At 70.9% G+C, this 461,373-nt stretch carries 375 protein-coding genes, 10 tRNA genes, 3 rRNA genes, 3 pseudogenes and 4 riboswitches (2 of these 395 running past the window's edge); of the genes and pseudogenes, 135 read left to right on the top strand and 256 right to left on the bottom strand.

Going from position 1 to position 461,373, the window contains the following annotated elements; genetic code table 11:
- From truB to rimP, 6 genes are all read right to left on the bottom strand, one after another.
- On the bottom strand, positions 1-961 hold the 5' portion of the coding sequence (gene truB / locus AABM36_RS06220; RefSeq protein WP_019310887.1) for a tRNA pseudouridine(55) synthase TruB. It extends 218 nt beyond the left edge of the window; only the first 961 of its 1,179 coding nucleotides appear in the window; its start codon is at positions 959-961; its stop codon lies off the left edge, out of view.
- 5 nt (positions 962-966) lie between these two features.
- Positions 967-1,428: a 30S ribosome-binding factor RbfA gene (gene rbfA / locus AABM36_RS06215; protein WP_019310886.1), complete on the bottom strand. Its 462-nt coding sequence runs from the start codon at positions 1,426-1,428 to the stop codon at positions 967-969.
- Between the two features lie 213 nt (positions 1,429-1,641).
- Positions 1,642-4,533, bottom strand: a complete 2,892-nt coding sequence (infB, locus tag AABM36_RS06210; RefSeq protein ID WP_019310885.1) for a translation initiation factor IF-2 — start codon at positions 4,531-4,533, stop codon at positions 1,642-1,644.
- Positions 4,534-4,658: 125 nt separating this feature from the next.
- Positions 4,659-4,991: a YlxR family protein gene (locus AABM36_RS06205; protein ID WP_019310884.1), complete on the bottom strand. Its 333-nt coding sequence runs from the start codon at positions 4,989-4,991 to the stop codon at positions 4,659-4,661.
- A 127-nt stretch (positions 4,992-5,118) separates the two neighbouring features.
- Positions 5,119-6,096: a transcription termination factor NusA gene (nusA, locus tag AABM36_RS06200; protein ID WP_019310883.1), complete on the bottom strand. Its 978-nt coding sequence runs from the start codon at positions 6,094-6,096 to the stop codon at positions 5,119-5,121.
- A gap of 149 nt (positions 6,097-6,245) precedes the next feature.
- Positions 6,246-6,737 (bottom strand): ribosome maturation factor RimP, encoded by a 492-nt coding sequence (rimP, locus tag AABM36_RS06195; RefSeq protein ID WP_019310882.1) that lies wholly within the window; start codon positions 6,735-6,737, stop codon positions 6,246-6,248.
- 96 nt (positions 6,738-6,833) lie between these two features.
- Between rimP and AABM36_RS06190 the strand changes: the two genes are divergently transcribed.
- On the top strand, positions 6,834-7,886 hold the full coding sequence (locus AABM36_RS06190) for a hypothetical protein (protein ID WP_029603517.1): 1,053 nt from the start codon (positions 6,834-6,836) through the stop codon (positions 7,884-7,886).
- Between the two features lie 37 nt (positions 7,887-7,923).
- Here AABM36_RS06190 and AABM36_RS06185 read toward each other — a convergent pair whose 3' ends face one another.
- The 17 genes from AABM36_RS06185 to rpsB form a co-directional block, all read right to left on the bottom strand.
- Complete coding sequence (locus tag AABM36_RS06185; RefSeq protein ID WP_019310881.1) at positions 7,924-8,730, bottom strand: sulfite exporter TauE/SafE family protein; 807 nt, start codon at positions 8,728-8,730, stop codon at positions 7,924-7,926.
- Between the two features lie 21 nt (positions 8,731-8,751).
- On the bottom strand, positions 8,752-10,578 hold the full coding sequence (locus tag AABM36_RS06180; protein ID WP_019310880.1) for a proline--tRNA ligase: 1,827 nt from the start codon (positions 10,576-10,578) through the stop codon (positions 8,752-8,754).
- A gap of 99 nt (positions 10,579-10,677) precedes the next feature.
- Complete coding sequence (locus AABM36_RS06175) at positions 10,678-11,535, bottom strand: GNAT family N-acetyltransferase (protein ID WP_423445288.1); 858 nt, start codon at positions 11,533-11,535, stop codon at positions 10,678-10,680.
- On the bottom strand, positions 11,532-12,698 hold the full coding sequence (ispG, locus tag AABM36_RS06170; protein WP_019310878.1) for a flavodoxin-dependent (E)-4-hydroxy-3-methylbut-2-enyl-diphosphate synthase: 1,167 nt from the start codon (positions 12,696-12,698) through the stop codon (positions 11,532-11,534). The genes AABM36_RS06175 and ispG overlap by 4 nt, the downstream gene beginning before the upstream one ends.
- A gap of 179 nt (positions 12,699-12,877) precedes the next feature.
- Positions 12,878-13,534, bottom strand: coding sequence for a methionine ABC transporter permease (locus AABM36_RS06165; protein WP_019310877.1), 657 nt, complete (start codon positions 13,532-13,534; stop codon positions 12,878-12,880).
- Positions 13,534-14,586 carry a methionine ABC transporter ATP-binding protein gene (locus tag AABM36_RS06160; protein WP_019310876.1) on the bottom strand — a complete coding sequence of 351 codons (1,053 nt, stop codon included), beginning with the start codon at positions 14,584-14,586 and terminating at the stop codon, positions 13,534-13,536. The genes AABM36_RS06165 and AABM36_RS06160 overlap by 1 nt, the downstream gene beginning before the upstream one ends.
- The gene (locus AABM36_RS06155; protein ID WP_019310875.1) at positions 14,583-15,464 is read right to left on the bottom strand and encodes a MetQ/NlpA family ABC transporter substrate-binding protein; all 882 of its coding nucleotides are present in this window, start codon (positions 15,462-15,464) and stop codon (positions 14,583-14,585) included. Before AABM36_RS06155 ends, AABM36_RS06160 begins: the two co-directional genes overlap by 4 nt.
- 91 nt (positions 15,465-15,555) lie before the next feature.
- Positions 15,556-15,670: riboswitch (SAM riboswitch) on the bottom strand.
- Between the two features lie 190 nt (positions 15,671-15,860).
- Entirely contained in the window at positions 15,861-17,141 is a 1,281-nt protein-coding gene (gene dxr, locus AABM36_RS06150) for a 1-deoxy-D-xylulose-5-phosphate reductoisomerase (protein ID WP_423445284.1), read from the bottom strand.
- Positions 17,142-17,309: 168 nt separating this feature from the next.
- Entirely contained in the window at positions 17,310-17,573 is a 264-nt protein-coding gene (locus AABM36_RS06145) for a GlsB/YeaQ/YmgE family stress response membrane protein (protein ID WP_029603513.1), read from the bottom strand.
- A gap of 150 nt (positions 17,574-17,723) precedes the next feature.
- The gene (locus AABM36_RS06140) at positions 17,724-19,364 is read right to left on the bottom strand and encodes a solute symporter family protein (RefSeq protein WP_019310873.1); all 1,641 of its coding nucleotides are present in this window, start codon (positions 19,362-19,364) and stop codon (positions 17,724-17,726) included.
- Positions 19,361-19,750, bottom strand: a complete 390-nt coding sequence (locus AABM36_RS06135; protein WP_019310872.1) for a DUF485 domain-containing protein — start codon at positions 19,748-19,750, stop codon at positions 19,361-19,363. Before AABM36_RS06135 ends, AABM36_RS06140 begins: the two co-directional genes overlap by 4 nt.
- A gap of 153 nt (positions 19,751-19,903) precedes the next feature.
- Positions 19,904-20,584: a DivIVA domain-containing protein gene (locus tag AABM36_RS06130; RefSeq protein ID WP_019310871.1), complete on the bottom strand. Its 681-nt coding sequence runs from the start codon at positions 20,582-20,584 to the stop codon at positions 19,904-19,906.
- A gap of 76 nt (positions 20,585-20,660) precedes the next feature.
- Entirely contained in the window at positions 20,661-21,638 is a 978-nt protein-coding gene (locus AABM36_RS06125) for a phosphatidate cytidylyltransferase (RefSeq protein ID WP_257744947.1), read from the bottom strand.
- Positions 21,638-22,195: a ribosome recycling factor gene (frr, locus tag AABM36_RS06120; protein WP_019310869.1), complete on the bottom strand. Its 558-nt coding sequence runs from the start codon at positions 22,193-22,195 to the stop codon at positions 21,638-21,640. The genes AABM36_RS06125 and frr overlap by 1 nt, the downstream gene beginning before the upstream one ends.
- Positions 22,196-22,330: 135 nt before the next feature.
- Positions 22,331-23,062 (bottom strand): UMP kinase, encoded by a 732-nt coding sequence (gene pyrH, locus AABM36_RS06115; RefSeq protein WP_029603509.1) that lies wholly within the window; start codon positions 23,060-23,062, stop codon positions 22,331-22,333.
- 329 nt (positions 23,063-23,391) lie between these two features.
- Complete coding sequence (tsf, locus tag AABM36_RS06110) at positions 23,392-24,222, bottom strand: translation elongation factor Ts (protein ID WP_019310867.1); 831 nt, start codon at positions 24,220-24,222, stop codon at positions 23,392-23,394.
- A 113-nt stretch (positions 24,223-24,335) separates the two neighbouring features.
- Positions 24,336-25,205: a 30S ribosomal protein S2 gene (gene rpsB, locus AABM36_RS06105; protein WP_019310866.1), complete on the bottom strand. Its 870-nt coding sequence runs from the start codon at positions 25,203-25,205 to the stop codon at positions 24,336-24,338.
- Between the two features lie 359 nt (positions 25,206-25,564).
- On the opposite strand from rpsB, the gene AABM36_RS06100 reads away from it, so the two are divergent.
- Positions 25,565-26,275: a M23 family metallopeptidase gene (locus AABM36_RS06100; RefSeq protein ID WP_423445280.1), complete on the top strand. Its 711-nt coding sequence runs from the start codon at positions 25,565-25,567 to the stop codon at positions 26,273-26,275.
- Between the two features lie 1,267 nt (positions 26,276-27,542).
- Positions 27,543-28,055 (top strand): hypothetical protein, encoded by a 513-nt coding sequence (locus AABM36_RS06095; protein WP_423445279.1) that lies wholly within the window; start codon positions 27,543-27,545, stop codon positions 28,053-28,055.
- Positions 28,056-28,119: 64 nt separating this feature from the next.
- Here AABM36_RS06095 and AABM36_RS06090 read toward each other — a convergent pair whose 3' ends face one another.
- The 10 genes from AABM36_RS06090 to AABM36_RS06045 all read right to left on the bottom strand — a co-directional run bounded on the left by AABM36_RS06090 (position 28,120) and on the right by AABM36_RS06045 (position 33,692).
- Positions 28,120-28,971: a phage major capsid protein gene (locus AABM36_RS06090; protein WP_257744951.1), complete on the bottom strand. Its 852-nt coding sequence runs from the start codon at positions 28,969-28,971 to the stop codon at positions 28,120-28,122.
- A 225-nt stretch (positions 28,972-29,196) separates the two neighbouring features.
- Entirely contained in the window at positions 29,197-29,781 is a 585-nt protein-coding gene (locus AABM36_RS06085) for a hypothetical protein (RefSeq protein ID WP_423445277.1), read from the bottom strand.
- The gene (locus tag AABM36_RS06080; protein ID WP_423445275.1) at positions 29,778-30,065 is read right to left on the bottom strand and encodes a hypothetical protein; all 288 of its coding nucleotides are present in this window, start codon (positions 30,063-30,065) and stop codon (positions 29,778-29,780) included. The genes AABM36_RS06085 and AABM36_RS06080 overlap by 4 nt, the downstream gene beginning before the upstream one ends.
- Positions 30,062-30,307: a hypothetical protein gene (locus tag AABM36_RS06075; protein ID WP_423445273.1), complete on the bottom strand. Its 246-nt coding sequence runs from the start codon at positions 30,305-30,307 to the stop codon at positions 30,062-30,064. Before AABM36_RS06075 ends, AABM36_RS06080 begins: the two co-directional genes overlap by 4 nt.
- A 130-nt stretch (positions 30,308-30,437) precedes the next feature.
- The gene (locus tag AABM36_RS06070) at positions 30,438-30,647 is read right to left on the bottom strand and encodes a hypothetical protein (protein WP_423445271.1); all 210 of its coding nucleotides are present in this window, start codon (positions 30,645-30,647) and stop codon (positions 30,438-30,440) included.
- A gap of 316 nt (positions 30,648-30,963) precedes the next feature.
- Positions 30,964-32,028 carry an AAA family ATPase gene (locus tag AABM36_RS06065; protein WP_423445269.1) on the bottom strand — a complete coding sequence of 355 codons (1,065 nt, stop codon included), beginning with the start codon at positions 32,026-32,028 and terminating at the stop codon, positions 30,964-30,966.
- Positions 32,029-32,439: 411 nt separating this feature from the next.
- Positions 32,440-32,766, bottom strand: a complete 327-nt coding sequence (locus AABM36_RS06060; protein WP_423445267.1) for a hypothetical protein — start codon at positions 32,764-32,766, stop codon at positions 32,440-32,442.
- The gene (locus AABM36_RS06055; RefSeq protein WP_423445266.1) at positions 32,763-33,053 is read right to left on the bottom strand and encodes a hypothetical protein; all 291 of its coding nucleotides are present in this window, start codon (positions 33,051-33,053) and stop codon (positions 32,763-32,765) included. Before AABM36_RS06055 ends, AABM36_RS06060 begins: the two co-directional genes overlap by 4 nt.
- 155 nt (positions 33,054-33,208) lie before the next feature.
- Positions 33,209-33,379, bottom strand: coding sequence for a hypothetical protein (locus tag AABM36_RS06050; protein WP_423445264.1), 171 nt, complete (start codon positions 33,377-33,379; stop codon positions 33,209-33,211).
- A gap of 127 nt (positions 33,380-33,506) precedes the next feature.
- Positions 33,507-33,692, bottom strand: a complete 186-nt coding sequence (locus tag AABM36_RS06045; RefSeq protein WP_423445262.1) for a helix-turn-helix transcriptional regulator — start codon at positions 33,690-33,692, stop codon at positions 33,507-33,509.
- 102 nt (positions 33,693-33,794) lie between these two features.
- Between AABM36_RS06045 and AABM36_RS06040 the strand changes: the two genes are divergently transcribed.
- Positions 33,795-34,391 (top strand): helix-turn-helix domain-containing protein, encoded by a 597-nt coding sequence (locus tag AABM36_RS06040; protein ID WP_423445261.1) that lies wholly within the window; start codon positions 33,795-33,797, stop codon positions 34,389-34,391.
- Positions 34,392-34,437: 46 nt separating this feature from the next.
- Positions 34,438-35,493 (top strand): tyrosine-type recombinase/integrase, encoded by a 1,056-nt coding sequence (locus AABM36_RS06035; RefSeq protein ID WP_423445259.1) that lies wholly within the window; start codon positions 34,438-34,440, stop codon positions 35,491-35,493.
- A gap of 84 nt (positions 35,494-35,577) precedes the next feature.
- On the opposite strand, the gene AABM36_RS06030 is transcribed toward AABM36_RS06035, so the two are convergent.
- The 6 genes from AABM36_RS06030 to AABM36_RS06005 all read right to left on the bottom strand — a co-directional run bounded on the left by AABM36_RS06030 (position 35,578) and on the right by AABM36_RS06005 (position 41,143).
- A tRNA-Ile gene (locus tag AABM36_RS06030) sits at positions 35,578-35,651 on the bottom strand.
- Positions 35,652-35,802: 151 nt separating this feature from the next.
- The gene (locus AABM36_RS06025; protein ID WP_423445257.1) at positions 35,803-36,957 is read right to left on the bottom strand and encodes a glycosyltransferase; all 1,155 of its coding nucleotides are present in this window, start codon (positions 36,955-36,957) and stop codon (positions 35,803-35,805) included.
- A 22-nt stretch (positions 36,958-36,979) separates the two neighbouring features.
- A complete protein-coding gene (locus AABM36_RS06020; RefSeq protein WP_144803247.1) occupies positions 36,980-37,933 on the bottom strand; it encodes a DMT family transporter in 954 nt (317 codons plus the stop codon).
- A gap of 268 nt (positions 37,934-38,201) precedes the next feature.
- Positions 38,202-39,068: a phage holin family protein gene (locus AABM36_RS06015; protein WP_423445255.1), complete on the bottom strand. Its 867-nt coding sequence runs from the start codon at positions 39,066-39,068 to the stop codon at positions 38,202-38,204.
- A 111-nt stretch (positions 39,069-39,179) separates the two neighbouring features.
- On the bottom strand, positions 39,180-40,025 hold the full coding sequence (locus tag AABM36_RS06010; protein WP_423445253.1) for an ABC transporter ATP-binding protein: 846 nt from the start codon (positions 40,023-40,025) through the stop codon (positions 39,180-39,182).
- A 2-nt stretch (positions 40,026-40,027) separates the two neighbouring features.
- Positions 40,028-41,143 (bottom strand): ABC transporter permease, encoded by a 1,116-nt coding sequence (locus AABM36_RS06005; RefSeq protein WP_423445251.1) that lies wholly within the window; start codon positions 41,141-41,143, stop codon positions 40,028-40,030.
- Between the two features lie 212 nt (positions 41,144-41,355).
- Here AABM36_RS06005 and AABM36_RS06000 point away from each other — a divergent pair, with 212 nt between their 5' ends.
- Together AABM36_RS06000 and AABM36_RS05995 are read left to right on the top strand one after the other, a co-directional pair.
- Positions 41,356-42,738 (top strand): sensor histidine kinase, encoded by a 1,383-nt coding sequence (locus AABM36_RS06000; protein ID WP_423445250.1) that lies wholly within the window; start codon positions 41,356-41,358, stop codon positions 42,736-42,738.
- The gene (locus AABM36_RS05995; protein ID WP_423445248.1) at positions 42,735-43,358 is read left to right on the top strand and encodes a response regulator; all 624 of its coding nucleotides are present in this window, start codon (positions 42,735-42,737) and stop codon (positions 43,356-43,358) included. The genes AABM36_RS06000 and AABM36_RS05995 overlap by 4 nt, the downstream gene beginning before the upstream one ends.
- Here the strand turns inward: AABM36_RS05995 and AABM36_RS05990 are convergent.
- The 11 genes from AABM36_RS05990 to AABM36_RS05940 form a co-directional block, all read right to left on the bottom strand.
- On the bottom strand, positions 43,351-44,604 hold the full coding sequence (locus tag AABM36_RS05990) for an MFS transporter (protein WP_423445247.1): 1,254 nt from the start codon (positions 44,602-44,604) through the stop codon (positions 43,351-43,353). The two genes, AABM36_RS05995 and AABM36_RS05990, sit on opposite strands and share 8 nt — an antisense overlap.
- Before the next feature lie 91 nt (positions 44,605-44,695).
- Positions 44,696-45,874, bottom strand: a complete 1,179-nt coding sequence (locus AABM36_RS05985; RefSeq protein WP_423445245.1) for an ABC transporter substrate-binding protein — start codon at positions 45,872-45,874, stop codon at positions 44,696-44,698.
- Positions 45,871-46,671, bottom strand: coding sequence for an ABC transporter ATP-binding protein (locus AABM36_RS05980; protein WP_019310063.1), 801 nt, complete (start codon positions 46,669-46,671; stop codon positions 45,871-45,873). Before AABM36_RS05980 ends, AABM36_RS05985 begins: the two co-directional genes overlap by 4 nt.
- 197 nt (positions 46,672-46,868) lie before the next feature.
- Positions 46,869-47,927 carry a FecCD family ABC transporter permease gene (locus tag AABM36_RS05975; protein ID WP_145000805.1) on the bottom strand — a complete coding sequence of 353 codons (1,059 nt, stop codon included), beginning with the start codon at positions 47,925-47,927 and terminating at the stop codon, positions 46,869-46,871.
- 344 nt (positions 47,928-48,271) lie between these two features.
- Positions 48,272-49,177 carry an alpha/beta fold hydrolase gene (locus AABM36_RS05970; RefSeq protein WP_019310065.1) on the bottom strand — a complete coding sequence of 302 codons (906 nt, stop codon included), beginning with the start codon at positions 49,175-49,177 and terminating at the stop codon, positions 48,272-48,274.
- The gene (locus tag AABM36_RS05965; protein WP_019310066.1) at positions 49,174-49,893 is read right to left on the bottom strand and encodes a DUF998 domain-containing protein; all 720 of its coding nucleotides are present in this window, start codon (positions 49,891-49,893) and stop codon (positions 49,174-49,176) included. The genes AABM36_RS05970 and AABM36_RS05965 overlap by 4 nt, the downstream gene beginning before the upstream one ends.
- Before the next feature lie 199 nt (positions 49,894-50,092).
- Positions 50,093-50,165 (bottom strand) — tRNA-Asn (locus tag AABM36_RS05960).
- A 147-nt stretch (positions 50,166-50,312) separates the two neighbouring features.
- Complete coding sequence (gene dnaG, locus AABM36_RS05955; protein ID WP_019310067.1) at positions 50,313-52,349, bottom strand: DNA primase; 2,037 nt, start codon at positions 52,347-52,349, stop codon at positions 50,313-50,315.
- 67 nt (positions 52,350-52,416) lie between these two features.
- Positions 52,417-53,736 (bottom strand): deoxyguanosinetriphosphate triphosphohydrolase, encoded by a 1,320-nt coding sequence (locus AABM36_RS05950; protein ID WP_019310068.1) that lies wholly within the window; start codon positions 53,734-53,736, stop codon positions 52,417-52,419.
- 5 nt (positions 53,737-53,741) lie between these two features.
- Complete coding sequence (gene dusB / locus AABM36_RS05945; RefSeq protein WP_019310069.1) at positions 53,742-54,926, bottom strand: tRNA dihydrouridine synthase DusB; 1,185 nt, start codon at positions 54,924-54,926, stop codon at positions 53,742-53,744.
- Positions 54,927-55,065: 139 nt separating this feature from the next.
- Positions 55,066-56,001, bottom strand: a complete 936-nt coding sequence (locus AABM36_RS05940) for a helix-turn-helix transcriptional regulator (protein WP_237708727.1) — start codon at positions 55,999-56,001, stop codon at positions 55,066-55,068.
- Positions 56,002-56,112: 111 nt separating this feature from the next.
- Here AABM36_RS05940 and AABM36_RS05935 point away from each other — a divergent pair, with 111 nt between their 5' ends.
- Together AABM36_RS05935 and AABM36_RS05930 are read left to right on the top strand one after the other, a co-directional pair.
- Positions 56,113-56,484 (top strand): VOC family protein, encoded by a 372-nt coding sequence (locus AABM36_RS05935; protein ID WP_019310071.1) that lies wholly within the window; start codon positions 56,113-56,115, stop codon positions 56,482-56,484.
- Between the two features lie 62 nt (positions 56,485-56,546).
- Positions 56,547-57,343 (top strand): annotated as a pseudogene (locus AABM36_RS05930) (integrase core domain-containing protein).
- A 14-nt stretch (positions 57,344-57,357) separates the two neighbouring features.
- On the opposite strand, the gene AABM36_RS05925 reads toward AABM36_RS05930, so the two are convergent.
- From AABM36_RS05925 to AABM36_RS05890, 8 genes are all read right to left on the bottom strand, one after another.
- Positions 57,358-58,167, bottom strand: a complete 810-nt coding sequence (locus tag AABM36_RS05925) for a hypothetical protein (RefSeq protein ID WP_423445241.1) — start codon at positions 58,165-58,167, stop codon at positions 57,358-57,360.
- Positions 58,168-58,403: 236 nt separating this feature from the next.
- Positions 58,404-59,633 carry a DUF6414 family protein gene (locus AABM36_RS05920; protein WP_423445239.1) on the bottom strand — a complete coding sequence of 410 codons (1,230 nt, stop codon included), beginning with the start codon at positions 59,631-59,633 and terminating at the stop codon, positions 58,404-58,406.
- Between the two features lie 47 nt (positions 59,634-59,680).
- Entirely contained in the window at positions 59,681-60,853 is a 1,173-nt protein-coding gene (locus AABM36_RS05915; protein ID WP_423447875.1) for an ATP-binding protein, read from the bottom strand.
- 141 nt (positions 60,854-60,994) lie between these two features.
- On the bottom strand, positions 60,995-62,359 hold the full coding sequence (locus tag AABM36_RS05910) for a galactokinase (protein ID WP_423447873.1): 1,365 nt from the start codon (positions 62,357-62,359) through the stop codon (positions 60,995-60,997).
- Between the two features lie 51 nt (positions 62,360-62,410).
- Positions 62,411-63,892, bottom strand: coding sequence for a sugar porter family MFS transporter (locus AABM36_RS05905; protein WP_423447871.1), 1,482 nt, complete (start codon positions 63,890-63,892; stop codon positions 62,411-62,413).
- 232 nt (positions 63,893-64,124) lie between these two features.
- On the bottom strand, positions 64,125-65,090 hold the full coding sequence (locus tag AABM36_RS05900) for a GNAT family N-acetyltransferase (RefSeq protein ID WP_423447869.1): 966 nt from the start codon (positions 65,088-65,090) through the stop codon (positions 64,125-64,127).
- A gap of 4 nt (positions 65,091-65,094) precedes the next feature.
- Positions 65,095-66,477, bottom strand: a complete 1,383-nt coding sequence (locus tag AABM36_RS05895) for a glycine--tRNA ligase (protein ID WP_423447867.1) — start codon at positions 66,475-66,477, stop codon at positions 65,095-65,097.
- 356 nt (positions 66,478-66,833) lie between these two features.
- Positions 66,834-68,027: an acyl-CoA dehydrogenase family protein gene (locus AABM36_RS05890; protein ID WP_019310077.1), complete on the bottom strand. Its 1,194-nt coding sequence runs from the start codon at positions 68,025-68,027 to the stop codon at positions 66,834-66,836.
- A 113-nt stretch (positions 68,028-68,140) separates the two neighbouring features.
- On the opposite strand from AABM36_RS05890, the gene AABM36_RS05885 reads away from it, so the two are divergent.
- On the top strand, positions 68,141-68,677 hold the full coding sequence (locus tag AABM36_RS05885; protein ID WP_019310078.1) for a MarR family winged helix-turn-helix transcriptional regulator: 537 nt from the start codon (positions 68,141-68,143) through the stop codon (positions 68,675-68,677).
- On the opposite strand, the gene mmsB is transcribed toward AABM36_RS05885, so the two are convergent.
- Together mmsB and AABM36_RS05875 are read right to left on the bottom strand one after the other, a co-directional pair.
- Positions 68,643-69,575 carry a 3-hydroxyisobutyrate dehydrogenase gene (gene mmsB, locus AABM36_RS05880; RefSeq protein ID WP_019310079.1) on the bottom strand — a complete coding sequence of 311 codons (933 nt, stop codon included), beginning with the start codon at positions 69,573-69,575 and terminating at the stop codon, positions 68,643-68,645. The two genes, AABM36_RS05885 and mmsB, sit on opposite strands and share 35 nt — an antisense overlap.
- 201 nt (positions 69,576-69,776) lie before the next feature.
- Entirely contained in the window at positions 69,777-71,273 is a 1,497-nt protein-coding gene (locus AABM36_RS05875) for a CoA-acylating methylmalonate-semialdehyde dehydrogenase (RefSeq protein WP_019310080.1), read from the bottom strand.
- A gap of 202 nt (positions 71,274-71,475) precedes the next feature.
- Here AABM36_RS05875 and AABM36_RS05870 point away from each other — a divergent pair, with 202 nt between their 5' ends.
- Positions 71,476-71,712: an RNA-binding S4 domain-containing protein gene (locus AABM36_RS05870; protein WP_019310081.1), complete on the top strand. Its 237-nt coding sequence runs from the start codon at positions 71,476-71,478 to the stop codon at positions 71,710-71,712.
- Positions 71,713-71,778: 66 nt separating this feature from the next.
- Here the strand turns inward: AABM36_RS05870 and AABM36_RS05865 are convergent, their stop codons facing one another.
- Positions 71,779-72,423: an alpha/beta hydrolase gene (locus AABM36_RS05865; protein WP_019310082.1), complete on the bottom strand. Its 645-nt coding sequence runs from the start codon at positions 72,421-72,423 to the stop codon at positions 71,779-71,781.
- A 72-nt stretch (positions 72,424-72,495) separates the two neighbouring features.
- Here AABM36_RS05865 and AABM36_RS05860 point away from each other — a divergent pair, with 72 nt between their 5' ends.
- A complete protein-coding gene (locus AABM36_RS05860; RefSeq protein ID WP_423447862.1) occupies positions 72,496-73,371 on the top strand; it encodes an SGNH/GDSL hydrolase family protein in 876 nt (291 codons plus the stop codon).
- Positions 73,372-73,474: 103 nt separating this feature from the next.
- On the opposite strand, the gene metX is transcribed toward AABM36_RS05860, so the two are convergent.
- Positions 73,475-74,644 (bottom strand): homoserine O-acetyltransferase MetX, encoded by a 1,170-nt coding sequence (metX, locus tag AABM36_RS05855; protein ID WP_019310084.1) that lies wholly within the window; start codon positions 74,642-74,644, stop codon positions 73,475-73,477.
- Positions 74,641-76,176 (bottom strand): bifunctional o-acetylhomoserine/o-acetylserine sulfhydrylase, encoded by a 1,536-nt coding sequence (locus AABM36_RS05850; protein WP_019310085.1) that lies wholly within the window; start codon positions 76,174-76,176, stop codon positions 74,641-74,643. The genes metX and AABM36_RS05850 overlap by 4 nt, the downstream gene beginning before the upstream one ends.
- Before the next feature lie 74 nt (positions 76,177-76,250).
- Positions 76,251-76,370: riboswitch (SAM riboswitch) on the bottom strand.
- Between the two features lie 105 nt (positions 76,371-76,475).
- Between AABM36_RS05850 and AABM36_RS05845 the strand changes: the two genes are divergently transcribed.
- Positions 76,476-77,114: a VOC family protein gene (locus AABM36_RS05845; protein ID WP_019310086.1), complete on the top strand. Its 639-nt coding sequence runs from the start codon at positions 76,476-76,478 to the stop codon at positions 77,112-77,114.
- Between the two features lie 36 nt (positions 77,115-77,150).
- Here AABM36_RS05845 and AABM36_RS05840 read toward each other — a convergent pair whose 3' ends face one another.
- Positions 77,151-77,927, bottom strand: coding sequence for a CPBP family intramembrane glutamic endopeptidase (locus tag AABM36_RS05840; RefSeq protein WP_019310087.1), 777 nt, complete (start codon positions 77,925-77,927; stop codon positions 77,151-77,153).
- Between the two features lie 26 nt (positions 77,928-77,953).
- Here AABM36_RS05840 and AABM36_RS05835 point away from each other — a divergent pair, with 26 nt between their 5' ends.
- Positions 77,954-80,398, top strand: a complete 2,445-nt coding sequence (locus AABM36_RS05835; protein ID WP_423447859.1) for a S9 family peptidase — start codon at positions 77,954-77,956, stop codon at positions 80,396-80,398.
- 45 nt (positions 80,399-80,443) lie between these two features.
- Here AABM36_RS05835 and AABM36_RS05830 read toward each other — a convergent pair whose 3' ends face one another.
- The 8 genes from AABM36_RS05830 to AABM36_RS05795 form a co-directional block, all read right to left on the bottom strand.
- Positions 80,444-81,319: a hypothetical protein gene (locus AABM36_RS05830; protein WP_144803409.1), complete on the bottom strand. Its 876-nt coding sequence runs from the start codon at positions 81,317-81,319 to the stop codon at positions 80,444-80,446.
- A complete protein-coding gene (locus AABM36_RS05825; protein WP_144803405.1) occupies positions 81,316-82,440 on the bottom strand; it encodes an NAD(P)/FAD-dependent oxidoreductase in 1,125 nt (374 codons plus the stop codon). Before AABM36_RS05825 ends, AABM36_RS05830 begins: the two co-directional genes overlap by 4 nt.
- Positions 82,441-82,665: 225 nt before the next feature.
- Entirely contained in the window at positions 82,666-83,307 is a 642-nt protein-coding gene (locus tag AABM36_RS05820; RefSeq protein WP_181950969.1) for a transglycosylase family protein, read from the bottom strand.
- Between the two features lie 476 nt (positions 83,308-83,783).
- Positions 83,784-84,668 (bottom strand): inositol monophosphatase family protein, encoded by an 885-nt coding sequence (locus tag AABM36_RS05815; RefSeq protein WP_124108938.1) that lies wholly within the window; start codon positions 84,666-84,668, stop codon positions 83,784-83,786.
- Positions 84,665-87,007: an NAD-dependent DNA ligase LigA gene (gene ligA / locus AABM36_RS05810; protein WP_124108937.1), complete on the bottom strand. Its 2,343-nt coding sequence runs from the start codon at positions 87,005-87,007 to the stop codon at positions 84,665-84,667. The genes AABM36_RS05815 and ligA overlap by 4 nt, the downstream gene beginning before the upstream one ends.
- A 227-nt stretch (positions 87,008-87,234) precedes the next feature.
- On the bottom strand, positions 87,235-88,314 hold the full coding sequence (locus tag AABM36_RS05805) for a MaoC/PaaZ C-terminal domain-containing protein (protein WP_019310094.1): 1,080 nt from the start codon (positions 88,312-88,314) through the stop codon (positions 87,235-87,237).
- Between the two features lie 4 nt (positions 88,315-88,318).
- On the bottom strand, positions 88,319-89,701 hold the full coding sequence (locus AABM36_RS05800) for a 3-oxoacyl-ACP reductase (protein ID WP_259919955.1): 1,383 nt from the start codon (positions 89,699-89,701) through the stop codon (positions 88,319-88,321).
- 49 nt (positions 89,702-89,750) lie between these two features.
- Complete coding sequence (locus tag AABM36_RS05795; protein WP_019310096.1) at positions 89,751-91,148, bottom strand: acetyl-CoA C-acetyltransferase; 1,398 nt, start codon at positions 91,146-91,148, stop codon at positions 89,751-89,753.
- Between the two features lie 72 nt (positions 91,149-91,220).
- On the opposite strand from AABM36_RS05795, the gene AABM36_RS05790 reads away from it, so the two are divergent.
- Both AABM36_RS05790 and AABM36_RS05785 read left to right on the top strand, forming a co-directional pair.
- Positions 91,221-91,937, top strand: coding sequence for a TetR/AcrR family transcriptional regulator (locus AABM36_RS05790; RefSeq protein WP_235005072.1), 717 nt, complete (start codon positions 91,221-91,223; stop codon positions 91,935-91,937).
- Positions 91,937-94,051, top strand: coding sequence for an acyl-CoA dehydrogenase (locus AABM36_RS05785; protein ID WP_019310098.1), 2,115 nt, complete (start codon positions 91,937-91,939; stop codon positions 94,049-94,051). Before AABM36_RS05790 ends, AABM36_RS05785 begins: the two co-directional genes overlap by 1 nt.
- A gap of 244 nt (positions 94,052-94,295) precedes the next feature.
- Here the strand turns inward: AABM36_RS05785 and AABM36_RS05780 are convergent, their stop codons facing one another.
- The 4 genes from AABM36_RS05780 to AABM36_RS05765 are packed head-to-tail and all read right to left on the bottom strand — an operon-like array spanning position 94,296 to position 97,864.
- Complete coding sequence (locus AABM36_RS05780) at positions 94,296-95,213, bottom strand: PP2C family protein-serine/threonine phosphatase (RefSeq protein ID WP_019310099.1); 918 nt, start codon at positions 95,211-95,213, stop codon at positions 94,296-94,298.
- Positions 95,210-96,370: an adenylate/guanylate cyclase domain-containing protein gene (locus AABM36_RS05775; RefSeq protein ID WP_019310100.1), complete on the bottom strand. Its 1,161-nt coding sequence runs from the start codon at positions 96,368-96,370 to the stop codon at positions 95,210-95,212. Before AABM36_RS05775 ends, AABM36_RS05780 begins: the two co-directional genes overlap by 4 nt.
- Complete coding sequence (locus tag AABM36_RS05770; RefSeq protein WP_019310101.1) at positions 96,363-96,971, bottom strand: hypothetical protein; 609 nt, start codon at positions 96,969-96,971, stop codon at positions 96,363-96,365. The genes AABM36_RS05775 and AABM36_RS05770 overlap by 8 nt, the downstream gene beginning before the upstream one ends.
- Positions 96,968-97,864, bottom strand: coding sequence for a biotin--[acetyl-CoA-carboxylase] ligase (locus AABM36_RS05765; protein WP_019310102.1), 897 nt, complete (start codon positions 97,862-97,864; stop codon positions 96,968-96,970). Before AABM36_RS05765 ends, AABM36_RS05770 begins: the two co-directional genes overlap by 4 nt.
- 131 nt (positions 97,865-97,995) lie before the next feature.
- Between AABM36_RS05765 and AABM36_RS05760 the strand changes: the two genes are divergently transcribed.
- The 14 genes and pseudogenes from AABM36_RS05760 (at position 97,996) to AABM36_RS05695 (ending at position 114,873) form a co-directional block, all read left to right on the top strand.
- Complete coding sequence (locus AABM36_RS05760; RefSeq protein ID WP_019310103.1) at positions 97,996-98,277, top strand: YciI family protein; 282 nt, start codon at positions 97,996-97,998, stop codon at positions 98,275-98,277.
- Between the two features lie 185 nt (positions 98,278-98,462).
- Positions 98,463-100,046, top strand: coding sequence for an acyl-CoA carboxylase subunit beta (locus tag AABM36_RS05755; protein WP_019310104.1), 1,584 nt, complete (start codon positions 98,463-98,465; stop codon positions 100,044-100,046).
- Complete coding sequence (locus AABM36_RS05750) at positions 100,043-100,381, top strand: acyl-CoA carboxylase subunit epsilon (protein ID WP_019310105.1); 339 nt, start codon at positions 100,043-100,045, stop codon at positions 100,379-100,381. The genes AABM36_RS05755 and AABM36_RS05750 overlap by 4 nt, the downstream gene beginning before the upstream one ends.
- Positions 100,382-100,539: 158 nt before the next feature.
- Entirely contained in the window at positions 100,540-101,646 is a 1,107-nt protein-coding gene (locus tag AABM36_RS05745) for a MauE/DoxX family redox-associated membrane protein (RefSeq protein WP_019310106.1), read from the top strand.
- Positions 101,647-101,682: 36 nt separating this feature from the next.
- A complete protein-coding gene (locus AABM36_RS05740) occupies positions 101,683-103,437 on the top strand; it encodes a DUF885 domain-containing protein (protein ID WP_423447851.1) in 1,755 nt (584 codons plus the stop codon).
- Positions 103,438-103,541: 104 nt separating this feature from the next.
- Positions 103,542-105,005: a dicarboxylate/amino acid:cation symporter gene (locus AABM36_RS05735; RefSeq protein ID WP_348613932.1), complete on the top strand. Its 1,464-nt coding sequence runs from the start codon at positions 103,542-103,544 to the stop codon at positions 105,003-105,005.
- 142 nt (positions 105,006-105,147) lie between these two features.
- On the top strand, positions 105,148-106,671 hold the full coding sequence (locus tag AABM36_RS05730) for an aldehyde dehydrogenase family protein (RefSeq protein WP_423447849.1): 1,524 nt from the start codon (positions 105,148-105,150) through the stop codon (positions 106,669-106,671).
- Positions 106,672-106,682: 11 nt separating this feature from the next.
- Complete coding sequence (locus tag AABM36_RS05725) at positions 106,683-107,159, top strand: DUF779 domain-containing protein (protein WP_423447847.1); 477 nt, start codon at positions 106,683-106,685, stop codon at positions 107,157-107,159.
- Positions 107,160-107,185: 26 nt separating this feature from the next.
- Positions 107,186-108,682, top strand: coding sequence for a PqqD family peptide modification chaperone (locus AABM36_RS05720; RefSeq protein WP_423447845.1), 1,497 nt, complete (start codon positions 107,186-107,188; stop codon positions 108,680-108,682).
- A 126-nt stretch (positions 108,683-108,808) separates the two neighbouring features.
- Positions 108,809-110,287 carry a polysaccharide biosynthesis tyrosine autokinase gene (locus AABM36_RS05715; protein ID WP_019310112.1) on the top strand — a complete coding sequence of 493 codons (1,479 nt, stop codon included), beginning with the start codon at positions 108,809-108,811 and terminating at the stop codon, positions 110,285-110,287.
- A gap of 13 nt (positions 110,288-110,300) precedes the next feature.
- Positions 110,301-110,555, top strand: a pseudogene (locus AABM36_RS05710) (glycosyltransferase); the annotation flags it as partial.
- Positions 110,556-110,676: 121 nt separating this feature from the next.
- Positions 110,677-111,297 (top strand): Maf family protein, encoded by a 621-nt coding sequence (locus tag AABM36_RS05705; RefSeq protein ID WP_019310113.1) that lies wholly within the window; start codon positions 110,677-110,679, stop codon positions 111,295-111,297.
- A 122-nt stretch (positions 111,298-111,419) separates the two neighbouring features.
- The gene (locus AABM36_RS05700) at positions 111,420-113,231 is read left to right on the top strand and encodes an acetyl/propionyl/methylcrotonyl-CoA carboxylase subunit alpha (RefSeq protein WP_019310114.1); all 1,812 of its coding nucleotides are present in this window, start codon (positions 111,420-111,422) and stop codon (positions 113,229-113,231) included.
- A 229-nt stretch (positions 113,232-113,460) separates the two neighbouring features.
- Positions 113,461-114,873 (top strand): MFS transporter, encoded by a 1,413-nt coding sequence (locus AABM36_RS05695; protein ID WP_029603219.1) that lies wholly within the window; start codon positions 113,461-113,463, stop codon positions 114,871-114,873.
- A gap of 87 nt (positions 114,874-114,960) precedes the next feature.
- Here the strand turns inward: AABM36_RS05695 and AABM36_RS05690 are convergent, their stop codons facing one another.
- On the bottom strand, positions 114,961-116,385 hold the full coding sequence (locus AABM36_RS05690) for an NAD(P)H-quinone dehydrogenase (protein WP_029603220.1): 1,425 nt from the start codon (positions 116,383-116,385) through the stop codon (positions 114,961-114,963).
- A gap of 75 nt (positions 116,386-116,460) precedes the next feature.
- Between AABM36_RS05690 and AABM36_RS05685 the strand changes: the two genes are divergently transcribed.
- Positions 116,461-117,273 (top strand): purine-nucleoside phosphorylase, encoded by an 813-nt coding sequence (locus tag AABM36_RS05685; RefSeq protein ID WP_019310117.1) that lies wholly within the window; start codon positions 116,461-116,463, stop codon positions 117,271-117,273.
- Between the two features lie 104 nt (positions 117,274-117,377).
- Positions 117,378-117,806: a hypothetical protein gene (locus tag AABM36_RS05680; protein WP_019310118.1), complete on the top strand. Its 429-nt coding sequence runs from the start codon at positions 117,378-117,380 to the stop codon at positions 117,804-117,806.
- 77 nt (positions 117,807-117,883) lie between these two features.
- On the opposite strand, the gene rfbD is transcribed toward AABM36_RS05680, so the two are convergent.
- From rfbD to mfd, 3 genes are all read right to left on the bottom strand, one after another.
- On the bottom strand, positions 117,884-119,302 hold the full coding sequence (gene rfbD / locus AABM36_RS05675) for a dTDP-4-dehydrorhamnose reductase (RefSeq protein WP_257744290.1): 1,419 nt from the start codon (positions 119,300-119,302) through the stop codon (positions 117,884-117,886).
- 17 nt (positions 119,303-119,319) lie between these two features.
- Positions 119,320-120,318 carry a dTDP-glucose 4,6-dehydratase gene (rfbB, locus tag AABM36_RS05670; RefSeq protein ID WP_019310120.1) on the bottom strand — a complete coding sequence of 333 codons (999 nt, stop codon included), beginning with the start codon at positions 120,316-120,318 and terminating at the stop codon, positions 119,320-119,322.
- A 75-nt stretch (positions 120,319-120,393) separates the two neighbouring features.
- Positions 120,394-124,179, bottom strand: a complete 3,786-nt coding sequence (gene mfd, locus AABM36_RS05665) for a transcription-repair coupling factor (protein ID WP_019310121.1) — start codon at positions 124,177-124,179, stop codon at positions 120,394-120,396.
- Positions 124,180-124,410: 231 nt separating this feature from the next.
- Here mfd and AABM36_RS05660 point away from each other — a divergent pair, with 231 nt between their 5' ends.
- On the top strand, positions 124,411-125,250 hold the full coding sequence (locus AABM36_RS05660) for a uroporphyrinogen-III synthase (RefSeq protein ID WP_423447840.1): 840 nt from the start codon (positions 124,411-124,413) through the stop codon (positions 125,248-125,250).
- On the opposite strand, the gene AABM36_RS05655 is transcribed toward AABM36_RS05660, so the two are convergent.
- Together AABM36_RS05655 and AABM36_RS05650 are read right to left on the bottom strand one after the other, a co-directional pair.
- Positions 125,223-126,020 carry a sirohydrochlorin chelatase gene (locus AABM36_RS05655; RefSeq protein ID WP_423447917.1) on the bottom strand — a complete coding sequence of 266 codons (798 nt, stop codon included), beginning with the start codon at positions 126,018-126,020 and terminating at the stop codon, positions 125,223-125,225. The genes AABM36_RS05660 and AABM36_RS05655 overlap by 28 nt on opposite strands.
- Before the next feature lie 22 nt (positions 126,021-126,042).
- Positions 126,043-127,434, bottom strand: a complete 1,392-nt coding sequence (locus tag AABM36_RS05650) for a hypothetical protein (protein ID WP_423447838.1) — start codon at positions 127,432-127,434, stop codon at positions 126,043-126,045.
- A gap of 481 nt (positions 127,435-127,915) precedes the next feature.
- Between AABM36_RS05650 and AABM36_RS05645 the strand changes: the two genes are divergently transcribed.
- Together AABM36_RS05645 and nhaA are read left to right on the top strand one after the other, a co-directional pair.
- A complete protein-coding gene (locus tag AABM36_RS05645; RefSeq protein WP_423447836.1) occupies positions 127,916-128,416 on the top strand; it encodes a DUF2505 domain-containing protein in 501 nt (166 codons plus the stop codon).
- Positions 128,417-128,528: 112 nt separating this feature from the next.
- Positions 128,529-129,824 carry a Na+/H+ antiporter NhaA gene (gene nhaA, locus AABM36_RS05640; RefSeq protein ID WP_423447834.1) on the top strand — a complete coding sequence of 432 codons (1,296 nt, stop codon included), beginning with the start codon at positions 128,529-128,531 and terminating at the stop codon, positions 129,822-129,824.
- A gap of 279 nt (positions 129,825-130,103) precedes the next feature.
- Here nhaA and pth read toward each other — a convergent pair whose 3' ends face one another.
- Both pth and AABM36_RS05630 read right to left on the bottom strand, forming a co-directional pair.
- A complete protein-coding gene (gene pth / locus AABM36_RS05635; RefSeq protein WP_423447832.1) occupies positions 130,104-130,691 on the bottom strand; it encodes an aminoacyl-tRNA hydrolase in 588 nt (195 codons plus the stop codon).
- Positions 130,692-131,007: 316 nt separating this feature from the next.
- On the bottom strand, positions 131,008-131,628 hold the full coding sequence (locus AABM36_RS05630) for a 50S ribosomal protein L25/general stress protein Ctc (RefSeq protein WP_423447830.1): 621 nt from the start codon (positions 131,626-131,628) through the stop codon (positions 131,008-131,010).
- Between the two features lie 645 nt (positions 131,629-132,273).
- Here AABM36_RS05630 and AABM36_RS05625 point away from each other — a divergent pair.
- Positions 132,274-133,752, top strand: a complete 1,479-nt coding sequence (locus tag AABM36_RS05625; RefSeq protein ID WP_423447828.1) for a sugar transferase — start codon at positions 132,274-132,276, stop codon at positions 133,750-133,752.
- A gap of 262 nt (positions 133,753-134,014) precedes the next feature.
- Complete coding sequence (locus AABM36_RS05620; protein ID WP_423447826.1) at positions 134,015-135,685, top strand: GH25 family lysozyme; 1,671 nt, start codon at positions 134,015-134,017, stop codon at positions 135,683-135,685.
- A gap of 334 nt (positions 135,686-136,019) precedes the next feature.
- Here the strand turns inward: AABM36_RS05620 and AABM36_RS05615 are convergent, their stop codons facing one another.
- The 4 genes from AABM36_RS05615 to AABM36_RS05600 form a co-directional block, all read right to left on the bottom strand.
- Positions 136,020-137,000, bottom strand: coding sequence for a ribose-phosphate diphosphokinase (locus AABM36_RS05615; protein WP_039102235.1), 981 nt, complete (start codon positions 136,998-137,000; stop codon positions 136,020-136,022).
- Between the two features lie 54 nt (positions 137,001-137,054).
- Entirely contained in the window at positions 137,055-138,530 is a 1,476-nt protein-coding gene (gene glmU / locus AABM36_RS05610; protein WP_423447824.1) for a bifunctional UDP-N-acetylglucosamine diphosphorylase/glucosamine-1-phosphate N-acetyltransferase GlmU, read from the bottom strand.
- A gap of 65 nt (positions 138,531-138,595) precedes the next feature.
- Positions 138,596-138,667, bottom strand: a tRNA-Gln gene (locus AABM36_RS05605).
- A 56-nt stretch (positions 138,668-138,723) separates the two neighbouring features.
- A complete protein-coding gene (locus AABM36_RS05600; RefSeq protein WP_423447822.1) occupies positions 138,724-139,470 on the bottom strand; it encodes a hypothetical protein in 747 nt (248 codons plus the stop codon).
- A gap of 225 nt (positions 139,471-139,695) precedes the next feature.
- Here AABM36_RS05600 and AABM36_RS05595 point away from each other — a divergent pair, with 225 nt between their 5' ends.
- Positions 139,696-141,567 carry an ABC-F family ATP-binding cassette domain-containing protein gene (locus AABM36_RS05595; RefSeq protein WP_423447820.1) on the top strand — a complete coding sequence of 624 codons (1,872 nt, stop codon included), beginning with the start codon at positions 139,696-139,698 and terminating at the stop codon, positions 141,565-141,567.
- A 24-nt stretch (positions 141,568-141,591) separates the two neighbouring features.
- On the opposite strand, the gene AABM36_RS05590 is transcribed toward AABM36_RS05595, so the two are convergent.
- The 7 genes from AABM36_RS05590 to AABM36_RS05560 all read right to left on the bottom strand — a co-directional run bounded on the left by AABM36_RS05590 (position 141,592) and on the right by AABM36_RS05560 (position 148,639).
- The gene (locus AABM36_RS05590; RefSeq protein ID WP_423447818.1) at positions 141,592-142,635 is read right to left on the bottom strand and encodes a GTP-binding protein; all 1,044 of its coding nucleotides are present in this window, start codon (positions 142,633-142,635) and stop codon (positions 141,592-141,594) included.
- A 195-nt stretch (positions 142,636-142,830) separates the two neighbouring features.
- Positions 142,831-143,469 (bottom strand): diguanylate cyclase, encoded by a 639-nt coding sequence (locus AABM36_RS05585; RefSeq protein WP_423447816.1) that lies wholly within the window; start codon positions 143,467-143,469, stop codon positions 142,831-142,833.
- 58 nt (positions 143,470-143,527) lie between these two features.
- Positions 143,528-143,842 (bottom strand): antibiotic biosynthesis monooxygenase family protein, encoded by a 315-nt coding sequence (locus AABM36_RS05580; RefSeq protein WP_423447814.1) that lies wholly within the window; start codon positions 143,840-143,842, stop codon positions 143,528-143,530.
- A 57-nt stretch (positions 143,843-143,899) separates the two neighbouring features.
- Positions 143,900-145,342, bottom strand: coding sequence for an RNB domain-containing ribonuclease (locus AABM36_RS05575; RefSeq protein WP_423447812.1), 1,443 nt, complete (start codon positions 145,340-145,342; stop codon positions 143,900-143,902).
- Between the two features lie 125 nt (positions 145,343-145,467).
- Positions 145,468-146,457: a 4-(cytidine 5'-diphospho)-2-C-methyl-D-erythritol kinase gene (locus AABM36_RS05570; RefSeq protein WP_423447810.1), complete on the bottom strand. Its 990-nt coding sequence runs from the start codon at positions 146,455-146,457 to the stop codon at positions 145,468-145,470.
- Positions 146,454-147,512: a 16S rRNA (adenine(1518)-N(6)/adenine(1519)-N(6))-dimethyltransferase RsmA gene (gene rsmA, locus AABM36_RS05565; RefSeq protein WP_423447808.1), complete on the bottom strand. Its 1,059-nt coding sequence runs from the start codon at positions 147,510-147,512 to the stop codon at positions 146,454-146,456. Before rsmA ends, AABM36_RS05570 begins: the two co-directional genes overlap by 4 nt.
- A 125-nt stretch (positions 147,513-147,637) precedes the next feature.
- A complete protein-coding gene (locus AABM36_RS05560; RefSeq protein ID WP_423447806.1) occupies positions 147,638-148,639 on the bottom strand; it encodes a TatD family hydrolase in 1,002 nt (333 codons plus the stop codon).
- 177 nt (positions 148,640-148,816) lie between these two features.
- On the opposite strand from AABM36_RS05560, the gene AABM36_RS05555 reads away from it, so the two are divergent.
- Genes AABM36_RS05555 through AABM36_RS05545 form a run of 3 tightly spaced genes read left to right on the top strand, consistent with a single transcriptional unit; the run spans position 148,817 to position 153,800 of the window.
- Entirely contained in the window at positions 148,817-149,767 is a 951-nt protein-coding gene (locus AABM36_RS05555; RefSeq protein WP_423447804.1) for an AAA family ATPase, read from the top strand.
- Positions 149,764-151,170, top strand: a complete 1,407-nt coding sequence (locus tag AABM36_RS05550) for a DUF58 domain-containing protein (protein WP_423447802.1) — start codon at positions 149,764-149,766, stop codon at positions 151,168-151,170. Before AABM36_RS05555 ends, AABM36_RS05550 begins: the two co-directional genes overlap by 4 nt.
- Entirely contained in the window at positions 151,167-153,800 is a 2,634-nt protein-coding gene (locus AABM36_RS05545) for a transglutaminaseTgpA domain-containing protein (protein ID WP_423447800.1), read from the top strand. Before AABM36_RS05550 ends, AABM36_RS05545 begins: the two co-directional genes overlap by 4 nt.
- A 139-nt stretch (positions 153,801-153,939) precedes the next feature.
- On the opposite strand, the gene rsmI is transcribed toward AABM36_RS05545, so the two are convergent.
- Positions 153,940-154,860 carry a 16S rRNA (cytidine(1402)-2'-O)-methyltransferase gene (gene rsmI / locus AABM36_RS05540; RefSeq protein ID WP_423447798.1) on the bottom strand — a complete coding sequence of 307 codons (921 nt, stop codon included), beginning with the start codon at positions 154,858-154,860 and terminating at the stop codon, positions 153,940-153,942.
- 98 nt (positions 154,861-154,958) lie between these two features.
- Here rsmI and AABM36_RS05535 point away from each other — a divergent pair, with 98 nt between their 5' ends.
- Entirely contained in the window at positions 154,959-156,593 is a 1,635-nt protein-coding gene (locus AABM36_RS05535) for a dolichyl-phosphate-mannose--protein mannosyltransferase (RefSeq protein ID WP_423447797.1), read from the top strand.
- Here the strand turns inward: AABM36_RS05535 and AABM36_RS05530 are convergent.
- From AABM36_RS05530 to AABM36_RS05515, 4 genes are read right to left on the bottom strand one after another with little or no spacing between them, the layout of a single operon-like run.
- Complete coding sequence (locus AABM36_RS05530) at positions 156,577-157,233, bottom strand: TIGR01906 family membrane protein (RefSeq protein ID WP_423447796.1); 657 nt, start codon at positions 157,231-157,233, stop codon at positions 156,577-156,579. The two genes, AABM36_RS05535 and AABM36_RS05530, sit on opposite strands and share 17 nt — an antisense overlap.
- 59 nt (positions 157,234-157,292) lie before the next feature.
- Positions 157,293-158,564, bottom strand: a complete 1,272-nt coding sequence (locus tag AABM36_RS05525) for an Ig-like domain-containing protein (protein WP_423447794.1) — start codon at positions 158,562-158,564, stop codon at positions 157,293-157,295.
- Between the two features lie 58 nt (positions 158,565-158,622).
- Entirely contained in the window at positions 158,623-159,210 is a 588-nt protein-coding gene (locus tag AABM36_RS05520) for a DUF3499 family protein (RefSeq protein WP_423447792.1), read from the bottom strand.
- Between the two features lie 5 nt (positions 159,211-159,215).
- Complete coding sequence (locus AABM36_RS05515; RefSeq protein ID WP_423447791.1) at positions 159,216-159,785, bottom strand: WhiB family transcriptional regulator; 570 nt, start codon at positions 159,783-159,785, stop codon at positions 159,216-159,218.
- 222 nt (positions 159,786-160,007) lie between these two features.
- Here AABM36_RS05515 and AABM36_RS05510 point away from each other — a divergent pair, with 222 nt between their 5' ends.
- The gene (locus tag AABM36_RS05510; RefSeq protein ID WP_423447789.1) at positions 160,008-160,724 is read left to right on the top strand and encodes a TIGR03089 family protein; all 717 of its coding nucleotides are present in this window, start codon (positions 160,008-160,010) and stop codon (positions 160,722-160,724) included.
- Between the two features lie 127 nt (positions 160,725-160,851).
- Here AABM36_RS05510 and AABM36_RS05505 read toward each other — a convergent pair whose 3' ends face one another.
- On the bottom strand, positions 160,852-161,523 hold the full coding sequence (locus AABM36_RS05505) for a GtrA family protein (protein ID WP_423447787.1): 672 nt from the start codon (positions 161,521-161,523) through the stop codon (positions 160,852-160,854).
- Positions 161,524-161,759: 236 nt separating this feature from the next.
- Between AABM36_RS05505 and AABM36_RS05500 the strand changes: the two are divergent.
- From AABM36_RS05500 to AABM36_RS05480, 5 genes and pseudogenes are all read left to right on the top strand, one after another.
- Positions 161,760-162,887: pseudogene (locus tag AABM36_RS05500) on the top strand (5-(carboxyamino)imidazole ribonucleotide synthase); the annotation flags it as partial.
- Positions 162,888-162,980: 93 nt separating this feature from the next.
- Complete coding sequence (gene purE / locus AABM36_RS05495; RefSeq protein ID WP_423447915.1) at positions 162,981-163,478, top strand: 5-(carboxyamino)imidazole ribonucleotide mutase; 498 nt, start codon at positions 162,981-162,983, stop codon at positions 163,476-163,478.
- 193 nt (positions 163,479-163,671) lie between these two features.
- Complete coding sequence (locus tag AABM36_RS05490) at positions 163,672-165,351, top strand: LCP family protein (protein WP_423447785.1); 1,680 nt, start codon at positions 163,672-163,674, stop codon at positions 165,349-165,351.
- Positions 165,352-165,405: 54 nt separating this feature from the next.
- Complete coding sequence (locus AABM36_RS05485) at positions 165,406-166,398, top strand: lipid II:glycine glycyltransferase FemX (RefSeq protein ID WP_423447783.1); 993 nt, start codon at positions 165,406-165,408, stop codon at positions 166,396-166,398.
- Entirely contained in the window at positions 166,395-167,150 is a 756-nt protein-coding gene (locus tag AABM36_RS05480) for an SDR family NAD(P)-dependent oxidoreductase (RefSeq protein ID WP_423447781.1), read from the top strand. The genes AABM36_RS05485 and AABM36_RS05480 overlap by 4 nt, the downstream gene beginning before the upstream one ends.
- 50 nt (positions 167,151-167,200) lie before the next feature.
- Here AABM36_RS05480 and AABM36_RS05475 read toward each other — a convergent pair whose 3' ends face one another.
- Positions 167,201-168,886, bottom strand: coding sequence for a hypothetical protein (locus tag AABM36_RS05475; RefSeq protein ID WP_423447779.1), 1,686 nt, complete (start codon positions 168,884-168,886; stop codon positions 167,201-167,203).
- 114 nt (positions 168,887-169,000) lie between these two features.
- Entirely contained in the window at positions 169,001-170,008 is a 1,008-nt protein-coding gene (glpX, locus tag AABM36_RS05470) for a class II fructose-bisphosphatase (RefSeq protein ID WP_082141970.1), read from the bottom strand.
- A gap of 137 nt (positions 170,009-170,145) precedes the next feature.
- On the opposite strand from glpX, the gene AABM36_RS05465 reads away from it, so the two are divergent.
- The 4 genes from AABM36_RS05465 (at position 170,146) to AABM36_RS05450 (ending at position 175,714) form a co-directional block, all read left to right on the top strand.
- On the top strand, positions 170,146-171,039 hold the full coding sequence (locus tag AABM36_RS05465; protein ID WP_423447777.1) for a DUF4245 family protein: 894 nt from the start codon (positions 170,146-170,148) through the stop codon (positions 171,037-171,039).
- Between the two features lie 186 nt (positions 171,040-171,225).
- On the top strand, positions 171,226-171,876 hold the full coding sequence (locus AABM36_RS05460) for a carbonic anhydrase (RefSeq protein ID WP_423447775.1): 651 nt from the start codon (positions 171,226-171,228) through the stop codon (positions 171,874-171,876).
- 318 nt (positions 171,877-172,194) lie between these two features.
- Positions 172,195-173,601 (top strand): class II fumarate hydratase, encoded by a 1,407-nt coding sequence (locus tag AABM36_RS05455; protein ID WP_423447773.1) that lies wholly within the window; start codon positions 172,195-172,197, stop codon positions 173,599-173,601.
- Positions 173,602-173,971: 370 nt separating this feature from the next.
- Positions 173,972-175,714, top strand: coding sequence for a pyruvate dehydrogenase (locus AABM36_RS05450; protein ID WP_423447771.1), 1,743 nt, complete (start codon positions 173,972-173,974; stop codon positions 175,712-175,714).
- Positions 175,715-175,811: 97 nt separating this feature from the next.
- Here AABM36_RS05450 and AABM36_RS05445 read toward each other — a convergent pair whose 3' ends face one another.
- A complete protein-coding gene (locus tag AABM36_RS05445; protein ID WP_423447769.1) occupies positions 175,812-176,279 on the bottom strand; it encodes an NUDIX hydrolase in 468 nt (155 codons plus the stop codon).
- A 29-nt stretch (positions 176,280-176,308) separates the two neighbouring features.
- Complete coding sequence (locus tag AABM36_RS05440; RefSeq protein ID WP_423447767.1) at positions 176,309-176,848, bottom strand: prepilin peptidase; 540 nt, start codon at positions 176,846-176,848, stop codon at positions 176,309-176,311.
- 79 nt (positions 176,849-176,927) lie between these two features.
- On the opposite strand from AABM36_RS05440, the gene AABM36_RS05435 reads away from it, so the two are divergent.
- Positions 176,928-177,698: a hypothetical protein gene (locus tag AABM36_RS05435; protein WP_423447765.1), complete on the top strand. Its 771-nt coding sequence runs from the start codon at positions 176,928-176,930 to the stop codon at positions 177,696-177,698.
- Between the two features lie 26 nt (positions 177,699-177,724).
- On the opposite strand, the gene AABM36_RS05430 is transcribed toward AABM36_RS05435, so the two are convergent.
- Positions 177,725-179,170: a PhoH family protein gene (locus AABM36_RS05430; protein ID WP_423447763.1), complete on the bottom strand. Its 1,446-nt coding sequence runs from the start codon at positions 179,168-179,170 to the stop codon at positions 177,725-177,727.
- 222 nt (positions 179,171-179,392) lie between these two features.
- Positions 179,393-180,154 carry an isoprenyl transferase gene (locus tag AABM36_RS05425; protein WP_423447761.1) on the bottom strand — a complete coding sequence of 254 codons (762 nt, stop codon included), beginning with the start codon at positions 180,152-180,154 and terminating at the stop codon, positions 179,393-179,395.
- Positions 180,155-180,290: 136 nt separating this feature from the next.
- On the opposite strand from AABM36_RS05425, the gene trhA reads away from it, so the two are divergent.
- Positions 180,291-180,998, top strand: a complete 708-nt coding sequence (trhA, locus tag AABM36_RS05420) for a PAQR family membrane homeostasis protein TrhA (protein ID WP_423447759.1) — start codon at positions 180,291-180,293, stop codon at positions 180,996-180,998.
- A gap of 12 nt (positions 180,999-181,010) precedes the next feature.
- Here trhA and AABM36_RS05415 read toward each other — a convergent pair whose 3' ends face one another.
- From AABM36_RS05415 to mca, 3 genes are all read right to left on the bottom strand, one after another.
- A complete protein-coding gene (locus AABM36_RS05415; protein WP_423447757.1) occupies positions 181,011-183,239 on the bottom strand; it encodes a thioredoxin domain-containing protein in 2,229 nt (742 codons plus the stop codon).
- Positions 183,240-183,517: 278 nt separating this feature from the next.
- The gene (locus AABM36_RS05410; protein WP_423447755.1) at positions 183,518-183,922 is read right to left on the bottom strand and encodes a hypothetical protein; all 405 of its coding nucleotides are present in this window, start codon (positions 183,920-183,922) and stop codon (positions 183,518-183,520) included.
- 8 nt (positions 183,923-183,930) lie between these two features.
- Positions 183,931-184,845 (bottom strand): mycothiol conjugate amidase Mca, encoded by a 915-nt coding sequence (gene mca, locus AABM36_RS05405; protein WP_423447753.1) that lies wholly within the window; start codon positions 184,843-184,845, stop codon positions 183,931-183,933.
- 135 nt (positions 184,846-184,980) lie between these two features.
- On the opposite strand from mca, the gene AABM36_RS05400 reads away from it, so the two are divergent.
- From AABM36_RS05400 to AABM36_RS05390, 3 genes are all read left to right on the top strand, one after another.
- The gene (locus AABM36_RS05400; RefSeq protein WP_423447751.1) at positions 184,981-185,469 is read left to right on the top strand and encodes a DUF4307 domain-containing protein; all 489 of its coding nucleotides are present in this window, start codon (positions 184,981-184,983) and stop codon (positions 185,467-185,469) included.
- A gap of 165 nt (positions 185,470-185,634) precedes the next feature.
- On the top strand, positions 185,635-186,132 hold the full coding sequence (gene greA / locus AABM36_RS05395) for a transcription elongation factor GreA (protein WP_423447749.1): 498 nt from the start codon (positions 185,635-185,637) through the stop codon (positions 186,130-186,132).
- Between the two features lie 214 nt (positions 186,133-186,346).
- Positions 186,347-186,514, top strand: a complete 168-nt coding sequence (locus AABM36_RS05390) for a hypothetical protein (RefSeq protein WP_423447748.1) — start codon at positions 186,347-186,349, stop codon at positions 186,512-186,514.
- 19 nt (positions 186,515-186,533) lie between these two features.
- Here AABM36_RS05390 and ilvA read toward each other — a convergent pair whose 3' ends face one another.
- Positions 186,534-187,781, bottom strand: a complete 1,248-nt coding sequence (gene ilvA, locus AABM36_RS05385) for a threonine ammonia-lyase (RefSeq protein ID WP_423447746.1) — start codon at positions 187,779-187,781, stop codon at positions 186,534-186,536.
- A gap of 143 nt (positions 187,782-187,924) precedes the next feature.
- Positions 187,925-189,220 carry an AI-2E family transporter gene (locus tag AABM36_RS05380; RefSeq protein WP_423447744.1) on the bottom strand — a complete coding sequence of 432 codons (1,296 nt, stop codon included), beginning with the start codon at positions 189,218-189,220 and terminating at the stop codon, positions 187,925-187,927.
- A gap of 149 nt (positions 189,221-189,369) precedes the next feature.
- On the opposite strand from AABM36_RS05380, the gene AABM36_RS05375 reads away from it, so the two are divergent.
- On the top strand, positions 189,370-189,972 hold the full coding sequence (locus tag AABM36_RS05375) for a nitroreductase family protein (protein ID WP_423447742.1): 603 nt from the start codon (positions 189,370-189,372) through the stop codon (positions 189,970-189,972).
- A 117-nt stretch (positions 189,973-190,089) separates the two neighbouring features.
- Here the strand turns inward: AABM36_RS05375 and AABM36_RS05370 are convergent, their stop codons facing one another.
- The 18 genes from AABM36_RS05370 to AABM36_RS05285 all read right to left on the bottom strand — a co-directional run bounded on the left by AABM36_RS05370 (position 190,090) and on the right by AABM36_RS05285 (position 210,176).
- Positions 190,090-190,887: a Bax inhibitor-1/YccA family protein gene (locus tag AABM36_RS05370; protein ID WP_423447740.1), complete on the bottom strand. Its 798-nt coding sequence runs from the start codon at positions 190,885-190,887 to the stop codon at positions 190,090-190,092.
- Between the two features lie 148 nt (positions 190,888-191,035).
- Positions 191,036-191,109 (bottom strand) — tRNA-Leu (locus tag AABM36_RS05365).
- A 70-nt stretch (positions 191,110-191,179) separates the two neighbouring features.
- Positions 191,180-192,565, bottom strand: a complete 1,386-nt coding sequence (locus AABM36_RS05360) for an NAD(P)/FAD-dependent oxidoreductase (RefSeq protein ID WP_423447738.1) — start codon at positions 192,563-192,565, stop codon at positions 191,180-191,182.
- 72 nt (positions 192,566-192,637) lie between these two features.
- A complete protein-coding gene (locus AABM36_RS05355) occupies positions 192,638-193,996 on the bottom strand; it encodes a S8 family serine peptidase (protein ID WP_423447736.1) in 1,359 nt (452 codons plus the stop codon).
- A gap of 72 nt (positions 193,997-194,068) precedes the next feature.
- Positions 194,069-195,019, bottom strand: coding sequence for an exopolyphosphatase (locus tag AABM36_RS05350; RefSeq protein WP_423447734.1), 951 nt, complete (start codon positions 195,017-195,019; stop codon positions 194,069-194,071).
- A 44-nt stretch (positions 195,020-195,063) separates the two neighbouring features.
- A complete protein-coding gene (locus tag AABM36_RS05345; RefSeq protein WP_423447732.1) occupies positions 195,064-195,609 on the bottom strand; it encodes a DUF501 domain-containing protein in 546 nt (181 codons plus the stop codon).
- Complete coding sequence (locus AABM36_RS05340; protein ID WP_423447730.1) at positions 195,606-196,181, bottom strand: FtsB family cell division protein; 576 nt, start codon at positions 196,179-196,181, stop codon at positions 195,606-195,608. The genes AABM36_RS05345 and AABM36_RS05340 overlap by 4 nt, the downstream gene beginning before the upstream one ends.
- A gap of 149 nt (positions 196,182-196,330) precedes the next feature.
- Positions 196,331-197,614, bottom strand: a complete 1,284-nt coding sequence (eno, locus tag AABM36_RS05335) for a phosphopyruvate hydratase (protein ID WP_423447728.1) — start codon at positions 197,612-197,614, stop codon at positions 196,331-196,333.
- Positions 197,615-197,719: 105 nt separating this feature from the next.
- On the bottom strand, positions 197,720-198,505 hold the full coding sequence (locus AABM36_RS05330) for a MazG nucleotide pyrophosphohydrolase domain-containing protein (protein ID WP_423447726.1): 786 nt from the start codon (positions 198,503-198,505) through the stop codon (positions 197,720-197,722).
- Positions 198,502-199,713 carry an adenosine deaminase family protein gene (locus AABM36_RS05325; protein WP_423447724.1) on the bottom strand — a complete coding sequence of 404 codons (1,212 nt, stop codon included), beginning with the start codon at positions 199,711-199,713 and terminating at the stop codon, positions 198,502-198,504. The genes AABM36_RS05330 and AABM36_RS05325 overlap by 4 nt, the downstream gene beginning before the upstream one ends.
- A 4-nt stretch (positions 199,714-199,717) precedes the next feature.
- The gene (locus AABM36_RS05320; protein ID WP_423447723.1) at positions 199,718-201,616 is read right to left on the bottom strand and encodes a hypothetical protein; all 1,899 of its coding nucleotides are present in this window, start codon (positions 201,614-201,616) and stop codon (positions 199,718-199,720) included.
- Between the two features lie 115 nt (positions 201,617-201,731).
- Positions 201,732-202,136 (bottom strand): cytidine deaminase, encoded by a 405-nt coding sequence (locus AABM36_RS05315; RefSeq protein WP_423447721.1) that lies wholly within the window; start codon positions 202,134-202,136, stop codon positions 201,732-201,734.
- 122 nt (positions 202,137-202,258) lie between these two features.
- Positions 202,259-203,581, bottom strand: coding sequence for an ABC transporter permease (locus tag AABM36_RS05310; RefSeq protein WP_423447719.1), 1,323 nt, complete (start codon positions 203,579-203,581; stop codon positions 202,259-202,261).
- Positions 203,578-204,789 (bottom strand): ABC transporter permease, encoded by a 1,212-nt coding sequence (locus AABM36_RS05305; RefSeq protein ID WP_144802962.1) that lies wholly within the window; start codon positions 204,787-204,789, stop codon positions 203,578-203,580. The genes AABM36_RS05310 and AABM36_RS05305 overlap by 4 nt, the downstream gene beginning before the upstream one ends.
- Positions 204,786-206,513, bottom strand: a complete 1,728-nt coding sequence (locus AABM36_RS05300) for an ABC transporter ATP-binding protein (protein WP_423447716.1) — start codon at positions 206,511-206,513, stop codon at positions 204,786-204,788. The genes AABM36_RS05305 and AABM36_RS05300 overlap by 4 nt, the downstream gene beginning before the upstream one ends.
- Before the next feature lie 27 nt (positions 206,514-206,540).
- Entirely contained in the window at positions 206,541-207,632 is a 1,092-nt protein-coding gene (locus AABM36_RS05295) for a BMP family lipoprotein (RefSeq protein WP_423447714.1), read from the bottom strand.
- 144 nt (positions 207,633-207,776) lie between these two features.
- Positions 207,777-209,036, bottom strand: a complete 1,260-nt coding sequence (locus AABM36_RS05290) for an amidohydrolase (protein ID WP_423447713.1) — start codon at positions 209,034-209,036, stop codon at positions 207,777-207,779.
- Between the two features lie 24 nt (positions 209,037-209,060).
- Positions 209,061-210,176, bottom strand: a complete 1,116-nt coding sequence (locus AABM36_RS05285; protein WP_423447711.1) for a mannose-1-phosphate guanylyltransferase — start codon at positions 210,174-210,176, stop codon at positions 209,061-209,063.
- A 461-nt stretch (positions 210,177-210,637) separates the two neighbouring features.
- Here AABM36_RS05285 and sdhC point away from each other — a divergent pair, with 461 nt between their 5' ends.
- The 4 genes from sdhC (at position 210,638) to AABM36_RS05265 (ending at position 214,145) form a co-directional block, all read left to right on the top strand.
- The gene (sdhC, locus tag AABM36_RS05280) at positions 210,638-211,015 is read left to right on the top strand and encodes a succinate dehydrogenase, cytochrome b556 subunit (protein WP_019310203.1); all 378 of its coding nucleotides are present in this window, start codon (positions 210,638-210,640) and stop codon (positions 211,013-211,015) included.
- Between the two features lie 4 nt (positions 211,016-211,019).
- Positions 211,020-211,505, top strand: coding sequence for a succinate dehydrogenase hydrophobic membrane anchor subunit (locus AABM36_RS05275; RefSeq protein WP_039100898.1), 486 nt, complete (start codon positions 211,020-211,022; stop codon positions 211,503-211,505).
- Positions 211,506-211,611: 106 nt separating this feature from the next.
- The gene (gene sdhA, locus AABM36_RS05270; protein ID WP_423447709.1) at positions 211,612-213,363 is read left to right on the top strand and encodes a succinate dehydrogenase flavoprotein subunit; all 1,752 of its coding nucleotides are present in this window, start codon (positions 211,612-211,614) and stop codon (positions 213,361-213,363) included.
- Complete coding sequence (locus AABM36_RS05265) at positions 213,363-214,145, top strand: succinate dehydrogenase iron-sulfur subunit (RefSeq protein WP_423447707.1); 783 nt, start codon at positions 213,363-213,365, stop codon at positions 214,143-214,145. The genes sdhA and AABM36_RS05265 overlap by 1 nt, the downstream gene beginning before the upstream one ends.
- A gap of 262 nt (positions 214,146-214,407) precedes the next feature.
- Here AABM36_RS05265 and AABM36_RS05260 read toward each other — a convergent pair whose 3' ends face one another.
- The 5 genes from AABM36_RS05260 to AABM36_RS05240 all read right to left on the bottom strand — a co-directional run bounded on the left by AABM36_RS05260 (position 214,408) and on the right by AABM36_RS05240 (position 218,888).
- The gene (locus AABM36_RS05260; protein ID WP_423447705.1) at positions 214,408-215,577 is read right to left on the bottom strand and encodes a YhjD/YihY/BrkB family envelope integrity protein; all 1,170 of its coding nucleotides are present in this window, start codon (positions 215,575-215,577) and stop codon (positions 214,408-214,410) included.
- Entirely contained in the window at positions 215,564-216,136 is a 573-nt protein-coding gene (locus tag AABM36_RS05255; RefSeq protein ID WP_019310208.1) for a 2'-5' RNA ligase family protein, read from the bottom strand. Before AABM36_RS05255 ends, AABM36_RS05260 begins: the two co-directional genes overlap by 14 nt.
- A 58-nt stretch (positions 216,137-216,194) precedes the next feature.
- Positions 216,195-217,223, bottom strand: coding sequence for a tryptophan--tRNA ligase (trpS, locus tag AABM36_RS05250; protein WP_019310209.1), 1,029 nt, complete (start codon positions 217,221-217,223; stop codon positions 216,195-216,197).
- Positions 217,224-217,434: 211 nt separating this feature from the next.
- Positions 217,435-218,274, bottom strand: a complete 840-nt coding sequence (locus AABM36_RS05245) for an exodeoxyribonuclease III (RefSeq protein ID WP_423447703.1) — start codon at positions 218,272-218,274, stop codon at positions 217,435-217,437.
- Positions 218,275-218,357: 83 nt separating this feature from the next.
- The gene (locus AABM36_RS05240) at positions 218,358-218,888 is read right to left on the bottom strand and encodes a hypothetical protein (RefSeq protein ID WP_019310211.1); all 531 of its coding nucleotides are present in this window, start codon (positions 218,886-218,888) and stop codon (positions 218,358-218,360) included.
- A 108-nt stretch (positions 218,889-218,996) separates the two neighbouring features.
- On the opposite strand from AABM36_RS05240, the gene AABM36_RS05235 reads away from it, so the two are divergent.
- The gene (locus AABM36_RS05235) at positions 218,997-220,496 is read left to right on the top strand and encodes an MFS transporter (protein WP_019310212.1); all 1,500 of its coding nucleotides are present in this window, start codon (positions 218,997-218,999) and stop codon (positions 220,494-220,496) included.
- An 80-nt stretch (positions 220,497-220,576) separates the two neighbouring features.
- Here AABM36_RS05235 and AABM36_RS05230 read toward each other — a convergent pair whose 3' ends face one another.
- Together AABM36_RS05230 and glyA are read right to left on the bottom strand one after the other, a co-directional pair.
- Positions 220,577-221,467, bottom strand: a complete 891-nt coding sequence (locus AABM36_RS05230; protein WP_019310213.1) for a bifunctional methylenetetrahydrofolate dehydrogenase/methenyltetrahydrofolate cyclohydrolase — start codon at positions 221,465-221,467, stop codon at positions 220,577-220,579.
- A 1-nt stretch (position 221,468) separates the two neighbouring features.
- Positions 221,469-222,755, bottom strand: a complete 1,287-nt coding sequence (gene glyA / locus AABM36_RS05225) for a serine hydroxymethyltransferase (RefSeq protein ID WP_423447700.1) — start codon at positions 222,753-222,755, stop codon at positions 221,469-221,471.
- A 326-nt stretch (positions 222,756-223,081) separates the two neighbouring features.
- On the opposite strand from glyA, the gene AABM36_RS05220 reads away from it, so the two are divergent.
- Together AABM36_RS05220 and AABM36_RS05215 are read left to right on the top strand one after the other, a co-directional pair.
- A complete protein-coding gene (locus tag AABM36_RS05220) occupies positions 223,082-226,438 on the top strand; it encodes a beta-phosphoglucomutase family hydrolase (protein ID WP_423447699.1) in 3,357 nt (1,118 codons plus the stop codon).
- A 65-nt stretch (positions 226,439-226,503) separates the two neighbouring features.
- Positions 226,504-227,061, top strand: a complete 558-nt coding sequence (locus AABM36_RS05215) for a gamma carbonic anhydrase family protein (protein ID WP_423447697.1) — start codon at positions 226,504-226,506, stop codon at positions 227,059-227,061.
- Between the two features lie 84 nt (positions 227,062-227,145).
- Here AABM36_RS05215 and purH read toward each other — a convergent pair whose 3' ends face one another.
- Positions 227,146-228,756 carry a bifunctional phosphoribosylaminoimidazolecarboxamide formyltransferase/IMP cyclohydrolase gene (purH, locus tag AABM36_RS05210; RefSeq protein WP_423447695.1) on the bottom strand — a complete coding sequence of 537 codons (1,611 nt, stop codon included), beginning with the start codon at positions 228,754-228,756 and terminating at the stop codon, positions 227,146-227,148.
- 199 nt (positions 228,757-228,955) lie between these two features.
- The gene (purN, locus tag AABM36_RS05205; protein WP_423447693.1) at positions 228,956-229,513 is read right to left on the bottom strand and encodes a phosphoribosylglycinamide formyltransferase; all 558 of its coding nucleotides are present in this window, start codon (positions 229,511-229,513) and stop codon (positions 228,956-228,958) included.
- A 74-nt stretch (positions 229,514-229,587) separates the two neighbouring features.
- Between purN and AABM36_RS05200 the strand changes: the two genes are divergently transcribed.
- The gene (locus AABM36_RS05200; RefSeq protein ID WP_141564915.1) at positions 229,588-230,181 is read left to right on the top strand and encodes a hypothetical protein; all 594 of its coding nucleotides are present in this window, start codon (positions 229,588-229,590) and stop codon (positions 230,179-230,181) included.
- A gap of 37 nt (positions 230,182-230,218) precedes the next feature.
- Here the strand turns inward: AABM36_RS05200 and AABM36_RS05195 are convergent, their stop codons facing one another.
- Positions 230,219-232,285, bottom strand: a complete 2,067-nt coding sequence (locus AABM36_RS05195; RefSeq protein ID WP_192807219.1) for a DUF6350 family protein — start codon at positions 232,283-232,285, stop codon at positions 230,219-230,221.
- Between the two features lie 117 nt (positions 232,286-232,402).
- Between AABM36_RS05195 and AABM36_RS05190 the strand changes: the two genes are divergently transcribed.
- Together AABM36_RS05190 and AABM36_RS05185 are read left to right on the top strand one after the other, a co-directional pair.
- Complete coding sequence (locus tag AABM36_RS05190) at positions 232,403-233,587, top strand: glycosyltransferase family 4 protein (RefSeq protein WP_035885227.1); 1,185 nt, start codon at positions 232,403-232,405, stop codon at positions 233,585-233,587.
- 370 nt (positions 233,588-233,957) lie between these two features.
- Positions 233,958-234,254 (top strand): hypothetical protein, encoded by a 297-nt coding sequence (locus AABM36_RS05185; RefSeq protein ID WP_019310221.1) that lies wholly within the window; start codon positions 233,958-233,960, stop codon positions 234,252-234,254.
- A 122-nt stretch (positions 234,255-234,376) separates the two neighbouring features.
- Here the strand turns inward: AABM36_RS05185 and AABM36_RS05180 are convergent, their stop codons facing one another.
- From AABM36_RS05180 to AABM36_RS05165, 4 genes are all read right to left on the bottom strand, one after another.
- The gene (locus AABM36_RS05180; protein ID WP_019310222.1) at positions 234,377-235,963 is read right to left on the bottom strand and encodes a GMC family oxidoreductase; all 1,587 of its coding nucleotides are present in this window, start codon (positions 235,961-235,963) and stop codon (positions 234,377-234,379) included.
- A gap of 172 nt (positions 235,964-236,135) precedes the next feature.
- On the bottom strand, positions 236,136-237,629 hold the full coding sequence (locus AABM36_RS05175; RefSeq protein WP_019310223.1) for an aldehyde dehydrogenase family protein: 1,494 nt from the start codon (positions 237,627-237,629) through the stop codon (positions 236,136-236,138).
- Positions 237,626-239,767, bottom strand: coding sequence for a choline BCCT transporter BetT (gene betT, locus AABM36_RS05170; protein WP_019310224.1), 2,142 nt, complete (start codon positions 239,765-239,767; stop codon positions 237,626-237,628). The genes AABM36_RS05175 and betT overlap by 4 nt, the downstream gene beginning before the upstream one ends.
- A gap of 141 nt (positions 239,768-239,908) precedes the next feature.
- Positions 239,909-243,028 carry a hypothetical protein gene (locus AABM36_RS05165; protein ID WP_423447689.1) on the bottom strand — a complete coding sequence of 1,040 codons (3,120 nt, stop codon included), beginning with the start codon at positions 243,026-243,028 and terminating at the stop codon, positions 239,909-239,911.
- A 172-nt stretch (positions 243,029-243,200) separates the two neighbouring features.
- On the opposite strand from AABM36_RS05165, the gene AABM36_RS05160 reads away from it, so the two are divergent.
- The 3 genes from AABM36_RS05160 (at position 243,201) to purU (ending at position 249,039) form a co-directional block, all read left to right on the top strand.
- A complete protein-coding gene (locus tag AABM36_RS05160; RefSeq protein ID WP_259920084.1) occupies positions 243,201-246,191 on the top strand; it encodes a DEAD/DEAH box helicase in 2,991 nt (996 codons plus the stop codon).
- A 199-nt stretch (positions 246,192-246,390) separates the two neighbouring features.
- Entirely contained in the window at positions 246,391-247,557 is a 1,167-nt protein-coding gene (locus AABM36_RS05155; protein WP_259920086.1) for a VIT1/CCC1 transporter family protein, read from the top strand.
- Between the two features lie 609 nt (positions 247,558-248,166).
- Positions 248,167-249,039, top strand: coding sequence for a formyltetrahydrofolate deformylase (gene purU / locus AABM36_RS05150; protein ID WP_047978764.1), 873 nt, complete (start codon positions 248,167-248,169; stop codon positions 249,037-249,039).
- Positions 249,040-249,160: 121 nt separating this feature from the next.
- Here purU and sucD read toward each other — a convergent pair whose 3' ends face one another.
- Together sucD and sucC are read right to left on the bottom strand one after the other, a co-directional pair.
- Entirely contained in the window at positions 249,161-250,078 is a 918-nt protein-coding gene (gene sucD / locus AABM36_RS05145; protein WP_047978763.1) for a succinate--CoA ligase subunit alpha, read from the bottom strand.
- A 32-nt stretch (positions 250,079-250,110) separates the two neighbouring features.
- Positions 250,111-251,280 carry an ADP-forming succinate--CoA ligase subunit beta gene (gene sucC / locus AABM36_RS05140; protein WP_039100878.1) on the bottom strand — a complete coding sequence of 390 codons (1,170 nt, stop codon included), beginning with the start codon at positions 251,278-251,280 and terminating at the stop codon, positions 250,111-250,113.
- A 212-nt stretch (positions 251,281-251,492) separates the two neighbouring features.
- On the opposite strand from sucC, the gene AABM36_RS05135 reads away from it, so the two are divergent.
- Complete coding sequence (locus AABM36_RS05135; protein WP_423447685.1) at positions 251,493-252,242, top strand: hypothetical protein; 750 nt, start codon at positions 251,493-251,495, stop codon at positions 252,240-252,242.
- Positions 252,243-252,271: 29 nt separating this feature from the next.
- On the opposite strand, the gene pcrA is transcribed toward AABM36_RS05135, so the two are convergent.
- Both pcrA and AABM36_RS05125 read right to left on the bottom strand, forming a co-directional pair.
- A complete protein-coding gene (pcrA, locus tag AABM36_RS05130; RefSeq protein WP_423447683.1) occupies positions 252,272-254,737 on the bottom strand; it encodes a DNA helicase PcrA in 2,466 nt (821 codons plus the stop codon).
- Positions 254,738-254,860: 123 nt separating this feature from the next.
- On the bottom strand, positions 254,861-255,592 hold the full coding sequence (locus AABM36_RS05125) for an integrase (protein ID WP_237708732.1): 732 nt from the start codon (positions 255,590-255,592) through the stop codon (positions 254,861-254,863).
- Between the two features lie 116 nt (positions 255,593-255,708).
- Between AABM36_RS05125 and AABM36_RS05120 the strand changes: the two genes are divergently transcribed.
- Positions 255,709-256,404: a hypothetical protein gene (locus AABM36_RS05120; RefSeq protein ID WP_019310234.1), complete on the top strand. Its 696-nt coding sequence runs from the start codon at positions 255,709-255,711 to the stop codon at positions 256,402-256,404.
- Between the two features lie 56 nt (positions 256,405-256,460).
- Here AABM36_RS05120 and AABM36_RS05115 read toward each other — a convergent pair.
- Positions 256,461-256,533, bottom strand: a tRNA-Arg gene (locus tag AABM36_RS05115).
- Positions 256,534-256,594: 61 nt separating this feature from the next.
- Between AABM36_RS05115 and AABM36_RS05110 the strand changes: the two genes are divergently transcribed.
- Positions 256,595-257,623, top strand: coding sequence for a DUF4031 domain-containing protein (locus AABM36_RS05110; RefSeq protein ID WP_029603262.1), 1,029 nt, complete (start codon positions 256,595-256,597; stop codon positions 257,621-257,623).
- A 182-nt stretch (positions 257,624-257,805) separates the two neighbouring features.
- Here AABM36_RS05110 and AABM36_RS05105 read toward each other — a convergent pair whose 3' ends face one another.
- The 4 genes from AABM36_RS05105 to AABM36_RS05090 all read right to left on the bottom strand — a co-directional run bounded on the left by AABM36_RS05105 (position 257,806) and on the right by AABM36_RS05090 (position 261,436).
- Positions 257,806-258,123, bottom strand: coding sequence for a hypothetical protein (locus AABM36_RS05105; protein ID WP_047978769.1), 318 nt, complete (start codon positions 258,121-258,123; stop codon positions 257,806-257,808).
- Between the two features lie 294 nt (positions 258,124-258,417).
- Positions 258,418-259,404, bottom strand: coding sequence for a C40 family peptidase (locus AABM36_RS05100; RefSeq protein ID WP_019310237.1), 987 nt, complete (start codon positions 259,402-259,404; stop codon positions 258,418-258,420).
- Positions 259,405-259,634: 230 nt separating this feature from the next.
- Positions 259,635-260,237 carry a C40 family peptidase gene (locus AABM36_RS05095; RefSeq protein WP_423447680.1) on the bottom strand — a complete coding sequence of 201 codons (603 nt, stop codon included), beginning with the start codon at positions 260,235-260,237 and terminating at the stop codon, positions 259,635-259,637.
- Positions 260,238-260,242: 5 nt separating this feature from the next.
- A riboswitch (cyclic di-AMP (ydaO/yuaA leader) is annotated at positions 260,243-260,402 on the bottom strand.
- A 338-nt stretch (positions 260,403-260,740) separates the two neighbouring features.
- On the bottom strand, positions 260,741-261,436 hold the full coding sequence (locus AABM36_RS05090) for a metal-dependent transcriptional regulator (RefSeq protein ID WP_019310239.1): 696 nt from the start codon (positions 261,434-261,436) through the stop codon (positions 260,741-260,743).
- Between the two features lie 198 nt (positions 261,437-261,634).
- Between AABM36_RS05090 and serC the strand changes: the two genes are divergently transcribed.
- Positions 261,635-262,756, top strand: coding sequence for a phosphoserine transaminase (gene serC, locus AABM36_RS05085; protein WP_019310240.1), 1,122 nt, complete (start codon positions 261,635-261,637; stop codon positions 262,754-262,756).
- A gap of 39 nt (positions 262,757-262,795) precedes the next feature.
- On the opposite strand, the gene AABM36_RS05080 is transcribed toward serC, so the two are convergent.
- From AABM36_RS05080 to AABM36_RS05070, 3 genes are read right to left on the bottom strand one after another with little or no spacing between them, the layout of a single operon-like run.
- On the bottom strand, positions 262,796-264,016 hold the full coding sequence (locus AABM36_RS05080) for an MFS transporter (RefSeq protein ID WP_019310241.1): 1,221 nt from the start codon (positions 264,014-264,016) through the stop codon (positions 262,796-262,798).
- Positions 264,017-264,069: 53 nt separating this feature from the next.
- The gene (locus AABM36_RS05075; RefSeq protein ID WP_019310242.1) at positions 264,070-264,954 is read right to left on the bottom strand and encodes a DUF3027 domain-containing protein; all 885 of its coding nucleotides are present in this window, start codon (positions 264,952-264,954) and stop codon (positions 264,070-264,072) included.
- Complete coding sequence (locus AABM36_RS05070; protein ID WP_029603266.1) at positions 264,947-265,330, bottom strand: cold-shock protein; 384 nt, start codon at positions 265,328-265,330, stop codon at positions 264,947-264,949. Before AABM36_RS05070 ends, AABM36_RS05075 begins: the two co-directional genes overlap by 8 nt.
- A 139-nt stretch (positions 265,331-265,469) precedes the next feature.
- On the opposite strand from AABM36_RS05070, the gene AABM36_RS05065 reads away from it, so the two are divergent.
- The 4 genes from AABM36_RS05065 (at position 265,470) to AABM36_RS05050 (ending at position 268,441) form a co-directional block, all read left to right on the top strand.
- A complete protein-coding gene (locus tag AABM36_RS05065; protein ID WP_019310244.1) occupies positions 265,470-265,730 on the top strand; it encodes a hypothetical protein in 261 nt (86 codons plus the stop codon).
- Positions 265,731-265,843: 113 nt separating this feature from the next.
- Positions 265,844-266,557: a response regulator transcription factor gene (locus AABM36_RS05060; protein WP_019310245.1), complete on the top strand. Its 714-nt coding sequence runs from the start codon at positions 265,844-265,846 to the stop codon at positions 266,555-266,557.
- A 4-nt stretch (positions 266,558-266,561) separates the two neighbouring features.
- Positions 266,562-268,034, top strand: a complete 1,473-nt coding sequence (locus AABM36_RS05055) for a sensor histidine kinase (protein ID WP_019310246.1) — start codon at positions 266,562-266,564, stop codon at positions 268,032-268,034.
- 116 nt (positions 268,035-268,150) lie between these two features.
- Positions 268,151-268,441 carry a WXG100 family type VII secretion target gene (locus tag AABM36_RS05050; protein ID WP_019310247.1) on the top strand — a complete coding sequence of 97 codons (291 nt, stop codon included), beginning with the start codon at positions 268,151-268,153 and terminating at the stop codon, positions 268,439-268,441.
- 7 nt (positions 268,442-268,448) lie between these two features.
- Here the strand turns inward: AABM36_RS05050 and AABM36_RS05045 are convergent, their stop codons facing one another.
- The 4 genes from AABM36_RS05045 to AABM36_RS05030 form a co-directional block, all read right to left on the bottom strand.
- Positions 268,449-269,654, bottom strand: a complete 1,206-nt coding sequence (locus tag AABM36_RS05045; protein ID WP_019310248.1) for a ribonuclease H family protein — start codon at positions 269,652-269,654, stop codon at positions 268,449-268,451.
- Positions 269,655-269,809: 155 nt separating this feature from the next.
- On the bottom strand, positions 269,810-271,444 hold the full coding sequence (groL, locus tag AABM36_RS05040; RefSeq protein WP_019310249.1) for a chaperonin GroEL: 1,635 nt from the start codon (positions 271,442-271,444) through the stop codon (positions 269,810-269,812).
- Positions 271,445-271,707: 263 nt separating this feature from the next.
- Positions 271,708-272,040, bottom strand: a complete 333-nt coding sequence (locus AABM36_RS05035) for a hypothetical protein (RefSeq protein ID WP_019310250.1) — start codon at positions 272,038-272,040, stop codon at positions 271,708-271,710.
- Between the two features lie 143 nt (positions 272,041-272,183).
- On the bottom strand, positions 272,184-272,408 hold the full coding sequence (locus AABM36_RS05030; protein ID WP_019310251.1) for a DUF3263 domain-containing protein: 225 nt from the start codon (positions 272,406-272,408) through the stop codon (positions 272,184-272,186).
- A gap of 62 nt (positions 272,409-272,470) precedes the next feature.
- Between AABM36_RS05030 and AABM36_RS05025 the strand changes: the two genes are divergently transcribed.
- Positions 272,471-273,154, top strand: a complete 684-nt coding sequence (locus tag AABM36_RS05025) for a uracil-DNA glycosylase (RefSeq protein ID WP_019310252.1) — start codon at positions 272,471-272,473, stop codon at positions 273,152-273,154.
- Between the two features lie 19 nt (positions 273,155-273,173).
- Positions 273,174-274,028: a siderophore-interacting protein gene (locus AABM36_RS05020; RefSeq protein WP_019310253.1), complete on the top strand. Its 855-nt coding sequence runs from the start codon at positions 273,174-273,176 to the stop codon at positions 274,026-274,028.
- 15 nt (positions 274,029-274,043) lie between these two features.
- On the opposite strand, the gene AABM36_RS05015 is transcribed toward AABM36_RS05020, so the two are convergent.
- From AABM36_RS05015 to AABM36_RS04980, 8 genes are all read right to left on the bottom strand, one after another.
- Positions 274,044-276,155, bottom strand: a complete 2,112-nt coding sequence (locus tag AABM36_RS05015; RefSeq protein ID WP_019310254.1) for a threonine/serine ThrE exporter family protein — start codon at positions 276,153-276,155, stop codon at positions 274,044-274,046.
- A gap of 121 nt (positions 276,156-276,276) precedes the next feature.
- Positions 276,277-277,359: a lipid II:glycine glycyltransferase FemX gene (locus tag AABM36_RS05010; RefSeq protein ID WP_019310255.1), complete on the bottom strand. Its 1,083-nt coding sequence runs from the start codon at positions 277,357-277,359 to the stop codon at positions 276,277-276,279.
- Between the two features lie 88 nt (positions 277,360-277,447).
- Positions 277,448-279,352, bottom strand: coding sequence for an FMN-binding glutamate synthase family protein (locus AABM36_RS05005; protein ID WP_019310256.1), 1,905 nt, complete (start codon positions 279,350-279,352; stop codon positions 277,448-277,450).
- Positions 279,353-279,453: 101 nt separating this feature from the next.
- Positions 279,454-279,735 carry an HPr family phosphocarrier protein gene (locus AABM36_RS05000; protein WP_019310257.1) on the bottom strand — a complete coding sequence of 94 codons (282 nt, stop codon included), beginning with the start codon at positions 279,733-279,735 and terminating at the stop codon, positions 279,454-279,456.
- A 57-nt stretch (positions 279,736-279,792) separates the two neighbouring features.
- Positions 279,793-281,538: a phosphoenolpyruvate--protein phosphotransferase gene (gene ptsP / locus AABM36_RS04995; RefSeq protein ID WP_081477453.1), complete on the bottom strand. Its 1,746-nt coding sequence runs from the start codon at positions 281,536-281,538 to the stop codon at positions 279,793-279,795.
- A gap of 5 nt (positions 281,539-281,543) precedes the next feature.
- On the bottom strand, positions 281,544-283,649 hold the full coding sequence (locus AABM36_RS04990) for a PTS fructose transporter subunit IIABC (protein WP_423447673.1): 2,106 nt from the start codon (positions 283,647-283,649) through the stop codon (positions 281,544-281,546).
- Between the two features lie 46 nt (positions 283,650-283,695).
- Positions 283,696-284,880: a 1-phosphofructokinase family hexose kinase gene (locus tag AABM36_RS04985; RefSeq protein WP_019310260.1), complete on the bottom strand. Its 1,185-nt coding sequence runs from the start codon at positions 284,878-284,880 to the stop codon at positions 283,696-283,698.
- A complete protein-coding gene (locus AABM36_RS04980; protein WP_019310261.1) occupies positions 284,877-285,668 on the bottom strand; it encodes a DeoR/GlpR family DNA-binding transcription regulator in 792 nt (263 codons plus the stop codon). Before AABM36_RS04980 ends, AABM36_RS04985 begins: the two co-directional genes overlap by 4 nt.
- Positions 285,669-285,857: 189 nt before the next feature.
- Between AABM36_RS04980 and AABM36_RS04975 the strand changes: the two genes are divergently transcribed.
- From AABM36_RS04975 to AABM36_RS04960, 4 genes are all read left to right on the top strand, one after another.
- Positions 285,858-287,603, top strand: coding sequence for an ABC transporter ATP-binding protein (locus AABM36_RS04975; protein WP_019310262.1), 1,746 nt, complete (start codon positions 285,858-285,860; stop codon positions 287,601-287,603).
- Complete coding sequence (locus tag AABM36_RS04970) at positions 287,600-289,537, top strand: ABC transporter ATP-binding protein (protein ID WP_019310263.1); 1,938 nt, start codon at positions 287,600-287,602, stop codon at positions 289,535-289,537. Before AABM36_RS04975 ends, AABM36_RS04970 begins: the two co-directional genes overlap by 4 nt.
- Before the next feature lie 187 nt (positions 289,538-289,724).
- The gene (locus AABM36_RS04965) at positions 289,725-290,327 is read left to right on the top strand and encodes a TIGR03085 family metal-binding protein (RefSeq protein ID WP_019310264.1); all 603 of its coding nucleotides are present in this window, start codon (positions 289,725-289,727) and stop codon (positions 290,325-290,327) included.
- Between the two features lie 130 nt (positions 290,328-290,457).
- Positions 290,458-290,534 (top strand) — tRNA-Thr (locus tag AABM36_RS04960).
- 322 nt (positions 290,535-290,856) lie between these two features.
- Here the strand turns inward: AABM36_RS04960 and AABM36_RS04955 are convergent.
- A complete protein-coding gene (locus tag AABM36_RS04955) occupies positions 290,857-291,729 on the bottom strand; it encodes a thioredoxin domain-containing protein (protein ID WP_019310265.1) in 873 nt (290 codons plus the stop codon).
- Positions 291,730-291,918: 189 nt separating this feature from the next.
- On the opposite strand from AABM36_RS04955, the gene AABM36_RS04950 reads away from it, so the two are divergent.
- Genes AABM36_RS04950 through AABM36_RS04940 form a run of 3 tightly spaced genes read left to right on the top strand, consistent with a single transcriptional unit; the run spans position 291,919 to position 295,508 of the window.
- Positions 291,919-293,442, top strand: a complete 1,524-nt coding sequence (locus AABM36_RS04950; RefSeq protein ID WP_423447669.1) for an alpha,alpha-trehalose-phosphate synthase (UDP-forming) — start codon at positions 291,919-291,921, stop codon at positions 293,440-293,442.
- Positions 293,435-294,232: a trehalose-phosphatase gene (gene otsB / locus AABM36_RS04945; protein ID WP_423447667.1), complete on the top strand. Its 798-nt coding sequence runs from the start codon at positions 293,435-293,437 to the stop codon at positions 294,230-294,232. The genes AABM36_RS04950 and otsB overlap by 8 nt, the downstream gene beginning before the upstream one ends.
- A gap of 1 nt (position 294,233) precedes the next feature.
- Entirely contained in the window at positions 294,234-295,508 is a 1,275-nt protein-coding gene (locus tag AABM36_RS04940; protein WP_423447665.1) for a DUF4032 domain-containing protein, read from the top strand.
- Here AABM36_RS04940 and AABM36_RS04935 read toward each other — a convergent pair.
- Positions 295,505-296,140 carry a TetR/AcrR family transcriptional regulator gene (locus AABM36_RS04935; protein ID WP_019310269.1) on the bottom strand — a complete coding sequence of 212 codons (636 nt, stop codon included), beginning with the start codon at positions 296,138-296,140 and terminating at the stop codon, positions 295,505-295,507. The two genes, AABM36_RS04940 and AABM36_RS04935, sit on opposite strands and share 4 nt — an antisense overlap.
- Positions 296,141-296,554: 414 nt before the next feature.
- On the opposite strand from AABM36_RS04935, the gene AABM36_RS04930 reads away from it, so the two are divergent.
- Positions 296,555-297,337, top strand: a complete 783-nt coding sequence (locus AABM36_RS04930) for an SDR family NAD(P)-dependent oxidoreductase (protein ID WP_019310270.1) — start codon at positions 296,555-296,557, stop codon at positions 297,335-297,337.
- Between the two features lie 4 nt (positions 297,338-297,341).
- The gene (locus AABM36_RS04925; RefSeq protein ID WP_019310271.1) at positions 297,342-298,175 is read left to right on the top strand and encodes a lysophospholipid acyltransferase family protein; all 834 of its coding nucleotides are present in this window, start codon (positions 297,342-297,344) and stop codon (positions 298,173-298,175) included.
- Between the two features lie 27 nt (positions 298,176-298,202).
- On the opposite strand, the gene AABM36_RS04920 is transcribed toward AABM36_RS04925, so the two are convergent.
- The 7 genes from AABM36_RS04920 to AABM36_RS04890 all read right to left on the bottom strand — a co-directional run bounded on the left by AABM36_RS04920 (position 298,203) and on the right by AABM36_RS04890 (position 315,041).
- The gene (locus AABM36_RS04920; protein ID WP_423447662.1) at positions 298,203-300,206 is read right to left on the bottom strand and encodes an acetoacetate--CoA ligase; all 2,004 of its coding nucleotides are present in this window, start codon (positions 300,204-300,206) and stop codon (positions 298,203-298,205) included.
- A gap of 504 nt (positions 300,207-300,710) precedes the next feature.
- Positions 300,711-300,827: ribosomal RNA gene (rrf, locus tag AABM36_RS04915) — 5S ribosomal RNA — on the bottom strand.
- A 205-nt stretch (positions 300,828-301,032) separates the two neighbouring features.
- A 23S ribosomal RNA gene (locus tag AABM36_RS04910) occupies positions 301,033-304,154 on the bottom strand.
- 374 nt (positions 304,155-304,528) lie between these two features.
- Positions 304,529-306,058, bottom strand: a 16S ribosomal RNA gene (locus tag AABM36_RS04905).
- Together the 16S, 23S and 5S rRNA genes form the textbook arrangement of a ribosomal RNA operon.
- Before the next feature lie 535 nt (positions 306,059-306,593).
- Positions 306,594-310,922, bottom strand: a complete 4,329-nt coding sequence (gene glgB / locus AABM36_RS04900; protein WP_423447660.1) for a 1,4-alpha-glucan branching protein GlgB — start codon at positions 310,920-310,922, stop codon at positions 306,594-306,596.
- 62 nt (positions 310,923-310,984) lie between these two features.
- A complete protein-coding gene (treS, locus tag AABM36_RS04895; RefSeq protein ID WP_423447658.1) occupies positions 310,985-312,763 on the bottom strand; it encodes a maltose alpha-D-glucosyltransferase in 1,779 nt (592 codons plus the stop codon).
- Positions 312,764-312,857: 94 nt separating this feature from the next.
- Positions 312,858-315,041 (bottom strand): alpha-1,4-glucan--maltose-1-phosphate maltosyltransferase, encoded by a 2,184-nt coding sequence (locus AABM36_RS04890; RefSeq protein WP_423447656.1) that lies wholly within the window; start codon positions 315,039-315,041, stop codon positions 312,858-312,860.
- A 200-nt stretch (positions 315,042-315,241) separates the two neighbouring features.
- Between AABM36_RS04890 and glgP the strand changes: the two genes are divergently transcribed.
- Positions 315,242-317,872, top strand: a complete 2,631-nt coding sequence (gene glgP, locus AABM36_RS04885) for an alpha-glucan family phosphorylase (RefSeq protein WP_423447654.1) — start codon at positions 315,242-315,244, stop codon at positions 317,870-317,872.
- An 84-nt stretch (positions 317,873-317,956) separates the two neighbouring features.
- Here glgP and glgX read toward each other — a convergent pair whose 3' ends face one another.
- From glgX to AABM36_RS04855, 6 genes are all read right to left on the bottom strand, one after another.
- Positions 317,957-320,110 (bottom strand): glycogen debranching protein GlgX, encoded by a 2,154-nt coding sequence (gene glgX / locus AABM36_RS04880; RefSeq protein ID WP_423447653.1) that lies wholly within the window; start codon positions 320,108-320,110, stop codon positions 317,957-317,959.
- The gene (gene rlmB / locus AABM36_RS04875; protein ID WP_039101102.1) at positions 320,097-321,065 is read right to left on the bottom strand and encodes a 23S rRNA (guanosine(2251)-2'-O)-methyltransferase RlmB; all 969 of its coding nucleotides are present in this window, start codon (positions 321,063-321,065) and stop codon (positions 320,097-320,099) included. The genes glgX and rlmB overlap by 14 nt, the downstream gene beginning before the upstream one ends.
- Before the next feature lie 85 nt (positions 321,066-321,150).
- Positions 321,151-322,593: a cysteine--tRNA ligase gene (cysS, locus tag AABM36_RS04870; protein WP_423447651.1), complete on the bottom strand. Its 1,443-nt coding sequence runs from the start codon at positions 322,591-322,593 to the stop codon at positions 321,151-321,153.
- A gap of 138 nt (positions 322,594-322,731) precedes the next feature.
- On the bottom strand, positions 322,732-323,268 hold the full coding sequence (gene ispF / locus AABM36_RS04865) for a 2-C-methyl-D-erythritol 2,4-cyclodiphosphate synthase (RefSeq protein WP_423447649.1): 537 nt from the start codon (positions 323,266-323,268) through the stop codon (positions 322,732-322,734).
- A 136-nt stretch (positions 323,269-323,404) separates the two neighbouring features.
- Complete coding sequence (ispD, locus tag AABM36_RS04860; RefSeq protein ID WP_423447647.1) at positions 323,405-324,145, bottom strand: 2-C-methyl-D-erythritol 4-phosphate cytidylyltransferase; 741 nt, start codon at positions 324,143-324,145, stop codon at positions 323,405-323,407.
- Positions 324,146-324,158: 13 nt separating this feature from the next.
- On the bottom strand, positions 324,159-324,644 hold the full coding sequence (locus tag AABM36_RS04855; RefSeq protein ID WP_012398940.1) for a CarD family transcriptional regulator: 486 nt from the start codon (positions 324,642-324,644) through the stop codon (positions 324,159-324,161).
- Positions 324,645-324,841: 197 nt separating this feature from the next.
- On the opposite strand from AABM36_RS04855, the gene AABM36_RS04850 reads away from it, so the two are divergent.
- Complete coding sequence (locus tag AABM36_RS04850) at positions 324,842-325,381, top strand: hypothetical protein (protein ID WP_423447645.1); 540 nt, start codon at positions 324,842-324,844, stop codon at positions 325,379-325,381.
- 165 nt (positions 325,382-325,546) lie between these two features.
- Here the strand turns inward: AABM36_RS04850 and AABM36_RS04845 are convergent, their stop codons facing one another.
- Together AABM36_RS04845 and AABM36_RS04840 are read right to left on the bottom strand one after the other, a co-directional pair.
- The gene (locus AABM36_RS04845; protein ID WP_039101075.1) at positions 325,547-326,227 is read right to left on the bottom strand and encodes a response regulator transcription factor; all 681 of its coding nucleotides are present in this window, start codon (positions 326,225-326,227) and stop codon (positions 325,547-325,549) included.
- The gene (locus AABM36_RS04840) at positions 326,224-327,417 is read right to left on the bottom strand and encodes a sensor histidine kinase (protein ID WP_423447643.1); all 1,194 of its coding nucleotides are present in this window, start codon (positions 327,415-327,417) and stop codon (positions 326,224-326,226) included. Before AABM36_RS04840 ends, AABM36_RS04845 begins: the two co-directional genes overlap by 4 nt.
- 222 nt (positions 327,418-327,639) lie before the next feature.
- Here AABM36_RS04840 and phoU point away from each other — a divergent pair, with 222 nt between their 5' ends.
- Positions 327,640-328,338 (top strand): phosphate signaling complex protein PhoU, encoded by a 699-nt coding sequence (phoU, locus tag AABM36_RS04835; protein WP_423447641.1) that lies wholly within the window; start codon positions 327,640-327,642, stop codon positions 328,336-328,338.
- A 73-nt stretch (positions 328,339-328,411) separates the two neighbouring features.
- Here phoU and AABM36_RS04830 read toward each other — a convergent pair whose 3' ends face one another.
- Positions 328,412-329,170 (bottom strand): phosphoglyceromutase, encoded by a 759-nt coding sequence (locus AABM36_RS04830; RefSeq protein ID WP_423447639.1) that lies wholly within the window; start codon positions 329,168-329,170, stop codon positions 328,412-328,414.
- Positions 329,171-329,237: 67 nt separating this feature from the next.
- On the opposite strand from AABM36_RS04830, the gene AABM36_RS04825 reads away from it, so the two are divergent.
- Positions 329,238-330,029, top strand: coding sequence for a class I SAM-dependent methyltransferase (locus AABM36_RS04825; protein ID WP_423447637.1), 792 nt, complete (start codon positions 329,238-329,240; stop codon positions 330,027-330,029).
- Positions 330,030-330,126: 97 nt separating this feature from the next.
- Here the strand turns inward: AABM36_RS04825 and AABM36_RS04820 are convergent, their stop codons facing one another.
- Both AABM36_RS04820 and AABM36_RS04815 read right to left on the bottom strand, forming a co-directional pair.
- A complete protein-coding gene (locus tag AABM36_RS04820; RefSeq protein ID WP_039101070.1) occupies positions 330,127-330,477 on the bottom strand; it encodes a DUF2516 family protein in 351 nt (116 codons plus the stop codon).
- A 9-nt stretch (positions 330,478-330,486) separates the two neighbouring features.
- A complete protein-coding gene (locus AABM36_RS04815; protein WP_423447635.1) occupies positions 330,487-331,617 on the bottom strand; it encodes a trans-sulfuration enzyme family protein in 1,131 nt (376 codons plus the stop codon).
- A gap of 97 nt (positions 331,618-331,714) precedes the next feature.
- On the opposite strand from AABM36_RS04815, the gene tmk reads away from it, so the two are divergent.
- The 4 genes from tmk to AABM36_RS04795 all read left to right on the top strand — a co-directional run bounded on the left by tmk (position 331,715) and on the right by AABM36_RS04795 (position 335,246).
- Positions 331,715-332,371, top strand: coding sequence for a dTMP kinase (tmk, locus tag AABM36_RS04810; RefSeq protein WP_423447633.1), 657 nt, complete (start codon positions 331,715-331,717; stop codon positions 332,369-332,371).
- The gene (locus AABM36_RS04805; RefSeq protein WP_423447631.1) at positions 332,368-333,495 is read left to right on the top strand and encodes a DNA polymerase III subunit delta'; all 1,128 of its coding nucleotides are present in this window, start codon (positions 332,368-332,370) and stop codon (positions 333,493-333,495) included. The genes tmk and AABM36_RS04805 overlap by 4 nt, the downstream gene beginning before the upstream one ends.
- Positions 333,496-333,512: 17 nt before the next feature.
- A complete protein-coding gene (locus AABM36_RS04800; protein ID WP_423447629.1) occupies positions 333,513-335,087 on the top strand; it encodes an alpha/beta hydrolase in 1,575 nt (524 codons plus the stop codon).
- 86 nt (positions 335,088-335,173) lie between these two features.
- Positions 335,174-335,246 (top strand) — tRNA-Thr (locus tag AABM36_RS04795).
- Positions 335,247-335,339: 93 nt separating this feature from the next.
- On the opposite strand, the gene AABM36_RS04790 is transcribed toward AABM36_RS04795, so the two are convergent.
- From AABM36_RS04790 to AABM36_RS04770, 5 genes are all read right to left on the bottom strand, one after another.
- On the bottom strand, positions 335,340-337,934 hold the full coding sequence (locus AABM36_RS04790; protein WP_423447627.1) for an HAD-IC family P-type ATPase: 2,595 nt from the start codon (positions 337,932-337,934) through the stop codon (positions 335,340-335,342).
- Between the two features lie 552 nt (positions 337,935-338,486).
- Positions 338,487-339,104 (bottom strand): hypothetical protein, encoded by a 618-nt coding sequence (locus AABM36_RS04785; RefSeq protein ID WP_423447626.1) that lies wholly within the window; start codon positions 339,102-339,104, stop codon positions 338,487-338,489.
- Positions 339,105-339,150: 46 nt separating this feature from the next.
- Positions 339,151-339,375, bottom strand: a complete 225-nt coding sequence (locus AABM36_RS04780) for a YbdD/YjiX family protein (RefSeq protein WP_423447624.1) — start codon at positions 339,373-339,375, stop codon at positions 339,151-339,153.
- Positions 339,375-341,660: a carbon starvation CstA family protein gene (locus tag AABM36_RS04775; RefSeq protein ID WP_423447622.1), complete on the bottom strand. Its 2,286-nt coding sequence runs from the start codon at positions 341,658-341,660 to the stop codon at positions 339,375-339,377. The genes AABM36_RS04780 and AABM36_RS04775 overlap by 1 nt, the downstream gene beginning before the upstream one ends.
- A gap of 118 nt (positions 341,661-341,778) precedes the next feature.
- A complete protein-coding gene (locus AABM36_RS04770; RefSeq protein ID WP_423447620.1) occupies positions 341,779-342,762 on the bottom strand; it encodes an NAD(P)H-quinone oxidoreductase in 984 nt (327 codons plus the stop codon).
- Positions 342,763-342,986: 224 nt separating this feature from the next.
- Here AABM36_RS04770 and AABM36_RS04765 point away from each other — a divergent pair.
- A tRNA-Ser gene (locus tag AABM36_RS04765) sits at positions 342,987-343,074 on the top strand.
- Between the two features lie 97 nt (positions 343,075-343,171).
- Here the strand turns inward: AABM36_RS04765 and AABM36_RS04760 are convergent.
- The 3 genes from AABM36_RS04760 to AABM36_RS04750 all read right to left on the bottom strand — a co-directional run bounded on the left by AABM36_RS04760 (position 343,172) and on the right by AABM36_RS04750 (position 346,919).
- Positions 343,172-344,875 (bottom strand): phospho-sugar mutase, encoded by a 1,704-nt coding sequence (locus AABM36_RS04760; protein ID WP_423447618.1) that lies wholly within the window; start codon positions 344,873-344,875, stop codon positions 343,172-343,174.
- Positions 344,875-345,531 carry a deoxyribose-phosphate aldolase gene (deoC, locus tag AABM36_RS04755; protein ID WP_039101062.1) on the bottom strand — a complete coding sequence of 219 codons (657 nt, stop codon included), beginning with the start codon at positions 345,529-345,531 and terminating at the stop codon, positions 344,875-344,877. The genes AABM36_RS04760 and deoC overlap by 1 nt, the downstream gene beginning before the upstream one ends.
- Before the next feature lie 92 nt (positions 345,532-345,623).
- The gene (locus AABM36_RS04750) at positions 345,624-346,919 is read right to left on the bottom strand and encodes a thymidine phosphorylase (protein WP_019310514.1); all 1,296 of its coding nucleotides are present in this window, start codon (positions 346,917-346,919) and stop codon (positions 345,624-345,626) included.
- A gap of 174 nt (positions 346,920-347,093) precedes the next feature.
- Between AABM36_RS04750 and AABM36_RS04745 the strand changes: the two genes are divergently transcribed.
- A complete protein-coding gene (locus AABM36_RS04745; protein WP_249494285.1) occupies positions 347,094-348,311 on the top strand; it encodes a NupC/NupG family nucleoside CNT transporter in 1,218 nt (405 codons plus the stop codon).
- A gap of 31 nt (positions 348,312-348,342) precedes the next feature.
- Entirely contained in the window at positions 348,343-349,278 is a 936-nt protein-coding gene (locus AABM36_RS04740) for a sugar-binding transcriptional regulator (protein ID WP_249494284.1), read from the top strand.
- Between the two features lie 45 nt (positions 349,279-349,323).
- On the opposite strand, the gene AABM36_RS04735 is transcribed toward AABM36_RS04740, so the two are convergent.
- The 3 genes from AABM36_RS04735 to AABM36_RS04725 form a co-directional block, all read right to left on the bottom strand.
- Positions 349,324-351,327 carry an FAD/NAD(P)-binding protein gene (locus AABM36_RS04735; protein WP_423447615.1) on the bottom strand — a complete coding sequence of 668 codons (2,004 nt, stop codon included), beginning with the start codon at positions 351,325-351,327 and terminating at the stop codon, positions 349,324-349,326.
- An 89-nt stretch (positions 351,328-351,416) separates the two neighbouring features.
- Positions 351,417-353,393 (bottom strand): S8 family serine peptidase, encoded by a 1,977-nt coding sequence (locus AABM36_RS04730; protein ID WP_249494282.1) that lies wholly within the window; start codon positions 353,391-353,393, stop codon positions 351,417-351,419.
- Between the two features lie 190 nt (positions 353,394-353,583).
- Positions 353,584-353,673, bottom strand: a tRNA-Ser gene (locus AABM36_RS04725).
- 235 nt (positions 353,674-353,908) lie between these two features.
- Here AABM36_RS04725 and AABM36_RS04720 point away from each other — a divergent pair.
- On the top strand, positions 353,909-355,030 hold the full coding sequence (locus AABM36_RS04720; RefSeq protein WP_249494281.1) for a glycosyltransferase: 1,122 nt from the start codon (positions 353,909-353,911) through the stop codon (positions 355,028-355,030).
- Between the two features lie 10 nt (positions 355,031-355,040).
- On the top strand, positions 355,041-356,552 hold the full coding sequence (locus AABM36_RS04715; protein ID WP_249494280.1) for a lipopolysaccharide biosynthesis protein: 1,512 nt from the start codon (positions 355,041-355,043) through the stop codon (positions 356,550-356,552).
- A gap of 48 nt (positions 356,553-356,600) precedes the next feature.
- Here AABM36_RS04715 and AABM36_RS04710 read toward each other — a convergent pair whose 3' ends face one another.
- Entirely contained in the window at positions 356,601-357,692 is a 1,092-nt protein-coding gene (locus AABM36_RS04710) for a glycosyltransferase family 2 protein (RefSeq protein WP_423447612.1), read from the bottom strand.
- 109 nt (positions 357,693-357,801) lie between these two features.
- A complete protein-coding gene (locus AABM36_RS04705; protein ID WP_423447610.1) occupies positions 357,802-359,958 on the bottom strand; it encodes a RecQ family ATP-dependent DNA helicase in 2,157 nt (718 codons plus the stop codon).
- A 697-nt stretch (positions 359,959-360,655) separates the two neighbouring features.
- On the opposite strand from AABM36_RS04705, the gene AABM36_RS04700 reads away from it, so the two are divergent.
- Positions 360,656-361,048, top strand: a complete 393-nt coding sequence (locus AABM36_RS04700; RefSeq protein WP_423447913.1) for an SRPBCC family protein — start codon at positions 360,656-360,658, stop codon at positions 361,046-361,048.
- A gap of 272 nt (positions 361,049-361,320) precedes the next feature.
- Here AABM36_RS04700 and AABM36_RS04695 read toward each other — a convergent pair.
- Positions 361,321-361,396 (bottom strand) — tRNA-Lys (locus AABM36_RS04695).
- 259 nt (positions 361,397-361,655) lie between these two features.
- On the opposite strand from AABM36_RS04695, the gene glsA reads away from it, so the two are divergent.
- From glsA to AABM36_RS04675, 4 genes are all read left to right on the top strand, one after another.
- A complete protein-coding gene (gene glsA / locus AABM36_RS04690) occupies positions 361,656-363,497 on the top strand; it encodes a glutaminase A (RefSeq protein ID WP_423447608.1) in 1,842 nt (613 codons plus the stop codon).
- A 197-nt stretch (positions 363,498-363,694) separates the two neighbouring features.
- A complete protein-coding gene (locus AABM36_RS04685) occupies positions 363,695-364,315 on the top strand; it encodes a hypothetical protein (protein ID WP_423447606.1) in 621 nt (206 codons plus the stop codon).
- Positions 364,316-364,694: 379 nt separating this feature from the next.
- On the top strand, positions 364,695-365,312 hold the full coding sequence (locus tag AABM36_RS04680) for a hypothetical protein (protein WP_423447604.1): 618 nt from the start codon (positions 364,695-364,697) through the stop codon (positions 365,310-365,312).
- Between the two features lie 6 nt (positions 365,313-365,318).
- Positions 365,319-366,350, top strand: coding sequence for an inorganic phosphate transporter (locus AABM36_RS04675; RefSeq protein WP_423447602.1), 1,032 nt, complete (start codon positions 365,319-365,321; stop codon positions 366,348-366,350).
- A gap of 101 nt (positions 366,351-366,451) precedes the next feature.
- Here the strand turns inward: AABM36_RS04675 and pstB are convergent, their stop codons facing one another.
- From pstB to pstS, 4 genes are all read right to left on the bottom strand, one after another.
- A complete protein-coding gene (gene pstB / locus AABM36_RS04670) occupies positions 366,452-367,231 on the bottom strand; it encodes a phosphate ABC transporter ATP-binding protein PstB (RefSeq protein ID WP_423447600.1) in 780 nt (259 codons plus the stop codon).
- Positions 367,232-367,265: 34 nt separating this feature from the next.
- Positions 367,266-368,384 (bottom strand): phosphate ABC transporter permease PstA, encoded by a 1,119-nt coding sequence (gene pstA, locus AABM36_RS04665; RefSeq protein ID WP_124109406.1) that lies wholly within the window; start codon positions 368,382-368,384, stop codon positions 367,266-367,268.
- The gene (gene pstC / locus AABM36_RS04660) at positions 368,384-369,331 is read right to left on the bottom strand and encodes a phosphate ABC transporter permease subunit PstC (protein WP_423447598.1); all 948 of its coding nucleotides are present in this window, start codon (positions 369,329-369,331) and stop codon (positions 368,384-368,386) included. The genes pstA and pstC overlap by 1 nt, the downstream gene beginning before the upstream one ends.
- A 148-nt stretch (positions 369,332-369,479) precedes the next feature.
- Positions 369,480-370,586: a phosphate ABC transporter substrate-binding protein PstS gene (gene pstS / locus AABM36_RS04655; RefSeq protein WP_423447596.1), complete on the bottom strand. Its 1,107-nt coding sequence runs from the start codon at positions 370,584-370,586 to the stop codon at positions 369,480-369,482.
- Between the two features lie 236 nt (positions 370,587-370,822).
- Between pstS and AABM36_RS04650 the strand changes: the two genes are divergently transcribed.
- The 3 genes from AABM36_RS04650 (at position 370,823) to disA (ending at position 374,709) form a co-directional block, all read left to right on the top strand.
- The gene (locus AABM36_RS04650; protein ID WP_423447594.1) at positions 370,823-371,980 is read left to right on the top strand and encodes an FUSC family protein; all 1,158 of its coding nucleotides are present in this window, start codon (positions 370,823-370,825) and stop codon (positions 371,978-371,980) included.
- A 105-nt stretch (positions 371,981-372,085) separates the two neighbouring features.
- Entirely contained in the window at positions 372,086-373,477 is a 1,392-nt protein-coding gene (gene radA, locus AABM36_RS04645; protein ID WP_423447592.1) for a DNA repair protein RadA, read from the top strand.
- 155 nt (positions 373,478-373,632) lie between these two features.
- Positions 373,633-374,709 (top strand): DNA integrity scanning diadenylate cyclase DisA, encoded by a 1,077-nt coding sequence (gene disA / locus AABM36_RS04640; RefSeq protein WP_423447590.1) that lies wholly within the window; start codon positions 373,633-373,635, stop codon positions 374,707-374,709.
- A gap of 27 nt (positions 374,710-374,736) precedes the next feature.
- On the opposite strand, the gene AABM36_RS04635 is transcribed toward disA, so the two are convergent.
- The gene (locus tag AABM36_RS04635) at positions 374,737-375,474 is read right to left on the bottom strand and encodes a DUF4232 domain-containing protein (RefSeq protein WP_423447588.1); all 738 of its coding nucleotides are present in this window, start codon (positions 375,472-375,474) and stop codon (positions 374,737-374,739) included.
- Positions 375,475-375,499: 25 nt separating this feature from the next.
- Between AABM36_RS04635 and AABM36_RS04630 the strand changes: the two genes are divergently transcribed.
- Entirely contained in the window at positions 375,500-376,480 is a 981-nt protein-coding gene (locus AABM36_RS04630; protein WP_423447586.1) for an A/G-specific adenine glycosylase, read from the top strand.
- On the opposite strand, the gene AABM36_RS04625 is transcribed toward AABM36_RS04630, so the two are convergent.
- From AABM36_RS04625 to dacB, 20 genes are all read right to left on the bottom strand, one after another.
- Positions 376,464-376,982, bottom strand: coding sequence for an amino-acid N-acetyltransferase (locus AABM36_RS04625; protein WP_423447584.1), 519 nt, complete (start codon positions 376,980-376,982; stop codon positions 376,464-376,466). The two genes, AABM36_RS04630 and AABM36_RS04625, sit on opposite strands and share 17 nt — an antisense overlap.
- Before the next feature lie 120 nt (positions 376,983-377,102).
- Positions 377,103-379,721, bottom strand: coding sequence for an ATP-dependent Clp protease ATP-binding subunit (locus AABM36_RS04620; protein WP_191873322.1), 2,619 nt, complete (start codon positions 379,719-379,721; stop codon positions 377,103-377,105).
- Between the two features lie 280 nt (positions 379,722-380,001).
- Positions 380,002-380,343 (bottom strand): histone-like nucleoid-structuring protein Lsr2, encoded by a 342-nt coding sequence (locus tag AABM36_RS04615; RefSeq protein ID WP_423447581.1) that lies wholly within the window; start codon positions 380,341-380,343, stop codon positions 380,002-380,004.
- 220 nt (positions 380,344-380,563) lie between these two features.
- On the bottom strand, positions 380,564-380,851 hold the full coding sequence (locus tag AABM36_RS04610) for a hypothetical protein (RefSeq protein WP_423447579.1): 288 nt from the start codon (positions 380,849-380,851) through the stop codon (positions 380,564-380,566).
- A 49-nt stretch (positions 380,852-380,900) separates the two neighbouring features.
- A complete protein-coding gene (lysS, locus tag AABM36_RS04605) occupies positions 380,901-382,433 on the bottom strand; it encodes a lysine--tRNA ligase (protein ID WP_423447577.1) in 1,533 nt (510 codons plus the stop codon).
- A gap of 24 nt (positions 382,434-382,457) precedes the next feature.
- Positions 382,458-383,306, bottom strand: a complete 849-nt coding sequence (gene panC, locus AABM36_RS04600) for a pantoate--beta-alanine ligase (protein WP_423447575.1) — start codon at positions 383,304-383,306, stop codon at positions 382,458-382,460.
- A complete protein-coding gene (locus tag AABM36_RS04595) occupies positions 383,303-384,271 on the bottom strand; it encodes a Rossmann-like and DUF2520 domain-containing protein (protein WP_423447573.1) in 969 nt (322 codons plus the stop codon). Before AABM36_RS04595 ends, panC begins: the two co-directional genes overlap by 4 nt.
- Positions 384,272-384,323: 52 nt before the next feature.
- Positions 384,324-386,063, bottom strand: coding sequence for a PH domain-containing protein (locus AABM36_RS04590; RefSeq protein ID WP_423447571.1), 1,740 nt, complete (start codon positions 386,061-386,063; stop codon positions 384,324-384,326).
- Positions 386,060-386,575: a PH domain-containing protein gene (locus tag AABM36_RS04585; protein ID WP_423447569.1), complete on the bottom strand. Its 516-nt coding sequence runs from the start codon at positions 386,573-386,575 to the stop codon at positions 386,060-386,062. Before AABM36_RS04585 ends, AABM36_RS04590 begins: the two co-directional genes overlap by 4 nt.
- Entirely contained in the window at positions 386,559-387,113 is a 555-nt protein-coding gene (locus tag AABM36_RS04580; RefSeq protein ID WP_423447567.1) for a DUF3180 domain-containing protein, read from the bottom strand. Before AABM36_RS04580 ends, AABM36_RS04585 begins: the two co-directional genes overlap by 17 nt.
- Entirely contained in the window at positions 387,101-387,622 is a 522-nt protein-coding gene (folK, locus tag AABM36_RS04575) for a 2-amino-4-hydroxy-6-hydroxymethyldihydropteridine diphosphokinase (protein ID WP_423447565.1), read from the bottom strand. Before folK ends, AABM36_RS04580 begins: the two co-directional genes overlap by 13 nt.
- On the bottom strand, positions 387,622-388,035 hold the full coding sequence (gene folB / locus AABM36_RS04570) for a dihydroneopterin aldolase (RefSeq protein WP_423447563.1): 414 nt from the start codon (positions 388,033-388,035) through the stop codon (positions 387,622-387,624). The genes folK and folB overlap by 1 nt, the downstream gene beginning before the upstream one ends.
- Positions 388,036-388,042: 7 nt before the next feature.
- The gene (gene folP / locus AABM36_RS04565; protein WP_423447561.1) at positions 388,043-389,035 is read right to left on the bottom strand and encodes a dihydropteroate synthase; all 993 of its coding nucleotides are present in this window, start codon (positions 389,033-389,035) and stop codon (positions 388,043-388,045) included.
- Positions 389,032-389,682, bottom strand: a complete 651-nt coding sequence (gene folE, locus AABM36_RS04560; protein ID WP_423447559.1) for a GTP cyclohydrolase I FolE — start codon at positions 389,680-389,682, stop codon at positions 389,032-389,034. Before folE ends, folP begins: the two co-directional genes overlap by 4 nt.
- Positions 389,683-391,812, bottom strand: a complete 2,130-nt coding sequence (ftsH, locus tag AABM36_RS04555; RefSeq protein ID WP_423447557.1) for an ATP-dependent zinc metalloprotease FtsH — start codon at positions 391,810-391,812, stop codon at positions 389,683-389,685.
- A 251-nt stretch (positions 391,813-392,063) separates the two neighbouring features.
- A complete protein-coding gene (hpt, locus tag AABM36_RS04550; protein ID WP_191873287.1) occupies positions 392,064-392,615 on the bottom strand; it encodes a hypoxanthine phosphoribosyltransferase in 552 nt (183 codons plus the stop codon).
- Positions 392,612-393,742, bottom strand: a complete 1,131-nt coding sequence (gene tilS, locus AABM36_RS04545; RefSeq protein WP_423447554.1) for a tRNA lysidine(34) synthetase TilS — start codon at positions 393,740-393,742, stop codon at positions 392,612-392,614. The genes hpt and tilS overlap by 4 nt, the downstream gene beginning before the upstream one ends.
- Before the next feature lie 4 nt (positions 393,743-393,746).
- The gene (locus AABM36_RS04540) at positions 393,747-394,208 is read right to left on the bottom strand and encodes a DNA-binding protein (RefSeq protein ID WP_191873276.1); all 462 of its coding nucleotides are present in this window, start codon (positions 394,206-394,208) and stop codon (positions 393,747-393,749) included.
- Positions 394,209-394,263: 55 nt separating this feature from the next.
- On the bottom strand, positions 394,264-395,361 hold the full coding sequence (locus AABM36_RS04535; RefSeq protein ID WP_423447552.1) for a zinc-dependent metalloprotease: 1,098 nt from the start codon (positions 395,359-395,361) through the stop codon (positions 394,264-394,266).
- A gap of 132 nt (positions 395,362-395,493) precedes the next feature.
- On the bottom strand, positions 395,494-397,035 hold the full coding sequence (gene dacB, locus AABM36_RS04530) for a D-alanyl-D-alanine carboxypeptidase/D-alanyl-D-alanine endopeptidase (RefSeq protein WP_423447550.1): 1,542 nt from the start codon (positions 397,033-397,035) through the stop codon (positions 395,494-395,496).
- A 194-nt stretch (positions 397,036-397,229) separates the two neighbouring features.
- Between dacB and AABM36_RS04525 the strand changes: the two genes are divergently transcribed.
- Both AABM36_RS04525 and AABM36_RS04520 read left to right on the top strand, forming a co-directional pair.
- Complete coding sequence (locus AABM36_RS04525; RefSeq protein WP_019310557.1) at positions 397,230-397,745, top strand: inorganic diphosphatase; 516 nt, start codon at positions 397,230-397,232, stop codon at positions 397,743-397,745.
- 217 nt (positions 397,746-397,962) lie between these two features.
- Complete coding sequence (locus AABM36_RS04520; RefSeq protein WP_423447548.1) at positions 397,963-398,742, top strand: hypothetical protein; 780 nt, start codon at positions 397,963-397,965, stop codon at positions 398,740-398,742.
- Between the two features lie 55 nt (positions 398,743-398,797).
- Here AABM36_RS04520 and AABM36_RS04515 read toward each other — a convergent pair whose 3' ends face one another.
- The 3 genes from AABM36_RS04515 to serS all read right to left on the bottom strand — a co-directional run bounded on the left by AABM36_RS04515 (position 398,798) and on the right by serS (position 401,877).
- Positions 398,798-399,430, bottom strand: coding sequence for a hypothetical protein (locus AABM36_RS04515; protein WP_423447547.1), 633 nt, complete (start codon positions 399,428-399,430; stop codon positions 398,798-398,800).
- 63 nt (positions 399,431-399,493) lie between these two features.
- A complete protein-coding gene (locus AABM36_RS04510; protein WP_423447545.1) occupies positions 399,494-400,408 on the bottom strand; it encodes an HAD family hydrolase in 915 nt (304 codons plus the stop codon).
- 164 nt (positions 400,409-400,572) lie between these two features.
- Positions 400,573-401,877 (bottom strand): serine--tRNA ligase, encoded by a 1,305-nt coding sequence (serS, locus tag AABM36_RS04505; RefSeq protein WP_423447544.1) that lies wholly within the window; start codon positions 401,875-401,877, stop codon positions 400,573-400,575.
- A gap of 129 nt (positions 401,878-402,006) precedes the next feature.
- Between serS and AABM36_RS04500 the strand changes: the two genes are divergently transcribed.
- Positions 402,007-402,984: a diacylglycerol/lipid kinase family protein gene (locus tag AABM36_RS04500; protein ID WP_423447542.1), complete on the top strand. Its 978-nt coding sequence runs from the start codon at positions 402,007-402,009 to the stop codon at positions 402,982-402,984.
- 177 nt (positions 402,985-403,161) lie between these two features.
- On the opposite strand, the gene AABM36_RS04495 is transcribed toward AABM36_RS04500, so the two are convergent.
- From AABM36_RS04495 to AABM36_RS04480, 4 genes are all read right to left on the bottom strand, one after another.
- Positions 403,162-404,556: a GntP family permease gene (locus tag AABM36_RS04495; RefSeq protein ID WP_423447540.1), complete on the bottom strand. Its 1,395-nt coding sequence runs from the start codon at positions 404,554-404,556 to the stop codon at positions 403,162-403,164.
- A 5-nt stretch (positions 404,557-404,561) separates the two neighbouring features.
- Positions 404,562-405,563, bottom strand: coding sequence for a prephenate dehydratase (gene pheA, locus AABM36_RS04490; protein ID WP_423447538.1), 1,002 nt, complete (start codon positions 405,561-405,563; stop codon positions 404,562-404,564).
- A complete protein-coding gene (locus AABM36_RS04485; RefSeq protein ID WP_423447536.1) occupies positions 405,560-405,895 on the bottom strand; it encodes a rhodanese-like domain-containing protein in 336 nt (111 codons plus the stop codon). Before AABM36_RS04485 ends, pheA begins: the two co-directional genes overlap by 4 nt.
- A 99-nt stretch (positions 405,896-405,994) precedes the next feature.
- Positions 405,995-407,494, bottom strand: a complete 1,500-nt coding sequence (locus AABM36_RS04480) for an amino acid permease (protein WP_423447535.1) — start codon at positions 407,492-407,494, stop codon at positions 405,995-405,997.
- 355 nt (positions 407,495-407,849) lie between these two features.
- Between AABM36_RS04480 and AABM36_RS04475 the strand changes: the two genes are divergently transcribed.
- The 3 genes from AABM36_RS04475 (at position 407,850) to AABM36_RS04465 (ending at position 413,217) form a co-directional block, all read left to right on the top strand.
- Positions 407,850-409,589, top strand: coding sequence for an amidohydrolase (locus AABM36_RS04475; protein ID WP_423447533.1), 1,740 nt, complete (start codon positions 407,850-407,852; stop codon positions 409,587-409,589).
- Positions 409,590-409,820: 231 nt separating this feature from the next.
- Complete coding sequence (locus AABM36_RS04470) at positions 409,821-411,467, top strand: thiamine pyrophosphate-binding protein (protein WP_423447531.1); 1,647 nt, start codon at positions 409,821-409,823, stop codon at positions 411,465-411,467.
- A gap of 121 nt (positions 411,468-411,588) precedes the next feature.
- Positions 411,589-413,217, top strand: coding sequence for an amidohydrolase (locus AABM36_RS04465; RefSeq protein ID WP_423447529.1), 1,629 nt, complete (start codon positions 411,589-411,591; stop codon positions 413,215-413,217).
- Positions 413,218-413,405: 188 nt separating this feature from the next.
- Here AABM36_RS04465 and AABM36_RS04460 read toward each other — a convergent pair whose 3' ends face one another.
- Positions 413,406-414,785 (bottom strand): NAD-dependent succinate-semialdehyde dehydrogenase, encoded by a 1,380-nt coding sequence (locus AABM36_RS04460; protein ID WP_423447527.1) that lies wholly within the window; start codon positions 414,783-414,785, stop codon positions 413,406-413,408.
- Positions 414,786-415,013: 228 nt separating this feature from the next.
- Between AABM36_RS04460 and AABM36_RS04455 the strand changes: the two genes are divergently transcribed.
- The 8 genes from AABM36_RS04455 to AABM36_RS04420 all read left to right on the top strand — a co-directional run bounded on the left by AABM36_RS04455 (position 415,014) and on the right by AABM36_RS04420 (position 425,884).
- Positions 415,014-415,334: an ArsR/SmtB family transcription factor gene (locus AABM36_RS04455; RefSeq protein WP_423447525.1), complete on the top strand. Its 321-nt coding sequence runs from the start codon at positions 415,014-415,016 to the stop codon at positions 415,332-415,334.
- A 473-nt stretch (positions 415,335-415,807) separates the two neighbouring features.
- Entirely contained in the window at positions 415,808-417,283 is a 1,476-nt protein-coding gene (locus AABM36_RS04450) for an NAD-dependent succinate-semialdehyde dehydrogenase (protein WP_423447523.1), read from the top strand.
- An 88-nt stretch (positions 417,284-417,371) separates the two neighbouring features.
- Complete coding sequence (gene gabT / locus AABM36_RS04445; protein WP_406018993.1) at positions 417,372-418,715, top strand: 4-aminobutyrate--2-oxoglutarate transaminase; 1,344 nt, start codon at positions 417,372-417,374, stop codon at positions 418,713-418,715.
- 295 nt (positions 418,716-419,010) lie between these two features.
- Positions 419,011-420,480 (top strand): amino acid permease, encoded by a 1,470-nt coding sequence (locus tag AABM36_RS04440; protein WP_423447521.1) that lies wholly within the window; start codon positions 419,011-419,013, stop codon positions 420,478-420,480.
- 35 nt (positions 420,481-420,515) lie between these two features.
- Positions 420,516-422,108, top strand: a complete 1,593-nt coding sequence (locus AABM36_RS04435) for an amidase (protein WP_423447520.1) — start codon at positions 420,516-420,518, stop codon at positions 422,106-422,108.
- Positions 422,109-422,228: 120 nt separating this feature from the next.
- Positions 422,229-423,863, top strand: a complete 1,635-nt coding sequence (pgm, locus tag AABM36_RS04430; RefSeq protein WP_423447518.1) for a phosphoglucomutase (alpha-D-glucose-1,6-bisphosphate-dependent) — start codon at positions 422,229-422,231, stop codon at positions 423,861-423,863.
- Positions 423,864-424,011: 148 nt separating this feature from the next.
- Positions 424,012-424,127, top strand: a riboswitch (SAM riboswitch).
- Between the two features lie 11 nt (positions 424,128-424,138).
- Positions 424,139-424,501, top strand: a complete 363-nt coding sequence (locus AABM36_RS04425) for a hypothetical protein (protein ID WP_423447516.1) — start codon at positions 424,139-424,141, stop codon at positions 424,499-424,501.
- A 267-nt stretch (positions 424,502-424,768) separates the two neighbouring features.
- Positions 424,769-425,884: a lipid II:glycine glycyltransferase FemX gene (locus AABM36_RS04420; protein ID WP_121241952.1), complete on the top strand. Its 1,116-nt coding sequence runs from the start codon at positions 424,769-424,771 to the stop codon at positions 425,882-425,884.
- A gap of 21 nt (positions 425,885-425,905) precedes the next feature.
- On the opposite strand, the gene AABM36_RS04415 is transcribed toward AABM36_RS04420, so the two are convergent.
- The 7 genes from AABM36_RS04415 to AABM36_RS04385 all read right to left on the bottom strand — a co-directional run bounded on the left by AABM36_RS04415 (position 425,906) and on the right by AABM36_RS04385 (position 436,377).
- On the bottom strand, positions 425,906-427,441 hold the full coding sequence (locus AABM36_RS04415) for a sulfatase-like hydrolase/transferase (protein WP_423447514.1): 1,536 nt from the start codon (positions 427,439-427,441) through the stop codon (positions 425,906-425,908).
- Between the two features lie 180 nt (positions 427,442-427,621).
- A complete protein-coding gene (locus AABM36_RS04410) occupies positions 427,622-428,404 on the bottom strand; it encodes a metal-dependent transcriptional regulator (RefSeq protein WP_423447512.1) in 783 nt (260 codons plus the stop codon).
- A 9-nt stretch (positions 428,405-428,413) separates the two neighbouring features.
- Positions 428,414-429,526 carry a hypothetical protein gene (locus AABM36_RS04405; protein WP_147436650.1) on the bottom strand — a complete coding sequence of 371 codons (1,113 nt, stop codon included), beginning with the start codon at positions 429,524-429,526 and terminating at the stop codon, positions 428,414-428,416.
- Between the two features lie 147 nt (positions 429,527-429,673).
- The gene (locus tag AABM36_RS04400) at positions 429,674-430,150 is read right to left on the bottom strand and encodes a hypothetical protein (protein ID WP_423447510.1); all 477 of its coding nucleotides are present in this window, start codon (positions 430,148-430,150) and stop codon (positions 429,674-429,676) included.
- A 25-nt stretch (positions 430,151-430,175) separates the two neighbouring features.
- A complete protein-coding gene (locus AABM36_RS04395; protein WP_423447508.1) occupies positions 430,176-430,439 on the bottom strand; it encodes a hypothetical protein in 264 nt (87 codons plus the stop codon).
- A 73-nt stretch (positions 430,440-430,512) separates the two neighbouring features.
- A complete protein-coding gene (locus tag AABM36_RS04390; RefSeq protein WP_423447506.1) occupies positions 430,513-435,339 on the bottom strand; it encodes a DEAD/DEAH box helicase in 4,827 nt (1,608 codons plus the stop codon).
- 183 nt (positions 435,340-435,522) lie between these two features.
- Positions 435,523-436,377, bottom strand: coding sequence for a 3-hydroxyacyl-CoA dehydrogenase (locus AABM36_RS04385; RefSeq protein ID WP_423447504.1), 855 nt, complete (start codon positions 436,375-436,377; stop codon positions 435,523-435,525).
- Positions 436,378-436,734: 357 nt separating this feature from the next.
- Here AABM36_RS04385 and AABM36_RS04380 point away from each other — a divergent pair, with 357 nt between their 5' ends.
- Positions 436,735-438,150, top strand: a complete 1,416-nt coding sequence (locus AABM36_RS04380) for a uracil-xanthine permease family protein (RefSeq protein WP_423447503.1) — start codon at positions 436,735-436,737, stop codon at positions 438,148-438,150.
- A gap of 110 nt (positions 438,151-438,260) precedes the next feature.
- Here the strand turns inward: AABM36_RS04380 and AABM36_RS04375 are convergent, their stop codons facing one another.
- Both AABM36_RS04375 and AABM36_RS04370 read right to left on the bottom strand, forming a co-directional pair.
- A complete protein-coding gene (locus AABM36_RS04375) occupies positions 438,261-439,322 on the bottom strand; it encodes an enoyl-CoA hydratase/isomerase family protein (RefSeq protein WP_423447501.1) in 1,062 nt (353 codons plus the stop codon).
- Positions 439,323-439,520: 198 nt separating this feature from the next.
- Positions 439,521-440,699 (bottom strand): TDT family transporter, encoded by a 1,179-nt coding sequence (locus tag AABM36_RS04370; protein ID WP_406018977.1) that lies wholly within the window; start codon positions 440,697-440,699, stop codon positions 439,521-439,523.
- 71 nt (positions 440,700-440,770) lie between these two features.
- On the opposite strand from AABM36_RS04370, the gene AABM36_RS04365 reads away from it, so the two are divergent.
- Positions 440,771-441,673, top strand: a complete 903-nt coding sequence (locus AABM36_RS04365) for a LysR family transcriptional regulator (RefSeq protein WP_406925368.1) — start codon at positions 440,771-440,773, stop codon at positions 441,671-441,673.
- A 160-nt stretch (positions 441,674-441,833) separates the two neighbouring features.
- Complete coding sequence (locus AABM36_RS04360; protein WP_406925369.1) at positions 441,834-442,562, top strand: hypothetical protein; 729 nt, start codon at positions 441,834-441,836, stop codon at positions 442,560-442,562.
- 101 nt (positions 442,563-442,663) lie between these two features.
- Here the strand turns inward: AABM36_RS04360 and AABM36_RS04355 are convergent, their stop codons facing one another.
- The 9 genes from AABM36_RS04355 to AABM36_RS04315 form a co-directional block, all read right to left on the bottom strand.
- A complete protein-coding gene (locus AABM36_RS04355; RefSeq protein ID WP_406925370.1) occupies positions 442,664-444,526 on the bottom strand; it encodes an ATP-binding cassette domain-containing protein in 1,863 nt (620 codons plus the stop codon).
- On the bottom strand, positions 444,526-445,542 hold the full coding sequence (locus AABM36_RS04350; protein ID WP_406925371.1) for an ABC transporter permease: 1,017 nt from the start codon (positions 445,540-445,542) through the stop codon (positions 444,526-444,528). The genes AABM36_RS04355 and AABM36_RS04350 overlap by 1 nt, the downstream gene beginning before the upstream one ends.
- Positions 445,539-446,495, bottom strand: a complete 957-nt coding sequence (locus AABM36_RS04345; RefSeq protein ID WP_406018969.1) for an ABC transporter permease — start codon at positions 446,493-446,495, stop codon at positions 445,539-445,541. Before AABM36_RS04345 ends, AABM36_RS04350 begins: the two co-directional genes overlap by 4 nt.
- A 4-nt stretch (positions 446,496-446,499) precedes the next feature.
- Entirely contained in the window at positions 446,500-447,909 is a 1,410-nt protein-coding gene (locus tag AABM36_RS04340) for an ABC transporter substrate-binding protein (RefSeq protein WP_406925405.1), read from the bottom strand.
- A gap of 373 nt (positions 447,910-448,282) precedes the next feature.
- Positions 448,283-448,471, bottom strand: a complete 189-nt coding sequence (locus tag AABM36_RS04335) for a hypothetical protein (protein ID WP_406018967.1) — start codon at positions 448,469-448,471, stop codon at positions 448,283-448,285.
- A gap of 357 nt (positions 448,472-448,828) precedes the next feature.
- A complete protein-coding gene (locus tag AABM36_RS04330; RefSeq protein WP_423447497.1) occupies positions 448,829-449,725 on the bottom strand; it encodes a glycerophosphodiester phosphodiesterase family protein in 897 nt (298 codons plus the stop codon).
- The gene (locus AABM36_RS04325) at positions 449,718-450,737 is read right to left on the bottom strand and encodes an HAD family hydrolase (RefSeq protein WP_423447495.1); all 1,020 of its coding nucleotides are present in this window, start codon (positions 450,735-450,737) and stop codon (positions 449,718-449,720) included. The genes AABM36_RS04330 and AABM36_RS04325 overlap by 8 nt, the downstream gene beginning before the upstream one ends.
- 5 nt (positions 450,738-450,742) lie before the next feature.
- On the bottom strand, positions 450,743-451,264 hold the full coding sequence (locus AABM36_RS04320; RefSeq protein ID WP_423447493.1) for a YbhB/YbcL family Raf kinase inhibitor-like protein: 522 nt from the start codon (positions 451,262-451,264) through the stop codon (positions 450,743-450,745).
- Positions 451,265-451,419: 155 nt separating this feature from the next.
- Positions 451,420-452,352, bottom strand: a complete 933-nt coding sequence (locus tag AABM36_RS04315; RefSeq protein WP_406018959.1) for a carbohydrate kinase family protein — start codon at positions 452,350-452,352, stop codon at positions 451,420-451,422.
- Between the two features lie 210 nt (positions 452,353-452,562).
- Here AABM36_RS04315 and AABM36_RS04310 point away from each other — a divergent pair, with 210 nt between their 5' ends.
- Positions 452,563-453,978, top strand: coding sequence for a glyceraldehyde-3-phosphate dehydrogenase (locus tag AABM36_RS04310; protein ID WP_406018957.1), 1,416 nt, complete (start codon positions 452,563-452,565; stop codon positions 453,976-453,978).
- A gap of 120 nt (positions 453,979-454,098) precedes the next feature.
- On the opposite strand, the gene AABM36_RS04305 is transcribed toward AABM36_RS04310, so the two are convergent.
- The 3 genes from AABM36_RS04305 to AABM36_RS04295 all read right to left on the bottom strand — a co-directional run bounded on the left by AABM36_RS04305 (position 454,099) and on the right by AABM36_RS04295 (position 457,618).
- Positions 454,099-455,517 (bottom strand): M18 family aminopeptidase, encoded by a 1,419-nt coding sequence (locus tag AABM36_RS04305; RefSeq protein WP_423447911.1) that lies wholly within the window; start codon positions 455,515-455,517, stop codon positions 454,099-454,101.
- Position 455,518: 1 nt separating this feature from the next.
- Positions 455,519-456,673, bottom strand: a complete 1,155-nt coding sequence (locus tag AABM36_RS04300) for a lysostaphin resistance A-like protein (protein WP_423447491.1) — start codon at positions 456,671-456,673, stop codon at positions 455,519-455,521.
- A 210-nt stretch (positions 456,674-456,883) separates the two neighbouring features.
- Positions 456,884-457,618: a glutamine amidotransferase gene (locus AABM36_RS04295; RefSeq protein WP_406925374.1), complete on the bottom strand. Its 735-nt coding sequence runs from the start codon at positions 457,616-457,618 to the stop codon at positions 456,884-456,886.
- Positions 457,619-457,809: 191 nt separating this feature from the next.
- On the opposite strand from AABM36_RS04295, the gene uraD reads away from it, so the two are divergent.
- From uraD to rfbA, 5 genes are all read left to right on the top strand, one after another.
- Positions 457,810-458,304, top strand: coding sequence for a 2-oxo-4-hydroxy-4-carboxy-5-ureidoimidazoline decarboxylase (gene uraD / locus AABM36_RS04290; RefSeq protein WP_406925375.1), 495 nt, complete (start codon positions 457,810-457,812; stop codon positions 458,302-458,304).
- A complete protein-coding gene (uraH, locus tag AABM36_RS04285) occupies positions 458,301-458,627 on the top strand; it encodes a hydroxyisourate hydrolase (protein ID WP_406925376.1) in 327 nt (108 codons plus the stop codon). Before uraD ends, uraH begins: the two co-directional genes overlap by 4 nt.
- Before the next feature lie 73 nt (positions 458,628-458,700).
- Positions 458,701-459,585, top strand: a complete 885-nt coding sequence (gene pucL / locus AABM36_RS04280) for a factor-independent urate hydroxylase (protein ID WP_406925377.1) — start codon at positions 458,701-458,703, stop codon at positions 459,583-459,585.
- Between the two features lie 81 nt (positions 459,586-459,666).
- Positions 459,667-461,226 (top strand): nucleobase:cation symporter-2 family protein, encoded by a 1,560-nt coding sequence (locus AABM36_RS04275; RefSeq protein ID WP_406925378.1) that lies wholly within the window; start codon positions 459,667-459,669, stop codon positions 461,224-461,226.
- Positions 461,227-461,272: 46 nt separating this feature from the next.
- Positions 461,273-461,373 carry the 5' end (the start) of a glucose-1-phosphate thymidylyltransferase RfbA gene (gene rfbA, locus AABM36_RS04270; protein ID WP_406925379.1) on the top strand. 790 nt of this gene lie beyond the right edge of the window, so 101 of the gene's 891 nt are visible here — the first part of the coding sequence; it begins with the start codon at positions 461,273-461,275; the stop codon falls past the right edge of the window.

Below are 461,373 nucleotides of genomic sequence, written 5' to 3'. Positions count from 1 at the left end.
CCCGGTTCTCGGCCAGGGCCACGAGCGTCCCGTCCGGCGCGAAGCACGCGACGGGAGTCTCCGCGGCTCCCCGGGCGGCGTCGTGGCGGGGAGTCCTGGAGGCCGGGATGCGACGGCCGTGGGAGAGGTCCGTGGCCTCCGTGGCCGTGAGCTCGCGCACCGGGAAGAGCTTCCGCGCGGCGTCGGCAATGGCCAGCGTGGTCACCGTGGCACCGGAGCGCACCTGTTCCGTGAGCTCCTCCAGCGTGTGGGCGGAGTCCAGCGTGAAGGATCCCACGCGGGTGCGCCGCAGCGCCGTGAGGTGTCCGCCCACGCCGAGGTCCTCCCCCAGGTCCCGGGCGAGCGCGCGGACGTACGTTCCGGAGGAGCACGTCACGGTCGCGTCCACGTCGATGGCCCTGGGCGCCCCGGGGCCGTCGCCCGCTGCGGACTCCGCGCGGCGGATCGAGTGCACCTCGAACCGGGACACCGTGACCGGGCGGGCCGGCAGCTGCACGTCCTCTCCGCTGCGCACCCTCGCGTAGGAGCGCTGACCGTCCACCTTGATCGCGCTCACCGCGGAGGGGACCTGCTGGATCTCGCCCGTGAGCCGCGCCACGGCGGCCATGACCTGCTCGTCCGTGATCCCGGCCAGCAGCTCGGGGTCCGCCGTGCGCGTGACGTCGCCCTCGGCGTCGTCGGTCACGGTGGCAGCCCCCAGACGGATGCCGGCGCGGTAGGTCTTGTCCGTGCCGGTGACCCAGGTGAGCAGCTTGGTGGCCTTCTCCACACCGATCACCAGCACGCCCGACGCCGCCGGGTCCAGTGTCCCGGCGTGACCCACCTTCCGGGTCCCCGCCAGTCGGCGCATGCGCGCGACGACGTCGTGCGAGGTCCAGCCCAGCGGCTTGTCCACGACCACGAGCCCCGGGACCCTCGGAAGGGACGGGGCCGGGGTGGGGACGTCCTCTCGCGCGCCCACCGCGCTCAGACCTGCGGAGTGCTGCGGGGGCCCTCGGCGTCGTCCTCGTCGGACGGTGTGCGGTAGGCGTCCTCCCCCGCCGCGTACTGGGCGCCCTCTGCCTGGGCCGCCACCTGGGCGTCCTTCTCACGGGCCGAGCGCAGCAGGGTCTCCAACCGGGCGGCGTCCGCGGGGATCTCGTCCGCCACGAACGTGAGCGTGGGGGTCAGCCGCGCGGTGATGTTCTTGCCCACCTCGGAGCGCAGGATGCCCTTGGCGGACTCCAGCGCGCGGGCCGTCTCCTCACGCTGCTCCTCGTCCCCGTAGACCGTGTAGTAGAGCGTGGCGTGCTGGAGGTCGTTGGTCACCCGGGCGTCGGTCACGGTCACGAAACCCAGCCGGGGGTCCTTGATCCTGCGTTCGAGAGCCTGGGCCACGATCACCTTGATGCGATCGGCCAGTCGTGCGGCGCGTGCGGCGTCGGCCATGGTGGAACTCCTCGTGTGCGGGCGGCGCGGCGCGCCGCCGAAGTCGGGGGGCGGAACCGCCGGAGCGGGTCCGCCCGGAGCGGCGCGTCGGGAACGCACCGCGGTGCGGGCGGATGCCCGGGGCCTCTGCGAGGAGTCCCCGGGCATCCGGTCACGCTGTCGTGCGCACCGGCCGCGGCGCCCCGCGAGGAGCGCCCCGGCCGGTGGAGCCTGTCAGTCGCGCGGCTTCTCGCGCATCTCCCAGGTCTCGATGATGTCACCTTCGTGGATGTCGTTGAAGGAGCCGAGCCCGATACCGCACTCGTAGCCCTCGCGGACCTCGGTGGCGTCGTCCTTGAAGCGGCGCAGCGAGTCGATGGTGAGGTTGTCCTGCACCACGTTGCCGTCGCGCACCAGGCGGGCCTTGCCGTTGCGGCGGACGATGCCCTTGGTGATGTAGGCACCGGCGATGTTGCCCCACTTGGAGGAGCGGAACACCTCGCGGATCTCGGCGGTGCCGAGCTCCACCTCCTCGTACTCCGGCTTGAGCATGCCCTTGAGCGCGCTCTCGACCTCGTCGATGGCGTTGTAGATGACCGAGTAGAACTTCATCTCCACACCCTCGCGGTCCGCGAGCTCCGTGACGCGCTCCGCCGGGCGGACGTTGAAGCCGATGATCACGGCGTTGTCCACCGTGGCCAGGTTCACGTCGTTCTGCGTGATGGCGCCCACGCCGCGGTGGATGACGCGCAGCTGGACCTCCTCGCCCACGTCGATCTTGAGCAGCGAGTCCTCGAGCGCCTCCACGGCACCGGACACGTCGCCCTTGATGATGAGGTTGAGGGTGTCGATCTTGCCCTCGGCCACGGCCTCGTCGAAGGACTCCAGCGTGATGCGCTTGCGACGCTTGGCCAGCTGGGCGTTGCGGTCCGCAGCCTCACGCTTCTCGGCGATCTGGCGGGCGGTGCGCTCCTCCTGGGTGGCCAGGAAGGTGTCACCGGCGCGCGGCACGGTGGACAGACCCAGCACCTGCACCGGACGGGACGGCGTGGCCGCCTCCACGGTGCGGCCCATCTCGTCGAACATCGCGCGGACACGGCCGTACGCCGCGCCGGCGACGATCGAGTCGCCGACCTTCAGCGTGCCGGACTGGACCAGCACGGTGCACACGGCACCGCGTCCCTTGTCCAGGTTGGCCTCGATGGCCACACCGCGGGCGTTCTTGTCCGGGTTGGCCTGCAGCTCCAGTGCACCGTCCGCGGTCAGCACGATCGCGTCCAGCAGGTCGTCGATGTTGAGGTTCTCGCGGGCGGAGACGTCCACGAACATGGTGTCGCCGCCGTACTCCTCCGGCACGAGACCGTACTCGGTGAGCTGGCCGCGGATCTTCTCCGGGTTCGCGTCCGGCTTGTCCACCTTGTTCACGGCCACCACGATCGGCACGTTGGCCGCCTGCGCGTGGTTCAGCGCCTCCACGGTCTGCGGCATGACGCCGTCGTCCGCGGCGACCACCAGCACGGCGATGTCCGTGACCTGCGCACCACGGGCACGCATGGCGGTGAACGCCTCGTGACCCGGGGTGTCGATGAACGTGATCAGGCGCTCCTGGTCGTCCACCTCGGTGGAGATCTGGTACGCACCGATGTGCTGGGTGATGCCACCGGCCTCGCCCTCGATCACCTTGGTGTTCCGGATCGCGTCCAGCAGACGGGTCTTGCCGTGGTCCACGTGGCCCATGACGGTGACCACCGGGGGACGCGGGGCGAGGACGTCCTCGCCCTCGGCCTCCAGCTCGGCCTCGAGGTCGATGTCGAAGGACTCGAGCAGCTCGCGCTCCTCGTCCTCCGGGGAGACCACCTGGATCTGGTAGCCGAGCTCGGCACCGAGGAGCTGGAAGGTCTCCTCGTCCAGGGACTGGGTCTGCGTGGCCATCTCACCCAGGTGGATGAGGACGGTCACGAGCGACGCCGGGTTGGCGTTGATCTTCTCCGCGAAGTCCATGAGCGAGGCACCGCGGCGCAGGCGCACAACCGTGCTGCCGTCGCCGTGGGGCACCGACACACCGCCGACGGCGGGTGCGCTCATCTGCTCGAGCTCCTGGCGCTTCGCCCGCTTCGACTTGCGGTGCTTGCCACGGGCACCGCCGCGGCCGAAGGCACCCTGGGTGCCGCCACGACCGCCGCGACCGCGGAATCCGCCGCCGCCACCGGGTCCGCCACCGGGACCGCCGCCACCGCGGCGCGGGCCGCTGCCCGGAGCCGGACGGCTGCCGATCGGCGCCACGCTCGTGGTCTGGCCGGGCATCATGTTCGGCGAGGGGCGAGGACCACCGGGACGGGGGCCGCCCTGGCCCTGACGGGGAGCGCCCGTGCGAGGCGCACCGGGACGCGGACCGCCCTGGCCCGACTGCGCGGGACGGGGGCCTCCGGGGCGCGGACCGCCCGGACGGGGCCCGCCCTGACCGGAGTTGGCCGAGCGCATGCCCTGCTGGGCTGCGAACGGGTTGTTGCCGGGGCGCGGTGCACCGGGCTTGGCGGAGCGCTGCTGGCCACCCGGACGAGGACCGCCGCGCTGCGCGCCGCCCTCGGAACGGCCCATCCCCTGCTGCGAGGCGAACGGGTTGTTCCCGGGGCGGGGAGCGGACTGCCCCGGCTTGGCGCCGGGCGCGGGGCTCTTGCGCGGGCCGGGAGTGGCGCCCGCGGGCTTGGGAGCGCTGCTCGCCGGGGCCTCGGGGGTTGCGGACTCCGACGACGGCGCGGCCGGCTCGGTTCGCTGCGGCGCCTCGGCCTTCGGGGCGGCGGCCTTCGGGGTCTCGCGCGCCGCGGGCTTCTCGGCCGGTGCGGCGTCGCTGGACGCGCCGGGCTTGGCGGGTGCCTTGGCGCCGGGCTTCGGGCCCGGGGCCGCGGGCTTCTTGGCACCCTGGGAGGGGGCCTTGGCCGCGGGCTTGGACGCCGCGGCGCTGTCGCCGCCGGCGGGGAACGCGGTGCGCAGCTTCTTGGCTACGGGCGGCTCGACCGTGGACGATGCGCCACGGACGAACTCACCGAGTTCCTGAAGTTTGGAAATTGCTTCCTTGGACGTGATTCCGAGCTCTTTCGCGAGCTCGTGGACACGGGGCTTGGCCACTGTTCTCCTGTCTCGGTCCGCACCGAAACAGGTACGAACCGTTTATCTTCCGTTGAAGCCGCCGCCGGACACGAGCGCGGTGCGCGGGTGTCCTGCACGGCTGCGGGGTGAGTACGTGGAGGTACTCATCGGCCGGCACTCATCGGTTTTCCATGGTCTTCTGACTCGCTTTCCTGGTGTTCGTCCTCCTGCACGGGCAGGAGCACGCGGAGCTGTTCCATGAGGTCCTGCGCGCTGACCGCGGTGCGGAACGAGCGGTTGAAGGCCCGTTTCCGGATCGCGAGGTCGACGCAGCGGGGGGTGGCGTGCACCCAGGCCCCACGGCCTCCCAACTGGCGGCGGAGATCCGCAACGACCCGGGGGCCGGCTGCGGTGCTCTCCGTCGTCACGCGGACGAGTTGATCGGGGGACGTCACGGTGCGACACCCCACGCAGGTGCGAAGGCTCGTGGTGCTCATCCCTGCCCCTCGTGTGCCATCCCCGTGGACCGCCCGGCGCCTGAGCGCGCACGGTCCCGACAGATGGTCCACCTGATCAGATCACAGTCTAGCGCGCCGGGCGCCGTTCCCCCGAATCCCGCGGGTCTCAGCGATCCGTTGCGCGGGACTCCGGGACGATGTCGATCTTCCAGCCCGTGAGCCGGGCCGCGAGGCGCGCGTTCTGTCCCTCCTTGCCGATGGCCAGCGAGAGCTGCGCGTCCGGGACGACCGCACGCGCGGAGCGGGCTGCCTCGTCCAGCACGACGACGCGCGAGACCCGGGCCGGGGACAGGGCATTGAGGATGAACTCGGCCGGGTCCTCGGAGAAGTCGATGATGTCGATCTTCTCGTCCCCGAGCTCGTTCATGACCGCGCGCACACGCGAGCCCATGTCCCCGATGCACGCGCCCTTGGCGTTCGCACCGGGGCGCGTGGCCTCCACGGCCATCTTGGTGCGGTGCCCGGCCTCGCGGGCCAGGGTGACGATCTCCACGGAGCCGTCCGCGATCTCCGGGACCTCCATCTCGAACAACCGGCGCACCAGGTCCGGGTGGGAGCGGGACAGCGTGATGGACGGGCCCTTGAAGCCGCGCTTGGCCTCCACCACGAACGCGCGGATGCGGTCGCCGTGGCGGTAGGTCTCTCCCGGGACCTGCTCGTGCGGGGGCAGCAGCCCCTCGACCGTGCCCAGGTTCACCTGGACCATCTTGGGGTTGTTGCCCTGCTGGATCTGGCCGGACACCAGCTCACCCTCACGGCCCTTGAAGTGGCCCAGGACGTTGTCGTCCTCGACGTCCCGCAGCTTCTGCAGGATCACCTGACGCGCGGTGGCGGCGGCGATCCGTCCGAAGCCGGAGGGGGTGTCGTCGAACTCGCCGATCCGGCGGTCCTCCTCGTCCAGCTCGGGCGCCCAGATGGTCACGTGGCCCGAGCGGCGCTCGACCTCGGCACGGGCGCCGTCGATCGCTCCGGGCGAGCGCATGTAGGCCAGCAGCAGCGCCTGCTCGATGGTGGGGATCAACACGTCCACGGGGATGTCCCGCTCGCGCTCCAGCAGTCGCAGGGTGCTCATGTCGATGTCCATGTGTCCGGCCTTCCTTCGCGCCACGCGGCTGTCCGGCCCGAGCGGGGCCGGGAACCAAACAGCGCGCCGCACGGGTGCGTGCGGTGCGCTGCTGCATGGGTCTCACGTCGTGATCTGTTGCAGGCCATGCTACATCGCCGGGCCCGGCCTCAGATCTCCACCTCGGACTTCGCCCCGCGGATGCTCGCGTAGTCCACGCGCTCGGGGTCCAGCAGCTTCACGGGCATGCCCTTCTTGGGCTGGTGGGAGCGCTGGACCACCGCGTGGTCGTCGTGCGCCTCGAGCAGCCGCGCCGTGAAGCGCTCGCCCTCGAGCGGCCGGATCCGCACCAGGTGGCCCACCGTGCGCCGCCAGTGCCGCGGCGTCTCCAGCGAGCGTGTGGCGCCCGGTGATGACACCTCGAGCTCGTAGGGCGGACCGGGCACGGGGTCCGTGCGGTCCAGGGCGTCAGAGATCTCCTGCGCCACGGCGGCCACCCGGTCCAGGCTCAGCGCGTCCGTGCCGTCCGGGAGGTCCACGAGGACCTGCAGGGTCCGGGTTCCGCCCTGTCCCTTCAGCTCACACTCCTCCAGGAACAGCCCGGCGGCCTCCACCACGGGCTCCACGGCGGCGCGGATGGGTGCATCGTGCTCGGAAGTCATCGGTCCTCTTTTCGTGCGCGCCCGGTGCTCCGGGCGCCTGTGCGGGTCGGGTGTCCTCCCTATCATGGAGCAGACCCGTCCCCCCGGAGGAATTTCGTGAGCTCCCACCCGTCCCCGGCCCCCGCGCGGCCCTGGCGCATCACGGCCGCCGTCCTCGCCGTGCTCCTCATCCTGGTGCTCGCGGGAGGCGCCTGGGCGTACTGGCGCCCCCTGTCCGAGCACGACACCGCCCGGCTCACCGCGCGCGCCACGGTCGAGTCCGTGCGGAGCGAGCTGACCCCGGATCCTGCCGTGCTTCCCGACGACGCCCTGGCTCAGCAGCTGGATGCCCTCGGTCCCGCGGCCACACCCGCGCAGCAACGACGCCTCGACGAACAGGGCGGGCAGTGGAACCCTCCGGCTGATCTGGCGGACGCCGCGGACCGGATGGCCCGCCTGTCCGTCGCAGCACCGGACGAGGAACTGGCCGGGAACACGGCCTCCGTGGCCGCGTCCTGGTGGGCCGCGCAGCAGAGCATGGGCGCGGAAACTCCCGCGCAGGCGCCCGACTCTCCGCTCGACACCGCCGGGGGCCCCTCCGGCGAGGGGGCGGGCCCGGCGACGGGCGGCCCGGGTGACTCCGGCCGGGGAACGAGCCCTGCCGCCGTGCCAACGAGTTCCTCCGGCGGGACGGGTTTTGACTCCGCACGTCCCGGGGCCATGCCGGGCACCGCGGATGCCGGCTCCCCCACCGGAACAGAGGCCCCGTGCCAGGAGGACCTGCTCGCCGCTGCGACCGCCCTGGACCGCTCCGCGTTCACCGCCGAGGCCGCCACCGCCGTGATGGCTGACGGTCCCGCCCGGGACACCGTGACCACCGTGGCGAACGACGTTCGCGCCACGCTGTCCCAGCCCCGGGTCGAGCCCCTGCTGGCGTGCGAGCCGTCACCCGTGGCGGCCCGGCACGACCTCCCCCGTGACCTGGCGGTGGAACCGGCGCGGAGCGTGGGACTGACGCAGCAGGAGACGGCACGCGCGCTGCTGGCCGCGGCGGCGTCGTCGCCCTCCGAGGACCGCGTGTGGCTGCTCACGGCCCTGCGGGACACCGTCCGCACGGCACAGGCCCTTGCTCCGCAGGAACCGGTGCCCGTGCTTCCCGCCGCGCCCTGAGTACGCACGGCCCTGAGCCCGCGCGGGGCCACGGACCTCACGAGCCGGAGACCACGTCCCACCCCAGTTTGACGATCAGCGCGGTGACCACCACGAAGAACACGACCCTGATGAAGGAGCTGCCCCGCGCCACGGCCGTGCGCGCGCCGAGGTAGCCGCCGGTCATGTTGCTCAGCCCAAGCACCAGACCCAGCCCCCACAGGACGGAGCCGTGGGCCGCGAACACGGCCAGCGCCCCGAGGTTCGTGGCCAGGTTCACGATCTTGGCCTTCGCGCTGGCCTCCAGGAAGCTGTACCCCAGCACGGACACGAGAGCGATGATGAGGAAGGATCCGGTGCCGGGGCCCATGACACCGTCGTAGAAGCCGATCAGCGCACCCAGCGCCACGGCCCGGGCGTAGTGGTGCGCGCCCGTGTGGCGCAGCTCGGTGAGCTGGCCCATGGACGGACGCGCCACCGTGAACACGAGCACCGCGATCAGTGCCAGCACGATGATCGGCGTGAACACGGACTCGGGCAGGGCCGCGGCCACCGCCGCGCCCCCGCCCGCCGCGAGCGCGGCCACCGCCGCCATCGGCAGCGCCGTGCGCAGGTCCGGGCGCACCCTGCGGTAGAAGGTCACCGCTGAGGTGGCCGTTCCGAACACGGAGCCCATCTTGTTGGTGGCCAGCGCCTGGACCGGGCTCAGTCCCGGGATCATGAGCGTGACCGGCAGCTGCAGCAGACCGCCGCCACCCACCACGGCGTCGATGAAGCCCGCGGCCAGACCGGTGACCATGAGCAGGGCGATCAGCCCGGGAGTTGCCGACTCCAGCCCGGAGCCGCTGAGGAACGAGGCATCCACCGTCCGTGCGTCGCGCGTCCGCTACAGGGACTCGGCTGCGGGGCCGTTCTGACCCTGCAGCTCGGCGGTGATCTCCGCGACCACCTGGTCCCGCCGGATGTCCCGGCTGGTGCCGCTGCGGCGGTCCTTGAGCTCGAGCAGGCCGTCGGCCAGCCCCCGCCCCACCACGAGCACCGTGGGCACACCGAGCAGCTCGGCGTCCCGGAACTTCACGCCCGGGGAGACCTTGGGACGGTCGTCGAAGAGCACGCTGATGCCCGCGGCCTCGAGGTGCGCCACGATCTCCTCGGCGGCCTCCAGCACCTCCGGACCCTTGCCCGTGGCCACCACGTGGAGGTCCGCGGGGCTGAGATCGCGCGGCCACAGCAGGCCGTTGTCGTCGTGGTAGAACTCCGCCACGGCCGCGAGCGCCCGGGTGACCCCGATGCCGTAGGAGCCCATGGTCACGGTGACCAGCTTGCCGTTGCTGTCCAGCACCTTGAGGCCGAGTGCCTCCGCGTACTTGCGGCCGAGCTGGAACACGTGGCCCATCTCCATGCCACGGGCGATCTCCAGCGGCCCGGAGCCGTCCGGTGCGGGATCGCCGTCGCGGACCGTGCAGGCCTCCAGAGTTCCGTCCCACGTGAAGTCGCGCTCCGCCACGAGGTCGTACACGTGGGACTCCGCGACGTTCGCGCCCGTGATCCAACGCGTGCCGGGCACCACCCGGGGATCCACGAAGTAGGGGATGCGGGTCAGGGACTCGGCGCCGAGCAGCGGCTCGTCCCGGGTCAGTCCCGGACCGATGTAGCCCTTGACCAGTTCGGGGACGGCCCGCAGCTCGTCCTCCGTGGCGGCCGCGACCTCCAGCTCACCACCCTCGCCGAGGGCCTCGCCGATGCCGGCCTCCACCCGCTTGAGGTCGATGTCCCGGTCCCCGGGAATGCCCACGGCCACGAGCTGTCTGCGTCCCTCCGGCAGGGAGACGGAGAGCACCACGTTCTTGAGGGTGTCCGCCGCGGTCCAGGGCTCGCCCTCGCGGGGGTGCAGCTCGTTGGACCGGGCCACGAGGGTCTCGATCGTGGGGCTGTCCGGCGTGCGGTGCACCTGTGCGGGCGGTGCGTCCGCGTAGTCCACGGACTCCGGGACCACGGTGGTCACGGCCTCCACGTTCGCGGCGTACCCGCCGGCGGAGCGGACGAAGGTGTCCTCGCCGACCGCCGAGGGGTGCATGAACTCCTCGGAGCGCGATCCACCCATGGCACCGGAGGTGGCGGAGACCGCCACCACGGGCAGCCCGAGCCGCTCGAAGATCCGCACGTAGGCCGCCCGGTGCTTGGCGTAGGACTCGTCCAGCCCGGCGTCGTCCACGTCGAAGGAGTAGGAGTCCTTCATGATGAACTCGCGCCCGCGCAGCAGACCGGCGCGGGGACGGGCCTCGTCACGGTACTTGGTCTGGATCTGGTAGAGCATCGCGGGCAGGTCCTTGTAGGACGAGTACATGTCCTTGACCAGCAGCGTGAACATCTCCTCGTGCGTGGGCGCCAGGAGGTAGTCCGCGCCCTTGCGGTCCTGCAGCCGGAAGAGGTTCTCGCCGTACTCGGTCCAGCGGTTGGTGGCCTCGTACGGCTCACGCGGCAGCAGCGCCGGGAAGTGGACCTCCTGGGCGCCGATCGCGTCCATCTCCTCGCGGACGATCTTCTCGACCCTGCGCAGCACGGCCAGGCCCAGGGGCAGCCACGTGTAGATGCCGGGGGCGGCGCGGCGGATGTAGCCGGCGCGCACGAGCAGCTTGTGGCTGTCGACGTCGGCGTCCACCGGATCTTCACGCAGGGTGCGCAGGAACAGGGAACTGAGGCGAAGCGGCACGAATAGGTCCTAACCGCCCGTGACCGGGCCGATCGAAGCTGCTGATGTCTGCGGCGAGTCTATCGCTGTGGCGCGTCCCGGGGGTCAGCCCCACCGTGCTCACAGGAGCACGGTGGCGAAATCCCCGTGACGGTGGAACCCCACACGGCGGTAGGTGGCCAGCGCGGGGGCGTTGTAGTCGTTGACGTAGAGGCTCACGGTTGGGGCCTGCCGCCGGGCCATGGCCACGGTCGCGGCCATGCAGGGGACGGCGAGGCCCTTGCCCCGGTGCTCGGGGGCCACCCACACCCCCTGGATCTGGCACACCCCGCCGTGCAGAGAGCCGATGTCGGCCTTGAACACCACGTCCCCGCGGTGGTCGGCGAGCACCGCGGTGCGACCGTCGCGCAGCAGGGACCGGATCCGCTCCCGGTAGCCGTGGGCGCCACTGCCCAGGGGCGAGTAGCCGACCTCCTCGGTGAACATGGCGGCCGCCGCGGGGAGCACCCGCTCGAGGTCCGCCTCGCTCCCCCAGTGCACGGAACTCGCGGGGCCGGCGAGCAGGCGGGGGTCGGGGTCTCGGTCCATGACCAGCAGGGGCTGCACTGGACGCACGTCGAACAGCGCGGGCCACGAGTCCCGCAGCCGCTCCCACAGTCCGAGCACCGGCTCTGCCGGGCCGAAGAACGAGGCGAAGCGGGGCCCGCCCCGGGCCAGGGCGTCCGCCACGAGGTCCGTTCCCCGCTCGTCCAGCACCACGGGGACCACGTTGGTCCCGGCCCAGCACGCACCCACGAGTTCCCCCGAGGGTGCGGCCACCCCGTACACCGGCGGGCGGCGGGCCCCGGAGGCACGAACCCGCTGCACGTGCGACGCCACGAACACGGAGGCCACCGGGTCCTGCGCGAGAAGCCGGTCCAGTGCCGCGGGGTCCACGGCGGCGGGTGCGAGCGCCCGCGCGCCCCGACGCCGGATCACCCGGCGGTCACGACCGGGGAGCCCTCCACGGGCTGGCCGTTCTCGTCCAGCTCCATGCTCTCGGCCATCTCGTTGGCCTGGGCCAGCAGGGTCTCCACGATCTGGTCCTCGGGAACGGTCTTGACGACCTCGCCCTTGACGAAGATCTGGCCCTTGCCGTTGCCCGAGGCCACCCCGAGGTCCGCCTCGCGGGCCTCGCCCGGCCCGTTCACCACGCAGCCCATCACGGCCACGCGCAACGGCACGGTGAGGTGCGCGAGCCCCTCGTTGACCTCCTCCGCGAGCTTGTACACGTCCACCTGCGCACGCCCGCAGGACGGGCACGAGACGATCTCCAGCTTGCGCGGGCGCAGTCCGAGGGACTGCAGGATCTGGTTGCCCACCTTGACCTCCTCCACGGGAGGGGCGGACAGGGACACGCGGATGGTGTCCCCGATGCCCTGGGACAGCAGGATGCCGAACGCGGTGGCGGACTTCACGGTGCCCTGCAGCGCAGGCCCGGCCTCCGTGACACCGAGGTGCAGCGGCCAGTCCCCGCGCTCCGCGAGCAGCTGGTAGGCCCGCACCATGGTGACGGGGTCGTTGTGCTTCACGGAGATCTTGAAGTCGTGGAAGTCGTGCTGCTCGAAGAGGGATGCCTCCCACACGGCGGACTCCATGAGCGCCTCGGGGGTGGCCTTGCCGTACTTCTCCAGCAGCCGCTTGTCCAGGGAGCCCGCGTTCACGCCGATCCGGATGGACACCCCGGCGGCCTCCGCGGCGCGGGAGATGCCCTCGATCTGGTCGTCGAACTTGCGGATGTTGCCCGGGTTCACGCGGACACCGGCGCACCCGGCGTCAATCGCGGCGTAGACGTACTTGGGCTGGAAGTGGATGTCCGCGATCACCGGAATCGGGGACTTCTTCGCGATGATCGGCAGGGCGTCGGCGTCGTCCTGGGACGGGCACGCCACGCGCACGATGTCGCAGCCCGCGGCGTTGAGCTCCGCGATCTGCTGCAGCGTGGCGTTGATGTTGGTGGTGGGGGTGGTGGTCATCGACTGCACGCTGATGGGCGACTCCGAGCCCACTCCCACGGATCCCACCCGGATCTGACGGGTTGTGCGCCGCGGGGACAGAACGGGCTGGGGCGCTGCGGGCATGCCGAGATTGACCGACGTCACGTGTTTCCTCCAGGGGAATCGACCTGCGGGGCCCGAGTCGCGCGCCCCGCGAACGTTGCTCCCCCCATTGTGCCCCACTCCTCCGACGTGGCTGACGCCCGCCGGTCGTCGGCATAACGACGCCGCCCCCGGCCACGCGCGTGCGTGGCCGGGGGCGGCGTCGAGCCCGGGACGGAAAGTCACCGGCGCATGATCTTGCGTGCGAGCCAGTTGCCGAAGAACTGCACGAGCTGGACCAGGATGATGATCACGATCACCGCGGCCCACGTGACCTGGTCGTTGAAGCGCTGGTAGCCCAGGCGCAGGGCGAAGTCGCCCAGACCGCCGGCACCGATCGCCCCCGCCATCGCGGACATGTCCGTGATGCCGATGACCAGGAAGGTGTAGCCCAGCACCAGGGGGCCGAGCGCCTCGGGGAGCACCACCGTGGTGATGATCTTCCACCGCGAGACCCCCATGGACCGGGCGGCCTCCACGACCCCCGGGTCCACGGTCATGAGGTTCTGCTCCACGATCCGCGCCACGGCGAACGTGGCGCCGATGGTCATGGCGAAGATCGCGGCGTTGGGCCCCAGCCGGGTGCCCACCACCGCCTCCGTGACCTGCCCCAGTGCCGCGAGCAGGATGATGAACGGGATGGGTCGCACGAAGTTCACCAGCAGGTTCAGCACGGTGAACACCGCGCTGTTCGCCAGGATGTTGCCCCGGCGTGTCACGTAGAGCCCCACGCCCACCGCGAGGCCCAGGAGCCCCGCGAGGACCAGGGTCACCGAGACCATGTAGAGCGTCTGCCCGGTTGCCTGCAGCAACTGCGGGCCGAGAGTGGACCAGTCCATTACTCGGACACCTCCTGGACCGTGGTGACCGCGCGCAGGGCCTCGATGGCCCGTGACACGGCGTCGTCGGGCCCGTCGAGGGACAGCGTGAGCGTCCCGAACGTGTGTGACTGCAGGATGGAGATCCCGCCGAACGCGATCTCGAAGGCCACGCCGTCCCGCGCGGCGTCGGAGAGCACCGAGCCGATCCTGTTGCGGTCGGTGACGTCCACGAGCACGAGCCGGCCCGGGTGCTCCGCCCGGAGCTTGGCGAGCTCGTCCTCCTGCGGCACGGTGCGCATCACGGAGGACACGAACTTGCGGGTGGTCTCCGCCCTCGGGTGCGCGAAGAGCTCCGCGGTGGTCCCGGTCTCCACGACCCGCCCGGAGTCCATGACCGCCACACGGTCGGCGACGGCGCGCACCACGTCCATCTCGTGGGTGATCAGCACGATCGTGATCCCCAGCTCACGGTTGACGCGTCGCAGCAGGCTCAGGACCTCCTGCGTGGTCTCCGGGTCCAGTGCGGACGTGGACTCGTCCGCGAGCAGCAGCTCGGGGTTGGTGGCGAGCGCTCGCGCGATGCCCACCCGCTGCTTCTGGCCGCCCGAGAGCTGCTCGGGGTAGTTGCCAGCGCGCTCGGTGAGCCCCACGAACTCGAGCAGCTCTGCCACCCGCGCCCTGCGGTCCTCCGGCTTCCACCCGGCCCGTTTGAGCGGGAACTCGATGTTGCCGGCCACGGTGCGGGACGTGAACAGGTTGAACTGCTGGAAGATCATCCCGATGTCCCGGCGGATCGGGGCCAGCTGGGTCTCGCTGCGGCCGTCCACCTGGCGGCCGGCCACCTGCAGGCTGCCGGACGTGATGGGTTCCAGGCCGTTGATGAGGCGCACCAGCGTGGACTTGCCGGCACCCGAGTAGCCGATGACGGCGAAGATCTCCCCGCGCCGGATGTCCAGGTCCACGGAGTCCACGGCGGTGACCGTGCGCGTGCGGCGCTTGGAGCCGGTCACGAAGACCTTGCTGACGTCCCGGAAGCTGACCAGTGTCTGCGCCTCGGGCGCCGGGCTCACTTGCTCTGCCCCTTGAGGTCCTCGGAGTAGCGGGACAGCAGGTCCTTGAGCTCCTGCTGGTCCACCTCGGTGGGCACCGCGGTGCCCTTGGTCTCCTGCTTCTCGGCCTCCAGCACCTTGTCGTCGTAGTAGAAACCCGCAACCTTCTTGAGGGTCTCGTTCTCCGCATTGGCCTGCGTGGCGGCGAAGATGTTGTCGTACACCTTGGCGCTGTCCGCGGTGGGGTCGTCCTGGGCCAGTGCCTTGTTCGGGTCCAGCCCGGCGCGGTCCAGGAAGTCGTTGTTCACCACGGAGGCGGCCACGGAATCCATGGACAGCACGGTCTGCTCCGCGGAGACGGGGCGGACCTTCACCTTGGACTTCTCGGTGTCCACGTCCTGCTCGGTGGGGGCGATCGTGTCCTTGGTGAAGGTCACCAGGCCCTGCTGCTCCAGCAGGCTCAGCGCCCGGGAGAGGTTGATGGAGTCGTTGGGAACGGCGATCTCGTCCCCGTCCTTGAAGTCGGCCACGGACTTCACGGACTTGGAGTACAGCCCCAGCGGGAAGATGGACGTGGAGCCCACGGGGGTGATCGTGTCACCCGAGTTGTTGTTGTAGTCCGCCAGGTAGGCGATGTGCTGGAACCAGTTCATGTCGATGTCCCCGCTCTTCAGGGCGGGATTCGGCTGGCTGTAGTCGCTGAAGTCCACGAACTCCACGGTGACGTCGTTCTGCGCCGCCACCTCCTTGAACGCATCCTGGACGGGGGTGGCGCCCACGATGCCGATGGTGATCTTGCCGTCGGCCATGGGATCGGTGTTCTCGGGGCCGCCGCACGCGGTGAGGGTCAGGCCCAGGGTGGTGGCCAGTACAACGGGGATCAGGCGCTTGCTTCGCACGGTGATGCCTTTCCAGGGTCGGGATACGGATGCGCGGAGCAAACAGTCCCACCTGGATGAGGGCAATGATCAGACACGTGCCATTCGAGGAAAACCGCACTTGCCGTGATCTGTTCGAACCGCGGCCGGATGGTCATCTGGGGCACCCCGCTACGGGAGAGGGTTGCCGTCCGGCCAGCCAGAGCTTCGCGCCGGATCTCGTCATCCGCCCAGAACTGTAGCACGGTGCTCGCAGGTTCCCGTACCGCCGGACGACGCCGCCCGGTCCGCCCCCGTCCGCACGGCGTCATCGCGTGCCACGGCGCACCCCGGGGCCGCGCCTGGCTCCCTCCCCCCCTCGAGCGCCCCCCCGGGCATGGCGACGCCCGCAGTGGGAGTTCGGACTGGCAGACCGGTTCAGCGACCTCCCGCGATCCGTTCGTCCGCGCGCGCCCTGGCCCACGTCTCCGCCTCGAGCACGTCCTCCAGGCGGGGTTCGCGCACGCCGTCGTGCTCGTCGACCACGCGCGAGACCAGCTCGACGATCTGCAGGAATCCGAGCTCCCCGCGGTGGAACGCGTGCACCGCCTGCTCGTTCGCGGCGTTGAACACCGCGGGCCACGTGCCGCCGAGCCCCCCGGCGTGCTTGATCAGCTCCACGGCGGGGAAGGCCTCGGCGTCCAGCGGCTCGAAGGTCCACTCGGCGGCGCGCGTCCAGTCGCACGCGGCGGCCGCACCCGTGACCCGGTGGGGCCACGCGATGCCCAGCGCGATCGGCAGCCGCATGTCCGGCGGCGAGGCCTGCGCGAGAGTGGAGCCGTCCGTGAACTGGACCATGGAGTGCACCACGGACTGGGGGTGGACCGTCACGTCGATCCGCTCGAGCGGGACGTCGAAGAGCAGGCTGGCCTCGAGCACCTCGAGGGCCTTGTTGACCAGGGTCGCGGAATTCGTGGTGACCATGGGGCCCATGTCCCAGGTGGGGTGCCGCAGGGCCTGCTCGGGGCTCACGTGGGCCAGCTGCTCCCGGGTCATGCCGCGAAACGGTCCCCCGGACGCCGTGAGCACCAGACGGTCCACCTCCCCGGCCGTCCCGGAGCGCAGCGCCTGGGCGATCGCGGAGTGCTCGGAGTCCACGGGGATCAGCGCATCCGTGAGACCCGTGGCCGCGGCGGCCGCCGTGACCAGCGGACCGCCCGCGATCAACGACTCCTTGTTGACGAGCGCCACCCGGCGCCCGACCTCCAGGGCCGCCAGCGTGGGCTCCAGACCGATGCTTCCGGTGATGCCGTTGAGGACCACGTCCGCGCCCTCCCACGCGGCCACCTGTGCGGCGGCTCGGGGGCCGTGGAGGATCTCGGGCCGCGGCGCCGGGGAGCGTGCCGCCCGGGCGGCGTCGTCGATCAGCTCACCCAGCCGGGCGGCGTCCTGCGCGGACCCGCTGGTGGCGACGGCCGCCACGCTGAAGTCCACCGCCTGCTGCGCGAGGAGCTCGAGGTGGCCCGCACCCGCGGCGAGGGCGAGGACCTCGAAGGGCGGGTGGGTGACGCCGCCCCCGGGCCGCGTCAGCTGGGCGGCGCCCCGGACGACGTCGAGCGCCTGCGTGCCGATGGACCCCGTGGAGCCGAGGACCACCAGACGGCGGGGAGCCCCACGGGTGGCGCGGTCGAGGTCGGGGGTCATGGCTGCGGAGGTCATGGCACCAGTATGGCGCGCCCGTCCGACCCGCCCTTCCCTGCGCAGAGCCCTGGCGCGCCCGAGATCCGCCCGAGCCACCGGGAGGTGTCGTCACGGCCCTGGACAGACGACAAGGGCGCCACCCGGGGGTGACGCCCTTGCTCAGTGGTCCTCGCGGACCCGTGCGGTTCAGCGACGGCGGCCGACGACGAAACCGTAGATCAGCAGCACGATGATCGCGCCCACGACGGACGTGATGATGGTGCCGAAGCTGATCTCCTGGATCCCGTTGCTCAGACCCGGGATGAACGACCCGAGCCAGCCACCGAGGAACGCGCCCACGATGCCGAGGATCATGGTGACGATGATCCCGCCACCCTGCTTGCCCGGCAGGATCAGCTTGGCGAGAGCGCCAGCGATGATGCCGAGGATGATCCAGCTGAAAATGCCCATTTCTCCACCTCAAGTTTTCGTTGCAAACGCGTGCGGTTGCCCGCAGTCGCTCTGGTCAGCGAACCGTCGCTCAGTGTACTACCAGTTTGGGGGTCTATGGGCTCCGGTGCACCGCGGCGGTCCCTGAAAACCGGGGCCGCCGCGGTGGAGTCAGTGCGAGACGGCCTTCTCGGCGCCCACACCTGTGAGGGAACGCACTTCCATCTCGGACTGCTTGAGGGGATCCTCACGGCGCCGCTCGGTCACCGATCCCAGGAAGCCCAGCAGGAACGAGGCCGGGATGGAGATGATGCCCGGGTTGGACAGCGGGTAGATGGCGAAGTCCGCACCGGGGATCATGGAGGTCTCCGAGCCGGACATCACCGGCGAGAAGACGATCAGCACCACGGAGAGGATCAGCCCGCCGTACATGGACCACACGGCCCCGCGGGTGGTGAAGCGCTTCCAGTACAGGGAGTACAGGATGGTCGGGAGGTTGGCGGAGGCCGCCACCGCGAAGGCCAGCGCCACGAGGAACGCCACGTTCTGCCCCTGGGCGCCGATGCCGCCGGCGATGGAGATCAGACCGATGACCACCACGGTGGTCTTGGCCACGCGCAGCTCCTGGCGCGGGTCCGAGTTCCCCTTCTTGATCACGGACGTGTAGATGTCGTGCGCGAAGGACGCCGACGCCGTGATGGCCAGTCCCGCGACCACGGCCAGGATGGTGGCGAACGCGACCGCCGCGATCAGACCCATGAGCACCGATCCACCGAGCTCGTAGGCCAGCAGGGGTGCTGCGGAGTTCACTCCTCCGGGTGCGCTCTTGATCCGGTCCGCTCCGATGAGGGCGGCGGCACCGAAGCCGAGCACCAGAGTGAAGAGGTAGAACAGGCCGATCAGGGTGATGGCCCACACCACGGACTTCCGGGCCTCTTTGGCCGTGGGGACCGTGTAGAAGCGCATGAGCACGTGGGGCAGCCCCGCCGCGCCGAGCACGAGCGCGAGTCCGAGGGAGATGAAGTCCAGCTTGGAGATCTCGCTCACGCCGTACTTCAGTCCGGGCTCGAGCATCGCGGGGTTGTTGTTGGTCTCCACCGCGGCGCCCATGATGGCCGAGAGGTTGAAGCCGAACATCGCGAGGATCCACACGGTCATCACGGCCACGCCGGTCACGAGCAGGCACGCCTTGATGATCTGCACCCACGTGGTGCCCTTCATTCCGCCCACAAGCACATAGACGATCATGATGACGCCCACGATCACGATCACCAGCGACTGGCCGGCCTTGGAGCTGATGCCCAGCAGGAGGGACACGAGCGCACCCGCGCCCGCCATCTGCGCCAGGAGGTAGAAGAAGGTGACCGCCAGCGTCGAGATGGAGGCCGCCACGCGGACCGGGCGCTGGCGCAGCCGGAACGAGAGGACGTCCGCCATGGTGAACTTACCGGTGTTGCGCAGCGGCTCCGCGATGAGCAGCAGCGCCACGAGCCACGCGACGAAGAAACCGATCGAGTAGAGGAACCCGTCGTAGCCCTGCAGGGCGATGGCCCCCACGATGCCCAGGAACGATGCCGCAGACAGGTAGTCACCGGCAATGGCCAGCCCGTTCTGGGTTCCGGAGAAGGAGCGCCCGCCGGCGTAGTAGTCGGCCGCCGTGGCGGTGGACTTGGACGCCCGGATCACCACCACCAGCGTGACGAGCACGAAGCCCAGGAAGATCGAGATGTTGATCGCGGGGTTGCCCACGGTCGCGGAGCTCTCCTGCGCGAGGTGCACCGCGGGCAGGGACATCGCGGGAACGGCGATCATGGCCGGACCTCCTGGTCGGTCTCGGTCTGCTTGTCGAGGGATGCCTCGAGCTCCTCGCGCAGCGCCGTGGCCTGCGGGTCGAGGGTGCGGTTGGCGAACGCGACGTACGCCGCGGTGATGCCGAACGTGGTGACGAACTGCAGCAGCCCGAGGACGAGCCCCAGGTTGATGTTGCCCGCCACCGGGGTGGACATGAAGCCGGGAGCGTAGATGGCCAGCACCACGTAGAGCAGGTACCAGACCAGGAACGCCACGGCCATGGGGAACACGAAGGACCGGTGGGTCTTGCGCAGGCGCTGGAACTGTTCCGAGCGCTGCACCGCGGGGAAGTCGATGCCGAAGGCTGCCGGGGAGCCGTTCGGGTCGACAGAGGACGTGGATGCCATGAGTGCCTCCTAGTGTGATGGGCACCACACTAGGAGTTGTGTATCCAAAGACACAAGAGGTGGCAGAAAACTGCTGCAATAATCCTTGAAATTACGGGCGAGTCACTGGTGGTCCCTGCAGGCTGTCCGACACTGTGTATACAGAATCGCCGGTCAGGCACCCCTGCCGCGCACCGCGAGCACGAACTCCACCGCGCGGTCCAGGAAGGCGTCCACCTGCTGCTCCTCGTAGCACCGCTGGCCCTGGGCCGGGCGGAACACCGCGTGGCGCAGGAGCTCGGGAGAGACGTCCTCACCGCTGCGCAGCTCCGCCACCAGGCGGTCGCACAGGACGTCCACCTCGGCCGCGGAGTACCCCTGGGTGCGGTGCTTGCGGGGGCGGCGGAAGCGTTCGGAGTGGGGCCGGTTGAGCCGTCCCAGCAGCAGCCCGCCCAGCCACTCCACGTGCTCGTTCCACCGCTGCTCGCCGTGCTCCTCGATGAACACGGTGCGCTCGCGCTCGAACAGCTCGTCCTCCAGCACGTCCAGGTGCGCGTCCACGGCCGCGGGGTCGTAGCCGCCGCGGGCGCGGTCGAAGACCCGCTCGCGCAGCTGCCGGCTGCCCATGCGCCGGTCCCCCACCGCGTGGGAGCCCGTGGCCGGGTCGGTGCCCTCGCCGGAGGGGGTGCGGGCGGCGGAGTCCACCCGCGCGGAAGTGGGCACGGGCTCGGAGGCCGCGGGCGGCGTCGTGGTGGCGCGCAGGGCCTCGAGGCGGTCCAGGAGGTCGTCCACCTGGGCGGTGTCGTAGCCCCACAGCCGGTCGCCGCAGCGGGGGAAACGGTCCTGAGATGTCATGCGAGCCCTTTCGAGAACGAGATCGGGACCGGTCACGCGCGGTGACCGGTCCCGGCAGCGGCGCCCCGGCGTGGCGTCAGGCCAGGGCGCTGAACAGTTCGAAGATGACGTAGCCGGTGATGACCGCGAACAGGATCGAGTCGATCCGGTCCATCACACCGCCGTGGCCCGGCAGCAGGGTCCCCATGTCCTTGATCCCGATCTCGCGCTTGATCATGGACTCGGAGAAGTCCCCCACCGTGGAGACCGCCACGATGGCCACGGCCAGCACCGCACCCTGCCACCACGGCATCTCCAGCAGGAACTCGGCGCACAGCACACCCACCACCACGGCGCCGCCCACGGAGCCGGCGAAACCCTCCCAGGACTTCTTGGGCGAGATCCTGGGAGCCATGGGGTGCTTGCCCCACACCACCCCCACCGCGTAGCCGAAGGTGTCGGAGCTGATGGCCAGGAGGATGACCGTGAGCACCTTCCGGGAGCCGTCCGGCGAGTGGTAGAGCAGCACGGCGGTGCTCAGCAGGAAGGACGCCCACACCAGGGCGAACACGGATCCCATGATCGAGAGCATCATGCCGTGCCGCGGCCCGAAGGCGCGCCACACCACCACGAGCGTGACCGCGAGCACGAGCGCCATGGACAGCGCCTCGCCGCCTCCGAAGAACGCGGCCAGGGGCATGAGCACCGCCGCGATGACGGCGGGAACCTTGGGGATCTGCACGCCCTTGTAGGTCAGGGACCGTGCAACCTCCCACACCCCGATGCCCGACGCGGCCCCGGCCAGCAGGGCCAGCACCAGCGGAACGTAGAACAGGCCGGTGAGCAGCGTGGCGATCAGCACCACCGCCACCGTCACGGCCGCGGGCAGGTTGCGTCCCGCACGGGACGGCGCCCTGTGCTCGGAGCTGCGGTGGAAGGGACGCGCGAGGACGTGGCGCAGGGAGCCGGTGGCCAGCGGGTCCCGGTCGCGCTGCGGCACGCCCTGCCCCGCGGGCGCCGTGGGGGCGGTCGCGGGGTGCGTGGTGGGCGCGGAGTCGGAATCTGGCGAGGCCATCAGGCGCCGAGCAGTTCGGCTTCCTTGTTCTTGAGAAGCTCGTCCACCTGGTCGATGTGCTTCTTGGTGGCGGCGTCGAGATCCTTCTCACCGCGCTTGCCGTCGTCCTCGCCCACGTCCCCGTCCTTGACGAACTTCTCGATGGACTCCTTGGCGTGGCGGCGGATGTTGCGCACCGACACCCGGGCCTCCTCGGCCTTGGCGTGGACGATCTTCACGTACTCCTTGCGGCGCTCCTCGGTGAGCTCGGGCATGACCACGCGGATCACGTTGCCGTCGTTCGCGGGGTTGGCGCCGATGTCCGAGTCCCGCAGGGCCTTCTCGATGTCGTTGAGCGCGCTGCGGTCGTAGGGCGTGATGAGCAGCGTGCGGGCCTCGGGCGTCTGGAAGGACGCCAGCTGCTGCAGCGGGGTGGGCGTGCCGTAGTACTCCACGAGCAGGCTCGAGAACAGGGCCGGGTTCGCGCGGCCGGTGCGCACCGTGGAGAAGTCGGTCTTCGCCGCGTCCACCGCCTTGCCCATCTTGGTGGTGGCCTCCGAGAGGACGTCTGAAATCACGGGTGGTTCTCCTTATGCGACGGCCGCGGTCGTCTGGCACCGGCGGCAACGGAACGTGGTCTCCACTCTAACGGTCGCGCCCGGGTGGTCGCGCCCGCCGCCCGGGCTCTCGTGCGCCGCGGGCTGCTCGTCCGGTCAGGCCGTGACGAGGGTGCCGATCTCCTCGCCCAGCACCGCACGGGTCACGTTGCCCGCGCCCTCCATGCCGAACACGCGCATGGTCACGTGGTTGTCCCGGCACAGGGCGAACGCGGTCTGGTCCATCACGCGGATGTCCCTGGCCAGGGCCTCGTCGTAGGTCAGGCTCGCGAGGCGCTGCGCGTCCGGGTCCTTGCGGGGGTCCGCGGTGTAGACGCCGTCCACTCCGTTCTTGGCCATCAGCACCTCGGTGGCGTGCACCTCCAGGGCACGCTGGGCGGCCACGGTGTCGGTGGAGAAGTAGGGCAGTCCGGCACCCGCACCGAAGATGACCACGCGGTCCTTCTCCATGTGTCGGATGGCCCGGCGCGGAATGTAGGTCTCCGCGACCTGCTCCATCTTGATCGCGGACTGCACGCGCGTGTCCACCCCGCACTGCTCCAGGAAGTCCTGCAGCGCCAGGCAGTTCATCACGGTGCCCAGCATGCCCATGTAGTCCGCCCGCGAGCGGTCCATCCCGGCCTGGGAGAGCTCGGCGCCGCGGAAGAAGTTGCCGCCGCCCACCACGATGGAGGTCTCCACCTGGCCCACGGTCGCGGCGATCTGCTCGGCGATCTGGCGCACCACGGTGGTGTCCACGCCCACGCTGCCGCCGCCGAAGACCTCGCCCGAGAGCTTCAGCAGGACCCTGCGGCGCGCCGGCTCGGCGCGGCGGGAGTCGCGGCTCATGCGGATCGCCTCGTCCTGGGGCTCGGATTCGTTGGTGGTGGGCATGGATCCTCCCGGGGGCGATGAGTCGTCAGGGCAGTGGTCGAGCTGGTCGTCGGACCCGTCCGCAGGACGTGTCCCCGCCCTCGGGCGGCAGAGCGGACACATCGCGTCCGTCACGGGCTCGGCAGACCGCCCTCCAGCATACAGAAACGGCGGGGCACCCCGGTCTCCCGGGTGGTGCCCCGCCGTCACGGGGTGCGGTGGCGCCGCGGTCTCCCGCGGACGACGCCGCTGCGGGCCGTCAGCGCGTCACGTGCGTGCAGCGCCGGGCCCGGTGGGGTCGTGGATCAGGCTCCCACGCGGAACCGCGCGAAGGCGGTGGCGGTGGCGCCGGCCTCGGACAGCACCTGGCCCACGGTCTTCTTGGAGTCCTTGGCGAAGTCCTGGTCCACCAGCACGACGTCCTTGTAGTAGCCCTTGAGGCGGCCCTGGACGATGTTCGGGATGATCTTGTCGGGCTTGCCCTCGTTGCGGGCGGTCTCCTCGGCCACGCGCTTCTCGTTCTCCACCGTCTCGGCGGGAACGTCCTCCTCGGAGAGGAACGCCGGGGACATCGCGGCGATGTGCACCGCGACGTCGTGGGCGGCGGTCTCCGCCTCGGAGCCGGACACGGCCAGCAGGACGCCCACCTGGGCGGGGAGGTCCTTGGAGGTCTTGTGCAGGTACACGGCCACGTGGTCACCGGCCACGCGGGCCACGCGACGCACGACGACCTTCTCACCGAGCAGCGCACCGGTCTCGGTCACGAGCTCGGAGACGGGCGTGCCGTCCACCTCAGCCGCGAGCAGCGAGTCCAGGTCCGCGGCGTCGGCGGCCACGGCGGCGTCGAGCACCTTGTTGCCGAACTCCACGAACGGCGCGGACTTGGCCACGAAGTCGGTCTCGGAGTTGACCTCGACCATGTAGCCCACGTTGTTCTCCGTGCGAGCCACCACGATGCCCTCGGCGGTGGAGCGGCCCTCGCGCTTGGTCACACCCTTGAGACCCTTGACGCGGATGATCTCCTGGGCCTTCTGGGCGTCGCCGTCGGCCTCGTCCAGCGCCTTCTTGACGTCCAGCATGCCAGCGCCCGTGCGCTCGCGCAGGGCCTTGATGTCAGCAGCGGTGTAGTTCGCCATGTGAACTCCTCTGTTGTCGGTTGTGTCCGCCCGGGCGTCCGTGGACGCCCGGGCGGGTCCGGTCACCATCGTGGGTCACCGGGGAGAATGGAAGGTGAACACCTTCCGCGGCCTCACTCGGCGGCGGGGGCGTCCTTCTGCTCGGTCTCGGCGGGAGCGGCCGGGGCGGCCTGCTCGGCGGCGGGAGCCTCAGCGGCCGGGGCGGCCTGCTCGGACTTCTGCCCCTCGTGCTGCTCGAGCAGCTCGCGCTCCCACTCGGCCATGGGCTCCTCGGCGGCGTTGGACTTGCCGTTGTGGCGCTCCATGAGGCCCTCGGCCACGGCGTCCGCGACCACGCGGGTCAGCAGGGAGACGGAGCGGATGGAGTCGTCGTTGCCCGGGATGGGGAACGCGACCTCGTCCGGATCGCAGTTGGTGTCCAGGATCGCGACGATCGGCACACCGAGCTTCTGGGCCTCGTCGACCGCGAGGTGCTCCTTCTTGGTGTCCACGATCCAGATCAGGGACGGGGTCTTGGTGAGGTTGCGGATGCCACCGAGGGTGCGCTCCAGCTTCTCCTTCTCGCGGCGCAGCAGCAGCAGTTCCTTCTTGGTGTACTGCGAGCCGGCGACGTCGTCGAAGTCGACCTCTTCCAGTTCCTTCATGCGGTCGATGCGCTTGGAGACCGTCTGGAAGTTGGTGAGCATGCCACCGAGCCAGCGGTGGTTCACGTAGGGCATGCCCACGCGGGTGGCCTGCTCGGCAATGGCCTCCTGGGCCTGCTTCTTGGTGCCGACGAACAGGATGGTGCCGCCGTGGGCGACCGTGGCCTTGACAGCCTCGTAGGCCTTGTCGATGAAGCCCAGCGACTGCTGCAGGTCGATGATGTAGATGCCGTTGCGCTCGGTGAAGATGAAGCGCTTCATCTTAGGGTTCCAGCGACGGGTCTGGTGACCGAAGTGGACGCCGTTGTCGAGCATCTGGCGCATGGTAACGACAGGCATGTCGTCTCCTCATGAGTATCCGGCGGCCCGGGGGCCACCGTGGGTTGACGGTTGTCGACCGGACGTGCCGGTCCCTGGCGCGATGCGCGGACCGTGCTCGTGGAGCGGGTCCGACGTGCCCCGTACCGGTTCCACAGGCGGATCCGGACCGAGGGGCACGCACCCGGAGGGAACGGATCCGTTCCGGGTTCCTTCGCGCGCGAAGTCAGTTCCCTGCTGCCACGCCCACCCGCGAACGGGCATGCGCATCTGATGGCAGGGCAACTGCACAGGCCAGTCTAGCGCATCACGCGGCACCTCCGCTCCACATCGCGCGCTCCTCCCCCGGCAGCACGACGCCGCCGCGCCACCCTGGTTCCATGCCTCACCCGCTCCGCTCGGTCACCGCCCCGACCACCCACGCCCCCACTCCTGCTTCGGCACACATCGCCGGGCCGGTTGCCCTGAACGCCGGGACCGGCGAGACCGGCCGACCGCCGGTCCCCACCGTGGGGCCGGTGGCCCGTCCTCGCGGGGACGTGCACCGCAGGCTTCCCGGACGACCTTCGGCCACGGGCACGGCGCGTCCCGGGCCACGGTGGCTCGCCCTGGGCCTCGCGGCTCTCCTCACGGCCCTGTTCGTGCTGGGTGCCTTTCCCGCGGCTGCGGCCGGAGCCGGCTGGACATGGCCGGTGTCTCCCCGCCCGGGCGTCGAGCGTTCCTTCGAGGCACCGGCCCAGAAGTGGCTGCCGGGTCACCGCGGGGTGGATCTCGCCGCACCTCCGGGAACTCCCGTCCGCTCCCCCGTTGCGGGAGTCGTGAGCTTCTCGGGCGTGGTGGTGGACCGCGAGGTGCTCACGATCGACCACGGGGACGGGCGGAAGTCCTCGTTCGAGCCGGTCACCGCACTCGTGCACGAGGGCGATCACGTGACGCGCGGGCAGGTGGTGGCGAGTGTGGCGGCCCCGGGTCACGGGCCGCGCGGGAGCAGCCTGCACTGGGGCGTCCGGCAGGACGGCGAGTACGTGAACCCGTTGCAGTTCGTGGTGGACCTGCGCCCCTCCGTGCTGCTGCCCGTGCCGGATGCCTAGCGCACGGCGCCCGCTGCCCGACCGTTACGGGGGTGGCCCCGCCCGCGGGTCACGGATACGCGAAAGGCCCCCGACCGCCGTCGAGGGCCTTCGTCCGGTGCCGTTCGCGCGTGACCACCGGCGTGTAGGGCGGGTGGGGCTTGAACCCACGACCCAAGGATTATGAGCGACCCCATTCAGATGGGTACTCCGGCATTCCTTCACATAGCCGCGACCGCAGGGCCGTGCGGCCAGCGTAACTATCCACGTTGATTCGGGCTGGTCGTCATATGGCGGTAAAAGATGGGTAAAAGGTGGGATGTAGGGAACCCCCGGTAGCCCGCATCCTTTTTCGGTGACACGGCGACACGTCCCCCACCATCGCAGCCCGCCCGGGAAAGTGGTGAGGCAATGGTCGCAGCGGCGCGCCACCCGGGCGCGCCCGGCTCACGATAGGAGACAAGCCCATGAGCAACCCCCATACCACTCACTACCGCGTGAAGGCCACAGGCACAGTGATGGAAGCAGTTGGGAGGCACGGATCACGGCCGGCCCCCGAGTACCTCAGCACCGCCCGGGAACTGAACATGTGGGTAGTTCGGCTACTCGACCAGGAGACGGGCGAGATCCGCACGTTCCGGCTCGACGCCGTGGAGCCCGCTGAAGGGTAATGTCCGAGCCGTGGCCGCGCCCCCGTACCCTGCCTAATCAGCAGGGTATGGGGGCATTGCCCCTCCCCGCTCGTCCCGGCGACGCCGCAGCTCCTCGATCCAGTCGCACGTGTCGTGGATCCTGTCCGCGATCCTTCGGGCGTCCGAAACCTCCAGCAACCGGAACCGGGAACCGATCGCCACCCGGACCCGCAGCCGGTCACGCTGCTGATCCACCCCCACCCGCCACTTCGGGACAGACATTCTCTCCACGATCAGACTCCTCCGGTCAGACGATGTAAAAGCAGGAGACCCACCCCGCGGGCACCACGGCCCAGAACCCGGGGCACGGCCCATGTGTACGCGAAAAACCCCGGAAACACGCGGTACAAGCCCACCCGCAGAAGCCCACAAACCGGGCTCAGAAGCACCCTGCATCGCCCCAGGTCAGACGCACCATAAACGGTGTGCAAACCCTGGGGAGGGATACGTCTATGCCGGGGGCGACGCACGGACCCCACCCGGGAGGGGCATGGGGGTGGGGCGTCGGGGGGCGCGCAGCGACCTCTCGGTGCCGCAATACGTATGATGCATATGCATCTAAAGATGTGCTTTGGCGCACAACACAAGGAGAATCGATGGAGACCAGCGAGTGGCCGGGCAAAGAGATCCACGACAAGATCAAGTACCTGGATGAGCGCGTAACCCGAGTTCGGAGCCGAGTAAACGGGGCACAACTCGACAAGGCCCTCAGTGGGCTCCTGGACGCGGATGACGTCGATTGGGGCTGGTACACCCTCAACGCGGATGAAGATATTAAGAACGGCGGGGCAGTCCACATCATCGCGGGCACTCTGCTCTATACCCTGCCCTGGACGTTGGGTCATTCGGTCTACCACGGCTACGCAATCCCCGGTAAACTGCGCGTCGAATCCTTGCGGGTGCGTAGCGTGGAGGTCGAACAGCAGTATCGCCCCCGTGGGGAGGAGGCACCCGATGACCCGCCTCTCCGAGTGCATGTTCGGCTGGAACGCAAGGAGGGCGAGCCCCTCGAATTTGGAACGGACTGGCATTCCTACTATGGAACGGATGAACCCGCTGGCAAGGTGATATTGGCGGTCGCCAAGAAGCTGGCTGCGCAAGCTAAGTAACCACGGTCGTGAGTGTGACGCGCCCCGCACCCGTGATGGTGCGGGGCGCTGTCGTCCTCATGGGTCAGGCCGCGGCCGTGGTCATGCGAACAACTCGGGCGGGGTCAGCGAATCCCCACGCCGCCCGCATGGTGGTGCGGACGCTGATGCGGTCACTGGACCAGTGGGGCGCGTCGCTGGTCTCCACGGTGGCATCACGGCGGACCACAGCGATCACCGCGGAGTTGTCCACGGCGTACGCGGTGCCGGCGGTGAGCTGCGGGGCCACGATCAGGGGCAGTCCGTTGACGGTGGTGACACCGGGCTGGTTCTGCTCGATCAGCGACTGGTTGGAGCCGGTGGCCGTCTTCAGGGTCGCGATGGTCAGCGCGTCCTCGGGAGACACGATGTAGGCGGTGGCGGTGCCCCCGAGCTGGGCGATCGAGTACGCGGCGGCCACGAAGCTGTCCAGGTCGGTGAGGTCGAGGGTGGCTTCGGTCGCGCCGGTCAGTCCAGCGAGTCCGGTGGGCTCGGGCTTGGACAGGGACGGGACGTTCTTGGAGTTCAGGAACGAGTTGTCCAGCCGCTCACGAATCCCGCGGATCATGGACTGGCCCAGCAGCTCCTGGGCGGCGGGGTCGGAGTCCTCGGCGGATTCGCGGGTGAGGTCCGAGAGGGCGGCGACCTTCGAGGGCACGATCACCTCGTCGCCCACGGCGATGTCGGTGGCGGGGATCTCCGCGCCTTCGGCGACCCACGCGGCGGTGGCGTGGCGGGTGATCCGCGGGAACCGGATCTGCCGGTTGCCGGTAATGACCGTGCGGGAAACCGCAGGGTTGAACAGGATGCTCGTCTCCACGAGCGGGGTGATGAGGAGGTCCTGGGCGACCTGCTCGGGGATGATCGGGGAAAGATCCTTGCTGAAAAGCGTTGACATACGAAAGCCCTCCTTGGGCTGAATGTGAATACACAGGGTTTGTGTGTTCTCCAACGGTTCGGGCCAGCCGAATGGGTGTTGGTGTTCTCCAGCCTGGGAGGACGTGAACGTTATGTTGTTGTGCGAGATTCCGCCTGGGAATCTTTTTTCAGTCTATCGCGGGGATAAGATGGTCCGCCACTTTCCGGGGGTGGATAGTGGCGGCCCACCTGTTATTGCTCGGGGTTATTTGGTGAGCACGTCACCCCAGGTTGATCCACCCTTGGCCTTGTCCCCGAAGGGGTTGGCGTACCGGTCAGCCAACGCCCGGGCGGCTTCGACGGCGGAGACCCCGCCGAAGTTCCCGGATCGGGTGCGCCCGTACTTCTCCCCGAGCCCGTCGTCCAGGGCTCGGATCTTCTCCGGGTCGGGCCTGCCGTCCTCGTCCGTGAGGTCTTCGAGGGTGTGGCCGGCGGCGGTGAACGCATCGAACGTGACGCTCATGCCCCGCTGAACGATGTCCCGTGCCATGCCCTGCTTGAAGCGGTCGAGGTCCCCGCGTGCGGTGTCCAGTTCGGCCTGGAGGGCCTCGGCTCGTTCGGTGGCTTCCCGTGCGGTGACACGGCGTTCTGCGGCCTCCCGGCGTGCCTTGGCGAGCTGCTTCTCCAGGGGCGTGGACTGCTCATCCTTCTCCTCGGCCTGGGGCTGCTCGGTGTCCTGGGCGTCGTCCTCCGGCTGCTCCGGTGTGGTGCCCTGGGGGTTCTCGTGCTGCTCGGTGGGGGCGGTGTCCTCGTCGTGCAGCTCGTCCTGCGTGGTGGTGGTCTCGGTCATCGGTTGTCCTTCGTGGTCTGGGCGGCGCGCACGATGGCAGCCGCGAGCTTCTCGGGGTCCAGGTTGTTCTTCTTGTCCAGGAGATTCCTCGGGGTGGTGGCGGTCCAGATGTCGGACGGCCCCAGCCCGCACCGCCACGCGAGTTCTCCGACGAAACGGGCCTGTTCCCGAGAGAGGGACGGTTCGGTTCGGCGGGGCTCCACGGGGCCGGGAAGCTCGGTCGCCGCGATCGCGTCCGCGAGAGCCTTCCGCATGTTCTCCGCACTGGGAGTGGTGATGGTCATACCAGTTCCCCCCGGCGTCCGAGCTCGTCCGCGAGGGCGTCCCGGGCGTGCTGCTCGTGGACGGTCAGCTGCGTGAGCTTGTCCTCCAGGACCCAGCGGCGGAACCGCGGCTCGTGAAGTCCGCGGACCCCGAGAATCAACGGCACCCCGTTGTCCGTCCACGCCACTACCCGGTGGTGTCGGGGTTCGCACCCGGTGCGGATTTCCTTGACGCGGATCAAGTCGTTCGTGTTGAGGATCATGCTTTTTCCAATCTGTGCTGCAGTTGTGCGAGCTGTCGCCGGATATCCGGTAGCGCCCATTGCGGGATGAAAACGGTGGCGTTCTCCGTGGTGATGAACACGCCGGCCTTCTTGTTCTGCGAACCGGGGGTCAGTCGGAGCGTCCGCGGTTCTTGTGGGAGTCCCATTCCTCCACCTCCTCCCGCTGCTCGTAGAGGTCCACCATCCGGTCGGAGATCTCCAGTACCCGGTCCAGGGGAACGAACGCTTTGACGAACGGTCCGAGCATCAACGCGATGCCGTCCACGGGGTTCGTGTCGCGGTCCCAGACGTAGGGCACGGCGCGCAGTTTCTTGCTCACGAGTGCCCCCCGTTGGTGAGGAGGACACGGGCGGTGTCCCGGTCGGTGACGTGTGTGGTGTGGTCCCACCCGTCGTGCCAGTTCACGGGGCAAGCGGTGATTTTGTGCGCCGCCCGCGTGCCGGTACAGGTGAGGCACACCACCGTGTTGTCGATCAGCATGTGCGGAGCGTCCCGGCCGAGGGGGTGGGAGCACACTGCGCAGGTGAATGCTTGGGTCATCGGTAGTCCTTGGGAATGGGACTGCCCACCCGATGCGAATCGGGTGGGCAGCTGGGGGACGTGTTCAGGTTGGGGGGGTGGCAGGGGTGGCCCGGTCACTTCACCACCTCCAAGTGGTGCGTGTTATGTCTGTTATGTGTGTGTTGTTGGTGGGAGTCCCCGGGGTCAGACGACACACTCGCAACAGACATAACAGGGCCGTACAGGCCGCGTTGCAGCTTCTCGATCCGGCCCGCCTCGCACGCCCGTCCGAGGTAGGTACGGACCTTGGAGACCTCCCACCCCAGCAGCGTGGCGAGGTCCGTGGCCTTCGTCCCCTCCGGGTACTGGTGGACCTTCGACACGAGGTCGGCCATCGGATCGCCCACCCCCGCGGTGGCCCTGCGCTGCTCCACAGCTCGCGCCGCCTCCAACAGACTTGCCCCTTCGAGAGTCCAGGACCCGTCCGTGAGGTTCACCGCATACTCACCTTCCACAGCGTCGCGGCTCGTGACGTGGAGAGTGGCACCGTCCGCGTGACGGTCCCGACGCAGCACGAGGATGCTGTCCGCGGCCCCGGCCAGACCCTGCGTCCCGGACACACTGTCCAGGAAGTCCGACGCCTCTCCCTTACGAGTGTGGTGGACGATCAGCAGCGAGGAGCCGGGGCGGGCGTCCACGAGATCCTTCAACGCCGTCATCTGCGAGTAGTCCTTGCCGTACGCGTCGTTGCCCCCGTAAACCCCGCGGATCTTGCCGAGCGTGTCCAAAATGACCAGCGGCTGCTCCTGGGCGTGGCGCTCCAAGAACGCGTCGATCGTGGGCACCGGCCCCGCTGGCAGATCCGTCATAAACGTGAGCCCCGCGGGGCCGTCCTCCACACCGATCGTGCGCAGCCGGGACAACAGACGGCGCTTGCCGTCCTCCAGCGCCAGGTACAGGACGGGGCGCCGGTCCACCCGGATGCGGCCGAACGCGTAGCCCCCTGTCGCGGCCGCAACCCCGAGCCCCAGCACCATCCAACTTTTGCCGATCTTCGGGGCCGCGGTCAGCAGCGTGAGCCCTTCCGGGATTACGCCAGGCACGACGTACTCCACGGGCGGGAATTCTTGTTTGGTGAGCCAGTCCGCGCCGAACGCTTCGTCCAGTGGGTCTGGTGCAATAGGGCCTTCATCGTTCACGCGGCCCTCCTTCCATCAAATTCGGTATCCCGTCGCTGCGGGAACATTTCTCGGCGCTGCGCATCCGTTAGCGGGTAGTCGTAACCCGCGATCGGGTTTTCCTCCCACGGGGGTGCGCCCATTTGGTCGGACAGTGATTTCTTGACGACGTGCTGGACGAGTGAGGGTAAGGATTCTTGGTGATGCTGGCGTCCCATGACCGTGCCCAACAAGTACGCCGCCCTGACCTCTGGATTCGGGTGATCCAGACAGGCCAGGGCGGCGCGCAGGGTTTCGGTGGGGACGCCCTCGAAGGCGCCCTCCACCGGAATCAGCCGGTGACCGCGGTGACGAGAGCGGCGGCCACGAACAAGTAGCCGAGGATGCCCAGCGCGAGGGTCAGGGGTGTGACTCGTGCGAGGAGATTGCGGATCATGCCGCGTCCCCCTCGTCATGCTGGGGCCAGTGCGCCAGCACGTAGCACGCGGGGCACAACTCGTCTCCGGGGTTCGTCCCGTGGATCGAGACCAGCGCAGGACGCTTCTGCCAGCGGTAGGAGCACAGCGCGAGGTACACCGGCGCATTCCCGTCCAGAACGCTCTTATCCAGCCGGGCGGTGTTCAGCAGGTGGACGTACTCGGCGGGGTCGCGGGGTACGGTGAGCGACCCCAGTGCGGTGGCCCCGTAGTGCTCCAGGTAGAAGCGCAACTGCGCTTTGTACCTCGTGCGGCGCAGACCGTCCTTCACGGCCGCGTTCATCGGGTCACCTCCGTGCCGTCCAGGTGCGCCTCCTGGGATGCCCACCACGCGCACAACCGGTCCAGGGCGGCGCGGATCTCCTCGGAGGTGCCCTCCGTGATGGTCAGCTCCAGGTTGTATCGCGTGTCCTCCGGCGCCCGCGGGTACCTCACGGACTCGGCGTAGAAGTCATCCTCGGCGACCAGGTCCGCACCCCAGAAGAGCAGCGAGCCGTCCGTGTCGCACTCAGCCCGGAACCTGGGCGGGACGTTCGCGGGGCGGGCGGGTGCGTTGATAGTCTGGAACATGTGAAGCTCCTCGTTCGAAGGGGTATTTCTGTTCAAGGCCGTCCCGTCGTCGATCGCCAAATTTTCGACGGGGCGGCCAATTTCATGCCCGGTGCGGGCGGTGTCGTGGTAATCCTCAATGGGCTCCTGGACGGCGCCCCGGGGCCGGCGCGGACTCATTGGATCAGCTCCCGCACGAACTCGTGGACAGCTACGGAGCCGCGGCCGGTGGCGCGTTCCCCGGTGTCGTCCCGGTAGGTCAGCGGGGACGGTCCCACGTCGAAGAACGCACCGTCTTCGGCGGCCATGACGTACTTGGCAGCCCGCTCGATGGAGTTCCGTGACATCCGGTAACCGTGCGCCGCGGCGTGGTCACGGACCCGTTGCTTCGTGGCCGCGTATCGGCCCGCGGGCATGATGGACCCTGGCGCGGCCCCCGCGGACCTGTGAGCTTTCGCCCTGGTGCTTGCCGGTTCAGGCCTTCGCTTCAGCAAGCTGCTCCGCCTCCCACTTCACGCACTCCGCGAGGGGGTACCGGACAAGACTTCCGACCTTGAACCCCCGCGGCCCGTAGCCGGTCATCCTCCAGCTGCGAACGGTTTGCAGCTTCACCCCGTAGCGGTCCGCGAGGTCCTGCATGGACAAGAACCGATCTTCCATAGCTTCCTTCCCAATCGTCCGCGTTGGATTGGCCAACCCAACCGAGAGTAACGATACACGCGCGTTTGAGAATGTCAATCGACACGTGCGAGCATGGGGCGCATGGAGATACCAGCGCGAGAACTACTCGAAGAGGACCGCTTCCGACAGTCCCTGCGGCAGTGCAGAGAGGAGCAGGGGCTCTCAATGGGAGAGCTGGCACGCCGGATGGTGGACGCCGGGTGGTCAGACTTTCACCAAGCGACCGTGAGTCGGATCGAGAAGGGCCAGCGGCCCGTCCGCCTCGGCGAAGCACGCGCCCTGTCTCGCCTACTGGGGGTGCACCTCGGCTACATGACCGCGCCCAATGAAGAGTCCAGGACGCTGCAAAGGTTTTGGAGCGAAATCGAAGCGGCCAACTCATACCGCACCAAGGTCGTTGCCTACGTTCGCGACTGGGAGGAAAGCCGGGGGGCACTACGGGGTCTACTACGAGACATGGAGAGGTTGGACGTCTCTTCCCTCCTCCTCGAAGAAGGGCAAGCCAATCTCGAACAAGCCAAAAAGTGGGCCAAGGCCTACGTCGATGAAGATCTACATGCCCTAGTCGAACGAGCCGATTACGAGGCATTTGGTTGGATCGCAGATGAGGCCGAACGACGTAAGCAAGACGGGGTAGACGGGGAGGGCCTTGACGAGCCCAATGAGCTCGATGAGTAGGCCACCGCTCCCCCTAGGCACCGCTGGTGACTTCACCCTCACCACCATGCCCAACGGCCACATGCGCGCCCGCACCCGCTACCGGGACATGGACGGGAAGATCCGGCTTATAGAACGGCACGGGAAGTCCGAGGCCGCAGCGAAACGGGCGCTCCGAGAAGCGATCGCGGATCGACAGACTCCCACCAACGGGACCATCGAGCGCACCACCCGCGTTGCCGAGCTCGCCGCCGTCTGGTGGGTGGTGTTTCAAGACAAAGACTCCGCGCCGGCCACCGTTCGCCGATACCGGGAGGTCCTGGACTGGTACATCCTCCCAAAGCTCGGAGCCGTCCGACTCAACGAGTGCTCCGTGGGGCTGTTGGACAACGTGCTCCAGTCGATCAAAGTCACTCACGGTGCTGCGACTGCAAAGCTCTGTCAGACGGTCATGCGGCACCTGTTTTCCCTCGCGACACGGCGAGACGCGATCCCCTCCAACCCCATGCTGTCCGTCGAGCCCGTACACGCCCCGCAGAAGGCCGTGGACGCTCTCACGGTGGATCAGGTGCACAAGCTCCGTGAGCAGCTCCCACAGGGCGACCTACGGGACGTTCTGGACGTGCTGCTCGCCACCGGAGCGCGCATCGGGGAAGTCCTCGCGCTGCGCTGGGAGGATGTGGAGATCGACACGGACACGCCGCGGTTGTCGATCACGGGGACAGTGGTGCGCGGGCCGGACGGGAAGATCCAGCGGCAAGCGCACCCGAAGTCAGCCGGGTCGCATCACCGGCTGTTCCTGCCCAAGTTCGGCGCAGACGTGTTTCGCCGGCGCCAGCACTGGACGGCACTCGTGTTCCCCAGCGGACGCGAGACACCGATGGACCCCAGCAACTTCCGAAAGAAGTGGCGCGCCGCACTGAAGGGCAGCGACTTCGAGCACGTCCACCCGCACATGATCCGCGCCACCGTCGCCACCCGCCTCGCGCACGCATCATCCGTGGCCGCGGCCTCCGCGCAACTCGGTCACGCATCCGAAGCGATCACGCTGCGGCACTACGTTCAGAAGCTCGCGGACGCGCCGGACGCCTCCGCTGAACTGGAAGCTTTCCCAGGAAAGTAGTGGGTTTCAGATGGATTGCGGACCCCGTAACACGGAAAATCGCCCTCCCGCTAAGCATCGTGCCTAGTGAGAGGGCGATTTCTGTAGGGCGGGTGGGGCTTGAACCCACGACCCAAGGATTATGAGTCCTCTGCTCTGACCAGCTGAGCTACCGCCCCAGGCTCGGCGCCCGGTGACCGAGCGCCGCTCCACGGTACCGCACACGGTGAGCAGAACCGGTGCACACGGGGGCGGAGCATGGCCCACGTCCCCCGTCGTGCCCGGGAAGTGTACGAGCGCAGGCGGGTGTCCACCCACAGCGCCGTGACCTCAACGGCTGGCGCCCGCGTAGATCCGCTCGAAGGTCTCCAGGGTTCTGGTGAACGAATGCTGCGCGACCATCTCGTGGCTGCGGGCACCCATGGCGCGCCGCTGCTCGGGGGACGCGTCCAGCACGAGCTGCAGCTTGGCCGCGAGGTCGGCCGGGTCTCCCGGGGTGAACAGGTAGCCGTTGCGGCCCTCGTCCGCGAGGTGCGGCAGCGCACGGGCGTTGGCCAGCACCACCGGAGTGGACGCGCTCATGGCCTCCAGGGTCACCAGGGACTGCAGCTCCGCGGTGCCAGGCTGGCAGAACACGTCCGCCCGCAGGTACGCGAGCCGCAGCTCCTCATCGGTCAGGAACCCCAGGAAGTGGACGCGGTCCGCCACTCCCCGCTCGTGGGCGAGTGCCACGAGGCGGTCCCGCTGCTCCCCCTCCCCCACGATTTCCGCGTGGATGTTCTTCTCCCGGGGGATCAGGGCCATGGCCTCGATGAGCTCGTTGACGTTCTTCTCCACCGCCAGCCGACCGCAGAACAGCACCACCGGGTGGTCCGGATGACGGATCTCCTCGCCCGCCGTGGCCTCGTAGTGCCCGGCCTCGATGCCGTTGGACACCGCGACCGCACGGTCCGGCACCCCGTTCTCCACCATGGTGCGCACGGCCAGCGGCGTGGGGGCGGTGATCACGTCGCAGTGGCGGAACACCCTGGCGATGTCCCACCAGGAGACCTTGCGGTAGCCCCGGATGAACCACTCCGGGAACGGCAGGAAGGGCTCGATGTTCTCCGGGATGAAGTGGTTGGTGCCGACCACCCGGATGCCCCGGCGCGCCGCCTCGCGAATCATCAGTCGGCCGAGGATGTAGTGGCACTGGGCGTGGACCACGTCGGGTTGCAGCTCGTCGAGCAGCCGGGCCACCTCCCGCTTGATCTCCCACGGCAGGCACAGCCGGAAGTACGGATGGGTGGCCGCGTGGTGGGAGCGGAACCGGTGCTCCGTGATGCCGTGGTCCTCCATGGTCCGCGAGGCGCCGCGGGTGGGCATGGGAGCGGCCACGTGGACCTCGTGACCGCGTTCGAGCAGCCCGTGGGCCAGCCTGCGACCGAACTGCGCCGCCCCGTTGACGTCGGGCGGGTAGGTCTCTGCGGTGATCAGAATCTTCAAGGCGTTGGGTTCCGTACGTAGGTCACTGGTCGGCGTGGCCGGTCCGGCTCTCAGCCGAGGCGGACCGGGGACTGGTGCCGCTTCCCTGGCCCCGGGTGCCGTTGCGAGCAGCGGCTCGGCGCCTGACGACCTCCGGGTGGTACCGGGAGAGCAGGACCACGCCGACTATAGCAATCAGACCTGCCACGCCCATGCCCGCCCCCAGCACACCTGTGAAGGTGGGCCCGGCCTCTCCCAGCACTGCCAGCCCCAGCGCCACTCCCACCATGGGGTCCACCACCGTGAGCCCCGCGATGACCAGGTCCGGAGGCCCGCACGAGTACGCGCACTGCACCATCCAGCCCCCGAGCGCGGCCGCCACCACGACCATGAGCACGCTGAGCCAGTTCACGGCCGCGATCCCGCCGTCCCCCACTGCCGTGGCCACCAGGCGCACGAGCACCGCCACGAAGCCGTAGAGCACGCCCGCGCAGAGCACGTAGAAGATGCTGATCCGGTGCCGGCGCACGAAGATCTCCGCGATGCCCATGAGCACCACGAGACCCACCAGCATCAGCACCACCAGCCGCTCCGCCTCCGGGCCGGGCCGGTGCGCGGGGTCGGTTCCCGCCACGGCGCACACCACGAAGCCCGCACCGCCCGCGGTGCACAGGGCCACGGCCAGCCACGTGCGGCGGTTGATCCTCAGCCCCTCGCGGCGCGCGTGCAGCAGCGTGGTGATCACCAGGGCCACGACGCCGAGCGGCTGCACCACGGTCACGGTGGCCAGGGCGAGGGCCGAGACGTTGAGGAGCATCCCCAGCACGAGCAGCCCGGTCCCCGCGAGCCACCGTCGGTTGCGCAGCAGTGTAAGCAGCGCCCGGGGGCTCAGGGCTCCGGAGGTGTGGCCCGTGACGGCCCGGGACTGTGTCTGCGTGCCAACCGCCAGGCACACCGCCGAGGCCAGCGCGAGCGCGACCGCCACCCACTGGTTCATCGCAAGCCTCGCTGGGACGTCACGGTCCCATCGTAGGGTTCTCAGCCAGCGCCACTCTCCGGGCACACGCCGACGCCGCACGCGCACCCGGTCCGACGCCGCGCGCGCCACCCGTCCGACGTCTCCCTCACGATGCGGGCCCGCCACAGTCCCGGACGGGCGCTGTCCCGAACCCGAGGTGCCACGCCTCCGGGCACGCAGAAGGCCGGGTCCCGAGGGCCCGGCCTTCTGTGGACTCATCGGTTCCGAGGAACCGCGAGGGGTGCGTCTACTTCAGCAGCTTGCGCAGGAACACGAGGAACGCGGTGCCCGCTGCGGCAGCCACGGCCAGGGGCTGCCAGCGCTCGCTCAGCAGGTCCGAGGTGGAGGTGGATCCCTCCGGGCGCACGCCCTGGGAGCCGCCCTTCGAGGCGAACGTGGACTTGACCGATTCCTGGGTGGAGGAGAACGTCCGCGAGGTGCGGTTGACGAAGCCCTGGGTGGCGGACTGCACGGAGTCCACACGGTTCTGGGTGTCGTCGCGCAGGCTCTTGAGGTGCTCGCGGCGCAGCTTGAGGCGGTTCCGCAGCTGCTCCTCCGTGGGCTTGACCGGCTTGACCTGGTTGGGGTCGTTCGCGGCCTCCTCCTTCTCGCGCTGCTTCTTCTGCTCCGCCTCGTTGATGTCGCGCTGCACGCGGCCCTCGTTGTAGGCGGAGCCCTCCTTGACCACGCCGAGGTCGTAGCGCAGACCGAAGACGGCCTTCTCCGGCATGAGCGGCAGGGCGCCCTTGATCTTGGACACGCCGATCAGGGCGAGGATCGCGAGCACCACCAGGAACACCACGGCGAGCAGCAGCGCGGCCAGCCATGCGGGCATCACGTGCGAGAGTCCGGCGATGGCCGCTCCCACCAGGGCGATGACGGCGAGGCCCAGGAAGATGAGGCCCACCACCGCGAACGCGGCGCCGATGCCCAGCTTGATGCCCTTGGCCTTGAGCTCGAGGACGGCCAGCTGTGCTTCGTCCTTGAGCTGCTTGGGCAGCAGCCTGAGGAAGACCTTGACGACGTCCACGATGGACGCCGCGCCCGGCTTCTTGGTGGTGCGTGTTCCTGCCCTGGGTGAGTGGCCGCTGGTGGGGCCCACTGCATGGCTCATGCCGCCTCCGATGAGTACGTGGTGGTGTTCAAAAGGTCAGTCCGCTCCCAAAATACCACTGGCGGGCGCGCGGGCAGGCCATGCCCGCGCGCGCCGCCGGCGGCGTCGTGGTCACTGCAGGCGGCCGTCCTCCATGGTCACGCAGCGGTCCGCCAGCGGCACGAACTCGGTGTCGTGCGTGACCACCAGGGAGGCCAGACGGAACTCGTGGGTGAGGTTCGCGAGCAGCTCCATGATGGCGCGGGAGCGCTCCTGGTCCAGGGCGGCCGTGGGCTCGTCCACGAGCAGCAGCTGGGGGTCGTTCATGAGCGCCCGGGCGATGTTCACCCGCTGGCGCTGCCCGCCCGAGAGCTGGTGGGGGCGGCGGTCGCCGCAGTCCACCAGGCCCACCTGCTCGAGCAGCTCGTCGGCGCGCGTGCGGGCGGCCTTGAGCTCCTTGCCACGGGCGCCTGCCACGTGGGCCGAGAGCACGAGCTGCTCGCGCGACGTCAGGGCCGCGAGCAGGTTGGGCTGCTGGAAGACCATGCCGGTGTGGCCGCGGCGGATCCGGGCGAGCTCCTTCTCCGGCAGCTCGGTGAGGGACTCCCCCGCAACCATCACGGTTCCGGACGTGGGCTTGATCAGGGCAGCGGCGACGGCCAGCAGGGAGGATTTGCCGGACCCCGAGGGGCCGATCAGGGCGGTCATCTCCCCGCGCTGCAGCTCCAGGCTCACGCGGTCCAGCGCACGCACGGTGCGCGGGGTGCCGTCGTTGGCGGTGCCGTCCGGGTACTCGAGGGTGACCTCGCGCACGCTCAGTGCGGGCGCGGCGGAATCCTCGTCGGAGGTCTCGCCGGGGTGCCACCCTGCCTGGGGGTGGCGGGCGGCGTCGTGCTCGTGGCGGGGGTCGTGGGCGTGGCCCCGGTGGTGCTCGTGGTGCTCGGCGCGGTGGCGCGGTTCGGACTCAGCAGCATGCATGATCAGTTACCTCCCAGGGCAATCATCGGGTCGACGGTGGAGACGCGGCGAACGGCCAGCAGAGAGCCGAGCAGGCCGAGGACCAGCACCCCGACCACGGGCACGGCCACACTGGCGACGCTCAGTTCGAAGGGCACCGCGGAGCCGGCGAGCATTCCGCCCAGCAGACCCAGGGCACCGCCCACCAGGACGCCGACGGTCAGCACCACGGCGGCCTGCACGAGCGAGTCCACCACCACGTACGTGCGACCGGCCCCGAGCGCGCGCAGCACGGCGATGTCGCGGGTGCGCTGGATGGTCCACACGGTCAGGAAGGAGATCACGACCATCGCGCTGATCCCGTACAGGAACGCCTGCATCATGAGCAGCGATCCGCGCTCGGACTGGTAGGCGGGCAGCGCGGCGAGCGAGCCCTTGGTGTCCAGTGCCACGGTGTCGGAGTCGCCCGGAACGTCCTGGGGGTAGTCGGCGGTGGTCAGTGCCAGCGCGGTGGCCTGCTCCTCCGGGGAGGTGTGGGCCACGGCCGGGTAGTCCTCCGTGCTCATCCACGCCACGGGCACGTGGCTGTAGTACTCGTCCTCCGTGATCCCGGTGGCCTTCAGGCTGGTGCCACCCATGGACACGGTGTCCCCCACCGAGACCTTGAGGTCCTCGGCCAGGGTCTCACTGAGCACCACCTCGCCCTTGCCCGGGTGCGTGTCCCCGGAGGTCGCGGTGAGCCCGGGGGCCAGGGAGGTTCCCGGTTCCAGGGCGATCCCGGCCACGGCGGTGGTGTCCGTGCGGGCGGAGTCGTCCTCCGACTGCGCCCCGCGGCTCGCGCTGGTCTGGGTGATGCCGAGACGCTCGACCTGGTCCTCGCCCACGGCGTCCTCCCAGGCCGTCAGCTGCTTCTCGTCGATCTGCGACGTGGTGAAGGACGGCGTGTCCGAGTCACCCGGGGGTGCCTGGAGCACGATGCGCTGGGCTTCGAGACGCTCGAGGGCGGACGTGTTCTGATGACCCAGACCGTTGGTGAGGCCCGTGAGCAGGACCAGCAGCAGGGTGATGAGAGCCACGACCGTGGCCAGCAGCGCGAACCGGCCCTTGGCGAACGTGATGTCCCTCAGGGACAAGAACATGGGAACTCCCGTGACGTAGTTTTCTGGACTGTTCCCAGTCTCGTGCGCTGCGGCCCGCCGCGGATCGCCAGCGCGGTTGAACCGGGCCGCGCAGGCGGTTGATCCCGGAATCAACCGATCGGTTGATGCCCTTGCAGGCCACGTGCGTACCATGACCACGGAGTCGGCCACTCCTGCCCCCGTTCCCCGGCCGCCGTCCAGGAAGGCAGATCGTGCGTCAGGAGTTGTCCACCCCGGCCCTGCTTCGGGTCATGCGGGTCTCGCTGCACCTGAGCTTCGCGGCCCTGCTTGGTCTCGCGGTGCTGCGCACGCTCATGCAGCCGCCCGGCGGTGGTGCCGCCACAGCAGTGGTGCTCGTGCTGTCCGCCCTGCTCACCGCGACCTACGTGCTCGGCACCACGGTGGAGAACCGGGTGGCCGGCGGTCGCGCGAACCCGGCGCGGCTGCGCTGGACCCCCGTGTGGCTGGGCTCGGTGACCGTCCTGTGGATCGCCCTGGCGCTGCTGAGCCGGGATTTCGCGTGGGTGGTCTTCCCCCTCTTCTTCCTCTACCCCGTGCTGCTGCCCCCGGCGGTGGCCCTGGTCAGCATCGTGGTACTCACCGGCGTGGTGGTGCTCTCCCAGCTGATCCACGTGCCCTCGGGGACCTTCACCGCGCCCATGGCCGTGGGCCCGAGCATCGGGGCGGTCGTGGCGGTGCTGGTCAGCTACGGCTACCGCGCCCTGTACCGGGACACCCGCCGCCACATGCGCGTGATCCGCCAGCTGGAGTCCACGCGCGCCGAGCTCGCGCGCCGCGAGCGCACCGCGGGCACCATGACCGAGCGGGAGCGGCTCTCCCGGGAGATTCACGACACCCTCGCGCAGGGCCTGACCTCGATCGTGCTCGTCTCCCGTGCGGCCCAGCAGTCCCTGTCCTCGGACGAGCGAGACGTGACCGCCACTCGGCTGGCCACGATCGAGGACACCGCCGCCGCGAACCTGGCCGAGGCCCGGCGGTTCGTCCGCGACCTGGCCTCCCCCGCCCTGGACGAATCCTTGCCCAGCGCGCTCGCCGAGGTCTGCCGCCGCACGGAGGAGGGCTCCCGCGCCGCCGGCACCGGGCTCTCGTGCGAGTTCCGCGAGCAGGGGACGCTGCCCGACCTCTCGGACCGGCAGCGCACGATGCTCATCCGTGCCACGCAGTCCACGCTCGCGAACGTCCTCTCCCACGCCCGTGCCACCCGCGTGGTGGTCACGCTGGAGGGCTGGGACGACGCCGTGGCACTGGACGTGGTGGACGACGGCGTGGGCTTCGATCCCCGCTCCGTGTCCCGCGCGCACGAGGACGACTCGTTCGGCCTCTCCCACCTGCGACGCCGCGCGGCCGAGCTGGGTGCCGAGCTCACCGTGGAGTCCGAGCCGGGCAGCGGCACCGCCGTGAACGTGCGGCTGCCGCTCACGCGGGAGACGTCGCAGGCGGGGGCGCCCGCCATCCAGGGGACCGGCGACGACGCCGCTCCCCCGGCCCTGGTGCCGCACCGCGGCGAGGGCGACCCTACGGCGTCGTCCACCGAAGCAGACCACCACCGACCCGGAGGCAGGGCCACCGCATGACCACCAGAGTGCTGCTCGTGGACGACCACCCCGTGGTGCGCGCCGGACTGAGGGCCGTGCTGGAGTCCCTCGGGGACATCACCGTGTGCGCCGAGGCGCAGGACGGGCGCGCCGCCCTGGAACGGCTGGAGGCGCCCGGGCACGGCGTGGACGTGGTGGTCATGGACCTGCAGATGGGCACCGGGATGGGCGGGCTGGAGGCCACCCGGCGGATCGTCGCCGCGGGCGGGCCCCCCGTGCTGATCCTCACCACCTACGACACCCAGGCGGACGTGGTCGCCGCGCTCGAGGCGGGAGCCACCGGCTACCTGCTCAAGGACGCGCAGCCGGAGAGCATCGGCCAGGCCGTGCACGACGCCGCCGCGGGCCGTCCCGTGCTCTCCCCCTCGGTCACGGCGCGGCTCATGAACCAGGTCCGCACCCCGGGGACCTCGTTGAGCCCGCGTGAGATCGACATCCTGCGGGGCCTGGCCACGGGCGCCTCGAACCGGGCCCTCGCGAGGTCCCTGTTCATCTCCGAGGCCACCGTCAAGACCCACCTGGTGCACATCTACGACAAGCTCGGCGTGGACAACCGCACCGCCGCCGTGAGCCGTGCCCGGGAGGAGCACGTCATCTGAGGGGTCTGCCCTCACGCAGACGCCGCGCGGCGAACACCGCGACGAGCGCGCAGAGCCCGCTCACGGCCCCGAGGGCAAGTCCCGCGCCCGGCCAGCCGCCGAGCGAGAGACCTGCTGCGGCGACCGTGGCTCCCACGCACACCCCCAGGCTCTGACCCGCGCCGTTGAGCCCGAGCACCGTGCCGCGGTTCCCGGGGCAGCCACGGACCAGCAGCGTGGTCACGACGGCGGCCACCACCGCGTGGGTGAGCCCCAGCACCACCGTCATGACGATCGCCACCCCGCCGTGGTCCGTGACGAACAGTCCGTAGACCGCCGCGGCTCCCAGCGCGGCGGCCCCCGCGGCGAGCTGTGCGGCTCGGTGCCCGGCCGTCAGGGAGCGCAGGAACCGCCCGCCGAACCAGTTGCCCAGGAAGAAGGACAGCCCGGAGACGCCCCAGACCACGGAGATCAGCCCCGGGCCCGCGCCGAAGCGCTCGGAGCACAGCACGGCCAGGTAGGACAGCTGCCCCATGAACGAGGTGGTCCGCAGGACGGACACCAGCAGGAGGGCACCCACCCCGGGCATCCTGCACGCGGTGCGCAGAGCCTGCCCGTACCCGGGTCTGACGCCCGTCCCTGCCGGGGTGCTCCTCCCGGCAGCGGCCGGCCTCCCCCGGCGGAGAAGAGCGACCGCGGTGAGCCCGGCCAGTGCCACCACCGCCAGGAGGTCCCCGCGCCAGCCCCACCACCGGGCGGACAGCGCGAGGACCGGCGCGCCGAGAACTGCCGTGAGGGTCATCGTGGCGGAGATCTGCGTGGCCGCACGGCCCGCCGTGGCGCCGTCCGCGAAACGGTCCGCGGCCATGGCCGAGACCGCGGGGTTCAGCACGCTCGTGGCCGCGCCCACGAGCAGGCAGAAGACCGTCCAGGACCACACCGCGCCGTGGACCGCCGCAGCGCACGCGAGGCCGATCACCGCGAGCGCCCCGGACGCAAGTGCACCCCGGGGCACGCGATCCAGCAGGGGTGCACAGCCGAGACCCACCAGCAGCGCGGCCACTCCGCCCGTGCCGCGCAGCCAGCCCATGAGCGCGGCATCGCTCTGCGCGTCGCGGGTGATCTCCACGAGCGCCGTGGAGTACAGGGTGAACGGCACGAGTCCCAGGGCACTCGCCCCCAGCAGCGGCCAGATCCGGGCGGCGATCGCGGCGTCCCCCAGGGCGGCGTCGGGGTGGGGAGTCGGCGCGCGGGTGCCGGTCGTCACCGCTGCGGGCTCCCCGCCCGCCCGTGGGGCAGACGGTCACGGGCAGCCGGCGGGTCCACTCCCCGTTCTCCGGCGCGCGCCCCCGCCCCGCTCACCGCAGCCCCTTGGAACGCAGGTAGTCGGCGAGCTTCTGGGCGCCGTCCATGTTGCGGGGGCTCGAGACGGCCTCCCCGTAGTCCATCACGTAGATGTTCCCGTTCTTCACGGCGGGCGAGTCCTTCACCGGGGACTCGTTCTTGAGGTAGTCGAGCTTCTCCTGCACGGGCTGCTTGTTGTAGTCGACCACCACGATCGCCTGGGGTTCGCTCGTGACCACCGACTCCCAACCCACGGTGTCCCAGCGGGCGTCGAGATCCTTGGTGACGGAGGTGGCGCCGGCCAGCTCCACCATCCCGTTGAGGGCGGTCCGCCTGCCCGCGGTGTAGGGCTCGGAGGTTCCGGAGTCGTAGACGAACACGCGGGCCGGGTTCTCGGGACGCGGTGCCTCCTGCAGGGCGCGCCGCTTCTCCTCCAGCTGCCCCACGAGCTCCTGCGCGCGGTCCTCGACGCCGAAGATCGTCCCCAGGTCCTTGAGGTCCGCGTTCGTGGCGTCCAGCGGATCGGGGTCGGAGGTGTCCCCCTGGTAGCCCTTGCAGGTCTCGTGCTGCATGTAGGAGTTGATCCCCACGCCCTGGAGTGAGTCCGGCGTGACCCCGCGGGCCTCGCTGAACCCGGCCTGCCAGCCGGCGAAGACCCAGTCCGCCTGCGCGCTGACCACGGCCTCCTGGCCCAGCACCGTGTCGGAGATGGTCTCGGTCCTGCCGTAGTCCTCCTTGTAGGGGGACTTCTCGATCACGCTGCTCACGGTCTGCGGGAGCACGATTCCCCGCATCTGCTCCGCGAGCCCGAGCGAGAACATCTTCTCGATGGCCGAGACGTCGTACGCCACGGCCTTCTGCGGGGTGGGGTACGTGCTGCTGCGCCCGCAGTTCTCGATGGTCTTCTCCGCGCCCGACGCCGCGTCCTTCTGGACCTGCGCGCCGCAGCCGGTGAGCAGCAGGCTCGCCACCAGTCCCACGGCCAGGGGCGCGCCGCGGCGGGTCAGCGCCCGGCCGCGCCGGGGTGCGCCGCGGTGCACGACGCCGCCCGGCCCGTCCGCAGCGCCGGTCGTCCGCGCCTGCCGGGCCGTCGCACCGTCCCGGTGCAGGTGTGGGCGGCGGGTCTCGGGCATGACGGCGCCGCCGATCGGGCGCTCGACGCCGTGGGTGCCGGAGCCAGGGGGTGTTCTCATGAGGGGTCCTCTCGGTCGATGGGGAACAGCAGATGGGGTGTCCCGGTGTCGGGACGGGTGATCAGCAGGGGCCGCACGCCGTAGACGCGCTCCACGGTGTCCGGGTCCAGGGCCTCGTGGGCGGGGGCGTCGGCCACCACCCGCCCCTCGGCGAGCACCACGATCCGGTCGCACAGCGCGGCGGCCAGGTTGAGGTCGTGCAGGGCCAGCAGCACGGCAGGGCCGGTCCCGGCGGGGCCGCGCAGGGTGCGGAGCAGGTCCGTCTGGTGGCGCAGGTCCAGGTGGTTGGTCGGCTCGTCCAGCAGCAGGTACGGGGTGCGCTGGGCCAGGGCGCGGGCGATGAGCACCCGCTGGCGCTCGCCCCCGGAGAGTCCCAGGACGCTGCGGTGGGCCAGGTCCGCCACGCCCGCGCGGTTCATCGCATCCCGCACGACGCCGCCCAGCTCCTCCGCGCGCAGGCGCGGGTTGGCCACCGCACCCAGGCGCACGACCTCCGCGACCAGGAAGTCCAGCTCGCTCCGCTCGTCCTGGGGCAGCGCCGCGATCTGCGCGGCCGAGTCCCGGAAGCGCATCCCGTGCAGGGACTCGCCGTCGATCAGCACGGCCCCGCCGCACGGGCGCAGGGCCCGGTAGAGGGCCTTGAGCACGGTGGACTTCCCGCAGCCGTTGGGACCGACCAGCCCCACCACCTCCCCCGGCGCCACCCGCAGGGTGAGGCCCGCCACCACGGTGCGCCCGGCGACGTCGAGCCGCAGCTCCTGCAGCTCCAGACCGGTCCCGCGCGGCGGGGTGCCCACGGGAGCGGCGGTGGCCTGCCCGGAAACGTCGGCGGCCTGGCATGACGGCGCGGTGCCTTCGAGGTCCGGGCCGCGAGGCGCGGCGCCTCCGGGGCCGTGGCCGAAAGGCGAGGTGCCTGCGGGGGCCGGACCGGGCGGCGTCGTGCCCGGCGCGAGCTCGTTCGCCGCCGCGGCCGTGTGCCGCGGTGCGGGCGCCCTCACCGGGAGCCTCCGAAGACGTAGCCGGCGCGGCGCATCAGCACGAGGAACACCGGCACGCCGATCAGGGCGGTGACCACGCCGAGCGGCAGCTCACGGGGCGGCACGGCCACGCGGCTGAGCAGGTCCACCCACACCATGAACAGCGCACCCACGAGCGGGGCCACCACCACGGCGCGCCGGTGGGCCGGGCCCAGCACGATGCGGGTGGCGTGCGGGACCACCAGTCCCACGAAGCCAATGGTTCCCGCGACCGAGACCAGGGTGGCGGTACCCAGGACCGTGAGCGCGAACAGTTGCACGCGCATCCGGTCCGGGTCCACGCCCAGGCTCGCAGCGGAGCCGTCCCCCATGGACAGGGTGTCCAGGTCCTGGGCGCGCCACGCGAGCCACACGAGGCACAGCGCGGTGGCCGCGACCGGCGGGGGAAGCTGCTGCCACGTGGCCGCGCCCAGGGAGCCGAGCATCCAGAACATGACGGTGCGGGCGGCGTCGCCCTTGGCGTCGAAGAAGACGATGGCGGACATCAGCGCCTGGAACCCGAACGAGAGCACCACGCCCGTGAGGATCAGCCGCACGGGCGCCACCCCGCCCGGGGCGCGGGACAGCAGGTACACGAGCACCGACGCCGCCAGCGCCCCCAGGAACGCGGCCGCACTCAGCGCGAGTCCCCCGAGCGCGGAGAACAGTCCCCAGGAGACGACGGCGCTCGCGCCCACGGCCGCGCCGGAGGAGATCCCCAGGATGAAGGGGTCCGCCAGGGGGTTGCGCACCATGGCCTGCGCCGCGATGCCCAGTACGCTCAGCCCCGCTCCCACCACCGCGGCGAGCAGCACCCGCGGGGTGCGGATCTGCAGCACCACGGTGTAGTCGGTGAAGTCCGCCGCAGGGATTGCGCCGCCGGTCAGCGCGGCCCAGAAGAACCGGGCGGTGTCCGCCACCGGAATCTCCGCGGCACCCCACGAGACGGCCACGGGGACGGAGACGCCCAGCGCTACGAGCAGCGCGAGCACCAGCAGCGCGTGGGCGCGGGGTGAGAATCGGGGCGTCGTGTGCATAGCGCTGTAATGATAATCATTCTCATTTACGACAGCCAAATCGCCCCCTGCGCCCAGAGTGGTCGGCAACGAACGATGTGCGGAGACGGCCCCCATGGACGGGCGAGGCGTGCGGCTCCGGGGCGCCGGTGGGAACACGGTCGGGCGGGTGCCCGGGCCGCCCGCGCGCCGTCGTCCGGGGCACGAGCGCGGAACGGACGGGCGACAGCGTTGGTCGGCACGTTAGCCGAGCAGGACTCTTCGAGCGGGGCCTGGCGAGCGGACGGCTGCGTGTGCCGGCACATCTGCCGAGCAGGACTCGTCGAACAGAGCCCGGCGAGCGGGCGGCGTCGTTCGCCGGGGCGTCAGCGGGGCACGGCCTGGGCGATCAGTTCGGCGGTGCGGCGCGGCTGGTCGAGCATCACGAAGTGCCCGCTGCGGGACAGCACCACTCGGCGCACCGCGGTCTCGCGCGCCAGCTGCCCGGCCTGGGCCAGGACCTGGCGCACCCACCGGGAGAGCCCCGGGCGGGGCAGGAGCCCGTTGGCGGCCACGACCGTGAGGGGCACGTGCGGATCCAGGGGATTCTGCTCGCGCAGCTCGCGGAGCCGGTTCATGCAGGAGACGTAGCCCGCGAGCTCGCGCAGGGACGCCAGCAGAGTGCTCGCGGCGGCACCCTCGGACCGCAGGCCGCCCAGGTGGTGGGCCACGCGGCGTCGGCCCGGGACCAGGGCCGCGGACAGGGCGGGGCCCACCGCCCGCCAGATGCGGCGTGCGGAGCGGGAGCGGATCACGGGGTGGGTGCCGTGGCGGAACCGGTGCGCGGCCCGGGCGCCGTCGTGGTCGGGGTCCGCGCCCTCGGCCTCGGGAACGGAGCCGTCCAGGAACACCAGTGAGGCCAGCCGTCCGGGCTGCAGACGCGCCGCGGCCTCCACGACCGCTGCGCCGAAGGAGTGGCCCACGGCGGTGACCGGCCCGGCGACACCCAGAGTGTCGAGGACCGCGAGCAGCCGGGCCGCCTCGGTGTCCAGGTCCGGGAGGGTCTTGGCCACGTCCTGACCGGGGGCGTACCCGGGGCGGTCGAGGACGATCACACGGTGATCCCCGCGCAGCAGCTCGACCACGGGAACCCAGTCCCAGAGCACCGAGGCCACGCCGGAAGCGCACAGCACCACAGGGCCGGAGCCTACGTCGAGCACCCGGGCGGGAGCGCCCCCGACCATGTGCTCCCTCAGGTGCTCCCGCCACAGTGCCGCGGTGTCCCGGTTCACGCGGACACCGCCCGTCTCGCGACCCCCACCCGTTCCACGACCGGCAACCCGGCGGCGGCCACGAGCCAGACGACGATGGCCACCATCGAGATCCGCTGGGTGATCCCCTCGGTGGGAATCCTGGTGAGCAGGGCGTCCACCGCGGACAGGGCGATGGTCACGACGCCCACCCAGCTGGCGATCCGGGTCACGCGGTCCGCGGCGGTGCTCAGCACCAGCGACGCGAGCATGGCCACGACGAACGCCGTTCCCGCCACGGCGGAGGATGCGGTGTGCATGTGGTGCTGCAGCGGCAGCGTTCCCGCGGCTTCGGCGGCGGCGCACTCGGGTGAGACCGAGGGCGCGCACGTCATGGGATTGATGGCGTCCACCACCGTGGCCGCACCCGCCACGGCCAGCGCCGCGCACCACACCCGCACGGCCCACCGCGCACGACGCCGCGTGGGCCGAGAGGCGTCCAGCCCACCGAACCCGCCGGGCAGCCCGCGCCACAGCGTCCGGGCCCGGGCGTAGGAGAGCACCGCCATCACGACCATCAGCATCCCGGCCACCCCGTCCGTGGTGCGCAGGAGTGTGGCGGCAGGGCGGTCCGCCACGAAGTACTCGGAGGCGTAGGAGGTCCAGGGGTGCAGCTGCGGATCGAGCAGTGGCGCAACGAGCCAGGTGGAGTAGAGGACGGCGATCAGCGCCGCGAGACGGCGGGACGCGAGGGTCATGGAACCGGGTCACCCGCCTGTCGTGGTCATGGAGTTGCGAAACTGCAACAGAAGTTCACTGTATCGGTGCCCTACTCGGAGTCCACGGGCCCCGAGAGCTACGCACGAATCCGTGACCAATCCGCCACCACGAGCGTCTCCAAACATGGAGAAAGCCGGGCCCGTTCTGCGTCTCCGCAGGTCAGACCCGGCTTGCTTGCTCCCCCGACTGGACTCGAACCAGTAACCCTTCGATTAACAGTCGAATGCTCTGCCAATTGAGCTACGGGGGAATGCACATGTTGCTGCGCAACGAGACGATACTTTACAGCTCCCGCCGGGCTTCCTCAAATCGCCCGGGCGAGCCGTTCCCGGGTCCGCAGCCCACCGGGTGGGGGTCCGTGGGGATCGGACGCTGGCCACCGGCAGCCCGCCGTGAGTCAGACCCCCATGAGGCTGCGCCGCTGCAGCTCCAGGTCCAGCAGCTCGCGGTTGAGCTGCTGGTAGAGGTCCGGCTCGCGCTGGGCGTTGAGCCGGTTGAGGTGCGCGAGCTTGTCGGACTTCTCCCGGTTGATGTGCATCTCCACGAGCGAGGTGATGACCCCCACCGCGTAGTTGCGCATCTGCTGCTCGGTGGCCGCGGGCAGCGGTGTGACGGACAGTTGCGCCAGGTAGCCGTGCAGGGGTTCGGGCAGGTGGTTCCGCACGGCTTCCAGCCACACCCGGCCGCCCTGGACACCCTCTCCCAGGTCCGCGCGGGCACCCACCACGGCGTCGTGCATGACCTGGTGCACCCGGTACGTCATGCCCGCGGACTCGAAGTGCCCCCAGTAGGCCAGCGGCACGAGGTCCGGGACCTGCAGCACCACTTCCAGCGCCTCACGCTCCATGCGGGACACCGGCTCCCGGGGATCGGGGAGCTCCACGGTGCGCGGCTCTTCGGGGGAACCATCGTGAGTGCCGGCCGCTCCCCGCGATGCCTGCGGGTCGTGGTCCGCTCCCCCGCGCGAGGGGACCTGGGCCTGCTGCCGGCCGCGAGCGCCGTCGTACCCGGAACCGGCCGGTCCTGCTCCAGAACGCCCCGAACCCGCGGGCCCCTGGCCGGAAGGGCCGGAGGGCCCTGAGCCAGCAGATCCCGGGCCGCCGCGCTGCGCGGACTTCGCCGCGGCCGTCACCGCGCGCATCACCTCGTCCGTCTCGATCCCGAGCCACCCCGAGAGCTCCCGCGCGTAGGCCGGGCGCAGGGAGGGGTCGCGGATTTGAGCCACGATGGGCGCGCACGCCCGCATGGCGCGCAACCGCCCCTCGAGGCTGTTGACGTCGTACTCCTTGATGGTGGCCCGCAGCGCGAACTCGAACAGCGGGGTGCGCGTCTCCACGAGGTCCCGCACGGCCACGTCCCCGCGGGCCAGGCGGAGGTCGCACGGGTCCATGCCGTGCGGCTCCACGGCCACGTAGGTCTGGGCCACGAACCGCTGGTCCTCCTGGAAGGCGCGCAGCGCAGCCTTCTGCCCGGCGGCGTCGCCGTCGAACGTGAAGACCACCTCGCCGCCGGCGGAGTCGTCCGAGAGGAAGCGGCGCACGATCTTGATGTGCTCCGGTCCGAACGCCGTGCCGCACGTGGCCACCGCCGTGGAGACCCCGGCCAGGTGGCACGCCATGACGTCCGTGTAGCCCTCCACCACCACCACCTGCTTGGTCTTGGCGATGGGCCGCTTGGCCAGGTCGATGCCGTAGAGCACCTGGGACTTCTTGTAGAGCTGCGTCTCGGGGGTGTTGAGGTACTTGGGGCCCTGGTCGTCCTCGTAGAGCTTGCGCGCCCCGAAGCCGATGACCTCCCCGGCCACCGCTCGGATGGGCCAGATGAGCCGACCACGGAAGCGGTCGTAGAGCCCGCGGTTGCCCTCCGAGAACATGCCGGTGAGCTTGAGCTCCTGCTCCGTGAACCCCTGCTTGCGCAGGTGGTTCAGCAGGTGTGACCAGCCCTGCGGCGCGTAGCCCACCCCGTAGGTGCGGGCGGCGTCCTGGTCGAAGCCGCGCTCCCCCAGGAACTTCTGGGCGGCGGCGGCCTGGCGGGTGTAGAGGTTGCGCTGGAAGTACTCGGCGGCCACCTTGTGGGCGTCCAGCAGACGTTGGCGGCGGCCCACCTCCTCGCGGTTGGGTGCGCCGCCCTGCTCGTAGTGCAGCTCGTAGCCGATGCGCGCGGCCAGCCGCTCCACGGTCTCCGTGAACGGGGTGTGGTCCATCTCCATGAGGAACGCGATGACGTCCCCGGACTCGTCGCAGCCGAAGCAGTGGTAGGTGCCCATCTGCGGGCGCACGTGGAAGGACGGCGAGCGCTCGTCGTGGAACGGGCACAGCCCCTTGTAGGAGCCGATCCCCGCGGGCTTGAGCGTCACGTACTGCTCGACGACCTCGCGGATGTCCGTGCGCGCGCGAACCTCGTCGATGTCTTCACGCTTGATCAGTCCGGCCACTGGGCCAGTTTAGGCACCCCGTCAAACCGCGGACGACGCCGCCCGGGCGGGTGTGCAGGGCGCCCGCTCACCAGAGCGGCTTGTCCCCCGTGCGCCAGTTGGTGCCCCGGATCCTGTCGTGCAGCGCCACGGCCGAGTGGTCCGTGAGGCACGCGATCTGGTCCACCACGAGCCGCAGCCTGGCGGCCTCCGCCCCCGGCCCGTCCGCCACTGCCCGCCAGTCCGCGGCGAACTCCGGGGAGAGGAACCGGCCGTCGGTCTCCATGAGGGCCTCCACCAGGATGGTGAGGATCTCGTGCTGATTCTCGTACAGGGGCATGGCGTCCCGCACGGTCATCACGAACGCGGTGGCGATGCCCTTGAGCACGCCGATCTCCAGCTCCGTCTCCCGGGGCACCACGAGGGACGCCCGGTAGCGGGTGAGCCGGTCCTCCCCGGCGACCTCCCGGGTGGCCTCCACCGCGGACATCGCGAAGCGTCCGATGAGCTGGCTGGTCATGTTCTTGAGCCGCGCGAGGTCCCCGCGGGTGCCATCCATGCGCGGCACCCAGGCCGCCGTGGCCTCGAGGCGGCGCAGGGCGGCGTCGAGCTCCTCGTCCGTGGCGTCCGGGAGGTACCAGCCGCGCGTGCACTCGATGACCCGCCCGCGCTGGGTGGGCTCGGCCAGCAGGTCCAGCTGCAGTGCGTGGGCGGCCACGGCGTCCTCCACGTCGTGCACGCTGTAGGAGATGTCGTCCGCGAGGTCCATGACCTGCGCCTCCAGGCACTTGCGGCTCTCCACAGCGCCCTCGCGGAACCACTCGAACACGGGGAGGTCGTCCTCGTACGCGCCGAACTTCCGGTTGGGGCGCCCGTCCGCCCGCGGCGGGGCGTCCGCGGCGGACCACGGGTACTTGCACGTGGCGTCCAGCGTGGCGCGTGTGAGGTTCAGCCCGGCGGGGTCCCCCGAGGGCGTCACGAGCTTGGGCTCCAGCCGCACGAGCAGCCGCAGTGTCTGCGCGTTGCCCTCGAAGCCCCCGATCCCCCGGGTCAGCTGCGCGAGCACCGTCTCCCCGTTGTGGCCGAAGGGCGGGTGGCCGAGGTCGTGGGACAGGCACGCGGCGTCCACCACGTCCGGGTCGCAGCCCAGCGCCTTGCCGAGCTCCCGCCCGATCTGCGCGACCTCCAGCGAGTGGGTGAGGCGGTTGCGCACGAAGTCGTCGGTCTGCGGCGCCACCACCTGCGTCTTGGCCGCGAGCCGGCGCAGCGCGGAGCTGTGCAGCACGCGCGCGCGGTCACGTTCGAAGTGGCTGCGGTGGCGGTTGTGGTGGTCCTCGCTGACGTAGCGCTCGGTGTCCGAGGGCTCGTAGCCGGGGGCCAGAATGCCCAGGCGGTCAGGGGTGTGCACGGCGCTCAGCCTCCCGAGACGTCGAGTTCGGCGTCCACGAGACCCAGCCGTTCGGCGTCGCCCAGGATCCGCGAGGACAGCCAGCCGTCCGGCAGGTGAGGCTTCTTGGGCGAGCCCGCGCGCCCGCGGGGCCCCTCCACGTCCGCACCCGGGTAGGGGGCGTCCAGGTCCAGCTGGTCCAGCAGCTCGCGCAGCGCGGCGAGGTCCGGGACCTGCGCCATCTTGGCCCGCAGCTCGCCGCCCACGGGGTAGCCCTTGAAGTACCAGGACACGTGCTTGCGGATCTCGCGGCAGCCCTTGGCCTCGTCCCCGAACTCCTCGGTGAGCAGCTCCGCGTGGCGGTACACGGTGTCCGCGACCTTGCGCACGCCCGGCCGGAAGCGGCGCGGGCTGCCCTCGAACGCGGCCTGCAGGTCCCCGAACAGCCACGGCCGTCCCTGGCAGCCGCGGCCCACGACGACGCCGTCCACGCCCGTGTGCTCGACCATCCGCACCGCGTCCTCGGCGGAGAAGATGTCCCCGTTGCCGAGCACGGGAATGTCCGGAAGGGCCTCGCGCAGCCGGGCGATCGCGTCCCAGTTCGCCGTGCCCGAGTAGTGCTGCTCCAGCGTGCGCCCGTGCAGGGCGACGGCGGCCACGCCCTCGTCCCGGGCCATGCGCCCGGCATCCAGGTAGGTCTGGTGCTCGTCGTCGATGCCGATGCGCATCTTCACCGTCACGGGAATGTCCCCGGCCTCGCGCACCGCGGTGCTCACGATCGCGCGGAACAGGTCCGTCTTCCACGGCAGGGCGGAGCCGCCGCCGCGCTTGGTGACCTTGGGCACGGGGCAGCCGAAATTGAGGTCGATGTGGTCCGCACGGTCCTCCTGCGCGACCATCCGCACGGCCTTGCCCACGTTCACGGCGTCCACGCCGTAGATCTGGATGGAGCGCGGGGTCTCGTCCGGGTCGTGGTGGATGATCCGCAGGGACTCCGGCCGCCGCTCCACGAGGGCGCGCGCCGTGACCATCTCCGTCACGTACAGACCCCCGCCGTACTCGCGGCACAGCTTGCGGAAGGACTTGTTGGTCACCCCGGCCATGGGTGCCAGCACCACGGGAACGTCGATGGTCAACGGTCCAAGGTGCAGCGGCTTCAGGTTCAGCACGGCCGGTTCGCGGTCCGCGGTCTCAGTCGTCTCGGTGCTCATCGCCTGACATTGTCTCACCTGCGCGCAACGGGCCGCGGCCCCGTGGGTTGTCTCCCCGCACGCGGGGACGGCGACGCCGCCCGGCCCAGCACCGCACCCGCGCCCTCTAGCCGTACGGACCGGGGACGTTGGTCGAGCCTTACTTCGGGTGATTCTGCGTTAGTTCGTCAGCCAAGCTATGGATCCGTTCGACTGCCTCGTTGGGGTGCAGGACGCGGATGTGGTCCGCGAACTGGAGGAGTTGCCGGACGGACTCGACGTCCGGGTACTGCACGACGATCGAGCTCCACTCTGCGTCGGCGGCAGTGGCGGCTACGAGGCGTGTACCGAGGATGCGACGCGCTAGATCCAGCCGGGTGGAGCGCAGCAGTGCTCGCACCTCCACCGCCGGGACCGGCTGGAAGTCGTCCAGCAGACCCGCCCAGACAGTGCGGAGGTCCTGACCCGGGCGCAGCACTGCAGTCTGCGGCAATGGCTGATGGGCCTGGATGCGGCTGGTATTGAACATTCGTGGCTCACCGTCGACATCGGCGACGAGGTACCAGGTGGCGGCCTTGGTGGCCATGCCGTACGGGTCCACGACGAGCCAGTGGCCGGCCGACTGTCCGCTGCGGCGGTAGCGGATCCGCACGCGCTGCTTGTGGCGCGCCGCTTTGAGGAGGGCAGACAAATCGAGCTCGTGGCCTTCAGAGAACCAGCCCGCTGGATCGATGAGCAGGATGTCCGACAGAGGGGGCTGCGTAGTGGCCCCAGAGCTTCGGGCGGCCACGGCGGCGAGTTTCTCCTGAGCTCGGGTACCCACAGTGTGCAAGCCGACGTTCTCCAGTTGTTTGGGGTCAAGGCCGCTGAGCGTCAGCAGCTGGACCTCGGCCGGGTCCAGACGCGCAGGATCGAGTCGGGCCCGGCGGTCGAGGACAATGGCGCCGTGTCGTCCACGTTCGGTGTGGACTGGGACGCCAGCAGCCGACAGCGCCTCCACGTCGCGAAGGATCGTGCGCTGCGAGACCTCGAAGCGATGCGCCAGCTCCTTGCTGGTCATCCGCTCGTGGGTCTGCAGGAGCAACAGCAGCGACATCAGACGGGCGGACCTCATGAACCCCAATCCTCGCAAACAAACATGACATTGGATGCCTGGTTTGCCTGATCGGATGAAGTCATGTGTTCCGCCCGCTACTTAGGAGACCTGATGCCAGCACCCAACCTGTTCATCGTCTACGTCACGGACGTCACCGTCTCGACCGCGTTCTACTCAAAGCTGTTCGGGATGAACCCACGGTTCACCAGCCCCCGGTTCGTGGAGTTCGAGGTCGCAACTGGGGTGGGGCTTGCCTTGTGGTCCGGCAAGGCCGACTCCCTCACGTCCACGACCGAGCGTACGAGCGAGGTCTGTCTCAACCTCCCCGGAGGCCCCCAGGTCGTCGATGGGCAGTACCAACGCTGGTGCGACCTCGGGGTCACCATCGTCCAGGAACCCCACGACGATGTCTTCGGCCGCACCTTCATCGCCCAAGACCCCGATGGGAACTTGCTGCGCGTAGCCCCCGTCGACCCTGCCTGATCCAGGTGCCGCCAGGAGCCCACCCCGCCGGGGGTGGGCTCCTCTCATGTACGAGGATCCCCATGTCACACCCCAACGCTGCCCTCACCCCTCGCCACCGGCTCAAAGTGGCCCGTCTCGTTGTCGACGACGGGTAGCCGATCAATGAGGTCGCGGCCCGCTTCCAAGCTTCATGGCCCACCGTGAGGCGCTGGGTCGACTGCTACCTCGCCGGCGAGTCGATGCACGACCGAACTTCGCGACCGAAGTCTTCGCCAAACAAGACACCGAAGCCGGTGACGAAGCGCTGCGTGAGCCTGCGAATACGGTTGCGGGAAGGGCCTGTACAGCTCGCCGACCGGCTCGGTATCGCACCGTCCACGGTCCACCGCATCCTCACGGCCGCGCCGCCACCCCAGGCAAGCCGCGCAACCAGTACAGCGGTCCGAAGCTCGGGTACGCGTTCGTGCACACCGTCATCGACGACCACCCCCGCGTGGCATACACGGAGGTGCATGACGACGAGACCGCCATGACCGCCGCCGTTCTCCACCGAACCGTCGCCTGGTTCGCCGAGCGCGTCTTGTCGGACAACGGCAGCGCGTACCGGTCCCACCTATGGCGCGAGACCTGCGAAGCCCTGTCGATCAACCCGAAGCGCACCCGCCTGTACCGCCCCCAGACCAACGGCAAGGTCGAGAGATTCCACCGCACCATGGCAGACGGATGGGCCTACGCCCGCTGCTACACCAGCGAGCAAGAACGCCGAGACGCCCTACCCGACTGGCTGCACCAGTACGACCAGCACCGGCCTCGCACGGCCTGTGGCAACCAGCCGCCCTTCTCACGATTGATCAACGTCCCCGATCAGTACATCTAGCGCACGGACCCGCCTCAGCCCGAGGCGTTCTGCTCGGCCTCGGACGCGGCGATCTGCTCCAGGCGCACCGCGAGCTTGAACGCGCGCACCTGTTCGTCCCGGCGGCCCAGGGTCTTGCACGCCGCCCCGAGCTCACGCAGGCACGCCACCCACTCGTCCGTGTGGGCCTCCGGATCGGGCAGCGCCGAGTACAGGTTGGAGGCGTTCTCCAGGGCGTGGGCGGCGTCGGCCCACGCCATGCGGTCCGCGGCGAGCGCGGCGAGCCCACGCCAGCACAGGATCTGCCCGGCCACGTCCCGGCGGGACTCGCAGCCGCTGAGCACGGCCTCGTAGTGCTCCTCCGCCACACGACGCCGCCCCGCCGCCTGCGCCGCCGTGGCCAGGTGGGAGGTCCAGCGCAGGTCCTCGCGGGTCACGAACCCGGTGCTACCCGCGTGGGCCGGGCGGTGGGGATCCACCCCGGCCACCTGCGCGCCCTCCTGGAACACGCGGTACGCGTCCCACGGGCGCCCGAGGGCGAGCAGCACGTCCCCGAGCTCCTCCAGGCACTGCACCCGCCCGCGCACGGACCGCGCGGTGCGCTCCGCCCGGCGGTACTGCACGGCACCGATCCGGTAGTGGTGCTCGGCGTCGGTGAGGTTCCCCGCGTCCCGTTCCAGGTCCCCGAGCGACGACGCCGCATCACCCGCCGCGCACCACGCGTCACCCAGGCGGGCGGTGCGCAGGGCGTCCTCGAGCAGCGCCCGGGCCTCGGCGAGGTCACCGCGCCCACGGGCGGTGAGGCCGCGCCTAAGTCGGCGACTAGATACCCAGATAGAAAACATCAAACCACTCCATCTTAAACTTTTGATGGCAATTATTTGTGACCACGAGCAAGCAAGAACGCTGGTGGGATGCAAAACACATATGGCCATAAATCAGGCCACCCGCTTCCGGGCGGCTAGGCGGATGCGTACCCAAGTCGACAGTCGAGAGCAAACGCAAAATGAACGATCTAGAACGCACTCCCGTTCGACACATCACCCGACTCTAGATGAGACGGCATCCACAATGCAGCCAATTACCAATAGAGGGCAATTACTTCGCCAACTAAATATCGAGGCGATTCCTCGACCGCATTATTCTCGTCGTAGAAATCACAGTTCTGCTGCTCAAAACTGATAACAAGCCCAAGGGCTTCGGACCTCCACCGCCCAAGTTCATCGGGATCTTCTGCGGAAATGCTTTCAAGCCTGGCTAACTCATCAATTTCATCAAGAGCCTTGTCAAATTCGGTGGCAATATCCGAAGTTGTTTGATATTGTTCTGCAATCCTTGGGATTTGTTTGCTAATCACATCGTGAATATGAATCGGGCATCGTTTATCCGCATAGTACTGAAGGGCAGGGGTAAATGAATTACTTTGTGGTGGCGGCGCCGCTACAGCGGTATTCAACATATCCGTCACCTTCGCGATAGACGCCTCGACTTCCTTAAACCCAGGAATGCCTCTCACAGCATCGAAAAGTTTGACAGGAGACCATTTAGACGAAGGGAAATTCTCGCTAACCCGAATCAGCGCTGTGCACTCCGCATTGTCAAACAATGCGCGACGCACATCAATCCAATAATTTTCGATTTCCGTTAGAGCCGCGAGTCGCACGGGAAAGGAAGCTTCTGAAACAGGGACGAGTGCACGTTGATCAGGGGAAAAACCCCAATCGGTTAATTCCGCGTCAATCGGAGCCTGCTCGAGAAGTAGCTGGCGTAGAATATCAGCAATCTGCAACATTTCGGACGGTCCCGACAAGACTACATCCGGGGACGATTCTGCCAACTTCGCAATGGAATCAGCTAGGGAGCTAATGCGGAATGTGATGTCAGCCTGAAGTCGAATACGAATTTGAACCATGGTTCCGCGATGTAGCTTAATTTGGTTCGTAGAGGTCATCCTGTCCGACAGAATGGTCGCATCCCAGAATTTGCTGCCCCCACCCTGAATGGACTCTCGGTCCAACAAGTCTTTTAGAAGCGACTGCTCTGAAGAAATACGTTCGACTTGTATAGCCTTCTCGGTACTACGCTTAAATTGACCGCCAAGTCCAGCAGACCCGACACCCGAAGGGGCAATACCAACCGAACCACCAAGTTCCGCATCACGTGTCTTGGAATTCGTAATTGTGATGCGCGCATCTTCCGGGCCATAACGGGATATATAAAGGCTTCTAAGCGCCACCGCGTCTAAATAAATTATTTGCTTGAGCTCCCCGATTGGCTCCACTTTACGGCGCAGGTTATTAATCTTTTTCAATGCCCGAGACCGGCGTCTCTTCAGCCACCACTCACGTAGCTTGTTCATTATTTACCAGCCAATCGTCTATCCCTGGAGCACTTAGCACGCTCAAACCCCATTATGAAATGATCGTAAGCGATTCGAGTGCGCTCACTTAGCACTGTCATTTCGGCTGCATATTGCCAAATTGCTCCGACTTCTGCCGCGGTCCAACCGTCTGTCGCATCCGCAATTTTTTCGTAGTCAAAATTTTCGGACCGGACGTAATTACCAGAAGAAAGAATGGCTTTGCGATCTTCCAGGTCGGGGCTACGGAATGTCAACTCCCGATCGAAACGGCCTGGCCGCCTGAGCGCGCGGTCAATGTCTCCCACGCGATTTGTTGTCCCGACCGTTATAACATTGGTGGGACTATCGACCCCATCCATGTTTGTCAAAAACACATTGACCAGCCGTGAACCGTTGTCATTTTCATTCGCGCGATCTTTAGTTAAGACATCAATTTCATCAATAAACACTATCGACATCTTCTGAGCTGCGGCATCGGTGTAGATGGACTCGAGTCTCTGCTCACTTTCGCCCACCAACCGTCCCCCAAGTGATGCCGCAGTGACTAAATAAAATTCCGCACCGGATTGTGCGGCCATAATTTTAGCAAGAAATGTTTTTCCTGTACCTGGCGGACCCTGGAACAGAACACCTTTAATCGGATTAACACCTAAGTCGATCAGCTTCTTTCGAGATTCCAGTCGCATTTGGACGGCGGCCATGGTGTGTGCCTGCTCTTTGATATCTGGGAAACCAACAAAATCATCCCAGCGGAGATCTAAGTTCGGAGCTTTGCGTAGACTTTGGGGGTTGAACCCATCATCAAACAGGGGTGGTGGCGCGGGTTTCTTTCCTAGCGTCTTCAAGATCCGTGGACTTCGGTTGAACAATACTAAATCCGAATTTGATACACCGATAGACTCAGGCGCCGTCCGAGCGACTAGACCCTGAGGGCCGCGAACGATAGCTGTGTCATCTACAACCTGCTCAACAACCCCTAGTTCCACTTCAGCTTCCCAGTCGTCGTCTGAGCCGAACCCCCACTCGTCTCCAAGGATTAGTACATCCCCCACTTCCGGATGTAGGTTCGACACGTAGTTGTCCCCGGCAACCAAACGACCATCAGGCAACCTCAGCATAGCGAGGCCAGCATGGGTAATGTGATCGACTTTAGCAATGAGGGTAGTCATCACGCACCTTTATCTGGTTGACCTTGAACTACTTAATAATTAATATTCGCCGCTATCAATTTACGATGTGGTGTTTTGTATAGCATGCAATTCCAAGACAGAGAATTCGGCCTTTCAGCATGTGTGCTACTGCGCTGAATCTTAGCGGACTCGCCGCCCCGCGGGCGACGGGTTCAGGGTCAGGAACAGGGGGTCGCGGAAGCCGTGGTCCGAGAACGCCGAGCACACGGCGGCGGCCAGCTCGTCCAGCTGGTCCTCCCGGGCCAGGGCGATCACGGAGCCGCCGAAGCCGCCGCCCACCACCTTGGCGCCCAGGGCCCCGGCGTCGAGGCACGCAGTCACGGCGGCGTCGAGCTCGGGAACCGTGACCTGGCAGTCCAGGCGCATGGACTCGTGGCCCGCCACGAGCAGCCGGCCCACGAGGTCCCAGTCGGGAGCAGTGGTGGCGAGCTGGTCCGCGATCCGCACTGAGCGGACCATCTCGGTCAATGAGTGCCGCAGCCGCAGCCGCACACCCTCCGGGTCCCCGCACAGGACGGCCCCGGAAGAGACGAGAGCGTCGAAACGCTCGAGAACCGCGGCGGCGTCGTCGTCCGTGGGGTGGTCGGGCAGGGCGTCCCTCAGTCGGGCGACACCGAGGACGGCGGCGGCGGCCTCGCACTGCTCGCGCCGGGAGCTGTACTGGCCGTCCGCGAGGCGGTGCGGGGCGCGGGTGTCCACGGCGAGCCACGTGAGACCGGCGGTGGAGGGATCGGCGGGCAGGCGCGCGGCGTCGAAGTCCCGGCAGTCCAGGGCGAGGGTCTCCCCCGCGTGCGAGCGCAGGGACGCGGTCTGGTCCAGCCCACCCGTATTCGCGCCCACGATGTGGTTCTCGGCGTCCATGCACGCGCGGGCCAGGGCGCGGCGCAGGCGGTCGTCCGGGGCGTCGTCGCCCGTGGAGAGGGAGAACAGCGCGAGCGCGACCGAGCACTCCAGGGCGGCGGAGGAGGCCAGCCCCGCGCCGATGGGCACGGTGGAGTCCACCATGAGATCCGCCCCGAAGTCAGGGGCCAGGGCGAGCTCGGGGACGGCGACGGGGTGGTCCGAGCGGCCCGAGGCCACCCGCCCCATGCCCCACGCGACGCCGGCGGCGTAGCCGAACCAGCCGCCGATGCTCCCGGGGGCGATGTCGGCCACGGAGGTGGTGCGCAGCCGGTGGTCCGCCACGGACTCGTCCGCGTCCTGCAGGGACAGCGTTCGCAGCACGCCGTCCGTGCGCGGTGCGGCGGCGGTGAGCGTGACGTACTGGTGCGCGAAGGGCAGGCACATCCCGCCCGAGTAGTCGATGTACTCCCCCATGAGGTTGGCGCGGCCCGGCGCGGCCCACACGCCCACCGGCGCGCGGCCGTACGCCCGCTCGAAGCGCTCGCTCAGCAGCTCGGCGCGCGCGAGGACGTCCGGCTGGGGCACCCACTGCGGGCACCCGGCTTCCTCCGGCGGGGCGACGACGGCGGGTTCACAGGACACGGACGGTTCCTCACATGGTCGGGTGGTGCGGTGGCGACACGCCATTGTCCCCTACGCGGCGCGGAAGTGCTCCTCGAGCTCCTCCAGGGTGCGGTCCTTGGTCTCCGGGGCCACGCGGTGCACCCAGACGAGCGCCACGAGCTGCAGGGCCACGAAGATCAGCACGGTGTACCCCACACCGAGTGCATCGGTGAGCAGCGGGAAGGTCAGGCCCACCACGAAGGTCATCATCCACAGCAACCACGCGCACGCGCCCATTCCCACCCCGCGCACGGACAGCGGGAAGATCTCGGACATGTACAGCCACGTGACCGTCCCGATGCAGCACTGCATGAAGCCCACGAACACCACGATGCACGCGAGCACCGCCCACGCCCGGGCGGGATGGCCCTCCGGGACCAGCAGGTAGACCAGGGCGAAGGCGGTCAGGGACACGATGGTCCCGCAGAGCCCGGTGAGCAGCATGGGCCGGCGCCCCACGTGCTTGAGCAGCACCATGGCCAGGGCCACCGCGGCGGCACCCACCACGCCCGGGATGATGTTCGCGTAGAACGCGCCGTTGCCCCCGAATCCCGCATCCTGCAGCACGGTGACGCCGTAGTACTGGATCGCGTTGATCCCGGAGATCTGGTTGATCACGGCCATGCCCGCACCGATCCCGAAGATCCGGCGGACCCACGGCACGCGCACCAGGTCCAGGACGCTGGCTGCCGGGCGGTTTGCGTCCTGCGCGGCGAGCTCCCGCACCGTGTCCGCCTCCTGGGACGTGTAGGCGTCCTCCCGGATCCGACGCAGCACGCGCACCATCTCCTCGCCGCGCCCCTTCCGGGCGAGCCAGCGCGGGGACTCGGGCACCACGATCATCCCGATCCACAGCGCCAGGGCGGGCAGCGTGGCGAGCACGAGCATGTAGCGCCACACGTGCGGGAGGTGACCGAACGCCGTCGCCAGCCCCGCGTTGAACACGAACGCGAGCGCCTGCCCGCCCACGATCATTAGCTCGTTCTGGGCGACCACGCGCCCGCGCAGGGGGGCCGGGGCGAGCTCCGCGAGGAACACGGGCACCACCACCGAGGACGCCCCCACCGCGAGTCCCAGCACCGCGCGGAACGCCACGAGAACGCCCACCGAGGGCGCGAGCGCGCAGCCGACCGTGGCCACCACGAACACCACGGCGAGCACCATGAGCAGCCGACGCCGCCCGAACCCGTCCGCGAGCCGCCCACCGAACGCGGCGCCCCAGGCCGCGCCGAACGGCAGGATGGACGCCACGAGCCCCTCCAGGAACGGGGTGAGCTGCATGTCCGTGACCAGGGAGGGCAGCGCGCCGTTGATCACGCCGGTGTCGTAGCCGAACAGCAGACCGCCGAACGTGGCCACCGTGGCGATCAACCGCAGCCGTCCGCTCATGGGCTGGGCGTCGGGCGCGCCAGTGCGGTGCGGTGCGGCGGCGTCGCCGGAGGTGCCGGTTGCTGCGGATCCGGGCGTGGTGGGGCCGGTGTGCTGCGGGGAGTGCGCCTGGGAAGCGTGCATCGAGGTCCTTTCGTCCGTGAACGTCTTACCACGGTCCTCACCGCGGAAAGCACATGCGCGGGGGTGAGGCGGTGCCACGGCGGCCGCCCGGGAGTGCCAGAGGCGGGGCAGGGTGCGGCGAGGTGATCACCGCACCGACGAGCGCGCGCCGCGTGCCACGGTCCCGCGCGGCCCGCGGACGCGCGAGAGCCCTCCCACCGCGGACGCGGCAGGAGGGCTCTCGCGGGCTGCGCTAGTCCAGGACCAGCGTCTCGGTCTCCGTGACCACGCGGGCCACGTTCGCGGCCAGGAGGTTGTCCACCACGCTGACCAGCGGGCCCATGGAGTCGTCCACCTCCAGCTCCACCGGGTAGTCGCTCACGAGCAGCGCCAGCAGGGTCTCCAGGGCCGCGCCGGACTGCTCCGGGGTGGCCTCAGCCGCACCGGGCACGTAACCGAGCAGCACGTCCGCGACCTCGTTCGGTTGCGGCTCGTCGTGCGGGTTGGCGGGGTCGAACGGGCGGTAGCTCACGGCGAACGCCGCGATCGGGCCCCTGCCCTCGGTGCCGTCCGCCGTGCGCCGCAGCACCACGGCGCCGTAGGCCCCGGCGGTGTCCGAGAGGAACTGCTTGTTGACCGCCCCGATGCTCACGTCCCCCACCGGGTCCCACGCGTGGACCGCACGGTAGAAGGACTCGACGGCGCGGGTCAGCTCCACGGATCCGGTGGCGAGGTCCGCCACGGCCTCGGCGTCGGAGCCGTCCGCGTTCTGCCCGAGCGTGGGCGCGGGCAGGGCTCCGGCGTCCACGCGCACCACGCGGGAGCGCATGGCATCCGCGAAGCCCAGGGAGCGGGCGAAGCCCTCCCCCGTGGAGCCCGGGGTCACGCGCGTGCGCAGGGCCTCGGTGGGAGCACCCGCCTCACGGGCGGCCGCCCGCAGCCGGGACACCAGCTCGCGCCCGATGCCCTCGCGGCGGTGGTCCGGTGCGACCTCCACGAACAGCCACAGCCGCTGCGGGTGCCACGCGGAGGCGTAGCAGACCCCGGCGGCGACCGGAACGTCGTCGTCCGTGGCCACGAGCGTCACGGTGAACCCGCTCTGGTCCGCAGCACCCAGCCGGGCGCGGAACGCCTGGACGGGCGCGGACTCGGCGTCCGGCCACAGCTCGAGCAGCCGGAGGTCGTCGTCCTCCTGCCAGGGGCGGTAGTCGATGCTCATGCGCTCACTTCTCCAGGCGCTCGGCCAGGTACTGCTGCACGCGGTCCAGGCCCACGCGCTCCTGCGTCATCTCGTCGCGCGAGCGGATGGTCACGGCCTGGTCCTCGAGGGTGTCGAAGTCCACGGTGATGCAGAACGGCGTGCCGATCTCGTCCTGGCGGCGGTAGCGGCGCCCGATGGCCCCGGCGTCGTCGTAGTCGATGTTCCAGCGGCGGCGCAGCTCGGCGTCCAGGTTCTGCGCGGCGGGGCGCAGGTCCTCCTTCTTGGACAGCGGCAGCACGGCGGCCTTGACCGGGGCCAGGCGCGGGTCCAGGCGCAGCACGGTGCGGGTGTCCACACCGCCCTTGGTGTTGGGTGCCTCGTCCTCCACGTAGGCGTCCACCAGGAACGCCATCATGGAGCGGGTCAGCCCGAAGGACGGCTCGATCACGTACGGGGTGTAGCGCTCGCCGGAGGCCTGGTCGAAGTACTGCATCTTGGTGCCGGAGGCCTCGGTGTGGTTGCTGAGGTCGAAGTCCGTGCGGTTGGCCACGCCCATCAGCTCACCCCACTCGGAGCCCTGGAAGCCGAAGCGGTACTCGATGTCGATGGTGCCGTCCGAGTAGTGCGCGCGGTCGTCCGCGGGGACGTCGAAGCGGCGCATGTTGTCCGGGTTCACGCCCAGGTCCACGAACCAGTTCCAGCACGCCTCGACCCACTCGTCGAAGTACTGCTTGGCCTCGTCCGGGTGGATGAAGTACTCGATCTCCATCTGCTCGAACTCGCGCGTGCGGAAGATGAAGTTGCCCGGCGTGATCTCGTTGCGGAACGCCTTGCCGATCTGTCCGATGCCGAACGGCGGCTTCTTGCGGGACGCCGTCACCACGTTGAGGAAGTTCACGAAGATGCCCTGGGCGGTCTCCGGGCGCAGGAAGTGCTTGCCCTCCTCGTTGTCCACGGGGCCCAGGAAGGTCTTCATCAGGCCGGAGAACTGCTGGGGCTCGGTCCACTTGCCGTCCTGGCCGGTCTCCGGGTCCTTGACGTCCGCCAGGCCGTTGACCGGGGGGTGGCCGTGCTTGGCCTCGTACGCCTCCAGCAGGTGGTCCGCGCGGTAGCGCTTATGGGTGTGCAGGGACTCCACCAGGGGGTCGGTGAACGTCTCCACGTGCCCGGAGGCCTGCCACACCGCGGACGGCAGGATGATCGAGGAGTCCAGGCCCACCATGTCCGCGCGGCCGCGCACGAAGGTCTGCCACCACTCGCGCTTGATGTTCTCCTTCAGCTCTGCACCTAGCGGCCCGTAGTCCCACGCGGAGCGCGAGCCCCCGTAGATCTCACCCGCCTGGAACACGAAGCCCCGGCGCTTGGCCAGGGAGATGACATTGTCCAGGGTGGATTTCGGGGCCATGTGGTCTCACTTCCGTGTCTCGCGCGGAGCCCGCGGGGGCTCGCGCGTGGGGATCGGTGGGCTCAGGCTCTCGACCCGCACGGGGAGAGCCGTTCCGCTCCAGGGTAGCGAGGTTCCGCAGGCCGGACCTAACCCCCGCGCACGACGACGCCGCACGGCCGCCTCCCGCGCGCACCGCCCGCTCCTGCACGGCTCACCTCGCCGCCTCCGACCCGCCCGCGCAGCATGCGCTCGAACCATCCGCTCGGAACCGGGCACCCCGGCGCGCGGGGTGACCGAGCGGCCCGGGCCTGTTGCGCCGCTGAGGGCGGGGCGGGCGCCGGAACCGGCCCAGCGGCGTCGTCCCCGGCGCGCTGCTACGAGACGAACGCGGAGACGCCCGTGAGCGCGCGGCCCACGATCAGGGAGTTGATGTGGTAGCTGCCCTCGTAGGTGTGGATGGCCTCGATGTCCGCCATGACCTTGGCTATCCCGTAGTGGCTGAGCAGGCCGTTGCCGCCCAGGGCGTCCCGGGCCTGGGACGCGCTCTGGCGGGCCAGTCGGGTGGCGGTGGACTTGGCCAGGGCGGCCTGCATCATCTGCAGGTCGTCCGCCTCCTGCACGCGGGTCACCTGGGCCATGAGCCCCGAGCAGGCGGCAAGGTTGCCGGCGGCCTCCGCGATGACCTGCTGCACCAGCTGGAAGCTCGCGAGCGGCTTGCCGAACTGGATCCGCTCGATCGCGTAGTCGCGCACGATGTCGAACACCGCCATCTGGGCGCCGACCGCCTGCCAGCCGACCCACGCGCGGGAGTCCTTGAGCAGGCCGTTGGCCGCGGAGAAGTCCTCGGCGCCGGGCAGCAGGGCGTCCGCGGGCAGCCGCAGGTCCGTGAGCTCGATGTCCGCGTTCTGCATGATCCGCAGCCCGATCTTGTGCTCGATCTTGGACGCCGTGTATCCCGGCAGAGAGGTGTCCACCGCAAAGCACTTGATGCGGCCGTCGGCGGTGTCCCGGGCCCACACGAGCGCGAGGTCCGCCACTGTGCCCAGCCCGATCCAGCGCTTGCGGCCGTTGAGCACCCAGCCGTCCCCGTCACGGGTGGCCGTGGTGGCCAGCCCGCCGGCGATGTCCGAGCCGTGGTCCGGCTCCGTGAGGCAGAACGCGCCGAGCCGCTCCAGCTTCATGAGCCCCGGCAGCCACGTCTCCTGCTGCTCCGGGGAGCCGAACGCGGCAATGGTGCCCACGATCAGCTCATTGTGGATGCCCAGCAGCGCGGAGAGGGAGAGGTCCGCGCGGGCGATCTGCGCGTGCACCAGCCCCTGGAACAGTCGCGAGGACCCGTCCTGGGCCACCTGCCCCAGACCGAGCTCCGCGAGCGCGGGCAGCAGGTGGCGCGGCAGCTCCTCCTTGTTCCAGGCGTCCACGCTCTGGTGCCGCACCTCGGCCTGCAGGTGCTCCGTGATGGCGTGCAGCCGCTCGCGCTCGGACTCGGGCAGCTGGCGCTCCAGGTGCAGGAGGTCGGGGCCCGGGAGGGAGCGGGGGGCACGCGGGGATGCTGCGGCTGAGGTCATGGTCCTGTTCCTAAGGTGGTGGGCAGGTCGATAGTGGTGCGTCCGACTATAACGCAGGCATGCATTTTTCTGTGGTCCGGATCACGGACCCCGCGCGCCCCTAGACTGTCTCCATGCCCCAGAACCAGCCGCTCAACAGGGACCCCATTGCGGAAGCTCAGCGCAATTGGGAGCGCGAGGGCTGGACCGAGGCCGCAGGACCGATGGCCGCGGTGACCTCGATCATGCGGGCCCAGCAGATCCTGCTGGGCAGGGCGGACCGGATCCTGAAACCGTTCCAGCTCACGTTCTCGCGCTACGAGGTGCTGGCCCTGCTCAGCTTCGCGCGCGAGCACAAGATGCTCATGAAGCGGGCCAGCGCCCTGCTGCAGGTGCACCCCACGTCCATCACCAACGCGGTGGACCGGCTGGAGGACGCCGGGCTGGTGCGCCGCGAGCCGGTCAGCACGGACCGGCGGGCGGTGAACGTGGCGCTCACCCCCACCGGCCTGGATGTGGTGGGACGGGCCACGCGGGCACTGAACGAGCAGCTCTTCCTGGACACCGGCTTGGCGGCGCACGAGGTGGACGCGATCGTGGCGGCGCTCAGCGGGCTTCGTGCCCGCGAGGGGGACTTCACTCCCCCCGGGAACTCTCCCGCAGCGTCGTGATGATCTCGGAGAAGTCCTTGCCCGCGTGGCCGTCCGCCACGAACTGGTTGTAGAGCTCGGCCGCAAGCCGTCCCATGGGCGCGGTGGCACCGGTCTCCTCCAGCGCGGTGGCCGCGAGGTTGAGGTCCTTGGCCATCAGGGCGCCGGCGAAACCGGGCTCGTAGTCGTTGTTGGCGGGGCTCGTGGGCACGGGCCCGGGAACGGGGCAGTTGGTGGTCAGCGCCCAGCACTGGCCGGAGGCGTTGGAGACCACGTCGTAGAGCGCCTGGTGCTCCAGACCCAGCTTCTCCGCGAGCACGAACGCCTCGCTCACCGCCACCATGGACACACCCAGGACCATGTTGTTGCAGATTTTCGCGGCCTGGCCCATGCCGTTGCCGCCGCAGTGCACCACGCGCGCACCCATGATCTCCAGCAGGGGCCGCACGCGCTCGAAGACCTCGTCCGGCGCACCCACCATGAACGCGAGCGTGCCGGCGGTGGCGCCCACCACTCCCCCGGAGACCGGGGCGTCCGCAGCCGTGAACCCCTTCTCCTGCGCCAGGGCCGCCGCCTCCTGCGCCTCGGAGATGTTGATGGTGGAGCAGTCCAGGAACGTGGCCCCGGCGGGTGCCGCGGCCAGCAGACCCTCACCGCCACGGGCCCCCGTGTACGCGTCCTTCACGTGCTGCCCGGACGGGAACATGGTGATGACCACCTGCGCCTGGTGCACGGCGTCCTCCGGGGTGTCCGCCACGGTGAGCCCCTGCTCCCGGGCGGCGTCCATGGCGGCGGGCACCACGTCGAAGGCGGTCACGGACACCCCGGCCTTCACCAGGTTCACGGCCATGGGTCCACCCATGTGGCCCAGGCCCAGGAAGGCGACGGTGGGGAGCTGCTGGCTGGTGGTCTCTGTCATGACGTTCCTCGTTCCAGGGGTGGCGGTGGCTCCGCGCGTCGCGGAGCGGCGGGAAGGTGGGAGTGCCGGCGCGCCGGGACTCCGCCGGGCGGCGTCGTGCGGGGTGCGTCGTGCCGGACTCGGTGACGGGATGCGGCGGCGTGGCGCGGTAGCGGGGTGCAGCGGCGTCGTACGGCGTGGCGCACGACGCCGCCGCGCGGCTCAGCTGCCCTCGGGCATCACGAAGCTCGCGCCCTCCTTGATGCCGGAGGGCCAGCGCGTGGTGACGGTCTTGGTCTTGGTGTAGAACTTCAGCCCGTCCGTGCCGTGCTGGTTGAGGTCGCCGAAGCCGGAGGCCTTCCAGCCGCCGAAGGTGTAGTACGCGATCGGCACGGGGATGGGGACGTTGACGCCCACCATGCCCACCTCCACGCGGGTGGTGAAGTCCCGGGCGGCGTCCCCGTCCCGGGTGAAGATGGCCACGCCGTTGCCGTACTCGTGCTCGCTGGGCAGGCGCAGGGCCTCCTCGTAGTCCGCGGCGCGCGTGATGCACAGCACCGGGCCGAAGATCTCCTCGCGGTAGATGCTCATGTCCGTGGTCACGTGGTCGAACAGGGTGGCACCCACCCAGAACCCGTTGGGGTGCCCGTCCACGGTGGCGCCGCGGCCGTCCACCACAAGCTCCGCGCCCTCCTTCTCACCGGCGGCGATGTAGGACTCGATGCGCTCCTTGGCCTGGGCGCTGACCACGGGGCCGAAGTCCGAGGACGACTCCAGGGACGGGCCGAGCGTGAGCGTGGCGATCCGCTCCTCGAGCAGCGCGCGCAGCTTGTCCGCAGTGGCCTCCCCCACGGGGACGGCCACGGAGATGGCCATGCAGCGCTCGCCGGCGGAGCCGAAGGCCGCACCGATCAGGGCGTCCGCGGCCTGCTCCAGGTCCGCGTCCGGCATGATCACCATGTGGTTCTTGGCGCCGCCGAAGCACTGCGCGCGCTTGTTCTGCGCGGCGGCCGCGGTGTAGATGGACTGGGCGATCGGCGAGGAGCCCACGAACCCGACGGCCCGCACGCGCGGATCCTCGATCAGGGCGTCCACGGCGGTCTTGTCACCGTGGACCACGTTGAGCGCACCCGCGGGCATGCCCGCCTCCAGCGCGAGCTCCGCGAGCCGCACGGGCACGGAGGGGTCCCGCTCGGAGGGCTTGAGCACGAACGTGTTGCCCGCGGCGAGCGCGATGCCCGCCTTCCACAGCGGAATCATGGCGGGGAAGTTGAACGGGGTGATGCCCGCGACCACGCCGAGGGGCTGACGCAGCGAGTGGACGTCGATGCCCGTGCCCGCGCCGCTGGAGAACTCGCCCTTGAGCAGGTGCGGTGCACCGGCCGCGAACTCCACGACCTCCACGCCCCGCTGGATGTCGCCCTTGGCGTCCGGGAAGGTCTTGCCGTGCTCGTTGGAGAGCAGGGTGGCCAGCTCGTCCATGTTCTCGTTGATCAGGTCCACCCACTTGAGCAGGATCCGCGCGCGGCGCTGGGCGTTGAGCCCGGACCACTGCGGGAACGCCTCCTCGGCGGCGGTCACGGCCTGCGCGACCTCCTCCGCCGAGGCCAGCGGCACCTGGGCGCTCACCGCGCCCTCCACGGGGTTGTACACGTCCTGCGTACGGCCTGAGTCGCCCGGGGTCTTCCGGCCTGCGACGAAGTGGGGAACGAGTGTCATGTCTTCTCCTGGGGATGGTGGGAGGGTGTGATGCACGTCTCCCCCGAACGTATCCCCACTTCATTGGACGTGCAACTACTTGGGGGCACGACGCCGCCCGGGCGCGTTTCCGCACCCCCTCACCCCACTCCGCCCACACACGTCCGCGAAGCGGGCAGCGTTCCCGGCGATCCGCCCCGTGCATGCCTGAGACAATGGACGCATGAGCGACACTGCGTATGAAGAGATGCCCATCCGGGACCAGATGATCCGCCTGGGCCAGGCCCTGAAGCTGGCCAACCTGGCCGAGGACGGACACCACGCGAAGACCCTGGTGTCCGAGGGCGCGGTGCAGGTCAACGGCGCCGTGGAGACCCGCCGGGGCGCGCAGCTGCACCCCGGGGACGTGCTGGCAGTCCCGGGCTCCGGCATGCCGCCCGTGCGCATCGTCAGCGCATAGAGCGGTCCGGCACCCCCACCGCAGTGGGTGCGCCGGACCGGAGGATGGTGCGGATGGGTGGTGCGCTCAGTCCGTGAGTGCCCGCAGGTACTCGGAGACGTGGGACAGCTCCTGGGGTGAGACCCCGTGGCCGATCCCCCGGTACTGCACCTTGGTGGCGTCCGCGTGCTGCTGGGCCCACTCCGCGGTGAGGTCCACCAGGGCGGGCGGGATCACGGGGTCCTCGGGGTCCCGGCCCCAGAACATCCGCAGGGGCTCCTCGCGCAGCGCGGCGTCGTGGAAGAAGTCTGCCTGGGCGTCGTCGTCCGCCACCGGGACCACGAAACCGGACAGCCCCACCACCGCGTCCACGAGGTCCGGGGCGTGACGGGCCACCGTGGTGGCGATCGCCATCCCCTGGGAGAAGCCCAGCAGGATCACGTGCGTGTGCTGCAGGGACTCGTCCCGCAGCCACTCGACCACCGGCTCCGCGGCGGCCACCACGGCGTCCGTGGTGAAGCCGAGGTCCGAGGACAGCGCGAACCACTGGAAGCCCGCGCCCGCGCGCTGCGGTGCCCGCACGGAGGCCACGGTGAACCCCTGCGGGAGGGACGCGCTCAGGGCCATGAGGTCGCCCTCGTGGGAGCCGTAGCCGTGGAACATCACCACCAGGGGCGTGCCGGCGCGGTCGGCTTCGTCGTTGTTCCAGATCACGTGGGGTGCTTGTGCCATGGCCCCATCCTCACACGCTCCCGTGACGGAGCATGACGGAACCGCCCAGGAATACGTGTTAGTAATTTGACCATGGATGAGAGCACTGCGCCCCGGACCACGTCTCCCGATCCCACCGCCGAGTCCCCCGCCGAGCCCCTGCACCCGTGGCACCGGATGGTGTCCATGGGCGACTCGTTCACCGAGGGCGTGGGCGATCCCGACGACACCGTCCCCGGCGGGTTCCGGGGCTGGGCCGACCGCATGGCCGAGGAGCTCGCCCGCACCACCGACGACTTCGCCTACGCCAACCTGGCCATCCGTGGTCGTCTCTTCCAGCCCATCGTGGACGAGCAACTGGAGCCGGCGCTCGAACTGAGACCGGATCTCGTGACCATCAGCGCCGGCGGCAACGACATGCTCCGCCCCGGCGCGGACCCGGACGACATCGCCTCCCGGCTGGACACCGTGATCGAGGGGATCGCCGCCACCGGCGCTACCGTGGTCATGTTCGACGCCCCGGACATCGGAAACACCCCGGTGATGCGCAGCATCCGCGGCCGCGTGGCCATCTGGAACGAGAACGTGCGCACGGTGGCCGCCCGCCACGACGCCGTGCTCGTGGACCTGTGGGGGCTGAACCAGCTGAGCGACCCCCAGATGTGGGCCCCGGACCGCCTGCACTTCTCCCCGCTGGGACACCAGCTCATCGCGTGCGAGGCGCTGGACTGCCTGGGCGTGGACCACGGACTCATCCCCGACCACCCCGAGGAGCGCCCCGTGCGCAACTGGCGCCAGGCCCGCCGGGACGACATGGTGTGGGCCCGCAAGTACTTCGTCCCCTGGGTGGGCCGCCGCATCCGCCGCCGCAGCTCCGGGGACTACATCACCGCCAAGCGCCCCGCGTTCGGCCAGGCCACGATCCCCGGCGCGGGCGAACAAATCCCGGAGCAGGCCGAGGAGGCCTGAGAGCTCCCACTTCGCTGTGCCGCACGCCGACGGCGCCCGCGCCCCTTCCCGGGTGCGGGCGCCGTCGTCGTGGTCAGCCGCAGCACGTAGCCGGGCACGCCGCTCAGTCCCGCAGCACCGTGGTCCGCAGCAGCCGCCCCACCTGCGGGGTCTCCAGCAGGAAGCCGTCGTGCCCGCTCGGTGAGGTGATGGTGCGCACCTCGTGCTCACCGGGCAGCGCGGCGGCGAGCTCGGCGGACTCTTCGGGCGGGAACAGCCGGTCCGAGTCCACCGCCGCCACGAGCCACTCGCAGCGGGTGCGCGCGAGGGCCTGCCGGAGGCTGCCGCGGCCGCGGGCGACGTCGTGGGACATCAGGGTCTCGTTGACGCTGAGGTACGCATTCGCGTCGAAGCGCGCCGCAAGCTTCTCCGCCTGGCGGTCCAGGTAGCCCTCCACCCGGTAGCGTCCCCGGGTGCCCGGGTGCGTGCCCGCGGGGTCCTCGCGCGGCTGCGCCTCCCGCCCGAAGCGGGCGGCGAGCTCGTGGGCGCTGCGGTAGGTGATGTGCGCGATCCGCCGTGCCAGGCCGAGGCCCTCCACGGGGTGCGGGCCGGCGTAGTAGTCGCCGTGGCGGAACCGGGGGTCCTGCCGGATGGCGAGCGCCTGGGTGCGGCCCCACGCGAGCTGCTCCGCGCTGACCCGGGCGTTCGCCGCGATCACGGCGCACGCCGCCACCCGCTCGGGGTGGCACACGGCCCACTCCAGGGCGCGGGCACCACCCATGGAGCCGCCCACCACGAGCCGCCACCTCCGGATGCCCAGTAGGTCCGCGAGCCGCGCCTCCGCGGCCACGGTGTCCCGCACGGTGATCCGGGGGAACCGCGAGCCCCACGGCGTGCCGTCCGGGGCGAGGCTTGCCGGGCCGGTGCTGCCGTGGCAGCCGCCCAGGATGTTGGCGCACACCACGAACCAGCGGGTGGTGTCGATGGCCGCGCCCGGTCCGATGAGCCCGTCCCACCAGCCGCCGGCGTCCGCGGCGGCACGGCGACCGTCCACGTCGAAGGGTGCGGTGTCCCCGCAGCCCACGGCCGTTCCGCGCGCCGCGTGCGAGTCACCCGTGAGCGCGTGCTCGACCAGCACCGCGTTGGAGCCGTCCGGGGCGAGCTCGCCCCACGTCTCGTACGCCAGGCGCACGTGCGGCAGTCGGAATCCGGACTCGAGGGTGAGCTCCCCGATCTCCGCGGCCCGCACCACACCGTCCCGGCGCACGGCGGGCGCGGTCTGCACCACGGTCATGCCGCGGGCCCGGCGGCCGCGTCCGGACGCGCCGTCGACGACGCCGCTGGGCCGCCGTCCGCGCCGGCGCCGGGGTCCACGGCTGGCTCGGTACCCGCGGAGGCGGCCCGCACGGTGCCGTTCACCGCCCGGTCCGCCTGCGAGCGCGCCGGGTCCTGATCTCCCTGGCCGTGGCGGGCGTCCTTGACCCCCGGAGCCGCGGCCAGGGCCGCGAAACCCTCCTCGAGGTCCGCGAGGATGTCCTCGATCCCCTCGGTGCCCACCGAGAGCCGCACGAAGCCTGGCTCCACGCCCGCCGCGAGCTGCTCCTGCGGGGAGAGCTGCGCGTGCGTCGTGGATGCCGGGTGGATCACCAGGGACCGCACGTCCCCGATGTTCGCCACGTGAGAGTGCAGGCTCAGCGCGTCCACGAACGCGATCCCCGCCTCTTTGCCGCCCTCCAGCACAAAACCGAGAACGGAACCGGCTCCCCGGGGCGCGTACTTGCGCGCCCGCTCGTGCCACGGGGAGGACGGCAGGCCGGCGTAGGACACGGAGCGGACCTCGGGGCGGGACTCGAGCCACTCGGCCACCCGCTGGGCGTTGGCCACGTGGCGCTCCACCCGCAGGGACAGCGTCTCGATGCCCTGCTCGATGAGGAACGCGTTGAACGGGGAGATCGACGTGCCCAGGTCACGCAGCAGCTGCACACGAGCCTTGAGCACGTAGGAGAGGTTGACCCCGAACGCGCCGTCCGCGCCCAGGTCCCGCGCGTACACCAGGCCGTTGTACGTGGGGTCCGGCTGGTTGAAGCCCGGGAACCGCTCCGGGTCCGCGCCGTAGTCGAAGCGCCCGGCGTCCACGATGAACCCGCCGATCGCGGTGCCGTGCCCGCCCAGGAACTTGGTGCCCGAGTGCAGCACGATGTCCGCGCCCCACTCGATGGGCCGCACCAGGTACGGAGTGGCCACGGTGTTGTCCACGATCAGCGGCACCCCGGCCTCGTGGGCGATCCCGGCCACGGTCTCCACGTCCAGGACGTCGTTGCGGGGGTTGGGGATGGTCTCCCCGAAGAACGCCACGGTGGTGGGGCGCACGGCGTCCCGCCACTGCTGCGGATCGTCCGGGTCCGCCACGAACGTGGTCTCCACACCCAGCCGCGGCAGCGTGTGCTTGAGCAGGTTGTACGAGCCGCCGTAGAGGGACGGGCTGGCCACCACGTGCGTTCCCGCACTGCCCAGGTTGAGCACCGCCAGGGTGGCGGCGGCCTGCCCGGAGGAGACCATCAGCGCCCCCACTCCCCCTTCCAGGGAGGCGAGTCGGTTCTCCACCACCTCGGTGGTGGGGTTGGTCAGACGGGAGTAGATGGGGCCCATGTCCGCGAGCGCGAACCGCGCGGCGGCCGTGTCCGCGTCCGGGAACACGAAGGACGAGGTCTGGTGGATGGGCAGCGCCCGTGAACCCGTCACGGGGTCCGGGTTCTGGCCCGCGTGGATCTGGCGGGTCTCGAAGGCCCAGTCCTGGGGGTTGTCGGGGGTGGGTGCAGTGCTCATGGCCGTGCTCCTTCTCGGAAGGATCAGGGGCCAGGCGACCGTCCGCACGGTGCCCGCACGAACGGGCGACCGGTGGCCCGCGCTTGCCGTGGACGTCGGACGACGTCACGGCCAGGTCTTCACCCAGGGCACCCCGCCGCGGTAGGGAGGGTTGCCGGTCAGCAAGCTGGGGCTTGGCGCTGACTCTCGTGACCTAGACCTCAAGTGTGGGAACCCGGCGGCTCCCGCGTCAAGTTCGGTGTCCGCAGTGTTGCACCCGTCGATTTGGACCCCCGTGTGACGGGTGCCACCATGACTGCATGAAGCTGGACCACGTTTCCTTCGCAGCGCAGCCGGACGGGCTGGAGGCCACCACCGAGCGGATCGCGGACCGCCTGGGGATCGAGCCCGTGAAGGGCGGCGTGCACCCCCGGTTCGGCACGCAGAACATGATCCTGCCGCTCACGGACCACCAGTACGTGGAGGTCGTGACCGTGCTGGAGCACCCCGCCGCGGACAAGGCGCCGTTCGGCCAGGCCGTCCGCGCCCGCTCCGAGGCCGGTGGCGGCTGGCTCGGGTGGGTCGTGGAGGTTCCGGACCTCGCTCCGTTCGAGCAGAAGCTGGGCCGCCCCTCCGTGCCGGGCGGGCGCATCTTCCCGGACGGCCGGCGCCTGGACTGGCACCAGATCGGCGTCAAGGGCCTGATCGCGGATCCGCAGCTGCCGTTCATGATCCACTTCGACTCCGCGGACGAGATGCACCCGTCCCAGGCGCGCATCACGGACGTCCGCCTGACCGGCATGGACATCGCCGGTTCCCCCGAGCGCGTCACGGACTGGCTCGGCGGTCCCGTGGAGGACGTCCTGCGCTCGGTGGACGTCACGTGGTCCGCTCCCCACGGCACCCCCGGCCTCATGGCGGTCACCTTCGGCACCCCGGACGGGCCCGTCACCATCTGATCCGCCGGGGCACGACGACGCCGCCCGCCCAGGCGGTCAGCCGGCCAGGAGCTGCGGCGCGAGGAAGCCGACCGCGTCCAGCAGGAAGTGTGCGACGAGCAGCGGCATCACCCGCCCGTACCGGCGGTAGCACCACACGAACACGAGCCCCATGACCAGGTTGCCCAGCGCCGGCCCCACCCCCTGGTACAGGTGGTAGCTCGCCCGGAGCACCGAGGACACGATGGCCACGGTCCACCACGAGCGGCCCAGCCGCCGCATCCTGTCCGCGAGGAACGCCACCACGATGATCTCCTCCACGAGCGCGTGGCGCAGGGCGGTGAGCAGTAGCAGCGGAACCGTCCACCACGTGTTCTCCAGGGTGGAGGTGGTGATCTCCGCCGTGATCCCGAGCGCCCTCCCGGCCTGGTAGAGCACGAGGGTCCCACCGCCCATGACGGCGAACAGCGCGAGGCCCCGGGCGGCGTCGTGCCCCGGGCGGCGTGCATCCGCACCGATGCCGCGCAGGGCGGTGGGGATCCGGGAGGTGGTCCCCGCGAGGAACCACAGCGCGAGCACCACGGGCACGAGCGCGAAGCAGATGCTGGTCAGGCGTCGCAGCGCGTCGATCACCGGAACCGGGCTGAGCGGCTGGTTGAGCGTGGTGGAGCTCTCCGCGATCGAGGACTGCACCGCCATCTCCACGAGGTCCAGCACGGAGTACACCGCCGACGCGCCCAGGGACACCCCGAGCACCAGCAGGATCTGCATCCGGAGGTCGGCGCGCGGCACGCTCGGTGAAGTGGGAGAAAGATTGGTCTGCACGCGGCACATTCTGCCGCGTCCCTAGACTGGGGCGCATGACTTTCGAGCAGCAGACCTTCCCCGTGGCACCCCGCCGTCCCGTGGAGCGCACGTTCCACGGTCACACGTTCGTGGACCCCTACGAGTGGCTCCGAGAGAAGGACTCCCCCGAGGTGCGCGCGCACCTGGACGCCGAGAACGCCTACGCGGAGGCCGTCACCGCGGACCTCGCCCCGCTGCGGGAGCGCATCTACACGGAGATCAAGGACCGCACGCAGGAGACGGACCTCTCGGTCCCCAGCCGCCACGGGGACTGGTGGTACTTCGCGCGCACCGTGGAGGGCGGCGCGCACCAGGTGTTCTGCCGGGTGCCCGTGTCGGACGCCGCGGACTGGACCCCGCCCGCCGTGGAGCCCGGAACGTCCCTGGACGGCGAGCAGACCCTGCTGGACGCCAACGCCGCGTCCCAGGAGCACGAGTTCTACGCCCTGGGCGCGTTCAGCGTCGCGGAGGACGGCTCCCGCCTGGCCTGGTCCGAGGACACCGCCGGGGACGAGCGGTTCACCGTCCACGTCGAGGACCTCACCACTGGGGAGCTGCTCGCGGACCAGATTCCCCAGACCTCCTACGGTGCGTTCCTCACCCCGGACGCGTCCCAGGTCATCTACACGGTGGTGGACGAGTCCTGGCGTCCGCACCGCGTGTACCGGCACCTGCTCGGCACGGACGTGGCCGAGGACCAGCTGCTGTTCCAGGAGGACGACCCGGGCCTCTGGCTCGGCGCAGAGCTCTCCGCGGACAAGCAGTGGCTCATGCTGTCCTCCTCCTGCTCGGAGTACAGCGAGTACCGCATCCTGCACCTGAGCGCGCTTCCCGCGGACGACGCCGCCGCGGCCAGTTCACACGCTCCGGCGCACGACGCCGCCGTGCCGGGTTCCCGGGGCCCGTCCCCCGCGGCTGCCTCCCCCCGGATGGACCGGGACGCATCCGGTCAGCGCACGGGGGCGGAGCCCGGGTACGCGAACCCTGCGGAGGGGGCACGCACCGGGGCCCCTGCGGACCTGCCGTGGCGGGTCGTGCTCTCGCGCGAGGAGCGGGTGCTCTACGAGGTGGAGCCCCTCACCGTGGCAGGCACCGAGGTCCTGCTGCTCTCCCACGACGCCCAGGCCCCGAACGGCCGGGTCAGCCTCATGCCGCTGGAGCACGCCGGGCGGGGCCTCGCGGAGGCGGACCTGGTGGATCTGGTCCCGGCCTCGGAGACCGTGCGCGTGGAGTCCTGCCTCCCCACGGCCACCCACCTGGTGGTGGCCCTGCGCGAGAACACCACCCCCCGGGTGCGCCTGATCCCCCGCGCGGCCCTGGACGCCCTGGTGCCCGGGACGGCGCACCACGGAACGGGCGCGCGGGTGCGCGGTGCGGCGTCGTCGTCCCCGGGCGCCGGCTCAGCGGCGGATGCCGAGCTGCTGGCCGGGACCGAGGCCGCGTTCGACGAGGACCTCAGCAGCACCGGTGTGCTCTCCGCGGAGTACGAGAACCCGGTGGTGCGGGTGTCCTACACGTCCTTCGTGACGCCGCCACGCGTGTACGACATCCCCACGGGCGAGCCCAGGGCCGGTGCGCTGGACGGGTTCGGCGTGGGCGAGCCCGTGCTGCGGCGCGAGGCCACCGTGCTGGGCGGGTACCGCAGCGAGGACTACACCGTGGAGCGGGACTGGGCGGTCGCCGAGGACGGCACGCGGATTCCCGTGAGCCTGATCCGCCGCGCGGACCTGGACCCCGCCGTGCCCGCGCCGGTGCTGCAGTACGCGTACGGCTCCTACGAGATCAGCACGGACCCGGCGTTCTCCATCTCTCGGCTGTCCCTGCTGGACCGTGGCGTGGTCTGGGCCGTGGCGCACGTGCGCGGTGGCGGTGAGCTGGGGCGCGCGTGGTACGAGAACGGCAAGAAGAACACCAAGACCAACACGTTCACGGACTTCGTGGCCGTGACCCGGCACCTGGCCGCGCGCCCGGACGTGGATGCGCGGCGGATCGCGCTGATGGGCGGCTCGGCGGGCGGTCTGCTCGCGGGCGCAGTGCTGAACCTGGCCCCCGAGCTGTACTGCGGCGGGCTGGCCGCGGTGCCGTTCGTGGATGCGCTGACCTCCATGCTCATGCCCGAGCTGCCGCTGACCGCCCTGGAGTGGGAGGAGTGGGGCAACCCCGTGGAGTCCGCCGAGGTCTACGAGTACATGCGCTCCTACTCCCCCTACGAGAACGTGCGGGACGCCGACTACCCGCCGATCCTCGCCGTCACGAGCCTCAACGACACCCGCGTGCTCTACGTGGAGCCCGCCAAGTGGGTGGCCGAGCTGCGCACCCGCGTGGCGCACCCGGAGACCGTGCTGCTGCGCTGCGAGATGGCCGGCGGCCACGGTGGCGCGTCCGGGAGGTACGCGCAGTGGAAGGACACCGCGTGGGAGTACGCGTGGCTCGCGCGGCAGCTCGGGGTTGCGGGCTGACAGGGGTCTCAGCACCCCCGGGGATGAGGCAGTCAGTGCCCCGCGCTACTGGTAGTCGCCCAGGTCCAGCCTGAGGTCCGGGTCCTGCCGGACGTGGTCCAGGTGCTTCAGCTGCAGTGGGTGCAGAATGCCGCCCAGCATCCGGGTCCAGGAGACGGGGTAGCCCACCACCTCGCCGCGCTCCTCCCCGGGGAACTCCGCCGCCTGGTCTGCCCAGTAGCCCATCCGGCGCTCGACCTCCCGCAGCCACTCCGCGGTCAGGGGGGTGTGGGAGCGCACCAGGTAGGCCCCCATGCCCACGAGCCGGTGGTGGTGCCACGCCAGATCCGTGCCGAGCGCGCCGGTCAGCCGGGTCACGTCCTGTGCTGCTCTCTCCGGGTAGCCGCTCAGCCACGCCTGCTGGTCCGCGTCCATCCGCGCGAAGGCGGCCTCCCAGGACGTCACGGGCGCCTTGAGGTCGCAGTAGCCCCCGCCGTGGTGGTGCATGAGGTATGCCCGCAGGTAGTCGGAGCGGTGGACCAGGGACAGGTTCTCGTACGCCGCGTGCAGCGGATGCCCCGGCACCAGCCACTGGTCCAGGTTCTCCCGTGTGACCAGCTCCACGGGCAGTCCGATCCGGTCCCGCATCACGTCCAGGTTGGCGCGTCGCCGCGGGGTCAGGGGATTCTCCCCGAGCCACAGGGTGACCACGCGCCGCGGCAGCTCCTGCGGCCCGTCCGGGGCCGGGGGCGTGCGGGCCACGAAGGAACGACGGTAGCGGGCGGCGTCGAACTCGTAGGTCGTCACGCGTGCGTGCCACGGCGCCGCCGCGGTGACCGCGGCGAACCGGAGGGCCTTCTGGGTTCGGCGGCGCCGCTTGTTCACCACGAACAGCGCGTGCTTGACCTGGCGCGCGGCCATGAGCGGATCCACCGGGCTCACGCGGCACGCTCCGGCTGCAACGCTCCCACCGTCCGAGGGCTCAACCAGTCCCCCACGTGCCCGGTGACGACCTGCTCGGCCGCCGCAGTGGCCATCGCCGCGCTCGTCTGGAAGCCGTAGCCTCCCTGTCCGGCGAGCCAGAACACGCCCTCGGCCGCGGTGTCCCAGCCGCACACGGGCACGCCGCACGCGCGTTCCGTCCGCAGTCCGGTCCACGCCTTCACCACCCCGGTGATGCGCAGTGCCGTGTGCTGCTGGACAGTCGCGATCAGGCGCTCGACGGCGCCCGGGTGCGGTTGCGCGTCGCACGCCTCGCTGGGCTCGGACTCCCCCACCGAGATCATGGCCCCCACGGGGTCGGGCCGGTAGTACCAGTGCTCTGCGGCATCCATGACCATGGGGTGCTCCGCGGGCATGGCCGTGTCCAGACGGACCAGGGCTGCGGTGCGGCGCAGCGGCTGCAGCCCCTGCGGCGCGGCACCCAGCAGCGAACCGATGTGCTCCGCCCACGCCCCGGCCGCGTTCACCACGGTGGCCGCGCGGACCGTGCCGTTCGGGTCCGTTCTCCGCCCGCCCGCCACGGGCGACAGCTCCCAGACCTCACCGGACCGCCGCGCGCTGGCCACGCGGAACCCTGTTCGGAGGGTCACCCCCGCGTCCTCCGCCCGGCGCCTGTGCCACGCGAGCAGTGCCGAGGCGTCGGAGCGCACGGCCAAGTCGTCCACCGCGGCGGTGCGGTAGCGCACCGGGTCCGCCCGGAGCTCGGGGCACAGCGCCAGCAACTCGGCGTCGGTGGCACGGCGCAGGCCCGGCACCGTCTCCGCCGCGACGTCCTCGGCGGAACCGGCCACCACGAACGCGCTCGGCCACACCAGGGGTGAGGGCAGGTCCGCGGAGACCTCCGACAGCCGGGCAATGGACCAACGGGTCAGCTCCAGCACCGGATCCGGGCCGTAGCTGGGGATGAGCTGCTGGGCGGAGCGCGCGGAGGTGTGCTGGGCGACGTCGTCCTCCGCCTCCAGGAGGCAGATGCCGTGCCCCGTGCCGCGCAGCCGCGCCAGTTCAGAGGCCGCGGACAGGCCCGCGATGCCCGCCCCGATGATCACGATGTCGAACTGCATGAGCCCATGGTGCCACCGCTGCCAGGGCAACCCGGGCACGGCGGGCGGCACGGAGGCGGAGGGCGGTGGGTGCCGGTCGACTGACCCGGATGCCGGACGCCAGACCTCGGGCACACGAAGAACCCCGCCCCTCACCATGACGGTGAGGGGCGGGGTTCTGTGACCGACCCGGTCGATCAGCTCGGCCGGGTCAGCCGGTCATCGACGAGCGATGAGGTGCCTGGATCAGGCGGGGATGTTCAGGACCTGGCCCGGGAAGATCAGGTTGGCATCGGCCACGGAGCCGGCGTTGGCGGCGTAGAGGGCCTCCCAGCCACCGTTCACACCCAGCTTGTTGGCGATGGTGCCCAGGGTGTCCCCGGCCTGCACGGTGTAGGTGCCGGCGGCGGGAGCAGCCTGCTGCACGGGAGCGGCGGGAGCGGTGTACTCGGCCACCGGAGCCTGCTGCACCGGGGCGGCCTGCTGCACGGGAGCAGCCTGCTGGACCGGGGCGGCCTTCGGCGCAGGAGCAGCCTGCTGCACGGAGGTGGACTGCGGGGCCACGGAAGCGGCCGAGGCGGAACCGGCAGCGTCGGCCGAGGTCAGACCCAGCTTGGCGGAGCATGCGGGCCATGCGCCCCAGCCCTGACCGGCGTAAACGTTCTCGGCCACGCGGACCTGCTCGGCCCACGAGGCGTTGTGAGCGGAGCCCTGACCACCGAAGGCTGCCCAGGTGGACGGGGTGAACTGCAGGGCGCCGGAGAAGCCGTTGCCGGTGTTCGTCGAGGCGTTGCCACCGGACTCGCACTCGGCGAGAGCGTTCCAGGTCTCCATGGAAGCAGCGTTGGCGGGGACGGCGAACGCGCCCACGGCCAGGCCGCCCATCATGACAGCAGCGGTACCACGGCGGATAGCGGTTGAAGTCTTCATCATGCTCCGTCAGGCCACCTGCGCTCGTTCCCATCCCTGGGTGTCTTCGCGCCGTCGTCTACCCATAACAGTTAGGTGTGAGGGGTAGAAACTACGGAATGCTGCCATGTAGACGACGTACGGTGTGCGGCAGCATCCAGCACAATCCAGACGACGGATCATGTGCGTCTGGTAGCGAACTTCCGTTCAGGAGAGTTCGCTGAGGAAGTTGTCAATAACGATAGCGTAACGGTCACCCCGTGTTCAAGAGCTTCGTTACTTTTTCGTTATCCCGCTTTGGGGGACAACCCCCGCCGCGGGCATGTATCACGGCACCCTGGCCGGTCAACCTGAGCCACGGTAGGTCACCCCCGCGTGACGGGTCAACCCAGGGAGCCCCCGCACTGTGCATAACGGCCGGATACACCGTTGATAACGGGACGATTTCCCCAGCGCTATCCCGCGCTCCAGGCGGCGATCACGCTGGCCAGACGGGCCTTCTCGTACTCGGCCTCCCGCTGCTGGAGACGCTCGGGCGCTGCGCTGCCGTGGGACTCGTCACACAGTGCCGGCGGGGCTGGGAGCTCCGGACGGTGGACCACCGCTCCGGCCTCGTGGGCGATCAGCGCGCCGGCCGCCCAGTCGTGCTCGTGCAGCGCCCGTTCCGAGTAGCCGTCCAGCGTGCCGTCCGCGACCATGCAGAGGTCCAGGGACGCGGCCCCGAGCCGCCGCATGTCCGAGAAGTCCTCCATGGTGTCCAGGAAGGATCCGAACTGTTCACGACGCACCTGGGCGTCGTAGGAGAACCCGGTGCCGTAGAGCGCCCCCCGCCGCCCGGGCACCGGCCCGCTCAGGCGTGTGTCCCTGCCCTGGCGCCGGACCCACGCGCCCAGGCCCGTGATGCTGTAGTACACCCTGCCGAGGGCTGATGCATTGACGACTCCCACGAGCCAGTTCCCCTGCTCGTCGCACGCCGCCACCGACGTGGCGTAGTAGACGATGTCCCGGATGAAGTTGGTGGTGCCGTCCAAGGGGTCCACGGACCATCGCAGCCCGGAGCGCTGCGGCGGCACCCAGGTGCCGGACTCCTCACCCGTGATGACGTCGTACGGCCTGCGTTCCCGCAGCACCGCCGTGACGGCCTCCTCCGCCGCGACGTCGAACGCGGTGACCCAGTCGCCGTCCGAGGACTTGGTCACCGCCTCGAAGGCCGCCGCATCCCGGCCGCGCAGCACCTGCGCCCCGGCCTCGGCCGCGGCCAGCGCCACCTCCAGGAGCTCCTGCAGCTCGTCCGTACCGGGCCCCAGGCCCTCGAGAGCATCCGCCACCGGTTCCCTCACTCCCCTTCCGCGGGAGTCGCACCCGTGGTTCCGGGGGCATCGCCGGCGGCCCCCTCGGCCGGGTCCGTGCCCTCCTCGTCCCCGAAGGCGTCCGGGCCCTCCGCGAGCAGCCGCTCGAACCCCGACTCGTCCAGCACGGGAACCCCCAGCGACTCGGCCTTGTCCAGCTTGGTCCCGGCGTTCTCCCCCGCCACGAGGAAGTGCGTCTTCCTGGACACGGACCCGGAGGCCTTGCCGCCGCGCTTCAGAATGGCCTCCTTGGCGGAGTCACGGCTGAAGCCTTCGAGGGAGCCTGTGACCACCACGGTGATCCCCTCCAGGGTGCGCGGGGTGGACTCGTCCACTTCCTCCTCCATGCGCACGCCCGCGGCGGCCCACTGCTCCACCACGCGGCGCCGCCAGGGCTCGTCGAAGAACTCCCTGACCGCCTGGGCGATCACGGGCCCCACACCGTCGGTGCCGGCCAGGGTGTCCAGGTCCGCGGAGCGGATGGCGTCCATGCTGCGCAGGGACGTGGCCAGCGAGCGGGCCGCGGTGGGGCCCACGTGCCGGATGGACAGCGCCACCAGCACGCGCCACAGCTCGGTGTCCTTGGCCTGCTCCATCTGGGCGAACATCTGCTCGGTGGTCTTGGACGGCACGCTGGGCTTGGCCCTGGTGGGTTTGGTCCAGAAGTACGGCACCAGCTCGGGGGTGATCCGCTGCGTCTTCTCCCCGGTCTCCTTGTCCGTGACCGTGCGGCGGGAGTCCCGCCACACCATGACGTCCCGCAGGTCCTCGGGCGTCAGGTCGAACAGTCCGGCCTCGTTGCGCAGCGGCGGAACGGAGAAGTCGCTCCCGTCCGGTGCGTCCAGCGGCACCGGCTGGGTCAGCGCCTTGGCGGCCTCCTCCCCCAGGGCCTCGATGTCGAAGGCGCCACGGCCGGCCGCATGGTTCACGCGCTCCTTGAGCTGGGACGGGCAGGTCTCCGCGTTGGGGCAGCGGATGTCCACGTCCCCCTCCTTGGCGGGGCGCAGCGGCGTGCCGCACGAGGGGCACTCGGTGGGCATCACGAACTCGCGCTCGGAGCCGTCCCGCAGGGCCACCACGGGGCCCACGATCTCGGGGATGACGTCACCGGCCTTGCGCAGCACCACGGTGTCCCCGATCAGCACGCCCTTGGCCTTGACCACGTCCTGGTTGTGCAGGGTGGCCATCTCCACCGTGGAGCCGGCCACGCGCACGGGATCCATGAGCCCGAACGGGGTCACGCGCCCGGTGCGGCCCACGTTCACCAGGATGTCCACGAGCGTGGTGTTGACCTCCTCCGGCGGGTACTTGTACGCCACGGCCCAGCGCGGCACACGGGAGGTGTAGCCCAGGCGGAACTGGGTGCGGCGGTCGTCCACTTTGACCACGATGCCGTCGATCTCGTGCAGCAGGCTGTGCCGCTTGTCCCCGAACTCGGCAATGAACTCGAGCACCTCCGCCACGGTGGAGAGCACCCGGGAGTACGGGCTCACGGGCAGGCCCCACCCGCGCAGGATCTCGTACGCCTCCGACTGCGTCTCGAGGTCGACGCCGCGCACGTACCCGATGCCGTGCACGAACATGGACAGCGGACGCCGGGCGGTGACCTGGGGGTCCTTCTGGCGCAGGGAGCCGGCCGCCGCGTTGCGGGGGTTGGCGAAGGGCGCGCGCCCCTCCTCCACCATGGCCTCGTTGAGCGTGCGGAAGTCCTTCGAGGAGATGAACACCTCGCCGCGCACCTCGACCTCCTCCGGGAGGCTCTCGCCGGAGAGCCGCTGCGGGATGGTCGTGATGGTGGCCACGTTGTGGGTGATGTCCTCACCCGTGGTGCCGTCACCGCGCGTGGCGGCCCGCACGAGCACGCCGTCTCGGTACAGCAGGTTCACGGCCAGGCCGTCGATCTTGACCTCGCTCAGCCATGCGACCCCCGGGGCGCCGGGCAGCTCCGCGACCTGCTTCTCGGCGCGCTCGAGCCACGCCACGAGCTCGTCCGTGGAGAACACGTCCTCCAGCGAGTACATCTTCTCCAGGTGCTTCACGGGGCTGAAGGCCGCCCCGACCTCGCCGCCGACCTCCTGGGTGGGCGAGTCGTTGGCCTTCAGCTCCGGGTGCAGCGCCTCGAACTCCTCCAGCGAGCGGTAGAGCTGGTCGTACTCGGCGTCCGAGATCACGGGCTGGTCGTGCACGTAGTACGCGGCGCGGGCCTCACGGACCCGGTCCGAGAGCTCGACGTACTCCTCCCGCAGGGCCTCGCTGGGCTCCTCGGGGTTGAGACTCTGGCCGTTGGCGTCCGTGGCGGGCTGCGCGCCCTTGGCGTTGACTGTGCTCACCGGACCATTGTGACCCAGGACTCCGACAGGCACGAGCGGCGGCCCCCGCGCCCCTCCACGGCCGTCACGCGGCGCGCCCCGGCCGGGCACCGGACACCTCCCCCGCGACCGCCCCGCCCCACGGCGGCGCCACCAGCACACGGTGACCACGCCCGCGCAACGCACCCGCAGCACGCAACGGGCCCCTCGGATCCGTGGATCCGAGGGGCCCGGCGAGCAGTGCACCGCTACAGCGCGGCCACCCGAAGGTCCGCGTGCGGGCGGCCCCGCTTGGGGTCCCACACCTGGACGCGAGATGCGCTCCAGTGGGCGCCCCGACCGTCGTCGTCCACCGCGACCGCCACCGTAGCCGGGAGGCGCACCGGGGTGGCGAACTCCACGGACCACGTGAACGGCACCTCGGAGGGGACACCGGTCACGGCGAGCGCCCGTGAGGCCGTGTACATGCCGTGGGCGATCGCACCCTTCATGCCCAGGGCCCTGGCCGAGGGGTCCGAGAGGTGGATGGGGTTGTAGTCCCCGCTCACCGCGGCGTACTCACGGCCGGTCCCGGATCCCAGGGACCACTGCCCGGTGGGCTGCGGCGCCTCGAACGGTGCGTGCTCGCGCTGCGCCTCGTCCTCGGCGCCCGCGCGGGGCGCGTCACCGGCGATCGCGGTGTGCACACCCTTGGCCAGGTAGCCGGAACGCCCGGCCCACGCGACCGAGCCGTCCTCGCGCGTGAGGGTCACCACGGCGTCGAGCATGGTCCCCGCGCGGTGCGCGCGCAGATTCTCGGTCCACGCGGTGGCCGTGACCCGCTCCCCCACGGCCACGTCCGAGACGTGGTGGACCGTGTTGGAGATGTGCACCATGCCCAGCACGGGCAGCGGGAAGTCCTTGCGCGTGAGCACGGACATGGCCACGGGGAACGCGAGCGAGTGCAGCGCGCCGGAGAACACGGCGGTCTCCGCGGAGCCCGGGGCCATGGGCCGCAAGCTGGCGTGAACCACGCGGCAGAACTTCTCGTGCCACTCGGCATCGGCGGACAGGCCCTCGACCACGTGGGCCACGCGCGGCAGCTCGAGCGCACCGGAGACCTTCTCGGCACCCGGTGTGCGCAGCGACGCGGGCAGCACCCGCCCCACGGGAGACTTCCGCAGCGCGGGCAGCACCTTGCGGGAGGCCGACGACGCCGCGCCGCCCGCCGCGCTCGTGGCCGCACGCGCCCCGGCGCTCGCGTAGAGGGCGGGCAGCTTGACCGCGCCCGAGGGCGTGGTGCGCTCGTAGTCAGCAGGAACGGACGGAACGGAATCCGTGGCGCTCACGCGATCACGCCCCCACCATGCTCTGCCCGCACACGCGCAGGGTCTGGCCGTTGATGCCGCCCGCGGCGTCCGAGAGCAGGAACGTGATGGCCTGCGCCACGTCCACGGGCAGACCGCCCTGCTGCAGGGAGTTCAGGCGGCGGGAGATCTGACGGCGCGCGGCCGGGATCTTGGCGGTCATGTCCGACTCGATGAAGCCGGGGGCCACCGCGTTGATGGTGCCGCCCTTCGCGGCGATCAGCGGTGCGGTGGCGGCCACCAGACCGATCACGCCGGCCTTCGAGGCGGCGTAGTTGGTCTGACCGCGGTTGCCCGCCACGCCGCTCGTGGAGGCGAGGCACACGATGTGCGGGGTGGCGCCCAGCTTGTCGGAGGCCAGCAGCGTCTCGTTGATCCGCAGCTGCGACTCGATGTTCACCGCGATGACCGAGTTCCACTTGGCCTCGTCCATGTTGGCGAGCATCTTGTCCCGGGTGATCCCGGCGTTGTGCACCACCAGGTCCAGGCGGCCGTAGCGGGAGGCCACGAGGTCCAGGATCTTCTGCCCGGCCTGCGGGTCCGTGACGTCCAGCTGCAGGGCGGGCACACGCAGCTCGTTGGCCAGCTTGGTCAGGGCGTCCCCGGCCGCGGGCACGTCCACGGGGACCACGGTGGCCCCCGAGGCGGCCAGCGTGCGGGTGACCTGCTCGCCGATCCCGCGCGCGGCGCCGGTGACCACGGCCACCTTCCCCGCCACGGGGTGCTCCCAGTCCACGGTCGCGTCACCGCGGTCGTCACCGACCGTGAGGAACTGCCCGTCCACGTAGGCGCTGCGGCCCGAGAGGAAGAAGCGGATGGCGCCCGTGACGCTCGGGGCGTCCCCGGCCACACCGTCCGCGATCAGGATGCCGTTGGCGGTCACGCCGCCGCGCATCTCCTGACCGATCGAGCGCAGGATGCCCAGGACGCCCTGGCGCGCCGCGGCCTGGGCCGGAGCCAGCTGCTCTGCGCCCGCCACGGTGCCCGACGCCGCTCCGGTGCCGATCCCCGGCGCCGGGCGGGACAGCGTGATCACGCGTCCGCCCGGACGCAGCTTCCGCAGCGCGGAGGCCAGCTCGAGCGCCGGGGCGCCGAGGTCCGCGGGGCTCTCGATGCCGGTGTAGTCGATCAGCACCGCACCCACGCGGTCCACGTCCGCCGCGTGGCGGCGCACGTCCAGGTTCCAGCCGAGCAGTGCCGACGCCGCGGCGTCGCCCGCCGTGCCCTTGCCGAGCACGAGGACCGCGCCGTCCGGGAAGTCAGCGCCCGCCTGGTAGCGGCGCAGGGTGACCGGCCGGGGCAGGCCCAGCTTGGAGGCCAGCTGCTTGCCGAGCCCCGAGTTGACCATGTCCAGATAAGTGTCCGTCACGTGAAGTTTCTCCCTGATCTCGTGGTGTCTCGATTGCCGTGGTGGGTGTTCAGACCGAGCGCAGCAGCATGGCCACGCCCTGGCCGCCCGCGGCGCACACGGAGATCAGCGCGGTCTGGGGCTTGCCCTCGGCCTTGGCGCGGGCGGCGAGCTCCTTTGCGGTGGAGGCCACGATGCGCCCGCCGGTGGCGGCGAACGGGTGGCCGGTGGCCAGCGAGGAGCCGTTGACGTTGAGCTTGGAGCGGTCGATCGAGCCCAGCGGGGCGTCCAGGCCCAGGCGCTCCTTGCAGAACTCGGGGGACTCCCAGGCCTTCATGATGGACAGCACCGTGGAGGCGAACGCCTCGTGGATCTCCACGAGGTCCAGGTCCTGCAGGGTCAGCCCGTGGCGGGCGAGTAGGCGCGGGACGGCGTAGGCGGGAGCCATGAGCAGGCCCTCGTTGCCGGTGACGAAGTCCACCGCGGCGGCCTCGGAGTCCACGACCTCGGCGAGCGGCGTGAGGCTGTGCTCGGCGGCCCACTGCTCGGAGGTGATCAGCACGGCGGAGGCGCCGTCCGTGAGCGGGGTGGAGTTGCCGGCCGTCATGGTGGCCTCCCCCGCGAGCTTCTTGCCGAAGACCGGGTTCAGGTTGCCCAGCTTCTCCACGGTGGAGTCCGGGCGCATGTTGTTGTCCTTGGTCAGGCCCTTGAACGGGGTGACCAGGTCGTCGAAGAACCCGCGGTCGTACGCGGCGGCGAGGTGCTGGTGGGAGGCTGCGGCCAGCTCGTCCTGGGCCTCACGGGTGATGCCCCAGTGCTCGGTGGTCAGGGCCTGGTGCTCGCCCATGGACAGGCCCGTGCGGGGCTCCCCGGAGCTGGGCACGGCGGGCGCGAGGTCCGCGGGGCGGACGTCCTTGAACGCCTGGAGCTTCTGCATGGTGGTCTTGGCGCGCTGCAGCTTGAGCAGTGCGCGGCGCAGGCCCTCGCTCACAGCGATCGGAGCGTCGGAGGAGGAGTCCACACCGCCGGCGATGCCGGCCTCGATCTGGCCCAGGCGGATCTTGTTGGAGATGGAGCTGACGGTCTCCATGCCCGTGGCGCACGCCATCTGGACGTCGTAGGCCGGGGTGGCCGGGTCCAGGGCGGAGCCCAGCACGGACTCGCGGGTCAGGTTGAAGTCGCGGGAGTGCTTGATCACGGCACCGGCCGCCACGGCACCCAGGCGCTCACCGGCGATCCCGGTGCGGGCCACCAGGCCGTCGATCGCCGCGGTCAGCATGTCCTGGTTGGACGCGTTGGCGTAGGCGCCGCCCGCGCGGGAGAAGGGGATGCGGTTGCCCGCGACCACCACGGCGCGGGTGCCGGTGGTTCCTGCGGAGTGCTTTGCGGCGGACCCTGCCGCGGGCGTGGCGCCGGTGCCCTGGGCGGTCGAGGTCTTGGCCGGGGTGCTCTGCGTGTTCTCGGTCATGTCTGCTCCTTGAGAGGGGGTGTGTGCGACGTGGGTCACTTGATACCCAGAGTAGCTGATACTCTCAGTATCGTGAAACAGGTCACGACCCCCGTGGACGGCAGGAACAGCCGCTGGCAGCGACACCGCGCCAAGCGGCGCACCGAGCTGATCACGGCCGCCCGCGACGCGGTGGCCGCGAACGGTGCTGCCATCTCCATGGAGGAGATCGCCACGGCGTGCGGCACGTCCAAGTCCGTGTTCTACCGCTACTTCACGGACAAGTCCGGCGTGCAGGCGGCCGTGGGCGAGTACTTCGTGACCAGGATGCGACGCCGCATGGTGGCCGCCGTCAGCGAGGCGGACACCTTCGCGGCCATGATCCACGCACTCGTCTCCGAGTACCTCAAGTCCGTGGCAGGTTCCGCCGAGGTCTACCGCTTCGTGGTGACCGCCCCGGAGGAGCAGGGCTCCACCATCGAGCGCTTCATCGACTCGGTGCGGGACCTGCTCATGGAGCAGTACGTACGCCACTACGGCGAGGCGGAGACCGGGGATGGCGTCCTGCGCAGCTGGGCCGCGGCCACCGTGGGCATGGTCCGCGGCGCCGGAGAGGCCTGGCTCGCCCAGGGGGACGCCCCGGGAACGCCCGACCGCCACACCATGAGTCGCATCATCACCACGTGGGCCGTGGAGGGTCTGCGCCCCGTGGCCAGCACGTCCGCGGCGGTCTCCGCCGCGACGACGCCTTCCCGACAAGCCCGTACCCAGGACGGCCCCGCCGTCCGCGACACCCCTCAGGAGTCATGATGAGCACCACCCAGGTCAGCGGAACCATTCCCGACACCGACCGCATCGAGGACCTGCCCGAGGACGGGGCTGCCGCCCCCTCGGCGCTCGACACCGCGGAGCTCGGCAAGATCCTCCTGGGCCGCTGGCCCGAGGCTCGCCTGGCCGCCCGCAAGCGCGCCGAGGATCCCCGCTTCCACTCCCAGTACAACCAGTCCGTGGAGGACCAGCGCAACCACACGTACGAGCAGCTCAAGCTGCTCGCTGACGCCGGGCCCCAGTACCTGGGCATGCCCGAGAGCGTGGGCGGGGCCATGAGCCCCGGCGCCAACCTCTCCGCGTTCGAGGAGCTCGTGCTCGCGGACCCGTCCCTGCAGATCAAGTCCGGCGTGCAGTGGGGTCTGTTCGGCTCCGCCGTGCTGAACCTGGGCACGGAGGAGCACCACGAGAAGTGGCTGCCGGCGATCCTGGACCTCAGCATGCCCGGCGCGTTCGCCATGACGGAGATCGGGCACGGCTCGGACGTGGCCTCGATCGGCACCACCGCCACGTACATCCCGGAGACGGACGAGTTCGAGATCCACACCCCCTTCAAGGCGGCGTGGAAGGACTACCTGGGCAACGCCGCGGTGCACGGCCGCGCGGCCACGGTGTTCGCGCAGCTGATCGTCAACGGCACCAACCACGGCGTGCACTGCCTCTACGTTCCCCTGCGTGACGAGAACGGCGAGTTCCTGCCCGGCGTGGGCGGCGAGGACGACGGCCGCAAGGGCGGGCTCAACGGCATCGACAACGGCCGCCTGCACTTCGACCACGTGCGCGTGCCCCGCACCAACCTGCTGAACAAGTACGGGGACGTGGACGAGAACGGCGTCTATTCCTCCCCCATCCCCTCCCCGGGCCGCCGCTTCTTCACCATGATCGGCACCCTGGTCCAGGGTCGCGTGTCCCTGGACGGCGCGGCGACGATCGCCAACCAGGCCGCCCTGAGCATTGCCGTGCGCTACGCGGAGCAGCGCCGCCAGTTCACCACGGACTCGGACATCGAGGAGCAGACGCTGCTGGACTACCAGCGCCACCAGCGCCGGCTGATCCCGCGCATCGCGGAGACCTACGCGATGACCTTCGCCCACCAGCAGCTGCTGGACAAGTTCCACGAGGTCTTCTCCGGCGAGGACGAGTCCGACGGCAACCGCCAGGAGCTCGAGACCCTGGCCGCGGCGTTCAAGCCGATGTCCACGTGGAGCGCCCTGGACACCCTGCAGGAGTGCCGCGAGGCGTGCGGCGGCGCGGGGTTCATCGCCAAGAACCGCTTCGTGGAGCTGCGCGCGGACCTGGACGTGTACGTGACCTTCGAGGGTGACAACACCATCCTGCTGCAGCTCGTGGCCAAGCGGCTGCTCAACGACTACTCCGCGGAGTTCAAGAACGCGGACGTGGGGGTCATGGCCCGCTACGTCGCGGACCGCGCCACCGAGGCGGGCTTCAACCGCTCCGGGTTGCGCAAGCTCACCCAGGCGTTCTCGGACACCGGTGACTCCCGCAAATCCGTCAATGCGCTGCGCGACCCCGCGGCCCAGCGCGCGCTGCTCACCGACCGGGTGCAGACCATGATCGGCGACATCGCGGACGAGCTGCGCGCCGTGGCCCGCAAGTCCCGCACCGAGCAGGCCGAGGCGTTCAACAACAACCAGAACCGTCTGCTGGAGGCAGCCCGCTCGCACGCCCAGCTGCTGCAGTGGGAGGCGTTCACGGCCGGTCTGGAGAAGATCGAGGACCCGGACACCAAGCGCGTGCTCACGTGGCTGCGCGACCTCTTCGGGCTGAGCCTGATCGAGCGGGACCTGGCCTGGTACCTCTCCTACGGGCGGCTGTCCATGCGCCGTGGCCGCGCCCTGGAGTCCTACATCAACCGCCTCATCGCGCGGCTGCGCCCCTACTCCCTGGAGCTCGTGGATGCCTTCGGGCTCTCCCCGGAGCTGCTGCGCGCGGAGATCGGCGGCACCGTGGAGGCCGAGCGCCAGAAGGAGGCCGCGGACTACTACCGCCGACTGCGCGCGAGCGGCAAGGCCCCCGTCAAGGAGCCCAAGCCCGCCAAGGACCCGGGCGCCCAGACCCGCGGCCACCACGCCTGACCCGCGCCACGCCGCGCGCCGCCCCCGAGACGGGGGCGGCGCGCGGTGGACGCCGGGCACAGCAGCGCCGGACTGAGAAAGCGGCCCCGCGGCGTCGTCGACCCACGACGACGCCGCGGGGCCGCTTCCGTGTGCGGGGCGGGGCGGGGTGCCGCGAGTGGGTGGACGGCCGAGAGGCCGGCTCAGCGCACGCGCGGAGCGGAGCAGGGGGCGCTGCCTGCGGGTGGATGGTCGGAGGGCGCTCTCAGCGCACGCGCGGGATGGAACTGGTGTTCGCGCGGGGGTCGTCCGCGGTGAGGACGTCAGCGACCACCAGGGTCACGTTGTCCCGCCCGCCCGTGCGCAGCGCCGCCTGCACGAGCACGTCCGCGGCCTCCTTGGGGTGCTGCACCGAGTGCAGCACGCGGGCGATGTGCGCCGGGGAGAGCTCCCCCGTGAGACCGTCCGAGCACATGAGCAGCCGATGCCCCGGCACGGCGGGAAGCACCACGACGTCCGGCTCCCAGATCTGCCCCGTGCCGAGCGCGCGGGTGATCACGTTGCGGCGCGGGTGCACCAGAGCCTGAGCGGGAGTGAGCTGGCCGATCGACACCAGGTACTGCACCTCGGAGTGGTCCACCGTGAGCTGGGAGACCCCCACGGGCCCGGACTTCTCCGTGACGGGCTCCCCCACCCGCGGTCCGGTGAGCTGGTAGGTGCGGGAGTCCCCCACGTTGAACACGATCCACAGCCACGTGCCCGCGATCTGCACGAGCCACGCCCCGGTGACCGTGGTGCCGGCACGCGTGCCGCACTGGGCCTGGATGGCCTGGTCCGCCTCCCACAGCACCGAGCGCACCCGGTGCACGGCGTCGAGCGCCTCGGCCGGAATGTCCGGGTCCAGCTTGAGCTGCCGGTCGATGGTGGCCCGGAACCGGGCCACGTCCGAGCCGGGTGCAGGTTCCACGATCCGGTAGTCGCGGAAGTCCTCCAGCGTGAACAGCTCCGAGGCGCCCAGGGTGGACACGCACAGGGCGCTGGCCACCTCGCCGGCCTCGTGCCCACCCATGCCGTCCGCCACCGCGCACATGGTGTCGGTGACGATGAGGGCGTCCTCGTTGGTCTCTCGACGCAGTCCGCGGTCGGTCACACCGCCCGATCGGATGGTCAGGGGAGCGGTCATTCGACCTCGTCTTCCAGTAGGGGCCCGCAGCCCTGGGCGATCGCCACGGGGCGGACGTCCCCGAAGCCGCGGACGTTGCGGGTGGGCTGCGGCTCGAGGACGAAGCGCTCGTCCCCCCGGAGCACGCGGGCGGTGGACTCGTCCACCACCACGCCGCCCGGTTCCGTGAGCGCCACGAGCCGTGAGGCCAGGTTCACGGTGGGGCCGTAGAGGTCCCCCAGACGGGGCAGCACACGGCCCCACACGAAGGCCACGCGCGCCTGGGGCAGCAACGGGTCCTCCTTGATGATCCGTGCCAGCGCGAGCGAGATCTGGGCCCCGCCCTCGGGGGTCTCCGAGAGGAACATGACCTCGTCGCCGATGGTCTTGATCACGCGGCCGCCGCCGATCGAGATGACCTCCGCGCAGCGCTTCTCGAAGCGCTGCACCAGGTTGGCGAGCGTGCGCTCGTTCATCTGCCGGGAGAGGGAGGTGTAGGAGACCAGGTCCGCGAAACCCACGCCCCGCGCGAGGGGCAGCGCCGAGGCGCCGACGTCCGGAGCGGCGTCGTGCAGGATGACCGTGGAGCCGTCCGGGCGCTCCCCCCGCATGGCCAAGCGCTGGACGGCCGCCGAGAGCTGGCGGCGCCACGCGTAGTCGAGCAGCTGCTCGAGCGGCTGCAGCAGGTCCGGGAGCAGGGTGAGCAGCTCGCGGCGGGCCCGGGCGTCCGTCATGTCACGGTGGGCCACCATGTCCTCCACGAGGGCCTCGACCTGCCACACGACCATGCGGTCCGTGAGCTGCGCGACCGAGCGCGCGAGGGAGAGCGCTGCCTCCTCGCTGAGCTTGTCGTCCTGGACCAGGCTGGACACCAGTTTGAGGGCGCGGACGTCCTCGTTCGTGAAGTAGACGTCGTCGTCGCTGAGGTTGGGGAAGCCCAGGGCCCGCCAGATCTTGCGCGCGGAGGCCGAGGAGAGGTCCGCCTCGCGGGCGGCCTCGCGGCGGCGCAGGTTCCGCTGGGAGCCGAGCAGCAGGGAGTCCAGGTGGCGCACTGCGGCCTGCGACTCCTCCGAGCCGTAGAGGTTGGACTGCACGGGGTTGTGGAGGTTCAGGTTCAGCTGCTCGGTCTGTGGGCCCGTGACCACGGGTTGCGGGGATTCCGAGGGGTCTTCAGCCACGCGGTCCTCCTTGCTGGGCGGTGTGCGGGCCGGGACGTCCCGGCCCCGGGATGGTGCCTCCCCCACTGTAGTTGCCCACCTGCGCCGCCGACTCCCGCACGAGCTGCGTGAGACGCGCGGGCTGCGGGGCGCCCGCGAGCTTGAGCCCGCCCAGGGTCCCGAAATCCGCCAGCACGGTGCCGCGGTCCAGGTGCTCGCGCGCGGCACCCACCTCGGTGGCGCCGCGCGTGACACGCACGGACTGCAGGGCGTTCAGCGGCAGGGACACGGCGCCGTCACGCGCCGGGGGCCCCAGCAGCGCCAGGCGCTCGGTGGTCAGGACGAAGCGGGTGCGCCACCACCGCCACACGGGCACCGCCACCCGGCGCCACGCCAGCAGCAGTGCGGCCGCGAGCAGCAACCACCCCACGAACGTGTGCAGTCCGGTCCACGGCGCGTCCGTGGGACGCCACGTGAGGTCCAGGACCCGGCGCAGCGCCGAGTACACCAGGACCGTCAGCCAGGCGGTCACCGCGGGGCCCGCGAGCGCCAGCGGGTGCGGACGCGTGGCCACCACGGTCTCCTCGCCCGGTGCCAGCTCCAGGCCGCGCCGTCCGCTCATGCGGGGCCGCCCCCGCCGTGCGCGGGGCGCACGTGCACGACGTCGCCCGCGGAGTACTCGTGCTCCCTCCTGTCCCGGGCGCGCACCACGAGCTGGCCGGAGTCTCCCAGGCCCGTGGCGGTCGCGGTCAGCGGATCCCGTGCGCCGGGCAGCTGCAGGGTGACCTCACGGCCGAGGGTGTCCAGCTGCGCCTCGACCTCGCTCCGCAGCTCTCCCCCGCGGCCGAGCTGCCCCGCGGGGTCCTGGGACGCGCGGTCCAGGGTGTCCGCGAACCGGCCGAGCACCGCGGTGAGCAGCCCGGCGCGGCTGGGGACGGCGTCGGAGTCCTGCACCTCGAGTGCGAGGGACGTGGCGGTGGGGACGGGGAGCTCGCGCTGGCTCACGTTGATGCCGGCACCGACCACCACTGTGGGTGCCGCACCGGGAGTCGGCGCGACCATGGTCGCGAGGATGCCGCAGAGCTTGCGGTCGCGGACCAGGACGTCGTTGGGCCACTTGACCACGGCGGGCACCCCGGTCAGCTCCCGCACCGCCCCGGTGATGCTGTGCGCCATGAGCAGAGTGAGCCACGGGATCAGCTCCTGCGGCCACGGACGGCCCGAGCGGTCCACGGGGGTGCAGGCCACCGAGAACGTCACCGCGGTGCCCGGGGGCGTGATCCAGCCGCGGTCCAGCCGCCCCCTGCCCTGGCTCTGGAAACCGGTGACCACGGCCTCGAGGCCGTTCCCGCTCCCCTGGTCCCCGGCGCGCGGCGCCACCCGCTCCGACAACCAGGTGTTCGTGGAGCCCACGGTGTCCACCACGGTCACCGACCGGTAGCCGTGGGATCGCATCGCGTCCTCCAGGTCGGACTGGTGGTAGTCCGCGGCGGGCTGCTGATCCGTGGCGTGCATGTCTGCTCCTCACAGGACGGGACGGCGTGGCCGTCGGGGGGTCTCCTCCAGCTTAGGTGTACCCGCACGGCCCGGGCATATGCTGGGATCCGTCAGCCCAGACCCCCACGTCGAGCCGGAGGATCCCGAGCATGAGCGTCTACGCCCTGACCTACACCTACGGCGGCCCGTCCGAGATCCTGGCCGAGCACCGCCCCGCCCACCGAGCCTTCCTGCGTGAGCTGCAGGAGCGCGGCGTCAACCTGGCCTCCGGGCCCCTGGGGGACGACGGCGCGCTGATCGTGCTGCGCGCGGACAGCGCCGAGCACGTGGAACAGATCATCCGGGAGGACCCCCTGGTGGTCCACGGTGCGGTGACCGAGCACGTGGTCCGCGAGTGGTCCGTGACCATCGGAGCCGTGGGCTCGGACTGAACGCACGCCCCCGAGCGGAGGGGCATCCCGGGCGCCGCGTGCGGTGGGACACCCGGGCGCCGCGTGCGGTGACGGGGCACCGGAGTTGTGGAACTCCTACAAGTGCGCACCCGGTGCCGACAACTACACTGGGGTGGATTCCCGAGGGGCCGCGCCCCGCCCCGACCACGACCACGCGAGGTGTCATGAGCCACGACCTGTCCACCACAGCAGGCAAGATCGCCGACTTCCGGCAGCGCCGCGATGAGGCTGCCGCACCGGCAGGACAGGGCGCCGTGGAGAAGCAGCACTCCCGGGGCAAGAACACCGCACGCGAGCGGATCGAGATGCTGCTGGACCCGGACTCCTTCGTGGAGTTCGACGCCCTGGCCGTGCACCACAGCACCATGTTCGGCATGGAGAAGAAGAAGCTGCTGGGTGATGGCGTGGTGAGCGGCTACGGCACCGTGGACGGGCGACTCGTGGCCGTGTACTCGCAGGACTTCGGGGTCTTCGGCGGCTCGCTGTCCCAGGTCAACGGCGAGAAGATCGTCAAGGTCCAGAAGTTCGCCCTGCGCAACGGCTGCCCCGTGATCGGCATCAACGACGGCGGCGGCGCCCGCATCCAAGAGGGCGTGGCCTCCCTGGCCATGTTCGCGGACATCTTCCGCATGAACGTCCGGGCCTCGGGCGTGATCCCGCAGATCTCCCTGATCATGGGGCCGTGCGCCGGCGGTGCCGCGTACTCCCCCGCCCTCACCGACTTCGTGGTGATGGTGGACAAGACCTCCCACATGTTCATCACCGGCCCGGACGTGATCAAGACCGTGACCGGCGAGACCGTGGACATGGAGACCCTGGGTGGTGCCCGCTCCCACAACGAGCGCACCGGCACCGCCGCGTACCTGGCCTCGGACGAGCAGGACGCCTTCGACTTCGTGCACGAGCTGCTGGAGTACCTGCCGGGGAACAACCTGCAGGACTCTCCGCTGCTGGACCACGACCAGGTGGACGAGGTCACGGACGAGGACCTCGCGCTGGACGAGCTGATCCCGGACTCCGCGAACCAGCCCTACGACATGCGCACCGTGATCGAGACGGTCGTGGACGACGGGCAGTTCCTGCAGATCCAGGAGCTCTACGCCCCGAACGTGATGGTGGGCTACGCCCGGGTGGAGGGCCACACCGTGGGGATCGTGGCGAATCAGCCCATGCAGTTCGCCGGCACCCTGGACATCGCCGCGTCCGAGAAGGCCGCGCGCTTCGTGCGCCACTGCGACGCCTTCAACATCCCGATCCTCACGTTCGTGGACGTCCCCGGGTTCCTTCCCGGCACGGACCAGGAGTTCAACGGCATCATCCGCCGCGGCGCCAAGCTGCTGTACGCGTACGCCGAGGCCACCGTTCCGCTGATCACCCTGATCACCCGTAAGGCCTACGGCGGGGCGTACATCGTGATGGGCTCCAAGAAGCTGGGCGCGGACATCAACCTCGCGTGGCCCACCGCCCAAATCGGGGTCATGGGATCCCAGGGCGCGGTGGAGATCCTCTACCGCCGGGACCTCAAGGCCGCCGAGGAGAACGGCGAGGACGCCCAGGCGCTGCGCGCCGAGCTGGCCCAGCAGTTCGAGGAGGACCTCCTCAACCCCTACCAGGCCGCCGAGCTGGGCTACGTGGACGCGGTGATCTGCCCCTCCGAGACCCGGGAGCAGATCATCAAGGCGCTGCGGGGGCTTGCGGACAAGCGTGCCTCTCAGCCCGCCAAGAAGCACGGGAACATCCCGCTGTGAGCACGCCGGAGTCAGCGCGATCACTGGACCGCCGCACCGGGGCCAGCTCGTCCGGCGCCGCACCGCGCATGCCCGTGGACACCCGCCACGCCGCAGTGGCCTCGCTGCCGGACGCCACCACTGACGCGGACCCGCTGTTCACCGTGACGCGTGGCAACCCGAGTCCCGAGGAGCTGGCCGCCCTGGTGGCCGTCCTCGGCGCGCTGCCCGAGCCGCAGGACGCACCTCCGGCCCACGCGCGCCGTGCGCCGCGCCACCAGTCCCGCAGACTCCGGCTCGGCCTGCGCCTGCGGCCCGGCCGCGGGGCGTGGCGGTGGACGCAGCCGGAGCGGTGAGCACACCCTGGCCCCGGTCCTCGGTCTGAAGCGTCCCCGGGGCACACGGCCCCGCGCTGCCAGGACCTCACGAACTCACGACGACCGTCTCGCTCGTGGCCCTCTTGTGACCTGCCCGCCGGCACGAGGTCGACCTCCGCGGCGGGGATAATGGTCCGGTGCCTGTCATCGCCCTCTCCGCCCTCGTCTCCCTCGCGACCGTGCTGCTCCTCAGCGGAGCGGCGAAACTCGCGGTGCCGGACACCGGCCGCACCATCCTCACCACCGCACCGCTCCCCCGGGCCCTTCGCGCCCCCTGGTTGCAGCGCGCCCTCCCCTGGGGGGAGATCCTGCTGGCCGCGTGCCTGCTCCTCGGTTCCGGCCCGTTCCTGCTGCTGAGCGCCTTCGCGGCCACGGCACTGTTCACCGTCTTCACCGTGGTGGTTCTCCGGGGCACTCGGGCACCTGATCCTGCCTCGTGCGGGTGCTTCGGCGGGCTCTCCCGTGCGCCGGTCTCACGCCGCACCGTGGTGCGCAACGCCGCCTTCACCCTCACGGCCGCCCTGGCACTCGCCCTGTCCGCGGTCGCGTTCCACGGCCCCGTGCTCCGTCTGCCGTGGTGGGGCGTGACGGCCCTCGCCATCCCCGCGCTCCTCGTGCTGCTCACCCTCTGGAGCGAGCGGCCCGCACACGGCCGGGCCGGCGACCCGTACGACGTCGCCCGCGTCCCACCGCTGCCCCGCACCCTGCGCGAGGACGGCGACGCCGCGGCGTCGCCCCCCGTGAGCCCCGGCACGACCGCGGCGGACGCGGTCGCGACGGAGGGGCCCGCGACCGAGCCCGGGGGGCCGCAGCAGGCGGACGACGAGCCGCAGGACTACGAGCGGCTGCCGATCCCCTACGCGGGGCTCACCACCGCGGACGGCCAGGTGGTGACGCTGCGGGGTCTGTCCGCCACTCGAGCTCGCGCACTGGTGACGGTGAGCCTCACGTGCGGCTGGTGCGCCCCCATGATCCAGCGGCTCACGGAGCTCGGGAGCCACACCGGCCCGGTGGCGCTGCACGCCGTGGTGGCTCACGAGGACGAGCGCGAGCAGCTTCCGGAGGCCCTGCGCGGCGCGGCGCTGGTGGATGCCGACCAGGCCGCAGCCATCGTCTTCGACCGGCCCGGCAACCCCTGGGCCGTGGTGCTGGGCGCGGACGGGCTGCTCGCGGGCGGACCGGTGGCGGGCAGCGGAGCCGTGCTGGAGCTGCTGGACGAGCTCGCGGAGCGCTTCGCCGGGTGACCGCCGTGCACGGCGGTGCTTGTCCGTGTCGCCGGTGTGACTAGGGTTACATTCTGTGACTCACACCGACACCTCATCCCCGTCCCACGAACCCCTCGCACCCTGGGTTCCACGCAGCGTACGGCCACGGCGGCGGACCAGCTCGCCGAGACCTACTTCCACGAGAGCCTCGCCCTGAACCCGAGCGACGCCACCTTCCTGGGCTTCCCCGGGCACGAGACCGAGTACCCGGACTTCGGTCCCGCCGGCCGTGCAGCCCGTGCCGAGCTCGTCCGCTCCACCCTCGCGCGCCTGGAGGAGGTCACCCCGGAGGACGACGTGGACCGGGTGACCCTGCACGCCATGCGCAACGAGCTCGAACTGGAGCGCGACCGCCACGAGGCCAACCTGGACGTCTCCGCGGTCAACAACATCGAGTCCCCCGTGCAGGGCATCCGTCAGGTGCTGGACGCCATGCCGCGGGAGACCGAGCAGGACTGGAAGCACATCGCCGGGCGCATGACCAACATCCCCGCCGCCCTGGAGCAGTACCGCGCGGGATTGGACGAGGCCGTCTCCCTGAACCGGCCGCCGTCGGCCCCGCAGATCGTGGAGGCCTCCCAGCAGGCGGAGCAGTATGCGTCCGACGACGGCTTCTTCGCGTCGCTCGCCGCTGACCCCGCCGCGCCGGATGCCCTGCGGGACGAGCTGCGCGCCGCGTCCGACGCCGCCCGCGCGGCCTACCGGGACATCGCGCGGATCCTGCGCGAGGACTTCGCCCCGGTCGCACGCGAGTCCGACGCGTGCGGGATCGAGGACTACCGGCTGCACCTCGCCTCGTTCCTGGGCGCGCGCCGTGATCCCCGCGAGGTCTACGACTGGGCCGTGCAGAAGCTGCTGGAGCTGGACGCCGAGCAGCGCGCCGTGGCCGAGCAGATCAAGCCCGGAGCCACGGTGCAGGAGGCCATGGCCGCCCTGAACGCGGACCCCGACAGGCAGCTGCACTCCCCCGAGGAGCTGCAGGCGTGGATGCAGAAGCTCTCGGACACCGCGCTGGCGGAGATGGCCGGGACGCACTTCGAGATCACCGAGCCCATGAGCACCCTGGAGTGCTGCATCGCGCCCACGCACGACGGCATCATCTACTACACCCCGCCCAGCGCGGACTTCTCCCGCCCGGGGCGCATGTGGTGGTCCGTGCCGGAGGGGGTCTCCCAGCACAACACGTGGGAGGAGACCACCACCGTGTACCACGAGGGCATCCCGGGCCACCACCTGCAGTGCGCCACGGCCCTGGCCAACGCGGGCGAGCTCAACGAGTGGCGCCGCATGGGCATCTGGGTCTCCGGCCACGGCGAGGGCTGGGCCCTGTACGCGGAGCGGCTCATGGACGAGCTCGGCTTCCTGGACGACCCCGGGGACCGCATGGGCATGCTCGACTCGCAGCGGCTGCGCACCGTGCGCGTGATCTTCGACGTGGGCTTCCACTGCGGCTTCGAGATCCCCGAGGCGCTCGGGGAGATGCTGGGTGGCGCCCGCGCAGGGGAGGTCTGGACCCCCGAGGACGGCTGGAAGTTCCTGCGCCACAACGTGGCGATGGCGGAGGGCACCCTGCGCTTCGAGTGGCTGCGGTACATGGGCTGGCCCGGGCAGGCACCCTCCTACCGGATCGGGCTGCAGATGTGGCTCGACGCCCGCGAGCAGGCCATGGCGCGCGAGGGCGAGGACTTCGACCTCAAGCGATTCCACAGCCGCGCGCTGCGGCTGGGCTCCGTGGGCTTGGACACACTCACCTACGCCCTGGCGCTGTAGGGAGCGGATTCCCGGGGGCTTTCCCGGGCTGTCCCAGGATCCGGGCGTCACAGTTCGTCACGAGGGGTGTGCGGATTACCATTCGCCGCCCTATCGTGGCGCGCATGAATTCCGCAGAAAGTACCCGGCGTCTGCCGCGGTGGATGACCTCCTTCGGGTGGCAGATCCTCATTGCCCTGATCGCGGGCGTTCTCCTGGGGTCCCTGGCCTCTGCCATGGGCGGGGACCCCGAGGAGAGCCCCAACTGGCTCATGACCACGCTGGGCACCATCGGCTCCAGCTACGTGACCATCCTCAAGGCGGCGGTGGTTCCGCTCGTGGTCACCGCGGTCATCTCCTCGATCGCCAACCTCCGCGACGTCTCCAACGCCGCCCGACTGGCGTGGAAGACCCTCATGTGGTTCGCCATCACCTCGCTGATCGCGGTGGTGATCGGCATGGTGCTGGCCGTGGTGGTCCAGCCCGGTGTGGGCACCGGCCAGCCGCAGCCCGAGACCTACTCCGGCACGGAGGGTTCGTGGCTCGCGTTCCTCAAGGGCCTGATCCCCGTGAACTTCCTGGGCCTGGAAACCACCTCCAAGGTCATCGACCCCGAGACCGTCAAGACCACCGTGAACTTCAACATCCTGCAGATCCTGGTGGTCTCCCTGGTGGTCGGGATCGCCGCCCTCAAGGTGGGCCGGGAGGCCGAGCCCTTCCTGAACCTCATGAAGTCCGGGCTGGCCATCATGCAGAAGGTCGTGTGGTGGATCATCCGCCTGGCCCCGCTGGGCACCCTGGGCCTGATCGGCACCGCAGTGTTCGAGTACGGCTGGACCTCCATGGGCTCGCTCGTGAGCTTCGTGCTCACCGTGTACGCCGGGCTGCTGCTGGTGGCGTTCGTGGTCTACCCGGTGATCGTCAAGCTCAACGGCCTGTCCGTGAAGCAGTTCTTCGCCGGTGTGTGGCCCGCCATGCAGCTGGGCTTCGTGTCACGCTCCTCGCTGGGCACCATGCCCGTGACCCAGCGCGTGAGCGAGTCCAACCTGGGCGTGCCCGGGCACTACGCGTCCTTCGCCATCCCGCTGGGTGCGACCACCAAGATGGACGGCTGCGCCGCGATCTACCCGGCAGTCGCCGCGATCTTCGTGGCCCAGTTCTACGGCGTGGAGCTCATGCCCATGCACTTCGTGCTGATCGCCCTGGTCTCTGTGCTGGGCTCGGCCGCCACCGCGGGAACCACCGGTGCCACGGTCATGCTCACGCTGACCCTGTCCACCCTGGGCCTGCCCCTGGACGGCGTGGGCCTGCTGCTGGCCGTGGACCCCATCCTGGACATGGGCCGCACCGCGCTCAACGTGACCGGCCAGGCGCTGGTGGCCACGGTCGTCTCCAAGCGCGAGGGCATCCTGGACCTCCCCCGCTACAACGCCCCGCTGGCCGGTCGCCCGTTCAAGGACGACGACGCCGCCACCGGCCTCCCCGGCAACGGCACCTCCGCGCGCGAACCGGAGCACGCGGCGCCGGCGTCCGGTGCCACGCTGTCCCAGACCTCACCCGGGGCGACGGACGGTCAGCGCACCGTGTAGCACGCGCGTCACCGCCGGCACCTTCTGCGAACGGGGCGGCTCGGGTTGATCCCGGGCCGCCCCGTGGCATGCGGGGGTCGATCGTGTCACCGCTGGGCACTAGGCTGTGATCCACCTCACTACCGATCCAAGGATGGTCACCATGAGCGTGTACAGCCAGCCCGGCACGGACGGATCCGTCATCACCTTCAAGCCCCGCTACGAGCACTTCATCGGGGGCCAGTGGGTTCCGCCGGTCAAGGGCCAGTACTTCGAGGACGTCACCCCCGTCACGGGCCGGGCGTTCACCGAGGTGGCCCGGGGCACCGCCGAGGACATCGAGGCCGCGCTCGACGCCGCCTGGGCCGCCGCACCGTCCTGGAACGCCTCCACCCCCGCGCAGCGCGCGCTCATGCTGAACAAGATCGCGGACCGCATGGAGCAGCACCTCGAGACCATCGCGGTGGCCGAGACCTGGGACAACGGCAAGCCCGTGCGGGAGACGCTCAACGCGGACATCCCCCTGGCCATCGACCACTTCCGGTACTTCGCCGGTGCCATCCGCGCGCAGGAGGGCCACCTGTCCCAGCTGGACGAGGACACCGTGGCGTACCACTTCCACGAGCCCCTGGGCGTGGTGGGCCAGATCATCCCGTGGAACTTTCCGATCCTCATGGCCGTGTGGAAGCTCGCCCCCGCGCTGGCCGCGGGCAACTGCGTGGTGCTCAAGCCCGCGGAGCAGACCCCGGCGTCCATCATGGTGCTCATGGAGCTCATCCAGGACCTGGTCCCGGACGGCGTGGTGAACATCGTCAACGGCTTCGGCGTGGAGTGCGGCAAGCCGCTGGCGTCCAACAAGCGGATCCGCAAGATCGCGTTCACGGGTGAGACCACCACGGGGCGGCTGATCATGCAGTACGCCTCGGAGAACATCATCCCCGTCACCCTGGAGCTGGGTGGCAAGTCCCCCAACATCTTCTTCGAGGACGTGGCACGGGAGAAGGACGGGTTCTACGACAAGTCCCTGGAGGGCTTCGCGTTCTTCGCCCTGAACTCCGGCGAGGTCTGCACGTGCCCGTCCCGCGCCCTGATCCAGGAGTCCATCTACGACTCCTTCCTGGCGGACGGCATCGAGCGCGTCAAGCAGATCACGGCCGGCAACCCCCTAAACACCGACACCATGATCGGCGCGCAGGCCTCCACCGACCAGCTGGAGAAGATCCTCTCCTACCTGGACATCGGCAAGAAGGAGGGCGCCAAGGTGCTCGTGGGCGGCGAGCGCGCCGAGCTCGAGGGCGACCTCGCGGGCGGCTACTACGTGCAGCCCACGGTGTTCGAGGGCACCAACTCCATGCGGATCTTCCAGGAGGAGATCTTCGGCCCGGTGCTCTCGGTCGCGAGGTTCGGCTCCTACGAGGACGCCATCTCCATTGCCAACGACACCCTCTACGGCCTGGGCGCGGGCGTGTGGTCCCGCGACGGCAACACCGCCTACCGGGCCGGGCGCGCCATCCAGTCCGGGCGTGTGTGGGTGAACCAGTACCACAACTACCCCGCGCACTCGGCGTTCGGCGGGTACAAGTCCTCGGGCATCGGGCGCGAGAACCACCTGATGATGCTCGACCACTACCAGCAGACGAAGAACATGCTGGTCTCCTACACGGAGTCCGCGCAGGGCTTCTTCTAGACCGGAACGGCGTGACGCACATGGGTGAGCAGGTAGAGCAGGGCGGCGTCGCGACCGGGCCCGACGGCGTCGGGACCGGCGGGATCGAGGTGGCGCTGGAGGCCACCCCCGCCGTCCCCGGGGAGAACACCTCGCGGGTGGGGTTCACGGCGGCAGCCGTGGAGCTGCTGCGGGAGCTGTGGCAGGTGCACGGGCCGCTCATGTTCCACCAGTCGGGCGGCTGCTGCGACGGCTCCGCACCCATGTGCTTCCCCGCCGGGGAGTTCCGCACGGGGGACTCCGACGTGCTGCTGGGCACCGCCCGGCTGACCGCGGCGGACTCGTCCGAACTGGGCCCGGTGGATTTCTGGATCTCCGCGGAACAGTTTGAGGCGTGGCGGCGGACCCGGCTGGTGATCGACGCGGTGCCGGGGCGGGGGTCCGGGTTCTCCCTGGAGACCCCCACCGGGCGCCGGTTCCTCACCCGCAGCGAACTGTGCGCCGTGTGACTCCCAACCCGCGCTAACCTGGGGTGATGGAGCGATCCGACATCCCCCTGGCAGCACGGGTGGAGTTGGCGCACGCCGAGATCCAGGCGGTGGCGCGGGCCCGTGGGGTGGACGCCCTGCTGGTCAAGGGCTACGCCGCGGACCCCCGGCTGTACGTGCGGGGGCGGGTGAGCAGCGACGTGGACGTCCTCACCCGGCCCTCCCACGCGGACCTCCTGGTGCAGGCGCTGCACGAGTACGGCTGGAACACCGTGTCCACGTTCCGGTCCGGCTCCATCTTCCAGCACGCCCAGACCATGCGGCACCCCCACTGGGGGCTCGTGGACATCCACCGCTCGTTCCCGGGGTTCGAGATGGACCCCGAGGAACTGTTCGACCAGCTGTGGGCGCAGCGCCGCACCCGCCTCGTGGCCGGCCACCCGTGCGACGTGCCGCGCACGCTCGAGCACGCCCTGATCATCCTGGTGCACGCGGCGCGCAGCCCCGAGTCGATGACCCAGGACGTGGGGCACCTGGCCGAGGTGCTCGCCGAGGCCGACTGGCGACGCCTCGAGCAACGGGCCGCAGAACTGGAGGCCACCGTGGCGTTCGCGGCCGCCACGGGTCAGCTGCCCCGCTACCGCGACCGTCCCACCCACGACCTACGGCTCGTGCTGTCCCACGAGGGAACGCGCTCCCAGGAGTGGCGGGCCCGGATGAAAGCCGCCACCACCGTGGGCGGAAAGCTCGCCGTCGCGCTGCGTGCGCCGCTTCCCAACGTGGACCACCTGCGCATGGACCTGGGCCGGGAGCCCACCGCCCTGGAGATCACGCGAGCCACCGTGTCCCGCCCCGTGCGCGCCGTGACGGAGCTGCTCACCGGCCGCGCGCGACGTCGTCCCGACACGGCTGACCGACCGACCGCCGGGGCCTCCCCCGGTGCCGCCCCCCTCCCAGGTGGGGTGCACGCCGCAGAGCATCCCCACGAGGTTGCGCCGGCCCACCCCGGTACTGTCCTGCCGAGCCCGGCTCCCGGCCCGGACGCGGCGTCGTCGATGCCCCTGCCCCCCGCTCCCGGGACTCCGAGCACCGCGCCCGCGGACACCACGGCGCCGGACCAGCCCGCAGCACCGGACCCGCGGGTGCCCGGTTCCCCGCCCGCAGCACCGGGTCAGCCCGACTCGTGGCTGCTCGGCCCGGAGCCCATCGCGTCTCCGGCGCGGCGCGCTCCGGCCCGAGCCGGCGTGCTTCGCCCCGCGCCGGGGACGGCCGTGGTCGAGGTGGCCCCCTCGGAGACCGTGCTCGGCAGCGTGTGCCTCGCACTCGTCCCCGGCGGCCGGCCCGTGGTCCTCAACGACTCCGCCGCGCTGATCTGGCACCTGGCGCAGTCCACGCCGGAGGACTCGCTGCCGCAGGTGCTGGCCGAGGCGACCGGTGCACCCCTCACGGAGATCGGGCCGCAGGTGCGGGACTTCGTGTCCGACCTGGTCACACAGGGATTCCTGAGCCGGCAGGGGCAGTGCCGCTCCGGGGAGCAGCCGTGAATCATTGCTAAACTCCAGGAAATCGCATCTTCCACGCAGCGCGCTGCAAGATCCGGTGAACCCCTCCGGTCCCCGCGCCCGCGGATGTCGGTGATCCCCCCGCACAGACCCACCCCCAGGGCCGGCATGACCGTCATTGACTTCCTGCGCCTCACCCGCGCCAACCTCGTGCTGCTGCTGGCGGCCACCCTTGCCGGGCTGCTGCTGGCCTTCGGCGTGGCCCTGGCCCAGCCCAAGATCTACACGTCCTCCTCCACGGGGTTCGTGACCACCACGGGCAGCAGCTCCCTGGGGGACGTGCTCAACGGGGACGTCGCCGCCCAGAACAAGGCCAATGCCTACATCCCGGTGATCTCCTCCCGCTCGGTGGCGGAGAAGATCGCCCAGGATCCCGCCCTCGGTCTGACGGCGGACGAGGTGGCGGGCCACCTCACCGCGAGCGTGGTCCCCAACTCCGCCCTCATTAAGGTCGACGCCACCGCCGACGATCCGGAGAAGTCCGCGGCTCTCGCCAACTCGGCGCTGCAGGCGACCGCCGAGGTGGTCCAGGACCTCGAGGGCAACAGTTCACCCGTGCGCGTGGTGCCCCTCGAGGACGCCCAGGTCCCCGGCGGGCCGTCGAGCCCCAACACCAAGCGGTACCTCCTGGCCGGCGCCGCCGCCGGGCTGCTGGCCGGCTACGCCGTGGCGCTGCTGCGCAAGGTGTCCGACGTGCGCATCCGCACGTCCCACGAGGTCGAGGAGCTCACCGACGCCGGCGTGCTGGGCATCCTCCCCAAGACCCCGTCCCTCAAGGGCAACAACCGCGGCGAGGTGGAGGACGACGCCGCCCACGAAGCGGTCCGCCAGCTGCGCACCAACCTCCGCTTCGTGAGCGTGGACAACCCGCCGCGGTGCGTGGTGGTCACGAGCCCCAACCCGGGTGAGGGCAAGTCCACCGTGACCACGGCCATCGCCAACTCCTTCGCGCACGCGGGCGAGGCAGCCGTGATCGTGGACGCCGACCTCCGCAGGCCCACCGTGGCGGGAGTGTTCGGGGTGGACGGCTCCGTGGGGCTCACCCAGGTGCTGTCCGGTCAGGTCGCGCTGCAGGATGCCCTGCAGCAGGTCCCCGGCTCCTCCCTGATGGTGCTGCCCGCCGGGCGCATCCCACCGAACCCGTCCGAACTCGTGGGCTCACAGCGCATGAAGCACGTGCTCACCGAGCTGCGGGAGTCCTACATGGTGTTCGTGGACGCCCCGCCCGTTCTGCCCGTCACGGACGCCAGCCTGCTCGCGGCGGCGGCCGACGGGGCGATCCTCGTGATCGAGGTGGGTGGCACCCGCAAGGAGCAGGTGGAGCTCGCGGCCTCGATGCTGCGGCGCGTGTCCGTGACACTGCTCGGTGCCGTGCTCAACCTGGCTCCGGCGCGGGGCGTGGGTTCCTCCCACTACGGCTTCGGCTACGGCGGATACCGACGCGGCTACTCGTCCTACTACGGGGAGACCAAGAAGTCGTCGCGAGGGTTCCGGGCCAAGCGCCGCGCCACCCCCGACCGGGCCCGCTCCCGCAGGTCCTCCTCGGCCGGCTCCTCGGCGTCCTCCCACTCCGCCCGCGACGTCTGACGGCGGGCCTCGAGTGCGTGAGGTGACGGGCGGCTCCCCCGTGGTGTCCGTGGTCATCCCGTGCAGCCGTGACGCGGAGACCCTCCCCCTGCAGCTGGCCGCTCTGGGGTCGCAGCTCGCGGCACCGGCCTTCGAGGTGCTCGTGGTGAACAACGGGGCGCCCGGCGCGCTGGACCGCCTCGTCCACGACCACCCCGGCCTTCCCTGCCCACTGCGCGTGGTGGAAGCCACCGAGCGGCAGGGCTCCTCCTACGCGCGCAACGTGGGCGCGGCACGGGCATGCTGCCGGGGCCGAGGGACCCACCAGGTCCTCGGTGGCCACCGCTGTCCCGTGCCCCGAGCCATACCCTGCCCGGAACGCGCTGCCCGCCGCGCCGTAGAGTGGGCCCGTGGAACCTTCACTCATCCTCGCGTCCCAGTCCCCCGCCCGCGCCGGGCTGCTGAGCAAGGCCGGCATTCCGTTCGACACCGTGGTCTCCCACGTGGACGAGGACGCCCTCGTCGCCGCCGAGGGGCCGCTGACCCCCCGGGACACCGCGCTGCGCCTGGCCCGCGCCAAGGCCGAGGCCGTGGCCCAGTTGCCGGGCTCGGCCGGCGCGCTCGTGCTGGGGTGCGACTCCGTGTTCGAGCTGGACGGGCAGAGCTACGGCAAGCCGTACACCCCCGAGGTGGCGGTGGAGCGGATCGCCGGGATGAGCGGTCGCACCGGGACCCTGCACACCGGGCACTGGCTCGTGGACACGCGGCGCGATCCCGCCCTCGGGGAGGGTGCCACCGCCTCGGCGGACGTCCAGTTCGCCCACATGAGCGCCCAGGAGATCCGTGACTACGTGGCCACGGGGGAACCCCTGCAGGTGGCCGGGTCATTCACCCTGGACGGGCGCGGGTCGGTGTTCGTGGAGCGCGTCACGGGGGACCCCCATGCCGTGATCGGACTGAGCCTCTCCACCCTGCGGGAGCTGCTGCGCGCGGTCGGGGTGTCGGCCACCTCCTGGTGGTCAGCGGCGTGACGAAGTGGACCGCACGGATTTGTAGGGGTTCCACAGCTGTCGTGACGGGTTGCCGCCACACTTAGGTGATCCCCCGGGACGGGCACTAATCTTTCGGCAGAGAGTCGACAAGGAGTTCACACGTGACAACCACCTCGCGGCAGCAAGAGGCCGCCACCGGCACCCGCCCCCTCACCAAGGTCCTCGTGGCCAACCGGGGGGAGATCGCGGTGCGCGTGATCCGTGCCGCCCGTGACGAGGGCATCACCTCGGTGGCCGTGTACGCGGACCCGGACCGGGACGCGCTGCACGTGCGCATGGCGGACGAGGCCTACTCCCTGGGCGGCACCACCGCCGCGGACTCCTACCTGCGGATCGACAAGGTGCTCGACGCCGCACGGCGCTCGGGTGCCGACGCCGTCCACCCGGGCTACGGCTTCCTCTCCGAGAACGCGGAGTTCGCCGCCGCCGTGATCGACGCCGGCCTCACGTGGATCGGCCCGCCGCCCGCCGCGATCGCCCAGCTGGGTGACAAGGTCGCGGCCCGGCACATCGCCGAGAAGGTGAACGCGCCCCAGGTGCCCGGCACCGCGGACCCCGTCTCCTCCGCCCAGGAGGTTCTGGACTTCGCGGACCAGCACGGTCTGCCCATCGCGATCAAGGCGGCCTTCGGCGGCGGCGGACGCGGCATCAAGGTGGTGCGCGAGCGGGACGCCATCCCCGAGCTCTACGAGTCCGCAGTGCGTGAGGCCACCGCCGCGTTCGGCCGCGGCGAGTGCTTCGTGGAGCGCTTCCTGGACGCTCCCCGCCACGTGGAGACCCAGTGCCTCGCGGACCAGTACGGCACCGTGGTCGTCGTCTCCACGCGGGACTGCTCGCTGCAGCGCCGCAACCAGAAGCTCGTGGAGGAGGCCCCCGCGCCGTTCCTGAGCGAGGAGCAGAACCGGCGGCTCTACGAGTCCTCCAAGGCGATCCTGTGCGAGGCCAACTACCAGGGCGCCGGGACGTGCGAGTTCCTGGTCGGCCAGGACGGCACCATCTCCTTCCTGGAAGTCAACACGCGCCTGCAGGTGGAGCACCCCGTCTCCGAGGAGGTCTCGGGCCTGGACCTGGTGCGCGAGCAGTTCCGGATCGCCCGTGGCGAGGCCCTGGGCTACGAGGACCCCGAGGTGCGCGGGCACAGCATCGAGTTCCGCATCAACGGCGAGGACGCCGGGCGCAACTTCATGCCCTCCCCCGGCACCCTGACCACGTTCACGGTCCCCTCCGGACCGGGCGTCCGCGTGGACTCCGGCGTGGAGGCCGGCGAGACCGTGGGCGGGAACTTCGACTCCATGCTCGCCAAGCTCGTCGTCACCGGCGCCACCCGTACGCAGGCGCTCGAGCGCTCCCGCCGTGCCCTGCAGGAGATGACCATCGAGGGCATGCCCACCGTGGTCCCGTTCCACCGCGCAGTGGTCTCCGATCCCGCGTTCGCCACCCCGGAGGGGACCCCCTTCACGGTGCACACCCGGTGGATCGAGACGGAGTTCGACAACAGCATCGAGCCGTTCACCGCGTCCCCCGAGCCCGCCGCGGACGAGCCCGAGCGGCAGACCGTGGTGGTGGAGGTCGGCGGCAAGCGGCTGGAGGTCACCATGCCGCAGCTGCCCGGCACCACCCGCTCCGCGGCGCCCGCCCAGGCCAAGCCCCGCAAGCAGCGCGGCGCCCGCGGCGGCACGGCCGCACGAGGCGCCTCCGGCGACGCCCTGACCTCCCCCATGCAGGGCACGATCGTGAAGATCGCCGCGTCCAACGGGGACGAGGTGGCCGAGGGCGACCTGATCGTGGTGCTCGAGGCCATGAAGATGGAGCAGCCACTGACGGCCCACAAGGCCGGTGTGCTCAAGGACCTGGAGGTCTCCGAGGGGGACACGGTCTCCGCCGGCACCGTGCTGGCCACCATCGAGTCCTGAGTCCTCTCGCCGTCACGAGGCCTCGGTCCCCCGCGGACCGGGGCCTCGTGCGTTGCGCCGTACCCCCGACGATCGGAATCTCGTGCGGGGTACCGGTCGAGGCCCCCGGAACGGCCACCCGCAGGCCGTCAACGGGCTGTCTCACATTATGGACACTTGAATTCACCATGTGGTATCCGCGCCCCTATCTTGTAGTCATTCTTCGAACCGACTGCCGATGAGGAGCTCCATGTCCACGACCGCTTCCCCCGCGGGCCCCGGCTCGCCGTCCCTGAACCAGAGGGTGCCGCGCGGCCGCGTGATCCTGGCCTCCCTGGTGGGAACCACGATCGAGTTCTACGACTTCTACGTGTACGCCACGGCTGCCGTGGCCGTGTTCCCCGCTCTGTTCTTCACGGGCAACGACGACACCGCCAAGCTGCTGGCCTCCATGGCCACGTTCGCGGCGGCGTTCTTCGGCCGACCCATCGGCTCCGTGATCTTCGGGCACTTCGGGGACCGGATCGGCCGCAAGGCCACCCTGATCGGCGCACTGCTGACCATGGGCATCGCCACGTTCCTGATCGGTGTGCTGCCCACGTACTACCAGATCGGCATCTGGGCACCCCTGATCCTCACCATCCTGCGCTTCTGCCAGGGCGTGGGCCTGGGTGGCGAGTGGTCCGGCGCCTCGCTGCTGGCCACCGAGTACGCCGAGGAGGGCAAGCGGGCCCGCGCCGCCATGTGGCCCCAGCTGGGTGCGCCGTTCGGATTCATCCTGGCCAATGGCTTCTTCCTGCTGCTCACGGTGCTCATGCAGTTCGGCACCGCCGGTGAGGACCCGAGCACCAGCCACGCATTCCTGGTGTGGGGCTGGCGCATCCCGTTCCTGGCCTCGGTGGTCATGGTGCTGCTGGGCCTGTGGGTGCGCGTGAAGCTCGAGGAGACCCCCGTGTTCAAGCACGCGGAGAAGCAGGGGCAGAAGGTCACCGCCCCCGTGCTGGAGGTGTTCAAGACCTCGTGGGTGCAGATCATCCAGGGCACGTTCATCATGCTGGCCACCTACGTGCTGTTCTACCTGATGACCGCGTGGATCCTCTCCTACGGCATCGGCAAGCCCACCGCCGGTGGTCTGGGCATCCCCTACCGCACGTTCCTGGTGCTGCAGCTGCTCTCCGTGCTGCTGTTCGCGGCCATGGTCCCCGTCTCCGGCTGGCTCGCGGACCGCTTCGGACGCCGCTCGTCCCAGCTGGTGATCACGTCCCTGATCCTGGTCTTCGGGCTCACGTTCGGGATCGTCATGGCCCCGTCCCTCGTGGGCACGGGTGCCGAGGCCTCCCTGCCGCGCGTGCTGTTCTTCCTGACCGTGGGCATGACCCTGATGGGCCTCACGTTCGGCTCGATGTCCGCGATCCTGCCCGAGCTGTTCCCCACCAACGTGCGCTACACCGGCTCCGGGATCGCGTACAACGTGGCCTCGATCCTGGGCGCGGCCATCACGCCGTACATCGCCGTGATGCTCAACGCCAACTACGGCGTGGGCTCGGTGGGCCTGTACCTGTCCCTCGCGGCGCTCATCACGCTGGTGGCCCTGTGGTTCTCCCCCGAGACCCGCCACGTGGACATGAACACCGTGGGTGCCGCCCGGGTGGTCGTGGAGTAGCCCTCCCCCGCCCCGCGCACGACGACGCCGCGGTGACCTTCGCGGGAAAGGTCACCGCGGCGTCGTCGTACCGCCCCCGGGGCCGGGTCAGCGGTGGACGTGCAGGCGGCGCGCGGCCTCCGCAATGGTCCCGGACAGGGACGGGTAGACCGCGAAGGTGTCCGAGAGGTCGTCCACGCCCAGGCGGTGGGTGACCGCGAGCGCGATGGGGAAGATCAGCTCGGAGGCGCGCGGGCCCACCACCACGCCGCCCATCACCGTGCCGCTGCCGCGGCGGGCGAAGATCTTCACGAAGCCGTCGTCCACGGCCATCATCTTGGCGCGCGGGTTGGTGGCCAGGTTCATGGTCATTCCGGTGAACATGGCGGGATCCGCCTCCACGTCCTGCTGGGTGATGCCCACGGACGCGATCTCCGGGGACGTGAAGATGTTGGAGGCCACCTCGTCCGTGCGCAGCGGGTGGACGGTGTCACCCAGGATGTGCGCGACGGCGATGCGGCCCTGCATGGCGGCCACGGAGGCGAGCGGCATGACGCCCGTGCAGTCGCCCGCGGCGTAGATGCCGGGGGCGGTGGTGCGGGAGACGGTGTCCACACGGATGTGCCCGGAATCCGTCATGGCAACACCGGCCTCCTCGAGGCCCATGTCCGCGGTGTTGGGGATGGAGCCCACGGCCAGCAGGCAGTGCGTGCCGCGGATCTTGCGGCCGTCCGACAGCGTCACCCGCACGCCGTCGCCGGTGTTCTCCACGGCGTCCGCGCGGGAGCGGGAGAGCACGCGCAGACCGCGGCGCTCGAACACGTTCTCGAGCACCTGTGCGGCATCCTTGTCCGAGCCCGGCAGCACCTGCTCGCGGGAGGAGACCAGGGTGACCTCGGAGCCCAGACCGTTGTAGGCGGAGGCGAACTCCGCACCGGTCACACCGGAGCCCACCACGATCAGCTTCTCCGGGATCTCGGTGAGCTGGTAGATCTGCTTCCAGTTGAAGATCCGCTCACCGTCCGGCTTGGCGGTGTCCAGCTCGCGCGGGTGGGCGCCCACGGACACGAGCACCACGTCCGCCTTCAGCTCGTAGGGCTCGTCGTCGCTGGGGTCCACCACCACGGTGTAGCGGTCCACGATCTTCCCGCGGCCCTGCACCACCCGCACACCCACGCGCTCCAGGCCGCGCTTGATGTCCCGGGACTGCGTGGCCGCGAGGCGCAGCAGGCGCACGTTGACCTTGTCCAGGTCCACGCGCAGGTTGTTGAGCTCCTCCGTGGCGTCGAGGTCGTCGCCCACGTGCACACCCAGGTCACGGGCCGAGGCGAAACGGTTCATGGTGTCCGCGGACGCGATGAGCGTCTTGGACGGCACCACGTCCGTGAGCACGGCGGAGCCGCCCATGCCCTGCTCCTCCACCACGGTGACATCCGCCCCGAGCGACGCCGCCACGAGGGCGGCCTCGTAGCCACCGGGGCCACCGCCGATGATCACGAGCTTCTGGTCCGCGAATTCCCTCTGCACAGTCATGTCAGCCATGCGCCCCAGCCTACCGGGGCGCGCCCACACGCTGACGCGGCAGCCGTGCGTGCCTAGGATGGTGGCATGACTGACACCACGGCCCAGGAACCCTTCGAGCTCGCGCAGCAGGCCGCGGACGCCCTGCGGGAACGCACCGGCGTGGACCGGTACAAGATCGCCCTGACCCTCGGCTCCGGGTGGGGTGGAGCGGCGGACCTGCTCGGGGAGACCGTGTCCGAGGTCCCCGCCCACGAGATCCCCGGCTTCTCCAAGCCCGCGCTCGAGGGCCACGGCGGCACGCTGCGCTCCATCCGGCTGGCGGACGGCTCCCACGCCCTGGTGATCGGCGCCCGCACCCACTTCTACGAGGGCAAGGGCGTGCGCGCCGTGTCCCACGGTGTTCGGACCGCGGCGGCCGCGGGCAGCGAGATCATGATCCTCACCAACGGCTGCGGCGGACTCAACCCGGACTGGGCCCCCGGGACGCCCGTCCTGATCCGCGACCACCTCAACCTCACCGCGCGCTCCCCGCTGGAGGGAGCCACCTTCGTGGACCTCACGGACCTCTACTCCCAGCGGCTGCGGGACATCGCCCGCACGGTGGACCCCTCCCTGGACGAGGGGGTCTACGCCCAGTTCCCCGGCCCGCACTACGAGACTCCGGCAGAGGTGCAGATGGCCAAGGTGCTCGGCGCGGACCTCGTGGGCATGTCCACCGCGCTGGAGGCCATCGCGGCACGCCACGCGGGCCTCGAGATCCTGGGGATGTCCCTGGTGACCAACGCGGCCGCCGGCATCAGCCCCGAGGCGCTGTCCCACGAGGAGGTCCTGGAGGCGGGCCGCGCCGCCGGGCCCCGCATCTCCCGGCTGCTCGCGGACATCGCCGGCAGGCTCTGAGCCACCGCATCCGGCGACGGAATGTCAGCAAGTCCGGGTGCCAGGCACTAGACTGGCCGCACGACAGTACTGGGCCCGCCACGGCGGTCTGAAAGGGTGAACTCATGGTCAGAAGATCGGAAGCCGAGTCCAACGCGCACCGTCCGCACACCGGGCGCACCACGGAGGACGGCAGCCACGCCGCGGACGCTCACGCCACCCGCACCACCACCGAGCGCCACGGCCGCCGCGCACCGCAGTACTCGGGCGAGGGCGAGATCGTGAAGAACGCCGTCCTCTTCGGCGGCGGCATGGTCACGATCCTCGTGAGCCTGTGGCTGTTCAGCACCTACCCGGACAGCTGGTGGCTCTTCATGGTGGGCATCCTGGCCTACGGCCTGGCGCTGATGGTCCCCACCCTGTTCCTGAGCGGCGCCACCGCCAAGCACTCCACCGGTGGCACCGAGGTCACCCTGGACCTGCCGCGCAACGCGTCCGAGATGGCGCAGCGCGCCGTGGGCACCGGCGAGCAGAAGCAGGACCGCGCCGTCTGATTCCGGCCCAGTACCGCAGAGAGCCCCGCCGCCTCCTCGTGAGGCAGCGGGGCTCTCTCGTGTTCGTCACCGTGCGGTCAGTCGTGGGTGGTGGAGAGAACCGACCGCACCACGGCCCGGCTGTCCCGGGGGGAGCACCCCGTGGCCTCCAGGCTGGTGGTGTCCAGGCAGCTGTTGGTCGGTCGGGGTGCGATGCCCACTTTCCCCGCCGTGTACTCAGCCGTCCCGACCGGTCGCACCCGCTCCGGGTCCGCCCCCAGTTCCTCGAACACCCAGCGGGCGATCTCCGCCCAGGTGCACGGTGCACCGGAGCCGGTGAGGTGGTACGTGCCGTAGGGGGCGCCGGAGTCCACGAGGTGCAGGGCGCCCTCCGCCAGATCGGCCGCCGCGGTCAGTCGACCGTGCTGGTCCGCGACCACCGCCGGGTCCACCCCGCGGCGCGCCAGGTCCGCCACGGTGGCCACGAAGTTCTTCCCCTGCCCGATCACCCAGCTGGTGCGGATCACGTAGTGCCGCGGGCAGGCGCGCACGGCGGTCTCCCCCGCGGCCTTGGACTGCCCGTACACGGACAGCGGCGCCACAGGGTGGTCCGGGGCGTACGCCGAGCCCAGCGGCAGGGCGCCGTCGAACACGTAGTCCGTGGAGAAGTGCACCAGGGTGGTGCCGGCCCGGGCGCAGGCCGCGGCGAGTGCTCCCACACCCGTGGCGTTGACCGCCCAGGCGGCCGCCCTGCCCTCGGTGCTCTCGGCCGCGTCCACGGCCGTGAACGCCGCGGCGTTGAGCACGGCACGGTAGCGCCGCAAGGCGTCCCCCGAGCTGATCTCCGCGGGCCAGGAGGCAGGGTCAGCTAGGTCCAGCTCCGAGCGCGTCCACGCGGTGAACGGAAGCCCCATCGTCGACAGCCGCGCCGTGAGGGCCAGGCCCACCTGGCCGCGGGCGCCCAGCACGAGGACGGGCGCGGGAGCCAGCGGGGCGACGTCGTCCAGCGCGGGGTGCGCGCGGTCCTTGTCCGAGAGCTCAGCCTGCGCGAGCGGCACGGGCCACTCGATGCCCAGCCGCGGGTCACCGAGGTTCACGAACGAGTACTCGGCGGTGGCGTCCGCGCGCCAGTGGTCCGTGACCAGGTAGGTGTAGGCGGTCGCCTCCTCGAGCGTCTGGAACGCGTTGCCCACGCCGCGCGGGACGAACACCGCGGTGCCCGGGGTGACCTCGTGCGTGACCACGGTGCCGAAGCCCGTCCCCTGGCGCAGGTCCACCCACGCGCCGAAGATCCGCCCGGTGGCCACGGAGACGTACTTGTCCCACGGCTCGGCGTGGATCCCGCGCGTGGTGCCGCGGGAGCCGTTGAAGGAGATGTTGTGCTGCACGAACGAGGCGTCGGGCAACCCGGCCGCCACCGCCTTGGCGCGCTGCCAGTTCTCCTTGAACCAGCCGCGGTTGTCGCCGTGAACGGGCAGTTCCACGAACCGCAGGCCGTCGATGGCGGTGGTGTGCACGGTGAGGTCCTGGGCGTTCACTGTCCGGCCTTCCGGTAGGCGGCTTCGGTGGCGGACTTCGCGGGCTCCCACCACTCGCGGTGCTCGGTGTACCACGCAATGGTGTCCGCGAGACCCTCCGAGAAGTTGGTGTACCGGGGCTCCCACCCCAGTTCCTCGCGGGTGCGGGAGCCGTCGATCGCGTAGCGGCGGTCGTGCCCGGCGCGGTCCGTCACGTGCTCGAACGCGTCCTCCGGCTGGCCCATGAGCCGCAGGATCTCCCGGAGCACCGTGAGGTTGTCCCGCTCGCCGTCCGCGCCGATCAAGTAGGTGCGCCCGGGCGTCTCACGCTCCAGGATGCGCAGCACCGCGGCGGAGTGGTCCGCCACGTGGATCCAGTCCCGCACGTTCTCCCCCGCGCCGTACAGCTTGGGCCGCTGCCCGGTGAGCACGTTGGTGATCTGGCGCGGGATGAACTTCTCCACGTGCTGGTACGGGCCGTAGTTGTTGGAGCAGTTGGACAGCGTGACCTCCACCCCGAAGGAGCGTGCCCACGCGCGCACCAGGTGGTCCGACGCCGCCTTGGTGGCCGAGTACGGGCTCGAAGGCCGGTACGCAGTTTCCTCGGTGAAGCGCTGCGGGTCGTCCAGCGCAAGGTCCCCGAACACCTCGTCCGTGGACACGTGGTGGAACCGCGTCCCGTGCCGCCGAGCGGCCTCCAGCAGGGTGAAGGTGCCCACCACGTTGGTCTGCACGAACGGCCAGGGGTCCCGCAGGGAGTTGTCGTTGTGGGACTCCGCGGCGAAGTGCACCACGGCGTCCGCCGCGCCCACCAGGTCGTCGACGACGCCCGCGTCCGCGACATCCCCCACCACCAGGTCGCAGCGGGCCGGGTCAGCGACCGCCAGGTTCTCGCGGTTGCCCGCGTAGCTGAGCTTGTCCAGCACCGTGACGGAGTGCTCCGTGTGCGCCAGCACGTGGTGCACGAAGTTGGCACCGATGAATCCGGCGCCGCCGGTCACGAGCAGATGTCCCATGACTGTTCATCCTAGGAGCCCCGAACGGGGGACGCGCGCAGCCGATGGGTCGCGGGGCCGACGTCCCCGGGGCCGCTACCCCGCGACGTCGCCCGTGCCCGCAGTGGCGTCCGTGCCCGCGGCGGCGGGTTCGAGCACCGGGAAGATCGCGTCCAGCACCTCGCGGGCCCACGCGAGGATGTCCCCGTCCACGAGGTCCTTGCCGCCGATCCGCGCGGTCTTGGGCTTGGGGATCAGCACCATGCGCTCCTCCGTGCCCGGCACCGGACGGATCTGCGCGCCCGGGTAGAGGCGCGTGAGGCGCATCTCGCGTGACTCGCTGAGCTCGGCGGGCGAGAACCGGACCATGGTGCCCTGCGTTGCCACGTCCGTGAGGCCCGCGGCGCGCGCCCGGATCCTCAGCCGGGCGACCTCCAGCAGGTTCTGCACCGGGGTGGGCAGAGGCCCGTAGCGGTCCTTCAGCTCGTTGCCCGCCTCCGCGACGGCGTCCTCCGTGGCGGCGTTCGCGATGGTGCGGTAGGCCTCCAGACGCAGCCGCTCCCCGGGCACGTAGTCGTGCGGGAGGTGGGCGTTGACGGGCAGCTCGATCTTCATCTCCGCGGGCCCGGTGTCCTGGTCCCCGCGGTACTCCGCCACGGCCTCGCCCACGAGGCGCAGGTACATGTCGAAGCCCACGCCCGCGATGTGCCCGGACTGCTCACCGCCCAGCAGGTTGCCCGCCCCGCGGATCTCAAGGTCCTTCATGGCCAGCTGCATGCCCGAGCCCAGCTCATTGTGCGCGGCCACGGCCTTGAGCCGCTCCAGAGCGGTCTCGCTCAGGGGCTTCTCCGCGGGGTACAGGAAGTAGGCGTAGGCGCGCTCGCGCCCGCGACCCACACGGCCGCGCAGCTGGTGCAGCTGGGAGAGACCGTAGCGGTCCGCGTGGTCCACGATCAGCGTGTTGGCGTTGGCGATGTCCAGACCGGTCTCCACGATGGTGGTGCACACCAGGACGTCGAACTTCTTCTCCCAGAAGTCCACGATGATCTGCTCCAGGCGGGACTCGGTCATCTGCCCGTGGGCCACGGCGATCCGCGCCTCGGGCACGAGCTCCGCGAGCTCCTTGGCCTGCGCCTCGATGGTCGAGACACGGTTGTGGATGAAGAACACCTGGCCCTCGCGCATGAGCTCACGCCGGATGGCTGCGGAGACCTGCTTGTTCGTGTACGGGCCCACGTACGTGAGCACTGGGTGGCGCTCCTCGGGCGGTGTGGCCAGCGTGGAGGTCTCGCGGATGCCCGTCATGGACATCTCCAGGGTGCGCGGGATGGGCGTGGCGGACATGGCCAGCACGTCCACGTCCGTGCGCATGGCCTTGAGCTTCTCCTTGTGCTCCACACCGAAGCGCTGCTCCTCGTCGATGATCACGAGGCCCAGGTTCTTGAACTGCATCTCCTTGCTCAGCAGCCGGTGGGTGCCGATCACCACGTCCACCGCACCGCTGCGCAGCCCCTCCATGGTGGCCTTGGACTCCTTGGCCGTCTGGAATCGTGAGAGCGTGGCCAGGCGCACGGGGAAGCCCGAGAACCGCTCGGCGAACGTCTCGGAGTGCTGCTGGGCAAGCAGCGTGGTGGGCACGAGCACCGCCACCTGCTTGCCGTCCTGCACGGCCTTGAACGCGGCGCGCACCGCCACCTCGGTCTTGCCGTAGCCCACGTCCCCGGAGATCAGCCGGTCCATGGGGATGGGCCGCTCCATGTCCGCCTTGACCTCGTCGATGGTGGTGAGCTGGTCCGGGGTCTCGATGTACGGGAACGCCTGCTCCAGCTCGCGCTGCCACGGGGTGTCCGGGCCGAAGGCGTGGCCCTTGGACGCCATGCGCGCCGAGTACAGCCGGATCAGCTCGTTGGCGATCTCCTTGACGGCCTTCTTGGCGCTGCGCTTGGTCTTGTTCCAGTCCGCCCCGCCCATCTTGGACAGCGACGGCGCCTCCCCGCCCACGTAGGAGCTCACCTGGTCGAGCTGGTCCGTGGGCACGAACAACCGGTCCTTGGGCCCGTTGCGCTTGGACGCCGCGTACTCCAGCACGAGGTACTCGCGCACGGGCTTCGGCTGGCCGGGAGCGGTCATGGCGCCCGCGATGGGCCGCTGCACGAGCTCGATGAACTGCCCGATGCCGTGCTGCTCGTGCACCACGTAGTCGCCCTTCTGCAGGGCCAGGGGGTCCACCTGGTTGCGCTTGCGGCGCTGCGGGAGCTTGCGCTCGGCGCGGTTGTCGTAGGTGCTGGAGCGGCCCAGCACGTCCGCCTCGGTGAGCAGCGCGATCCGCTGCCCCTCGAGCACGAAACCCCGCCCGGCGCGCGCGGTGGTCAGCTCCACGAGGCCGGGCTGCGGGGCCGCGTCGATGCTCTCGTGGCGGGCGGCGGGGACGTCCGCTCCGTGCAGCAGCTCGCTCAGCCGCTGCAGCGGACCGGGCCCGTCCGTGACCAGCACGATGCGCCAGTCCTCGCGCGCCCGCTCCCCCAGGAAGGACAGCACGGCCGGCACATCCCCCGAGAACCGGGTGGGCTCGCGCGCGGTCACGGTGAGGGTGTCCGCGTCCGTGTCCGCGAGGTGGACCTCCTCGTCGGAGGTGTCCGCGCTGATCTCGGAGGTGGTCACGGCGTTGACGTTCAGCCCGGTCACGGCCCACCAGACCACCGAGCGCTCCAGGGCGAGCTCGCGCACCTCGGCGATCGTGTGGAACGAGCCGGACGAGAGGGTGCGGGCGGCGCCGTCGTCCGTGTCCAGCGCCGCGTTGAGGTCCAGGGGCGCGTCGCTGCCGCCCGAGGCGGAGTCCCACGCGGCCATGAGGAACTCCTCGTTGGTGGCCACGAGGTCGTGGGCGCGCGCCCGGACCTTCTCGGGCTCGAGCACCACGGTCATGGAGCCCCCGGGCAGCAGGGACAGCACCTGCACCATCTCGTCCGCGAGCAGCGGGGCCAGGGACTCCATGCCCTCCACGTACTGCCCACCGGCGATCCGCTCGAGCATCTCCCGCCCGCCGGGCAGCTGGTCCTTGAGCTTGGCCGCGCGGGACTGCACGGACGGGGTGATGAGCAGTTCGCGGCACGGCGGGGCCACGATCACCGAGGGGTGCTCGGCAGTGGTGAGGGTGCGCTGGTCCGCCACCGCGAACCAGCGCATCTCGTCCAGCTCGTCCCCGAAGAACTCCGCGCGCACGGGGTGGTCCTCGGTGGGCGGGAACACGTCGATGATCCCGCCGCGCACCGCGAACTCCCCGCGCCGGGTGACCATGTCCACGCGTGAGTAGGCGGCGCCAGCCAGCTCAGCCACGAGCTGCTGGAAGTCGTAGTCCTGCCCGGTGCGCAGGGTCACCGGCGCCATCTGTCCGAGCCCGGCGACCACCGGCTGAAGCACCGACCGCACCGGCGCCACGACCACGCGCAGCGGCTGCTCGGAGGGATCGGTGCGCTCCAGTCGGCGCAGCACGCTCAGCCGCTGCCCCACGGTGTCCGAGCGCGGGGACAGCCGCTCGTGCGGCAGGGTCTCCCAGGACGGGAAGTTCGCGATCTGCTCGGCGGGCAGGTAGGAGCCCAGCGCGGCCTGCAGCTCCTCCGCCTCACGGCCCGTGGCGGTCACGGCCAGCAGCACCGGGGCGTGGGCCCCCGCGGCGGAGGCGCCGGAGCGCCCGGAAGCCGACGCCGCGGCGTCGTCCGCGAGACCCGCGGCGATCTGCGCGAGCACGGGGGCGCGCAGCCCGTCCGTGGCGCTGATGATCGTCTCCGGGGAGCGCTCCGCGAGCGGGCGCGCGGCCTGGGTGCGGATGTTCGCGAAGCTGCGGTCCTCGGTGAGCGCGGTGAGCAGACCGGTCAGGGACATGAGTGGCGGGCTCCTGGTGTGTGGGGCGGATGGCACGGCGGCGCGCGGTCTGACCCGGCGCGGGGCACGACGACGCCGGGCGGGGCCTGGCCCCGACCCTCGCCGTGGTGCACGGGCCGGGCGGATCGCGCCCCAGCCTACTCGGGGCCTCGGACACCGCGGGCGCCGGGCCGGGACCGCGGAGGCCCGAGGGGTGCGTGCGGCGTCGGCGTCCCCTCCTACCCTGGGAGCATGACGAGCCCCGAGCACCCCGCCCTGACCGGACTGACCGTGGCGGTCACCGCCCACCGTCGCGCCTCGGAGCAGGGCGGGGCGTTCGAACGCCACGGCGCGCGGGTGCGCTACGCACCGGCCCTGAAGCTCACGCCCGCGGACGAGGACGACGGCGTGCTGGCCGCCACCCGGGACCTGATCGCCTCCGCCCCGGGCACCGTGCTGGTCACCACGGGCTACGGGCTCAAGCGCTGGCTCGCCGTGGCACAGGGGCACGGACTGGGCGAGGAGCTGCTCGCGGCGCTGCGGGCCTCCACCGTGCTCTCGCGCGGGGCGAAGGCCACGGGGCAGCTGCGGGCGAGCGAGATCCCGTGCGCGTGCACCGGTTCCTCGGGGCGCACCGCGGAGCTCGTGGACCGGCTGCTCGCCGGGGACCCCGCACCCCGCGGCACGGTGACCGTCCAGGTGCACGGCACCCCGGACGAGGAGCAGCTGGAGCGGCTGCGCGCGGCGGGTCTGCCCGTGCGGGTCGTGGCACCGTACCGCTGGGAGTCCGCGGACGAGGGCTCCCGCCTGGCCACTCTTGTGCGGGACATGGTCGCGGGGGACGTGGACTACGTGACCTTCACCGCGGCGCCGGCGGTGGACGCGGTGTTCGACGCCGCCCGCGCCCTCGGCGTGCTCGAGGACCTCCAGCGGGCCCTGCGGGACGGGCGCTGCACCGCCGTGGCCATCGGGCCCGTGTGCGTGCAGCCGCTCGAGGAGGCCGGAATCCCCGCTGTGGTCCCGGAGCGCTTCCGGCTCGGGGCCATGGTCAGGGCCGTGTGCGATCACGCCTCGGAGGCGGCCTCCCGGTAGTGCTCGACCACCAGCTCCACGAGCTCCGGGGGCACCTCGCCGGGGTGCACGAGCAGCGGCTCGGCCGTGACGTCCGCTCCCGCGGCGAGCGCCCGGCCGTGGAAGAACCCGGGGGCCAGCAGGTACGGGACCAGCAGCACGCGCCCAGGACGCGCGGGAGCGGCATCCGTGCGGGGCGACCCTGCGGCGTCGTCCCCCGGGTTTGCACGGCCACGGGCCGCCGCGAGCGCATCGGGCAGGGACGGGCGGGCCGCGGAGAGGTAGGCCGAGGACACGGGGTGGCCGAGCACCTCGGAGAGCATGGCCGCCACCCGTTCGCAGTCCTGACCGGCGCGGGGGTCGGAGGAGCCTGCGGAGACCATCACGATCTCGTCGACCGGTTCCGGGGCCGCTTCCCCAGCGGCGTCGAGTGCCTCGGCCAGCCGGCGGGCGAGCACGCGCGCGAGCCGGTGGTCGGGTCCGAGGGCCGCGGCCACCCTGTGGTGCGGTGAGCCCTGCACGGCCCGGGCCATGTCCACGAACACGTGGTAGCCCGCGGACAGCAGCAACGGAACGACCACGGCGCGCTGCCCGGCGTGCTCGGCGGTGCGCGCCACGAGGTCCGGCTCCTGGACGTCCACCCACGTGTCCACCACGCGGACTCCCGGAAGCCGTTCGCGCACCGCGGCCACGAGGGCCGCGACCGCCTGCTGCCCACCGGGATCACGGGTCCCGTGGGCGCACGCGAGCAGGACCGGGGATGCCGCGGCAGAAGTGTTCACGCGTTCCATTGTGGCGCGTGCGGGCCCGTTCTCACGACCGGTGCGCGAGGAGTGCCAGCAGCTCACGGACCGCCCGCTCCTGGGCGTCCCCGGTGAGAATGCCCGAGCTTCCAGCCTCATTCCGCAGCCGTCGTGAACCGGGGGCGGGAGCCGGGCGCCGCTCCCACAGGCCGTGAACGGTGCTCAGGATGTCCGCTGCCGTGGACCCCCGCCGCGCTGTGGGTGTGGCCCGCCCGGAGGGCCCCAGGAGGACCACGTCCGCCACTGCCGGATCGCCCGCCAGCTGCCGAGCCGGCGCAGCGCCCTCGCCCGCGGCCACGAGCACCACGGACCCGGGACGGCGTGCGCCGAGCCACCGCACCTGGTCCCGCACCGCGCGCGCGGCACCCGCGCCCCGGGGATCGAGGAGGTGGTCCTGCCACAGCGGCACGCGGTCACCCGCGGCGTCACCGTCCGCGCGCAGGGACACGACGCCGCGTGCGGCGAGTTCCCGCGCAACCCGCGGCCACAGCCCGCGCTCGTCCCGCGCACCGTCCCGTCCACCCACCAGCACCACCGCGGGGAGCTTCGACGCGGACGCGTCGTCGGCGCTCCCGGGCGCCGGCGCGGAGGGCGCGGTGAGCACACCGCAGTGACCCCGTGACTCCACGGCCACGATCTCCTCCACGCACGGGCGGCCGGGCTCCGCCACGAACTCGTTGTGCACCGACCCCCTCCCGGTGGCGGCGAACGGCTGCAGCGGCGGGCGGGGCAGAGCCCACAGCAGATCCTCCAGCACGTCGGGGTGCACCGGCTCCTCGTCCAGTTCTCTCCCGCGATCGAAGGGTCCGCGATCCCGGTGGCTCGAACGCAGGACCTGCACCCCGTGCTGCCCGCACCCACCCGCCCCGGGGCTCACCAGCGCGCACAGGCGCGCCGTCTGCTCAGCCGTGAGCCGCAAGCCGGGGAGATCCACACGTTCCCGTTCCGCACCGCGGTCCGGGGAGACCTCTGGGCGACGGGCGCACCGCAGCACGAACTCGGCTCCGCTCTCCGGTTCCCAGGCGATCACGTGGTCCAGGTGCTCTGCCGCGCGCAGCGTCAGGGCTGCTCCCACCCCGTAGCCGATGCCGTAGGTCTCCAGGCCCTCCAGTTCGCAGACCGCCCGCGCCTGGTCCGCGGCGTCCAGGATGTTGCGCACCCACAGGTCCACGACGTCGTCGTGGGGATGCACGCTGTGGGAGTCCCCCGTGCCGCGGTAGTTGACGCGGGCCACGCAGTAGCCGGCACCGGCCAGGAGCATGGCCAGCTGACGCAGCAGCCGGTAGGACCGGGCGTGGTCGAGACCCGCGGGCGGTGCCAGGACCACGAGCGCCCGCACCCGCCCGTTCTCCGGAGTGTGCAGCCACGTCACGGTCGCGGTGTCACCGTGGCCCGTCCACATGCCGGCTCCCCTGATTCCCACCGGTCCCGGGCATGCGCCCGGATGGTCCACGGCGGACGCCGCAGCGCCTCGCGAACCCCGGGACGCGGTCGTTCCCGTCCTCGTGCTCATGGTCTTCTCCCCCAGATGGCGGGCTGCAAGAACTCCGCCGTCGACTCCCGTGTGCTGCTCTCCCCAGAGCGCCCGCCACGAGGTTTCCCGCCGCACCCCCGGTCCGGTTGGCGACCCCCCGTCGCGTTCGACGTCCAGCCTAGGTGACGGCGCCGCCCGACCGGTCGCCCCGGACGGAAAGGGTGCGTCCCTTCTTCGGCGGACACCTTCTCGGGGGTGGCGCACCCGCCGATCCAACGACGTCCTGTGCTGCCGCGAGCGCACCGCGCGCGCCGCGGCAGCGACCCGCGACTAGAGTGGACGCAGCACCCGTTGCGGCCCCGCGCCGCTCGGGAACCGACGAACCGCTACCGATCCCGCAAGGAGCACCATGTCCGTCAACGCATCCACCACCATCAAGGCCCCCGTGGACACCGTCCTGAAGACCTTCGTGGACGAGGCGTTCGTGCGCCACGTGAGCGAGCTCGGGGGCGCCACGTTCGAGTCCTTCGAGGTCAACGGCGACACCTCCACCGCCTTCACCGCCACCACCGTGCGCAGCATGGGTTCGGACAAGCTGCCCGACGCCGTGAAGAAGTTCGTGAAGAACGGCGTGAAGTTCACCCAGGTGGACACGTACGACGCCCCCGCCGCGGACGGCTCCCGCACCGTGCGCACCGAGATCAAGGCCTCCGGCCTGCCCGTGGGCGCCACCGCCGCGCAGCACATCAAGCCTCTGGGTGAGCAGGAGACCTCCGTGGACGTCACCGGCGAGGTCCAGGCCAGCATCCCGCTGGTCGGCAAGAAGATCGCCGCGGCCGCCGAGCCCTACATCGGCAAGGCACTGACCCTGCAGGCCCGCCAGGCCGAGGCGTGGATCGCCCAGCACTGACACCAGCAACGCCCCGGACGGCCGGACGGCACCCCGCGTGCCGCCCGGCCGTCCCCCATCCGACACGACAGTCGCGGGCCGGCCACGGCCCGCGCGTTGGGAGATCCTCGTAGTGAGCACGGACACGCAGACGGCCCCGGAATCCGGGGGACGCATCACCACATTCCTCCGCAAGGACACCACGGGCGGGCTCCTCCTGCTGATCGCCATGGTCCTGGCCATCGTGGTGGCCAACTCCCCGTGGAGCGAGGCCTACTTCGGGCTCCGGGACGCCGAGGTGGGTCCCGGAGAGGTGGCCGGGCTGCAGCACACCGTGGGGCACTGGGCCTCGGACGGACTGCTCGCGATCTTCTTCTTCCTCACCGGCCTGGAGCTCAAGGCGGAGTTCGTGGACGGGGAGCTGCACAACCTGCGCAAGGCGATCCTGCCAGTGGTCGCCGCCGTGGGCGGTGTGGTGGTCCCCGCCCTGATCTTCCTGGGCATCAACCTGGCCTCGGGCGGTGACCCCACGGCGCTGCACGGCTGGGCCATTCCCACGGCCACCGACATCGCCTTCGCGGTCTCAGTTCTCGCGGTCGTGGGCTCCTCCCTGCCGGTGGCCATGCGCACGTTTCTGCTGACCCTGGCCGTGGTGGACGATCTCATCGCGATCGCCATCATCGCCTTCGTGTACACGGAGAGCGTGCAGTTCGGGTTCCTGGCCGGCGCCGCCGTGATGCTGGGTCTGTTCTGGTTCCTCACCCACAAGTACATGGGCTGGTTCATGGCGCAGCACTGGGCCGCCTGGGTCATCCTGCTCCCGATCGGCGTGATCACCTGGTGGCTCGTGTACGAGTCCGGGATCCACGCCACGATCGCCGGTGTGCTGCTGGGCTTCATGGTTCCCGTGCTGAAGCAGGAGCCGCGCATCATCCGCCAGGAGGACCCCCGCTTGGGCCTGGCCCCCGCGCTGGAGTACCGGTTCCGGCCCCTGTCCAACGGACTGGTCATCCCGGTGTTCGCGTTCTTCTCCGCGGGCGTGGCCGTGGGCGGCTGGGAGGGCATCCAGGCCGCCGCCACGGACCCCGTGGCCCTGGGCATCGTGGCGGGTCTGCTGATCGGCAAGCCCGTGGGCATCTTCGGTGCCGCGTGGCTCATGGACCGGTTCACGTCCGCCGAGAAGGACAAGGACTACTCGTGGTTCGACATGCTGGGCATGTCCGTGGTGGCCGGCATCGGCTTCACGGTGTCCCTGCTGGTGGCGGAGCTGAGCTTCGGTGAGGGCAGCCCGCACAGCGACCACGCCAAGGTGGGCATCCTGTGCGGTTCGCTGCTGGCCGCGATCGTGGGCGCCGCCCTGATCGCCCCGCGCAACCGCAAGTACAAGGCCATGCGCGCCGCGGGTCACGATCCCGACACCCTGGACTGAGTCGACGACGCCGCACCCCCGGACAAGGGCAGCGCCCCTTCCCTGCGGGGAAGGGCGCTGCTTCTGTCCGTGCCGTGATCTGACCTGCACGGCCTCGAACGGCGCGGACCGAGTGACCCGGCACCGAATCATCTGGACCGAGAGGGCCGGGGCCGGGCGCGTGGGGTCCATTGCGCCGGAGAGTCTCGGACGTCGGAGGCGAAGCGATCCGGGCCACCGTGGCCGGGCGCTCTGCCCTCCGTGGTGCAGCCGCCGGTCTGCTGGCGGGAACCGGGCCGGTCAGGCGGGGTTGCGCGGGTGGACGTGCTGCTGGGTGGCGGTGAGCCCCTGCTCGGTGAGCATCTCCACGGCGTCCGCGGCCTCGGAGACCAGCAGCGGCAGCTCCTTGGCCTCCGCGCCGGAGAACCTCTTGAGCACGTAGTCCGCGGTGTCCATGCGTCCGGGCGGGCGGCCAACACCCACGCGCACGCGCACGTAGTCCTTGCCGCCCATGGCCTTGGTGATGTCCCGCAGCCCGTTGTGTCCCCCGTCCCCGCCGCCGCGCTTGAGCTTGACGGCGCCGAAGGGGAGGTCGATGTCGTCGTGCACCGCCACGAGGTCCTCGAGCCCCAGCGAGTAGTACCCGACCAGGGCGCGCACGGGTCCGCCGGAGAGGTTCATGTAGCTCAGCGGCTGGGCCAGCACGAGCCTCGGGGCGCCCGGGCGCAGCCGCGTCTCGGCCACCGCGGCGCGCGCCCTGTGCGCGGACAGCCGTGCACCCGCCCGCGCCGCGAGCTCTGCGACCACCATGGCGCCGATGTTGTGCCGCGTGCCCGCGTAGCGGTCACCCGGGTTGCCCAGCCCCACCACCAGGGTGCGATCGCCCATGTCCTGCTCCTCACTCGTCGTGACTCTCGTACTGTGCTCGGCTCCGGTGGTCAGCCACCCGCCGGCCTGGAACGCCTCGTCGACCGGTGCGAACGAGTCCCGCGGCTTCATCGGAGATCGGGTGGTCCGGATCCCGGGGTGTCCCCGGCGGTCCGGCCGCCACGCCCCGCAGCGACGTCCACGCCACCCCGATGACGGGATGCCGCACGGAGCGTGGATCGTCCCCCGGACGCAGAACGGCGGCGGGCGCCCAGGGCACCCGCCGCCGTCCGAGACCGCGTCGCGTCCGCTGCCGGGCGCGCGGTGGGAACGGTCCTTACTCGCTGTCCTCGGAGGAGTCCTCGGACTCGCCCTCGGTCTCCTCGTCCTCGGTCTCGGGCTCCTCGCCCAGGTCCTGCTCGATGGGCTCGGAGACGTTGATGACCAGCAGCTCGGGGTCCGACACGAGCGTGACACCGGCGGGCAGGGTGACGTCCTTGGCATAGACGTGCTCGCCGGCCTCGAGGTCCGCGATGTCCACCACGAGGTACTCGGGAACCTTGAGTGCGTCGGCCTCGACGACCAGGACGTTCTCCTCGACGTTGTGGATGGCGGTCGGTGCGACCTCACCCTCCACGTGCACGGGGATCTCGACCTCGACACGCTCGCCACGGCGCACGGTCAGCAGGTCGATGTGGAGGATCTCGGGACGCACCGCGTGGCGCTGGACCTCCTTGATCATGGCCAGGTGGCCCTCGCCGTCCACGTTGATCTCCAGGACGGCGTTGGAGTTGCGGGAGGCCAGCATCATCTCGTGGCCCGGCAGGGTCACGTGCAGCGGCTCGGCGCCGTGGCCGTAGATCACGGCCGGGATCTGGTCGTTGGCGCGCACGCGGCGGGCGTAGCCCTTGCCGAAGTCGGTGCGCAGGGTTGCAGGAATGGTGATGACATCCACCATGATGGTGCTCCTTCGATCGTTGGTCTGGTTGGTCACCGTCAGACCGTCCGCGCGCTCACGGTGCGAGTGGCACCGGACGTTCGGGCGGTCTGCGACCGACGTGGTGCGGCACTGCGCCCACCGCCCGGGAAGTGTGCACCGGGTGCGGCGGATCGAAAGGATCCACAGGCCGTCGTCGATAACGGGGCGCGCACGCCCCCTCGCCTTGGCAACCCGGTCAGGATACCATGCTGGCGCCGCGGGCCAGGCCGGGTCACGACGCCGCCAGCACCGGCCCGAGGGCGTCATACCTCAGGCTGCCCGCGCCGCTGGAACGACGAGCCCGGGGCCATGAGGTAGCCGCGGTCGGAGCGCAGCCGTGACGGGGACCCCTCGGGCGGCGGGGCACCACACCGGATGACATCCGACCCCCGTCCGGTCCACAGCCCGCCGCGATCCGCCGCTCCCCCTGTCCACACATCTGCATCGAAGCATGCGATTGCGGGGCATTCGAGCAGGTGATGGGTATATTTGGGTGTTAGCGGGCGTAAATCTCGGGGGAGATGAACACCGTGGTGCCGGGGCCGCCTCTTATCGGACCAGCACCCGGGCGAGCGCGTGGGGCGTCTCGCCGTCGAACGGTTTTTGGGGGAAGGTTCGTCGACCGTGTTCCAGAAGGCAAGCCACAGGCACAAACATCTGTCCTGGCGTGAGAGCTACCAGCGCGAGCTGAGGATCTACGACGCCGTCGCACTCGTCATCGCGTTGGCGGTGGCCCAGGCGCTGCGCTTCGGCCGGCTCCAGGGGCTGCTGCAGCTGGACGATCTCCCCATTCCCTACTGGCTCGTGGGCATCATGCTGGGGGTCGGCTGGTGGGTGTGGCTCGAGCTGCGCGGCACCCGTGGGGTGCGACTGATCGGCAACGGGGCTGAGGAGGCCAAGCAGCTGGTCACGGCCTCGCTCACGCTCTTCGCGGCGATCGCCATCGCGTCCTACGCCTTCAACGTGCCCACCGCACGCGGGTACATCCTGATCGCCCTGCCCGTGGGTACGCTCACCCTGCTCGGGGGGCGCATGTGGGCCCGCCGCCAGCTCATGCACCGGCGTTCCCGCGGGCTCAACATGTCCCGCACCATGGTGGTGGGCCGCTTTCCCGGCGCCGTGGAGCTCGTGAGTGAGCTGCAGAGCCGCCCTGACGCGGGCTTCGACCCCGTCGTGGTCTACATGCCCACCTCCCACCACAAGCTGCCCGAGTCCCTGGCGTCCGTCCGCCTGCCCGAGAACGCGTTGGCGTCCGCGGACCGCCCGAGCGTCCAGGGGATCATGAGGGCCTGCCGCGAGCACGACGTGGAGACCCTGGTGATGGCGGCCGCGGTGCCGCTCAGCACCACGGAGATCCGGCACCTCGGGTGGGCCCTCGCGGACGAGCGCATCCGGCTGGTCATGAACACCGGCCTCACGGACGTGGCCGGACCCCGCATCCACACGCAGCAGCTGGCCGGACTTCCTCTGATCCACGTGGCCACGCCGCGGTTCACACGGGCCAAGAAGATCGTGAAGCGGTGCATCGACATCGTGGGCTCGCTCACCGCGCTGATCCTGCTCTTCCCCGTGATGCTCGTGCTGGGCATCCTGGTCAAGGCGCACGACGGCGGTCCGGCATTCTTCGCCCAGGAGCGCGTGGGGATCGACGGCACCCGGTTCAAGATGCTCAAGTTCCGATCCATGTACACCGACGCCGAGGAGCGCAAGGCCGCCCTGCTCGCGGCCAACGAGTCCGACGGCGGCGTGCTCTTCAAGATGAAGGACGATCCCCGCGTGACCAAGCCGGGCAAGTGGATGCGCCGCTACAGCCTGGACGAGCTGCCCCAGTTCATCAACGTGCTCAACGGCACCATGTCTCTGGTGGGCCCACGCCCCCCGCTGGCCAGCGAGGTGGACAAGTACGAGCAGCACGTCTACCGCAGACTCCGGGTCCGCCCCGGCATCACCGGCCTGTGGCAGGTGTCCGGTCGTTCCAACCTGGACTGGAACCAGACCGTGCGCCTGGACCTCTACTACGTGGAGAACTGGTCACCCGTGCAGGACATGGTCATCATGCTGCGCACGGTGCGCGCCGTCTTCGCCTCGGACGGCGCCTACTGAGCGAGGCTCCCGCACGGGCAGAAGATCAGGGCCGCCGGGGACGGGGCGACGGCGGCCACTCTGCGCGGGCGGGCGCCGTCGGGGCCGGCCGTCACCTCGGGGCCACGGGATGGACACGCACCCGTCATCTCGCCGTCGCACGAACCGGCGCGTGAGGTACCTCATTTCCCTGTGTGAACCTCTACACTTTCTAGTGCGTTCCCCCAGCCTGCTCGCCTTCCCCCCTGCCGAGCGGCTCCCCTCATGCAGTAAGGCCAGGCCTATGATCTCCCCCCGAAAATCAGTGCTGCCCGCCGCCGTGACCGCGGCCGCGCTGATCGTCACCAGCTTCCTCCCGGCCGCCGCGGCCGAGGATCCGCACCAGAACCTCAACCCGGACAAGGGTGACGTGGTCTCCGTCGAGACCAAAGAGCTGGAGACGGTGGTGCAGGACCCTCAGCTCCCCACTGCGCCGCCGAAGACCGGGGACAAGAACCCCGGGGCCACCATGGGCCAGAAGATGAAGACCATGGAGGACACCACCAAGCTGTCCCCCGCCTCGGAGAAGGAGCTCCAGAAGGTCGAGAAGGCCGTCCTGGGAGGCGGCCCCGCGGCGTCGGCTTCCCCGTCGGGCGCCGCGTCCGGCGCGAGCACCCCGAGCACCGGCGCCACCGAAAAGGCGGCACCGCAGGCTGCGGGCACCGGCGTGGGCCCCGCGGGCTCGATGTCGCTCGTGATCCAGCAGAACTCCTGGCGTCCGGCGGGGATCGCCGGCATGGACGTCTCCGGCTGGCAGCCCGCCGTCAACTGGAGTGCCGAGTACGCCAACGGCGCACGCTTCGCCTACGTCAAGGCCACCGAGGGCACGGGCTACCGTTCCGAGGCGTTCAACGACCAGTACACCGGCTCCTACGCCGTGGGCATGAACCGCGGCGCCTACCACTTCGCACTGCCCGGCCAGACCTCGGGCGCCGCGCAGGCCGACTTCTTCATCAACAACGGCGGCGGCTGGTCCGCGGACGGCCGGACCCTGCCGGGACTGCTGGACATCGAGTACAACCCGTACTCCTCGCTGGGCAACACGTGCTACAACATGACCCCCACCCAGATGAACTCGTGGATCACGTCCTTCTCCGACCGCTACAAGCAGCGCACGGGGCGGCTGCCCGCCATATACACCACCGCGGACTGGTGGCGCACCTGCACCGGCAACACCGCCCAGTTCAACAACCACCCGCTGCACCTCGCGTCCTACGGGGTGACCAGCCCCGGCTACATGCCCAACGGCTGGTCCCGCTACGATCTGTGGCAGTTCTCGGACAGCGGCCCGTTCTCCGGTGACTCCAACGTGTACGGCGGCTCGTGGCAGCAGTTCCAGTCCCTGGCCTCGTCCGCGAGCTACCAGCCCCTGGGTGGGCGTCCGTCCGGCTACACGGTGAGCGGTGGCATCGGCGCGGTGTACAAGAAGACCGGCGGTGCCGCGACGTGGGGCCAGCCGGTCTCCAACGAGCGCAACGCGGGCTACGGCGGGAAGTACCAGCAGTTCTCCCGCAACGGCGTGATCAGCACCGCCTACTGGCACCCGAGCACCGGAGCCCACATGCTGCGCAACAAGTCCAGCATCGGCGCCAAGTTCCTGGGTGCCGGCAGCGAGTACGGCTACGGCTTCCCCTCGACCGAGGAGCGGTCCATCCCCGGTGGCGCCTACCAGGTGTTTCGCGCGCCGAACGGAAAGACGACCAAGGTCATGTGGACACCGAGCTCCGGATCGCACGCCGTCAAGGAACAGGGTGCCATCGGCAAGCGCTGGGCCCAGGGTGGCATGGAGCGAGGCATGGGATTCCCCACCACTGACGAGTACCGCCGCGGGGACGAGATCCGCCAGACCTTTTCCAAGGGCTACATGATCGGCTTCAACACCAGGACCGGTCACGTGCGGGTCGTCAGGATCTGAGTCCCGGATCCGGAATCTCCGGATCCCCCCTGCACACCCGTTCAGCGGCGGCCCGGAGCACCGGGCCGCCGTTGCCGTATCCCCCTCCCCGGGTTCCCACCGGAGCCGACCGGGGCACGCCGGAGCAGTCCGTCAGCAATCCACGAGCAGCCAAGGACGTCAGCTCCCGCGCTCTGCGCGCGCGGAGCCCGGCACCTCCGGGGGAACCCGCCGCTGCCGGGCCGCCCTGCGTGGTCCACTGCGCCGGAACCCGGGCTGCACGCGAGAGAGCCGCCCACGTCGCAGGACGAGGGCGGCTCTCTCGGTTCCCGGCCCGGGGCCGGTCACGGTGGCGTCAGGAGTTGCCGTTGAAGAGGCTCGTGACCGAGCCGTCCTCGAAGACCTCCTGGATGGCACGCGCGATCAGCGGGGCGATCGAGAGCACCTTGAGGTTCTCGAACTGGTGCTCGGGCGGCACGGGCAGGGTGTCGGTGACGACCACTTCGTCCGCTCCGCACGAGGACAGCCGCTCCACGGCCGGTCCGGAGAACACGGCGTGGGTGGCGGCAATGATCACGTTCTTGGCGCCCTGGTCCTTGAGCACCTGCACGGCGCCGGCAATGGTGCCGCCGGTGTCGATCATGTCGTCGATCAGCACGCAGGTGCGCCCGGCGATGTTGCCCACGACCTCCTTGGAGACGGCCTGGTTGGGCACGGTGATGTCGCGGGTCTTGTGCACGAACGCGAGCGGCGCACCGCCCAGACGCTCCGCCCACTGCTCGGCCACGCGCACGCGCCCGGTGTCCGGGGAGACCACGGTGACGTTGTCCACGTCCACCACGGAGCGCACGTAGTCGCTCAGCAGCGGAATGGCCATGAGGTGGTCCACGGGGCCGTCGAAGAAGCCCTGGATCTGGGCGGTGTGCAGGTCCACGGACATCAGCCGGTCCGCGCCCGCGGTCTTGTAGAGGTCCGCGATCAGACGGGCGGAGATGGGCTCGCGGCCGCGGTGCTTCTTGTCCTGGCGCGCGTAGGGGTAGAACGGGCTCACCACGGTGATGGACTTGGCGGACGCCCGCTTGAGGGAGTCCAGCATGATCAGCTGCTCCATGAGCCACTGGTTGATGGGTGCCGGGTGGGACTGGATGAGGAAGGCGTCCGCGCCGCGCACCGACTCCCCGAAGCGCACGTACGTCTCGCCGTTGGCGAAGTCGTAGGCGTCCGTGGGAACCAGTTCGGTGCCCAGTTCACGCGCGATGTTCTCCGCGAGCTCGGGGTGCGCCCGACCCGAGAGCAGAACCATCCGGTTCGAACCCGTGTTGGTGATGCCGGTCATGTGAACTCGCTTTCTCTGAATTCCTCGTGGTTCCTGCTCGCGTGGCGCGCCCTGTCAGGCGCGGTCCTCGCGCTCAGACTGCTGGGCGGCTTCCGCCGCGCGGGCTGCGGCCGTGCCGGGGCGGTGCTGCTGCACCCACCCCTCCACGATGACCTGCCTGCCCTCGGTGAGCACCAGGGCGCCCGCGGGGACGTCCTTGCGCACGGTGGTACCGGCTCCGGAGTAGGCGCCGTCGCCCACGGTCACGGGTGCCACGTACATGTTGTCGGAACCCATGCGGACGTCGTTGCCGATCACGGTGCGGTGCTTGTTCACGCCGTCGTAGTTCACGAACACGGAGGCGGCGCCGATGTTGGAGTTCTCGCCGATGGTGGCGTCCCCCACGTAGGAGAGGTGCGGGATCTTGGAGCCGCGCCCGATCGTGGACTTCTTGGTCTCCACGAACGTGCCGATCTTCCCGTCCTCGCCCAGCACCGTGCCGGGGCGCAGGTAGGCGAACGGGCCCACGGTAGCGCCCGCGCGCAGCTCGGAGTCGCTGCCGTGGGTGCGCACCACGGTGGCGCCCCGACCCACGGTCACGTTGGTGAGGGTCGTGTCCGGGCCCACGACGGCGTCCTCGGCCACCCGGGTGCTGCCGTGCAGCTGGGTGCCGGGCAGCACGGTGGAGTCGGCCTCGAGCTCCACGGTGTCGTCGATCCACGTGGTGGCGGGGTCCACGATGGACACCCCGTTGCGCATGTGCCGCTCCAGCGTGCGCTGGTTCAGGTAGTGGCCCAGGGCGGCCAGCTGGACGCGGTCGTTGGCGCCCTCGAGCTCCATGTAGTCCGCCATCTTCAGGGCGTCCACGCGGTGCCCGGCCTCGCGTGCCAGGCGGGGGACGTCCGTGAGGTACTTCTCGGCCTGCGCGTTGTCCGTGTCCACGCGGGACAGGGCGTCGCGCAGCACCGCGGCGTCGAACGCGAAGATCCCGGAGTTGACCTCGGTGACAGCGCGCTCGTCCTCCGTGGCGTCCTTGAACTCCTTGATCTCCGTGAACTGCCCCGCGGCGTCCCGCAGGATGCGCCCGTACTTGCCCGGTTCCGGGTGGTCCGCGGTGAGCACCGTGACGGCGTTGCCGTGCTCGGTGTGGTGTGCCACGAAGGCGCGCAGGGTCTCGGCCGTGAGCAGCGGCACGTCCCCGTAGGTCACCAGCACGGTGCCGCTCACGGGGGCCGCGGCGTCGAGCACCTCGAGACCCGCGTCCACCGCGGAGCCCGTGCCGGGAACGTCCGACTGGTCCGCGGTGAGCACGCCCGGTGCCACGTCCGCGATGTGCTCGGCCACGAGATCACGCTGGTGCCGGATCACCGCCACGATGCGCTGGGGCTCCAGCTCGCCCGCGACCTTCAGCGCGTGCGCGAGCATGGAACGCCCGCCGATCTCGTGCAGGATCTTGGGCGTCCTGGACTTCATCCGGGTTCCCTTGCCGGCGGCCAGGACGATGATCGCGGCGGGGTTCTCCCCGGTCGTGGCGTGCTGAGGGGTGCTCACGGTCCAGACTCCTCTGGGTGCTCGTGAGGCGGTGGGGGGCCATCTTCGCCTCGATGTGTCGTGCGTTCCGCCACTAGGACTCGAACCTAGACTCACGGCTCCAAAGGCCGGTGTGCTGCCAATTACACCATGGCGGAGCGTTGTCACCCGTGGGCGCCAACAAAGGAACGTGCGCCCGCGGGCGCACGAAAAATCACTGTAGCACCTGGGTTCCGCGGCTCAGCACGGTCAGGATCCGCCCCGCGGCGCGCTCCTCGCGGAAGCCTGGGAGGGTGCGCGCGAGCGTCACAGCGTCCTTCGGAGTGATCCCCCGGACGACCACCTGTGCCCGGGCGGCCGCGCGCCGCACGTAGTGCCAGGCGTCGTCGTCGGACTGCCCGGCGGCCCGGGAGCGGGAGACGTCCCACGCCATGGAGGTGACGTCCGCGGAGCTCACGTCCAGGCTCCCCTGCTCGAACTCGCGGTCGAGCAGCGCGAGCAGCATGACCACCTCCTCCACGGCCGTGGCGTTCTGGACCATGAGGCGGACCTCCTGGTGGGAGGCGGCCTCGGCGAGCGCCGCGAGCATCGAGTAGAGCCGCTGCCGCTGGCGTCCGCGGTGGGAGACCCCGCCGAGGGCGAGCACGAGCATCCCGGCGCCCACCCCGCGGCACACGCCCAGGGCGTCGTCGACCTCCGCGAGCACTCCCTCGTCCGGCATGTCCTCGTCCACGGCCACGGGTGCCCGCAGCAGCAGCGGCTCCGCCCCGGCCTCGCGCAGCTGCTGGGCGGCCTGGCGGCGCACCCTGGAGCCCATGTGGGAGCCCACCGGGCGGGCCGCACCGATGGTGATCTCGACCGGCCCGGGGTGCTCCCGCACGCGGGCCACGGCCGCCGCGAGGTCCTGGGGCTCGTCCAGCACGGTTCCCGCGAGCTCTTCCCCGCCCTGTGTTGACTGCATGGCACTCAGTCTCCCACGCCAGGGTGGCAGCGGTGGACGCGGGTGCCCGGACCTGAGCTGCACCGGGCGTGCCGCACGACGACGCCGTGGGCCCGCCTCCCCGGGACGGGCGGGCGGCCCGGGCGCTCGCCACCCGGCCGTGCGGCGTCGTCGTCCGTGGGCGGGCCCCATGCACGGGCCGCGGCGGCACCCGGGGAGCCCGCCGCGCGCTTGTATCCTTGGCGGGTGGCTCATCTGATCGGCGGAGAAAACGTGCACCTCGAGTACCCCACCAAGACCGTGTTCGACGCGGTGAGCGTGGGGATCGACGAGGGTGACCGGATCGGCATCGTCGGTCGCAACGGGGACGGCAAGTCCACCCTCATGCGCCTGCTCGCCGGTCGGATCCCACCCGACTCCGGGCGCGTGACCGTGCGCTCCGGGACCACCGTGGGCATGCTGGACCAGGCGGACACCCTGGACCCGGACCAGACCGTGGGTCACGCCGTGGTGGGGGACGTCCCCGACTACGTGTGGGCCGCGGACCCCAAGGTGCGCGACGTGGTGTCCGGGCTGGTCTCGGACGTGGACTGGGACACCCCCGTGGGCCAGCTCTCCGGAGGCCAGCGGCGCCGGGTGGCGCTCGCGAGCCTGCTCACCGGGGACTGGGACGTGATCTTCCTGGACGAGCCCACCAACCACCTGGACGTGGACGGCATCACGTGGCTCGCCACGCACCTGAACAGCCGGTGGTCGAAGAACTCCGGTGCCCTGGCCGTGGTCACCCACGACCGCTGGTTCCTGGACGCGGTCTGCACGGACACGTGGGAGGTGCACGACCGCGTCGTCGAGCCCTTCGAGGGCGGGTACGCCGCGTACGTGCTGCAGCGCGTGGAGCGCGACCGCCAGGCCGCCGTGGTGGAGCAGAAGCGGCAGAACCTCATGCGCAAGGAGCTCGCGTGGCTGCGCCGGGGAGCACCGGCGCGCACGTCCAAGCCGAAGTTCCGCATCGAGGCCGCGAACACCCTGATCGAGGACGTGCCGCCGCCCCGGGACACCGTGTCCCTGTCACGGATGGCCGTGTCCCGGCTGGGCAAGGACGTGGTGGACATCGAGGGCGTCTCCGTCTCCTTCCCCGCCCCGGAGGGCTCGGAGGGTGCCGAGACGCGGGTGCTGCGGGACGTCACGTGGCTCATCGCCCCCGGCGAGCGCACCGGCATCCTGGGCGTCAACGGGGCGGGCAAGTCCACCCTGCTGGGCCTGGTCACCGGGGACGTGCAGCCCACCACGGGACGGGTCAAGCGCGGGAAGACCGTGAAGATCGCCACGCTCACGCAGCAGCTGGCCGAGCTGGAGGACGTCGCGGACGATCGCGTCTCGGACGTGGTGGCTCAGAAGAAGACCTCGTACGTGACCGGCGGCAAGGAGATGACGCCCACGCAGCTGCTCGAACGGCTGGGCTTCACCTCCGCGCAGCTCAAGACTCCGGTCAAGGACCTCTCCGGCGGGCAGAAGCGGCGCCTGCAGCTGCTGCTCATCCTGCTGGACGAGCCCAACGTGCTGATCCTGGACGAGCCGTCCAACGACCTGGACACGGACATGCTCGCCGCCATGGAGGACCTGCTGGACACGTGGCCCGGCACGCTGCTGGTGGTCTCCCACGACCGCTACCTGCTGGAGCGCGTGACCGACCAGCAGTACGCGGTGGTGGACGGCCGCTTCCGGCACCTGCCCGGCGGGGTGGACGAGTACCTGCAGCTGTCCTCCTCGGCGGCCTCGGGCTCCGCCGCGGGTTCCGCGGGTGCCTCCAACCCGCTCGCCGCCGGAGCGTCCTCCTCCCCTGCCGCCCCCGCGGACGACGCCGCCGCGTCCCGGCCCGCGGGCAGGCCCGCCCTGGGCGGCGCCGAGGCGAGGGCCGCGCAGAAGGAGCTGGGCGCCGTCGAGCGCAAGCTGCAGAAGCTGCAGAAGGAGGTGGCGGCGCTGGACGCCACCATGGCCGCTGCGGATCCCTCCGACTTCGAGGGCCTGGGCAAGCTCGCGGCGCAGAAGTCGCAGCTGCAGGAGCAGGTGGACGAGCTCGAGCTGCGGTGGCTCGAGCTCGGCGAAGCCCTCGAGTAGTCCCCGAGCAGCCCGCCGGGACCGTCAGCCCGAGCGGCCGCTCAGCGTGGGCCAGGCCGGGAAGGGGTCCTCGAAGGTGGCCCACGCGCCGGGACCGGCCGCGAGCTCATCGTCCGTGAGGGCGGCGTCGTCCAGTGCCGTGCACAGGGCCGGGGCGTCCAGGTCCAGGCCGATGATCCCGAGGTCCTGCCCCAGCGCGAGCAGCTCCTCCCCCTCCGCCACGTGGTCGTCGCCCACCAGGGGGGACAGGCAGATCATCCGGCCAACGTGGTTCCACCGGGCGATCAGGTGCGAGCGCGTGGCCAGGCGGCAGAAGCCCGCCGAACGCACCACCGTGCCGAACTCCCCCGACTCGATCCGCCGGTCCAGCAGCCGGGCGAGCCGCCCGGGGTGCAGCGGCCGGACGTTCTCGTAGTGCAGCGCCGTGACCCGCGGATCCGTCATGTACGGATCGTGCTCCCGGTTGAGCAGGGTCACCCAGCCGGAGCGCTCCTGGGTGACGTCGTAGCGCGTGGCGGACGCGGCGATCTCCCGCAGCCACGGATCCCGCTCGCCGTGGTGCAGGCGCAGGCGGGCCCGCGGGCCCAGGTGGTTCACCAGCGCCATCACCGTGGAGAGCTCCGGCGTGGTCAGCGGTTCCCAGTTGACCAGCACCACCGCGGAGGCGAACTCCACGCACATGACGCCCAGCAGGGCGCGGGCTGTGTGGCGCGGCCGCGCGTGGGGCAGGGCGGGGTGGATCACGCAGTCCTCCCGGTGCAGCTCCGCGAGCAGGTGGGTGGCGTCCACCACGCACAGCACCCCGGTGAGCACCACGCCGGAGTCCGCGGCGGCGCTCGCACCGATCACCTCGGTCACGTCCGTGCACTCGGGGAACTCCACGACCGCCCCCTGGGGACGGGAGCACCACGGGAGCAGGGACATGGCCTCCGCCACGGGTTCCGGAGACGCGCCCACCCGCTGGGCGGACACGAGCATGCGTCCGGTGTGCCGGGCGGTCTCCCGCGCGAACCGCGCCCGTTCCGGGGCGCACGCGCCCACCACTGCCATCACGTCGACGGGGTCCACGCTCGCCTCCCTCGTAGTTGCGCGGCGGGGCTGCCCGGGTCCGCCGCTCGCGAGGGCCGTTCCACCGCGGACGACGGCGAACATTCCGCCGCTTCCTGATAATGGTTCTCATTATGACGCACGGGCGGCGCCCAGAAAAATGCGGCCCCGACCGGGTGTCCGGTCGGGGCCGCACGGGCCGGGAGCGTGGCGGTCTCACTCGCTCCAGTCGTTGGTCCTGATGATCTCCACGAAGTCGTCGCGCTCGAACGAGGGGTCGAAGTGCGCCAGGACATCGGCGTTCATGGTGCCGAACGTGGAGCCCGGGCGGTGCTCCATCCCGTGGTGGAACGCCTGGAGGATGCGGTTCTTGAAGTCCGGACGGGGGTGGGCCTCCACCACTGCCCGGCGCTGGGCGTCCGTGACCTGGTCGAAGTGCATGCCCAGCACGTCCGTCTCCACTCCCGCGCTCACCAGCGCCACCTCGGGCGCCATGAACTCGGGGATCCCCGGGGTGGTGTGCAGCGAGATGCCCAGCCACGCGGTGTGCGCGCGCTCCCGGGAGGCGCCGCGCTCCATGAGGAACTCGAAGACCTCGTTGGCGCCGTCCACCTCGAAACGCAGGGTGGAGTTCTTGTGGTCCTCGGTGAGGCCGCGGTCGTGGAACATGGCGCCCGCGTAGAGCAGCTCGTGGTCCACGCACATCTCCTGCGCATGTCCGAGCAACGCCCCGAAGAAGTAGACACGGCGGGAGTGGTGGTAGAGCAGGTCGTCCTCGGTGTCCCGGATGTACTCGGTCACGTCGCGGGTCAAGGCGGTGTCCGGGACGGCGATCCCGGCAACGGTGTCGGTCATGGAGTGCTCCTCGCTCGAGTGATGGTGGATGAATGCGGTGCCGGCCCGGGCGGCGGACTCAGCCCCCGGCGTTCAGGTCCACGACCTCGAACTCGAGCAGCGAGGCACCGGTGGCCACGGGCTTGCGCGCGCCGCCCGGACCGCCCGCGTGAGCGGCCTTGGCGTTGCCGTCCCGCCACGCCTCGAAGTCCTCCTGGGTGGCCCACATGGTCACCACGTAGTAGCGGTTCTCCCCCGCCACGGGGCGCAGCAGCTGGAAGCCCTCGAACCCGGGCTCCCCGTCCACCGAGTGCTTCCGCGCGGCGAAGCGGGCCTCCAGCTCCGATCCGGAGCCCTCGGGAACCTCGATGGCGTTGATCTTCACGACGGACATGTCAGCCTCCTGGTGCGTTGTGCGGTCCCTCCCACTGTAGGCCCGCGAGGTGACGGATCAGTCGGAGGCGGAACCCGTCACCGGTCCGAACTCGCTGCGTCCCGCCGCCACGTCCGCGCCGAGCAGCCGCACCCGGATCTCGCTGCCCAGGCGCAGACCGGGAGCCTTGAGGCTTGCTTCCACGGCTGGTTCCCGGATCACGATGGTCCCGCGCGAACCGTCCTCCTTGAGGTCCACCACGGTGGCCGTGAAGTCCTGGCCCACGTGGGCCGAGAGCACGAGGGTCTCCACCATGTTCACGATCCCGCGCTCGTACGCGGAGGCTCTGCGGCCCGCGGTCTCCATCTCCGACGGCAGCTGCGGCAGCGCCTGCAGCACCCAGTCCGGCACCGGGCGGCCCGCAGCGACCGCGAGGCACACCTCGCTGCCGTAGCGGTCCACGAGCCGGCGCAGGGGCGCGGTGACGTGGGCGTAGGGCGTGGCCAGCGCCGAGTGCTCGCTGTTCCCGGGCGGCTGCCCCTCGAACGCCTCGTAGCCCGCGCCCCGGAAGAGCAGCGTGCACGCGTGGAGCATGGCCGCGTGGGTTCCCCGCTCCGGGTCCAGGCCCCGCACGAACTCCGGATAGGACACCTCCTCGGGCCACGGAATCTGCAGCGCGGACGCGATCACCCGCAGGCGGCGGACCGCGGAGTCCGTGGCAGGGGGCAGCACCCGCAGCAGCCCCACGCCCGCGTCGAGCATGAGGCGGGCTGCCGCAATGCCCGTGAGCAGTGAGATCTGGGCGTTCCACCCCTCCACCGGCAGGGCGCTGCGGTGCACCACGCGCCACTCGTCCTGCTCCACCACCACCTCCTGCTCCGGGATGCGCAGGCTGACGCCACCGCGCTCGCGCTCCACGGCCTCCCGCAGCTGCCCCACGGTGCGCAGCAGCTGCAGGGCCTCCGGGGCGGTGCCTGAGTCCAGCTGCTCCTGCACCTCGCGGTAGCTCAGCTGCGCCCGGCTGCGCACCAGGGCACGCTCCACACCGGTGCTGACGAGTTCCCCGCGGTCATCCAGACCCAGCCGCCACAGCACCGCGGGGCGCACCCCGTCCGGCAGCAGACTCGCGGCGTCCTCGGAGAGCTCGGGCGGGTGCAGCGGGGTGCGCTGGTGCGGGGCGTAGAGGGTCTGACCACGACGGTGGGCCTCCCGGTCCACGGGATCGCCGGGGCCCACGAACGCCGCGACGTCCGCGATCGCGTACCAGACCGTGAACCCGTCCTGGGCGGCCTCGATGAACACCGCCTGGTCCAGGTCTCGCGATCCCTCGGGGTCGATGGTCACGAGCGGCAGCTCCGTGCGGTCGGTCTCCGGGAGGCGGGGTGCGGCGGCGGCTGCCCTGGCGGCGTCGTGCACCTCCGGCGGGAAGTCGTCCGGGATGGCGAGCTCGCGGCGCAGGGACTCGAGCGCCGCGACGAGCGGCTCCGGAACGGGACGGACCTGCTGCGGACGGATGGCCATGCTGACTCCTCACCCGGCTGCGGCGCCCGGACCGTTCGGGCCGGACGCGCCCGCCGGTCCGGTCGAACCGCGCTGACGCACGTGTGCTGACCCGATTGTGCCCCGGGGCGTTCCCGGGGCCGGGTTCATCCGTGCGCGTCCACCCGCGCGCCGGGCACCGGGGACGCCGTGGCGAGCGCGCGGCGCCCCTCGTGGGAGAAGGCGCGCACGAGCTGCTCCGCGGCCTCGGCGGAGGGCGCCAGGAAGCACACCGTGGGGCCGGAGCCGGACACCCAGCCGGCGAGCGCCCCGAGCCTGGCACCGTGGTCGAGGACGTCGGCGAGCGCCGGGAGCAGCTCGACGGCCGGTGCCTGGAGGTCGTTGCGGACCAGCGCGGCGAGCGCGCCGGGCTCCGCCGGGTCCAGCGCGGCGAGGGCCTGTGCGGGAACCGGGTCCGGGGCGCCGGTGCCCGACACGCCGTGCACGTCATCCCACCGGCGGTACACCGCGGGAGTGGAGAGGCCCTGGTCCTGCGGGACGAAGACCAGGTGCAGCTGCGCGCTGGTGGGGACCGGTTCCAGCTCGGTGCCCGTGCCGCGCCCGAGTGCCGCGCCGCCGAGGAGCATGAAGGGGACGTCCGCCCCCAGACCGGCGCCGAGCCGGGAGAGCTCGCCCTCTGTCAGCGGTGCGGTTCCGAGGTGCTCCGCGAGGAGCTCGTTGACCGCCACGAGCGCGGCCGCCGCGTCCGCGGACCCGCCGCCCATGCCGCCGGCCACGGGCACGGCCTTGCGCACGTGCAGGGCGAGGCCCGGATCATGGACACCCAGGGCGTCGCACACCGCCAGCGCCGCGCGCACCGCCAGGTTCCGCTCGTCCAGCGGGATGTCCGACAGCCTCGCCGCACCCTGTTCCACCGTGCGCGCGTACTCGCTGCCCGGCGCTGGCTCCACCGTGACCGTGACACTCCTCCCGGCCAGGGCGGGGTCCAGGGTGGCCGTGATCGTCTCCCGCAGGTCCACCGCCACGAACAGGGTCTCGAGGGGGTGGTAGCCGTCCGGGGTGGGGCTGCCCACGTGGAGCAGAATGTTGGTCTTGGCCGGGGCGCTCGCGGTGACCCACCGGGGTGCTGCGGTCATGCGCGCTCCCCCGGGGTCCCGTCCGGCCCCGTGAGCGCGGTGTGCTCACGGCCCGCCAGAGGGGCGTCGTCCGCTCCTGGCACCTCGTCCCGGTCCCCCGCGGGGGCAGCGCCCGCAACCGGTCCCTCTCCCTCACCCACGACCGGGGTGGCCTCGGCCAGGGACGTGGGCGGGGCGTCGTCGGCGGCCAGGGCGTTGGCTGCCTCCGCAATGCGCGCGAAGTCGGTGACGGCGAGCTTCTCACCGCGCTCGGCGGGGTCCACTCCCGCGGCGCGCAGGATCTCCTCCGCCCGCGCACCCGAGCCGGCCCAGCCGCTCAGCGCCGCCCGCAGGGTCTTGCGCCGCTGGGCGAACGCGGCGTCGACCACCGCGAACGTGGGCACCCGCAGGCGCTCCTCGGCGGGCGGCTCGCGGCGTTCCAGCCGCACCAGGCCCGAGGCGATCTTGGGCGCGGGCCAGAACACGTTCTTCCCGATCACCCCGGCCTTGCCGACCTGCGCGTACCACGTGGCCTTCACGGACGGCACGCCGTACACGCGCGAGCCCGGGCCGGCGGCCAGGCGGTCCGCGACCTCGTCCTGGACCATCACCAGCCCGTGCCGGATGCTCGGGAAGGTCTCGAGGATGTGCAGCAGCACGGGCACGGCCACGTTGTACGGCAGGTTGGCCACGAGCGCCGTGGGCTGCGCATCCCCAGGCAGCTCACGCACGCGGGCGGCGTCGGCCTCCACCACGCTCAGCCGCGGCGCAGCCTCCGGGAAGAAGCGCGCCACGGTCTCCGGCAGCTGCCGCGCGAGCGGCGGGTCGATCTCCACCGCCGTGACCGCCGACGACGCCGCCAGCAGCCCCAGCGTCAACGACCCCAGCCCGGGCCCCACCTCCAGGACGTGCTCCTCCGGCGTGAGGTGCGCTGCCGCGACGATGCGGCGGATGGTGTTGGGGTCGATCACGAAGTTCTGACCCAGGGTCTTGGTGGGGCGGATGCCCGCCCGCTCGGCGAGTTCCCTGATCTCCGCGGGGCCCAGCAGGGGCCCGGCTGCGCTGTGCTCGGTCACCGGACAATCCTACGGGGCGGGCCCACGGAGCACGTCCCAGCACCCGGTGTGACCCGCGGAGAGCGCTGCGCCGGAGGTCCGGGACGGGTCCCCGGCGGAGCCTCTCCTCACGCGTCACCCGCCCCTCAGAACTCCCCGTACACCGTCCGCGAGGTGTCCCAGATCTGGCGGCACAGCGTCTCCAGGTCCGTGCCCAGCAGCTGGGCCATCCCGCGCACCGTGTGGTTGACCATGTACGGGGCGTTGGGGCGACCCCGGAACGGGTGGGGTGTGAGGAACGGGGCGTCCGTCTCGCACAGCACGAGTGCGGGGTCCGCGACCCGCAGGGCCTCCTGAAGCGCCGTGGCGTTCTTGAACGTCACGGTCCCCGCGAAGGACATGTACCAGCCGTTCTCGTTGCACACCCGCGCGAGCTCCGCGTCCCCGGAGAAGCAGTGGAACACCGTGCGTTCCGGGGCGCCGGCGTCCCGCAGGATGCGCAGGACGACCTCGTGGGCCTCGCGGTCGTGGATCTGCATCGCCAGGCCGTGGCGCTTCGCCAGCTCGATGTGGGCGCGGAACGACTCCTCCTGCGCCGCCAGTCCCTCCTCCGGGGTGTGCACCCGGTCCATCCCGGTCTCCCCCACGGCACGCACCCGGTCCTGCGCCGCGAGCTCGTCGATCTCCCGCAGCGCCGCCTCCAGCTCACCACGGTGCGCCAGCTGAGGTGCCTCGTTGGGGTGCAGCGCCACTGCCGCGAGCACACCGGGCACCGCCTGGGCCGCAGCCACCGCGAACCGGGAGGACTCCACGTCGCACCCGGCCTGCACCACGCCGGCCACGGAGGCGTCCCGCGCGGTGGCCACGGCGTCCGCCACGGACACGCGCACCAGCCCGTCCTGCATGTCCAGGTGGGTGTGGTTGTCCACCACGGGGTGCGGCAGGGGCTCGGGCAGCGCGGGGAAGCGGAGGTTGCGCTTCTGCCCGTGGACGTCGGTGTCCGCACGCCGCTCGGTGCCCTCCCCGGTCGGGGCACCGGCCGCCAGCGCGTACCGCTCGGGGTCGTAGGCGGCGGGCGTCTCACCGGCAACGGGGGCGGGGCGCGCGCCGTGCGGCCACAGGGACTCGGTCAGGGCTGTCTCGATCACGGCTCCACGATAGGCGACGACGCCGCCCGGCCCGCTCGCTCCGGCCCGCACCGCCCGGTCCGCGGGCCGCCCACGGCCCCGGACAGGGGTGCGGGCGCAATGCGCGCGGACCTGCGCAATTCCTGAGAACATGGTCCCCGGACCACCCCCGCCCCCATGCCCGTGAGACGAGGAAATATGGAGCAGTTCGCCGCCCGCACCCAGGCCGTCCTGAACCGCATGAACGCGGTCATCGACGGCAAGCCCGCCGAGACCCGCACCGCGCTGACGGTGCTGCTGGCCGGGGGCCACCTGCTGGTGGAGGACGTTCCGGGCGTGGGCAAGACCATGCTCGCGCGCACGCTGGCGGGGGCGATCGGCGGTTCGGTGAGCCGCATCCAGTTCACCCCCGACCTGCTTCCCACGGACATCACCGGCGTCTCGGTCTACGACCAGGTGCGCCGGGAGTTCGAGTTCAAGCCGGGCCCGGTGTTCGCGAACATCGTGATCGGGGACGAGATCAACCGCGCGTCCGCCAAGACCCAGTCCGCTCTGCTGGAGGCCATGGCGGAGGGTCAGGTCACGGCGGACGGCACCACGTACCGGCTGCAGTCCCCGTTCATGGTGGTGGCCACGCAGAACCCCGTGGAGATGGACGGCACGTTCCCGCTCCCCGAGGCCCAGCGGGACCGTTTCACAGCGCGGATCTCCATGGGCTACCCGGACGCGGACGCGGAGGTCGCCATGCTCTCGGAGCACGGTTCCGGCTCTCCCCTGGCCGGGCTGGATCCCGTACTGGGCGTGGACCAGGCCCGCCTGCTCGTGCAGCACGTGGCGTCCCTGCACGTGTCCACCGCGGTGCGCCGCTACATCGTGGCGCTGTGCCAGGCCACGCGCTCCCACCCCCACCTGCGCCTCGGGGCGAGCCCCCGCGCCGCCCTGCAGCTGCAGGCGACCGCCCGCGCGCACGCCGCCCTGGCGGGCCGGAACCACGTGCTGCCGGACGACGTCAAGGACGTGGCGGTTCCGGTTCTCGCCCACCGCCTCATCCTGGAGCGCCGCTCCGGTGCGGACAGCAGCCAGGAGATCGTGCGCGGCATCCTCGACGACGTCCGCGTCCCCACCGAAGACGCCGCGCAGACCCGATGAGGGCCACCACCTCCCGTGTGGACTCGCGCGCCAAGTTCACGCCGCGCGGGTGGTGCTTCCTGGTCGCGGCGGTGCTGTGCCTCGCGGCGGCCACGTGGCTCGGACGCAAGGACGTTCTGGCGCTGTCCCTCTTCCTGGGCGCCGTCCCGCTGCTGGCTTCGCTCGCCATGTGGCTCGTCAAGCCCCGTGTGCTCCTGAAGCGCTCGGTGGACCCGGCCCTGGTCACGCTCGGCGACGCCGCCCTGGTGGCCCTGCGGATCCGACGCCGCTCCTCCTTCGGCTCCCGTGCGGGCACCCCGGGGTCCTTCACCTCTGAGCGCGCCGCCGTGGAGGTCCACGAGACGGTGGACCCGCTGCTGGGTGTGGACCAGGACGTCTCGGTCCCGGTCTCCGGTGCGCCCGTGACGTACACGGTGCGCCCGCGGCGTCGGGGGATCCACGAGCTGGGCCCCGCCACGGTGCGCGTGAGCGATCCGTTCGGGGTGGTGACCGAGCTGCTGGACGTCGCCGAGCGCACGTCCCTGCACGTGGCGCCCGACCCCGAGGCGCTCAGCGAGCACGGGGCCTCCATGGTCCCGGAGACGGGCAACGATCCGTCCCGCCGTGCGCAGCCGCAGCCGGGTCCGGACAATGTGACCACGCGCGAGTACCGCCACGGTGACCCGATGCGCCGGGTGCACTGGGCGGCGTCGGCCAAGCACGGCGAGCTGATGGTGCGCCAGGAGGATCCGCGCAGCACGCGCCGGGCGGTCCTGGTCCTGGACTGCGTGGCGCAGCACTGGCCCGGCGCCACGGTGCGGGCCGGGATCCTGGAGTCCACGGAGGAGTTCGAGTGGGCGGTGCGCGCCACCGCGTCCGTCCTGGAGCATCTCACCCGCCGCGAGACAGTGGTCCACGCCCTGGGCGACCAGGGCCGCGCCCTGCCGCGCGGTGATGCGGAGAGCGCCGAGCTGCGGGACACCGCGGTCACGGACACCACGGCCACCGAGGTGGTCCACGGGCTGGCACGGGTGGCGCCCGCGCCCCGCCCCGAGCCGGATGCGGCGCACGACCCGCTGACCGCGCGCCTGGACCGGGAGGGACTCAGCCACCCGGTCATGCTGTTCACGGGCCGGCTGTCCGAGGCGGCCGCCCGCCGCTACGTGCAGGCCACCGCGGGCTGCCCCGCGAGCTCGGTGGTCATGGTGGTGGACCCGCCGCTGAACCGCCCCGCGAGCGCAGCCGTGTTCGAGGCCGCGGGCTGGTCCGTGGTCCTCGTGAGCTGCTGGACCGACGTCGACGCCGCCTGGCTGGCCCTGCGCGGCGGCGGCACCCTGATGGCCCCCCGTCCTCCGGCCCCGGGAACCACCCAGCTGGGCATGGACGAGATGCTGCGCCGCACCCCCCGGAGGACCACCGCATGAGCGCCCCCGATCCCGCGTCCCGCCGCACGCCGTGGGACCGCACGCCGAACCCCGCGGACGGCGCCCCTGCCTCGGACCGCGCGGCCGGCGCACCACGCCACGACCACGCGGGCCACGGTGCCGCGCGCCGGGAGACTCCCGGTGGCGCCCCCACCGAACGCACCGTGGGCGGCACCACTGCCGCGGCGACCGGCCGAGCCGGCGGATCAGAACCCGCTGGCACCCCGGGCCGGGCCCGCAGGCCGGGCCGGGCCACCGGTACCGGCCGCGCGGAGACCGCACCGCGGCGGCGGCCTGCTGGCGGAGCCTCCAACGCCCCGACCAGCGGACCGGGCTCCGCACCGCAGCTGCGGGTGCCGGAGCTGTCCCTGCTGCTGCTCGTGAGCACCGCCCTGGGGTGCGTGGGTCTGGCCGACGCGCTGAGCGGCACGTGGTGGATCCTGCCCGTGGCGGCGACCGTGGTCACCGTGCTGCTGGTGACCGGTGCGGCGCGCTGGCTGCGGCTGCCCTCGGTGCTCGTCACGGTGCTGGGCCTGGCGGCGCTGCTGCTCGCGCTGACGGTGGTGCACCTGAGCGATCACGCGCTGCTGGGCTTCGTGCCCACCGGGGAGACCTTCTCTGCCGCGTCCTCGCTCTGGCAGTCCTCGGGTGACTTCGTGGCCCGGGACGCCGCCCCCTACGGCGAGGATCCGGGACTGTCCTTCGTACTGTGCGCCCTGGTGGGCCTGGTCACGGTGTTCATGGAGACCGTCCTGGTGGGCCTGCGCATGGCGGGGCTGGCGTGCGTGGGAATCCTCACGCTGCAGCTGGTGCCCGCCCTGACCCTGCCCGACAGTGTCAGCACGCTCGGACTGGCGGCCGCCGCCCTCGCCGCACTCGCGCTGCTGGCCGGCTCCCGGATCTGGGGCGCCACCCGCGACCGCCGGATCGCCCCGGCACCGGGAGGGTTGCCGCGCGCCCTGCTCGTGATCGCGGGGGTGCTCGCGGTCGTGCTGCTCGTGCCCTCGGTGATGCCGGGGTTCTTCAACGGCGCGTTCCCCCAGGGCAGCTCGCTGACGTCCGGGCGCGCCTCCGGCGTGGGGCCGCTGCGCGCGGTGGGCCAGGACCTGCGCTCGGCGGAGGACGCCCAGCGCTTCAGCTACACCACCTCGGACGGCCAGGCGCAGTACATGCGCCTGCTGACCCTCTCGGACTTCTCCCAGGACGAGTGGTTCCCGGACACGGAGGGCCTGGACGAGAACCTCTCCGCACTCGGCGGCGCGGCCCGCGAGGCCGTGCCCGGCGGCACGGAGGTCACCGCCAAGGTCACGTTCGACGACTACGACGAGCACTGGCTGCCCGCCCCCTACGCCCCCGCCGACATCTCCGGGCTGGGCGAGGACGGGTGGGGGTGGAACCCGCAGGACCTCACCGTGCACAGCGCGGCCACCGGGATGTCCGGTGCGAGCTACACCGTGACCTCGGTGCCGCCGCAGCCCACCCCTGAGACCCTGCGCCAGGCACCCTCCGAGTCCGCGGACCCCGCGATGACCGAGTACCTCACGCTGCCCGCGGACCGTCCGCAGTCCCTCTCGGACGCGGCCCGGCAGTTCACGGAGGGGGCGGGCACGGACTACGACCGCGCCCTGGCGCTGCAGAACCACCTGCGCCGGGACTTCCAGCACGACGTCAACGCTCCCCTGGCCCAGGGCTACGACGCCGGCGGGATGAGCTCCATGGACACGTTCATGTCCACCCGCACGGGCTACTCGGGGCACTTCGCCCCCGCCATGGCCCTGATGGCGCGCGAGGTCGGGATACCCGCCCGGGTGGCCGTGGGCTACCTCCCCACCGCGGCCACCGCGGACGGCGGCACCTCGTTCGCGGTGGGCACCGGGGACGCCCACGCGTGGCCCGAGCTCTACTTCGAGAACGTGGGATGGGTGCGCTTCGAACCGACCCCCGGTGTGCCGAGCACACCCGACTACGCCCCGGAGACCCCTCAGGACCAGGGCGACGCCTCCGCCTCCCCCACTCCGGACGCGTCGCAGCCCGAGCCAAGCACGAGCGAGGCTTCCGGCGAGAAGCCCAGCGAGCCCGCTTCAGAGCAGCCCAGTGACCCCGCCTCGCCGCAGCCCGGGCAGAGCGGCGCAACCGACGAGCCGGCCCCGCAGGAGCAGCGGCCGGCAGGGCTGCCGCTGCCGTGGTGGGTCGTCGCGGCCGCGATCGCGGTCCCGCTGCTGCTCGTGCTCGCGGCGCTGCCCCGGTTGCTGCGCGGGCGGCGTCGGCGAGCACGGGTCCGCGCGATGCAGGACGCCTCGCTGACCTCGCAGCGCCGGGCGAACGCCGCGTGGGACGAGTTCCGGGCACTCGCCGCGGACCACGGCGCGGCCTCCCGGGTCTCGGACACCCCGCGGGTGCGGGCCAGCCGGCTCGCGGCGGGGATCCCCGCGGCGCAGCGGTCCGTGGACCGCGTGGTCGCGGACCTGGAGAGCGCGAGCTACGGCGCACCGGACTCCTCGTGGAGCCCCCTTACCACCCCGGAGGACCTCGCGACGATCCGCGACGAGTTCCGCCGCCGGGCCTCCCGCGGGCAGCGGTTCCGGGCCACGTGGTGGCCGGCCTCCCTGTTCGGGGGATCCCGCCGCTGACGACGACGCCGGCCGCGCGCCCGGGCGAGCGGGCGGCGTCGTCCAGCAGCGCAGAGCATGAGGCGCACCTCAGACCTCACCGTGGGCGGGACTTTCGCGGCGGGTCAGAACCGACGGCGCGCGGGCGCTCCCGCGGGTCTCAGGCGCGGCCCCGGGTGGCGATCACGGCGTCGTAGAGGCGGCGGGTGCTCACGCCCCGGTCCGTGGCCACCTGGCGCGCGGCGGCCTTGAGCTTGATCTCGTGCGAGGCCACGAGCGCCTCGACCTCCCCCACCAGGTCCTCCGGCTCCGGCGCGGGTGCGGGCGCGGCCCCGTGGACCACCACCACGATCTCGCCGCGCACCTGGTTCCCGGTGGCCCACGCCACGAGCCCGTCGAGGTCGTCCCGCAGCACCTCCTCGTGGAGCTTGGTCAGCTCCCGGCAGACCGCGGCGCGCCGGTCCCCGCCGAGGGCGTCGCGCACCGCCGTGAGCATCTCCGCGAGCCGGTGCGGGGACTCGTAGAAGACCATGGTGCGGGGCTCCTGCACGAGCGCCGACAGGTGGGCGGCACGCTCCCCGGTCTTGCGCGGCAGGAACCCCTCGAAGGTGAAGCGGTCCGTGGGCAGACCGGACACGGCGAGCGCCGCGAGCACGGCGGACGGGCCGGGAAGCACCGAGACGGGCAGCTCCGCCTCCGCCGCGGCGCGCACCAGGGGGAAGCCGGGGTCGGAGACGGTGGGCATCCCCGCGTCCGAGAGCACCGCCACGGTCCGCCCCGCCCGGACCTCGTCCAGCAGCTCGCCGGCGCGGGAGTTCTCGTTGTGCTCGTGGTGCGTGACGATCCGCCCGGACACCGTGACCCCCAGCCCCGTGGCGAGGCGGTGCAGGGTGCGGGTGTCCTCCACGGCCAGGACGTCCGCGGTGCGCAGCACGTCCTTGAGCCGCTGGGAGGCGTCCGAGAGGTTGCCGATGGGAGTGCCCACGACGATCACGGAGCCGGGACCGCCCCCGCGGGGGCCGTCCTCGGACGGAGCCTGCTCGTCGCTGCCGGGTGCCGGGGTCGATGCGCGCGAATTCACAGCACCACTCTACGAACCCCGTCCAGTCGCGGCGCGCAGGCGCCCCGTCCACGCGGCCGCGGCCGCACCGCACGGTCCTCCGGGGTCCGCGCCCTACCATGGGGTGCGTGCCCTCGACTGCCCTCTCCCCCGCAGGCCCCCCGGCCGTCCGCGGCTCCGACCGTTCGCTGAGCGAGCTGCTGCTGCCCGCCGTGACCCGGCTGCCGCAGCTGTGGTGGGTGCCGCTGCTGCTGGTCACCGTGCTGGGCGGGGTGGTCCGCTTCGTGGGCCTGTCCTCCCCGCACGCCGTAGTCTTCGACGAGACCTACTACCTCAAGGACGCCTACTCGCTGCTGCTGCACGGCACGGAGCAGCAGTGGCCGGAGAACGCGGACGAGGGCTTCGTCTCGGGGATGATCCCGCCGGTGGAGGACCAGCCGTCCTTCGTGGTGCACCCGCCGCTGGGCAAGTGGCTGATCGCGATCGGGCTGTGGCTGTTCGGCGCGGACGACCCGTTCGGCTGGCGGTTCTCCGCCGCACTGTTCGGCACGCTGTCCATCGCCCTGGTCTGGTGGGCGGGGTGGCTGCTGTTCCGCTCGGTGTCCCTGGCCACGATCGCGGGACTGGTCACGGCCCTGGACGGTCTGCACCTCGTGGAGTCCCGGCTGGCGCTGCTGGACATCTTCCTCATGTTCTTCCTGCTGCTCGCGTTCGTCTTCGCCCTGCTGGACCGGGACGACGGCCGACGCCGCCTGGTCGCCCGCTGGAACGGCTCCGCCATGGGGCCGTGGCTGGGGGTGCGCTGGTGGCGGGTGGCCGCGGGCGTGGCGTGCGGCGCGGCGGCCGCCGTGAAGTGGAACGCCCTGTTCAGCATCGCGGCCCTGGGGATCCTCGTGGTGCTGTGGGACATGAACGCCCGCCGCGTGGCCGGGGCCCGGCACTGGTTCACGGGAGCGGTGCTCAAGGACGGTCCGTGGGGCTTCCTCACGATGATCGGTGTGGGTCTCGTGACCTACGTGGTCACGTGGTCCGGGTGGCTGCTCACGGACTCCGGCTACGACCGTCACTGGGCCGAGCTGCACCCCGGGGAGGGCCCACAGTGGCTGCCCCCGGCCCTGCGCTCGCTGTGGGAGTACCACGTGTCCGCGTACTCGTTCCACACCGGGCTGGACTCCCCGCACACCTACATGGCGGGCCCGGCCACCTGGCCGTTCATGGGCCGCCCCACCTCCTACTACTACGAGTCACCGGGGGCGGGCACGGACGGCTGCACCGTGGACGCGTGCAGCCAGGCGATCCTCAACGTGGGCAACCCCGCGATCTGGTGGGTGGGGATCGCGGCCGTGCTGCTCGGGGTGTGGCTGTGGCTCGTGCGCCGCGACTGGCGCTTCGGGGCCCTCGTGGGGGTCTACGCGGCCGGCTACCTGCCGTGGTTCCTCTACCCCGAGCGCACCATGTTCTTCTTCTACGCCCTGTCCTACTTCCCGGCCATGGCGCTCTTGATCGCCGGGGCGGTGGGTGTGCTCACCGGCAGGCTGGGCGTGCCGCGGGGCGGCGCGGTGGCAGGCTCCGTGGCGGCCGCGGAGGGGGAACGGGTGATCTCCCCCGTGTGGGCCCGCAGATGGCACACCGTCACGCTCGTGTACCTCATGGTGGTGGCCGCGCTGTTCGTGTTCTTCTGGCCCGTGTGGACCGCCCAGACCATCCCCTACGAGCACTGGCGCTGGCGGATGTGGTTCAGCTCCTGGATCTGAGGCTCCGGCGGCGCCGGAGGGTCACCAGCACGGTGGCGAACGCTCCCACCAGGGCCACGAGTGCCACGGTCACGGCGGCGTCCACCCAGAACTGCGTGGGGTAGAGCCGGATCAGGGTGTCGGTCACGCTGAACGTCCACGTCCCGGAGCTGAAGAACAGCGAGTGGAACGCGGTGAAGAACTGCTCCCAGCCCAGCAGGGCCGTGGCCGCGGCCACCACGAGCAGGGCCACGGTGAGCCAGGCCCCCGCGAACCACGCGGCGGAGGCGGTGCCCGGTGCCGTCCGGTGCAGGAACCATCCCGCGAGCGCGCTGAGCACCAGCAGCACCGCGGCCAGCAGCAGTCCCCACTGCATGACGTGCTGCACGTCCGTCATGTGGGAGACCTCGGACGGCGTGAAAGCCAGCCCGCCCTCCGGGCTCACGAGTCCACCCAGGTACTCGGGCGGCGCCAGGTTCATGATGTAGTCCAGCCCGTACGAGCCGAACGTCATGCGCTCGTTGAGGCCCATCCCCCACTGGTCGGCGGGGAAGCCCGGGCGGTGGTACTCCAGCCACAGGAAGGCCGGGGTGGCCACCAGGCGGACGCCCACGGCGAGCCACAGGACGGGCAGCGTGAGCACCAGGAACACCTGGAGCACGCGTTGCACCGGCGTGGGGCGGGGCGATCGGGCCGGGGCCGCGGAGGAACCGGGCGCACTCACCAGTTGCCGTGCCAGTTCTCGTCCGCGTAGTGCTCGAACGGGATGTTCCAGTCACCGTAGCCGTCGTCCGGATCCGCCTGCGGGTAGTCGGTGTTGACCACCTCGACCATGTCTCCGGGACGGAAGACGTCGTAGATGTAGGACGCGCCCTCCGGGGGCATGCCCACGCAGCCGTGGGAGACGTTCGCCACGCCGAGCACCGGCAGCGCGGAGGGCAGGGCCTGGTGGATGAACTCCCCGCTCCACGTCAGCCGGGACACGTTGGAGGCGTCGAACGGCGGGTAGTAGTGCGGATCGCCGGGTTCCAGGTTCAGGGAGGAGGCCTTGAACTCGTAGGACTCCGCCTGCTCGATGATCACCTTCTTGCCCGTGGTGGAGGGCCAGTCCGGGTTGCCCAGGGTCACGGGCCAGCTGCCGGTCTGCTTGCCGTCCACGTAGGACACCAGGGTCTTGGTGTTGTTGTCCACGTACGCCCGTTGCTCGGGGCCGGTCGTGAAGCTCACGGTCTTGTTCCCGTTGCCGATCATGCCGTTGCCCAGGTCCGTGCCCAGGATGTTCGCCGAGACCTTCACGGAGGAGTTGGACGCCCACGGCTTCTCCGGGCGGAAGCGCAGCTTCTGGTCCGAGTACCAGCGGAACTGGCCCTTCTGGTGGGCCCCCTCCACGGTGATCGCCTTCTCGACTGCCTCCTTGTTCGTGACCGGCTCGGAGAACGTGAACTCGGGAACCTGCCACACCCCGTAGGTCCCGCCGTCCTTCACGTTCATGCTCACGTCCGCCTCGTGCGCGGCGTCCACGGTGGTGAAGGCGCTCTCTCCCGTGCGCTGCTGGTCGCCGTCGCGTGCGGTGTAGGACACGGTGTAGCTCTCGTTGAACGCCAGGGGCTCCGTGGAACGCCACTCGCCGTGGTTCTCACTCAGCGAGCCCTTCGCAGTCTCGCCGGTGCTCGTGGCCGTCACGGTCACGTCCGTGAGCTCCCCGCCGGACGCCGTCACCACCACGGGATCCACGGGGTTGACCATCGTGGTGTCCGCCGCCGGGGCCACACCGACCTCGGGCGCGGCCGATGCGTGCTGCGAGGCCGTGGTGCCGCTCGCCGGGGAACCGGGCGCGGCGGCGTCGTCCCCCGGGCCCGCGCCGCACGCGGTGAGACCCAGCAGCGCCACAAGACCCAGGGCGGACAGGGCAGGACCCCGGGACGGGCGGGACCCGCGGAGGCGGAGCCCGGATCGCTCCGAGGACGGACGGTGTGGTGACGAGGACGTCATGGAGAACCTCACAGGGGGATCCACCAGCCCAGGCCCGCCACGGATGGACGCCGAACGGTCAGGGACGGCGCCAGTGCGGCGTGCGCAGCTCGTCGGGCATCGCGACGGAGCGGGGCGGTGCAGGATGATGATGTGCGTTCGCAACTGATTGCGTCGGTTCAGGATACCCCTTGGACCTCTCCACCGGAGCCGACGGGGTGTCGGCCGCGTCCTCGCTCGCGTTCCGGTCGGCCGCCGCCGCGCCGGGGTCGCCGTCCAGTGCGTCCTGCGCCGGCGGGACCCGGTAGGAGACGTCCCGCAACGCGCGGGCGCCCCGGGTCGGTCGGACCGCCCCGAGGGAAGGGCCTCCGCCGGGCGCCCGACGGGTGGGCGGGGTGTCGCCGGTGCTGACGGCCTGGACCACGTCGTCGAGGTCGTCGCGGCTCCAGCCGCCCGGGGCCTCGAGCCGCACGATGCGCCAGCCACGGGGCGCTGTCAGGGCGTCGGCGTGGGCGGGGCAGAGGTCGTAGGCGTGCGGCTCACGGCGCGCGGAGAGCGCCCCGATCACGGCGGTGGAGTCCGAGTACACGTAGGTGAGGGTGCACACGGCTTCGCGGTTGCACGTCAGCTTGGAGCAGCTGCGGCGAGGTGTGGCGGTGTCCGGCACGGGACTCAGCGTCCCCGGCGGCGCAGCCGACGCCGCTCGCGCTCGGAGAGACCACCCCAGATGCCGAACTTCTCGTCGTTCGTCATGGCGTAGTCCAGGCACTGCCCACTCACGGGGCACGCCTCGCACACGCGTTTGGCGTCCCGCGTGGAACCGCCCTTCTCGGGGAAGAACGCCTCGGGATCGGTCTGGGCGCACAGCGCGTCCGTCTGCCACGCGAGCTCGCCCTCGGCGTCGCCCTCGCTCACGGAGTAGAGACCAGCAACGGCCTGCCACACGGAGGCGTCCACGCTCTGGACGTCGTGGACCTCCATGCCGCTGAGATTTTGGGGCGCGGCGGCGGAAGGTTCGGGATCGCGGGGCTTCTTGCGGTCGGAGCGCAGCAGCACGTCGCCCGCCACCTCGGGATGGGCGGCAAGGAAGGCCGAGGCCAGATCGTCCAGGGTGGTCACCCCGGCGGCCCCACGGGCCTGGTCCACGGGGTCGACGAACCAGTCCACGGGAACGGCGCCCCCGCTCGCATCGGCTGCGGAGTCCTCGCGACCGTCGATCCGGCGGCGTGCGGCCTCTCCCATGTCAGTCCTTCCGTCCCACGCGTTCGCTGTCTCGTGCCCTCAACCAGCCCGGTTGTCCCGGCCCGTGCGCCGTGATCGGGTTCACCCACGGGGGCCGGGTGGACCCCCTAATTACACGCGTGTAAGTCCCTGGGGTCAAGCCGAGTACCCTGAGGTGACCGGTTCTTCCGGCGCGCCGCCCGGGAACCCGGGGCGCCGTCACTTACCCTAAGGAGTTTCTTCGTGGGACGCACACCGAGAGACCTCGCACAGGCGCTCATGACGGTCTCCGAACGCCCCACTCCCGCTCTGGTCTGGCGTGACGGCGCCGAACGCGTCGAGCTCTCGGGGCGCGTTCTCGTCAACTGGGTGGAGAAGTCCGCCGGGCTGCTCGTGGACGAGCTGGACGTGGCCGCCTCGGACGTGGTCACGGTCTCCCCCGTTCCGCACTGGCGACTCGTGGTGATCGCCCTCGCCGCCCTGCGCGCTGGAGCACGCGTGCAGTTCACGCACCGGCCGGAACCGGACTCCGTGGTCCACGCCCACCTGGAGTCGGCCCCGGACGACGACGCCGCCGCGCAGCTGTTGCTCGTGGTCGCCCGGCCAGCGCTGGCCTTCTCGTGCACCGCTCCCCTGCCGGACGGGGCCGTGGACTTCGCCGACGAGGTGCGCGCCATGCCGGACGTCTACACGGGGTTCGAGGCCCCGGACCCATCGGCCGAGGCCCTGGGAACCGGCGTGCTGCACGGCGAACTTGTGACGCGGGCTCTCGCGGCCGCTCCGTCCGGACTGTCCGAGGCGCCCGGAACCGTGCATTTGTCACTGACCGACGGGTGGGGTGACGCGGAGCTGCTCACGCTGCTCGGCACGGTGGTGCTGGGCGGTGCCGTGCTGATCACGGCCGGACCGGAGGACGCCACGGAAGACGTCCTGAGCCAGGAACGCGCCGTTTCCCTCTGACCGGGCCCGCTCCCACCCGGCGGACTCCGGGGCGCACGCGACGAACGGCAGAGCTCGCGGGCCACGGGGGTCGCGGCCGCCAGGACACGCGGTCTCCAGGCCGCGCAGGGACCTGAACCCGCGGAATCTAGGATGCGCGGCGGATGTCGTCGTCCGCGGGCCCGGACACGGGGCGCGCGGCGGTGGAACCGGAGGAGTGGGACTCCCCGGGCCCAGCGGCGTCGTCCCGCGAGTGCCCGTCACGGGCGGTGTCCGCACCGCGGCCGTGGGTGCCGTGCTCGTGGACCACCGGCATCTGGCTGGTGATGAACGCGAACTCCTCGTCCGCGCTGTCCGCGAAGTCGGGATCCTGGTCGAGCTCGGTGCGGAAGACCCAGAAGCGGTAGGCGAAGTAGCGGAAGATCGTGCCCAGGATGGTGCCGATGACCGTGCCCGAGATGAAGGACGCGGTGGCGGAAGTCAGCCCCAGGACGTAGTAGCTCACCCCCAGGCAGCCGAGCTCGATGGCCATGCCGATGCCGTTGGCCACGAGGAACTGCACGAGCTCCTTCTTCTTGTCGTCCTGGCGCTTTTCCCGGAACGTCCACATCCGGTTGGCCACCCACGAGAAGATGATGGCCACCACCGTGGCCACCACCTTGGCCTTGATGTGGCTGTCGGAGAAGTGCGGCGTGTGCATGAGCAGCCACACCAGGCTGGCGTTGATGCCGAAGGCTGCGGCACCCACCAGACCGAACTTGGTGAGTTCCTTGACGAAGAGATCCCACAGCGCGTGAGCGCGATCAGCCAGGTTGTTCAAGGATTCGATCTCAATCTGCTACTCGGGGAAGGTGGACGGTCGTGGTCCCGGCCACCCGATCGGTGCACCGCCACGGACCCGCCGCGCCCCAGACGGGGCCGCTCGGCGTTCTGCGATAAATGTCTGCATCTTACTCCGACATGACTGTGCGTGGCGTGTGACGGTATCCTGGGCCGGTGAATTCTCCCGTTACCGGTCCCGTCATCGGCGTCGTGGGCGGCGGTCAGCTGGCCCGCATGATGGCCCCCGCCGCCACCGCGCTCGGAGTGCAGCTGCGGGTCCTCGCAGAGTCCCCGGACGCGAGCGCCGTGCCCGCCGTGCACAGTGCGCCCACCGGTGACCACACCGACCTGGAGTCCCTGCGCCGCTTCGCGGCGGACGTGGACGTCCTCACCTTCGACCACGAGCACGTGCCCACCGCGCACCTGCGCGCCCTCGAGTCCGAGGGCGTGGCCGTGCGGCCCGGTCCGGACGCGCTCGTGCACGCACAGGACAAGCTCGTGATGCGCCGTGCCGTGCAGCGGCTGGGCCTGCCGAATCCACGCTGGGCGGAGGTCCACACGTCCGAGGACCTGGTGGCCTTCGGCGAGAGCACGGGCTGGCCCGTGGTGCTCAAGACCCCTCGCGGCGGCTACGACGGCAAGGGAGTGCTCCTCGTGGATGGCCCGGAGGCCGCCGCCCGTGGAACGGCCGCCGAGTGGTTCGAGCGCAGCGCCCGCGCGGCCGGTGGCACGGGGCTGCTCGCGGAGGAGGCCGTCCCCTTCTCCCGGGAGCTCTCCGCGATGGTGGCCCGGCGCCCCTCCGGCGAGACGCGCGCGTGGCCCGTGGTGGAGTCCATCCAGGTGGACGGCGTGTGCGACGAGGTGATCGCCCCGGCCCCGGGTCTGGACCCGCGCGTCGCCGCCGCCGCGCAGGAGGCGGCCCTGCTGCTGGCCCGCGAGCTCGGGGTCACCGGCGTGATGGCCGTGGAGCTGTTCGAGACACCCGGCACGGACGCGGGGTTCGCGGTCAACGAGCTGGCCATGCGCCCGCACAACTCCGGGCACTGGAGCATGGACGGCGCCGTGACCGGCCAGTTCGAGCAGCACCTGCGCGCCGTGCTGGACTGGCCCCTGGGTGCCACGGAACCCGTGGCGGGCGCCGCCGTCATGAAGAACGTGCTGGGCGGAGGCAACCAGGACCTGTTCTCGGCCTACCCCGCCGCCATGGCCGCGGAGCCGCGCGCCAAGATCCACACGTACGGCAAGTCCGTGCGCCCCGGCCGCAAGATCGGGCACGTCAACGCCGTGGGAGGCACCCACGAGGTCGAGCGGCTGCGCGCCGCGGCCACCCGTGCCGCCGCGATCGTCCGCGACGGCGAGCAGGCGGGCGGCTCCGAAACGCTGAACCCCCGGCACACCGCCACGTGGGGCGCGGTTCCCGCGACGCAGGCGGAGGCCCCGGTGGTGGGGCTCGTCATGGGCTCGGACTCGGACTGGGCCACGATGTCCGCCGCGGCCCAGGCGCTCGAGGAGCTCGGAATCCCCTACGAGGCGGACGTGGTCTCCGCGCACCGCATGCCCACCGAGATGCTCGAGTACGGGCGCACCGCTCACGAGCGCGGACTGCGCGTGGTCATCGCCGGCGCGGGCGGGGCGGCCCACCTGCCGGGCATGCTCGCGTCCGTCACGCCGCTGCCGGTGATCGGGGTGCCCGTGTCCCTGAAGAACCTGGACGGCATGGACTCCCTGCTCTCCATCGTGCAGATGCCCGCGGGTGTTCCCGTGGCCACCGTGTCCGTGGACGGCGCGCGCAACGCGGGTCTGCTCGCGGCGCGCGTCCTCGCCTCCTCCCCCGATGTCTCGGGGACCGAGCTGCGCGGGCGGCTGCAGGACGTCGCCCACGAGCTGTCCGAGGCGGCGCACCGCAAGGGCGCCGCCCTGCGCGAGACGGTGGCGCGCGGCGTCGGCTCCTGACCCTCCACCCGGACGACGCCGCCCAGCACCGTCCCGCCGCGGACTCGCCCGGGCACCCCGCATCTCGACACCCACCCGGGTGGACAGGGCACAATGAGCGCGTCGGAGTCCGTCCCCCGAGGCACCGGACCCCGGCCCCGCGGGACCGCTCCCGCGGACCCGCACCGACTTCCCCTCCCGCACGGAGCTGCACGTGAACGGATCGACCGACCGCCCAGACGGCGCTGCCGCCCACCCCACGGCCACGAGGGCCTACGAGCAGGTCGCTGACGCCGGCCCCGGCGACGAGCACGACCCGTTCGCGGGTGCCACGGCCGCCCGCCACCCGGACGACGGACCCCGCCGCACGAGGTCGCGGGTGGGCGATCCCCTGGTGCACCCGCGCTTCGCCGCACCGGCCACCCGCACCAGGCGTGCGTGGTGGCTGCTGGGAGCCACGCTGCTCGTGCCGGGCTCCGCGCAGCTCGTGGCGGGCAACCGCCGGCTCGGGCGCGCCGCCGTGCGCGTCACGGCCCTCGTGTGGGCGCTGCTCCTCGCGGCGCTCGTGCTGTGGTTCGTGTGGCGCACCGCCGTGGTCTGGGTGTTCACCGGCGCCGTGACGTCCCTGGTGCTCATGGTGGTCCTGGTGGCCCTCGCCATCGGGTGGGTGCTGCTGTGGTTCGACACCCTGCGGATCATCAGACCCGGTCTGCTGAGCACCGGGATGCGCCGCGCCGTGATCCTGGTCACCGTCCTCGCCATGCTCGTGACGGGAGGCGGGCTCGGGTACGCGGCGCACCTGGTGTCCGTGGCCCGCGGTGCGATCTCGAACACGTTCGCGGACGGCCTCCCGTTCGCGCCCTCCGACGGGCGCTACAACATCCTGCTCATGGGTGGGGACGCGGGCGAGGACCGGGAGGGCCGCCGCCCGGACTCCATGTCGGTGCTGAGCATGGACGCCTCCTCCGGGCAGACCGTCTCGGTGTCCATCCCGCGCAACCTGCAGAACGTTCCGTTCCCCTCGGACTCCCCCATGGCCGCCGTGTACCCGGAGGGGTTCAACTGCGGGGACGAGTGCCTCATGAACGCCATCTACACGGACGTCATGCAGAACCACCAGGACCTCTACCCGGGCGTCGCGGACCCGGGCGCCCAGGCCACCAAGGAGGCCGCCGAGGGAGTGACGGGCCTGAAGATCCAGGGCTACGCACTCGTGGACATGGACGGTTTCGAGGCGTTCATCGACGCCATGGGCGGGATCGACATCACCGTGGGCGGTCGCGTGCCGATCGGCGGCGGCACCAACCTCGAGACGGGTGAGAAGAACCCGATCCTGGGGTACATCGAACCCGGCACCCAGCACATGGACGGCTACCACGCGCTCTGGTACGCGCGGTCCCGCGAGGGCGCCACGGACTACGACCGGCAGGCACGCCAGCGCTGCGTCCAGGCCGCGATGATCTCCCAGCTGGACCCCCGCACAGTGCTCACCAACTTCGACGACCTCGCGGCGTCCGGCGAGCAGATCCTCGAGACGGACATTCCCCAGGCCTCGATCGGCTCCATGGTCTCCGTGGCCGGCAAGGCCCAGAACCACGAGCTGCAGTCCTACGCCGCGGGCCCGCCGTACTACGACCAGAGCTTCCCCACCTACCCGGACTACGCGCAGTTCCAGGCGGACCTCGCGGCCGTCCTGGAGCAGGCCGACGGCCGGAGCGCGCAGGCGGCGGGCAGCGCGGCGTCGTCGTCCGTGGGGGGTGCCGACGCCGCCGGGGCCGGCACGGGTCCCGCCGCGGGTGTCTCCGCGGCCGGTTCCAGCACCGTGCGCCCGGCGCTGGCCAGGGTGCCCTCCGAGGAGCAGCTCTCGCCGAACGGCACGTGCTCGGTGCCCTAGCCCCGTGCGATCCGGGCCACGGCGCGCACCGGTGCGCATCGGTACAGTGGGAGCGTGGCAAACATCCTTCAATCCCCCGAATGGGCACAGTTCCAGCAACGCATCGGTCACCGCGTGGTCCAGGCCGAGGGCCCGGGGTGGCGGTACCTGGCCACGGTCGAGGGTGGCCGCACCGGGCGCTACCTCTACTGCCCGTACGGCCCGGAGGCCGAGTCCCCCGAGGCGTTCGACCTCGCACTCGAGGACCTCGCGGCCCAGGCCAGGGCGCACCGCTGCTGGTTCGTGCGGGTCGAGCCGGCCAACGGGCACCCCGCACGGGTGGGTGAGACCCCTGAGGCGTCCCTCGAACGCCGGGGCATGACGCGCTCCCCCCGCCAGGTGCAGCCGGGGCACACCCAGGTGGTGGACCTGCGCAAGGATCCCCAGGACCTGCTCAAGGACATGAAGTCCACCAACAGGAACCTGTACCGCAACATCCACAAGAAGGGTGTGAGCATCGAGCGTTCCCAGGACCCGAGGGACATCGGGTACCTGCTGGATTTCCTGGAGGACACCGCCAGGCGCCGCAACTTCAACCGCCAGCAGGACGACTACCTGCGCGCTGCCGCGCAGACCCTCATGCCGCTGGGCGCGGCGAGTCTCTACCTCGCCAGGCTCGACGGCACGCCCATCGCGGCGGCGCTCGTGTACGACTCCGCGGACACCCGCACCTACGCGCACGCGGCGATGGACCAGGAGCACCGCCGGCTCTCGGCGGGAATCCCGCTCGTGGTGACGATGATCATGGACGCCCGGGAGAAGGGCCTCACGTGGTTCGACCTCTTCGGCACCGCCCCCGAGGGCGCCGGACCCGAGCACGAGTGGTACGGCTTCACGTCCTTCAAAAAGGCCTTCGGCGGCGAGCCCGTGTCCTATCCGGGCACATGGGACCTTCCGGTGTCCCGCGTGGGATACGCCGCGTACCACGGTGGTCGTGCCGCCCGGGAGGGACTGGCCGCAGCCCAGCGGAAGCTGCGGTCGCTGCGCACCCGCGGAGCAGCCTCGTGACCCGCACCGCGCTCGTCACCGGGGCCACGGGCGGGATCGGCCGGGCGTTCACCCGGGCGCTGCACGAGCGGGGCTGGGCGCTGGTCCTCACCGGGCGCAGCGAGGAGAAGCTCACCGCCCTCTCCCGCGAGGTCACGGGCGGCGCGGCCCGCGCGGTGGCCGCAGACCTGGGCACGCAGGAGGGCATCGACGCCCTGGTGCGCGTCCTGGAGCAAGATCCCGTGGACCTGCTGGTCAACAACGCCGGTTTCGGCAGCCACGGCGAGTTCGCCACGCTCGATCTGGACCGGGAGCTCGAGGAGCTCACCGTCAACGTACGGGCGCTCATGACCCTGACCCACGCCGCGCTGCGCACCATGGCAGCGGCCCGCAGCGGCGCGATCATCAACATCGGCTCCGTGGCGGGGTTCCAGCCCCTGCCGTCCATGGCCACGTACAGCGCGTCCAAGGCGTTCGTGGACCGTTTCACGCTCGCGGTGGGTGTGGAGGCACGCGAGCACGGCGTTCGTGTGCTGAGCGTGAATCCCGGGCCCGTGGACACCGACTTCTTCGCGGTGGCTGACGCCGCCGCCATCGACCTCGGGCGCTCCGCCCGCCCGGAGGACCTCGCAACGGCGGCCCTGTCCGCGCTCGAGCGCGGCCGCTCGCGGCTCGTGTTCCCGCGGGCCTACCACGTCCTGGAGCGGATCACCGGTCTCGTGCCGCACGCGCTCAGCGCACGGGTGGCCAACCGGGTGTCCGGGCGTTCCTGACGTCCGGCTCCCCGGGGCCGCATCCCAGGCCGGTTCGGCGCCGGGTGGCGCTACCAGCGGGCGGCATCCCTCACGGCGGCACGTCCCTCGGCCACGGCCCGTCGCAGCAGGGCGCCCGCCCGGTTCTCGCCGGGCTCCGGCTGCGCGCCGCCGGTGGCCGACGACGCAGCCCGCCCACTCTCTCCCGCGGTTGCCCCCGCACTCGGTGCGGCGCTACCGGATTCCGTGCCGTGGGACCCCGCGCCGCGCTTGAGTCGACCCACGAGGGGAAGCCTGCGGGCTCCTGAGCGCTTGTCCTGTGCGGGCTCCCGCACCCCTTGGGCCGGTGCGGTGTCACCGCGCGGAGCGAGATCCTGCGGTCGCGCGAGGTCCGGGTCAGCGTCCACCCCTGCGGCAATGGGGGTGACCGAGGCGAGCGACTCGTCCCCGGGAGTCGGGGGAGCAGTCTCCTGTCGCGCGGCGTGCTGCTGCGCCTCCTGCGCTGCGGTGGCGCTGGAGGACGCATGGTCCATGCTCAGCGGCCCCGTGTGGCCGGTGGGAGTCGTGGCAGGAGCCGTGACCCCGCCCTGTGCGGGACTGGCCGCCTGGGCGCGGGCGGTGGGGTCCGGCGTCGTTCCCGGACCTGCGTCCGCGGCGGCACGTTGCGACGGCGCCCCAGCACGCGCACGCTGCTCGGAGTTGGGCGCCCCGTGAGCCGTCAGCGTTTTGGGATCCTCTCCCGCCCCGGGGAGCAGGTCGTCCTGCGGCACGGCCGGGCGGCGGCGCCCGAAGAAGCGTCGCCGCGTCTTCTCGGCGCGTCCTGCGACCTGGAACTCGCCCACGAGCGGGTACTCCCAGGTGCCCAGCACCTCCTGGTCCTCGGTGGCCAGTTCGCGCAGCACCATGGGTTGGCCCGGCTGGTCCGGGTCCCCGGCGAGCACCTTGTGGACCTGGCGCTGCTGCAGCTGCACGAGGCCCGTGAGCAGCAGGGCGTCGTCCACCCCGAGCTGGCGGGCGCGGTCGGTGAATCCCGAGCGGTAGATCATGGCGGACTCCCCGGTGTGGACGAACCACAGGTAGCCCAGCGCGTGCTCCGCGCCGCCCTCTTCCGCGCGCTCGGTGGCCACGAGGAACACGGAGTCGTCCCCCACGGCATGCAGCAGGTCCTTGATGTGCTGGGTGCGCAGACCCACGTGGGACAGGTCCCGGTCTGCGGCGTCCACGCGGCGCACCCGGACCCCCGAGTCCCGCAGTCCCCCGCGGCAGCGCTGCAGCGTGGCGCCGGACAGCCTGCGGGACAGCTCGCCCTCGGTCTCGCCGAGGCGGACCACCAGGTGACGCGGTCCTGCCTCCCCGCGGCGCGGTTTGTCCCGGCGGCGGTACCCGGCCTCCGCGAGCTCGGCGGCGAGCGCCACCGTGGCACGGGTGTCGGGGCTGATCCGGAGCACGGCGGCATGGTGTGCGTCCCGGGCGTGGTCCTGCAGCGCGGCCAGCACCGTCACGAGCTCCCGGGGGTCCTTCACGTGCAGGGACTTGGCGTCCACCACCGTGTGGCGGTCCTCCGCGTGGACCAGCAGCTGACCGTAGCCCACGGTCTGGTTCGCGCGGTCCACGGCCACCCGTTCCACGCTCACGCCCTCGCCCGTGAGGGCCTCGGCCTCCCCGATGCCCCACAGCAGGTCCGGGTGCCCTCCGGTGACCCGGACGCGGGCGTCCCAGGTCTTCCGGTTGCCGCACGGGGTCACGCTCAACGCCACGCCTGTTTCCTCTCCTCGGGCCCGATGCACCGCGCCCCAGCTTAGCGGCCGGAAACGACGACGCGTGCCCACCCGGGTCCGGGTGGGCACGCGCTTCGTGGGGAACGTGGGGGCTCAGCCCTGGCGGCGCTCGTACTTCTCCCACTTGGTGGCCAGGTGCTCGGCCTCGACCATGCGGACGGTGCCGGAGTGCGAGCGCATCACGATGGACTGGGTGGTGATGGTTCGGCCGCGGTAGCGCACACCGCGCAGCAGGTCGCCGTCCGTGATGCCGGTGGCGGCGAAGAAGCAGTTGTCGGAGGTCACGAGCTCGTCCGTGGTGAGGATGCGGTCCACGTCCAGCCCGGCCTCCTCGGCCTTCTGGCGCTCGGCCTCGTCCGTGGGGGCCAGCCGACCCTGGATCACGCCGCCGGTGGCCTTGACGGCGCACGCGGTGACGATGCCCTCCGGGGTGCCGCCGATGCCCATCATCATGTCCACACCGGTGCCCTCGCGGCACGCGGCGATCGCACCGGCAACGTCCCCGTCCAGGATCATGCGGGTGCGGGCACCCGTGGCACGGATCTCCTCCACGAGTCCCTGGTGGCGGGGGCGGTCCAGCACGCACACGGTGACCTGGTTGGGCTTGACACCCTTGGCCTTGGCCACCAGGTGGATGTTCTGCTTCACGGGCAGGCGCAGGTCCACCATGTCCGCGGCCTCCGGGCCCACCACGAGCTTGTCCATGTAGAACACGGCCGAGGGGTCGAACATGGAGCCGCCGTCCGCCACGGCGATCACCGCGAGCGCGTTGTTCATGCCCAGCGCCGTGAGCCGGGTGCCGTCGATCGGGTCCACGGCCACGTCCGAGGCAGGCCCCGCACCGCTGCCCACCTGCTCGCCGTTGAACAGCATGGGAGCCTCGTCCTTCTCGCCCTCGCCGATCACCACGGTGCCGTTGAAGTCCACGGTGGAGAGGAACGAGCGCATGGCGTCCACGGCCGCGCCGTCCGCGCTGTTCTTGTCACCGGCGCCCACCCAGTGGCCGCCCGCGATCGCCGCGGCCTCCGTGACACGCACCAGTTCCAGTGCCAAGTTGCGGTCCGCCACATTTCCCGAGCCCTGCTGGGTCGTCTCTGCCACGTTGTTCCTCACCTTCGAGTTACGGCGGCGCCCGGTCCGCGTGCTGCGGGGTCCCGGGGCACCACCACGGGTGTCTCCAGCATATCCCCGGGCCCCGCTGTTGGGACGGTCCGCGCGGGCACGGCACAATGGAGCGCGTGAGTTCCTCTGCTTCCGGCCCCGACCCCCGCTCCGCCCACGGAGAGCGCCCCGCCGACGACGCCGCCGCCCGCCGCTCCCCCGCCGGCACCGACGGCGCCGCGGCCGTTCCCGGGGACAGCGGCCGCGCGGTCGACGGCCTCGGTACCCCGCCCGCCACCGGCGCGTCCGGCACCGCCACTGCACCCGGCATGCCCTCTCCCTCCAGCACCGATGGTGTTTCGGGAAGCGGAGAGCCCGGCCCCGACAGCGAGAGCGCCGCCCCGGAGACCGAGCCGCGCGGCGTCGGGAACGGCACAGGGAACACCGAGGACACCGGGGACGCCGAGCAGCCCGTCCCCCAGCTGACCACCAAGCAGGCGGCGCGGATCAACGCCCCCATCCGGGGCATGGTCATCTCCATGGCGGTGCTCATACTCCTGCTGCTGCCGTTCCTGTGGCTGCAGCCCAAGCCGGACGGACAGCCCTACCGCGCGAACGTGGACGTGGGGCAGGAGGCCGCGTTTGTGGCGGACCAGGCGCCCTTCACGCCCGCGGCCCCCACGCTGCCCGAGGGGTGGAGCGCCAACTACGCGCGCTGGACCGAGAACTCCGAGGACGGCGTGCCGCTGTGGAACGTGGGATACCTCTCCCCCGAGTACCACCTGGTGGACCTGGTGCAGACGGCCGAGTCCAACCCCACGTGGCTCGCGCAGCGCACCGAGCAGGCTCCGCAGACGGGCGAGAAGACCATCGGCGGCGTCACGTGGACCCTGCACCACCGCGAGGCCACGGACAAGCAGGAGGAGTACACGGCGTGGGTCGCCGACCTCAAGGACTCCACCGTGGTGCTCAGCGGAAAGGCCCCGGACGCCGAGTTCGAGCAGGTCGCGCAGGCGCTGTCCGGCTCCTGACCCGCCGCGGTGTCCAGTGGTGGTCCCTGCGGCGCGGGAGCCCGCAGACCTCCGGACCGGGACGAAGGCCCCACCTCAGGCCGCCCTCCGTGGCCCCGCAGAAGCACGGCGTGAGCCGGTCTACCCTGGAACCGATGCGGGCCCGATCGGCGCCCGCGAACCCTTCGAGCACCCTGGAGCCGTTGCGTGAGCACTCAGACCACCGCCGTGGACCACACCCCCCGCACCCCGCTCGAGGCGTGGCGCGCCCTGCAGGACGGCAACGCCCGCTTCATCGCCGGGCAGACCGAGCACCCGCACCAGGACGCGCAGCGCCGCAAGGACCTCGCGCAGTCCCAGAAGCCGTTCGCCGTGATCTTCGGGTGCTCCGACTCCCGCCTGGCCGCGGAGATCATCTTCGACCTGGGTCTCGGTGACACCTTTGTGATCCGCACCGCCGGTCAGGTGATCGACAACGCGGTGCTCGGCTCCCTGGAGTACGCGATCGAGGTGCTCGGCACGCCGCTGATCATGGTCCTCGGCCACGACTCGTGCGGTGCGGTGACGGCCACCAAGGACTCCGTGGAGTCCGGGCAGCTGCCCCGCGGCTTCCAGCGCGACCTCGTGGAGCGCATCACCCCGTCCGTGCTGGAGGCCAAGCGCGCAGGGGATGCGGACCTGCAGGACATGGTCGTGGAGCACACCCGGCAGACCGCCGCACGGCTCATGGACCACTCCGCCGCGATCTCCAACGCGGTCACCCGCGGGGACGCCGCCGTGATCGGCGTGTTCTACCACCTCGCGGACGGCAAGGCGGAGCTGGTCTACACCGAGGACCCCGCGTTCGGGGAGGCCTGAGCCGCCCGGCCGCACCTGCACGCGACGCCCGCCCCGCCCAGCCGCAACCTCGACCGCAGCCGCCCGCGTGATGCTGTGGTGTGGAGCAAACGCAGCATCACGGCCCAGTTTCTGCTTTATCGACACATGAGAGCGTGACGGTCCGTGCAGAGGCGAGCAGCTGCGAGCGCGGGTTCCCCCACCGGAGGTCCGTGCTCAGGCCTCCGGTGGGGGCGACGGCGCGGCGGCACCTGGGCGGGCGTCGTCGTCGTCCGTCACGCGGCCGCGCGAGCGCCGAGGCGGCGGGCACAGGGCGGTGCGGGCGCCTAAACTGGGGCCATGGCTGAAAACACCGAGTACCGCATCGAACACGACACCATGGGCGAGGTGCGCGTTCCCAAGAACGCGCTCTACCGTGCGCAGACGCAGCGCGCCGTGGAGAACTTCCCCATCTCCGGCACCACCCTGGAGCGTGAGCACATCAAGGCGCTCGCCCAGGTGAAGAAGGCCGCCGCCACCGCCAACGAGGAGCTGGGTGTGCTGGACGCGCAGCGCGCGCAGGCCATCCGCGACGCGGCGGACGCCGTGGCCTCCGGCGAGTACGACGCCGACTTCCCGATCGACGTGTTCCAGACCGGCTCCGGCACGTCCTCCAACATGAACACCAACGAGGTGCTCGCCACGCTCGCCTCGCGCGCGCTCGAGTCCGCCGGTGTGGAGGTCCACCCGAACGACCACGTCAACGCCTCGCAGTCCTCCAACGACGTGTTCCCCACGTCCGTGCACGTGGCCGTGACCAACGCCCTGATCAACGACCTCAAGCCGGCCATGGACGTGCTCGCCACCTCCCTGGAGAAGAAGGCCGCGGAGTTCAAGGACGTCGTGAAGTCCGGGCGCACCCACCTCATGGACGCCACCCCCGTGACCCTGGGCCAGGAGTTCGGCGGCTGGGCCGCTCAGGTTCGCTACGGCATCGAGCGCATCGACGCCTCCCTGCCGCGCGTGGCCGAGGTGCCCCTGGGCGGCACCGCCGTGGGCACCGGCATCAACACCCCGGACGGCTTCTCCGCCCGTGTGATCGAGCTGCTCTCCGAGGAGACCGGGCTGCCCCTCACGGAGGCCCGCAACCACTTCGAGGCACAGGCCAACCGCGACGGTCTCGTGGAGGCCTCCGGGCAGCTGCGCAACATCGCGTACTCCTACATGAAGATCATGAACGACATCCGCTGGATGGGCTCCGGGCCCAACACCGGTCTGGGCGAGCTGCACATCCCCGACCTCCAGCCGGGCTCCTCGATCATGCCGGGCAAGGTCAACCCCGTGATCTGCGAGGCCACCATCCAGGTGGCCGCCCAGGTGATCGGCAACGACACCACCGTGGCGCTGTCCTCCACCAACGGCGCGTTCGAGCTCAACGTGGGCATCCCCGTGATGGCCGCGAACCTGCTCGAGTCCATCCGCCTGCTCGCCAACTCGTCCCGCGTGGCCGCGGAGAAGATGGTGGACGGTCTGCAGGCCAACGAGGAGCGCTGCCGCTTCCTGGCCGAGGCCTCCCCCTCGATCGTGACCCCGCTGAACAAGGCCATCGGCTACGAGGCCGCCGCGAAGATCGCCAAGCACGCCGTGGCCAACAAGGTCACCGTGCGCGAGGCGACCATCGAGCTCGGCTACGTGGACGGCGAGAAGCTCACCGAGGAGCAGCTCGACAAGGCGCTGGACGTCACCACGATGACCGGCAACCACTGAGCCACCCGTTGACCGCCGCGCCCACAGGCGCGGCGAGCGTGTGACAGGACCCGGCCTCCCCTTGAGGGGCGGTCGGGTCCTTCCGTTCCCGGGCCGGAGACCGAGCGCCGGCCACCGGGCCGCGCCGCGCGGCCAACGCCGCGGGGGGCCGGGTTGCCGACGCCGCGGCGTCGGTCCGGGTTGCCGACGCCCGCCCGAGCAGCGCGGGACCGGACGGCCCCGGGGCTCTCGTGGGGCACCCCACGCGCGCCTGTTCCGTTGCCCACAGATCTTTTCGGCTGCAAGGACCCGGGGCTATCCTGGGACACAGAGACATTCGTGATGCCCGCCCGGGTGCTCCCGAGGCGGACCGGTCCTTCGAGGAGACAGTGTGAAACTCGCAGAACAGATCGTCCAGCAGCTCGTGGAAGCCGGCGTGGAGCGCATCTACGGCGTGGTCGGCGACAGCCTCAACCCCATCGTGGACGCCGTGCGCCGCACCGGCGGCTCCGCGAAGGGCGGGATCGACTGGGTGCACGTGCGCCACGAGGAGGCCGGGGCGTTCGCCGCGAGCGCCGAGGCCCAGCTGACCGGCAAGCTCGCGGTGTGCGCGGGCTCGTGCGGGCCCGGCAACCTGCACCTGATCAACGGGCTCTACGACGCCAACCGCTCCGGCGCACCCGTTCTGGCCATCGCGTCCCACATCCCCTCGCAGTACATCGGCTCCGAGTACTTCCAGGAGACCCACCCGGACCGGATCTTCACCGAGTGCTCCGTGTACTCGGAGCTGGTGAGCACACCGCAGCAGTGCCCCGCCGTGGTGAGCTCCGCGATCCAGTTCGCCGTGACCAGCCCCGGCGTCTCCGTGGTGACGCTGCCGGGTGACCTCGCGGACTCGGAGGTTGCGACGCAGGCCCGGCCGTTCGCCGTGCCGGCACCGAGCGCCGTCGTTCCCTCCGACGAGACGGTCGAGCGCATGGCGCAGGCTCTGAACTCTGCCAAGAAGGTGGCGATCTTCGCGGGCATCGGTGTGGCCGGCGCCCACGACGAGGTGATTGCCCTCGCGGACACCCTCAAGGCCCCCGTGGGCCACTCGCTGCGCGGCAAGGACCAGGTCCAGTACGACAACCCGTTCGACGTGGGCATGACCGGGCTGCTGGGCTACGGCGCCGCGGCGGAGGGGCTGCACGACGCCGACGTGATGGTCATGCTCGGCACGGACTTCCCGTACGACCAGTTCCTCCCGGACGTCACCACCATCCAGGTGGACACCGATCCCACCGTGATCGGGCGCCGCACCGGTGTGGACATCCCCGTGCACGGTGACGTGAGGTCCACGATCCTCAAGCTGCTGCCCGAGCTCACCGTCAAGTCCGACCGCTCGTTCCTGGACAAGACCCTGGCCAAGCACGACAAGCTCATGAACAAGGCCGTGGGTGCGTACACCCGCAAGGTCGAGAAGATGACGCCGATCCACCCGGAGTACGCGGCGTCCGTCCTGGACCAGGTGGCGGCCCGCGACGCCGTGTTCACCGCGGACACCGGCATGTGCAACGTGTGGAGCGCCCGCTACATCAACCCGCTGGGCACCCGCCGCATCCTGGGCTCCTACCTGCACGGGTCCATGGCCAACGCCCTGCCGCAGGCCATTGGCGCGCAGCTGGCCGAGCCGGGACGCCAGGTCATCTCGATGTCAGGTGACGGCGGACTGTCCATGCTCATGGGCGAGCTGCTGACGCTCGCGGCCTACAACCTGCCCGTGACCGTGGTGGTGTTCAACAACTCCACGCTGGGCATGGTCAAGCTGGAGATGCTCGTGGACGGGCTGCCGGACTTCGGCGTGGACGTGCCCCAGGCGAACTACGCGCAGATCGCCACTGCCATGGGCATGCAGGGCATCCGGGTGGAGAAGCCCAAGGACCTCGAGTCCGCGTTCACCACCGCGCTCGCGCACCAGGGCCCGTCCGTGGTGGAGGTCATCACCGACCCCAACGCCCTGTCCATCCCCCCGGAGATCAAGAAGGACCAGGTCTTCGGCTTCGCCACCGCGATGTCCCGCATCGTGCTCAACCGCGGTGCCGGCGAGGCCGTGTCCATGGCCCGCTCCAACCTGCGCAACATCCCGCGCGGCTGATCCCCCGGCCGGGCCCGTCCCGGCCCGGGAGAGACACGGCACGACGACGCCGCGGGGCCGCCCCCGCGGCGTCGTCGTCCGTTCCAGGGAGGCAGGCTCAGTTCTCGAAGCTGGTGCGCCCCGTGAACTCGAGTGCCGCCCGCAGCCGCTGCGCCTGGTGCTCCGGCATCGCGGGCAGTGCATCCAGCTCGTACCAGCCGACCTCGAGGGACTCGTCGTCCGCGACCCGTGCGTCCCCGCCCACGTAGCTGCACAGGAACGTGTGGTCCAGGAACTGGCAGCGGTCCCCGTTGGGGAACTGGACTTCTCCTCCGGCCTTGATCCGCACGAGGGCGTCCACCGTGATTTCCACGCCCGTCTCCTCCAGGCACTCCCGGCGGGCGGCCACGCCGGGGTCCTCCCCTGGTTCCACGATGCCGGTGATGAGCCCCCAGTTGCCGTTGTCCGCGCGCCGCCCGAGCAGCACCTTCCCCTCGTGCAGCACCACGGCGGTGCAGCCCGGCAACCACAGCAGCTCGTGGCCGATCCTGGTGCGAAGGCTCTGGATGAACTCCGGTACTGCCATGGTGCGGTCTCCTGGGACGGGGCGGGTGGTCAGGCGAATGCCACGACACCCAAGCTTCCCACGATCATGAACGGCCCCAGGGGAATCCGGCTGGTGGGCCCCGCCCTGCGACTCACCAGCAGCGCGGCACAGAAGGCTCCCGCGAGAAGGAACGTGGTCGCGAGCGCCACCACCGTGTGCGTCACGGAGGAGAAACCGGTGAGGATCCCGAGCACGCCCGCCAGTCGCACGTCCCCGAGTCCCATGCCCGCGGGGTGCGCCAGCCGCAGCGCCAGGAACAGCCCACCCATGATGAGCATCCCCCACAGCATCCATCCGAGCCGTTCGGTGTCCTCCCCGAGGACCGCCGCGGCGCCCAGCAGCAGGGCCGTGACGGGGTAGAGCGGTCGCACCACGGAACCGGGGAGTCGGTGCTCGCGGATGTCGGTGGCCGCGAGCCACACCCCGGAGCACGCGAGCACCAGGACGGCCAGCGCGCACAGCACGGCCGCGAGCTGGGCACTGGGTGCCGCTTCCTGCAGGTGGTCCCCCACGAATCCCCCGATGCCCGCCGAGTTGGGCTGCATCATGGGGCCATGGTAGGCACCGCCCAGCCGCCTGACGGGGATGTTGCAGGGGCTGTGCAGGGCGGCTTCGTAGACTGGCCCCATGACCGCTCCCTGGCAGACCCGGCCCGCCCGCCCGGACGTGTCCGAGGAGTCCTTCGCGGCCCTCTGCCGCTCCTCGCCGTGGCGCTGGGACACCCTGCGGTTCTCACTGCACTGGGTGGGCGGCGGTGACACCGCGCCCGCTGAACCCGTGCGGGCGTGGCTGCGGCGCCCCTCGGACCTGCGCGTCGAGACGCTGAACGGCGAGCCCCTCTACACCTCCACGTCCCTGGAGCGCTCCCGTGACGACTTCTACGTCACGGACACTCCCCGCTCGTGGCTGCTCCCGCCCGCCCTGGTGGCGCCGGTCTACGACGACCACGGTCTGGTCACCCGCCGCCCCGAGGCCGCCTACGGGGATCCCGTGTTCGGCGGCGGCCGCTGGCAGGCGATCCTGGATCCCGTGGAGTGCGTGGGGCCGGCGCCCGTGCCGCCCTACCTCCCGGAGCAGCGCCCCGCGGCGCTGCGCTCGGTGGTTGCGGGGGCCTTCGCCAAGCGCCGCGTGTGGTGCGCCACCGTGGAACCCACCCTGCGCTACCGCCCCGTGACGGACGCCCATCCCCTGGCTCCCGGCCCCACCCGCATCGCGGTGGACACCGCCACGGGCGTGTGCGTCTATTCGCACGTGCTCCGGGGCCCGTACGCGGGGCAGGGCCACCGGCTCGTGATCGAGGCTGTGGACGAGTACATGCTGGACGACCTCTTCACCCGCCAGGACTTCGACCTCACGGACGTCTCCCGCCACGTGCCCTGGCCCGTGGCCGCCTCGTAGCCGCGGCCGTCCGTGCACGGGGCGCTTCACACGTCGTGGCGCTCCAGGACGTCCGTGACGAGCGCGGCAATGGGAGAGCGCTCCGAGCGGGTGAGGGTCACGTGCCCGAACAGCTGCTGGCCCTTGAGGGCCTCGACCACGGCCATGATGCCGTCGTGGCGGCCCACCCGCAGGTTGTCCCGCTGGGCGACGTCGTGGGTGAGCACCACCTTGGAGTTCTGCCCGATCCGGGACAGCGCCGTGAGCAGCACGTTGCGCTCGAGGGACTGGGCCTCGTCCACGATCACCCACGCGTCGTGCAGCGAGCGCCCACGGATGTGGGTCAGGGGCAGCACCTCGAGCATGCCGCGCGCCACGACGTCGTCCACCACGGCCGGGGAGACCACGGCGGAGAGGGTGTCGAAGACCGCCTGGCCCCACGGGTTCATCTTCTCCTCCTCGGTGCCCGGCAGGTAGCCGAGGTCCTGGCCACCCACCGCGTAGAGGGGGCGGAAGACCATGATGCGGCGGTGCTCGCGGCGCTCCAGCACGGTCTCCAGCCCCGCGCACAGCGCGAGGGCGGACTTGCCCGTGCCCGCACGCCCTCCCAGGGACACGATCCCCACCGAGGGGTCCAGCAGCAGGTCGATCGCCAGGCGCTGCTCCGCGGAACGGCCCTGGACGCCGAAGACGTCCTTGTCCGCGGCCACCACCCGCGCCTGCCCGTCGCGCTGCACACGGGCCAGCGCACTGCCCGCGGAGGAGCGCACCACCAGGCCGGTGTTCACGGGCAGTTCACCGGCCCCCGGCACCTCCGCGCGCCCGTCCAGGTAGAGCCCGGAGACGACGTCGTCGGGGACGTCCAGCTGGGCCACTCCCGTGTACTCGTCGTCCCCGCCCAGCCACTCGGCGCGGTACTCGTCCGCGGCGAGACCCAGTGCGGAGGCCTTGACGCGCATCGGCAGGTCCTTGGAGACCACGCACACGTCGTGGCCCTCCTGCGCGAGGTTCGCAGCCACGGAAAGGATGCGGGAGTCGTTGTCCTTGAGCCGGAAGCTCTGGGGCAGGACCGTGTCCGCCACGTGGTTGAGCTCCACGGCCAGGCACCCACCACCCGGGAGCCCCACCGGGCGGTCCAGGCCGCCGTGGGTCACGCGGAGGTCGTCGAGCAGCCGCAGCGCCTTGCGCGCGAAGTACCCCAGATCGGGATCGTGGCGCTTGGCCTCGAGCTCGGTGATCACCACCATGGGCACCACCACGCGGTGCTCCGCGAAGCGCAGCAGGGCCCGCGGGTCCGAGAGCAGCACGGAGGTGTCGATCACGTAGCTGCGCACGGCTCGTTGGGTGTCCGCCGGCTGTCCCGTCCCGGCTCGGAGGCTCGTGTCCTCCGGGGAACCGGAAACCCCGGTGCGGGGCGGCGCTGCCCCCACGGGGGCATCCTGCCCGGGGAGTCCTGCGGATCGAACGGGTGCCACGGAGGTGTCGCTGCTCATGGGGACCTTTCCACGCGGGTTCGGGCCGGCACGTGCCGGGTGGTTCCACGCTAGGAGCCGCGAGGGAGAGCGCCCCGGCCCCGCGGTGAACGCGGCGTGAACATCCGCCGTGGAAACAGCACCGCCCGGCATCCCCGTGGGAACCAGGGTGAACGCCCGTGTCCGGTGACCGCACCCACGGGTCGGTGATCGCACCCGCGGGTCGGAACGGCGCGCCAGCCGTCAGCCCCCGAAGCGGCGCTGGCGGCGGGCGTAGTCCCGCAGCGCCCGCAGGAAGTCCACGCGGCGGAAGTCCGGCCACAGGGCCTCGCAGAAGTAGAACTCGCTGTAGGCGGACTGCCACATCAGGAAGCCCGAGAGCCGCTGCTCCCCGGAGGTGCGGATCAGGAGGTCGGGGTCCGGCTGCCCCCGCGTGTAGAGGTGGTCGGAGATGTGCTCCACGCTCAGCGACTCGGCCATCCCCGTGAGGGACTCCCCCCGGGCGTCGGCGTCCGCGAGGACCTCGCGCACCGCGTCCACGATCTCCTGGCGTCCGCCGTAGCCCACCGCGATGTTGAGGTGCGGCCCGGGGTTGCCGGCGGTCCTGCGGGCGCTGCACCCGAGCTGCTCCTGCAGCGCGGGAGGCAGCGTGGACAGCGCGCCCACCGGCTGGATGCGGCAGATGCCCTCGTCCTGCAGCTCGCACATGAGCTTGGTGATGATGTCCAGCAACGCCTCGAGCTCCTCGGGCGGGCGGTTGAGATTCTCCGTGGAGAGGATGTAGAGGGTGACCACCTGGACGTCGAGCTCGTGGCACCAGCGCAGGAACTCCACGATCTTGCGCGCCCCGGCGCGGTGGCCCTCCTCCGTGGTGGCCCCGAACTGCTTGGCCCAGCGGCGGTTGCCGTCCACCAGCACGCCCACGTGGTGGGGCAGCTCCTCGGGTGCGAGGGTGCGGGCCAGGCGGTGCTCGTAGAAGGAGTACAGCACTCGGGGGAGCTTCACGGCGTTCCTACCCCCTGCTTCGTCTCGGCCTGCGTGGTTCCACACGTTCTAAACTACCCGTAGGTCAAGCGCAGTCCAGCAGCGCCCCACCGCCCCGGCGTCGTCCGGGCCGTCCTGGAAGGCAGTGGTACCCAGCATGCGAGAAGATCGTGCGGCCGAGGCCCCAGCACCCCCCACCGTGGTCCGCCACACCCGCCACGGGGAGCTCACGGTGGAGAAGAAGCCCGCCTGGCGCGGGTGGATCCACGCGGGCTTCAGCCCGTTCGCGATCGCCATGGGAGTGGTGGCCATCGTGGTGGCACCCACGCTGCAGCTGCGTCTGGCGTGCCTGGTCTACACGATCACCGCGGTGATGCTGTTCGGGACGTCCGCCATCTACCACCGCTTCTACTGGGGCGCCCGGATGAACGCGGTGCTGCGCCGACTGGACCACTCCAACATCGCCCTGATCATCGCCGGCACCTACACCCCGCTGGCCGTGAGCTTCCTGCCCAGCGGCCCGGCCACCGTGCTGCTCGCCGTGATCTGGTCCCTCGGCGCGCTGCTCGTGCTCTTCCGGGTGTTCTGGCTGGGCGCTCCCCGGTGGCTGTACACCCCGCTCTACGTGGTCATGGGGTGCATCGCCCTGCTCTACCTGCCCGCGTTCTTCGCGGTGAACGTCCCGGCCACGGTCCTGCTGATCTGCGGCGGGGCCGCCTACATCGCCGGTGCCGTCTGCTACGCCACCAAGTGGCCGCGGCTGCGCCCGGCCACGTTCAGCTTCCACGAGGTCTTCCACGCGTGCACCATCGTGGGCTTCGTGTGCCACTACATCTCGATCATGCTCGCGATGTTCGCGTCCTGAGCCGAGCGCCGCTCAGGGCCGCCGCAGCAGCTCCGCCACCGAGTGCACGGGCAGCTCGCAGCGCCCGTCCCGGCACCGCCACACGGTGAACCCCGTGCCGTCAGCCGACGGCGTGCCGTACGGCGCCACGCGGGACTCCAGGACCAGGGTGTCCAGCACACGGGCGGCGCCCAGGGACTCCAGCAGCTGGCGCCACTGCTCCGGGGACGCGCCCGCCACCTGCAGCAGCTGCGGCGGCTGCTCCCCCGCCAGCACCGCGGAGACCATGCCCCCGGCGGCCGTGGGTGCCTTGGGCACCACACCCGCGGCCGCAGCCGTCACCGTGGCCACCACGTCTACGGTCTCCCGCTCGCCCACCTCGGGTCGGGACAGCTCGGAGAGCCACCGGCCGAGCACGGCGGCACTGGACGCGGCGACGTCGTCGAAGGGCTCGGCGCGCCCCGTGGCACCGGCCGCCGCGAGCGTGACGTCCAGCTCCGCGGACTCAAGCACGCGACCGTCCCGCACGAAGCGTCGGACCGTGGCGTCCGCGAGCTCGCAGCTGCGCTCGTACCACGCGGTCTCCCCCGTCGCGCGGTACAGGGCGAGCAGCCCGGCTCCGAAGCACGCGTAGTCCTCGAGGGCACCCTCGTGGGCGTCCACCGCGCCGCCGCGCGAGGTCCGCGCGAGCGTCTCCCGGGCGGGATCCCAGTGGTGGCGCCACAGGAACTGCGCGGCCGCGCCCGCCGTCTCCAACCACTGCGGCCGGTCGAGCAGCACCGCCGCCTCGGCGAGACCCGTGATCACCATGCCGTTCCAGGCGGTGACCACCTTGTCGTCCCGGTGGGGCGCCTCGCGCCCCGCGCGCCGTTCCCACAGCTCGTGCCGCACGCTCTCGTCGAGGATCCCCGTGACGGCCCCGGCCTCGCCCCAGTCCGCGGTGACGGGCTCAGGGTGCCCCCGGTCCGACCCGCTCCGGGAGCCCCGGTCGCGGGAGAACGTGTAGTAGGCCCCTTCCCGCTCCGCGTGCGGCTCGTCCGCGGCGGGGGTGCTGTCCGCGTCCAGCGAGGCCGAGAAGGCGCCCTCCGCCGTGATCATCTCGCGGTGCAGCCACTCGACGAGAGCCTCGGCGGCCCGGCGGTACCTGGCCGCGCGCGCCGGATCCGTGCCGTCGCGCTCCAGCAGCTCCACGGCGTGGGCGAGCACGCGCAGCAGCTGGGCGTTGTCGTAGAGCATCTTCTCGAAGTGCGGCAGGGACCAGTCCGGGGTCACGGAGTATCGGAAGAACCCGCCGCCCACGTGGTCCTGCAGGGCACCGCGCACGATGGCGTCCAGGGTGGCGTGAAGCAGCTCGCGCGCGGTCCGTCGCCGCTGCTCGGCGGCCGCGTGCGCGGAGCCGGTCGACCCGTTCTCGTGGCTGCCGCGGCCGGGGCCGCCGCGACCGGGGGCCGAGCCCTCGACGGCCGGTGCGTCGGCCGCGTCGTCGGCACGTGCTGCTGCACCGGGCCGCCCGACCGCGGGGGCCGCGCCGGGCCCCGTCGTCACCGGTGAGGGGCCCCGAGCCACCCGCGTCAAAGCGTCGAGAACCGGGGACGGCGGGAACTTGGCGCCCGTGCCGAACCCCTCGTGAGCGGCGTCGCGCGCCACCTCCAGGCCGTCGAGCCACGCGCCCACGAGCCGCCCCGCGGCGTCGTCCGCCTCCTCATCGGAGGACACGACGACGGCGGGCCCCGCCTCCGCGAGCATCCGCTCCACGAGCTCGGGGTGCCGGGACAGCGCCTCGGTGACCTGATCCGCGCCCCGCAGCACCTCGTCGCGGCGCTCGGTCCACGCCTCGGTGACGGCGGCGAGCACCTGCGAGAAGGACGGCGTCCCCTGCACAGGGCGCGGCGGGAAGTAGGTCCCGGCGTGGAACGCGCGGCCCTCCGGGGTGAGGAACACCGTCATGGGCCACCCACCCTGCCCCGTGAGCAGCTGGGTGGCCGCCATGTAGGTCGAGTCCACATCCGGACGCTGCTCGCGGTCCACCTTGACGGCCACGAAGTGCTCGTTGACCACGCGGCCGATCTCCGGGTCCTCGAAGGACTCGTGGGCCATCACGTGGCACCAGTGGCACGCCGCGTAGCCCACGGACAGCAGCACAGGAACGTCGCGCTGCCGGGCCTCGGCGAAGGCCTCCGGTGAGAACTGCCACCAGTCCACGGGGTTCTCCGCGTGCTGCAGCAGGTACGGGCTGGTGGAGTGCGCCAGACGGTTCGACATGGCACCACCGTCTCACAGCGTCCCTCGGCCCCGCCCACTCGGTGGGGTGGGCGGAGCACGGCACGTGCCCGGGCCGGGCCGGGCCGCCTGAGCGCGGACCTGAGGAAGGGCCGCCCTGCGGAACCAGCTCGTCAGCACGGCGCTCCTCACCGTGCCGGGCAGCCGCACCCGCGATCACGGCACGGTCATCCGCTCCAATGCGCCCGGGTCAGCAGGCATGCGCCGCACCCTCGCTCGCGGCACGGGCGGCACGGGCGGCGGCCGGAACCGCCCGGACCTCAGGCGCGGGGCCGCTGCGGTCCGTCGCCGTCGGGGGAGTGGGTGGGGTCGTGCGGACGCCCACTCGCCGGACGCGAACCGGTGGACCCATCGCCGGAGGACACGGTCTGCTCCGGGGAACCCGCGTGGGCAGCCCCGTGGTCCGTGCCCGGCTCGTGCGCCGCACCGTCGGCCAGGCCCTCCTGTGCGGCGCGCTGCTCGGCGTACTGCGCGCGGTAGCGCAGCCGGCGGTTGCGGCGGTTGAAGTCGATCACGAGCAGGACCACCGCGGCGGTCAGAACGAACGTCATGAGGAAGCCCACGAGCCCGGGCGAGACCTGGCTGGGATCCAGGCCCGGCTTCAGGGTGGTGTCGGGGCTCGGAGCGGGGGTCGCGGCGGTCAGAACGGTCAGCAGCGTGGGCACGGGGGCACTCACTTCCGTGGGGTCGTGGTCGGGTCGATCCCGGCGAAGAGATCCGTCTCCGGCAGGCTGGTCTCCACCCGGGACTCCGCGAGGGTGTAGTCCTCCCAGGGCCACACCTCCGCCTGGGTCTCGGTGGAGACCGCGAAGAACATGCCGCGGGGATCCACCTGGGTGCGGTGGCTGCGCAGCGCGCGGTCCCGGGCGGGGAACTGCTCCGGGCAGCGCACCTGGGTGGTGGTCTCGTGCCGGGGCACGGGCGGGCGGTGGCCCTCGGGGTCCGACTCCTGCATCGCGGCGATGCGCTGCGCGTACGGGGAGGTCAGGCCCCGGGCCTCCAGAGCCTCGTGCAGCGCCAGGAAGCGCTCCGGGTTGAACGCGCGGTCGTAGTACAGCTTGGACGGCGCCCAGGGCTCCCCCGTTCCCGGGTAGGCCTCGGGGTCTCCCGCGCGCAGGTACGCCTCCATGGAGACCTTGTGCGTCTGGATGTGGTCCGGGTGGGGGTACCCGCCGTTCTCGTCGTAGCTCAGGATCACGTGCGGACGGAACTCGCGGATCAGCTGCACCAGTGGAGCGGCCGCGCGCTGCAGGGGCTGCAGGGCGAAGCAGCCCCACGGCAGAGAAGGCAGCGGATCACCCTCCGGCAGACCCGAGTCCATGAAGCCGATCCAGCGGTGCTCCACCCCCAGGGCGGCCACCGCGGACGCCATCTCCTGGCGGCGCAGACCCGGCAGGTCCCGCTCGGCCCGGACGTCGCCCTCCATCTCGGCGTTGAGGATCGAGCCGCGCTCACCCCCGGTGCACGTGGCCACCATGACGCGGGCGCCGAGCCCGGCGTAGTGGGCCATGGTCGCCGCGCCCTTGCTGGACTCGTCGTCCGGATGGGCGTGGATGGCCAACAAACGAAGCTGCGAATAGTCCGTCACCGAACGGATGCCTCCAAGACGTCGAAGCGAAAATGACAACCCCCGGTATCCTACGCCGATCACTGCGCCCCAGCCCTCCGGACCGCGGCCCGTCCGCCCAGTGCGCACCCATTCCCGCTGGGTACAGTGGAGGTCATGAGTTCCGCCACCTCCCCACCCTCCGACGCCCGGCGCGCGCCGGAGGAACCCGCCCCGGAGCGGGTGCTCTCCCAGCGCTACGGATCAGGCCACCGCACCGTGGCGGGCACACCCCGACGCGGCCCCGGTGCGAGGGGGTGGATCCTCATCGCGGTGGCGGCCACCCTGGTGGCGGCCCTGTTCATCACGTGGATCGTGCGGGGCGAGTCCCAGCAGCCCGTCTCGAAGGACGTCAGCTTCAAGATCATGGACGCCGGGCAGGTCTACGCGGACTTCGACCTCACCAAGGATCCGGACCAGACCGTCACGTGCGCCGTGCAGGCGCTGAACGAGCAGTACGCCGTGGTGGGGTGGAACGAGGTCACGATCGGCCACGTCCCCGAGGACGAGCTCAACGGGCGCACCAGCACCCACCGGGTGCCCGTGCGCACCACCAACCTGGCCAACACCGCCGGTGTGGACTCCTGCTGGATCACCTCTGACTGAGACACCGGGTGCCCTGCATCACTTTGGGGTGCGGGCGCACCGTCCTCTACACTTGCCCGAAGACCACATCCCCGACCCGGAAGCGCTGGGCCACGCGGCTCGCCCCGGGGCGGGGTTTTTCACACGTGTCCGTCAGGGCGACGGACACCGGAGAACGGAGGCACAGTGCCTGCACAAGAGGGAGCCTGGCTCACCCAGGAAGCGTACGACCGGCTCAAGAAGGAGCTCGACTACATCGCCGGGCCCTACCGCCAGGAGATCGTGGACAGGATCGAACAGGCGCGCTCCGAGGGAGACCTCAAGGAGAACGGCGGCTACCACGCCGCGCGTGAGGAGCAGGGCAAGAACGAGGGCCGCATCGTGCAGCTGACCCAGCTGCTCGAGAACGCCCAGGTGGGCGAGGCCCCCGCCGACGACGGCATCATCGAGGCCGGGATGGTCGTGACCGCCGAGATCGCCGGGGACGAGATGACCTTCCTCATGGGATCCCGGGAGGTCGCCGAGGACCTCACCGGCGGCGAGGACCTGGAGGTCTTCTCCGATCGCTCCCCCATGGGCGCTGCGATCAACGGCCACAAGGTGGGCGAGACCGTGAGCTACCAGGCCCCCAACGGCAAGGACATCACGGTGAAGATCCTCAAGGCCAAGCCCTTCAGCCGCTGAGCCACCCGGACCCGTCCGCGGGCCACCGGAGGCCACCTCGCCACGGCGGGGTGGCCTTCCTCGTACCCGGGCGGTGCTGCGGCCCGCTCCGCCCCGGTTCCCACCGTTCCCGCAGGCGTGCCCCGTAGGATCGTCCCATCACCTGTCACGCCCCGAGAGGAGTCCGATCGTGGTCACCCGCTGGAATCGAAGCCCGGCCCCCTGGACCACGCCGATGATCGTCCTCACGGCGCTGCTGGCGGTGGCGGCGATCGTGGTCCACATCCTGGGCCAGGGCAACCCCTCGCTCAACGCCACGGGCGGTCTGCGCAACATCCTCTTCGTGGCCACGTTCGCATCCGCCCTGCTCACGTTCTTCACCGCGCGGAGGCGGCGCCGCTAGCGCTCACCCACCGGGCACGTCAGTGCACGATGACCGGGTGGTACCCGTGCGACTCGAGCGCCGCGATCACCTGGTCGCAGTGCGCGTGCCCCTTGGTCTCCATGTCGATGGTGATGGACACGTCCCCCATGGACAGGGATCCCCCGATCCGCGTGTGGTTCACGCCGGTCACGTTGGCGTCCATGTCCGCGATGATCCCGGAGATCTGGGCGAGCTCACCGGGGCGGTCCGTGAGCATCATCTTGATGGTCATGTAGCGCCCGGCCGCGGAGAGTCCGCGCTGGATCACCTTGAGCATGAGCATCGGGTCGATGTTGCCGCCGGAGAGCAGCACCACCGTGGTGCCGAGCTCTGGGTGGCTCCGCTTCAGCTCGCCCTCGAGGATGGCCGCCACGCCCACGGCACCGGCCGGCTCCACCACCATCTTGTTGCGCTCCAGCATGAAGATCAGGGCCTGGGAGAGGGAGTCCTCGGACACCGTGACCACGTCGTCCGCGAGTTCCCGGATGATCCGGAACGGCAGCTGCCCGGGACGACCCACCGCGATGCCGTCCGCGATCGTGGACACCTTCGACAGCGTCACGATCGCGTCCCCCGCGAGTGACGGCGGATAGGCCGCGGCATTCTCCGCCTGGACACCGATCACCCGGATGTCCCTCCCCTGCTGCTCGGCCTTGGCCTTGACGGCCACGGACACTCCGGCCAGCAGGCCACCACCGCCCACCCCGGCGATCACGGTGTCCACGGTGGGCAGCTGGTCGAGGATCTCCAGCCCGATGGTGCCCTGCCCCGCGATGATGTCCACGTGGTCGAACGGGTGGACGAACACCGCACCGGTCTCGTCCGCGAACCGCTGCGCCTCCGCGAGGGCCTCGTCCACGGAGGAGCCGTGCAGGACCACCTCCGCGCCGTGGTCCTGCGTGGCCGCGATCTTGGGAAGCGCTGCTCCGCGGGGCATGTAGATCCGGGCGGTGACCCCCAGTTTGGCCGCGGCGAGCGCGACCCCCTGGGCGTGGTTGCCCGCCGAGGCAGCCACCACTCCGCGGCGCTTCTCGTCCTCGCTGAGCTGCGCCATGCGCACGTAGGCTCCGCGTGCCTTGAACGAGCCGGCGCGCTGCAGGTTCTCGCACTTGAGGTACACCTCGGATCCCAGCATCCGGGACAGGGCCCGGGAGTGGGCCAGCGGGGTGCGTTCGATCACCCCGTCCAGCAGGTTCGCGGCGTCGCGGACGTCCGTGGCGGAAACGGGCAGAGCATTGTGGCCCACAGGAACTTCCTTCGTCGTTGCCGGGTCGTGCGGCGTGCGGCTGCCTCCTCGCGGCTGGGCCGCGGCGGGCAGCGTGGTGGGAGAACACAGAACGCGGCGCCCACAGGCGGGGGCGCCGCGTTCCATGCTATGACGCCGGTGCGTCAGTGCAGCGGCTGGTCCTCCCCCGCAGAACGCTGCTCGATGCTCGCATCGTGCTCCGTCTCCTTCTTGTGCTTCTCCTCGCGCTTGCGCTCCTCGTTCTCGCGCTCACGGTGGCGCTTGCCGCGGAAACGCTGCAGCTGGGCCATGACCTGCTCGCTGGAGAGGTTCTTCTTCTTCGCGGCCTTCTTGATCTCACGCGGGTACATGAACGGCTCCCACGCGATCTCGTCGTCGTGCTCCCACGCCCGCCCCGCGAGGTAGCGGATGATCGTGTTGAGCACGGCCATCAGCGGCACGGCGAACAGCGCACCGATGATCCCGAAGAGCACGCTGCCCGCGGAGACGGCCAGGAACACCGCCACGGGGTGCAGGGAGACGGCTTTGCCCATCACCAGGGGCTGCAGGATGTTGGACTCGATCTGCTGCACGGCCAGGACCACGAGCAGCATGGCCAGCGCGATGGCGGGACTGACCGCCACGAGCGCCACCAGGACCGCCACGGCACCGGTCAGCACCGCACCCACGATCGGGATGAAGGACGCCAGGAACACCAGCACGCCGATGGGCAGTGCCAGGGGCACGTTCAGCAGGAACGCCCCGAGCCCGATACCCAGGGCGTCCACGAAGGCCACGAACACCTGGATCCGCACGTACTGGGCCAGCGACGTCCAGCCCTTGCGGCCTGCGCCGTTGACCGCCGGGCGGGCCCGGCCCGGGAACAGCTTGACCAGGAACAGCCAGATGTTCTCGCCGTCCATGAGGAAGAACAGCAGCACGAACAGCGCGATGAAGGTTCCGGTCACGATGTTGCTGGTGGTGGAACCGAACGTCATGGCCCCGGAAAGAATTGCGTCCGAGTTGGCCTGCAGGGTGCTGCCGAGTTCCGAGAACCACTGGTTGATGGTGTCGGTGGAGATGTTCAGGCGGCTGTCCTCGAGCATGCCCAGCAGCTGCTGGAAGCCCGCCACCACACCGTCGGAGAGCTGCGCGAAGCCGACGATGATCTGCTGTCCCGCGAGCGTCAGCAGCCCGAGGACCAGCAGGATGAGGCCCAGCTCCACCGTGATGGCCGCCAGCGCCGCCGCGAAGCCCTTGGACCGCAGCCACCGCACGGCGGGTGACAGCAGGCCGGCCGCCAGCGCCGCCAGGAGAACGGGGATCAGGACTGTGGTGACGTGGCTCAGGAGCCAGCCCACCACGCCCACCCCGGCGATGATCAGCAGGACGCGCCAGGACCACGCGGCGGCAATCCGCACGGGCGTGGTGACCATGGTCTCGGCCTCGGCAATGGGCACAGGAGTCGACTGGGGGACGTCTGAGGCGCGGCCCGGGGGTGAACCCGCGTGCGACGTCGGAACACTGGATGACATGCGCACTATCATCGCATCATTGCGAGCCCTGCAGATACACGCGAACGAGATCCGAGGATGACAAGATGGCTGTCATGTCCACCACACTGCTGCGTGTCCTGGCCCAGCGCCGCCCCGCGAGTCTGCTCACCCAGGAAGGTCCGCGACCCGAGGACCTCGAGGCCGTTCTCAGAGCCGCAGCAGGCGCCAAGTTCGACGACCGCCCCACGGGGTGGCGCGTGGCCGTGACCAACCGCAGGTCCGCCTCCCTGCTGGCCGCTGCGATGGCCGGGCTCACGTCGGTGCCCAGCCTCACCGGTCCGGTGCCCCGGTTGAAGGGCAAAAAGATCAGGGTGCTCGCCGCCTACCGCGGCAGCCTGCAGTGGGCCTCCCGGGGCGGGGTGGCCCTGGCGCTGGTCTTCCAGCACCATCCGGAGCTCCCGGAGTCCAAGAAGGACCAGCGGGGACAGGTCCACGCGGCCCGCGGTGTGCTGGAAGCCGCGTTCTACGCCCAGGGCTGGGCCACCATGTGGTCCCAGCGTGAACCCTTCGACCGCGAGCTGATCCGGGAGTTCTACTCCCTGGGCGAGAACGAGGAGGTGCTCGGCTGGCTGTTCGTGGGCCGTGCGGCCTCCGACAGTGTGCCGGCCAGGGCCATCAACCTACCGCCGCGCGAGCTGGGGATCACCTGGATCTGAGCCGGCTCGGACTGAACCGATGACAAAAACCACGGCGGCCCGGTGCTGGGATGCACCGGGCCGCCGTGGTCTGTGAGGGTTCGGATCCGCTGATGCGGCTCCTGGCCTCGCGGCAGGTCAGTCGCTCATGGAGCGGATGATCGAGAGGACGCGCAGAATCTCCACGTAGGCCCAGATCAGAGTCACGGTCAGCCCGAACGCCGCGGTCCACGCCGCCTTCTTGGGGATCCCGCGGGAGACGCCGTCGCTGATGTTCTCGAAGTCCAGCACGAAGCTGTAGGCCGCCAGCAGGATGGCCACGGCCCCCACGACCAGCCCCAGGGGGATGCCCATGATGGAGACCTCGGAGCGCATGTCGAAGCCGCCGATGAGGCTCGTGCCCAGGTTGACCAGCGCGAAGATGGCGTAGGCCATGAGGGCAACCATGAAGAACTTGGTGACGCGGGGGGACGAACGCAGCACGCCCACCTTGTACAGCACCAGGACGGACACGAACACGGCCAGGGTGCCGATCACGGCCTGCACCACAATGCCCGGGTACGCGGCCTCCATCATCATGGAGAACCCGCCCAGGAACATGCCCTCGGCCAGGGCGTAGAGGATGATGAGCACGGGGCTGGGCTCGCGCTTGAACGAGTTGACCAGACCGAGCACCAGTCCGACCAGGGAGCCGGGGAAGGCCAGAACGGGCATGAACCAGCCCGCCGCCGCACCGGCGATCACGCACGCCAGCACCAGAGAGGTGCGCATCACGACGTCGTCGTAGCTCATGCGTCCCGTCTGCGCGGGACCCGCAGCGGGCGCGTTGTACATGCGCTCGAGCTGTTCGGGTGAGTAGCGGGAATCCTGGTAGGACCCCGGGGTGGTCGCGTTCTTCTTGTCGAAGTCGCGAAGGAGGGGGTTTCCGCCGGCCATGTGACGTCCTTTCGAGGGCGTAGTCGAGCTGTTGCCCCAGGCTATCAGCGGCGACTGCCCGCCACCCTGCGCCCCAGTGGATGGTCACCAGGTTCAGGGCCAGCTGCCAGGTCCGGCGCCACGCGGGCGGTTCGGACCGGCGATCAGGTGCCCCCAGTGGGATTCGAACCCACACTGAGCGGATTTTAAGTCCGCTGCCTCTGCCGGTTGGGCTATGGGGGCGGCAACGACGGCGGTGGGGTCGCCACAGGCGCGACCCCACCGCTGCACGTCCGCTTCCGTGCGGGAAACCCTAGAGCTGGGCCTTCTCCGCGGGCAGGTCCTTGCCGGCAGCCTTCAGGAACGCGCGACGCGGCTCCCGCAGGTGGCGCAGCGAGGTGGTGTCGCGGCCGAAGAGCATGTTGATGCCCCACTCCGTGAACACGCGGACCTTGCGCTCCACGGTGGGGATCGCGTAGCCGTGGTAGAGCCGGTGCATGGCCCAGGCGGGCAGCCCGCCGAGGTCCACGCCGCGGATGGTGGCCGCGCCCTTGTAGAGACCCAGCCCGGCCACGGAACCGAGGTTCTCGTGGTAGTAGTCCTCCAGCGGCTCGCCCTGGTGAGCGGCCATGATGTTCTTGGCCATGGTGGCGGCCTGACGCACGGCGTGCTGAGCGTTCGGGACGCAGAACCCGCCGGGGCCGGAGCCCGTGAGGTCCGGGACGGCAGCGATGTCGCCCGCGGCCCAGGCGCCCTCGAGGGGCCCGTCGTCACCGGTGACCCGCAGGTCAGCGCCCACGCGCACGCGGCCGCGCTCGTCCACCGGAAGGTCGCTGTTCTTGGCGAAGCCGGAGGCCTGCACCCCCGCACACCAGATGAGGGTGTCCGTGGCCACCTCGCCGGCCGGGGACCTGTCGCCCATGTTGATGAGCTTGACCACGTCACCGTCCACCTCGGAGATGGAGGTGTTGAGGAGGACCTCGATGCCGCGGGCGCGCATCTCGGCCACGACCTTCTCGGCGCGGTCCTTGGAGACCTCGGGCATGATCCGCCCCATGGCCTCCACGAGCACGAAGCGCAGGTCCGAGACGCGCAGGCGGTCGTTGCGCTCCACGGCGGAGCGGGCCATGTCCTCGAGCTCGGCGATGGACTCCGAGCCGGCGTAGCCGCCACCCACCACGATGAAGGTCAGCGCCTTGCGCTTGTCCTCCTCGCTGTCCGTGAGGGAGGCGACCTCGATGCGCTCGAGCACCCAGTTGCGCACCGACACGGCCTCTTCGATGGTCTTCATGCCGATGGCCTTCTCCGCGAGCCCCGGGATGGGGAACGTGCGGGTGGTGGAGCCACCGGCGATCACGATCTCGTCGTAGGGCAGCTGGAACTCCGGGCCCTCGTCGATCCCGCGCACGGTGACCGTGTGCGAGGCGTGGTCGATGTGCTCCACGCGGCCGCCGACCAGCTCGCAGTCACCGAGGTGCTGGCGGTGGGAGATGACGGCGGAACGGGCGTCGATGTTGCCCGCCGCGACCTCCGGCAGGAACGGGAGGTAGGTCATGTACGGGTTGGGGTCCACCACCGTGACCACGCCGCCCGACTCCTTGATGCGGGTCTGCAGCTTCTGGGCGAGGGTGAAGCCGACGTAGCCGCCACCCACGATGAGAAGGCGCGGTCGGTCCTTAGCAAGTTGATTGAAAGCCATGCCTCGAAGTTTACCCACGGCGCCGGGCTTTCGCTGACGGTGTGACGGTCGGGAACTGTGCTGACCGTGAAATCAGCGTGAGAGCCTGCGGATGTGCAGGACGGCGGCCACGGTCAGAGCGGTCACCACCAGCCCGAAGGACGCGAGCACCACGACCGGCAGTGCCCCGGTCTCGTTGAGCGGTGCCTGTGCGACCGGCGGGGTGGCCTCCTGGGTGACCTGCCGGGTGTCCCCGTCCGCGGTGCCGGAGGTGGCCGTGGGTGTGGCGGCGCCGCTGTGCGGGCGGTTCTGGTCGATCCAGTGCCGCACGCTGCCCATGGGGTTCTCGTCCGGGGTCTCGACGTCGTCCAGCACGGCCGCGCGCACGTCCAGCACCCCGTAGCCGTAGATCGGGTCCTTGCCCTTCTCCCCCGCGTCGTGCGCGGTCCTCACGATGCGCTGGGTGACCTGTTCGGCCGTGAGCTCCGGGTGCTGCTCCATGACCAGGGCCGCCGTGCCCGCCACCAGAGGTGCGGTGGCTGAGGTGCCGGACCACTGGGCGTACCCGTCACCGGGCATCGCACCCACCATGTCCTCACTGGGACCGGCCACGGCGATCGAGATGCCCTGGGAGGAGGAGTCCCAGCTGGCCCTGCCCGAACGGTCCACTCCACCCACGGACACCACACCCGGGATGGTGGCGGGGGCGCCCACCTGGTTCAGCCCGGAGCCCCTGTTGCCCGCCGCGGCGACCACCATCACGTCCTTCTCCTCCGCGTAGGCGAACGCGGAGTCCCAGGACTGCGGCCAGGAGGTGGAGTCGGAGCCCACGGACATGTTGATCACGTCCGCGCCGTGGTCCACGGCCCACCGGACGGCCTCGGGGATCTGCTCGTTGACGTCCTTGACACCGGGCTGCTCGTTGCCGAGCCACAGGGAGACCGGCAGGATCTCCGCGTCCGGAGCCACCCCGAGGACTCCCTCCTGGTGGCCCGGGCCGTTCTCGTTCGGGGCCCCGTGACCGCGTCCGGCCGCGAGGGACGAGACGAGGGTTCCGTGCTCGGGCTCGGCACCGAGGCCCTTCTGCCCGTCGGACTGGCCGGCGCCGGACGTGTCCGTGCCCGGCAGCACGCCGCCGGCGAGGTCCTGGTGGCCACCGTCCACGCCCGTGTCGATCACCGCAATCTTCACGCCCTTGCCCGTGGACTCCTTCCAGGCGTCGCGCACCCCGTAGTCGTCCAGCCAGTACTCGCTCTGCTGGATGTCCGCGCCGTCCACCGGGGGCTTGCCGCCGGCGGGCGGGGGCTGCACCGGGGTCTCCACCGGGACGGACGGTGCGGGCGCGGGGACCGCGGGGTCCTGGGCCAGCGCGGGAGCGAGCGTGGCCCCCGAGAGCAGCAGCGCTGCCGCTGATCCCGCGAGCGCGCGGCGCGTTCTCGATCGACCGGTCATGTCCCTCGTGTCTCCTCGTGTGCCCCGCCTCCCGTGGCGCGGGGTGTTCCCGGCGGTGCCGGATGTCGGGTGTCAGGACACCAGCGACAGGCCGATGCCGTCCAGGATGTCGTGCTCGCTCGCGGTCGCGGTGTCGACCCGGCCGTCCGTTGCCCGGGCCACACGCTCGACGACGCGGCGCCACACGAGCGCTCCGGCACCGATCACGTCCACCCGGCCCTCGTGCATGAAGCCCAGGCGCGCACGCTGCTTGCGGGTCATGGCCGTGAGCTCTCGGCACGCCCGGTCCACGTCCGCGATCTCCAGCACCGTCCCGTTGATGCGGTCGGGGTCGTAGCGCTTGAGCCCCATGGCCATGGCCGTGACGGTGGTGACGGTGCCCGCCACTCCCACCAGGCGGGTGGTCTGCTCCAGGGGGACCGTGCGTGCCACCACGTCCATGGCCTCGTCCACGTCCCGGAGCACGTGGGCCTGCTGCTCCTCGGTGGGAGGGTTGGAGCCCAGGTGGCGCTCCGTCATGCGCACGCACCCCACGTCCACGCTCCGGGCGGCCAGCACCTCGCGGGGGGTGCCCAGCACACACTCCGTGGAACCGCCGCCCACGTCCACCACGAGCACCCGGTCCCCGGGGTCCAGGCCCGGGGCCGCGTTGAGGGCGCCCCGGAAGGACAGGGCGGCCTCCTCGTCGCCGCTGACGACCTCCGGGACCACCCCCAGCCGGGAGCGGATGCCCGCCACGAACACGTCCCGGTTGCCTGCGTCGCGGGTCGCGGAGGTGGCCACGAAACGCACCCTGTCCGCACCGTGCTCGGTGATCAGGGCGGCGTACTCGTCCACGGCGGCGAACGTGCGCTCCAGGGCGGCCTCGGCGAGCCACCCCGTGGCGTCCACGCCCTGCCCCAGGCGCACGATGCGCATCTCGCGCACCACGTCCTTCAGGGCGGGGTGGTGGTCACGGGTCACGACGTCCGCGATGAGCAGTCGGATGGAGTTGGTACCGCAGTCGATGGCAGCAACGCGCATGGCAGCAGGGATCCTCGTGTCGATGGGGGCAGGGGTCCGGCGCGTCAGGCGGTTGCGCGCCACGCGGGATCGCACGCGCAGCGCTGCGGCGTCCACGTCCCGGAGATGGTCTCGAGGGTCTCGTCCCCGAGCGGGTTCACACCGGGGCCCGCGGCCAGGCTGTGGCCCACGAGCACGTGCAGGCACTTCACCCGGGTGGGCATCCCACCGGCCGAGATCCCCTCGATCTCCGGGACGTCGCCGGTGCCCGCGAGCTCGCCCACACGACGACGCTGGGCCAGGTAGTCCTCGTGTGCCGCGCGGTGCTGCTCGGCGAGCTCCGGGTCCTGGGCCACGCGGTCGGACATCGCGTACATGGCGCCCTCCGCCTCGAGACGGGAGACCGCGGCGGTGACCACCGGGTGGGTCAGGTAGAAGACCGTGGGGAACGGGGTGCCGTTGCTCAGCCGCGGGGCCGTGGCCACCACGAGGGGGTTGCCGCACACGCAGCGCGCCGCGATCTCCACGACGTCCCGGGCCGGCCTCCCGAGCTGGGCTCCCACCACGGTGAGGTCCTGTGGCGTGACGGTCGGGTCGTGCGGTGCGGTCACTTCTCGCTGCTTTCGTCCGGTTGCGGTTCCAGGGTGATGTCCTCCTGGGGGTAGGCGGAGTCGAGCACCGACTGCCAGAGCCCGTCCGCCCACGCGGGTTTGCCGGCCTCGACCTGCTCGGCCGAGGACTCCGGGGCCTGGTGCAGGTCCTGCTGCCCGCCGAGCACCACGTAGGCGCTCTCACCGGGCTTCACGTAGGACATCCGCTCCCGGGCCTGCTGCTCCACGTAGGCGTCGTCCCCCCACAGCTGCTCCTCACGCTTGAGCTCCTGCTGGCGCTGCTCCTCGTGGGCGATGCTCGCCTGCAGCTCGGAGATCTGCGCCCGCTGGTCCAGGAAGATCTTGGCGGTGGGTGCGGCCAGGAACACGATCAGCGTGGCCACCACGACCAGGGCCACCAGGCGCCCGTTGAAGGAGTGCGCGGGCGTGGGCGCCGCCAGCGTGGACGAGCCACCCGCGGAGCGCTCCGGGCGCGGTGCGGCGTCGCGGCGCGGGTCCGGCCGCTCACGCTCGGGGTCCTGCTGCGCGGGGCGCGGTGTGCGTCGGGGGATCCGGGGGCGGGGACCGACCATGCGTACCTCCCGGGTGACGTCGTGGGGCGGATCGTGCTCGGCCAGTCTACCCGCAGCACGACGCCGCCCGGTCCCCTGGAAGCTACCGGCGGGACCGGGCTGCGGCGTCGCGGCCCTCGCGCGGCGTCCGTGGGCGCCGCGCGACGGGCCTACTTGGCGGTGAAGCGCGGGAAGGCCGAGACGCCCGCGTAGACCGCGGCGTCGCCGAGCTCCTCCTCGATGCGCAGCAGCTGGTTGTACTTGGCCACGCGCTCGGAGCGCGCCGGGGCACCGGTCTTGATCTGGCCCGCGTTCACGGCCACCGCGATGTCCGCGATGGTGGTGTCCTCGGTCTCACCGGAACGGTGGGAGATCATGCAGCGGTAGCCGTTGCGCTGGGCGAGCTCCACGGCGTCGAAGGTCTCGGTCAGCGAGCCGATCTGGTTGACCTTGACCAGCAGGGAGTTGGCCACGCCCTCCTGGATGCCGCGCGCCAGCCGCTCCGGGTTGGTCACGAAGAGGTCGTCGCCCACGAGCTGCACCTTGTCTCCGATGTGCTCGGTGAGCGTGGCCCAGCCCTTCCAGTCGTCCTCGTCCAGGGGGTCCTCGATGGACACGAGGGGGTACTTCTTCACGAGGTCCTCGAAGTACGCGGACATCTCCTCCGCGGAGCGCTTCTTGCCCTCGAAGGTGTACTTGCCCTTCTCGAAGAACTCGGAGGAGGCCACGTCCAGGGCCAGCGCGATGTCCTGGCCGGGCTTGTAGCCGGCCTTCTTGATGGCCTCGAGGATGAGGTCCAGCGCCGCCGAGTTGGAGTCCAGGTTCGGGGCGAAGCCGCCCTCGTCACCCAGGCCCGTGGACAGGCCGCGGTCCTTCAGCACGGACTTGAGGCTGTGGTAGACCTCCACACCCCAGCGCAGGGCCTCGGAGAACGTGGGGGCGCCGATCGGGGCGATCATGAACTCCTGGATGTCCACGTTGGAGTCCGCGTGGGAGCCGCCGTTGAGGATGTTCATCATGGGCACGGGCAGCACGTGGGCGTTCGGGCCGCCCAGGTACTTGTAGAGGGGCAGGTCCGCGGAGCTCGCGGCCGCACGGGCGATCGCCATGGAGGCGCCCAGGATCGCGTTGGCGCCCAGCTTGGCCTTGTTGTCGGTGCCGTCGAGCTCGAGCATGGCCTGATCCACGGCGCGCTGGTCGGAGGCGTCCAGACCCACCACGGCCTGCTCCAGCTCCTCGTCCACGGCGTGCACGGCGTCCAGGACACCCTTGCCCAGGTAGACCTTCTTGTCGCCGTCGCGGCGCTCCACGGCCTCGAACTCACCCGTGGACGCACCCGAGGGGACGGCCGCGCGGCCGAAGCTGCCGTCGTCCAGCAGGGCCTCCACCTCGACCGTGGGGTTGCCGCGGGAATCCAGGATCTGGCGGGCTTGCAGCGCAATGATCATTGCCATGAAAATCTCCTTGTCGGTCGTCGACCCGTGGGGCGGTTCCGGCCCCGGGTCCCAGCCTACCGAGCCCGCCTGTGTCCCGGCGATACGCGCCCGGGATGACGGCGTTCACCCCGGCAGCGGGCCGTCGTTCTCCCGCACGAAGCGGCCCACCGCGGTGCGCAGCGCACGCTCGGGGTCCAGTCCCCGGGCGGAGGCCTGCGCCACCTGGCGCAGCAGCCGCTCCCCCAGTTCACGCTCCTCGTCCTCGCGCTGCTCCTCCGGCAGCTCCGGGCCCACGGCCACCACGCCGGGGACCCCGTGCCGGCGGGCCTTGGACAGTGCCTTCTCGGCGCGGGCGAGGGCGGGCAGCGCCGGCGGGATGCCGTCGAAGATGCGGGTGCGCTGCGGCTTCTCGCCCCGCTTGACGGCGTCCCAGCGCGCGGCGAGCTCGGCGGTGCTCGGCCGCTGCCCGGCGGCGGGGACCTCGTCCGACGACACCGCCGGGCCGCCCGCGCGCTCCGCCCCCGGCACGGTGTCCCCGGTGGTCGCCGGAGCCGTCCCCGTGCTCGCACCGAACACCGCCGGGTGGCGGCGCACGAGCTTGTCCGTCACGGCGGAGATCACGTCCGAGACGTCGAAGCGCTGCGCGTCCGGGTGCTCCTGCCCGATCCGCGCGTGGAAGACCACCTGCAGCAGCACGTCCCCGAGCTCCTCCACGAGCTCGTCCCGGCGGCTCGAGGGTTCGAGGGTCTCCACGGCCTCCACCACCTCGTAGGCCTCCTCCACGAGGTAGCGCAGCAGCGACTCGTGGGTCTGCTCCGCGTCCCACGGGCAGCCTCCCGGAGAGCGCAGCCGGTCCATGACCGCCAGCAGCCGTTCGAACTGCTCACCCGGAGTGCGCTCCGGGCTCACGAGGCCTCCCCCGTGATGCGCCGCTCAAGCCACTGCTGGTAGGCCACCGGCACGAAGGCCGCGCGCGCCGCCGTGCACTGGACCCGCAGCACGTCCTCGGAGCTCCACCCCGCCTCCGCGCGCAGCCGGTCCACCTCGTGCGTCACGGAGGTCCCGCTCATGAGGCGGTTGTCGGGAGAGACCGTCACCGCGAATCCGGCCCGCAGCAGGCTCGTGACCGGGTGCTCGGCAAGGGTGGCGCCCCACGCCGCGCTCGCCCCGGTCTGCAGGTTGGAGCACGGGCAGACCTCGAGCGCGATCCGACGGTCCCGGATCCAGCGGGTCAGCGGTGCGGTCATCTCCCGGTCCTCGTCCAGCAGCCGTACACCGTGGCCGAGTCGCAGGGCCCGGCCCGAGCGGAGGGCGTCGGCCATTGACTCTGCGCCGGCGGCCTCCCCCGCGTGCAGCGTCACGGGGACGTGCTCCGCCGCGAGAAGCTCCAGTGCGTCCCGGTGGGCCGAGGCGGGGAACCCGTCCTCCGGGCCCGCCAGGTCGAAGCCCACCACGGATCCCGGCACCGGTTCCCCGGGGACCCGGCCGTCCGCCGTCGTCGTGGCGGTGTGTGCGCCGGCGCCCGTGGCCGGGACGTTGCCGGTGCCTGCTTCTTCAGGGTCTCCGGACGGGGACGACGCCGCCCGCACCCGCCGCACCACGAGCTCGGCGATCTCGCGGGAGCGATCCAGGTGGCGCATGGCGCACAGGATCTGGACGACCGAGATGTGCCCGCCGGCGGCCTTGACCGCTGCGACCCCGTCCGCGAGACCGCTCTGCACCGCGTCCACGGCCTGGTCCAGGCTCAGCCCCCCGGCCACGTGCTGCTCCGGTGCCCAACGGACCTCGGCGTGGACCAGGCCGTCCGCGGCGCAGTCCGCCACGTACTCGCGGGCCACGCGCCGCAGAGCCGGTGCCGTCTGCATCACCGCCACGGTGTGAGCGAAGGTCTCCAGGTAGCGCGGCAGGCTCCCGGAGTCGGCGCTGTCGCGGAACCACTGTCCCAGGGACGCCGGGTCCGTGGTGGGCAGCTCGTGGCCCACCTGCGCAGCGAGCTCCACGACGGTGGCGGGACGCAGGGCGCCGTCCAGGTGGTCGTGCAGCGAGATCAGTCCGTGTGGCCCGAGGGCCCCGTCCGTGGTGCGGACGGGGCCCTCGGGGGTCGTTCGTGTGCTCATGGCGTCAGTAGTTCCAGTCCTGCAGGGCGTCGTTGACGTGCTGGGGGATGTTGGAGCCGGTGCGCGGGTACATCCGCAGCTCCTCCAGGTAGTTCTGCCCCGGGAGGCGCTGCTCGTAGCGTACGAACGCCTCCTCGTCCGAGTAGTCGAACGCGACCTCGGGGGGAACGCCCGGGCGGAAGCGGAACATCATGGCCAGCGGGGCGCCGGAGCCCTCCACGTACGAGTCGTCCTTGAGCTCCTGGACCTTGAGCTGGTCCTCGGGCACCAGGTCGAACGTGGGGCGCTGGTCCCAGAACCCGTTGAGGCGCACGTGGGTCAGGGCGTCGTAGTAGGTGCCGAGCGCGCGCACGCGGACCAGCACGGTGGAGACCTCACGGGCGGTGCCGTCCGGTCCGAACAGGTGCCGCTGCGCGTCCGCGAGGCGGGCCGTCACGTCACCCACGGTGAGCGCCAGGTTGCCGGACGCGAGGGCATCGGGGTCCACGTCCTGCTCCGGGGCGGGGGCCCGGTAGGACGGGGACACGTCCGTGGCGGTGGCCACCTGCGGGGCACCGGCCGGATCGTCGTCGCCGCCCACCACCGCGGGGGCGGGCACCAGCGTGTCCTCGGACTCCGTGCCGAACGCGGACTCGTCCACGTGCGCGGGCAGGTCCTCGGCGGACCGGGCGTCCTGGGTGTCGGGGACGGCTGCGTGCTCCGCTCCGGGCTGCGCGTCGTACGCGTCGTCGTGGGTGGGCGCACCGTCCAGGACGCGGGGGTCCTCGCCCAGGCCCTGGTCGAAGTGCGCGTCCTCCTCGGACTCTGCGGCGTCGTCCCCGAATCCCCCGTCCTGCGCGTCGAAGGCGCGCTCCTGGTCCACGGGCCGTTCCTCCGAGGGTGCCGCCGGGGAGCCGTCCTCGGCGTGCTCTGCGGAGTCCTGCTCGCCGGACGCGAGCACCGGTGCCGCCTGACCCGCGGCCAGGACGTCGCCGTCCGTGGCCGGCTCGGTGTGGCCGTCGGCCACCACACGCACGGCGTCGGAGTCCTGCGGAGCCCCCGGGGACATCTGATCTGCGGCGGCACCTGGGGCCTGACCCTGCTCGGAACGGTGCGCGTCCGCGACGTGGTCCTCGTGCTCCGCCGTGGTTCCTGCGGCGGTGAAGCCCGCCGCGCCACCGGCCACCGCGGCCGCGCCGAGGCCCGCGGCTTCCGCGTGCCCGGTGCCGTGGGCGTGCGCGTCCGAGCCGGTGCCCACCGGGGTGTCGTGGTGGACGGAGGCGCGGTCCGCGGCCTCCGTGTGGTCCTGCGGGTTGACCGGCTGCTGCCCCTGGTGCGCCGCCGTGGCAGTGCGCGACTCCTCGGAGACACCGTGGTGCTCCGGGGCGGAGCCGCCACCGGGGTGGCTGTAGTGCTCGGTCCGGGACTCCCCGTTGGGGTAGTCGTAGGTCACCGTGATCTCGTGTGCGGCGTGGTGGGGTGCCGCGACCACGAGGTCCAGCTGGCGCCACGGTCCCACCGGGGTGCTCATGGCCTGCGTGTAGAGGTCCGCGACGTCGTCGAACAGGGGCGAGCCCTGGTCCACGGTCCCGTTCTCCACCTCGTCCTGAGCCTCACCCACGGCCTGGCGAGTCTGGTGCGTCATGATGTTCCCGGACTGCACGAGGGTCAGCCGGGCACGGTCCGCCCCCCGGGCGAGCAGGAGCTCCACGAGGTGCTGCAGCGCCCCGTCCTGGGGCAACGGCTCGGCGGCCGGCTCCCGCCGCGGGTGCTCGTGGTGCTCCCCCGCGGTGTTCTGCACTGCCTCGGGCGGCGTCATCTGGCCGGACACGGGAGCCGCCGCAGGATCTGACGGCGCGGCGCCGGGCGACGGCTGGGGTGTCGGGGTGGTGTTCTTGCTGCGGAACAGATCTCTCAAACCCACGTGAATGTTTCCCTTCGAAAGCCGGGCTCGGTCTGGTGCTCAGTATAGGCGGGCCGCTCGGGAGCCGCCCGGGAGCTGGAAGCACCCGGGGACGCTCCCCCGGCGTCTCAGCGGGTCACAGGTTCTCGGGCCCGAACGCGTCCGGCAGCACCTGGTCCATGCTGCGCACACCGCTCACGGTGAGCAGCTGCAGTCCGGGAGCACGGTGCTCGTACAGCAGCTGCCGGCAGCGCCCGCACGGCATCAGCACCTCACCGTGCCCGTCCACGCACACGAAGGCCACGAGCTTGCCGCCGCCGGACATGAACAGCGCACTCACGAGCGAGCACTCCGCGCACAGGGTCACGCCGTAGGAGGCGTTCTCGATGTTCGCCCCGGTGACCACGCGGCCGTCGTCCACCAGCGCTGCCGCTCCCACGGGGAAGTGGGAGTACGGGGAGTAGGAGTGCTCGAGGGCCTCGGTGGCCGCCCGCTGCAGCCGCTGCCAGGTGGCCTGGTCCACGGTCTGGTTCTCGGTCATGGTGTCGTCGTCTCCTCGTCCTGGGTTCTCGTGCGGGTTCGCCCGGCGACGCCGCTCAGCGCACCACCGCGCGGGGGTCCACCCCCGACGCTACGCCGTCGGGGCGCTGGCCGGGCGGGGGGTCACTCCTTGAGGTAGGGCTCACCCGAGGCGGCCGGGCCCCGTGACCGGCCCACGAGGCCCGCCACCGCGAGGATGGTGACCACGTACGGGAGCATGGCCAGGAACTGGCTGGGCACCGGGGTGCCCAGGAAGGAGAGGATCGACTCCAGGTTTGACGCGAAGCCGAACAGCAGCGAGGCCAGCAGCGCCCCCACGGGGTTCCACCGCCCGAAGATCAGGGCCGCGAGCGCAATGTACCCGGAGCCCGCCGTCATGTCCCGGGTGAACGCGGACACCGACACGAGCGTGTAGAACGCACCGCCCAGCCCGGCCACCGCACCGCCGAGCAGCACGTTGCGCACGCGCAGCGCGTTGACGGGGATGCCCAGGGTGTCCGCGGCCTTGGGGTGCTCGCCCACCGCGCGGGTCCGCAGGCCCCACCGCGTGCGGTAGAGCGCGAACCACACCACGGCCACGGTGGCGTACATGATGTAGCCGATCACGGACTGGTCGAAGAGCACGGGCCCCACCACGGGGATCTCGGCGAGCACCGGGATCCGCACGTGCGGCAGCCGCTCCGGGGAGTTGAACGCGGCGGCATTGGGTTCCAGCACGGTGGCGAACAGGAAGCCCGTGAGCCCGTAGACCAGGACGTTGAGCACCACGCCCACGATCACCTGGTTCACGCGGTAGCGGATGGCGAAGACCGCGAGCACCACCGAGACGAGCACCGATCCGAGGACCGCCGCGACCAGCCCCGCCCAGGCGCTGCCCACGATGGTCGCGACGACCGCGGCGGAGAACGCGCCGAAGAGCAGCTGGGCCTCGATCGCGATGTTCACCACGCCCGAGCGCTCGCACAGCAGACCCCCGAGGGAGCCGAAGACGAGCGGCGTGGCGAGCGCCACCGATCCCGCGAGCAGTGCGGTCACGGAGATGCTGGGAGTCTGGGCCGTGCCCACGATCCACACGAGGAATCCGGTGACGAAGAAGAAACCGGCCACGAGCGATGCCCAGCGGGGCAGGGTGCGTGCCCGGACCGCCGCGTAGCCGGCCAGCACGGCCAGCACGGCCGTCACCACCCAGCCGCACACGGTCGAGGAGACGGAGACGTCGGGCAGGCGCACGGCGTCGTTCTCACCGGAGAAGCGGAACTGCACCGACTGCCCGGAGGCGTTCAGGGCAAAGACCACCAGGGCCACGAGCGCGAGCACGGCCAGCCCGACCGCGGGTCGCAGGGTCCGCACGCCCACATCGCGCAGCACCGCGGAGGTGGGTAGATCTGCCTCGGGCACGGAGCCGTCCGGGCCGTCCAGGTGGGGGGATGCAGTGGCGGTACTCACGCGGCGGCCTCCTGCGAGCGACGGGTGGCGAAGGTGAACAGGGGCGGCAGGGCCACGAACAGCACGATGAGCGACTGCACGACCAGCACGATGTCCACGTTGGTGCCGGTCATCGACTGCATGGTCACCCCGCCCGCACGGAACGCCCCGTAGAGGATCCCGGCGAAGAACGTTCCCCACGGCGTGGACCGGCCCAGCAGAGCCACGGTGATGGCGTCGAAGCCGAAGGAGGCCGCAATGCCCGCCGTGAGCGAGTGCTCGGTGCCGGAGACCTGCGCGGTACCGGCGAGACCGGCCAGCAGGCCCGCGAGCAGCATGACGACCACGAAGCCGCGGGTCACGGAGATGCCCGCGGTCCGCGCCGCGCGGGGGTTGGCCCCCACGGCCCGCAGCTCGAAGCCCACGGTGGAGCGGTTGAGCAGCCAGGACACCGCGACGGTGGCCAGGACGGCGAGCACGAAGCCCCAGTGCAGCCGGAACTGGTCCCCGAGCAGCTTGGGGAACATGGCGGTCTGGTCCACGGGAGGGCTGATGGGGTTGGACGAGCCCTCGCGCTGGAAGCCCGGCAGCGTCAGCAGCCACGCCACCAGGTTGAGCGCCACGTAGTTGAGCATGATGGTGAGGATGACCTCGTGGGCGCCCGTGCGGGCCTTGATGAGCCCCACGATCCCGCCCCACAGGGCACCGCCCAGGGCGCCGGCCGCCATCACGGCGAGCAGGTGGATCCCGGCGGGCAGGTGCCACGAGAACCCCACCCACGCGGCCAGGGTGGCCCCGATCAGGATCTGGCCCTGCGCACCGATGTTGAACAGGCCCGCGCGGAACGCGAGCGCCACGCCGAGACCCGCGAGGATCAGGGGGGTGGCCACGGTGAGCGTCTCCGTCAGCGGGTAGAGCTTGTCGGCGAGCGTGGCGCCGGCGGGGTTGTACACCGCGCCGTGGAACATGGCCACGTAGGCGCTCGAGGCGGCCTGCCACATGGCGGACAGCGTGTCACCGGGGCGCGCGAAGAAGTACCCCGCGGCTTCCCGGACGTCCTCGTTGGTGACCGCGATCAGCAGTCCGCCCAGGATCAGCGCGACCACCACGGCCAGCACCGACTGGAGCGTGGAGCCCAGAAGGGTGCGGCGGTGGCTGCCCGCGGCGAGTTCGGTCGGTGGCGGCGCCGACACCTGGTCGGTCTGCGCCGGTGTGGTGGTCGCGCTCATGCCGTGCGGTCCCCCTCGGGTCGGTCGTCGGTCGGGTCGGCCGCGCTGCTGCCCCGGTGGGCGTCAGCGGCGGCGCCGGAGACCGCGTGGTGGGCGGCGTCGTCGGCGTGTGCGGTGCCTGCGTGGGCGTCGTCGGCCTGGGCGGAGTCCGCGTGGGGGTCCTCGGCGGCCTCGTGGTGCGTTGCGTCGGCGTCGGAGTGGTCCCAGGGGGCCGAGGGGAGCACGGACTCGGCGGGCTCGCCGGCCATCATGCGCCCGAGCGCCTCGCGCGGGGTCTCCGGGCCCACGATGCCCATCAGCCGGCCGTGGAAGAAGACCGCGATGCGGTCCGCGAGGGCGTAGACCTCGTCGAGCTCGGTGGAGACGATCAGCACCGCGGTGCCCCGGTCCCGCTCGGCCACGATGCGGCGGTGGATGAACTCGATCGAGCCCACGTCCACACCGCGCGTGGGCTGGGAGGCGATGAACAGCGTGAGGGGGCGCCCGAGTTCGCGGGCGATCACCACCTTCTGCTGGTTGCCGCCGGACAGCGTGGCCACGGCGGAGTCCACGGATCCCGTGCGGATGTCGTACTCGGACACGGCGGAGCGGGCGTTCTCGCTGATGGCGCCCAACCGCAACGAGGGCCCCGCCGCGAACTCGCGGTCCCGGTAGCGGTCCAGCACGAGGTTCTCCGCCACGGAGAACGGGCCCACGAGTCCGTCCGTGGAACGGTCCTCGGGCACGAAGCCGACGCCCCGGGCCAGCACCTCGCGGGTGCGCAGGCCCACGAGCTCGTGGCCGTCCAGACGCGCGGACCCCGTCACACGGTCCTCGAGCCCCACGAGCGCCTGGGTCAGCTCGGTCTGGCCGTTGCCCTGCACGCCGGCCACGGCGAGGATCTCCCCGGGGGCCACGTCGAAGCTCACACCGTCCAGCACCACGAGACCGTTGTCCCCCACCACCGTGAGGTCGCGCACCTCGAGGGCGGCTCCGCTCGGCAGGACGGGCTCCTTCTCCACCGTGAGGGAGACCTTCCGGCCCACCATCAGGGCCGCCAGCTCCTCCGTGGACGCCTCGGGTCCCACGTGCCCCACCACCTCGCCGCGGCGGATCACGGTGATCACGTCCGAGACGGCTCGCACCTCCCGCAGCTTGTGGGAGATGAACACGATGGAGGTGCCGCCGTCCCGCAGCTGGCGCATGATCTGCAGCAGCTCGTCCGTCTCCCGGGGGGTGAGCACGGCCGTGGGCTCGTCCAGGATCAGCACCTGCGCGTCACGCACGAGCGCCTTGATGATCTCCACGCGCTGCTGCACGCCCACGGGCAGGTCCTCGACCACGGCGTCGGGGTCCACGTCGAAGCCGTAGCGCCGGGAGATCTCCCGGATCCTGGCCCGCGTGGTCTCCAGGTCGAGGGACATCCCCCGGGTGCTCTCGTGCCCCAGCGCCACGTTCTCCGCGACCGTGAAGACCGGGACGAGCATGAAGTGCTGGTGCACCATGCCGATCCCGGCCGCCATGGCGTCACCGGGGCCGCTGAACCTCACGGGTTCACCGTCGATCTCCACGTTTCCGGACGTGGGTTCGTAGAGACCGTAGAGGACGTTCATGAGCGTGGACTTGCCCGCTCCGTTCTCCCCCAGCAGACAGTGGATCTGGTGGGGTTCCACCGTCAGGTTCACACGGTTGTTGGCGGTGAAGTCACCGAACCTCTTGGTGACGTCCGTGAGTTTCAGCTGCACGTTCTTCGCTCCTGCCTGCGCGCTCGGTCAGGACTTGGGTGCGTTCTCGGACTCCACCGTGACCTTGCCGTCGATGATGTCCTGCTTCAGCTGCTGGACCTCCTTGTCGAGGTCCTCCCCCACCTTCGACTCCTGGTCGTGGTACGGCGCGAGGCCCACCCCGCCGTTCTCGAGGGTGCCCACGTACTGCGCGTTGTCGAAGTTGCCGTCCGCCGCCTGCGTGACGACGTCCTCCACGGAGGTGGACATCTCCTTCAGCACGGAGGTGAGCAGGAACTCCTTGCCGGAGTCGAGGGTCTCGTAGCCGTCCGTGTCCGGCCAGATCAGCCGCACGTTCTTGTTGCCCTTGTTCGCCTCGACCACCGCGTCCACGGTGCCCTGGGCGGCCTGACCCGCGACCGGGAGCACCACGTCGGCGCCGTCACCGATGAGGTTCTGGGTCACGGTCTTGGCCTTGGAGGAGTCCTGGAAGGAGCTCAGGAACGTGCCGTTCTGCGAGTCCTTGTTCCAGCCGAGGACCTTGACGTCCTTCTTGTTCTTCTCGTTGTAGTACTTCACGCCGTCCGAGAAGCCGTCCATGAACACGGTCACGGTGGGGATGTCCATGCCGCCGTAGGTGGCCACCTTGCCGGTCTCGGAGCTGCCGGCCGCGAGGTAGCCGGCCAGGAAGGCCGCCTCCGCGGTGTTGTACACGATCGGCTTCACGTTGTCGGCCTTGATCGAGTTGTCGTCCACGATCGCGAAGTGCTTGTCGGGGTTGGCCTCCGCAACCTTCTTGGTGGTGTCCGCGAGCAGGAAGCCCACGGACACGGTGAGGTTGCAGCCCTGCTGCGCCATGGAGGTCAGATTGGGCTCGAACTCCGTCTCGGACTGGGACTCGGCCTGGCTGACCTTGATGCCCTTGTGCTCCTCGGCCGCCTTGAGACCCTCGTACGAGCTCTGGTTGAACGAGCGGTCCTGGAAGCCACCGTCGTCGGAGACGATGCAACCCTTGAAGTCGGAGGCCTGGGCGCTGCTGTCCCCGGAGCTGTCCGGTGCGGCACCGCAACCGGCCAGGGTGAGGCCGGTCAGCCCGGCCAGTCCGAGGGCGCCGAGGGTGCGGAAACGTCGAGTGGTCATGGGGTCCTCCGGTGGGATCGGGCTGGGGGCGCGAAGAGCCGGGCCCTCGCACCGCGGAGGAACCGCGAGAAGGACGTGACCCGGATCATAGGTCCGCTCAGTGTAGCCCCATAACTCCCTGGCAGTGCGCCGGGTCCCGGCGTGTCAGCCCTCGGGCCGCTCCGGAACCTGTGCCGCATCCGTCAGCTCGCGCACCCGCAGCCGGACCGCCCGCAGCGCGGCGGAGGCCATGACCTGCACGCCGCACCGGATGGCCTCCTCCTGCGGGACGTAGTCGGACTGGTGCAGGTCGTACGTGCGGCCACCCGGTTCACGGGTGCCCAGGCGCATCATGGCGCCGGGCACGTGCTGCAGGAACCACGCGAAGTCCTCCCCGCCCATGGACTGCTCCACCAGCAGGATGCTCTCCTCCCCCAGCTCCGCGCGGGCAGCGATCTCCAGCAGGGTGGTCTCGGTCTCGCCGTTGACCACGGGCGGCACGCCGCGGATGTGCTCGAGGTCCACATTGACTCCGTACGGGGCCGCAACCTGCCCCACGACCTCGTCGAGCATCTCCCCGGCCTGGTACCACGCGTCCGCGTCCAGGCAGCGCATGGTCCCGGCCATGAAGCCGGACATGGGAATGGCGTTGGGTGCCACCCCGGCGTGGATCTGACCCCACACCACGGCCACGCCCGAGCGCACGTCCACCCGCCGGGAGAGCACCGCGGGGACGTCGATGGCGATCTGGCTCATCGCGTAGACCAGGTCCTCGGTCAGGTGGGGGCGCGAGGTGTGCCCGCCGCGGCCCGAGAGCTCGATCCGGATGGTGTCGGACGCGGAGGTGATCGCACCGATCCGGGTCCCCACCTGCCCCACGTCCAGCTTGGGCTCGCAGTGCAGCGCGAACATCCGGGGCACGCCGGCCAGCACGTTCTGCTTGATGATGCTCAGCGCTCCGCCCGGCAGCTTCTCCTCGGCGGGCTGGAACACGATCCGCACGGTGCCCGCGAACGGCGAGGAGCGGTGCAGGTCCGCGAGCACCCGGGCCACCCCGAGCATCACGGTGGTGTGGATGTCGTGGCCGCACGCGTGCATCACACCCTCGTGGATGGACGCGTACTCCAGCCCCGTGTCCTCCAGGATCGGCAGCGCGTCGATGTCCGCGCGCAGCCCCACCATCACGGGCCCGCGACCCACGTCCACGTAGCATCCGGTGCGCTCGAACCGCACGGGGCGCAGACCGGAGGCCTCCAGGGCGTTCATGATCCGCTCGGTGGTGCGGTACTCCTCGTAGGAGAGCTCAGGGTGGCGGTGCACGTCGCGCCGGAAGCGGATCAGGTCCGGGAGGTAGTGGGAGAGCAGGGGCCCGATCGCGGGGGGCAGGCCGACGTCGTCGGCGGAGGGCAGCGGCAGATCCAACATGAGAGCCAGAGTACCGCCGTGGCGTCAGAGGACGTCCGTGTCCCCGTTGCGCTTGAGGGAGTCCACGGCGTTCTTCACGCGCTGGGCGTGCTCCGCGGTGGTGACCAGCAGGGCGTCCGGGGTGTCCACCACCACGATGTCCTCCACACCGATCAGCGCGATGAGCCGCCCGGTGTCCGAGACCACGATCCCGGAGGACTCGTCCGCGAGCACCCGGTTGTTCTGTCCCAGGATGGACACCTGCGAATCGGTCTGCGGGTCCACCTTGTTGAGGCGGTTGATCGCGGCGAAGTCCCCCACGTCCTCCCACGTGAAGTCCCCGGGGACCATGGCCACGGCTCCTGCGGCTGCCGCCGGCTCGGCCACGGCGTAGTCGATCGCGGTCTTGGTCAGGGTGGGCCAGACCTCGTCCACCACGGCGTCGCGCTCGGGGGTGTCCCAGGCGTCGGCGATCCGGTCCAGCCCCTTGGCCAGCTCGGGCTCGCTCTCGCGCAGGTACTCGAGCATGAGACCCACCGGTGCCACGAACATCCCCGCGTTCCACGTGTAGCGGCCACTGGCCACGTACTGCCGGGCGGTCCCCTCGTCCGGCTTCTCCACGAACTGCTCGACCGCGAGCGCGTGGGGTGCCTCCGCGAGCCCCAGGGACTCCCCCGCCTTGATGTACCCGAAGCCCGTGGCCGGGGAGGAGGGGGTGATGCCGATGGTCACGATCCGTCCGGTGTCCGCGGCCTGCACCGCCTCGCGGACCACCTCCTGGAACGCCTCCGCGGGCTCCACCACGTGGTCCGCGGCGAACGAGCCGATGATCGCCGTGGGATCGCGCCGGGCGATGAGCGTGCACGCGAGCCCGATCGCCGCCGCCGAGTCCTTGGGGGACGGCTCCAGCACGAGGTCGCCGTCCGTGAGCTCCGGCAGCTGCTCCTGCACCGCTCCCGCGTGCGAACGACCCGTGACCACCATGATGGGCCCGTCCGTCAGCGCGGCCAGCCGGTCGTAGGTGGCGCGCAGCAGGGACGAGCCCGAGCCGGTGAGGTCCAGCAGGAACTTGGGGGCGTCCGCGCGGGAGAGGGGCCACAGCCGTGAGCCCACGCCGCCCGCGGGAATGAACGGATGGAATCGTTGCAATGGCGAAGTCACGACCGTCAGTGTACGGCCAGACCCGCGCGGCTCCGCGGATCTCGAGCCTGTGACGTGCCCCCGGACGAGCGGCGTCCCCCGCCCGGGGGACGCCGCTGCCGTTGCACTCCCCGCCCCGTGGGAACCCCCGGGGAACGACGCCGCCGCGTCCGGTCCACGCGCCGGGTGCGCCGTCCGACGACGACGCCGGGACCCCTGCGGAACACCGCCCGGGGCCGCCCCTGGGAGCCGCGATTCGGGAATGTCGAACTGTGCTAATTCCGCGGCCCCGTGCGGTTTTCGGGATGGCGACACGTTGTCAGTGAACTCCCGGGAGGCTGGTATCTTTGACGAGAACTACCGCATCATCCATGACAGAGCCAGCCAGAGCTCCGCCATCGCCGTGCACCCGCGCGAGACCGCTACCGATTCTCACCGATCACCAGTGCGCACGACGACGAGCGACACAGGGAGGACATTCCGTGGCGAACTCATCCAGGGGCACCCTTTACCGCGGCCAGTACGGCATGTGGTCATGGGTTGCCCACCGTATTACCGGCGTGGCCATCTTCTTCTTCCTGCTGGTCCACGTCCTCGACACCGCTCTCGTGCGTGTATCCCCCGAGGCGTACAACGCAGTGATTGCCACCTACAAGAACCCCATCATGGGTCTGGGCGAGACCGGCCTGGTGGCCGCGATCGTGTACCACGCCTTCAATGGGCTTCGCATCATCCTGATCGACTTCTGGAAGGGCGGGACCAAGCACCAGAAGGGTCTCCTCTGGGGAGTCATCGCCCTGTGGGTCATCGTGATGATCCCCTTCCTCATCCGCCACCTGTCGATCGTTTTCGGGGGTTGATCCCATGAGCACTCCTCTCAAGACCAAGATCCAGGTCCCCCGCAGCCGGGACCTCGAGGTGGACGGTGTCAAGTACAACCGCGCATCCTCCTCCCGCAGCAGCTTCGAGATGTTCGCGTGGCTGTTCATGCGCATGTCCGGCGTGCTGCTCATCGTCCTCGTGTTCGGCCACCTCTTCGTCAACCTCATGGTGGGCGAGGGTGTGCACGCCGTGGACTTCGGCTTCGTGGGCGGCAAGTGGGCCAACCCGTTCTGGCAGGTCTGGGACCTGGTCATGCTGTGGCTGGCCATGCTCCACGGCACCAACGGCATGCGGACCATCATCGACGACTACGCCGCCCGCAGCACCACCCGCTTCTGGCTCAAGGTGCTGCTGTTCGTGGCCTCCGCGTTCGTCATCCTCCTGGGCACCATGGTGATCTTCACCTTCGATCCTTGCCCGGCCGGCGCTGATCCCTCGCTGCTGCCGTCCTTCTGCCCCGCGCAGTGACCCGGTGAACGGCGGGGCCCCCGGGCCCCGCCGTTCGCGGTCGTTCCGGACCACGCGTCCGGACCCCACACTTCTCCCACTCACCCACGTAGAAAGAACATCTGGTATGCAGGTTCACAAGTACGATGTGGTAATCGTCGGCGCCGGCGGCGCCGGCATGCGTGCCGCCATTGAGTCCGGCCAGCGCGCCCGCACTGCCGTACTGACCAAGCTCTACCCCACCCGCTCCCACACGGGTGCGGCACAGGGTGGCATGTGCGCGGCCCTCGCCAACGTCGAGGAGGACAACTGGGAGTGGCACACCTTCGACACCGTCAAGGGTGGCGACTACCTGGTGGACCAGGACGCCGCCGAGGTCATGGCCAAGGAGGCCATCGACGCGGTGCTCGACCTGGAGCACATGGGTCTGCCCTTCAACCGCACGCCCGAGGGCAAGATCGACCAGCGCCGCTTCGGCGGCCACACCCGTGACCACGGCAAGAGCCCGGTGCGCCGCGCGTGCTACGCCGCGGACCGCACGGGCCACATGATCCTGCAGACCCTCTACCAGACGTGCATCAAGCACAACGTGGAGTTCTTCAACGAGTTCTACGTCCTGGACCTCATCATGGTGGACACCCCCGAGGGGCGTCGCTCCGCCGGTGTGGTGGCCTACGACCTCGCCACCGGCGAGCTGCACGTGTTCCAGGCCAAGTCCGTGGTCTTCGCCTCGGGAGGCGCGGGCAAGGTCTTCAAGACCACCTCCAACGCCCACACCCTCACCGGTGACGGCATGGCCATCGCGTTCCGCAACGGACTGCCGCTGGAGGACATGGAGTTCGTCCAGTTCCACCCCACGGGACTCGCCGGTCTGGGGATCCTCGTCTCGGAGGCGGCCCGTGGTGAGGGCGGCATCCTGCGCAACGCGGACGGCGAGCGCTTCATGGAGCGCTACGCCCCCACCATCAAGGACCTCGCCCCGCGCGACATCGTGGCCCGGTCCATGGCCAACGAGGTGCGCGAGGGCCGCGGCTGCGGCCCCAACAAGGACTACGTGCTGCTGGACCTCACGCACCTGGAGCCCGCGCACATCGACGCCAAGCTCCCGGACATCACGGAGTTCGCCCGCACCTACCTGGGTGTGGAGCCCTACACCGAGCCGGTGCCCGTGTTCCCCACGGCGCACTACTGCATGGGTGGCATCCCCACCGACATCAAGGGCGAGGTCTTCCAGGACTCCGAGACCACGATCCCCGGCCTGTACGCCGCGGGTGAGGTGGCCTGCGTGTCCGTGCACGGCTCCAACCGCCTGGGCACCAACTCCCTGCTGGACATCAACGTGTTCGGCAAGCGCGCCGGGATCTTCGCGGCGGAGTACGCGCAGACCGCCGAGTTCCTGCCGGTCCCCGACGACGCCGTGGCACGCACCGAGGCGCTGCTGGACAACGCCCGCAGCCCCCACGGCAGCGAGAAGGTCGCGGCCATCCGCAAAGACCTGCAGGACACCATGGACCTGAACATGCAGGTGTTCCGCACGGCCGAGACCATCCAGCAGGCGCTGGAGGACATCGCGGCCCTGGAGGAGCGCTACGCCAACATCTCCATCCAGGACCAGGGCAAGCGCTTCAACCTGGACCTGCTGGAGGCCGTGGAACTGGGCTTCCTGCTGGAGCTCGCCAAGGTGATGTCCGTGGCGGCCCTGCACCGTGAGGAGTCCCGCGGCGGACACTTCCGCGAGGACTTCCCCGATCGTGACGATGAGAACTTCATGGTCCACTCCATGGTGTACGAAGACCCGTCGTCAGCCACCGCGGGTATCCGGCAGGAGACCAAGCCGGTGATCATGACCCGCTACGAGCCGATGGAGCGTAAGTACTGATGTCCACTGCAGTGACCGAGAACCAGAACCAGGACGCTCAGAAGCCCGACGCCGAGGGCGAAGAGGCCATCCCCACGTACGACGTGGTGCTGCGGGTCCGCCGGTACAACCCCGAGTTCGAGACCGAGGCGCACTGGGACGAGTGGCCCCTCACCATGTACGGCACCGACCGTGTGCTGGATGCCCTGCACAAGGTCAAGTGGGAGCTGGACGGCTCGCTGTCCTTCCGGCGCTCGTGCGCCCACGGCGTGTGCGGCTCCGATGCCATGCGCATCAACGGCCGCAACCGCCTGGCCTGCAAGACGCTGCTGAAGGACCTCGACCTGTCCAAGCCCATCCTCGTGGAGCCCATCAAGGGTCTGCCGTGCGAGAAGGACCTGATCGTGGACATGGAGCCGTTCTTCCAGTCCTACCGCGAGATCATGCCGTTCCTGGTGAACGAGGACCACACCCCCACCGGGGAGCGGTTCCAGTCCCAGGAGGACCGCGAGCGCTTCGACGACACCACCAAGTGCATCCTATGCGCGGCGTGCACGTCCTCGTGCCCCGTGTTCTGGACGGACGGGCAGTACTTCGGGCCCGCCGCGATCGTCAACGCGCACCGGTTCATCTTCGACTCGCGCGACCAGGCGGGTGACATGCGTCTGGAGATCCTCAACGACAAGGAAGGCGTGTGGCGCTGCCGCACCACCTTCAACTGCACCGAGGCGTGCCCCCGCGGCATCCAGGTGACCAAGGCCATCGCCGAGGTCAAGAAGGCGGTCTTCGCCTCCGCCCTGTGACCCTCCGGCGCAGCCGACAGGCCCCGGGATCCGTGCTGGATCCCGGGGCCTTCGTCATTGCCGCGAGTGCCCCGCGAGGATTCCCGAGCGGCACCCCCCGCCACGGCCAGGCACCGGCCTGCCTTCACGAGCGCGACGCATCAGCCGGCCCCCGCGGTCATCGGCGAGCGTTCCCGGAACCGCCGTGGACGGCCTGCCGTCCTACCGCGCGTCGGTGGGTGCGGGACGAGCGTGGAGGCCGGGACCGGGTGGGAGAGGGGCCCTACTGCGCGTCGGTGGGTGCGGGGCTGCTGCCCGAGGGGCGCCCGAAGTCGACGGGAGCCTCGTGGCCGAGCCCCCGTGCGGCGTCGGGAAGGGCGGATGCGGCCACGGCGGCCACTGCCCTGTCCTCGCGCTCGGGCTGGGCGCGGGCACCGCGGATGTCCGCCTGCACCACGGCCCCGGCGGCGGCGGAGAACAGCAGCACCTGGCCGTAGAAGTTGAACCACAGCAGAACGCCCACCAGCACGGCCACGGAGAGCAGGTAGGGGTTCTCCCCCGCCCGGCCGATGATCTCGCTGCCGCCGTAGCGCAGCACCTGGGACCCCAGGCCACCGATCACCACGGTGACCGCGAGCGCCTTGCGGTGCAGCTTGAGCTGGGCCACGCCGCGCACCAGGGTGAAGCTCATCAGGCAGTCCACGAGCAGCCCCACCGCGAACGTGATCGTGGACTTCACCCCGCCGTCGAGCCAGGGCTGCAGCGTGGTGAGTCCGATGTCCCCGAGCCACCCGATGATGCCGTCCACCGCACCCGAGGCGAAAATGCTCACGGTCGCGGAGGCCAGCAGCAGCAGGCCCACGACCACGAGCCAGCCGAGGTCCCGGGCCACGGCCGCCAGCGGAGCGCCGGGCGCCGGGGGCACCTCGAACATCCGGCGGGTCGCCAGGCGCACGCCGGCCACCCAGCGCCACGCGGTGTAGAGCAGCACCACCACGGCCACGGTGGAGGCCACGGAGAAGGGGCCGGTGTTCTCGAGCAGCTCCAGGGGGATCACTCCCCCGTGCCCGTCCCCCACGTCCAGCAGCCCGGGGATCTTCTCCGTCAGCCCCGCCACCAGGTTCTGCTGCAGCGGGGAGTTGGTCCCCAGGAACGTGGCCAGTGCCGCGAAGAAGATCACCAGCAGGGCGGTGGAGGCGAACAGGAGCTGGTAGGCCAGTCCCGCCGCCATGAGGGGACCGCCGTGGAACGTGTAGTGGCCCACGGTGCGCACCGGGGGCAGGGCCATGGCCCGGGCGAAGGCCCACGCGAAGAACGCGCCGGTGCGCCTCCCGACAGGGGCGCCTCGAGACGCCAGCTCCCGCCGCACGGCACGGAGCCGACGGTGCTCGGCGGTCAGCCCGGCGCGGTCCACGAGGGCGGGAACCACCGGGGGTGGGTCAGTGCGAGCCACGCTCGTCCGCACCCCGGTGGCCGAAGCACACGGTCTCTCGCACGTGCCACACGCCGTGCTCGTCGCCCTCGTACACGTGCACGCGGTCCACGAGGAAGCCCGCGCGATAGGTGCGCAGCATCTCCTGCGCCCGGTCCAGGGTCTCGTCGTCGAGCCCGTGGGCCAGGGTGACGTGCGGGTGGTACTCGAAGGGGGAGGCGGAGTCCATTCCGCTGCCGTGCAGGGCCCGGTGCAGGGCGAGGCACTGCTCGCGGCCGCGTTCCACGTCCAGGTAGACCACGGGGGTCACGGGCCGGAACGTGCCGGTCCCGTGGATCTCCAGGTGGAACGGCTTCCACCCGACCAGCACCCGGCGCACGTGCGCCACGAGCCGGTTCCACTCGCCACGGGACTCCGAGATCATGAGGGTGATGTGCGGGGAGACGCCCACGGCCGGGGAGTCCTCGAACGAGGCCCGCCAGTCCCGCAGCTCCTGGCCCGTGGGCTCGGGCAGCCGGATGACCACACCGGCGTAGACGTGCCCCGGGCGCACGGTGGGTGAGGTCTGCTGCTCGCTCACGCGATCCTCCTCGACTCGGCCGCGTTCCAGACTATCCCACCGTGTTCCGCGCAGTGCCTCAGGCTCCGGGGAGGAAGCCCATCCGCCCGTACACCTCGGCCAGGGTGCGGGACGCGATGTCCCTGCCCTTCTGGGCGCCCCGGGCGAGGAGACGGTCGAGCTCGGCGGGGTCGTCGAGCAGCTCCTGGGCGCGCTTCTGGATGGGGTCCATGGTCTGGGTGACCACCTCGGCGAGGTCCACCTTGAGGTGGCCGTACATCTTGCCCTCGTACTCGGCCTCCAGGGCATCCACGGTCGTGCCCGTCAGGGACGAGTAGATGGTCAGCAGGTTGGAGACACCCGGCTTCGCCTGGCGGTCGAAGCGCACCTCGGTGCCGTCGTCCGTGACCGCGGACTTGATCTTCTTGGCGTTGACCTTGGCGGGATCCAGCAGCCGGACCAGTCCCGAGTCCGAGGGAGCGGACTTGGACATCTTGGCCGTGGGGTTCTGCAGGTCGTAGACCTTGGCGGAATTCTCCAGGATCTTGGCGTCCGGCACGGTGAAGGTCTCGCCGAACCGGGAGTTGAAGCGCTGCGCGAGGGTGCGGGTCAGCTCCAGGTGCTGGCGCTGGTCCTCCCCCACCGGAACCTGCTGGGCCTGGTACACCAGGATGTCCGCGGCCATCAGCACCGGGTAGGTGAACAGCCCCACCGTGGTGTTCTCCGCCCCCTGCTTCACGGACTTGTCCTTGAACTGGGTCATCCGCGCCGCCTCGCCGTAGCCGGTGATGCAGTTGAGCACCCACGCCAGCTGCGTGTGCTCGGGGACCTGGGACTGGATCAGCAGGGTGGAGCGCTCCGGGTCGATGCCCGCGGCAATGTACTGCGCGGCCGTCACACGGGTGCGCTCGGACATCGTGGCCGGATCCTGTCCGGTGGTGATGGAGTGCAGGTCCGCCACGAAGAACACGCAGTCGTTGTCGTCCTGCATGTCCACCCAGTTGCGCAGGGCCCCCACGTAGTTGCCCAGGTGCAGGGAGTCCGCGGAGGGCTGGACGCCGGAGACCACGCGCGGGATCTGGTTCACGGGGGTGCTCTGTTCGCTCACGGGGCTGTCTTCTTTCGTTCGTGCGCACCGCGCAGGGCCGCGGTGCGCGAAGGTGCGGGTGACGCGCCGCGTGCGTGCGGCGGCGTCGTGGTCGGGAGTGCGGGAGGTCGTGGTGGCCGGTGCGCGGGCGGCACGGGTGCGCCGGGCGCGGGGACCGGACCGTGGCCCGCCGCGGGGAGGGAGCCTCGCGGCGTCGAACCGGTGCTGCGGCTCAGGCGAGCCGGTAGTCCACCACGAGCGGTGCGTGGTCCGAGAACCGGACGTCGTAGCTCGCGGCCCGGTCCACCGCGGCGCTCTCGGCGCGCGCGGCCAGTCCGGGGGTGGCCATGTGGTAGTCGATGCGCCACCCGGCGTCCGTGTCGAACGCCTTGCCGCGGTAGGACCACCAGGTGTAGGGACCGGGGACGTCCCCGGCCAGGCTGCGGGCCACGTCCACGTAGCCCACGTCCCCGAAGAAGCGGTCGAAGTACGCGCGCTCCTCGGGCAGGAAACCGGCGTTCTTGACGTTGCCCTTCCAGTTCTTGATGTCCCGCTCGGTGTGGCCCACGTTGAGGTCCCCCACCACGAGCGCGTGGTCGGAGCCCTGCGCGAGCTGCGGCAGGCGCGTGAGCATGGCGTCCATGAAACGGTACTTGTCCGCCTGCTTGGGCGTGTCCACCTCACCGGAGTGCACGTAGGCGGAGACCAGGGTGAGCGTCTCGCCGTTGGGGAGCGTGAGGTCGTTCTCGACCCAGCGCCCGGAGTCGTCGAAGTACTCCTCGCCGATCCCCACGCGCGAGGCGGTGGGCAGCAGGGCGCCGTCGAACGCGTCCCGGCGGGTGGCGATCGCCACGCCCGCCCGCCCCTTGGCCGAGGCCTCGGCGTGCTGCACGTCCCAGACGTCCTCGTCCAGCAGCTCGCGCGTGATCTTGTCCGGTGCGCGCACCTCTTGCAGGCACAGCAGGTCCACGCCGCGAGGTGCCAGCCACTCGGCCATCCCGCGCCGGTAGGCGGCCCGGATGCCGTTCACGTTCACCGTGGCAATGCGTACCCTCTGCCCTGAGTCAGCCATCCGTTGAGTCTCCTCGGTCGTTCATGATGTCTCGTGCGTCCCTGACGCGCAGGGACGACGCCGCCGGGCCCCGTCCCGCAGGATCAGTCCTCCACCGTACCGCTCACGGGGGTGCCGGAGTCGCGGAGGCTGCGCAGCCCGTTGGCCGCGGTCATGTCGATGGTCTCCAGGGCCCGACGGACCTGCTCGGGATCCGCCTCCGGGGAGGAGAGCTGCTCCTTGACCACCTTGGACTGCACCAGAATGACCTGCATGCCGTGGGCGAGCTTCTCGTCCCGCAGCGACCATCCCTCGCCCGCCGCGGACGTGGCGGGCGCACGGCCGTGCTGGGCCTGGAACTGTTCCTGGGCCTGGCGCACCTGCTCCCGTCCGAACACGGCGGCCTTGCGGACCATGTACAGCGCCCACGCGGCGAGCATGAGCCAGCCCAGGGCGATGCCCGCGAGGATCCAGCCCAGCAGCGTGTTGGCGTTGGCGGCCTCGATCAGGGCGACCACGAAGATCACCACGAGCACGGCCAGCCCGATCAGGGTGCCCCACAGCGCGGTGCGTCCCGAGCGGGGTGAGCGTCTGGTGTCGGCGGGGTGGGCGGCGGGAGATCCGATGGGCTGCATGGGGTCATTGTCTCAAACCCTGCTGTGCGTACCGAATCGCGCGGGTCCGGGCCGCGCGGCGGCGTCGTGCCCGTGGCGCTCGTCCCCGGACAGGAGTATCAAAGGAGGGTGAGTCACGACCCCGCACCTTCCCCGCACTCCCACGACGCCGACACCACGACCTCCCAGAACTCTCCACGTCCCGACGCCTCCGGGGGCGAGCCGGAGGAGCTGAGCCCCGCCGCGCGCCGGCGTGTCCTGGGGGTGCTGCTCGTGCCGCTGTTCATGTCCCTGATCAGCGTGTCCATCGTGAACGTGACGCTGAGCTCCATCCAGCAGGACCTGCACGCGAGCGCCTCCGCCCTGCAGTGGGTGCTCACCGGCTACGCCCTGGCCTTCGGCGTCCTGCTGGTGGCCAGCGGGCGGGCAGGGGACGTCTTCGGGCGCCGCAAGCTGTTCGTCGGGGGCATCGCCGTGTTCGCCGGCGCGTCCCTGCTGTGCGGGCTGGCACCGAACACCACGGTGCTCAACATCGGGCGCGTGGTCCAGGGGCTGGGCTCCGGCATGCTCAACCCCCAGACCGTGGGCATGATCCAGCAGTACTTCCGGGGCCGGGAACGCGCCCGCGCCTTCGGGCTCTTCGGCTCCGTGGTGGGGGTCGCGGTGGCGATCGGGCCCACGCTGGGCGGCCTGCTCATCCAGGTGCTGGGACCCGGCACCGGGTGGCGCGCCGCGTTCCTGGTGAACGTCCCCATCGCGGTGCTCGCGATCGTGCTGGCCATGCTGTGGCTGCCCCGTCAGCCCCGCCGCCCCGGCCGCGTGGACATGGATCCCGTGGGGGTCGGCGTGTTCGGCATCGCCGTGCTCGCGCTGCTGCTGCCCTTCGTCGAGGCCCGGGTGAGCCCCTGGATCTGGCTGTCGCTGCCCGTGGGCCTGCTCCTGGTCTTCCTCTGGGTGCGCTGGGAACGCCGGTACAAGACCGCTGGCGGCTCGCCCATGGTGGACCTGGAGCTGTTCCGCACCGCGAGCTTCAGCTACGGGAGCCTGCTGATCTCCATCTACTTCCTGGGCGTCACGAGCGTGTGGATCGTCGTGGCCATGTACGCCCAGCAGGGCCTCGGGCGCACCGCCCTGGAGTCCGGGACCCTGGGCCTGCCGGCCTCCATCCTCTCCGCCGTCATCGCTCCGCTCTCCGGGCGCGCGGTGCTGCGCTGGGGGCGCACCGTGGTGGTCGTCGGCATGGGCGTGGCACTGTCCGGGATCCTGCTGTCGGTGCTCGTGGCCTACGGCATGAGCCACTGGGGCTGGCACATCGCCGCGTTCTACGCCTCGCTCGCGTTCATCGGCGCGGGGCAGGGCGCCGTGATGGCCCCCAACCAGACCCTGAGCTTCGCGGACGTGCCCCTGAAGTTCGCCGGGGCCGCGGGCGGGGTCCTGCAGACGGGTCAGCGCATGGGCACCGCGATCGGCACCGCCCTGATCACGGCCGTCACGTTCGCGGTGCTCGAGCTCGCGGACTGGAACACCGCGTTCGCGGCCGCCTTCGGGGTGATCGCCCTGGTGGTGCTGCTCGCCATGGCGGTGGCCGTGGCGGACGGGCGACGCCGCACGGCGGCCGCCCGCGCCTGAACACCGCCCGGGATGGAACGACGCCGCCCGGCGGCCTCGCGGAGGAGGCGACCGGGCGGCGTCGTGGACGGCCGGAGGGTTCAGGCCTCCCCGGCAACCTGCCGTTCGCAGGACTCGACCACGTTGACCAGCAGCATGGCGCGCGTCATGGGACCCACACCGCCGGGATTCGGGGACAACCAGGACGCGACCTCCGCGGCCGCGGGGTCGATGTCACCCGTGAGCCTGCCCTTGCCCGTCTCCGGGTCCGGCACGCGGGAGACGCCCACGTCCAGCAGCACGGCGCCGGGCTTGACCTGCTCGGCGGTGACCATGTGCGGGCGGCCCGCCGCGGCCACCACCACGTCCGCCCGCGCGAGCAGCTCGGGCAGGTTCTGCGTACCCGTGTGCGCGAGGGTGACCGTCGCGTTGATCTCCCGACGGGTGAGCAGCAGGCCCATGGGACGGCCCACGGTCACGCCGCGGCCGATCACGAGCACCTCGCGCCCCGCGAGCTCCACCCCATGGCGGGTGAGCAGCTCCACGATCCCGTGCGGGGTGCACGGCAGCGGGGAGGTCATCGGCTCGCTGACGTTGAGGACCAGGCGCCCCAGGTTGGTGGGGTGCAGCCCGTCCGCGTCCTTGGCCGGGTCGATGCGCTCCAGGATCGCGTTGGTGTCCATGTGCTCCGGCAACGGGAGCTGCACGATGTAGCCGGTGCACTGCGGGTCCTCGTTGAGCTCGTCGATGACGTGCTCGAGCTCCTCCTGGGACGCGTCCGCCGGAAGCTCCCTGCGGATCGAGGCCAGGCCCACCTGCTCGCAGTCGCGGTGCTTGCCCGCCACGTACGAGCGCGATCCGGGATCGTCGCCCACGAGCACCGTGCCGAGACCGGGGACCGCGCCGCGCTTCCGCAGCCGCCCGACCCGCTCGGTCAGCTCGTCCTTGATCTGGGCCGCCGTGGCCCTGCCGTCGAGGATGCTGGCCGTCACCTCACCACTCCTCGAGGCCGGGGTACAGCGGGAACTGCCCGGTGAGCGCGTCCACCCGGGAGCGCAGCGCGTCGATGTCCGCGCCGGGCATGAGCGCCTGCGCGATCACGTCCGCGACCTCGGTGAACTCGGTGGCCCCGAAACCGCGGGTGGCCAGAGCGGGCGTGCCGATCCGCAGGCCCGAGGTGACCATGGGCGGGCGGGGGTCCCACGGCACCGCGTTGCGGTTCACCGTGATGCCCGCGCGGTGCAGCAGGTCCTCGGCCTGCTTGCCGTCCAGCTCTGAGTTCCGCAGGTCCACGAGCACCAGGTGCACGTCCGTGCCGCCGGTCAGCACGGAGACGCCGTGCTCGTCGACGTCCGGTGCGGTGAGCCGCTCGGCGAGGATCTGGGCGCCCTCGATGGTGCGCTGCTGGCGCTCCCGGAAGGCCTCCGTGGCGGCGATCTTGAAGGCCACCGCCTTGCCCGCGATCGCGTGCATGAGCGGGCCGCCCTGCTGACCCGGGAACACCGCGGAGTCGATCTTCTTCTTGAGGTCCGCCTCGCAGAGGATCACGCCGGAGCGCGGGCCCGCCAGAGTTTTGTGCACCGTGGAGGTGGTCACGTGGGCGTGCGGCACCGGGTTGGGGTGCAGGCCCGCGGCCACCAGACCGGCGAAGTGGGCCATGTCCACCCACAGCTTGGCGCCCACCTCGTCCGCGATGGAGCGGAAGGCCTCGAAGTCCAGCTGGCGCGAGTACGCGGACCAGCCGGCCACGATCACGTTGGGGCGGGCCTCCAGGGCCTGCTCGCGCACCTTGTCCATGTCGATCCGGTAGCTGTCCGGGTCCACCTCGTACGCGGCGATGTTGTAGAGCTTGCCCGAGACGTTGATCTTCATGCCGTGGGTGAGGTGTCCGCCGTGGGCCAGCGAGAGGCCCATGAGGGTGTCACCGGGCTGCATGAGCGCGGCCATCACGGCGGTGTTGGCCTGCGCGCCGGAGTGGGGCTGCACGTTCGCGTGCTCGGCCCCGAACAGCTCGCACGCGCGGTCGCGGGCCAGGTTCTCCACCACGTCCACGTGCTCGCAGCCGCCGTAGTAGCGGCGCCCCGGGTAGCCCTCGGCGTACTTGTTGGTCAGCACGGAGCCCTGCGCCTCGAGCACGGCGCGCGGTGCGAAGTTCTCGGAGGCGATCATCTCCAGCGTGGAGCGCTGGCGGCCCAGCTCGTCGTCGATCGCGCGCGCCACGTCAGGATCCACCTGCGAGAGCGGCTGGTTGGTCACGGAGTCTGCCGGGGTCGGCGTCATGCTCCACCTTCTTCGTCGTCGGTAGGGTCCGCACCAGCATATCCGTGTGCCGTCCGGTTGCTGTTCGGTGCATCACACGGATCCCGCCGGGCCGGGCCAGGCGTCCCGGGCGTGCTGCCGCCGCGTGTCCGGTTCCGGCCCGGCACCGGTGGGGTGGAGCCCGGTGTGGTACGCGGGGGACCAATGCCGGTAACGTGTGTGCCCGAGCCGTTCGCGGAGGACCCGCGCGGTCGACGCACTGCCGGGCCGCCGTCGTCCCAGGACGTGGCGAGCATCCGCACCGTCCCTTTCACCACCCTGTTGCCTGTGCTAGGAGTAGCCGCGCCGTGAACGTCCTTCCCACCGCCCCGTTCACCGCCGCCATGCCCCGGGTGACGGACGGCCACGCGCCGTCGGAACCCGTGGACGTGCTGCGCACCCGCTACGCCGCCGTGATCTTCGACATGGACGGCGTGGTCACGGACACCGCCGGCGTGCACGCCCGGGCGTGGAAGAAGCTGTTCGACCAGCTGCTCCAGGATCCCCGGCTCGAGCCCGCGGAACCGGGCGGCCGGGTGGAGCGCGGGCCCTTCGACATGGCCGGCGAGTACCGCACCCACGTGGACGGCCGACGCCGCGAGGACGGTGTGCGCGCGCTGCTCGCCGCCCGCGGGGCGGCTCTCCCGGAGGCGGAGAACCACGCGGACCCGCAGCCCGGGGACTGGACCGTGCAGGGGCAGGCGAGCGCCAAGGACGGGTTCTTCCACGAGGAGCTCGCCACCCACGGGGTGCGTGTCTTCGAGGGCACCGTGGCGCTGATCGGGCGGCTGCGGGACAGCGGCGTCCCTGTGGGACTCGTGACCGCGAGCCGCAACAGCGCCGTGGTGCTGACGGCCGCCGGGTTGCAGGACTCCTTCGACCGGATCGTGGACGGCAACTGGGCGGCGGAGAACGGCCTGCCCGGCAAGCCCGCACCGGACACCTTCCTGGAGTGCGCCCGGCTGCTCGGGGTGGACCCCGCGGACGCCGTGGTCGTGGAGGACGCCGTGGCCGGTGTCCAGGCGGGCGCCGCGGGAGGCTTCGGCCTGGTGGTGGGCGTCAACCGCGACGGCGCCCGCGAGCGTCTCTACCGCGCCGGTGCCCACGTGGTGCTCAACGACGTGTCCGAGCTGGACCTGGGGGCCCGCCGGGACGACACCTGGCGGCTCGTCTTCGACGGCTTCGACCCCGCCACCGAGGCCCGCCGCGAGGCGCTGCTGACGCTGGCCAACGGCTACATGGGCGTGCGCGGAGCGGCGTGCGAGTTCCCCGCCAACGGCGTGCACTACCCGGGCACGTACCTGGCCGGCGTGTTCAACCGCGTCCTGAGCCACGTCAACGGGCGGGACGTGGAGCACGAGTCCATGGTCAACGCCCCCAACTGGCTCCACCTGGACCTGCGGTTCTCGGACGGCCGCTGGTGGTCCGAGGGCGGGCTGCGCGCATCGCAGGAGCGTGTGGAGCTGGATCTGCGCCGGGGTGTGCTGATCCGCACGCTCGTGCTCACGGACGCCGAGGCCGATCCAGCGGATCCGGAGCCCGAGCGCAGTCTCGAGGTCGAGCAGCGCCGCCTCGTGTCCCTGCGCTACCGCCACCTGGGAGCCCAGGAGACGCGCATCGTCTCGCGCGGCTACCGGGGGCGGCTGCACGTGCGCACGGGGGTGGACCCGGCGGTGACCAACAGCGGCGTGGCCGAGTACCGCGAGCTCAACTCCCACCACCTCCTGCTGCTGGACTCCACCACGCTGCCGGACGAGCACGAGACCCTGCTGTCCCTCGTGCGCACGTCCCAGTCCAAGATCGAGATCGCCATGGCGCAGCGCACGCGCATCGAGTGCGAGGGCGCGGTGACCGAGCGCCGCGAGGTGCGCCCCGGTGGCATCGAGTTCCGCCGCCACACCGTGCAGGTGACGCCGTGGAGCCCCGTGCTCGTGGACAGCACCACCGCCGTGGTCACGAGCCGCGACGCCGCGATCGGCTCGCCGCGGGACGGGGCGCTCGCCGAGCTCAACCGCACGCCGTTCGGGGTGCGCAAGCTGCTCGCGTCCCACGAGATCGAGTGGGCCCGGTTCTGGGACCGCTACGAGGTCACCCTGGAGTCCACCGAGGACACACCGGAACACCTGAGCACCCAGCTCGCCGTGCGCACCCACCTCTACCACGCCGCGCAGACTCTCGCCCCGCACCTGACCCTGCGCGACGCCGGTGTCCCGGCCCGTGGTCTGCACGGCGAGGGCTACCGCGGACACATCTTCTGGGACGAGCTGTTCATCCTGCCCGTGATCAACATGCGCCAGCCGCACGTGACCCGCTCCCTGCTCTCCTACCGCTGGCGGCGCCTGGCCATGGCCCAGCAGCGGGCCCAGGAGATCGGTCTCTACGGTGCGGCGTTCCCCTGGCAGTCCGGTTCCGACGGACGGGAGGAGACTCCCCCGGAGCTGTACAACCACCACTCCCGACGGTGGCTGCCGGACAACTCCTGGCGGCAGTTCCACGTGGGTCTGGCCATCGCCTACAACGCGTGGGTGTACTACGAGTCCTCCGGTGACATCGACTGGCTCTCCGGGCAGGGAGCGGAGCTGATCATCGGGATCACCCGTCTGTTCGCGTCCCTGGCGGAGTACGACTCCCACGACGGCCGGTACCACATCGCCGGGGTCATGGGCCCGGACGAGTACCACGACGGCCCCGCGGGCCAGCACGGTGGCGGTCTGAAGGACAACGCCTACACCAACGTGCTCGCCTCGTGGCTGTTCCGCCACTCCGCACACATCTTCAACGACATGGTGGAGCACCAGCGGGAGTACCTGGAGTCCCGCTTCGAGATCTCCCCCCAGGAGGTCCAGACCTGGCTCAACATGGCCAAGAACATGTACGTCCCGTTCAACGCGGACGGCACGATCGCCCAGTTCGAGGGCTACGACGAGCTCGCGGAACTGGACTGGGACTTCTACCGCAGCAAGTACCGCAACATCGGCCGCCTGGACCTGCTCCTCGAGAACGAGGGGGACATGACCAACAACTACAAGCTGACCAAGCAGGCGGACACCATCATGCTGGTGTACCTGCTGGGTCCGGAGGGTGTGATCGAGGAGCTCGCCCGCATGGGCTACACCACGGACCTGGACGCCGTGCAGCGCACCGTGGACCACTACATCGCCCGTTCCTCGAACGGCTCGTCCCTGTCCCGCGTGGTCAACGCCGCGGTGCTCGCGTGGCTGGACCCGGACCGCTCGTGGGGCTCGTTCCAGGACGCCCTGATGGTCGACCTGGACGACACCCAGGGCGGCACCACGGGCGAGGGCATCCACCTGGGAGCCATGGCCGGCTCCGTGGACGTGGTCACTCGGGCGTACGCCGGGCTGCGCGTGCGCGGCGACTGGCTCGAGTTCCAGCCGGCCCTGCCGCGTGAGATCGAGGCCGTGGACTTCACCGTCCTCTACTACGGCCAGGTCATCGAGGTCTCCCTGGACCACGACATCCTGGAGCTGGAGGGCAGCTCCGTGAAGGCGGATCCGGTGACCATCCACGTCAACGACGCCGAGTACGTGCTCAAGGGCGGGCAGAAGATCTCCGTGTCCCTGCGCCACCGTGAGTCGCGCCGCCCGGAGAAGGCCACCGCGGCCCTGCGCCGCCGGTTCATCTCGGACGCCGGCGAGTCCTGAGGCACGGCGGGCGACGCCGCCCGGGCGGGCACGGCGGCGTCGTGACCCGCACTAGACTGTGGTCCATGACCCACAGTGCTTCTCCCTCGCCCGACGCCGCCCGCGTACCGCTCATCCTCTCGTACGGCCAGAGCCGCCCGGTGGTCGCGGAGACGGCTTTCGTGGCGCCCAACGCGACCCTCGTGGGGGACGTCTCGGTGGGCGCGGGCGCGGGGATCTTCTACGGCGCCGTGGTGCGCGGGGACCGTTCCCCGCTGCGGATCGGGGCGAACTCGAACCTGCAGGACAACGTGACCGTCCACTCGGACCCGGAGCACCCCACCACGATCGGCGAGCGGGTGAGCGTGGGCCACGGCGCGGTGGTCCACGGCTGCACGCTGGAGGACGACGTCCTGGTGGGCATGAACGCCACCGTGCTCAACGGCGCCGTGGTGGGCAGCGGAAGCCTCATTGCGGCGGGCGCCGTGGTCCTGGAGGGGACCGAGGTGCCGCCGGGCTCCCTCGTGGCCGGCGTCCCGGGGAAGGTGCGTCGGGAGCTCACGGGTGAGGAGCGCCGCGCGGTGAGCCGCAACGCCCAGCACTACATCGTGCTCTCCCGGGAGCACCGCGCGCTGAACGCCTGACCGGGAAGCCCCCGAACACCACGGCGGCCCGGACTCGTGCAGTCCGGGCCGCCGCCGTGCCTCCCGGCTTCCAGCGGGCGCAACTCAGTGGAAGAAGTGGCGCGCTCCCGTGAGGTACATGGTCACGCCGGCGGCCTTGGCCGCCTCGACGACCTCCTCGTCCCGGATGGAGCCACCGGGCTGGACCACGGCGCGCACACCGGCGTCCAGCAGCACCTGCAGCCCGTCCGCGAACGGGAAGAACGCGTCCGACGCCGCCACGGCACCGCGGGCGCGCTGCGCACCGTCCTCGGCGAGCGTGTTGGCGCGCTCCACGGAGAGCCGGCACGAGTCCACGCGGTTGACCTGGCCCATGCCGATGCCCACCGAGGCGCCCTGGTTCGCGAGCAGGATCGCGTTGGACTTCACCGCGCGCAGGGAGCGCCACGCGAACTCGAGGTCCGCGAGGGTCTGCTCGTCCGCGGGCTCACCCGCGACCAGGGTCCAGTTCGCGGGGTCGTCACCGGGGGCGTCGAGGCGGTCCGCCTGCTGGATCAGCGCGCCACCGGAGACCCCGCGGACCTCGAGGGGATCCCGGTCGAAGCCGTCGGGCAGGGCGAGCAGGCGGATGTTCTTCTTGGCGGAGAGGATCTCCAGCGCCTCGGGCTCGAACTCCGGTGCCACGACCACCTCCGTGAACACGGGCTTGAGGCCGCGGGCCATCTCGGCCGTCACAGGGCGGTTGGCGGCCACCACTCCCCCGTAGGCGGAGAGCGGGTCGCACGCGTGCGCCTTGAGGTGGGCGTCCGCGATCGGGTCCGTGGCCCCGGGGGTGGCCACGGCCACGCCGCACGGGTTGTTGTGCTTGACCACGGCCACGGCCGGCTGCTCGTAGTCGTAGGCGGCACGCAGGGCGGCGTCCGCGTCCACGTAGTTGTTGTAGGACATGGCTTTGCCGTGCAGCTGCTCGGCCTGCGCGATGCCCGGCGAGGCGGCGTCGTCCGTGTAGAGCGCGGCCTTCTGGTGCGGGTTCTCGCCGTAGCGCAGGGACTCCGCGCGCTGCAGCGCGAGCCCGGCGTAGGGCGGCCAGAAGTTGGCCTCGGGGTCGTGGTCGAACTGCTGCGCGGTCCAGGTGGCCACGGCGGTGTCGTAGGCCGCGGTGTGGGCGAAGGCGGCCGCCGCGAGCCTGCGGCGGGCGGCGAGGTCGTAGCCGCCCTCCTGGGCGGCGCGCACCACGTCGGGGTAGCCCGCGGGGTCCACCACCACGGAGACGGCCGCGTGGTTCTTCGCGGCGGCGCGCACCATGGAGGGACCGCCGATGTCGATCTGCTCCACCACGGCGTCCTGGCCGGCACCCGAGCGCACCGTGTCCTGGAAGGGGTACAGGTTCACGACCACCAGGTCGAACGGCTCGATCTCCAGCTCCGACAGCTGCTGCACGTGCTCCGGCCTGCGGCGGTCCGCGAGGATGCCGGCGTGCACGCGCGGGTGCAGGGTCTTGACCCGCCCGTCCAGGCACTCCTGGAACCCGGTGACCTCGGCCACCTCGGTCACGGGGACCCCGGCGGCCTGGATGGTCTTCGCCGTGGAGCCGGTGGAGACGATGTCCACGCCGGCGTCGTGCAGCCCGCGGGCGAGCTCCTCGAGGCCGGTCTTGTCGTACACGGAGATCAGGGCGCGCTTGAGCGGCACACGGTTCAGGTCGGAAGTGTTCACGGACTCTCCAGGAAGACGTGGGGACGTGTGGTCCGGCGCGGTCCGTGCGGACGCGCCGCGAGCGGCGCGCCGTGGTCCGGGAGCCGCGGCTCCCGGAGGGGCCCGCCCCGGCGCGGGGCGACGGTGCGGGGCACCGCAGGACAGCGCCCGGACCAGTCTACGGCCGCGGCCGGACGCGCCGCCCGTGCGGCGGGCCGGGTCAGCGGGCGAGGTCGGCGAGGCAGTCCACGAGCAGCTGCCGCTCGGCGGTCTTGATGCGCTCGTGCAGCGTGTCCTCGGTGTCCTGCTCCCGCACGGGCACCGCCACCTGCGCGAGGATCGGCCCCGCGTCCACGTCCGCGACCACCTCGTGCACCGTGGCGCCCGTGAGCTTCACGCCGTAGACCAGGGCGTCACGCACCGCGTGCGCCCCCGGGAACGAGGGCAGCAGCGACGGGTGCGTGTTGACCACGAGCCCGGGGAACGCGGCCACGAACTCCGCGTCCACGATGCGCATGAAGCCCGCGAACACCACGCGGTCGGCGTGGTGGGAGGCCACCGCGCGCTCCAGGGCGCGGTTCCACTGCGCCCGGTCTGGGTGGTCCGCGGGGCGCACCAGGAACGTGGGGATCCCGGCGGCCTCAGCCCGTTCGAGCCCCGTGCACGGCCGGTCGGCGCCCACCGCGGCGATCTCCACGGGGGCGTCCCCGTGGTGCAGGTCGTCGATGACCGCCTGCAGATTCGTGCCGGACCCCGAGACCAGAACCACTATGCGCATGGGCCCATGCTAACGGCCGGGCCGGCCCGCGGACCCGGCGGAGGCACCCCCGCGCCTCGCCTACAGTGGTGGTCATGCAGGATTCGCCCCACCGCGGCACGCCGCCCCACGACAACGCTCCCGGCTCCCCCGATCCCTCGGGCCGTTCTGCGGCGGATGCCGCGCGCGTGAAGCTCGCCGCCACCGCGGCCGGGCTGGCCGTGCTGGCCTCCGCCTTCGTGAGCGGTGACGTGTGGGCCACGGTGCTCGGGATCGTCCTGGCCGTCGCGGGTGTGGTCCTGGGCATCGTGGCCCTCGCCCGGCTGCGGGGTTCCGCGGTCCGGCCCCTGGTGGTCTCCCTGTCGGTCATCGCGATCCTGTGGGGCACGCTCAACGCCTTCGGCGGCGGCAGCCGGCTGCTCGTGTGGCCGGCATCCGAGGCGTTCCAGGAGTGCACGGACCGGGCGCTCACGCTGTCCTCCACGTCGCAGTGCCAGCAGCAGCTCACCGACAACGTGTGGCGCCACCTCTCGGGCGATCCCGTGGAGACCGGCTTCCCCACGCAGCAGCCCTCGCCCGATCCCTCGGCGTCCGCCTCGTCGTCGCCCTCGCCGTCCGCGACGACCACCGGTACCGGGTCACCCGCCGCCACCCCGTCGAGCACCCCGTCCGGCACGCCCTCCGGCTGAGGCGCCGGGTGGGGCCGAGGGTCCGTCACGCGGGGAGCTAGCGCTCGTTCTCCCGGTCCATCGCGGCGAGCCGTGCGGCCTTGCGCTTGGCGGACCGGCGCTCGGCCCGACGCCGCTTGGCCTCCTCCCACGCGGACACCGCTGGTCGGTCCTCGGGCTCGGCACCCCGAGACGCCGCGGTGGACCCGCCGGTCGGGCGCCCGGCACGGGGCGTTTCCTCGCCCGGCCGGCCGGCCGTGACGGGCCGGTTGCGGGGCTCCATGGCGCTCCCGGGCTGCCCCGGGTTGCGTTCAGCGAGCGCCGAGGGTCCGTCGAGAGCACGTCCCGCGGTGCCGTCCGCGTCCTCCACGCCGGACGCGCCCGACGCCGCGGCGTCCTGTGGGGCGGGTTGCGCCCGGTTCCCGCGTCCCCCCAGGCGCCATCGTCGCGCACGGGGCGCGGGTTGCTCCGAGCCGTCCTCGGCGATCGTCTTCGCATCCGCGGGGTCCTCGGCGGGGCCGTCGACGACCCGGGTGACGGGGGCCGGGGCATGAGCCGTCGAGCCTCCGCCCGCTGCACCGCGAAGAGCGGAGATCCGGGTGCTCGAGCTCCGGGCGGCTGAGGAGCGGGGCTCGGGGACGCCGGCGTCAGAGTCCCAGGACGCCGGATCAGCGGTGCCCGCCGGTTCGGGTGCCCCGTGCCCGCCGCTCCCGTGCGGCGCGGGGGCCGGGACGGCGTCGTCGTCCGCGGTGGACCGCGCCCGGGAGCGGTAGCCCTCGTGCTCGAGCCAGGGCCCGAGCAGGTAGCCCACGGCGGCACCCACCGCGAGCTCAGCACCCAGCCACAGGAACACGGATCCGGCGTGCGGGCCGAAGTCCGTGAGCCGGCCGATGCCCAGCGAGCCGTGGGACAGCCACGCGAGCACCGAGACCAGCCCAGCTCCCACCGCCGCGATGAACACCACGGTCAGGATCGTGGAGAGCAGGAACGTGATCCAGCGCAGGGGCAGGCGGATGGCCATCCAGTCGTCCAGGTGGTTCTCCCCCTCCCGGCAGAACCACCAGCCCGCGAGCAGCCCGGCGATCACCGGAATCGCCAGCACACCCGGGGCGAAGGCCCACGGGTCGCCGGTGGGCACCGCCGCGAGCACCGGCACCTCGGGCAGGGGGCCGAGCGCGGTCTGGAACGGAGAGGTGAGGGTCCCGGTGCCCAGGGAGAATCCTGCGCCCGTGGCCCAGGCGAGTGCCCAGACCACCATGTTGGGCAGGTACCCGAGCTGCAGCGCGGTCAGGGCGGTGTCCCCCGCGGGATCCGTGCCGAGGTCCTGGTAGACGGCGAGGACGGCGTCCCAGTTCCAGGCGAGAGCCGCCGCGAGCAGCAGTGCGCCTCCCGCCACGGCGGCCACGGCGGCCAGGAAGCCCGCGCGGATCACGGCCCACACGTAGGAACCGGCCCACCGGGAGTACTGGCTCGTGCGCTGCAGCCAGGACGCGGCGTCGGCTCCGAGGACGGCCGCGAGGGAGCGGGAGACGCTCCACCCGCCCACCAGGGTTCCCAGTGCCACGGGCACGAGGGGACAGAGGGCCGCGGCCACGAGGTCCACCGAGACCTCCTCCGTGCGGCTGAGCAGACCCACGAGTGCGCCGAACACCGCGTAGCCGACCATGCCCGCGACGAACGGCAGCAGGAACTGGCCGCGCCAGCACGCCCGGGCGATCCGTCGTCCGGCAACCACCGAGAGGCCGAACGGGATCAGGGTGAGGCCCAGGGGGACCAGCGTGACGGTGCCACCGGTCTGCGAGAGACCCTCGACGGCCTGGATGGACAGTGGAGCCCCGTGGGACAGCAGCCACACCTGGCCCGCGAGCCGCAGGCTGCCCCCCGCGCCGAGGGTGTCCGAGCCGCCCGCGACCCAGACCGCGCCGAGCAGCAGGGCGCCCAGCAGCAGGCTCACCGCGGCGACCACCAGGAGTTCGATGACCCCCTGCAGCGGGAGGGGCATGGGGATGCCGTCGTCGCCGCGTCCGGGGCGGGGTTCGGCCGGGTCCTGGGCGGCGGAGGAGCCGCGGGCCCGCCAACGATCGCGTACGCCCGAGACGGCGCCGGGCACAGAGGGAAGTTTCATCTTCCCCATCCTCCCACGCCCGCGCCGTCCGTCCGGGCAGCGTTGTTCGTCCCGATTTCACCCGGGGGCCACCGTGGGGTGACGCTGCGGTGGGGCGCGGACCCCACCGTGGGAACCGTGAGAATCGCACTGGTGGCCGAACAGTTCCTCCCCCACGTCAACGGCGTCACCCACTCCGTGATCCGCGTCCTGGAGTACCTCCGCGACCGCGGCCACGAGGCCATGGTGATCGCCCCCTCGTACGAGAAGACCCTCTTCATGGGCTCGGTGGACCACGTGGACGGCGTGCGCATCGAGCGCATCCCGTCCCTGCCGCTGGCCGGGTACCCGGAGGTCCGGCTGGCCAGCTGCAGCGTGGCCCGCATGCAGCGCATCCTGAGCCGCTTCGCGCCGGACATCGTGCACGTGGCCTCCCCCTTCATCCTGGGCTGGCAGGCCATCCAGGCCGCCAACGGCCTCGGGGTGCCGTGCGTGGCCGTGTACCAGACGGACGTTCCCGGCTACGCCGCCCGCTACGGGGCCCCGGTGCTGGAGAAGGCCATGTGGTCCCACGTGCGCACCATGCACAACACCGCCACGCTCACCCTGGCGCCCTCCACGGCGTCCATCGCCGCGCTCCACGAGCACGGCGTGCAGCGGGTGCACCTGTGGCGCCGGGGTGTGGACACGGCCCGCTTCCGTCCCGAGCTGCGGGACCCCGCGTGGCGGGAGCGCGTGGGTGGCGGCCGGCGGCTCGTGGGATACGTGGGGCGCCTCGCCCCGGAGAAGCAGGTCGCGGACCTGGTGGTGCTGGACTCGCTGCCGGACACCCGCGTGGTCGTCATCGGCTCGGGCCCCGAGAAGGAGTCCCTGCGGGCGCTGCTGCCCAACGCCCACTTCGAGGGATTCCTCACGGGCACGGAGCTCGCCACCGCGATGGCCTCCCTGGACGTCTTCGTCCACCCGGGCGAGCACGAGACCTTCTGCCAGACCATCCAGGAGGCCATGGCCTCCGGCGTGCCCGTGGTGGCCGTGGGCCGCGGCGGTCCCCTGGACCTCGTGGACTCCTCCCGTACCGGGTGGCTCTACCGCCCCGGGGACACCGAGCAGCTGCGCGAGCGCGTCCGGGACCTCGTGGGCGACGACGCCAAGCGCCTCGCGTTCGCCCGCACCGCCCACCGCACGGTCCAGCCGCGCACGTGGGCCGGGGTGTGCGACCAGCTGCTCGAGCACTACGAACGGGCCCGCACGGTCAACGCGCGCCGGATCCGGGCGCGTGCCGGATCCGGCCTCGAGCGGACGGGATCTGCCGGTTCCCGGTGAGCATCCCCGGGGAACGGAGGATGTTCTGCGGTGCCGCACGTGCGCCCCGGCGTTCCCTTGCGGCACCGCGATTGCGGCAGATCTCGGCCACGCCGCACTCCCGCCATCCCGTGATCCGCGTCTCACGGGGTGCATTGGTTAAGTTTTGATGACATTCCCGGCCGGTCCCTGGCTCGCGCCCGGACGACCTGGCTACGCTCGAACCATCTTCACGAGATGCGCCTGCGCGAGGGCGGACACGCCCCTGCGCACCCCGAGCTCCAACTCGGCGCACGCCAACCCTCGGTCCAGGGGTGGATTGGATGACGAAGAGGCCGGGTCACACGCGTGGCTCCGGCAAGCAGCCAGAAAGCACAGAAGGCCACACACCATGAACAGCACAGCACAGCGACCATCGCACGGCACCGACGCCGGGACCGAGTCCCGCGAGCAGTGGGTGGACGTCACCGTCCGCGCAGACGTCGCCCACCAGCTCGTCTCCCTCACCGGGGCGGACGGCCACGAGCGCTCGTTCCGCACCGAGGACGTCCGCGAGCTCGCACTCGCCACCCAGCACACGCGCGGCCGGGGCCAGTGGTGCGCCAAGTACCGTCGCCTCCTCGTGCCGGGAGCGTCCCGGGTGACCGGCGGCATGCCGTTCTTCAAGCTGGAGCCGCTGCCGGCCTGAGCCGCCCCCACCGGGGCAAGGGCGCTCCGGCGGACGGCCGCCACCTGAACAGCACCGGGGCCCGGCACCACGCGCGAACCGCGCACGGTGCCGGGCCCCGGTCGTGTCCGGGAGCGGGCGGATCAGCGCCGGGTGCCCTGCCGGTCCTCGGCGATCAGCTCCGCGGCGCGCTCACCGATCATGTAGACCGTGATGTTGGGGTTCACGGTCACGAGCTCCGGCATCACGGACGCGTCCGCCACGCGCAGCCCGGTGACGCCCTTGACCCGCAGCTGGGGATCCAGCGGCGAGTCCGCGTCCTCCACCGGACCCATGCGGCACGAGCCTGCGGGGTGGTACACGGTGTTGTGGGTGCGGCGGATGTAGTCCGCGATCTCCTCGTCGCTCTGCACGTCCTCGCCCGGGAAGAGCTCCTTCCCGGCCCACTCGGACATGCCCTGCTGCGCCACGATCTCGCGGGCCCGGCGGATGCCCGCCGTCATGATCCGCATGTCGTAGCCCTCGGGATCCGTGAAGTAGCGGGGATCCACGCGGGGCTTGTCCCGGAAGTCCCGGGTGCGCAGCCGCACGGTGCCGCGCGAGCGGGCGTGCGTGACGTTCGGGGTCAGGCAGAACGCGTTGTCCGCCGTGGGGTAGCCCTGCCGGTAGGTGTGCATGTCGAAGTTCACGCTGCCGTAGTGCATCATCAGGTCCGGGCGGTCCAGGCCCTCGTCCACCTGGTCGAACACGCCGATCTCCCACCACTGGGTGGAGTCCTCCACCATGGGCTTCCTGGCCTCCCACTGGATCACCGCCTCCGGGTGGTCCTGCAGGTGGGAACCCACGCCCGGGGAGTCCACCAGGACGTCCACGCCCACCTCGGCCAGGTGCTCGGCCGGTCCGATGCCCGAGAGCATGAGCAGCTTGGGGGTGTCGATCGCCCCGGCGGAGACGACCACCTCGCGGCGCGCGGAGATGGTGTGCGCCTTGCCGAACGCGTTGTCGGTGACCTCCACGCCGGTCGCACGGCGGTCCTCGTCGAACAGCACGCGCTTGACCTGCGTGCCGGTGAGGATCGTGAGGTTCTCCCGGTCCTGCGCGGGGTGCAGGTAGCTCACGGAGGAGGACGAGCGGGTGCCGTCCTCCCGGGCGCTGATCTGGAAGAAGTTCGCGCCCTGGGCCACGGTCTTGCCGGTGTTGAAGTCCGCGCGGGGGATCCCGGCCTGCTCGGCGGCGTCCAGCAGGGCGACGCCGCTCGGGTCCGCCGGGGGCACGTTGCGCAGCCGCACGGGCCCGTCGTGGCCGTGGTGGGCGCCCGGGTCCTCGTTGTTCTCGAGCTTCTGGTACAGCCGGAACGCCAGCTCGGAGTTCCAGCCCTGCGCGCCGTGCTTCGTCTCCCACTCGTCCAGGTCCTCGGACGGCGCCCAGAACGCGATGCACGAGTTGTGGGACGAGCACCCGCCCAGCACCTTGGCGCGGGCCATGCGCATGAAGGAGTTGCCGTTCTCCTGCTCCTCCAGCGGGTAGTCCCAGTCGTGACCGGACTCCAGCAGCTCCATCCAGCGGTTGAGCTGCAGGACCTCCGGGTACCCGGCGTCGTGGTCGCCGGCCTCGAGCAGGGCCACGGTCACGTCCGGGTCCTCGCTCAGGCGGGCGGCGACGACCGCTCCCGCGGATCCTGCGCCCACGACCACGTAGTCGTACTCGGCAATGGTGTTCTTCTCGGTCATGTCTTCTCCCTTCGGTGGGTGCCCGACGCCGCGGTGCGGGACCGCGGCGTCGGTGCCGGTGAGGTGCTCCGGCGCGCCGGCCCGTCCAGCGGGCGGCTCAGCGCGCGGGGGGTTCCGTGCGTGCACACCGGCGCCGCGGCGTCGTCGTGCTCCGGTGGAACCCGCGGTGAGCTCAGTGCTGCGCGAACCAGCCGGTCACGGCGGGGCGGACGTTCTGGTAGACGTGCTTGGTCTCCTGGTACTCCCCCAGCCCGTCGTGGCCGAGCTCGCGGCCCACGCCGGACTGCTTCATGCCGCCCCACTCCGCCTGGGGCAGGTAGGGGTGGAAGTCGTTGATCCACACGGTGCCGTGGCGCAGCTTGCCCGCCACGCGCTGGGACTTGCCGGCGTCCTGGGACCACACCGCGCCGGCCAGTCCGTAGTGGGTGTCGTTGGCGATCGCCACGGCCTCCTCCTCGGTCCGGAAGGTCTCCACGGTCACGGTGGGACCGAAAGCCTCGTCGTGCACGCAGTCCATGTCCGGGGTGCACTGGTCGATCACCGTGGGCAGGTAGAAGAAGCCGTCCTCCAGCCGCAGGGAGCCGTCCGCGGAGGGGCCCTCGGCGAACGCGCCGCCGCAGCGGATGCGGGCGCCCTGCTCGCGGGCGTGCTCCACGTAGGCGTGCACCTTGTCACGGTGGGCGGCGGAGATCAGCGCGCCGGTCTCGGCCTTCTCGTCGAACGGCCCGCCCAGCAGGATGGCCTCGGCGCGCGCCACGAGGTCGGCCACGAAGCGCTCCGCGATGGACTCCTCGACCACGAGCCGCGCCCCGGCGGAGCACACCTGCCCCGAGTGCACGAACGCCGCGTTCAGGGCGTTGTCCAGGGCGGCGTCGTAGTCCGCGTCCGCGAAGACCACGTTGGGGTTCTTCCCGCCCAGCTCCAGCGCCACCTTCTTCACGGTGGCCGCGGCCTCCCGGGCGATCACGCGGCCCGTGACGAGCCCGCCGGTGAACGAGACCAGGTCCACGCGGGGGTCCGAGGACAGCGGCGCACCGGCCTGCGCACCGGCACCCAGCACGAGATTGGCCACGCCCGCGGGCAGCTCGAGCTCCTCGAGCACCTGCATCATGAGGATCGCGGTGTGCGGGGTCAGCTCCGCGGGCTTGAGCACGAACGTGTTGCCCGCCGCGAGCGCCGGCGCGATCTTCCACGCGGCCTGCAGCAGGGGATAGTTCCACGGGGTGATGAGACCGCACACGCCCACGGGCTCGTGGACCACGCGGCTCACCACGTCCGGGTCCCCGGCGTCGACGACGCGCCCGGCGTCGTCCGCGGCGATCCGGCCGAAGTGGTCGAAGCAGCTGGCGATGTCCACCATGTCCTGCTGGGACTCCTCGATCCGCTTGCCGGTGTCGAGGGACTCGGCGCGGGCGAACTCGTCCGCGCGCTCGCGCAGCCGGGCGGCCACGCGCAGCAGGAACGCGCCGCGCTCGGGGGCCGGGACGCCGGACCAGCGGCCGTCGTCGAAGGCCACGCGGGCCGCGCCGATCGCACGCTCGGTGTCCCGGGCCGTGGCCTCGGCCACGACCGCGACCTCGATGCCGTCCGCGGGGCAGTGGATGGTGCGGGTCCCGCCGTCGAGCGCGGGGACCCACTGGCCGTCGATGTACAGGGTGTTGCTCATGCGTTGTCCTCCTTGGTCGGGGAGCTGTCCACCGGGGCACCGGTCTCGGCCGCGGGGAGGCCGATCTGGGTGCTGCCCGGGTGCTCGTGGTTGAGCCGGATGAATTCCAGGTGACGCTCGTAGCAGTCCAGGGCGTCGTTGATGAGCTGCTCGGCGGTGTAGCCCAGCACGTCGTAGCCCAGAGAACCCGTGGCCGTGAAGACCTCCAGGCGGTAGTAGCGGTCCGAGTCCGGATTGGTGCGGAACCCGCCGAAGCCGGGGGTGGGGAACGCCACCGGGTGCACCCGGTAGACGAAGTCCCGCTCCGGGGCCAGGTCCACCGACAGGCACACCTGCTGCAGGGACGGGTTCTCCTCGACCGCGTCGGTGACCACGGTGACCGCCGCCCCGGACCCGCGCAGCTCCGCGGCCAGCGTGTCCAGCGCGGGGGCGGCCACGTCCTGCACGTACCGCTGGGCCGCGCGGGCGCCGGGATAGCTGCCCAGCCGGGACAGCCGTGCCCGCCAGTGCGTGTCCCGGCCGGTGCGCCCGGCCACGGCCGAGCGGCTGGCCACCACACCGGACTCGGCGGTGCTGACCTCCACGCGCAGGGCCCGCCACAGCCCCACCATGATCAGGTACATCACCACGGAGAACGGCAGACCCATGATCAGGGTGGCGTTCTGCAGCGTGGTCACACCGCCCACCAGGAGCATGGCCAGGGTCAGCACACCCGTGCCCACGGCCCAGAACACCCGCAGCCACTTGGGACCGTCCTGGTTGGGGTCGTCGATCCTGGACGTGAAGTTGCTCATCACGAGCGCCCCGGAGTCCGCGGACGTCACGTAGAAGAGCAGACCCGTGAACGTGGCGATCGAGGCGGCCAGCGTGGCCCCGGGGTACTGCTCCAGCAGCGAGTAGAACGCGCGCTCCGGGGTGTTCATGGCCACCTCGCCGAACTCCGTGTTGCCGCCCACCACGAGGTCCAGTGCCGAGTTCCCGAAGATCGAGATCCACAGCAGGATGAACGTGAACGGCACGGTCATGGTGCCCACCACGAACTGGCGCAGGGTGCGGCCGCGGGAGATCCGGGCCAGGAACAGCCCCACGAAGGGTGCCCACGCGATCCACCACGCCCAGAAGAACAGGGTCCAGGCGCTCATCCACTCCTGCGGCGCCTCGTAGGCGAACGTGTCCAGGGTCATGCCCGGGAAGCTGGCGATGAAGTCCCCCACGTTCATCACGATGGCGTCCAGCAGGAACGACGTGCGGCCCGCGAGCAGGACGTAGAGCATGAGCCCGATCGCCAGCACGATGTTCAGCTCGGAGAGCCGCCGGATCCCCTTGTCCACGCCGGACACGCACGAGACCACGGCCATGCCCACGCCCACCGCGATCAGGGCCGTCTGCACGGCGAGGTTCTCGGGAACGCCGAACAGGGACTTCAGCCCGTAGTTCAGCTGCACCACGCCGATCCCCAGGGAGGTGGCCACTCCGAAGACCGTGCCCAGCAGCGCGGCGGTGTCCACGGCGTCGCCGGCCACGCCGTGGATGCGTTTGCCCAGGATCGGGTAGAGGGCCGAGCGGATGCTGAGCGGCATGCCGAAGCGGTACGCGAAGTAGCCGAAGGCCATGCCCATCAGGGCGTACATGGCCCAGCCGGTGATGCCGTAGTGGAACAGGGTCCACACGACCGCCTGGCGTGCCGCCTCGAGGCTCTCCCCCTCCCCCGAGGGCGGCGCGAAGTACTGGCTCACGGGTTCGGAGACGGAGAAGAACATGAGGTCCACGCCGATGCCCGCCGCGAAGAGCATGGCGGTCCACGTGAACATGTTGAACTGCGGTCGTGCGTGGTCGGGGCCCATGCGGACCTTGCCGCCGCGGCTCGCGGCCACCATGACCACGAAGCCGATCACGACCGTGGCGGTGAGGATGTAGAACCACCCCAGGCGGGAGGCCACCCAGGCCACGACGCCGCCGATCACGGCGTCGGCCTGCTCGGGGGCGGCGATGGCCCACGCGGACAGGCCGATGATGACCGCGGCCGCCGCGATCAGGACTCGCCAGTTGACGGGCAGCCGGGTGGTGTCGGAGGCGGCTGCGGTGGTGACCGCCGTGGCGCCGGATGCGGACGAGGGCGGGGTCGAGGAATCACTCATGGGAACGATCTCACGTCTGGGCCGGACGTTGGGCGACCCGGGGTCGAGGCGTCGTGTTACCGATAAGTAGCAAAATTTCGGCCCTCCCACCTTAGGGCAGGCCCCGGGCGAGGGCACATCCGTGCCCCCGCCCGGTCTCCGTCATCCGAGCAGCTTGGCCACGAGCGCGCTCGCGAACTCCTCGGAGACGTCTCCGTAGTTCAGGGAGAAGTCCTCGTCCACGAGCGTGGGCAGCAGACCGGAGCACAGCACCGCGGCGCGGGCGTACAGCCCGGGCAGGGCGGCCCCGATCGGCACGGACAGCAGCCGCAGCTCGGGGTCGTGGCTGACCAGGGCGATCCCCAGCTCCCGAGCGGCCAGGTGCTTGCCCAGCCCCGAGGACACCTGCCTGCCGTGTCCGGACTCCACGTCCTCCGCCGTGCGGAACACGTAGCGCGTCTTGTGGTGGTGGTTGATCCGGTACAGCCCGGGGGTGTTGCGGTCCTCCGTGGCCTCCCACGTGGCGTCCGCGGGCACGAACTTCTCCGCCACGCCGTTGTACTGCATCTCGCGCAGCGGCAGCCCGGCCACCACCGAGGACAGCTGCGGGAGGGTGTCGAGCATGACCGGCCCGGCGTCGTACACCACGTCGCACATCCCCTCGGGCAGCATGCGCCCCAGGGAGTCGAGGTCCACGTCCACCAGCATGGTGGTGGCGTGGTCCTCGGGCGAGAGCACGACCACCTCACCGCCCTGCGCGGCGACGGCGCGGGTCACGGCCTCCTCCTGCTCGGCCTTCCAACCGCCCGTGAGCAGCACGGAGCCGTCCACGAGCTGCGTCAGCGCCGGGGAGCAGACCTGCCAGCGGCGCACCGTCCAGTTCTCGTCCCGGATGGTCTCCAGGAACCCCAGGGCCTGCAGGTGGCCCACGAACCACTCCTCGAACCGCTCGGAGTCCTCCAGCTGGCGCGCCACGATCGACAGGCTCGAGCGCTTGCCGCCGCCCAGGAACGTGAGCATGTCCTTGAAGGGTGCCCAGGAACCGGGGTACTCCCCCTCCTCCGGACCGATGAACTGCAGGGCTTCCACCGAGCCGGTCTGTCCCACGGCGGAGAGCTTGGTGAGGCGGCCGGGGTAGCGCTTGGTGAGCCCGCAGAACGTGCACCGCCCGAACACCCAGGGCGCCTTGGCCTTGGGGTCCATGGGCGGCAGGATCACCTTGTGCTTGCCCGTGACCATGCAGGAGACGTCCGGGGCCGTGGGCAGCTCGTTGCTGCGCTCGGGGAACATCTGCCCCTCCACGGACTCCCAGCCCGCGACCTCGGGCACCTCGGCCTCCGGCAGCTCGGCCTCGTAGGGGGTCATGTTGTCGAACGAGCCCTGGACGTACTCGTCCGGGATCTCGTCCCGGGTGACCGCGGTGACCGGCCACAGGGTCTCCTCGGCCACGTGCACCATCTCCCCCTCGTAGCCCAGGGAGCGCTGCGTGATGTAGTAGGAGCTGTCCCGGACCCGGAACTCGAGCCGCTGCTTGACGGTGCGCCCGGAGCGCAGCACCAGGGTGTAGTCGTTGGGCTTGAGGTGACCGTGCTCGGTGGCCAGCTCGGTGGCGCCCAGGCTCACCTGGAACGGGGGCACGCGGGGTACGGTCAGCTTGGTGCTCATGAGCTTGAACGAGTGCGGGTTGCGCCACTCGCACTCCACGCTCAACGGGTCGTCGCTGTCGGAGGTCACGGTGAGCTGGGGCGGGCGCAAGGCCGAGAACCGCTCCACGTCCCCGGGGATGCGCAGGCCGCCGGAGAGCGTCATGGCCGGGACCAGGCGGGGCACCAGGGCGGAGAAGTTGTCGTTGACCGTGAGCGCGGGATCGCCCGCGCGCAGCACCTGGACGTCGTCGAAGAGCACCCAGCCCTCGGCCACGCCGTTCTCCCCCGGTTCGACCAGGCGGTAGTCCGGGGAGGCGGAGTCGTCCAGGATGGCACGGACCTGCTCGACCCACTCGGGCTCGTTGCGGACCATGATGCGGCACGGCCACGCCGTGGGGACGTGGTCCACGGACAGGAAGGTGTCCGAGTACGCGTCCTTGGCGAAGACCACCACGGGCCGCGGGTTGCGGGTGAGCGTGAGCTCCCCCGCGGTCACGGTCAGCTGGCCCGAGAGCAGGGTGTCGCTGGTCATGCGCGCGCTGTAGGCGGAGATCCCCAGGAACGCGTCCCCGATGTAGTTCAGGAACATGGTCCGCGGACCGGCCGTGGTGGCCAGGTCCACCTCGCGGCCGGGAACCAACCGCTTGGGCACCACGAAGCCCAGCTCGTAGACCGGGTTGCCCACGTAGTCCGTGCCGTCCGTGAGGGACAGGCCCGGGCTGCGCGAGCCCAGGTGCCGTGAGCCTCGGGTGGCCGCGGCGGCGTCGTCGTCCGGGGAGGACTCCCACGCGGCGAGCTGGGCGAGTGCCACCTGCAGCGCAGGGTCGCGGGTGAGCGGGTTGGACCAGATGCTGCGCATGGACTTGGAGGCGTCCGTGTCCGCGATGTCCAGCCAGAAGTCGATATAGATCCCGAGTTCCTGCGCGCTCATGCCCTGCGCCGTGGTGAGCTCCAGGTCCTCGAACATCTGGTGCAGCTGGCGCAGCTCCGAGGGGCCGAACAGCGTCTGGGACAGCGCCAGGCCCACGGGCCGGTGGTTCACGGCGTACGCGGAGGGCAGGCCCAGCTGCCCGTCGAAGGCCTCGAGCCAGTAGCGCAGGGCGTCCCAGTAGGTCTCCGAGTCCTTGCGCACCGAGGACTCCAGGGCCTTGGCGTTGTCCTGCCCCGCCTGCAGCAGCACCGCGAGCGGGAGGTAGAACGTGGACACGGACTTCTTGCCCGTGCGGGCCGCGAGCGCGGACATGTGCCGTCCCGCGAGGGACAGCAGGGCCAGCAGCGCCACGATCGGCGGCGGGCCAATCTTCGTGAGGTCCTCGAGCTGGCGCCGGGACATCCGGTACCAGACCTCGGTGAGCTTGTTGAACGCGTCGAACATCGAGCGGCGGGAGCCGTCCGTGACCAGCAGCGGCGTCACGGAGTCCGCGAGCGCCCGCAGGGTGGACGGCCCGTCCAGGCCGAATTCGGAACCGATCTGCTCGAGCATCTTCTCGTCCAGGTCCAGCTGGACGAGCTCCCCCGCCGCGCGGGGGCCGAAGAACGCACGCGCCACGGCGTCGTTCCAGCGCAGGTACTCGACTTCCTGGGGTCCGGATGCAATCGCGTGGTCTCCCGTGCGGAAACCGGCAGCGTCAGCCACAAATCCTCCGTCTGCGCCGTGGGCGCTTCAGTCGTCACAGTCACCTCGAGTATAGGAGTCCGGGCCGTGCCGTCCCACGGGGGCCCGGGCGGAGATTCCCACGACGCCGCCGGGCCGCCTCCGCGCGGGCCCTCGCGCAGCCGTGTCCGTACCGGGCGGTACCGTAGTGCGCATGAGTGACGCCGCGCAGTTCCCCGATGCCCGCATGCCGGGTGGGGGCCCGGACTGGCGCAGCGAACTCTCCCGCATCGTCCCCGGCACCGCCTCGGAGCGCGTGGTCTCCGACCCCGACGACGCCCCGGGCGTCGCACTCGAACTGGACCTCTCCCGCGTGCAGAACCGCGCCCCCAGGGCGTGGCGGAGCTCACTCGGGGAACTGCCCCTCGCACTGACCGCGCGGCCCGTGCTGCGCGGGCGCCGCGGCTGGGTGCAGAGCGGCATCGACTGGGGGAACCTGGCCTCCCACGTCCGCGCGGGACGGCTGGGCCCCGAGCAGCTGGACTGGTTCGAGGAGCTGCGCGCCCTGTCCGAGTCCCACCGGGGCAGCTACGCCGCCGAACGCCACCAGCTGCACGTGGAGCGCTACACCTCTCCCCTGCTGTGGCCCATCCTGTCGCGCGCCGACGCCCTGGGCATCCCCCTCGTGTCCCGCGGCTCGGGAGCCCCCGTGGTGCTGGAGCACGAGGGGCGCTTCGAGGTGCGGGTGGACCCGGGCGAGCACGGGGAGCTGAGCCTGCGCCCGCAGCTGATCGTGGGCGAGCACGAGGTGCCCCTGCGCTGGGCCCACATCATCGGTCAGCCCGGTCACGGGCTGTTCTACCCCGAGGCCTCCCCTGCGGCGCTCGAGGACGCCGAGGACCTCAACCGCTTCCCCCTGCACCTGGTGGCCCTGGGGACCCGCCTCAACCAGCAGCAGCGCTCCTTCCTGGACCGTGCGGAGGACCTCACGGTCCCGCAGGACGGGGTGGAGGAGTTCTTCGAGACGTACTTCCCCCGGCTGCACCAGAGCATGCACGTGACCGCCGGGGAGGACTCCCTGGTGCTGCCGCAGGTGGCAGATCCCGAGCTCGTGCTGACCGTCCACCACGACGACCTCACCGAGCGCGTGGAGTGGGAGTGGGAGTACCAGAAGGGCAGGGAGCGCGTGCGCCTGCCGTTCCGGCCCCTGGACCCGCTCGGGGACGAGGTCGTGGCGCGGGAGTCCCGCTGGGAGTCCTCCATGGTCCAGGCCGTGCACCGCCGTGTCCCGGAGCTGGACGTCAAACGCAGCTCCTACGCCGCCCAGGACGCCCTCACGCTGCTGCGGGAGTGGCTGCCGCGGCTGCGCGGCATCCCAGACCTGCGGATCGAGGAAACCGGTGGTGCCCCCGCCTACCGAGAGGTCTCCGAGCCCACCGAGATCACCGTCTCCACCGCCCCCACCGAGCACCACGACTGGTTCGGGCTGGGAGTCACCGTGAAGGTGGGTGAGCACTACCTGCCCTTCTCGGAGATCTTCCAGGCCCTGGACCGCGGCCAGGACGTGATGCTGCTGCGGGACGGGTCCTGGTTCTCCCTGGACCGCCCGGAGTTCGTCCGGCTGCGCGAGCTGATCGCCGAGGCCCGCACCCTGCAGGAGGACAAGAGCGCGCCCCTGGCCCTGAACCGGTACCAGACCAGCCTCTGGGAGCAGTTCGAGGACCTCGCCACGGACACGCAGCAGGCGGAGCAGTGGCGCACGGGCGTCCGCGCGCTGGCGCACCTGGACGAGATCCCGTCGCCCTCCGTGCCCGAGGCCCTGCAGGCCACCCTGCGCCCCTACCAGTACGAGGGGTTCCGGTGGCTGAGCTTCCTGTGGGAGCACGACCTCGGCGGGATCCTCGCGGACGACATGGGGCTGGGCAAGACCGTGCAGACCATCGCCGCCATGCTGCGCGCCGTGGCCCGCGATCCCCGGCTGCCACCGTTCCTGGTGATCGCCCCCACCTCCGTGGTGGCCAACTGGTCGGCCGAGCTCACGCGCTTCGCGCCGTCGCTGCGGACCACCGTGCTGACCAGCACCAAGGACTCCGTGGCCGACGCCGCGCGGGACTCGCACGTGGTGCTGACCTCCTACGCCCTGCTCCGTCTCGACGCGGATGCCTACCGCGGCGTCGAGTGGGCCGGCGTGGTCATGGACGAGGCGCAGTTCGTGAAGAACCCGCGGACCAAGGCCTACCGCGCCGTGAAGAACCTGAGGGCCCGCACCCGCCTGGCCATCACCGGCACCCCCATGGAGAACAGCCTCACGGAGCTGTGGTCGCTGCTGTCCCTGACCGCACCGGGGCTGTTCCCGTCCAAGAAGCGCTTCACCGAGCACTACCAGCGGCCCATCGAACGCGCGATGGACTCGGACGCCCTGGCCCGGCTGCGCTCCCGCATGAGGCCGTTCATGCTGCGCCGCTCCAAGGCGGACGTGGACCTCCAGCTGCCGCCCAAGCTCGAGCACGTGCTGGCCGTGGGTCTCAACCCCGAGCACCGCGCCGCGTACGACCGCCGGCTGCAGCGCGAGCGCGCCAAGATCCTGGGGCTGCTGCGGGACTTCGACAGGAACCGCTTCACGATCTTCCAGTCCCTCACCACGCTGCGCATGCTCGCGCTGGACCCCGCCCTGGTGGACCCCGAGTCCACCGCTGCCTCCTCCAAGCTGGACGTCCTCTTCGAGCAGCTCCCCCAGCTGCTGCAGGAGGGCCACCGCCCCCTGGTGTTCAGCCAGTTCACGAGCTTCCTGAAGATCGTGGCCCGGCGGCTGGACGAGGCCGGGATCGCCTACGCCTACCTGGACGGCAGCACCCGGGACCGCGCCGCGGCCCTGGACACGTTCCGCAGCGGGAAGGCCCCCGTGTTCCTGGTGAGCCTCAAGGCCGGTGGCTTCGGCATCAACCTCACGGAGGCCGACTACTGCTTCCTCCTGGACCCGTGGTGGAACCCCGCCGCCGAGAACCAGGCCGTGGACCGCACCCACCGGATCGGGCAGACCCAGAAGGTCATGGTCTACCGCATGGTGGCGCAGGGCACCATCGAGGAGAAGGTCATGGAGCTGAAGACCCGCAAGGCGGACCTCTTCTCCGCGGTGCTCGACGACGACCATGTGTTCTCCGCGAGCCTCGACGCGCAGGACATCCGCTCGCTCGTGGAGCCCTGAGCGCCGCACCACCGGCACCACACGGCGAGTTGGCACTGCAGCCAGAGCATGGGTCCGGCGCCCCGGCTCCCCGGCTCCCCGGCGCCCGTGATCAGGGGAACCGGGCCCGTGGTGCCGGTGGCGGCCACGGCGCGCGTCTCGACCCGAGCTTCGGGGCCCCGAAATCACCCGTGACGGCTCGTGCGTATGATCCGGAGACATGCCTGAGCCCACCAGCACGCACTCCCCCGTGCCCGGAACCGCCGAACCGACCCCCGCCCAGATCCGCAGGTGGCGCCACTACCTCGCGGACGAGCTTGCCGAGGCGCAGACCTACGAGCACCTGGCCCGCCACAGCACCGGGCGCCACGCGGAGATCCTGCACCGGGTGGCCGAGGGCGAGGGGCGCCACGCGGAGCACTGGCGCCGGCTCCTGGGACCCCACGCGCAGCGCACGGTCCGCCCCGGCCTCGAGGCGCGCATCCTCATGTTCCTGGCCAAGCACGTCAGCTCGGTCTTCGTCCTGGCGCTGCTGCAGCGCGCCGAGTCCCGCTCCCCGTACCGGGAGGACCCCGACGCCACCGCGGCCATGGCCGCGGACGAGGCCGTGCACGAGGAGATCATCCGGGCGCTGGCCACCGACGGCCGCACCCGGCTCTCGGGGAACTTCCGCGCCGCGGTGTTCGGCGCCAACGACGGCCTGGTGTCCAACCTCGCACTCGTCATGGGCGTGGGGGCCACCGGCACGTCCAGCTCGATGGTGCTCTTCTCGGGCATCGCCGGGCTGCTCGCGGGCGCACTGTCCATGGGGGCGGGCGAATACGTGTCCGTGCGCTCCCAGCGCGAGCTGCTGGACGCCTCGCAACCCACCCAGGTGACCCTCCGGGTCGCCCCGTCCCTAGACCTGGACGAGAACGAGCTCACCCTCATCTACCGGGCCCGCGGCATGAGCGAGGAGGCCGCGGAGCACCGCGCCGCGGAACGCCTCGGCCACTACGACTGCGACTGCGACCCCTCACTCTCGTTCCAGGACGAGAAGGCCCGCCGTGCCGCGGACCCTGGACAGGAGAGCGACGACGACGCCGCGGGCTCCGGCGAGCACGAGGCCCTCGGCACGGACCTGGGCGCGGCGGCGTCCAGCTTCTGCTTCTTCGCCTCGGGAGCGATCATCCCGATCCTGCCCTACATCTTCGGGCTCACGGGCGGAGTGGCCATGGTCGTGGCCATGGTCCTCGTGGGAATGGCCCTGCTGGTCACGGGTGGCTTCGTGGGTCTGCTCTCCGGCGCCTCCCCGCTCAAGCGGGGCCTGCGGCAGCTGGGCATCGGTTACGGCGCGGCCGTGGCCACCTACCTGCTGGGGCTCGTGTTCAACACCGGGGTGGCCTGACCCGCTCTCGCGGGCGCGAAGCGCATCGCCGCAGTCCACGGAAAGTATTGTCCCCTCTAGGGCCCACAAGTGCATCGGCTTGGCTCGAGAAATATGGCAATTCGCAGAGGTAAATAGTAGGGATATCATTTACTTTCTGCGTTTGCCCTAGTCACAGCAGGGTTCTCGACGCCCGGTCCGCTCGCACCCGCGAAGGGCGGGGGTACCCGTGTAGGTAAAGCGGTTCTTTGATTCTGCACAGCCTCCGAGCCATCTGTGAAATTCGGATATTCTGGACTCGTGGTTCGCTGAACCACTGCAACGGGAGACTTCGCACAGGGAAACCGCCACACCTGCACTGGGGGGTGCACTGTGGCCGGTGCTGTGCGTCGGTAGCCGCTCAGCCCACGGCTCGATCCCGTTGAGGCGTTATCGCCTGCCGGTGGCCGCTGGTTCTCTCACAGAGGCGCACCTCTCCCCGCGCCGGACGGGCTCCTACCGTCCGCTCACGCGGCCACCGGTCGATAACGCCCCTGTCCCGGCGATAAAATCGACGCCGGTCCACGGTGCCGCGGCCCTGCCGCCCCGCGGACCACCGATCCGTCCCGTGACCCCAGGAGCATCCCTTTCATGTCGGCCCAGCCCTCCACGCCCGACGAGCACGTCCTCACCGCCCACTGTCCCGAGGCCTACGGCCTCGTGAGCGCGGTGGCCTCCAACCTCACCAGCCAGGGCTGCGACATCTTCGACGTCAAGCACTTCTCCGACCGCCACGACGACCGGTTCTTCATCCGCTGCCACACCATCAGCGCGCCGGGCACCGTGACCACCGAGTCGCTGATCGAGGGCTTCCGCCCGGTGGCCCAGGAGCACGACATGCGCTTCCGGCTGGTGGACGCCCGCAAGAAGACCCGGGTGCTGGTGATGGTCTCCAAGATCTCCCACTGCCTGGCGGACCTGCTGCACCGGGCGCACGTGGGCTCGCTGCCCGTGGAGATCGTGGCCGTGGTCTCCAACCACACGGATCTGCGCCCGCTCGTGGACTTCTACGGCGTGCCCTTCCACCACGTGCCCGTCACCCGGGACACCAAGCCCCAGGCCGAGGCGGAGCTGCTGCGCCTCGTGGCAGCCCACGACACCGAGCTCGTGGTGCTGGCCCGCTACATGCAGATCCTCTCGGACGAGCTCACGCGGGAGCTCGCGGGACGCTGCATCAACATCCACCACTCGTTCCTGCCGTCCTTCAAGGGGGCCAAGCCCTACCACCAGGCCTACGAGCGCGGCGTCAAGATGGTGGGGGCCACCGCCCACTACGTCACCCCGGACCTGGACGAGGGCCCGATCATCGCGCAGGACGTGATTCCCGTGAACCACGCCCACACCCCCGCGGATCTTGTGGCCGTGGGGTCGGACGCCGAGGCACAGACGCTGTCCCGGGCGGCGAAGTGGCACGCGGAGGGCCGGGTGGTGGTCTCCGGCAACCGCACCATCGTGCTGGCCTGAGACCCGACCGGCCCGCCCCCGGAGCGACCACCCGCCCGCAACGAGAACGACGCCGCTCCCCCACCGAGGTGGGCGAGCGGCGTCGTTCTCAGCGCGGGTCCCGAACGGAGCCGGGCGCGACTCACTTGGTCTCGAAGATCTCCCGCATGAGCTGCGCGGTCTCCGAGGGGGTCTTGCCGACCTTGACCCCGGCGGCCTCGAGGGCCTCCTTCTTGGCCTGGGCCGTTCCGGAGGAGCCGGAGACGATGGCGCCGGCGTGGCCCATGGTCTTGCCCTCGGGAGCGGTGAAGCCCGCCACGTAGCCCACCACGGGCTTGGTGACGTTGGCCTTGATGAAGTCCGCGGCGCGCTCCTCGGCGTCGCCGCCGATCTCGCCGATCATCACGATGGCCTCGGTCTCGGGGTCCGCCTCGAACGCCTCGAGGGCGTCGATGTGGGTGGTGCCGATGACCGGGTCGCCGCCGATGCCGATGGCGGTGGTGAAGCCCAGGTCACGCAGCTCGTACATCATCTGGTAGGTCAGGGTGCCGGACTTGGAGACCAGGCCCAGCTTGCCCTTGCCGGTGATGTTCGCGGGCGTGATGCCCAGCAGCGACTCCTCCGGGGAGATGATGCCCGGGCAGTTGGGGCCGATGATGCGGGTCTTGGGCTTGCCGTCCGCACCGGTGTTCGCCTGGGAGTGGGCCCAGAACTCGGCGGAGTCCTGCACGGGGATGCCCTCGGTGATCACCACGACCAGCGGGATCTCGGCGTCGATGGCCTCGATCACGGCGTCCTTGCAGAAGGCCGGCGGCACGAAGACGATCGACGCGTTCGCGCCGGTCTCCTTCATGGCCTCGGCCACGGAGCCGAAGACCGGCAGCTCGACGGCGTTGCCGTCCTTGTCCTGGTGGTTCACGGTGGTCCCGGCCTTGCGGGCGTTGACGCCGCCCACGACCTGGGTCCCGGCCGCGAGCATGCGTGCGGTGTGCTTGGTGCCCTCGCCGCCGGTGATGCCCTGAACGATGACCTTGGAGTCCTTGTTCAAAAAGATCGACATGTCTTCTTCCTGGTAGCTCTGCTCGTGGGCGGTTACTTGGCGGAGTGGGCGAGCTCGGCGGCCTTGTCGGCGCCGGCGTCCATGGTGTCCGCGGTGGTGATCAGCGGGTGGTTGGCCTCGCGGAGGATCGCGCGACCCTCGTCCACGTTGTTGCCGTCCAGCCGCACCACGATGGGCTTGGTGGCGGAGTCGCCGAGGATCTCCAGGGCCTTGACGATGCCGTTGGCCACGGCGTCGCACGCGGTGATGCCGCCGAAGACGTTGACGAACACGGACTTCACCTGGGGGTCGCCCAGGATGACGTCCAGGCCCGCGGCCATGACCTCGGCCGAGGCGCCGCCGCCGATGTCCAGGAAGTTGGCGGGCTTCACGTCCCCGTGCTTCTCGCCGGCGTAGGCCACGACGTCCAGGGTGGACATCACGAGGCCGGCGCCGTTGCCGATGATCCCGACCTCGCCGTCCAGCTTGACGTAGTTGAGGTCGTTCTCCTTGGCCTTCTCCTCCAGGGGATCGGCCGTGGTCTTGTCCGCGAGCGCGGCGTGGTCCTCGTGGCGGAACTCGGCGTTGTCGTCCAGGGACACCTTGCCGTCCAGCGCGAGGATCTCCCCGTCACCGGTCTTGACCAGGGGGTTGACCTCCACCAGGGTGGCGTCCTCCTTGGCGTAGACCTCGCCCAGCTTGACCAGCACGGGCACGACCTTGGCGGCGGTCTCGGCGTCGAACTTGGCCTGCTCCACGATCTCCCGGGCCTTGGCCTCGGTGATGCCCTCGGCGGGGTTCACGTCCACGCGCGCCAGGGCCTCCGGACGCTCCACGGCCAGCTGCTCGATCTCCATGCCGCCCTCGACCGAGCACATGGCCAGGTAGGAGCGGTTGGCGCGGTCCAGCAGGACGGAGAAGTAGTACTCCTCGGCGATGTCCGCGCCCTGCGCGATCATCACGCGGTGCACGGTGTGGCCCTTGATGTCCATGCCCAGGATCTGCTGGGCGTACTCGAAGGCCTCCTCGGGGGACTTCGCGACCTTGACGCCGCCCGCCTTGCCGCGACCGCCCACCTTGACCTGGGCCTTGACGACGGTCACGCCGCCGATCTTCTCAGCAGCTGCCTTGGCTTCTTCTGGGGTAGTGGCGACGATGCCGGCCAGCACGGGGACACCGTGCTTCTCGAACAGGTCGCGTGCCTGGTACTCAAACAGGTCCACGGATAAGTGTCCTTCTGCGTCGAGGTGTGTCGTTCCGCGCCGGGAACCCCCGGCTGGAGCGACCTGATGTGGGGGGATGCGGCGCAGCGCTGCGCTCACAGTGCCCTCACTGTGATTTTAGTCCATGGCGCGGCGATTCGCCCCACCGGGGCCCGCGTGAACCCACAGCCCACGATGCGCTGCCACCCGGGATCGCCTGGTTGACTGGGTCCATGCAATGGATCGGACTGCCGGACGTCTGGGACGCCCGGGAAGCGGACCACGGGTTCATGGCCTCGCTCGCCACGTTCTCGTTCGTGGCCCTGGGGCTCGAGCTCGTGGTCGACGGCACCTACCTGACCCTCACGGGTGACGTCCCGTCGCTCTACCCCCTCGGCTGGCAGTGCCTGACCTGGGTGGGGCTCGGCGCGGTGTGGCTGCTGCTGGCGCGCGCCCTCGTGCTCTGGTGCCGACGCCGCGGTCTGGACCCCCTGCCCCCGGACCGACCCGCGGGTGAGCGGGCGGACGGGCCGGACCACCGCGCCTGGCGAGCCGTCCTCGGGTACTTCGCGGCCGCCGTCGTCACCGCGATCGCGCTGCCCGCCGTGGTGGGGCTGCCGTGGGGCTTCGCCCCGGTGGACCGGTTCCTGGACCTCTACGCGCAGTACGGCGGCGGTGCCTGGCTCGCGATGGCCGCGTGGCTCGTGTACCTGGTCGGGCGCTGCCTCGTGGTGGCCGGGTTGCTGGCCTACTCGCACCGGGCCGTGCTCGGCGTGGCCACGTTCCGGGGCGCGCGGTGGATCCCGTGGGGCGGGCTGGTCACCGGGGTGTGCATGGGCACCGTGGCACTGCTGTCCCGGGGACAGGCCGCGGGGCTGAGCACGCTCGTGGCCAGCGTGCTGCTGGGAATGCTGCACGTGCGCTCCGGGGAGTCCCTGCGCGTGACCGCACCGTTCACGGTCCTGGTCTACGCCCTCATCTGACGCGGTCCCGAGCACCCGCGCCCGCTCCGTCACGAGACCTTGGCCATGGGGGCGTAGCGCAGCAGGAGCCGCTTCTCCTCGGCCCCGAAGCGCACCTTGGCCACGGTCTTGTCCCCGTTGCCCTCCACCGCGACCACCGAGCCGCGGCCGAAGGCCTTGTGCTCCACGGTGTCCCCCACGTTCAGGGAGGGGATCTCCTTCTGCGGCTGCACCCTGCCCGCCGAGGCCGGGGAGAGGCGACGGAACGTGGCTCCGGATCCGGCGGCGGCGCCCCACGACGACCCCCGCAGCGGATCCCGGGAACTGGACGGGCCCCCGGAGTGCACGGGTGACCCCCAGCCCCCCGCCGTGGCGGAGCCCTCCCGCTTCCAGTCGATCAGGTGCGCGGGGATCTCGTCCAGGAACGGGCTGGCCGGGTTGAACTGGGACTGCCCCCACATGGAGCGGGACTCCGCCCGGGTGATGTAGAGCCGCTGCCGGGCACGGGTGATGCCCACGTACGCGAGCCGGCGCTCCTCCTCCATGCTCGAGGGATCCGCGAAGCTGCGCTGGTGCGGGAAGATCCCGTGCTCCATGCCGGTCAGGAACACCACGGGGAACTCCAGCCCCTTGGCGGTGTGCAGGGTCATGAGGGTGACCACCCCCAGCGACCGGGCCTCCTCGACCTCCGCCGCGATCTGCTGGGCGCTGGCCGCGCCCTCCCCGGCGGTGTCCGGCCGCGAGGGGATCTGGTCCGCGTCCGCCACGAGGGCCACGTGCTCGAGGAACTGGCCGAGCCCCGCGTCCGGGTGGTCCTTCTCGAACTCGCGCACCACGGCCACGAGCTCGGCGAGGTTCTCCACGCGGGACTCGTCCTGGGGATCCGTGGAGGTGCGCAGGGCCTCGAGGTAGCCGGACTGCTCCAGCACGGCCTCCAGCACCGCGGCCACGGACGCCCCCTCCGCCAGTTCGGCGAGGTCGTCCATGAGCTGGGAGAACGAGCGGATCGCGTTGGCGGAACGGGTGGCCAGGGCCGGGGCCTCGTCCAGCCGGTGCATGGCCGCGGAGAACGAGATCCCCTCTCGCTCGGCGAGCGCGGCGATCGACCCCTGGGCACGGTCGCCGATCCCGCGCTTGGGCTCGTTGATGATCCGGCGCACGGTGATGTCGTCCGAGGGGTTGGCGATCGCCCGCAGGTAGGAGATGGCGTCCTTGATCTCCTTGCGCTCGTAGAAGCGCGTGCCCCCGACCACCTTGTACGGCAGCCCCACCCGCATGAGGATCTCCTCCAGGGAGCGGGACTGGGCGTTGGTGCGGTAGAACACGGCCACGTCCCCGGGGCGGATCCCGTGCTCGTCCTGGAGGCGGTCGATCTCCTCCGCGATGAACCGCGCCTCCTCGTGCTCGTTCTCCGCCGCGTAGCCCACGATGGGCGCGCCGTCCCCCTCGGCCGTCCACAGCTTCTTTTCACGGCGGTCCGCGTTCTGCGAGATCACAGCGTTGGCGGCCGAGAGAATGTTCTGCGTGGAGCGGTAGTTCTGCTCCAGCAGGATGGTGCGCGCGGACGGGAAGTCCCGTTCGAAGTCCGTGATGTTGCGGATGTCCGCCCCGCGGAACGCGTAGATGGACTGGTCGGAGTCGCCCACCACCGTGAGCTCGGCCGCGGGGATCCCGGACTCGTCCGTGTGACCGGGAGAGTTTCCTCCCACGAGTTCCCGGACCAGGGCGTACTGGGCGTGGTTGGTGTCCTGGTACTCGTCCACCAGCACGTGGCGGAACCGCCGCCGGTAGTACTCGAGGACCTGGGGGAACGCGCGGAACATGTGCACGGTCTCGCCGATCAGGTCGTCGAAGTCCATGGCGTTGGCCGCGCGCAGCCGCTGGGTGTATCCCCGGTACACCTGCGCGACCGCAGACTCGAAGGGGTCCGTGGAGCTGGCCCGCGCCAGGTACGTCTCGTCGTCCACGAGCTCGTTCTTCAGCGCGGAGATCTTGTGCTGGATGGCCTTCGGCGCGAAGCGCTTGGGGTCCAGCTCGTGCTGCTTGGCCACCTGGGTGATCAGCCGCAGGGAGTCCGCGGAGTCGTAGATCGAGAAGTTCGTGCTCAGTCCCAGGGTCTTGGCCTCGCGGCGCAGGATCCGCACGCACAGCGAGTGGAACGTGGAGATCCACATGGAACGGGCGGAGTCCCCCACCAGTTCCACGATCCGCTCGCGCATCTCCGCCGCGGCCTTGTTGGTGAACGTGATGGCCAGGATCTCACCACGGCCGGCCCGACCGGTGGCCAGCAGGTGCGCGATCCGGTGGGTCAGCACCCTCGTCTTGCCCGACCCCGCGCCCGCGACGATCAGCAGGGGCGAGCCGGCGTGCTCGACCGCCGCGCGCTGCGGGTCGTTGAGCCCCGCCACGAGCTGCTCCGGGGACGCCGCGGCGTCGGACGGCTCGGCAGAGGCGCCACCGGCCGGGGAACGCACCGACGAGGCAGAGAGCAGGGGGTTGTCAGAGAGGTAGTCCATGGTGCGCCCAGTCTATCCAGCGGCTCGGACGCGCAGCCGGGCGCGGACCCGCACGGTGGCCTCGTCGGCGACGGGCAGCCGGGGCCGGGCCCCGGTGTGCGGCACCGCACGACTGCCAGCCCGTCAGACGTACCGGGGTTCCACCTGGTGGCGGCCGTTCGCGTCCTCGACCCAGAGGTGGGAGTCCGCCACGGTGACCCGCACGGGAGCCTCCAGCACGAGGTCGTCGTCGCTCAGCTCGTCGAGCACCTGCTCCGGGCCCCCGAAGATGGTCGTGACCTCGCCGTCGGAGGTGTCCACGTGCCGCAGGGCGTGGTTGCCGGTGTCGGCCACCACCACGGAGCCGTCGTAGAGGATCTGCAGGTCCTGGGGATGGTCGAGCGCGGCCTCGGACGCCGCACCGTCCCGGTACCCGGCCCCGTGCCTGCCGACGACCGTGACCACGTGGGGCGCGCCGTCGGGCCGGTCCGTGTTGATGTCGATGCGCCGCAGCGAGGAGGAGTCCCGGTCCACGAACCAGAGTGTGCCGTCCCCGGCCTCCGTGATGGACACGGTGGCCGCGAACGTGGCCTGGCCGAGCGTGCCGTCCCTGCGGCCGGGCTCTCCAGTGCCCGCCCACTCCTGGAGCTCGTCCGTGTAGGCGTCCCAGCGGTAGAGCCGGTGGCGTTCGGGGACCGCCGCGACCACGGCGGAGAGCTTGTGGGACCAGACGATGTCGGCCATGCGGGCGCCCTTGAGGACGGAGCAGTCGATCCTGCGGCGCACTGTGCAGTGGTCGGCCTCGTACAGCGTGAGCTCCGAGCCGTCACCCGCGTTCATGAGCAGACCGTCCGGAAGGCCGATGGAGAGCTCCATGACCGTCACCACCTTTCGCGGTGCCCGCCGGGGGCACCTGTCCTCCACCTCGTCGTCGAGAGTGGGTACCCGTCTTCGATTCACAGTACGCCCCGGGGGATAATGGAGCCATGGGTATGACCAGAGCGCAGAAGGCCAGGAAGCACGGGCAGGCCGCGGGTGCTGCCCCGGCCGGATCCACGAGCACCCAGGGAGCCTCCGTGCGCCCCGTGAGCGTCCACGAGATGCGGGACGGGCAGCTCGCCGCGGACCCCACCAAGGGCTCCTCCGCCGGAATCCTCGTGGGGGTCGCGTTCTTCGTGGGCATCGCGCTCTGGCTGTACTACCACCTGCTCGTCCTGCAGGGCGTGTCCGGGAACCTGGCCGGAGGGGTGACCGCTCCCGAGCTGATGCCCGGCGGCTTCGACTCCCAGCACATCGCCGCCTTCGCGCGCGGACTGGGCGCGGAGGGCATCGCCTCCTACGAGGGTGTGCACGCGACCACCGGACTGTTCACGCCCCTGCTGCTGAGCCTGGGATGGCTGCTGTTCACCGGTCTCAACACCCCGCAGCGAGCCCGGAAATGGCTCTACTGGTCCGTGGTCCTGGCGTACGCCGTGGTCTTCCTGGCGGGAAACGCCGCGCTCGACGCCGCCGTGGCGCACCCCGAGGACAGCGGCGCCGTGGCGCTCGCCTCCGGCCTGGTGGTCACCCGCTGGGTGCTGACCGCGCTCCTGCTGCTCATTGCGGTGCTCGTGAGCGTCTCCGTGGTGCGCCGCAAGATCAACGCCTTCTCCGAGGGCGAGCTGCCCGGCCAGCGTCCACGGGGCTGACTGCTCCACCGCCGAACGACGGATGCCCCGCCCGGGACCGGGCAGGGCATCGTTCGTGCCCTCGATTGGATTCGAACCAACGACACCGGCTTTAGGAGAGCCGTGCTCTATCCCCTGAGCTACGAGGGCAATACTGCACCAGCTTATCCGCGGGGGACCCACCCCGCGAGTCAGGCGCACAATGGTCACCATGACGGTCTTCATCGATCCCCCGCGCTGGCCCGCCCACGGTACCGTGTTCTCCCACCTCGTCTCGGACCAGTCCCTGGCCGAGCTGCACGAGTTCGCCTCACGCCTGGGCGTGTCCGTGCGGGCGTTCGACCAGGACCACTACGACATTCCCGCGCACCGCCTCGCAGACGCCCTGGCCCTCGGCGCGGTCGCGGTGGAGGGCAAGGACCTCGCGCGGATCCTGATCCGCAGCGGCCTGCGGGTCCCCGCACGACGCCGCCCGGTCAAGCTGGCCCCGGCCCTCACCCGCCGCTGGGAGCGGCACGTTCCGGGGCATCCCGACCTGGGCTCGCACCTGCTGGAGCGCTGGCTCGAACCGCACCGTGCCTACCACGGCCCCGCCCACCTGCTGAAGGTGCTGGAGGCGGTGGATCTGCTCACGGACGGGCGCCCGTCCCAGGAGCTCGTGCTGGCGGCATGGTTCCACGACGCCGTGCACCGGGGGCGGGCCGGCGAGGACGAGAAGGACTCGGCGGCCCTCGCCCGGCAGCTGCTGGGCCCCGACGGGTGCGCACCGGAGTCACCCCCGCCTGCCGGCCGCGGCGGGGCGGGACGCTCCCCCGTCCAGGAGGGCAGCGGGGAGGGCGACGCCGCCCCCGGGTCCGGGGTACGGGCGGCCCCGCGCGAAGGACGGGGTCCAGGAGCTGCGGAGCCGTGGCCGGCCGGCCTTGCGGACAGGGTCGCAGAGCTCGTCATGGTCACCGTGGCGCACCGGCCGGATCCCACGGACCGGGACGCGTGCCTGCTCGTGGACGCGGATCTTGCCGTGCTCGGGGGCACCGCGGAGGAGTACGAGCGCTACCGCGCGGACGTGCGCCGGGAGTACGCAGACGTCCCCGAGAGCCAGTTCCGGGCCGCCCGCGCCGAGGTGCTGCAGAATCTGCTGTCCAGTCCCCGCCTGTTCCACCACGACACCGCGGTGGCACTGTGGGAGACGCAGGCCCGGCGCAATGTGGCACGGGAGATCCAGTTGCTCACCGGGCAGTGAGCAACGGGGAGGGGCGGCGCGCCGAGGGGATTCATGGCCGACCCACTCTTCACCAGGCTGGCACCACTCTGCCGAGGTGAGTGCACCCGGGTCGCATCATTCCTACGAGGTGAGGGCACGCGGGTGGCGCTGTTCCGCCGAAGTGAGGGTACGCGGCTGGTTACGGCTCCGCGTGGTCGACGTCAGGAGCGGTGGGTCGGCGGCGTGGCGGTGGAGTCCGCCCCGGGTTGCTGAGAGGCGTCCGGGGCGAGGGCCCCTGATTCCTCGCGCTCGGGGGCGGAGGCACGGCGGCGGCGGAAGATGAGCGCCGCCAGCACGAGACCCACGATGATCCCGAGACCGCCGAACACAGACAGCCACATGGCCGCGTGGCCGGCGAAGGCCGCCACGATGAATCCCACGATGATGCCGGGAACCGCCCCGGCCACCATCCCCACGGCGTAGTAGGTGAATTCCTGGTCCTGGGGGGTTCTGGCTGCGCTCGAGAAATCGGTGGACATGGCGTCCATTCTAGATCCCGTCCCCTGGACGTCACCCGCACGCTGGCCCCGGCAGCCCGCGGTGGACGAACGGGATGATTGGTCCCGTGGCCGGCGCGTACTGCGCGGCAGTGGCGCAGAGGGACGCAGAGGCATGCAAAGGTATGCAGAGACGAGAAAAACGTACGGACCCTGTGGTCATCAGGGTCCGTACGCATTCATCTCGTCCTCGTCGGGAGCGGGTACACAACCGGTCCCGACTCGTTTCGAGGTGTGGCACCGCGCCGATCAGCGCGGTGCCGAACTCGGGGGAGCTCAGCCGACGCGGATGTACTCCGGGCCGGAGCCCACGTTGGCGGTGGTCTTCACGGTCTGGTTGCCGTTCCAGCCGCCGTGGATGGCCTGGCCGTTGCCGGCGTAGATGGCCACGTGGGCCACACCGGCGCCGCCGTCGGCGTAGTAGGCGATGTCGCCGGCCTGGGCCTCAGCGGCGGAGACCGGGGTGCCGAGGGACTTGTAGCTGGCGGGCCAGCCGTGGTGGTTGATGCCCACCGCTGCCAGTGCGTTGCTCACCAGGGCGGTGCAGTCCTGGTTGACGCCGATCTGGCCCTCAGCGGCGCTCAGAATGGCCTGGCCCTGGCCGGAAGCCGGGGTGCTGGACGCGGCCTTGGCCTGCTTGGGGGTGGTGCTGGACTGCGTGGTCACCTTGCCGGTGTTGGCGGTGGTGTCGTACCCGGTCTGAGCGGTGTAACCGGTCTGAGCGGTGTAACCGGTCTGAGCGGTGTAGCCGGCCTGGGGGGCGTAGCCGGTCTGGGGGGCGCCGTAGTTGTAGATGGCGTTGCCCTGCTCGGCGGCGGCCTCGGCCTGCAGCGTCTGCTGGGTGGGCTGCGCGGCGTGGCGGCCCTGGGCCGGAGCCGGAGCCTGCTCCGCGACCGGGGTCACGGTCTGGGCGGCGGGAGCCACCTGGGGAGCCGCAGGCGCCTCGACCGGAGTCACCTCGGCGACGGGGGCGGCCTGCACCACGTCGGGCTGGGCCGGAGCCTTGGCGGGCTCGGCCTTCTTGGCGGGAGCCTTCTCGGCCTTGTCAGCCTTGGCGGCCGGCTCGGCGGAGACGGTGTTCTCGGAGGCGGGAGCCTCGGACACGGCGGCGGCGGGAGCCTGCTCGTCGGAAGCGTTCTGCGTGGCCTGCACCGACACGGTGGTGGCGAGAGCCAGACCGGAGAAGGCGGCAACGGCTGCCACGGTGCGAGCCTTGCCCGCGAACAGACCCTTGGCCGACTGAGTGGTGGTTTCGTTCGTCATGCGTGTGGTTTCCTAACACGTTCGTGTCCGCCCAGGGCACGGAGATGTGCGGTGGTCGTCGGGCAGCGCAGTGCTGCCGCAACTCACCGAGGGAGGGCGGGTTGGCGATGTCTTCTGATGTCAGTTCGTGCGAGCACGTGCGCACCGCCCGGGTGCGGGCCGATGCGCCGTGCCGTGTTTCTCACTGGATCGGGACCTGCGGCGCCCGAGGGCGCCGCAGGTGCACTGGATCAGCGGAAGGTGTAGTAGCCGTCCAGCTGCATGGCGTTCACAGAGTGGATCTGCGTGCCCTGGGCGGAGTTGAGGGCGGAGATCATCTGGCCGTTGCCGATGTAGATGCCCACGTGCGAGCCGCCGTTCTGGGAGACCAGGTCACCGGGCTGCGGGGTGGAGGTGGGGGTGCCGGCCGCGAACTGGGCCCAGGTGGTGCGGGGGATGTTGATGCCGTTCTGGGCGTAGACCGACTGGGTGAAGCCGGAGCAGTCCCAGGCCTTGTAGCCGGTGCCGCCCCACACGTACGCGCCGCCGATGCCGGCGTAGGCATCGCCCACGAGGCCGCCTGCGGCGTGGTTCGACTGCGTGCTCACGCCGGAGCCGGACGCCATGGCATCCGGGGCCGGGGTGGTGTAGGAGGCGTTGTAGGCGCCCAGCGAGGTGTCGGCGCTGTAGGACGAGGTGGAGCCCAGCTCCACGATGTCACTGGAGGCCTGAGCGGGCATCGTCATGCCGGCCACGGCCGCGCCGGCCGCGATGGTGGCAACGGTGGTGTTGCGCACCACGTGGGACTGGGTCTCAGCGCGGTGACGGGCAGAGCTCTGCTTCATGAAAGACATGTGTGTGTTCCTCCCTACGCCTGCGGGGTGAGCTGTCGGGTTCGGATGGGAGACATCCGGCCGCACGAGCCGATGGGCCGTGCTGGCTTGACCCCAAGGATTCGACGGGCTGTGACGAATCCGGGAAGTGGTTCCCCCGCTTCTGCCATGCGGATGTTCTGTGTACGGGATCCCGGGGCGCATGGCAGAACTCGGCGAGCGCTCGGGAGTGCCGGATCCGACCAGTGATCGGCACGGTCACGACTGTACAGGACAGATCACGGGAATGTCACGTTTTGATTACAACCGATCACGGATCGGGCACTCACGGCTATCAGTCAGCCCATTTGATCACAAAGAATAAATCAATCGACAGGGGACCCTATGGGCTCATCACCAGGGGCAACATACCTCTGACCTGCGGAGACAGCCCTGTGGAGCACCGCGCGGCGCGGCACGACGAACCGGTCGCCGTGTGGTTGTCCACACATCGGAAAGATCACGGTCCCGCCCGCGGGCCGGGCTCAGGAGGCGGTCGCGCTCACCCGGATGGCCCGTGCCGTGGCTCCGTCGAGGTCCAGGGAGACCCCCGATGCCACATGGGTCACCACGACGCGCTGCTCGTCGCCAGGGTTGATCTCGGCGGTGACACGTGACCCTGTGAGGATCCCGGCGGAGCTGAGCGTCTCGATCAGCTCGGGGTCTGCCTGCACCACCTCGGGCAGCAGTCGTACCCCGTACTGCGCGCCGTCGGCCGCCGTGGCTGCGTCGAGAAGGGTGAGGCCGCCGAACACCTCGAGGGCGTCCCCGTCCCGGCAGGGGATGGGCGTCCCGTACGGGGAGACCTTGGGGTCACCGAGCAAATCCACGAGCCGGCTCTCCACGCGCTCGCTCATCACGTGCTCCCAGCGGCAGGCCTCCTCGTGCACGTGCGCGAGGTCCAGTCCCACCACGTCCGCGAGCAGCCGCTCGGCCAGGCGGTGCTTGCGCATCACGGACACGGCCGTGTCACGGCCCGCGGGCGTGAGCTGCAGGGAACGGTCCGGCGCCACGGACAGCAGACCGTCACGCTCCATGCGGGAGACCGTCTGGGACACCGTGGGCCCGGAGTGGTGCAGCCGCTCCACGATGCGGGCCCGCATGGGCGTGATGCCCTCCTCCTCGAGCTCCAGCACCGTGCGCAGGTACATCTCGGTGGTGTCGATCAGGTCGCCGCTCATGGTCCGTCCTCGAATTTCTGCGCACCGCGGCGCGCGGGTCAACGGCCCCCGGTGGGGGGTGCACTCCAGCGTGGTGTGAATGATTCAGGATAATTGTAACGAGGCGGATCTCGTCCCCGCCGTCGTCGTGCGCCGCAGCACCGGCCGGGGCGAGCACAATGGAGCACACCACCGTCCCGCCCTCCAGGAGGACCCACCGTGACCCATCTGCCCGTGATCCCCCCGCACCTGCTTCCCGAGGACGGCCGGTTCGGGGCTGGCCCGTCCCGCGTGCGCCCGGAGCAGCTGGGTGCCCTCGCCCGGGCCGGAACGACGCTGCTGGGAACCTCCCACCGGCAGGCCCCAGTCAAGGACCTCGTGGCCCGGATCCAGGAGCGGCTGGCCGAGTTCCTGGGGCTGCCCGCGGGCTACGAGATCGTGCTGGGAACCGGCGGTGCCAGCGTGTTCTGGGACAGCGCCGTTTTCGGCCTGGTGCGCTCCCGCGCCGAGCACCTGACCTTCGGCGAGTTCGGCGCCAAGTTCGCGAGCGTCACCGACCGGGCCCCGTTCCTGGAACGCTCCGTAATGCTCGAGGCTCCCGCGGGCTCCCGCCCCGAGGGACCGCGCATCCTGCCGGACGTGGACGTCTACGCATGGCCGCAGAACGAGACCTCCACGGGCGTGGCCATGCCGGTGCGCCGTGTGGTGGCCGACGACGCCCTCACGGTCGTCGACGCGACCTCCGCCGCCGGCGGCATGGCCGTGGAGATCGCCGAGACGGACGTCTACTACTTCTCCCCGCAGAAGAACTTCGGCAGCGACGGCGGGATCTGGTTCGCCGCGTTCTCCCCCGCGGCCCTCGAGCGTGTGGAGCGTCTCTCGGCCTCCGGGCGCTGGGTCCCGGACGTGCTCTCGCTGGCCGCCGCCGTGGAGAACTCCCGCAAGCACCAGACCTACAACACCCCGGCCCTTGCCGGGCTCGTGATGCTGGACGAGCAGCTCGGCTGGCTGCTCGAGCAGGGCGGCATGCCGTGGGCCGCCGCGCGGACCGCCGAGACCTCCGGGCTGGTCTACGACTGGGCCGAGGGCAGCGAGCACGCGCGGCCCTTCGTCGCCGATCCTGCGCACCGCTCCCCCGTGGTGTGCACGGTGGACTTCGACGCCGCCGTGGACGCGGCCCGGGTGGCCTCCGTCCTGCGGGCCAACGGTGTGCTGGACGTGGAGCCCTACCGCAAGCTCGGACGCAACCAGCTGCGCATCGCCACCTTCGCGTCCGTTCCCCCAGAGGACGTGCGCGCGCTGCTGCGGTGCATCGACTGGGCCGTGGGCGAACTGGCCTGAGCGCGCGGCGGGCGCCGCGGCGTCGTCGTCCTGCCGCGTTCAGCCCGCCGTGGGCGCCCCGGAGCGGGCGGGGACGTGGCGCCACGCGAACCACGCCCCGATGAGCGCGCCCACGAGACCCGCGAGGACCGCGGAGCCCATGCCCCAGCGTGCTCCGAACGTGTCCGTGAGCCACCCCACCACGGGGGCGCCGATCGGGGTGCCGCCCATGAAGATCGCCATGTAGAGGCTCATCACGCGTCCCCGCATGGCGGGCGCCGTGGTGCTCTGCACGTAGGCGTTGGCCGTGGTCATGATGGTCAGCGAGGACACGCCGCACGGGATCAGCCACACGGCGAACAGCCACAGCGAGGGCGCCGTGGCCGCCCCCAGGCAGGAGACCGCGAACGCCGCGCAGCCGATGAAGATGTAGCGCAGCCGCGCCCGCTCGCGGCGGGCGGAGAGCAGGGCACCGGTCACGGTGCCCAGGGCGAGCATCGAGTTCAGGAGCCCGAACTCCTCCGAGCCGCGCCCGAACTCCGAACCCGCCATGGCCGCGAGGTACACCGCGAAGTTCATGCCGAAGGTGCCGATCATGAAGATCGTGGCCATGACAGCCACGATGTCCGGGCGGTGCGCCACGTAGCCAATGCCCTCCCGGATCTGGCCGCGCCCCCGGCGGGCGCGCGGGGCGGGCCGCAGCCGCCCGGCGTCGATCAGCACGATTGCCCAGATCATGGCGGCGAACGTGAGGGTGTTGAGCATAAACACCCACCCGGTACCCACGGCCGCCACCAGCACTCCGGCCACCGCGGGGCCGATCAACCGCGCGGAGTTGAACGAGGTGGAGTTCAGGGCCACCGCATTGGACAGGTGGGTGTCCGGGACCATCTCGGAGACGAACGTCTGACGCACGGGAGCGTCGAACGTGGCCACGACCCCCAGCGCCAGGGCGAAGACGTACACGGTGGACAGCCCCGCGAGGTCGAGCAGCAGCAGCGTTCCCAGCACCGCGGCGAGCAGCGCCATGATCCCCTGGGTGAGCACCAGGATGCGGCGCCGGTCGTAGCGGTCCGCGAGCACCCCGGCGTACGGCGCCAGGAGCAGCTGCGGGACGAACTGCAGCGCCATGACCACGCCCATGGCGGTGGAGTCGTGATCCGTCAGCTCGTCGAACACCAGCCAGGACTGCGCCGTGCGCTGCATCCACGTGCCGATGTTGGAGACCAGAGCCCCCGTGAACCACAGCCGGTAGTTGCGGATCCGCAGCGATCGGAACATCCCGGTGGCACCCGGTGCCGCCGGTCCCCGCTCCGCCGCGCCGGACCCGCGGCCTAGGATGACGTGCCGCCCTCGGCGGACACCGTGTCCTGCCCGGCCGGGGGATCACCGGCCTCGGACCCCTCGTGGGACTCGCGCGCGGCGTCGTCGGGACGGTCGGTCTCCGCCTGCTCGGGGCTCGGCTGCTCCGTGCCCTCGTGCTCTGCGCCCTCCTGCTCCGCGTGCAGGGAGTTCATGCGCTCCTCCCACGGGATCCAGGCCGGCGCCAGGAGCGAGCGGGGGCCGGCCAGCAGACCGGACTCGCACACGCTCACGTGCTTGGAACGGGGAGCGCGGGACACGGTGGCGTACCAGGTCCACCCCGGGTACCCCGGGAGCGTGCAGTCGAAGAGGTGCGTGAGCAGACGGTCCTCGTGGACGGTGACACCCACGTGCTCGCCGATGCCGCCGTCCTCGTGGGCGCCCGCTACGATCGCCTCCCGGGCCAGGTCCACGGCCTCCGTGAGGACGGGATCCTGCTTGGGCGTGCGGGTGCGCGGTCCCGAGCGCCGCTTCGCCGCGCCGCGGGACGGAGCCGACGACGGTTCCGCGCCGCTCTCGGCGGCGCTCACCGCTGCTGCGGACCGGGAAGCCGCGGGGCCCTCCCCAGGGTCCTGCTGCGGTGCGTCCTTCTCCGTCAGGGCCTCATCCACCGAGAGCTGCCCATCGGGACTCCGTCCACCCGGGGTCTGGTCGGCGGAGCCCTGCTCGGTGGGGTTCTGGGCCGCGGTGGTCTGCTCCTGCTGGGCCTGCTCGGTCGTGGCCTGCCCGGTTGCCGTCTGCTCGTCCGGGGTCTGCCCGGTTGCCGTCTGCGTGTCCGGGGTCTGCCCGGCCGGAGCCGGGGAGCTGGCAGCGTCCGCGCGGGCGGTGTCCGTGGTCCGTGCTGTGCGCTCAGACATCGAGCTCATCCGCCACGGTGCGCAGGATGGCCGCGATCTTGTGCCCGTGGGAGCGGTCCGGGTAGCGCCCGCGGCGCAGCCCGTTGGACATCCCGTCCAGGAGGCGGATCAGGTCCTCGGTGAGCACCGCCATTTCCTCCGGCGGCTTGCGGGTGTTGCGGGTGACCGACGGCGGTGCGCTGAGCACGGTGGCGGACAGCGCCTGCGCCCCCCGCTTGCCGTCCGCGATCCCGAAGTCCATGCGGGTGCCGGGCTTCACCGTGGTCACCCCCTGGGGCAGTGCCGACGCGTGGAGGAACACCTCCTGGCCGTCGTCGGTGGCCAGAAAACCGAAACCCTTGTCTGCGTCGAACCACTTGACCTTGCCCGTGGGCACGCGGATCACCTCAGTCTCTCGTCTTCTCGTTGCGGCCACCGCTGCGCGGCGCCTTGCGAACACCACAGTTTATCCCCCGCGCGCTCGACCGCGGCCCCGTTCAACCCAGCGCGTAACCCCGGCTTGCTACCTTGTGGGCATGCCTGAATCCACCGCACCCACCACCTCCGCCGCCGCCGACCACCGCACCGGGGGAGGTCTGCCGGTGCTGCTTGTGGTGGCCCTCGTGCTGGCCGGCGTGAGCGCCCTCTGCCTGATCGCGGTGCTCGTGGCCTCTGCCGCGGGCACGGTGCTGTGGCCCGGGTTCACCTTCATCCCGTCGATCCTCTTCCCCCTGGCGTTCCTGCTGCTGTGCGTGGAGCTCGTGCGGGGCGGTGCACGACGCCGCTCGCACCGCTGAGAGCGCCGCTCGCCGTCGTCCCGGAGCCCCCGTGCCCCCGCCTGCTCACCCCTCCCAGTTTTCCGCGGGCTGCATGACAGCTTCCATCCAGAAAATTCGGAGACACTGAGCGCATGAACACGAAAACCACAGAAGCGAAACTGCTCGTCGTGGACGACGAGCCGAACATCCTCGAGCTGCTCGCCACCTCCCTGCGGTTCGCCGGTTTCGAGGTCGTCACCGCCGCCAATGGCCGCGACGCCCTGCTCAAGGCCGAGGCCGAGGACCCGGACCTCGCCGTGCTGGACGTCATGCTCCCGGACATCGACGGCTTCTCGGTGACCCGCAAGCTGCGCGCGGCCGGGCGGCACTTCCCCATCCTCTTCCTCACGGCCAAGGACGACACCGACGACAAGGTGGCCGGGCTGACCGTGGGCGGCGACGACTACGTCACCAAGCCCTTCAGCCTCGACGAGGTGGTGGCCCGCATCCGCGCCGTGCTGCGCCGGACCCAGCCGCTCGAGGAGGAGGACTCCCGTCTCAAGGTGGACGACCTCGTCCTGGACGACGACGCCCACGAGGTGTTCCGCGACGGGCGCGAGATCGACCTGTCCCCCACGGAATTCAAGCTGCTGCGCTACCTCATGCTCAATCCTAACCGGGTGCTGTCCAAGGCCCAGATCCTGGACCACGTGTGGGAGTACGACTTCAACGGGGACGCCTCCATCGTGGAGTCCTACATCTCCTACCTGCGCCGCAAGATCGACAACGATCCCGACCAGCCCTCCCTGATCCACACCAAGCGCGGTGTGGGCTACCTGCTGCGCTCCGCGAACAAGCGCCACTGATCCCTTGAACGTGCTCGCCCGGCGGTTCCGCTCCGCGTCCCTGCGCTCGCAGCTCATGGCCCTCACGGGCGTGCTGCTCGCGGTCAGCATCATGGTGACCACGCTGGTGGCGGTCTCGGTGCTGCGGGACTCGCTCGTGACGAGCCTGGACCAGGAGCTGCGGCAGTCCGTCCCCGCGGTGGCGACCGCTCTCACGGGCACCCTCGAGGGTGACGTGAGCTCGCCGGTGCCCACCAACGGGTACCTCCTGGACGCCGAGGGCAACGTGATCGCCACGGCACACGGCGGCGCGCCCACGGCCGAGGACCCGCCGGATCCAGATCTGAGCAGGATGACCCTCGACTACGTGGTGGCCCACGACGGTCAGGCGGAGACCGTGGGGTCCGTGGGCTCGGACGAGGACACGTGGCGGGTGCTGCCCGCCAAGCTCACGATGTTCGACATGTCCGTGGTGGTGGCCGAGCCGATGGCCCGTACGAACGCCATCATCTCGGGCGTGGGCCTGCTGACCTTCAGCTTCGGACTGGCCACCCTGATCGCGGCCATGACCGTGGGGTGGGTCATGGTCACCCGTGCCTTCCAGCCGCTGCGGCAGGTGGAGGCCACTGCCGCACGGATCGCGGACGGCGACCTCTCCCAGCGCATGGAGGGGTACAACCCGCACACCGAGATCGGTCAGCTCTCCGCGTCCCTCAACGCGATGCTCGGCCACATCGAGGACGCCTTCGACGCGCGCACCCGGTCCGAGACCAAGCTGCGGCGGTTCGTGGCCGACGCCTCCCACGAGCTGCGCACCCCCCTGGTGTCCATCCGGGGGTACTCAGAGCTCTACCGCCACGGGGCGCTGCAGACGCCCGAGGACGTGGGCAAGGCCATGGACCGGATCGAGTCGGAGTCCAAACGCATGACGCAGCTCGTGGAGGACCTCCTGACCCTGGCCCGCCTGGACGAGCGCCGGGTGTCCACCATGGGCGCGGTGGACCTGCTGCACCTGGCGTACGACGCCGCCTCGGACGCCCACGCGACCGCTCCCGACCGCACCGTGACGGTGGTGGGCCTGCAGGACTCCTCCCCGGAGGCCGCCTGGGTCCACGGGGACGAGTCCAAGCTGCGCCAGGTGGTGGCCAACCTGCTGACCAATGCCCTGCGCTACACACCGGCGGGCTCGCCGCTGGAGCTCGCCGTGGGTCTCGAACCCGCCGTGGACGGCCGGTCCACCTCCGTGCTGCAGGTGCGCGACCACGGGCCGGGAATCCACGGCACGGACGCCGAGCGGGTCTTCGAACGGTTCTACCGGGCGGACTCCTCCCGGACCCGTGAGACCGGGGGCACCGGGCTGGGGCTGTCCATCGTGGCCGCGATCATCGAGCAGCACGACGGCACGGTCCGTCTGGAGCAGACGGACGGCGGAGGAGCCACGTTCACCGTGCGGATCCCGCACACGGAACCTGTGGACAGCCGCGGATCGGACTCCTAGCTCCACCGCCTCCTCGGCCCCCCGTCCCTGCGGCCTTCCCCCTTCGTAGCGTGACCCGTACCGGCACCCGCCGGTCACCGGCCGGTCACCGGCACCTTTTTCCGAGGAGGAACATCATGGCTCACTTCGTGGTGGACAGCGACACCATTGCCGCCAAGTCCCAGCAGGCACACGGGCACATCGAACGGCTCAGCGCGGAGGTCAACGGCATGACCGCCACGCTCACGGATCTTCAGGGCACCTGGACGGGCACCGCCTCCGCGAGCTTCCAGGAGGCCCTGAGCTCGTGGCGCTCCGCGCAGGCCCAGATGGAGCAGGCCGTCGCGCAGATCAACCAGGCGCTCGCGACCGCCGGGACGCAGTACGCCGAGACGGAGGCCGCCAACGCCCGGATGTTCTCATCCTGAGCCCTGCTCAGTCCTCCGCCGTGACCTGGTGGAAGCGCAGCAGCCAGGGGCCCATGTCGTTGTGCTGGTCCTCGCGCACCCACACGGAGCTGCGACGGGTCACGTGCGAGGGCTCCTCGAGCCGGTAGCTCACGTGGTAGGCATCCGCACCGAGGGCGGTCACCCGCACCTCACCAGGGGTGCCCTCCGCCACGGCTCGGGACGGGAACTGCGCCACCGGCACGACGGCACCGCCCGCGTCGATGCACTGCAGGTCGGGGTGTAGCAGCGTGGTGGCGTGCTCCGCAGCGTGGGGCGACGCCGCCGCACGGGGTGAGGCCCCGGCGGTCTCGTGCGCCGCCCCGGGCGGGGTGCACACCGCCGCGCGCTCCCGTTGCACGGCATCCACCACGAACTGCTCCGACCACCCGTCCGCTCTAACCCCGGCGGACTCCTGGGTCCCGCTCGGCGGCGACGCGGCCTCCAGCTCGGAGAAGAGATCCGGCTGGCTGACCATGCCGTCCCCCGGTGCCGCAGACGGTGGTCCGGCAGGTGCGCCGCCACCGGCGGCAGCGTGCCCCGTGGCCGCGGGGCGGGACGTACCACCCTCGGCAGAGGGCGGGGCCGTCGCAGCACTGGACGCGGGTGCGGCGGCGTCTGCGGCGTGCACGGGTGCGGCCGCACCGGACGCGGGTGCGGTGGCGTCGGTGGCGGAGGGCTCGGCACCGGACGCGTGACGGGAGGCGGGGGTGGCGTCCTCGTCCCGGAAGCCCGGACCCACCGGCATGTCCTCGGGGGAGGTGCGCGCCTGGTACGCCGTGGCCATCGCCCGGGCACGCACGTCAGCGGCCTCGTTGAGCTCGTGACCGGCGTGGCCCTTGACCCACTCGAAAGTGACCGAGCGGCCGGATAGCTCCCGGTCCAGGGCCTTCATGATGTCCACGTTCAGCACGGGCTTGCCGTCCCGCTTCTTCCAGCCCTTCTTCTTCCAGCCCGGCATCCACTTGGTGATCGAGTTGATCACGTACTGGCTGTCGCAGTAGACCGTGAGCGGTTCGTCCCGCCGGTGGCGCGTGCACTCGAGCAGGTCCAGCACGGCGGTGAGCTCGCCCATGTTGTTGGTGCCGTGCGCCCAGCCGCCCGCGTGCCACGACGTGGGGTCGATGTACCAGGCCCAGCCGGCCGGCCCCGGGTTGCCGAGCGCCGAACCGTCCGCGGAAGCAATGATCGTCATGCGCCCATCCTCCCAAAGCGTCCCGACACGCGGAACGCCACGGCGCCTTCCCGCCCCACCGGACATGGAAGGACCCCGGACACGACGTGCGCGTCCGGGGTCCCTCGACGGTCGCACCCGCGGAACGGGTGGGGCTCCACGTCAGTGGAGTGGGATCACATCATGCCGCCCATGCCGCCCATGGGATCGGCGCCCGCGCCCGCACCGGCGGCCTCGGGCTCCGGCTTGTCCGCCACCACGGCCTCCGTGGTGAGGAACAGCCCGGCGATGGACGCCGCGTTCTGCAGAGCGGAACGGGTCACCTTGACGGGGTCGTTGATGCCCGCGGCCATGAGGTCCTCGTACTCGCCGGTGGCGGCGTTGAGGCCCCAGCCGGTCTCGAGCCCGCGCACCTTGTCGACCACCACGCCGGGCTCCATGCCGGCGTTGAGGGCGATCTGCTTGAGCGGGGCGTCGATGGCGACCTTGACGATGTTCGCGCCCGTGGCCTCGTCACCCGAGAGGTTCAGGGAGTCGAACACCTTGGCACCGGCCTGGATGAGGGCCACGCCACCGCCGGCGACAATGCCCTCCTCCACGGCCGCCTTGGCGTTGCGCACGGCGTCCTCGATGCGGTGCTTGCGCTCCTTGAGCTCCACCTCGGTGGCCGCGCCGGCCTTGAGCACTGCCACACCGCCGGCCAGCTTGGCCAGGCGCTCCTGCAGCTTCTCGCGGTCGTAGTCGGAGTCGGAGTTGTTGATCTCCGCGCGGATCTGCGCCACGCGGCCCTCGATCTCCTCCTGGGTGCCGGCGCCGTCCACGATGGTGGTCTCGTCCTTGGTGACGACGACCTTGCGGGCCTGGCCCAGCAGGTCGATCGTGGCGGACTCGAGCGACAGCCCCACCTCTTCGGTGATGACCTGGCCGCCGGTGAGGATCGCGATGTCCGCGAGCTGCGCCTTGCGGCGGTCGCCGAAGCCGGGAGCCTTGACGGCCACGGACTTCACAGCGCCGCGCATCTTGTTCAGCACCAGCATGGCCAAGGCCTCGCCGTCCACGTCCTCGGCGATGATCAGCAGCGGCTTGCCGGCCTGCATGACCTTCTCCAGCACGGGGACCAGGTCCTTCACGGCGGAGATCTTGGAGTTCACGATGAGGATGTAGGGATCCTCCAGGACGGCCTCCTGGCGGTCCGCGTCCGTGACGAAGTAGCCGGAGAGGTAGCCCTTGTCGAAGCGCATGCCCTCGGTCAGCTCGAGGTCCAGCCCGAAGGTGTTGGACTCCTCGACGGTGATGACGCCTTCCTTGCCGACCTTCTCCATGGCCTCGGCGATCAGCTTGCCGATCTCGGGGTCAGCGGCGGAGATGGACGCGGTGGCGGCGATCTCCTCCTCGGTCTCGATCTCCTTGGCGGAGAACAGCAGCTGCTCGGTCACGGAGGCCACGGCCTTCTCGATGCCGCGCTTGAGGGACAGCGGGTCCGCACCGGCGGCCACGTTGCGCAGGCCTTCCTTTACGAGGGCCTGGGCCAGCACGGTGGCCGTGGTGGTGCCGTCACCGGCGACGTCGTCGGTCTTCTTGGCGACCTCCTTGACGAGCTCGGCGCCGATCTTCTCATACGGCTCCTCCAGCTCGATCTCCTTGGCGATGGAGACACCGTCGTTGGTGATGGTGGGGGCGCCCCAGGACTTCTCCAGGACCACGTTGCGGCCGCGGGGGCCGAGCGTGACCTTGACGGCGTCCGCGAGGGTGTTGAGACCCTTCTCGAGGCCGCGGCGTGCTTCTTCATCGAATGCGATCATCTTTGCCATGTGATTCGTCCCTCCTGGACGGTCGACAAACGAGACTGGTCACGATGCCCGCGACGGACGGCGCTCGCACCGCGGTCCTCACCGCGCCGCGACCACCTCACCGTGATGTGGTGTCCACTCGTGCGTCGGGCCGCCGCCACCGGACCCGGTTAGCAGTCCACCCGACTGAGTGCTAATCCCATAGTGGCACTGCCGCGCGCGGAACCGCAAACCCCTGCGCGTGCTGGGCTCAGGTTTCATTCCCGGCTGAACGCCGGTCGGTCTCACACCCGCTCGACGCCGCCCGGGGCCGCTGCGCGCTGGCCCGCCGCGGCGGCGTCGGCGAGCACGGGCGAGGCGGAGGTCACAGGCGAGGCGGTGGTCACGGCGACCGGGGACACCGCAACGCTCCCGAAGGACTGCGCCTCCTGGGCCGTGCGGGGCGCATTGACGAAGCACACGGCACCGAGCACGAGGGCGAGCACGCCCGAGACGAGGACCGTGCGGAACTGTCGCGTGGAGCCCTCACGGGCGCGGGGGTTGTGGCCGCGGTGCGCGCCCTGGCGGGCGCCGTCCTCGGGAACGTCGTCGAACTCGTCGCGGGGGTGTTCGCTCATGGTCTCGCTCTCCTGGGCCCGGCTCGCGCACCGCGCGGTGCTCCGGGCGCAACGCTGTCAGTGGCCACTATCGCACGGCCGGCCGGGTGCCCGCTCGGCAGTTGGCGCGCGTCCGAGGGGACGAGGCCGGTGTCCACGAGCGGTCAGCGCGAGCGCGCCCGGCGCAGCCTGGAGATCAGCATCGGCGCGTGGCGCGCGGCGGCCTCGGAGGAGATCAGGGCGTTCAGACGCTGGTAGTAGTTCACCGGGCTCAGTCCCAGCCGCGAGCGGATCGCGGACTCCTTGGCGCCGCGGTACTTCCAGTGCTCGGACTCGAGCTCCAGGACCGCCCGGTCCAGCTCGTCGAGCTCCTCCCCCGTGGTAGACATGGCGTCAACCCTAGCGCGCGGGGACTGCGCCGCGCGCGACGCACCGCACCAGGAGGCCACTCGTGAGCACCCCGCGCCCGCTGTCCGAGATCATGCACCCGGAGTGGGCCGCCGCACTCCAGCCCGTGGAGCCCCGGATCCGGGAGATGGGCGAGTTCCTGCGGGCCGAGCACGCCGCGGGGCGGCAGACCCTGCCTGCCGGGGAGAACATCTTCCGCGCGTTCCGGGAGCCGCTGTCCGCGGTGAAGGTGCTGATCGTGGGCCAGGACCCCTACCCCACGCCCGGCCACGCCATGGGGCTCTCGTTCTCGGTGGCGCCGGACGTCCGCCCGGTCCCCCGGTCCCTGCAGAACATCTACAAGGAGCTGCGGTCCGACCTGGGCATCGAGGCGCCCTCGCACGGGGACCTCTCCTCGTGGGCGGGTCAGGGAGTCATGCTGCTCAACAGGGTGCTCACGGTGCAGGCGGGCTCGGCGGCGTCGCACCGGGGCAAGGGCTGGGAGGCGGTCACGGAGTGCGCGGTCCGGGCACTCGGTGACCGCCAGCAGCCCCTCGTGGCCGTCCTGTGGGGCCGGGACGCCCGCACCACCAAGGACTGGCTGGGCGGGGCGCCCACGGTGGAGTCGGCGCACCCCTCACCGCTGTCCGCGTCCCGCGGGTTCTTCGGCTCCCGCCCCTTCTCGCGCGTCAACGACCTGCTGCGGGAGCAGGGGGCGGAGCCCGTCTCGTGGGAGCTGCCGGGTTAGGGTCCCCTACGCTGGGGCCATGCCACGGATTCCAGCGCCCGCGGACCGCAAGCCCCAGATCAACCTCAGCGTGCTCGAGCGCACCCGTCTCGCGCCCGCCATGGTGCGCGTGGTGTGCCGCATCGACAACCCCGAGGACTTCCGGGACGTCGCACCGCCCGAGAAGTACGTCAAGCTGCTCTTCTTCTCCCCGCAGACGCTCGCGGCCACCGCTCCCGGTGAGCTGCCGGACTACTGGGCGGTCCGGGAGAGCGCGCCACCCCACGAGCAGCCGGTGTCCCGCCACATGACCCTGCGCCGGGTGGACCTGTCCACGGCCACGCTGTGGATCGACGTGGCCCTGCACGGCAGCGAGGGCCACGCTGGCCCGTGGGCCGCGTCCGCCCAGCCCGGTGACCGGATCGTGGCCCTGGGCCCGGGCGGGAAGTGGGTTCCGGACCCCGCCGCCTCATGGAGCATCTTCGCGGGGGACGACGCCGCCGTTCCCGCCGTGCTCGCCAACCTCGAGGCCCTGCCGGGCACCGCGCGCGGTGAGGCGGTTCTGGAGGTCCAGGACGCCTCCCACGAGCTCGACCTCTCGGACACGGCCGTACCCGAGGGCGTGCGGGTGCGGTGGGTGCACCGGGCGGACGAGCGCCCGGGTGAGCGGGCGCTCGTCGTCGGCCTGTCGGAGGCCGCGTGGCCCGGGGACCTCACGGGCGTGCAGGCGTTCGTGCACGGCGAGCGCGAGGCCATGAAGGCCGCCCGTCGGGAGCTGTTCGACGTCCGGGGACTCGACCGCGCACAGGTGTCGCTGTCCGGCTACTGGGCGCGGGGGCGCACCGAGGACGTGTTCCAGGCGGAGAAGAAGCTGCCCGTGGGCAAGATCCTCTGAGGTCCGCGCGCGCCGTCAGCGGCGGCGGTTGCGCCGCTGCGAGAGGTGCTGCATCTGCTCGATGAACGGGCGCATGAGGTACTTGGCCAGCACCACGCCGGCGGCCAGCAGCACGATCGAGGCCATGGCGTTGACCAGCTCGTTGATGCCCTGGCCCGGGGCCTCGGTCTGCACCGTCATGGCGTACATCCCGCGGAACAGGGTGAGCCCCGGCAGCAGGAACGTCATGGCCGGGATCGCGAGCACGGCCTGGGGAATCTTGGAGCGGGCGGCCAGCAGGGCGGCCACGCACCCGCTGGCCACCGCCCCCACGCCCGTGGCGATCCGGCTGCCGGCGTCCACGAGTCCCACGCCGTGGTACAGCAGCAGCCCCGCGAGGGCCGCGGCCACGGCCGGGGGGATGTGCCGCGGTTTGACCTGCATGGACACCGCGATCAGGGCGGTGGAGACGAGCATGAACGCGATGTTCGTCAGCTTGCCCGTGGGGGTGAAGCTCGACTGGGAGATGTCGATGGGAGGCACCCCGAGCACGTTCACGGTCAGGGACACCCCCAGGGCAATGCCCGCGACGATGCCTAGGAATGCCATGGCCGTGGAGAGCAGCCGCCCCGCCGCGGTCACCGGGAAGCCGTTGATGGCGTCCTGCATGGTGGAGACCATGCGCGTGGTGGGCAGCAGCATGATCAGACCGCCCGCGATCACCGTGGGCGGCGACAGCGGCACACCGAGGGCGGAGACCACGATGGCCACGAGCGTGACCACGAAGGCGTTGGCGGCGAGTGTGAAGAACTCAGGGATCCGCCACGCGCTGAGCTTGGCGGTGACCATCTGCACCACGGCGGCCGAGGCCACGGCCACCGACGCCCCCACCCAGGACGCCCCGAGGGCCAGCGCCAGGGTTCCGGCCACGAGCACGGTCGCGGCCGTGACCATCCAGCGGGCGTAGGGCTTGGGGCGCGCATTGATCTCCGCGAGCTCCCGCTCCGCCCTGCGCAGCGGCATCTCGCCCTCGATGATGCGGATCACGAGCTGGTGGGTGTCCGCCAGGCCCGAGTAGTTGTCCGTCCACGAGCGCACCACGCGCATCACGGTGTGGCTGGAGGTCGCGGAGTCCCCCCAGGGGTCCTCCCCCGTACGGGTGGTCCCCGAGCCGCGGATCTCCCCGGTGGTGCCGGGGGTGCCCGCGAACGAGGATGCGTTCTCCCCGGCCTCCCTCTCGGCCACCGTGGTGGCCGGTGTGAGCCCCGCGGCCGCGAGCTGGCCCGTGGCGGTGGTCTCGGCCACGTAGTTGATGGTCACGGACTGGTTGGTGATGTCCACCTCGAGGTTCTCCACCCCGTAGGTGGCGCACACCGCGATGATGGCGTTCTCCACGTCCAGGGCGTCCGCCCCGTAGTGGAACATGGTCTCCGCGAGGCGCAGGGCGAAGTTCAGGGTCCGCCGGGCCTGCCGGTCGGAGCCGTCGCCGAACTTGCGCAGGTGACGGAACGGCGTGGAGGTGAGACGGTCCACCACGCGCATGGGAGCCGTGGGGGCGGCGTCGCCCTGAACGAGCGAGCGGAACAGGGACCGGGAGGCCTTCGGGGGGTCCACCCGGGCGGCCGGGTACACGGCCCGGGGGATCGCGGTGGTGGCCGGGGCGATCTCGTGCTCGACCGTCTCCGGGCGCTCCACGGGCGAGGCCGCCGGGGTGCTGCTGCGTCGGGACGTGGTGCCGATCGGCTCGGTGAGCGCGGCGGGGACCCCGCCGCGGTGTCCCTGCCCCGCGCGGTCCGCGGCGATCTGTCCGGGGGTGAGCACGGGCAGGGCGGAGACCCGGGTGGATCCGGCGGTGGCCGACTGACCCGTCCGCAGGGTTCGCGGCCCGGCGGTGCGGGGGGCCGCGGCGTGCGGGTCCGTGTGCGGGTGTGCGGCGGCGCGCGCACGGGCCTGGGCCGCCTGTTCCTCCGTGGGGCGCGGCATGGGATGCGCACGACGGCGCGGAGCGGTGGAACGCACGGCCTCCCGCAGCGCCGTGTCACCGCCCGGGCCGAAGGGCTGGTCGTCGGCCGAGGGGCGGGCCGTGGCCTCCCCCGAGGACGGGTACCCCTGGTGCGCCAGGTGCCTCAACTGCTCGTTCACGCTCACGTCGGATGACCCTTCCCTGCCGCCGCGGGCACTGCTCAGATCTGGTGTGGTGGCTGGTGCGGGCCTCGGCTCTCAGGCCGGGACGCGGTGGACCCGCCGGGTGTCGCAGCGGGGTGGACGGTCAGTAGAACGGCTGCCCCGTGCGGCGCACCCACAGCTGACGCTGGACCTTCTCCGCCACGTTGGTCCAGACAGCGTATTTCGCGCGGCTGAGCGGCTGGTCCCAGACGCCTGCGTAGTCCACGACAGTTTTCGTGAAGCTCGTCTTGAACAGACCCAGGCCGTAGTAGTGGTGCTCCTTGTTCTTGAGCTGGTCCGAGGGCGGTGTGCCGCAGAAGTCGTACTGCGTGATCCCGTGGTCCCGCTTCAGGTCCGTGATCGCGCTCCACTGCACCAGGTGGGAGTCCCCGTACTGCTTGCGGCGGGGCTTGGAGCCGCCGTCCTTGTACGTTCCCTTGGAGCCGTACGCGATCACGTAGGCACCCACGGAGGGCTTGCCGTCCTCGTAGGTGAAGTACAGGCGTCCCTGGCCGCGCTCGGCGAAGTTCGTCCAGAACACCCGGTAGTACTCGTAGGAGCGCAGGTTCACGTGCGCGTGACCCTGGCCCACGGAGTCCATGAGGGTGTACATGGCGCGCATGTTCTCCTCGGTGAGCGGAACCTGCGCCACCTCGCAGCCCTCGCGGGTGGCGCGGCGCACGGCGTTGCGGCCGCGGGAGTGCAGGGACTTCAGCAGGGCCTTCTCGTCCATGTCCGTGTCCAGCACCGCGGTGGAGTCGTTCGGCTGGATCTCGAAGGACTTCACCAGCCCGCAGCGCGCGAGCACCCCGGCGGCGTAGTCCGAGGCCACGATCTCGGGCTCGTACTTGATCGCGAACACGCCCTTGGCCGCGCCGGCCACGAAGCGCTCGTTGGCGGCCACGATGCCCGGCATGTCGTCCACGGACTCCACGTCCGGGCCCTTGATCATGTACCAGAGCCTGCCGAGAGCCGGGACCTTCTTCTCGAGCACCAGGTTGTAGCTCGCCCGCGAGCCGTCCGAGGGTTCGTAGACCACGTGCCGGGGCGTCCACCCGTGGTCCTTCTTGACCTCCGCGAAGGCCTCCGACTGCAGCAGGTTGCCGCCCGCCGGGTTGGCCGTCACGTGGGAGTCCCACTCGGCGATCTCCTGGGCGGTGGCAAATCGTGCCGTGAATTCTCGCAAGGCTCTCTCAATCCTTCGACCGCGGGTCGTGCTCGGACGGTGGGCGACGCCGCGCGGCGACGCCGTCCCACATGATATCCCTCCGCGCTCAGGCCATCCCGGGGTTGCGGCTGCGGGAGTCGTCACGCGGATCCACGTTGTCTGGCTCGGGAACCGGGTCCCGCGTGGTGTGCTGGGCGCCCGCCGTGGTCCCGGGCTCGCCCTCCGGGCGCTTGCCGGTCCCCGCCGGGGAGCCGTTCTCCCGGGAGCCCCCGGCAACGGGGGCTCCGGAGGGGGACGACGCCGCCGCGGGGCGCCCGTCCGGGAAGCGCACGCCGGCGGCGCCGCCCGCGTACCTGCGGTCCGCCTCGGGGATCACGCCGGCCGGGGTCAGCGGCCCGCGGTCGTGGAACACGTACTTGCCGGGGTGGCCCGCGGAGAAGCGGTCCGGGTCCGCGTAGTCCCAGTCCTCACCCCAGCCGCCCTCGACGCCCTCGAACAGCTCACCGGGGCGCAGCCACTGGTAGAGGGTCTCGTAGGACGTGGACTGGGTGGCCGTGACCTTGCGGCGCAGCATCTCCCGGGTGAGCTCCTCGGGGTGCTCGCAGCCCATGGTGGAGATCATCTGCCCCGCCTCCGCCACCGTCAGGCGGTGGTAGCGCTCCACGCGCTCGCCCTTGTCCGTCACGTCCAGGGCACGGTAGAGCCTGGGATCCTGGGTGGTGACCCCCACGGGGCACTTGTTGGTGTGGCAGGCCTGGGCCTGGATGCACCCGACCGCCATCATCATGGCACGGGCGCTCATGCAGAAGTCCGCGCCCTGGATGATGTGGCGCACGATGTCGTGGCCCGAGGTGATCTTCCCGGCGCACCCGAGCTTGATGCGCTCCCGCAGACCGGAGCCCACGAGCGCGTTGTGCATGAGGATCAGGCCCTCCACGAGCGGCGTGCCCACGTGGTCCTGGTACTCCAGCGGGGCGGCTCCGGTGCCGCCCTCACCGCCGTCCACGATGATGAAGTCCGGGCTCACCCCCTCCTCGATCATGGCCTTGCAGATGGCGAGGATCTCCACGCGCGAGCCCACGCACAGCTTGAACCCGATGGGCTTGCCGCCGGAGAGCTCCCGCAGCCGCGCCACGAACCGGATCAGCTCGCGCGGGGTGGTGAACGCCGAGTGGCTGGCCGGGGAGATGCAGGTCTGCCCCTCGGGCACGCCGCGGGCCGCCGCGATCTCCGCGGTGACCTTGGAGCCGGGGAGCACACCTCCCAGACCGGGCTTGGCGCCCTGGGAGAGCTTGATGTTGATGGCCTTGACCTGCGGCAGGCGGGACTTCTCCCGGAAGACCTCCGGGTCGAAGTTCCCGTGCTCGTCCCGGGTGCCGAAGTACCCGGAGCCGAACTCCCAGATGAGGTCGGCGCCGTGCGCCAGGTGGTACTCCGTGAGGCCGCCCTCACCGGTCTCCTGCGCGAACCCACCCAGGGCCGCACCCTTGTTCATGGCCAGCACGGCGTTCTTGGACAGGGAGCCGAAGCTCATGGCGGAGATGTTCAGCAGCGAGGCGTCGTAGGGCTGGAGGCAGTCCGGGCCGCCCAGCCGCACGCGGTGCTCGTCCTCGGGCGCGGGTTTGGGAGCCACCGACTGCACGAAGTACTCGTAGCCGGGCTCGTTGACGTTCAGCTCGGTGCCGAACGCCTTGTCCCCCTTGAAGCCCTTGGCCCGGGAGTACACGAGCGAGCGCTGGTCGCGGTCGAAGGGCTTGCCGTCGTAGTTGCGCTCGATGAAGTACTGCTGGATCTCCGGACGGATCTTCTCCAGGAAGAACCGCATGTGACCCAGCACGGGGAAGTTGCGCAGCACCGAGTGCTTGCGCTGCGTGGCGTCGCGCACGGCCACGAGCAGCAGGAGGAGGAAGGCGATGGCGGGGAACCACCATCCCCAGGGACCGAGAACTGCCGCGAGGACCGTGGCGAGGGTGGCCACGGCGAGGCCGGCGAGGATCAGATGACGCACCATGGGGACACCGTACCCCGCGCGTCCGGAGCCCGGCCCGAGGCGTGCGGGCATGACACCGGTGCACCGGATCCCCGAAAGGATCCGGTGCACCGCGGGGAGTGTCAGTCGGCGTCGAGGTCCGTCTCGATGATGCCCGCGAGGTGCTCGAGGGCCTCCTCGGCTCCCTCGCCCTCGGCGGCGAGGACCACGCGATCGCCGTGGGCGGCGCCCAGGGACATGAGGGACAGCACCGAGGAAGCGTCCATGCCCTCTTCGGCATCCTCGCCCTCGGCGCGGATGGTGATCTCCAGGTTCTCGTACTCCCCGGCCGCTTCCGCGAAGATCGCGGCGGGTCGGGCGTGCAGCCCCACGCGGGAGGCCACGGTGGCAGTGCGTTCTGACATGTCAGCTCCTAGTCGTTGTCTTGCGGATGGTTTCGTTCCGGGCAGCCCCGGGTGCCGTCACAGACCCAGCTCGGCCAGCACGGGCAGCTCCGCCCGCACGGTGTCCCGCGCCTCCTGCGGACTCGTGGCCCGCAGTGCGAGACGCGCGATCCTCCGGGCCTGCTCCGTGTCCACGGTCCTCAGCACCGCGGCCACCGCGGCGAGTGAACGAGCGCTCATGGACAGCGAGTCCACGCCCAGGCCCACCAGCACGACCGCGAGCGCGGGATCCGCGGCGGCTTCTCCGCACACTCCCACGTTCTTGGGGGTGGCGTGCGACTGCGAGGCCGACGCCGCCCCGCGCGTCACGCACTCGACCATGCGCAGCACGGCGGGCTGCCACGGGGAGTTCAGCTCGGCCAGCGAGCCGAGCATCCGGTCCGCGGCCATCGTGTACTGGGTGAGGTCGTTGGTGCCCAGGGACACGAAATCCACGCGGTCCAGGATCTGCTCGGCGGTCATGGCGGCGGCGGGCGTCTCGACCATCACGCCGCTCACGGGCAGCCCCGCCGCGTGGACGAGCTCACGGAAGTGGGCGGCCTCGGCCACCGTGGCAATCATGGGGGCCATGACCCACACGTCCGCGGAGCTCTCGGCGGCGGCCGCGGCAATGGCCTCCAGCTGCCGGGCGAGAACACCCGGTGTGCTCCAGTCGGTGCGGTAGCCGCGCACCCCCAGCGCCGGGTTGGGCTCCTGCGCGTCGGTGAGGAACGGCAGCGGCTTGTCCGCGCCGGCGTCGAGCGTGCGCACCACGACCTTGCGCCCCGGGAACGCGGCGAAGACCTCGGCATAGGCCTCGGCCTGCTCGGCCACGGTGGGCTCGGTGTCCCGCCCGAGGAAGCAGAACTCGGTGCGCAGCAGCCCCACACCCTGGGCGCCGGCCTCGGCGGCCGCGCGGGCGTCGTCGCCCGTTCCCACGTTGGCCAGCAGCGGGACCGCCGTGCCGTCCGCGAGCTCGCCGTGCCCGTCGAAGGACGCCAGCTGCTCGCTCGCGCGCCGCCACGCGGCCACGGCCTGCTCCTCGGTCACGCCCGGTTCGGTCACGACCGCCCCGGCCGCGCCGTCCACGTACACGCGCGTGCCGCCGGGCAGCTCCAGCACGCCGGCCACGGCGACCACCGCGGGCAGACCGAGGTTGCGGGCGAGGATCGCGGTGTGGGACTGCGGACCGCCGGACTCGGTCACCAGGGCCAGCACCACATCGGGGTCGAGCACCGCCGTGTCCGCGGGCGCGAGGTCCTCGGCGGCGAGCACGAACGGCTCACGGCGCTGGGGCACGCCGGGGGCGTCCTCCCCGCGCAACTGCGCGACGATCCGTGCACGCACGTCCTCGATGTCCGCGGCACGCTCCGCCATGTAGCCGCCCATGGCACGCATCTGGTCCGCGTAGGCGGTGGCGGCCTGCCACAGTGCCCGCTCGGGGCTCAGCCCCTGCGACACCACGAGCTTGCCGGCGTTCTTGGTCAGGGCCCGGTCCCCCGCCATCAGCGCGGTGGCCTTGAGCACCTCGGCCGCGGATTCGGACCGGGCGCGGGCCGCCCGCTCCGTGAGCTCGGCCTTGACCGCGAGCGCGGCGGCCCTGAGCCGGTCGACCGCCGCCTCGGGGTCGCCCGTGAGCGGATCCCCCTCGGGCGGCTCCGTGACGGCCGGTGCCATGTGCACCAGGGGGGCGATGACCCGCCCCGGGCTCACGCCCACGCCGTGCAGGCTCTGCTGCTCGGGCTGCTTCTCGGGGCTCTGCTGCCCCGTCCGGTTCTCGTCCATGCTGCTCACGCTTCCACGGTCTGCGGGGTGGCGGGAACCCCGGGGGTCTCGGCGGCCCGCTTCTCGACCCCGCCCACGCGCTTGAGGAGCGTCACCAGGACAGCGGTGATCACGGTTCCCACCAGGATGGAGCCCACGAAAGCTCCGAGGCCGCCGATGACGGGCCAGATCCAGATGCCGCCGTGCGGAGCGGCGGAGGTGACACCGAAGGCCATGGTCATGGCCCCGGTCACCACCCCTCCGGCCATGCACGCCGGGATCACGCGCAGGGGGTCCGCCGCCGCGAACGGGATGGCACCCTCGGAGATGAAGGACGCTCCGAGCAGCCACGACGTCTTGCCGTTCTCCCGCTCCGCCGGGGTGAAGTACTTCCGGCCCAGCACGGTGGAGGCCAGGGCCAGCCCCAGCGGGGGCACCATGCCCGCCGCGATCACGGTGGCCATGATCTCCTGGGGCGCGGTGTTGGTCGCGGTGGCGGTGCCCAGCCCGGCCACGGCGAACGAGTAGGCCACCTTGTTGATGGGGCCGCCCAGGTCGGAGCACATCATGAGGCCCAGCACCGCCCCGAGCGCCACGGCGGACGCCCCGCTCATCCCGGCGAGCAGGCCGGTCAGCCACGTCATGAACGCCGCGATGGGCCCGCCGATAGCCAGGAACAGCAGCCCGCCCGCGAAGAGCGAGGCCAGCAGCGGGACGATCACCACGGGCATGAGCGAGCCCAGCCAGCGGGGCAGCCGCGGCAGGCTCAGCCAGTACGCGCACAGCCCCGCGAGCAGACCGCCCACGATGCCGCCGATGAAGCCCGCTCCCATGAAGTTGGCCACAAGACCCGCGGTGAAGCCCGGGGCGATGCCCGGCCGGTCCGCGAGCCCGTAGGCGATGTAGCCCGCGAGCGCCGGGACCAGCAGGCTCATGGAGAGGTTGCCGATCGTGAACAGCACCGCGCCCAGGTACATGGACAGGGACACGTCCCCCAGGTTGCCCAGGGTGGCGGTGCCCAGGATGTCCTCCGCCTGCTGCGCGACGGCCACCGGGTCCGCGATCATGAACGCGATGGCCATGAGCAGACCGCCCGCGGCCACGAACGGGATCATGTAGCTCACGCCCGTCATCACGGCCTTGCGGATGCGCGTGCCCCAGCCCTCGCCCGCGGTCAGGGCATCGGCCGTGGCCGTGCCGTCACCCGTGACGCGCGGTGCGCGGGGGTCGTCCGCGGCGGCGAGCGCCTCCTCGACCATCTCGCGGGGCTCGTCGATCCCCCGCTTCACGGCCGAGGCGATGTACGGCAGGCCCGCGAAGCGGTTGCGCTCGCGGACATCCACGTCGGTCGCGAAGATCACGGCCTCGGCGCGCGCGATCACCTGCGGATCCAGGCGGGTGGCGCCCGAGGAGCCCTGCGTCTCGACCTGCAGGTCCACCCCCATCTCCTGCGCGGTGTTGGTCAACGCGTCCGCGGCCATGTAGGTGTGCGCGATCCCGGTGGGGCACGCGGTCACGGCCACGAGCCGACGCGGGCCACGGGCCTCCCGCGCACCGTCCTCACCGTGGGACGACGACGCCGCGGCGCCCGCTCCCCCGGTCGCCGCACCGGCCGCGGGTGAGCCCGCCGACGAGGTGCCGTCCCCCGCGGGGCGTGCGGCGGCGTCGTCGTCGGCCGGAGCGAGACCCAGGGCCCCGTCCACGACGGCCACGACCTCCTCCGCGGAGGCGGCCTCGCGCAGGGAGGCCACGAACGGCTTCTTCATGAGGGAGCGCGCGAGCTTGGAGAGCAGCTTGAGGTGCTCCTGGTCCGCGCCCGCTGGAGCCGCGATGAAGAACACGATGTCCGCCGGGCCGTCCTTGGCACCGAAGTCCACGGCCGGGGCCAGGCGCGCCATCACGAGGGTGGCCCGGGTGACGGCCTCGGAACGGCAGTGCGGGATGCCGATGCCGCCGGGGATCCCGGTAGCGTTCTTGGCCTCGCGGGCGAGCGCGTCCGCCGCGAGCGACTCGGCGTCCCGCGCGCGGCCGTCGCGGTGGACGGTGGCCGCCAGGGCGCGGATCACGCTGTCGGTGTCCCCGCCCAGATCCCGGTCCAGCAGGACCAGGTCGGGGGTGATGAGTTCTGACATCTCGGTGCTCCTCGGGTACGGGCCGGTGCGGCGCGCAGTGGGTGGATCAGGGACGACGACCCGCGGGCCCGCGCTGGGAACCGGGGGCGACCGGGGTGCCGTCTGCGGGGTCGGGCGCTGACGCCGTCCCCGCGGGGTCGGCGGGCCGGGTTACAGCGGGTGGGGTCACAGCGGGTGGTGTCACGGCGGGTTGCGTCACGGCGGGCCGGGGCCGCGCGGCGTCGTCGGCCGTCTCCTGCGCGGCGCGGGGGGCCTGCGCAGAGGCCGGAAACGGGCCGAGCTCCGTCACGCGCACGGCGTCGGGGGTCGTCTGGGCGGCGCTCGGCATCTGGGTGCCCGGCAGCGCGGCGGCCGCGGACCCGTGGGCGACCGCGTGGCGCAGGCACTCGCTCGGGGGGTCTCCCCGCTCGGAGGCCACGAGGTACCCGGTCAGCGCGCTGTCCCCGGCCCCCACCGTGGAGCGGACGGTGACCGGTTCGTGCACCGCGTGCCACGCGCCGTCGGCCGTGACGAGCACTGCGCCGTGGCCGCCCAGCGTGCACAGCACCGCGCCCACGCCGCGCTCCACGAGGATGCGCGCGGCATCGGCCGTGGCCCGGGGATCGGCCTCGAGCGCGTCGCCGTCCTCCCGGCCGAGCAGCTGGGCGAGCTCGTGCCCGTTGGGCTTGATGACATCCGGCAGCACGGTCGCTCCCGGGGCCAGCGCCTCGGTCAGCGGGGCCCCGGAGGTGTCCAGGGCGTACGACGGCGCCGCGGCCCCGAGTGCCCCGCGCACCCGTGCCGCGATGACCGCGTACACGTCTTGGGCGGGCCCCGGGGGCACGGAACCGGCGAACACGAGCCACGAGGCACCGGCGGCGCGGCTCACGATGCGCTCCACGATGCGCTCCACGGTGCCCTCGTCCAGCGCGGGGCCGGGCTCGTTGATCTTGGTGGTGGTGCCGTCCGGCTCGGTCACGGTGATGTTCGTGCGGATGGCGGCACCGGTGGACACGTTGTCGTAGCGGACCCCGGCGGCGTCGAGCCCCGCGAACAGGGGGTCGGTGTCGTCTCCGGGGGCGATGGCCACCGTGGCCGCTCCCCCGGCGGCGAGCGCCCGCGAGATGTTGATGCCCTTGCCGCCCGGGTCCTGGCGGGTGGCGTGCGCACGCTGCACGCGCCCTCGGGCCAGCGGGGCGGAGAGGTCCACCGTGCGGTCCACGGAGGGGTTGAGGGTCACGGTGATGATCATGCGACGACCACTTCCACGTCTGCGTCTTCGAGGGCCTGCGCGAGGTCCCCCACGGGTGCCCGGTCGGTGATGAAGGTGTCGATCTGCTCCAGCGAGCAGAATCGTGTGAGGGTCTCCTGGTCCTGCTTGCTGGCATCGCACAGCACCACCACGCGGCGCGCGGCCGTCACGATCGCGGACTTCACCACCGCCTCGATGGGGTCCGGGGTGGAGAGCCCGAAGCGGGCGTGGGCGCCGTTGCAGCCCACGAACGCGAGGTCCGGTCGCAGCTGGTCGTAGTGCTGGGCCGCACGGGAACCGGTGGCCGCCCACGTGAGCTTGCGGATCCGTCCGCCCACGAGTTCGAGCCCCACGCCCTCGGCGTCCGCGAGCTTGGCCGCGATGTGCAGCGCGTGGGTGATCACCAGCTGCTCCTGGCCGCCCTCCAGGTGGTTGTCGCGGGACAGCATCAGCTCCGCGAGCGCCTCCACCGTGGTTCCGGCGTCGAGCACCACCGCCCCGGCTCCGGCGCCCTCCAGGAGTTCGAGGGCCTTGACGGCGATGCTGCGCTTCTGGGCGGTGGCCAGACGGTGGCGGGAGTCCATGCCCTGCTCCCCGCTCGTGGACTGGTCCACGGACACGGCTCCACCGTGGACGCGCCGCAGCCTTCCCTGTGTCTCGAGGACCGCGAGGTCCCGTCGGATGGTCTCCATGGTCACCTCGAACCGGCGGGCCAGTTCCGCGCCGTTGACCCGGCGCTCGCGGGTCACGGTGCGGGCGATCTCCTCGTGGCGTTCTGCAGCGAACATGCTCACCTCACGGACGGGGGCTGCGGGTCTCACGCGTGTTGGATGTGAGCTTATGTCTGTTTATGTGGTTTTACCACCCTTTTTCCCACATTTCTCCGGTCGTCCCCGGCGCAACCGTGTCCGTGCCAACGCGTATATTGGGCCCGTCATCGGCTCCGGCCGCGCTGCTCTGCGTCAGGATCGACCCTCATGCTGCTGCGTCTTCTGCGCATCCACGCCCGCCCCTACCGTCCCTGGGTGGTGGGCGTCCTGGTCTTCCAGCTGATCTCCACGATCGCCACCCTCTCCCTGCCCAGCCTCAATGCCAGGATCATCGACAACGGCGTGACCAAGGGGGACACCGACTACATCTGGAGCACGGGCGCCGTGATGCTGGCGGTCGCCCTGGTGCAGGTGGTCTCGGCCGTGGTCGCCGTGTGGTGCGGCGCCCGCACCGCGATCGGCGTGGGTCGCGACCTGCGCCGCAGCGTGTTCCTGCGGGTCGGCTCGTTCAGCGCGCGCGAGGTCGGGAGCTTTGGCGCGCCCTCGCTGATCACCCGCAACACCAACGACGTGCAGCAGATCCAGATGCTCACGCTCATGGCCCTGAACTTCATGGTCATGGCACCCATCATGTGCGTGGGCGGGATCATCATGGCCCTGCGGGAGGACCCCGGGCTGTCGTGGCTCGTGTGGGTCTCCATCCCCGTGATGGGCGTGCTGCTGGGGCTCGTGGTCTCCCGGCTCATGCCGTGGTTCCGCACCATGCAGGAGCGCATCGACGGCATCAACGGGGTGCTGCGCGAGCAGATCACCGGCATCCGCGTGATCCGCGCGTTCGTGAAGGAACCCTTCGAGACGCGGCGCTTCGCCCGTGCCAACCAGGACATCACGGACATCTCCCTCAAGATCGGCGCACTGTTCGTGCTGATGTTCCCCGTGATCAACATGGTCATGCACCTGGCCACCGCGGCCGTGCTGTGGTTCGGCGGCCAGCGCGTGGACCAGGGGCAGATCGAGGTGGGCGCCCTCACGGCGTTCCTGCAGTACATGCTCCAGATCCTGATGGCCGTCATGATGGCCACGTTCATGTTCATGATGGTCCCGCGCGCGGTGGTCAGCGCCGAGCGCATCACCGAGGTGCTGGACACCCACCCGGCCATGCACCCCCCGCAGCGGCCGGCCGCGGCCCCGCGCGCTCGCGGCAGGCTCGAGTTCCGGGACGTCACCTTCCAGTACCCCGGGGCCGAGGCACCCGTGCTGGACGACATCTGCTTCACCGCGGAGCCCGGGCGGACCGTGGCGATCGTGGGGGCCACCGGATCCGGGAAGAGCACCCTCATCAACCTGATCCCCCGCCTCATCGACCCCGTGGGTGGCGAGGTGCTGCTGGACGGGCTGGCGCTGCCGGACTACGCCCCCGAGGACCTGGCCGGGCGGGTGGGCCTGGTGCCCCAGCGTCCCTTCCTGTTCTCGGGCACCGTGGCGAGCAACCTGCGCTTCGGGCGTGAGGACGCCACGGACGAGGAGCTGTGGGAGGCCCTGCGCGTGGCGCAGGCGGAGGACTTCGTGCGGGCCATGCCCCAGGGTCTCGACGCCCCCGTGTCCCAGGGCGGAACCAACGTCTCGGGCGGTCAGCGCCAGCGGCTCAGCATTGCCCGTGCCCTCGTGGCGCGCCCGAGCGTCTACGTCTTCGACGACTCCTTCTCCGCACTGGACGTGGCCACCGACGCCCGGCTGCGCGCGGCGCTGCGCCCGGTCACCCGGGACGCCACCGTGGTCACCGTGGCCCAGCGCGTCTCCACCATCACGGGCGCGGACGAGATCCTGGTCCTCGAACGGGGCCGCATCACCGCCCGGGGCACCCACGAGGAGCTCGTGGCGAGTAGCACCACGTACCGGGAGATCGTCACCTCCCAGCTGTCGGCAGACCAGAGCACCGGAGGCGCGCTGTGAGCGAGACCCAGGAACCCGCCCGCAAGCCGCAGCAGTTCTGGCCCTCGGCCGCGCGGCTCATGAAGCTGCTCACGCCGCACAAGGCGGCCCTCACCGTGGTGATCCTGGCCGTGGTGATCTCGGTGGTGCTGGGCGTGTGGGCGCCGCGCGTGCTGGGACGTGCGATGGACGTGATCTTCGCCGGCGTCGTCGGCCGCTCCCTGCCCGCCGGGGCGGACCAGGAGCAGGTGGAGGCCGGGCTGCGCGCGCAGGGCCAGGACTCCACCGCGGACATGATCTCCGCCATGACCCTGGTCCCCGGCCAGGGCGTGGACTTCACCAGGCTGGGCACCCTCATCCTCACCGTGCTCGCCATGTACACCGTGGCCTCCGTGCTGATGTGGCTGCAGGGCTACGTGCTCAACCGCGTGGTGATGCGGGTGGTGTACGACCTGCGCGCCGAGGTGGAGCGCAAGATCAACGCCCTGCCGCTGAGCTACTTCGACACCCGCCAGCGCGGGGACGTGATGTCGCGGGTGACCAACGACGTGGACAACATCCAGACCGCGCTGCAGCAGACCTTCGCGCAGCTGGTCCAGGACGTCCTGACCGTGCTGGGCATCGTGGTCATGATGTTCGTGGTCTCGTGGCAGCTCGCGCTGGTGGCGCTGCTCGCGCTGCCGCTGTCCGCGGTGGCCGCAGGCGTGATCGGCACCCGCTCCCAGCGCATGTTCAAGGAGCAGTGGAAGGCCACGGGCCAGCTCAACGGGCACATCGAGGAGTCCTTCTCGGGCCACGAGCTCGTCCACGCCTACGGGCGCCAGCGTGAGATGCAGGCGCAGTTCGACGAGCGCAACGAGGAGCTCTACCGCGCCGCCTTCGGCGCCCAGTTCCTGTCCGGGACGATCATGCCCGTCATGCAGTTCATCTCCTACCTCTCCTACGTGGGCATCGCGGTGCTCGGCGGACTGCGCGTGGCCACCGGGCAGCTGACCCTGGGGGACGCCACCGCGTTCATCCAGTACTCGCGCGAGTTCACCCAGCCGCTGTCGCAGGTGGCGGGCATGGCCACCCAGCTGCAGTCCGGCATCGCGTCCGCCGAGCGCACCTTCGAGCTGCTGGACGCCCCCGAGCAGGAGCCCGAGACCCCCACCGCCCAGCTGCCCGCACGGCTGCGTGGCGAGGTGCGCTTCGAGCACGTGGACTTCTCCTACGACAAAGCCGCCCTCGCCGAGGGCGCCAAGCCCATGATCGAGGACCTCTCCCTGCACGTGGAGCCCGGACGGACCGTCGCGATCGTCGGCCCCACAGGTGCCGGGAAGACCACGCTGGTGAACCTGGTCCTGCGCTTCTACGAGATCGACGGCGGGCGGATCACCCTGGACGGAATCGACATCCGGGACCTGGCCCGCCACGACCTGCGCTCCCAGGTGGGCATGGTGCTGCAGGACGCGTGGCTGTTCAGCGGCACGATCATGGAGAACATCCGCTTCGGCCGCCAGGACGCCACGGACGAGGAGGTGGTCGCGGCGGCGCAGGCCACGTACGTGGACCGCTTCGTGCGGGCCCTGCCGGACGGCTACGACACCGTGATCAGCGAGGAGGGGTCTTCGGTCTCCGCCGGGGAGAAGCAGCTGATCACGATTGCGCGGGCCTTCCTGTCCCAGCCGTCCCTGCTGATCCTGGACGAGGCGACGTCTGCTGTGGACACCCGCACGGAGCTGCTCGTGCAGAAGGCCATGGCGGCCCTGCGGGCGCAGCGCACGTCCTTCGTGATCGCCCACAGGCTGTCCACCATCCGGGACGCGGACACGATCATCGTGATGCGTTCCGGGCGGATCGTGGAGCAGGGCTCCCACGCGGAGCTCATCGATGCCCGGGGCGCGTACGCGGAGCTGTACGAGGCCCAGTTCAACGAACCCGAACCCGGCGTGGGCGCCGACGCGGACGCCTGATCTCCGGACGGGGCATCGCGCCCCTCCACACGCACTCGTGGCGGCTTCCCGGTGGCTCCGTCGTGCCGGTGCCGCCGGTGTGCGCGGACCCCCGATCTCGGCGCCAGGGTGCCCCGGCGCGGTGGCGCACCCGGCCGAGCGCGTCTACCGTGGTCGTGATGGTCCACCCCACAGAACGGATGTCCCCGTGACAAACTTCGCCAATGTCGAACGCCGCCACCTCGCCGCCCTGCTGCGCCGGGTCGGCCCTGATGCCCCCACGCTGTGCGAGGGGTGGGACACCCGCGACCTCGCCGTGCACCTCGCCATCCGCGATGCGCGCCCGGATGCGGTGCCCGGGATGTTCGCGCCCAAGCTCCCGCTGCTGGGCTCGCACACCAAGTCCGTGGACGGGGACTACCGCGCCATGCCGTGGGAGTCCCTCGTGGACCTCGTGGAGCGTCCCCCGCTGCACTCCCCCGGTCGCTGGTCCCCGGTGGACAAGCGTATGAACACGGGCGAGTTCTTCGTGCACCACGAGGACGTCCGCCGCGCGCAGCCGCAGTGGCACCCGCGTCAGCTGCTCCACGACGAGCAGAAGGCCCTGTGGGCCATGCTCAAGCTGGGCGGTCCGGCCATGCTCCGCAAGGAGTCCGAGTCCGTGGTGCTCCTCGCCGCGGGCTTCGGCGCCGTGCGCGGCGGCAAGAAGTCCGCCCGCCGCGTGAAGATCGTGCGCGGCGAGCCCTCGGAGCTGCTGCTGTGGGCCTTCGGACGCCGGGAGCAGGCCGCGGTGGAGATCTCCGAGGAATGACCCCCGCGCCTCGCTGACAGTCGGCCACGCTCCCCGGGGAGCGTGGCCGACGTCGTCTGCGCGGGCCGCCCGGCGCGGTCCAGTATCATGGAGCGGTCCCGTTCTCGCGGCAGCGAACCGGGGCCGCAGCGCCTCCTTAGCTCAGATGGCCAGAGCATCTGTCTTGTAAACAGAGGGTCGCCGGTTCGAATCCGGCAGGGGGCTCCACAGCGCCTGGCGCACACGAGGGGCACACGGAACACACCGTGTGCCCCTTCGCCGTTCCCCCCTGGTGCGCGCCGGGTGGTTGCCGCGCGCACGACGCCGCCGCACTCGGCAACCGGGCGACGTCCCGATCGCCAGCACCTCCTGCGGGCGCGCGGTCACCGTTCAGGGCCCCGGCCGCACCCACGACGCCGCCCCGCCCTGCCCTGCCCTGCCCCGGCACGGTTCCGACGGGGCGCAGCCCGCGCCCGATGATTCCCGGGAGCACGGGAACGGGCCCCGTTCCTGGAGGAAAAGGGCCCGTTCGGCACGGAAGCTGCGGCGCCTACTTCTTGGCGTCGACGGCCTTCTTGAGCATGTCCTCGAAAGCCCCCTCCTCGTAGCGCTTGCCGTCCACGAACATGGTGGGGGTCCCGGCCACGCCGTTGGTCACGGACTCGCGGGTGGCCACGTCCACCATGGGGCGGTAGGTGTTCTCGTCGATGTCCTCGGCGGTCACGGAGGCCCCGTGCTTCCCGGCGATCTCCGCGAGCTCCTGGTTGCTCAGACCACCGGTTCCCTGGTGGGTGAACACCTCCTGGGAGTACTCCAGGAACTGGTCCGCACTGACCTGCTCGGCCACCAGGTAGGCCGCGTTGGCGGCGCGCGAGGAGTACTGGTCGGGAGTGGCCTTGTCCAGGAAGTTGAGGTTGCGGTACTCCACGTCCAGCTTCCCCGCGTCCACGTACTTCTTGAGGAGCTCCGCGTTCTCCTTCTCGAAGTCCGCGCAGTGCACGCACTCGTAGTCCTGGAACACCACGAGCTGCACGGGCTCCCCGTTGGTGGCCGCCTTGTCCGCGTCCACGATGCCCGGGGGCGTCTTGGTGGTGTCCGGCTCCTCGGGGGCGGGCGGGAGGCTGGAGAGGTCCCGCTCCTCGACGTCCGAGGTGTTCTGCGGGATGCCGTCCTTGGTGACCGTGATGCCGCCGTACTGGTTGGCGCTCGCGGGCACGGGGCCGGCCTCGGGGATCTTGGACTTGCTGTTCTGCCACATCACCAGCCCGATGATCAGCACGATGGCCAGCACCAGGGCCACGATGCCCAGGATCAGACCGAGGGGTCGACCGCTGTGGCGGCGCGCCTGGCGGTCGGCGATCTGCCGGGCCCGCTCTCGGGCGTCCGCCGGTGAGGAACCGGCATTGTTGTTCTTGGAAACCATGGGGGCCAGGTGTCCTTCCGTGGGGCGTGGCGGGGTGTCGACAACTCGTCCTCAGGGTACCCGGCCCGGGGGTCGCCCACGACTCAGCGGGCACCCAGGGGCCTCCCCGGAACGCGCCGCCCCTGCCCGGCGGTGGTACGCCCACTTAGGATGGAGGGAAACCAGCCGGTACGCGGGAAGGGAACCAGCATGAGTGCAGAACAGTCCATGGAAGAGGTGGCCGTCCCCCGGGACGGCTACGACTTCGTCGTGGTCTCCAACCGGCTCCCCGTGGACCGGGACGTGGCCGAGGACGGCAGCAGCACCTGGCGGCGCTCCCCCGGCGGCCTGGTGAGCGCGCTCGCCCCGGTCATGGCGCAGCGCGACGGCGCGTGGATCGGCTGGCACGGCGCCTCCGACGAAACCCTGGAGCCGTTCGACCACGACGTGTTCCACCTGGTCCCGGTGACGCTCAGCGAGCTGGAGGTCACCCGCTACTACGAAGGCTTCTCCAACGCCACGCTGTGGCCGCTGTACCACGACGTGATCGCGTCCCCGGAGTTCCACCGCACCTGGTGGTACGCCTACCGGCGCGTCAACGAGCGCTTCGCGCGCACGGCCGCGGAGACGGCCGCGCAGGGTGCCACCGTGTGGGTGCAGGACTACCAGCTCCAGCTCGTGCCGCGCATGCTGCGCCGGCTGCGCCCGGACGTGACCATCGGGTTCTTCAACCACATCCCGTTCCCTCCCACCGAGATCTTCTCCCAGCTGCCGTGGCGCCGGGCCGTGCTGGACGGGCTCACGGGCGCGGACCTCATCGGCTTCCAGCGCCCCGGGGACGCCCAGAACTTCCAGCGCTGCGCCCGCAAGTACCTGGGCGCGCAGTTCACCAAGGGCACCGCGGTGATGTCGGAGAGCACGGCGGACGGCCAGGAGACCACGTGGACCGTGCACGCCGAGTCCTACCCCATCTCGATCGACGTGGACTCCATCCAGAAGCTCGCGGACGATCCATCGGTCCAGGCGCGGGCGCGGGAGATCCGCGAGGAGCTCGGCAACCCCGAGACCATCTTCCTGGGCGTGGACCGGCTGGACTACACCAAGGGGATCCGGCACCGCATCAAGGCCTACGGGGAGCTGCTGCACGACGGCGAGATCTCAGTGGAGGACTCCGTGCTGATCCAGGTGGCCAGTCCGTCCCGCGAGCGAGTGAACTCCTACCGCCAGCTGCGCGAGCTCGTGGAGGGCATGGTGGGCCGGATCAACGGCCAGCACGACACCATCTCCCACACCGCCATCCGCTACCTGCACCACGGGTACCCGTTCGAGGAGATGGTGGCGCTGTACCTCGCGGCGGACGTCATGCTCGTGACCGCGCTGCGGGACGGGATGAACCTCGTGGCCAAGGAGTACGTGGCCGCCCGTCGGGACCGTTCCGGGGCACTCGTGCTGTCCGAGTTCACGGGTGCGGCCGAGCAGCTGAAGCAGGCCATCCTGGTCAACCCGCACGACATCGACGGTCTCAAGGAGGCCATCCTGCACGCGCGGGACATGCCCGCGACCGAGGCCCGCAAGCGGATGTCGTCCATGCGCCGCCAGGTCCTCACGCACGACGTCGTGGACTGGTCCCAGCGCTTCCTCGACGACCTCGCGGCCCACGCCGGCGGCGCGGGCGGACCGGACCACGACGCCGCACGGCCGGGTGACGCGGCAAGCGGAGCCGACCGTGGGTGACGGGGTCGAGGCCGCGCTCGACGCCGCGGCGGAGGCCGAGAACCTGCTCGTGGCGCTGGACTTCGACGGCACCCTGGCGCCGTTCACGGAACGCCCCGAGGACTCCCGACCCCTGCCCGCCGCCAGGGACGCCCTGGATGCCCTGGCACGGCTGCCCCGCACCACGGTGGCCGTGATCTCGGGGCGTCCGCTCGACTTCCTGCGCACCGTGGTGGATCCCGACCGCGCCATGGTGCTCTCGGGATCGCACGGTGCCGAGGTGGATCTCGGGGCGGCCCCCGGCACGGACGGCGGCACCGAGATCGCCCTGGACCCGCAGCAGCGGGAGCTCCTGGGGCGTGCCGTGGCGGCCACCGAGGCGCTCGTGGCGCGCTACCCGGGCTCGCGGGCGGAGCACAAGCCCGCGGGCGTCGCGTTCCACACCCGCCCCATCACCGATCCGGAGGTGGCGCAGCGCGCCCTGGCCGAGATGAAGAACGCCTATGCCGCGGTGCCGGGTCTGCGCGTGACCCCGGGGCAGCAGGTGGTCGAGTGCTCGGTGCTCAGCGCCACCAAGGGCGACGGCCTCGACACCATCCGCGCCGCGGTGCGCCCGGACGTCACGGTCTTCGCCGGGGACGACGACACGGACGAGGACGCCCTGGCCGTCCTGGGCCCTCGCGACGTGGGCATCAAGGTGGGCGCCAAGGACTCCGTGGCCCCGTGGCGCGTGGCGGATCCCGCAACCCTCGCCGAGGCACTCGCGGACCTCGTGCGGCGTCGTGCCCGGGCCCTGGGCCACGCCGGCTGACATGGCCGACACCCAGCAGCCGGGAACTTCGGCCCCCGCGAACCCGCCGCGCGGCGTGTCCATCAGCACGGCCTTTCCCGATCCCGGGCTGCTCGAGCTGCCGTGGGACGTGCCGCTCGAGAAATGGCCGCCCGAGGTGCTCGCCGCGTACCCGCGCGGGCTGTCCCGTCACGTAGTGCGCTTCGCCCGCGTGGGTGAGCGCGTGGTGGCAGTGAAGGAGACCACCGCGCACTACGCCCGGCGGGAGTACGGACTGCTGCGGAGGCTGCAGCGCATGGGAACCCCCTCGGTGGTCCCGGACTCGGTCGTCACGGACCGGTGCGCGCCGGACGGCGAGCCGCTGCCGGCGGCCCTCGTGACCGACCACCTGAGCTTCTCGCTGCCCTACCGCGCGATCTTCGAGCAGGTTCCCTCCCCCGGGACCATCGAGCGTCTCGTGGACGCGCTGGCCCTGCTGATCGTGCAGCTGCACCTGTCCGGCTTCTACTGGGGGGACGTCTCGCTGTCCAACACGCTGTTCCGCCGGGACGCCGGGGAGTTCGCCGCCTACCTCGTGGACGCGGAGACCGGTGAGCTGCATCCCCGGCTCACGCGCGGGCAGCGGGAGTACGACATCGACCTCGCCCGTACCAACGTGGCCGGGGAGATCATGGACCTGCTGGCCGGTGAGCACATGCAGCAGCGGCTCTCGGAGGAGGGGGTGGACCCCGGGTCGGTGGACCCGTTCGTCGTCTCGGACCGGCTCGTGGAGACCTACAACGGGCTGTGGGAGGAGCTGACTGCCACCGAGGTGTTCTCCGTGGCGGAGCGCTGGCGCGTCCAGGCCAGGGTGGAGCGGCTCAACGACCTCGGATTCGACGTGGAGGAGGCCTCCCTGGACTCCGACGAGGCCGGCCGCGTGCACCTGCGTCCGAGGGTGGTGGAGCCCGGGCACCACAGCCGCAGACTCCTGCACCTCACGGGGCTGAACACCCAGGAGAACCAGGCCCGGCGGATCCTCACGGACATCGACCAGTTCGGTCACGCCCTGTACCCGGGTCTTCCCGAGGACCTCACGGCGCAGCTGTGGATGCGGGAGATCTTCGCGCCCATCATGTCCGCTGTCCCCGCCGAGCTGCACCGCAAGCGCGAACCTGCGCAGATCGTCCACGAGGTCCTGGAGCACCGCTGGTTCATGTCGGAGAAGGCGGGCGAGAACGTGGCCACCGCGGCCGCGGCGCAGGACTACGTGAAGTCCTACCTGGCGCAGCGCCCGGACGAACGGGACGTCTTCTAGTCCGTCTCCGGGGGCACGCAGATCAGGTCGGTCACGGCCCGGTGCACGCGCTCTGTCCACTGCTCGTCCAGTGATCCGTACCGCGCCACGTGGGCGTACGCGGCTCCCAGGATGAAGTCCACCACCATGTCCAGGTCCACGGAGGCCCGGATCAGCCCGCGGTCCCGGTCCCGCTGCAGCAGGGAACGCAGCGCATCCATCCGAGGGCGGACCACCGAGGAGCGCAGCACCTGGGCCGTCGCTGACCCCGGCTCCTGCAGCAGCGTGATCGCCACCCCCAGGCCCATGTCCCGCAGCAGCAGCTCCACGGCCTCCGTGAGCGCCTGCTCCCACGTGGCGTCCTCCGGCAGGGAGCCCGCCGCCGCGGCCGTGTGCTTCAGTGCCGCCTCGAGCAGCTGAGGACTGTTGTCGTAGCGCCGGTAGATCGAGGTCTTGGCCACGCCCGTGAGGGCCGAGACCGCCTCGATCGTCACCCGCTGCGGACCACCCTCCCGGAGCAGGCGCAGTGCCCCGGCCACGATCCTGCGGTCGGTCCGGGCCGTACGGGGGTCCACGGACTCACTCGCGACGGCCTGCGGGTCCGGCTCGGGGGGCCGCGGGCGCGCTGCTGGAGCACTGGTGCTGTCGGTCACAGGGCTCCTCCGGGTGTCGGTGCGGTTGGTTCACGGGCAGTGGACGGGTGGTTCACAAGCGGTGGGCGGACCGCCCTCGGTCCGTGGGCGGGACGCGGTGCAGGCTCGGGGAGCGCCCGCTCCGCCGCAGACGGGAGCGGGCGGCGTCGTCCGCCACGGCAGGCCACCAGGACCACCGCACCCCACCCGCGCGGCGGGCACCGGCCCACCGCGCACGCTGCCGCACCACGTGGCCGACCACGCACCCCCGCCGGAGGCGACGCCTCCACCTCGTGGGCATCCGTGGCCCGCCCGGTCCAGGGCGTGGCCCGCCCGGCCCGGGGCGGCAGACTGCGGACCCCGTCCGCGCGGCTCCCCGCAGGTCAGCCCGCAGGTCCACTCAACGCTACGCCTACCGTAGTGTATCTTGGGGGCATGCTTACCGCTCTCGTGACCGGTGGGACGTCAGGCATCGGTGCCGCGTTCGCACGCTCCCTCGCCCGCAGGGGCTTCAACCTGATCCTGGTCGCACGGGACGAGGACCGCCTCGCCCGCACGGCGAACGACCTCACTGACGAGCACGGCATCCACGTCGAGACCGTGGGGGCCGATCTGGCCGTCGCGGAGGATCTCGCCAGGGTCGCGCGGCGCATCGAGGACCCCGACCGCCCGGTCGACATGGTGGTCAACAATGCGGGCTTCTCCGTCAAGACTCCCTACGCGGACAAGGACTTCGCCCGGCACGAGATGGGGTTCGACGTCATGTGCGCCGCAGTGGCGCGCCTCTCCGGCGCGGCGGCCCGCGCGATGACCGCCCGTGGAACGGGGTGGATCGTCAACGTGTCGAGCGTCTCCGGATACGTCACTATGGGCGAGTACTCCGCCATCAAGGCCTACGCCACGAGCATGACCGAGTCCCTGGCCGTGGAGCTGCACGGCACGGGAGTCCAGGTCACTGCCCTGCTGCCGGGATGGGTCCGCACCGAGTTCCACAGCCGCGCGGGCATCGCCGGCTCCTCGATCCCCGACTTCATGTGGCTGGACGCGGATCGCCTGGCCGAGGAGGCCCTCGCGGACATCGCGCGGGGCAAGGTCATCTCCATCCCCACGCTGCGCTACAAGGTCATGGCCACCACCATGCGCCACCTTCCCCGTCCCGCAGTCCGCTGGGTCTCCCGTCAGATCTCGGGAATCCGACGCCGCGAGATCCAGGCCTGATCCCATGTCGCGTTCCCAGGAACCTGCCGAGAACGACTCCGCCAAGCCGGCACGCCCCCGAAAGGCCAGGGAACCGCAGCCCCGCCCCCGGGTGCTGGACTCCCTCGAGGGCTCCGCCGGACAGCAGGAACCCCATCCCCCGGCTCCCCCTGCGGAGTCCGCTGAACTGACGGCGGCCCACTACACCCACCCGGTGCGGCGTCTCGCGCGGAGAGTTGCGCAGACCGTCTTCTTCCGCGGCATGGTGAACCGCACGATCACCCGCACCAACCTGGTGGACCCGGCGGCGTACGGGGTCAAGGGCACGTGCGTGGTGGTCGCCAACCACTCGAGCCACCTGGACGCCCCGCTGGTCATGAGTGGAGTGCCGCACTACATCTCCCGTGACCTGGCCACGGGCGTGGCCGCCGACTACTTCTTCACGGCGTGGCACAAGAAGTTCTTCACCCAGCTCGTGTTCAACGCATTTCCCGTGGACCGGCGCGGCGAGGGTGCCAATCGAGGTCTGTCCAAGAAGCTGCTCGCGGCGGGCATCCCCCTGCTGATCTTCCCCGAGGGCACCCGCTCGAAGACCGGCAAGATGGCACCGTTCCAGATCGGAGCGGCGTCGCTTGCCCTGTCCACCCAGGTGCCCGTGGTGCCCGTGGCCCTCATCGGCGCGCACGAGGCCATGCCCCGGGGAGCCAACTGGCCGCGCCGCGGTCGTCCGCCCGTGGTCGTGGCCGTGGGCGCACCGCTGCGCGCGCGGAGCAACGAGAACGCCATCGGCTTCAACGAGCGGATCGAAGCCGCCGTGCGGGCGCTGTACGCCGCGAACAGGCACCACATCCGGGACTGACGGCCAGAGCTGGGCCCGCTCCGGACCTCAGGACCCCGGCCGTTGCGAGGTGTGCCGACGCGCCGTCTCGGCATACCAGTCAAGAACGGCCGGATCTTCCACCGTGGCCCGGTTCAGGCTGCTCGGATCCGCACCCTGGAACAGCTTCTTCACCGGGATCTCCAGCAGCTTGCCCGTGCGTGTGCGCGGCACCGCCGGCGCCTCGATGATCTCGTCCGGCACGTACCGCGGCGAGACCTGCTCGCGGATGGCGGCCACGATGCGCTGCTCCAGATCCTCCGTGAGCCGGGTGCCCGGATCAGGAACCACGAACAGCGGCATGTAGTAGTCCCCGCCGGCCAGTTCGGCACCGATCACCATGGACGCCGCAACGCCCGCCACGCGGTCCACCACGTGGGTGAGATCAGCGGAGCCCATCCGGATGCCTCCGCGGTTGATCGTGGAGTCCGAGCGGCCGTGCACGATGAACGGCCCCTCGGACAGCTGGGTCACCCAGTCCCCCTGACGCCAGACCCCGGGGAACATGTCGAAGTAGGCCTCGCGGTAACGTGAGCCGTCCGGGTCGTTCCAGAACGCCACGGGCATGCTCGGCATGGGTGTGGTGATCACCAGCTCCCCCACCTCGTCCCACACACGCTCACCGCGGGAGTTCCAGGACTCGGCGGCCACACCGAGGTACGGCCCCATGATCTCGCCCCGGTACACCGGCTGGTACGGGTTGGTCCCTATGAACGCGCTGGTGACGTCCGTTCCCCCGGAGTCCGAACCCAGCCGCACGGTGGAGGAGACCGACTCGTACACCCAGTCCCACGTGGCCTCCGGCAACGGGGATCCCGTCACCAGGATGGAGCGCAGCGCGGAGAAGTCCAGTCGAACGTTCGGCACCACACCCGCCCTCTGCACCATGGACAGCACCCCTGCGCCGGTGCCGAAGAACGTGGCCTGGTTCCGTGCAGCGAGCGCCAGTGACTTCTCGGGGCCCCCGAACGTGGGTGACCCGTCGTAGGTGACGATGCGGGCGCCGGTCAGGAGGATTCCCACCAGCATGTTCCACACCATCCACGTGGTGGCCACGGCGTAGTAGGCCACGTCCTCCGGCCCGAGTCCCGCGTGCAGACCGAGTGCCTTGCAGAACTCCAGAACCACTCCCCCGTGGGAGTGGACAATCCCTTTCGGTTTACCCGTGGTTCCCGAGGAGTAGAGGATCCACAGCGGATGGTCGAACGGGACCTGCTCGTAGTCCGGTTCTGCCGGCTCACGCAAGACGGTGGAGAGCAGCAGGGCGCCGTCCGGCAAGGACCCCGCGCCCTCCTGACCCATTTGATCAACCACAATCAGCTGTTCGACGGAGGGCAGTACTTCCAACAGGTCCCCGTACGTGCCCGTCATGTCACGCACTGAGCCCCCGAACTCGTAGCCGTCCACCACGAACAGCACCTTGGGCTCGATCTGGGCGAACCGGTCCGCTACCCCCGACGGCCCGAAATCGGTGTTCACCACCGACCACACGGCACCCACGGACGCCGTGGCCAGCAGGGCCACCACCGTCTCCGGGATGTTCGGGAGCACCCCCGCGACGCGATCGCCCCGCTCCACTCCCAGGTCCCGCAGGCGGCTGGCGAGCGACGCCACCCGGGCCTCCAGATCGGCCCAGGTCCACTCGACCGGCGCACGGGTCTCGTGCTCTCCAATGATCGCCACGGCGTGAGGTGAGGTCCTCGCCCACCGCAAGCTGTTCTCGGCATAGTTCAGTCGGGCGCCGGGAAACCATTCGGCCCCGGGCATGGCGTCCGACCGCAGGGCACATTCCCCCGGCGACGACGCCACAAAATCGAAGTGGTCCCACACCGCTCGCCAGAAACCGTCCAGGTCGCTGACGGACCATTCGTGCAAGGACGCGAAGTCCGGGAGGCTCAGCCCGCGGGATTCCTCAACCGATCGGGCAAAGACCGCCATCCGTGACTCGCGAACGGCCTCGGGCGACGGCTCCCACAGGAGGGCCCTGTTGTTCTCACGTTCCTGCGTCGTCATCGGATCAGCAGTCCTCTCGCTCGCGGGCACCCACCACGTGGGATCGTGCTCGAAAACCTACCAGGTGGCCTGGCTCACAAGAGGGGAGAGCAGCATCACGGAGGACCGCACCTCAGAGGAACAAAGCGCAAACCTGCAGCGAAGCCGAGGGGTGGGGCGCGCTGCCGAGATCACAGCCGTCCCTTGCCAGCCCCGCCTGACTGCGCCTGGCGGCGCGGCGGTGGGTGCGCTGATCGCGCCGGCGGTGAGGGGATTACTGACACCGGAAGGCCCGGGACCACCTGTGAGAGCGCCTGCGGAATCGAAGCACCATGGGGGACCTGGCGCCAGACCGCCGGCCTCCACCCCAACTGCGCGGACCTGCGAGCTCGACCTGAGTAATCGGACCAGGAGGCTCGGAGTTGGATGCTGAATCGGAGCTGCGTGTTAAATGCGGGGAGGCCCCACCTGGTCCACTCGTGACGAGTGGCCCTGGTGGGGCCTCAACCCTTCTTCTTACGTTAATTCCGGCGGTGACTTACTCTCCCACACCCTACCGAGTGCAGTACCATCAGCGCTGTGGGTCTTAGCTACCGGGTTCGGGATGGGACCGGGCGTTTCCCCCACGCTATAACCACCGGAAACCTGCACCCCCACCCCTGGTGGGGGAAACCTGGTCTCCCGTTTCTGTCACGGGAACATTATTCTGTTACCAACCACACGACCCGTCACCGGCCAGGAACACCATCCCAGCCTCCCGGCTTGGACCGTGTCCCCACGCAGGTGGGGGTTGTTGGTGGTCAACCACATAGTGAACGCGAACACCACACTTGATGACATTTTGTGTGTGTATAAGTCTTCGGTGTATTAGTACCAGTCAGCTCCACGCCTTACAACGCTTCCACACCTGGCCTATCAACCCAGTCGTCTACTGGGCACCTCACACCCCTCAAAGGAGGCTAGGAAATCTCATCTCGGAGCAAGCTTCCCGCTTAGATGCTTTCAGCGGTTATCAATCCCGAACGTAGCTAATCAGCGATGCTCCTGGCGGAACAACTGACATACCAGAGGTTCGTCCGTCCCGGTCCTCTCGTACTAAGGACAGGCCTCCACAAATTTCCAACGCACGCAGCGGATAGGGACCGAACTGTCTCACGACGTTCTGAACCCAGCTCGCGTACCGCTTTAATGGGCGAACAGCCCAACCCTTGGGACCAACTCCAGCCCCAGGATGCGACGAGCCGACATCGAGGTGCCAAACCATGCCGTCGATATGGACTCTTGGGCAAGATCAGCCTGTTATCCCCGAGGTACCTTTTATCCGTTGAGCGACGGCCATTCCACAATGTACCGCCGGATCACTAGTCCCGACTTTCGTCCCTGCTCGAGCTGTCACTCTCACAGTCAAGCTCCCTTGTGCACTTACACTCAACACCTGATTGCCGACCAGGCTGAGGGAACCTTTGGGCGCCTCCGTTACTCTTTAGGAGGCAACCGCCCCAGTTAAACTACCCATCAGGCACTGTCCCTGACCCGGATCACGGGCCGAAGTTAGATGTCCAGAGTGACCAGAGTGGTATTTCAACAACGACTCCACCACCACTAGCGTGATAGCTTCACAGTCTCCCACCTATCCTACACAAGCCACACCGAACACCAATACCAAACTATAGTAAAGGTCTCGGGGTCTTTCCGTCCTGCTGCGCGAAACGAGCATCTTTACTCGTACTGCAATTTCGCCGAGTTCATGGTTGAGACAGTAGGGAAGTCGTTACTCCATTCGTGCAGGTCGGAACTTACCCGACAAGGAATTTCGCTACCTTAGGATGGTTATAGTTACCACCGCCGTTTACTGGGGCTTAAATTCTCCGCTTCGACCCAAGGGTCTAACAGGTCCTCTTAACCTTCCAGCACCGGGCAGGAGTCAGTCCGTATACATCGTCTTACGACTTCGCACGGACCTGTGTTTTTGATAAACAGTCGCTTCCCCCTAGCCTCTGCGACCCCACCCAGCTCACACAGCACGTGTGCTCACCAGACAGGGCCCCCCTTCTCCCGAAGTTACGGGGGCATTTTGCCGAGTTCCTTAACCATGATTCTCTCGAACGCCTTAGTATTCTCTACCTGATCACCTGTGTCGGTTTGGGGTACGGGCGACTAGAACCTCACGTCGATGCTTTTCTTGGCAGCATAGGATCACCGAATTCCCTCACCTAAGAGAGTCCCATCACATCTCAGGCACACAACCCGCGGATTTACCAACGGGTCACCCTACATGCTTAGACCAGGACAACCATCGCCTGGCTCGGCTACCTTCCTGCGTCACACCTGTTAACACGTTTACCTCCCCGGATCAGGTCCCACGCTCCCCACACACCCCGCGTACCACAAGGGCACACGGTCATGGTGGTTCGGGTGGTTAGTATCCCCGGTTCAGTAGGGTCGGTTCTTCGTCGGTACGGGAATATCAACCCGTTGTCCATCGACTACGCCTGTCGGCCTCGCCTTAGGTCCCGACTCACCCAGGGCAGATTAGCTTGACCCTGGAACCCTTGATCATCCGGCGGACGGGTTTCTCACCCGTCTATCGCTACTCATGCCTGCATTCTCACTCGTTGAGGTTCCACCACTGGGTCACCCCGCAGCTTCACTACCCCAACGACGCTCCCCTACCCACAACACCACCTCAACCACAAACGGCTCAGCTCTACGGTGTCATGCCACAACTTCGGCGGTGTACTTGAGCCCCGCTACATTATCGGCGCGGAATCACTTGACCAGTGAGCTATTACGCACTCTTTCAAGGGTGGCTGCTTCTAAGCCAACCTCCTGGTTGTCTAAGCAACTCCACATCCTTTCCCACTTAGCACACGCTTAGGGGCCTTAGTTGATGGTCTGGGCTGTTTCCCTTTCGACTATGAAGCTTATCCCCCACAGTCTCACTGCCACGCTCAACTTGACTGGCATTCGGAGTTTGGTTGACGTCAGTAACCTTGTAGGGCCCATCAGCCATCCAGTAGCTCTACCTCCAGCAAGCAACACGCAACGCTGCACCTAAATGCATTTCGGGGAGAACCAGCTATCACGGAGTTTGATTGGCCTTTCACCCCTACCCACAGCTCATCCCCTCCATTTTCAACTGAAGTGGGTTCGGTCCTCCACGCGCTCTTACACGCGCTTCAACCTGGCCATGGGTAGATCACTCCGCTTCGGGTCTAGATCACGCCACTCACAACGCCCTATTCAGACTCGCTTTCGCTACGACTACCCCACACGGGTTAATCTCGCGACGTAACACTAACTCGCAGGCTCATTCTTCAAAAGGCACGCTGTCACCCCTCAAGGCTCCAACGGCTTGTAAGCACACGGTTTCAGGTACTATTTCACTCCCCTCCCGGGGTACTTTTCACCATTCCCTCACGGTACTGATCCGCTATCGGTCATCAGGAAGTATTCAGGCTTACCAGGTGGTCCTGGCAGATTCACACGAGATTTCACGGGCCCCGTGCTACTCGGGAGAACGTCACACCACGACAATGACAGTTTCGTCTACGGGACTCACACCCCCTACGGTCTGGCACTCACCACCAGTTCGACTACCACCACGCCACAGCGCCCAGGGTGGCGACCCCAGGAACAACGCATCCCACAACCCCGATCATGCAACCCTCGCCAGGTATCACACACAACCGGTTTAGCCACCATCCGCTTTCGCTCGCCACTACTCACGGAATCACTGTTGTTTTCTCTTCCTATGGGTACTGAGATGTTTCACTTCCCCACGTTCCTCCTCGCACCCTATGAATTCAGGTACGAGTGACTACGCATAACACGCAGCCGGGTTACCCCATTCGGAGACCCTCGGATCACAGCTCGTTTATCAGCTCCCCGAGGCTTATCGCAGATTTCCACGTCCTTCATCAGCTCCTGATGCCAAGGCATCCACCGTGTGCTCGTAACAACTTATACGCCACACAACACAAATAAATCATCAAAGAACACACCACACACCCCCAACGGAGGCGCGCGGCGTCAAAGATGCTCGCGTCCACTATGTAGTTGACAAACAACAACCCACCAACACCAACCCACCCCAGAACACTCCAGGACTTCGTGATGCTGCGGGAAACCAACCAACACCAGCGTGTTGATCGACAACCCAACAATGTGCCACCACACCACCACCCCAACACCACCACCAGAACTCGTGTCCGGTCGTGTTCCCGTGTCAGGGAGCAGCGTGTCCGCTTGCTGATATTCCACCCATGAGCATCAACCACACCCCGTCGAAGATGACGAGGATCGTGGGTGCCGGCCACACGGCCAGCCACTGTGCTCCTTAGAAAGGAGGTGATCCAGCCGCACCTTCCGGTACGGCTACCTTGTTACGACTTAGTCCCAATCGCCAGTCCCACCTTCGACGGCTCCCCCCACAAGGGTTAGGCCACCGGCTTCGGGTGTTACCAACTTTCGTGACTTGACGGGCGGTGTGTACAAGGCCCGGGAACGTATTCACCGCAGCGTTGCTGATCTGCGATTACTAGCGACTCCGACTTCACGTGGTCGAGTTGCAGACCACGATCCGAACTGAGACCAGCTTTTGGGATTAGCTCCACCTCGCGGCATCGCAACCCATTGTACTGGCCATTGTAGCATGCGTGAAGCCCAAGACATAAGGGGCATGATGATTTGACGTCATCCCCACCTTCCTCCGAGTTGACCCCGGCAGTCTCCTATGAGTCCCCACCATCACGTGCTGGCAACATAGAACGAGGGTTGCGCTCGTTGCGGGACTTAACCCAACATCTCACGACACGAGCTGACGACAACCATGCACCACCTGTACACCAGCCCCACAAGGGGGAAAGACCATCTCTGGCCCGGTCCGGTGTATGTCAAGCCTTGGTAAGGTTCTTCGCGTTGCATCGAATTAATCCGCATGCTCCGCCGCTTGTGCGGGCCCCCGTCAATTCCTTTGAGTTTTAGCCTTGCGGCCGTACTCCCCAGGCGGGGCACTTAATGCGTTAGCTACGGCGCGGAAAACGTGGAATGTTCCCCACACCTAGTGCCCAACGTTTACGGCATGGACTACCAGGGTATCTAATCCTGTTCGCTCCCCATGCTTTCGCTCCTCAGCGTCAGTAACAGCCCAGAGACCTGCCTTCGCCATCGGTGTTCCTCCTGATATCTGCGCATTTCACCGCTACACCAGGAATTCCAGTCTCCCCTACTGCACTCAAGTCTGCCCGTACCCACTGCACACCCGGGGTTAAGCCCCGGGCTTTCACAGCAGACGCGACAAACCGCCTACGAGCTCTTTACGCCCAATAATTCCGGACAACGCTTGCGCCCTACGTATTACCGCGGCTGCTGGCACGTAGTTAGCCGGCGCTTCTTCTGCACGTACCGTCACTTTCGCTTCTTCCGTGCTGAAAGAGGTTTACAACCCGAAGGCCGTCATCCCTCACGCGGCGTCGCTGCATCAGGCTTCCGCCCATTGTGCAATATTCCCCACTGCTGCCTCCCGTAGGAGTCTGGGCCGTGTCTCAGTCCCAGTGTGGCCGGTCACCCTCTCAGGCCGGCTACCCGTCGTCGCCTTGGTGAGCCATTACCCCACCAACAAGCTGATAGGCCGTGAGCCCATCCAAAACCAGTAAAACCCTTTCCACACACCACCATGCGGTGACATGTCGTATCCAGTATTAGACCCAGTTTCCCAGGCTTATCCCAGAGTCAAGGGCAGGTTACTCACGTATTACTCACCCGTTCGCCACTCATCCACCCAGTGCAAGCACCAAGCTTCAGCGTTCGACTTGCATGTGTTAAGCACGCCGCCAGCGTTCGTCCTGAGCCAGGATCAAACTCTCCGTCAAAAAAATTCAACAGAAACCACCCACCACGCCGAAACGCGGTACGGTGGGATCCCAGCTGACACCCAACACCCCCAGGAAACGGGAAAACACCTGCAAAGATGCTGGGCCTCAACCAAAAAATAAAACTTTTGGTATCAACAAACTAGACACACTATTGAGTTGACAAACAACACACCACAACGCAGCTCCCCATCACGAGGACCACCACGGTCGGTTGCGATCTGCAAGGTTACCGTCTGATGCCATCTGCCGCAACCTGAGGTGAACTCTGGGTTGCCGCGCGATGTCGCCAGTGTCTCGGTGACTTGCGGGGATTCATCCTAGCACACGATTCGACCGTGTCGAACCGGCACTGCAGAGAATCCCTGATCCGTTGCCCTGCTCCGGCCCGGTGGACCGTCGCCGCGGCAACTCGGAAGACATTACACGCGGCCCCGGGATACGACAAACCCGCGGTCGGCGTGTGCCGTCCGCGGGTTTGTCGGGTGGTGGGCGCGCACCGTTCAGGCGGCTGCCCGCTCGCCGTAGCGAGGGATCAGGGAGTGGATTCTCCGTGCCCGGTCGTCCGGGCTGCTGAGGTGGCCGAGCTGCCGGCCGGCTTGAGGAACAGCACCGCGAGCGGCGGCACAGTCAGTTCCGCGGAGGCAGGCTTGCCGTTGTACGCGCCTTCGGTCGCGGCCACACGGCCGAGGTTGCCGACACCCGAACCTCCGAACTGCTCGGCGTCCGTGTTGAGCACCTCTTCCCAGTCGCCGGCCCAGGGCAGCCCCAGCCGGAACCCCTCGTGCGTGTTGCCCGCGAAGTTGGCCACGCAGACCAGGGGGTTGCCCTGGTCGTCCCACCGGGTGAAGGACAACGTGTTGCGCTGCGCGTCGTTCGCGTCGATCCACTCGAAACCGGAGGGGTCGTTGTCCCGCGAGTAGAGCGCCGGGGTGCTCCGGTAGACCTCGTTCAGGGACTTGACCAGTTCCTGGACACCGTGGTGCGGCGGGGTCTCGGAGAGCCACCAGTCCAGACCGTGCTCCTGCGACCACTCCGACTCCTGGGCGTACTCCGTGCCCATGAAGATCAGCTGCTTGCCGGGGTGCGCCCACATGTACGCGAGGTACGCCCGAACGTTGGCCAGCTGCTGCCACCGGTCACCCGGCATCTTGCGGAGCAGGGAACCCTTGCCGTAGACGACCTCGTCGTGGGAGATCGGAAGGATGAAGTTCTCCGAGAACGCGTAGACCATGGAGAACGTGGCCTTGTTGTGGTGGTAGTGCCGGTTGATCGGGTCCTCGGCCATGTACTCGAGGCTGTCGTGCATCCAGCCCATGTTCCACTTGATGCCGAAGCCCAGCCCGCCCGCGCTGGTGGGCTTGGTGACGCCGGGGAAGGAGGTGGACTCCTCCGCGATCATCACGATGCCCGGGTTGCGGCGGTAGGCCGTGGCGTTGGCCTCCTGCAGGAAGGCGATGGCCTCGAGGTTCTCCCGGCCGCCGTACTGGTTGGGTTCCCACTCGCCGTCGTTGCGGGAGTAGTCCAGGTACAGCATGGACGCCACCGCGTCCACGCGGAGCCCGTCCACGTGGAAGTCCTCGAGCCAGTAGTTGGCGTTGGCCACCAGGAAGTTGCGCACCTCACGTCGGCCGTAGTCGAAGATGAGCGTGCCCCAGTCCTTGTGCTCGCCGCGGCGGGGGTCCGGGTGCTCGTAGAGCGGCTGGCCGTCGAAGTTGGCCAGCGCCCACTCGTCCTTGGGGAAGTGCCCGGGCACCCAGTCCACGAGCACGCCGATCCCGGCCTGGTGCAGCTGGTCCACGAGGTAGCGGAACTCGTCCGGGGAGCCGAAGCGCGAGGACGGTGCGTAGTAGCCCGTCACCTGGTAGCCCCACGACCCGCCGAAGGGGTGCTCCGCGACCGGCATGAACTCCACGTGGGTGAACCCCTGCCACGTGAGGTACTCCACGAGCTCGCGGGCGAGGTCCACGTAGCCGAGACCCATGCGCCACGACCCCAGGTGCATCTCGTACACGCTCATGGGCGCGTTGTGCGGGTCGGTCGCGGCCCGCGCCGCCATCCACTCGGCGTCGCGGAACTCGTACTCGGACTCGAACACGCGGGACGCCGTGGAGGGCGGGATCTCCGTGCCGAAGGCCATGGGGTCCGCCTTGTCCCGCCAGGCCCCGTCCGCACCCTGGATGCGGTACTTGTAGGTGTCCCCGGACTTCATGCCGGGCACGAACAGCTCCCAGACGCCACTGGAGCCCAGCGAACGCATCGCGTGCTCGGAGCCGTCCCAGCCGTTGAAGTCGCCGATCACGCGCACGGACTGGGCATTGGGAGCCCACACGGCGAAGCTCACGCCGGTGACGTCGCCCAGCGGCGAGGGGTACCGGCGCACGTGCGCGCCGAGCACCTCCCACAGGGTCTCGTGCCGCCCCTCCCCTATCAGGTGGAGGTCCAGCTCGCCCAGGGTGGGTGCGAAGCGGTAGGGGTCGTCGACGAGCTCGGGCTCCTTGCCCGCGTAGCTCACCTCGACCCGGTAGTCGGGGATGCGGCCCTGCTCGTGGGCGGGGACCACACCGGTGAAGATCCCGCCCCACTCGTGCTCCAGGGGGAAGGTGCCGTCCGGGGTGCGCACCGCCACGGCCGTGGCGAAGCGCCGCAGGGTGCGGATGCTCACCGAGCCGTCCGGGTTGGGATGCGCTCCGAGCACGGAGTGCGGATCGTGGAATCGCCCCTCGGCCACGGCCGCGAGGACCTCCTCGGTCACGGGCACGGGCCCACCGGCCGCAGCTCCCGACGCCGCCCGCCCGGGCTGCGCAGCCGCACCGGTTCCGGTGGCCCGTGCAGCCGTGGTGGTCTCCCCGGCATGCTCGCCGTCGGCGTCACCGGCCCCTGAGGACGCGCTGTCTCCGGCCGTGGTGTGCGCTGCGTTCCCGGCACCGGGTGCCGACGCCGCGCCGTCACCGGTCCTCGCAGCGGCACCGCTGTCCGCCGCATCGACGGAGACTGTGCTCTCGCCGGCGGTTCCCGCGGCGGCAGCGGTGCCGGGCACCGGGCTCTCGTGGGCCGCGTGGGTGGGCTCCGCGCGCGCGGCGCCGTCCGGACGCGCGGCCGGGCGGGCGGCGTCGGCCTCCTGCGACACGGGCGCGGCGCCGGGCCCCCGGTCGGAGGCGGCGGTGGGATCTGAGGGACGGGGGTGCTCGGTGGTCACGAAATCCTCGGTTCTGGACGGGGTTGATGGGCTCTCGTGGTTCTCACGGTTCACGGTACGGGAGCGGGCATGCTCAAGCGAACGAACCACGGCGTCCGCCGGCACCTGGACCCAGTCGGGCCGGTTGCGCTCCTCGTAGACGACCTCGTACAGGGCCTTGTCCAGCCACAGGGCGCGGAACAGGACGCCGTCCGTGTCCACGGGAGCCCCGCTGCGCGAGCTGTAGCCCGCCAGGAAGGCGTCCGACACGGCGCTGGTCCACTCGCCCATGTCCCGGCCGTTCTCCTTGCCGGCCATGGCTCCCGCATAGTCGAACGAGCGCAGCATGCCCACCACGTCCCGGAGTGCGACGTCCGGGCGGACCCGCTCCTTGATGGGGCGCAGCGGCTCACCCTCGAAGTCCAGGATGCGGAACCCCTGCGCGTCGCTGTGCAGCACCTGCCCCAGGTGGTAGTCACCGTGGATCCGCTGCAGCGGGGGGATCTCACGGATCTCCCCCAGCTCTTCGAGGACGCGATCCAGCTCGGGGCGCAGCTGCTCGAATCGCTCCCCGCAGGACTCCCAGGCCCACCTCACGCGGCCGGTGAGGTCCTCCAGGAAGCGGCGCCGGGCGTCGTCGTCCGCCTCCGTGGGGTCGAACGCCGCCAGCAGGTCCGCGTGGACGCGCGCGGTGGTGACCCCGAGGTCCCGGGCGAGCTCCGTGAAGTCGCGGCCCTCCGTGGCCGCGGCCACCGTCATCTCCCAGGCGTCGCGCGAACGGTCCAGGAACTGCGCGGCCACGGCCAGCTGGCCCGAGGTGGTCACGAGGCCCTGGCGCCACTGGGCGTCGATCCACCCAGCCGTGGCGGGCACCGCCGAGGACCGGTGCGCCGTGAGCCTGACGCCCACCTCGACGTCCGGGTTGCGCCCCTCGCCCACCACGCGGAAGAACTTGACGATCACCGCGTCCTCCCGCAGCGCCGACTCGTCCTCCCCGCGGTCCGCGGGCCGCAGGATCACGGACGTGTTGGACTGCTCGGAGGTGATCACGTGGATCTGCTCCGCGCCGGCGATCCGGTAGTCGGTGTTCAGCGCGCCCGTGTGGCGTCCGTGCAGGCCCATGCCGTGGCGCAGCACGCCGCCCTCCGTGAGCTGCGCGTCCATCATGCGCAGCACCCGGTCCATGAACACCGGGTCCCCCACGGCGTCGTAGAGGTGGACCGTGCTCCCACTCGTCGGCTGGGTGCCGGCCGGGGAGCCCCCCGCCTCCTGCTCCGAGGGTGCGCCCCGGGACGACGAGCGGCGCCGTTCCAGCAGCGCCCCCGCCTGGGAGACGGCCCGGCGCAGGAACGACGACGCTCCGTCGGCGCCCGAGGCGGGCCCCTCCGGCACGGGACCCTCCCCTCCGGCACGGTAGGAGCCGATCTCGAAGCCCTCGAGCTCCGGCACGGCCTCTTCGGAGAGGAGCACGGGGATGTTGAGCAGCTCGCTGCGCTCCCCCACCGTGACCTCCACCAGGAACATGATGCGCTCGCGCCCCGGCTGGGACTCCCACCTGTCACCGGCGTCCACCCCGGCGCGGCCCACCACGCTCAGCCGAAGCTGGTCCGGGGTGGCCGTGAACGGGAACCACCGCCGGCCCGGCAACCAGTCGCGCAACCTGTCGAGAACCTGCTGATCCGTCATGGGGATCCCCCGCTTTCGTCTGGAAGTCACTGTCGCGCTCGCGCGGGCGGGCCCGCGCGGGCTCACTCGCCTCTTGCGGGCTTGATGATCGGCATGGCCACCGTCTCGGGGTGGTTTCCGTCCGTGCTCGGAGCCTGGCGCAGGCGCAGCCAGAAGAAGTCCTGCGAGCCCAGGGTCACGCGGTAGTCCCCCGTCTGGGAGAACTCCCCGAACGGCTCGCCGCCGAACAGCTCACGCGTGCCCCGCCCCGCGTACTCCGGCAGGTGCACGGAGCAGCTCGCAGGCGTGTGCGCGAGGTTGAACACGCACAGCACGGTCTCCCCCACGCCGTCCTCGGCGTCCTCGGCGTCCTCGGGCGCCAGCCTGCGCAGGAACGCCAGGACCGACTCGTGGTCCGTGGCCACGTTGACGTACTCGCCCAGCCCGAACGCGGGGTGGGCCTTGCGCACCATGAGCATCTGGCGGATCCAGTGCAGCAGCGAGGACGACGACGCCAGCTGGGTCTCCACGTTGGTCTGCGTGTAGTTGTAGACCAGCGACTGCACCACGGGCAGGTACAGCTTGCCCGGATCCGCGGTGGAGAACCCGGCGTTGCGGTCCGGGGTCCACTGCATGGGGGTGCGGGAGGCGTCCCGGTCGTCCAGCCAGATGTTGTCACCCATGCCGATCTCGTCCCCGTAGTACAGGAACGGGGAACCCGGCAGGGACAGCAGCAGGGCGTGGGCAAGCTCGAGCTCCGCGCGGGAGTTGTCGAGCAACGGGGCCAGGCGGCGTCGGATGCCGATGTTCGCGCGCATCCGGGAGTCCGGGGCGTACCAGCCCAGCATGGCCTGGCGCTCCTCGCTCGTGACCATCTCCAGCGTCAGCTCGTCGTGGTTGCGCAGGAACGTGCCCCACTGGGTGCCGCGCGGGATCTGCGGGGTGTTCGCCATGGTGGAGACGATCGGCGCGGCCTTCTGGTCACGCAGCGAGTAGTAGATCCGCGGCATGATCGGGAAGTGGAAGCACATGTGGCACTCCGGGGACTCCTCCGTGCCGAAGTACTCCACGACCTCGTGGGGCATCTGGTTGGCCTCCGCGACGATCACGCGGCCGGGGTACTCCCGGTCCACCATCTCGCGCAGCCTGACCAGGAAGTCGTGGGTGCCCGGGAGGTTCTCGCAGTTCGTGCCCTCCTCCTCGATGAGGTACGGGATGGCGTCCGCCCGGAAGCCGTCGATGCCCATGTCGAGCCAGAACTTCACCACGTCGAACACGGCCTCGACGACCTTGGGGTTCTCGAAGTTCAGGTCCGGCTGGTGCGAGAAGAACCGGTGCCAGAAGAACTGCCGGCGCACCGGGTCGAAGGTCCAGTTGGAGACCTCGGTGTCCACGAAGATGATGCGGGCGTCCTGGTACTTCTCGTCCGTGTCCGACCACACGTAGAAGTCCCCGTACGGGCCCTCCGGGTCCTCGCGGGACGCCTGGAACCACGGGTGCTGGTCCGAGGTGTGGTTCAGGGGCAAGTCCGTGATGACCCGCAGCCCGCGGGCGTGGGCCTCCGCCACGAGCCGCTTGAAGTCGCTGACCGTTCCGAACTCGTCCAGGACCGAGTAGTAGTCCGAGATGTCGTAGCCGCCGTCGCGCAGCGGGGACTCGTAGAACGGTGGCAGCCACAGGCAGTCGATGCCCAGCCACTGCAGGTAGTCGAGCTTCTCGATCAGACCGGTGAAGTCCCCGGAGCCGTCGCCGTTCGCGTCCGAGAAGGCCCGCACGAGCACTTCGTAGAACACGGCCTTGCGGAACCAGTCGGGGTCGTGGGCGATCCCGGGAGCGTTGAGGTGGAAAGGAGTGGTGCTCATGGTCGGCGGGGCTGCCCTCTCGAGGAGACGTTGTGGCGTACGGGTGGTGCTCGGTGGCCGCCGCCGCGCGGGTGCGCACGGCGGCGGCGCGGACTCACTTCACGTCGCGGCGGATGCTCAGGACGTGCACGGGCTCCACGTACGGGTCCAGCCGCACGTAGTTGTGGGTGCCCCACTTCCAGCTGGAACCGGAGATGAGGTCATCCACCCAGAAGGAGCCGTCCTCGTTGAAGTCCTGGTCCCGCAGGTCCAGGGCGTCCAGGTCCAGCCACACGGTGGCCTCGCGCGTGGCGTGGGGATCGGTGTTGACCACCACGATGACGGTGTCCTTGACCTGCACGCCGTCCCGCTCCACGGTCTTGGTCTTGCTGAACGCCACGATGGCGTCGTCCGAGGCGCTCTGCAGCGTGAGGTTCTGCAGGTCCCCCAGCGCCGGGTGGTCCCGGCGGATCTGGTTCAGCCGCGTGAGGTACGGGGCCAGGGACTCACCGCGCTGCACCGCGCCGTCGAAGTCGCGGGGGCGCAGCTGGAACTTCTCGTTGTCGATGTACTCCTCCGCGCCGGGGCGGGCCACGTGCTCGAACAGCTCGTACCCCGCGTACACGCCCCACAGCGGGGACGCGGTGGCCGCGAGCGCGGCGCGCACCTTGAACGCGGCGGGGCCGCCGAACTGCAGGTACTCGGTGAGGATGTCCGGGGTGTTGACGAAGAAGTTGGGGCGGTAGAACCCGGAGGTCTCGTGGGAGATCTCCTCGAGGTACTCCTCGATCTCCTCCTTGGTGTTGCGCCACGTGAAGTAGGAGTAGGACTGCTGGAAGCCGGCCTTGGCCAGCCCCTGCATCATGGCTGGTCGGGTGAACGCCTCGGCCAGGAACACCGTGTCCGGGTGCTCCTCGCGGACCCGGGCGATCAGCCACTCCCAGAACCAGAGGGGCTTGGTGTGGGGGTTGTCCACGCGGAAGATGTCCACGCCGTGGGAGATCCACAGCTCCACGACGCGCAGCACTTCGGCGGCGAGTCCCTGGGGATCGTTGTCGAAGTTCAGGGGGTAGATGTCCTGGTACTTCTTGGGCGGGTTCTCGGCGTAGGCGATGCTGCCGTCCGCGCGGGTGGTGAACCACTGCGGGTGCTCGCTCACCCACGGGTGGTCCGGGGAGGCCTGCAGCGCGAGGTCCAGGGCCACCTCGAGGCCCAGCTCGTGGGCGTGGGCCACGAACGCGTCGAAGTCCTCGAACGTGCCGAGGTCCGGGTGGATGGCGTCGTGCCCACCCTCCGGGCCGCCGATGGCCCACGGGGAGCCGGGATCCTGATCCCCGGCGATGAGGGTGTTGTTCGGACCCTTGCGGTGGTTGCGTCCGATCGGGTGGATCGGTGGCAGGTACGCCACGTCGAAGCCCATGCGTGCGGCGCGGTCCAGGGCCGCCGTGGCCGTGCGGAACGTGCCGGAGGTCCAGGTGCCGGTCTCGGGGTCGAAGGTGGCCCCCTCCGAACGGGGGAAGAACTCGTACCAGGAGCCGCGCCCGGCCGCCTCGCGCTCCACCTCGATCGGGTAGTGCTCGGAGCTGCTCAGCAGGTCGCGCAGGGGGCGCTCGGCCACGTGGTCCCGGATCGTGTCGGACGTGGCGATCTGCCAGCGCTCCTCGAGGCTACGCGAGGTGTCCAGCACGGCCTCGGCGGCCTCCTCGAACGCCCGGATCTCGTCCTGGCCGCGGTCGGACTCCTTGGAGGCGGCGTCGAACAGCAGCGAGGCCTCCTGGAACATGAGCTCCACGTCCTGCCCCACCCCGAGCTTGATCTCGGCCGCGTGGTGCCACGTGTCGTAGAGGTCGGACCAGCCCTCGACCGCGAAGCTCCAGCGGCCCTCGTACTCGGGCCGCAGCCACGCCTGGTAGCGGTCCGTGCCGGTCTCCACGAGCGTCATGCTCCGGCGCTGCGCCTCACGCCCCTGCGGGTCGTAGAGGACGGCGGTCACGCCCAGGGAGTCGTGCCCCTCGCGGAACGCCGTGGCCATCACCCGGATGTCCTCCCCGGGGATCGCGGTCGCGGGGAAGCGCCCGCCCTCGACCACGGGGCTGACGTCGGAGACGGGGATGCGGCCGTAGACGAGGTCGTCGGACGGGAAGTCCGCGCCGTCCTCCTCGACGTCGGCCGCAACGGCCGCGGCGGAGGGCTCGTGCGCCTGCGGCTCGCGGGACGGATCGGGACCGGTGCGGTGGACGGAGGGAGCGACGTCGGGAACGCCGGAGGCGGGGACGGGCGGCGTCAGGCGCGATCCCACATCAGGAAGCGCACCCCCCGCGCGGGCGTCCGGCGTGGTCTCGGGAAACGGGCGGCGGCCTGAAGGCTGGTTCTGCTGCGACACGTGGCCCACGTTACCGACTATCGCCGGGATTCTTAAGGCTGCGAAGCATCACGACGGCGCGGCGACGTCCGGTGACACCCGTGCGGCAGCTGGCCGCACCCGATAGGCTCGCAAGGGTGAAGGCAATCCGCAGGTTCACCGTCCGCACCGTCCTCCCCGAGTCGATCGCCCCGCTGGGGCGACTGGCCAGGAACCTCCGCTGGTCCTGGCACAAACCCACCGAAGACCTCTTCTCCGAGCTCAGTCCCCACGCCTGGCAGGCCGTGCACGGGGACCCCGTCAAACTGTTGGGGTCCCTGACCCGCGAGGAGATCCAGCAGATCTCGCAGGACCCCGATCTCGTGGCGCGCATCCGGGCGCTCGACGCCGACCTGGAGACCTACCTGAGCGAGCCGCACTGGTACCAGCGCACCCAGGGCGACGACGCACCCGCGGCGATCGCGTACTTCTCCGCCGAGTACGGCATCACCTCCGCGCTGCCCCAGTACTCGGGTGGGCTCGGCATCCTCGCCGGCGACCACCTCAAGACCGCCTCGGACATGGGCATTCCCGTGGTCGGGGTGGGTCTGCTCTACCAGGCGGGCTACTTCAAGCAGTCCCTGTCCCGCGACGGCTGGCAGGAGGAGACCTATCCCGTCCTGGACCCCGACGAGCTCCCCCTGACCCTGCTGCGCGAGGCCGACGGCACGCCCGCGCGGGTGACGCTCCCCCTGCCCGACGGACGCTCCCTGTCCGCGCAGATCTGGCGCGCGGACGTGGGCCGGGTCCCCCTGCTCCTGCTCGACTCGAACATCCCGGACAACGACGACGCCGCGCGCAACGTCACCGACCGGCTGTACGGCGGCGGCAGCGACCACCGCCTGCAGCAGGAGCTGCTGCTGGGCATGGGCGGGGTGCGGGCACTGCGTCTGCACAGCCGTGTGACCGGCGCGCCCGCGCCCGAGGTCTACCACTGCAACGAGGGCCACGCCGGCTTCCTGGGCATCGAGCGGGTCCAGGAGCTCATGAACCCCGGCACCGGGGCCGCACCCATGACGTGGGACGAGGCCCTCGCCCAGGTCCGCGCGAGCACCGTGTTCACGACCCACACCCCGGTGCCCGCGGGCATCGACCGCTTCGAGCGCGCCCAGGTGGAGCACTTCCTCGCCGCGGGCCTCGCCCCGGACGTCCCCGCGGCGCACGTGCTGGACCTCGGCGCGGAGACCTACCCCGGCGGTGACCCGGGCAAATTCAACATGGCCGTCATGGGCCTGCGCCTCGCCCAGCGCGCCAACGGCGTGGCCAAGCTGCACGGCGCGGTGTCCCGGTCCATGTTCCAGGGCCTGTGGCAGGGCTTCGACGCGGACGAGGTGCCGATCTCCTCCGTGACCAACGGGGTGCACGTGCCCTCGTGGATCGACCCCGACGTGGCCAAGCTGACCCTGGAGCCCGGGGAGAACGACCAGGATCCCGCGGCCCGCTGGCGCAAGATCTACGACGTCCCCGACACCGAGCTGTGGGCCGCCCGCCGCGTGCTGCGCGAGCGTCTCGTGCAAGACGTCCGCGAGCGGCTCCGCGCGTCCTGGAAGAAGCGTGGCGCCACGGACGCCGAGCTGGGCTGGACCGAGAGCGTCCTGGACCCGGACGTGCTCACCATCGGCTTCGCCCGCCGCGTCCCCACCTACAAGCGGCTCACGCTCATGCTGCGGGACCCCGAACGGCTCAAGCGGATCCTGCTGGACCCCCGGCGCCCCGTGCAGCTGGTGGTGGCCGGCAAGTCCCACCCCGCGGACGAGATGGGCAAGCGGATGATCCAGGATCTCGTGCGCTTCACGGACGATCCCGAGGTGCGCCACCGGATCGTGTTCCTGCCCAACTACGACATCGCCATGGCCCGGGTGCTCTTCCCGGGCTGCGACGTGTGGCTCAACAACCCGCTGCGCCCGCTCGAGGCGTGCGGCACGTCCGGGATGAAGGCCGCGATCAACGGCGGGCTGAACCTCTCCGTGCTGGACGGCTGGTGGGACGAGATGTACGACGGCCAGAACGGCTGGGCCATCCCCACCGCGGACGGCAAGGCCAGCACGGACGAGCGCGACGACGTGGAGGCCGCAGCCCTCTACGAGCTGATCGAGAGCCACGTGGCGCCCCGCTTCTACGGCGAGACGACCGGGTCCGAGGCCCACACGCCGGAGGCCGACGCCGCGCAGAGCCCCTTCGCAGCCGTCCCGCACCAGTGGCTCGCCATGGTGCGGCACACGCTGGCGACCCTCGGTCCCCGGGTGTCCTCCCGGCGCATGCTCACCGACTACGTGGAGCAGCTCTACGTCCCGGCCTGCGTGTCCGGGCGCCGTGCGGCCGCGGACGACGGCGCCGCAGCCCGCGCCACCGCCCACTGGATCGAACGGGTGCGGGAGGCGTGGCCCCAGGTGCGTGTGGAGCACGTGGACGCGCAGGGCGTGCACCAGGAACCGCAGATCGGGGACGAGCTCGGCATCAGCGCCTACGTGGACCTCGGTCCCCTGTCCCCCGAGGACGTCACCGTCCAGGTGGGCTACGGCCGGGTGAGCGAGACCGACCACCTGCACGAGCGCTCCTACGCCACCCTGGCCCCGGTCAAGGACCTCGGGGCGGGCCGCGTGCAGTTCAGCGGCCCGATCACGATCGACCGCTCCGGGCCGTTCGGCTACACGGTGCGGGTGCTGCCCCGCCACGACGAGCTGGCGGACCCGGCCGAACTGGCGCTCGTGAGCAACGCCGCGGACTGAGCTCCCGCGGCACGCAGAACGCCCCCTCCCGCACCGGAGCACCGGTTGCCGGGAGGGGGCGTTCTCGCACGTGCGCCCGCCGCGTCAGGTGACGGCGAACATGGCGACGCTCTGCGCGGGCACCTCCACCGTGTCCCCGGTGTGCCAGCGGTTGCCCGTGAGCTCGTCCAGCTGGGGATCCGTGGCGAGCACGAGACGGAAGGTGGCCTCCCGCGGGGGCAGCGCGGCGTCGTCGTGCGGGGACTCGAGCAGGGGCAGCACGGCGTGGACCGGCGCCTGCGTGCCGTTGAGCACGAAGAGCCCCGCGAGGTCTCCCCCGCGCGCGGCGATGACCACCTGCAGCGCCCGCTCACCGTCGGTCTGCCAGCGCTCCGCCGTCATGTGCTCCCCGGTGCACGCGTACCAGAGCAGCACCACGTCCTCGGGACGCGTGGGGAACTGCCGGGGCTGACCCGCGAGGAACGCGCGCCGGGCGCGGATCAGGCGCTGGGTGGTGCGGAACATCGAGCGGGCGAGGGGCGTGGGGCGCCAGTCCACCCAGGAGAGCCGGTTGTCCTGGCAGTACGCGTTGTTGTTGCCGTCCTGGGTGCGCAGGAACTCGTCGCCCGCGGTGATCATGGGTATCCCCTGGGAGAACAGCAGGGTGGCCATCATGTTCCGCGCCGTGGCGGCCCGGGCGGCGCGGACCCGGACGTCCGGCGCGAACCCCTCGTGCTCGTGGTTCCAGGAGTGGTTGTCGTTGGTGCCGTCCGCGTTGTTCTCCAGGTTGGCCTCGTTGTGCTTGGCGTCGTACGCCGTGAGGTCGTAGAGCGTGAACCCGTCGTGGGCCGTGACGAAGTTGACGGAGGCCAGGGTGCTGCGCCCGTGCGGGGCGAACAGCTCCGCGGAGCCGGACATCGCCCCCGCGAGGCGGGCCGCAGTGCCCCCGCCTCCGCCGCGGCGCATGGTGCGCTGGCCCGAGAGCCAGAAGTCCCGCACGGTGTCCCGGTAGTGGTCGTTCCAGTCCGCCCAGCCCACGGGGAAGCGCCCCGTCTGCCAGCCGCCGGCTCCCACGTCCCACGGCTCGGAGATCATCCGCACGCCCTGCAGCACGGGGTCCGCGGCCACGGCCACGAAGAACGGGTGGTTGCGCGTGAAGTGGTGGTGCTCGTCCCGGCCGAGTTCGGGTGCCAGGTCGAAGCGGAAGCCGTCCACGTGGCACTCGGTGACCCAGTAGCGCAGGGAGTCCAGTGCCATGCGCACCACCTGCGGGTTGGAGAAGTCCACGGAGTTCCCGCAGCCCGTGACGTCCACGTAGGCGCCGTGCTGGTCGTGCCGGTAGTACGCGCGGTCCCCGAGCCCCCGCCAGCAGTAGGCCCGCTGGTCCGGGCCGCCCTCGGCCGTGTGGTTGTAGACCACGTCCAGGAACACCTGCAGCCCGGCCCCGTGCAGTGCGTCCACCGCGGCCTTGAACTCGTCGAGCACCGCCGTGGGGCCCGCGGCCTGTGCGGCCGCCGTGGCGTAGCCGGCGTGCGGGGCGAAGAAGCTCAGAGTGTTGTAGCCCCAGTAGTTGGTGAGCCCGTTCGCGGTGAGGTGCTGCTCGTCCAGGTGCGCGTGGACCGGAAGCAGCTCCACGGCGGTGATCCCCAGGACGCGCAGGTGCTCCAGCATCACGGGGTGGGCCAGGCCCGCGTAGGTTCCCCGGAGATCGTGCGGAATCTCGGGGTGGAGCATCGTGAGGCCCTTGACGTGCGCCTCGTAGACCACGGTGTCCCGCCACGGCGGGGTGGGGCGGGACTCGTCCTGCCACGCGTGGTTCTGGGCGGTCACCACGGAGACGTACATCCCGCCGTACGCGTCCGGACCGGGGTTCACGACGCCGCTGGGCGGGGCCACGCGCTCGAGTCCCCGCCCGTACGGGTCCAGCAGCACGGGTTCCACGGCCGGGTCCGGCGCGGGGGTCCCCGCCGGCTCCGCCGCGACGAACCCGTAGCGGGTTCCCTCGGGCATGGCCGGGCACACGTCCCGGGCAAGCTCCTCGGGCGTCATCTCCTGAGCGGGGACGCTGCGAGGCCGGGACACGGTGGCGTAGTGGGTGCCGTGGTTCTCGCCCTCCAGCCGCAGCCGCTGCCAGGTCTCCCCCGGGCGCTGGAACACGAGGTCCACCGCATCCAGCCCGGGCGCGTGGACAGCCACGTTCGCCGTGCCGTCCCCCGAGCGCGAGGGGTGGACCCCCAGCGGGTGGCTACGCGCCTGCACGCCGGCGCGCGATCTCGTACAGCGTGATCCCCACCGCCATGGACGCGTTGAGCGACTCCATGGCGGACTCGATGGGGATGGAGACGATCGCGTCGCAGTGCTCGGTCACCAGCCGGGAGAGCCCCTTGCCCTCCGAGCCCACGACCACCACGAGGGGTTCGGTGGCCAGCTCGAGCTGCGGCAGGGACATGTCCCCGCCGCCGTCCAGGCCCACCACGAAGTAGCCCTGCTTCTTGCAGTTCTCCAAGGTCCGGGTGAGGTTGGTGGCCTTGGCCACGGGCACGCGCGCCGCGGCGCCCGAGCTGGTCTTCCACGCGGTGGCGGTGACCCCGGCGGAGCGGCGCTCGGGCAGGACCACGCCGTCCCCGGCGAACGCGGAGACGCTGCGGATGATCGCGCCCAGGTTGCGGGGGTCGGTGATCCCGTCCGCCGCGACCAGCAGGGGCGGGTGTCCCTGGTCCGCGTCCCGCATGAGGGAGGCCGCGAGCTCGTCCGCGTCCTGGTACTCGTACGGCGGCACCTGCAGCACCACGCCCTGGTGGATCGCGTCCGCCGAGAGCCGGTCGAGCTCACCGCGGGAGGCCTCCAGGGTGGGCACCTGGCGCTCGGCGCACAGCTGCAGGATGTCCTTGACGCGGTCGTCCACCTCGATCTTGGACGCGATGAACAGCGTCTTGGCGGGGACACCCCCGCGCAGCGCCTCGAGCACCGAGTTGCGGCCCGTGACGAGGTCCTCCTTGATGGGACCCGTGCCCGAGCGCTGCGGGCGGCGCGGCTGGTTCTGCTGCTTGCGGGCCGCGGCCTGCTTGGCCTTGTAGGCCTTGTGGTAGACCCGGTCCTCCGCCTTGGGCGTGGGACCGCGGCCCTCGAGTCCCTTGCGGCGCTGCCCGCCGCTTCCCACGACCGGGCCCTTCTTCTTCTTGCGGACTGCTCCGGGGCGGCTGTTCTGGGCCATGGTCATCACTTCCGTGTCGGTCACGGGTCACGGCCAGAGGGCCGCCCCGGGGTGGTCGGCGATCTGGGTCCAGTTTAGGTCAGCGTCAGGATTCCACGGACCACGCGGAGCCCTGCGCACCGTCCTTGACGACGACGCCCGCGGCCGCCAGCTGGTCCCGGATGGTGTCTGCGAGGGCCCAGTCCCGGGTTTCGCGTGCCGCGGCCCGGCGCGCCAACAGGTCCTGCACGAGGGCGTCCAGTGCACGGTGCTCCGCGCCGCTCGCGTCCCCGGCGGCGTCGAGCGCCATGAGCGGCAGCAGCCCGAGGACGTCCGACATCCCGGCGACCGCCGCGACGAGCGGCTGCGCCGCGCGGTGCTCCCCCGCGGCGAGTGCCGAGTTGGCCGCCCGCACCGTCTCGTGCAGCACGGCGAGCGCGCGCGGGACGTTGAGGTCGTCGTCCATCACGGCCACGAACTCCTCGGGAACGTCCTGCGCGTCCCAGTCCAGGCCGAGCCCTGCGGCGCGGGCGGCGAGCAGCACGGACTCCACGCGCTCCACCGCGGCGGTGGCCTCCTGCAGGGAGGTGGGCCGGTAGTCCAGCACGGAGCGGTAGTGGGCCTGGCCCAGGTAGTAGCGCACCGCGAGCGGGCGCGCCTCGCGCAGCATGTCCTGCGGGGAGACCGTGTTGCCGATCGACTTGGACATCTTCTCGCCCTGGTACGTGACCAGGCCGTTGTGCAGCCAGAAGTTGGCGAACTCCCGGCCGGCGGCCGCGGACTGGGCGAGCTCGTTCTCGTGGTGCGGGAAGCGCAGGTCCAACCCGCCGCCGTGGATGTCGAAGTGGGAGCCCAGGTACTTGTCCGCCATCGCGGAGCACTCCAGGTGCCAGCCCGGGCGGCCGCGACCCCACGGGGAGTCCCAGGAGGCCGTGAGCGGCTCACCGTCCTTGTGGCCCTTCCACAGGGCGAAGTCCCGGGGATCCCGCTTGCCGCGGGGATCGGCGTCCGGGGCGTCCTGCATGTCCTCGACCCGCTGCCGGGTCAGCTCCCCGTAGCGCGGCCACGAGCGGACGTCGAAGTACACGTCCCCGGAGCCGTCCGTGGCCGGGTAGGCGTGCCCGGCGTCGATCAGCTCCTGGATCAGGGCGTGCATCTCGGGCACGTGGCCCGTGGCGCGCGGCTCGTACGTGGGGCGGTCGATGCCGAGCGCCGCGTACGCCTGCCCGAACACACCCTCGAAGCGGTAGGCCAGCGCCCACCACGGCTCCCGCGCGTGCTCGCCGCGGTAGTCCTGCTCGTAGGACGCGCGGGAGTTCACCAGGATCTTGTCGTCGATGTCCGTGACGTTGCGGACCGTGGTGACCTCCAGGCCGCGGAAGCGCAGCCAGCGCGCGAGCACGTCGAACACCAGGGCGGAGCGCACGTGGCCGATGTGCGGCGCCCCCTGCACCGTGGCCCCGCAGTAGTACAGACGGGCCTCCCCGGAGTGCACGGGGACGAAGTCCTTGATGGTCGCGGACGCGGTGTCGTAGAAGCGCAGAGTCACCGGGCCATTCTAGCGGGACGCCCGCCGCCCACGACGGCGCGAGGCGGCTCCCGGTGACCCTCCCCACCGTGCGGGCGGGGCGGGCGGCGTGGCCCCCCGAAAGCTTCCTGCCGCGCGAACTGCGGGCACCCCGGGCGCTCAGGAGGTGCGCACCACCAGGGCCGTGGCGATCGCCGCGATCCCCTCCCCGCGGCCCGTGAGCCCGAGGGTGTCCGTGGTGGTGGCGCTGAGGTGCACGGGTGCGCCCGCGGCCTCGGAGAGCACCGCGGCCGCCTCCTCCCGGCGGGGGGCGAACTTCGGGCGGTTGCCCACCAGCTGCACCGAGATGTTGCCCACCGTGAACCCGGCCTCCGCCACGATCCGCACGGCCTCCGCGAGGATCCGGCAGCCGGGGGCCCCGGCGAACTCCGGGCGGTCCGTGCCGAAGTGGGCCCCGAGGTCCCCCACCCCCGCGGCGGAGAACACGGCGTCCGCGGCGGCGTGGGCCACCACGTCCCCGTCCGAGTGGCCGCTCAGTCCGCGTTCCCCGGGCCAGTGCAGACCCCCGATCCACAGCGGGGTGCCCTCCGGTCCGAAGGCGTGCACGTCCACCCCAACCCCCACGAGGGGCAGGGGGTACGGGACGGCCGCGCGGGGCTGGGACGCGGCGGCGGGGTGAGCGGGTTCGTGAGACATGCCCCCATTGTCGCGGATGAACCGGAAGGGGAACGGAGGCGGCGGCTGTCACGTCCCGGCATCGAGTGCCGCTGCCAGCGAGCACCGGGTGGCGGGCGCCGGAGCGATGGCCCGGCGCGCCGGGCTCGGTTCGGCCTCAGACGCGCGAGTCCACCACGGCGTGCGCCAGCAGCAGGTCCAGGGGGCGGGTGATCTTGAAGGACTCGACGTCCCCGGCCACGAGGACCACCGCGTGCTCCGGGGCGTAGCGCTCCACCAGGCTGGCGTCGTCCGTGATGCCGGCGGGGTCCTCCGCGCGGCGGTCCGGCAGCAGCCCCGCGGCCTCGTTCACGCGCTCCAGCAGGGCGCGGTCGAACCCCTGGGGCGTCTGGACGGCCCGCAGCCCCGCCCGCTCCACCGTGCCGGTGCTGCACTCGTGGGAGTCCACGCCGCGCACGGTGTCCGTCACCTCGACCACCGGCACCACGGCCTCCGCGCCGTTCTGCAGGGCGGCAACCACCCGCTCGAACACGGCGGGCGGGGTGAGGCAGCGAGCGGCGTCGTGCACCAGGACCCGTGTGGCTCCGGGGGGCAGGGCCGCGAGGGCGCGGGCCACCGACTGTGCGCGCGTGGCACCGCCCGTGACCGCGTGCGCGCCACACCCGGCGGCCACGGCCGTGAGCTCGGTGTCGCCCGCAGGAACTGTGACGAGCAGCGCGGCCTCGGGAAGCGCCTCGCGCACCGTGGCGAGCGCGTGCTCCAGCAGCGGTCTCCCGCGCAGCGGCACGAGTGCCTTGGGCATGCCGTACCCGAGCCGCGTGCCGGAACCAGCGGCCACGACAACGACAGCGAGCCCGTCCGGTACGGACGGGCTCGCGAGGTCGTGGTGGTGCGTCACGGAAGGGCGGGGATCAGGCCGCGGACAGGATGTCGTCCAGGCGCTTCTCCGCCTCTTCCTCGTCGATCTTCTTGGCCAGCGCCAGCTCGGAGGTGAGGATCTGGCGGGCCTTGGTCAGCATGCGCTTCTCGCCGGCGGAGAGACCCTTGCCGCGGTCACGGCGCCAGAGGTCGCGGACGACCTCGGCAACCTTGAGGACGTCACCGGAGGCGAGCTTCTCGAGATTGGCCTTGTAGCGGCGGGACCAGTTGGAGGCCTCCTCCGCGTCCTGCGCCTGGAGGACCGCGATGACCTGCTTGAGACCGTCCTCGTCCACGACGTCACGGACGCCCACGAGGTCCACGTTCTCCGCCGGGACCTCGATCATGAGGTCCCCCTGGGTCACCTTGAGCCGGAGATACATCTTCTCTTCACCCTTGACGGTGCGAGTCTTGATCTCCTCGATGGTCGCCGCACCGTGGTGCGGATAGACGACCGTTTCGCCAACCTCGAAAACCATGCACAAACCCCTTTCAGCCCGCCAAGTCTACCACGGTGTATGATGCCCGATTCCTCGATCCCGGCCGCCCGTGGGGCGACCTGCGGCCACTGGAGACCGCGCCACGAGCGGCGCGGGGTTGCAGACGATCCGTGGCCAAACCGATAGACTGACCGGAGATTGAGTCCCACCGTCAGAGAGCCCGAGGAGTTCGTGCCGTGAAGAACGCCGCCCACAAGAAGTTGCAGCAGCTCGGACTGGGCGCGGCAGCGCTTGCCGTCCTGACCGGCGTGAGCGGATGCGCGTACATCAGCCCTCAGGCCACCGCGGACACCTACGCCCCCGCGGACGGTGTCCAGATGGACCTGGGAGACGTCCAGCTGCGCAACGTGCTCGTGGTCGCGGAGGACGCGGACTCCCAGGGTCGTGTGCTCGGCACCGTGATCAACACCGGTGACACCGCTCAGACCGTCACCATGGACGCGGACGGCGCCACGGCCACGATCGAGGTTCCCGCCAACCAGGAAGTCGTCCTGGAGAAGTCCAAGCCCGTGGTGCTGGACAAGGCCGGCGCGGACCCCGGCCTGATGGTGGAGACCTCGTTCACCGCGGACGGCCAGGACAGCAACGCCTCCGTGCCCGTGCTGGACCACACCTACCCGCGCTACGCCTCCTTCGTTCCGGGTGGCGCTCCCACCACCCCGGCCAACCCCTCCAACACCAAGGCCCCGGAGGGCCACTCCGAGGGCGGTCACTGACCCACCCGTGACGGCAGTGCTGCCGTGACCACCAGAGGGGTCGCACCCGCGCGGGTGCGACCCCTCTGTGCGTGTCCGGTGCGTTCGTGCCCATGCGCTCGTGTGCGGACCCCGTCCCTTCCGGGTCCCCGTCGTGCCCGGAGCCCGTGTGGACCTGCGGCGCGCTCAGGCCTCGAACTTGTAGCCCAGTCCCCGCACGGTCACGATGTGCTGCGGCGCGGACGGGTCCGGCTCCACCTTGGAGCGCAACCGCTTGATGTGCACGTCCAGGGTCTTGGTGTCCCCCACGTAGTCGGAGCCCCACACCCGGTCGATCAGCTGCCCGCGGGTCAGCACCCTGCCCGCGTTGCGCAGCAGCATCTCCAGCAGCTCGAACTCCTTGAGCGGCATGGCCACGGGCTCGCCGCCCACGTGCACCACGTGCCGCTCCACGTCCATCCGCACGGGACCTGCCGCCACCGTGGCGGTGATCAGCTCCTCGGGCTCGGAGCGGCGCCGCAGCACCGCCCGGATGCGGGCCACCAGCTCGCGGGAGGAGTACGGCTTGGTGACGTAGTCGTCAGCGCCGAGCTCCAGACCGAGCACCTTGTCGATCTCCGCGTCCTTGGCCGTGAGCATGATGATCGGCACCGTGGAGCGCTGCCGGATCTGCTTGCAGACCTCGGTCCCGGACTGCCCCGGGAGCATGAGGTCCAGGAGCACGAGGTCCGCGCCCGACCGGTCGAACTCCGCCACGGCGCGGACGCCGTCCGCCACGACCGTGACGTCGAAGCCCTCACGGCCCAGGAGATAGGCCAGGGGGTCGCTCAGGGACTCCTCGTCCTCCACCATCAGAATCTGGGTCACGCGCGTTCCTCCACTCGGTGTCTGCGGTGCGCGCCACCTGATGGTGGCGGCCCGTGCTGTTCGTCGGGATCCTCCATGAGCGGGATCTGGAGGGTGAACGTGGAGCCCCGGCCCGGTTGGGACCACACGGAGACCTCTCCGCCGTGCTGCGCCATCACGTGCTTGACGATGCTCAGCCCCAGCCCGGTACCCCCGGTCTGGCGCGAACGTGCGCTGTCCACCCGGTAGAAGCGCTCGAAGATCCGGTCCTGCTCGGTCTCCGAGATCCCCGGGCCCTGGTCCGTGACCGTGATCTGCGCCATGCCGTTGCGCTCCCGCAGCCCCACGCCCACCCGGGTGTGCTCCGGGGAGTACCGCACGGCGTTGTCGATGAGGTTGCGCACGGCCGTGACGAGCATGTCAGGGTCCCCGAACACCGGGGTGTCGATCCGCCCGCCCACCTTGACCTCGATGTGCTTGGTCTCCGCCGCCAGCCGGTTGCGGTCCACGGCCTCGCCCACGGTCCGGTTCAGGGTCACGGCGGTGCCCTTGGACACCACGTCCGTGCCCTGCAGCCGGGAGAGCTCGATGATGTCCTGCACCAGCGCACTCAGACGGCGCGACTCCCGCTGCAGGCTCGCGGCGAAGTGGCGCACGGAGTCCTGGTCCGCCGCCGCGTCCTCGATGGCCTCGGACAGCAGGCTGACGGCACCCACGGGGGTCTTGAGCTCGTGGGACACGTTGGCCACGAAGTCGTTGCGGATGGACTGCGCGCGCACGATCTCGGTCTGGTCGTCCGCGAGCAGCAGGATGTACTCGTCCGCAATGGTCACCACCCGGATGTCGAGCACGATCACACCCCGTTGCAGCTGACCGCGGGTCAGCTCCAGCCGCTTCTCCTCCACCACGCCGTTGCGCCGGGTGCTGCGGACCATGTCCAGCAGCTCCTGGTGCACCACGGTGTGCCCGCGCACGATGCCGTACGCGTACGCCGCCGGAGAGGCCCGGACCACGCCGTCCACACCGTCCACCACCACGTAGGCGAGACCGAGTGCCGCGAGGATCTCCGCGGTGCCCTCCGGCAGGGTGGGCTCCTGGACGTCCGCGTACGCATGACGACGGCGCTGGCTCACCCGCACGGCGATCAGTCCGCTGATGCCGAGCAGGAAGCCGATGAACCCGGCCAGCAGGGCAATCGTCGTCTCGCTCACGGTGTCAGCTTAGACTCCCGGGCCGGCGCGCAGCCCCTGATCGAACGGTCCGGCCGCCCGGTTCAGCCAACGTTCACCTGGGGATGGCGGCGCGTTCACGACCACCTGTGAACCTGGTGAGACGTGTGCGACGTCGTCGCACCGCTCCCCCGGTGGCACCCGACCCGTTCGAGACGCGTAGGCTACGGGACCAAGAACTGCCATGAACGAAAGGACGCCCCTGTGCGTAAGGTTTTCCAGGCCGAGCTCCATCAGGTCGGTGAAGAGCTGATCCAGATCGCCACGCTCGTGCAGCAGGCACTGGCCAGCGCCCGCACCGCCTTCCTCGACGCCGACATCCAGGTGGCCGAGGAGGTCATCTCCAACGACGCCCGCATCGACTTCCTGCAGAACGACCTGGACGAGCGCTCCATCGACATCCTGGCCCTGCAGGCCCCCGTGGCCTCCGACCTGCGCATGATCGTGGGCGCCCTGCGCATGAGCGCGTCCCTGGAGCGCATGGGGGACCTGGCCCGCCACCTGGCCCAGCTGGCCCGGTTGCGGTTCCCCGAGCCGGTTCTGCCCGAGTCCATGCGCGCCCACTTCGACGAGATGTTCGAGATCGACCTCAAGCTGATCTCCCGCGTGATCTCCGTGCTGGGCAACCGCGACATCAGCCAGTCGGACGAGATCTTCGCGCTGAAGTCGGAGCTGAACCTCAAGCACCAGCAGGTCTTCGAGATGCTCGCCGCCCCGGAGTGGGACTCCTCCGTGCCCACCGCGGTGGACGTGACCCTGGCTTCCCGCTACCTCGAGCGCATCGGCGACCACGGGGTCTCGGTGGCCCGCAAGGTGTCCTACCTGGTGACCGGGGACTGGGCGCCCGCCACGGACACCCACCCCACGGGCCACGGCCACTACGGCACCGACGCCGGGGAGTGACCCCGCGGGCCCCGGCCCGTTCTCGACGAAGGCCCCGCCCATTCGGGCGGGGCCTTCGTCATGGGGGTGACCCCTACTTCTTGCCCTGGTTGGCCACGGCCTTGATGGACTCCGCGGCGGCGTCCGGGTCGAGGTAGCGACCACCCGGGGTCACGGGCTTGAGGTTCTGGTCCAGCTCGTAGTAGAGCGGGATGCCCGTGGGGATGTTGAGCCCGGCGATCTCCTCGTCCGAGATCCCGTCCAGGTGCTTGACCAGGGCGCGCAGGGAGTTGCCGTGCGCGGCCACCAGGACGGTCTTCCCGGCCTTGAGGTCGGGGATGATCTGCTCCTCCCAGTACGGCATGAACCGCTCCAGCACGTCCTTGAGGCACTCGGTGCGGGGCAGGTTGGCCACGTCCGCGTAGCGGGGGTCCCCGGCCTGCGACCACTCGGAGGAGTCGTCGAGCTCGGGCGGCGGCGTGTCGTAGGAGCGGCGCCAGGTCATGAACTGCTCCTCGCCGTACTCCTCACGGATCTCGGCCTTGTTCTTGCCCTGCAGCGCACCGTAGTGGCGCTCGTTGAGGCGCCACGAGCGCTTCACGGGGATCCACAGCCGGTCCGCGGCGTCCAGCGAGAGGTTGGCGGTGTTCATCGCGCGGCGCAGCAGGGACGTGTGCACCACGTCCGGCAGCAGCTGGTTCTCGGCGATGAGCTCGCCACCCCGGGTGGCCTCGGCGCGTCCCTTTTCCGTGAGGGGGACGTCCACCCAGCCGGTGAAGAGGTTCTTCTCGTTCCACTCGGACTGGCCGTGGCGCAGGAGGATGAGCTTGTGGGTCGCTGATTCGTTAGCCATGGCTCCATTGTTCCACCCCTGACCACGCGGGGGAACGGGTGACGCGCACCGGACGTACAGTGGCCGTGTGCCCCTTCAGCAGCGCCCCGTGGGATCCGTGACCAGGGGCACCACCAACCCCAACCGGCTGCGCCGCGCGGACCGCTACCTCACGGGCGTGCTGGCCCCCGTACTCCGCGGCGCCGCTGACCCCCTGCTGGTGGACCTGGGATTCGGGGCCGCTCCCGTGACCACGGTGGAGCTGTGGGAGCGCGCCCGCACCGTCCGGCCGGACGTGGAGCTCACGGGGATCGAGATCGACCCGGTCCGCGTGGCGGCGGCACAGCCCCATGCCCGCCCGGGGCTCTCGTTCCGGCGCGGCGGTTTCGAGATTCCCACCGGCGCGCGGTCGCCGGTCTTCGTGCGCGCGTTCAACGTGCTGCGCCAGTACCCGGTGGAGGACGTGCCGGCGGCGTGGGACCTCGCGTGCTCCCGACTGGCGCCGGGCGGTGTGCTCATGGACGGCACGTGCGACGAGCTGGGGCGCCTCGCCACGTGGCTGTGCTGCACCGCGCAGGGACCGCAAAGCTTCACGGTCAGCATGCGCCCCGGTGCCTTCGCGCTGCCCTCGGACGTGGCCGCCCGGCTGCCCAAGATCCTGATCCACCGCAACGTGGCGGGTGAACGCGTCCACGAGCTCCTGGCCGCCGCCGACGCCGCCTGGCTGGCGAACGCCGCGCTGTCACCGTTCGGGCCGCGGCAGCGCTGGAATGCGACGTGCCGCGACCTGAAGGTAGCCGGATGGCCCGTGCTGCACGGACCCGCGCGATGGCGACTCGGTGAGCTCACGGTGCCGTGGGATGCGGTGGCGCCACGCTGAGCAGCGCGCCGCGCTGGCCCGCGAATGGACCCGCTGGTCCCCAGCGGGCCGGACGGACCGCGCCACCCGGTCGCTCAGCGGGGCGTGCGCGCCCGCGTCACCAGGAGCCGGGGTTCTTGGACTCCCCCGCCACGGCGGGGCGCACGTCCGCGAAGTACACACCGGCGATCGTGGCCGCGATGAGCATGAGGATCAGCGACCCGGTGCCCGGGATGCCCACCCGCAGGATCGACAGGGTGGAGAAGACCGCACTGAACACGGTGACCACCGCGGCACCGCCCGTGAGGGCGAGCCAGAAGGACTTGGTGCGCTTCCAGGCCCGTTCGAACTGCACCGGGGAGCGCCGCACGCAGTCGAGTGCCGCGAGGAGGGCGAGCACCGCCACCACCACGGTGATGGCGTAGTCCAGGTAGTTCGCCAGAGTGAGGGCCCACGGGTAAGAAGTCACGGGAGCAGTCTACCGACCGGCGAGCGCGTCGAGCCCCGCGGCGAGGTCGCTCCACAGGTCCTCCACGTTCTCGATCCCCACGGACAGCCGCAGCAGGTTCTCGGGAACGGAAGCGGGCTCCTCCGGATGGCGACGCCGTCTTTCGACGAGGGACTCCACGCCGCCGAGCGACGTGGCGGGGGTCCACACGCGAAGACCGGCGACGAGGCGCTCGGCCGCGGCGGCGTCGTCGTGCAGCACCATCGAGAGCACCGCACCGAAACCGCCCGTCAGCTGGGCGGCGGCACGCTCGTGGCCGGGATCGACCGGCAGGCCGGGGTAGTGCACCCGGGCCACGGCGGGGTGCTCCTGGAGCCTCCGGGCGAGCACCGCCGCGCTCGCCACGGCACGTTCGAGGCGCACCGCGAGCGTGCGCAGCCCCCGCAGGGCGAGCCACGACTCGAAGGGACCCGGGATGCCGCCCTCCAGCGTGCGCTGGGTGTGGAGCCGGCTCCGCAGCTCGGGCGACGCACACACCACGGCCCCCATGAGGACGTCCGAGTGCCCCGACAGGTACTTGGTGGCCGAGTGCACCACGAGATCCGCACCGAGGGCGAGCGGCTGCTGCAGCAGCGGCGTGGCGAACGTGTTGTCCACGCACGTGAGCACGCCCCGCGCACGGGCTCCCGCGAGCAGCGCGGGGAGGTCGGCGACCTCCAGCATGGGGTTGGTGGGGCTCTCGACCCACAGCAGATCCGCGCCGGCCAGCGCGCGGAGCACGGCGGTGGTGTCCGCGACGTCCACGGCGTGCACGGTGAGGATCCCGCGGTCCTGCAGGCGCCGGGCCAGCTGCAGGGTGCCCTGGTAGCTGTGCCGCGGCACCACCACGGTGCCGCCCACCGGCACGAGGCTCAGCGCCGCAGAGATCGCGGCCATTCCCGATGCGTGGGACAGCGCCGGACAGGGCGCGCCCTCGAGCTGCCCCAGGACCTCCTCGAACGCCTCCCACGTGGGGTTGGCGGAGCGCGCGTAGGAGCGGTCGCCGTCCGCGACCGCACCGGTCCCCCGGTACGTGGAGCTCAGCACCACGGGAGGGTTCACGGGGGCGTCGTACGTGGGCTCGGGGCGTCCGCCCGTCACCACCAGGGTGTCCTTGTGCATGCCCGCCAGCCTACGACCGCGGGCCCGCGGTGGGCGGCCTGCCCAGCCCCCTGCCCGGCACCCGGGGGTGTCGGGGGCGCTGGTTAGAGTGGTGCGCGTGAAGGATTCAACGCGCGGGGCGCTCATCGTGTTCGAAGGCGGTGACGGCGCCGGAAAGTCCACCCAGGTCGGCGCCCTCGCCCAGGCCCTGCGCGGCGCCGGACACGCGGTCACGTGCACGCGCGAGCCCGGTGGCACGCCGCTCGCCGAGGCCGTCCGGACCCTTGTGCTGGATCCCGCCCACGCCCCCGTCGACGCCCCCACGGAGGCCCTGCTGTTCGCGTCGGCCCGCGCGGACCACGTCTCCCGCCTCATCCGGCCTGCGCTGGAGCGCGGCGAGATCGTGCTGTGCGACCGCTTCGTGGACTCCTCCGTGGCGTACCAGGGAGCGGGGCGGGGCCTGGGCACCGAGCACGTGCTGGAGCTGAACCAGTGGGCCCTGCAGGGGCTGGTCCCGGAGCTCACGGTGGTCCTGGCCGTGGACCAGGCCACCGCCGAGTCCCGCCGCCGCCACCGCGGCGTGGCCGTGGACCGCATGGAGGCCGAGGACCGCGCGTTCCACCACGCCGTGAACGCGGCGTTCCTCGACCTGGCCGCCCGCAGCCCCGAGCGGTACCTGGTGCTGGACGCGGCCGAGCCCGCCGAGACGATCACGCGCACGGTGGCCGCTCGCGTGGCTCCGCTGCTGCCCGGGACCCCGGGAGGTGCGCGGTGAGCGTGTGGGACGAGGTCGTGGGGCAGCCCCGCGTGGTGGAGCAGCTGCAGCGCGCCGCGCGGGACAACGAGCCCACCCACGCCTGGCTGTTCACGGGCCCACCCGGTTCGGGCCGCTCCACCGCGGCGCGCGCACTGGCCGCCGCGCTGCTGTGCGAGCACGGCACGGGGTGCGGGCAGTGCCACGCGTGCCGCACGGCGTTCGCCGGCACCCACGCGGACGTCACCAACTTCGTCACGGAGAACCCCCGGATCAGCATCGAGGAGGCCCGTGAGCTCGTTGTGCGGGCCCAGGACCGGCCGTCCGTGGGCTCCTGGCGCATCATGATCGTGGAGGACGCCGACCGCATGACGGAGCGCACCTCCAACGTGATGCTCAAGAGCATCGAGGAGCCGCCCCCGCACACCATCTGGCTGCTGTGCGCACCCTCCCCCATGGACGTGCTCGTGACCATCCGCTCCCGGTGCCGCGCCGTGACGCTCAAGGTGCCCTCCGCCGAGGACGTCGCCCGGCTGCTCGTGGCCCGCCACGGCGTCACCGAGGAGCGCGCCGTGGAGTGCGCACGGCTGGCCCAGTGCCACGTGGGCGTGGCCACGCGCCTCGCCCTGTACGACGACGCCCGCACCCGCAGGCAGGAGGTCGTCTCCCTCCCCCTGTCCATGCGCGGGGTCACCCAGGCCGTCCGCGCCGCGGACCGGCTGCACCGCCTGGCCGTGGACGAGTCCGCGGCGGACGCCGAGGCCCGCAACGACGAGGAGCGGGCCCAGCTGCTCGTGTCCATGGGCGCCCCCGAGACGGGACGGGTTCCTCCCGCCATCCGGGGGGCGCTCAACCGTCTGGAGGCGGATCAGAAGCGCCGCTCCCGCCGCATCCAGACCGACACCCTGGACCGGTTCCTGATCGACCTCACCACGTTCTACCGGGACGTGCTGAGCGTGCAGCTGGACACCGGGATGCCCCTGATCAACGTGCACCTGAGCGGTCAGATCCACGGCTACGCCACCAACACCGCCGCGGAGCAGACGCTGCACACGATCGACGTGATCAGCGAGACGCGCCGGCGGATCCGCACGAACGTGAGCGCGCAGCTGGCGTTCGAGGCCATGATGGTCTCCATCGTCTGACCCGCCGAGAGGACCCCGTGAACCGCAGACTCCCCCACCGCGCGCTCGTCCTGCTGTGCGCGGCCGCACTGTCCCTGTCCGCGTGCTCGAGCGGGAGCACCGGGGCGTCCGACGCCGCCGGCAGCGCCGACCCGGAGGTCACGGCAGGCACGGATCCGGCGCTGACGCGGTTCTACACGCAGAGCCCGCAGTGGGGCGAGTGCGAGAAGACCTCCGAGCAGCAGGAGTTCCCCCGGGGCCTGGAGTGCGCCGGTGTCACGGTGCCCGTGGACTACGAGCACCCGGACGGTGGTGACACCACCGTGGAGATCGCGCGACTGAAGGCCTCGGACGGGGACGCCACCGGGACCCTGTTCCTCAACCCCGGTGGCCCCGGCGGCTCGGGCGTGGACATGATGGCGTCCGCGGACTACTTCTCGTCCAAGGACATGCGGAGGGAGTACGACCTCGTGGGCTTCGACCCGCGCGGGGTGGACCGCTCGGACGGCATCGAGTGCCTCACGGACCGTGAGATGGATGCGTGGCGCTCCGAACCCGCGTTCGACCCCGAGAAGCAGTCGCTCGACGAGCTGCGGGCGAGCTCCCGGGAGGTCGGCGAGAAGTGCCACCAGAACTCCTCGGCCGTGGTGTCCCACATGGACACCCAGAGCGTGGCCAGGGACCTCGACGTCCTGCGGGCCGTGCTGCAGCAGCCCACCACGCACTATCTGGGCTTCTCGTACGGCACGGAGATCGGTGCCACGTACGCCCACCTCTTCCCCGCCCGCACCGGACGCATGGTGCTGGACGGCGCGGTGGACCCCACCCTGGACGAGCAGTCCGCGGCCCTCGCACAGGCGAAGGGTTTCGAGGACAACCTGCGCCACTTCGTGGCCGACTGCCAGGAGACCACCAAGGACTGTGCCGTGGCCGGCGCGGACGTGGATGCCGGGATCTCCAGGATCCAGGACATGCTGGCCACCGTCTCCGAGGGGCACGCCAGGACGTCGGACGGACGCACCGTGACCGCCACGAACGCGATCGAGGGGATCCTGGTGCCCCTGTACTCCACCACCGGCTACTCCCAGCTGAACTCGGCGCTGCAGGAGGCCTTCGAGGGGAACTACGACGCCCTGATGGCCTTCAGCGACTCCAACCACGGGCGCAGCCCCTCCGGGGAGTACACCTCCAACGTGTCCATGGCCTTCACCGCCGTGAGCTGCCTGGACACGTCCTCGGCGGACGTGACCGACCAGCAGATGGAGCAGGCGGCCCGCGAGATGGCACAGCAGGCCCCCACGTTCGGCCCCTACCTGGGCTACGGGGCCGCGGCGTGCCAGGGCTGGCCGGACGAGCCCGTCACCCCGCTCGAGGACTACCGGGCGGACGTGGAGACCCCGGCCATGGTCATCGGCACGACCCACGACCCGGCCACGCCCCACGCCTGGGCCGAGTCCCTGACCGAGCAGCTCGGGGACGCCCGTCTGCTGACCCACGAGGCGTACGGTCACACCGCCTACACCTCCGGCTCCTCGTGCATCACGGACGCCGTGGACGACTACTTCCTCCGGGGCCGGCTGCCGGACGAGGGCACCGTGTGCGAGCAGAGCTGAGCTCGCCGCACACGTGTGATTGGTGGTGCCTGACCGGCATCTGATACTGTTTCGGCGTGCATCTGGGGTGTCCGCATCCCGGTCACGCCGCCTTAGCTCAGTCGGTAGAGCGATTCACTCGTAATGAATAGGTCGCCGGTTCGATTCCGGCAGGCGGCTCCCCCCGGCCCCGGGCAACTGTCCCGCGGCCACAGAACGGGCGGTTCCGAGGTGTTCTCGGGGCCGCCCGTTCTGCGTGTCCGGCGGGAACTGTCACTGCTGCTGCGCGTTCTCCGCCTCCCGGTACGCCTCCCGCTGCGTGCGCCGCAGCCACCGGGTGTGCACCCGGAAGTTGATCTCCACGAGCACGGAACCCGCCGCAGCAATCGCCAGCGACGCCCAGAACAGGGACTCGTGGGGAAGCTCGAACTGGTGGTAGGCCAGGGAGATCGGCACCACCAGGACCAGCACGAGCCCCGCGTACATGGCCAGCACGAGCGCGAGACGCACGGGCGTGAGTGGGCGGGAGCCCACGCACAGCACCCACAGGCCCACGAGCACGAGCACCATGAAGCTGGCGGTCTGGAACGCCTCCGTGCTGTGTGCGGGGTCCACGGTGCGCTCGTAGAAGTTCAGGCCCACCACGCAGAGCGTCACGATCGCCGCGCTCGGCAGCGCGAAGTGCAGGGCCCGGCGCAGGTACCCGGGGACGTAGCGGCGGGTGTTCGGGAGCATCGTGAGCACGAAGGCGGGGATGCCGATCATCAGCGCGTCCGCCGTGGAGTACTGGCGCGGCAGGAACGGGAAGGTCCAGGCCAGCAGCCCCAGGGCGAGCCCCATCATGACCGCGAAGCCCGTCTTGGTGAGGAACAGGTTGGTGACCCGTTCGATGTTCGCGATGATCTTCCGCCCCTCGCCCAGCACCGACGGCAGCCGGGAGAACTGCCCGTCCAGCAGCACGAGGCGGGACACGGCCTTGGTGGCCGGCGCGGCGTTGCCCATCGCGATCCCCAGGTCCGCGTGCTTGAGGGCCAGGGCGTCGTTGATCCCGTCCCCCGTCATGGCCACCACGCGTCCGCTCTGCTGCAGTCCGAGCACCATGTTCTTCTTCTGGTGGGGTGAGACCCGGCCGAACACGCTGTGCTCCAGCGCCGCGCGGTGCAGCTCCTCGCCGTCCTCCGGCAGAGTGCTCGCGTCCACGGCCCCGTGGGAGACGTCCATCCCGGCCGTGGCCGCGGCCGCCGCCACCGTGGCGGGGTTGTCCCCGGAGAGCACCTTCAGGTCCACGCCCTGCTCCCGGAAGTACTCGAGGGTCTGCCGGGCGTCCGAGCGCACCTGTTCCGAGAAGGTCAGCAGCAGCTGGGGTTCGTGCTCGGCGGGCAGCACCTGTGCGGCGCGCGGCTTCTCGTCCGCGTCGCCCCCGTCCGCGAGGACCAGGTGGGGCGCGTGGGAGAGCACCATGGTGCGCATTCCCGCGGCCGCCAGGGCGTGCGCGTGTCCTCGCGCCGCGTCGTGCTCCGGTGCCGCGAGCAGCACCTCCGGGGCGCCCAGGATCCAGGCCCCGCTGTCCGGGAACTCCACGCCGGAGAACCTGTTGGCGGAGGAGAAGGCGAGCACGGCCACCGGCGGCAACGGGTTCGGGTGCTCGAAGCCCTCGGCGAGCGCAGCGGCCGTGGGGTTGGCGTGCGGGTCCGCACCGAACCACGCGAGCGCAGCCGCGGCCTCGGGAGCGGGCGTCACCACGTCGGCAGCGCCCCGCCCGGGAACACGGTCAGCGCCGCCCAGGAGCGGCGTGACGGTGGTGGGCTCGCCGACGCCGCCGGGAGACGGGCGCGCCCCGGCCGTCAGGCTGCGGGCGGCGTCGAACGAGACCCCGCCCTCCGTGAGCGTGCCGGTCTTGTCGAAGCACACGGTGTCCACCCGGGCGAGCACCTCGACCGCGGGCTGCTCCTGGATCAGCACCTCGTCACGGGCGAGCTTCACGGCCGCCACCGCGAAGCTGATGGTGGTCATGAGCGCCAGACCCTGCGGAATCATGGACGCCACGGAGGAGACGGTCGCGACCAGGGCGTCCTCCCAGCCGCCCGAGGTGAACGCGTGCTGCCACCCCCCGGCGGCCTGCATCTGCCCGTTGAGCACCACGGCCACGATCGGCAGCAGTGCGATGGTGAGCCACCGCACCACACGGGCCAGCGAAGCCCGCAGCTCCGAGTTGATGGGCGCGAACTGCCTGGCTTCAGCGGCCAGCCGGGCGGCGTGCGAGGTCTCACCCACGGCGGTGACCCGCACTTTCCCCGCGCCGCCCGTGACGCTCGACGCGGAGAACACGTGGTCCCCCCGGCGCTTGACCACGGGGTCGTTCTCCCCCGTGAGCAGCGACTCGTCCAGGTCCAGGCCGTCAGCCTCGAGCACCACGGCGTCCACCGGGACCTGGTCCCCGCGGGAGAGCAGCAGGACGTCGTCGAGCACGATCTCCTCGAGGGGGATCCGAACGGCCGCACCGTCGCGGAGCACCCGCGCGGGGTCCCGGCGCAGCAGGGCGATCCTGTCCAGCTGCCGCTTGGCGGAGTACTCCTGGACGAAGCCGATCACCACGTTGCTCACCGCGGCCAGGCAGAACAGCAGATCCAGCCACCGGCCCAGCGCGATGATGACCGCCGCGCACAGTCCCAGCACCAGGTTGAAGAGGGTGAACACGTGGGTGCGGATGATGGCCCACACACTGCGTGACGTGGTGCTGGAGGACGCGTTGGTCAGTCCGAGGGCGATCCGCTCGGCAACGGCGTCCGAGCTGAGGCCTTCGCGGACGAGGACGCCGTCGTCGGCCGTGGCCGACCTGGGCGAAGCGCTCTGCGTCCGCTGGGACATGGTTCTCCTCGGGTCGGCACCACTACACGCTTCAGTCTATGAGCTCCGCGAACGCCCTCGGGTGAACTCTTGGCGCGGATGGGGCCCCGGGTACGGCCCCCGACCCCACCCGGCGCCACGCCGGGGAGCTCCGGGCCAGGCCCCACCCCGGTGCGGGCCTGTGGCGGCGGGCCCCAGAACCTCCGCACCGCGCGGACCCGGACGCACTGGAGACGCTGTGCTGCGCCACCGAGCCCGGCAACAATCGCCCCGGAACTACCGGAGCACAACAGTGTTTTATAAACTTGTGGCCAGGACGGTGCGGCTCAGGCGGCCGCAAGGTCCATCACAGGAGACACACTGGTGCCCCGGAGACGCTTCCCGATGACCGGAGACGGTCGAGGGCTGGAAGGGTCCCGGGGCACCGCTCGGACACGACCCGGCAGACCTTTCCAAAACCCCTGTCCGGCGCCTGAAGGATTCCCCTCTCGACGCCGCTCAACAGGTCCTTGCTCGACGGGCCGTCCCACCCACCGCGGTTCCGGGATGCACTCTGCCTCGGCGGTCCGCCGCTCAGCGCGCGGCTCGATCTCCCTGGTGGGCCGCCATGAGGGTCTCCGCCGAGACCACGTGCTCCTGCACCACCGCGAAGCGACGCTGGACTGAGCCGACCCCCGAGCTCGGTGAGTCGGGACGCCGCCCGGCCCCGGCGGCGTCGCCCACCGTGGTCGGCCCCGGCTGGGGGCCCCGCGCGCCCTCTGCAGAACCGGCCGCCCCGAGACCGTGCCCGCCCGCCGCGGAGTCGGGAGCACCGCAGCGCTGAGTGCCCTGCGCGGCGAAGCGCGCCATGGTCAGGGCCTCGGCCGTCTGCGCCATGGCGTTGCCGGCACGGGAGAGCTGGCGGTGGACGTCCGAGAGGTAGCCGGACGAGGAGTGCGGGATGTCCTGGGTCTGGGACGGAGCCCGGAGGTGGGCCTCCGTGCACACGGCACGCACCCGCGGCAGCAGGTCCGCGAGGTCGTTTGCCACGGGGACCGCGGCCTCCCGCAGCTCGGGGTCCCGCACGGACTCGAGGATCTGGTGGTATCGGTCCAGGCCCCGCTTGAAGCGGTCGTGCGCGCGGCGCCAGACGCCCTCCCCGAGCTCGCGCTCGTCACGGCGCGTGGCCCTGTACTCACCGAAGAATCCCACCGAAGCCTCTTTCCCGTGTCCGCCGGCAGCGGTCCATGCTATCCCCTCAGCAGCACCGCCCCTCGGGGTGCGCGTCCTGCCAGTCCTGGTAGTCGCGCCAGAACTCCCGCTCCGTCATGGGAGCCTCCGCGCTCCCGGTGGCCCGGTGGTACTCGAGGTAGCGCTCGTACTTGTCCGCGCCCAGCACGCCGTTGCCGAAGCGCAGCGCACGCTGCCACCAGGACGCGAGCACACCGCGCGCGGTGAGCTCCACCTCGTCGGCGCCGGGCATCAGTGGTGGCCTCCGCCCGTGGGGGTGCGCAGCTCAAGAGGCAGGGCCGCCCACTGCTTCTCGAGCGCCTTCTCGGACGGGGTGGCGATCAGGCCCGACGGCGCGTAGATCCGCGACTCGACGAAGGGGTCCTCGCGCGTGCGACGCTGGTGGCCCCGCAGGGCCTTGACCGTCTCCACCAAGGCCATCACCACCACGATGATCGTGAGCACCACGAACAGGATTGACAGGCTGCCCTGCACGAAGGTGTTGCGGACCACCGCCTCCATGGCCGCGACGTCCTTGGCTGCCCCGAAGCTGGTCTTGCCCTGCTCCAGGGCGTCCTTGACCGCGAAGTGGCTGGCCCAGTACCCCACCTTGGGATCCGAGGAGAAGATCTTCAGCCACGAGCCGGTGACCGTGACCACCACGTCGAACGCGAGCGGCACGAGGATGATCCAGAGGTACTTGAACCTCCCCATGTTCGCGGCGATCGCGAGACACACCGCCAGGGCGATGGCCGCCAGGAGCTGGTTGGCGATGCCGAACAGCGGGAAGAACGTGTTGATCCCGCCGAGGGGGTCGGTGACGCCAAGGATCAGGATGGAGCCCCAGCCCGCGACCATGATCGCGGTGGTCAGCCACGCCCCGAGACGCCAGTTGGCGTCCCGGAACTTGGGGAAGAAGTTGCCCAGGGTGTCCGTGAGCATGAACCGGGCCACGCGGGTTCCGGCGTCCACCGCCGTGAGGATGAACAGCGCCTCGAACATGATGGCGAAGTGGTACCAGAAGCTCATCATGGAGGCACCACCGAACCACTGGTTCATGATGTGGGCCAGGCCCACCGCCAGGGTGGGGGCGCCGCCCGTGCGGGAGACGATGGACTCCTCGCCCACGGCCTCGGCCGTTCCCTGGAGCATCTCTGGGGTCACGTGCACGCCGGAGAGCCCGAGGGAGTTCACGTAGGCCGCCGCGCCCTCCACGGTGCCCATGGTGGCGGCCGGTGAGGCGTTCATGGCGAAGTAGATGCCGCGGTCGATCGACACCGCGGCCACGAGCGCCATGATCGCCACGAAGGACTCCATGAGCATGCCGCCGTAGCCCACGAACCGCGCCTGGCGCTCCTTCTCGATCATCTTGGGGGTCGTTCCGGAGGCGATCAGGGCGTGGAATCCGGAGAGCGCTCCACACGCGATGGTCACGAACAGGAACGGGAACAGCGAGCCCGTGAAGGCCGGCCCGTCCGTGCGGCTCGCGAACTCACTGACGGCCGGCGTGGTGATCTCGGGCCGCACCACCACGATGGCCACGGCGAGCAGCGCGATGGTGCCCACCTTCATGAAGGTGGAGAGGTAGTCGCGCGGGGATAGCAGCAGCCACACGGGCAGCACGGCGGCCACGAAGCCGTAGCCGATCACGCACCACGCGAGGGTGAGCCGGTCCAGGGTGAACAGCTGGACACCCAGCTCGGTGTTGGCCACCCAGCCGCCGCCCACAATGGCGGCCATGAGGAGCACGAACCCGATCACGGAGATCTCCATGACCTTGCCGGGGCGCAGGTAGCGCAGGTACACGCCCATGAACAGGGCGATGGGAATGGTCATGCCCACCGAGAACACACCCCACGGGGACTCGCCCAGCGAGTTGACCACCACGAGGGCCAGGATGGCCACGATGATGACCATGATCGCGAGCGTGGCCACGATCGCGGCGTAGCCACCGACCACGCCCAGCTCCTCACGGGCCATCTGGCCGAGGGAGCGCCCGCCCCGGCGCATGGAGAAGAACAGCACCAGGTAGTCCTGGACCGCACCGGCCAGGATGACGCCCACGATGATCCAGATGGTTCCCGGCAGGTAGCCCATCTGCGCGGCGAGCACGGGCCCCACGAGCGGTCCCGCGCCCGCGATCGCGGCGAAGTGGTGCCCGTAGAGCACCCGCCGGTCCGTGGGCATGTAGTCCTTGCCGTTGGCGTGGTACTCCGCCGGGGTCGCGCGCCGGTCGTCCGGCCGGGTCAGCTTCATCTCGATGAACTTGGAGTAGAAGCGGTACGCGATGAAGTAGCTGCACACGGCCGCGAACACGAACCAGATCGCGTTGATGGACTCCTCGCGCGCGAACGCGATCATGGACCAGGCCACTCCGCCGAGCAGGGCCACACCCACCCACAGGGCGATCCGCAGCGGGGTCCACCGGGTCTGTTCGCGGTCCAGGACCTCGGGGTCCACGTGGTTGGGCGGGAGATCGGCGTGGCTCTCGTCCGCCGGGCGGGGTGCTCCCGCCGCCTGGTGGTGTGTGGTGCTCATGGGGAAGGCTCCGAACGTCGTGCCAACACGCTGGGAAACGCGTGTGATGGTGCGCACGATTGTATGCGAGCCGCGCCACGTGCCCGCCCAGGCGGCTCCGCCCGGCGCCGCCCACGCGTCACATGCTCAGCAGCACCTTGCCCACGTGGGAGCCGCTGTCGAAGTACTCGTGGGCCTCGCGCACCCGGTCGAGGGGGAACACGCGGGACACGAGGGGCCGCACGGCCCCGGAGGCCAGCAGCGGCCAGACGTGCTCACGCACCGCGGCCATGATCGCCGCCTTCTCCGCCGCAGGGCGCGCCCGCAGCGTGGTGCCGATGAGCGCGGCGCGCTTCTGCAGCAGCAGGCCCACGTTCAGCTCCCCCTTGGCACCGCCCTGCATGCCGATGACCACGATCCGCCCGTTCGTGGCCAGCGCCCGGAGGTTGGGTTCCAGGTAGTTGGCGCCCACGACGTCCAGGATCACGTCCGCCCCGCGGCCGTCGGTGAGTTCGCGGACGCGGGCCACGAAGTCCTCGTCCCGGTAGCTGATCGCGGTGGCACCCAGCTCCTCCACCACCCGGGCCTTCTCCGCGCTGCCCACGGTGGCCAGCACCCGCATGCCCAGGGCCCGCGCCACCTGGATCGCGTGCGTGCCGATCCCGCCGGCACCGCCATGCACCAGGAGGGTCTCGCCCTCGCGCGCGGCGGCGGCCATGAACACGTTGGAGAACACCGTGGCGGCCACCTCCGGCAGCCCCGCGGCCGCCACCGGGTCCACGCCCTCGGGCAGCGGGAGCACCTGCTCCCACGGGGCCACCGCGCGCTCGGCGTAGCCCCCGGAGTCCACGAGTGCGACCACGCGGTCCCCCACGGCGAAGCCCGCCGTCTCCGGAACCTGCTCCCCGAGGTCCAGCACGGTTCCGGAGACCTCCAGACCGAACACGTCCGTGGCATCCTGGGGCACCGGGTAGTGGCCCTGCCGCTGCAGCACGTCCGCGCGGTTCAGCCCGGCGGCGGCCACCTCGATCAGCACCCCACCGGGCGTCAGCTCCGGTTCCGCCACCTCGGTGACCTCCAGGACCTCGGGGCCCCCGGACCGCAGATCTCGTACGGCTCGCATGGCTGCTTCCTCTCGCTCGTCGGCTCGTTCGTGCCCATCCTCCCGCCGGTGCCGCCGCCCGCGCCAGGGCACGACGCCGCTGTTCCCGCCTGGCGGACAGCCGCACCGTCCCGCGGGAGGGAACCGGGCGGCGTCGTCCCCGGGGTAGTGCGGTGGCACCCCGTGCGCGGCGCGTGGAATAATGGCCACTTGTCCGAGACCGCCCCGCGCGGAACCGGACGGAGGGAAGGTTGTCCGAGCGGCCTAAGGAGCTGGTCTTGAAAACCAGTGTGCGGTAACCCCGTACCAAGGGTTCAAATCCCTTACCTTCCGCGCAGCACGAAGCCCCTGTCCCCTGGAACTCCAGGTGACAGGGGCTTCGTCGTGGGCCGCGGTCACCGCCTCGGGGAGGCGGCGCCGGGCCCGGAACTCACAGACCCACGACCTCCCGCAGCTGCGTGCTGATCTGCTGCAGCCGCTGCGCGGCGTCCTCCCGCGGGACCACGCCGTCGTCCAGCACCGGGAGCACGACCTCCAGGTAGCACTTGAGCTTGGGCTCGGTGCCGGAGGGGCGCACGATCACGCGGTCGTCGGACTCGGTGCGCATGAGGATCCCCTCGGTGGGGAGCAGCTCGGGCCCTCCCTTGGCCAGGTCCACGAACTCCGCGATCGGGGACCCCGCGAGCTCCGTGGGCGGGTTCTCGCGCAGCCGCTGCATGCCGCGGGTGATGAGCGAGAGGTCCGCCACGCGGAACGTCAGCGGTGCCGTGGTGAAGAGACCGTGCACGTGGGCCAGCCGGTCCAGCTCGTCCTGGACCGTGGTGCCGCGCTCCTTGAGCCGGGCGACCAGCGAGGCGACGCGCACCGCGGTGGACACCCCGTCCTTGTCGCGCACGGCGGTGGGGTCGGTGCAGTAGCCGATCGCCTCCTCGTAGCCGAAGCGCAGACCGGGTGTGCGGGCGATCCACTTGAACCCCGTGAGCGTCTGGCGGAAGGAGAGGCCGTGGTGCTCGGCAATGCGCCCCAGCAGCCGACCGGAGACGATGGAGCACGCCAGGGTGTCACCCGGGCGGTCCGGATCGGAGGCGGCGTCCTCGCCGAGCAGGGCCCCGATCTCGTCGCCGCTCAGACGGCGCCAGTCGCGCAGCGGGTCCCCGGTGCCGGCGCCGGTGGGGATGGCCACCGCGCAGCGGTCGGCGTCCGGGTCCATGGCGATGGCCACGTCCGCGTCCTCCTGGGCCGCGAGCGTCATGAGCAGGTCCATGGCGCCGGGCTCCTCCGGGTTGGGGAACGCCACGGTGGGGAAGTCGGGGTCCGGCTCGGCCTGCTCGGCCACCACCGAGACGTTCGGGAACCCGGCCTCGTCCAGCACGCGCAGGGCGGTGCCCAGACCCACGCCGTGCATGGGCGTCAGGGCGATCCGGATGTCCTGGCCCTCGCCCGCACCGGCCCGCAGGGAGGCGGCGCGGCGGACGTAGCCGTCCAGCACCGCGTCCTCGGCGGTGGTCACCGACTCGGGGTCGCGCGGGACCTCGTCCGCGCAGGGTGCCGCCGCGATGCGCTCGGCGATCCGGGCGTCGTCCGGGGGCACGATCTGCACACCCATCTCGTCGTCGCCGTCCACGGCGCGGGCACCGAGGTACACCTTGTAGCCGTTGTCCGCGGGCGGGTTGTGGGAAGCCGTGACCATCACACCGGCGTCCGCACCGAGCTCACGCACGGCGTAGGCCACGAGCGGCGTGGGCAGCTGCGCGGGCAGGCGCACCGCCCGGCAGCCGGCCGCGGCGAACACCGCGGCGGCGTCGGCGGCGAAGTCCTCGGAACCGTGGCGGGCGTCGCAGCCCACCACCACGAGGGGCTCGGAGCCCACGCGGTCCACGAGGAACGACGCCAGCCCGGCGCTCGCGCGGATCACCACGGCGCGGTTCATGCGGGACTCCCCCGCACCCACCGCGGCGCGCAGCCCGGCGGTGCCGAACATGAGGGGCCCCTCGAAGCGGGACTCGAGGTCCGCCGCGGCGGCGTCGTCCCCGCCCTGTGCTTTGTCCAGCAGCGCGCTCAGCTCGGCGCGGGTGCGCTCGTCGGGGTCGTGGTCCAGCCACTGCTGGACGCGGTCTGCCAGCTGCGTGTTCATCAGGAATCCAGTCCTTCCAGTACAGAAGCCGTGCCGGAGAGCCCCAGGCGGGTGGCCCCGGCGTCGATCATGGCCAGCGCGGCCTCCGTGGTGCGGATGCCGCCCGAGGCCTTCACGCCCAGGCGGCCGCCGACCGTCTCGGCCATGAGCCGCACGGCCTCCACGCTCGCGCCGCCGGCGGGGTGGAAGCCCGTGGACGTCTTCACGAAGTCCGCCCCGGCGGCCTCGGCAGCCCGGCACGCGGCCACGATCTGCTCGTCGTCCAGCGCCGCGGACTCGATGATGACCTTCAGGACGGTGGGCTCGGGGCACGCGGCACGCACGGCCTCGATGTCCTCCTGCACGCCGTCCCAGTCGCCGTCCATCGCGAGACCGAGGTTGATGACCATGTCCACCTCGTCCGCGCCCTGGGCCACGGAGTCCGCGGCCTCCACGGCCTTGACCTCGGAGGGGTGGGCGCCGGAGGGGAAGCCGCACACGGTGGCCAGCTTCACGCCCTCGGGAAGCTCCACGTCCAGACGGGACGGCGAGACGCAGATGGAGTAGGCCCCCAGGTCAGCGGCCTCGCGGGCGAGGTCCGCGACCTGCTGGGCGGTGGACTCGGGCTTGAGCAGGGTGTGGTCGACCATGGCGGCCAGCTCTGCGCGGGTGATCATGTGGTTCTCCTCGGTGGTTTCGGGCTGCCGTGCGGTCCGCACCGGCAACGGTCGTGGAGCACGCCGCGGGCACGGCAGTGCGGGGCGCTGACTCAGTCGATCCTGTCGATGACGACGTCTTCGCGGGCGCCGGTGCCGTCCGCGGCGTCGGGGTCGATGGTCGCGCCGCCGGTCAGGGACTCCAGCGCGCGCTCGAAGCGCTCCGGGGTGTCCGTGTGCAGGGTGAACAGCTTCTGCCCACGGGTGACCCGCTCGCCGGGCACCGCGTGGATCTCCACACCGGCACCGGCCTGCACGGGGTCCCCCTGCCGGGCGCGGCCCGCGCCGAGGCGCCACGACGCCACGCCCACGGACATCGCGTCCATCTCGGTGAGCACGCCGTCCGTCTCCGCCAGCACGTCCTGCGTGTGCTTCGCCACGGGCAGCGGGGCCTCCGGGTCGCCACCCTGAGCGGCCACCATCTTCTTCCAGGAGTCCATGGCCCGGCCGTCCCGCAGCGCAGCCTCCACATCCGCGTCCTTCACACCGGCCGCGGCGAGCATCTCCTGCGCGAGCGCCACGGTCAGGCGCACGACGTCGCTGGGCCCGCCCCCGGCGAGCACCTCCACGGACTCGCGCACCTCCAGGGCGTTGCCCACCGTGCGTCCGAGCGGGCGGGACATGTCCGTGAGCAGGGCGACGGTGTTCACGCCGTGGTCCTTGCCCAGGTCCACCATGGTGCGCGCGAGCTCGCGGGCGTCCTGCTCGAGCTTCATGAACGCGCCCGGGCCGGTCTTGACGTCCAGCACCAGGGCACCCGTGCCCTCGGCGATCTTCTTGGACATGATCGAGGACGCGATCAGGGGGATGCACTCCACCGTGGAGGTGGTGTCGCGCAGCGCGTAGAGCTTCTTGTCCGCGGGTGCCAGGCCGCTGCCGGCCGCGCAGATCACCGCGCCCACCGTGTCCAGGATCTCCATCATGCGCTCGTTGGACAGATCCGCCTGCCACCCGGGGATGGCCTCCATCTTGTCCAGGGTGCCGCCCGTGTGGCCCAGCCCGCGGCCCGAGAGCTGCGGCACCGCCACCCCGAAGCTCGCAACCAGCGGGGCGAGCGGCAGCGTGATCTTGTCCCCCACGCCCCCGGTCGAGTGCTTGTCCGCGGTGGGCCGGGACAGCGCCTGGAAGTTCATGCGCTCGCCGGAGTCGATCATGGCCTGCGTCCACCGGGAGATCTCGGTGCGGTCCATGCCGTTGAGGAAGATGGCCATGGCCAGGGCGGACATCTGCTCGTCCGCCACCACACCGCGGGTGTAGGCGTCGATCACCCAGTTGATGGCCTCCGGGGACAGCGTCTGGCGATCCCTCTTCATGCGGATCACGTCAACGGCGTCGAACGATTCGACCATCGTGCTCACTCCCTCGTGTAGATGCGGCGCCGTGCTGGTGCGGGTGCGCGCCCGCGACACGACTCGTTCTCCATCCTATGCGCCGTTTCGGAAATTCTGACACTTATAGTTTTGACAAATGTGCACACTGCGGCACCGTCGCCGCCGTGCCGGACAACGAAAGCTGGGGTCATCGTGGGCCGTTTCCAGGGCCTGGTGGGCATCGCGCTCATCCTGGGCATCATCATCCTGTTCTCCCGCCACCGGCACGCCATCAAGTGGCGCACACTGGGCGTGGGTCTCGCCCTGCAGGTGGGGGTCGCCCTGCTGATCCTCAAGTGGGAGACCGGCTACGAGGCGTTGAAATGGATCTCGGACCTGATCCAGAAGCTCATCAGCTACACCAACGAGGGCGTCATGTTCGTCTTCGGCGGCCTGGTCAGCGAGGACAACGGCTTCGTCTTCGCACTGAGCGTGCTGCCCGTGATCATCTTCCTGGGCGCGCTCATCGGCGGCCTCTACTACCTGCGGGTGATCCAGGTGCTCGTCCACTTCGTGGGCACGGCCCTGAACAAGATCATGGGAACCTCCAAGGTGGAGTCCGTGTTCGCGGCCACCGTGATCTTCCTGGGGCAGAGCGAGGCCCCGCTGGTGATCAAGCCCTACCTGAGCAAGCTGACCCGCTCGGAGCTGTTCACGTGCATGACCGGTGGCTTCGCCGCCGCGGCCGGATCCACCCTGGTGGGCTACTCGCTGCTGGGTGCACCGCTGCCCTACCTGCTGGCGGCCTCCGTGATGAATGCCCCGGGCTCGCTGCTGATCGCCAAGGCCCTCATGCCCGAGACCGAGGAGTCCGTGGCGTCGGTCGACACCCTCAGGGTCAAGGACACCGAGTCCAAGAACCTCATCGACGCGCTCAGCACCGGCGCCCTGAACGGCGGCAAGATCGCGGTGATCGTGGGCTGCCTGCTCATCGCGTTCATCTCGCTGATCGCCATGGTGTCCGGCGGCCTGGAGTGGTTCGGCTCGCTCTTCGGCTTCGAGGGCTGGTCCCTCGAGGGGCTGTTCGGGATCCTCTTCGCGCCGGTCGCGTGGGCCATCGGCGTGCCGTGGGAGGACGCCGCGCAGGTGGGCAACTTCCTGGGCCAGAAGACGATCCTCAACGAGTTCGTGGGGTACACGTCCTTCGGCCCGGCCATCCCGGACCTGCAGCCCCAGTCGGTGCTGATCACCACGTTCGCCCTGGCGGGCTTTGCCAACCTGGGTTCGATCGCCATCCAGATCGGCTCGTTCGGCGGACTCGCCCCGGACCGCCGGGCGGACGTGGCCCAGATGGGCATGTTCGCCCTGTTCGCCGGCTTCCTCACCAACATGCTCAACGCCGCGCTCGTCGGCGTGATCATGGGCCTGTGACCGGCGCCATTCCCGGACGGGAGCGCGCAGCGTGGAACTGAGCTCACGGGATGCCCAGGCCCTGGACGTGGCGAGGCTGTACTACCAGCGCGGGCTGCCGCAGGCGGACATCGCCCGGAAGCTGTCGATCTCCCGGCCCACCGTGTCCAAGCTTCTGCAGCACGCGAAGGACCGGGGGTTCGTGAGCATCGAGATCCGTGACCCCCGGGCCGTCTCCTCGGACGTGGGACGGCAGCTGTGCGAGCGCTTCGGTCTCGCGCAGGCGCGCGTGGTGGCCGCGGCGGACACGGACGAGGAGCTGCTTCACGAGCTCGGCGGCATGGGCGCACAGGTGCTCGAGGAGAACGTGGCCGACGGCGACCTCGTGGGCATCACGTGGGGCCGAACCATGCGCGCGGTGGCCCAGGCCCTCACGCCCCAGCCGCGCAGCGGGGTGCACATGGTCCAGCTCAAGGGCGGCAGCAGCCTGGCCTCACCGCTCGTGGGCCACCACGAGACCATCCGGCTGCTGTGCGCGGCGTTCGCCGCCTACCCCCACACCCTCCCCCTGCCCATGCTCTTCGACAGTCCCGAGGTCAGGCGGGTGGTGGAGCAGGACCGGAGCATCAAGTACGTCCTGGACCTCGGCCGCAGCGCGCGCACCGCGATCTTCACCGTGGGCTCGGTGGCGGAGGACTCCCCGCTGCTCGTGCGGGACGTCCTGACGCCCTCCGAGCGCGCCGGTGTCACGCGCGACGCCGTGGGCGATCTGTGCTCCCACTTCATCGACGCGCACGGCCGAGCCGCCGTCCCGGAGCTGGACGAGCGCACCGTCTCCATCCCCCTGGACGCGCTGCGCCGCAAGGAGATCCGGATCTGTGTGGCCGGCGGAGCCGCCAAGGTCCCCGTTCTGCGCGCCGTCCTGCAGGCGGGTTTCGTCTCCCACCTGGTCACGGACGAGCGGACCGCCCGCGCCGTTCTCGGCTGAGCACGCGGCCCCACGACGACGCCGCCCGCACCCCGGGCACGCGGCTCACGGTTCGCGCCGCGCCCCCGCGAAGACGTCCTGCGCGATCTGGTCCGCGTCCGCGATCGTGCGGGCCCCCAGGTGGGCGGGCGCCTCGGCCTCCGCAGCGATGGACACTCCCCACTGCACCGAGGACAGCTGCAGGCCGATCACGTAGATCCCCTCCTCCGCCTGGTCCCCGGCACCCACGGCGCGGTAGACGAAGGAACGGGACGCGGCGTCGTCGTCCCGGCAACCGCGGGCGCGTTCGATGCTCACGTCCAGGCCCGAGCTGGACTCGGGGCTCGCGCCGTCCTTGGTCTCCATGAGGCGGGCGCGCACCAGCCCGCGCTCGTGCATGTGGGTGAGCAGCGGCGAGATGTTGCGGTGGACGTCGTTGGTGGGGGACATGGCCTCGATGAGCCACCGCGAGCGCACCGGTGCGTCCTCGACCCACGGGGAGGCCGCCACGAAGCACCCCTCGGTGCGGTCCACCGCGAAACGGGGCTCGGGGCCGAGGAAGCGGACCACGCCCGCCCGGGTGAGCGCCGCGAGCTGCTGGATGCGCAGCACGGGCGGGCCCGAGGCGAGACCCTCCACGAGGGGCTCGAACTGGCGACGCAGCTCGTGGACCCACGAGGAGTCCGAGATCCCGATCTCCGCGAGCACGCACTTGAGCACCGTGCGCGCGGTGTTGAGGGACGCGATCGCCATCTTCACGGGGTCGTCCTCGCCGCGCAGCGAACCGTGGACGTCACGGTCCAGGTAGTGCACGACCGCCGCGGCGTACTCGTCGTGGCTCGCGAAGCTGACGTCCTCGAACGGCCGTGCGAGCCGGGCCTGCTGCAGCTGCCGGCCGGGGACCACGGCGTCGGAGATCAGGGCGTCGCTGTGGTGCGACCAGCCGGGGTCGGTGGTGTCCAGGAGGATCTCGTCGAGCTCCCGCAGGAACTGCTGCGGGTCCGACTGGAAGGCCTCGGGCGCGGTGCGGGCCAGGACCGTGTAGTAGTTCCAGATCACGTCCTTGCGGATCAGCGGCCACAGCTGCCGCTCGAAGGAGAGGGCCTGCGGCGAGTCCTCCGCCAGTTCCTGCACGGCGTCCAGGGTGAAGAACCGGGTCTGCAGGGACTGCGCGTAGTAGCCCTGCAGCACGGGCTTCGCGCGGTAGGGGGTGCCCCGCCGGGAGCCGGCCACGATCTTCGGCTCGCGCCCCGAGGGGCGGTAGACCAACCGTTCGGGGTTGTTCGGGTCGGTGTCGAACCTCCCGCCCCGGCCCTCGGTGAGCCGTGCGAGGGCGTCGCAGAAGTTCAGACCCATGCCCCGCACCAGAACCGTCTCACCGCTGGGCAGCTCGGACCAGAAGGCGTCCGCGGGCACGGTGGGCGGCCAGTACGTGAGGCCGTGCTCGGCGGCGCCGTCCACCAGGTCCTTCTGCGCCGGGCGCAGGTGCGCGTCCAGGTGCCCCAGTGCGAGCACGACCGCGTCCGCCGGGAGCACGAGACCGCCCGACAGCTCCACCGCGTAGCGGTGCCGCCCCTCGGAACGGACCCACGCGTCCACGGCCTCCCCGCGGTGCACCTCCAGGTGCACCGTGTCCGGGAGGTTCTCCTGCAGCGTGGCGAACACCCACTCGAGGTAGCGGCCGTAGACGGCGCGCGGCGGGTAGCCCTGGGGAGTGAGCTCCGCGAGCGCCGCGATCTGCTCCGGTGAGAGCGGCGTCACAGGCGTGATCTCCCCCGCGACGACGCCGCGGCGCCACTGCTCGAAGCTCATCCCCCGCAGCGGTTCCGGCGAGGGCACCTCCAGCGCCCCGGGTGCCGCAACGACGGTGGGGAACAGGGAGGGCGTGTTCATGAGGAACACGTCCGACTGGTCCGTGCGCCACACGTGCCCCGGGCCGGGAGGGAAGGGATCCACCAGGTCGATGTGGACACGAGCCCCCGTGTGCGCCGAGCGGGCCACGAGCCGCTCCACGACCGACAGACCACGGGGACCTGCCCCCACCACCACCACGCGCTGCTGAATTCCCATGCCGTCCAGGATATCGACGGACAGGGCGGGGCCGGTGCATGCCCGGGTCACCCGACCGGTCCGCCCTCCCGGCCCGCTCTGCGCGCCCGTCAGCGGACCGCGGTGCGAACCACTTTCCCCGTGCTCCGCGTCCAGGTGTACTGCACGGTGTCGCCGGTCTTCACGTTGCGGAAGCGCTGGTACGCACCGGAGGAGGTCTTCACCTCGGGTGAGGTGGGGTAGCCGGCGCCTGCCTCGTAGCCGTCGCGGGACCATTGCCTGCCGATGCCGGATGTCTCAACCACCGGTTGAGCTCCGGACGTCCCACTCCAGATGATCTTGGTGGTCTGGTTCGTCCCTGGGCGCACGAAGTTCTGGTAGGCCCCGCCGGTAGCGGTGGGCAGTTCGTCCTTGGCGGGCAGCCCGAAAGCGGTCGGGCCGCCCAGCTGCGAGTACCGCGTTCCAATGCCCTTCCAGGTTTCAACCCTGTGCGCACCGGTCTCGTGGGACCAGTAGATCTTGGTGACCTTCCCGTTCTTCGCGAAGCTCTGCACCACGCCGCCCGCCCCCGTGCTCTGCTCCCACGTGGTCGGGGCGCCCATGGCTGCGGCGCCCCCGTGGGCGTTGTAGTAGGTGGCGATGGCACCGTGCACGGTCGGTTTGGCACGGGGGACAGCCCGAGCCGCCGCAGTGGCATTGACCTTGCGGTAACCGCTCACGTTCGTGCCCGTGCTGCGCAGAGTGGCACGGATTGCCTCTACGCCCAGGTCCGGGTTCCGTTCCTTCATGATGGCAACCACGCCGGCCACGTGCGGCGCCGCCATGGAGGTTCCACTGAGGTCACCGTAGGACGGCTTGCCGATCGAGTAGGTTCCCGTGTTGACCGTGGACCAGATGGGGGCCCCTGCATCTCCCCCCGGTGCCACGACGTCGAGCATCGGCCCCCAGTTGGAGTATCCGGTGAGCTGGTTGTGGGAGTTCGTGGCCCCCACCACGATGGCGCCCCCGCAGTTGGCGGGCGAGGCGAGGTTCGCGCTCTTGGCCGCGTTGCCGGCCGCCACCACGAGCGGCACGTTGATCTTGTGCATCCGGTTGATCGCGTTCTGCATCACCGCGGGACAGGTTCCGGAGTCCCACGCCTCCGACAGGTTGACCACCTTGGCCGGGTTCGCGTTCCTGGGCACTCCCGGGATGGGAATGCCCGCAGACCACATCACGCCGTCCGCAATGTCCGAGACGTACCCGCGGCCGTCCGCCCCGAGAACGCGGGCGTGCTGGATCTTCGCGTCGGGGGCCACGCCGGCGATCCCCATCCTGTTGTTCGTCTGGGCGGCGGCAATGCCCGCCACGTGCGAACCGTGCCACCAGGACGGCCGCCCCGGGCTCCAGTCCCCCTGGTCCTGAGGGTTCGCGTCACGTCCGTTGCCGTCCCGCGAGTGGTAGGTGTCGGAGAGGAAGTCGTAGCCGGGCACCGTCTTGGCGTTGAGATCCGGGTGGTTGATCTGCCCGGTGTCCGCAATGCCGATCACCACGCCCTGACCGGTCCCCTGGCTCCACGCACTCGGCACACCGATGTTGCGCGGGCCCCACTGGTAGTTCCAGTTCGTGTCGTTCGGGGCGACGGCCGGCGTTGCGGCGAGCGCCCCCACCACGATCTGGTCGGGCTCTGCGGATTCCACGGCGGGGTTCGCCTCGATCGCGGCCACCATGTCCTTCTGCTCCGCCGGGGAGAGCATGGTGTCCGTCTCCACCACGTCCTCACCGCTGCCCGTGGTCCGGACCGTCTCCGCCCGGGGAAGGTCGGTGGCCTGGGCGGCCTCCGCGAGTGCGATGCTCCGGCGCTCCTGGGGCACCCCCTGCTTGTACTCCACCACGAACCGGTCCGTCTCCGGGAGCACACGGCCCTGCCCAGCCGCGCCCCTCCCCAGAGAGGCCACTCCCCCGGTCACTGCCGGCTGCGCCTGCGCGGCCTGCTCCCCGGACGACGCCGCTCCACCCGGGGGTGCCGCCGCCGCAGGTGCGGCCGTGGCGATCACCGCCACCGTCAGTCCTGCGGCGATCCATCTCCGTGCCCGTGCGTTGCCCATGCCCGTTCCTCCTGCTCCGACCCCGGTCCGGTACGCCGCGGACCCGGGCGGGCGGGAGTGGACCTGGTGCTGCTTCGGAGTGTATCCATGCGCATCTATATGCAGAAGCAAACACGGTGTTTCCCGAATTGTGACGCCGGGACATGCAGAACGCCGCCCGCGTGATCGCGGGCGGCGTTCTGGTCGTGAGCGGAGACGGGGGGATTTGAACCCCCGGCCCGGGGTTAATCCGAGCCCTTCATTAGCAGTGAAGTCCATTCGGCCGCTCTGGCACGTCTCCGTGCTGTCTGCGATGTCACGCTCCCAATAGGACGCTTCATCACAAAACAACGGGTCTCAGACTATCGGGCTGGTGCAGGGACGGTCAAAGCGGTCGCCAGCCGCGGATCGTCGGCAGCGCGTCGATGAGCCCCTGCTGCGCTGCCACGTCTGTCCAGGCTCAGTGCAGACCTGGGTGATAATCGTGGATACGCGGCGCCCGGCCGCCATCTCCCATCTCGAAAGGCTGTCATCCTGTGCGCTCACTCGTCGTCACCGCATGGTTCCCTGATGCCAAGACCCCCAGCCGTACTCCTTTCATCCTCGAACACTGCTGGGCTCTCCAGGAAGCGGGCCACGAGGTCGCGCTCGTTCACGTTCGCATCGGCCGGGCCAACGGCCCAACTGTCCAGGAGGTCTACGAAGGCGTCCCCGTGACCCGGGCACATCTGAACGTGACGAACCCTCGGAGCTACTACGAGGTGCTCCGTCTGATTTCCGCGGGCCTTCGCGGAGCGGATGTGCTGCACACGATGGCGTTCTCAGCGGTGCTCTTCGCGGCCGCACCCTGGGCTGCACGCCGTTTGCCGTGGGTGCACACGGAGCACTGGAACGGTGTGGTGAACCCACCCAGCGTGGGTCCGCTCTGGGAGCGGACCGCGTGGTTGCGTCACGCACTGCGGCTGCCTCACGCGGTCACGGGAGTGACGAACGAGCTGTGCCGTGAAATGGCACGTTTCTCCCGTCCCGGAGCCACTCACATGGTGCCGTGCGTTGTTGAGAACCAGGCACCCGCCACGCCGTTCCCCCAAAGCCCTCCTGTCGAGCTGGTGGGGGTGGGAGCGTTGATCGATCGCAAACGTCCGGTCCTGGCGCTCCAGACGGTCGCGGAACTCGTACGGCGAGGCGTTGACGTTCACTACACCCTGGTGGGCGACGGCCCTCTGATGGACACTCTGCGAACCACAGCCCGCACACTGGACATCGAGGACCGCGTGGAGCTCACCGGCCCCATCCCACCGTCCGAGGTGGCTGGCCGCCTGGCGGGAGCGCACATCTTCTTCCTCCCCAGCGCTCAGGAGAACTTCTTCACTGCGGTGGCCGAGGCCATTGCCGCGGGTCGCCCAGCTGCAGTGCCACTCAGCGGCGGGTTCGACGACTACTGCACGGGGGAGAACACCGTCCTCACGGACAGTTGGGATGTCCCGGACCTCGCCGACGCAGTTCAGCGTGCTTGGGAGAGGTTCCGCGAATCCGACCCCGCCGCGATTGCGGCCACGGTGCGCACAAAGTTCTCCCGCGCGACGATTGGATCCCAGTTCTCCCGGATCTACGAGCTCGTCGGCGGAGAGGGCACGTCTCGTCGATTCGCTCGATAGGCTTCTGCACGTGACATCCACCCCTCCTGCTTCGGCCCCCACCGGACGGTGGCGCAGGATTCTCTTCCCGCTGCCCAATCACGAGAACAAGGACAACCCCATTGGTTCGTCCTTCGTTCTGACCGTGGTGGCCGTTTTCGCCCAGGGCCTGTCCCGGTTCGGCTACAGCCTGCTCATCGGCAACATGCTTGGCAGCGAGATCCTCGGTCAGATCAACCTGACGATCTCTCTGGCCCTGTTCCTGGTGCTGCTGTGGCCGCAGGCGTCAGGCAATGCGGCCTCCAAGTTCATTGCCATGGCCCGGGGACAGCAGGATCGGGAGAAGCAGCTGTCGGTAGCCGCCTACGCTTCGCGTTCGGCAGCCGTAGCCACAGCCTTCCTGGCGGTGGTCGCTGTCGTGGTGGCCACATGGTCCCTGCACCTGCCATCCAGCTACGCGATCTCGGCGGGTCTGCTGGTGATCGCACTGTCTGCCTACAATTTCGTGCGCGGAGTCCGCACGGGCAACAACCAGTTCGTCACCACTGCCGTGTGGGACTGCATCAGCTCCGGCGTGACGCTCACCCTGCTGCTGCTGGTCCTCCTGGGCGGGTTCACTCCTCTGCTGCTGCTCCCCCTGAGCCTCGGATACCTGATCTACGCCATCCCCGGCTGGCCCCGGAATGGCGGCGGGCCGCTCCCCCGATCCCTCAAGCGCGAGATCAACACGTTCACCGCCTGGGCGGCCATCAACATCCTCACGGCCTCCGGGCTCTTGCAGCTCTCCATGATCCTTGGCAAACACTACGACACCCCTTCGGCAGTGGGTCAGTACTCCGCAGCCGTGAGCATTGCCACGCCCGCGAGCATGTTGTCCTCCTCCATGCTGGTGGCGCTCGCACCGGCGGTTGCGCGCATGTTCACGTCCGGAGACCTCCCCGGCATGCGTCGGCAGCTGGACTCCATCCTGCGGATCATGGTGCTCGTGTTCCTGCCCGTGTTCGGGGTGGGAATCCTGTGGGCGGAGCCCATCATCCACCTGCTCTACAACGCGCGCGCCGAGGAGTTCACCCAGGCTGCTCCACTGCTGATCGTTCTGTTCTTCGCGGTCTCGGCCACGAGCTTCAACGCCTCCAACTCCCGGCTCAACGGCGGGGAGAACTGGGGCGTGCGCGCCCTCGCCGCGTGCAACGCTGTGGGCCTGCTGCTGGGGGTGGGAACCATCCTGTGGTGGGGCCCCGAACTGGGGGTGATGGCCGCAGCCATCGGTTATCTCGTGGGCTGCCTGGTGAGCTCCCTGGGTCCACTGGTCATCGTGTGGATCCACGACCGCATGTCCTGGGCGGGGCTCATGCTGCGCGTGGCAACCGGCTACATCCTGGTTCTGCTGGGTGCGTGGTTCGTGATGACCCACCCGGGTATCGGCTCGAACATTCTGGCCACGCTGGTGTTCCTGGCCGTGTGGTTCGCTGTCTCCTGGCGTGACCTGGCCCCTCGCCTCCAAGCCCTGCGGAGCTGGACGAAGCGTCGTCGAGCGCGGTGACACAGCGCCTGGGTGCGATGGCTTGGCCGTCGTTCCCCTGCCCCCCGCTCAGCGGCACCCCATGCGGTAGCGCAGAGTCTGCACGGCACTCGCGGCAGCGATCCGCAGAGGGCTCTGACGATCGAGCCACCATCGGGGACTCTGGGTGAGGAGAGCGGCGGGCGTTGCAAAGTGACGGCGCGCTCCCATCGCGGCCTGCAGGTCGCTGACGTCTGATCCAGAGCGGAGCAAGCGGAGCACTCGAATGTCTGCTCGGGACAGACGTTGCTCGACATGATGGGCGGAGTCCACAAGCTCCTGTGCGATGTCGGCGGCGTTGTGGGCCTGCGTGGCGTCCCAGTGCCCCGCCTGCACGACCTGCTCCACCGCCGGAAAGAAGTTCACGCGAATGTACTTGAGGATGTACGAACCGTGCAGGTCCGAGAGGGCGCTCCCAGGTTGCGGGCTGCGTGTGACGCCGAGCGCAGCCGCGACCTGGTCGCGGACGGGCAACGGCTGACGCGACACTCGCACCGCGGCATCGGCGTGCACGAGGTACCCGGGGAGCCCCGGCGCGTAGTCGATCCGTGCGGCCCCCTGATACAGGGCCATGACGAAGGACTGGTCCTCACCCGTACGCACGCACTCATCGAAGCGAGCATGCATTTCCTGGGCCGAGGCAACCCTGACCAGGCCGAACCCCGAACTCCGGTATCCCAACCGATCCTTCACCGGGTCCAGGTTGGAGCAGCGGAACGGGCGGAGGATGGGCGTGATGTCCACTCGCTGGCCCGTGTGGTGCTGGAAGGGGATCACGAGGTCGCTGCCCCTGCGCTCGGCGATCCCGAGCCACCGGGTGACCGCTCCCGCGTCGAGGGTGTCGTCGCTGTCGAGGAAGCTGATGTAGCGCGCCGTGGTGCGGCGTAGGGCTTCGTTGCGAGGCACCGCCGCCGTGCTTCCACGATCCTCGCACTCGATCACCGTGACCGCTGCGCGCTGCTCGGCGGACAGGACGGCCCTGACCTCGTCCGCTGACACGTGGTGCGCCACCACCGTCACGCGGCACTGCCCGGGGCGAGCACCCTCGCTCGCCAGCAGCGCGGAGGACACCGCGCGCGCAATGGGGCGTGATGTGGAGTGCACCGGGATGACGATCTCCACGAGCGGGTCACCAGAGTGTTGGGTCATGCCGCCAGGATAATTCAGCACCCGCCCCAGGGCCTGGGAGCGCCGTGTGTGGCACACGCGATCCGGTCCTGCGGCTGTGCGGTCAGCCCTGCGCCGCGAGCACGAACGGCAGCACCGCCTCAGCACCGGCCAGCCGCAGCTGCTGTGCCGCGACCGTGAGGCTCCAGCGGCTGTCCACGAGGTCGTCCACCAGCAGAACCACGGGACGCCCCGACGCGCTGAGCTGCTCCGACACCTCCGGCGGGACGGTGAACCGGCCCCACACCTCGGCGAGCCGGTAGGCACTGTTGCCCCCGTGACTGCCCCGGGGGACGTCGGGGTTCAGCTCCAGCGCACCCCAGAACGGGAGGTGGCCCGCCGACGCGATGCCCCGTGCCAGGGAGTCCACCAGCTGCGGTCGGGACTGGGACGGCATGGCCACCACGGCCGTGGGCCGCTGCTGCCAGTCCCACTGGGACAGCACCGTGAGGGCTGCCCGTCCGAGGTCCGCGGTGACCTGGGAGTCCACCGGCTGCCCGTTCGCGTCCGCGCGGAAGGTCTCCCGCAACCGGGCTCCCCAGCCGAGATCGGTGAGACGCGCCACGGCGCGTCCGCGTTCCGCGCGCTCCTTCTCCGGGATCTTGCCCTTCACACGGATGCCGAGACGGTCCATTCCCGTGGGCCACTGGGCGCGCGGCTCGAGGGGGACCCCGGCACGGTGCAGGGCGGCGTCAGCCGCGGAGGAGACCTCAGGATCGACGTCGGTGGGGTACCACGGCCCCGCGCACACGTCGCACCGCCCGCACGGTTCCCCCGTGGGGTCGTCGAGCTGACGGGTGAGGAACTGCATGCGGCACCCGTCCGTGACCTGGTAGTCCAGCATGGCCTGCTGCTCGGCCTCCCTGGCGCGGCCCACACGGTGGTACCGCGGAGCGTCGTAGTGCCACGGCCTGCCGGTGCTCTGCCACCCCCCGCCCACGCGCTCCACGGCTCCGTCCACGGCGAGCACCTTGAGCAGCAGCTCCAGCGGCGAGCGCTTGATGTTGACGCGGGGCTCCAGCGCCGCGACGGACAGCGGACCGCCGTGCTCCGCGAGTGCGGTGAGAACGGCGGTGGCCTTCTCCTCGGTGGGCATGGACGCGGTGGCGAAGTACTCCCAGATGTCCCGGTCCTCGCGCCCGGGGAGCAGCAGCACGTCCGCGGTGTCCGTGGCGCGCCCGGCACGCCCCACCTGCTGGTAGTAGGCGACGGGGGACGACGGCGCCCCGAGGTGCACCACGAAGCCCAGGTCGGGCTTGTCGAAACCCATGCCCAGGGCGGAGGTGGCCACGAGCGCCTTGACCTGGTTGTCCTTCAGCGCCGCCTCGAGGTCCTCCCGCTCCGCGGCGTCGGTGCGGCCCGTGTAGGCGGCCACGCGGTGACCCGCGTCCGTGAGGGCCTGGGCGGTGTCCTCCGCCGCTCCGATGGTCAGGGCGTAGATGATCCCGCTGCCCGGCAGCTCGTCCAGGTGGGCCAGCAGCCAGGCCAGCCGGGCCGAGGTGGAGGGCAGGCGCAGCACCCCCAGACGCAGTGACGCGCGGGACAGCGGACCGCGCAGGGTGAAGACCTCGCCGCCGTACCCGGAGCCCACCCCCAGCTGCTCCCTGACGTCCTCGATCACGCGCTCGTTTGCGGTGGCCGTGGTGGCCAGCACGGCCACGGAGTCCGGCAGCTGCGCCAGCATGTCCTTGATGCGCCGGTAGTCCGGGCGGAAGTCGTGGCCCCAGTCCGAGATGCAGTGCGCCTCGTCCACGACCAGCAGCCCCAGCCGGTCCATGAGCTGGGGCAGCTGCTCGTCCCGGAACCGCGGATTATTGAGCCGCTCCGGCGAGACCAGCAGGACATCCACCTCCCCGCGGTCCAGGGCGCTGGAGATCTCCGCCCACTCGGTGGGGTTGGCGGAGGAGATCGCGGCCGCACGGACCCCGGCACGCTGGGCGGCCGAGACCTGGTCCCGCATGAGCGCGAGCAACGGGGAGATGATCAGCGTGGGCCCGTAGCCCTGCGCCCTCATGAGCAGTGCGGAGAGGAAGTAGACGGCGGATTTTCCCCAGCCCGTCCGCTGCACCACGAGAGCCCGCCGGTGCCCCTCCACCAGCGCCGAGACGGCCTCGAACTGGCCCGGGTGGAAGTCCGCCGACGGGTTGCCCGTGAGGTCTCTCAGGTGCCCCAGGGCACGGGCTCGCAGGTCGGACGGGGTGGACGGCTCAGACGCAGTCATGTGCTGCAGTGTCGCAGGGGGTTCGGACACGCACAACGGACGTGAACGGCACCAGCCCAGGGCAGGGATGGTGGGCGGGATGCTCTTACGGAGTGGAACTCGGCGCCCGGGGCGAGTCTCCCGCCCGGGGCCCGGCCCGTGCGCCGGGGGCAGACGGGGTGGTGGTCTGCTGCCGTCTGATGCACCTAAACGTGATGCGCCCGCTGCGCCCCGACCCGTTCCCCCGAACGGGCCGGTGTGGGCACAGCGGACGCACACGCCGGCAACCGGCGCGGATCAGATCCGCTCGAAGCCCGTGCCCCCCGGCACTGACTTCGTTCCAACGCCACACGGAGACTCCGAACACACCACGCCCCCCCAGCGTGGTCAGCGTTCGGATCAGAGGCGGCGCAGGCGGCCCGTGTTCCCCCCGGTCATGACCGCACCGCACCATCCAGCTCCGTGCTGCGATGTCTTCATGCTGGCATGCCCCCACCCGTATTTCCACCGGGTGCGAGCGCGTCCCCGAACCATCCCCATTTTGTGGACAAGCCGAACATTTCGCATGTTTGCCCACGTCAGAACGTTCTTTTATGACGCCCCACAACGCGCTGCGCAGCCTCGGCCGCGCAGGACGTAGCGCAAAGTGGGGACAGCCTCACCCGTTCGGTGCCGGTGGCGCTTCCCGCGGCACGGAGGCAGACTCGACCTCGTGAAGATGACAGTGACCCGCACCGGTCCGGCACGCGCCTCGGACGTGTGGGAGCACTACGAGCGGCTCGACCTGTGGACCGCGTGGGCACCGCACCTGACGGACGTGCGGGCGAATTCCGACATCCTTCTGCACGGCACCGAGGGCACGGTGCGGGCGCTGCGCGTGGTTTCCGTTCCGTTCCGTGTCCTCTCGGTGCAGGCCGCTCGGCGCCGGTGGTCGTGGCGGGTGCACCCGGGGCCGCTCGAGCTGACGCTGGAGCACTGGGTCTCCCCGTCCGCGAGCGGTGGCACCCGCGCGGGAGTCACGGTCCACGGGCCGGCCGCGGTGCTCGTGGTCTACCGCCCCCTCATGGGCTGGGCGCTGTCGAGACTCGTCAGGGTGGGCACCGGGCGCTGACCGCGCAGGTCCGGCGGGTGCGGCGCCACGAACCAGGGCGAGGGCACCGGACTGCGAACACGCTCTCCGTCCCGGGCAGGAGCACCATGGCCGGGACACTGGCCATGGCTGGGGCGAGGGCCAGGGCCAGGGCCAGAGCCAGAGCCAGAGCACAGTCTGTGACCCTGGGCGTTCCCACGGGCGCAGCCGAAGTCCCCGTGGGACGACGCCGCGTGCAGCTCAGCGGCCGGACATGGAATGTCCCGCGCCGGTCAGGACCGGCGCGGGACGGGTGGTGCGCCCTGTGGGGCTCGAACCCACGACCCATGGATTAAAAGTCCACTGCTCTACCAACTGAGCTAAAGGCGCGTGCTCGCCGCCGGGTCGCCCCGGGCACGAGCAGCCCCACTCTACCGCAGCGCCGACCCGTCGCCAGTTCGTCCGTGCGCAGCCCGGGGCGCCCGCCTCATCGGGACGGGCCCGCGCAGGCGGCCGTGCGGCGTCGCCGTCCGGGGCCCGGCGCGCCGGGTCCGCGCGGATGTGGGACCCTGTAGGCCGAGAGGAGCGCGGCGTGCACGGCCGCGGTCCGCCCCGGCGCACCAGCCCCACCGATCCCCGAGGAACGCCCATGAGCACCGTCCCCATGTCCAAGCTGGGCCCGTCCCCCGTGACCGAGTACCTGCGGCGGGTCGTGGCGGAGCTGCGCGAGGTGGAGGGCGGTGCGGTCAACACCTCCATCCCGGAGCTCGTCGGAGCGGATCCCGGGACCGTGGGGATCGCCGTGGCCACCGTGGACGGCGCCCTGTACCAGGCCGGGGACACCAAGCACGAGTTCTGCCTCCAGTCCATCTCCAAGGCGTTCACGTACGCCCAGGCGCTCACGGACCGCGGTGCGGACGGGGTGTTCGAGAAGATCGACGTGGAGCCCAGCGGGGACGCGTTCAACGAGATCTCCCTGCAGCCCGAGACGGGGCGCCCCTCCAACCCCATGATCAACGCCGGGGCGATCGCGGCCACCTCCCTGGTGCGCAACACGTCCCACGGAACCCGCATGGAACGGATCCTGCGGCTGTACTCGGCGTGCGCGGGGCGCCGGCTGCGGATCAACAAGAACGTGCAGGCCCAGGAGCGCCGGGCCGGGGACCGCAACCGGGCCCTCGGGTGGCTGCTGACCTCACGGGGCATCATCGACGGGGACCCCACGGGCGCCCTGGACGACTACTTCGGACAGTGCGCCGTGATGCTCAACTGCGTGGACCTCGCACGCATGGGCGCCACCCTGGCGGCCGGCGGGCGCAACCCCGTCACGGGAGAGCGGGTGCTGGAGCCCGCCGTGGTCTCGGACGTCCTGTCCGTGATGAGCACGTGCGGGATGTACGACGACGCCGGGCGGTGGGCCCTGCGCGTGGGCCTGCCCGCCAAGTCCGGGGTCAGCGGCGGCGTGATCGCGGTGCTCCCGGGCCAGCTCGCGGTGGCGGTGTTCTCCCCGCCCCTGGACCGGCACGGGAACTCGGTGCGCGGTGTGGCCGCGTGCGAGCGCCTGACCCAGGACCTGGACCTGCACTTCGCACGCACCGAGCGCAACGGCCACTCCACGGTGCGCTCCGAGTACACCCTCGCGGAGGCGCCCTCGCTCGTGCGCCGCAACGAGGCCGCCAGCGAGGTCCTGGAGCAGCACGGTGAGGACGCCCGGATCATCGAGCTGCAGGGAGACCTGCGGTTCGCGGGCGCGGAGACCGCCGTGCGCACGGTCCGCGACGCCGCCCGGCGCTCCCGGTACGTGCTCGTGGACATCCGGCAGGTGGACGACATGGCGCGGTTCGTGATCCCCATGCTCTCCCGCACCGCGGAACAGGTGGAGAGCACCGGGCACCACATGGTGCTGATCGCGGAGAAGAGCAACGAGCACACCCGGGGGATGGAGCACCCCATGACGGTGTTCGCCACCCGCGCGGAGGCCCTGACCTGGGCGGAGGACAGGATCCTGGAGCAGTTCGGGGATCCCGACTGCATGCCGGACAACGTCCACTCCACCCGGTCGGAGCTGCTGAGCACCCTCGCCGAGGACGACGTCCGCCGGATCCGCTCCCACACCGAGGCCGTGGAGTGGGACGCCGGGGCCACCCTGCTGCGCACGGGCCAGAAGTTCAGCGGCGTGTACATGGTCACCTCCGGCAGCGTGGAGGTCTCCCGCCGCTCCCCACAGGGGGACCGTGTGGAGCTCGAGGTGATCGGCCCCGGCATGAGCTTCGGCGAGATCGCCCTGGGCACCGAGCTGCGCTACCTCGTGAGCTTCACCGCGCTCACCCACGTGACCGCGCGCCGGCTCTCCCCCGAGGCGATCGCGCGCATCGAGGAGCAGGACCCCGCCCTGGCCCTGCGCTGGTGGCGCGCGGTGAGCCAGCAGGCCATGCTGCGCCTCGAGGAGCGCTGGCGGCAGCAGGCCGGCGAGACGTACACCGCGGACTGAGCCGGGCGGCGTCGTGCGCGCTGCGGACGACGCCGCCCGGGCCCCCGGTCTGCGCACGGGTACGCGGCCTGCACGGGGCGCGGGAGCCGCACGGGCCCGACGGCGCCCGCGCGCGCCCGCGCCACGGCCCGCCGTCCGCGCCGGGAAACGCCCCCGGGCCGGTCGGACCGCACGACCCCGGGCGTACACTCGGGCGCATGTCCGAACGCCGCATGCACCACTCACCCGTGAAGTTCTCCCCCGAGAAGTTCGAGGCCCACGAGGGCGGGACGGACCCCGCGCGGGTCTCGGAGGCGGCGCACCTGGCGGCGCAGGCGCTGGTGTCCAGGGGGCGGCGGTCCCGCGATCCCGAGGTGCACGAACGGCTCGTCCGGCTCACGGACGAGCAGGGGCTGGACGGGATCGCCGAGATGTGGGCCGAGGCTCGGGCCGTCTCCCTCCCGGGGGCCCTGTGGCGGCTCTACGCGCTGCGCGCGGCGGCCCGCACCGATCCGCACCGCATGGGGCGGTGGTTCGCCACCGGCCGCCACGCCGCCCAGGTCTCCCAGGTGGTCGCGGGCGTGGCCGACCCGCCGGGTGCGGAGGAGATCTGCGACGTCGCGGACGTCATCCTCTCCGGGGCCTTCGACGGCGAGTTCGACGTGGCCCTCGAACGGTTCGCCGCGTTCTGCCGCGTGATCGCCGTGGGCCAGGAGCACACGCTGGACGCCCCCGGACTCACCGTGGACCACCCCTGGGAGCGGATCCCCCGGCTGCTGCGCACGGCCGACGAGCTCGACGCCGCCGCCCAGGCCTGGCGCCACGGTCACCTCGAGTGACCGGTTCCGCCGGGCCCGGGCGCCCCGTCCCGGCGACTGCGGTCCGGTGGCCGCATCCCGTCCGGTGCCCCACACGACCGGTGGGCGCCGGCTGGTGAGGCCCGGCTGCTCTGCCACCCCGTGGCGGCGCGCCCCCGGTGACGTCTGGCGAGCTCCGCCCGGTTGGTGGGCCCCCGGGGGCCGGCGCTAAAGTGGTGGAAGGTGTCGGGCCGTGGCAGCCCCGGGCTCCATCATTCAGCCGCTACGAGCGGCCTTCCGCCGAGAGGCGCTCCCGGTCCGACACCGCCTCCCTCGCCGGTCCGTGGCGAACCCTGCCGGTTAACCTTCGTTGGGTAGCATGACGCCGAAACTTCACGGTGCGTAACCCAAGGACGGACGGATGGCCTTTCGGATCTTCCCGGAGGACGAGCGGGTCACGGACCTGCTGGTCCAGATGAGCCGTTGCGTCATCACCGCGGTGGAGCAGCTCTCGGAGCACGTGGGGCACGTGGACAAGGTCTGGGAGCAGCCGCTCACGGATCTGCTGGAGACCGAGGACCGCTGCACCAACCTCTACTTCTCCCTGATGACCACCACGCGCTCCTCCTACGTGGTGCCCATCCCCCGCCAGGACGTCTACATCCTGGGGCACTGGCTGCTGCGCTCCGTGCAGTGCCTCGTGGCGTGCGCCGAGCTGCACCGCCAGTACAAGGTGGAGCGCCCCAGCTCCCAGGCCACCGAGCAGCTGGCCGTGATCCAGAACATGGCCCACATGACCTGCAAGGCCATGGGGCGGCTCACCAGCATGGACGAGCTGGACGACTACTGGTTCGAGATGATGCGTCTCACCCGCCAGGCGGAGCGCACCCAGCGGGCCTACCGGGCCCGCCTCATGGAGGACTACAAGGCCGCCCAGGCCATCCGCCGCATGGACACCGCCCAGCAGCTCTTCGACGCCGCCCAGGCCCTGGGCCAGGTCTCCTCCGAGGTTGGCCGGATCCTCGTGGCGGAGTACTGACCCGTCATGACCGAGGTGCTGGCCTTCGCGGGCATCCTGCTGACGCTCGTGTTCACCGTGATCAACGGTTTCCACGACGCGTCCAACGCCGTGGCCCTGCCCGTGCGCTTCAACGCCCTCACGCCGCGGGTGGCCCTGTGGATGGGGGCCGTGTTCAACCTCGTGGGTGCCCTGCTGGTGGGGATCGTGCTGACCGACATGATCACCTTCGAGATCCCCGTGCCCCTCAACGACGTCGGGACCGTGGCGCTGATCTGCGCGCTGCTCAGCGCGATCGGCTGGGACCTGCTCACCTGGTGGTGGCGCATGCCCTCCTCCTCGACCGCGGCGGTCGGCGGCGCCCTGGTGGGTTCGCTGCTGGGCGCTCGTGCGGTGGGGCTCTCCAGCGGCGACCTCTCAATCGGTCCGTACCTCTCGTGGAACGTGGTCGCACCGCTCGTCGTGGCGCCACTCGTCGCGTTCCTCCTGGCGTTCCTGCTGGTGATCCCCATGGTCCACCTGGTCAAGCACCAGTCCCCGGGTCGCGTGGGCTTCCTCGCGGGCGTGGTGCAGGCCACCGGCGCCGCCGCCATCCACTTCGGCCACGGGATCCAGCACGCCCGCCGCACCCTGTGGCTGCTGCTCGTGCTCCTGCTGGTGGCCGGTCCGGGCTACTCCCGGGACAGCATCCCCGTGTGGCTGAGCCTGCTCGTGGGCCTGTGCCTGGCGTTCGGTACCCTGCTGGGCGGCTGGCGCATCTCCTACACCCTGTCCTCCCGCGTGGTCTCCCTGGACCCGCTGCGCGGCGCGATCGCCCAGACCGTCTCCGGCACGCTCCTGTTCCTGGGCGCCTTCCTCTCCCCCATCCCGTTGTCGAGCTCGCAGACGAGCACCGCGGCCATTCTGGGCGCGGGCTCGGCCCAGAAGTTCCGCACCGTGTACCACTCCACTCTGGTGCGGGTCCTCGGCACGTGGCTGCTCACGGTGCCCGTGTGCGGAATGGTTTCAGCGGTGCTCTTCCTCGCCGTGTCCCCGCTGATCCCCACCCCGGCCGGCTGACTCTCGCGCGCAGGTCCCGCGCACCAGTGTCCCGGTACGACGACGCCCGGCCCGCCACCGCGGTCAGCGGTGACGGGCCGGGCGCACGCCGAAGGACGGGATCAGCCGAAGCGACCGGACACGTAGTCCTCGGTCTCCTTCTTCTGCGGGGTGTTGAAGATCTCAGAGGTCGGTGCGTACTCGATCAGACGGCCGGGCTTGCCGGTGCCCTCGATGTTGAAGAACGCCGTCTTGTCCGAGACACGGGAGGCCTGCTGCATGTTGTGCGTGACGATGACCACCGTGTAGTCGGTCTTGATCTCGTTGATCAGGTCCTCGATGGCCAGGGTGGAGATGGGATCCAGGGCGGAGCAGGGCTCGTCCATAAGGATCACGTCCGGCTTGACCGCGATCGCCCGCGCGATGCACAGACGCTGCTGCTGACCGCCGGAGAGCCCGGAGCCGGGCTTGCCCAGCCGGTCCTTGACCTCGTTCCAGAGGTTCGCACCGCGCAGCGAGCTCTCCACCAGCTCGTCCGCCTCGCTGCTGGAGATCCGCTTGTTGTTGAGCTTCACTCCCGCCAGCACGTTGTCCCGGATGGACATGGTGGGGAACGGGTTGGGGCGCTGGAAGACCATGCCCACCATGGAGCGGACGGTCACGGGGTCCACGCCCTTGCCGTAGAGGTCGTCTCCGTCCAGGAGCACCTTGCCCTCGGCGTAGGCACCGGGAATGACCTCGTGCATGCGGTTCAGCGTGCGCAGGAAGGTCGACTTGCCGCAGCCCGAGGGGCCGATGAAGGCCGTGACGGAGCGGGGCTCGATGTTCATGCTGACGTCTTGGACCGCCAGGAAGTCGCCGTAGTAGACGTTGAGGTGATCGACGTCAATGCGTTTCGACATGGTTGCTTGTCCTTAGCTCAGGTAGGTCGGAAGATCAGCGGCCGGCGGTCTTGGGCGCGAACGCCCGGGCGACGAGGCGCGCCACGAGGTTCAGCAGCATCACGATCACGATCAGGATCAGCGCCGCCGCCCAGGCGCGCTGCAGGGACGGATCCGGGTTCGTGGGTGATGTGGGGTTCATGATCTGGTAGTAGATGTACGTGGGCAGCGTGGTCATCCAGCCGGAGAACGAGTTCCAGTTGATGGCCGTGGCGAAGCCCGCCGTGACGAGCAGCGGCGCGGTCTCACCGATCACGCGGGCGATCGCGAGCGTGACACCGGAGGCAATGCCCGAGATCGACGTGGGGATGACCACCTTGAGGATGGTCCGCCACTTGCGCACACCCAGCGCGTAGGAGGCCTCACGCAGCTCGTTGGGCACGATCCGCAGCATCTCCTCGGTGTTCTTCACCACCGTGGGGATCATGAGCACGGTCAGCGCCACGGCGGCCACGAAGCCGGTACGGGTGGACGGACCGAAGATCAGGCCGAACAGCGCGGCGGCGAACAGGCCCGCCACGATGGACGGAATGCCCGTCATGACGTCCACGAAGAACGTGATGGCCTTGCCGAGCCACCCGCCACGGGAGTACTCCACCAGGTAGATGGCCGTGAGCAGGCCCACGGGAACGGACATCAGAGTGGCCCAGAAAGTGATGGACACGGTGCCCACGATCGCGTGGTAGGCACCACCGACCACGTCACCGGAGGTTTCCGCCTGGTTGTCCTGGAACCCCGTGACCCCGTTCATGGACGTGGTCAGGAAGTCGATGCTGATCCCGGGCAGGCCGTTGGCGAGCACGGTCCAGATCACCGAAACCAGCGGGATGACGGCCAGTACGAAGGCGCCGTAGACCAGGAAGGTCATCATGGAGTCCGCGCCGGAACGGCGGCCCTCGATGAGGCCCACGGCCAAGGGACCCGCGATCAGGAAGATCACGGCGGCGAACAGGGCCCACAGGGCGATGCTGAAACCCACCAGCGCTGCGATGGCGGCACCCGCCACCACGGCGCCCAGGCCGATGGCCGGGATCAGCCACCCGGGGCGCTGCCCGCGGGTGAGTTTGGACTGCCGGACGGGTGAGACGCCGGGAGAGTTCGTGGTCGATGACATCAGTTGGCCCCCGAGAATTCCTTGTAGCGAGCGATGATGGCACGGGCGATCATGTTGACCACCAGGGTGATGAGGAACAGCACGAGGCCGGTGGCGATCAGCTCGGACAGACGCAGTCCGTAGGCCTCGGGGAAGTTCAGGGCGATCTCCGCAGCGATGGTCTGGTTGCCGGACTTGATGAGCGAGGCGATCATCGGGCCCGAGGAGAGCACGAGGGCCACGGCCATCGTCTCACCGAGCGCGCGTCCCAGGGCCAGCATCACGGAGGAGATGATGCCCGGGCGGGCGAAGGGCAGCACGGACATCCGCACCATCTCCCACCGGGTGGCCCCCAGCGCGAGCGCCGCTTCCTCGTGGAGCTTGGGCGTCTGCGTGAAGATCTCACGGGACATGGCGGTGATGATCGGCAGGATCATGATGGCCAGCACCACTCCTGCGGTGAGCATGGTCTTGCCGGTCTGCGAGGCGGGGCCGGCGAAGAACGGGATGAATCCCAGGTACTCGGCGAGCCAGTTGTACAGCGGCACCATCGCGGGGGCCAGCACCGTGGCGCCCCACGCGCCGAAGATCACGGAGGGGATCGCGGCCAGGAGGTCGATCACGTAGCCCACCGGCTTGGAGACCCTCGCGGGCGCGTAGTGGGAGATGTACAGGGCCACCAGGATCCCGATGGGTGTGGCGATCAGCAGCGCGATGACGGACGAGATGATCGTGCCGACGACCAGGGGACCGATGTAGGCGCCGAAGCCCTCTCCACCGGTGATGTCCTCGGGCGCTGCGGTGAATGTGGGCACGGCCTGCAGGAACAGGAAGATCGCCACGGCCGCCAGGACCACGAAGATCAGGATGCCGGCGGCCAGGCTGAGCCCGGAGAAGATGGAGTCCCCGGCACGACCGGCCGAGGTGGACTTCGACTCCGGTTTCTGTGTGCTGACGGTGGTGGACATGAACCAGTCCCTTCGTTCAGGTGTGGTGCGAGCTGGGTGGTGGCCACCGCCCAGCGTAGGACGTGGCGCGGGTTGGTGGTCCTGTGCGCAAGTGCGGCGTCGGTGCGTTCAACGCACCGACGCCGCACTCAGTGGTGCTCGGACCGGATCAGCCCTTCGCGGAGATGGTGTCCACGGCGGCCTGGGTCTGCTGGCGCAGGGACTCTGACAGCGGGGCGGAGCCCGAGGAGTCCGCAGCGGCCTTCTGGCCCTCCTCGGAGACCACGTAGGTCTCGAAGGCCTTCACGAGGTCGGCGGTCTCCTGGGAGTCGTACTGGGCGCACACGATGTGGTAGGACACCAGCACCAGCGGGTAGGCGCCGGCCTCCTTGGTGTCGCGGGCGATCTCGATCGCCATGTCGTGCTCGCCGCGGCCCTCGACCTGCTCGGAGACCTCCACGGCCTTGGCCGCGGCCTCGGGAGAGTGCTCGACGTACTCGTCGCCCACCTTGATGGCGGCGGTGCCGAGGTCACCCACGGCGGAGGAGTCCGCGTACGTGATGGCGCCCTCGGTGCTGGAGGTCGTGGTGACCACACCCGAGGTGCCCTTGTTGTTCTCCGCGGCGTACTTGGAGGGCCAGGCCTGGTCCGGCTCGTCGGTCCAGTCCTTGGGAGCAGCCTGGCTCAGGTAGTCGGTGAAGTTCTCGGTGGTGCCCGAGTCGTCGCTGCGGTGCACCACGGTGATCGCGGTCTCCGGCAGGTCCGCGTCCGGGTTCTGCTTCTTGATCTCCTCGGCGTTCCACTTCTTGATCTCGCCCTTGAAGATCTTGGCGATGGTGGGAGCGTCCAGGTTCAGGCTCTCCACGCCGGGCAGGTTGAACGCCACGGAGATCGGGGAGATGTAGACGGGCAGGTCCATGGCCCCGGCGTCACCGCACTGCTTCTTGGCGTCCGGGATCTCCTTCTCGGAGAGGTAGGCGTCCGACCCGGCGAAGTTCGCGCCACCGGCGAGGAACGCCTCGCGGCCCGCACCGGAGCCGTCCGGGGAGTACTGCACCGTGGCGCCGCTGTTGGAGGACTGGAAGCCGTTCTGCCACGCGGTCATGGCGGCCTGCTGGGAGGAGGCGCCGATGCCGGTCAGGGTGCCGGAGACGCCGCTGCTCTCGCCGCCACCGCCGCCGCTCTCGCCGGTGGGGTTGTCGGAACCGCAAGCGGTCAGGGCGAGGGCGCCAATGGCCAGGATTGCGGCCGAACGGCCGACGTGCGAAACCTTCACTGTTTCTCCTTCGAAAACGGTTGCCGGTGACTCCGGCGGGCGTGTGGCGTCGCAGCCCGACGCCCATCTCCGCTGCGTGCGCAGCATGCCCGACGATCACGGTAGGGAGCGGATGTTGCCAGATTCAGCCAAGAAGGTGAACGGACGATTAACAACGCCGGGGGCGCGGAGCCCGTCGTCGTCCCGTGGAACCGGGTGGCGGTCGGGCGGGGCCCGGTCCCGCCTAGGATGGCCTCATGGCGTCCTCGGAAGCAGCAATCCCCCGCTCCCGGACCCGGCGTGCCGCAGACCTCGTGTGGCAGCGTTGCCGCACGGGCTGGGACCGCATGACGTCCGGGCTGTTCCAGGCGGTGCAGATGACCGTCGCGGCAGTGGGCGCCTACATCATCGCGGAGCAGCTCTTCGGCCACACCGGCCCCATCTTCGCGGCCACGGCCGCACTCGTGTCCCTGGGCTACGCCAAGGGTGGGCTGCGCTACCGCCGGGTGCTGGAGGTCTCGGTCGGCTGCACGCTCGGAATCGTCATGGGGGACCTGCTGATCCACGTGCTGGGCCCCGGGGAGTGGCAGGCGGCCGTGGTGCTGCTGATCTCGCTGCTGCTGGCCCGGTTCCTGGACAACGGCGCGATCTTCACCACCCAGATGGGCCTGCAGTCCGTGCTGGTGGTGCTGCTGCCGCCGTCCCAGGACGGTGTGTTCGCCCGTTCCCTGGACGCCGTGGTGGGCTGCCTGTGTGCCCTGGTGCTCGCCTACGTGGTGCCCCAGGACCCGCGCCGCGAACCGCGCCAGGACCTCACCGTCCTCATCACCGAGTTCACCCAGATGCTCTCGGACTGCTCCCGCGCCGTGGCCGACACCGACTCGCAGCTGGCCTGGCACGCGCTCGTGCGTGGGCGCCAGACCCAGCCGCTCGTGGACTCCGTGCGCACCGGCCTGACCGGCTCCAAGGAGATCGCCCACGCCTCGCCCATCTACCGGCGCCACCGGCGGGAGATCGACGAGCTCAGTGCGAGCATCCGCTACCTGGACCTCGCGGTGCGCAACTCCCGCGTCTTCGCACGCAGGCTCGCCTCCGTGCTCAACCGCGTGACCCTGGCGGACGCCGCCGTCGAGTCCCTCTCCGAGGCCCTCGCGGATCTCTCCGACGCCGTGCTGAGCTACGGCCATGCCCTGCGCGAGAGCCACGCCCAGAGCCGCGAGAGCTACCTGCGCCAGACCCGCAACGAGCTCTTCTCCGTGGCGCAGCGGCTGTCCCCCGCACAGATGGGCATCCGCACCATGGAGGGCGAGGCTCTCGTGCTCCTGCTGCGGCCCATGGTCGTGGACCTTCTCGAGGCCGCGGGCGTCTCCCACGAGACCGCGGCCAAGCACCTGCCGCCCCTCGAGCGCTGCTGAGCCGGGGCACGACGCCGCCCGCCCACCACCCGCCGACCAGGCCCGCAGAGCGGCGTCGTGCGCCGCAACGCTGTGCGCGTCGGAACGGGGACCTACCGTGTGGGCATGGCCACGAAGACCCGCAAGCAGTCCACCGTCTACCGCTGCACCGAGTGCGGCTGGACCACGGCCAAGTGGGTGGGCCGGTGCGGCGAGTGCCAGGCCTGGGGCACCGTCCAGGAGATGGGCGCGGAGCAGGAGCACGGCCGCACCAGGGCCGCGGCCGCCGTGACCACCCCGGCGCAGCCGATCGCCCGGGTGGACTCCTCCCTGGCGCAGTTCACCCCCACCCGCGTGGAGGAGCTGGACCGCGTGCTGGGCGGGGGTCTCGTGCCCGGCGCGGTCATCTTGCTCGCGGGAGAACCGGGTGTGGGAAAGTCCACCCTGCTGCTGGACGCGGCCGCCAAGGTGGCCGGCGGGGACACGCCCCGCACCGTCCTGTACGTCACGGGCGAGGAGTCGGCGGCGCAGGTCAAGCTGCGCGCCGAGCGGATCGGCGCCATCTCCGAGACCCTCTACCTCACGGCGGAGTCCGACCTCTCCGTGGCCCTGGCCCACGTGGCGCAGCTGGAGCCGGACCTGCTGGTCGTGGACTCGGTCCAGACGCTCGCGAGCCCGGAGATCGAGGGCTCCGCCGGCGGCGTGAGCCAGGTGCGGGAGGTCGCCGCAAGCCTGATCCACGCCGCGAAGACCAGGAACATGACCACTCTGCTGGTGGGCCACGTGACCAAGGAGGGTTCGATCGCGGGGCCCCGCCTGCTGGAGCACCTGGTGGACGTGGTGTGCCAGTTCGAGGGGGAGAAGCACTCGCGCATCCGGCTGCTGCGCGCGGTGAAGAACAGGTTCGGCCCCACGGACGAGGTCGGGTGCTTCGACCTCGAGGAGAACGGGATCCGCTCCGTGTCCGACCCCTCGGGGCTGTTCGTCTCACGCACACCCGTCCCCGTGGCGGGAACGTGTCTCAGTGTCACGGTGGAGGGGCGCAGACCGCTGCTCGCGGAGGTCCAGGCGCTGCTGGACACCTCCAGCACCGCTCAGCCGCGCCGTGCCACGTCCGGGCTGGACGGCTCCCGCGTGGCCATGCTGCTGGCCGTGCTGCAGCGCCGGGCGGGGCTCGCCCTGGCCTCACTGGACTGCTACGTCTCCACGGTGGGCGGAGTGCGGCTCACGGAGCCCGCCACAGATCTCGCGGTGTGCATGGCCCTGGCCTCCGCGGCCCAGGACCGCCCGCTGCCCCAGCGCCTCGTGTGCTTCGGGGAGATCGGCCTGGCCGGTGAGGTGCGGCCGGTGCCCGAGATCAACCGCCGCATCCAGGAGGTGGCGCGTCTCGGGTTCACCCACGCCGTGGTGCCGGCCTCCCCCACCGGTCCCGGCAGGATCCCCGCGGGGTTCTCCGTGCGTGAGGTGACCACCGTGGGGCAGGCCCTCGAGCTGCTGTTCCCGGCGCGCACGGACTGAGCCGCCGGGGCCGGCCGTTCGGCGCTCCCGTGCTGCGCGCTCCCGTGCTGCGCCCCCCGTGCCGCACGCTCCTGTGCCGCGCGCCCCCGTGCCCCGCGCTCCCGCGCCGCGCGCAGTGCCGCCGCGCGTCCCCGCCCCGACCCTAGAATGAGCCCGTGGCCAAAACACGCGAAACCTCCCTGCGCAGGACCCTCGCCAGGGTCGCCCCCGGCACGGAGCTGCGCACCGGCCTCGAACGCATCCTGCGCGGGCGCACCGGAGCCCTGATCGTGCTCGGATTCGACCGCTCGGTGGAGTCCCTGTGCTCCGGGGGCTTCGACATCGACACCGACTTCACGCCCACCAAGCTGCGCGAGCTCGCCAAGATGGACGGCGCGATCGTGTGCGACAAGGACGCCACCCGGATCCTGAAGGCCGGCGTGCAGCTCATGCCGGACGCGGACATCACCACGCTGGAGTCCGGGACCCGGCACCGCTCCGCGGAGCGCACCGCCAAGCAGACCGGGGTGCCGGTCATCTCCGTGAGCCAGTCCATGAACGTGATCACCATCTACAAGAACGAGGAGCGCTACGTCATCGAGGGCTCCCAGGCCATCATGGCCCGGGCCAGCCAGGCCCTGCAGACCCTCGAGCACTACAGCAACCGGCTCGAACAGGTGCTGGGCAGCCTCTCGGCGCTGGAGATCGAGGCCGCGGTCACCATCCGGGACGTGGCCCTGACGCTGCAGCGCATGGAGATGGTGCGCCGGATCTCCGAGGAGATCGCCTGGTACGTGCTGGAGCTCGGCACGGACGGCCGGCTGATCTCCCTCCAGCTGGAGGAGCTCACCGCCGGCAACGGCCCGGGCCCGGACGTGGTGCTGCGCGACTACCTCCCCGAGGGCACCGACGCGGAGGTCCTGGCACGGTCCCTGGCCGCGCTCGCCGAGCTCTCCTCCGTGGACCTCATCGACCTCCAGAAGGTCGCGGTGGCCGCCGGACTCACGGGCCCCCAGGGCACCCTGGAGACGGACCTGCACCCGCACGGGTACCGCCTGCTGGAGGGCATCAAGTCCATGCCCGGCGCGGTGGCCAAGCGGCTGGTCGCCCAGTTCGACGGGCTGCAGTCGCTCATGGCCGCGAACCTGGAGGACCTCATGTCCGTGGAGGGCATCGGCGAGCAGCGCGCCCGCACGGTGCGGGAGTCCCTGTCCCGGATGGCGGAGACCAGCCTGCTGGACCGGTTCATGTGAACCGGGCGCGGTCCCGCGGGCGCCGCGCTACTGCAGCACGAAGGCCGCCTGCTCGCTGGTGGCCTCTCCCAGGGACACGGCCAGGTTGTAGTACCCGGCGAGCGCCTTCGGCTGTCCTGCGGGGCAGCCTTCCGCGGTGCGCACGCGGTTCCAGGTGAGGTTGGACGTCTCTTTCTGCCCAGGGGCCAGCGTCACCTTGCGGTCCTCGCCGCCCGCGGCGCAGTGCCGGGAGTCGAACACGGTGTCCGCACCGGAGGTGACCACGAACGCCATCTGCTTGGTTCCTGCATTGACCGTGCAGGGCTGCTCCCCCGTGTTCTCCAGGGTCATGGTGAGGACCGGTTCCTCGTCCCCCGCGTAGCTCTCCTTGCTCGTGGAGGCGCTCACGGAGAGCTCCGCCTGGCACTGCGGGGCCGCCGTGGACGTGGCACTCGGGCTGGCCGAGCCGCCGGGCGAGGCAGACCCGGAGGAGCTCGGGCGCGGGGTGAAGTCCGCGAACTTCTGTGCGGGATCCGCGCTCGCCTGCGGGGAGGTGGCCGGTTCCTGGGTCGCCACCGGGGCGTCGTCGGGCGCGGCTTCCGTGCCGGTGACCGCCCGCACCCCCGTGGTGACGCCCCAGACCAGCAGCAGCAGGAGCAGGACGATGACGCCCAGCGCCACCAGGCGGCGTCGCCGGTAGACGTGCTGCGGGAGCCTGGCCTCGGTGTCCTCGTGGTCGGCGGGGGAAGCGGGGGAATCGTGCCGATCGGAACCGTGGGAAGCCATGCGCTCCAGGCTACCGTGGTCCGTGATGAACTCGAGTGCCGAAACCCCCGGACAGCCCGCCACCCACGTCCGCCGTGCGGTGCTCCGCTGGTACCGTGCGAACGCGCGTGATCTGCCCTGGCGAGCACCCGAGCGCACCCCGTGGGGCGTGCTGGTCAGCGAGATCATGCTCCAGCAGACCCCCGTGGTGCGTGTGCTGCCCGTGTGGCGGCGGTGGCTGGAGCGCTGGCCCACCCCGGGTGACCTGGCCGGGGCCGCACCGGCGGAGGTGGTGCGCGAGTGGGGCAGGCTGGGCTACCCGCGGCGGGCACTGCGTCTGCACGCCGCGGCGCAACGGATCCGGGACGCGCACGGCGGGCGGGTGCCCGGCGACCACTCCGAGCTGCTCTCCCTGCCCGGCATCGGGGCCTACACGGCCGCGGCCGTGGCCGTGTTCGCCTTCGGGCAGCGCCACACCGTGGTGGACACCAACATCCGCCGCGTGGAGGCCCGGCTGTTCTCGGGCCGTGCACTGCCCTCGCGCTCCCTGACCGCCGCGGAGACGCGGCTCGCGGACGCGGTGCTCCCCGAGGACGTGGCCGAGTCCGTGGCGTGGAACCAGGCCGTGATGGAGCTCGGTGCGCTGGTGTGCACGGCCCGCGCCCCGCGCTGCGGGCAGTGCCCCGTGCGGGACGCGTGCGCGTGGGTGGCCGCGGGCAGTCCTCCCGCCGAGGAGACGCCCCGCGGGCAGTCGTGGCACGGGACGGACCGGCAGGTCCGGGGCGCCATCATGGCCGTGCTGAGGGCCGCCACCGCTCCGGTGCCGGAAGCCCTCCTGCTCACGGACCTCGCGGGCTCGGAGCAGCTGGCGTCGGCGCACGAGGCGCCACCCGCCGTGGTGGTGGAGGAGCTGAAGGCGCTGTGGCGGCTGCCGGCTCCTGTGGAGCAGCGACGGCGCGCCCTGGCGGGGCTCACGGCGGACGGTCTCGCGGCCGCGGACGACGCCGGGGTCAGCCTCCCGGGGTGAGCTGCCGGATCATCCGCGTGTTGCCCAGCGTGTTGGGCTTCACCCGCGCGAGGTCCAGGAACTCCGCGACGCCCTCGTCGTGGGAGCGCAGCAGCTCCGCGAACACCTCCGCGGGAATGGTCTCCTGGTTGGCCATGACCTCGAACCCGTGGGCGGCGAAGAAGCCCACTTCGAACGTGAGGCAGAAGACCCGGCTCACCCCGAGCTGCTCGGCACGGGACAGCAGCTCGCGCAGCATCCGCCCGCCCACACCGTGCCCGCGTGCCGCCGGTGACGTGGCGAGCGTGCGCACCTCCGCGAGGTCCTCCCACATCACGTGCAGCGCACCGCAGCCCACCAGTGCCCCGGACTCGTCCTGCGCGACCACGAACTCCTGGATGCTCTCGTAGTAGGTCACGGTGTCCTTGGTGATGAGGATGCGCTCCGTGGCCATGGGCGCCACGAGCTCCTTGATCCCGTGGACGTCCGACGTGCGGGCTGGGCGGATGCGGATCTCGGTCATGCCCCGACTGTACGCGGGGCCGGGCACCCCCGGAACGCGAGCGGGCGGCGTCGTGAACCGCTGTGGTTCGCGACGCCGCCCGCTGGCAGCTCTCCCTGGGCCCGCCGGGGCCGGGGTGGGTCAGGCCTGGGCCTGGGCCGCTCCCCCGCCCGTGTCCCCGCCGGTGTGCGGCGAGCGCGGGACGTCCTTGCCGGAGGTGCTGTCGTCGTTGTCCGTGAGGGTGGGAGTGTTCTCGATCTCCGCGATCTCCTCGTCGGACAGCTCCGACATGGGGGTGGAGGAGAAGGTGAACGAGGCATCGTCCCCCTCGCCCTCGACGCCCACGGTGATCTTCTCGCCCGAGGCGATCTCACCGAACAGGATCCGCTCCGAGAGCTGGTCCTCGATCTCCCGCTGCATGGTGCGGCGCAGCGGGCGGGCTCCCATGGAGGGGTCGTAGCCCTTCTTGGCCACGAGCTTCTTGGCCTCGTCCGTGAGCGTGATGGACATGTCCTGCTCGCGCAGCCGCTGCTGCAGCCGTGCCACGAACAGGTCCACGATCTGCACGATCTCGGACTCGCTCAGCTGCGGGAACACGATGATCTCGTCCACGCGGTTGAGGAACTCCGGGCGGAAGTGCTCCTTGAGCTCCTCCTGAACCTTGGCCTGCATGCGGTCGTAGGAGGTGGCGGCGTCCCCGCTGGCCTGGAAGCCCACGGGAACGGTGCGGGAGATGTCCCGGGTGCCCAGGTTGGTGGTCATGATGATCACCGTGTTCTTGAAGTCCACCACGCGGCCCTGCGAGTCGGTCAGGCGGCCGTCCTCGAGGATCTGCAGCAGGGAGTTGAACAGGTCCTGGTGGGCCTTCTCCACCTCGTCGAAGAGCACCACGGAGAACGGCTTGCGGCGCACCTTCTCCGTCAGCTGGCCGCCCTCCTCGTAGCCCACGTAGCCGGGAGGGGCACCGAAGAGCCGGGAGACCGTGTGCTTCTCCTGGTACTCGGACATGTCCAGCGTGATGAGGGCGTCCTCGTCACCGAACAGGAACTCCGCGAGCGCCTTGGCCAGCTCGGTCTTGCCCACGCCGGTTGGCCCGGCGAAGATGAACGAGCCACCGGGGCGGCGGGGGTCCTTCAGACCGGCGCGCGTGCGGCGGATGGAGCGGGACAGGGCCTTGATGGCCTCGTTCTGCCCGATGACGCGCTTGTGCAGCTCGTCCTCCATGTGCAGCAGACGCCCGGACTCCTCCTCGGAGAGCTTGTAGACCGGCACGCCCGTGGACGCCGAGAGCACGTCCGAGATGACCTCCGGGGTGACCTCGGAGATCTGGTCGTCACCCTCGCGCCAGGCCTTGTCCTTCTCGTCCCGCTCGGCGATGAGCTTCTGCTCGGTGTCACGCAGGGACGCGGCCTTCTCGTAGTCCTGGCCCTCGATCGCGGCTTCCTTGGCGGTCTTGGTCTCCGCGATCTTCTCGTCCAGCGCCTTGATCTCCGGCGGGGCGGTCATGCGCTTGATGCGCAGGCGCGCACCGGCCTCGTCGATCAGGTCGATGGCCTTGTCCGGCAGGAACCGGTCGGAGACGTAGCGCGCGGACATGTGCACGGCGGCCTCCAGGGCGTCGTCCGAGATGGACACTCGGTGGTGCGCCTCGTACTTGTCCCGCAGCCCCTTGAGGATCTCCACGGCGTGGGCCTCGGAGGGCTCGTCCACCTGGATGGGCTGGAAGCGCCGCTCCAGTGCGGCGTCCTTCTCGATGTGCTTGCGGTACTCGTCCAGGGTGGTGGCGCCGATCGTCTGCAGCTCGCCGCGGGCCAGCATGGGCTTGAGGATCGAGGCGGCGTCGATCGCGCCCTCGGCGGCACCCGCACCCACCAGGGTGTGGATCTCGTCGATGAACAGGATGATGTCCCCGCGGGTGCGGATCTCCTTGAGCACCTTCTTCAGGCGCTCCTCGAAGTCGCCGCGGTAGCGGGAGCCCGCCACCAGGGAGCCGAGGTCCAGCGTGTAGAGCTGCTTGTCCTTCAGGGTCTCCGGGACGTCCCCGCGCACGATGGCCTGGGCGAGGCCCTCCACCACGGCGGTCTTGCCCACGCCGGGCTCGCCGATCAGCACGGGGTTGTTCTTGGTGCGCCGCGAGAGCACCTGCATCACGCGCTCCATCTCGCGGTAGCGCCCGATCACCGGGTCCAGCTTGGACTCGCGCGCGGCGGCCGTGAGGTTGCGACCGAACTGGTCCAGCACGGCGGAACCGGCGGGGGTCCCCTCGGCGCGACCGCCGGAGCCCACGCCGGCCGCCTCCTTCTCGCCGCCGGAGTTGCCGGACTGGTAGCCCGAGATCAGCTCGAGCACCGTGGCCCGCACCTTGGCGGGGTCCGCGCCGAGCTTCACGAGCACCTGCGAGGCCACGCCCTCACCGGCGCGGATGATGCCCAGCAGGATGTGCTCGGTGCCGATGTAGTTGTGGCCCAGCTGCAGGGCCTCTCGCAACGAGTGCTCGAGCACCTTCTTGGCGCGGGGCGTGAACGGGATGTGGCCCGAGGGCGCCTGCTGGCCCGGGCCGATGATGTCCTGGACCTGCTCGCGCGCGGCGCTGAGGGTGATGCCCATGGACTCGAGGGCCTTGGCGGCGACGCCCTCCCCCTCGTGGATCAGGCCGAGCAGCAGGTGCTCGGTCCCGATGTAGTTGTGGTTGAGCATCCTGGCCTCTTCCTGGGCCAGCACGACCACCCGGCGGGCACGGTCGGTGAAGCGTTCGAACATGGATACTCCTTCATTGATCTCTGCCCACGATGCTAGGCACCTCGCGCGGTGCCATGGGCACTGTTCGCCACTGGCGCACGGTGCTCGGCCGGGGGCGAAATCGCCCCTTCGCCCACGGCCCCGGGGGTTTCGCGGCCCGTTCCCGGCACGCACGACGACGGCCGGGGCACACCAGTTCTGGTGTGCCCCGGCCGTCGTGGATGGGCCCCCAGTTGTTCACCGGAGACCCCGGCGCGGGGCCCGGCGGGAGGTCCTCCCGCCGGTGCGCTCCGCGCGCGGCTCAGCTGCTGTGGGCCGCGTAGTACTTGTCCTGGACGTCCTGGTGGATGCGCCCGCGGTCGGAGACCTGCAGGCCCTGCTCCTTGGCCCACGCCCGGATCTTGGGGGTCTCGGGGTTGCCCGAGCGGCTGGGCCGCGTGGTGGTGGTCGCGCTGCGGCCGGTCTTGGCGGTGGCGCGGCGACCCGCGGAGATGAAGGGACGCAGGGCATCGCGCAGCTTGGTGGCGTTGTCCGAGCTCAGGTCGATCTCGTACTGACCGCCGTCCAGGCCGAAACGCACGGTCTCGTGGGCCTCTCCGCCGTCGATGTCGTCTTCCAGGATGATTTTCACGGTCTGAGCCATGGTCAGCTCCTCCAAACGCCCCGCGGGCTGCATAGGTCTTTTGTTCGTGTGCAAAGATACGTGGTCCGAGCGGAGATCCTCCGGGCATTCGCGCGGTGTGCCCAATCAAAGCCCCAGAGTCAAACCGTGGATCAGACGGTTATCGCGGATCCTGGAACAGAATTCATCTCCGAATCACATGGCCCATCATGGCACGCAATTCTTGAATTGTCATCACGGGCTATTCGGTGGGATTCCGGTCTTCCGCTGAATCACGAATGGGAATGCTCTGCCGCATCCCCAGACCCCTCTGCTGGCGAGTCTTCTCCTCCTGGTGGCCGAAGGGCGCCTTGTCACCCTCCCGCTCCCGGACGGCCTGGTACCAGCGCTCGGCATCCGCCTGCGCCTCGCTCTGCGCAGCCCGCTCGGCCCGGTCCCCCCGCAACAACCACCTCATGATCAGGTAGAACACCAGACCCACGCCCAACGAGGGCAAAAAGACCGCCACGTATTCCATGATGCAGATCATCCTCTCCGGGACTGTGTGAATGCTGTGCGGAGGATTCCGCGGGTCCGGATCACTCCGGCTTCATCAACGGGAACAGAATGGTCTCCCGGATTCCGAGGTTCGTGAAGAGCATGATCAGGCGGTCGAGACCCAGGCCCAGACCACCCATGGGGGGCGCACCGTGCTCCAGGGCCCGCAGGAAGTCCTCGTCCAGCTGCATGGCCTCGTCGTCCCCGGCCGCGGAGAGCAGCGACTGCTCCGTGAGCCGCTCCCGCTGCACCACGGGGTCGATGAGCTCGGAGAACGCGGTCCCCCGCTCCATGCCGCCGATGATGAGGTCCCAGGCCTCGATCAGGCCGGGCTTCTCACGGTGCGGGCGGGCCAGCGGCTGGGCGGCCGGCGGATAGTCGTAGACGAAGGTGGGCTGGATGAGGGTGGGCTCCACGATCTCCTCGAAGAGCTCCATCACGAGCTTCTGCTCGTCCCACGCGGGGTTGACCGGGATCTCCCGCTCCGCGGCCAGGGCCCGCAGCTCCTGCGCGGGGGTCTCCGGGGTGATCTCGCGGCCCACCGCCTCGGAGAGGCCGGGGTAGACGCCGACCCACGCCCACTCCCCGAACAGCTCGATCCGCCCCTGCTCGGTGTCGATGCCCTCCACACCGAGCGCCCGGGCGCACTCCTGGATGATCTCGCGGATCCGGTCCGCCATGACGAACTGGTCCGCGTAGGCCTCGTAGGCCTCCAGGGTGGTGAACTCCGGGCTGTGCGAGGAGTCCACGCCCTCGTTGCGGAACACGCGTCCGATCTCGAACACCCGGTCGATGCCGCCCACGACCGCGCGCTTGAGGAACAGCTCGGTGGCGATGCGCAGGGTCATGTCCTGGTCGAAGGCGTTGAGGTGGGTCTCGAAGGGACGCGCGGCCGCTCCGCCGTGGACGAGCTGCAGCATGGGCGTCTCGATCTCCACGTAGCCCTGCTCCTCCATCACGCGGCGCACGGTGCGGGTGATGAGGGAGCGGGTCAGGACGACGTCGCGGGCCTCCTGGCGCACGATGAGGTCCAGGTAGCGCTGGCGCACCCGGGTCTCCTCGTTGAGCTCCTTGTGCATGGTGGGCAGGGGCCGCAGCGCCTTGGACGCCATGGTCCAGGAGCCAGCCATCACGGACAGCTCACCGCGCCGGGAGCTGATGACGTTGCCGGTCACGGCCACGAAGTCCCCCAGGTCCACGAGGGCCTTCCACTGCGCGAGGGAGTCCTCCCCCACGTTCGCCTTGGACAGCATGACCTGCAGCCGGGTGCCGTCCCCCTCCTGCAGGGTCCCGAAGCACAGCTTGCCGGTGTTGCGCACGTGCACCACGCGCCCGGCCACGGTCACCCGGTGCTCGGTCTCCTCCCCGGCCTCGAGGTCCGCGAACTGCTCGCGCACGTGCGCGAGGGTGTCCGTGCGTCCCACGCCCGCCGGGTACGGCGCCATTCCGGCGTCCGCGGCCGCCTGCCGCTTGGCGGCGCGCACGGCCATCTGGTCGTTGAGCTCGTGCGCGCTCAGCTCCGGATCGGTGCTGGCGGGCTGGGCGGGAACGGTGGTTTCAGGCTGCTCGGTCACAGTGGACCAGGATACCGGTAGCGCTCAGATCCGCATGTTGTCGATGAGCCGGGTGGGACCGACCCACGCGGCCACGAGGGCCAGGGCCCCGGGCCCCGGCGCCACGAACTCGAGAGTGCGCGGGTCCACGGTCTCGAGGTAGTCCAGGGAGACCTCCGGCTCCGCGTCCACACGCTGCCGGGCCTGCTCCAGGGTGAGTTCCCCGGCCGCGAGGGCGCGCAGGGTGCCGTGCAGCACGAGGGCGTGCTCCGCCTGCTCCTCGGAGAGGTACTGGTTGCGCGAGGACAGGGCGAGGCCCCGTTCCGAGCGCACGATGGGCACCGGACGGATCTCCACCCGGTGATCGAAATCACGCACCATGCGCTGCACGAGCAGCAGCTGCTGGGCGTCCTTCTCACCGAAGTACGCCCGGAACGGGGTTCCGGGCCCGGGGGCCATGATGGTGAACAGCTTGTTCACCACGGTCAGGGCGCCGTCGAAGTGCCCGGGGCGGGTGGCCCCCTCGAGGACTCCCCCCGCGGCACCGGAGGTCACCGAGACCACGGGGACACCGTCCGGGTACATCTCCCGCACGTCCGGGGCGAACACGAGGTCCACGCCCACCTCCGCGAGCAGCGCGAGGTCCTGCTCCAGCTGCCGGGGGTAGCTCTCGAAGTCCTCCCCCGGCCCGAACTGCAGGGGGTTGACGAACACGGACACGACCGCGAGGTCGTTCTCGTCCCGTGCCCGCCGGGCCAGCTGCACGTGCCCGCGGTGCAGCGCGCCCATGGTGGGCAGCAGCCCCACGCTGCGGGCACCCTGCGCCACGCGGGACTCGATCTGCGCTCGCACCTGCGCGATGGACGTGCACACCAGGGGTCCGGTGCCGCTCACTGCTCCTCCTCGATGGCCGCCATGACGGCGCGGTAGCTCGCCCCGTCCAGTCTGCCCGACGCCGCCGCCCGCCGGGCCGTCTGCCTCGCCAGGGCGCGGTAGCCGGCCAGCAGCTGTCGGGCCGCGTCGGCGTCGTCGTGGGCGGCGGCGTCGTGGTCCGCGTGGCCGGTGCTGTGCGCGGCCCCGGTGCCGCCGCCCGCCAGCTCGCGCAGCGCGGCCACGTGCGCGGCCACCGTGGTGACGTCACCGCGGGCCACGGGACCCGTGAGGGCGTTCTCCCCGGAGGCCAGGGCGTTGTCCACCGTGGCGCGCACGAGCGGGCCCAGCACGCGGTCCGGGTGCTCCACCCCGATCTCCCCGAGCAGCTGCATGGACTCCCCCAGCACCGTCATCACGTGGTTGGAGCCGTGGGCGAGCGCCGCGTGGTAGAGCGGGCGGTCCGCCTCCGCGACCACCACCGGCTCGGCTCCCATCTCCACCACGAGTGCCTGGGCGATGGGGAGCACGGGTGCCGCGGCGGTGACGCCGAAGCTGCAGTCCGCGAGGCGCTGCAGGTCGAGGCTGAGCCCCGTGAAGGTCATGGCGGGATGCACGGCCAGCCCGATGCCCCCCGCCGCCCGGACGGGCTCCAGGACGTCCGTGCCGAAGCGGCCCGCCGTGTGGACCACGAGCTGACCCGGCTGCCACGCACCGGTGGCCGCGAGCCCGCTCACCAGGCCGGGGAGCTGGTCGTCCGGCACGGCGAGCAGCACCAGCTCGCTGCGCTCCACGATGCTCTGCACGTCCAGCACGGGAACGTCCGGGAGCAGGGCCGCCGCACGTTCGCGGCTGGCCTCCGACGACGCGTGCACACCCACCACGGCGTGGCCCGCGCCCCGCAGTGCCGCGCCGAGCACGGCACCGACCCTGCCCGCGCTGATGACGCCCACGCCGAGACGACCGGGACGATGACTGGGTTGGGACACGCGGGAACTCCTCACAGGGGGACGACGGCACGCACAGGGTAGCGCACGGCGCTCACACCCCGGACGCAGGTGCTTCCGGCGGGAGCGCGGTCCACGACCCGGCCGCGGCGTCCCACTCCCGGGCGGCGCGGGAGAGCCGCGCGTGACGCCACTGCAGCTCCCGGGCCGTGTGGACGTCCAGGTGGTCCAGCGCGGTGGCCACGCCACCCGGGGTCACGTGCACCGCCACACCGCTCAGCCCCATCCGGCGCTCCACCGGGCCCTGGCGCACGGCCACGGACTGCGTCTTGTGGTGCGGGACCACCGAGACGTGGCGAGTGATCCGGCCCCAGCGCAGCACCAGGGAGGAGTCGTCCAGGGCGAAGCCGTTGCGCCGCCACGTGACCGGGTCCAGCCACCGGCTGCGGCGGGGGTTGGCGGTGAACCGTGGCGAGTCCCCGACCCCCGAGAGCCCCTCGCGCACGAGTTCCCGCGGGGCGTGCTCCAGCGGCAGCACCAGATGCAGGATCTCCTGGACGTTCTCCCACGTGCCCACGGGCAGCACCACGGCCCCGAGGTCCTCCATCTGCCCTGCTCCGCCCTTGCCCGCGGTGGTGACCACCACCCGGTGACCGCCGAAGGAGCGCCACAGCAGGGGCCGGGTGACCTGCAGGGCCTGCACCCGCCCGGTGGGGATCGTGGAGGAGCGCTCGTTGAACAGCCCCGCGCGCGTGCGCACCCCGGAGGGGACCTCACTCAGTGTGAATCCCCAGCTGCGTTCCAGCCGCGTGTAGAGCCCGGAGAGCACGCCCAGCAGAGGGGCGATCGCCGAGGGCAGCACGATGATCAACGCCTCCGGGAACCACAGCGCCAGACCCGCGGTGATGAGCGCGATCAGCACCAGCACCACGGCGGGCGGCGAGCAGACCAGCCCGAGCAGAACGCGCCCCGTGGGCACGATGAAAACGCGTCGCAGCTCGTCCTGCTGGTTCAGCAGGCCGTACTTCTGGGCCATCCGCAGGTCCACGCCCGTGCGACGCGCAGTGGTGGCACCCTGTGTTCCCGCCCCGGGGTGCACGACGCCGCTCCGGCCGTCCGCGGGGGCCAGCGCCCACGGCGCCACCCGCCCGGGCCCCTGGCCCGTTCCCCGCGCGGGGGCGCCCGTCTGCGGATCGGGGTGGACGACGTTCCGGCCCGTCCCCGAGGGGGCGGGCCCGAGGTGGTCGGTGGCCGCGCGCTGGGCGGCCACGAGGAGCTGGCGGCGCAGCTGCTGCGCGTGCTCCCGCCCGAGGTAGGACAGCTCCAGAATGCTGGACCCGCCGTCCGCCACGTCGAACTTCAAGGAGGCGAGCCCCAGGATGCGCGGCAGGAAGCGGCGTTCGATGTCGATGCCCTGCACCCGGTCCAGGCGCGCCTGGCGCTGCGTGCGGAACAGCCACCCGCTGCGGAAGCGCACGTGGTCCTCCGTGATCTGGTAGCGGATGAACCACCAGGACAGCAGCCCCAGGGCGATCAGCACCCCCAGGGCTCCGCACAGCACGGCGAGCGCAAGCCCCAGGCCCACGACCTGCACCGCCCCGCTGACGTTGACCTCCACGGGCTCGTGCTTGACCAGGGAGGACACGAAATCGTCCATGAACGCGTTGCCGATGCCCCACACCAGAGCGACGAGCAGCAGCCAGCTGCGCACGAACGGGGTCAGCGGGTGCACCCGGTGCCACACGCCCTCGGCGTCACCGCGCACGGTGATCGCCGGGCCGTCGCCCTCGGGCCGTTCCGAGGGTGCTCCTGAGGCGTGCCCCCGGCCCGTCACAGACCCACCATGTGCTCTTCCCCGCGCTCCGTGAGCTGCTCGCGCAACCGGTCCGCCTCCTCGCGGGGCAGCCCGGGCAGCACGGCGTCGGTGCTCGCGGCGGCCGTGTGCAGCGTGACCGAGGCCAGGTGGAACGCGCTGAGCACGGGCCCGGTCTTGATGTCCACGTACTGCATGCGCCCGTAGGGCACCACCGTGACGGTGCGGAAGAACAGGCCACGGCGCAGCCACAGCTCGGTGGGCGCCTCCGCATAGCCGATCGCCCGCACCCTGCGGGGCACAAGGGCGAGGTTGATGCCACCCCACACGAGGGCCACCGCGGGCAGCAGCCAGAGCCACTGCGCGGTCTCGCGCCCCCAGACGCCCAGCAGCGCGAGCACCAGCGGCACCGCCATCACGACCACCCACACCACCGTGGCCGCCACCGCACCGATCACGCGCACCGTGACGTACTTGGGTGAAACCCGCCGCCAGGAGAGATCCGGCGGGCTGAGCTCATCGGTGGCGGGCATAGCCTCCCTCTCCTGTGGCGTACGGTTCCTGCCGTCCACCGTAAGGGGTCTCCTCCTCCGCGTCCGGGTCATCGGGAGGAAGCCTGCAGGATTTCTCCACGATCCACCCGAGCACCGCGAGACCCACCCCCACCACCACCTGGGCGATGCACTGCCACAGGGGCTGCTGCGTGGAGCGCACGCCCAGCAGCGTGAGCTGGTCCAGCCCGACCCCGGCGTGCCATCCCGCGCACAGTGCGCCGTAGTAGGCCACGGCCTGGGCCGCCGCCGCCGTGCCCACGGCCCAGACGGGGTCGTAGGGCTTGCGCTTCGCGGGGTCACGACGCCGCCCGGCGCCCTTCTCGGGGTCGCGGTACGCGCGCAGCCGCAGGCCCAGGTAGGCCAGGACGATCCCCGCTCCGATCTCGGCGAGCACGCTGATCCACGGCAGGACCAGCAGGCTCTGCCGGCCGCCGGCCACCACCTGGGTCATGCTCCAGCCGATGGCAGCGGCCACGAGTGCGGCGGCCACGAGGGACAGCAGGTTCAGGTATCGCACGGTGGCTCCTCCGGTCGCAGGGTGTGCTCGGTGACCACCAGGTCCTCGCGGTCCGGGGCGGTGTCCGCGAGACGTGCCACGGACACGCCGTCCAGTTCCGCCGCGGGGTCCATCAGCACCCACGGGCGCAGGACGAAGGCCCGCTGCGCCGCGCGCGGATGCGGCAGCTCGAGCCGGGGGTCGGTGCTGCGGACTCCCGCCACGCAGATCACGTCCAGGTCCAGGGTGCGCGGGCCCCAGCGCACCTCGCGCGTGCGGCCGTGGCGGTGCTCGATCCGCTGGCACACCTCCAGCAGCTCGAACGGGGTGAGCTCCGAGGACAGCTCCACCACCGCGTTGAGGTAGTCGGGTGAGCCCTCGGGCCCGCCCACCGACCGGGTGCGCACCACGGGGGAGGCCGCCACCAGTGTGATGCCGGGCGTTGCGGCCAGCTCCTGGACTGCCTCCCTCAGTGCCCTGATCCGGTCCCCCAGGTTGGCCCCGAGCGCCACGACGCACCGCAGCGCCATCAGCTGCCGTCCTCGGAGCGGACGGGGCGGCGTCGGACGATGCTCACGGCCACGTCCGAGAAGGTGACGTCGATCGGCGCCTTGGGCTTGTGCACCGTGACTTCCAGCACCGCCACGGCGGGGAAGGTTTCCAGCAGGCTGCCCACGATCTCCTCCGCGAGGGCCTCGATGAGCTGGAACCGCGTGCCGATGATGATCTCCCGGACCATCTCGGCCACCTCGCCGTAGTGCACGGTGCGCGTGAGGTCGTCGGTGGCCCCGGCGGGGCGCAGGTCCATGTGCAGCACCAGGTCCACGAAGAAGGGCTGGCCGCTGCGGCGCTCCTTCTCGAACACGCCGTGGTAGCCCACCGCGCCCAGTCCGGTGAGGATGATGCGGTCGTGGCTGCTCGGATCGGGGGTGACGCTGTTCATGGCGGCCTCAGCTCTCGGTGTCGCGGGGGCGCAGGACGGGCGGTTCGATCCCCAGCCACGCGTGGGCCACGGCGACCGCGTCCACCGTGGCGGGGACGTCGTGCACGCGCACGGCCCAGGCCCCGCCGAACGCGGACAGGGCGCTCACGGCGGCCGTGGCGCCGTCGCGCCCCGTGACCGGGCGCGGGGTGCCGCCCTCCGCGAGCAACGCCCCCAGGAACCGCTTGCGGGACGCGGCCACGAGGACCTTGTGGCCGAGCTCCCGCAGCCGCGGCAGCGCCCGGAGCAGCTCCCAGTCCTGGCCACCGGCCTTGGCGAAGCCCAGCCCGGGATCCACGACGAGCCGCTCGGGACGGACCCCGGCCGCGAGCAGACGGTCGCGCACGGCCGTGAGCTCCGAGACAACCTCGCCCACCGTGTCCGTGTAGGTGGCCAGGCCCGTCATGGTCTGCGGGGTGCCGCGCGAGTGCATCAGCACGTACGGCACGCCGCTCTGCCCGACCAGCTCGATCATCTCCGGGCTCACGGCGGTTCCCGAGACGTCGTTGACGATGTGCGCGCCGGCCTCGATCGCGGCCCGCGCGGTGTCCGCGTGGAACGTGTCCACGCTCACCACCACGCCGCGGCTGCTCAGTTCCCGGATGACGGGCAGCACCCGCCGGCGCTCCTCCGCGGGATCCACGCCCAGCGCGTGGGGCCGGGTGGACTCCCCGCCCACGTCCACGATGTCCGCGCCCTGCTCGGCGAGACGCAGCCCGTGCTCCACGGCGGCGGCCTCGGTGTCGTGCCGACCGCCGTCGCTGAAGGAGTCCGGCGTCACGTTCAGCACGCCCATCACCAGGGTGCGCCCGGTGGGCAGCGCGTCGAAGGAGCCCCACCCGAGGGGTGTGTCCCCACCCGCTCGGGCCGGCGAGTCCGGGCGGGAACCGGGGCGGGCGGCGTCGTGGGCGCCGGTGGCGGCGTCGGAGTTGCTGCCGGCAGCGTCGCGGTCGCCCGTCACCGCGAGTGCCCCGCGGCGATCAGGTTCATGGCCTCGGCCCGCGTGGCGGGATCGCGCAGCTGGCCCCGCACGGCGGACGTCACGGTCCTGGCGCCCGGCTTGCGGACGCCCCGCATGGACATGCACAGGTGCTCGCACTCCACCACCACGATGGCCCCGGCGGGGTGCAGGTGCTCCACGAGCGCCTCGACCACCTGGGTGGTCAGCCGTTCCTGCACCTGCGGCCGCTTGGCGAACAGGTCCACGAGGCGCGCGAGCTTGGACAGCCCCGTGACCTTGCCCTCCGGCCCCGGGATGTAGCCCACGTGGGCGACCCCGTGGAAGGGCACCAGGTGGTGCTCGCACGTGGAGTAGAACGGCACGTCGCGCACCAGGACCATCTCCGAGTGGCCGATGTCGAAGGACGTGGCCAGCAGCTCGGCCGGGTCCTGGTGGAGCCCCGCGAAGACCTCGGCGTAGGCCCGGGCCACCCGTTCAGGGGTGTCCCGCAGACCGCTGCGGTCCGGGTCCTCCCCCACGGCCAGGAGAATCTCCCGGACCGCCGCCGCGATGCGGGGCTGGTCCACGGCGGCGGCCGTCTCCGCACCCGCCACGTGCTCGAGGTACGAGCCGGAGACGGGTTCACCGGGTTCGTGCTGGTGCGTCATTCAGCGGTTCTCCCGCCGGACACCACCCGGTTCCTGGCCGGGCTCCCCGCCCGAGGTGCTCCCGGAACCGGAGGAGGACTGGCCACCAGGCTGCGGGTCCTGGTGCTCAGGAACCTCCAGCGGGTGCTCCGGCTTGGCGGCGACCGCCTGGTCCTGGGGCGCCATGGTGCTGGGGTCCTGCAGGTTCTTGCGGCGGGCCTCCTCGTGCTCGGCGGCGGTGACCACCGGGGGCACGTGGGAGATCTCGCGCTCCTCCCCGGACTGCCACACCGGGCGCACGTCCCGCAGGGTCACGTCCCGGAAGATCTCGCGGATCTGGGCCTCGTTGAGGGTTTCCTTCTCCAGCAGCTCCAGCGCCAGGCGGTCCAGCACGGGCCGGTTCTGCAGCAGGATCTGGTGCGCCTCGTCGTGCGCCTGCTCCAGTAGCAGCCGCACCTCGTCGTCCACCACGGCCAGGGTGCGGTCCGAGTACTCCTTGGAGCCGGAGCCCATCTCACGTCCCACGAACGGGTCCGAGTTGTCCCCGCCGATCTTCACGGAACCGATCTTGGAGCTCATGCCGTACTGGGTGACCATCTTGCGGGCGGTGTCCGTGGCCTTCTGGATGTCGTTGGAGGCACCGGTGGAGGGGTCGTGGAACACGATCTCCTCGGCGGCGCGCCCACCCATGGCGTAGGCCATCTGGTCCAGCAGCTCGTTGCGGGTGGTCGAGTACTTGTCGTCCGAGGGCATGACCATGGTGTAGCCCAGGGCCCGACCGCGCGGCAGGATGGTGATCTTGGTGACCGGGTCCGTGTTGCGCAGCGCCGCGGCCACCAGGGCGTGGCCGCCCTCGTGGTACGCCGTGACTTTGCGCTCGAGCTCCTTCATCACGCGGGAGCGCTTCTGCGGGCCCGCGATCACGCGGTCGATGGCCTCGTCCACGGCGCGGTCGTCGATCAGCTGGGCGTGGGAGCGGGCGGTCAGCAGCGCGGCCTCGTTCATCACGTTGGCGAGCTCCGCACCCGTGAACCCCGGGGTCCGCTTGGCCACGGACGCCAGGTCCACGTTCTCGGCCAGCGGCTTGGTCTTGGCGTGCACGCGCAGGATCTGCTCGCGTCCCTTCATGTCCGGGGCGTCCACGCCGATCTGGCGGTCGAACCGGCCCGGGCGCAGCAGCGCGGGGTCCAGGACGTCCGGGCGGTTGGTCGCGGCGATCAGGATCACGTTGGTGTTCGCGTCGAAGCCGTCCATCTCCACCAGGAGCTGGTTCAGCGTCTGCTCGCGCTCGTCGTTGCCGCCGCCCATGCCGGCGCCGCGCTGGCGGCCCACGGCGTCGATCTCGTCCACGAAGATGATCGCGGGGGCGTTCTCCTTGGCCTGCTGGAACAGGTCCCGCACGCGGGAGGCACCCACGCCCACGAACATCTCCACGAAGTCCGAGCCGGAGATGGAGTAGAACGGCACGCCGGCCTCGCCGGCCACGGCCTTGGCCAGCAGGGTCTTGCCCGTGCCGGGAGGACCGTAGAGCAGCACGCCCTTGGGCACCTTGGCGCCCACGGCGGTGAAGCGGTCGTGCTCCACCAGGAACTGCTTGATCTCGTCGAGCTCCTGCACGGCCTCGTCCGCGCCGGCCACGTCCGCGAACGTGACCTCGGAGTTCTCCTTGTTGAACATCTTGGCCTTGGAACGGCCGAACTTCATGGCCTGCCCGCCGGACTGCATGCGGGAGAAGATGAACCAGAACAGGCCCATGATGATCAGGAACGGGAGCAGGAAGCGCACCAGGGACAGGAACCAGTTGTTCTCCACGGGCTGGTCCGTGAAGCCCTCCAGGTCCGCCTCGTCCATGGTCTTGACGACCTCTTCGGCGCGGGGCTTCACGTAGTAGAACTCCACCTCCTTGCCCAGGTTCTGGTCACCCTGGTGGTAGTCCTCCTTGAGGGAGAGCTCGACCTTCTGCTCGCCGTCGTAGATCTTGGCCTCGTTGACCTTGCCCTCTTCGAGCAGCTCGAGGCCCACGTTGGTGTCCACGCGCGCGGTGGTGGGGCTGAAGAAGCTGGCGCCCACGGGCACCAGGACCACAATGGCCAGTAGGATCCAGAACAGTGGACCTCTGAAGAAACTCGTGGGTTTTTTTGCCGTGGCCAAGCCGTTGATCCTCCCGTGGACGTGTCACGCTCTGCCGCGGTTCACCGTGTCTGTGTGTCGTTCCCGGGGCCCGGGGCGGACACGGCGGCCGTGGCGCGTATCGCACAATCTATCGTTTCGAGTGGCGCCGCAGCGCCTCGGGTGCAGTTCGTTCTTTCACAGCGCACACGATCGGATCACGGTACACGCGCCGTCCCGGTGTTCTCTGGGAGACGCGCGGGCGCTCCCTGGACCGGGTGTGCGCCGCCCACTCACTCGTAGACGTGCGGCGAGAGCGTGGCGATGCAGTCCAGGTTCCGGTACTTCTCCGCGAAGTCGAGGCCGTAGCCCACCACGAACTCGTTGGGGATGTCCCAGCCCACGTAGCGGACGTCCACGCTGGTCTTCATGGCGTCCGGCTTGCGCAGCAGCGCGCAGATTTCCACGGACCTGGTGCCGCGGGACTCCAGGTTGGTCCGCAGCCAGGACAGCGTGAGCCCGGAGTCGATGACGTCCTCCACGATCAGCACGTCCTTGCCGTGCAGGTCCGTGTCCAGGTCCTTGAGGATGCGCACCACGCCGGAGGACTTGGTCCCGGAACCGTAGGAGGACACCGCCATCCAGTCCATGGGGTACTGGCCGTCGAGCTCGCGCATGAGGTCCGCCATGATCGGCACCGCACCCTTGAGCACACCCACCAGCAGGACGTCCCGTCCCTCGTAGTCGCGGTCGATCTGCTGGGCGAGGTCGCGGACCTTCTCGGCGATCTGTTCCTTGGTGAACAGGACGCCGCTGAGGTCGTCCTTGACGTGTTCGGCCTTCACTGGGCGCTCCCGGGGTTGTTCTGGGTGGACGATGTCTGCTGAGCCGCCGGGGTGGGCTCCCCGCGCAGCTCCAGGCACCCCCGCGCGTGGTCCGCGTCCGAGCGGTGCCGCCACGCGGCCACTTTACCCGCCATCTGCACGGGCCCGGCGGCGCCGTAGCCCAGGGCGAAGTCCTCCAGCGCGCCCAGCCGCTCGAACGTGGGGGTCTCCCCACCCGCGTCCACGCACGCCCGGGCCAGCACACGACGCCGCAGCGCGGCCGGCATCTGCTGGAGCACCGCGCCGTCGAGCATGACGGACGACGACGCCCGGTGGCCCTGGGATCGCGTGGGCACCACGGCGTCGTCGTACGCGGCGGCGGCCTGCGCCTCGAGGTAGTCGGCGTCCGCCCCCAGGACGGACGCGGTGCGGGCCAGGGCGCGCGCCACGCCGGGACCCAGCTGCGACTCCAGGAACGGGAGGACCTCGTGGCGGATCCGGGACCGGGTGAGGGCCGTGTCCGCGTTGCTGGGATCGAGCCAGGGCTGCAGACCCTCCGCCTCGCACACGGTCTCGGTCTCCGCACGGGTGACGTTGAGCAGCGGACGAAGGTAGAGCACACCGTCCCGGACAAGGCTCGCGGGCATGCCCGAGAGCGAGCGCGTGCCCGACCCCCGGGTGAGACCCAGCAGCACGGTCTCCGACTGGTCGTCGCGGGTGTGGCCGAGCAGCACCGCGGCCGCGCCCGTGCGCTCGGCCACGGCACGGAACGCCTCGTACCGGGCGAGGCGCGCGGCCATCTCCGGACCGGTGCCGGTGCGGGTCACATGCACGCACTGCACGTGGACCGGGTCCAGACCCATGCCCCGCAGCGTGGCCGCCGTCCGTGAGGCCACCTCCGCCGAGCCCTCCTGCAGCTGGTGGTCCACCACCACGGCCCCCACCCGCAGCCTTCCCCGGCGCAGCAGGTGGGCGGTGGCCGCCGCGAGGGCGAGGGAGTCCGCGCCGCCACTGCAGCCCACGAGCACCAGGGGCAGGGCGGTGCCGTCCCCCGCCTGCGGGCCGAGCGCGGAGTCCACGGTGCGTTGCACCGCGCGCCGTGCCCGTGCCACCGCGGGGTTCAAGCGCCCGGTGCGTCCCTGCTGCACGCGTTCAGTCCTGGGTGGTGCCGGTGCGCCGGGCGCACTCCTCGGCCATGACCAGCACCTTGGAGAGCACCGGGGTGCTGTCCCCGAGCATCACCAGGGCGCGTTCCAGCTCCCCCGCCGGCACCACGCCGGCCAGCGCGGCCACGGCATCCGTGTCCTTGGTGATCCCCGTGCGGATCTGGGACGTGGAGAGCACCGGCTGCGATGCCTCCACCCTGGTGAGGACCGCCTCGAGGTCCGAGGCCCCCGTGCTGTCCTCGAGCATGACCAGCCGTTCGTAGACGGCCGGATTTCCGATCTTGATGCGTCTGCCGCTGATGAGTTGGGAGAGCATGGGCGCGGACAGGCCCAGGACCTGTGCCAGTCTGCGCTGCGTAATGCCGTAGGCCCCCACCACGGCGCCAAAACGCTCTGACAGCGGCTGACCGTACAGCCGAATCTGCTGATTGATGTTTTCAGAGCTCACGGGCTCATCTTGGCACACCCGACCTGGGCACTGCCCCCGGGTGTGGAACCGGGTCTCAGCCGAGAACCCGCCGCATCCAGGCCTGCGGGTCGTGGATCTCGGCCTCGGTGGGCAGCGTCTGGGGGGAACTCCACACCGTGTTGAACTGCTCCATCCCCACGCGCTGCACGACGTGCTCCACGAACTTCTGGCCGTTGCTGTACTGGCGCATCTTGGCGTCCATGCCCAGCAGGGAGCGCACCAGGCGGTCCAGGGCGCCGTGCGTGGAGGAGCGGGAGTCGAAACGGCGCCGGATGGTCTTCACCGAGGGCACGATGCTCGCGTCCACCGCGTCCATGACCGCGTTCGCGTGCCCCTCCAGCAGGGACATCACCGCGGTCACGTGGGACAGGGTGGCGCGCTCGGCGTCCGTGAGCAGGTGGGTCATGGGACCGAGTCCCGCGTCCGGGCGGGGGTCCTTGGAGCGGCCCGCGAGCGAGGCGCCCACGGAACGCAGTCTCTGCCACGCGGTCGCATCCAGCGAGCCCAGCTGGGAGATCTGGCCCAGCATGTGGTCCCGCAGCCACGGCGCGGCCGCGAACTGCACCCGGTGCGTCTGCTCGTGCAGGCACACCCACAGCCGGAAGTCCTCCGGGGAGACGTTGAGCTCCTGCTCGGTCCACAGCACGTTGGGGGCCACGAACATGAGCCGCCCGCCCGGGTGGGAGCGGGCCGCCTGCTCGGACACGAGACCCGCGTACGGGTCGTACTGCCCCAGCACCTTGGAGGACAGGAAGCCCACCAGCGCACCCATCTCCGCGGCGGCGGCCGTGGGTGCCATACCGCGTCCGGCGGCGTCGAACTTGGCCGGGTCCTTGCTGCGGAGCCTGTCGAAGACCGGCTGCAGGAGCACGGAGAACGTCTGCGTGTTGGCCTTGGACCACCCCGCCCGGTCCACCACGAGCACCGTGGAGTCCCGCAGGTTCTCGGCCGCGTCCAGTCCCGTGATGGTGTGCACGTGGTGCACGGACTCGTGTGCGAAGTAGCGCAGGGACTCCACGGCTCTGGACATCTCCCGCGGGGAGGGGGTGGGTCCTGCGGGGGTCACCTTGGCGGCGATCTGGGCGGCGGCGTCCCAGTCCACCAGCGAGCGGCGGGTCAGTTCTCGGCTCATGCGCTCACTCAACCACACCGGGCTGACGTGCTCGGTGGGAAGTCACCCGCCGCAGACCGCCGAACGGAGGGAGCGCACCACGCCGGCACGCCCGGGTCGGCCGTCCCGCACGACCTTGCGTGCGACCCGGAGTCACCCGGTCCGCGCGAGCTCCGCGACCGTGCGGTCCACGTGGTCCTTGGCCTCGTCCGTGCTCCCCGTGACGCCGTTGAGCACCACGGAGTACACCAGCACGCGCCCGTCCTCCCGCTGCACGTATCCGGTCAGTGCCACCACGTCCAGCAGCGTGCCCGTCTTGGCACGCGAGACGCCGCGGGCGGCTGCCTCCTGCGGATCGTCGAAGCGCTCCGAGAGCGTGCCGGTGCCCCCGGCCACCGGAAGACCGCGGGCGTACGGGGCGAAGTGCGGCTCGGTGAGCAGCGTGTCCAGGGCGCCCCCCAGCGTGGTGGGGGTGACCCTGTTCCCCGGTGCCATGCCGCTGGCGTCCAGGACGTGCAGGCCGGTGGCGTCGATCCCGTGCTCCCTGAGGGTGGCCGGCAGCAAGTCCTGGACCCCGGCCACGCCGGCCTCCCGCCCGGAGCGCCCAGCGGCCACACGGGCCAGCGTCTCCGCGAGCGAGTTGTCCGAGTGCGCGAGCATGTACGCGCTCTGCTCGTGCACGGGCGCGGACTCCACGCGGGCGAGCTCCCGGGCCTCAGCGGGCGCAGCGGCCTGGCCGCGCGCGGTGACCCGGGCGGCGTCGCCGAGCTCGGCCTGCAGCTGGCGCGCGAACTCGTCGAGGGCAGCCACCGCGGGATCCTCGGGCCGCTCTCCCGCGGCCCCCGGATCCGTGCCGTCCCGTGCGGGCACACGGTGCGAGTACAGGGCGATCGGGGAGACCCGCGTGATCTCCCCGGAGGCCACGTCCTCGTCCTCCCACGCGGGGTTGCGGTCCGGTCCCGTGAACAGGGTGGTGTCCACCGTGACGGTCACCGGCCCCGGGACACCTTCCGGTGACTCCTGGCGCAGGGCCTCGGCGGTACGCCGGGCCAGCGTGCCCAGCCCGGCGTGGCCGTTGACGGCCTCGGGGTCCCCGGCGCCGGGGGCGAGCAGCGTGTCCCCGCCCGCCACGAGCGTGAGCTCCCCGGGCTCCTCGCCCGCGACCACGGTGGTGGCCAGCCGCTCCTGGGGCGCCACGTGCTCGGCCACGCTCAGGGCCGTGAGCACCTTCTGGTTGGAGGCCGGGACCATGGGCTTGTCGGGTGACTGCCCCGCGAGCGCGGTGTCCTGACCAGCCTCCTTCACGGTGGCCGCGGCGGTGCCCGGCGCCCCGTCAAGCCCCTCGTGCAGCGCGCGCTCCACCTCGGCGGGGTCCAGGGGCGCGGGAGCGGCGGCGTCCCCGGACGACGACGCCGCGCGGGACCCCGCGTCCGCCGCACCGCTGGACGCGCTCGAGGTTCCGGTCCCTGCCTGTCCACCGGCGGCGTCGTGGCCCGCCGATCCGGAGGAGGACGCCTGCGAGGCGCCGGCCTCGAGCTCCGCGTGGCTCTGCCGCCACTGGGCCGCGGGGGCGAGCTCGCCCGCGATCGCGGGGACCGCGAGCACACCCGCCACCGCCACGGCGAGCGCGAGCAGCACGCACACGAGCACCCACGGGAGGCGGGCGGCCGGCGAGCGCCGGGAGGGAGATGGCATGGCCCCATTGTTCTGCACCGCTCCGACGGGGACAACGCGCCGCCCGGTTCCCGGGCCCCGCGGCGGGCGGCCGGTGGGACCGTGACGGCCGCGGCCGGTATCGTGGGAGGCATCTGCCCACGGACCGATTGCGTCATGGGCGCCGGGTGAGCGAGCTGCCCGGCTCACATCATCACGACTCAAGGAGTGTCACCATGGAGCTGGACGTCACCATCGAGATCCCCCGCGGCTCTCGCGTGAAGTACGAGATCGACCACGAGACCGGCCGGATCCGCCTGGACCGCGTGCTCTTCACCTCCATGCAGTACCCCACGCACTACGGCTACTTCGAGGACACCCTGGGCGAGGACGGCGACCCCCTGGACGCCATGGTCATCATGGACGTGGACATCATGCCCGGCGTGATCGTGGAGGCCCGCCCGATCGCCGTGTTCAACATGACGGACGAGGCCGGCGGGGACGCCAAGGTGCTGTGCGTGTCCACCGACAAGCGCTACGACGAGATCCAGGGCCTGGAGGACGTCAACGAGTTCCGCCAGAAGGAGATCCAGCACTTCTTCGAGCGCTACAAGGACCTGGAGCCCAACAAGTGGGTCAAGGGCGAGGGCTGGGAGGGCAAGGAGACCGCCGAGCGTCTCATCGTCGAGGCCCAGCAGCGCTTCGAGCAGTCGCAGTACGACTCCGCCGCGGAGGCCGAGCAGGACGGCTGATTCCCCCAGGACTCCGAGGGGTCCCCGCCGCCGGAGCGCTCCGGCTGCGGGGACCCCGTCGTCTCCCGGCCCCTTATGCGTGTCACCGGGCCGTGGTCGGATGATCCTGGACCGTCGCGGCGCCACCTGGAGCAGCCGGTGGCGCGATGGTCCCCGACGAAGCTTTCCCGCGGCGGTGGCGCCCACCGCACACCCGTTGCGCACCCCGGAGGTGACCGTGCACGACCCGCAGGACGCGAGCGCCGCGCGCGTCTACGTCTTCCACGGCACGGACTCCACCCAGGTGCTCGGACCGGAGCACCTGATGGACAGGGTCCGCACCCTGCTCTCCGCGGCCGGCGCCGCGCCGCTGCTCTCACCCACCGCGCACCCGGACATCGCCTCCCGGCCGTTCACCTCGGAGGCCGCTCAGCTGCCCGGTGACACCGGGCCCGTCCCGTGGTCGCGGGAGCGCAGCACCGTGGCCGAGGTCTCCGTGGTCCTGGGTGCCGAACCGTTCTGGGACCGGATCGAGGCGGGCAGCTTCGCCACCTGGCGGGACCGGTGGCCGGAGTCACCGCAGGCGCCCCTGTTCCCACCCACCACTCCGGACTGGCTCGCGGGCGCACCGCGCTGGGAACTGGACCCGCTGGCCCCCGCCCTGGGCCCGGCGGCGTCGGGCGGGTGGGTGCGCAGTCCGTCCCAGACCTGGGGCCAGCCCGCACCTTCCGGGCCCCCGGCGCAGGCACAAAACGTGGCCGGGTCACGGCACCACGGGATCGGACTGTTCCAGCTGACCGACCTCGAGTCCTTCTGGGTGTTCCCTCCCGAGGAGGACGTCCCGACCGTGGTGGCCCGCTGCGAGGCACTGGCGCAGGAGCACCCCGCGTTCTCGTGGCTCACGGGCTACTTCGACGCCCGGGACGTGGCCGGTTCTCTGCGGTTGCCCGCCGAGTGCCTGCCCGTGCTGGAGGCGGACCTGACGGGGGCCGGACACTCCGTGGACACCTGGTGGTGAGAACCGGGGCTCGGTCGTCACCGGGGGTGGGATCGTGGGCTCTTGGCCCAGGGCGCTATATCTCGGACGACCCCGGGGTCTCGCACAGCTGCAACAGGGTGGCCGCCGCGGGGCGGGCCCGCCACTCCTCGTTCCACAGGGAGCGCACCACGGCCTTGGACACCGCCTGCGGGGTGATGCCCAGCTGCTCCGCGGCGGCCTTCTGCTGACCGCGCGCACCGGGGACCATGAGGTCCACCACGCGCCACTCGGCCTCGCTGCGCACGGCCACGATGTGGCCCACGATCCGCAGCACGGCCTCCGCCTGCGCCGCGGCCTCCGGGTCCGCCGCACTCACACGCACGGCCACGCGGTCGGTGCTGCGGGTGTGCTGGGCGGCGTGGTGCCCGAAGCCCATGCCCGGGCCCTCCGCGGTGACGGCCACCCGGCCGTCCGGCTGGTCCACGCGCGTGAGGTACACGTCCCCCACCCCGATGCCCACGGCGTAGGCCCTGTCCCGCAGCCCGGTCATGGCGGCGTCCACGGCAGCCCGCGGGTCCTCCGTGAGGCCGCGAACCACGCCCGGGGCCGAGGGCTGGAACGGTGCGCGGGTGGGCAACGCGCTGAGCCGCCGACACACCTCGCGGTCCGTGTCGGGATCCGGGCGGGATGCGTCCGCCACGCGCTGGGTCAGGGTCAGGACGAACACGGTCTCAGTATCGCAGTTCCATGAGGTTTCACAGGTCGTGTCCCGCGCCGGTGGGCGTGAACCTCAGAGCAGGGTGCGCAGGACGGCCGCCGCGCCGTCGTCGTAGACGCTGCCCGTGACCTCGCGGCTGACCTCGGCCACCTCGTCCGGTGCCTGGCCCATGGCCACGCCGCGCGCGGCCCACTGCAGCATCTCGATGTCGTTGCGGCCGTCCCCCATGGCCACGGTGTGGGCGGGGTCCACGCCCAGCTGCTCGCGGATCTGCTCCAGGGCGCTGGCCTTGGAGACGCCGTTCGCGGCCACGTCCAGCCACGAGGACCAGCCCACGGAGTAGGCGACGCCGTGCAGACCGGCCCGCTCGATCGCGTCCGCGAAGTCCCCGGGGGCCTCCGTGGCGCTGTAGACCACCAGGCGCACCGCCGGGATCTCGGCGAGCTCGTGGATGTCCACGCCCACGGCCTCGATGCCGAAGGAGGCATCCTGGAAGCGCTCCGTGGAGTAGAACCGCCCGTCCGCGCCTTCGAGCGCGAACTTGGCGGTGGGCAGCTTGCTGGCCAGTGCCTTCAGGGCGTTGGCGGGGTCGAAGCTCACGCGGTCGGTGACCTCGTAGTGCTCGGGCAGCTCGGGATCCAGGCGCAGGGTCACTCCGCCGTTGGAGCACACGGCGAAACCGGACTCGATGTGCCCCTGCCGGATCACCGGCAGGGTGGCGCCCATGGAGCGGCCCGTGGAGATCACCACGTGGTGCCCGGCGCCCACCACGGCCCGCAGGGCGTCCTTGACGCCGCGGGACATGTGTCCGTCGTGGTCCACGAGCGTGCCGTCCACGTCCAGCGCCACGAGGTACTGGACGCCGTCCTCCCTGGTCCAGGAGCTGGAACGCGGGGTCTGGATCTTCATGGGCGCGAACGCGTCCGCGGCGCTCGTCGCGCGGTCGTCGGTGCGCCGGTCATCGGTGCCGGCCTGGATATCAGTCATGAGAGTCATGGTGTCACATGAGCACGGGGGCATGTCCGCCGGTGGACGCCCGGGTGACGCGGGAGTGAAGTCCGGCCCGGACCGCCACGCACGACGCCGCCCGCTCGCCGCGCGTGGGCACGGTGGGCGGGCGGCGTCGTCGACGGGTCCGGAGAGGTGACCGGTCAGGCGACCGGGCGCAGGACCTCCTGGCCGCGCAGGTAGGGCCGCAGGATCTCGGGCACCGTCACGGAGCCGTCCGCCTGCTGGTGGGTCTCGAGCAGGGCCACGAGCCAGCGGGTGGTGGCCAGCGTGCCGTTGAGGGTGGCGACCGCGCGGGTGCCGCCCTTCTTGGCCTTTCCACTGGAGTCCGTGGTCTCGGGCAGCCGCTCACGGATGTTGAGGCGGCGGGCCTGGTACGTGGTGCAGTTGGAGGTGGAGGTCAGCTCGCGGTACTTCCCCTGGGTGGGGATCCACGCCTCGCAGTCGAACTTGCGGGCGGCGGACGTGCCCAGGTCACCTGCGGCGGTGTCGATCACGCGGTACGCGAGCCCGCACGCCTGCAGCATCTGCTCCTCCCACGCGAGCAGCCGCTCGTGCTCCGCGGCGGCGTCCTCGGGGTGGCAGTAGACGAACATCTCCAGCTTGTTGAACTGGTGCACGCGGATGATCCCGCGGGTGTCCTTGCCCGCGGAACCGGCCTCACGGCGGTAGCACGAGGACCACCCGGCGTAGCGCAGCGGTCCGTCCGAGAGGTCCAGGATCTCGTCCGCGTGGTAGCCGGCCAGGGCCACCTCGGAGGTGCCCACCAGGTAGAGGTCGTCCTTGCCCACGCGGTAGATCTCGTCGTCGTGCTCCACGTCGAAGCCCGTGCCGTTCATCACGGCGGGGCGCACCAGGTTGGGCGTGGTCATGGGGATGAACCCGTTGTCCAGGGCGAGGTCCTGCGCGGCCATCAGCAGCGCGGTCTCCAGCCGGGCGACGTCCCGCTTGAGGAAGTAGAACCGGGAGCCCGAGACCTTGGCGCCGCGCTCCATGTCGATGCCGTCCAGCAGCTCGCCGATGGCCAGGTGGTCGCGCGGCTCGAAGCCCTCGGCCGCGAAGTCCCGGGGCGTGCCCTCGGTGCGCAGCTGCACGAAGTCGTCCTCGCCGCCGGAGGGGATGCCCTCCACGATCAGGTTGGGGAACTGGGCCACGAGCTCCTGCTGCGTGGCCTGGGCCTCCTCCGCGGCGGCCTGGGCGGCCTTCACGTCCGCGGCCAGCTGCTTGACCTGCGCCAGCAGCTGCTGCTTCTCCTCCCCCTGGGCCTTGGCCACCTTCTTGCCGAACGCGTTCTGCTCGGCGCGCAGGGACTCGAACTCGGTGATCGCGCTGCGGCGCCGGGAGTCCGCCTCGAGGATGCGGTCCACGAGCCCCGGGTCCGCCTCGCGGGCGGTCTGGGAGGCACGGTAGGTGTCAGGGTCGGCGCGCAGCTCGTTGATGTCGATCACCCGTCCAGGGTATCCAACGGATGCTCGGGGGCGCGATACAGCGTCCCGGACCGCCACGGCGGCCCCGCCACCGTAGACTGGCCGCTACCGTCTCCACCCCCTTCTCAACCGATCCAGGAAAAGGTGTCCGTGCAGGATCATCCGTGGGAACCCCAGCGAGTGGCCGTCGTGGTCAACCCCATCAAGGCCCTTGCCGACGTCGCCCGGGACTCGGTCATCATCGCGTGCCGCAAGGCGGGCTGGGCGGATCCCGTGTTCTACGAGACCGAGGCGGACGATCCCGGCTTCTCCATGGCGCGCCGCGCGGTGGAGAAGGGCGCCGACGTCGTGCTGGCCGCGGGCGGTGACGGCACCATCCGCGCGGTGGGCGAGTCCCTCGCCGGCGGCGACGTCCCCCTGGGTCTGGTGCCGCTGGGCACGGGCAACCTGCTGGCCCGCAATCTCGAGGCGGACCTCGCGGATCCGCACCACTCCGTGGACGTGGCCCTGTTCGGCTCGGAGAGGTCCATCGACACCGTGGTCATGCACCTGGAGACCGCTGACGGCCGCACCGAGGACCACCGTTTCCTGGTGATGGGCGGCGCGGGCTTCGACGCGCAGATCATGGCCGACACCAAGGACAACCTCAAGGACCTCGTGGGCTGGGCCGCGTACGCGGAGGCGGGAGCGCGCCACCTGTTCAGCGGCCCCCGGTGGGCCCGTTTCAGCCTGGACGGCGGCCCGTGGGTCTCACGCCTGGTGCGCTCCGTCATGATCTGCAACTGCGGGGAGCTCACGGCAGGGATCGTGCTGGCGCCCAGCGCCAGGCTGGACGACGGCCTGCTGGACCTCGTGGTCATGACCCCGCGCTCCGTGGTGGGGTGGATGCGCATGGTGGCCAAGGTGGTCCTGCAGCACCGCCACGAGCCGCCGGTGATCAACTACTTCAGCGGCAAGACCGTGCGGGTGGAGTTCCACGAGCCCATCGAGTCCGAGGTGGACGGCGATCCCCTGGGGGACGTCAAGGCCTTCGAGACCACCATCGACCACCGCTCGCTCAAGGTGCGCGTCCCACCGTCCCAGGCCGACGACGCCGGCATCCGTCAGCGGGGCTCCTCCAGCATCTGAGCGGCTCCCGGCCCGTCCGGGCGGGCACCGGGACCACGGAGCACCGATGCTCTGCACGGCTCGTCCCACCCCGGCGCGGGACGAGCCCGGACAACGGACGTGCCCCGCAGCGCAGAGCGCCCCGGCTCGCAACGGTTCACTGCGAGCCGGGGCGCCTCCAGCAGGCGGGGCGGGGCCTCAGACGGCCCCTGCGAGGACGAAGATCACCGCGGCCACGGTGAAGCCCACCACGCCGATGATGGTCTCCAGCACGGTCCAGGTCTTGAACGTGGTGCGCACGTCCATCTCCAGGAAGCGGCCCACCAGCCAGAACCCGGAGTCGTTGACGTGGGAGAGCACCACGGAACCGGCGGCCACGGCCACCACCATGGCGGCCAGCTGGACCTCGTTGTAGTCCGCGGCCAGCACGGCGGGGGCGATCAACCCTGCCGCCGTGGTCAGCGCCACGGTCGCGGAGCCCTGCGCCACGCGCATCACGGCGGCGATCAGGAACCCGGCGAGGATCACGGGGATGCCCAGGTCCGAGAGAACGTCCTCGAGGGCGTCCCCGATCCCGGAGGTGCGCAGCACGCCGCCGAACATGCCGCCGGCGCCGGTGATGAGGATGACGGAGCAGACCGGGCCCAGGGCGGACTCGAAGGTCTTCTCGATCGCGGAGCCGCTGAGGCCGCGGGCCCTGCCGATGGCCAGGGCCGCGACGATCAGGGTCAGGGTCAGGGCGATCGGGGTCTCACCGATCGCGCGCAGCAGCTGGAACCAGGTCTGCGACGCCGTCTCCTCGGACACGGCCCCGGACTTGGCCAGGGTGCCCAGTCCGGTGTTGAGGAAGATCAGCAGCATGGGCAGCAGCAGGATGCCCACCACGGTGCCCACGGCGGGCGGGTTCGCCACGTCCTCGGCACGGCCCAGGATGGTGGGCACGGGGAGGTTGATGCGCCGACCCATGATCTTGCCGAACAAGTAGGAGGACAGGTACCACGCGGGGATCGCGCACACCAGGCCCACCAGGATGATGTAGCCCACGTTCGCCTCGAAGAACGTGGCCGCGGTGACCGGCCCCGGGTGGGGCGGCAGGAACACGTGCATCACGGAGAACGCACCCACGGCGGGCAGGGCGTACGTGAGCACGCTGCCGCCCAGCCGTCGTGCGACCGAGAAGACCACGGGCAGCATGACCACCAGGCCGGCGTCGAAGAAGATGGGGAAGCCGAAGAGCAGGGAGGTGACTCCCAGCGCGAACGGCGCCCGCTTCTCACCGAAGATCCCGATGAGCTTGTCCGCGAGCACCTGCGCGCCGCCCGAGGTCTCGAGCAGCCGTCCGAGCATGGCGCCCAGGCCCACGAGCAGCGCCACGTTGGCCAGGGTGTTGCCGAAACCGTAGAGCATCACGGGGACCACCTGGTCGGTGGGGATGCCCGTGACGAAGGCGGTGAGGGCCGAGATGATGATCAGAGCCAGGAACGCGTGCACCCGGAACTTGATGATGAGCACCAGCAGCACCGCGATGGCCGCCGCTGCAATGAGTAGGAGGGGGCCCGCTGTCAGCGTCTGGCTCCAGCCCTCGATCTCCATGGACGTCACTGTCCTTTCAGGTTGTCGACCCACGAACGGGCCTGGACGAATGCGGCGTCGCTGTGGTGCGAGGCCACGGGGACCACGAGCTGGTCAGCCCGGGGGTAGGACCCGAGAAAACGGGTGCGGGGACAGATCCGGCGGACGCCCATGAGGGCGTCGGCCACCCGGTCGTCCTGGATGTGCCCGTCGATGTCCACGGAGAAGAAGTAGTCGCCCAGGTGGGTCTTGGCGGGGCGGGACTCGATGCGCGTGAGGTTGACCCCGCGGGTGGCGAACTGTTCGAGGATGTCGAGCAGCGCCCCGGGGCGGTCCTGCCACAGCGGCACCACCAGGGAGGTCTTGTCCGCGCCCGTGGGTGCGGGCATCCGGGCGTCCGGGCGGGCCACCAGCACGAAGCGGGTCACGGCCTGCTTGTTGTCCCCGATGTCCTCGGCCAGCACGTGCAGCTCCGGGTGGGCGGAGACGACCACGGGTGAGCACACGGCGGCGTCGTAGCCGAGACCCCTGGTGCTCACGCCGCCTGCACCGTCCAGCATGGCCACGGCGGCCGCGGCGGTGGAGGGCGCCGGTACGTATGCCACGTCCGGCATGTTCTCCTCGACCCAGCGGCGGATCTGCGCCCACGCCACCGTGTGGGTGGACACGGTGCGGACGTCCGCCAGCCCGGTGCCGGGCGGGGCCACGAGCGAGAACCGGATGGGAACCACGATCTCCCGCAGGATCCGCAGCTCGGCACCGAAGGAGACGTCGTCCAGCGTGGCGGTCACGCCGCCCTCCACCGAGTTCTCGATCGGCACCACGGCGGCGTCCACGCGTTCCTCACGAACGGCGGCCAGCGCGGCGGGCACCGAGTTCATGGGAGTCCGCTCGGCGGCGTCGGCGCCCGGGACCTGGAGCAGGGCCGCCTCGGTGAACGTGCCCACCGGGCCCAGGAACGCGTACCGACGGGCGCGTGGCCCCGGGTCCACCGGACCCGGGGCCACGCCGGAGACAGCGGCGTTCACAGAACGCGCGCCGCTTCCCCGGTCTCGGACACGATGGGCTTGCCGGCGTCCGCCCACGCGCCCATGCCGCCCAGCACGTTCACGGGGTCGTAGCCGTACTGCGCGAGGTACGCGGTGGCGCGCAGCGAGCGGCCGCCGGAGCGGCAGATCACGTAGACGTCCTGGTCCAGCGGGACCTCCTCGGAGCGCTCCGCGAGCTCGGACAGCGGCAGGTGCTGCGCGCCCTCGATGTGCCCCGCGTCCCACTCGTTCTGCTCGCGCACGTCCAGCACGGCAGCGCCCGCGGGGATCTCGTCCACGGTTGCGGACGGCAGGTTGTTCACGTTGTCCATGGGTTCCTCCGTAGTGGGCCAGGCCGTTTCTTCCGGTGCCCCACCATAGTGCCCATGAGCGCGATCACGTTCCGCGGCGCGCGCAGCGGACGACGCCGCTCAGCGCACCTCGTTCTCGCCGGGCTCGGCGGCCACGTGGTCCTCGTCGTCGCCGGTGGTCTTCAGCTCCGGCAGGCCCTTCTTGGCCACGTGGCGCTTGGAGAACTCGTAGCCCACGGTGGTGGCCACCAGGATCAGCACGCCGGCCATCAGGCTGTAGTACCAGTGCGGGTTGCTGAAGTCGAACATGATGTAGAGGGACAGCACCACCAGGAACGTGAGGCACACGTAGTTGGTCACGGGTGCGCCCGGCATCTTGAAGTGCACCGGCGCCACCTGGCCGCGCTCCACCTGGCGCTTGTAGCCCAGGTGGGAGATGAAGATCGAGATCCACCCGAAGAGCACGAACACGGAGCACGCGCTCAGCACCACTTCGAACGCGTCCGCGGCCCCCAGTGCGTAGATCATCACGATCCCGAACAGGTCGAAGACGAAGATGCACAGCAGGGCTCCGGAGGGGACGCCGCGGCTGGAGACCTTGGACATGACCTCCGGGGCCTGCCCGTGGGCGGCCAGGTTGCGCAGCAGCCGAACGCTCGCGTACAGCGTGGCGTTCACACCGGAGATCGCCGCGGTGAGCACCACGAAGTTCATGATGCCCGCGAGCGCCGGGATGTTGAGCGAGGACAGCGCGGTGACGAACGGGGACTCCTCGCCCGAGTACTCGGACGTGGGCAGCAGCATGGACAGCACCAGGATGGAGCCGATGTAGAAGATGGCGATGCGCAGCACCACGGAGTTGATGGCCTTGGGCATCGACTCCTCGGGGTCCTTGGCCTCGCCGGCGGAGACCCCCACGATCTCGATGGCCGAGAAGGAGAACACCACGCCGGTCATCACGACCACGAGCTGCAGCACGCCGTTGGGCGCGAAGCCCTGGTTCCACAGGTTGGACACGGACGCGGCGGTGGGGGCGTTGAAGATGTCACCGGCCACCACCAGGATGATGCCCGCGCCCAGGAACAGCAGGATGGCGAGCACCTTGATGGCCGCGGCCCACGTCTCGATGAACCCGTAGAGCCGCACGCTCAGCAGGTTGCAGCCCACAATGGTCATGGCCGCCACCAGGGAGGGGATCCAGCCCGGGATCTCGGGCCACCAGAACTGCACGTACACGGCGAGCGCCGCGATCTCACCCACGCCGGCCACAGCGGAGAGCGCCACGTAGATCCACCCGGTCATGAACGCGAACCGGTTGCCCACGAACTCACGGGCGTAGGAGACCCACGCGCCCGTGGTGGGGCGGTGGATCACTAGCTCCCCGAGCGCCCGCATGAGCAGGTACACCACGGTGGAGACCACCAGGTAGGACAGGATCAGCGCGGGACCGGCGGTGGCCAGGCGCTCTCCGATGCCCAGGAACAGGCCCACGCCGATCGCACCGCCGATGCCGATCATCTGGATCTGGAAGTTGCCGAGGGACTTCTTGTACCCCTGGTCCCCCCTCTCCTTGTAGACGGGCAGGGGGCCGGTGGCCGGCGCCTGGGGGTCGAAGGGCATGGATTCTCCTGGGTGCGAGATGATGTGCGTCCGCGGCGGTCGTGTTCCGCCCGGCTCCCGGCATGCGCAACCGGCAGCGCACTGCGTTGCCCACGAGGTTAGCGTCACACGGGGTGCCCGGGGTGACGGTGCGCCGTCGTGACGGACCGCCGGGGACGTCTGCGCCCCGGGATGGACCGCGTGCCGCGCCCTCCCCCGCCGCGGCGCCCCGCGGCGTGTCGCGGCGCAGGGCACAGGGCGTGACAGGGGCCACGGCCCGCGAGACGATGGGCCCCTGCCCGCGGATCGTGGACCGGCCCGCGCGGCACGCAGCGGGCACGCGTGGCCCGAACCGACCGGAAGCAGGACGGCACCCATGGCCCTCGACGTCATCTTCACGAACGGCACCATCCACACCCAGGACCCTGAGCACCCCGTGGCCCGGGCGCTGGGGGTCCACCACGGCCGGGTGGTGAGCCTGGACGACGAGCTCGCGCCGGAGCTCTTCGCGCGCGCGGTGGACCTGGGCGCAGCCACCGTGGTCCCCGGTTTCCACGACGCCCACTGCCACCTCACCATGCTGGGCGAGGCCCTCGTGCAGGTGGACCTGCGGCCGACGACCGTCCCGACCCTGGCCGAGCTGCTCGACGCCGTGGCCGCCGCCGCGCGGCATGCCGCGCCGGGCGAGTGGGTCCTGGGGCAGGGCTACGACCAGAACCACCTGGGCGGCTCCCACCCCACGGCCGAGGAGCTGGACGCCGTGGCGCCGGAGAACCCCGTGTGGCTGTGGCACAACTCCCGGCACATGGCCGTGGTCAACACGGCCGCGTTCGAGGCCGCCGGGTACCCCGGGCGCACCGGGTTCACCGTCCCCGAGGGCGGCAGCGTGCCGCTCGACGAGCACGGGGCAGCCGTCGGTCTGCTCGAGGAGACGGCGCGCGGCCTGGTCTCCGGGGCCATGCCGCCCAAGACCGCCGCGCAGGTGGCCGAGCAGATCGGGGCCGCGAGCGACGTCGCCCTGGCCGCCGGGATCACGTCCGTCACGGAACCCGGGCTGGGCGCGCCCGAGCACCTCGGGCAGTCCGTCTTGGACCTCGCCGCGTACCAGCTCGCGCGGGAGCAGGGGCGGCTGGGCGTGAGAGCCACCGTCATGCCGTACTTGACCACGCTGCACCCGATGGGCGCACCGGACGCGCCAGACGCGCCGAACGCCGGGGACGCCCGCGGTGACGACGCCGCTGGGCTCCCTCCCGCGGGCGCGGCCGGTGCGCGCGGAACCCTCGCGGACCGGCCCTTCGGCCTGGACCTGGGGCTGCGCACGGGGCTGGGGGACGAGCGGCTGCGCATCGGCGCGGTCAAGGTGCTCGCGGACGGTTCGCTCATCGGCCGTTCCGCGTTCATGACCGAGGACTACGCGGCGGACACCGAGGCCGGCGTCGCCAATGCGGGGTACCTGCAGTTCCCGCGGGAGTGGCTCGAGGAACGGCTGACGGCGGCGCACACGAACGGCTGGCAGCTCGCCGTGCACGCGATCGGGGACGGGGCCGTGGACGTGGTCCTGGACGTGCTCGAGGCGGCGCAGCGGCAGTTCCCCCGCGAGGACTGCCGCCACCGCATCGAGCACTTCGGCGTGGCGAGCGACGAGCAGGTGGCCCGGGCGGCCCGGCTCGGGGTGGTCCCCGTACCCCAGGGCCGGTTCGTGAGCGAGCTCGGGGACGGCATCGCCCGGGCCATGGGCGAGCCGCGCACCCGGTTCTGCTACCGCATGCGGTCCCTGCTGGATGCCGGGATGGTGGTTCCCGCCTCCACGGACGCGCCCGTGGTGGACTACCCGCCGCTGGCCAACATCCACGACATGGTCAACCGGCGCACGTCCTCGGGCACCCCGTTCGTGCCGGAGGAGCGCGTGACGGTGGCCGAGGCGGTGCACGCCTACACCGTGGGCAGCGCGTACGCCTCCCACCAGGAGCACGAGAAGGGGCGGCTGGTGCCGGGGATGCTCGCGGACTTCGCGGTGCTCTCCGACGACATCTACACGGTGGACCCCGCGACCATCCGGGACCTGCGGGTGACCGCCACGGTGGTCGGCGGCGAGGTGGTGCACGGCACGCTGTGAGTCCGCCGTGCGGCGTCGTGGGCCCTGCCGGGGCGGGCAGGTGCGGGCGGTGCCGGTGACGTGGGCATGTGCGGGCGGCGTCGGCGGCATGAGTGGCGCGAGCAGAGACGGGGGCGCCGAGGCGGACCGGCGCGGGGTGCAGGGCCCGGCGGTAGGATCGCCGCACGAGCCCTCGCCGGTGTCCGCGGTCACACCCGGAACCGCACTCCCACCAGGAACCAGGAGAACCCCATGCCCCAGCAGTCCGCCGGCCACCTCATCGTCGAGTCCCTCAAGGCCCACGGCGTGGACCGCGTGTTCAGCGTCCCCGGGGAGAGCTTCCTGGACGTCCTGGACGGACTCTACGACTCCGGGGTGCAGAACGTGGTGTGCCGCCAGGAGGGCGGGGTCACCTACATGGCGGAGGCCCACGGCAAGCTGACCGGTCGCCCCGGGGTGGCCATGGTGACCCGTGGACCGGGGGCGTCCAACGCCTTCGTGGGCATCCACCTGGCGTGGCAGGACTCCACTCCCCTGGTGCTCTTCGTGGGACTCGTCCCGGTGGCCCACCGGGAGAAGGAGGCGTTCCAGGAGTTCGACCCGCACCAGTGGTTCGGGTCCCAGGCCAAGCGCGTGATGGTCCTGGACGAGGCGGACCGTGCGTCCGAGTACGTGGCCGAGGCGTTCTTCGCGGCGTCCTCCGGACGGCCCGGCCCCGTGGTGGTGGGCCTGCCCGAGGACGTCATCACCCAGCTCACGGACGCCCCCGTGGTCCCTCCCGTCCCCGTGGCCGAGGGTGCCGTGGGAGCCGACGAGCTGGCCGGGCTGCGGGAGGCACTGGAGGCGGCGGAGCGTCCCGCGATCCTCGTGGGCGGACCCCGCTGGAGCCCCGAGGCCGCGCGGCAGGTCACGGACTTCGCCGAGCGCCACGGCATCCCCGTGGTCTCCGACTGGCGGGCGGCGGACCGGGTCCCCGGAACCTCCCCCGTGAACGCGGGCGAGGCCGGCTACGGCCGCAGCCGGGAGACCATCGAGACCCTGGAGCACGCGGACGTGCTGCTCGTGGTCGGCGGGACGCTCTCGGACATCCCCACGGACGGTTTCACCGTGCGCCAGGACCGCTCCGCAGTGAACTGGATCGTCAACATCGACACCTCGCTGCGCCAGCACTCCGGTGCCGTGACCCGCCAGATCCTGGCCTCCCCGGTGGCCTTCGGCCGCGCCCTGGCGGAGCTGCAGCTGGGCGAGCACCCGGACTGGTCGCAGTGGCTCGAGAAGCCCGTGGCCGCCCGCCGCGCCCGCTACGGGATCCCGGCCTCCGCGGGGGACAACGCACCGGGCACCGCGGACATGACCCTGGTGATGAAGGCGCTGCTCCCCCACCTGCCCGAGGACGCGGCGGTGGTCTACGGCTCCGGCAACCACACCGCATGGGCGAACACCTACGTGCCCACGGGGGCCTACCCCTCGCAGCTGTCGGTGCGCAACGGCACCATGGGCTACTCCGTGCCCGGTGCGGTCTCCGTGTCCCTGGAGCAGCCCGAGCGTTTCGTGTTCGCCGTGGCCGGCGACGGCGAGTTCCTCATGAACTCGCAGGAGCTCGCGACCGCCCGCCAGTTCGGCGCGCACCCGCTCATCCTGGTGCTGGACAACGGCCAGTTCGGCACCATCCGCGCGCACCAGGAGAACCACTACCCCGGGCGCGTGTCCGGCACCCAGCTGGATAACCCGGACTTCGCCACCGTGGCCCGCGGCTACGGGGCCTTCGGTGCGCGCCTGGAGCGCAACGAGGACATCGAGGGGGTCATCGCCGACGCCGTGCGGGCCGTCACCGAGGACCGGATCCCGGCCGTGGTGCACGTGGTCGCGGACCCCGCGAAGCTGCTGCCCGGGATGTAGCTGTCCCCGCAACGGCGACGTACCGCGCCCCTCGGGTGGGCGGCGGCGTCGTCGTAGGGTGGTGCCTGACGATCGGCGGCCACCGCGCCGTCGGCGTCCCCGGCGCACCACGAGGAGTCCCATGCACCGCCTGTTCCACAACGCCACCGTCCACGCCATGAACCCGGCCACGGGCTGGACCCCGCAGGGCCAGTGGCACTCCCACGACATGCCGCACCCCGACGCCATCCTCACCTCGGAGGACCGGATCGTGGCGGTGGGCGAGTACCGGCAGCTGCGTGACCTGGCTCCGCTGGGCACCGAGCGCACGGACCTGGCTGGCACGTACGTCCTGCCCGGCATGGGCGACGGGCACATCCACTCCGCCATGTACTCGCGCTCGCTCATCGAGCCGGACATGCGCGGCTGCACGAACCTGGACGAGGCCCTGGCGGTGCTGCGGCCCTACGTGGAGCAGGCCAGGACGGATCCGTCCATCACGTGGATCTTCGGCGGGCAGTGGAACATCAACGCGTGGACGAGCCCCGAGCGTCCGGACCGCCACGTGCTGGACTCGGTGGCCCCGGACGTTCCCGTGGCGCTGAGCTCCCTGGACCTGCACACCCTGTGGCTGAACTCGCGCGCGCTGACCGAGCTGGGGCTGGAGCGCACCGTGAAGGACCCGGACGGCGGCGAGTTCGAGCGGGACGAGCACGGGGAGCTCACCGGGGTGCTCAAGGAGGCGGCCGCGATCCCCATCCGGGACGGCCTGATGCAGTCGGACGTCTCCGGCAGCATCGACAGCTACCTGCCCCTGGGCCAGCGCGAGCTGCTCCAGCGCGGCATCACGTCGATCCACGACATCGACGGCGTGGACTGCCTGCACGCGTACCGCACGCTCCACGACCGCGGTGAGCTGGACATCCGCGTGCACAAGATCCTGCGGCAGGAGCAGATCGAGGACTTCATCCGGCGCGGGATCCGCACCCACTCCGGGGACGAGTGGATCTCCATGGGCCCGCTGAAGCTCTTCGCGGACGGCGCCCTGGGATCCCACACGTGCCACATGTCCGAGGCGTGGCCCGGAACGCAGAACCACGGCATGGCCGTGATGGAGCCCGAGGAGCTGGAGCACTGGATCCACCGGGCGGCCTCGGCGGGGATCGCCGCTGCCGTGCACGCCATCGGGGACCAGGCGGCCACGGAGGCGCTGGACGCGATCGAGGCGAACCAGGCCATCTCCCGGGCCTTCGGGCTGCGCCACCGGATCGAGCACGCGCAGTACGTCAAGCGCCGCGACGTCCCCCGGTTCCGGGAGCTGGAGGTCACCGCCTCCCTGCAGCCCATGCACTGCACCACGGACATCCCCCTCAACGGATTCCTGGAGGACCGGGACCTCGTGGCCTACGGGTGGAACAGCCTCCGGCGGGCGGGCGCGGAGCTGGTCTTCGGCTCCGACGCCCCGGTGGAGGATCCCAACCCGTTCCACGGCATCCACGCGGCCATCACCCGTACCCGCGACGGCTCCCCCGCGGGAGGGTGGCAGCCGCACGAGATCATCTCCCGCCCCGAGGCCGTCTCCCACTACACCCACTCCGTGGCCCGCGCCTCCTACGAGGAGAACCAGAAGGGCTGCCTGGCCCCCGGGATGCTCGCGGACTTCGTCTGCGTGGACCGGGACATCTTCGCGGTGGACGCGGAGGCCGTGCGGGACACCGTGGTGGAGGCCACGGTGGTGGGCTCCCAGATCCGCTACCAGCGCGAGGACTGACGCCCGCGCGTGGCCGGTGCCGTGCGGCGTCGCCGAATCAGGCCACGATGACGCCCACGGCGGGACAGCTGGCCCGGGCACGGAGGCCTCGCCCACCCACCGGACCCGGCGGCGTCGCCGCCCCCGGGTACGACGCCGCCCCCGCACCGGCGGCGCGGGGGCGGTGGACACGGGGGTGCCTAGGCCGGCTACTTCTTCTTGGGCGTGTGGATCAGCTTCTTGTTGGCGAACTCCTCGATGCCGAACGGGCCGAGCTCACGCCCCACGCCGGAGCGCTTGACGCCGCCGAAGGGCAGGTCCGGAGCGGTGCCGGTGACCTCGTTGACGTAGACCATGCCGGAGTCCACGCGCTGCGCGACCTCCAGGGCGGCGGCCTCGTCCGCGCCGAACACGGAACCGCCCAGACCGAACGGTGAGGAGTTGGCGAGCTCCACGGCCTCGTCCGCGTCCTTGACCTTGTAGACCACGGCCACGGGGCCGAAGATCTCCTCGGCGTACGCGCGCATCTCGGGGGTGACGTCCGCGAGCACGGTGGCATCCATCCAGGCACCGGGCTTGTCCAGCTTCTTGCCGCCGGCGAGGACGGTGGCGCCCTTGTCCACGGCGTCCTGGACCTGCTCCATGATCTCGTCACGGGCCTCCACGGCGCACAGGGGACCCAGGAAGGTCTTGGGGTCCGTGGGGTCCCCGGGGGTCACGCCCTGGACGGCCTGCGCGAAGTTCTCCACGAAGGCGTCGTACGCCTCTTCCAGCACGATGAAGCGCTTGGAGTTGGTGCACGCCTGGCCGTTGTTGAGCATGCGCCCGAAGACACCCTGCTTGACGGTGCGCTCCACGTTCTCGGCGTCCAGCACGATGAAGGGATCGGAGCCGCCGAGCTCGAGCACGACCTTCTTGAGGTTCTTGCCCGCGGTGGCCGCCACGGCCGAGCCCGCGCGCTCCGAGCCGGTGAGGGACACGCCCTGCACGGCGGGGTCCGGGATCACGATGTCCGCGATCTGCTCGTTGGACGCGAAGATGTTGATGTAGACGTCCTCCGGGAAGCCTGCCTCGCGGAAGAGCTCCTCCTGCACCAGCGCGGCCTGCGGGACGTTGCCCGCGTGCTTGAGCAGCACGGTGTTGCCGAGCATCACGTTGGGAGCGGCGAAGCGGGCCACCTGGTAGTACGGGAAGTTCCAGGGCATGATCCCCAGCAGCACGCCCGTGGAGTCGAGCACCACGCGGGCCTCGCCTCCCGTGGAGGGCGTCAGCGTGCGGCCCTTCATGAACTCCTCGGCGTTGTCCGCGTAGTAGTCGTAGATGTCCGCCACGAGCTGCACCTCGGCCACGGACTGCGCCAGCGGCTTGCCCATCTCCTCGGTGATCAGGGCCGCGAGCTCGTCCTGGCGGTCGCGGTACAGCCCGGCCATGGTGTGCATCAGCCGCGCGCGCTCCGCCACCGGGACGGTGCGCCAGGAGGTGTACTCCCGGGCGGAACGGGCCACGGCATCGCGGATCTGCTCGTCCGTGGCGGTCTCGAAGGTCTTGACGGTCTCCCCGGTCGCGGGGTTGGTGGTTGCGTAAGCCATGGTCCCAGCGTATGGCGCGTCACACCTCGACGGCAGAGGGTTCACCCAGAGCGAGAGGACCCCACGACGCCGCACGGCCCGTTAGCGCGCACCCTGCGTCTCTCGGAGATCCCGCAGGCGCACGCCCCGCACGCCCCGCACGCCCCGAGCTGACCGGACACCGCACGCAGCGCCTGCTGCGCTCCCCCGGACCTTGACACCCCATGAGCTTCATATAAGACTTTCATTATGACGAGCGATGCACCCGGCCCCCTGGCCCCGTACCAGGAGGTCGCACGTCTGTTCTCCGCCCTGGCGAACCCGGCGCGCTGCGCCGTCGTGGACCGTCTGGCCCGCGAGCCCCGCTTCGTCGGAGAGCTGTCCCGGGAGCTGGACCTGTCCCAGCCCCTGGTCTCGCAGCACCTCAAGGTGCTGCGGGAGGCCCATCTGATCGAGGGGTTCAAGGACGGCCGTGTCACGCGCTACCGGCTTCTGGACGAGCACGTGGCCCACGTCTTCCGAGACGCCCTCCAGCACATGAAGGAGCACAGCGATGACTGCCACCACTGACGAGACCACCTGCAACTGCCCGAACTGCTCGGACACCTGCCAGTCCTGCACGTGCGAGAACTGCACCTGCGAGAACTGCAACCACGCGGCGTGACGTGGCCGGACGCGCGGGTGTCCACCCGCCGTCCCGTGCCACCTGCCGCACCGGACGGGCGGCACCCACGGGGGATCTCCACACGGAGGTCCCCCGTTCGCGTGTCCGCAGCCGTTCACGTGTCCCCAGCGACCGCGCGGGGCGCCACCACGGCCGGTCTCACGAACCGGAGCACGCGGCGATGGAGACAGCGGTGGAGGACGAGGCGGCGCGAGCATGACGGGCGCAAACCGGAACAATGGACGGGTGGGCGTCCACCCGTTGGACATTGGATGATCCGACCGCCGAGCCCCTTGCGCCCGGGCATACGATGATCGCAGACAGCCCTGTCCCCAGAACCCAGAGACCGCAGCGCACCCGAGCGCGTGAAAGGAATCAGATGAGCATCCACGACAAGGTTTCCGCCGTCCTCGAGGCCACGCCCAAGGGTCTGCTGATCAACGGCGAGTGGCGGGACGCCTCGGACGGCGGCACGTTCGACGTCGAGAACCCGGCGACCGGCGAGGTGCTGGCCACGCTCGCCTCGGCCACCGAGGAGGACTCCCGCGCGGCCATGGACGCCGCCGCGAACGCCCAGGAGTCCTGGGCCCGCACGAGCACCCGCGAGCGATCCGAGATCCTGCGCCGCGCCTTCGACCTGGTGCAGGAGCACAAGGAGGACCTCGCGCTGCTGATGACCCTGGAGATGGGCAAGCCGCTGAAGGAGGCCCAGGGCGAGGTGGTCTACGGCGGCGAGTTCCTGCGCTGGTTCTCCGAGGAGGCCGTGCGCCACTACGGCCGCTACGCGTCCACCCCCGAGGGCAACCTCAAGATGTTCGTGTCCCACAAGCCCGTGGGCCCGTGCCTGCTGATCACCCCGTGGAACTTCCCGCTGGCCATGGCCACCCGCAAGGTGGCCCCGGCGGTGGCCGCGGGCTGCACCATGATCCTCAAGCCCGCGCGCCTGACCCCGCTGACCTCGCAGTTCTTCGCCAAGCTCATGGTCGAGGCCGGGATCCCCGCGGGCGTGCTCAACGTGGTGTCCTCCAAGTCCGCGTCCAACGTCTCGGACCCGATCATGGCGGACCCGCGCCTGCGCAAGGTCTCCTTCACCGGCTCCACCCCCGTGGGCAAGCAGCTCATGAAGACCGCCACGGACCACGTGCTGCGCACCTCCATGGAGCTGGGCGGCAACGGCCCGTTCATCGTGTTCGAGGACGCGGACCTGGACAAGGCCGTGGAGGGCGCCATGGCCGCGAAGATGCGCAACATGGGCGAGGCGTGCACCGCCGCCAACCGCTTCCTGGTGCACGAGTCCGTGGCCGAGGAGTTCTCGCAGAAGTTCGCGGCCAAGCTCAAGGCGCTCAAGCCCGGCAACGGCCTGGAGGAGGACTCCACCGTGGGCCCCATGGTGGAGAAGAAGGCCCTGGACTCCGTCAACGAGTTCGTGCAGGACGCGCTCGAGAAGGGCGCGAGGGCCGTCGTGGGCGGCAAGCCCGTGGACGGGCCCGGCTACTTCTTCGAGCCCACCCTGCTCACCGGCGTGACCGAGGACTGCCGCGTGTTCCAGGAGGAGATCTTCGGCCCCGTGGCGCCCGTGACCACCTTCACGGACGAGGACGACGCCGTGCGCCTGGCCAACATGACCGAGTACGGCCTGGCCTCCTACGTGTTCACCGAGGACATCTCCCGTGCGCTGCGCATCGGCGAGCGCATCGAGTACGGCCTGCTGGGCCTGAACGTGGGAGTGATCTCCAACGCCGCGGCACCGTTCGGCGGGGTCAAAGAGTCCGGCGTGGGCCGCGAGGGCGGCGCCGAGGGCATCGCCGAGTACACCACCGTGCAGTACATGGGCATGCCCTCCCCCTGGGCCTGATCCCACCCGACACCGCGGGCCCGATCCGCCCGCACCGCACCCCGCGGCGCAGCGACGCGCCGCGCACCGCACGAAAGGACCACCAGAGATGGCAGAGATCGAGTACCGGCTCCCGCAGAAGCGCGAGCTCGTCACCAGCATTCCCGGGCCCAAGTCCCAGGCGCTCGCCGAGCGCCGCGCGCAGACCGTCGCGGCCGGCGTCGCCTCCTCCCTGCCCGTCTTCGCGGACGAGCTGGACGGCGGCGTGATCAAGGACGTGGACGGCAACCAGATGGTGGACCTGGGCTCCGGCATCGCCGTGACCTCCGTGGGCGCCTCCAACCCCAAGGTGGTGGCGCGCGTCCAGGACGCGGTGGCCAAGTTCACCCACACGTGCTTCATGGTCGCCCCGTACGAGGACTACGTGGCCGTGGGCGAGAAGATGGCGCAGCTGACGCCCGGATCCTTCGAGAAGCGCACCGCGCTGTTCACCTCCGGCTCCGAGGCCGTGGAGAACGCCGTGAAGATCGCGCGTGTGCACACCAAGCGCCAGGCCGTGGTGGTCTTCGACCACGCCTACCACGGGCGCACCAACCTCACCATGGCCATGACCGCCAAGGTGATGCCGTACAAGCAGGGCTTCGGACCGTTCGCCAACGAGGTCTACCGCGTGCCCATGTCCTACCCGTTCCGCGATCCCGAGGGCATGACGGGCGCCGAGGCCGCGAAGCGCGCGCTGACGATGGTGGAGAAGCAGGTGGGCGCGGAGAACGTGGCCGCCGTGGTCATCGAACCCATCCAGGGTGAGGGCGGCTTCATCGTCCCCGCCGAGGGCTTCCTTCCCGCCCTGTCCTCGTGGTGCCGTGAGAACGGCGCCGTGTTCGTCGCGGACGAGGTGCAGGCGGGCATCGCGCGCACCGGCGCGTGGTTCGCGTCCGAGCACGAGGGCGTGGAGCCGGACCTGGTGACGTTCGCCAAGGGCATTGCGGGCGGCATGCCGCTGTCCGGTGTGGTGGGCCGCACGGAGATCATGGACGCCGTGCACCCCGGCGGCCTGGGCGGCACCTACGGCGGCAACCCGGTGGCGTGCGCCGCGGCCCTCGGGGCGCTGGAGGCCATCGAGGAGTGGGATCTGGTGGCGCGCGCACAGGAGATCGAGAAGGTGATCCGCGAGGAGCTCGGCGCCGTGGCGGAGTCCTCCCCCGTGGTGGGCGAGCTCCGCGGCCGCGGCGCCATGATCGCGCTCGAGTTCGTGAAGCCCGGCACCACGGAGCCCCACCCGGACGCCGCCAAGCAGATCGCCGCGCGCTGCCTCGAGCAGGGCGTCGCCATCCTCACGTGCGGCACGTACGGCAACATCGTGCGCCTGCTCCCGCCGCTGGTCATCGACATGGACCTGCTGCGCGACGCCCTCGGCGTGTTCGCCGGGGCCATCGAGGAGGCGGGCGCCTGATCCTGCGGATCTGACGCCTCGCGCACCCTGACGGGCGGCCACCGGTTCTCCGGTGGCCGCCCGTTTGCGTGCCGCTCACGCTCCTGGCACGACGCCGCCGCGCCGCCCGGATCTGCTGCGGCACCGCGCTCGGGCCGGCACCGTTGCACCGCAGCTCGCCCGGACCTGCGGCGACGCCGCAGACCCACCCGAGGCTCGCGCGGCACACGTCACCACCGCCCACGCACCTTCTGTGGTACAACTCACCTATCCGCAGCCACTGTCGCCACCTCTCCTGCGGGTGAAAGGACCAGCCATGAGCACCGGCAAGGCACCACAGGGACCAGCACGGACCGGCAGCTCCGCCGCCGCGGGCGGGGACTCCCCCGAGATCACCCACAAGGCGCTGCGCTCCCGCCACGTCACCATGATCACGCTGGGCGGGATCATCGGCGCGAGCCTGTTCGTGGGCTCCGGCAACGTGATCCGCATGGTGGGCCCGGCCGCGGTGCTCTCCTACCTGCTGGGCGGACTGCTCGTGTTCCTGGCCATGCGCATGCTGGGCGAGATGGCCGCGTCCCGGCCCGCCGTGGGCTCCTTCATGGAGTACGCCCGCGTGGGCCTGGGCGACTGGGCCGGGTACTTCGTGGGGTGGCTCTACTGGTACTTCTGGGTGGGCGTGATCGCGTTCGAGGCCGTGGTGGGCGGATCGCTGCTCGCGGGCTGGTTCCCCGCGATGCCCGTGTGGCTGTGCTCGGTGGTCCTGCTGCTGGTCTTCACCGCCACCAACCTGATCTCCGTGCGCTCGTTCGGTGAGGTGGAGTTCTGGCTGGCGAGCATCAAGGTGGCCGTCATCGTGGCGTTCCTGGCCGTGGGAACCCTCTTCGCGTTCGGGCTGTGGCCGGGCGCCGACTTCTCGATCCCCAACCTGTGGGAGCACGGCGGCTTCGCGCCCCAGGGTGGCTGGGCCGTGATCTCGGGCGTGGCCGTGGTGATCTTCTCCTACTTCGGCACGGAGATCGCCGTGATGGCGGCCGCGGAGTCCGAGGACCCCGCCAAGGGCATCCGCCAGGCCACCGTGACCGTGGTGTGGCGCATCCTGATCTTCTTCGTGGGCTCCATCCTGCTGATCGTGACCATCGTGCCGTGGAACCAGCTGCCGGACCCGGACGAGCAGGCACCGTTCGTGTACGTCTTCGACCTCTTCGGGGTCCCGGGTGCGGAGATGATCATGAGCATCGTGATCTTCACCGCGGTGTGTTCGGTCCTGAACTCCGGACTGTATTCCGCAGCGCGCATGTTCTCGGCTCTCGCGGGCGAGGGACTGGCTCCGCGGATCGTGGCCCGCAAGTCCTCGAACGGCGTGCCCGTGGTGGCCGTGCTCGCTTCCACCCTGGGCGGCTACGCGGCGGTGTTCGTGAACTTCCTGGCCCCGGAGTCCGGGATCTTCGACTTCATCATGAACTCGGCCGGCCTCGTGGCCCTGTTCGTGTACGTGTTCGTGGCCATCACCCAGATGAAGCTGCGCTCGCAGATGAGCCCCGAGGAACAGGCCAACCTCAAGCTCAAGATGTGGCTGCACCCGTGGCTCGGCATCCTGGTGATCGTGGCGGTCGCCGGGATCGTGGTGGTCATGCTGGTCTCGGACGAGGCGAGCCGCACCCAGGTGTGGACGAGCCTCGTGGCCGTGGCCGTGCTGGCACTGTTCTGGCCGCTCGTGCGCCGCAACCTGCGCCGCCGCCGGAGCGCCGAGGCGGCGGAGCCCACCACGACGCCCACCGCCTGATCCCCCACCGCCCACCGACCGCGCGAGAGGATCCCGTGGCGCACTTCCCCACCCTGACCGAGACCGTGGCCGCCCTGCGCCGCGGCGAGACGACGAGCGAGGCACTCACCTCGGCGGCACTGGACCGCATCGACGCGCTGAACGAGCACCTGGGGGCGTTCGTGCACGTGGCACGGGACGCGGCGCTGGAGGGCGCCCGCGCCGCAGACCAGCGGCTGCGCTGCGGGGGGCTCCTCGGAGACTCTCGGGCACCGGCCTCCGAGCGGTCCGGCGGGTCCACCCGGCACGGCGGAACGCGTCCCTCCGTGGTCCCGCCCCAACACCACGCGGAAACGCCCGCCCTGCTGGGCGTCCCCCAGTCGCTCAAGGACGGGCACGACGTCGCCGGCATGCCCACCTCCTGGGGGTCCCTGACCACCCGCGGGGAGGACGGCACGGTCCCGCCCGCGGAGCAATCGGACGAGCTCGCGGCCACCCTGCAGGACAGCGGTGCCGTGCTGCTCGGCAAGACACAGGTGCCGGAGTTCCTGCTCAACTCCTACTCCGAGAACCGCATGTACCCAGCAGCGCGCAACCCCTTTGCGCTGCACTGCTCCCCGGGTGGGTCCTCCGGCGGCCAGGCCGCCGCAGTGGCCGCGGGCATCCTCCCCGCGGCCATCGGCTCGGACGGCGGCGGGTCCGTGCGGATCCCCGCGGCGGCGTGCGGGCTCATCGGGCTCAAGCCCAGCCGAGGACGGGTGCCCAGCAGCGACGCGCTGTCGAACGTCGGGCAGCTGGGGGTCAACGGGCCGATCACCCGCACCGCCGCGGACGCCGCCCTGCTCCTGGACGTGCTGTGCCACACCCCGGGCCACGAGCGGATCGACCGGCCCGTGGTGGCCGCGCCCGAACCGTCGTTCTCGCGGGTCGTGGAGCGCGCCCTGGAGGGGGATGCGCCGTGGGACCAGCGGCCGCTGCGCATCGGGGTGAGCACGGCCTCTCCGTTCGACGCCACGTACGAGATCACGGTCTCCCCCGAGGCGCGGTCGGCGCTGGCCGAGGGGATCCGCCTGCTCGAGGCGCTGGGCCACACCGTGGAGGACGCGGAGATCCACTACGACCCCGCGTACCCCGAGGCGTTCTCCCGGCTGTGGACCACGGCCATGGGCCAGCTGCCGCTGAACGGCGCCGAGCACCTGCTCACCGGGCTGGCCCGCTCGTTCCGCGAGCGCGCCCTGTCCCGCAGCGCGGTGGAGCTCGCGGACGCCTTCGCCGTGCTGCGCGGGATCGAGGCGGACCTCATCCGCCAGTTCTCCCGCTTCGACATGGTCCTCACCCCCGCCCTGGCCATGCCGCCGCGGCCCGTGGGGTGGTTCCACGAGGGCTTCGACATCGCGGATCCCGCGGGTGCGGAGCAGGACTACATGCGCCAGTGCCAGTACACGCCGTGGACCTCGGTGGTGAACGTGATCGGGCTGCCCGCGATCACGGTACCCACCACGTGGCGCACCCCCGAGACCGGCGACTACCCGGGTCCGGTCCCCATGGGAATCCAGCTCGTGGGGCGCGCGTCCGGTGAGGCGCAGCTGTTCGCGCTGGCCGCCCAGCTGGACCCGCCCACGACGCCGCACGCCCGCCTCGTCGCCTGAGCGTGCCTCCGCGCGCGGGAGGTGGCCGTGCGGCGTCGTCGTCCGCCGGGGCGGGGCCGAGGCCCGAAACCGAGCGGCGCACGGCCTGACGGGGCGCGCTTTCGGGACTAGGTTGGGGGCATGACCAACCGTGCGGGCACCGTTGCCCAACCCAGTGACCTCGTGGACATCGACGACCTCGTGGCGGCATACTTCGACCGCGCCCCGGATGCCGGGAACCCGGACCAGCGGGTGGCGTTCGGAACCTCCGGGCACCGCGGCTCCTCGCTGAAGACCTCGTTCAACGAGGACCACATCGCGGCGATCACGCAGGCGATCGTGGAGTACCGCGCCGGGCAGGGCATCACCGGCCCGCTGTTCATGGGCAAGGACACCCACGCGCTGTCCGGGCCCGCGCAGGACACGGCGCTGCAGGTGCTCGCCGCCAACGGTGTGCACACGCTGCTGGACGCGCGGGACGGGTTCACACCCACCCCGGCGCTGTCCCACGCGATCCTCACGTACAACGCCTCCCAGCCGGAGGACCGCGCGGACGGGATCGTGATCACCCCGTCCCACAACCCGCCCACGGACGGCGGCTTCAAGTACAACCCCCCGCACGGCGGCCCCGCGGACACGGACGCCACCGGGTGGATCGCGGACCGCGCCAACGAGCTCATCGAGGCGGGCCTGGAGGGCGTGCGGCGCGTGTCCCTGGAGGACGCGAAGGCCGCGGAGACCACCGGGACGTTCGACTTCCTGGACAGCTACGTCTCCGCGCTGCCGGAGATCATCGATCTGGAGGCCATCAAGGCCGCAGGCGTGCGCATCGGCGCGGACCCCATGGGCTCGGCGTCGGTGGCGTACTGGCAGGAGATCGGCGAGCGCTTCGGACTGAACCTGGAGGTGGTGAACCCCACCGTGGACCCGCAGTGGGCGTTCATGACCCTGGACTGGGACGAGAAGATCCGCATGGACTGCTCCTCCCCCTCCGCCATGGCCTCGCTCATCGGCGCCCGGGACAAGTACGACATCGCCACGGGCAACGACGCCGACAGCGACCGCCACGGGATCGTGACCCCGGACGCCGGGCTCATGAACCCCAACCACTACCTCGCGGTGGCCATCGACTACCTCTACCGCACGCGCGACGGCTGGCGCGGCGACGCCGGGGTGGGCAAGACCCTGGTGTCCTCCTCGATCATCGACCGCGTGGCGCAGTCCCTGGGCCGGCGCCTGGACGAGGTGCCCGTGGGCTTCAAGTGGTTCGTGCCCGGACTGCTGGACGGCTCCATCGGTTTCGGCGGGGAGGAGTCCGCGGGTGCCTCGTTCCTGCGCCGGGACGGCTCCGTGTGGACCACGGACAAGGACGGCATCATCCTGGCGCTGCTCGCCGCGGAGATGACCGCGACCACCGGCACAACCCCCTCGCAGCGCTACCGCGAGCTTACCGAGCAGTTCGGGGACCCGGTGTACCAGCGGATCGACGCCCCGGCGAACCGCGAGCAGAAGGCCGCCCTCAAGAAGCTCTCCGCGGAGCAGGTCACGGCGGACACCCTGGCCGGTGAGCCCATCACCGCCAAGCTCACGGAGGCCCCCGGCAACGGCGCGGCGATCGGCGGGCTCAAGGTCACCACGGAGAACGCGTGGTTCGCGGCCCGGCCCTCCGGCACGGAGGACGTCTACAAGATCTACGCCGAGTCCTTCAAGGGTGAGGAGCACCTGAAGCAGGTGCAGCAGGAGGCCAAGGCTCTGGTGGACTCGGTCATCGGCTGAGTGCCACGGTGCGGGGCTCCCGCACCGGCTCGCTGCGCAGGAGCCGCTGAGCGGTACGGGGTTCTCCCGTGCTGCTCGGCGGCCCTTCGTCGTGTCCGGGCGGCGCAGACGCTTGTGCGTGTCGGAGCGTTGTGCTGTGATGTTCCCGGATCAAGAAGCCCGACCATCAGCCCTCCGGCTGGTCGGCTGGCAACCGGTTGTTCGCACCCGGTGCCCCCGGAGGAAGATCCGCCGCCCGGCACCCGCCGCGCGGAAGTCTGCGAAAGGTCACCATCATGAGCAACTCCGCTCCCACTCCCGAACACCCGTGCGTCCACATGGACGGGGATTCCGCCTGCCGGAGCTACCGCCCGGGGCACAACGCGCACTACATCCAGTCCCGCCTGGCCGTCGAGAACCAGGACCGGTGGGTCCGGGTGGAGCTGGGCGCCCCGCACGGGAACACGGTGCAGGCCACGTTCCCGGACGGCGGCACCCGGACCTGGTGGTGCCACGACCCCGCCCTGCTGGAGCGGTTCCACACGCTGCAGCACAGCGGGGCCGCGGCGTCGTTCGACCCCGGGACCTCGCTCGCCAGCGTGCCGAGCTCGCAGAGCAGGCTCGCCCTGCTGCACCCGGCGGTGGTCGACGGGCAGTGACGATCCCGCGGTGATCCAGGGAAGTACCGGGTGGGCGGGCGCCACGTCCTGCCCACCCGGTTCCTCCCGTGGCCCGAACGGCCGGTGGGACGTGCTGTAGTCGCGTTCCACCGGCTTCTGCCGCTGGACACGCCGTCGTCACATGGGAACACGCCGCACGGGTGCTGTTGCGGGTCGGTGAGCTTGGCTATCTAATGAAGATCGACCCCCGCGACCCCAGGACGATCCCTTGCGGCGGGGGCAGACACTCAAGGATGAGCACCCCGCATGAGGCACACCCCCGCCCACCCGGACCCCCTCGCGGTCCTCGGACCGTCCAGCGTGCTGCAGGCCGAACCCTGGCAGCACTTCCAGGCCGGTCTCTCGCGACGCACCCACGCCCTTGACGGCACGGGGTGGCACGCGCTCGTGATCGAGGAGCGCTCCCGGGCCGGGGCGGTCTGGTACGCCCCCTACGGACCGGTCCTGGCCCACCCCGAGGTTCTGCCGGAGGCGTTGCGCGAGCTGCGCACCGCCGCACGCGAGCACTCCGTGGCCTGGTTGCGGGTGGAGCCGCAGGTGCCGTCCCCGGTCGGCACCCCCTTCGCCGCGGCCGTGCAGCAGCAGAACGCCACGGCACCCTCGCTCGGCGCGGCACTGCGCGCCCTCGGAGCGCGGCCCGCCCCGCGTGACATCCAGCCCGCGTACACGCGGTGGGTGGATCTCGCCCGCGAACCGCAGGAGATCCTCGCGGCCATGACGGGCACCAACCGCAACCTGTGGCGGCGCCACCGGGACAAGGGTCTCACTCTGGCCTCGGACTCCCATCCGGACGCCGCCGAGGCCGTGATCGACCTGCAGCACCGCACCGCCGGGCGAAAGGGCTTCACGGCGCACAGCGAGGACTACCTCCGCAGCGCCGCCCGCAGCCTGGGGGCCACGGGGAACTGCACGGCCTACACCAGCTCCGTGGACGGCACCGTGGTCAGCGCGCTGCTGACGTACGACTCCCCGACCACGCGGATCTTCGCCCACTCGGGCATGGACGCGAGCGTTCGCAAGCTGCGCCCCAACCAGCCGCTCATCGCCCAGGCGCTGCTCGACGCCGCCGAGCAGGGTCTCGCGATCGGCGACCTCTTCGGAATTGCCCCGCTGAGCGATCCCACCCACCCGTGGACCGGGTTCAGCGCCTTCAAGCGATCCTTCGGCGGCGCGGACGTGGCACTGGGCGGCACGTGGGACGTTTCCGTCAGCGCCCCCCGCTACATGGCCTACCGCGCCGCGCGCCGCGCGCGGGACGAAGCGGGCTCGGCGCGCACGCGCGCCCGGGTGGCGGCGGCCCGCGTCCGTGCCGGGCTGACCTCCGGAAAGCAGGCGGGAGAGACCTCGCCCAGCGGGAAGTAGCCGCGCGGAGGGGCCAGGGGGTCAGCCCACCGGGTTCTCGGGGTCCCAGGCCCGGGAGTAGAAATCGGCGGAACGCGAGTCCAGCAGCTGCTGGTACTCCTCGGGGTCCATGGCCTGCGCCGAGCCCTGGGGAGGCTGCTGCTGCCGGACGGACGTGCCCAGGCCCGCGGCGCCGTCGTGCACCGAGAGACCCGCCGCCTCCAGGAGGGTGGGGTACATGCTGAGCTGGTCCGCGCCGGCCCGCAGGGGCTGCTCGGCGGTCTCACCAGGGATCCACACGCGGTTGAACACGGTGCGGTTGGGGTGGTGGTCCAGCTGCTCGTGGAACGCGTCCCCGGCGCTCATGTGCTTGAGGTGGTCGCCCATGATCACCACGGAGGTGTCCTCCAGGTAGCCCTGGGCCTTCATGTGCTCCACGAACCCGGCCACCTGGGTCATGGAGCACGCGAACACGGAGGTCACCTCGTTCTGGGTGTCCACGTCGCAGGAGTTGTAGATGTGGACCGGTTCGTGGGTGTCCAGGGTCAGCATGGACAGGTTGAACGGCTGGCCCGTGCGCTCGTACTCGGCGTGCAGGCGGTCCACCTCGTCCTTGGCGTGGGCCATGAGGCGCTCGTCGCTCAGGCCCCAGTCGCTGCGGAAGTTCTCCGGGGGCTCGCCCGCCGCGCGCCAGTCCTCCAGGCCCTTGTCCTCGGTGTAGCCGTGGGTGCGCAGGAACGTGTCCTTGCCCGCGAAGGAGGAGTTGGCCCCGCCCAGGAACGTGTTCGTGTACCCGTGGTTCTGCAGGACGTCCCCCAGGCAGGTCACGCCACCCAGGTACTGCTCCTGCCCGGCACCGATGTCACCGGAGCTGCCGTTCCCGGCCTCCTTGAGCGGGATGCCGCACTGGGTGGAGGCGATCCCGGCCATGGTCCAGCCGCCACCCTCGTACTGCTGGAAGTCCTCGACGCTGCGCCACCCGTCCTCGGGCCGGGTGACCTCCTCGAGCGGCGCGAAGGCGTTCTTCTCGAACAGCTCCTCGTCCGCGAGCGTGGCCTCCCCGGACTCCAGGTAGATGACCACCAGGTTGCGCTTGTCCGCGTCACTCGTGATGGTGGGCTGGACGTACTTGGAGCCGATGTCGTGCGGGGACTTCACGGCCTTGACGTACTGGGGCAGGTCCACCGCGGACGCGAAGCTCGTGCTCCCCGCCACGAACACCGCAGCCACGGTCACGGCGGAGGCGCAGCGCACGACGCCGCGCGGGGCCCTGGTGGACTGCCCGCGCCGGGCCCGGCGCAGCCACGCGCGCCGGGCGAGGGCGATGCCCACGGTGACCAGGACGGGAAGAACCCCGATGACCAGCACGGAGATCCACACCACGGACCCGCCGCCACCGTCCGTCTGCACGGACATCAGGTTCATGCGCATCTGTCCCACCGAGATCTGGCCCCAGTAGTGCCGGATGATCCCACCCGCTGCCAGCAGGGTGAGCCCCAGCCAGATCAGGCCGTAGCACAGCCCGCGTCCCGTCCAGCGGCCCACCCGCCTGCCCACGCGCAGAAAACCCTCGGACATGTTGTGGACCTCGTGTTCCTGGATCATCCGGTGCCAGCCCGCACCGCCGCGGCCCGGGCATGGTGTGCCGCCGCGTTCGCATTCGTGTTCCTTCAAGAGTAGGACATGTTCCGGTCATCCGCTGTTCACCTTGCAGTCCGGCGGCAGCACATGACGGACCGGTGGTGCGGGCGGTCCCGTTCAGCCTGCGCGGGTGAGGGACTGCACCCAGACGGCCTCCGCAACCAGGATGCCGAGGTCCACGGCATCCCGGCCGGGTGCGTCCGTGCCCGCCGCAGCGGGAGATGTCTGTGTCTGCCGGCCGGCGGGCGAGCCGCCCCCGGGAAGGTGACCGTCCGGCGTCGTTCCCCCTGCGGCCACGCGCACCCGCACCGTGGCGCTGCGGGCGGGGCCCGGGAGAACCTGCAGCACCGTGCCCGGCCGGATTCCTGCTTCCGCGAGGATGCGCAGGGTCTCGGGGCTCTCGTCCGAGACGCGCGTGACCCGCACGGGCTCCGGGTGGGTGACGTCCGCGAGCGGAACGGCCAGGGCGGGAGTGACCACCCCGTCCCGAGAGGGGATCGCATCCCCATGCGGGTCCTCGGACGGGTGGCCGAGCTTGGCATCCAGGCGGTCGATGAAGCGGTCGGTGACGGCGTGCTCGAGGACCTCGGCCTCGTCGTGGATCTCGTCCCACGCGTAGCCCAGCTCGGTGGCCAGGAACATCTCGAGGATCCGGTGGCGGCGCACCATGTGCACGGCCACGTCACGGCCCTCGGGCGTCAGCTCCACCACCCCGTAGGCGGGCCGGGTCACCAGGCCCTGCGCGGTGAGCTTCTTCAGCGCCTCCGAGACGGTGGAGGGCGCCAGGCCCATCCGCGCCGCCAGCGACGTGGTGGTCACCCGCTCCGGCTCCCACTCACCCAGCCGCCAGATGGTCTTCAGGTAGTCCTGGGTGGACGGGCTCAGCTCTGCGGGGTGCACGGGATCAGGCTAACGGCCCGTGGCACTCAGCGCGGTGTACTCGTCCCGCACTTGCAGGCCCGTGCGAACCTCCTCCAGCGCGGGTTCGAGGAACGTGGTGCGGTATGTGGGATCCGTGCCGATGCTCACGATGAAGTTCAGCGCGCTGAACGCGGCCAGCACCATGCACACCTGCACCAGGGGCTTGGTCACCGGAAGGTCCGCGAAGACGCCGCCGAACTGGGCGGGTGGACTGCCGATCCACTGTGTGGCGGTCTCCGGAGAGACGGACAGGACCCCGAAGACCACGTAGAACACGAAGACCACCACGCCCAGCAGGGTCACCTGGATCAGGCTGATGAGCACGCACATGGCGGTGATGTTCGCCCGTTCCAGGGGACGCAGGTCCTGCCCGCTCTCCCGGGCGTCGTAGGCGCGGATGATGCCCGAGATCTCGTCCTTGGCGTTCAGGGTGGCCAGGGCCACGCCGAGAGCCCCCATGACCCCCACGATCGCCCAGGTCCGCCCCATGGACAGCTGCGCCACCACCTGCCAGATCTCCGCGTTGAAGAAGGAGAACAGCAGGGCGAGCATCAGGATGGGCAGCACCCGCCCGATCATGGAGCCCAGGTGGCTGAGCTCCCGCGCCGCCCGGCGGGACGCCCAGGACATCACGGATCCCACGCCCCAGTACGTGGCCAGCAGGATGACGGCGAGCACGACCACCACGTCTGTCAACGACGTGCCCTCCGAGCTGCCGTGCAACCAGGGCAGAGCGAGAATCGCGGCGATCAGGAGCACCCCGATCCCACCGCTCACTGCGAACGGCAGCCGGGGCAGCAGCAGCTGGGCAAGCCACCACCCCACGGGGAATGCCAGCACCATGAGCAGTCCCGCCCCCACAGCCACCAGCTGGCTCTCCGTCGGATTCACCAGGTCCCCGGCGGTCGTGTGCTCGACGCCCGCCACGAGCAGGTTCATGCCCGCCAGGAGAAGCAGAGCACCCACCAGCGCGGGAGCGCTGCGGGACACGATCCTGGCCACACGGGCGCGCGGTTCGAGGACCAGGGGAAGACCGCGCTGGCGCAGCTCGCTCTGCAGGGCATGGGCGCGCGGTTCTGAGGTCCTCAGGTGACTGGGCATGGGTTCATCTTGGCGGACAGGCGGCGGGGGAGCCAGTAGCGGCGCGGTTCACGCCGTGACGGTCGCCAGCACGCCACCACGTCGCCACGTCGCCACGTCATTTCGAGCGCAGCACCTACGCCCCCTCGCCCCGGGCCGCGGCCGCGATCAACGACCGCGGCTCTTCAGCTGCCGTAGCAGCGTCGCGATGAGGTCCTGCTCCTGCAGGCTCGGATCCTCCGCCTGTGTGAACTCCTGTCCAGTCATCCCGTCCCCCTGGCGGCGGTTCTGGGGCGGTTCGAGGCCCTCGATCAGGATGGCCTCCATGGTGGCCACCACCAGGTCCGTGCCGAAGTTCGACCCGGCCTCACCCAGCAACCCGGTGCTCAGCACGGGACGCAGGCCGAACCACGAGAACCTGTCCCACCGGCCCGACAGCCGGTCCTTGGTGTGCTCCGCGAGGCGTGCCCCGAGCCTGGGACTGGACACGCGTCCGGCGTAGATGGTTCGCGCACCGTCGTGGAGCAGGTAGACCCCGATCTGCCGGGCGAAGTCGGTGGGATCCTCGTCCTGGGACTGGCGGCCCAGCACCCTGACCGCGTTCGAGCCCACGGACCAGTCCACCAGGTCGCGGCGCCAGAACATCCCGAAGGCCGTGATGAGGCCGGCATCATCGTGCTGGGCGTCGGACGTGCCAGAAGGACCACCCGTTGGTCTCCTTCCCCATCCGCACGGCGCGGGCCGCTCCGGACGGCGTGCCGTAGGAGGCATCCTCGTACAGGACTGATCCGTCGGCCGTGAGTGCCGCCTTGGCCGGCCACTTGCGGGAGGTGGATTCGAGCTGTTCCCCGGGGGACAACAGGTCGTGTTCGATCAGGTCTTTCAAGGTGGCCATGCGTTCCCCAGCTGCAGTCGTTCGATGTGCTGTCCTCACCGTAACGGCCCCGGCTCGGGCAGCACTGCAACGGCAGCTGCCCGCGACTCCCTGGGCTCAGCCTGCGGTCATCTCACACGGCCCCCGGCAGCCCCTCCACGATCTCCATGGTCCGCACGCTCACCGTGGTCACGCGCTTGACGAGGTCCACGATGTAGCGGTGGTTCTCGTGCTCCAGCGCCCAGTCGTTGGGGTCGTTCACGATCCCCGACGCCTTGTCCGTCTTCACCCGGTACCGGTCCAGCAGCCACTCCAGCCCGGAGCGCGAGCCCAGCATGTACTCGTGCGCCGCCTCCGGGATGCCGCTGAGCGTGATGTTGCCGTTGTACACGATCACCGAGCGGTCCTTGGACCTGCCCGTGCCGCCCCAGCGCATCGTCGTGACCCGGTAGAACGCCGGGTCGGACTCGTCGCCCGTGCTGTGGGACTCGGTCAGCGGGTACGGCTCCACGGTCTCGTAGCCGATGTGCAGGTCCATGAGCTCGCGCCCCGCCCGCGCGTACGCCCGGAAGTCCTCGGCGGAGCCCGGCAGCGGGATGCGCGGCAGCTGCCGCTTGAGGTCCGCCGCGTACTTCTGCCGGTAGCGCGGATCGTGCAGCTGCGCGTACACGCTCGCGAAGATCTCGTCCTTGCTCACGCCCTCCCCGAAGGCCTCGGTGTAGCGCGCCAGGGTCTCGTCCGTCACGTTGTCGAGCCGCCGGTAGCCACCCACGACGACGCCGCTCTCGCCCCCGCCCAGCCCCAGGTCCAGTTCCGTGGGATTCTCGTTCTCGGCGGGTGTGTCGAGGGGTTCGTAGGTGTAGCGGGGGAAGAACTGGCCACCTTGGCCATAAAAGTTGAGATCGGGAATGGCATCAGTCATCAGAACACAGAGTTCCATGTTCGTGCCGCCCGTATTGGCGTAGAACCCGTAGTTCTCGTGCTCCGGGGTCGGGAACATCTTGGGCAGCTGATACCGGCGTTCGTTGAGGTGCTTATCGAAGTAAACCACCTGCTTGCTGAATGGGCGATAAGCGCTGCGGCGAATCATTGACTCCTGGAACTCAAGTCGCCGATGTGCGGCAATGTCACCCAGCAACCCACTGGACCAGCTGATTCGCTGAGGATCGTAGGTGACGCCTGCCTTTGCTTCTCTCAATTTATCTGCGGCGGATGTGCCAACCGGTCTTACTTCCTTAGCCATCTCATTGAAGTATTCGATGGTGGATCGAACTTTTCGACTCAGCGCCTTCTGCGAGTAGCTGAAGCACCATGCATCGCGACCCGTCGCCACTCCGCGACTATACGCAGTTAGTACCGGAGGGACACTTGAGCTTCCATCTCGGTTTCCCAGCGGCGCGTACTCCTGAAACTCGTCCGTGGACTGGTTGAGCCACTCCCCCTTGGCGTTGGGCTCCAGGGTCTGCCAGCCCTCGTCGCTCAGCCCCGCCGTGTGGATGATGTCCAGCTTCTCCTCGCGGGAGAGGTAGTCCCCGATGTCCCGGTAGTGCAGCTCGCAGTCCCCGGTGTGCGCGGGGTCCTTCACCGCGAGCAGCACGGCCACCGTGGCACGGCTGCCGCTGCCGAAGACCTTGCCGCCCTCCTTGCGGGACTGCTCTCCCGCGGTGCGCTGGTTGCCCCGGAAGTTGAACACGTGCAACCGGTCGAAGTCCCGCACCAGCGACTTCCGGATGCCGTCCGCCGAGTTGCCGTCGATGTACCCGCCGTTGGTCACGTAGGCCAGGATGCCCCGGTCCCCGATCCGGTCGGAGCCCCAGCGCAGGGCGCGCACGTAGGAGTCGTAGAGGCTGTTCTTGTTCTGCCCGCTTCCCAGCGCCGCGTACGTGTCCCTGATCCGGGCGTCGAGCGTGGGGTAGGCCAGGTTCGCGTTGTTGTCGTTCGCGCTCGTCTGCCCCACCGAGTACGGCGGGTTGCCCACGATCACGCGGATGTCCGCGTCCAGCTGCTTCTGCGCGCGGGAGTTGTTGCCCGTGAACACCTCGCTGTCGATCACGTCCCGGTCCTCGGACATCTGGAACGTGTCCCCCAGCACGATCCCCCCGAACGGGACGTACATCCCGCCCTGCACACCGTGGTACGTGGCCTCGATGTTGATCGCGGCAATGTAGTAGGCCAGCAGCATGATCTCGGTGGCGTGCAGCTCCTCCGCATACTTGCGCGCGAGGTCGTGGGGTTCGATGATCCCGGACTCGATGAGCCGCACCATGAACGTGCCGGTTCCCGTGAACGGGTCCAGCACGTGCACGTCCCGGTCCGTGAGCCCCACGCCGAAGTGCCGGCGGGAGAGCTCGTCCACCGAGCGCAGGATGAAGTCCACGATCTCCACCGGGGTGTACACGATCCCCATGGCCTCCGCCTGCTTGGGGAACGCCTTGGTGAAGAAGTTCTCGTACAGCTCCGTGATGATCTGCTGCTTGCCTTCCGGGTTGTCGATTCCCGTGGCCCGGCGCCTCACGCTGTCGTAGAAGGACTGCAGCGTGGCGGTCTCGGACTCCAGGTTGTTCCCGGCCAGCGTGTCCACCATCCGCTGCATCACCACGGACACCGGGTTGTGCGCCGCGAAGTCGTAGCCCTCGAACAGCGCGTCGAACACCGGCTTGGTGATCAGGTGCTGGGACAGCATGGAGATCGCGTCCGTGGCGGAGATGCCGTCGTTCAGGTTGGCTCGCAGCGCCGCCACGAACGTCTCGAACTGCTCCGCGACCTCCGGGGAGGGGTCCTGGGTGACCAGGGCGGTGATCCGCTCGGTGTGCCTGGCCGCCACCTCCGCAATGGTCGCGGACCAGTTCTCCCAGTACTCGCGGTCCCCCACCTTCTGCACGATCTTGGCGTAGATGGCGTCCCGCCACTCCTGCGCGTTCTCGAACGGCAGCTCCAGCACGGTCTGCTCGCCGTGCTCGCCCGTGGGGACCACCACCGTGGAGTCGTCGTCCACGGTCACCGGGATCACGTCCAGGCGGTCGTCCCGGTCCTGGTTGAGGTCGATGTGGTTGACCATCGCCTCGAAGCGGTCGTCGTGCGAGCGCAGCGCGTTGAGCACGGACCAGATGACCTTGTACTTCTTGCTGTCCTTCAGCGCGGCCTCCGGAGCCACCCCGGAGGGGATGCCCACGGGCAGGATGATGTACCCGTAGTCCTTGTTCTTGGCCCGGCGCATCACCCGCCCCACGGACTGCACCACGTCCACCTGCGAGTTGCGGGGGTTGAGGAACATCACCGCGTCCAGGCTGGGCACGTCCACGCCCTCGGACAGACACCGTGCGTTGGTGAGGATGCGGCACTCGCCCTGCTCGGGCTCCGCCTCCAGCCACCGAAGCTTGCTACCCCGCTGCGCCACATTCATGGTGCCGTCCACGTGCTCGGCACGGAGCAGCAGATCCTGCGGGTTGTCCTGCGTGAGCTGCTCGCTCACCCGCTCCAGGGCGTCCGCCACGCGCTGCGACTCCCGGATGTTCGCGGCGAAGGCCACCGCGCGCCGCATGGGAGCCGGGGCACCCGGGCGCGGAGCGGCGTCGTCGTCCTTGCCGCCCGGGGCGGAACCGCGCGTGGACAGGCCCTTCCAGCAGCCGACCATGCGGGCGACGTCGTCAATGCTGAGCTGGCCGTCCTCGTCCGTGAGCAGCTCCTGGAACTGGCGCGTGATCGCGGCCTCGTCCACGGCGAGCACCAGGACCTTGTAGTCGCTGAGCAGACCGCCCTCCACGGCCTCCCCGAAGCCCAGGCGGTGGAACTCGGGGCCGAACAGCGCCTCGTCGTCCATGGACGCGACCACCACGGAGTTCTCCTCCGCCTTCTTCCGTGTGCCCTCGTCGAACACGCGCGGCGTGGCCGTCATGTAGAGGCGCTTGGTGCCGCGGATGAAAGACTGGTCGTGCACGCGCACGAACGCGGAGTCCTCCTGGCCGGCCAGCGTGGCGCCGGTGGTGCGGTGGGCCTCGTCGCAGACGATCAGGTCGAAGTCCGGCAAACCCATCTGCTGCGCCTGGTGCAGCACGTCGATGGACTGGTACGTGGAGAACACCACGGTGCGGCCCGCGTAGTCCGGAAAACGGTTGAGCTGGGTGATCAGGCGCTCGGCGCTCGTGGTGGCCGGCAGCGCCAGGTCCGTGGAGGAGATGTCATCCGCGGTGCTCTTGCCCACCTTCACGTCCGAGCACACCGCGAACGCGCGGAACTCCTGGGAGGCGTCCCGCTTCCACTCGGTGAGCGTCTGCGAGAGCAGGGAGATGGAGGGCACCAGGAACAGCACCGTGGCGTTCTGCGGGGTCTGCTCCTGCATGATCTGCAGCGAGGTGTACGTCTTGCCCGTGCCGCACGCCATGATGAGCTTGCCGCGGTCGTGGCTCTCGAACCCCTCCTTGACCGCCGCCATGGCCTGCAGCTGGTACGGGCGCGGGGACTTGCCCTCGTCCGTCCGGACCATGTGCTCCGGCTGATCCAGGTTGAACTGGGACCAGTCGATGGGCGCGTCCGCGAGCTGGGCCAGCCCCACCGTGGACCACGGCTTGTCCAGGTTGTCGATGGTCTTGCGGGTGTTGCCGCCCAGCTCCTTGAGGGACGTGGAGACCATGAGCCGCTCACCGAACTCAGCCGTGGCGGAGGCGGAGATGAAGGAGTCGATGTCCCCCTTGGCGATCACCTTGTCCGGATCCTTGAACTTGCACTGGATCGCCACCTTCTCGCCCGTGTCCGCACGGACCCCCACCAGGTCCACGCCGATGTCCGAGCGGTTGCCCCGCTCCGGGTACTCGTTCCACAGCCACACCTTGGAGAACGAGTACGCCTGGTCCGTGAGCAGGTAGGACCGCATCAGCCGCTCGAACTTGTCCCCGCGGTCACGGGTGTCCAGCGCCCCGTAGTAGAGCTTGTCGAGCAGTTCACCGAATGCGTCCTGGGTCATGCCGATCATTATTCATGGACCCCCGGGCGGGTCCGAGGACCCACGCCGGGCCGATGCGGCGGAAGCCCGGAGCCCGTGTCGCCACTCCCCTCAGAAAAAAGTGCAGCTTTTGCCACATCCGCAGCGGATTTTGGCAAAAGCTGCACTTAGTCCTCGGCGGCCCGCCGGACGGGGCACCTCCCCTCACTCGTACGTGTAGAACCCCTGCCCCGAGCTGCGGCCCATGTGGCCCTGGTCGATGAACTCCCGCTTCACGCGCTCCGCGACCCGCTGGGACTCCTCGGTTCCGGCGTTCATGTTGATTTGGTAGTACGTCTCCATGCCCACGTGGTCCAGGATCTGGAACGGACCCAGCGGTGAACCGGTGGCCGTTCGCCAGGTCCGGTCGATGTCCTCCGCCTCCGCGATGTCGTTGACCCACAGGTGCGACGCCGCCGTGAGGAACGGGACCAGCAGGGTGTTGAGGATGTAGCCCGCCTGCTCCTTCTGGATGTGGATGGGCACCATCCCGATCTCTTCCGCGAACCGCAGCACGGCCTGCACCGCCGCGGGGTCCGTGCCCGCGTGGCCCATGACCTCACCCGTGTTGTTGCGCCACACCTCGTTGGCGAAGTGCAGCGCCAGGAACCGCTCCGGGTGGCCCGTGGACTGCGCGATGTCGCTGGGCAGCAGCGTGGACGAGTTGGTGCAGAACACCGTCTTCCCCGGCGCCGCCTCCCCGATCTGCGCCCACACCTTCTTCTTCAGCTCCAGGTTCTCCGGGACCGCCTCGATCACGATGTCCGCGTCCGCGAGCGCCGCCGCCAGGTCCGTGGTCCCGCTCAGCCGGGACGTCGCGGCCTCCAGCTGCTCGGGCGTGGCCGCCATGTCCCGCGTGTACAGCAGGGACAGCTTCTCCCACTTGCCGGGCAGCGCACCGACAATCTCCTCGCTGATGTCGTACACGGTCACGGTCTTGCCGAAGTACGCCGCCTGGAACGCGATCTGCGATCCCAGCACCCCGGATCCGATCACCGTGACGTTGGTCAGTTCAGCCATGATGTTCCCCCACTCCTGTGTGAGTCACGCTCGCGCGAGTCGGCCTCCGCGGGCCCGAGGACCACGGGCGTGGCCCCCGTCACTCACCGTACTCGCCCGTAGCTTTTCCGCCAGGGGCCGAGGACGCCGCACGGCCGCCTCCCCCGGCACCCTCACCACCGCGCGCACGTGGTCCGGCGAGCACCCCATCCTCGCGCGGTTCCCGCAGCACGGCCTCGTAGGCCTCGGTTCCGCACCGAGTGCCACCCCGGGGGCGCCGCTCACCGTCACAGCCCCGCCGGCCCCGCCGCCTCTCCCCGCCCGCGCACTAGAATCCTCGGGGCGGCATCCACGGTCCGCCCAGGACAAGGAGCACCCATGAGTTCGCCGGTTTCCCCCGACCACACTCCGCCCACGCGGGACGAGCAGCACGAGCCGCGCGAGCAGGACCGGCGCGGCGGCGTCGCGGACCGCCTGGGCCTGAACTGGCGGCTGCACGGGGACGGCAAACACGTGGCCCCGGGGGACGTGGTGACCCCGCGGGAGCGGCTGGCGTGGCCGCGGACCATCTCGATCGGCGCGCAGCACGTGGTGGCGATGTTCGGCGCCACGTTCCTGGTGCCGCTGCTCACGGGCTTCCCGCCGGCCACCACGCTGTTCTTCTCGGGCATCGGCACGGTGGTGTTCCTGGTCATCACGGCGGGACGGGTGCCCAGCTACCTGGGGTCCTCGTTCGCGTTCATCGCCCCGATCACCGCGTCCGTGAACCAGTACGGTCCGGGCGGCGCGCTGGGCGGCGTGATCATGGCCGGTGCGGCGCTGTTCCTGATCGGCGTGATCGTGCAGGTCGCGGGCACGGGGTGGCTGCAGAAGCTCATGCCCCCGGCGGTCACGGGCACCATCGTGGCGCTCATCGGTTTCAACCTGGCCCCGTCCGCCAAGGAGAACTTCACGGCCGCGCCCGTCACCGCTCTGGTGACGCTGGGGTCCATCGTGCTGATCTCCGTGCTGTTCCGCGGGCTGCTGGGGCGGCTGTCCATCCTGCTGGGCGTGGCCATCGGCTACCTCACCGCGGTGCTGCGCGGCGAAGTGGACTTCACGGCCATCCAGGCCGCGTGGGAGCAGCAGGGGCTGTTCGGGCTGCCGCAGTTCCAGGCGCCCGAGTTCCACCTCAGCATGGCCGGGCTGTTCATCCCCGTGATCCTGGTGCTCGTGGCGGAGAACATCGGGCACGTGAAGTCCGTGGCCCTGATGACCGGCGACGACCTGGACCCCTACACCGGCCGCGCCATCATGTCCGACGGCCTGGCCACCATGATCGCGGGCTTCGGCGGCGGCTCCGGAACCACCACGTACGCGGAGAACATCGGGGTCATGGCCGCCACCCGGGTCTACTCGACCGCCGCGTACTGGGTGGCCGCGCTCGTGGCGATCCTGCTGAGCGTCACCCCCGTGTTCGGCGCGGCGGTCGCAACCGTCCCCCAGGGGGTCCTGGGCGGCGCGGCCACCGTGCTCTACGGCATGATCGGCATGCTGGGTGTGCGGATCTGGGTGCAGAACCGCGTGGACTTCTCCAACCCGGTCAACCTCACCACCGCGGCGATCGCCATGATCGTGGGCATCGGCGACTACACCTGGTCCGTGGCCGGGCTCGACTTCGCGGGCATCGCCCTGGGCACCGCCGCCGCCCTGGTGGTCTACCACGTCATGGCGGCCATCGCCCGCGCCCGGGGCTCGGTGGGCTCGGACCCGCTCACCCCGGACACCTCGCAGAGCCCCTCGCCGCTGGGCTGAGCCCCACAGCACGACGACGCCGCACGGCTGGGGAGATCCACCCCGCACGGCACGACGCCCCGCACACATCCTGGTGTGCGGGGCGTCGGCGTCTCAGGGGGTCGGTCGGATCAGACCCGGATGGGCAGCTCCGACTTCTCGGAGACCAGGGCCCGGATGCGGTCCTCGTCCACCTCGGCGGCGGTGGCCGGCTCCCACTGCGGGGTCTTGTCCTTGTCCACCACCATGGCGCGCACGCCCTCGATGAAGTCGTGTCCCACGGCGGTGTCTTCCGCCATGCGCAGCTCGCGCTCCAGGCAGGACACCACGTCGTCGTCCTCGGAGCCCTTGCTCAGCAGCTCGAACACGCGGGCCAGGGAGGTGGGGCTCATGCCGTCCAGGTCCGAGCCCGCGTTGCGCACGACCTCCTCGAGGGTGTCGGCGCCGTAGGTTGCCACGATGTCGTCCCACCGGGCGGGGAACTCGGACTCGGGGGCGTCCTTGGAGTACTTCTGCACGGCGGCATCCACCCCGTCCGTGGTGACGGTCTCCACGAATGCGTCCACGTCCGAGGAGTCGATGAACACGTCCGCCAGGCCCAGGGCGATCGCGTCCGCCCCGGTGATCCGCACACCGCCCAGCCCCAGGTACCGGGCCACGGCGAGGGACTCGCGGCGGGCGGCGTCGTCGTCGATGGCGGCCCCGGCCCCGCGGGTGACGCGCGGCAGGAACCAGCTGGCCCCCACGTCCGTGAAGAAGCCGATCGCGGTCTCCGGCATGGCCATGACCGTGGTCTCCGTGACGATCCGGTGCGAGCCGTGGACCGAGAGCCCCATGCCGCCGCCCATCACGATCCCGTTCATCATGGCCACGTACGGCTTGGGGTAGCGGGCGATCACCGCGTTCATGGAGTACTCGGTGCCGAACGCGTCCCGGATCTCGTCCTCGTGACCCTCCAGCGCGGCGGTGCGCACCTCCTTGATGTCACCGCCCGCGCAGAACGCCTTGGGCAGCTCGGAGCGCACGACCACCTCGGTGATGGCGGGATCGTCACGCCACATCTGCAGGGCGTCCACCAGCTGGTGGTACATGCTGCGGTTCAGGGCGTTGAGCGCCTTGTCGCGGGTGAGGGTCAGCAGTCCGGTGTGTCCGACGATCTCGGCGCGGACGAGGGATTCTTCGGTGGCCTTCATGCTCCCCATGCTAACGAGCCGAACCTGAACGTGTCGCGGCGGTCACATCCGCGCTCCGCGACGCCGCCCGGGGGCGGCATGCAGAGGCCCGGGGACCGCGTCGGTGACGTGGGCCCCGGGCCTGGCGTGCGGCGTCGTCGTCCCCCGAGCCCGACGACGCCGCCCGCTCCCGTGCGCGCCGTGCGGGCGCGGTGGGTGTCAGGACGCGGTGCGCGGGATCCGCTCCTCCGCGGCCTCCTCGGTGGTGAACAGGTAGGCGCGCACCGCGCGGATCGTGGCGACCGTGCACAGGGTCCAGGTGCACAGCAGCACCAGGCACACAGCGTCCGAGGCGATGCCGAAGGCGCGGACCCCCGTGCCGCCCTCGAGCCCGTGCAGGCCCAGGCAGACGGTGCCGATGGGGAACGTGAGCGCCCACCATCCCGGCGAGTACGGCATCCCCTGCCTGAACCCGCGGACCGTCATGACCGTGGCCCACACGACCAGCGGGACGCCGCAGCTCAGCATCACGATCCCGTAGAAGTTGGCCAGGTGGACCAGCGTGCCGGTGTCCTCCGGCAGCACGAAGCGCTGCGCCTGCACCGCGATGGCCTGGGCGGCCGCGGTGGACTGGCCCACCACACCCAGCGGGATCCACGCGCTCGTGGAGGCGGCCAGCGGCAGCGGTGCCACGCGCCAGTGGTGGTGGTAGGCCACCGCGAAGACCACGAGCCCGAGCACGAGTGCCAGGAAGAAGCACGCCACGGTGATGATCACCAGCAGCAGCTGGCCCTCCCGGGTGGCCAGGTGGGGCACCAGGGCCGAGCCGGTGGTCGCCGAAACCATGGGAGGCACGATGGGCAGGCCCCAGGTGGTGGTGGGCGCCCCCACGTCCCGGCCGATGAGCCGCACTGCAAAGCCCAGCGCCGTGAGGATTCCGAGCACCGTGCCCACGGTCCAGAGCACCCCGTCCACCGCCCAGGCGGCCGAGGCGAGAGAGGGCCAGTGCGCGGGCACCACGGTGGCGGTGGCCGATCCCAGGGACAGCACACCCATGGCCACCATCCCCCACGTGGCCAGCACCGGGAGGTCCCGGATGGTCCCCGCGAGCACCGCCGGACGACGCACGATCCGCAGCGCGAACGCCGCCGTCAGGCCCACGAAGATGAACCACCCGATCACCAGCAGCACCACGGCCAGGACCTGGGCGCCGGGGAGGTCCCCGCTGAGAGTCTGCGTCAGGGTGGCCGCAATGCCCGTGCCCATGAGCGAGCCGTACCACTGCGGGCCCGCGGGCGGCAGCGGCAGCGTGTTGGCCTTGGGCTTCTTCCCGGGCTGCGTGGTGGGCGGTTTCTGGGTCTGCGGAGCAGCGGCCGAGGGCTGGGAAGAGCGCATCATTCCTCCAGAATGACGGTGTTCCGGGAGCCCCGGTAGCCCTGCATCCCGTATCCGGGGTATATCCTGCGGATATGTCTCAATGGCCGGATGTGGCGGCGCTCGAACTGCTCGTGGCGGTCGCGGACCACGGCAGCCTGGCCGCCGCGGCCCGCGCCGTGGGCACCGCCCAGCCCAACGCCAGCCGATCCATGGCACGGCTGGAGCGCTCGGTGGGTGTCCCCCTGCTGCACCGCTCCACCCGCGGCTCCACGCTGACCCCCGCCGGCCTGCTGGTCACGGACTGGGCGCGGGACGTGGTGGCCGCGTCCCGCCGGCTCGTCGACGGCGCCGCCCTCCTCGCGCAGGACACCTCCCGTTCGCTGTCCCTGCGGGTGTCCGCGAGCCAGACCGTGGCCGAGCACCTGCTCCCCCGGTGGCTCGCGGAGATGCGCTCCTCCCACCCGCAGTCCCGCGTGCGGGTGACCGTGCACAACTCGCACGGGGTGGCCCGGGACGTGCTCCGCGGAGCTGCGGACGTGGGGTTCATCGAGAGCCCGGCACCGCCCTCCGGGGTGCACCACACGGTGGTGGCTCAGGATGAGCTCGTGCTCGTGGTGCCGCCGGCACACCCGTGGGCCTCACGGCAGGAGCCCACGACCACGGACGAACTCGCCACCACACCGCTCATCACCCGGGAGGCCGGCTCCGGAACGCGCCTGGCACTGGACGAGGCACTGGGCCGGCCCGTGACCTCCCTGCTGGAGATGCCCAGCAACGCCGCCGTGCGCGTCAGCGTGCAGGCCGGCTCCGGGCCGGCGGTGCTCAGCCGGTTGGCGGTCGGCGACGCCGTGGCCGCCGGAACCCTGGTGCAGGTCCCCACGGTGCTGGATCTGCACCGCGAGCTGCGCGCGGTGTGGCACGGCCCCCGGCGGACGCAGGGCCTGGCGGCGGAGCTGATTGCGGTCGCACGGCGCGCGAGCCCGCCGGAGTCCTGACCACCGGATGCGGCATCCCTGACGGGTGTGGGTCGGCACCTACACCGGCCGGATTCCTGGTGGGCGCATGCACATGTGTCATCAGGTTGAACCCGCCGGCGCAATCTCCTCGTGCCTCTTTACCCTTGCCTGCTGCTCGGAGGGCAAGGATGATCGGCCCATGGCCACGCTTGCACTGCACTACGACCTCGACGCCGCCCTGCTCACCGATCTGCCGAGCGACGACGAGATGACCGGTCTGATGATCGACCACGCCGAGCTGCTGGGGTGGAGCCAGGGTTTCGATCCCGAGGACCGGGACTCCTGGACGTGGCAGGTCAATGAGATGACCCGGATCAGCGGTGCCACCGGCCTCACGTACTCGGTCCAGGTGAGCCTTCCCCACGACCGGCCGGTCCGCGCCCCGTGGGCGGGCATCACCACGTGTGCGCAGGACCTGTTGGGACGGTGGTTTGTTGGAGAACCTGCGGGGTACTCTTTCGCGTTCGACGCCACGGTCACGGCGGTCCGGCAGTCCTCGGATCCCGAGTTCTTCGATCGCGTGCCCGTCTCACCCGGAGCCTCCGTGGGTGTCAGCTTCTTCGCGGGGCAGGAGCGGCCCGGCGGCGTCGATCTCCTCGACACCGTGCTGGCGGAGGCACGCGGCCTGGTGATCGGGCCGTCCTCACGGCAGCGGAACGGGATGGCGCTAGAGACGGGCGCCCCACCACTGCCCGAGTTCCACGGCACCCCCTGGGAGCATGTGGCCGCCCTGGACACCCATCTCCGGGAGTGGAGCCCGCTCCTGGTCGGCTCGCTGGCCAGCACAGTGATGTTCACGGCGGCGGAGTTGCGAGTGCCGGGTCCGCTGATGATCCACCTGCGCAGGACCACCACCCCCACGACGTGAGGTCCCGCCCCCGAAGGGGTGGCTACGTCTGAGGAGAGGATTTGACGGCGGATCGTCGAGGAACCCCGTCAGATCCTCTCCTCAGGCATCACGGGCCTGGGTCAGCTCGCGTCCTCCAGCGTGGGCACGTGGCGCAGCAGCGCCTTGGTGTAGTCGTGCTCCGGGTGGCGCAGCACGGTGTCCGTGGGCCCGTAGTCCACGAGCTTGCCCTTCTCCAGCACCGCCAGCTTGTGCGAGATGTGCCGGGCCAGCGCGATGTTGTGGGTCACGAACAGCATGGCCAGCCCGCGCTCGTGCTGCAGCTCGCGCAGCAGCTCGATCACCGACGCCTGCACGGACACGTCCAGCGCGGACGTGATCTCGTCGCACACCAGCAGCGACGGCGCGTTCACGAGCGCCCGCGCCACCGCGGCACGCTGCCGCTCACCACCCGAGAGCTCGCCGGGGCGGCGGTCGATGTAGCTGCGCCCGAGGCGCACCGAGTCCAGCGCCTCCGCCACGGCCGCCCGCCGCTGCGCGCGGGACATTCCGCCCGTCATCTGCAGCGGCACCTGCAGCGAGTCGCCGATGCTGCGCCGCGGGTTCAGGGACGAGAACGGGGACTGGAAGACGTACTGGATGCGCCGGCGCTGCTCGCTGGTGCGGCGTCGGGTGCTCGGCGCCAGCACCTCCCCACCCAGCCGCACCTCCCCGGTGTAGCCGTCGTTGAGCCCGGCCACGCTGCGGGACAGCGTGGTCTTCCCGGACCCCGACTCCCCGAGCAGCATGGTGGTCTGCCCGGCCTCCAGGTCCAGGGTGATCCCGTCCAGGATCACCGCGGACCCGTACGCCATCCGCAGGTTCCGCACGCTCACCACGGGTGCGTCCTGCCCACTCCCGCCGACGACGCCGCCCGCGCCCCGTTCGCGCGTCACCGCACCGGTTCCGGGGTGGTCGCCACTGGTGGTCGCCGCGGCGTCGTCGTCCGTCGTGGGGGCGGGAGTGACGGGCGCGGACGCTGCGGCTTGGCCGGGAGCGGGCCTGCCGCGGTCCCACGGGGCGCGCACCGAGACCTCCGGGCTCACCGCGGGGCCGCCGCCCATGTCGCGGGCGCCGCGCATGTCCGGCACGGCGTCCAGCAGGGTGCGGGTGTAGGGGTGCTCGGGGCGGTGCAGGATGCGTTCGGCGGGGCCGTGCTCCACGATCGAGCCGTGGAGCATGACCGCCACGTCGTTGGCCACCTGCGCCACCACCGCGAGGTCGTGGGTGATGTAGAGCCCCGCGACGTCGTGCTTGGTGGTCAGCTGGTAGATGGTCTTGAGCACGAGGTCCTGCGTGGCCACGTCCAGGCCCGTGGTGGGCTCGTCCAGGATGATCACGGCGGGACGGCACGCGAACGCCATGGCGATGCCGATGCGCTGCTGCTGGCCGCCCGAGAGCTCGTGCGGGAACCGGCGCTGGTAGGCGCGGTCACCCGGCAGACCCACCTCGGAGAGCACCTCGCTCACGCGGGCGTTGCGCTCGTCGGCGTTGCGGCCGAACTCGTGGGCGCGCAGCACCTCGTGGATCTGCTCGCCCACGCGCAGGGAGCCGTTCAGGGACAGCGCAGGATCCTGCGGGACGTAGGCGATCGTGCCGCCGCGCAGCCGCCGCATCTTCTTCTCGGACAGCGTGAGCAGGTCCACGGCGTTGCGGTGGAAGCGCGAGGCACCCTCCTCGAGCCGCACCGTGCCGCCGCGCAGTTCCAGACCGGAGCGGAGGTGGTTCATGCACGCGAGCGCGGCGGTGGTCTTGCCGGACCCGGACTCGCCCACGAGCGCGAGGATCCGGCCCGGGTGCAGGGTGAAGCTGACGTCGTCCAGGATCAGGTCGCCGCCGGTGACCCCCAGGTCCAGGTGGGACACCGTGATCGCGGTGTCCACCGTGGCGCGGGGGACGGTGGTGGCGCGCACCCTGTTCCGGGCGTTGTGTTCCGACCTTCTCATCAGGCACCCTTCTTCGCAGTGGCGCGGACGCGGCCCGCGGAGGCCCCGGCCACGGCGTCGGCAATCAGGTTGGTCCCCACGGTGAGCACGGCGATCGCGATCACGGGCAGGAGCACTCCCCACGGCTGCAGGGACAGCGCAATCCGGTTCTCGTTGATCATCAGGCCCCAGTCCGGCGTGGGCGGCTGCATGCCGAGTCCCAGGAAGGACAGGGACGCCACCGCACCGATGGAGTACGTGAGCCGCAGCCCCACCTCCACCATGAGCGGTCCCATGATGTTGGGGACCACGTCGCGGCCCAGGATCTTCCACTGCGGCACCGCGTACATCTGCGAGGCGAGCACGTAGTCCTCCGCGACCACGCCGGCGGTGGCCGAGCGGATCACGCGGGCCACCCGGGGCGCGTGGGTGATGCCGATGACGAGCACCAGCACCCACCCCTGCGGGCCCAGGACCGTGATGGCCAGCAGCGCGAACACCAGCTGCGGGATGGCCAGCAGCACGTCACCGAAGCGCATGATCACGGCATCCAGCCAGCCGCCGCGGAACGCGGCGAGCATGCCCAGCACCGCGCCGATCCCCACGCCCAGCACGGTGGCCAGCGCCGAGTACAGCAGCAGCCGCCAGCCACCCTCCAGGAACCGGGAGAGCACGTCGCGGCCCAGGTTGTCGGTGCCGAACACCCCGGGCTGGAACGGCTTGCCCGCGAACGAGTTGGGCCCGTACCCGGTCCACGCGGGCACCACGAAGGGCCCGAGCAGCGCCACGAGCAGCACGAGGCCCGTGAGCACGAAACCCAGTTTGGCCGTGGGCTGCTGCACCACGCGTCGCGCGAAGGACACGGGCCGCGCATCCCCGCGGGACGCGCTGTGCCCGAAGTCCTGGGGTGCGCCGCCGCCCGGTGCGCCGGTGCCCCCGGGCGTGACGGCGGGGTCCGCGGCCACGGCGACGTCGTTCGCGGCCGTGGTGCCGCCGGTCTCCTGGGGCGGGACACCCGCCCTGTTCTGCGCGCTCATGAGCGGGACTCCGTCCGCAGCTTGGGGTTGGCGAGGATGCCGATGATGTCCGCGATGAGGTTCACGACCACGTAGAACGCGGCGATGATCATGGACAGCGCCTGGACCACCTGGACGTCGCGGTTGTTCACGGCGTCCACCATGGCCTGGCCCAGTCCGGGAAAGCGGAAGAGGTACTCGACCACCACGATGCCCCCGGCCAGCCACGCGAGCTGCATGGCCACCACCTGGGCCACGGGGCCGATCGCGTGGGGCAGGGCGTGCTTGAAGATCACCTGGCGCTCCGGCAGGCCCTTGAGCCGGGCCATCTCCACGTACCCGGAGTCGAGGACGTCGATCATGGTGGTGCGGGTCATGCGAATCATGTACGGCACCACCACGAGCACGAGCGTCAGCGACGGCAGGACCAGCTGCAGCGGGTAGTCCCACACCTGCATCCCCGGGGCCGCCATGGTCACGGAGGGCAGCAGGGTGAACACCGTGGTGGAGAGCAGGGTGGTGAGGATGACACCGATCACGAACTCCGGCAGCGCGGCGAGCACCAGGGAGAAGCCGGTGAGCACCTGGTCCGAGGCCCGGCCCTCGCGCATAGCGGACCACGTGCCGAGCAGCAAACCCACGGGGATGGCGATCACGGCGGCGATGACCATGAGCACCATGGACGCGGAGACCTTGCTGGCGAGCAGCTCGTTCACGGAACCGCCCGTGGCCGCCGACGTGCCGAGGTCTCCCACGAACAGCCCGCCCAGCCACGTGAGGTAGCGGGTGTACCAGGGGTCGTTGAGCTGCAGCTCCTCGCGCAGCGCCTCCAGCCGCTCCGGGGTGGCCTGCTGGCCCAGGATCGCCTGCGCGGGATCGCCGGGGAGCATGAGGGTGAACGCGAACACCAGCAGGGACACGGCCAGCAGCACGAAGACCGAGACTCCCAGCCGTTTGAGGATCATGGCGGCCATGCGATCACTTCCCTTCCTGGTCGATCCACAGGTGGCGCATGTGGAAGCCGCACACCGGCATGCCGATGCGGTGCGCGAACCCACCGCCCACGTAGTTCTGGTAGGCGTCCGCCTGGTTGAAGAACCCCCAGGCGATGTACCCGCCCTCGTCGTGCAGCTGCTTCTGCGCCTGGGCGATCAGCTGGTTGCGCTTCTTCTCGTCCATGGTGGCGCGCGCCTTCGCGTAGAGCTCCGTGAACTCCGGGTCCGCCCAGTGGGTCTCGTTGAACGGGGCCTTCTCCACGGTGCCCTGCGCCGTCTGCGAGAGGAAGTTGCGGGTGTACCAGAAGTCCTGGGAGAAGGGGTACTGCAGGTACCCGTCACCGAAGAACGTGGTGCTGTCCACGCGGCGCAGCTTCACGGTGATCCCGGCCTCCGCGGCCTGCTCCACGAACACCTGCGCCGCCTCCACGGCCCCGGACTGGATGGGCGCCGTGACGAGCTCCACCTCCAGCCCGTCGGGGTGCCCGGCGTCCGCGAGCAGCTTCTTGGCCTTCGCGATGTCCCGGGTGCGCTGCTCGAGCTGGGGCGTCCCCGGGTCGAACGGGGCGTACATGTCGTTGGCCACGGTGCCGTGGCCGGAGAACACCTGCTCCACCATCTGCTCGCGGTCCACCACCAGCCGGAACGCCTGCCGGACCCGGGGGTCGTCGAACGGTGCGACGTCCACACGCATGGTGAACGGCAGCCAGTTGCCGGTCTCGGACAGCACGGTGTGCAGCCTCGGGTCCGTGTTGACCACGTCCACCAGCGCGAGCGGCAGCTGGCCCACCACGTCCACCTGGGTGGAGAGCAGCGCATTGACCAGGGCGTCGGGGTCGTTGAAGTTCAGCAGGTGGATCTCGTCCACGTACGGCGGTTCGGCCCAGTAGTCGGCATTGCGCTTGAGCACGGTGAGCTGTCCGGGCTCGAAGTCCCCCAGTGTGAACGGCCCCGTGCCCACCGGCTTGTCGGGGTCGTAGTCCGCGGGCACGATGCCCATGGAGTTCTGGGAGAGGGAGTCCAGCAGGGTGGAGTCCGGCTGCTCCAGCTCGAAGCGCACCGTACGATCGCCCACGGCCACCACACGCTTGAGCTCCGCGAGCGCAGACGCACCGGTCTTGGGGTCGTCGGGGTCGGTGATCCGCTCGAACGTGGCGACCACGTCCTGCGGGGTCAGCGGGCGGCCGTCGTGGAAGCGCACACCCTCGCGCAGCCGGAACTCCCAGGTCCGCCCACCCCTGAGCGGACGCGCGGACTCGGCGAGCCCGGGCACGGTCTTGTAGTCGGGGTCGAACTCGTACAGGCGGTCGTACAGCCCCATCACGCGGCCGCCGTCCGCGGTGACCACCGGGGCGTGGGCGTCCAGGCTGTCGGAGGCGCCGCCGCCGGTCATCCCGATCCGCAGGGTGCCCCCGCGCTGGGGCTCTCCCGAGGCCTGGGCCACGGCCGCTCCGGGCTGTCCCTCGCTGCTGCTGCAGCCCGCCAGCGCCAACGACGCCGCCGCGGCGCCCAGTCCCATGAACCCGCGCCGACTCACGCCGGCACGGGTGGCGCGGCCCGGTGCGTTCGGCCTCGAACGGGAGGCCCGGCTCCCGGGATCAGGACCTCGGGGCGGCAGGGCGGACGGTGGCACAGGGTTCATGGGTCCTCGCAGGCTGGGTCTTCGCGGGCTGGGTGGTCGCGGGCGTGCGGAACGACGCGGGTCGTCGCGGGCAGTGCCGGTGCGCACCCGGGATCACGGGCGGCACGAAGGGGCGTGGGCCCAGCTACGGGATCTTGCTCAGGCGGGACGCCACCACGCGGTGGCCCCGCAGGGGCGCCTGGACGGTGAGCCGGCGGCGGTAGATGGCCGACTGCTCGGGGTGGGTGGGTCTGCTCGGAGGCAGTGCGCACGTCGAGGGCGACGCCGCGGTCCAGGTGCGGACGAGGGCAGGGGGAACGGCCGTGCAGTGCATGCGGCCTCCCTCGGCTCGTCGGACGGTCACCGGGACCGCAGAGGCGATCCCGAGATCACCCGTGGCCCCGATCACCCCCCAAGCTACCGCGCCGCGGGACCCGAACGGGTGAGGCGGGCAGCTCCGTTCCCCTCGCGTCGAACCCCGTCGAGCCCGCTCAGGGCCTGTGGTCGCCCGGCGGATGCGACGCCCGGGACGCGTCACGCACCCCGTCGAGGGGGGTCCGCGCGCGGGCGTGTCGGGTGAGGATGTGCTGGGCAACGGCCCGGTGCTCGGGCTGTCGGCGGAACGCCCCGGCGGAGGGGAACGCGCCGACTGAGCACGACGAGAACGTCGCGCGTGGTGCCGGGGCGGGCGTCAGAGCTGCGCGTCCGGCGGCCACTGGCCGCGTTGCTCCAGCACGGCCCGCAGCAGATCCGCCCGGTCCGTGATGAGCCCGTCCACGCCCATGTCCAGCAGCCGGTGCATGTCCGCGGGCTCGTTGACCGTCCACACCTGCACGGCGATCCCCTCCCGGTGGGCGAACTCCAGGAACCGCGGGGAGACGATCCGCACGGTGACCTTCCTCCCCAGGGGCAGGTCCAGGGTGTGGTGCTCGGGCAGCTGCAGGGTGTCGAACGGCGCCACCACCCGGGCCCACGCCCGGCGGTGACCCGCCCACAGTGCCGTGGCAATCCGCGGCGAGAGCCGGTCCGTGAGCGGCGCCACCGCGGACACCGCGAGGAACCCGGCGGTGCCGAGTGTTCCGGCGGAGGTCCGGACCCGGCGCCCGGTGAGGTGCGCTGTCCGGGCGAGCGTGCGGCGTCGTCGTGACTCGGAGAACGAGGTGACCCGCACCCGGTCCGCCGCACCCTCCCGGGCGAGCACCTCGGGCAGCGCGGCCACGGAGGCCTCGTCCTTGACGTCGATGTTCAGGCACGCGTCCGGCAGCTCGCGCAGCAGCTCGGTGAGGGTGGGGATGCCGTGCTCCCCGCCCACCCGCAGCTCACGCAGCTGCTCCCACGTGAACTCGTTGACGTCCCCGTCCGTACCGGTGACCCGCTCCAGCGTGGGATCGTGGAACGCCACGACCACGCCGTCGCTCGTGGTGTGCACGTCCGTCTCGAGCCACACGAAGCCCAGCTCCGCGGCGGCCCGGAACGCGGCCATCGTGTTCTCGTGCCCGTCCGGGGAGAACCCGCGGTGGGCGAGAGCGGCGGGGTTCCGGCCGGCGCGGACATCGGCGCCGGACGGCGTGCGCGGGGTCTCAGGCATGGTCCTCCTCGGTGGCGGGCGCACCGGAGCGCCCGGGGCGGGCAGTGGGGTCGGGGTGTGCGGGGTGTCCGGAAAGCCCGGCGTGCGCCGAGGGCCCCGGTTGCCCGCCCGCGGCCTCCTGGGCGGAGGTCTCGGGCTGGGCGGCGAGGTTGCGGGACGCGGCCGCGGGGTCGTGCTCCTCCCCCGCCAGGTACCGCTCGATCACCTGCGCCACCCCGTCCTCGGTGAAGGCCGGTGCGGTGCGCTCCACGGCGGCGACGACGCCCGGGTGCCCGTCCGCCATGGCGTAGCCCCGCCCGGCCCACGTGAGCATCTCGAGGTCGTTGGGCATGTCCCCGAAGGCCATCACCTCGTGGCGGGAGATCCCCAGCTCGGCGGCGAAGTGCTCGAGGGTGCGCGCCTTGGTGAGCCCGCGCTGGCCCATCTCCACGAGCGGGGCGGCGGCCACGGAGTGGGTGACCGCGAGCCTGCCCGCCACCACGTCACGGACGGCCTCGAAGTAGGCTTCCGGCTCCGCACCGTCCAGCTTGGCGAGCAGCTTGACCACCTGGGTGCCGGCGCGCAGGGTCTCGGTCACGGGTGCCTCGGTGACGTCCCGGATCTCCATGCGGTCCGTGCGCGCCCAGCCGTGGTCCGTGTGCACGGCGTCCAGGGTCTCCGCGGCGAACAGCGAGTCCGGGAACGCCCGGCGCACGTCCTCGATCACGGGCAGCGCCTCGGCCACGTCGAAGCCGTTGGCGCGCAGCACGCGCTCCGTTCCGGGGTCGAAGACCACGGCGCCGTTGGAGCAGATCACCACACCCACGTCGTCGAGCTGCTCGTGCAGGGGGTCCAGCCACCGCTTGGGGCGCCCGGTCACGAACACCACCTGGATCCCGGCGTCCCGGGCCGCGGTGATGGCCTCCAGGGTGCGGGGGCGGAAGCGGAAGTCCGGGCCCAGGACGGTCCCATCCAGATCGCTCGCGATCAGCCGGACGGGCCCCCGCCCCGGATCCTCTGTCTGCTCCGCCACCGCGTCTACTTCACTTCGTACGTGGGCGTGAGGAACGCGCGTCCCAGGGCGTGGGAGGACAGGGTGAAGTTCACCACGGCGGGGCTCGCGCTCTCGTCCACCTCGAGCTCGGGGACGTCCACGGCCGTCACGCAGATGATGTAGCGGTGCGGACCGTGGCCCTCGGGCGGCGCAGCACCCAGGTACTCGTCCGTGCCGCCGTCGTTGCGGTGCTTCACGGCGCCCTTCGGGGGGTTCGACGCCGCCCCGGTCGCCAGCTCGGTGACGTCCGCCGGGATGTTGGACAGGCACCAGTGCCAGAACCCGCTGGGGGTGGGGGCGTCCGGGTCGAACACGGTCACCACGTAGGACTGCGTGCCCTCCGGAGCGCCGGACCACGACAGCTGCGGGGAGACGTCCTCTCCCCCGGCGCCCATGATCCCGGAGACCTGGGGCGTGGCCACGGGCTCGCCGTCGGTCACGTCCGTGGAGGTCACGGTGAAGGTGGGCAGCTCGGGGAGATCGGCGTAGGGATGACGGTCGTACATGACGGTGTTCCTCTCATCTCGCGGGGTGGTGCTGTCCGGACGGTGCTGTCCGGAGGGTTCTGCGGTCCATCCGGCCAGGGCGGCGGGGTGGCCCTGCTCAGACGGTCCTGCCGGGCGCAGCAGGTTCTGGTGGGGGCGGGTGCGGTGGCGGGCTCTCAGCCGCCCGGGGGCAGGTCCTCTCGGGTGGGCAGCTGCGCCCCGGAGCGGGACACCGTGACGCCCGCGGCCGCGGCGGCGTAGCCCAGCAGCGCGGTCACCTCGTCCGCACCCAGCTGCTCGAGCGAGGACGCCCCGGAGGCTCCCAGGATCTCGCGGTCCGCGAGACCGCAGAGCAGCGCGGCCATGAAGGAGTCCCCCGCGCCCACCGTGTCCGCCACGGTGACCTTCGCGGCGGGGACGGTCACGCCGTCGCGCCCCGTGCCGCGGCTGAGCGCCCACGGCCCCATGGCGCCGCGGGTGACCACCACGAGTCGGACGCCGGCGTCCAGCCACGCGCGGGCGGAGTCCTCCACGGTGCGGTGCGGGTAGAGCCAGAGCAGGTCCTCGTCCGAGGCCTTGACCACGTGGGCGAGACCCACGATCTGCTCCGCGCGGGCGCGGGCGTCCGAGGAGTCGGGGATGATCGAGGGGCGGCAGTTGGGGTCGTAGGAGATCAGCGCGTGACGGTGTGCGCGTTCGAGCGCCTGCCGCACCACGGCTGCGCCGGGTTCCAGCATGGCGCCGATCGACCCCACGTGCAGCAGGTCCGTGTCCGCGAGGATCTCGTCGATCCGAACCGGGGACACGTCCAGGGACCAGTCCAGCTGGAAGTCGTAGTCCGCCGCGCCGTTCTCGTCCAGGACGGCCTGAGCCACCGAGGTGGGGCGGTCATCCGCCTCGAACGGCAGCCGCACCCCGTTGCCGCGCAGGTGCTCGACCACCTGGTGGCCGTACTCGTCCTGGCCGTAGCGGCCCAGGAACTGCACCTGGTGACCCAGCCGGGCCAGGCCCACGGCCACGTTCATGGGGCTTCCACCCACGTGGGCCCGGGGTTGTTCGCCGCTGCGGGACACCACGTCCACGAGGGCCTCACCGATCACGGTCAACATGGCTCCACGGTAGCAAAGCGGCCACCGCCCGCCCCGTGCGGGCGGCGTCGTCATCCGTGGGCACAGACCACGAGGGGGCGCGCGGGCACGTAAACTGGGGCCGACGAGCAGCGCCGCTCACGGGGCGCTCCATCACGCCAGCTCGCGCACCGCCGCGCGACACCAACACGGCCCGCACGAGGACGTCCGGGCCGAGGAAGAAGGATGCTCATGAGCGCCACGTGGTCAGAACGAGAAGCCCTCGCCGAGCAGCTGGTCCCCCTGGTGGGGCAGCTGCACCGCAACAACAAGGTGGTCACCACCGTCTTCGGCCGGTCCCTGGTGCACAAGTCCGTCACGGACATCATCAAGGTCCACCGCTTCGCCCGCCGCATCATGGGTGAGGAGATGCCCCTGGAGAAGACCGTGGAGATCGTCACGGCACTGGGTGAGCTGAACCTGGGCGTGTGCAACGTGGACGTGGCCAAGCTCCACCAGGGCTTCACGGAGTCCGGCGGCTCGGACCTGACCGGCTACCTGCGCGAGGCGCTCGCCCCGGCGGTGGACCAGCACGGCAGCAACGAGGCCGAGAACCGCGACGTGGTGCTCTACGGCTTCGGGCGCATCGGCCGCCTGCTCGCCCGCATCCTGCTCAACCGCAACGACGGCACCGGCCTGAACCTGCGTGCCGTGGTGGTGCGCAAGAAGCCCGGCAACGACCTCGTCAAGCGCGCGTCCCTGCTGCGCCGTGACTCCGTGCACGGCTCCTTCGACGGCACGATCACCGTGGACGAAGAGAACAACGTGATCACCGCCAACGGCGTGCCGATCCAGTTCATCTACGCCAACTCCCCCGAGGAGATCGACTACACCGCCTACGGCATCCACGACGCCCTCGTGGTGGACAACACCGGCGTGTGGCGCGACGAGGAGGGCCTGTCCCAGCACCTGCGCTCCAAGGGTGTGGGCAAGGTGCTGCTCACCGCCCCCGGCAAGGGCGACATGAAGAACATCGTGTGCGGCGTGAACGACCAGGACATCGACCCGCAGGACACCATCATCTCCGCGGCGTCCTGCACCACCAACGCCATCACGCCGGTGATCAAGGTCCTCAACGACGAGTACGGGATCATCCAGGGCCACGTGGAGACCGTGCACTCCTACACGAACGACCAGAACCTGATCGACAACTGGCACAAGGGTGACCGCCGCGGCCGCTCCGCCGCCCTCAACATGGTCATCACGGAGACCGGTGCCGCCAAGGCCGTGGCCAAGGCCCTGCCCGTGATGAAGGGCAAGCTGACCGGCAACGCCATCCGCGTGCCCACCCCGGACGTCTCCATGGCGATCCTCAACCTGCAGCTCGAGAACGCCCCGGAGTCCGCCGAGCAGGTGAACATGTTCCTCAAGGACATCTCCCTGAACTCGGCCATGCGCAAGCAGATCGACTACGTGGACTCCCCGGACGTGGTCTCCACGGACCTCGTGGGCTCGCGCCGCGCGGGCGTGGTGGACGGGCTGGCCACCATCGTGAACAACAACTCGTTGGTGCTCTACGTCTGGTACGACAACGAGTTCGGCTACTCGTGCCAGGTGGTGCGCGTGATGGCCCGCATGGCGGACATCTCCATGCTGCAGCTGCCGTAACCGGCTCCTGCACCACGGGCGCCCCGCGCGCCCTGCTGACGACGCCGCCCGGTGGCCTTCTGCGCGAAGGTCACCGGGCGGCGTCGTGCGTGGGAGGGTGCGCGGCGTGCCGTGCGCGCCTCAGTCCAGCCAGAAACCCCCGATGGCGCGGTGCAGGGCGTAGAGGTCCGCGGTGTGCACGAGCTCGCGGGCCGAGTGCATGGACAGCAGGCCCACGCCCACGTCCAGGGTGCGGATGCCCAGGCGGGTGGCGGTGATGGGGCCGATGGTGGACCCGCACGGCACGCCGTTGTTGGAGACGAACTCCTGGTACGGGACACCCGCGCGTTCGCATGCCTGCGCCCACACCGCAGCACCCACGGCGTCCGTGGTGTAGCGCTGCTGCGCGTTGATCTTGAGCAGCGGGCCGCGGCCGGGCTCCGGGGTGTTCACCGGATCGTGGTGGCCCTGGTAGTTGGGGTGCACCAGGTGGCCCGCGTCCGAGGACAGGCACACGGAGTGGGCGAGCGCGCGGCGGTGGTCATCGGTGGAGTCACCGCGGGCGGCGCCGATGCGCACGAGCACGTCCTCGAGGAACGGGCCCGCGGCACCGGAACGGGTGGCTGAGCCAACCTCCTCGTGGTCGAACGCGGCGAACACGCTCACGTGCTCCGCGGCCTCCAGCTCCTCCGCGTGCTCCACCAGGGACCGCAGCCCCGCGTGGACGGTGGTGAGGTTGTCCAGGCGGCCACTGGCCAGCAGGCTCTGCTGCGCGCCGATGAGCTCGGGGGCCTGGGTGTCCGCGACCGTGATGTCGTAGCCCAGGATGTCCGCGGGATCCACGCTGCGGGTCTCCCCCGCAGAGGTCTCGGCGCCCGGCGCGGTGCCGGAACCGGACGTGCTCCCGGCTTCCCCGGTGCCGCCCGGGGCCGGTGCGTGGACGGCGTCCGCCAGCAACGCGAGGACATCGGCGTCCTGGGCGTCCCCCACGCCCCACACGGGCTGGGTGTGGCGCTGCCTGTCCAGGGTCAGGGCGTCGTTGGCGGTGCGGTCCAGGTGGATGGCCAGCTGCGGGATGCGGGCCACGGGCCCGGTGCTCGTGAGCAGGCGCTGCGGCGTGCCGTCCGCGCCCCGCACCACGAGCCGGCCCGCGAAGCGCAGGTCCCGGTCCAGCCACGAGTTCAGCAGCGCACCGCCGTAGACCTCCACGCCCGCCTGGTACCAGCGGTGGGTCACCGTGGTGGGGCGGGGCTTGAGCTTGAAGCCCGGGGAGTCGGTGTGGGCACCCAGGATGCGGTAGCCCGCACCCGGCGCGGCACCGGACGGGAGCACCCAGGCGATCAGGGCGCCGTCGCGCACCGTGTACCAGCGGCCCGCGCCGAGCTGCCACGGCTGGGCCTCGTCCAGGGCGGTGAACCCGGCGGCGTCGAGCGCTGCGGCCGCGGTGGCCACGGCGTGGTACGAGCTGGGGGACGCCGTCACGAACCGCCCGAGGTCGCGGGCGAACTCCGCGTGGGCGGGGGTGTCCGCGGCGGCGTGCGCCGGGGCGGAAGCGTGCATGTCAGTACTGTCCGTCATGGGGCCCAGTGTATGTGGGCTGCATCTCACCGGGGCCGCGGGTGTCCAGGACACCCACGTAGCGGCCCTGGCCGTCCCGCACCACGTAGGGGCCGTACTGCGGGGGCAGGCTCAGGTAGGTCTGCGTGGCGGGGTCGTAGGGGTAGGCGGCCAGTCCGGAGCGGTCCGCCGCGATCGCGGCGGGCCGCACGGCCGGCAGCCGGGGCGGGGCCGGGGGCTGCGGGAGCACCACGGTGCGGGTGACCGCGACCTCCGGGTGGCGCTTCACGAGCCAGAACACCAGGGCGATGAAGGCCCCGTTGAGGATCACCTCGGTGATCAGGTCCGTGGGAGCCCCGCTGGTCTCGTTCATGTCCACCAGCCCCAGCATGGCGAACAGCGAGACGGTCATGTTGTTCACGGCGTGCAGGGCGATGCCCGCCTCGAGTCCGCCGGTGCGCCACGTGACGATGCCCATGGACACCGCCATGATGCCCACCGAGAGCAGGCCCCACACGTCGTACACGTGCCCGGCCACGAACAGCGGGACGGGCAGCAGGATGGCCCACGCGGGGTGCTTGAGCCAGCGGCCCACCATCTGGGCCAGGTAGCCGCGGAAGACCACTTCCTCCGCCGTGCACTGCAGGGGCACCACGATGAGCGTGGTGGCCAGCAGCCAGCCGAAGCCCGGTGCGAGCTGCACGGGGGTGGGGGTTCCACCAGTGGCGAGGTCCAGGCCGATGCCCGCCAGGTTGACCACCGCGTAGATACCCACCGCCACCAGGAAGCACAGCAGCAGCCACTTCCACCGGATGCGGCCGGTGACCGAGAAGATCAGCCCGAGCGGCCGGGGGCCGAGGACCAGCCGGGCCAGCAGGGCGCTGGGCAGCAGGAGCGCCACGGACGCGAAGAGCATGAAGTACACGACCGGGTCCAGCTGGTTGGCGGCCAGCACGTCCTCGGTCAGGGTCTCGGGGAACGCGAGCGCCAGCACGATCCCGAACAGGATGCTCAGGACGATGAAGATGCCGAAGAGGATCAGCCCCTCCACCAGCGGCATCCACCAGCGGTGGTTGGGGTCCGTGCGGGCCAGGCGGTGGTAGAAGTACGTGCGAGTCCGGGGAGCCGACTGCGCTCCGCCGGCCGCGGCCCCGTTCATCGGAGCCCCGCCCATCGGAGCGCCGGGCCCCAACCCGCCCGGGGCCGGTGCACTCGGGGCGCCGGTCGGGAAGGGAGCGGGACGGGACCACGGTGCGCTGGGGTGACTCATCCCCCCACGGTATCGGTCCGGGGCCCGGGACGCAGGATCGTGCAGGGCGCCCGCCGTGCGCTCGTCCTCGCGGTAGTCCGTGGGCGCCCGCGAGCGGTGTCAGCGGGCGTAGCGCTCCACGAACGCGCTGAGCACCCGGGGCGCCTGGTCCACGGCGGGACCGTTGGTGACACGGTCGATCACGGTCTCCAGCTCGTCCGGCTTGAAGTAGCCCAGGTCCTTGTACACGCGGATGCGGTTCACGAGACCCTCCACGTCCAGCTCCGGGTGGAACTGCGTGGCGTAGAGGTTCTCCTTGATGCGGTACATCTGCACCTGGCACACCGAGCCCTCGGCCAGCAGCACCGCGTTCGGCGGCATCACGCGGGTGCCCTCCTTGTGCCCCACGTAGGCACTGAACTCCCGGGGCATGTCCGCGAGCAGCGGGTCCGCCTGCCCCGCCTCGGTGAGCGTCACGGTGATGGGCCCCACCTCCTCGGGGCGGGTCCGGTCCACCACCGCACCCTGGTGGATGCCGAGGGTCCCGACGCCGTAGCACGCACCCAGGAACGGGTAGTCGCGGGCCACCACCTCGTCCAGCAGGCCGCTGATCCAGGTCTCCGCGAGCCGCTGCACCTTGGACTTCTCCTCCGCGGGGTCCGAGGAGTTGAACGGCGAGCCGCCCACGATGATGCCGCTGTAGCGGTCCAGGTCCAGGGTGGGGAAATCTCCCTGCTCCAGGCGGATCCGCTCCAGCTGGGAGGTCTTCAGCCCCCCGAAGCGCGCCACGGCCTCGTACTCCTCGTCCGCCAGGACGTCGTCATCACGGGTGGCCAGCAGCACGAACGGTTTCATGCCCTCATGCTAGCCACGGCCGCACGCCTTGCCGCACACCACCGCTCCGGTGCGGGCTCCCGCACGGATGCTCCCACCGGGGGCAGGGCCGACGCTTGACGCGTGCCCTGTGATCCAGTTCACTGGGTTGTGGTGAAATTCGTTTTTCACATGGCGAAAACTTGCGACCACGATGGCGAGGAGGCCGGTCCGTGGACCTCACCGAGTTCAACGCACTCGACGACGCCGCCGCGGCCGCGGCCGTGCGCCCTGCACTGGACGTGCCCCGCTGGATCGACGAGGTCGTGTCCCACCGCCCGTACACCACGGTGGCCGCAGCCCTCGACACCGCACGCACGGCGGCCCGCCCGTTCACGGACGAGGAGCTGGAGCGCGCCCTGTCCCACCACCCGATGATCGGGCGCCGCGCGGAGGGCGAGTCCACCGAGGCGAGCCTCTCCCGCGGTGAGCAGGCCGCGCTCGGGGACGCGGACGCCGCAGTGAGAGCGGAGCTGGAGCGCGCCAACCTGGACTACCAGCAGCGCTTCGGCCACGTGTTCCTGATCCGCGCCGCGGGTCGCAGCCTCCCCGAGATCCTCGCCGAGGCGCGCCGCCGGATGACCAACACCCCCGAGGACGAGCGCCGCGAAGTGGCCGAGCAGCTGCGCCAGATCGCCGTCCTGCGACTCGAAGGAGCGCTGTCATGAGCTTCATCTCCGCCCACGTCCTCGACTCCGTGCACGGCTGCCCCGCCGCCGGGATCGACGTCACGCTCCTCACCGGCGACGGCCGCGAGCTCGCCTCGGCCACCACCGACGAGGACGGCCGGGTCAGCGAGCTCGGCCCCGAAACCCTGGAGTCCGGCCACTACCGGATCATCTTCGCGACCGAGCCGTACTTCGCCGGCCGCGGGCTGGAGACGTTCTACCCGTTCGTCTCGGTGGACTTCACGGCGCGTCAGGAGCAGGGCCACTACCACGTGCCCCTGCTGCTGAGCCCGTTCGCGTACTCCACGTACCGCGGCAGCTGACCCAGGAGCCGACCCCACGGTCGACGGCTGCCGATCCACCACCCACGCATTCCTGACGAAGGAGCAGAGGACCATGACCGACGTAGTGCTCGGCAAGAACCAGTACGGCAAGGCGGAGAACCACGTGGTGCGCATCCACCGCGACACCGACCGCCACGTGATCCGTGACCTGGTGGTCACGTCCCAGCTGCGGGGTGACTTCGACGCCGTGCACACGCAGGGCGACAACGGCCACTGCGTGCCCACGGACACCCAGAAGAACACCGTGTTCGCGTTCGTGCAGAAGTACGGGGTGGACTCCCCCGAGGCGCTGCTGCTCAAGCTCTCGGAGCACTTCACGTCCGAGTTCGAGTGGGTCTCCGGTGGCCGGTGGGCCGCGGACGAGCATGCGTGGGACCGCATCAACGACCACGACCACTGCTTCGTGCAGAACAAGCAGGAGGTCCGCACCGCCGTGGTGGTCACGGACGGGCCGAGGAGCACCGTGATCTCCGGCTTCAAGGACCTCACGGTGCTCAAGTCCACGGAGTCCGGTTTCGAGGGCTACCCCAAGGACCAGTACACCACCCTGCCCGAGACCACGGACCGGATCATGTCCACGGACGTGGCCACCCGCTGGCGCTACAGCACCACGGACGTGGACTTCGACGCCGTGTACGAGGACGTCAAGAGGATCATCCTGGACAAGTTCACGGACCACTACTCCCGTGCCCTGCAGGAGACGCTCTACCTCATGGGCAAGGCCGTGATCGAGGCCCACCCGGAGATCGACGAGATCAAGTTCTCGTGCCCCAACAAGCACCACTTCGTCTACGACCTGGGGTTCTGCGGCATGGAGAACCCCAAGGAGACGCACTACGCGGCGGACCGCCCCTTCGGTCTGATCGAGGCCACCGTGCAGCGCAAGGACGCCCCACTGGACGAGAACGCCTGGATGGGCATCACCGGCTTCTGCTGAGTCCCCACCACCACTGCGCAGGCCCCCGCCCGGATCGTCCACGGCGGGGGCCTCGTCCACACACTTCCCGGAAGGCCGGCCATGTCATCCACCACAGCCCCCACCAGGGCATCCCGCCCCGAGGACCAGTACCTGGGACTGGGTGCGAGCTTCGGCTACGGCTTCCAGCACGTGCTCACCATGTACGGCGGGATCATCGCCCCGCCGCTGATCGTGGGAGGTGCGGCGGGGCTGTCCGCCAACGAGCAGGCCCTGCTGGTGGCGTGCTGCCTGTTCGTGGGAGGGCTCGCCACGGTGCTGCAGTCCTTCGGCATCAGGTTCTTCGGCTCGCAGCTCCCCCTGGTCCAGGGCACGTCCTTCGCGGGTGTGGCCACCATGACGGCGATCGTCAACGGCGGCGGTGGCATCCAGGCCGTGTTCGGTGCGGTGATGGTCTCGGCGGCCATCGGCTTCGTGCTGGCGCCGTTCTTCGCGCGCATCATCCGCTTCTTCCCACCCGTGGTCACGGGCGTGGTCATCACCACCATCGGGCTGTCCCTTTTCCCTGTGGCCGCACAGTGGGCCATGGGCGGCGCCGCGGTGGCCGCCAAGGGTGACGAGGACGCGATCTTCCGCAACGTCTGCCTGGCTGGGGCCACCCTGCTGATCATCATGGTGCTGTCCAAGGTGCGCAGCGCCCTGGTCTCCCGGCTGTCCATCCTGCTGGGCATCGTGCTGGGCACGCTGCTGGCCCTGGCCCTGGGCATGGCGGACTTCTCGCGGGTGGGTGACGGCGCGCTGTTCGCCCTCCCCCAGCCGTTCGCCTTCGGAGCGCCCACGTTCCAGCCTGCCGCGATCATCTCCATGACCATCGTGGTGCTCGTGATCCTCACGGAGACCACCGCGGACATCATCGCCGTGGGCGAGATCGTGGGCACGGACGTGGACCGCAAGCGCATTGCGGACGGGCTGCGCGCGGACATGGGCGCGTCCTTCATCTCCCCGGTGTTCAACGGTTTCACCCAGTCCGCGTTCGCCCAGAACGTGGGTCTGGTGGCCATCACCGGTGTGAAGAGCCGCTTCGTGGTGACCGCCGGCGGCGTGATCATGCTGCTGCTGGGGCTGCTTCCCGGTCTGGGCCGCGTGGTCGCGGCGGTGCCCGTGCCCGTGCTGGGAGGTGCGGGCATCGTGCTGTTCGGAACCGTGGCGGCGTCGGGAATCCGCACGCTCGGGAAGGTGAGGTTCGAGGGCACACCCAACCTGATCATCGTGGCCACGAGCATCGGGATCGGCATGCTGCCCATCGCGGCGCCGAAGATCTACGCGGGCTTCCCCACGTGGTTCGAGACCATCTTCCACTCGGGCATCAGCTCCGCTGCGGTGGCCGCCGTGGTGCTCAACATCCTGTTCAACGAGATCACGTTCGGCAACCCGCCCGAGGGCCGCGGATCGGTGTTCACGGAGGCCCCGCCGCGCTACGTGCCCATCGAGGCACTCGAGCATCTGCAGAGCCACCTGCAGGAGGGGGACACCGTCAAGGACGGCAAGTTGCTGGACTCCGAGGGCAAGGAGGTCCCGGTCATCACCGCGGCCGGGGACGTGGTCCCCGCGCCGCTGACCCAGGAGATCCCCGTGGTACCCAAGGACCCACAGGAGCACTGACCGCTCCCCTCGATGTGTGCTCATGGTTCCCTGCCACAATGGGGACATGAAGGGCATCATCCTCGCGGGCGGCACGGGCTCCCGTCTGCACCCCGTGACCCTGGGCGTGAGCAAGCAGCTCGTGCCGGTCTACGACAAGCCGATGAT

This window comes from Kocuria sp. KSNUG, assembly GCF_049532735.1.
Taxonomy (GTDB): domain Bacteria; phylum Actinomycetota; class Actinomycetes; order Actinomycetales; family Micrococcaceae; genus Kocuria; species Kocuria rhizophila.
The sequence above is the reverse complement of the archived record's forward strand: the minus strand, read 5'-3'. Positions and strand labels throughout refer to the sequence as shown.

What these genes read in the sequence shown, in the direction of transcription:
- rbfA (WP_019310886.1), bottom strand. Translation starts at nt 1,428, where the DNA reads ATGGCCGACGCCGCACGCGCCGCACGACTGGCCGATCGCATCAAGGTG.
- AABM36_RS06205 (WP_019310884.1), bottom strand. Translation starts at nt 4,991, where the DNA reads ATGAGCACCACGAGCCTTCGCACCTGCGTGGGGTGTCGCACCGTGACG.
- nusA (WP_019310883.1), bottom strand. Translation starts at nt 6,096, where the DNA reads ATGGACATCGACATGAGCACCCTGCGACTGCTGGAGCGCGAGCGGGAC.
- rimP (WP_019310882.1), bottom strand. Translation starts at nt 6,737, where the DNA reads ATGACTTCCGAGCACGATGCACCCATCCGCGCCGCCGTGGAGCCCGTG.
- AABM36_RS06165 (WP_019310877.1), bottom strand. Translation starts at nt 13,534, where the DNA reads ATGGACTGGTCCACTCTCGGCCCGCAGTTGCTGCAGGCAACCGGGCAG.
- dxr (WP_423445284.1), bottom strand. Translation starts at nt 17,141, where the DNA reads ATGACCTCCGCAGCCATGACCCCCGACCTCGACCGCGCCACCCGTGGG.
- AABM36_RS06145 (WP_029603513.1), bottom strand. Translation starts at nt 17,573, where the DNA reads ATGGGCATTTTCAGCTGGATCATCCTCGGCATCATCGCTGGCGCTCTC.
- AABM36_RS06140 (WP_019310873.1), bottom strand. Translation starts at nt 19,364, where the DNA reads ATGATCGCCGTTCCCGCGATGTCCCTGCCCGCGGTGCACCTCGCGCAG.
- AABM36_RS06135 (WP_019310872.1), bottom strand. Translation starts at nt 19,750, where the DNA reads ATGGCATCCACGTCCTCTGTCGACCCGAACGGCTCCCCGGCAGCCTTC.
- AABM36_RS06130 (WP_019310871.1), bottom strand. Translation starts at nt 20,584, where the DNA reads ATGACATCTCAGGACCGTTTCCCCCGCTGCGGCGACCGGCTGTGGGGC.
- AABM36_RS06125 (WP_257744947.1), bottom strand. Translation starts at nt 21,638, where the DNA reads ATGGCCTCGCCAGATTCCGACTCCGCGCCCACCACGCACCCCGCGACC.
- pyrH (WP_029603509.1), bottom strand. Translation starts at nt 23,062, where the DNA reads ATGAGCCGCGACTCCCGCCGCGCCGAGCCGGCGCGCCGCAGGGTCCTG.
- tsf (WP_019310867.1), bottom strand. Translation starts at nt 24,222, where the DNA reads ATGGCGAACTACACCGCTGCTGACATCAAGGCCCTGCGCGAGCGCACG.
- rpsB (WP_019310866.1), bottom strand. Translation starts at nt 25,205, where the DNA reads ATGCCTGTCGTTACCATGCGCCAGATGCTCGACAACGGCGTCCACTTC.
- AABM36_RS06100 (WP_423445280.1), top strand. Translation starts at nt 25,565, where the DNA reads ATGCCTCACCCGCTCCGCTCGGTCACCGCCCCGACCACCCACGCCCCC.
- AABM36_RS06095 (WP_423445279.1), top strand. Translation starts at nt 27,543, where the DNA reads ATGGAGACCAGCGAGTGGCCGGGCAAAGAGATCCACGACAAGATCAAG.
- AABM36_RS06090 (WP_257744951.1), bottom strand. Translation starts at nt 28,971, where the DNA reads ATGTCAACGCTTTTCAGCAAGGATCTTTCCCCGATCATCCCCGAGCAG.
- AABM36_RS06085 (WP_423445277.1), bottom strand. Translation starts at nt 29,781, where the DNA reads ATGACCGAGACCACCACCACGCAGGACGAGCTGCACGACGAGGACACC.
- AABM36_RS06080 (WP_423445275.1), bottom strand. Translation starts at nt 30,065, where the DNA reads ATGACCATCACCACTCCCAGTGCGGAGAACATGCGGAAGGCTCTCGCG.
- AABM36_RS06075 (WP_423445273.1), bottom strand. Translation starts at nt 30,307, where the DNA reads ATGATCCTCAACACGAACGACTTGATCCGCGTCAAGGAAATCCGCACC.
- AABM36_RS06060 (WP_423445267.1), bottom strand. Translation starts at nt 32,766, where the DNA reads ATGAACGCGGCCGTGAAGGACGGTCTGCGCCGCACGAGGTACAAAGCG.
- AABM36_RS06055 (WP_423445266.1), bottom strand. Translation starts at nt 33,053, where the DNA reads ATGTTCCAGACTATCAACGCACCCGCCCGCCCCGCGAACGTCCCGCCC.
- AABM36_RS06050 (WP_423445264.1), bottom strand. Translation starts at nt 33,379, where the DNA reads ATGTCACGGAACTCCATCGAGCGGGCTGCCAAGTACGTCATGGCCGCC.
- AABM36_RS06045 (WP_423445262.1), bottom strand. Translation starts at nt 33,692, where the DNA reads ATGGAAGATCGGTTCTTGTCCATGCAGGACCTCGCGGACCGCTACGGG.
- AABM36_RS06040 (WP_423445261.1), top strand. Translation starts at nt 33,795, where the DNA reads ATGGAGATACCAGCGCGAGAACTACTCGAAGAGGACCGCTTCCGACAG.
- AABM36_RS06035 (WP_423445259.1), top strand. Translation starts at nt 34,438, where the DNA reads ATGCCCAACGGCCACATGCGCGCCCGCACCCGCTACCGGGACATGGAC.
- AABM36_RS06020 (WP_144803247.1), bottom strand. Translation starts at nt 37,933, where the DNA reads ATGAACCAGTGGGTGGCGGTCGCGCTCGCGCTGGCCTCGGCGGTGTGC.
- AABM36_RS06015 (WP_423445255.1), bottom strand. Translation starts at nt 39,068, where the DNA reads ATGAGCCATGCAGTGGGCCCCACCAGCGGCCACTCACCCAGGGCAGGA.
- AABM36_RS06010 (WP_423445253.1), bottom strand. Translation starts at nt 40,025, where the DNA reads ATGCATGCTGCTGAGTCCGAACCGCGCCACCGCGCCGAGCACCACGAG.
- AABM36_RS06005 (WP_423445251.1), bottom strand. Translation starts at nt 41,143, where the DNA reads ATGTTCTTGTCCCTGAGGGACATCACGTTCGCCAAGGGCCGGTTCGCG.
- AABM36_RS05995 (WP_423445248.1), top strand. Translation starts at nt 42,735, where the DNA reads ATGACCACCAGAGTGCTGCTCGTGGACGACCACCCCGTGGTGCGCGCC.
- AABM36_RS05985 (WP_423445245.1), bottom strand. Translation starts at nt 45,874, where the DNA reads ATGAGAACACCCCCTGGCTCCGGCACCCACGGCGTCGAGCGCCCGATC.
- AABM36_RS05975 (WP_145000805.1), bottom strand. Translation starts at nt 47,927, where the DNA reads ATGCACACGACGCCCCGATTCTCACCCCGCGCCCACGCGCTGCTGGTG.
- AABM36_RS05965 (WP_019310066.1), bottom strand. Translation starts at nt 49,893, where the DNA reads ATGACCCTCGCGTCCCGCCGTCTCGCGGCGCTGATCGCCGTCCTCTAC.
- dusB (WP_019310069.1), bottom strand. Translation starts at nt 54,926, where the DNA reads ATGAGCACCGAGACGACTGAGACCGCGGACCGCGAACCGGCCGTGCTG.
- AABM36_RS05940 (WP_237708727.1), bottom strand. Translation starts at nt 56,001, where the DNA reads ATGTCGCTGCTGTTGCTCCTGCAGACCCACGAGCGGATGACCAGCAAG.
- AABM36_RS05935 (WP_019310071.1), top strand. Translation starts at nt 56,113, where the DNA reads ATGCCAGCACCCAACCTGTTCATCGTCTACGTCACGGACGTCACCGTC.
- AABM36_RS05925 (WP_423445241.1), bottom strand. Translation starts at nt 58,167, where the DNA reads ATGTTTTCTATCTGGGTATCTAGTCGCCGACTTAGGCGCGGCCTCACC.
- AABM36_RS05915 (WP_423447875.1), bottom strand. Translation starts at nt 60,853, where the DNA reads ATGACTACCCTCATTGCTAAAGTCGATCACATTACCCATGCTGGCCTC.
- AABM36_RS05905 (WP_423447871.1), bottom strand. Translation starts at nt 63,892, where the DNA reads ATGCACGCTTCCCAGGCGCACTCCCCGCAGCACACCGGCCCCACCACG.
- AABM36_RS05900 (WP_423447869.1), bottom strand. Translation starts at nt 65,090, where the DNA reads ATGAGCATCGACTACCGCCCCTGGCAGGAGGACGACGACCTCCGGCTG.
- AABM36_RS05895 (WP_423447867.1), bottom strand. Translation starts at nt 66,477, where the DNA reads ATGGCCCCGAAATCCACCCTGGACAATGTCATCTCCCTGGCCAAGCGC.
- AABM36_RS05890 (WP_019310077.1), bottom strand. Translation starts at nt 68,027, where the DNA reads ATGACCTCAGCCGCAGCATCCCCGCGTGCCCCCCGCTCCCTCCCGGGC.
- AABM36_RS05885 (WP_019310078.1), top strand. Translation starts at nt 68,141, where the DNA reads ATGCCCCAGAACCAGCCGCTCAACAGGGACCCCATTGCGGAAGCTCAG.
- mmsB (WP_019310079.1), bottom strand. Translation starts at nt 69,575, where the DNA reads ATGACAGAGACCACCAGCCAGCAGCTCCCCACCGTCGCCTTCCTGGGC.
- AABM36_RS05875 (WP_019310080.1), bottom strand. Translation starts at nt 71,273, where the DNA reads ATGACACTCGTTCCCCACTTCGTCGCAGGCCGGAAGACCCCGGGCGAC.
- AABM36_RS05870 (WP_019310081.1), top strand. Translation starts at nt 71,476, where the DNA reads ATGAGCGACACTGCGTATGAAGAGATGCCCATCCGGGACCAGATGATC.
- AABM36_RS05865 (WP_019310082.1), bottom strand. Translation starts at nt 72,423, where the DNA reads ATGGCACAAGCACCCCACGTGATCTGGAACAACGACGAAGCCGACCGC.
- AABM36_RS05860 (WP_423447862.1), top strand. Translation starts at nt 72,496, where the DNA reads ATGGATGAGAGCACTGCGCCCCGGACCACGTCTCCCGATCCCACCGCC.
- metX (WP_019310084.1), bottom strand. Translation starts at nt 74,644, where the DNA reads ATGACCGTGGTGCAGACCGCGCCCGCCGTGCGCCGGGACGGTGTGGTG.
- AABM36_RS05850 (WP_019310085.1), bottom strand. Translation starts at nt 76,176, where the DNA reads ATGAGCACTGCACCCACCCCCGACAACCCCCAGGACTGGGCCTTCGAG.
- AABM36_RS05845 (WP_019310086.1), top strand. Translation starts at nt 76,476, where the DNA reads ATGAAGCTGGACCACGTTTCCTTCGCAGCGCAGCCGGACGGGCTGGAG.
- AABM36_RS05840 (WP_019310087.1), bottom strand. Translation starts at nt 77,927, where the DNA reads ATGTGCCGCGTGCAGACCAATCTTTCTCCCACTTCACCGAGCGTGCCG.
- AABM36_RS05835 (WP_423447859.1), top strand. Translation starts at nt 77,954, where the DNA reads ATGACTTTCGAGCAGCAGACCTTCCCCGTGGCACCCCGCCGTCCCGTG.
- AABM36_RS05825 (WP_144803405.1), bottom strand. Translation starts at nt 82,440, where the DNA reads ATGCAGTTCGACATCGTGATCATCGGGGCGGGCATCGCGGGCCTGTCC.
- AABM36_RS05820 (WP_181950969.1), bottom strand. Translation starts at nt 83,307, where the DNA reads ATGATGGGCGGCCTGGCCGTGGGCGCGTTCGCCGTCCCCGCCAACGCT.
- AABM36_RS05795 (WP_019310096.1), bottom strand. Translation starts at nt 91,148, where the DNA reads ATGACCGAGAACACGCAGAGCACCCCGGCCAAGACCTCGACCGCCCAG.
- AABM36_RS05785 (WP_019310098.1), top strand. Translation starts at nt 91,937, where the DNA reads ATGAGCACCACCCAGGTCAGCGGAACCATTCCCGACACCGACCGCATC.
- AABM36_RS05780 (WP_019310099.1), bottom strand. Translation starts at nt 95,213, where the DNA reads ATGACCGCTCCCCTGACCATCCGATCGGGCGGTGTGACCGACCGCGGA.
- AABM36_RS05770 (WP_019310101.1), bottom strand. Translation starts at nt 96,971, where the DNA reads ATGAGCGGACGGCGCGGCCTGGAGCTGGCACCGGGCGAGGAGACCGTG.
- AABM36_RS05765 (WP_019310102.1), bottom strand. Translation starts at nt 97,864, where the DNA reads ATGCACGCCACGGATCAGCAGCCCGCCGCGGACTACCACCAGTCCGAC.
- AABM36_RS05760 (WP_019310103.1), top strand. Translation starts at nt 97,996, where the DNA reads ATGAGCGTCTACGCCCTGACCTACACCTACGGCGGCCCGTCCGAGATC.
- AABM36_RS05755 (WP_019310104.1), top strand. Translation starts at nt 98,463, where the DNA reads ATGAGCCACGACCTGTCCACCACAGCAGGCAAGATCGCCGACTTCCGG.
- AABM36_RS05735 (WP_348613932.1), top strand. Translation starts at nt 103,542, where the DNA reads ATGAATTCCGCAGAAAGTACCCGGCGTCTGCCGCGGTGGATGACCTCC.
- AABM36_RS05730 (WP_423447849.1), top strand. Translation starts at nt 105,148, where the DNA reads ATGAGCGTGTACAGCCAGCCCGGCACGGACGGATCCGTCATCACCTTC.
- AABM36_RS05720 (WP_423447845.1), top strand. Translation starts at nt 107,186, where the DNA reads ATGGAGCGATCCGACATCCCCCTGGCAGCACGGGTGGAGTTGGCGCAC.
- AABM36_RS05715 (WP_019310112.1), top strand. Translation starts at nt 108,809, where the DNA reads ATGACCGTCATTGACTTCCTGCGCCTCACCCGCGCCAACCTCGTGCTG.
- AABM36_RS05695 (WP_029603219.1), top strand. Translation starts at nt 113,461, where the DNA reads ATGTCCACGACCGCTTCCCCCGCGGGCCCCGGCTCGCCGTCCCTGAAC.
- AABM36_RS05690 (WP_029603220.1), bottom strand. Translation starts at nt 116,385, where the DNA reads ATGACTGTGCAGAGGGAATTCGCGGACCAGAAGCTCGTGATCATCGGC.
- AABM36_RS05685 (WP_019310117.1), top strand. Translation starts at nt 116,461, where the DNA reads ATGACTGACACCACGGCCCAGGAACCCTTCGAGCTCGCGCAGCAGGCC.
- AABM36_RS05680 (WP_019310118.1), top strand. Translation starts at nt 117,378, where the DNA reads ATGGTCAGAAGATCGGAAGCCGAGTCCAACGCGCACCGTCCGCACACC.
- rfbB (WP_019310120.1), bottom strand. Translation starts at nt 120,318, where the DNA reads ATGGGACATCTGCTCGTGACCGGCGGCGCCGGATTCATCGGTGCCAAC.
- mfd (WP_019310121.1), bottom strand. Translation starts at nt 124,179, where the DNA reads ATGTCCCTGACCGGTCTGCTCACCGCGCTCACCGAGGACCGCAGCTTC.
- AABM36_RS05660 (WP_423447840.1), top strand. Translation starts at nt 124,411, where the DNA reads ATGACGAGCCCCGAGCACCCCGCCCTGACCGGACTGACCGTGGCGGTC.
- AABM36_RS05655 (WP_423447917.1), bottom strand. Translation starts at nt 126,020, where the DNA reads ATGGAACGCGTGAACACTTCTGCCGCGGCATCCCCGGTCCTGCTCGCG.
- AABM36_RS05650 (WP_423447838.1), bottom strand. Translation starts at nt 127,434, where the DNA reads ATGTGGACGGGCCACGGTGACACCGCGACCGTGACGTGGCTGCACACT.
- AABM36_RS05645 (WP_423447836.1), top strand. Translation starts at nt 127,916, where the DNA reads ATGTCCGTCAACGCATCCACCACCATCAAGGCCCCCGTGGACACCGTC.
- pth (WP_423447832.1), bottom strand. Translation starts at nt 130,691, where the DNA reads ATGGGCGATCGCACCCTGGTGGTGGGGCTGGGCAACCCGGGTGACCGC.
- AABM36_RS05630 (WP_423447830.1), bottom strand. Translation starts at nt 131,628, where the DNA reads ATGGTGGATGTCATCACCATTCCTGCAACCCTGCGCACCGACTTCGGC.
- AABM36_RS05620 (WP_423447826.1), top strand. Translation starts at nt 134,015, where the DNA reads ATGATCTCCCCCCGAAAATCAGTGCTGCCCGCCGCCGTGACCGCGGCC.
- AABM36_RS05615 (WP_039102235.1), bottom strand. Translation starts at nt 137,000, where the DNA reads ATGACCGGCATCACCAACACGGGTTCGAACCGGATGGTTCTGCTCTCG.
- AABM36_RS05600 (WP_423447822.1), bottom strand. Translation starts at nt 139,470, where the DNA reads ATGCAGTCAACACAGGGCGGGGAAGAGCTCGCGGGAACCGTGCTGGAC.
- AABM36_RS05585 (WP_423447816.1), bottom strand. Translation starts at nt 143,469, where the DNA reads ATGACCGACACCGTTGCCGGGATCGCCGTCCCGGACACCGCCTTGACC.
- AABM36_RS05580 (WP_423447814.1), bottom strand. Translation starts at nt 143,842, where the DNA reads ATGTCCGTCGTGAAGATCAACGCCATCGAGGTTCCCGAGGGCTCCGGA.
- AABM36_RS05575 (WP_423447812.1), bottom strand. Translation starts at nt 145,342, where the DNA reads ATGGCCATCCGTCCGCAGCAGGTCCGTCCCGTTCCGGAGCCGCTCGTC.
- AABM36_RS05570 (WP_423447810.1), bottom strand. Translation starts at nt 146,457, where the DNA reads ATGACCGCAGCACCCCGGTGGGTCACCGCGAGCGCCCCGGCCAAGACC.
- AABM36_RS05555 (WP_423447804.1), top strand. Translation starts at nt 148,817, where the DNA reads ATGGAGCAGTTCGCCGCCCGCACCCAGGCCGTCCTGAACCGCATGAAC.
- AABM36_RS05550 (WP_423447802.1), top strand. Translation starts at nt 149,764, where the DNA reads ATGAGGGCCACCACCTCCCGTGTGGACTCGCGCGCCAAGTTCACGCCG.
- AABM36_RS05545 (WP_423447800.1), top strand. Translation starts at nt 151,167, where the DNA reads ATGAGCGCCCCCGATCCCGCGTCCCGCCGCACGCCGTGGGACCGCACG.
- AABM36_RS05535 (WP_423447797.1), top strand. Translation starts at nt 154,959, where the DNA reads ATGGGGTGCGTGCCCTCGACTGCCCTCTCCCCCGCAGGCCCCCCGGCC.
- AABM36_RS05525 (WP_423447794.1), bottom strand. Translation starts at nt 158,564, where the DNA reads ATGACGTCCTCGTCACCACACCGTCCGTCCTCGGAGCGATCCGGGCTC.
- AABM36_RS05515 (WP_423447791.1), bottom strand. Translation starts at nt 159,785, where the DNA reads ATGGGAGAGGCCGCACGCCGCCGGATCGACGGTCGCGAGGACTCCGCA.
- purE (WP_423447915.1), top strand. Translation starts at nt 162,981, where the DNA reads ATGGGCTCGGACTCGGACTGGGCCACGATGTCCGCCGCGGCCCAGGCG.
- AABM36_RS05455 (WP_423447773.1), top strand. Translation starts at nt 172,195, where the DNA reads ATGGCTGAAAACACCGAGTACCGCATCGAACACGACACCATGGGCGAG.
- AABM36_RS05445 (WP_423447769.1), bottom strand. Translation starts at nt 176,279, where the DNA reads ATGGCAGTACCGGAGTTCATCCAGAGCCTTCGCACCAGGATCGGCCAC.
- AABM36_RS05440 (WP_423447767.1), bottom strand. Translation starts at nt 176,848, where the DNA reads ATGATGCAGCCCAACTCGGCGGGCATCGGGGGATTCGTGGGGGACCAC.
- AABM36_RS05435 (WP_423447765.1), top strand. Translation starts at nt 176,928, where the DNA reads ATGACCGCTCCCTGGCAGACCCGGCCCGCCCGCCCGGACGTGTCCGAG.
- AABM36_RS05430 (WP_423447763.1), bottom strand. Translation starts at nt 179,170, where the DNA reads ATGAGCAGCGACACCTCCGTGGCACCCGTTCGATCCGCAGGACTCCCC.
- trhA (WP_423447759.1), top strand. Translation starts at nt 180,291, where the DNA reads ATGCGAGAAGATCGTGCGGCCGAGGCCCCAGCACCCCCCACCGTGGTC.
- AABM36_RS05415 (WP_423447757.1), bottom strand. Translation starts at nt 183,239, where the DNA reads ATGTCGAACCGTCTGGCGCACTCCACCAGCCCGTACCTGCTGCAGCAC.
- AABM36_RS05400 (WP_423447751.1), top strand. Translation starts at nt 184,981, where the DNA reads ATGAGTTCCGCCACCTCCCCACCCTCCGACGCCCGGCGCGCGCCGGAG.
- AABM36_RS05390 (WP_423447748.1), top strand. Translation starts at nt 186,347, where the DNA reads ATGATCGTCCTCACGGCGCTGCTGGCGGTGGCGGCGATCGTGGTCCAC.
- AABM36_RS05375 (WP_423447742.1), top strand. Translation starts at nt 189,370, where the DNA reads ATGTCCACCACACTGCTGCGTGTCCTGGCCCAGCGCCGCCCCGCGAGT.
- AABM36_RS05370 (WP_423447740.1), bottom strand. Translation starts at nt 190,887, where the DNA reads ATGGCCGGCGGAAACCCCCTCCTTCGCGACTTCGACAAGAAGAACGCG.
- AABM36_RS05360 (WP_423447738.1), bottom strand. Translation starts at nt 192,565, where the DNA reads ATGGCTTTCAATCAACTTGCTAAGGACCGACCGCGCCTTCTCATCGTG.
- AABM36_RS05355 (WP_423447736.1), bottom strand. Translation starts at nt 193,996, where the DNA reads ATGACCGGTCGATCGAGAACGCGCCGCGCGCTCGCGGGATCAGCGGCA.
- AABM36_RS05350 (WP_423447734.1), bottom strand. Translation starts at nt 195,019, where the DNA reads ATGCGCGTTGCTGCCATCGACTGCGGTACCAACTCCATCCGACTGCTC.
- AABM36_RS05340 (WP_423447730.1), bottom strand. Translation starts at nt 196,181, where the DNA reads ATGGTCGGTCCCCGCCCCCGGATCCCCCGACGCACACCGCGCCCCGCG.
- eno (WP_423447728.1), bottom strand. Translation starts at nt 197,614, where the DNA reads ATGGCAATGATCATTGCGCTGCAAGCCCGCCAGATCCTGGATTCCCGC.
- AABM36_RS05325 (WP_423447724.1), bottom strand. Translation starts at nt 199,713, where the DNA reads ATGAGCACACGAACGACCCCCGAGGGCCCCGTCCGCACCACGGACGGG.
- AABM36_RS05315 (WP_423447721.1), bottom strand. Translation starts at nt 202,136, where the DNA reads ATGACCGAGAACCAGACCGTGGACCAGGCCACCTGGCAGCGGCTGCAG.
- AABM36_RS05305 (WP_144802962.1), bottom strand. Translation starts at nt 204,789, where the DNA reads ATGAGCGCGACCACCACACCGGCGCAGACCGACCAGGTGTCGGCGCCG.
- AABM36_RS05295 (WP_423447714.1), bottom strand. Translation starts at nt 207,632, where the DNA reads ATGACCACTCGACGTTTCCGCACCCTCGGCGCCCTCGGACTGGCCGGG.
- AABM36_RS05290 (WP_423447713.1), bottom strand. Translation starts at nt 209,036, where the DNA reads ATGTTGGATCTGCCGCTGCCCTCCGCCGACGACGTCGGCCTGCCCCCC.
- AABM36_RS05275 (WP_039100898.1), top strand. Translation starts at nt 211,020, where the DNA reads ATGAGCACTCCTCTCAAGACCAAGATCCAGGTCCCCCGCAGCCGGGAC.
- sdhA (WP_423447709.1), top strand. Translation starts at nt 211,612, where the DNA reads ATGCAGGTTCACAAGTACGATGTGGTAATCGTCGGCGCCGGCGGCGCC.
- AABM36_RS05265 (WP_423447707.1), top strand. Translation starts at nt 213,363, where the DNA reads ATGTCCACTGCAGTGACCGAGAACCAGAACCAGGACGCTCAGAAGCCC.
- AABM36_RS05245 (WP_423447703.1), bottom strand. Translation starts at nt 218,274, where the DNA reads ATGGCTGACTCAGGGCAGAGGGTACGCATTGCCACGGTGAACGTGAAC.
- AABM36_RS05240 (WP_019310211.1), bottom strand. Translation starts at nt 218,888, where the DNA reads ATGCAGCCCATCGGATCTCCCGCCGCCCACCCCGCCGACACCAGACGC.
- glyA (WP_423447700.1), bottom strand. Translation starts at nt 222,755, where the DNA reads ATGACGCCGACCCCGGCAGACTCCGTGACCAACCAGCCGCTCTCGCAG.
- AABM36_RS05215 (WP_423447697.1), top strand. Translation starts at nt 226,504, where the DNA reads ATGACCCACAGTGCTTCTCCCTCGCCCGACGCCGCCCGCGTACCGCTC.
- purN (WP_423447693.1), bottom strand. Translation starts at nt 229,513, where the DNA reads ATGCGCATAGTGGTTCTGGTCTCGGGGTCCGGCACGAATCTGCAGGCG.
- AABM36_RS05200 (WP_141564915.1), top strand. Translation starts at nt 229,588, where the DNA reads ATGCAGGATTCGCCCCACCGCGGCACGCCGCCCCACGACAACGCTCCC.
- AABM36_RS05195 (WP_192807219.1), bottom strand. Translation starts at nt 232,285, where the DNA reads ATGAAACTTCCCTCTGTGCCCGGCGCCGTCTCGGGCGTACGCGATCGT.
- AABM36_RS05185 (WP_019310221.1), top strand. Translation starts at nt 233,958, where the DNA reads ATGAACAGCACAGCACAGCGACCATCGCACGGCACCGACGCCGGGACC.
- AABM36_RS05180 (WP_019310222.1), bottom strand. Translation starts at nt 235,963, where the DNA reads ATGACCGAGAAGAACACCATTGCCGAGTACGACTACGTGGTCGTGGGC.
- AABM36_RS05175 (WP_019310223.1), bottom strand. Translation starts at nt 237,629, where the DNA reads ATGAGCAACACCCTGTACATCGACGGCCAGTGGGTCCCCGCGCTCGAC.
- betT (WP_019310224.1), bottom strand. Translation starts at nt 239,767, where the DNA reads ATGAGTGATTCCTCGACCCCGCCCTCGTCCGCATCCGGCGCCACGGCG.
- AABM36_RS05160 (WP_259920084.1), top strand. Translation starts at nt 243,201, where the DNA reads ATGAGTGACGCCGCGCAGTTCCCCGATGCCCGCATGCCGGGTGGGGGC.
- AABM36_RS05155 (WP_259920086.1), top strand. Translation starts at nt 246,391, where the DNA reads ATGCCTGAGCCCACCAGCACGCACTCCCCCGTGCCCGGAACCGCCGAA.
- purU (WP_047978764.1), top strand. Translation starts at nt 248,167, where the DNA reads ATGTCGGCCCAGCCCTCCACGCCCGACGAGCACGTCCTCACCGCCCAC.
- sucD (WP_047978763.1), bottom strand. Translation starts at nt 250,078, where the DNA reads ATGTCGATCTTTTTGAACAAGGACTCCAAGGTCATCGTTCAGGGCATC.
- AABM36_RS05135 (WP_423447685.1), top strand. Translation starts at nt 251,493, where the DNA reads ATGCAATGGATCGGACTGCCGGACGTCTGGGACGCCCGGGAAGCGGAC.
- pcrA (WP_423447683.1), bottom strand. Translation starts at nt 254,737, where the DNA reads ATGGACTACCTCTCTGACAACCCCCTGCTCTCTGCCTCGTCGGTGCGT.
- AABM36_RS05125 (WP_237708732.1), bottom strand. Translation starts at nt 255,592, where the DNA reads ATGGAGCTCTCCATCGGCCTTCCGGACGGTCTGCTCATGAACGCGGGT.
- AABM36_RS05120 (WP_019310234.1), top strand. Translation starts at nt 255,709, where the DNA reads ATGACCAGAGCGCAGAAGGCCAGGAAGCACGGGCAGGCCGCGGGTGCT.
- AABM36_RS05110 (WP_029603262.1), top strand. Translation starts at nt 256,595, where the DNA reads ATGACGGTCTTCATCGATCCCCCGCGCTGGCCCGCCCACGGTACCGTG.
- AABM36_RS05105 (WP_047978769.1), bottom strand. Translation starts at nt 258,123, where the DNA reads ATGTCCACCGATTTCTCGAGCGCAGCCAGAACCCCCCAGGACCAGGAA.
- AABM36_RS05100 (WP_019310237.1), bottom strand. Translation starts at nt 259,404, where the DNA reads ATGACGAACGAAACCACCACTCAGTCGGCCAAGGGTCTGTTCGCGGGC.
- AABM36_RS05095 (WP_423447680.1), bottom strand. Translation starts at nt 260,237, where the DNA reads ATGTCTTTCATGAAGCAGAGCTCTGCCCGTCACCGCGCTGAGACCCAG.
- AABM36_RS05090 (WP_019310239.1), bottom strand. Translation starts at nt 261,436, where the DNA reads ATGAGCGGCGACCTGATCGACACCACCGAGATGTACCTGCGCACGGTG.
- AABM36_RS05080 (WP_019310241.1), bottom strand. Translation starts at nt 264,016, where the DNA reads ATGTTCCGATCGCTGCGGATCCGCAACTACCGGCTGTGGTTCACGGGG.
- AABM36_RS05075 (WP_019310242.1), bottom strand. Translation starts at nt 264,954, where the DNA reads ATGTCTGAGCGCACAGCACGGACCACGGACACCGCCCGCGCGGACGCT.
- AABM36_RS05065 (WP_019310244.1), top strand. Translation starts at nt 265,470, where the DNA reads ATGCCTGAATCCACCGCACCCACCACCTCCGCCGCCGCCGACCACCGC.
- AABM36_RS05060 (WP_019310245.1), top strand. Translation starts at nt 265,844, where the DNA reads ATGAACACGAAAACCACAGAAGCGAAACTGCTCGTCGTGGACGACGAG.
- AABM36_RS05050 (WP_019310247.1), top strand. Translation starts at nt 268,151, where the DNA reads ATGGCTCACTTCGTGGTGGACAGCGACACCATTGCCGCCAAGTCCCAG.
- AABM36_RS05045 (WP_019310248.1), bottom strand. Translation starts at nt 269,654, where the DNA reads ATGACGATCATTGCTTCCGCGGACGGTTCGGCGCTCGGCAACCCGGGG.
- groL (WP_019310249.1), bottom strand. Translation starts at nt 271,444, where the DNA reads ATGGCAAAGATGATCGCATTCGATGAAGAAGCACGCCGCGGCCTCGAG.
- AABM36_RS05035 (WP_019310250.1), bottom strand. Translation starts at nt 272,040, where the DNA reads ATGAGCGAACACCCCCGCGACGAGTTCGACGACGTTCCCGAGGACGGC.
- AABM36_RS05030 (WP_019310251.1), bottom strand. Translation starts at nt 272,408, where the DNA reads ATGTCTACCACGGGGGAGGAGCTCGACGAGCTGGACCGGGCGGTCCTG.
- AABM36_RS05020 (WP_019310253.1), top strand. Translation starts at nt 273,174, where the DNA reads ATGCCACGGATTCCAGCGCCCGCGGACCGCAAGCCCCAGATCAACCTC.
- AABM36_RS05005 (WP_019310256.1), bottom strand. Translation starts at nt 279,352, where the DNA reads ATGGTGCGTCATCTGATCCTCGCCGGCCTCGCCGTGGCCACCCTCGCC.
- AABM36_RS05000 (WP_019310257.1), bottom strand. Translation starts at nt 279,735, where the DNA reads ATGTCAGAACGCACTGCCACCGTGGCCTCCCGCGTGGGGCTGCACGCC.
- ptsP (WP_081477453.1), bottom strand. Translation starts at nt 281,538, where the DNA reads ATGGACGAGAACCGGACGGGGCAGCAGAGCCCCGAGAAGCAGCCCGAG.
- AABM36_RS04990 (WP_423447673.1), bottom strand. Translation starts at nt 283,649, where the DNA reads ATGTCAGAACTCATCACCCCCGACCTGGTCCTGCTGGACCGGGATCTG.
- AABM36_RS04985 (WP_019310260.1), bottom strand. Translation starts at nt 284,880, where the DNA reads ATGATCATCACCGTGACCCTCAACCCCTCCGTGGACCGCACGGTGGAC.
- AABM36_RS04980 (WP_019310261.1), bottom strand. Translation starts at nt 285,668, where the DNA reads ATGTTCGCTGCAGAACGCCACGAGGAGATCGCCCGCACCGTGACCCGC.
- AABM36_RS04975 (WP_019310262.1), top strand. Translation starts at nt 285,858, where the DNA reads ATGCTGCTGCGTCTTCTGCGCATCCACGCCCGCCCCTACCGTCCCTGG.
- AABM36_RS04955 (WP_019310265.1), bottom strand. Translation starts at nt 291,729, where the DNA reads ATGGTTTCCAAGAACAACAATGCCGGTTCCTCACCGGCGGACGCCCGA.
- AABM36_RS04950 (WP_423447669.1), top strand. Translation starts at nt 291,919, where the DNA reads ATGAGTGCAGAACAGTCCATGGAAGAGGTGGCCGTCCCCCGGGACGGC.
- AABM36_RS04940 (WP_423447665.1), top strand. Translation starts at nt 294,234, where the DNA reads ATGGCCGACACCCAGCAGCCGGGAACTTCGGCCCCCGCGAACCCGCCG.
- AABM36_RS04930 (WP_019310270.1), top strand. Translation starts at nt 296,555, where the DNA reads ATGCTTACCGCTCTCGTGACCGGTGGGACGTCAGGCATCGGTGCCGCG.
- AABM36_RS04925 (WP_019310271.1), top strand. Translation starts at nt 297,342, where the DNA reads ATGTCGCGTTCCCAGGAACCTGCCGAGAACGACTCCGCCAAGCCGGCA.
- AABM36_RS04920 (WP_423447662.1), bottom strand. Translation starts at nt 300,206, where the DNA reads ATGACGACGCAGGAACGTGAGAACAACAGGGCCCTCCTGTGGGAGCCG.
- glgB (WP_423447660.1), bottom strand. Translation starts at nt 310,922, where the DNA reads ATGACGGATCAGCAGGTTCTCGACAGGTTGCGCGACTGGTTGCCGGGC.
- treS (WP_423447658.1), bottom strand. Translation starts at nt 312,763, where the DNA reads ATGAGCACCACTCCTTTCCACCTCAACGCTCCCGGGATCGCCCACGAC.
- rlmB (WP_039101102.1), bottom strand. Translation starts at nt 321,065, where the DNA reads ATGGCCCAGAACAGCCGCCCCGGAGCAGTCCGCAAGAAGAAGAAGGGC.
- ispF (WP_423447649.1), bottom strand. Translation starts at nt 323,268, where the DNA reads ATGTCTCACGAACCCGCTCACCCCGCCGCCGCGTCCCAGCCCCGCGCG.
- AABM36_RS04855 (WP_012398940.1), bottom strand. Translation starts at nt 324,644, where the DNA reads ATGGTTTTCGAGGTTGGCGAAACGGTCGTCTATCCGCACCACGGTGCG.
- AABM36_RS04830 (WP_423447639.1), bottom strand. Translation starts at nt 329,170, where the DNA reads ATGGCTAACGAATCAGCGACCCACAAGCTCATCCTCCTGCGCCACGGC.
- AABM36_RS04815 (WP_423447635.1), bottom strand. Translation starts at nt 331,617, where the DNA reads ATGCACAAGGACACCCTGGTGGTGACGGGCGGACGCCCCGAGCCCACG.
- AABM36_RS04790 (WP_423447627.1), bottom strand. Translation starts at nt 337,934, where the DNA reads ATGTCCCAGCGGACGCAGAGCGCTTCGCCCAGGTCGGCCACGGCCGAC.
- AABM36_RS04780 (WP_423447624.1), bottom strand. Translation starts at nt 339,375, where the DNA reads ATGCCCGGCGCCGACGAGGTGGAGCTCACCGCGCGCGGTGTGCTCGCG.
- AABM36_RS04775 (WP_423447622.1), bottom strand. Translation starts at nt 341,660, where the DNA reads ATGAGCACCACACACCACCAGGCGGCGGGAGCACCCCGCCCGGCGGAC.
- AABM36_RS04770 (WP_423447620.1), bottom strand. Translation starts at nt 342,762, where the DNA reads ATGCGAGCCGTACGAGATCTGCGGTCCGGGGGCCCCGAGGTCCTGGAG.
- AABM36_RS04760 (WP_423447618.1), bottom strand. Translation starts at nt 344,875, where the DNA reads ATGAACACGCAGCTGGCAGACCGCGTCCAGCAGTGGCTGGACCACGAC.
- deoC (WP_039101062.1), bottom strand. Translation starts at nt 345,531, where the DNA reads ATGATCACCCGCGCAGAGCTGGCCGCCATGGTCGACCACACCCTGCTC.
- AABM36_RS04750 (WP_019310514.1), bottom strand. Translation starts at nt 346,919, where the DNA reads ATGGTCGAATCGTTCGACGCCGTTGACGTGATCCGCATGAAGAGGGAT.
- AABM36_RS04735 (WP_423447615.1), bottom strand. Translation starts at nt 351,327, where the DNA reads ATGGGAATTCAGCAGCGCGTGGTGGTGGTGGGGGCAGGTCCCCGTGGT.
- AABM36_RS04730 (WP_249494282.1), bottom strand. Translation starts at nt 353,393, where the DNA reads ATGGGCAACGCACGGGCACGGAGATGGATCGCCGCAGGACTGACGGTG.
- AABM36_RS04705 (WP_423447610.1), bottom strand. Translation starts at nt 359,958, where the DNA reads ATGACTGCGTCTGAGCCGTCCACCCCGTCCGACCTGCGAGCCCGTGCC.
- AABM36_RS04700 (WP_423447913.1), top strand. Translation starts at nt 360,656, where the DNA reads ATGACAGTGACCCGCACCGGTCCGGCACGCGCCTCGGACGTGTGGGAG.
- glsA (WP_423447608.1), top strand. Translation starts at nt 361,656, where the DNA reads ATGAGCACCGTCCCCATGTCCAAGCTGGGCCCGTCCCCCGTGACCGAG.
- AABM36_RS04685 (WP_423447606.1), top strand. Translation starts at nt 363,695, where the DNA reads ATGTCCGAACGCCGCATGCACCACTCACCCGTGAAGTTCTCCCCCGAG.
- AABM36_RS04680 (WP_423447604.1), top strand. Translation starts at nt 364,695, where the DNA reads ATGGCCTTTCGGATCTTCCCGGAGGACGAGCGGGTCACGGACCTGCTG.
- AABM36_RS04675 (WP_423447602.1), top strand. Translation starts at nt 365,319, where the DNA reads ATGACCGAGGTGCTGGCCTTCGCGGGCATCCTGCTGACGCTCGTGTTC.
- pstB (WP_423447600.1), bottom strand. Translation starts at nt 367,231, where the DNA reads ATGTCGAAACGCATTGACGTCGATCACCTCAACGTCTACTACGGCGAC.
- pstA (WP_124109406.1), bottom strand. Translation starts at nt 368,384, where the DNA reads ATGTCATCGACCACGAACTCTCCCGGCGTCTCACCCGTCCGGCAGTCC.
- pstC (WP_423447598.1), bottom strand. Translation starts at nt 369,331, where the DNA reads ATGTCCACCACCGTCAGCACACAGAAACCGGAGTCGAAGTCCACCTCG.
- AABM36_RS04650 (WP_423447594.1), top strand. Translation starts at nt 370,823, where the DNA reads ATGGCGTCCTCGGAAGCAGCAATCCCCCGCTCCCGGACCCGGCGTGCC.
- radA (WP_423447592.1), top strand. Translation starts at nt 372,086, where the DNA reads ATGGCCACGAAGACCCGCAAGCAGTCCACCGTCTACCGCTGCACCGAG.
- AABM36_RS04635 (WP_423447588.1), bottom strand. Translation starts at nt 375,474, where the DNA reads ATGGCTTCCCACGGTTCCGATCGGCACGATTCCCCCGCTTCCCCCGCC.
- AABM36_RS04630 (WP_423447586.1), top strand. Translation starts at nt 375,500, where the DNA reads ATGAACTCGAGTGCCGAAACCCCCGGACAGCCCGCCACCCACGTCCGC.
- AABM36_RS04625 (WP_423447584.1), bottom strand. Translation starts at nt 376,982, where the DNA reads ATGACCGAGATCCGCATCCGCCCAGCCCGCACGTCGGACGTCCACGGG.
- AABM36_RS04620 (WP_191873322.1), bottom strand. Translation starts at nt 379,721, where the DNA reads ATGTTCGAACGCTTCACCGACCGTGCCCGCCGGGTGGTCGTGCTGGCC.
- AABM36_RS04615 (WP_423447581.1), bottom strand. Translation starts at nt 380,343, where the DNA reads ATGGCTCAGACCGTGAAAATCATCCTGGAAGACGACATCGACGGCGGA.
- AABM36_RS04610 (WP_423447579.1), bottom strand. Translation starts at nt 380,851, where the DNA reads ATGATCTGCATCATGGAATACGTGGCGGTCTTTTTGCCCTCGTTGGGC.
- AABM36_RS04585 (WP_423447569.1), bottom strand. Translation starts at nt 386,575, where the DNA reads ATGCCCGCCACCGATGAGCTCAGCCCGCCGGATCTCTCCTGGCGGCGG.
- folK (WP_423447565.1), bottom strand. Translation starts at nt 387,622, where the DNA reads ATGGCGCTGCGGTGCGTCGTGGCGCTCGGGGCCAACCTGGGGGACCGG.
- folB (WP_423447563.1), bottom strand. Translation starts at nt 388,035, where the DNA reads ATGAACAGCGTCACCCCCGATCCGAGCAGCCACGACCGCATCATCCTC.
- folE (WP_423447559.1), bottom strand. Translation starts at nt 389,682, where the DNA reads ATGACGCACCAGCACGAACCCGGTGAACCCGTCTCCGGCTCGTACCTC.
- AABM36_RS04535 (WP_423447552.1), bottom strand. Translation starts at nt 395,361, where the DNA reads ATGAGCCGAGAACTGACCCGCCGCTCGCTGGTGGACTGGGACGCCGCC.
- dacB (WP_423447550.1), bottom strand. Translation starts at nt 397,035, where the DNA reads ATGCCATCTCCCTCCCGGCGCTCGCCGGCCGCCCGCCTCCCGTGGGTG.
- AABM36_RS04525 (WP_019310557.1), top strand. Translation starts at nt 397,230, where the DNA reads ATGGAGCTGGACGTCACCATCGAGATCCCCCGCGGCTCTCGCGTGAAG.
- AABM36_RS04510 (WP_423447545.1), bottom strand. Translation starts at nt 400,408, where the DNA reads ATGACTGATATCCAGGCCGGCACCGATGACCGGCGCACCGACGACCGC.
- AABM36_RS04495 (WP_423447540.1), bottom strand. Translation starts at nt 404,556, where the DNA reads ATGGAGATCGAGGGCTGGAGCCAGACGCTGACAGCGGGCCCCCTCCTA.
- AABM36_RS04485 (WP_423447536.1), bottom strand. Translation starts at nt 405,895, where the DNA reads ATGGACAACGTGAACAACCTGCCGTCCGCAACCGTGGACGAGATCCCC.
- AABM36_RS04480 (WP_423447535.1), bottom strand. Translation starts at nt 407,494, where the DNA reads ATGCCCTTCGACCCCCAGGCGCCGGCCACCGGCCCCCTGCCCGTCTAC.
- AABM36_RS04475 (WP_423447533.1), top strand. Translation starts at nt 407,850, where the DNA reads ATGGCCCTCGACGTCATCTTCACGAACGGCACCATCCACACCCAGGAC.
- AABM36_RS04470 (WP_423447531.1), top strand. Translation starts at nt 409,821, where the DNA reads ATGCCCCAGCAGTCCGCCGGCCACCTCATCGTCGAGTCCCTCAAGGCC.
- AABM36_RS04465 (WP_423447529.1), top strand. Translation starts at nt 411,589, where the DNA reads ATGCACCGCCTGTTCCACAACGCCACCGTCCACGCCATGAACCCGGCC.
- AABM36_RS04460 (WP_423447527.1), bottom strand. Translation starts at nt 414,785, where the DNA reads ATGGCTTACGCAACCACCAACCCCGCGACCGGGGAGACCGTCAAGACC.
- AABM36_RS04455 (WP_423447525.1), top strand. Translation starts at nt 415,014, where the DNA reads ATGACGAGCGATGCACCCGGCCCCCTGGCCCCGTACCAGGAGGTCGCA.
- AABM36_RS04450 (WP_423447523.1), top strand. Translation starts at nt 415,808, where the DNA reads ATGAGCATCCACGACAAGGTTTCCGCCGTCCTCGAGGCCACGCCCAAG.
- gabT (WP_406018993.1), top strand. Translation starts at nt 417,372, where the DNA reads ATGGCAGAGATCGAGTACCGGCTCCCGCAGAAGCGCGAGCTCGTCACC.
- AABM36_RS04440 (WP_423447521.1), top strand. Translation starts at nt 419,011, where the DNA reads ATGAGCACCGGCAAGGCACCACAGGGACCAGCACGGACCGGCAGCTCC.
- pgm (WP_423447518.1), top strand. Translation starts at nt 422,229, where the DNA reads ATGACCAACCGTGCGGGCACCGTTGCCCAACCCAGTGACCTCGTGGAC.
- AABM36_RS04425 (WP_423447516.1), top strand. Translation starts at nt 424,139, where the DNA reads ATGAGCAACTCCGCTCCCACTCCCGAACACCCGTGCGTCCACATGGAC.
- AABM36_RS04420 (WP_121241952.1), top strand. Translation starts at nt 424,769, where the DNA reads ATGAGGCACACCCCCGCCCACCCGGACCCCCTCGCGGTCCTCGGACCG.
- AABM36_RS04415 (WP_423447514.1), bottom strand. Translation starts at nt 427,441, where the DNA reads ATGTCCGAGGGTTTTCTGCGCGTGGGCAGGCGGGTGGGCCGCTGGACG.
- AABM36_RS04405 (WP_147436650.1), bottom strand. Translation starts at nt 429,526, where the DNA reads ATGCCCAGTCACCTGAGGACCTCAGAACCGCGCGCCCATGCCCTGCAG.
- AABM36_RS04400 (WP_423447510.1), bottom strand. Translation starts at nt 430,150, where the DNA reads ATGTTCTGGCGCCGCGACCTGGTGGACTGGTCCGTGGGCTCGAACGCG.
- AABM36_RS04390 (WP_423447506.1), bottom strand. Translation starts at nt 435,339, where the DNA reads ATGACCCAGGACGCATTCGGTGAACTGCTCGACAAGCTCTACTACGGG.
- AABM36_RS04385 (WP_423447504.1), bottom strand. Translation starts at nt 436,377, where the DNA reads ATGGCTGAACTGACCAACGTCACGGTGATCGGATCCGGGGTGCTGGGA.
- AABM36_RS04380 (WP_423447503.1), top strand. Translation starts at nt 436,735, where the DNA reads ATGAGTTCGCCGGTTTCCCCCGACCACACTCCGCCCACGCGGGACGAG.
- AABM36_RS04375 (WP_423447501.1), bottom strand. Translation starts at nt 439,322, where the DNA reads ATGAAGGCCACCGAAGAATCCCTCGTCCGCGCCGAGATCGTCGGACAC.
- AABM36_RS04370 (WP_406018977.1), bottom strand. Translation starts at nt 440,699, where the DNA reads ATGATGCGCTCTTCCCAGCCCTCGGCCGCTGCTCCGCAGACCCAGAAA.
- AABM36_RS04365 (WP_406925368.1), top strand. Translation starts at nt 440,771, where the DNA reads ATGTCTCAATGGCCGGATGTGGCGGCGCTCGAACTGCTCGTGGCGGTC.
- AABM36_RS04360 (WP_406925369.1), top strand. Translation starts at nt 441,834, where the DNA reads ATGGCCACGCTTGCACTGCACTACGACCTCGACGCCGCCCTGCTCACC.
- AABM36_RS04355 (WP_406925370.1), bottom strand. Translation starts at nt 444,526, where the DNA reads ATGAGAAGGTCGGAACACAACGCCCGGAACAGGGTGCGCGCCACCACC.
- AABM36_RS04350 (WP_406925371.1), bottom strand. Translation starts at nt 445,542, where the DNA reads ATGAGCGCGCAGAACAGGGCGGGTGTCCCGCCCCAGGAGACCGGCGGC.
- AABM36_RS04345 (WP_406018969.1), bottom strand. Translation starts at nt 446,495, where the DNA reads ATGGCCGCCATGATCCTCAAACGGCTGGGAGTCTCGGTCTTCGTGCTG.
- AABM36_RS04340 (WP_406925405.1), bottom strand. Translation starts at nt 447,909, where the DNA reads ATGACCGGCGGCGGCGCCTCCGACAGCCTGGACGCCCACGCCCCGGTG.
- AABM36_RS04335 (WP_406018967.1), bottom strand. Translation starts at nt 448,471, where the DNA reads ATGCACTGCACGGCCGTTCCCCCTGCCCTCGTCCGCACCTGGACCGCG.
- AABM36_RS04330 (WP_423447497.1), bottom strand. Translation starts at nt 449,725, where the DNA reads ATGCCTGAGACCCCGCGCACGCCGTCCGGCGCCGATGTCCGCGCCGGC.
- AABM36_RS04320 (WP_423447493.1), bottom strand. Translation starts at nt 451,264, where the DNA reads ATGTACGACCGTCATCCCTACGCCGATCTCCCCGAGCTGCCCACCTTC.
- AABM36_RS04315 (WP_406018959.1), bottom strand. Translation starts at nt 452,352, where the DNA reads ATGTTGACCGTGATCGGTGAGGCCCTCGTGGACGTGGTGTCCCGCAGC.
- AABM36_RS04310 (WP_406018957.1), top strand. Translation starts at nt 452,563, where the DNA reads ATGAGCGCCACGTGGTCAGAACGAGAAGCCCTCGCCGAGCAGCTGGTC.
- AABM36_RS04305 (WP_423447911.1), bottom strand. Translation starts at nt 455,517, where the DNA reads ATGCACGCTTCCGCCCCGGCGCACGCCGCCGCGGACACCCCCGCCCAC.
- AABM36_RS04300 (WP_423447491.1), bottom strand. Translation starts at nt 456,673, where the DNA reads ATGAACGGGGCCGCGGCCGGCGGAGCGCAGTCGGCTCCCCGGACTCGC.
- AABM36_RS04295 (WP_406925374.1), bottom strand. Translation starts at nt 457,618, where the DNA reads ATGAAACCGTTCGTGCTGCTGGCCACCCGTGATGACGACGTCCTGGCG.
- uraH (WP_406925376.1), top strand. Translation starts at nt 458,301, where the DNA reads ATGAGCTTCATCTCCGCCCACGTCCTCGACTCCGTGCACGGCTGCCCC.
- pucL (WP_406925377.1), top strand. Translation starts at nt 458,701, where the DNA reads ATGACCGACGTAGTGCTCGGCAAGAACCAGTACGGCAAGGCGGAGAAC.
- AABM36_RS04275 (WP_406925378.1), top strand. Translation starts at nt 459,667, where the DNA reads ATGTCATCCACCACAGCCCCCACCAGGGCATCCCGCCCCGAGGACCAG.